Source organism: Variovorax sp. J22G73, from assembly GCF_030317035.1.
Classification (GTDB): domain Bacteria; phylum Pseudomonadota; class Gammaproteobacteria; order Burkholderiales; family Burkholderiaceae_C; genus Variovorax.
In genome coordinates this window covers 276,807-636,223 of record NZ_JASZYK010000004.1, presented here as the reverse complement: position 1 = coordinate 636,223, position 359,417 = coordinate 276,807, and the positions used below count along the sequence as shown (strand labels likewise).

Sequence of the window (359,417 nt, the reverse complement as noted above, 5' to 3'; positions counted from 1 at the left end):
TGATCAAAATACAGATCAAGGTGTTATGCCAAGTTGACGCATTCAAAATAATTCGCCAAAAGCTGATTCCAAACTCTATGAATTCGTCTGCCTGATCAATCGATCACGCAGACAACCCTTTATGCCTGATGACCATAGCGAGTTGGTACCACTCCTTCCCATCCCGAACAGGACAGTGAAACGACTCAGCGCCGATGATAGTGCGGGTTCCCGTGTGAAAGTAGGTCATCGTCAGGCTCTTACAGCCCAGAAAACCCCAGTCAGAATTGACTGGGGTTTTTTGCTTTGCGCGTCAGATAACTCAAGCGCAAGCGAGCAATTGGCTCGCCAAATTCAGACGTTGCGAATAAACGCGCGATCCATTGATGCGGCCCCAGACGCAATCAACTCGCTCAAGATATCGCCGGTCAATCGATCCAACTCGACATCCGCAAAGAAGCGCGAGCGGATGTTCGCCAAATAGGGCGTGCCCCTCAGCCAGCGCTCCCATTCGTCGACGCCGATCGCCTGCATCTCCAGCAGCTTGAACTTCATCAACACCTTGATGGCGTGACGCGCATGCTTCGCTGGATTGCGGCGCAGCCCATCGAGCCGGCGCCGCGCGATGGCCAGCGATTTATCGACGTCGCCAAAGACGGCCCCATGCCCGGGAACGATCTGCAGCGGTGCCAAGGTTTCGATCAAGTCCAGCGTCGCCGCCATGTCCGCAAAAGAAGGCTCACCTGCCAGCTCGGGAAACGCCACGCCGAATCCGTTTTCCCATAGCGCATCTGCTGAAATCAACGTACGCGAGGCGGGCTCGAAAAGAATCACAGAGTGAGTGTCGTGTCCTGGTGCCGCATGAACCTGCCATTGCCGATCTCCAAGCAGGCAATACGTCCCGGGTTTCAGCAAGCCGGTCAGCCCGAATCGCGGACACGTCTGCCCCGTCGCCACGAAACTCAGCGCTTCTTCATCCCAGCGTTCGACCAGCGCAGCTTCACCCGGTGGAATGTCGGTGCGAACACAGGGGTAGCGCGTCTGCAGCGCCGCATTCCCACCGCAGTGATCGCTGTGAAGGTGCGTATTCAGGATGCGATCCAGCGGTCGCTCCCCGAGCACCGACTCGATCAGCGCCACCGTCTGCTCCGCATGCGTCACATACCCGGTATCGACAACCGCCGTTTCTTCAGATCCCACAAACAAGACGTTGTTAGAAGAAAGCCACCCCCGCTCGAAAACGACAATGTTCGCCGGCAACCCGGCACTCGCACCAGAACGACCGCTCATTCAAGCGCCCGCGCTGACACGCAGTTCGCGCCGCAAGATTTTCCCGACATTGGTTTTCGGCAGCGAATCCCTGAACTCGATGTGCTTCGGCCGCTTGTAGCCGGTGAGTTGCGAGTGGCAATACTGCAGCACGGCATCTTCCGTCAGCGCGGGATCGCGCCGCACCACGAACACCTTGATCGCCTCGCCTTGCTTCTCGTCCGGCACGCCCACGGCCGCGCATTCGACGACACCTGGGCACAGCGAAATAACGTTTTCCAACTCATTCGGGAACACGTTGAACCCGCTCACCAGGATCATGTCCTTCTTGCGGTCGACGATGCGGCTGTAGCCATCGTCCTGCATCACGGCGATATCTCCTGTACGCATGAAGCCATCTGCCGTGAACGCCGCGGCGGTCTCGGCAGGCTGGTTGTAGTAGCCGGTCATTACGTTCGGCCCCTTGATGCAGAGTTCACCCGGCTGGCCGTTCGCCAGCGAGTGGCCGTCGTCGTCCTTGATGGCGATTTCGATGCTCGGCAGCGGGAGCCCGATGGTGCCGGTGAACGTCGTGTTCGACACCGGGTTGTTGGTGCCGATCGCGCAGGTCTCGCTCATGCCCCAGCCCTCGATCATCGGACAGCCGGTGGCCTCGAACCACTTGCGTGCCGTGCCTTCGGAGGCGGCCATGCCGCCTGCCTGAGAGACGAACAGCGTCGAGAAATCGATGGTCTTGAACTCCGGGTGCATCAGCAGCGCATTGAACAGCGTGTTCACCGCCGGCAGCATATGGAAGGGCCGCTTCTTCAGCACCGCGATGAACTTGTTGAAGTCGCGCGGGTTCGGAATCAGCGTCATGTGCGAGCCCTGGCGAATCACCAGCAGGCTGAGCGTCAACGCGAAGATGTGATACAGCGGCAGCGCCGCGATGCTGTTCACCTTGGCGAGATCCCCGGCGCGCGAGAGCGCCGGCGTGAACCAGGCCTCGGCCTGCAGCGTGGCCGCGACGATGTTGCGATGCGTCAGCACCGCGCCTTTCGACAAGCCTGTGGTGCCGCCCGTGTACTGCAGGAACGCGATCGAATCGAGCGTGCTCTGGTCCGGCCCGAGCGTGCGGCCGCGGCCCTCGGTGAGCGCCTGGTTGAACGGCGTGACCGTGCGGCCTTCGTCCAGCGGCAGCTTGTACGCTGGCACGATCTTCGCCAGGTGCCGCACCGCCGCGGTGATCCACGCGCCATACAGCCCGCCCAGCAGGTCGCCCATCGATGTCATGACCACGTGCTTGATCGGCGTGCGCTCGATGACCTTTTCCAGCGTCGACGCGAAGTTCTCCAGGATGACGATGGCCGTCGCGCCGGAGTCCTTCAGCTGGTGCTCCAGCTCGCGCGCCGTGTACAGCGGATTCACGTTCACGCAGGTGTAGCCCGCGCGCAGCACGCCGCACATGGTGACCGCGAACTGCGGAATGTTGGGCAGCATGATCGCCACGCGCGCGCCCGGCTCGAGGCCGCGCGACTGCAGCCAGGCGCCCAGTGCCTTCGACAGCGTGTCGAGCTCGCCGTAAGACATCCAGCGCTCCATGCACACCGAGAACGGCTTGTCGGCATGGCGCGCGAACGCCTCGTCGAACATGTGGGGCAAGGAACGGTATTGCTCGGGATGAATCTCGAGCGGTACGCCGGCCGGATAGTTGTGTTGCGTGGATGTCTGCATGCAAGCTCCTTTGGCGCGGATTGTGGGAGGCAGCATGCCTCCGCCGCCAGCGGGCTTGTCCTAGGAGGGGCGCAAAGGATGTCGCGCGCGCGATAGCCGCGCGGCGCGCATCTTTGCAAGCGCGATCAGGCCTTGCCTGATTCGCCCGGCAGCAGCACACCGGCCTCGATGTCGCTCTGGACCTCGAGCGCCGCGTACAGCGGCGCGAAGTCGGGCGCCGTCAGGTCGAACAGCTGCGCGAAGCTGTCGATCACGAAGTAGTTGGCCTGGTAGGTGTCGATCTTGTAGCGCGTGCGCATGGCGCGCAGCAGGTCCAGCGGCAGGCGGCGCGGCTCGTCGCTGAGCACCGCGTGCTTCAGCTCGCCCACCGAGCTCAGGATGCCCGCGCCGTAGGCGCGCAGGCCCTCGGGCTGGCGAATCAGGCCGAACTCCACCGTGTACCAGTACAGCCGCGACAGCTTCTCGCCGGCTCCCAGTTCATGCGCCTTGATGCCGCCCGCGCCGTAGCGCTGCACGTAGTCGGCGAAGGTCGGGTCGAACAGCATCGGCACATGGCCGAAGAGGTCGTGGAACACGTCGGGCTCGACGATGTAGTCGAACTCCTCGGGCTTGCGGATCCAGTCGGTCACCGGAAACTTGCGGTTCGCCAGCAGCGTGAAAAAGGGCAGCTCCGGAATCAGCCCCGGCACGGCGGCGATCTCCCAGCCCGTGGCGCGGTGCAGCCGGTCGTTGATTTCGTCGAAGCGCGGAATGCGGTCTTTCACGCCCAGCGACGGCAGCGCGTTGATGAAGGCGTCGCACGCCAGGCCGGGCAACTGCGCGGCCTGCCGCTCGTAGAGCCGCCGGTAGGTGTCATGGTCGGCTGGCGTGTAGCTGGCCCAGTCCTGCGGGCAGGTGTAGTCGGACAGCACGGTGCCGCCGCGCGAGTAGTCGCCGCGCGGCGGGCGATCCGAGGCGCCATACACGGCGGGCGTGACGGCGGAGGTGACAATGGCGGCGGCAGGGGAGTCCATGAGTGAAGCGATCGCTGGAAGAAGGGTTACTTGAGCCAGCGGTCCATGGTCCGCTGGAAGTCGCCGCCGGCTTGCTGCAGGTGCAGCCATTGGTCGACGTACGACTTGAAGGCCACGTCGTCGCGCGGCAGCATCCAGGCCATTTCGCCGTACTGCAGCGGCTTGTCGGGGTTGACTGCGCACAGGCCCGGCTTGAGCTTCTGCTGCGTGATTGCCTCGGCCGCCTCGGTGACGAACACGTCGGCGCGGTTGGCGAGGATCTCGTCGAAGATCGTCACGTTCTCGCCGTGCAGCGTCAGCCTGGCCTGCTTGAAATTGGCGCGGGCGAAGCGCTCGTTACTGCCGCCCGGGTTGAAGATGACGCGCACCGACGGCTGGTCGATGGCGGCCACGCTCTGGTACTTGGCCACGTCAGCGCAACGCGCGATGGGCGTCTTGCCGTTGACCATGTAGGGCGCGCTGAAAAAGGCGCGCTTCTGCCGGTCGGTGGTGACCGACACGCCACCCACGGCGATGTCGCACTTGCCCGCTGCCAAGTCGGGCAGCAGGTTGGCCCAGGTGGTCTTGATCCACTCGGGCTTGGCGCCCAGGCTCGTGCTGAAGCCGGTCATCAGGTCGACGTCGATGCCCTCGAAGGCGCCGTCCGTCTTCTGGAAGCTGAAGGGTTTGTAGTCGCCCGGGGTGCAGATGCGGAGCACGGCGGCTTTCTGCACCGCGTCGAGGTGGGAGCCCGCCACCAGCGGCACCGCCGACGGTGCCATGGGTGTCGCGGGCTGCATGGCGCAGCCCGAGAGAGCAGCGGCTGCAGCCGCGACGAGTGTCAGACCGATCGAAAACGTGCAGCTGCGCATGCCGGGCTCCTGGAGCAGTGGATAGGTGGGTTGCGAGCGCTTATTTTGCGGCGCTCAGCACGCCACGGCGCATCTGGTCGAGCTCGATGCTCTCGAACAGCGCCTTGAAGTTGCCGTTGCCGAAGCCGTCGTCGCCCTTGCGCTGGATGAACTCGAAGAAGATCGGGCCGAGCTGGTTCTCGCTGAAGATCTGCAGCAGCAGCGCGTCCTTCTTGCCATCGATCAGGATCTTGCGCTTCTGCAGTTCGGCCACGCTTTCGCCGTGCTCCGGAATGCGCTTGTCGACCAGTTCGTAGTACGTGTCGATGGTGTCCAGCAGCGTCACGCCCTTGGCGCGCAGTTCGTCGACGGTCGCGTACAGGTCGTCCGAGCCCATCGCGATGTGCTGGATGCCCTCGCCCTTGTACATGTCCAGGTACTCCTGGATCTGGCCGGCCTGCTCCTTGCCCTCTTCGTTGATCGGGATGCGGATCTTGCCGCAGGGGCTGGTCATGGCCTTGCTCTTCACGCCCGTGACCTGGCCTTCGATGTCGAAGTACTTGATCTCGCGGAAGTTGAAGAGCTTTTCGTAGAAGCCGGCCCAGACGTTCATGCGGCCGCGGTACACGTTGTGCGTCAGGTGGTCGATGTAGGTCAGGCCGTTGCCGAACGGCGAGAGCGCCTGTTCGGGCGCGACGCCGGGCAGCGCCTCGAAGTCGACGTCGTAGAAGCCGATGTTGCCGATGTCGCCAGGCTTGGCGCCGTTCTTGCCGGGCCAGCGGTCCACCAGGTAGATCAGGCTGTCGCCGATGCCCTTGATGGCGGGAATGTTCAGCTCGCCCGGGCCGGCCTTGTCGGCGAAGCCCCAGGCACCGAGCGAGGTGGCACGCTCGTAGGCCTGCTTGGCGTCCTGCACGCGGAAGGCGATGGCGCACACGCTCGGGCCGTGCTCGCGCGCGAATTTCTGCGCGAAGGAATCGGGCTCGGCGTTCAGGATGAAGTTGATCGTGCCCTGGCGGTACAGCAGCACGTTCTTGTGGCGGTGCTTGGCCACGGCGGTGAAGCCCATGCGCTCGAAGACCTTGCCCATGGCGACCGGATCGGGTGCCGCGTATTCGATGAATTCGAAGCCGTCGGTGCCCATGGGGTTGTCCCAGGGCGTGAAGGCGGGTGCGTCGGCTTGGCTCATGTGCGGTCTCCGAAAGAGTGGGGATTCGTTGAATGAATGGGGGCGCGATCTCGGGGCGAAACCGGCCGGTCATGCAATGTAGGGCGAACGGCTCTCAGGTTTTCTGCGTTTCCGGGCGCACATGCTGGCCTTGACGCAGTAAAACTGCAAAAATAGAAGAATGGAAGCACTGGACAAGATAGATCGGCTTATTTTGCGCACGCTGCAAGCAGACGGCCGCGCTACCTACGACCAGATCGCGGAGCAGGTGAGCCTGTCGCCCAGCGCGGTGCTGCGCCGGGTCAAGCGGCTCGAAGAGCACAAGGTCATCGACCGCTACGTGGCGCTGGTGCCGCCCGAGGCCGTGGGGCTGGGCCTGACCGCATACCTCAACGTGCGGCTCGAAAAGCACACCGAAAGCCACAAGCGCAACCCGATGGACCTCTTCCGCGCGAGCGTGCAGACCTGGCCCGAGGTGGTCGAGTGCGCGGCGTTGACCGGCGACATGGACTACCTGCTGCGCGTGGTGGTGGCCGACATGGCCCACTACAGCCGCTTCATCATGGACACCCTGCTCAAGCACCCCAGCGTGCAGGACTGCAAGACCAGCTTCGTGCTGGACCGTGTCAAGGCCACCACGGCTGTGCCGGTTTAGCCACACCCGGTTGCGCGAGCGCCACGCGATCCGGCATTGGGTCACGAATGCGTCTTGCAATTGACCCTGCATGCTTGTTGATTAAGGGAAAACCCTTACATTCGATGCATGCTCAACGCCAAGACCTTCCTCAAAGCGTCTCTAGGCCTCGGCTCTTTCCTCAAGGCGCCGATGGTTGAAACGCAACCGCGCGCCGCCAGCGCGCCTCAACCCGTGATGGTGCCGATCCGCTCGATCGGCCCGCGCGAGCGCGAGCGCATCGCCCGCCACCTGCTCGACCTGACCCCGCACGACCGCTACCTGCGCTTCGGCTACGCGGCGGCCGACGAACAGGTGCAGCGCTACGTCGACGGCCTCGACTTCGAGCGCGACGAGCTCTTCGGCATCTACAACCGACGCCTCGAACTGATCGCCATGTCGCACCTGGCCTTCGCGCCCGGCGACCAGCACAGCGACTGCGCCGAGTTCGGCGTCTCGGTGTCGGCGCACGCGCGTGGCCGCGGGTATGGCGCCCGCCTGTTCGAGCGCGCCGTGGTCGTGGCGCGCAACGAGGGCGTGGGCATGCTCTTCATTCATGCGCTGAGCGAGAACGCCGCCATGCTGAAGATCGCGCGCAACGCCGGCGCCACCGTGGTGCGCAGCGGCGCCGAGGCCGAGGCCCATCTGCAGCTGCCCAGCGCCACCTTCGACAGCCGCATGAGCGAGATCGCGTTGGAGCACTACGCCGCGGTTGACTTCGCGCTCAAGAGCCGCGCCAAGCAGTTCTGGTCGTTCCTGGCCAGCCTGCAGGAAGTGCGCAGCGGCATGCGCGCGGCACGGCGCAAATCGGGTTCCTGAGCCTCCGCGTTAGCGCGCCGCGTGGACTGGGCATGGCCCACGGGTGGCCCGCATGTGGCCTATAACGGCCGTGCGATAGAGGCTGTCATACGCAATCCGGTATCCTTGCGTCTCTTCAACTAAGCCCTCCCGCAGTGGCCGAACCTCACCCTGAACGCGCTCCCGTTGAACGGGAAGACAAGCGCGGCTTCCTCCAGAAGCTCGCCGAATTCATCCACCCCGGACCAGACTCGCGCGACGAGCTGATCGAAACCCTGGCGGACGCCGAGGACAACGAGGTGATCGGCGCCGAGTCGCGCGTGATGCTCGAAGGCGTGCTGCGCATGGCCGACATGACCGCCGGCGACGTCATGGTCGCCGCCCCGCGCATGGACACGGTGAACATCGACGCGCCCTACGACGCGTTGCTGCACCTGGTCATCGACACCGCTCACTCGCGCTTTCCGGTGTACGAGGGCGAAAAAGAAAACATCATCGGCATCCTGCTCGCGAAAGACCTGCTCAAGCTGCAGCGCGCGCCGGGCCTGAACATTCGCGCGTTGCTGCGCCCGGCCACCTTCGTGCCCGAGAGCAAGGGCCTGAACGACCTGCTGCGCGAGTTCCGCGGCAACCGCAACCACCTGGCCATCGTCATCGACGAGTTCGGCCGCGTGGCCGGCCTGATCACCATCGAGGACGTGCTCGAGCAGATCGTCGGCGAGATCGAGGACGAGTTCGACATCGCCGAGGACGAGGGCGACATCTTCGGCCTGGCCGACCACACCTACCGCGTCTCGGGCGACACGCCCATCGAGCGCGTGGCCGAGGCCTTCGGCATCGTGTTCGACGAAGAGCAGCTCAGCGAAGACTTCGACACCATCGGCGGGCTGATCGCGCACGAGATGGGCCACGTGCCCAAGCGCGGCGAGCACCACGCCATCGGCGGCTTCGACTTCGTGGTGCTGCACACCAAGGGCGGCGCGGTGCGCTGGTTCAAGGTGTCCCCGGCCCGCGGCGGCGACGCGGCCGACTGATGCGCGGCACGCCAGCCTCTTCTTCCGCCCACCTGTTCCGCCTGCTCGGCTTCGGCGCCGCAGGGCTCGCCCAGGCGCTGTCGATGGCGTCGCCCGTGGGCGGCAAGCCGCTGTGGTGGCTGCAACTGCTGTCGCTCGGCGCGCTGGTGTGGCTGCTCGACGGGTTGCGCGCGCAAGGTGCCGGCTGGCGCCGGGCCGGCCTGCATGGCTGGCTTTTTTCGACCGCCTGGCTCACCGGCAGCTTCTGGTGGCTCTTCATTTCCCTGCACACCTACGGCGGCTTGCCCGCGCCCTTGGCGGTCATCGCCGTGGTGGCGCTGGCCGCGGCGCTCGGGCTCTACTACGCGGCGGCTGCCGCCTGGTTCGTGGTGCGTGGACCGCAGGGCCGGGTAACGGGCGCGCTGGTGTTCGCTGCCTTGTGGACGCTCGCCGAACTCGTGCGCGGCAGCTGGTTCACGGGCTTCCCGTGGGGCGCGGGCGGCTACGCGCATGTCCAAGGGCCGCTGGCCGCGCTGGCCCCGTGGGTCGGCGTGTACGGCATCGGCGCGGCGGCGGCGCTGGTGGTGGCGCTGGTCGCGCTGCACCGGCCGGTTCGCGCCGTCGAGTGGGCGCAAGGCGTGGCGCTGATCGCGCTGGTGGTCGCCATGCCGCACCTCGTGCCTTCGCTGCGAAGCGATGTGCAAGGCGACAAGGGCGCCGCCGGCAAGCTCCAGGTCGCGCTGCTGCAGGGCAACATCCCGCAGGACGAGAAATTCATTCCGGGCGGCGGCATCGAGACTGCGCTGCGCTGGTACGGCGAACAGCTGCGCGACGCCAAGGCCTCGCTCGTGGTCACGCCCGAAACCGCCTTGCCGCTGCTTCCCCAGCAGCTTCCGCCCGGCTACCTCGAGGCCATCCAGGCGCGCTACAGCCAGGGCACGCAGGCGGCCATCGTCGGCCTGCCCATGACCGGCCTTGGCGGGCCGGGCACGTACAGCAACTCGGTGCTCGGCTTCCAGCCCGGCGCCGTGCAGGCCTACCGGTACAGCAAGCACCACCTCGTGCCCTTCGGCGAATTCATTCCCACGGGCTTTCGCTGGTTCATCCAGATGATGAACATCCCGTTGGGCGACTTCGAGCGCGGCGGCCTCGCGCAGGCGCCGTTCCTCTGGCAGGGCCAGCGCATCGCGCCCAACATCTGCTACGAAGACTTGTTCGGCGACGAGATCGGCGCCAACTTCAAGGACGAGGCCACGGCCCCCACCATCCTGCTGAACGTGAGCAACATCGCGTGGTTCGGCGACTCGGTGGCCATCGACGAGCACCTGTCCATCTCGCGCATGCGCGCGCTCGAGTTCGCACGGCCGATGGTGCGCGCCACCAACACCGGCGCCACCGTGGTCATCGACGCGCAAGGCCGCGTGACGCACGAGCTGCCGCGCCTCACGCGCGGCGTGCTGGAGGCCGACGTCGAAGGCCGCCGCGGCCTCACGCCCTATGCGCGCTGGGTGGCGCCCTTCGGGCTGTGGCCGCTGTGGATTCTGGCGATGGCCATCGTGGCCGCGGCCTTCGTGCTGGGCCGCCGCCGGCGCTGACGATCAGGCGTTCTCGGCGGTCTGCGCGGCCTTCACCGGCCAGTCGCGCAGCTTGCCCGGGTTCAGCAGCCCCAGCGGATCGAAGCGCTTCTTCACCTCGATGACCTCCGGCGGCAGCGGCCCGCCGGCCTTGCCGTCTTCCACGATGTTCACGTGCGGGTTGTTGATGTGCACGTTGTGCGCGCGGTGGATGTCGATGATCTCGTTCAGCCGCTCTTCCGTGCTGAAGCGCACCAGCTGCAGCCCGCTGCAGGTCAGCAGCCCCGCCACATTGCGCAGGAACTCGACGTGCATCATCACCTCGCCGCCCAGCAGCTTTTCCATCTCGATGATCTGCTCGACGTGCTTGCCCGGAATGAAGCCGCTCTGCAGGTAGGTGAGCGTGGGGTCGATCTTCAGCGCGTGCAGCGTCGTGTGGTTCCAGGTGAATTCCATCAGCGTGCGGTTGCTCTTCTGCACCTCGGCCGCCGTCTTGCGGTAGCCCACGGTGCCACCGTGCGCCTCCACCAGCAGCATCATGGCCGGCTCGTTCGACTCGGCCACCAGCGACAGCACCGTGTGGCAGCCCTTGGGCAAATGCGCCGCCAGCTGCGCCAGGTGCTCGCCGATGGGCGCCGCGAAGAAGGTAACGCCGCGCTTCACGATGCCCGGCGCGTTCGCGAGCTTGTCGGCGAAGTTCAGCGCGTTCTCGAAGCTGTCGAAAGTGACCAGCGTTTCCAGCCAGGGGTGCGCGGGCGCCAGCGCGATCTCCAGCTCCAGCACCAGCCCGTTGGTGCCCCACAGATGGTGCATGCGCATGGCGTCGGGGCCGCGCAGTTCCACCATCTGCGGCTCGGCCTCGATGGTCATCGCGCGAATGCCGATCACGTTGCCCGGCGCGCTCAGCGGCCCGTAGTTGAGGGAGCCCACGCCGCCGAAGCCGCCGCCGAAGAGCCCGCCCAGCGTCGCGCTGCGGTAGGTGGAAGGCACGCAGCGCATTTCCTGGCCCGTGGGCTTGGTCTGCTTCTCGAGCTCGCCCAGGCGGATGCCGGCCTGCGCGCGCGCCACGCCGGGCCGCACCCACAGGCAGGCGTTGTAGGCCGTCATGTCGAGCACCACGCCGCCGGCCAGCGGCGTGGTCTGGCCGTAGTTGCCGGTACCGCTGCCGCGGATGGTGATGGGCACGCCGCGGCGCGCGCAGGCACCGACCACCGAGCGGATTTCTTCTTCGGTGCGCGGGCGCACGACCACGTCGGCGCGCTTGTCCTTCAGCTGGCGCGTGAGCACCGGGCTGAACCAGGAGAAGTCTTGCGAAAGGCGCGTGACGCGGCCCTCGTCGGTGATCCAGTCGAGGTCGGGGAGTTCGAGCAGCAGCTGCTCGATGACGGAAGCGGGAGCGTTCATGGTTGGGTTCAATCCTGGGAAAGTTCGCTCGCATGCCACGAGCCCAGCGCCACCTTGGTGAGCCAGGCCATCAGCACGAAGAGCGCGACGCCGGTGAGGGAAATGAGCAGCAGGGCGGCGAACATGCGCGGAATGTTCAGCTGGAAGCCCGCCTGCAAAATTTGATACGCCAAGCCCGCGCCCGAGCCGCCTGTGCCGGCGACAAACTCCGCCACCACCGCACCGATGAGCGCCAGGCCGCTGGAAATGCGCAGCCCGCCGAAGAAGTACGGCAGCGCGCTCGGAATGCGCAGGCGCACCAGCTGTTGCCAGCGCGTGGCGCGGTTCAGCTTGAAGTAGCTCTGCAGGTCGGGGTCGATGCTGCGCAGCCCCAGCGTGGTGTTGCTGATGATGGGGAACAACGCCACCAGCGCCGCGCACACCGTCATGGCCGCCACCGGGTTCTTCACCCAGATGATGATCAGCGGCGCCACCGCCACGATGGGCGTCACCTGCAGCAGCACCGCGTACGGAAAGAGCGCGGTCTCGATGCGCTTGCTCTGCACGAACAAAAACGAGATCAGCACGCCCGCCACCGTGGCCAGCAGGAACGACAGCACGGTGATTTTCAGCGTGACCAGCAGCGCGTTGCCCAGCGGGCCCCAGTCGGTCACCAGCGTCTGCATCATCAGGTAGGGCGAGGGCACCAGGTAGGCGGGCAGCTCCATGGCGACCACCATCCATTGCCACAGCGCCACCAGCACCACGCCGATGAGCACCGGGTACAGCACGCGCTGCACGCGCGGCTGGGCCAGCAGCGGCGTGGGCGCCTTCTTCGTCGGCTTCTTCTGTTGCGTCGCGGTCATGGCGCAGCCTCCTCTTCGGTGGTGCTGGCGCGCAGCAGGCTGTCCTGCAGCTGCTTGGCGTAGCGCGCGAACTCGGGCGTGACCATGAAGTCGGCCTTGCGCGGATAGGGCTCGTCGATGCGGAACTGCTCCACCACGCGGCCCGGCCGCGCGGCCATCATCACCACGCGGCTCGACAGGAACACCGCCTCGTGGATGGAGTGCGTCACGAAGATCACCGTGAGCTTCTTCTTGCGCCACAGGTCGAGCAGGTCGGCGTCGAGCTTGTGGCGCGTGATTTCGTCGAGCGCGCCGAAGGGCTCGTCCATCAGCAGCAGGTCGGGCTGCGTGACCAGGCCACGCGCGATGGACACGCGCATCTGCATGCCGCCCGAGAGCGCGCGCGGCAGTGCGCTGGCAAACTTTTCGAGCCCTACCAGCGCGAGCGATTCGGTCACGCGCGCATCGGCCTCCTTGCGCGGCACGCCCGCCAGGTCCAGCGGCAGGCGCACGTTGGTCTGCACGCTGGCCCACGGCATCAGCGTGGCCGACTGGAACACGAAGGACATCTTTCGCGTGCTGTCCTGCAGCTGGCTCACGGGCTTGCGCCACACCAGCAGGCGGCCGTCGCTGGGTTCGAGCATGCCCGCCACCATCTTCAGCAGCGTGCTCTTGCCGCAACCCGAAGGGCCCAGCAGGGTGACGAATTCGCCCTCGGCGATGGACAGGTCCACCGGCAGCAGCGCCTGCGTGCCGTTGGGGTAGGTCTTTTCGGCCGAGAGTATTTCGACGGCGGGCACCGAGGGTGCGAGCTCCGGCGGTGGCGCCAGCGTGTGGGGTTCGATGCGATTCATGCTTGGGGCCTTTCGAGAACGGCCGCAACGCGCGGCCGCCTGGTTTCAGGGCTGAACAGGGTCCAGCGCGTCGAACGCGTCAGGGCAGGACCTTCGCGTCCTTCACGAACTCGGTCGTGTAGGTCTTGGCGAGTTCCACCTTGGCGGGGTCGAGCAGCTTCGCGCTCACCAGGAAGTCGTAGCTCGCCTTGGCGCGCGCATCGGTCATCACGCCGATGCCCAGCTTGGCGGCGTCGCCGCCGGTGATCATTCCCATCTCCTTCAGCTTGGCCACGCTGTAGGCGAGCTGGTCGTCGGTCATGTTGGGGTTGTCCTTCTTGATCAGCGCGTTGGCGGGCGCCGGGTCGGCCAGGTAGCTCTTCCAGCCTTCGGCCGAGGCCTTGACGAACGCGGCGACCTGCTTGTTGCGGTCCTTCAGCGTCTTTTCCATGCACGACACCGTGGTGGCGTAGGCCGGGAAGCCGTGGTCGCTGAACATCAGCACGGTGCTCTTCACGCCGGCCTTCTGGATGGCGTAGGGCTCGGAGGTGAGGTAGCCCTGCTGCGCGGTGTTCTTGTCGGCCACGAAGGGCTGGATGTTGAAGGTGTAGGGCCGCGTCTGTTCGTCGGTAAAGCCGAACTTGGTCTTCAGCCACGGCCAGTAGCCGCGTTGCGCCTGCGCGCCGATGAGCAGCGTCTTGCCCTTCAGGTCTTCGAACTTCTTCACGTCGTCGTGCGCGATGAGCACCTGCGGGTCCTTCTGGAAGAAGGCCGCCACGTTCACCACGGGCACGCCGCCTTCGCGCACCTGCATCATCTGGATGTCGCTCGAACCCATGATGCAGTCGGCCTGGCCGGCGGCCATCATCTGGGTGATGTTGACCTGCGGGCCGCCCATCTTGATGGTCACGTCCAGGCCGTACTTCTTGTAGATGCCCTGCGCCACGGCCTGGTAGAAGCCGCCGTGCTCGGCCTGCGCGTACCAGTTGGTCATGTAGGTGAACTTGTCCTCGGCCTGCGCGGGCGCGGCGGCGAGGAAGGCGATGGCGGCGGCGCCGGCCAGGGACAGAGCGAAGGAGCGCATGGAATGGACCTCTCGAGGGCTGGGTGAAGTGAAAAAAAGAAAACGGTGAAGGGGCCGATGCAAGAAGCAGGCGCGGCCGGTTCAGGTCAGGCCGGCGTGAAGCTCTGCTGGATGAAACCCTGCTGGTGGCCGCGCTCCCAGGTGGCTTCCTCGCGCACGACCCAGCGCAGCGCGTGGAGCTCGGTCAGCGCCTGCACCCAGCTGTCGGACAGCGTGTCCAGGATGGCCTCGCCCTGTTCGCGCGTGGCGGTGGTTGGGTCGCCGATGACGCCGCTGGGGCCGAAGTCGCGCGCCGTCCAGGCGCAGGCCGGGCGGCCGTCGGCCGACAGCAGCTTGATGGGGAAGGGCGGCGGAAAGTTGGCCACCGCGCGCTCCATGTGCACCGTCTCGGGCGCCAGCGCGAGCATCAGCGCGGTCTCGGAATGGCCGGCGTGCATCGCGAGCTTCTTTTCCTGCTCGCTCACCTGCTTGCTGGCCGCGCTCGGCAGGCGCGACACGCCGTGCGGCACGATCACGAAGTCGCCGTGGCGCAGGCGCAGCTCGCGCGCCGCCATTTCCAGCACCTGCGGCTGGCCGCCGTGGCCGTTGGCGAACAGCAGCTTGCGAAAGCCCGAGCGGTAGACCGACTCGCCGATCTCGATCACGGTCGACAGCAGCGTGGTGCCGGTGAGCGTCATGGTGCCCGGAAAGTGCAGGTGCTCTTCCGACTTGCCATAGGTGATGGTCGGCAGCGCGAAGGCGCGCACGTCGGCCGGCAGCTTTTCCAGCGCCTTGCCCATCACGCCCGAGCTGATCACGCTGTCGACCGAGCACGGCAGGTGCGGGCCGTGCTGCTCGATGGCGCCGCAGGGCAGCACGATGACGGTGTTCTCGCGGTCGGGCAGCGCGGCGATTTCGGTCCAGCTCAGGTAGGGCAGGAAGCGGTGGGGCGGGATGTAGCCGTGGAGCATGGGGTGTCCTTGGGGTTCGTTACCGGGGGAGGAAGGGCGTGGCGTCGCCGCGCGTCACGCGGCCGTCGCGCAGCACCACGCGGTTCGCGGTGCGCGAGGGCCAGCCGTGGCGGTCGGCGTCGGTGAAGAGCACCAGGTCGGCGGGGGCGCCGACCAGCGTGGGCTGTGCAGGAGCGCGCTCGCGCCGCAGCCAGTCGCCGCGGCACAGCGCCTGCGACCAGGTGTCGAAGGGCTCGTCGAGCTGCGCCACCAGCGCGGCCGTGCCCAGCGCCTCGACCGGGTCGAAGCTGCCGAGCCGGCAGAAGGGGTCTTGCACGTTGTCGCTCGCGAACAGCAGCGGAATGCCGCGCTCGCGCGCTTCCTTCACCAGCGTGATGCCGCGCTGGCGCGGCGTGCGGCCGGTGACGGCGTCCTGCAGCAGCAGGTTGGTGGCGGGCAGCGACACCACGGTGATGGGCGCGCGCGCCACCGCGTCGAGCGTGGCGAAGGCCTGCGCCTCGGGCTGGGCCGACAGCGCGCAGATGTGGCCGCAGACCACGCGGCCTTCGTAGCCGATCTCGCGCAGGATGCGCGCCGTGGCCTGCAGGCCGACCGCCGCGGCGTTGAGCTCTTCGTCCACATGCAGGTCGATGTCCAGGTCGCAGGCCTGCGCCGACACCAGCAGGTTGCGCAGCGCGTTCTCGCTCCAGTTGGTGGAGTGCACGAAGCCGCCCAGCAGCGCGTGCGGGCCGGTGGCCTTCACCTGCCGGGCCAGGCGCAGGGCCTGCGCCGCGTCTTCGAACAGCGGCAGCTTGATGAGGCTCACCTGCTCCAGGCGCACCTTGCCGGCCCACTCCTGCGCCAGCTCGGCCATCACGGGCCAGGCCATGGGCAGCGACTCGGGCTCCCACCAGTCGACGTGCGTGCGCACGTGGGTGGTGCCGCATTCCCAGGCCCACTGCAGGCCGCGCGCGGCACGCTCGCGCACGTCGGCGGACGTCCAGTGCACGCGGTCGGCCAGCATTGCGTCGATGGCGCCGAGCAGACCGGGCTGCACCTGTTTCATGCGCGGCAGCGTGAAGGCCTTGTCGAGGTGCGTGTGGGCATCGACGAAGCCGGGCAGGGCGAGCGTGCCGGCCAGGTTCCATGCGGTGGCGGCGCTGCCTTCGGTGGCGGGGTTGCCGTTGGCATCGGCCACGGGGCGCACCGCCTGCACACGGCCGGCTTCGATGGCGATGCGCGCCAGCACCGGCACGCCGTCGTGCTGCGGCCAGTCGGTCGGCAGCAGCCAGCGCGGCAGCCGCACGTTGTCGAGCAGGGTCGGCGCGGTGCTCATGCGAAGCGCGCCATCGCGTTGCCGACCTTCGCCTTGAAGCGCTTCAGCTGGGGCTCGGTCGCCACGTTCATGTGGTAGTGGGCGTGGTAGTCCACCTTGGCGCCCTGGCCGGTGAGCCGCTTCATGTAGCGCGTGACGATCTTGCGCGGCGGGTCGCCCATGTACATCGCCACCCAGCGCGGCCGGCCGTAGGTGACCACGGCGCTGATGCGCTTGATGTGCGTGAGCATCGGCTTCACGTTGGCCGGGTCGCTGATGTCGAAGGCCACGCCCGGCATGAAGATCCGGTCGAAGTAGCCCTTGAGCATGGCCGGCAGGCCGAAGCACCAGGTCGGAAAGCAGAACACGATGCCCTCGGCCCATTGCAGGCGGTCGATATAGGGCTTCAGCGGGATCTGGTTGGCCGGCACCTCGTGGTAGCCCAGGCGTTCCTCGCGCGAGAGCACCGGGTTGAAGCCTTCGGCGTACAGGTCGCAGTCGTCCACCTCGTGCCCGGCGGCGCGCAGGTTCGCCAGCACCTCCTGGTGCAGGGCGGCATGGAAGCTGGTTTCGACCGGATGGCAGTAAATGACGAGCACGCGCATGGTGTTTGACCGCTTAATCAGAGCAAGTGGTCAGGTTATGCAAGCGACGTGCCAGAACGAGTGCACCGGGTTGGGGCGGGAGTTCCGGTTCAAGCGCCCCTTCAGTTCCGCCGGGGCTTGCCGATATCCGAGGGGCGGGCGCGGAGGGCGCGCGCTTTTCCTGCTTTTCTGATCGGCGACATGACGGAACCTAGGCTTCGATGGGCGAGTGGCGCGCGGTGTGCGGCGGCGCCTGTTGCCGGCGCACTGGCGCTGGCACTCGCAGGCGTCGGCACGCTCGTGCCGCTGCCGTCCCGGGCGGAGTCAGGCTATGGCAGCGGCAGCGCCTCGGCGCGCGTGCACATCACCGTGGTCGTGCCGCCGGTGTTCCGCGTGCTGCAGGTCACGCCGGTGGCCGACGGCTACGAGTACCGGGTGTGGACCAACATGAGGCTGGTCGCCATCGGCGGGCGCGAGTACCGCTTCGACCACGTCGGCGAAAACACGGTGCGCGTGCCCACGGCGCCTGGAGACACCTGGATCGTGCACGGGCTCTAGGCCGCGTCAGCCCTGTCAGCCCTGTCAGCCCTGTCAGCCCTGTCGGCCCTGTCGGCCCTGTCGGCCCTGTCGGCCATGAGGGCCATGAGGGCCCTGCAGCCCCGCGGCTTCAGGTCTTGATGCCGCACCCGTTCAGTACGAAGGCGACCAGCTCGCGCGCGATCGGCTCGCGGTCGATGGGCGCGTCCGGCGGCAGGCCGAGCATCACGCGCGTCTGGATGGCGTAGTCGGCGTAGCTCTGGGTCATGGCCCACACATGCATCAGCAGGATGCGCGCGTCCAGCGGGCGCATCTGCCCGCGCGCGATCCAGCCGTTGATGATGTCGACCTTCTTCTGCGTCCAGGCCCGCGCGTTGGGCCAGTAGCGGTCCAGGTTGCGCCCGCCGTCGAGGATTTCGCGCGTGAAGATGCGCGACATCTCGGGGCTGTCGATGGCGTGGTCCAGCTTCTTGCGGATGTAGTCGCCCAGCACCGTGGCGGGGTCGCTCGCGTCCTCGAACGAGAACACCACCTTCCACGCGTGCAGCACCTGCATCAGCAGCTCTTCGTAGAGCTCTTCCTTGCCCACGATGTAGTAGTGCAGCTGGGGCTTGGTCAGGCCGGCGCGCGCGGCGATGGCCTGGGTGGAAGTGCCCTTCAGGCCGTGCAGGCTGAACTCCGCGACCGCCGCGGTGCGGATCGCCGCCATGATGCGTTCGCGCCCCGGCCGCGCGCGCGACAGCGGCCCCTCGGGGGCGGGCATTTCCTGGGCGGGAGAGGCGGCGAGGGCTGCGGAATCTGCGGAGGGATCTGCTGAGGAATCGGCGTTCATGGCAAGGCGGGCTGCAGAGGGGCGCGGTCGATGGTAATCCTTCGCGCATGGCTGCATGCGATGCCGGCATGGACGCGCGGTGCATGCGGGCATGGTTCATGTATCTTCCTCGCCGCCTCGAAAGATTCCACTTCAACACAGGAGCTCTCCATGTACCTTTCTCCCCGTTTCAGGGCCCTCGCGGCCGGTGCCGCCCTGCTGGCGGCCAGCGCGCTCGCGCAGGCGCAGCAGGCGCTGCCCAACGTGGTGATCCTTGCCACCGGCGGCACCATCGCGGGCGCAGGCGCCTCGGCCGTCAACAGCGCCACCTACGCGGCGGCGAAGGTGGGCGTGGAGAAGCTCATCGCCGGCCTGCCGGAGCTTTCCAAGGTGGCCAACGTGCGCGGCGAGCAGGTGTTCCAGGTCGCATCGGAAAGCCTCACCAACGACAACCTGCTGACGCTGGCCAAGCGCGTGTCGGCGCTGTCGAAGCAGCCCGACGTGGACGGCATCGTCATCACTCACGGCACCGACACGCTCGAGGAAACCGCCTACTTCCTGACCCTCACCGTGCACACCGCCAAGCCCATCGTGGTGGTCGGCTCGATGCGCCCGGGCACCGCGCTGTCGGCCGACGGTGCGCTCAACCTGTACGACGCCGTGAACGTGGCGGGCAGCAAGGACGCCATGGGCAAGGGTGTGCTGGTGACGATGAACGACAACATCGACAGCGGCCGCGACGTGAGCAAGAACGTCAACATCAAGACCAGCGCCTTCTCCAGCCAGTGGGGCCCGCTGGGCATGGTGGTGGAGGGCCGGAACTACTGGTTCCGCGCGCCGGTGAAGCGCCACACCATGAACTCGGAGTTCAACATCGACAGCATCAACGCGCTGCCGCCGGTGGAGATCGCCATGGGCTACGAAGGCGTGTCCTCGGTTGCCATCGACGCCATTGCCAAGAGCGGCGTGAAGGCGCTGATCCACGGCGGCACGGGCAACGGCTCGGTGGCCGACCGCATCGTGCCCAACCTGCAGAAGGCGCGCGCCGACGGCGTGATCGTCATTCGCAGCTCGCGCGTGCCCGACGGCTTCGTGATCCGCAACGCCGAGCAGCCCGACGACAAGTACGACTGGGTGGTGGCGCACGACCTGCGCCCGCAGAAGGCGCGCATCCTGGCGATGGTCGCGCTGACCAAGACCAGCGACACCAAAGAACTGCAACGCATCTTCTGGGAGTATTGATCTCCCGGGCCTGGCCTGGCCTGGCCCGGCTCAGGCCAGCGCGCGCCGCAGCTTGCGGTGCCGCGCGTATTCCAGGCTGCCCACGCACACCAGCAGCCAGGCCAGGCCGGTCAGCAGGCCGGCGGCCACATCGCTCGCGAAATGCACCTGCAGGAAGATGCGGCTGCAGGCGATGGTGACGATGGCCCCGGCGGCGGCCATCGCGCCCGGCACATGCCAGCGCGGCGGCATGGTGCGCAGCACCAGGTACAGCAGCATCCCGTAGCTCACGATCGCGCCCGCGCTGTGGCCGCTGGGAAAGCTGTAGCTGGTCTCCAGCGCCAGCCCGTGGTCGTGCAGCGGCCGGGCCCGCGCGAAGATGTGCTTCAGCGCCGGGTTCAGCACCACGATGCCGCCCAGCGCCATCACCCAGCCCAGCGCCAGCCCGCGGTGCCGGTGCCACCACAGCACGGCCGCCACCAGCACGCACACCGGCGCCAGGAAAGCCGCGTCGCCCAGGTGCGTGACCCAGCTGAACACCACCAGCGCAGCCCACGGCAGGTGCGCGGCGATGGCGTCGGTGAGCGCATGGTCGGCCTGGCCGACCACGCGGCCGTCGGAAATGTTCGACGCGATCCACGCGAACAGGCTGGCCGCCAGCAGGATCAGCACGAAGCCCGACGCCAGCCCGAGCGCGATGCGCGGCTCGCTGGGCTCGTCGGTGTCCAGCGTGTTGAAGTGGCGCTTCTGCAGCACATGGCAGACCGCGCCGGCTCCCAGCATCGCGACCGCGAGCAGCGAAACGAACCAGGGCAGCGCATGCGCGCCGAGCTGCTGCGCGGTGAGAACCAGGGAAGGGAGGGGCGAAAGAGCGGGGAGAGAGGAGAGGGGGGCTTCCGTCGACATAGCGGCGCACCCTAAGGCTGCGTCGCTTCGCTGGCAAGAGAAAGCCCGAATACTTCGGCGCAGCCGAAGGCCTTGTCGCGCGCCACGTAGTCCCAGCGTTCCACCCGGCACGCGCGACGGCCTTCGACCATGTCCGGGCGCACCACGTTCACCGAGTTGGGGTGCCCCGCGCGCACCCGCCACGACGTGGCCGTGCCCGCCTGCACCGCCCATGCCGTGCGCGCGCAGCCCGCGAAGGCGTCGTGCAGCGGCCGCACGAAGGGCAGGTGGATGTGGCCGCCCAGCACCAGGTCGGCGCCCGCCGCCGTCCAGCGCGCCACGGCCTTCTCGCGGCCGTGCAGGCGGTTGCCCAGGTCCTGCGTGCGCGTGACCATCACCGGCTGGTGCGTCACCACCACGCGCACCTGCGACGGCAGCGCGGAAGCGAGCCGCTGCGCCACCCGCTCCACCTGCGCCGCCGAGACCGCGCCGTCTTCATGGCGGTACCAGCGCGTGGTGTTGACCGTGACCACCAGCCACTCGGGCGACTCGAACACCGGCTCCAGGTCGTCGCCGAAGGCCTGGCGGTAGCGCGCATAGGGCGCGAACACGCGCGCGGCCAACTGGTACAGCGGAATGTCGTGGTTGCCCGGCACGGCCAGCACCGGCGCGCCCAGCCGGTCGGCGAAGGCGCGCGCCGCCGCGAACTGCGCCACGGTGGCGCGCTGGGTGATGTCGCCTGAAAACACGACCAGCCCCGGCGCCAGCGCGTGCGACAGCCGCTCGAGCGCCTGCAGCACCTCGGGCTGCTCGGTGCCGAAGTGCGGGTCGGAAATCTGCAGGAGGCAAGTCATCGGCAGCTCATTCGCGGGCGGCTTCCAGCTCGGGCGCGGTCTGCGCGGGCCGCACCAGCCACAGCGGCTCGGGCGACACGCGAAACAGCAGCGGCATGTCGACCCAGCCGATCTCGCCGTCGGTCGCCACCTTCACGCGGCGCGGGCCCCGCGGGCCCACCGGACCGAGCGCCCGGCTGCCCTTGACGGTGAGCGACTCGAACGGAAAGCTCAGCACCTCGTCGGCATCGCCCAGCCGCCCCAGCGCGCCACGCACCAGCAGCCCTGGCATCGACAACGGCCCCACCGGCTTCAGCGCGATGGCGGCGAGCTGCCCCTGCTCCGGCGCGTCGGCCTCGGCGATGCCGACCTGGTGCAGCTGCAACGGGTTGTTGCCGACGAACAGCGTGGGCGTGCGAATGTCGCGCTCCTTGCCGCGCCAGGCCATGCGCAGGTTCCAGTGCCGGTGGCCGCGCAGCACCGTGAGCAGCCCGGCGCCGAAAGCGATCCAGCGGCTGCGGCCGAAGCGCGACTTGTAGCTCTCACGCTCTTCCAGCAGCTCGGCGTACAGGCCCATGCTGGCGTTGACCAGGAACACGCGGTCGTTTACCAGCCCGACCTGCACCGCCCGGGGCTGCTCGGTCAGCAGGATGTGCAGCGCCTGCGCCGTGTCGCGCGGAATGCCGTGGGTGCGGCTGAAATAGTTGAAGGTGCCCTGCGGCAGCACGCCGAAGGCGCAGCCGCTGCCCAGCGTGGCCTGCGCCACCGCGTTGATGGTGCCGTCGCCGCCCGCCGCCACCACCACGCCGCCGGCCGCGCGCGCCCGCTCGACCGCTTCGCGCGCCAGCGCCTGCACCCGGCCGGGGCCGTCGACCACGAAGATGCGCAGGCGCCGGCCGGCCGCGGCGCAGCCTTCTTCGATGACCCGGCGCGCCTCGGCCGCGTCTTCGCTGCCGGAGCCGGCGTTGAGCACGATGAAAAGGGGAGCGTCGGGTGTGGGCTCGGGCACGGGCATGTCCAGGGGTCCAGGGAAAAACGGAGGAGGGCGGGTGGAAAGCGGCGGAAAAAAGAGAGGGATGGCGCTCGCCGCGGTCTGTCGCAAGCGACGGGTTGGCAGTTGTCGCACCCGCCGCGCGCCCTCGCCAGCAGGCGACTTCCCGCGCCGCTGTGGGAGAGTTGCCCTCCGAACGTAAAATCGCCCGCTTTCGCGGCGTGTCGCCGCGCTACCCGTCCACGCTACCGTCCAATGTCCGGCCCCTGCCGGCCAGCTTCATGTTGACCTTCCAGCAAATCATTCTCAAACTGCAGTCGTACTGGGCCGACAAGGGCTGCGCGCTGCTGCAACCGTACGACATGGAAGTGGGCGCGGGCACCTCGCACACCGCCACCTTCCTGCGCGCCCTCGGCCCCGAGCCCTGGAAGGCCGCCTACGTGCAGCCCAGCCGCCGCCCCAAGGACGGCCGCTACGGCGAGAACCCCAACCGCCTGCAGCACTACTACCAGTACCAGGTCGTGCTCAAGCCCGCGCCCAGCAACATCCTGGAGCTCTACCTCGGCAGCCTCGAGGCCCTGGGCTTCGACCTGAAGAAGAACGACATCCGCTTCGTGGAAGACGACTGGGAGAACCCCACGCTCGGCGCCTGGGGCCTGGGCTGGGAGGTGTGGCTCAACGGCATGGAAGTGACGCAGTTCACCTACTTCCAGCAGGTCGGCGGCATCGACTGCAAGCCCATCACCGGCGAGATCACCTACGGCCTGGAGCGCCTGGCCATGTACCTGCAGGGCGTGGACAACGTCTACAACCTGACCTGGACCGATGGCCTGAGCTACGGCGACGTCTACAAGCAGAACGAGGTCGAGCAGTCGACCTACAACTTCGAGCACAGCGACGCCGAGTTCCTGTTCACCGCCTTCAACGCGCACGAAAAGCAGGCCAAGCACCTCATGACCGAGCAGCTCGCGCTGCCGGCCTACGAACAGGTGCTGAAGGCCGCGCACAGCTTCAACCTGCTGGACGCGCGCGGCGCCATCAGCGTGACCGAACGCGCCGCCTACATCGGGCGCATCCGCAACCTCGCGCGCAGCGTGGCGCAGAGCTACTACGAAAGCCGCGAGCGGCTGGGCTTCCCGATGGCGCCGCGCGAATGGGTCGCGCAGATGCCGCCGAAGAAGGCCGCGTGATCCACACCGCACCCGCTACGCCATAACCGATGCCCACCGTCTTCACCCACGTCGCCGTTCCCGTCTGCGCAGCCCTTGCGCTGGGCACGCGGCGCGTGCCGGTGCCGGCGCTGCTGGCGGGCATGGTCGCGGCCATCGCGCCCGACTTCGACGGCCTGGCCTTCAAGCTCGGCATCGCCTACGGCGGCATGGCGGGGCACCGCGGCTTCACGCACACGCTGCTGTTCGCGCTGCTGCTGGGCCTGGTTGGCTGGTGGCTCGCGCCGCGCTGGGGCATGCGCCGCGCGGTGGGCTGGGCGTGGATTTCGCTGTGCACCGTGTCGCATCCGCTGCTGGACATGCTGACCAACGGCGGCATCGGCATCGCCTTCTTCTGGCCGTTCAGCGACGTGCGCTACTTCAGCCCGTGGCGCCCCATCGAGGTGTCGCCGATCGCGCTGAAGAAGTTCTTCTCGCCGCGCGGCGCGGCGGTGCTGTTCAACGAGATGGTCACCGTGTGGGCGCCCTTGCTGGCGGCCGCGGTGCTGGTGCTCGTCGCGCGCCGCAATGTGGAGCGGCGCCACGGCGCCGTCGCCTCATGAATTCGACTTTTTCTTCTTTCCCCTCCACGGCGCCGCTTCGCTGCGCGCCCGTGACCGGTGCCGCTCGCGGCCCATTTCCAACAACGCTCTGAGCCATGTCGTCTGCCAGCCTTCTTGTCGAACTGTTTGTCGAGGAATTGCCACCCAAGGCGCTGAAGAAGCTCGGTGACGCCTTTGCCGGCGTCCTGCGCGACCAGCTCGTGGCGCAGGGCCTGGCCGAGCCGGGCGCCGTGCTCACCGCCTACGCCTCGCCGCGCCGCCTGGCCGCGCACCTCACCCACGTGGCCGAGCGCGCCGCCGACAAGGCCGTGTCGCAAAAGCTCATGCCCGTGGCCGTCGGCCTCGACGCGTCCGGCCAGCCCACGCCCGCGCTGCTCAAGCGCCTGGGCGCGCTGGGCGCCGACGCCTCGGCCGTGCCCGGCCTGAAGCGCGCGATGGACGGCAAGGCCGAGGCCCTGTTCTACGAAAGCACCGCCAAGGGCGCCACGCTGGCCGAGGGCCTGCAGAAGGCGCTGGCCGAAGCCATCGCCAAGCTGCCGATTCCCAAGGTCATGACCTACCAGCTCGAGGAAGGCAGCGAGCTGCCCGGTTGGAGCAGCGTGAGCTTCGTGCGCCCCGCGCACGGCCTGGTGGCGCTGCATGGAAGCACCGTGGTGCCCATCGAGGCGCTGGGCCTGAAGGCCGGGCGCGACACGCACGGCCACCGCTTCGAGGCGGCCGTCGACCCCGTGGTGCTGCGCGACGCCAACAGCTACGCGCTGCAACTGCAGGAAGAGGGCGCCGTCATCGCCAGCTTCGAGTCCCGCCGCGCAGAAATCGCACGCCAGCTGGCCGCCGCGGCGGTGAAGGTCGGCGGCGGCTCGGTGCCCATCCACGACGACGCGCTGCTCGACGAAGTCACCGCGCTGGTCGAGCGCCCCAACGTGCTGGTCTGCAGCTTCGAGCGCGAGTTCCTCGAGGTGCCGCAGGAATGCCTGATCCTCACGATGAAGGCCAACCAGAAGTACTTCCCGCTGCTCGACGCGCAGGCCAAGCTCACCCACCAGTTCCTGGTGGTCAGCAACATCAGCCCCGACGACGCCAGCGCGGTCATCGGCGGCAACGAGCGCGTGGTGCGCCCGCGCCTGGCCGACGCCAAGTTCTTCTTCGACCAGGACCGCAAGAAGAGCCTGGCCTCGCGCGTGGAGTCGTTGGGCAAGGTGGTCTATCACAACAAGCTGGGCACCCAGGGCGAGCGCGTGCAGCGCGTGATGCACATCGCGCGCGGCGTCGCCGAAAAGCTCGGCGATGCGAAGGTCGCCGCCCAGGCCACGCAAGCCGCCCAGCTGGCCAAGGCCGACCTCGTGACCGACATGGTCGGCGAGTTCCCCGAGCTGCAGGGCACCATGGGCCGCTACTACGCGCTGCACGACGGGCTCGACGCCGCGGTGGCCGACGCCATCGAAGACCACTACAAGCCGCGCTTCGCCGGCGACGAACTGCCGCGCAACACCGTGGGTGTGGTGGTGGCGCTGGCCGACAAGCTGGAAACGCTGGTCGGCATGTTCGGCATCGGCAACCTGCCCACCGGCGACCGCGACCCCTTCGCGCTGCGCCGCCATGCGCTGGGCGTGCTGCGCATGCTCATCGAGAAAGACCTTCCGCTGGGGCTCGACGCCCTGCTGCAGGACGCCGCCGCGCAGTTCGGCGGCATCGCCGGCTTCGACAGCGGCAAGGCCACCGTCGAGCTGCAGGACTTCGTGCTCGACCGTCTCGCCGGCAGCCTGCGCGAGCAGGGCGCCAGCGCACAGGAAGTCGACGCCGTGCTGGCCCCGCGCCCGCAGCGCCTGGGCGAAGTGCCCAAGCTGCTGGCGGCCGTGCGCGCCTTCGCTGCCTTGCCTGCCGCCGCCGCGCTGGCCGCGGCCAACAAGCGCATCGGCAACATCCTGAAGAAGGCCCCCGAAGCCGACGCGCACGTGAGCGAGCTGCTGCTGCAGGAGCCGGCCGAGAAGGCGCTGCACGCCGCCATGGCGCAGGTGGTACCCGCCGCCAACGCGCAGTTCGATGCCGGCGACTACACCGCCTCGCTGCAGACGCTGGCCGCGCTGCGCGAGCCGGTCGACGCCTTCTTCGACGGCGTGATGGTCAACGCCGAGCAGGCCGATCTGCGGCTGAACCGGCTGGGCCTGCTGATGTCGCTGCACGCCGCGATGAACCGCGTGGCGCAGCTCGAGCGGCTGGCGGCCTGACCCCCTTCACGACGCCTCCTCCAGGAGTGTCCCCGCCATGAAACTCGTCATCCTCGACCGCAACGGCACGATCAACGTGCACCGCGAAGACTTCGTGAAGAGCGACATCGAGTGGACGCCGCTGCCCGGCGCGCTCGAGGCCGTGGCGCGGCTCAACCATGCGGGCTGGCACGTGGTGATCGCGTCGAACCAGTCGGGCCTGGGCCGCGGGCTGTTCGACATGGCCTCGCTCAACGCCATGCACGCCAAGATGCACAAGATGCTCGCGGCCGTGGGCGGCAAGGTCGATGCGGTGTTCTATTGCCCGCACAGCCCCGACGAGGGCTGCGATTGCCGCAAGCCCAAGCCGGGCCTGTTCCTGCAGATCGGCGACCGCTACGGCATCGACCTGAAGGGCACGCCCACCTGCGGCGACAGCCTGCGCGACCTGCAGGCCGGCGCGGCCGCCGGCTGCGAGCCGCACCTGCTGCTCACGGGCATGGGCGCAGCCTGCCGCGGGGTCGATCCGCTGCCTTCCGAATACCCGGCGAACACGATGGTCCATGACGACCTTCCCGCCTTTGTCGATTTCCTGCTTGCGCGCGAAGCGCAGGCTGCACTGCAGGTGTCTATTTGATGGCGTTTTTTCGTTCCGTTCTCCACGCGCTGTGGATGCTCGTCACCGTGGTGCCCTGGGGCATCATCATGTGCGTCAGCTCGATCTGGAAGCGCGGCATTCCGCTGTACTGGATGGCCGAGCGCTGGCTCGGCTGGGCCATCGGCGGCGCGCGCGTGCTGCTGGGCATCAAGACCCGCGTGAGCGGCATGGAGAACCTGCCGACCGACGCGCTCGCCGGCGCGGTGCTGCTGGTGAAGCACCAGTCCACGCTCGAGACCTTCCTGATGCCCACGCTCATGCCGCACCCGCTGGCCTACGTGTTCAAGAAGGAGCTGATCTACGTGCCCTTCTTCGGCTGGGCGATGGCGCGGCTGGACATGATCCACATCGACCGCAGCCAGCGCGCGCAGGCTTTCAACAAGGTGGTCAACCAGGGCCGCAAGCTGTTGGCGCAGGGCATCTGGATCATCATGTTCCCCGAAGGCACGCGCATTCCGCGCGGGCAGAAGGGCACCTACAAGAGCGGCGGCACGCGCCTGGCGTGCGAGACCGGCGTGCCGGTGATTCCCATCGCCGTCACCTCGGCCAAGGTGTGGCCGCGCAAGGCCTTCATCAAGCGCCCGGGGGTGGTGGACGTGTCCATCGGCCCGGCCATTTCCAGCGTGGGCCGCAAGCCCGACGAGCTGATGCGCGAGGTCGAGGCCTGGATCGAGGCCGAGATGCGCCGCCTCGACCCCGAGGCCTACGCCGACAGCCCGCAGCCCGTGCAGGAAGCGGTGCACTGAAGACGAAAGAGCCCGACATGGGGGGACTGCTCCAGTTCACGATGGACCTCTTCGAGGGGCTGGGCAGCGAGTTCGCGCCACCCGCGCCTGCGCCCGCACCGGTACCTGCGCGGCCGCCGCGGGTGAAGAAGCCCCGGGCGGCGACGCCGCCGGGCTTGCCCCTGGCGCCGCCCGCACCCGTCGATCTGCCTGACCTGCACGCGCCACCCGCGGTTCCACTGTCCGACACGCTCGCGTTGGCCAGCTTCGTGCACCCGCAGGCCTCGCGCGAAGTGGTGCTCGGCGCCGCGCGCGTGGCCTACGAGTTCAAGCGCGGCAAGCGCAAGACCATCGGCTTCCTGGTCGGCGCCGAAGGGCTGTCGGTGCGGGCGCCGCGCTGGGTGGCGCTGCGCGATGTCGATGCGGCCATCCGCGAGAAGTCCGACTGGATCCTGCGCAAGCTCACCGAAACGCAGCAGCGCCATGCGCGCGTGGAGGCCACGCGCATCGAGTGGCGCGACGGCGCGCTGTTTCCGTTCATGGGTGAGACGGTGGTGATCCGGCTCGACCCGAAGCACGGCTTTGCCAGCGTTGGCGGCACGCTGGACGCGGCGCTGGGCGACGAACCGCGCGTGCTGCGCCTGGCGGTGGCGCAGAACGCACAGCCCTCGCAGATTCGCGACGCGGCGCAGGCCTGGCTCATGCGGCAGGCGCGGCGCCTGTTCATCGAGCGGCTGGACCATTTCGCGCCCCTGCTGGGCGTGCGCTGGGCGAAGCTGTCGTTGTCCAACGCGGCCACGCGCTGGGGCAGCGCGAGCGCGGACGGCTCGATCCGGCTGAACTGGCGGCTCATTCATTTCCGCCTGCCGGTGATCGACTACGTGGTGGCGCACGAGCTGGCGCACCTGCGGGTCATGGACCACTCGCACCGGTTCTGGGAAACGGTGGAAAGCGTGGTGCCCGACTACGGCGTGCTGCGCCAGCAGCTGAAAGACGAAGCGGTGCCGCGCTGGGCCTGAGCCCTTCGGGGTTCGCACGTTGAACCGCCTTCCGGCGCCGCGCGACGGCACCGCCGGAAGGCTGGCTCAGGCGGTCAGGAAACGGCGCGAATGGGGATGTACATCTCCCCGCCGCCCGCCATGAACTCCTTCGACTTTTCCTGCATGCCCTCGGCCATGGCCGCGCTTTCGGCCACGCCCTTCTTCGCTGCGTACTCGCGCACTTCCTGCGTGATCTTCATCGAGCAGAACTTGGGCCCGCACATCGAGCAGAAGTGCGCGACCTTGCTGGAGTCCTTCGGCAGCGTCTCGTCGTGGAACTCGCGCGCGGTGTCGGGGTCGAGGCCCAGGTTGAACTGGTCCTGCCAGCGGAACTCGAAGCGCGCCTTGCTCAGCGCGTCGTCGCGCGAGCGCGCACCCGGGTGGCCCTTGGCCACGTCGGCCGCGTGCGCGGCGATCTTGTACGCAATGATTCCCTGCTTCACGTCGTCGCGGTCGGGCAGGCCCAGGTGTTCCTTGGGCGTCACGTAGCACAGCATCGCGGTGCCGGCCCAGCCGATCATGGCCGCGCCGATGGCGCTGGCGATGTGGTCGTAGCCCGGCGCGATGTCGATGGTCAGCGGCCCCAGCGTGTAGAACGGCGCCTCGTGGCAGTGCTTGATCTGCTCGTCCATGTTGGCCTGGATCATGTGCAGCGGCACGTGGCCGGGGCCTTCGATCATGGTCTGCACGTCGTGCTTCCACGCGACCTGCGTGAGTTCGCCCAGCGTGCGCAGCTCGGCGAACTGCGCCTCGTCGTTGGCGTCCGCGCCCGAGCCCGGGCGCAGGCCGTCGCCCAGCGAAAAGCTCACGTCGTACGCTTTCATGATGTCGCAGATGTCCTCGAAGTGCTCGTACAGAAAGCTCTCCTTGTGGTGCGCGATGCACCACTTGGCCATGATCGAGCCGCCGCGCGACACGATGCCCGTCATGCGGTCGGCCGTGAGGTGAATGAACGGCAGCCGCACGCCGGCGTGGATGGTGAAGTAGTCGATGCCCTGCTCGGCCTGCTCGATCAGCGTGTCGCGAAAGATCTCCCACGTCAGGTCTTCGGCCACGCCGCCCACCTTTTCCAGCGCCTGGTAGATGGGCACGGTGCCGATGGGCACGGGCGAGTTGCGCACGATCCAGTCGCGCGTGGTGTGGATGTTCTTGCCGGTCGACAGGTCCATCACGTTGTCGGCGCCCCAGCGAATGGCCCACACGAGTTTTTCGACCTCTTCCTCGATGCTCGAGGTGACGGCGGAGTTGCCGATGTTGGCGTTGATCTTCACCTTGAAGTTGCGCCCGATGGCCATCGGCTCCACTTCCGGGTGGTTGATGTTGGCGGGAATGATGGCGCGGCCGCGGGCCACTTCGTCGCGCACGAACTCGGGCGTGATGATGCGCGGAATGGTGGCGCCCATCGGGTTGCCCCGCACGCGCGTGGCGCGCTCCTCGTTGGCGAGGTATTCGGCCATCCACTCGCGCTTGCCGTTCTCGCGCAGGGCCACGTACTCCATCTCGGGCGTGACGATGCCGCGGCGCGCGTAGTGCATCTGCGTGACGTTCGCGCCCGACTTCGCGCGGCGCGGCGTGCGCTGCAGCGCCGCGGCACCGGCGCGCAGCTCGGCCAGGCGTTGCGCATCGCGGTCTTCGTTCTTCGCGCCGTCGTCCAGCGCGTGGTGCGTGCGGCCCTGGTAGCTTTCGGTGTCGTCGCGCTCGGCGATCCACGCGGCGCGCACGTCGGGCAGGCCGCGGCGCACGTCGATCTCGACCTTGGGGTCGGTGTAGGGGCCCGAGGTGTCGTACAGCGACACGGTCTCGCCGTTGGTCAGCTGCACGTCGCGCACGGGCACCAGCAGGTCGGGCCGGCTGCCCGGAATCACGCACTTGTGCGACGCCGGAAAGGGCTCGCGCGTGAGCGAAAGCAGCGTGGTGAACTTGTCGGGGGCATTCATCGGGAGGCACTCCTTGTGGGGGAAAGGGTGCTCCGCAATCGCTCGATGGACTTCGGCAAGGCCCGTCACTGAAGGGGGAGTGACGGACCGAAGTCAGGGAGTGCAGCTCTTCTTACGCCGGTATGACCCGGATCAAGTTCGCGGGTCGGCAGCTTTGCCATCTCAGCACGCCACATGCGTGCACCCCGGAGCGGGGCCGATTGTGCGAGCCTCGGCCCGGCGCGTCAAGCCAGGGGCAGTTGCAGGTCGCCGTCGAGGTAATACCAGCGCTCGCCCTCGCGCACGAAGCGGCTGCGCTCGTGCAGCCGGGTGGCGGCGCCGGTGGCCGCGCTGCGCTGGCGGGCGACGAACTCGACCTCGGCGTGCTCTGCGTCGAGCACCGAGCGCGAGCGGATGTCCAGCCCCAGCCACTTGACGCCCGGCTCGAACTCGATGGCCGCCGGTCGCCGGGCCGGGTCCCAGGTGGCGAGCAGGTAGGCCTCACGCTCCAGCACGAAGGCCGTGTAGCGCGAGCGCATCAGCGACTCGGCGTCGGGCGCGGGGGTGTTGTCGAAGTCGTCGAGGTAACGGCCGCAGCACATTGCGTAGGCAATGGGCTTGTCGCGGCGGTCGGTGCGCCCGCAGGGGCAAGGTCCGGTGGTGGGATCGTTGGCGCTCATGAAGACCGCTATTGGAACACCTTGCGCACGAAGCGCCGAGAGGGCAAGCCCGGAGGCCGCCCGCCCGGCTTGCCCTGGCTCAAGCTAGCGCGCGCTGGATCAGCAGCTTCTGGATGTCCGAGGTGCCTTCGTAGATCTGGCACACGCGCACGTCGCGGTAGATGCGCTCCAGCGGAAAGTCGTTCACGTAGCCATAGCCGCCCAGCGTCTGGATGGCGGCGCTGCACACGCGCTCGGCCATCTCGCTGGCGAAGAGCTTGGCCATGGCGGCCTCCTTCAGGCAGGGCCGGCCGGCGTCGCGCAGGCTCGCGGCGTGCCAGATGAGCTGGCGCGCGGCCTCGATCTGCGTCGCGCACTCGGCCAGGCGAAAGCCCACCGCCTGCTGGTCGAAGATCGAACCGCCGAAGGCCTGGCGCTCCTTGGCGTAGGCCAGCGCCACGTCGAAGGCGCTGCGCGCCATGCCCACGCTCTGCGCGGCGATGCCGATGCGCCCGCCCTCGAGCGCGCCGAGCGCGATCTTGTAGCCCTCGCCCTCCGCGCCGATGAGGTTCTCGCGCGGAATGCGGCAGCCGTCGAAGTTGATCTGCGCGGTGTCGCTGCTGTGCTGGCCCAGCTTGTCTTCCAGGCGGGCCACGTTGTAGCCGGGTGCGTTGGTGGGCACGATGAACGCGCTCATGCCGCGCTTGCCCGCGCCCTTGTCGGTCACCGCGATCACGATGGCCACGTGGCCGTTCTTGCCGCTGGTGATGAATTGCTTCACGCCGTCGATCACGTAGCCGTCGCCGTCCTTGCGCGCCGTGGTGCGCAGGCTCGACGCGTCGCTGCCGGCCTGCGGCTCGGTGAGGCAGAAGGCGCCGAGCATCTGCCCCTGCGCCAGCGGCTCCAGCCACTGCTTCTTCTGCTGCGCGTTGCCGTAGCGCATGAGGATGGCGTTGACCGGGCAGTTGGTCACGCTGATCGCGGTGCTGGTGCCGCCGTCGCCGGCCGCGATTTCTTCCAGCACCAGCGCCAGCGTGAGGTAGTCGAGGCCGGCGCCGCCGTGCTCCTCGGGCACGCAGATGCCGTAGGCGCCCAGCGCGGCGAGGCCCTGGTGGGCCTCCTTGGGAAAGCTGTGTTCGCGGTCCCACGCGGGGGCGTGGGGCCAGAGCTCGGCTTGCGAAAAATCGCGCACCGCGTCGCGAATGGCTTCCTGGTCTGCGCTGAGCAGCATGGCGTTGTCTCCTGTCTTTTTTCGATGCGGGGCTTGCGGGACTGCGCGGGCCTTACTTGCCGGCGCCCAGGTCCATGATCAGGCGCGCGGCCATGTACAGGCGGCGCGGAATGGCGCTGATGTCCACGTACTCGGCCTTGTCGCTGTGGTAGCCGAAGCCCGGCAGGCCCAGGCTCTCGATCACGGGCTTGCCCGAGAGCGCCGCGTAGGCCGCGTCGGTGCCACCGCCGGTGCGCTCTTCCACGCCCAGGTTGCCGCCGGCTTCCTTGTAGAAGGCCACGGCCTTGTCGACCAGCTTCTTGCCGCCTTCGCCGGCATTGAAGGCCGGGCGGCCGCGCGTGATGAGCACCTTGACGTCGGCGTCGGGCAGCTTCTTTTGCTGCGCGCGCTCTTCCAGCGTCTTCATGGCCGCGTCGAAGTCTTCGTTGCGCGCGTAGCGCACGTCGGCGTTCAGCGTGGCGCTGGCGGGAATGATGTTCGACACGTTGCCGGCCTTGGCAATGGTCCAGTTGAAGCGCAGGTTCTTCGACTTGTCGTCGATGTTCATGGTGCGCAGCACCAGGTCGGAGGCCTCGACCAGCGCGTTCACGCCCAGCTCGGGCGCGGCGCCCGCGTGCGAGGCCTTGCCCGTGATGTTGACCTGCACGTAGGCGATGCCCGAGGTGCCCAGCGAGAGCTTCTCGTCGCCGGCGCTGGTGGGCTCGAAGGAGAGCACGTAGTCGGCCAGCTTGGCTTCTTCCTGGATCAGGTCGCGCGAACCGAAGGAGCCTTTTTCCTCGTCGGTGTTGAACAGCACGGTGATGGTGCCGTAGTCGCGCACGCCGTAGTCCTTCAGCAGCTTGAGCGTGTGCAGGATGACGGCGTTGCCGCCCTTGTCGTCGGCGATGCCGGGGCCGTAGGCCTTGTCGCCCTCGACCTTGAACGGCGCCTTCGCGAGGATGCCCTTCAGGTACACGGTGTCCATGTGCGACAGCAGCAGCAGGTTCTTGCCGCCGCGGCCCTTGATCTTGCCCACGATGTTGTCGCCCACCACGATGCCGGCCGACTTGCTGCGCGTGACGGTGAAGCCCAGGTTCTTGAGCTCGCCCTCGAGGTAGCTGCCCGCGGCGGCAATGCCTTCGGCGTCGCCGGTGCCGGTCTCGATGTTGACGAGCTTTTCCAGCGTCTTGATCACCGCGGGCTGCTCGTCGGTGGCAGCCTGGAACAGCACGTTGTCGCGCTTCTGGGCCCAGGCGGCGTTCGCCATGAAGGCGGTGGCCAGCACGGCGCCAATGGCGGTCACGGCGGTACGGTGGATGGATGGGCGCATGAATTCTCCTGCTCTACGCATGTTTTGCATTGTTTGAAATAACCGAATGAAAAAGCCGGCAAGGCACCCGTCCCCCGGGCGCCGTGCCGACCATTGCTTTTATAGCAATTCGAGTGCCACCGCCGTGCCTTCGCCCCCGCCGATGCACAGCGTGGCCACGCCGCGCTTCTTGCCGCGCGCCTTCAGCGCGTGGATCAGCGTGACCATGATGCGCGCGCCGCTCGCGCCGATCGGGTGGCCCAGCGCGCAGGCGCCGCCGTGCACGTTCACGATCTCGTGCGACACGTCGAGCTCGTGCATCAGCGCCATCGGCACCACGGCGAAGGCTTCGTTCACTTCCCACAGGTCCACGTCCTTCACCGCCCAGCCGGTCTTCTTGAACAGCTTGGCGACGGCGCCCACCGGGGCGGTGGAGAACCACTCGGGCTGCTGCGCGTGCGTGGCGTGGCCGACGATGCGGGCGATGGGCCTGGCGCCGATCTTCTTCGCGTGCGACTCGGTCATCATCACCAGCGCGGCCGCGCCGTCGTTGATCGACGAGCTCGACGCGGCGGTGATGGTGCCGTTTTCCTTCTTGAACGCGGGCTTGAGCGTGGGGATCTTGTCGAGCTTGACCTTGCCCGGGCCCTCGTCGATGGACACCACCGTCTCGCCGCCGCGGCCCTTCACGGTGACGGGCACGATCTCGTCCTTGAACAGGCCGCTGTCGGTCGCCTTCTTGGCGCGCTCGACGCTGGCGATGGCGAAGGCGTCCTGCTGCTCGCGCGTGAACTTGTACTTGGCCGCGCAGTCTTCGCCGAAGGTGCCCATGGAGCGGCCCGGCTGGTAGGCGTCTTCCAGGCCGTCGAGCATCATGTGGTCGAAGATGCGGTCGTGGCCCATGCGGTAGCCGCCGCGGCCCTTGAGCATGAGGTAGGGCGCGTTGGTCATGCTTTCCATGCCGCCCGCCACGATCACGTCGTGCGTGCCGGCCAGCAGCAGGTCGTGCGACAGCATGGCGGCCTTCATGGCCGAGCCGCACATCTTGCTGAGCGTGACCGCGCCCGCGCTGTCGGGCAGGCCGCCCTTGTAGGCCGCCTGGCGCGCCGGCGCCTGGCCCTGGCCGGCCATCAGGCAGTTACCGAACAGCACCTCGCCCACGCTGTCGGGCGCGATGCCGGCGCGCTCGACGGCGGCCTTGATGGCGGCGCCGCCCAGGTCGTGCGCGGCAAGCGATGAAAAGTCGCCCTGGAAGCTGCCCATGGGGGTGCGGGCCAGGCCGACGATGACGATGGATTCGGACATGTGGAGGTCTCCTTCAGGAATGTGGAAGCGAAGCGAAAAACAAACAGAAACGGTCGGTCAGAAATGCGTCGCGTGGCCTTCGTGCTGGAAGCGCTGCGACTCTTCGTACGGGAACACATCGAGCATCTGGCCGGCCTGGATGCGTTCCTTGTGGTGCTGCCAGAAGGCGGCGTCGAGCAGGTCGGCGTGGTGCGCCATGAAGGCCGCGCGCACGTCGCTGTTGCCCAGCAGGAAGGGCTCGAAGGTCTCGGGGAACACGTCCTTCGGGCCCACCGAGTACCAGACCTCGCCGCTCATTTCTTCTTCCTCGTTGCGCGGCGCGGGCACCTTGCGAAACTTGCAGTCGGTGACGTATTCGATCTCGTCGTAGTCGTAGAACACCACCTTGCCGCCGCGCGTGACGCCAAAATTCTTCCACAGCATGTCGCCGGGAAAGATATTGGCCGCGACCATGTCCTTGATGGCGTTGCCGTACTCGACCACCGCATGCTCCAGCTGGTCTTTCGCGCGCCTGGCGTGCGCCGGGCTCTCGGGGTCGGCCAGCGTGTCGAAGGCTTCCTGCAGGTAGATGTTCAGCGGGATCATGCGGCGCTCGATGTAGACGTGCTTGAGCACGACCTCCATTTCGCCATTGCCGTCGCGGTCGCCGATCTCGAGCTGGCTGGGCGCGAACTTCTGGATTTCCTCGATCAATCCCGGCTCGAAGCGGTCGAGTGGAAAACCCACGTCGCTGTACTCCAGCGTGTCGGCCATGCGGCCCACGCGGTCGTGCTGCTTCACGAGCATGTACTTGCCCTTGATCTGCTCGCGCGTGGTGTCCTTCTGCGGCGGGTAGTAGTCCTTGATGAGCTTGAACACGAAGGGGAACGAGGGCAGGTCGAACACCAGCATGACCATGCCCTTGATGCCCGGCGCGATGCGGAAGCGGTCGCTGGAGTAGTTCAGGTGCGAGAGAAAGTCGCGGTAAAAAAGGGTCTTGCCCTGCTTGGCCAGGCCGAGCGCGTTGTAGATCTCGGCGCGGGGCTTGCGCGGCATGAGCGAGCGCAGGAACTGCACCCACGCCGAAGGCACTTCCATGTCGACCATGAAGTACGCGCGCGCAAAGCTGAAGAGCATCTGCAGGTCGTCTTCGCCGAACAGCGCCGCGTCGATGTAGAAGCGACCGCGGCTGTCGTGCAGGATGGGCAGCGAGAACGGAATCTCGACGAAGCCGTTCATGATCTTGCCTACCACGTACGCGCCCTTGTTGCGAAAGAACAGCCCCGAGAGCACCTGCAGCTGGAAGTTGGCGCGCAGCTTCACCTGGTGGAAGCGGTTCGATATGGCGTGCGCCACGCGCTCTGCATCGCGCCGCTTGTTGGCGAAGGTGCCCAGCAGCGCGAAGTCGTCGAGCATCTGCTCCACGGTGTCGGCCAGCGTCCGGGGCTCGGGGTAGTAGGGGCGGTAGGTGGGGGCGCCGCGCGGCTCGATGTACTCGGTGCTGATCGCCGGGCGCACGAAGATGAAGTCGTTCTGGAAGTACGCGCGGTGAAGGATCTTGGTGGTCACCGAGTTGAAGAAGCTCTCGGCCAGCTCGGGCTGGTGGTGGTCCACCAGCAGGCCGATGTAGTGCAGCTTGACCTGGTGCCACACGTCCATCGGCTGCTCGCCGGCCTTGAACTCCTTCTCGAGCCGGGCCACGGCCTCGCTCACGCGCAGGTCGTAGAACTCGATGCGCTCGCGCTGCGCGCGCTGCTGGCCGTGCCAGTCGGCGGTTTCGAAGCGGTGCTTGGCACGCGCCGACTCGGCGCGAAACAACCGGTAGTGTCGGTTGAAGCCGTCCATCATCGCCTTCGCGATGTCATAGGCCAGCGGCGAGTCGAGGCGTTGCGGGAACATGGACGGGGGACGGGGGCAAAGCGCCGCTGGATTGCCGTTCTATTACCGTTCTATTGCCGTTGCGTCGGTCTGCCGCGGCCCGCGTCAGGCCGCGGCGGGGCTTCCCGTGCCGCCGGCTTCGGGCTGCGGCGCGATGGCCTGCGCCTCCTGCACGGCTTGGTTCACCTGCACGCCTTGCGTGGTCAGTGCCTGGATCACTTCGCCGGGCTTGCTCCACTTGTAGCGAATGCGCTGCACCGCGGCCTTGTACACGCCGTCCAGCGGCTTGGCGCCGTCCACGCTCAGGCCCAGGTCCTGCAGCAGGCCGTCGTGCACGCCGAAGGTCCAGCCGTGGATCTTGACCTTCTGGCCGCGCGCCCAGGCGTCGACCATGACGGTGCTGACGGCCACGTTGACCACCTGCTCGGCCACGTTCAGCTCGCACAGCGCATCGACGCGGGCTTCTTCGTCGGGCAGGCTTTCGAGCATCACGTGGTGGCGGTCGCGCACGTCCTGGATGTGGCGGATCCAGTTGTCGGCCAGGCCGATGCGCTTGCCGCTGAGCGCGGCCTTCACGCCGGCGCAGCCGTAGTGGCCCACCACCATGATGTGCTCGACCTTCAGGTGCTCCACCGCGAACTGGATGGCCGAGAGCGCGTTGAGGTCGGAGTGCACCACGATGTTGGCGACGTTGCGGTGCACGAACACTTCGCCGGGCTCCAGCCCGGTGATCTGGTTGGCGGGGACGCGGCTGTCGGAGCAGCCGATCCACATGTAGCGCGGTGTCTGCTGCTTGACCAGGCTGGTGAAGAAACCGGGGCGGTCGCGCTCCATTTGCGCGGACCACGCACGGTTGTGGGCAAAGAGGTCGTCGAGGTTGTCGGTGATGTCGGACATAGTGGCTCTATTGTCGATGAGTCGCGTGGTTCAGGCGCTGGCTTCCGCCGCCTTGGGGGCCTTGGGGGCCTTGAGGGCCTTGGTGGGCCTGGCCGGCCTGACCTGCTTTGTTGTCTTGCTTCCCTTGATTGCCTTCTGGGCCTTGGCCAGCGTGGCCCGCCCTTTTTTCTCGTGTTCGCGCACTTCCGCCAGGTTGGCCTGCAGCTCGGTCAGCTGGGCTTCGAGCTGGGCCCGGTGGGCGCCCAGCACGCCGAGGAATTTTTCCAGTTGCGGCACCGTGTCGCGCGGGCTGTCGTACATGTCCAGGATGTCCTTGGCCTCCGTCAGGCTCAGGCCCAGGCGCTTGGCGCGCAGCGTGAGCGTGAGCCGGGCCCGGTCGCGCGCGCTGTACACGCGCTGCAGCCCGGCCCGCTCGGGGGTGAGCAGGCCCATGTCCTCGTAGAAGCGGATGGCCCGCGTCGTGAGGTCGAATTCCTTCGCGAGCTGGCTGATGGTGAAGGTGGACGCGGGCATGGCAGGGCGGGTGGTGACGACGAAGGAGCCGAACAGGGCAAAAAAGGGTCGTTGCACGGGCGACAGCAGATTCGCGCCGCGATCCCTACAATGGTGCCCTTGACTCATGACGTTTACGTAAACGTCAATCTTACATGAACCTCCTCGAACGCGAACTCCACTACCCCCTGGGCGACACGCTGCCCCAGCCCGGCGAAGCCATGGAGGTGGCGCCCGGCGTGCGCTGGATCCGCATGCGGCTGCCCTTTGCGCTCGACCACATCAACCTCTGGCTGCTGCGCGACACCCTGGACGGCGTGGCCGGCTGGACGGTGGTCGACTGCTGCATCGACCACGCCGAGTCGCGCGCCCAGTGGGAGCAGATCTTCGAGACGCAGCTGCAGGGGTTGCCGATTCTGCGCGTCATCGTCACCCACATGCACCCCGACCACATCGGCCTGGCGCACTGGCTGTGCGAGCGCTGGAAGGCGCCGATGTGGATCAGTTCCACCGACTACCACGTGGCCCGCGTGCTCAGCACCGCCGGCGACACGCTCGCGGGCGGCGAGCAGGCGGCGAGCTTCTTCGCCTCGCACGGCATGACCGACCCCGAGGCGCTGGACAAGATCCGCGGGCGCACCAACTACTACGCCGAGCTGGTGCCCGCGGTGCCCGACACCTTCGTGCGCATGCTCGACGGCGACACCGTCACCATCGACGGCCACGCCTGGCGCTGCATCGTCGGCTACGGCCACGCGCCCGAGCACATCGCGCTGTTCTGCGACGAGCAGAAGCTGCTGCTGGGCGGCGACATGATGCTGCCGCGCATTTCCACCAACGTGAGCGTGCACGCGGGCGAGCCCGAGGCGAACTCGCTGCGCCTGTTCCTGGACAGCATCGACAAGTTCAAGGCGCTGCCGGCCGACACGCTGGGCCTGCCGTCGCACGGCAAGCCCTTCACCGGCATCCACCGCCGCGTCGAACAGCTGCAGGAGCACCACCGCGACCGCCTGGCCGAGCTGCTCGAGGCCTGCCTCGCCAGCCCGCTGACCGGAGCGCAGGGCCTGCCCATCCTGTTCAAGCGCCAGCTCGACGTGCACCAGATGACCTTCGCCATGGGCGAGACCGTGGCCCACCTGCACCTGCTGTGGTTTTCGGGGCAGGTGAAGCGCGAGCTGGGCAAGGACGGCATCTACCGCTTCGGCGCCAAGGCGAGCACCGCCTGAGGGAAATGCCGGGCATTTAGACTCGCCCGCATGAACACGCTGGCTCAGCTCCGCGCGGGCCAGCTGGCAGGCGCACAACGACTCGATCTCTCTTGCGGGCTCACCGAGTTCCCGCGCGAGGTCTTCGACCTTGCCGACTCGCTCGAGGTGCTGAACCTGTCGGGCAACGCGCTCGACACACTGCCCGACGACCTGCACCGCCTGCACAGGCTGCGCGTGCTGTTCTGCTCCGACAACCGCTTCACCACGCTGCCCGAGGCCGTCGGGCGGTGCCAGGGGCTGGACATCGTCGGCTTCAAGGCCAACCAGATCCACACCGTGCCGGCCGCCTCGCTGCCGGCGTCGCTGCGCTGGCTGATCCTCACCGACAACCACATCGAAGAGCTGCCTGGTTCGCTGGGCGCCTGCACCCGCATGCAGAAGCTGATGCTCGCGGGCAACCGGCTGCGCAAGCTGCCGGCATCGATGGCGGGGCTGGAGCGGCTCGAGCTGCTGCGCATTTCGGCCAACCGCTTCGAGGCGCTGCCCGCCTGGCTGGCGTCGCTGCCGCGGCTCGCGTGGCTGGCCTGCGCTGGCAACCCGTTCGACACGCAGGCTGAAGACGCAGCCATCGCCGCGCAGTCGGTGCCGCACGTCGACTGGGCCGAGCTGTCGCTCGGCAAGAAGCTCGGCGAGGGCGCCTCGGGCGTGATCCACCAGGCCTCGCTCGGCAAGAAGGCGCAGCAAGTGGCCGTCAAGCTGTTCAAGGGCGCGGTCACCAGCGACGGCTGGCCGCACAGCGAAATGGCCGCGTGCATCGCCGCCGGCCCGCACCCCACGCTGATTGCCGCGCAGGGCCGCATCGACGGCCATCCCGAGCGCACCGAAGGCCTGGTGATGGGCCTGGTCGACCCCACCTTCGTCACGCTCGCCGGGCCGCCCAGCCTGGCGTCGTGCACGCGCGACGTGTATGCGGACGACGCGCGGTGGACCTGCGGCGTGGCCTTGCGCATTGCCCGCGACATCGCCTCGGCCGTGCAGCACCTGCACGCGCGCGGCATTGTTCATGGCGACCTGTATGCGCACAACATCCTGTGGCATGCGCAGCGCGGCGGCCGGCTCGGCGACTTCGGCGCGGGCTGGATGACGGCGTCGTTGGACGCCGCACAGGCACGCACGTTCCAGGCGCTAGAGATGCGCGCCTTCGGCTGCCTGCTCGAAGAGCTTTTCGAGCGCTGCACCGACGCCGTGCCCCCCCAGGTGGCCGCGCTGAAAGACCGCTGCCTGCAGCCCGATGCGCGGAAGCGGCCCTCGGCCGCCGAGGCGCTGTCGCTGCTGCAGCAGGCCTCCTCGTCGCCATGACCCGCCGCCGCCCGCCGCAGCTGCCGCTGCCCACGCGCGACGGCGTGGGCCCGAGCTGCGTCGGCCTGCCGTACGGGCCGTGGCCGACCATCGCCGAGTTCCTGATCGAGCGCTTTCCCGCCATCACGCGCGAGGCGTGGCTGGCGCGCATCGAGGCGAACGATGTCGTCGACGAGCACCACGTGCCGGTGACCGTGGCGCGCCGCTACCAGTCGCCGCTGCGCGTGTACTACTACCGCGCGCTCGACAACGAGGTGCGCATTCCGTTCGACGAGCAGATCGTTCACCAGGACGACGAGCTGCTGGTGGTCGACAAGCCGCCCTTCGTGCCCGTCACGCCCACCGGCAAGTACCTGCAGGAAAGCCTGCTGGTGCGGCTGAAACGCAAGCTGCAGCTCGACGACCTGGTGCCCATGCACCGCATCGACCGCAGCACCTCGGGGCTCGTGCTGTTCTCGGTGCGGCAAGCGACGCGCGGCGCCTACCAGGCCATGTTCCCGGAGCGCCGCATCGACAAGCACTACGAGGCGGTGGTGCCCTGGCAGGAGGGCGTGTCGTCGGTGCCCGAGGTGTACCGCAGCCGGCTGGTCGACGACGCGCATTTCATGCGCGTGCGCGAGGAGCCCGGCGAGCCCAATTCCGAGACCCGCATCGAGGTGCGGCAGGTGCGCGACGGCCACGCGCTGCTCAGGCTCTCGCCGGTCACGGGCCGCAAGCACCAGCTGCGCGTGCATTGCCAGGCGCTGGGCATGCCCATCGTGAACGACCCGATCTACCCGGTGCTATTGCCCGAGGGCGCGGACGATTTCACAAAGCCCTTGCAGCTGCTGGCCAGGTCGCTGTCGTTCGTCGATCCGCTCAGCGGCGAGCTGCGCAGCTTCACCAGCCCGCGAAGCCTGTCGCTGCCTTCGGCGCAGACGTCGGGGTAGACGTCAGGGCAGACCTCGGGGCTGACACCGAGGTGACGCGCGCGGCGCGCCGCGCGCACTAAGCTCGTTTCCTGAAAAATCTTTCATTCAGGAGACACCCGCACCATGGACACCACCCAACTCTTCTCGCTGAAGGGCCGCACCGCGCTCATCACCGGCGGCTCGCGCGGCATCGGCCGCATGATCGCCGAGGGCTACCTGGCCCAGGGCGCGCGCGTGTACATCTCGGCACGCAAGGCCGCGGCCTGCGACCAGACGGCGAAGGAGCTGTCGGCCTTCGGCCACTGCGTGTCGCTGCCGGCCGACGTGTCGACGGTGGAGGGCGCGCAGGCGCTGGTCGAGGCCTATGCCAAGCATGAAGGCTCGCTCGACATCCTGGTGAACAACGCCGGCGCCGCCTGGGGCGCGCCGTATGCGGAGTTTCCGGAAAGCGGCTGGGACAAGGTGGTCGACCTGAACCTGAAGACCCCGTTCTTCCTGACCCAGGCGCTCACGCCGATGCTGAAGAAGGCGGCCACCGACCACCTGTCGAAGGTGATCAACATCGCCTCGATCGACGGCATTTCGGTGAACCCGCAGGAAACGTATTCGTATGCCGCCAGCAAGGCCGGCCTGATCCAGCTTACGCGCCGCATGGCGCTGCGGCTCGCGCAGGACCGCATCGTGGTCAGCGCGATCGCCCCGGGCGCGTTCGCCTCCGACATGAACAAGGACGCCCGCGACCACGGCGACGTGGTGAAGGACCGCATTCCGGCCGGGCGCATCGGCGTGCCGGAGGACATGGCGGGCGCGGCCATCTACCTGGCCTCGCGTGCCGGCGACTACGTGATGGGCTCGACGCTGGTGGTGGACGGCGGCGTGACGCACGCGCGCTGAGCGGAACCGCGCGCTTTCGCGGGGCGCCTTGTCCCCTCGGGGGCGGCATTGCACAGGCGGTTGCTACCATCAAGGCAATCCCAGCAATGCCAACCCCCATGACTTCATTTCCCTTCTCCGCCGTGCTGTTCGACTGCGACGGCGTCCTCGTGGATTCGGAACCCATCACCAACCGCGTGCTCGCCGAAATGCTCGGCGAGCTCGGCTGGCACCTGAGCACCGAGGAGTCGATGAACACCTTCACCGGCAAGGCCGTGAAGGACGAGGCCGCCCTCATCGAAGCGAAGACCGGCTTCAAGATCACCGATGAATGGCTCAAGGCCTTTCGCGCGCGCCGCAACGAGGCGCTGGAGCGCGACCTGGTCGCCATCGCGCATGCGCCGGCCGCCATTCGAGAAATCCACGCGAAGCTCAAGGGCCGCATCGCCTGCGCCTCGGGCGCCGACCGCCACAAGGTCGAGCTGCAGCTGGCCAAGGTCGGCCTGCTCGACCTGTTCCAGGGCCGCATCTTCAGCGGCCACGAAATGCCGCGCTCCAAGCCGCACCCCGATGTGTACCTGGCCGCCGCCGAGGCGCTGGGCGTGGACCCGAAGCGTTGCGCCATCGTGGAGGACACCGTCACCGGCGCCATGGCCGGCGTGGCCGCGGGCGCCACGGTGTTCGGCTATAGCACCGGCGAATCGGGCCACAGCGGCCCCGGCCCGCTGCTGAGCGTGGGCGTGGCGCGCGTGTTCAGCGACATGGCCGAATTGCCCGCGCTGCTTTCGGGGTACGGCCTGCAGCCGGCCTGAGTTTCTGATGCAATGAGGGGCTCAACCGACGAGCCGCAAGGCCTGCAGAGGAACCACACCCCCATGACCTCCGAATACAAGACCGAGCAACCCGAACGCACTGACATCGACGCACTCACCGGCCCCGCCGTCGTCGAGTTCGGCACCAACTGGTGCGGCATCTGCAAGGCCGCGCAGCCGAACATCGAAGAGGCCTTCGCCAAGTACCCCAACGTGCGCCGCATCAAGGTGGAAGACGGCAGCGGCCGTCCGCTGGGCCGCTCGTTCAACGTGCGGCTGTGGCCCACGCTGGTGTTCATGCGCGACGGCCAGCAGCTTGCCAAGCTGGTGCGGCCGGAAGACAGCCAGTCGATCGCGGATGCGCTGGCGTTGATCGATCAGCCGGGCTGAGTCTCGGGGTTTCGTTGCTGGGCGCGATCAGGCCAACGGCCTGTTCATGCGCCCCGAACCTACAACCCCTGCTGCCGGAAGTCCCGGGGCGCATGCCCCGTCCACTGGAAAAAGGCGCGAGAAAAACTCTTCTCGTTGCGAAACCCGACCGCCAGCGCCACCTGCTTGATCGGCCGTGTGGTGCGGCGCAACTGGTCGACCGCCATCTCGTGGCGCACTTCGTTCTTCAGCACCTGCAGCGATGTGCCTTCCTCGTGCAACTGCCGATGCAGCGTGCGGCTCGACACATTGAGCAGCCCCGCCAGCGCCTCTGCCGTGGTCGCCTCGCTGGCGCGTGAGCGCAGCAGCTCGCGCACGCGCTGGCCCAGCAGCCGGTCGCGACGGTATTGCAGGATGGTCAGCGGCAGCGCCCGCTTGAGCATGGTGCGCAGCGCGCGCTCGTCGCGTTGCAATGGCAACGCCAGGTAGCGCTCGTCGAAGCTGATGCTCGCCTGCGGCGCGTCGAAGCTCACGTCGGGCGTGAACATCGGGGCGTAGGCGTCGCGGTGCGGCGGCGGCGCGAACGGAAAGCCCGCATGGCGCAGCGAAATGCGCGAGTCGATGGCCCAGCACATGTAGCCGTGCATGAAGCGCAGGCTGGTCACCAGGCAGAACTCGCGAAAGGCCGCGTCGAGCGGGCGGTTCTCGGTGATGCGCAAGGTGGCCATGCCGCCCGCCACCTCCAGCGCCAGCCCGATGTCTTCGGTCAACAGCCGGTGGTGGCGGCACCAGCGCTTGATGGCCACGCCCAGGTCGGGCGAGCTCAGCGAGGCGCGGCACAGCATGCCGTAGCTGCCCCAGGGCAGGCGCCGCGAGAACCAGCCGAGCGCCTCGTCGTCGAGCTCCTGCATGGCGTGCTCGGACAGCGCCTCGAACTGCGCGGCCGTCACCCGGGCGCCCGGCCGGGCCAGATCGCGCGGCGTGATCTGTGCCGACTTCAGGGCCTCGGCCGGGTCCTTGCCGTAGCGCTCATAGCCCTGCACGATGGCTCTCACGAAGGCCATGGGCGTGACGGCGCGGGCAGGCCTGAGGAACGATGGGGACGACATGGTTTCAGCGGATGGGCGTGGCGCAATTTGCAACCATTGTGGCGCCAATTGCGGCGCTGCCGGGCGTAAGCTGCGGTTCTTCCAAGCGCCATTTCGCGTGGGCAGCCCTGCGCGCCGACCCCTCAGAGGAGACAACACACATGCACGATCCCGGCCTGAACTTCGACTTGGGCGACACCATCGATTCGCTGCGCAGCGCCATCCAGGACTTTGCCGCGAACGAAATCGCGCCGCGCGCCGCCGACATCGACCGCGACAACCTGTTCCCGCACGACCTCTGGCAAAAGCTCGGCGAGCTCGGCCTGCACGGCATGACGGTGAAGGAAGAGTTCGGCGGCACCGAGCTGGGCTACCTGGCGCACATCGTGGCCATGGAAGAAGTCTCCCGCGCGTCGGCCTCGGTGGGGCTGTCGTACGGGGCGCACTCCAACCTGTGCGTGAACCAGATCCACCGCAACGGCAGCGACGCGCAGAAGAAAAAATACCTGCCCAAGCTGGTGAGCGGCGAGCATGTGGGCGCGCTGGCCATGAGTGAGCCGAACGCCGGCTCCGACGTGGTGAGCATGAAGCTCAAGGCCGAGAAGAAGAACGGCTACTACGTGCTCAACGGCGGCAAGATGTGGATCACCAACGGCGGCGACGCCGACACGCTGGTCATCTACGCCAAGACCGAGCCCGAGATGGGCGCGCGCGGCATGACGGCCTTCATCGTCGAGAAGAACTACAAGGGCTTCTCCGCCGGCAACAAGCTCGACAAGCTCGGCATGCGCGGCTCCAACACCTTCCCCCTGTTCTTCGACAACTGCGAAGTGCCCGAGGAAAACGTGCTGGGCGGCGAAGGCCTGGGCGCCAAGGTGCTCATGAGCGGGCTCGACTACGAGCGCGCCGTGCTCTCCGGCGGCCCGCTGGGCATCATGGCCGCGTGCATGGACGTGGTGCTGCCCTTCATCCACGACCGCAAGCAGTTCGGCCAGAGCATCGGCGAGTTCCAGCTCATGCAGGGCAAGCTGGCCGACATGTACTCGACCTGGCAGGCCACGCGCGCCTACGTGTACGCCGTGGGCAAGGCCTGCGACCGCAACGACCATGCGCGCACCTTCCGCAAGGACGCGGCCGGCGCGATTCTGTATTCGGCCGAGAAGGCGACGTGGATGGCCGGCGAGGCGATCCAGGCGCTGGGCGGCGTGGGGTACACGAAGGAGTTTCCGGTGGAGCGGCTGTGGCGCGACGCCAAGCTGTACGAGATCGGCGCGGGCACGAGCGAGATCCGTCGGATGCTGATCGGTCGCGAGCTTTTCGCGGAAACGGCGTAGGGTTCCAGGATGAAGCGCTGCCCCCTCTTGCTCCCTCTCCCCTCGGGGAGAGGGCTGGGGTGAGGGCAGCAGCGATCGAGTCGAGCGCCGCGCTTCATCAAGGGCCGGCACCCTCACCCCAACCCTCTCCCCAAGGGGAGAGGGGGCAAGACAAGGAGACAAGACGATGCCACTGACACAAAGCATGGCCCAGGGCGCCACAGACGTCCCCCTCATCGAACAACCCATCGGCGACTTCTTCGACGACATGGTCGAGAAGCAGCCCGAGCGCGAAGCGCTCATCAGCCGCCACGAAGGCCAGCGCTTCACCTACCGCGCGCTGCAGGCCCGGTCCAACCAGCTCGCCAGCGCCTTGCTGAAGCTCGGACTGCGGCCCGGCGACCGCGTGGGCATCTGGTCGCACAACAACGTGCCGTGGGTGCTGATGCAGATCGCCACCGCCAAGGTCGGGCTGATCCTCGTCAACATCAACCCGGCCTACCGCACCTCGGAGCTCGAGTACGCGCTCAACAAGGTCGGCTGCAAGGCGCTGGTGACGATGGCGCAGTTCAAGACCAGCGACTACCTCGGCATGCTGCGCGAGCTCGGCCCCGCGCGCCTGCCGCAGCTGCAGCACACCTTCTGGATCGACAAGCCCGGCCAGGGCGACGAACAGCCGGGCATGCAGCGCTTCAGCCAGCTGCTGGCCAGCGGCGACGCCGCCGACCCGCGCGTGGCCGCCACGCAGAAGACGCTGAAGGCCACCGACCCCATCAACATCCAGTTCACCAGCGGCACCACGGGTTTTCCGAAGGGCGCGACGCTCACGCACCGCAACATCCTGAACAACGGCTTCTTCATCGGCGAATGCATGAAGCTCTCGCCGGTCGACAAGCTGTGCATTCCCGTGCCGCTGTACCACTGCTTCGGCATGGTGCTGGGCAACCTGGCGTGTCTCACGCACGGCTCGGCCATCGTGTACCCGAACGACGGCTTCGACCCGCTCACCGTGCTGGAGACGGTGCAGGCCGAGAAGTGCACCGGCCTGCACGGCGTGCCCACCATGTTCATCGCCGAGCTCGACCATCCGCGCTTCAAGGAGTTCGACCTGTCCACGCTGCGCACCGGCATCATGGCCGGCTCGCCGTGCCCGACCGAGGTGATGAAGCGCGTGGTCGACCAGATGCACCTGGGCGAGATCACCATCGCCTACGGCATGACCGAGACCAGCCCCGTGAGCTGCCAGAGCAGCACCGACACGCCGCTGGACAAGCGCGTGTCCACCGTGGGCACGGTACAGCCGCACCTCGAGGTGAAGATCATCGACCCCGAGACCGGCGCCATCATGCCCACGGGCCAGTCGGGCGAGCTGTGCACGCGCGGCTACTCGGTGATGCACGGCTACTGGGACGACGAGCCGCGCACGCGCGAGGCCATCGACCCCGAGCACTGGATGCACACCGGCGACCTGGCCACCATGGACGCCGAGGGCTACGTCAACATCGTCGGGCGCATCAAGGACCTGGTGATCCGCGGCGGCGAGAACATCTACCCGCGCGAGATCGAGGAGTTCCTGTACCGCCACCCGAAGGTGCAGGACGTGCAGGTGGTGGGGCTGCCCGACCGGAAGTACGGCGAAGAGCTGTGCGCGTGGATCATCGTCAAGCCCGGCCAGAGCGCCACCGACGAGGACATCCGCAGCTTCTGCAAGGGCCAGATCGCGCACTACAAGGTGCCGAAGTACATCCAGTTCGTCACCGAGTTCCCGATGACGGTGACCGGCAAGATCCAGAAATTCAAGATCCGCGACGCCATGACCGAGCAGCTCGGCCTGACGAAAGAAAAGACAGCATGAGCCAACTAGAAACCAAACTCAACGCCCGCTCCGCAGACTTCCAGGCCAATGCCGCCGCCATGCGCGCGCTGGTCGACGACCTGCACGCGCAGTTCGCCAAGGTGGAGCAGGGCGGCGGCGAGGCCGCGCGCGCCAAGCACACGGCACGCGGCAAGCTGCTGCCGCGCGACCGCGTGGCCGAGCTGCTTGACCCGGGCACGCCCTTCCTGGAGATCGCGCCGCTGGCCGCGCATGCGATGTACCTCGACGCGAAGGGGGCCGAGTCGGCACCCGGCGCCGGCATCATCGCGGGCATCGGCCGCGTGAACGGCGTGGACTGCATGGTCGTGTGCAACGACGCCACCGTGAAGGGCGGCACCTACTACCCCATGACGGTGAAGAAGCACCTGCGCGCGCAGGAAATCGCCGAGCAGAACCGCCTGCCCTGCATCTACCTGGTCGACTCGGGCGGCGCCAACCTGCCGAACCAGGACGAGGTGTTTCCCGACCGCGACCACTTCGGCCGCATCTTCTACAACCAGGCCAACATGAGCGCCCAGGGCATCCCGCAGATCGCGGTGGTCATGGGCTCGTGCACGGCCGGCGGCGCCTACGTGCCGGCGATGAGCGACGAATCGATCATCGTGAAGAACCAGGGCACCATCTTCCTGGGCGGCCCGCCGCTGGTGAAGGCGGCCACCGGCGAGGTGGTGACGGCCGAGGACCTGGGTGGCGGCGACGTGCACACGCGCCTGTCGGGCGTGGTCGACCACCTGGCGCAGAACGACCTGCATGCGCTGGCGCTCGCGCGCTCGGCGGTGGCCAACCTCAACGCGAAGGCGGCCGATGCCCCGGTCAAGACCGGGGTGCGCGCGCCCGCGTTCCCGCGCGAAGAGCTCTACGGCGTGATTCCCACCGACACGCGCAAGCCCTTCGACGTGCGCGAGATCATTGCGCGCATCGTCGACGGCAGCGAGTTCCACGAGTTCAAGGCGCGCTTCGGCGCCACGCTGGTGTGCGGCTTCTCGGAGATCGAGGGCATGCCCGTGGGCATCGTGGCCAACAACGGCATCCTGTTCAGCGAGTCGGCGCAGAAGGGCGCGCACTTCATCGAGCTGTGCTGCCAGCGCAAGATCCCGCTGGTGTTCCTGCAGAACATCACCGGGTTCATGGTGGGCCGCAAGTACGAGAACGAAGGCATCGCGCGCCACGGCGCCAAGATGGTGACGGCGGTGGCCACGGCCAACGTGCCCAAGTTCACGATCATCATCGGCGGCAGCTTCGGCGCCGGCAACTACGGCATGTGCGGCCGCGCGTACAGCCCGCGCTTCCTGTGGATGTGGCCGAACGCGCGCATCAGCGTCATGGGCGGCGAGCAGGCCGCGAGCGTGCTGGCCACGGTGAAGCGCGACGGCATCGAGCTGAAGGGCGGCAGCTGGAGCAAGGAAGAAGAAGAGGCCTTCAAGGCCCCCATTCGCCAGCAGTACGAAGACCAGGGCCACCCCTACTACGCCACCGCGCGCATCTGGGACGACGGCATCATCGATCCGGCGGACACGCGCCGCGTGCTGGCGCTCGGTCTTGCCGCGGCGCGCAACGCGCCGATTCCCGAGCCGAAGTTCGGCATCTTCCGCATGTGAGGCGAGCGGCATGAGCGAATTCACCAAGCTGAAACTTTCCGTGGAAGGCGCCATCGCCCGCGTGTGGCTCGACCAGCCCGACGCGCGCAACGCCTTCGACGACGTCGTCATCGCCGAGCTCACGCAGGCCTTCACCGAAGCCGGCGCCGCCGCGCAGGTGAAGGCCATCGTGCTCGGCGCCAACGGGCCGGCCTTCTGCGCCGGCGCCAACCTCAACTGGATGCGCCGCATGGCCGACTACACGCGCGACGAGAACATCGCCGACGCGGGCAAGCTGGCCCACATGCTGCGCACCATCGCCGAGTGCCCCAAGCCGACCATCGCTCGCGTGCAGGGCGACGTGTACGCGGGCGGCATGGGGCTGGTGGCGGCCTGCGACATGGCCGTGAGCGTGGACACCGCCTGGTACTGCCTGAGCGAAGTGAAGATCGGCCTGGTGCCCGCCACCATCAGCCCCTACGTGCTGCGCGCCATGGGTACGCGCGCCTCGCAGCGCTACTTTCTCACGGCCGAGCGCTTCACCGCCGCCGAGGCGCACCGCATCGGCTTCGTGCACGAGGTGGTGGCGGCCGACGCGCTCGACGCCAAGGTCGACGAGCTGCTGAAGGCGCTCACCGGCGCCAGCCCGGCCGCCGTGCGCGCCTGCAAGCAGCTGATCGACGACGTGGCCGGCCGCGAGATCGACGACGCGCTGGTCGCGAAGACCGTCGAGGGCATTGCCGACATCCGCGCGAGCGACGAGGGCCGCGAGGGCGTGCAGGCCTTCCTGCAGAAGCGCAAGCCGTCGTGGCTCGACGCAGGCAAGGGCTGACGCACATGGCCACGCACGTGTCGCACGGCGCACTCATCGAACGCATGGACGCGTGGCTCGCCGCGCACCGCGCCGGCTACCACGCGTCGCTGCAGCCCGGCGTGACCGACGCCGAGCTCGACGCCTTCGAGGCCAGGTTCTCGCTGAAGCTGCCCGAGGCCTTTCGCGCGCTCTACCGCTGGCGCAATGGCCAGCCGAACAGCAACTTCGACAGCCTGCAGCACAACCGCATGTTCAGCGCGCTGGGCGATGTCGCCGACACCAAGGAGATGCTCGACGACATGATCGGCACCGACTTCGAAGACCCCGCCACCTGGCGGCGCGGCTGGGTGCCCTTCCTGTCGAACGGCGGCGGCAGCTACCTGTGCGTGGACATCGACGCCGAGGGCGGCGGCCGGCCCGGGCAGCTCGTCGCGTTCTGGAAGGCCGACGAAGACCGCCCCGTGGAGCATGCGTCCGTCGACGCATGGCTCGCCGACCTCGTGGCTTCCATGGAAGCCGGCACCATCGAATTCGACTGAAGGAGAGGCCGCCATGGACACCCCGCTCGACATGCCCCAGCTGCTCGCACTGGCCGCCGCCATCGGCTGGGCCAGCGGCGTGCGGCTGTACCTGGTGGTGCTGCTGACGGGCGTGGTGGGCTACTTCGGCTGGGTGCCCTTGCCCAGCGGGCTGCAGCTGCTGGCGCACCCGGTGGTCATCGCGGCCAGCGGCTTCATGGTGTTCATCGAGTTCTTCGCCGACAAGATTCCCGGCCTCGATTCGCTGTGGGACGTGGTGCACACCGCCATCCGCATCCCGGCCGGCGCGGCGCTCGCGGCCAGCGTGTTCGGCGCCGACCACGGCGTGATGGCCATCGTCGCGGCGCTGGTGGGCGGCGGCTTCGCGGCCACGGCGCACGCGGCCAAGGCCACCACGCGCGCGGCCATCAACACCTCGCCCGAGCCGTTTTCCAACGTGGGCGCGTCGCTGGTCGAAGACACGATGGTGCCCGCCGGGCTGTGGCTCGCGGTGGCGCACCCCTTCGTCTTTCTCGTGCTGTTCGTGCTGGTGCTTGTGCTGAGCGTGTGGCTCATTCGCAAGAGCTGGCGTTTCCTCAAGGCGCTGTTCGGTCGCGTGGCCCGCATTTTCAGCGGCCGACCCGATCCGGGCGTGGTGCCCGCGTTTCAACTGAAAAAGAATCCTCCGGGAGACATTCCTCATGTTTAAGAAGATCCTGATCGCCAACCGTGGCGAGATCGCCTGCCGAGTTGCGGCAACTGCCCGCCGCATGGCCATCCGCACCGTGGCCGTTTACTCCGATGCCGACGCGCACGCCAACCATGTGCGCGCCTGCGACGAGTCGGTCCACATCGGCGGCAGCGCCCCGAAGGACAGCTACCTGCGCTGGGAACGCATCCTCGAGGCCGCCAAGGCCACGGGCGCCGAAGCCGTGCACCCGGGCTACGGCTTCCTGAGCGAGAACGAGGAGTTCGCGCAGGCCTGCGCCAACGCGGGGCTGGTCTTCATCGGCCCGCCGCCCTCGGCCATCAAGGCGATGGGCCTGAAGGCCGAGTCGAAGCAGCTGATGGAAAAGGCCGGCGTGCCGCTGGTGCCCGGCTACCACGGCCACGACCAGGACCCGCAGCTGCTGCAGCGCGAGGCCGACCGCATCGGCTACCCGGTGCTCATCAAGGCCAGCGCCGGCGGCGGCGGCAAGGGCATGCGCGCGGTCAACAAGGCGGAAGACTTCGCCGCCGCGCTCGCCTCGTGCCAGCGCGAGGCCATCAACAGCTTCGGCGACGACGCGGTGCTGATCGAGAAGTACGTGCAGCGCCCGCGCCACATCGAGATCCAGGTGTTCGGCGACACGCAGGGCAACTGCGTGTACCTGTTCGAGCGCGACTGCTCGGTGCAGCGCCGCCACCAGAAGGTGCTGGAAGAAGCGCCCGCGCCGGGCATGACCGAAAGCATGCGCAAGCAGATGGGCGACGCCGCCGTGGCCGCGGCGCGCGCCGTGAACTACGTGGGCGCGGGCACGGTCGAGTTCATCGTCGAGCAGCGCGAAGGCGGCGAGATGAACTTCTTCTTCATGGAGATGAACACGCGGCTGCAGGTGGAGCACCCTGTGACCGAAGCCATCACCGGGCTTGACCTGGTCGAGTGGCAATTGCGCGTGGCCTCCGGCGAGCCGCTGCCCGCCAAGCAGGCGGACCTGAAGATCCACGGCCATGCCATCGAGGCGCGCATCTGCGCCGAGAACCCCGACAACAACTTCCTGCCCGCCACCGGCACCTTGCGCGTGTACCGCAAGCCGCAGGCCACGGCCTTCCAGCGCAGCCGGGTGCGCATCGACGACGGCGTGCGCGAGGGCGGCGAGATTTCGCCGTTCTACGACTCGATGATCGCCAAGCTCATCGTGCACGGCAGCACGCGCGAAGAGGCGCTGGCCCGGCTCGATGCCGCGCTGGCGCAGGTGCAGATCGTGGGCGTGCAGACCAACGTGCAGTTCCTGCGCGGCATCCTGGCGACCGAGTCGTTCGCCAAGGCCAACCTGGACACCGCGTTGATCGAGCGTGAACGCGCCGTGCTGTTCGACCGCGAGACGCTGGGCCTGCCGCTCGCGGCGGCCGCCGCCATCACGCGCACGCTGATCGGCGAGTGGCCCGGCAAGATGCCCGACCCCTTCGCGCGGCGCGACGGCTGGCGCTCGCACGGCGAGTACCTGCGCCGCTTCGACTTCGAATTCCGCGGCGCCGAGCAGATCGCCCTGCTGACCTACAAGCGCGACGGCAGCCTGTGGCTGGAGGCCGGCGGCGCCGAAGGCGCGCTGGTGATCGGCCAGTTCCCGAGCGGTGAGTTCGAGGTCGAGTTCGCGGGCGCCCGCCAGACGCTCGACGTGCGCCTCGACGGCGCCACGGCGCACATCTTCGCGTCGAAGGGCGCGACGAAGATCACCACCATCGACCGCCTCGCCCACGCCGGCGAAACGCAGGCCGAGGGCGGCCGGCTCACCGCGCCCATGCCGGGCAAGGTTGTGTCCTTCGCCGTGAAGGCGGGCGACAAGGTGGTGCGCGGCCAGCCGCTGGCGGTGATGGAGGCGATGAAGATGGAGCACACCATCGCCGCGCCGGCCGACGGCACGGTGGACGAGCTGATGTTCGCCCCGGGCGAGCAGGTGGCAGAGGGCGACGAGCTGCTGCGCATGAGCGCGGCCACTGCGGCGACTGCGGCGACCGGAACCGCGGCAACGGCGGCGACTGCGGCCTGAAAAAAAGTTAACCCCGTCGCGGGCGGCCGCCCGTATCAGCTGCGGTAGTCATCACTCAAGGGATCTCTCCATGACCAGCCGCACGCCTTCCCGCACGCCTTCCCGCACGCCTTCCGCTTCGCCGCGCCTTTCTTCTTCTTTTTCTTCTTCTTCTTCTTCTCTTTCTCGTTCTGCCCGCCACCGCTCGGGCATCGTCCTGCTCGCCCTGGCGGCCGCGCTGTCGCTGGGCGGCTGCGACCGCAAGAGCGACGAGGCCGCGGTGCTTTCCGAGCCGGCTCCCCCGCCCGCGCCGATGCAGGCCGCGCCGCGCCTTGCCGGCGGCATGGCCATGAAGGAGCAGCGCCGCGCGAAGTCGGTGGAGGCGGCGCTCGACGAATCGGCCTCGTCGCAAGACACGCCGCTGCAGCGCTTTCTCGCGGTGCGCCAGGAGCTGAACGTCGAGGTGCCGTCGGAGCAGCTCGCCGATGCCTGGGGCAAGGTGCGCGACCTGTGCGGCACGCTGAAGTGCGAGCTGCTGTCGTCCTCACTGCTGCGCGAGACGCCGCAGCAGCCCGGCAACGCCATGCTCGAAGTGCGCGTGGAACCGGCGGACGTCGACAAGCTGCTCGGCGGCCTGGCCGGCGTGGCCAACGTGGTCTCGCACACCACCACCAGCGAGGACAAGACCGCCGAGGTGATCGACGTCGAGGCCCGCATCCGCAACCGCACCGAGTTCCGCGACAGCCTGCGCGTCATGCTGCGCGACACCGTCACCAAGCGCACCATGGCCGACCTGCTGGCCATCCAGCGCACGCTGTCGGACACGCAGGCCGAGCTGGACGCCACCGCCACGCAGCGCAAGGTGCTGGCGCAGCAGACCAGCAAGCAGCACATCCAGATCCAGTTCACGCCCAGGCGCGCGCTGGTGGGCAGCGGCGACGGCTACAGCCCGATGGGGCAGGCGCTGCGCAACGCGGGCTCGGTGCTGGCGGAGAGCGTGGGCTCGCTCATCACCTTCGTGGCGGCGGTGCTGCCGTGGCTGGTGCTGGTGGTGCTGCCGCTGGGGTGGCTGGTGCGCGTGCTGTGGCGCCGCAAGGCCAAGGGCAAGGTCAGCGCCAAGTCCGCCTGAGTTCGCTGCAGGGGTGAGGCACGGCGCGGCAAGCTGCGCCGTGCGGCTCGGTCAGCCGACCACCACTTCGCTGATCTGCATCACGGGCGCGATGTCGGTGTAGTTCTTCACGTCGCCCATGATCTCCTTCATGTGCGGGCCGAACGCCTTCTGGAAGGCCTCGACCGATTCGCTGAACACGTGACACATGCCCACGTAGGTCGGCGGCGAGCCGGGGGCGCCGCCGGCCAGGCCCTTGTCGACGGTGTACGAGAGGCAGGCGTCGCCCATGCGGGCCTTGAGCATCGGCATGTGCTTGTCGCGGTAGTAGTCGTGGTCGAACCGGGCGCCGGGGGTGTGGGGGTACATCACGCTGACCTTGATCATGGCTTGTCTCCTGGAGAGGGTTGGGTTGTCGGGGGGCGTTCGAGCATAGCCATAAGATCCTTGCCCATGCGAATCACCGTCTACCTCACCGACAACCGCCCAGACTCCTGGATCCAAGGCCTGCAGGCCGAACTCCCCGACGCCGTCATCGAGGCCTGGAAGCCCGGCGCCCCGCAGGCCGACCATGCCGTGGTGTGGGCGCCGCCGCAGGAGTTTCTCGACGAGCAACCCGCGCTGCGCGGCATCTTCAACATCGGCGCGGGCGTGGACGCGCTGCTCAAGCTCAAAGTGCCGGCGCACACGCGCATCGTGCGGCTCGACGACGCGGGCATGTCGGTGCAGATGGCCGAGTACGTGTGCCACACGCTCATTCGCCACTTCCGCGAGTTCGATGCCTACGAGGCCGACGCCCGCGAAGGCAAGTGGAGCTACCGCAAGCCCCGGCTGCGCAGCGACTTTCCGGTCGGCATCATGGGCCTGGGCGTGCTCGGCGAGCGCGTGGCCAAGGCCGTGGCGCAGTTCGAGTTCCCGGTGCTGGGCTGGAGCCGCACGCCCAAGGCCATCGACGGCGTGCGGGTGTTCAGCGGCGAGGCGCAGTTCGACGAGTTCCTGTCGTCCACGCGCGTGCTGATCAACCTGCTGCCGCTGACCGAGGCCACGCGCGGCATCCTGAACCGCGACACGCTGGGCAAGCTGCGGCCCGAGGGCTACCTGATCAGCATCGCGCGCGGCGGTCACCTGGTGGAAGACGACCTGATCCCCCTGCTCGACGCCGGCCGGCTCGCGGGCGCGACGCTGGACGTGTTCCAGGTCGAGCCGTTGCCGGCCGACCACGCCTTCTGGCGCCACCCGAAGATCACCGTGACGCCGCACGGCTCGGCGCGCACGCTGCGCGAGGAGTCGATCGCGCAGATCGCCGGGAAGATCCGCGCGATGGAGCAGGGGCTGCCGGTGAACGGCATCGTGGACCCGGGGCGCGGGTACTAGGCCCCGCCGCGCGTCGCTGGCCGCGAGGCGCGCGCGGCACCAAGCTTCGGCCCGCGAGGCAGGGGAAACCCCGAGGCGCTTGTTTTTCACATCCATGAAAATCTTTTTATGACTGTGAAAACTGCGTTTCGCGTGATCGAGATCGTCGAGCTATTCGCTCGCGAGAAACAGCCGCTGGCGCTGTCCGAGATGGCGCGCCTGCTCGACATGCCCGTGTCGAGCTGCCTGGGCCTGATACGCACCCTGGAAGAGCAGGGCTACATGTACGAGACCGGCCGGCGCCAGGGCTATTACCCGACCGGCCGGCTGCTGGCGATGGCGCAGGTCATCGCCGCGCACGACCCGGTGCTCGACCGGGTGAAGGCCACGCTGGAAGAACTGCGCGACGCCGCGCGCGAGACCGTGGTGTTCGGCAAGTTCCGCGACGCGGGCCAGGTCGTGTACCTGGAGGTGCTGAGCGCGCCGCAGGCCATCCGCTATTCCGCCGAGTCGGGCGAAACGCGCCCGGCGTACGCCAACTCGCTGGGCCGCGCGCTGCTCTCCACGCTCGCGCCCGAGGCGCGGCGCGCGCTGCTCGCAGGCACGCCGCTGCTGCCGCTGACCGAGGCCACGCTCACCACCGCGGAGGCCATCGAGGCCGAGCTGCAGAGCGCCGCCGCGCGCGGCTGGTACGGCAACCTCGGCGAGAGCATTCCCGACCTGGTCGGCCTGGCCTGGCCGGTGCGCATCGGCGGCGAGGCCTATGCCATTTCCATCGCCGGCCCGCGCTACCGCGTGGAGCCGCGCATCGAGGAGATCGCCGCCATGCTGCGCTCGGCCTGCCTCGCCATCGAACCCAAGACAGAAAGCCCCCGATGACCACGTCCGCTGATGCCGCCGCTGCGGCCGCGCCGCGCTACTTCGTCCGCGAAGACGAGATCGCCGGCTACCACCCCGCCAACCACACCGGCACGCTCAACAAGCGGCTGATCGGCCCCGAGACGGTGGGCGCGAAGCAGCTCGAGGTGCTGGTCGGCCACATCCAGAAGGGCAAGGGCGCGCTGCCGCATGCGCACCCGGGCATCGAGCAGGTCTGCTACATGCTCGAAGGCCGGGCGGTGGCCGAAGTGGGTGGCCAGCGCCAGGAGCTGCACCCGGGCGACAGCTGCTTTTTTCCGGCCGACGCCATGCACACCTTCACGGTGGTGAGCGACGACCCGGTGCGGGTGCTGGTGATCTACAGCCCGCCGTACGAGGAACTGCCGGAGCGTGTGATCCGGCCCTGACCCGAAGCGCCAACCCCTGGCGCGGCTTTGCACCCGACAACAACCCCGGAGACAAGCAAGCATGAAGACGAACCAGAACGCGACCGAGAAATCGGTCGTGGTGGCGAACCGCCGCCGTTTCATTTCCATCGGCGCGGCCGCGGGCCTGGCCGGCGCCGCGCCCTGGGCCTTCGCGCAGGAGGGCTACCCGAAGCTGCCGATCAAGCTGGTCGTGCCTTTCGCGGCCGGCAGCGGCACCGACGCGGTGGCGCGCATCACCGGGCAGATGCTCGGCGAGGCGCTGAAGGGCTCGGTCATCGTGGACAACCGCGCCGGCGCCAACGGCGTGATCGCCGCCGAGCTGGTGGCCAAGGCCCCGCCCGACGGCTACACGCTGTTCATGACGACCAACACCACGCACTCGGCCAACCCGAGCCTGATGAAGTCGCTGCCCTACGACCCGGTGAAGGACTTCGCGCCCGTGAGCCGCATGGGCAACCTGCCGTTCATGCTGGTGGTGAACAACGAGCTGCCCGTGAAGAACGTGGCCGAGCTGCTGGCCTGGGGCCGCGCGAACCCGGGCAAGCTGACCTACGCGAGCGGCAACAGCACGGGCATCGTGTGCGGCGCCACGCTGTCGCGCATGAGCGGCGTGCCGATGCTGCACGTGCCGTACAAGAGCACGCCGCCGGCCATCGCCGACCTGATCGGTGGCCAGGTGTCGATGATGGTGGTCGACCTCGCGGCGGGCCTGGCCACGGTGAAGGCGGGCAAGATGCGCGCCATTGCCGTCACCACGCAGGAGCGCACCAAGCTCTTTCCCGAGCTGCCGCCACTGGCGGACACGCCGGAGCTGAAGGGCTTCGACATCACCTCGTGGAACGGCGTGTTCGCGCCCGCGGGCACGCCGAAGGACATCGTGCAGAAGCTCAACAAGGTGCTGTCGGAAATGGCGAACGGCACCGTGTTTCGCGAGCGCGTGGCCAAGCTGGGCTTCGATGCGTTCGGCAGCACGCCGCAGGAGCTGGGCGCGTTCACGGTGTCGGAGTTGGCGAAGTGGAAGAAGCTGATCCAGGCCGCGGGCATCCAACCCGAATGAGTGCGTTGCCGAATTTGAGTTTCTCCCTTCCTCTTTGGGGCAGGGCAGGGGTGGGGGCCAGCGGCGCATCCACCGGGCGCCCTGCCTGCCCCCATCCCGGCCTTCCCCCAGCGGAGGAAGGAGCGAAGGCTAAGACATGAACACATCCGGCCCCCTTCAAGGCATCCGCATCCTCGACCTCACGGCCGTGGTGATGGGCCCCTACGCCACGCAGACCCTCGGCGACCTGGGCGCCGACATCGTCAAGGTCGAGCCGCCCGCTGGCGACAACTTGCGCGCGGTCGGGCCGATGCGCCATGCCGGCATGGGCGCGATGGCGATGCACCTCAACCGCAACAAGCGCTCCATCGTGCTCGACCTGAAGCAGCCCGAGGGCCTCGAGGCCTGCCTGCGGCTGGCGGCAGGCTGCGACGCGCTCATCTACAACACGCGGCCGCAGGCGATGGCGCGGCTGGGCCTGGGCTACGAGGCCGTCGCCGCGGCCAACCCGAAGATCGTCTACCTCGGCGCCTTCGGCTACGGCGAGGAAGGCCCCTACGCCGGCAAGCCCGCGTACGACGACCTCATCCAGGGCGCGGCCGGCATTGCCTCGCTCTTCGCGCAGCAAAGCGGCGGCGACCCGCGCTATGCACCCGTCACGCTGGCCGACCGCGCCGTGGGCCTGCAGGCGGCCATCGCGCTGCTGGCCGCGGTGCTGCACGCGCAGCGCACCGGCCAGGGCCAGGCGGTGGAGGTGCCGATGTTCGAGGCGCTGTCGCAGTTCGTCATGGGCGACCACCTCGGCGGCCACAGCTTCGAGCCGCCGCTCGGCCCCACGGGCTATGCGCGCCTGCTCGCGCCGCACCGCAAGCCCTACGCCACGTCGGACGGCCACCTGAGCGTGCTCATCTACAACGACAAGCACTGGCAGGCCTTCTTCGACGTCATCGGCCGTCCCGAGCTGCGCAGCTCGCCGATGTTCGGCACGCACACCGCGCGCGCCGCGAACATCGGGGCGGTGTACGCCTTCGTCGCCGAGGTGATGGCCACGCGCAGCAGCGACGCATGGTTCGCGGCACTGGCCGCCGCCGACATTCCGGTCGCGCGCCTGCACAGCACCGACAGCCTGCTCGACGACCCGCACCTGCGCGCCGTCGGTTTCTATCCCGAGTTCGACCACCCGAGCGAAGGCCGCATCCGCACCCTGGCGCCGGTCGGCCGCTACAGCGCCACGCCCACCGCCATTCGCCGGCCCACGCCGCGCATCGGCGAGCAGAGCGTGGAACTGCTGCGCGAAGCCGGCTACGACGACGCGGCCATCGAACGCCTGCTCGCGCGCGGCGTGACGCTGCAACCCGAACCCCCGAGCGACATCCCCAAGGACAGCGAATGAATTTCTCCCTGAACGAAGACCAGCGCTCGCTGGTCGCGGCCATCGAACGGCTGTGCGAAGACTTTCCGGCGGACTACTGGCGCGACCATGACGACCGCGCCGTGTTCCCGCACGAGTTCCACCGCGCGGTGGCGCAAAGCGGCTGGCTCGGCATCGCCATGCCCGAGGCGCAGGGCGGCGCGGGGCTGGGCATTACCGAGGCGGCGCTGATGATGCGCGCCATCAGCGCCTCGGGCGCGGGCATGTCGGGCGCGTCGGCAGTGCACATGAACATCTTCGGACTCAACCCGGTGGTGGTGTTCGGCAGCGAGGCGCAGCGCCAGCGCTTCCTGCCCCCGCTGATCGCCGGCACCGAGAAGGCCTGCTTCGCCGTCACCGAGCCCGACGCGGGGCTGGACACCACGCGGCTGAAGACGCAGGCGGTGCGCCAGCCGAACGGCAGCTACCTGCTGCACGGCCGCAAGATCTGGATATCGACCGCGCAGGTGGCCGACCGCATGCTCATCCTCACGCGCACCACGCCGCTGGGGCAGGTGAACAAGCCCACGCAGGGCCTCACGCTGTTCTACACGCCGCTGGACCGCGCCAAGGTCGAGGTGCGCGAGATCCACAAGCTGGGCCGCGCGGCGGTCGACTCCAACATGCTGTTCATCGACGGGCTCGAGGTGCCGGAAGAAGACCGCATCGGCGAGGAGGGGCGCGGCTTCGAGTACATCCTGCACGGGCTGAACCCCGAACGCATCTTGATCGCGGCGGAGGCCATCGGCATCGGCCGCGCGGCGCTGCGCATCGCCTCGCAGTACGCACGGGAGCGCGTGGTGTTCGGCCGCCCCATCGGCCAGAACCAAGGCGTGGCGCATCCGCTGGCGCGGGCCTGGGCCAACCTGGAAGCGGCCGACCTGATGATGCTGAAGGCCGCCACGCTGTACGACGCGGGCGAGCCCTGCGGCACCGAGGCCAACGCCGCCAAGTACCTGGCCGCCGAGGCGGCGCACGACGCCTGCCAGAACGCCGTGCTCACGCTGGGCGGCATGGGCTACGCCAAGGAATACCACGTGGAGCGGCTGCTGCGCGAGAGCTACATCCCGCGCATCGCGCCGGTGAGCCCGCAGATGATCCTGAACTTCATCGCCGAGAAGGCGCTGGGGCTGCCGAAGTCGTACTGACCCGTCGCCGGCTTTCACGTGCCAGGCGCGGCTGGCGCCATTTGCAACCCCGCTGGCGCGCCTTGCTACCTTCCGGAACTTGTGTACCAGGCAGGGTGTTCCCAGGTGCTCGACAATCGAAGGCGGCTTTCCATCCTCCCGCGACACAAGAGACATTCCATGAAACTCCCCACCCGCGTCAAACTCATCGACGTCGGCCCGCGCGACGGCCTGCAGAACGAAAAGCAGCCCGTCGCCGCCGAAGTCAAGATCGGCCTCGTGCACCGCCTGCAGGACGCCGGGCTGAACGAGATCGAGGTCACCAGCTTCGTCTCGCCCAAGTGGGTGCCGCAGATGGCCGACAACGCCGAGGTGATGCACGGCATCCGGCGCAAAGCCGGCGTGCGCTACTCGGTGCTCACGCCCAACATGAAGGGCTTCGAGGCCGCCATCGCCGCGCCGCGCGAAGAGTGGCCCGACGAGATCGTGGTGTTCGGCGCCGCGAGCGAGGCCTTCAGCCAGAAGAACATCAACTGCTCCATCGCCGAGAGCATCGAGCGCTTCGCGCCCGTGGTGGCGGCGGCGCTCGAGAAGGGCATTGCCGTGCGCGGCGCCATGTCGTGCACGGTCGGCTGCCCTTATGAAGGCGAGATCGCGCCGGCCAAGGTCGGCTACCTCGCGCATCTGATGAAGGGCATCGGGGTGCAGCGCGTGGACGTGGCCGACACCATCGGGGTGGGCACGCCGCGCAAGGTGCAGGCGGCAATCGAGGCCACGCTGGCGCACTTCGATGTCGCCGCGGTTTCCGGCCACTTTCACGACACCTACGGGCAGGCGCTGGTCAACACGCTGGCGGCGCTCGAGCTGGGCGTGTGGAACTTCCAGTCGTCCTCGGCCGGCCTGGGCGGCTGCCCCTACGCCAAGGGCGCGACGGGCAACGTGGCCACCGAAGACGTGGTCTACATGCTGCACGGCATGGGCATCGAGACCGGCATCGACCTCGACAGGCTGATCGACGCGGGCGTGTACATCAGCCAGGCGCTGGGCCGCGAGCCGAACTCGCTGGCGTCGAAGGCCATCCGCACCAAGCGGGCCGGCTGAACGCGCCACCCACACAGCACAGCACACAGGAGTTTTCGTGGACCTTCAAGTCTGGCTCGCATTCGTGGTGGCGAGTTGCGTCATCGCGGTTTCGCCCGGTTCGGGCGCGGTGCTCAGCATGAGCCATGGGCTCAGCTACGGCGTGCGGCGCACCACGGCGACCATCGTCGGGCTGCAGCTGGGGCTCGCGGTGATCCTGCTGGTGGCGGGGCTCGGCGTGGGCGCGGTGCTCACGGCCTCGGCCACCGCGTTCACGGTGATCAAGGTGGTGGGCGCCTGCTACCTGCTGTGGCTGGGCTGGCGCCAGTGGCGCGCGCCGGTCGCGAAGATCGACGGCGACGCGCAGGCCGCGGCCAGCGAGCCCGACCTCACCGCGGGCCAGCGCGTGCTGCGCGGCTTTCTGACCAACGTGACCAATCCCAAGGGCATCGTCTTCATGGCGGCCGTGCTGCCGCAGTTCATCCAGCCGACGCGGCCGCTGTGGCTGCAGCTGCTGGTGCTGCTGGCCACCACGGTGACGGTCGACGTGACGGTGATGCACGGCTACGCCTGGCTGGCCGCGCGGCTGCAGGGCGTGCTGCGCAGCGTGCGCGCCCGGCGCGCGCAGAACCGCGTCTTCGGCGGGGTGCTGATGGCGATGGGCGCGTTCCTGTTCATGTTCAAGCGCAGTGCCTGACGGCGCGTGGCACCGGCAGCACATGCGGCACCGCCGGCACTGGTAGATTCGAACGCATGTGCGGCTCCGAACTCCATTCCCTCCCTGAAGGCGTCCAGCGCGTTGCCCGCGTGCTGCAGGATGCCGGCCATCCCCATTCCCCCCGCATGCTCGACGACGCCTGCCGCACCGCGCAGCAGGCGGCCGACGCGCTCGGCGTCGCCGTGGGGCAGATCGCCAAGAGCATCATCTTCCGGCGCAAGAGCGACGAGGCGGCGGTGCTGGTCATCACCTCGGGCGACAAGCGCGTGGACGAGAAAAAAGTCGATGCGCTGGTCGGCAAGACCGGCCGCGCCGACGCCGAGTTCGTGAAGGCGCGCACCGGCTTCACCATCGGCGGCGTGTCGCCCGTGGGGCATGTGACCAAGCCGGTGGTGCTGATCGACCGCGAGCTGTTCCGCTTCGAGGAGATCTGGGCCGCCGCGGGCCATCCGCACGCGGTGTTCCAGTTGCGCCCGCAAGACCTCGAGACGCTCACCGGCGCGCCGGTGGCGGACGTGGTGTGAACTTCAGCGACGCCGAAACGCTGGCCGAGCGCGCGGTGACCGTGCAGGCCGCAACGGACAACGCGCCGTCGCCCTGCACCTCGGTGTGCCGCATGGACCGGCTGAGCGGCTTCTGCGAAGGCTGCCTGCGCACCATTCCCGAGATCGCGGGCTGGAGCAAGATGGAAGACGACATGCGCCGCCACGTGTGGCGCGCGATCGAGCTGCGCGCAAGGGCGGGCATCTGGCGCGTGCCCGAAGCCGACAGCCACGCAGGCACAGGAGACAGCACCGCATGAAGCACATCGATTTCTATCTCGACTTCATCTCGCCCTACGCGCACCTCGCGTTCGAGCACCTGCCCGAGGCGCTCGAGGGGCTGAGCTACAGCGTGGCCTACAAGCCGGTGCTGCTGGGCGCGCTGCTCAAGCAGCACGGCCAGCTCGGCCCGGCGGAGATTCCGTCGAAGCGCAGCTGGACCTACCGCCACGTGCTGTGGCTGGGCCACACGCACGGCATCCAGGTCGAGATGCCGGCCTCGCACCCCTACAACCCGCTCGCGCACCTGCGGCTCGCGCTGTCGACCAGCGACGACGGCACGGTGAGCCGCCTGGTGGCCGAGACGGTGTTTCGCCATGTGTGGCGCGGCGGCGAAGAAGCGGGCGATGCCGCGCGGCTCGCCACCTTGACCGACCAGCTGAAGCCCAGGCGCGAGGCGGGCAGCGAGGAGAGCAAGGCCCTGCTCAAGCGCAACACCGACGAGGCACTGCAGCTCGGCGTGTTCGGCACGCCGGCGTACGTGGTGGACGGGCGCCTGTTCTGGGGCTTCGACGGCCTCGCGATGCTGCGCGCGTACCTGTCGGGCGACGCCTGGTTCGACGGCCCGCAATGGGCCACGGCCGACCAGCGCCCGTCTTTGCTGCGCAGCACAAAGAACTGAGGCCTTTGCTGCGCAGCAGCAGGAATTGAAGCCCTTTGCCGCTGCGCAGCAAGGCCTGAGGACAAACCCGAGCAGGGTCCGAATTTCTTACAGGCTGAAACGCGCCCCGCGGGTTTCACCTTAATTCGTAAGCGTCGGTTCAGTTTCGCGAAAGCCTCGGGTCAGTCGCGCCTCCAAGAATGCCTCACGGCCCCCGAAGCAACGGGCGCCGCATGAACGCAAACACACAGGAGACGACCCATGGCAGCCACACTAGATTCGCGGGGAGTGCCGCATCCGGCCCCCCGTCCCATGTCCGCGGAGGAGAAGAAGGTCATCTTCGCCTCCTCGCTCGGCACCGTGTTCGAGTGGTACGACTTCTACCTCTACGGCTCGCTCGCCGCGATCATCGCGAAGCAGTTCTTCAGCGGCCTGGATGCGGGCGCGGCCTTCATCTTCGCGCTGCTGGCGTTCGCCGCGGGCTTCCTGGTGCGTCCGTTCGGCGCCATCGTGTTCGGCCGCCTGGGCGACATGATCGGGCGCAAGTACACCTTCCTGGTGACGATCCTGATCATGGGCCTGTCGACCTTCATCGTCGGCCTGCTGCCCAGCTACGCGACCATCGGCGTCGCGGCGCCGGTCATCCTGATCGCGCTGCGCATGCTGCAGGGCCTGGCCCTCGGCGGCGAGTACGGCGGTGCCGCCACCTACGTGGCCGAGCACTCGCCGCACGGCAAGCGCGGCGCCTACACCTCGTGGATCCAGACCACCGCCACGCTCGGCCTGTTCCTGAGCCTGCTGGTGATCCTGGGCGTGCGCGAAGGCCTGGGCGAGGCGGTGTTCAACGACTGGGGCTGGCGCGTGCCGTTCCTGGTGTCGATCCTGCTGCTGGGCATCTCGGTGTGGATCCGCCTGACGCTGTCGGAGTCGCCCGCCTTCCAGAAGATGAAGGCCGAGGGCAAGACCTCGAAGGCCCCGCTGGCCGAGTCCTTCGGCGAGTGGAAGAACCTGAAGATCGTCATTCTTGCGCTGGTCGGCCTCACGGCGGGCCAGGCGGTGGTGTGGTACTCGGGCCAGTTCTACGCGCTGTTCTTCCTGACGGCGCAGCTGAAGGTCGATGCGACCACGGCCAACCTGATGATTGCCGCGGCGCTGCTGCTGGGCACGCCCTTCTTCGTGATCTTCGGCACGCTGTCGGACAAGATCGGCCGCAAGCCCATCATCATGGCCGGCTGCCTGCTGGCCGTGGTCACGTACTTTCCGGTCTTCAAGATGCTGACCGAAGCCGCCAACCCCGACCTGGCCCGCGCACAGGCCACGGCCGGCGTGACCGTCACCGCCGACCCCGCCACCTGCTCGTTCCAGGGCAACCCGGTGGCCCGCGAGATCGACTTCAAGAGCTCGTGCGACATCGCCAAGCGCTACCTCGTGCAGAACTCGGTGAGCTACGAGAACGTGGCCGGCGCGCCGGGCTCCAAGGCCGTGGTGAAGATCGGCGACAAGACGGTGGAAGCACCCATCGGCAATGTCGTGAACCTCAAGTTCGACGAAGGCTCCGCCAAGGAAATCGCCGCCTTCAAGAAGGGCGTGGCCGAAGACCTGAAGATCGCCGGCTACCCGAGCAAGGCCGACCCCGCCAAGATGAACAAGGTGATGACGGTGGTGCTGCTGTTCTGGCTGGTGCTGCTGGTGACCATGGTCTACGGCCCCATCGCGGCGATGCTGGTGGAAATGTTCCCCACGCGCATCCGATACACCTCCATGAGCCTGCCGTACCACATCGGCAATGGCTGGTTCGGCGGCCTGCTGCCGACCACGGCCTTCGCCATCGTGGCGTCGACCGGCAACATGTACAACGGCCTGTGGTACCCGATCATCATCGCGGGCATCACGCTGGTGATCGGCACGCTGTTCATCCGCGAGACCAAGGACGTGGACATCTACGCCAACGACTGAGCGCGCGTTGAAGAGGAGGGCCCGCGCCCTCCGCTCCACAAAGAGGCTTCATGCCAATCGCATGAGGCCTTTTTCTTGAGCCTTTCAAATCGTTCGTCCGCCCCCTTCATTCATCTGCTTCAGGAGACAGTACCCATGTGGAAAATCGTCGTCGGCTTCGTCATCTTCGCCGCCATCGCGCTGTATGTGATCTCCAAGGCCGGTGACAAGGTCGACATGTCGGGCGAGAAGCACGGGGGAGATTCGGCGACGCACGAGCCGGCGCCTGCGGCGGCGCCGAAGTAGGACCCGAGCCGTTCACATAGTGGCAACCTTCTATCGGTCGATGCCACGAAAAATGTCACGAAGGCAGCGGCTCGCCTCCAGGGCGAGCGGCGGATTTCAAAAGATCGGCGCCAATGATGCGGGCTCCCTGCCGCGCCACCTGGCTGCTCGACGGCAAGCGCGATTCAGCGCTTGCTGGTCGACACGCGTTGCGCGGGCCGTTCGACCTCGAAGCCGCACCTCATGCCCCATGCAACACCCCGCGATCCGCGTGCCCGGATCGCCATCTTCTCCACCGCGCCGCGCCACGCCGCCGGTTCCATCTCAGCGTGGTATTCGGCGCAGTGCCTAGCGCAGTGCTCAGCGCTTGAACCGCCCGTCGCTGATAATCGACAAGTCAGCGAAGTCGATGCCGCTGTGGTCCTGCGGCGAGTAGCTCACGTCGAGCCCGCCGCCCAGGTCGTAGCCCTTGATGCTTTCCAGCGCCGCGACCATCTTCGAGCGCGTGGGCTTGGGGCCGGCGCGGCGCAGCGCCTCGATCAGCACCTTGGCCGAGGCGAAGCCTTCCAGCGCGGCCGGCGACAGCTCCGCCTGCCCCTTGGCCTGCGCGAGCGCCAGGGCTTCCTTCACCATCGGCTGGCCGATGGCGCGCTCGCTGGGAAACACCTGCGTCACGATCACGCCCTTGCTCGCGTCGCCCAGCTGCTTGATGAAGCCCGACGAGGCGTTGTTCGACAGCGTGACCACCTGCGCCGCGGAACCCGCCGCGCGCAAGGCCTTGATGCCGTCGACCACCGCGACGCCAGAACCGATCCACACCACGGCCTGCGCGTTGGCGTCCTTGATGGCCGGCACGATGACCTTGTAGTCGGGCTTCTCGCGGTCGGCCGGAATGGCCACCGTCGGCTTGGCCTTGCCCTTGGTGAAGCCGGCCATGGCGCCTTCGAGCGCGTCGGCACCGAACGAATCGGTGACGTACACCACCGCGATGCGCGTGAGGCCGATGGTGAGCAGGTGCTGCACCGCCTTCTCGGCCTCGCGCTGGTAGGTGGCGCGCACGTTGAAGACCTGCTTCTGCAGCGGCTTGTGCAGCACCATGGCGCCGGTCGAGGGGCCGATGAGCGCCACGTCGTACTTCTCGAGCCACGGAATGATGGCCTGCGAATGCGGCGTGCCGCGGCTCATGAACAGCGCGAGCACCTTCTTGTCCTCGATGAGCGCGCGGGCGTTGTCGCCGGCGCGCTTCACGTCGAAGGCGTCGTCCATGCGCACCACCTCGATCTTCTCGCCGTGGATGCCGCCTTGCGCGTTGACCGCATCGATCACCAGCTGCGCGCCGCCGATGGTCTCGTTCACGCTCGCGGCCACCGAACCCGTCATGCCGGCGGTCTGGCCGATCAGGATCTGGGCCGAGGCGCCCCAGGCCGCCAGTGCCAGCAGGGCAGCGGCGCAAAGCGTGCGCGTCTTCATCATGGAAATCTTTCGAAGGAGTGGAAGGGCTTGAAAAACGTTCAGGAAACAGTTGCGAATTCGACGCAAACAAACGTCGCATTTGTTTCTGAAAGTGTCTTTGACGCCATTCGGAGAAACCCCTGCGAAGTGGCCTGCCTTGTGACGCAATGCACAAACCCTTCACGGTCCGCTCCCTAGAATGTTTGCCCCACCCCTCAAGGCATTCATGACACAGGGCTCCATCCGGATTCGCGGCGCACGCCAGCACAATCTCCAGAACCTCGACCTCGACATCCGCACCGGCGAGATGACCGTGGTGACCGGGCCCAGCGGCTCGGGCAAGTCGAGCCTGGTGTTCGACACCCTCTACGCCGAAGGCCAGCGGCGCTACGTGGAAACCTTCTCCGCCTATGCGCGCCAGTTCCTGGACCGCATGGACAAGCCGGCCGTCGACAAGGTGGAGGGCGTGCCGCCCGCCATCGCCATCGACCAGACCAACCCGGTGCGCTCCTCGCGCTCCACGGTCGGCACCATGACCGAGCTGAACGACCACCTGAAGCTGCTGTTCGCACGCGCGGCCAACCTGTTCGACCGCGAAACCGCACTGCCGGTGCGGCACGACTCGCCCGACAGCATCTACGCGCAGATCGTCGAGCGCGCGGCGGCGGCGGGCGATCCGCGGCTGGTGGTCACATTTCCGGTCGAGCTGCCCGCGACCACCACGGCCGACGAAGTGACGCAATGGCTGTCGGCCAGCGGCTTCACGCGCGTGCAGTCCGAGCGCGAGGTGGCCACGCCCACCGGTCCGCGCAAGGTGCTCGACGTGGTGGCCGACCGCTTTCGCGCATCCAGCGCCGAGCGCGCGCGCGTGGTCGAGGCCATCGAGGTGGCGCTCAAGCGCGGCAGCGGGCGCGTCACCGTGCACGCCACGGGCGCCGACGAAGGCGCGCCGACGGATGTGTGGAAGTTCTCCACCGGCCTGCACTGCCCCGAGAGCGACATCCGCTACCCGGACCCGATCCCGTCGATGTTCTCGTTCAACTCGGCGGTGGGTGCCTGCGACAGCTGCCGCGGTTTCGGCCGCGTCATCGGCGTCGACCTGGGCCTGGTGATTCCGAACGACAAGCTCACGCTGCGCGCGGGCGCGATCAAGACCATCCAGACACCGGCCTGGAAAGAGGCGCAGGACGACCTCATGCGCCACGCCGAGTCCGCGGGCATTCCGCGCGACACGCCCTGGAACAAGCTCACCGAGGAGCAGAAGCACTGGGTGATCGAGGGCACGCCCAACTACAAGGAAGGCAACTGGAACAAGCAGTGGTACGGCGTGCGGCGCTTCTTCGGCTACCTGGAGAGCAAGGCCTACAAGATGCACATCCGCGTGCTCTTGTCGAAGTACCGCAGCTACACGCCGTGCCCGACGTGCAGCGGCGCGCGCCTGAAGCTCGACAGCCTGATCTGGCGCATCGGCAGCAAGGAAGACGCGGACGCGGTGCTGCCGCCCGAAAAGCGCTTCATGCCGACCGGCGCGAAGTGGACGCGGGCGCAGCTGGAGGCGTTGCCGGGGCTGTGCCTGCATGACTTGATGCTGTTGCCTATCGAGCGGTTGAGGAAGTTCTTCGACCGGCAGCTGCCCTCACCCCAACCCTCTCCCGCAAGCGGGAGAGGGGGCAAGACAACGCAGTTGACCGAGGGCTCTGAATTGCTCCCTCTCCCGCTTGCGGGAGAGGGCAGGGGTGAGGGAGAAACCCAGGCCCTGAAGTTGCTCTTCGAAGAAATCACCACCCGCCTGCGCTACCTGCACGACGTCGGCATCGGCTACCTCACGCTCGACCGCCAGAGCCGCACGCTGAGCGGCGGCGAGGTGCAGCGCATCAACCTCACGACGGCGCTCGGCACTTCGCTGGTCAACACGCTGTTCGTGCTCGACGAGCCCAGCATCGGCCTGCACCCGCGCGACATGAACCGCATCACCGAGGCCATGCTGCGCCTGCGCGACGCGGGCAACACGCTGGTGGTGGTCGAGCACGACCCGGCCGTGATGCTCGCGGCCGACCGCGTGATCGACATGGGCCCCGGCCCCGGCATCCGCGGCGGGCAGATCGTGTTCGACGGCACCACCGACCAGCTGCGCGACGCCGACACGCTCACCGGCCAGTACCTGGGTGGGCGCAAGAAGATCGGCATGGGCTTCAAGCGGCTCGTGAGCGAGAACACGCACCGCCTCATCCTCGAAGGCGCGCGCGAGCACAACCTGAAGAACGTCACCGTCGAGTTCCCGCTGGCGCGGCTCGTGTGCGTGACCGGGGTCAGCGGCTCGGGCAAGTCCACGCTCATCCAGGACGTGCTGGCGCCCGCGCTCATGCGCCACTTCGGCAAGGCCACTGAAACCCCCGGCGCGCACGACCGCCTGCTGGGCGCCGACCACCTGGGCGACGTGGTGTTCGTCGACCAGTCGCCCATCGGCAAGACCGCGCGTTCCAACCCCGCAAGCTACGTGGGCGCGTGGGACGCGATTCGCGAGATCTTCGCCACCGCGGCGCTGTCGCGCCAGCGCGGCTACACCGCGAGCAAGTTCAGCTTCAACTCTGGCGACGGGCGCTGCCCGACCTGCGGCGGCTCGGGCTTCGAGCACGTGGAGATGCAGTTCCTGTCCGACGTGTACCTGCGCTGCCCCGACTGCGACGGCAAGCGCTACCGCCCCGAGATTCTCGAAGTGCGCGTGGAGCGCAAGGGCAAGACCTACAACGTGGCCGACGTGCTCGACCTGACGGTGGCCGAGGCCGCCACCGTGTTCGAAGGCGACCGCGACGTGCTGCGCGTGCTGCAGCCCATTTCCGACGTGGGCCTGGATTACGTGAAGCTGGGCCAGCCCGTGCCCACCCTCAGCGGCGGCGAGGCGCAGCGCCTGAAGCTCGCCGGCTTCCTGGCCGAGGCGGCGAAGAACGCCACGTCGAGCAAGCAGCTGCTGGCGCGCAAGGGCACGCTCTTCCTGTTCGACGAGCCGACCACCGGGCTGCACTTCGACGACATCGCGCGCCTCATGCGCGCGCTGCGCAAGCTGCTGGACGCGGGGCATTCGCTGATCGTCATCGAGCACAATCTCGACGTCATTCGCGCGAGCGACTGGCTGATCGACCTCGGCCCCGAAGGCGGCGAGGGCGGCGGGCAGGTGGTGGCCGAGGGCACGCCCGAGCAGATGCGCGAGAACCGCGCCTCGCTCACCGGCGCCGCGCTGGCCGACTACGAGCTGGCCATCGGCCCCGACGCCTACAAGGTGGCCGAGCGCGCCGCGCGCCGCTACATCGCCAACGCCAAGACGGCGCCGGGCGCCAACGCCATCGAGATCGTCAACGCGCGCGAGCACAACCTGAAGAACCTCAGCGTGGACATTCCGCGCGGCAAGTTCAGCGTGGTGACGGGCGTGAGCGGCTCGGGCAAGTCGACGCTGGCCTTCGACATCCTGTTCAACGAAGGGCAGCGGCGCTACCTCGAATCGCTCAACGCGTACGCGCGCAGCATCGTGCAGCCGGCGGGCCGGCCCGAGGTGGACGCGGTGTACGGCATTCCGCCGACCGTGGCCATCGAGCAGCGGCTGTCGCGCGGCGGACGCAAGAGCACCGTGGGCACCACCACCGAGGTGTGGCACTTCCTGCGGCTGCTGTACGTGAAGCTGGGCATCCAGCACTGCGTTCACGACGGCGCGGCCGTGCAGCCGCAGACGCCCGACAGCATCGCCGCGCAGCTGATGCGCAATTTCAAGGGCCAGCACATCGGCCTGCTCGCGCCGCTGGTCAGCAACCGCAAGGGCGTGTACACCGAGCTGGCCGACTGGGCGCGCCCGCGCGGCTTCACCCACCTGCGGGTGGACGGCGACTTCCTGCCGACCACCGGTTTTCCGCGCATCGACCGCTTCAAGGAGCACAGCATCGAGCTGCCCGTGGCCAGCCTCGACGTATTGCCCTCGAGGGAGACCGAGCTGCGCGCGGCGCTGACCAAGGCGCTGGAGCACGGCAAGGGCGTGGTGCATGTGCTGAGCGACCTCGACGGCCTGCGCGCGGCCATGATGGCCGGCGTGTCCGCCGTGGGCATCGGCCGCGTCAACGTGTTCTCCACGCTGCGCGCCTGCCCGGTGTGCAGCACCAGCTACGCCGAGCTCGATCCGCGCCTGTTCAGCTACAACAGCAAGCACGGCTGGTGCCCCGACTGCGTGGGCACGGGCGTGAAGCTCAGCAAGGACCAGCGCAAGGTGTTCGACGACTCCGTGCGCGACGACGACAACAAGGGCCGCGAACAGACCTTCGCCGAACCCGAGATCGAGGACCTGGCCGACACCGCCTGCCCGACCTGCCAGGGCACGCGCCTGAACGCCACGGCCCGCGCCGTGAGCTTCGGCGCGTCGCCGGCCGACGGGCTGAGCGGCATCGGCATCACCGAGCTCGCGCGCATGAGCGTGACCGAGGTGCGCCAGTGGTTCGAAGGGCTGTCGCTCTCGGGCCGCGAGGCAGAGATTGCGCGCGACCTGGTGCCGGAAATCAAGAGCCGGCTCGAGTTCCTCGAGGAAGTGGGCCTGGGCTACCTCACGCTCGACCGCGGCGCGCCCACGCTCAGCGGCGGCGAGGCGCAGCGCATTCGCCTGGCGGCACAGCTCGGCAGCAACCTGCAGGGCGTGTGCTACGTGCTCGACGAGCCGACCATCGGCCTGCATGCGCGCGACAACCAGATCCTGCTGAACGCGCTGCACAAGCTCGGTGAAAAGGGCAACACGCTGGTGGTGGTGGAGCATGACGAAGACACCATTCGCCGTGCCGACCACATCATCGACATCGGCCCGAGCGCGGGCAAGCGCGGCGGCCGGCTGGTGGCCGAGGGCTCGGTGGCCGACATCCAGAATGCCGGCGATTCGCAGACCGGGCGCTACCTGCGCGATGCCATCAGGCATCCGCTGCAGGCGCGCCGGCTGGTGCCCTCGCCCGACCCCAAGGCCGAGGACAACGGCGAATGGCTGACCGTGCACGGCGCCAACCTGCACAACCTGCAGGACGTGACCGCCACGCTGCCGCTGCACCGCCTAGTGGTGGTCACCGGCGTGAGCGGCTCGGGCAAGTCGACGCTCGCGCGCGACGTGCTGCTGGCCAACGTGCAGGCCGTCGTCATCCAGCGCATGACCAAGGCCGGCCGCGACGCCGATGCCGCCGGCAAGCGCCCGGCCTGGGCCGGCTGCAGCCGCGTCGACGGCTACGAGGTGATCGACCGCGTGCTCGAGGTCGACCAGACCCCGATCGGCAAGACGCCGCGCAGCTGCCCGGCCACCTACATCGGTTTCTGGGACACCATCCGCAAGCTGTTCGCCGACACGCTGGAGGCCAAGGCGCGCGGCTATGGCCCGGCGCGCTTCAGCTTCAACACCGGCGAAGGCCGCTGCCCGGGCTGTGAAGGCGCAGGCGTGCGCACCATCGAGATGAGCTTCCTGCCGGACGTGAAGGTTCCTTGCGAGGTGTGCCACGGCGCGCGCTTCAACCCCGAGACGCTGGCCGTGAGCTGGCGCGGCAAGAGCATCGGCGACGTGCTGAAGATGGAGGTCGACGAGGCCGTCGAGTTCTTCGCGAGCATGCCCAACATCGCGCACCCGCTGCAGCTGCTGAAGGACGTGGGGCTCGGCTACCTCACGCTGGGGCAGCCGTCGCCCACGCTGTCGGGCGGCGAGGCGCAGCGCATCAAGCTGGTGACCGAGCTCAGCAAGGTGCGCGACGGCATCACCCGCCGCGGCCAGAAGGCGCCGCACACGCTGTACGTGCTCGACGAGCCGACCGTGGGCCTGCACATGGCCGACGTCGAGAAGCTGATCCACGTGCTGCACCGGCTGGTGAACGGCGGCCACAGCGTGGTGGTGATCGAGCACGACCTCGACGTGATCGCCGAAGCCGACTGGGTGCTCGACCTCGGGCCCGAAGGCGGGAACGCCGGCGGGCGCATCGTGGCGGCGGCACCGCCGGAAGAGGTGGTGCGGCTGGGCACGCACACGGGCGTGGCGCTGGCGCCTGTGCTGGCGAGATAGAGCTCGCCCCCAGGCTTCGCGCACTGCGTGTCGCTTCGCCAACCCCCTGCCGGGGGGCGACACCAGCGGCCCGGCAAAGCCGGTTCCGCGGTGTTCTGCGGTGTTGTGCGAAGGGACTCGCCATGCGCTGCAAGCGGGCGCACAATGGCTCGAACCCTTGGCGCAGGCGCATCCTGAATCAGCCATGGTGGAGTGACATGTGAGGGGATGAAGCGCCGCGGCGGGGCTACGCAAGGAGCCATGTCATGACCCGCTTCATCGATGTCCACAGCCTGGTCCGCCTGGTCGACGAAACCGGCGTTCCCCAATTTCTCGAGGCACTGGCCGACGCGCTGCGCGACGACTTCCTGCGATGGCGCGAGTTCGACAAGAAGGCGCGCGTGGCCAGCCACTCGCACCTGGGCGTGATCGAGCTGATGCCCGTGGCCGACGACGGCGCCTATGCCTTCAAGTACGTCAACGGCCATCCGCACAACACGCAGGTGGGGCTCCCCACCGTGATGGCCTTCGGCGTGCTGGCCGAGGTGGACACGGGCTACCCCGTGCTGCTGTCGGAGCTCACGCTCACCACCGCCTTGCGCACCGCCGCCACCTCGGCCATGGCCGCCAAGGCATTGGCGCGGCCCGATTCGCGCAGCCTCGCGTTGATCGGCAACGGCTCGCAAAGCGAGTTCCAGGCGCTGGCCTTCCACGCGCTGCTGGGCATCGAGGAAGTGCGCGTGTTTGACACCGACCCGCACGCCACCGACAAGCTGGTGCGCCACCTGTCGGCCTGCACGCCGCTGGACATCGTGCGCGCGCGCTCCGTGGCCGAGGCCGTGCGCGGCGCGGACATCGTCACCACCATCACCGCCTACCAGGGCCACGCCGCCGTGCTCACGCCCGGGATGATCGAGCCCGGCATGCACATCAACGCCGTGGGCGGCGACTCCCCCGGCAAGACCGAGCTGCACCCCGGCGTGCTGCCGCTGGCGCGCGTGTTCGTCGAGTACGAGCCGCAGACCCGCGTGGAGGGCGAGATCCAGCAGGCGGCGGCCGACTTTCCGGTGCACGAGCTGTGGCGCGTGCTGCTCGGCGAAGTGCCGGGGCGCGAGAGCGCGCAGCAGGTCACGCTGTTCGATTCGGTCGGCTTCGCGCTGGAGGACTACACGGCGCTGCGCTACATCCAGCGCGTGGCGACCGAGCGCGGCATCGGCCAGCAGATTGCGCTGGTGCCGGAGCTCGACGACCCCAAGGACCTGTTCGGGCTCACGGCCTCCGGCAGGCGCCGGGCGGTGCTGCGGCGTGCGGCATGATCGGCGGCTTCATCACCGCCTGCCGCCGCCGCCGCGTTGCCTCATGCTCACCATCTACAACGACCAGCACGTTCTTCACCAGGGCAAAGTCGAGATGTTCCGTGGCGAACTCGTGCCGTGCTTCGAGGTGCCGGCGCGCGTCGACCACGTGAAGCACGAGCTGGAGCGCCGCGCGCTCGGCCCGCTGCAATTGCCCGATGCCTTCGACGAGGCGCTGCTGGCCAAAGTGCATGCGCCGCGCTACCTGGACTTCATCGCGCATGCCTGGGACGAGTGGGTGGCGCTGGACCCGGCCAACGCGACGCGCGACGCGCTGCCTTCGTACTGGCCCACGCGCGGCATGCGCACCGACGTGTTGCCGAAGAGTTTTCCGGCGCGCATGGGGTTGTTTTCTTTCGACGCCGGCACGCCGCTGATGGCCGGCAGCTGGGCGGCGGCGCGGCACGGCGCGGCCTGCGCATGGACCGCGGCGCAGCGCGTGGCCGGCGGCGAGCGCGCGGCCTTCGCGCTGACCCGCCCGCCGGGGCATCACGCCGGGGCCGACTTCTTCGGCGGCTACTGCTTCGTCAACAACGCGGCCGTCGCGGCCCAGGCGCTGCGCGACACCGGCGTGGAGCGCGTGGCCGTGCTCGATGTGGACTACCACCACGGCAACGGCACACAGGCCATCTTCTACGGGCGCGACGACGTGCACTTCGCCAGCCTGCACGGCGACCCGCTGACCGACTACCCGTACTACCTGGGCCACGCCGACGAGCGCGGCGAGGGCCGGGGCGAAGGCTTCAACCACAACCTGCCGCTGCCGCGCGGCACCGGCTTCGCCGCCTGGCGCGCGGCGCTGAAGACCGCGCTGGCGCGCATCGCCGAGGTGAAGGCCGGCGCGCTGGTGGTGTCGCTCGGTGTCGACACCTTCGAGGGCGACCCGATTTCCGGCTTCAAGTTGAAGAGCGACGACTACCTGCGCATGGGCGAAGACCTGGCGCGCGCCGGCTTGCCGACCGTGTTCGTGTTCGAGGGCGGCTATGCGGTGGCCGAGGTGGGGGTCAATGCGGTCAATGTGCTGGAAGGCTTTGCGCAGGCGTAGCTGGCTGGCTGTCGGCTGATGGCCGACAGGCAACAGACAAGCAGCCGTGTGACGCGCAGGCGACTCGGATCGCCGGAATGGCCTTGTTTCAGCCGGGCAATCAGGGCCGCCCCGATTGCCTTTGCCGACCCGGCAAGGCCCAATCAGCGCTTCTTTTAGTCAGGATCCAGTCAGCCATGCTGCGCCGCTCTTCTTTCCTCTGTGCCGCCACGCTTGCCGCGTGCGGTCTCGTTTCCCCGCTGGCGGCTTTCGCTCAAGCTTTTCCCGCCAAGCCCATCAAGCTGGTCATCGCCTTCCCGGCCGGCGGCCCGACCGACATCACCATGCGCCAGCTCGCGGACAACGCGAGCAAGATCCTCGGCCAGCCCGTGATCATCGACAACAAGCCCGGCGCCGGCGGCACGCTGCCCGCGCAGGCGCTGCAGACCTCGCAGCCCGACGGCTACACCGTCGCGCAGATCCCGCTGGGCGTGTTCCGCCTGGGCTACACCACCAAGATCAACTGGGACCCGCTGAAGGACATCACGTACGTGCTGAACGTCACCGGCTATGCCTTCGGCATCGTGGTGCCGGCCAACAGCCCCTTCAAGACCTGGGCCGACTTCGTCGCCTACGCCAAGGCCAACCCCGGCAAGCTGACCTACGGTTCCACCGGCAACCTCACCAGCCCGCACCTGACGACCGAGATCGTCGCGCAGAAGGCCGGCATCGAGCTGCAGCACGTGCCCTACAAGGGCAGCGCCGACCTGATGCTCGCGGTGGTCAGCGGCCAGCTGATGGCCGCCGCCGACAGCACCGGCTTCGCGCCGCAGGTCGAGGCCGGCAAGCTGCGCGTGCTGAACACCTGGGGCGAGAAGCGCCTGGCCAAGTTCCCCGATGCACCCACGCTGAAGGAGCTGGGTTACGACGTGGTGCAGAACTCGCCGTTCGGCATCGGCGCCCCCAAGGGCACGCCGCCCGAGGTGGTGAAGAAGCTGCACGACGCGTTCAAGCAGGCGATGGAAGAGCCGAGCTACGTGGCCTCGCTGGGTCGCTACGACATGCTGCCGAACTACATGAGCTCGGCGACGTACACCAAGTTCGCGCAGGACACGGTGGTGAAGGAGAAGGTGGTGATCGAGAAGCTGGGGTTGGCGAAAGAAAAGTGAGGCGCCGGCGGCCAGCCGATTTCTGCGCATTTGTGCGCGCGGTTCGGAATTCGCTGGCGTTTTCTTGATGGCGTCGGATATTAAAGAGAGCTTTAATATGCCGGTCGCCAATTCAAGAAGGCTTTCATTCAATGCGCAGCACCGGCACCTACGCCATTTCCACCACGCTGGGTGAGGCCGTCCAGGCGTTCGTGCCGCATGCGCTGCCCCCGCGCAAGCCTGCATTGGCCGGGGAATCCTTCATCGAGTTGAACCGTGCCGCAGAACTGGCGCTGGCCCGCTTGTCCGGCGTGTCGGGATTGGTTCCGTCGGTGGACTGGCTTCTCTACAGCGCCATCCGCAAGGAAGCGCTGCTCACCTCGCAGATCGAAGGCACCCAGGCCACGCTGGTCGACCTTTTCGACGAAGAGGCCGGCATTGCCGTTCGCAACACGGACGACGTGGAGGAAGTGACCAACTACCTGCGCGCCTTTCGTCTGGTGCAAGACAACCTGCGCGATCCCCAGGGCTTGCCTATCAGCGTGCGGCTGCTTTCCGACGCGCACAGCCTCCTGCTGGACGGCGTGCGCGGGGCAGGCAAGCAGCCCGGCGCGCTGCGCCGCTCGCAGAACTGGATCGGCGGTACGCGACCCGGCAACGCGGTGTTCGTGCCCCCGCCCGCGGAGCGCGTTGCCGCGCTGCTGGCCGACATGGAGCGCTTCATCCACGGAACACCTGCCTCGGAACTGCCACCGTTGGTCAAGATTGCCTTGGTGCATGCGCAGTTCGAGACCATCCATCCCTTTCTCGACGGCAATGGCCGCATCGGCAGGTTGCTGATCGCCGCGCTGCTGGAGCACTGGGCCTTGCTGCCCGAGCCCCTGATGTACCTCAGCGGGTATCTCAAGCAGCACCAGGCGGAGTACTACCGCCGTCTGTCGAACATACGGGCGGAGGGCGACTGGGAGGGGTGGGTCAGCTTCTTCCTCGAAGGCGTGGCCGTTGCCGCAAGCGATGCCGAACGCGGTGTCGTCGCCATTGCGAGCCTTGTGACGTCGGACCGCCGTCGCCTGCTGCAAGACCCCAAGGCCGGGCCGGCCAGCTACAAGCTCTTCGAGTTGTTGCCGTTGATGCCGCGCTTCACGGTGGAGCGGGCTCGGGAAAAGCTGGAAACCAGTTTTCCTACCGCCAACGCCGCGGTGAAGTTGCTTGAGAGCCTGGGCATCGTGGCGGAAGTGACCGGCCAGAAGAAGAACCGCAGCTTCAGCTACCAGTCGTACATCGCGCTGCTCTCGCGCTGATCTCGCTCAGCGCCTCAGCGGCCCGGTGCCGCGATCGCAAACAACTCCTCCACCAACCGCCCCGCCAACTCTCCCTTCACCGGCTCCCCCCCGAACACCAGCCGGAACACGATGGGCGCGATCAGGTGGTCGATCACCTGCTGCGCCTCCGGAGCCCGCTCCCCGCGGGCGCGCGCCTGTTCCACCATCGCTAATGCTTCCTTGCGGCGGTTGCGCAGGCAATCGGTGTCCGCATAGCCGGTGGCCAGCGCGGCCGCGGCCTTCAGCAGCGAGGTGTTGCATGGCTTGGCCAGGTGTTCGATGAGTTCGCGTGCCCAGGCTTCCAGGTCCACGCGGAGCGCGCCGGTGTTCGGCAGCGGCCGGTTCGGGTCGAGCCGGTGCGTGGCAGTTTCCGCCAGCAGGCCCTGCAGGTCGCCCCAGCGCCGGTAGATGCTGGAGGCGCTCACGCCCGCGCGCTCGGCCACGGCCGGCACGGTGACCCGCTCGCGCCCCTGCTCGGCCACGAGTTCTTCGAGCGCGGTGCGCACCAGCGCCTGCACCTGCGCGCTGCGCCCGCCGGGGCGCTTGCCCGGAGCGCTCGGAAGGGGGGCGTTGGAAGTGACAGTGGAACCCGGAGAAATGGCGACGTCGTTCATGTTTCGGACTTTAACGCAAAGATATTTGCTTTAGCTGCTTCTCAAGCCTAGAATCACAAAAGCAAAAAAAGTTGCATTAAGGATCCGACATGCCCTCCACCTGCCCCGACCTCGCCGCCAGCACCGCCGCCCTGGCTGCTCGCGCCAAGCCAAGGCGCGTGCCCGCGAACGTGGCCTTCGTGTTGCTCGCGACGGTGCTGTTCGCCTTTTTCTTTGCCGCCAGCGCGCCGTCGCCGCTGTTCGTGGTGTTCCAGCATGCCTGGCATTTCTCGTCGTCGATGCTGACGGTGGCCTTCGCGATCTACGCGATTGCGTTGCTGCTGTCGCTGCTGGTCGCCGGCTCGGTGTCGGACCACATCGGGCGCCGCCCGGTGGTGCTGGCGGCGCTGGTGCTGCAAGCGGTGGCGATGGGCCTTTTCCTCTTGGCGAACGACATCGGCGGGCTGATCGTCGCGCGGGTGGTGCAGGGCGTGGCCACGGGCATCGCGAGCGGGGCGCTGAGCGCGGCGGTGGTCGAGGCGGCGCCGGCCTCGCGCAAGCGGCTGGGCGCGCTCATCACCAGCGTGTCGCCGCTGGCCGGCCTGGCGGTGGGGGCGCTGCTGACGGGCATTGCCGTGAAGTTCTCCGTGCAGCCGGTGCTGTGGGTGTTCGGCGGCCTGGCCCTGGTGTTCGCGGCGGGTGCGGTGGTGGTGCTGTGGATGCCCGAAACGGTCACGCCGCGCGCCGGCGCGCTGGCCTCGCTGGTGCCGCGCGTGTCCATTCCCGTGAAGGCGCGGGCCGAGTTCGTGCGCGGCCTGCCGGTGTTCATCGCGGTGTGGGCGCTGGGCGGGCTGTTCCTGTCGCTGGCGCCCTCGCTGATGCTGCATGTGTTCGGCGTCGACAACGGCGTGGTCAACGGGTTGACGGTGGCGGTGCTCTCCGGCATGGGCGCCATCGCGCCGACGCTGCTCGGACGCTTCGCGGCGCCGCGGCCGGCCATGTTCGGCATGGCGAGCATGGTGATCGGGCTGGCGCTGCTGCTGGCGTCGCTGGCCACGCGCTCGCTGGCGCTGTTCTTCGTGGGCACGGCGGTGGCGGGCATCGGCTTCGGCGGCGCGTTCTCGGCGCTGGTGCAAACGCTGGCGCCGCTGGCGCAGTCGCACGAACGCGGCGAGCTGTTCGCGGCGATCTTCGTGGTGAGCTATCTGGCGTTCAGCCTGCCCGCGATGCTCGCGGGCTTCCTGGTCGCGCCGCTGGGCTTGCTGAACACCGCCCAAGGCTATGCCGCGGTGCTGTTGCTGATCGCGGCCTTCGGCACCTGGCGGCAGACCGCGGCGCTGGCCGGCAAAGGGCGCGCATTGCCGGTCAGCGAGTAGTCAGCCTTGTGTGGTCGAGCACCTGCCACAGAAATGCGGAGGCAGTCAAACCTAAGTCCCTTCGCGAAATTAAGTGTTAACCCTATGTAATTCGTACGTCTTCACTCGAAACAAGACTTGGGGCATCCCGAGGCAGCAAGGCCCGGGCTTTGACAGTCGCGCCGCAGGCCGGCGCGGCAATTCCCCTTTCTTGGAGTGACGAATGAAAAAATCCCTGCTTGTTCTGGCTGCCCTGGCGGCCTGCGGTGCCGCGTCGGCGCAATCGACCGTGACCCTGTTCGGCGTGGTTGATGCTGCCGTGCGCAACGTAGCGAACAAGAGCGTGTCGACGAATGTGTTCGGCCCCGGCTACAGCGTGAAAGCGAGCCGCACCGAACTGGCCAACTCGGGCCTGAGCTCCAGCCGCCTCGGCTTCCGCGGCGTGGAAGACCTGGGCGGCGGCCTGTCGGCCAGCTTCTGGCTCGAAGCCCCGATCACCAACGACGATGGCGCCACCGGCATCTCCAGCTTCAGCCGCCGCTCCACCGTGAGCCTGGCCGGCAGCTTCGGCGAGATTCGCCTGGGCCGCGACAAGACGACCACGGTGCTGAACGAAGAGCAGTTCGACCCCTTCGCCGACACCGGCATCGGCGGCTCGCTGATCATCGACGCCAACGAAACCAGCGTCTCGGGCACCGGCTACGGCAGCAACAGCACCTACAAGCGCGCCGGCAACATGGTGCAGTACTACCTGCCGCGCAACCTGGGCGGCTTCTACGGCAACGTGGGCTACGCGCTGCATGAGAACACCCGCACCTCGGCCAGCTTCGCCACTGCCGCCTCCACCGACACCGGCCGCCACATCGGCGGGCGCATCGGCTACGCGGCCGGCCCGCTCGACGTGGCCGCCAGCTACGCGCAGAACGACACCAGCTTCACGACCGGCACCGGTGCCGCCGCCGTGGCGCGTCCGGGCAAGGTCAAGACCTTCAACCTCGGCGCGACCTACGACTTCGGCGTGGCCAAGCTGTTCGGCGAGTACTCGCGTTCGAAGGACCAGCGCGACCCGCTCAACCCCTTCACCGTGGTGCCCGACGTGGACCTCACCGGCTACCTGATCGGCGTGATGGTGCCGATCGGCCCGGGCCAGATCCGCGCTTCGTACTCGCAGGTCAAGTACGACTTCAACCGCGTGCCGACGCTGTTCGGCGTCAACCCCGCCGACCCCAAGGCCAACAAGCTGGCGGTGGGCTACGTGCACAACCTGTCGAAGCGCACGGCGCTCTACGCCACGGTGGCGCGCGTGAGCAACAAGAACGGCGCGGGCCTCACGATCGGCGCCGGCCCGTCGTTCAGCACCACGTTCAACGGCACGGCGCTGCAGGCCAAGTCGTCGATGGGCTACGAGTTCGGCATTCGCCACGCCTTCTAAGGCGCGGCCCGGTCTTCACTGTTTCTCCAAGGTCCTTCATCGGTCCTTTTCAGCCCGCCTCGTGCGGGCTTTTTTTTCGCCTGCGTGTTGTTTCTTTGCCTCGGTGCATCACGCATTCAGCGGCAATTGAACGTCCGGTCGACGCCGGTTCAAGTCCGTTCGCGAACAGCCAGCACCGCGCGCGCCGCTTCTGCGAACCCGGCGCCGCGCTCGCCCTGCGTCACATAGCGCGGCAGGTGCTCCAGCTGCGGCACGAAGCGCGCCACGTTGGCCACGCCGATGCTGTGCGCGAAGCTGCGGAACATCAGCTGGTCGTTGGTGGAGTCGCCCACGTAGGCCCAGCGGTCCATCTCGTCGTCCAGCGCGCGGCCCCACAGCTCGCGCACGATCCAGCGCGCGCCCTCGAGCTTGTCGTTGTCGCCGTACCAGCCGTTGATGTGGATGCTGCTCACCGTGGCGTGCATGCCTTCGCCGCGCATCAGCGCGACCACCTGCGCGACGGTGGCGTCGCTCAGCTGCACGAACTCGCTGTGGTCGATGGCGATGTCGGTCTCGCGCCCCGGCGAGTCGGTGGCGCGCGCGGCGCCCGGAATCTCGCGCTCGATGCGCGCCAGCACGGCCTGCATGCGCGCGAAGTTGGCGGCGCGCGTGGCGGCGTCCTGCTGGTAGCGCTTCTCGACCTGGCCGTCGGCCGTGGGCAGCAGCGCCACCGCGCCGTTCTCCGCCACGATGGCATCGACCGGCCAGCTGTTGACGAAGGGCAGGCTCCAGCCCACCGGCCGTCCGGTGATCGCCACCACCGACAGCCCCGCGGCCTTGAGGTCGGCCAGCGCCTGCAATGCGTCGGGCGTGATCGCGCCTTCGTGCGTCAGCGTGTCGTCGATGTCGGTGAACACGCCGACGAGCGCGCCGCGCGCGGCGGCCTCCCATCGGGCCAGCGGCAGCAGGTGGTGGGGGGAGGAGGGCAGGGAAGAAGACAAGGACGAAGAAGACGAAGACAAGGGCGAAGCTGGCATGGAAAGGAATCCGTGGGGAGCCGCGAATCGTACCGGCGCATTCGTGTAGCATCCCGCCCCCCGTCACCCACCCTGCGCCACAGGGGCCGGTGCGGCGCCTGACTGATTCCATGCCACACATCCTCGTCGACCGACTCCTCAAGACCTACCGCATCTCCGAGCGCGACCCCGGCGTGATGGGCGCGCTGCGCGGGCTCGTGCAGCGCCGCCATCGCACGGTGGAGGCGCTGTCGGGCGTGTCGTTTTCGCTGGAGCGCGGCGAGCTGCTGGGCTTCATCGGGCCGAACGGCGCGGGCAAGTCGACCACCATCAAGATCCTCGCGGGCATCCTGCGGCCCGACGGCGGGCGCGTGGAAGTCGACGGGCGCGACCCCTTCGCCGACCGCGAGCGCCACGTGGCGCGCATCGGCGTGGTCTTCGGCCAGCGCACGCAGCTGTGGTGGGACCTGCCGGTGGGCGACGGCTTCGACCTGCTGCGCGACATCTACCGGGTGGACCCGGTGCGCTACCGCCGCACGCGCGACGAGCTGGTCGCGCTGCTGCACCTGGAGCGCGTGCTCGACCAGCCGGTGCGCCAGCTGTCGCTGGGCCAGCGCATGCGCGCGGAGATCGCGGCGGCGCTGCTGCACGAGCCCGACATCGTGTTCCTCGACGAGCCGACCATCGGCCTGGATGCGCCCTCGAAACTGGCCGTGCGCGACTTCGTGCGCCGCGCCAACCGCGAGCGCGGCACCACCGTGCTGCTGACCACGCACGACATGCACGACATCGAGGCGCTGGCGCGGCGCGTGATCATCATCGGCCACGGCCGCGTGCTGGCCGACAGCCCGGTCGAGGCGCTGCGCGCGCAGGTGATGGCCGAGCGCAGGCTGGTGGTCGACTTTGCACCGCACGCGCAACTGCCCCTGCAGGTGGACGGCGCCCGCGTGCACTCGCGCGACGGCCAGACGCTGGTGCTCGACTTCGACCCGGCCGTGACCGCCGCGCCCGCGCTCATCGCGCGCATCGCGGGCGCGCACGCGGTGGAAGACATTCGCCTGGAAGGCCTGGCGATCGAGGCCGTCATCGCGCGCTTCTATGCCATGCACGGAGCCGGCGAAGCGTGACGCCGCACGACCTCGCCCGCCCCTACGTCGCGGCCTTCGCGTCGCGCTTCCTGCAGATGCTGCAGTACCGCACCGCCGCGCTCGCGGGCTTTGCCACGCAGTGCTGGTGGGGCGGCATCAAGGTGATGGTGTTCGCGGCCTTCTACGGCGGCACGGCCATCGCGGGCGCGAGCGCGTCGATGTCGCTCCCGCAGGCCATCACCTACACCTGGCTGGCCCAGGGGCTGCTCGTGCTGCTGCCCTGGCTGGGCGACCCGGAAGTGGCGCAGGCCGTGCGCACCGGCTCCGTGGCGTACGACCGGCTGCGCCCGGTGGACGCCTACGCGCTGTGGTTCGCGCGCAGCGCCGGCTGGATCGCCGCGCGCGTGCTGCCCCGCGTGGCGCTGATGGCGGCTTTCGCCGCGGTCGCGTTGCCGCTGGCGGGCTTGAACGAATGGGCGTGGCAGCTTCCGGCGAATGCCGCCGCGGGGCTCGCCTTCGTGCTGTCGACGCTGCTCGCGCTGCTGTTGTCGGCCTCGATGGTGATGCTGCTCAACGTGGCGGCCACGGCGGCGCTGAACGAGCGCGGCATCAGCGCGGTGGCGACGCCGGTGGTCATCGTGTTCTCGGGCAACCTGCTGCCGCTCGCCCTGCTGCCGGACGGCTGGCAGACCGCGTTGCTGCTGCAGCCGCTGGCCGGGCTGATGGACATTCCGGCGCGGCTGTATTTCGGCCAGCTGAGCGGCTGGCACGCGGTGGGCGGGCTGGGCCTGCAGTGCTTCTGGACCGTGGTGCTGGTCGCGGCGGGGCGCTTCGCGATGGGGCGCACGATGCGCAGTCTTCAGATCCAGGGGGGCTGACATGGGCACCCTCCCTCTCTTCTTCCGGCTGGTCAGGGCCTCCCTTGGCGCCCAGGCCCGCTACCCCGCTTCGGCGCTGATGCTGACGGTCGGCCAGTTCCTGGGCACCGGCATCGAGGTGGTCGCCGTGTGGGCGCTGTTCCATCGCTTCGGCGAGGTGCAGGGCTGGCGCATCGGCGAGGTCGCGCTGTTCTATGGCCTGGTGAACTGCATGTTCGCGCTGGCCGACGCCATGGGCCGCGGCTTCGACGTGCTGGGCACCGAGTTTTTGCGCACCGGCGCCTTCGACCGCCTGCTGCTGCGCCCGCGCCCGCTCGCGCTGCAGTTGATGGGCAACGACTTCCGCATCAGCCGTGCGGGCCGGCTGCTGCAGGGCGTGGCGGTGATGGCGTTCGGCACGGTACAGGCGGGCGTGGCGTGGACGCCGGGCGCCGTGGCCGTCGCGCTGTTCGCGTTGGCCGGCGGCGTGGCGCTGTTCCTGGGCATTCTGGTGCTGCAGGGCACGCTGTCGTTCTGGACCGTCGAAAGCCTGGAGGTCGCGAACGTGCTGACCTACGGCGGCGTGCAGGCGGCGCAGTACCCGCTGGCGCTCTATGCGCGGTGGTTTCGCCGCGTGCTGACCTTCGTGGTGCCGCTGGCCTGCGTGGCCTATTACCCGGTGCTGGCGATCCTGGAAAAGGTCGATCCGCTGGGGGCGCCCGCATGGGTGGGCTGGGTGTCGCCGCTCGCGGGCTTCGTGTTTCTCGCGGCGGCGTTCGGGGCGTGGCGCTTCGGGCTGCGCCACTACGCGTCGACGGGGAGCTGAGCCCCGCCGGCCTGCGTCAGCCGGCGTTCTGCAGCGCCAGCCCCGCGTGCTCGCGCAGCGGGTGGAAGTGGATCTTCGGGAACCGCTCCTGCGCCAGCCGCACGTCGTACGGCGAGGTGCACAGGAAGGCCAGCGTGTCGGCCGCGTCCTTGGCCATGCGCACCGGGTAGGCATTGACGAACTCGCGCAGCTCGGCCGGGGTGTCGGCCGTGATCCAGCGCGCGCCGGTGTACTGGCAGCCTTCGAGCCGCACGTCGGCGTCGTACTCGGCCTTCAGGCGGTGCTGCACCACTTCAAACTGCAGCTGGCCGACCGCGCCCAGCAGCATCGGCCCGCCGACCTCGGGGCGGAACACCTGGATGGCGCCTTCCTCGCCGAGCTGGGCCAGGCCCTGCTGCAGCTGCTTGGTGCGCAGCGGATTCTTCAGGATCACCGTCATGAACAGCTCCGGCGCGAAGAAGGGCAGGCCGGTGAACTGCAGGCTCGCGCCGTCGGTGATGGTGTCGCCCAGCTGCACGCCGCCGTGCGTGGTGAAGCCCACGATGTCGCCCGCGTAGGCCTCTTCCACCGCCTCGCGGCGCTGGCTCATGAAGGTCACCACGCTGGTGGGGCGCAGCTCCTTCGAGGTGCGCTGCACCTTCAGCTTCATGCCCGGCGTGTACTTGCCCGAGGCCATGCGCACGAAGGCGATGCGGTCGCGGTGGTTGGCGTCCATGTTGGCCTGCACCTTGAAGACCACGCCCGCGAAGTCCTTGTCCTCGGGCTGGATCTCCTTCACCACCGGCTGGCGGTTGACCACCGTGGTGCTGGTGCGCGACTGCGGCGAGGGCGCCAGGTCGACCAGCGCATCGAGCACTTCCATCACGCCGAAGTTGTTCACGCCCGAGCCGAAGAACACCGGCGTCTGCTTGCCTGCCAAGAAGGCCTCGCGGTCCCAGGTGGGCGAGGCGCCGGTGACCAGCTCCATGCTGTCCATGGCGCTGTCGAAGTCGGCGCCGAAGCGCTTGGTGAGCGTTTCGCGCTCGCTCAGCGGAATGGTCTCGAAGTCGTGCGGCAGGCGCTCGCTGCCCGACTCGAACACCGTCATGGCCTGCGTGCGCAGGTTCATGATCCCGCGGAAGCTCTTGCCCTGGCCCACGGGCCAGGTCATGGGCACGCAGGGCATGCCGAGCTCGCGCTCCACTTCGTCCAGGATGTCCAGCGGCTCGCGCACTTCGCGGTCCATCTTGTTCACGAAGGTGATGATGGGCGTGTCGCGCTGGCGGCAGACCTCGATGAGCCGGCGCGTCTGCGCTTCCACGCCGTTGGCCGCATCGATCACCATCAGGGCCGAGTCGACGGCGGTGAGCACGCGGTAAGTGTCTTCGGAGAAGTCCTTGTGGCCGGGCGTGTCGAGCAGGTTGATGACGTGGTCGCGGTACAGCATCTGCATGACCGACGAGGCCACCGAGATGCCGCGCTGCTTTTCGATTTCCATCCAGTCGGAGGTGGCGTGGCGCGAGGCCTTGCGCGCCTTCACCGAGCCGGCGATCTGGATCGCGCCGGAGAAAAGCAGCAGCTTCTCGGTCAGCGTGGTCTTGCCGGCGTCAGGGTGGGAAATGATCGCGAAGGTGCGACGGCGGCGGGTTTCGGCGAGAAAAGACAAGGTGGGCAATCTGCGGGGGGAATGCCGCGATTTTAGGAGGGCGCGAATTTCCGCCTGCCGCGGCGAGGCAAAGCGGCCTGTTGATGGCCACCCCATGTCCGCCGCGGGTTCAGGCGGTTCCGGCGGCTCAGCTGTCCAGGTGAGGCGCGGTGTGCGCCGCGATGGCATCGACGATCTGCGGCCACATGGCCACCGGCAGCGCATGCCCCATGCGCGGAATGCGCAGCAGCTTCGCCCCCGCGATCGCGTCGGCCACGTCCACCCCGCAGGCCACCGGCACCAGCGGGTCGGCCTCGCCGTGGATCACCAGCGTGGGCACCTGCACGCCGCGCAGCGCGGGCTTGCGGTTGCCCGAGGCCAGGATGGCCGCGAGCTGGCGCGCCACGCCCGGCGGGTTGAGCCCGCGCAGGAACACGAGCTGCGCGCGCTCGGTGTCGCGCGCCTCGTCCAGCGGAAAGGCCGAAGGCCCGCGCAGCACGCGCCACACCTTGGCGTAGTGCGGCAGGTACGCCTCGAAGGTGGTCGGGGAGGGCGAGAACAGCACCGCCATCGCCTCGGGCGTGGGCGGCGGCAGGGTCGGGTCGCCGGTGGTCGACATGATGCTGGTGAACGACAGCATCCGGTGCGCATGGTGAATGCACATCTCCTGCCCGATGGCGCCGCCCATCGACGCACCCACGATGTGCGCGCGCGCAATGCCCAGCGCGTCGAGCAGGCCGACGCAGTCGCCGGCCATGTCGCGCAGGGTGTAGGGCGCGTGCAGCATGCGCCCCGCCATGGCCTGCTGCATCAGCAGCTGGATGTCGGGCACGCCGAGCTCGGTCAGGTAGCTCGAGTGGCCGATGTCGCGGTTGTCGAAGCGGATCACGCGGTGGCCGCCGGCTTCGGCGAGCAGGGCGCAGAAGTCGTCGTCCCACGCGACCATCTGCGCGCCCAGGCCCATCACCAGCAGCAGCGGCGACGCATCGGGGTCGCCGAAGCTGTCCCAGGCAAGCTCGATGCCGTGCACGCGCGTGCGCTGCTCGACGCGGGGCGGGGCTGCGGCCATGGCGTGTCCTCGGTGGGTGTCTGCGCTGCGCCTTACTTGCGCTGCAGCAGCTTGGTCACCTCGTCCACGTTCGACTGGATGCGCTGGCGCACCACGTCGAAGGCGTCGGCCTGCGACTTGGCCGCAAGGTTGGCCAGCTCCTTGATGTCGTCGATGGCGCGCTGGAACGACTGGCGGCCGAGCTCGTCGAGCTTGGCGAGGTTTTCCTTCGGGTCCTTGCCGGGCATGCCCTTGGCGGCGCTCTGCCATTCGGTGATGGCATGCTTGATCATCTCGGTCTGCCGCTGCACCACGGTCTGCAGGCCCTGGTAGGACTTTTCGTTGGCTTCCATCAGCGCCTGCAGGTCCTTGCGGCCGCTGTCCAGCAGCTTGCCGGCACCGCCCGTCAGGTTGAGGTTCTGCAGCCGGTCGGCCATGCCCTTCAGCGGATTGAGCATGTCCGCGGCGTTCGGCATCGCCTGCTTTGCACCGGCGGTGCTGTCGCTGCTGGAGGTGGTCTTCTTGGCGGCGGCTTTCTTGGCAGTGGCCATGGTGCGAAATCTCCTGTTTGGACGGATGAACGGACTGGACGGATAGGACGGATGGGATGGCGCGGGCCCGGCCCGCAGGCCGAAGTCCCTCGCCACAAGTCCCTCGCCACGATACGCCGCGCAGGCACGCCGCACGTTGCCGCCGCGGCAAAAATGCGTGCGGGATTTCCCTTGGGTGTCCAGGTCCTCGAGTGTTCGAGGCGTCGGTCGACGGGCCCTGCTTGCGGCCCGCCCGCCCGCTCACATCGGCGGTGCGAAGCCGTTGCGACCGGCCGTGACGCGCAGCGCCGTGGGCGTGCCGTTCTTTTCCTGCGCGTTGACCATGACCTTGGCGCCGGGCACCAGCAGGGCCTCGGTGCCGGGGCGGAAGGTGACCACCGGCGCGTCGGGCGGCACGATGACGGTCTTTTCGCCGCCCTTGTAGGTCAGGCGCAGCTGCTGGCCGCCATGCACGGACTTGGGGGCGGCCGCCAGGTCGGCGACGGTGGCGTTGGTCATGGTGCTGTCGGGCAGCAGGTCCCAGGGGCGGTGGCCTTCGCCGGTGCCGCGCGCGGCCTCGGGGAACACCACCACCTCGATGGCCTTCTGCGTGCCGTCGGCCTGCGGCATGGCGGCGGTGCCGATGAAGCTGCCGCGCTTGATGTCGGACAGCTTGATGCGATAGACCTCCGACACCGGCATGTCGGCCGGCCGCGCGAGGCTGACCACCTCGCCGCCGCGGTCCTGCACCACGAGCGTCTTGGCATCGACGCGCACGATGGTGCCGCGGATGCGGACCTGCTCGGCGTTCTGGGCCGAGGCGAGAACCGGCGCGCCGAGAGCGGCGACGAGCGCGGCGGAGGCCAGCAGGGCCGAGGGGAGTCTGGAGAGCGTGAGCGACATGGGGCGGGGCTTTCTTGGGGGTGGGTGCGAGGGGCGGGGAAGGTGGGGTGAGAAGGCGGGGTCGGGCCAATGTACGCCTGTGCGCGAGAACGCGCTTTCCGTGATGTGGGATACCCGAGCGATTGGCGCGCCCCGGCGCCGCGTCTACAATCCGCCGTTCCGAGGAGCGTTGCAGCGCCATCAGGCGTGAGGCTCGGACCACATCGCAACCACGCTCACCCGCTGTTCTCGCGGTGAGTCAATTTTCCGTAAGACCCCCGTACGCAGTGGCATCTTTCAAACCAGTTTTGGAGTTCTCATGAGCGCTGTTCTCAAGCCCCACCCCGTTTCGACCGCCGACCAGGCGATTGCCGACCTGTCCCTCGCTGCCTGGGGCCGCAAGGAAATCCGCATCGCGGAAACCGAAATGCCCGGCCTGATGGCCATCCGTGAAGAGTTCTCGAAGGGCCAGGCGCTCAAGGGCGCGCGCATCACGGGCTCGCTGCACATGACCATCCAGACGGCCGTGCTGATCGAGACGCTGCAAGCCCTGGGCGCCGAAGTGCGCTGGGCCTCCTGCAACATCTTCTCCACGCAGGACCACGCCGCCGCCGCCATCGCCGAAAAGGGCACGCCGGTGTTCGCCATCAAGGGCGAGTCGCTGAAAGACTACTGGGACTACACCCACGCCATCTTCGACTTCGGCCCCAAGGGTTCGAAGGGCGAAGGCCCGAACATGATCCTGGACGACGGCGGCGACGCCACGCTGCTGATGCACCTGGGCCAGCGCGCCGAGAAGGACCTGGGCGTGCTCGCCAACCCGACGAGCGAAGAAGAACGCATCCTGTACGCCGCCATCAAGGCCAAGCTGGCCGTGGACAGCACCTGGTACACCCGCAAGTCGGCCGAGATCATCGGCGTGACCGAGGAAACGACCACCGGCGTGCACCGCCTGAATGAAATGTCGGCCAAGGGCACGCTGCTGTTCCGCGCCATCAACGTGAACGACTCGGTCACCAAGAGCAAGTTCGACAACCTGTACGGCTGCCGCGAGTCGCTGGTGGACGGCATCAAGCGCGCGACCGACGTGATGATCGCCGGCAAGGTGGCCTGCGTGGCCGGCTACGGCGACGTGGGCAAGGGCTCGGCCCAGGCCCTGCGCGCGCTGTCGGCGCAGGTGTGGGTCACTGAAATCGACCCCATCAACGCCCTGCAGGCCGCCATGGAAGGCTACAAGGTCGTGACCATGGAGTACGCCGCCGACAAGGCCGACATCTTCGTGACCACCACCGGCAACAAGGACGTCATCACGCACGACACCATGGCCAAGATGAAGGACCAGGCCATCGTCTGCAACATCGGTCACTTCGACAACGAGATCGATGTCGCGTCGATCGAGAAGTACGAGTGGGAAGAAATCAAGCCGCAGGTCGACCACATCACCTTCCCGGACGGCAAGAAGATCATCCTGCTGGCCAAGGGCCGCCTGGTGAACCTGGGCTGCGGCACGGGCCACCCGAGCTTCGTGATGTCGTCGTCGTTCGCCAACCAGACCATCGCCCAGATCGAGCTGTTCACCAAGCCCGACGCCTACCAGGCCGGCAAGGTCTACGTGCTGCCCAAGCACCTGGACGAGAAGGTCGCGCGCCTGCACCTGAAGAAGGTCGGCGCCATGCTCACCGAGCTGACCGACACGCAGGCCGCCTACATCGGCGTGGACAAGAACGGCCCTTACAAGCCCGACTCGTACCGCTACTGATCAGCGCATGCGCGCCGATCAACTGTTGGTGGAGCGCGGCATGGCCGCCTCCCGTTCGCAAGCCGTGCGGCTCATTGCCGGCGGCTTGCGCTGGCGCGACGCGGGCACGAGCGACGCGTGGCGCTCGGTCGTGAAGAACAAGGACGACGTGCCCGAGTCGGCCGAGCTCGAGCTGGCCGACGCGGCCGAGGCCCGGTACGTGTCGCGCGGCGGGCTCAAGCTCGAGGGCGCGCTGGGCGTCACCGGGCTCGACGTCGCGGGCAAGCTGTGCCTCGACGTGGGCCAGTCCACCGGCGGCTTCACCGACTGCCTGCTGCAGCGCGGTGCCGCGAAGGTGGTGGGCGTGGACGTCGGCCACGGGCAGCTGCATGCGCGGCTGCGCGAGGACGAGCGCGTGGTGGCCATCGAAGGGGTCAATGCGCGCGCGCTGTCGGCTGATGATCTGCGGGAAGACGCAGCCGATGACGCCGAGCAGGAGGGCGAGGCGCCCGAAACAGCTGAAGCAGGCGAAGCACCTGAAGCAGCTGAAGATGGGGAACCTTCGGCCCCGCGCTTCGACCTCATCGTGGGCGACCTGTCGTTCATCTCGCTCACGCTGGTGCTGCCGGCGGTGGTCCAGTTCCTGGCCGACGACGGCCAGCTGCTGATGCTGGTCAAGCCGCAGTTCGAGCTGCAGCCCGGCCAGGTCGGCAAGGGCGGCATCGTGCGCGACGAGTCGATGTACGCCGTGGTCGAGAAGCGGCTGCACGACGCCTGCGCGGCGCTCGAGCTGCGCGTGCTGCGCTGGTTCGACAGCCCGATCGCCGGGGGCGACGGCAACCGCGAGTTTTTCATTCACGCCGTCCGTGCTGCCAAGGCCAGCGACGGTTCCTAAGGAGACGCAGGTGCGCCTTCCGCTGAGTTTCGAATTCTTCCCGACCAAGACGCCCGAAGGCGCGGTCAAGCTGCGCGCCGCGCGTCAGCAGTTGTATGTGCGCAAGCCGCAGTTCTGCTCGGTCACCTACGGCGCGGGCGGCTCCACGCACCAGGGCACCTTCGGTGCGGTGCAGGAGATATTGGCCGAGGGTGTCGACGCGGCAAGCCATTTTTCGTGCATCGGCGCCACCCGCGCCACGGTGCGCGAGCAGCTCGCCGAGCTCAAGGGCATGGGCGTGAAGCGCCTGGTGGCCCTGCGCGGCGACCTGCCGAGCGGCTACGGCATTGGCGGGGAGTTCCAGTACGCGAGCGATCTCGTGGCCTTCATCCGCGAGGAGACCGGCCGCGACTTCCACATCGAGGTGGCCTGCTACCCCGAGATCCATCCGCAGGCGCGTTCGCCCGAAGCCGACCTGCAGGCCTTTGCCGCCAAGGTGAAGGCCGGCGCCGATTCGGCGATCACGCAGTACTTCTTCACGCCCGAGGCCTACTTTCGCTTTGTCGACGAGGCGCGCAAGCTGGGCATCGACACCCCGATCGTGCCGGGCATCATGCCGATCACGAGTTCGACGCAGCTCATGCGCTTCTCCGACGCCTGCGGCGCGGAGATTCCGCGCTGGGTGCGCCTGCGGCTGCAGGCCTTCGGCGACGACATCGCGTCGATCAAGGCCTTCGGACTGGACGTGGTGACCGAGCTGTGCGCGCGGCTGCGCGACGGCGGTGCCCCGGCGCTGCACTTCTACACGATGAACCAGTCGGCGGCCACGCTGGCTGTGCTGGAGCGCCTGGATTGAGAGGGCGCGCGGCAGGCGCGACGTGGTCGCTGCGCGGGGCGCTGCATTTTGTCGCCGTCGCGGCGAGTTGCGCCCTGGTCGGCTGCGCCATGCCGCCGGCCACGGACGCCGAGGGCGGCAGCCTGCGGCCGCTGCCGCGGGCCATCGCGGTGCCGCCGGGCGCCGCGCCGCGCTCCAGCGTGCCGTCGGTGCGCTATGACCTCGCGGTGTCGGGTGCCGCCGAACTGACGCCGGACGACGGCGTGCCCGGCGACGACGGGCCGCGCGACATCTTCGAGCGCGGCGGGGCGTCGTGGTACGGCATCCAGTTTCACCAGCGCAAGACCGCCAGCGGCGAGCGCTTCGACATGACCGCCATGACGGCGGCCCACAAGACCCTGCCCTTCAACACGCGCGTGTGCGTGCGCAGCCTGGTCAACGGCAGCGAGGTGCTGGTGCGCATCAACGACCGCGGTCCCTACGCGCTGGGCCGCGTGATCGACCTGAGCCGCGCGGCGGCCGATCGCATCGGGCTGACCGGCCTGGGCATCAAGCAGGTGGCGCTGACCGTGGTGGACCACGACGGCATGCGCTGCGGCGGCTTGCCGGTGGAAGCGGGTGACGCTCAGGTGCCGGTGGCGGCCGCCGAGCCGCAGCAGCGCGCGCGGGTACAGGTTCCGGCGCGGCGCAAGGTGATCGTGCCGCCGCGCCGTCGCAAGTAAGGAAAAAGAGCTTCCGGCTCAGCCGCCCGATTCGAGCGAGAAGGCGGCGTTGCGGTCCTGCCCCAGGCGTTCCACCAGTTGCGGCAGTGCTTCGGCGAGCAGCGGCTTCAAGGTGTAGGGCGGGTTGATCAGGAACATGCCGCTGGCCGGCAGGCCCGGGCGTTGCGTTTCGCCCGAGGCGGCGTCCTTCGTGATCTTGCTCGACTTGACCGTCAGCGTGGCGTGCAGCCACGACTTGCCGGCCTTGGTCGCCATCGTCTTCAGGCGGCGCGGCAGGTCGTGCGCCTCGGGGCGCGGAATGATCGGATACCAAACCGCGTAGGTGCCCGTGGCGAAGCGCTTGAGCGCCTCGGCCGCGAAGTCGAGCACGCGGCCGTAGTCGGTCTTCATCTCGTAGCTCGGGTCCATCAGCACCAGCGCGCGGCGCGAAGGCGGCGGCAGGAACTTGGTGGCGCTGCCGAAACCGTCTTCGTTGAGCACGGCGATCTGCCGCCCAGCCTCGAGCTGGGCGATGTTGGCGCCGAGCGTGCGCGAATCGGTCGGGTGCAGCTCGAACAGCTTGAGCTTGTCGTGGTCGCGCAGCAGGTGCTGCACGATGAAGGGCGAGCCGGGGTAGACGCGGGCGCCGCCGTTGGGGTTGAAGTCCTTGATCACGCCCAGGTAGCGGGCGATGGCTTCGGCGACGGGTGCTTCTTCGGTGGGCGCTACCTTTTTGGCCGCGGACTTCGCGGCCGGGGCTGGCGTTGCGGGTTCTTTCTTGTTCGAAAGAAGGCGCAGGATGCCTTCGGCAGCCTCGCCGCTGGTGCCTGCGTAGTCGCCGTCCAGGCGGTACAGGCCGGCGCCGGCGTGGGTGTCGACGACCGTCAGGGCTGCCTCTTTTTCAAGCAGGTGATCGAGCGTGGCAATCAGCACCGTGTGCTTGAGCACGTCGGCGTGGTTGCCGGCATGGAAGGCGTGGCGGTAACTGAACATGAGGAATGGGCCTGAAGAAGGGGATGGACGGCGCTAGACTCTCGCGCCGAAACATCGATTTACAAAAAAAGAGGGCGCTGATGCGAGGAGCTGGATGGCGATTTTGGGGCCTGTGCATCGGCGCGGGTGTTCTGTCTATTTTGACCGGGTGCGCGTCGGTCACGCACGGCACCACGCAAAGCGTGAAGATCGAGACCCTCACGCCCGAAGGAAAGACGATCAACGGCGCCAAGTGCGCGGTGACCAACGACCGCAATGACGCGGCCGTGCGCTCGGGCGACAGTTTTCCTGTTCGCCGCTCGGGCGCCAACCTCATGATCGAGTGCACCCAGCCCGGCCAGCTGCCGGCCACCGGCCAGGCCTTTTCGCGCGTCAACGCGGGCATGGTCGGAAACATCATGATCGGCGGGGCGCTCGGCGCGGTGATCGATTCCAGCACCGGCGCAGGCTTCAACTACCCGAGCTGGATGCGGCTGGTTTTCGGCGAGGTGCGCAATTTCGACCGCAGCGCCCAGAACGGCGACGAGCCGACGGACGGCGTGCGGATCGGCAAGACGGAGGTCGCGACTGCGGCGCCTTCCGCGCCTTCGGTGCCGCCGGCGCCGCCGGCGCCGAAGGCCGTCGCGGCGAAGCGGGCCGAAGAGGCGCCGGCCCAGGCTCCTGTTCCCGCGCCCGTGGCCGCACCTGCCCTTGTGCCTTTGCCTGCCCCGGTTGCTGTCCCCGCGCCGTCGCCCGTCGCCAGGGCCGAGCCGCCGCAACCCCGGTCCGACGCGCGCGTGTCGATGGACGACCTGCGTGGCTTGCTGCCGGCCAAGCCGTGACGCGACTGATGAACGCGTCGTCGCTGCGCGCGGCCCTGGTGTTCCTGGCGGCGTCGGCCGCCGCAGGCGCAGCATCCGCGCTGGAGCCCGATGTGCTGTTTCGTAAAGTGGCGGGCAGCGTCTGGACCATTCGCACCTTCGACGCCCAGGAGCGCCCCTTGCGCGCGGGCAGCGCGGTGGTCATCGCGCCGGGCCGCCTGGTCACCAACTGCCATGTGCTGGCCAAGGCCAGTGGCTTCGTGGTCAGGCAGGACAACGTGACCTACGGCGCCACGCTCGAGTTTCCGGACCCTGCGCGCGACCTGTGCCAGATCAAGGTGGCCAACTTCAACGCCGCGCCGGTGGCGCTGGCGCCCGCTGGCAGCGCGCGCGTGGGGCAGCGGGTGTACGCCATCGGCAATCCGCGAGGGCTGGAGAACACCCTCAGCGAAGGCATCCTGTCGGGCCTTCGCGGCGGAGACGGGGAGGCCCGGCTTCTGCAGACCACGGCGGCCATCTCGGCCGGTTCCAGCGGTGGCGGCCTGTTCGACGACGAAGGACGCCTGCTCGGTATCACGAGTTTTGCCGCGCGCGATGGCGGCAACCTGAATTTTGCGGTGCCGGCCGAGTTCCTGTCCGAACTGCCGGCGCGGGCCCAGGCTGCGCTCGAAGCCCGCGCACGGGCGCCGGCAGGCAATGACCGCAGGGCCGCGAATGTGGGCAATGCCGACGGCGCCCTGACCGAGCCCTTGCGCGCCGGCGACACGCTCGAATACCTGCGCACCGACAAGCTCACGGGCGGCCGCTCGACGGTGATCTACCGCGTGGACCGCGTCGTGGGCGACGAGGTCACCTTCAACGGCGGCGGCAAGGTCGAGCGGCTCGATGGACAGGTGGTTTCCGTCACTGCGCCGGCCGGCGGCCTGTTCGACCTGGCCTCGCCGCCCGGCGGCTGGGCGCGTGCCAACCTGCTGCCCGGCATGCGCTGGCAGGCCGACTACACGCCGGCCTTCGGCGAACGGCAGCGGCACGAGCTGATCGCGACCGTGGGGCAGGAGCAGTCGATGCGGGTGGACGGCACCGAGCTTCAGGTGCTGCGCATCGGGTACGAGGGGTGGATCTACGCCTCCAGCGCGAGCGCGCCGCTGTTTGGCGCCACCTCGCGCTTCCAGGCGGCTGCCTGGTACAGCCCCGAACTGCACCGCGTGGTGCGCTTCGAGGGGGCGTACCAGCGGGGAATGTCCTCGACCAACGAGAGCCTCGAGCTGGTCCGCATCCTGCGTTGAAACGCGGGAAATTGGCCAATCGGCCGATTCTTCATATAATCGCGGGCTTCGCAGCGTTTTTGTAGCCCCGCGGCGAAGTCTCCCGATCCGTCCTGCGGCGCGGGGGTCACCCACCTAAGAGATTCCCACCAGAGGAACGCCGACCGTGGAAAAGGGCTCGCCAAACCCTCTTTTCAAGAGAAAAACTCATGACCAAAACGTTCAGCGCCAAGCCCGCTGACGTGACGCACGAGTGGTTTGTGATTGACGCGACCGACAAGGTCCTCGGACGAGTAGCCAGCGAAGTTGCTCTCCGTTTGCGCGGCAAACACAAGGCCATTTACACGCCTCACGTCGATACCGGTGACTTCATCGTCATCATCAACGCCGCGCAACTGCGCGTCACCGGCGCCAAGTCGATCGACAAGGTGTACTACCGTCACTCGGGCTACCCGGGCGGCATCAGTGCCACCAACTTCCGCGACATGCAATCCAAGTTCCCGGGCCGTGCCCTGGAAAAGGCCGTCAAGGGCATGCTGCCCAAGGGTCCGCTTGGCTACGCGATGATCAAGAAACTCAAGGTCTACGGTGGCGCAGAGCACCCGCATACCGCCCAACAGCCCAAAGTGCTGGAACTGTAAGGAGCCTTGAGAATGATTGGTGAATGGAACAATGGCACCGGCCGTCGCAAATCCAGCGTCGCCCGTGTGTTTCTGAAAAAAGGCACCGGCAAGATCACGGTCAACGGCAAGGACATCCAAGAGTTCTTCGGCCGTGAAACCTCGATCATGATCGCCAAGCAACCCCTCGCGCTGACCAACAACCTCGAAGCTTTCGACGTGATGGTCAACGTGAACGGCGGCGGCGAATCGGGTCAAGCCGGCGCCACGCGCCACGGCATCACCCGTGCGCTGATCGACTACGACGCCACGCTCAAGCCCGTGCTGAGCCAAGCCGGCTTCGTGACGCGCGATGCGCGTGAAGTCGAACGTAAGAAGGTCGGTCTGCACTCCGCCCGTCGCCGCAAGCAGTTCAGCAAGCGCTGATCTGTTCACTGCGAACAAGAAGCCGCCTTCGGGCGGCTTTTTCGTTGCAGAAGCATCGAAAACATCCCTCACGCCGGCTTTTTGCCGGCGGAGTCTTGGGTTCGGTGCATCCAACCCCACTTGCGTTGGGGTGCACGCCACACCCGACTGCCGAAATTGCGGCATTGCAGTAGCATTGGTTCCATTGGCCGCTTGTTCGGCCTCCAAGGAGTGATTCCCCCATGAGCGCCGTAGCCGAAAACATCCAGACCCAGATGCCAGAGCCCATTGTCTTCACCGACAGTGCGGCAGCCAAGGTGGCCGACCTGATCGCCGAAGAAGGCAACCCCGACCTCAAGCTGCGCGTGTTCGTGCAGGGTGGCGGCTGCTCCGGCTTCCAGTACGGCTTCACCTTCGACGAAATCACGAACGAAGACGACACCACCATGACCAAGAACGGTGTGTCGCTGTTGATCGATGCCATGAGCTACCAGTACCTGGTCGGCGCCGAGATCGACTACAAGGAAGACCTGCAAGGCGCCCAGTTCGTCATCAAGAACCCCAACGCCACCAGCACCTGCGGCTGCGGATCGAGCTTCTCGGCCTGATGCCCGGATGCTGCTGACCCAGCTTCCCCAGAAAGCCGCCTTCGGGCGGCTTTTTCGTTCCCGTTTCCGTTCTTGCTTCCGTCCCGCATGCCCATGACCCCCCAGGCCGACGACGCCAACCGTTCCGTTGCCCCCGTCCGCAAGAGCCTGCTGTGGCTCGTCGCCGTCGGCTTCTTCATGCAGACGCTGGACGCCACCATCATCAACACGGCGCTGCCGGCGATGGCCGCGAGCCTGGGCGAAAGCCCGCTGCGCATGCAATCGGTGGTGGTGGCCTACGCGCTCACCATGGCGATGCTGATCCCCGCCTCGGGCTGGATCGCCGACCGTTTCGGCACCCGGCGCATCTTCTTCTGCGCCATCGTGCTGTTCGCCGCCGGCTCGGTGCTGTGCGCGCTGTCGCACGGGCTGGGGCAACTGGTGGCCGCGCGGGTGGTGCAGGGACTGGGTGGCGCGCTGCTGCTGCCTGTAGGGCGGCTGGCGCTGCTGCGCACGGTGCCACGCGGGGAGTTCCTGCAGGCGATGAGCTTCGTGGCCATTCCCGGCCTCATCGGCCCCCTGCTGGGCCCTACGCTGGGCGGCTGGCTGGTGCAGTACGCCTCGTGGCACTGGATCTTCCTGATCAACGTGCCCGTCGGCCTGCTCGGCTGCCTGGCCACGCTCAAGTACATGCCCGACCTGCGCGGCGTGACGCAGAAGCGCTTCGACAGCGTCGGCTACGCCATGCTGGCCTTCGGCATGGTGGCGATCTCGCTGGCGCTGGACGGCGTCTCGGAACTGGGCCTGCGCCAGGGCGGCGTGATGGTCGTGCTGATCTTCGGTTTCGCGAGCATCGTCGCCTACTGGCTGCGCGCCTCGCGCACGCCCGAGCCGCTGTTCGCGCCTTCGCTCTTCCATGTGCAGACGCTCAGCATCGGGCTCATCGGCAACCTGTTCTCGCGGCTGGGCAGCAGCTGCATGCCGTTCCTGGTGCCGCTCCTGCTGCAGGTGTCGATGGGCTATTCGCCGGTGCGCGCCGGGCTGATGATGCTGCCCATCGCGCTGGCCGGCATGGCCATGAAGCGCTTCGCCACGCCGCTCATCACGCGCCACGGCTACCGCCGCGTGCTGGTGGTCAACACGATCCTCGTGGGCTGCACGATGGCCAGCTTCGGCCTCACGGCACCCGGCCAGCCGATGGCGCTGCACGTGCTGCAGCTGCTGGCCTTCGGCGCGGTGAATTCGCTGCAGTTCACCGCCATGAACACCATCACGCTGAAGGACCTGGACGGCAGCATGGCCAGCAGCGGCAACAGCCTGCTGTCGATGGTGCAGATGCTGGCCATGAGCCTGGGCGTGGCCGCAGCGGGCGCCGTGCTGGCGGGCTACAACGGCATCTTCGGCACCGACTCGCCGGCGCACACGCTGGACGCGTTCCAGGCGACCTTCGCCAGCATGGGGCTCATCACGGTGGCTTCGGCGCTGATCTTCTGGCACCTGCCGTCGCAGGCGCGGGCGGCGCACCCGGCGCAGCCGGAAGTCTCCGGCCAGGGCTGATCCAGCCGCCTTGCAGGCTCAGGCGGGGTAGATCGCGCCCAGCACCCGCGCGCCGCGTGCGCCGGTCACGCTGGCGAGGTTGCCCGCCTCGCGCCGCATCGTGGCGCGCGCCAGCCATGCAAAAGCAGCGGCTTCGACCTGCTGGGGCGGCAGGCCATGGTCGGTCGACGCCACCACCTCCACGCCCGGCAGCAGCGCGCGCAGGCGGCCAAGCAGGTGATCGTTCAGCGCGCCGCCGCCGCAGACGATCAGCAGCCTGCTGTCTTTTCCATGGCTGCGCACGTCGGCGGCGCAGGCGCGCGCGGTCAGCTCGGTCAGCGTTGCCTGCACGTCCGCGGGGTCCATCGCCGTGGTGCCGAGCTGCGCGGCGAGCCAGGTCGGGTTGAACAGGTCGCGCCCGGTGCTCTTGGGTGGCGCCTTGGCAAAGTAGGCGTCGGCCAGCAGCAGGTCGAGCAGTTCGGGCATCACGCGGCCGGTGGCGGCCCATTGGCCGCCGCGGTCGAAGGGCTGGCCCTGGTAGGTCTGGCACCAGTGGTCCATCAGCGCGTTGCCGGGGCCGCAGTCGAAGCCGAGCACCAGGGCGCCCTCGGGCGCGTTGGTGGGCGGCAGCAGGCTCAGGTTGGAAATGCCGCCGATGTTCAGCACCGCGACGGTTTCGTCCGCGCGGGCGAACAGCGCGCGGTGAAAGGCCGGCACCAGCGGCGCGCCCTGGCCGCCGGCGGCGAGGTCGCGGCTGCGAAAGTCGCCGACCACGTCGATGCCGGTCAGTTCCGCCAGAAGGGATGGGTTGTTGAGCTGCAGCGTGTAGCCGGCCTCGTCGAACTCCAGCGGCCGGTGGCGCACCGTCTGGCCGTGCGCGCCGATGGCGGCGATGGCCCCGGCGGCGATGCCGCTGTCCGCCAGCAGCTGGTGCACGACGCCGGCATAGGCCCGGGCCAGGCCGTTGCCAGCGAGGGCCGCGCGGTGCAATTCGTTGTCCCCGGGGGTGTTCAGCGCCATGAGTTCCGCGCGCAGTGCCACGGGAAACTCGGCCGTGGCGTAGGCCTGCACCGCGATGCGGCCGCCGGAGAAGTCGGCGAGCACGCCGTCCACGCCGTCGAGCGAGGTGCCCGACATCAGGCCGATGAAAAGGTCGGCGGCCATCCGTGGATCGGTGTCGAAAAAGCTCAGTCGGCGCTGGCCTGGACGACGGAGAAGGCCGCCGCCAGTTCGGTGCGCGCGCCCACGGCGATGCGCTCGAAGGCCGGGCGCAGGGCCGCGGTGATGGGGGCGCCGCCTTCTTGCGCGATGGACGCCGGGTCCTGGTAGACGCCGGCCACGCGGAATTCGAAGTGCAGGTGCGGGCCGGTGGCCCAGCCGGTCGAACCCACCGCGCCGATGGCCTGGCCCTGGCTGATGCTCTGGCCGGCCTTGACGTCGATGCGGCTCAAGTGCGCATACGCCGTCTGCTGGTTGTTGCGGTGGTTGATGATGACGATGTTGCCGTAGCCGTTCTGCGTGCCGGCGAAGTCGACCGTGCCGTCGCCCACCGAACGCACCGAGGTGCCCGTGGGCGCCGCGTAGTCGATGCCGTTGTGCTGGCGCCAGCTGTTCAGGATCGGGTGCATGCGCATCGCGAAGCCGCTGGACACGCGCGAGAACTCCACCGGCGTCGCCAGGTAGGCCTTGCGCAGGCTGTCGCCGTTCGGCCGGTAGTAGCTGCCCTTCTGGTTGGCGCCCGGGGGCTGGAACCAGACGGCCTGGTGCAGCTTGCCGTTGTTCTCGAACTCGGCCGACAGCACGCGGCCGCTGCGCAGCGACTGGCCGTCGGCTTCGAAGGTCTCGTACACCACGGCGAAGCGGTCGCCCTTGCGCAGGGCGCGCACGTCGACGTCGCCCGCGAAGATGTCGGCCAGCTGGCTTGCCACGGCATCGGGAATGCGCGAATCGTCGGTGGCCGCGAACAGCGAGGTGCGGATGGTGCCGCTCGCCAGGCGGGTGCCGGGGGTGAGGGCATCGCGCTCGGTCACGCCGGCGAAGCCGGTGGGCGTGCGCTCGATCACGAAGCGCTTGAAGTTGCCGTCGCCGTCGGGAATCCAGCGGGCGCTGAGCTTCTTGAGCTGGTTTTCCTGCGTGGCCTCGGCCGTCACGGTGCGACCGGCGCGCGAGAACAGGGCGTTGCGGGCTTCGGCGTTGCCGCGCACATAGGCGGTGGCGGCGGGGTCGGAAATGCCCAGGCGCTTCAGCAGGGCCTCGGCGGTGTCGCTGGAACGGGTGACGTCGGTGCGGAACAGCGTGAAGCTGAAATTCTCCAGGGACGCGCTCTGCTCGGCGAACGACACGGGTGCCGTGGCTTCGAGAATCTGCTTCACCGGGAGGTCGGACGCGTCCGGACCGAGCGAGGCCACCGCCAGGGTGCCGGCGCTCAGCAGGGCCGCCGCGATGATCGCGGTGATCTGCTTGGGGTACGTCCGGAATGTATAGGCCACGCGAGAAGCAAGAAGCTCCTCGGCGGCAAGAATACCGTTGATCAAACTTTGAATTCCAGCTCAGGTTCTGCAAATCCGTGCTGCAAGGCCCAGTACGTTCAGGGCGGCAGCAGACGGTGCGGAAGAAGCGCCGCTTAGAATTCGGCGCTTGAAAAGTCGGGCTGAGTATAGCTTCGGCACCCCCAAAGTCAGCTAAAAAAGCCCATGAACGCCGAATCTGTTACATCCAAGACCCTCTCAAATAGTGTAGGACGCGCGCTCGAAATATCCCTCCGGGGCGCTGACGAACTGCTCCCGCAGGACGAGTGGGTGCGCAAGCTGCAGCGCTCGGAAGCCACCGGCACGCCGCTGCGCATCAAGCTGGGCCTGGACCCGACGGCACCCGACATCCACATCGGTCACACGGTGGTGCTCAACAAGATGCGCCAGCTGCAAGACCTGGGCCACCGGGTGATATTCCTGATCGGCGACTTCACCACCACCATTGGCGACCCCTCCGGCCGCAACAGCACCCGCCCGCCGCTCACCCGCGAGCAGATCGAGGCCAATGCCCAGACTTACTACAAGCAGGCCAGCCTGGTGTTGGATCCCGAAAAGACCGAGATTCGCTACAACTCCGAATGGAGCGACCCGCTGGGCGCCCGCGGCATGATCCAGCTGGCCGCCAAGTACACGGTGGCCCGCATGATGGAGCGCGACGACTTCAACAAGCGCTTCAAGGCCGGCCAGTCGATCTCGGTGCACGAGTTCCTGTACCCGCTGATGCAGGGTTACGACTCGGTGGCGCTCAAGAGCGACCTGGAACTGGGTGGTACCGACCAGAAGTTCAACCTGCTGGTCGGTCGCCACCTCCAGCAGGAATACGGCCAGGAACCGCAGTGCATCCTCACCATGCCGCTGCTGGAAGGGCTCGACGGCGTCGAGAAGATGTCCAAGAGCAAGAACAACTACATCGGCATCAGCGAAGACGCCAACACCATGTTCGCCAAGGTGCTGTCGATTTCCGACGACCTGATGTGGCGCTGGTACACGCTGCTGAGCTTCCAGTCGCTGGAGCAGATCGCGGCGCTGAAGGCCGAGATCGAGGGCGGCCGCAACCCGAAGGACGCGAAGGTCGCGCTGGCCAAGGAAATCACCGCCCGATTCCACAGCGCGGCGGCCGCCGAAACGGCGGAGCAGGACTTCATCAACCGCAGCAAGGGCGGCGTGCCTGACGAGATTCCTGAGGTGTCGCTGTCGGGCGCGCCGCTGGGCATCGGCCAGCTGCTGAAGCAGGCCAACCTGGCGTCGTCGTCGGGCGAGGGCAACCGGCTGATCGACGGCGGCGGCGTGCGGGTCGACTCGGCGGTCGTCAGCGACAAAGGCCTGAAGTTGCCCGCCGGCACCTATGTCGTTCAGGTCGGCAAGCGCAAGTTCGCGCGCGTGACCCTTAGCTGAGCTGAGCTGGTCGGCCCGGTCGACCGGTCAGCGCACCTCGATGGTGACGCGCCGGTTGCGGGGCTCGTCCACCTCGTCGGCGGTCGGCACGGCGAGTTCGCGTTCGCCGCGGCCCACGGCCTCGATGCGCTTGGCCGGGAACTGCCGCTCGATGAAGAGTTGCGCCACTTCCTGGGCTCGCCGGCGCGACAGCACGTCGTTCTGCTCGCCGTTGCCCTTGGTGTCGGTGTGGCCCGTCACCACGATGTCGCTGCCGCTGCGCGCCAGCGCCGCGGCCATCGCCTCGCTCATGATCTGTTGCGAGGCCGCCGTCAGCGTGGTGCCGCCGAGCTCGAAATACACCGTGTAGCGCTGCGGCGGGGGCGGGCGCATGTCGAACAGCGCCTTGTTCTCGGCCTGCACCTTGGCCGCATCGGCCTGGTCGACCACCGGCGCGCCGCTGGCGCCGACCGCCGCCGTGGCGCGCTGGTAGGGCTTGGAAAGCAGCTCTTCGCCGTCCTTGGAGCGCACGACCACGGCGGAGGCCGTGCCGTCGGCCTGGGGCAGCAGCACCACCCGGGTGCCGGGCGTAGAGCAGGCCGCGAGCAGCGTGGCCACCAGGGCGGCTGTGAGCAGGGAGGCGTGGCGAGTCAGCGTCTTGTTGGTTGCCGTCTTCATGGCTGGGCGTCCGCCTGCACGATGAAGTCGGTGCCACGGATGCCGATGGTGGCTGTTTGCGTCTCGACCCGCACCGCGTCGGGGTTCGACTTGCCGATCAGGCCCGTGATCATGCGCATCGAGCCGCGCAGCAGCGACAGCAGCATGCCGCCTTCGTGCGTGGTGCCGTCGAAGTGGAATTCCTTCAGGTCCAGCCGCGACGAGGGGCCGACCACCAGCGTTGTGTCGTCGCGCAGCACCACGGAGGCGGAAGAGTCGGGGCCGGTCACGATGCGGTCGACCGCGCCGAGCGCGTCGCCCGGGCTGGCGGCGCGCGTGTCGCCGGAACCGCTGAGCAGTTGAACGCTGCCTCGCACGGACTTCACGAAGCCTGCCTGCAGGTCGGCCTTGGCGGCCGGCGGGGTGGGGGTGGCAGCGGCTGCGGACATGGGGGCGGCGGGTGTCGCCGGTGGCGTCTGGGCCTGGGCCAGGCCGGCCGCGCCCACAATGGCAAGGCCGCACAGGGCGCTCACGAGGTTTTTCATCATCTGGATCTGGTTCTCTGCGAAGAATGTTTCGCAATCGTCAGAAATATTAAGGCGAACGCGTTACATATGGTCACCGCGCCGATAATTCAGCGGGTTCTTGCGGCCTTTTACCGCTTTTGGCGTTGCCGTTTGCCCTATTTATCACGGAATTCGCATGACGTTTACCCCTAAGGCGCTGCTTCGTGTTTCGGTAGCGGTGGCGTTGCTAACAATTCTGCTCAAGGGCTACGCGGGCTACATCACCAACTCGATGGGCCTGATCTCGGACGCCATGGAGTCGTTCGTGAACCTGGCCAGCGCCATGTTCGCGCTCGCCATGGTGACCATTGCCGAGCGCCCCGCCGACGACGACCACCCCTACGGCCACCACAAGGCCGAGTATTTTTCCTCGGGCTTCGAAGGCATCCTGATCGTGGGCGCCGCCATCGCGATCCTGTGGGTGTCGGTGCAGCGCCTGCTGTCGCCGCAGCCGCTCGAGCAGGTGGGCTGGGGCCTGGCGCTGTCGGTGGTGAGCTCAGGCTTCAACGCCGCGCTGGCCGTCGTGCTGTTCCGCGCGGCCCGCGTGCACCGCTCGATCGCGCTGGAGGCCGACGGCCGCCACCTCATGACCGACGTCTGGACCTCCGCCGCGGTGGTCGTCGGCATCGTCGGCGTGCAGCTCAGCGGCTGGCTCTGGCTCGATCCGCTGCTGGCCATCGGCGTGGCGCTGAACATCGTGCGCGAGGGCGTGAAGCTGGTGTGGCGCTCGTCGCAGGGCCTGATGGACGAGGCCCTCGACCCCGAAACGCTCGCCACCGTGCGCGCCACCATCGACACCTTCGTCGCCCGCCGGCCCGACGTCGGTCCGCGGCTGCGTTTCGACGACATGGTGACCCGCAGCGCCGGCCAGCGCCGCTTCGCCGACCTGCACATGCACGTGCCCGGCGACTGGACCCTGCAGCGCGCCGCCGACCTGCGCGACCAGCTCGAGCTGGCTCTGATGGACGCCGTGCCCGGCCTGCGCGTCACCATCCAGCTGCTGCCCCTGACCATGGAAGCCCGCGCCACCCAGGCCGGCGAGCACAACCCTCTTTGAAGAATAAATTGAAGAACGAATGAAAGCCGTACTCCAACGCGTCGCCAACGCGCGCGTCGACATTGCCGGGCGCACCGTGGGCGCCATCGACGCCGGCCTGCTCGTGCTGCTATGCGCCGAGCGCGGCGACACCGATGCGCTGGCCGACCGCATGCTCGCCAAGCTGCTCAAGCTGCGCATCTTTTCCGACGAGGCCGGCAAGATGAACCGCAGCGTGCAGGACATTGGCGGCGGCCTGCTGGTGGTGAGCCAGTTCACATTGGCTGCCGACGTGAGCGGCGGCAACCGCCCCAGCTTCACCCAGGCCGCGCCGCCCGACGAGGGGCGCCGGCTCTACGACTACTTCGTGGCGCAGGCGCGCGCCGCGCACCCGGTGGTGGCCACGGGCGAGTTCGGTGCCGACATGCAGGTGCACCTGCTGAACGACGGGCCCGTCACCATTCCGCTGCAGATGACGGCGTAGCCGCCGGCGCGTGCGACCGCTCGTGCGCTATGCGCCGTACGGGCTGCGAATGCCCATCTCCGCGAGGATCTCGACCTCGTAGGCTTCCATCTCGTCGGCGTCGGCCTCGCTGGTCTCGTGGTCCCAGCCCTGCGCATGCAGCGTGCCGTGCACCAGCAGGTGCGCGTAGTGGTGGGCCAGGGTCTTGCGGTTTTCCTTCGCCTCGCGCGCCACCACGGGCGCGCACAGCACCAGGTCGGCCATCACCAGCGGGCTTTGCGCATAGTCGAAGGTGAGCACGTTGGTGGCGTAGTCCTTGCCGCGAAATTCGCGGTTCAGGCGCTGGCCTTCTTCGGCATCGACGATGCGCACGGTGATCTCGCCGTCGATGTCCAGCGCATGGCGAATCCAGCGCGTCACGCTGTGGCGCGGCAGCGCGATGCGGTGCCGCTCCACGCCCTTGAAACGGCCGAACTGCAGCGACAGCGACAGCGCCGGGAGCCTGGAGGCCGCCATCTCAGTGCCCTCCGGCCCGCTTGCGCTGCCCGTCGTAGGCATCGACGATCTTCGCGACCAGCGGGTGGCGCACCACGTCGGCGCTGGTGAAGTGCGTCATGGCAATGCCGGGCACGCGCTTGAGCACGCGCTCGGCGTCGATGAGGCCGCTCAACTGCTGCTTGGGCAGGTCGATCTGGCTCACGTCGCCCGTCACCACCGCGCGCGCGCCGAAGCCGATGCGCGTGAGGAACATCTTCATCTGCTCGGGCGTGGTGTTCTGCGCCTCGTCGAGGATCACGAAGGCGTTGTTCAGCGTGCGCCCGCGCATGAAGGCCAGCGGCGCGATTTCAAGCGCGTTGCGCTCGAAGGCTTTCTGCACCTTCTCGTAGCCCATCAGGTCGTACAGCGCGTCGTACAGGGGGCGCAGGTAGGGGTCGACCTTCTGCGTGAGGTCGCCGGGCAAGAAGCCCAGCCGCTCGCCCGCTTCCACCGCCGGGCGCGTCAGCACGATGCGCTGCACCGCCGCGCGCTCCAGCGCGTCGACCGCGCAGGCCACCGCGAGGTACGTCTTGCCGGTGCCGGCCGGGCCGATGCCGAAGGTGATGTCGTGCTTGGCGATGTTGTCCAGGTAGGTCGCCTGCGTGGGCGTGCGTGCGCGCAGGTCGGCGCGGCGCGTGACCAGCATGGCCGCGTCGTCGTCGCCCTCGACCATGGAGCCGTCGCCGGCCAGCGTGAGCTGCACCACGGCCGGGTCGATGGCGCGCTGGGCGATCTCGTAGAGCGCCTGCAGCACGTCCATGGCGCGCTGCGCCGTGGCCTTGGGGCCGTCGACCTTGAACTGTTCGTGGCGGTGGGCGATCTTCACGCCCAGGGCTTCCTCGATGCGGCGCAGGTGCGCGTCCAGCGGGCCGCACAGGTGGCCCAGGCGCGAGTTGTTCAGGGGGGTAAAGGTGTGTCGCAGAATCACGCCGGACATTTCAAGGAAAAAGGGCACCCATGATAGGCAAACTGACCGGCACCCTCGCCGAACGCAACCCACCGCAGGTGGTGGTCGACTGCAACGGGGTCGGCTACGAGGTCGACGTGCCCATGAGCACGTTCTACAACCTGCCCAACGTCGGCGCGAAGGTGTCGCTGCTCACGCACTTCGTCGTGCGCGAGGACGCGCAGATTCTTTACGGCTTCGGCAGCGCCGAGGAGCGCGCGGCCTTCCGCCAGCTCATCAAGATCACCGGCGTGGGCCCGCGCACCGCGCTGGGGCTGCTGTCGGGCATGAGCGTGGGCGAGCTGTCGCAGGCCATCACCACGCAGGAGCTGGGCCGGCTGGTGAAGATTCCCGGCATCGGCAAGAAGACCGCCGAGCGGCTGCTGCTGGAGCTCAAGGGCAAGCTGGGCGCCGACATCGGCCTGCCAACGCACGCCGCCTCCGACGCGCAGGCCGACATCCTGCAGGCGCTGATCGCGCTGGGCTACAGCGACAAGGAAGCCGCGCTCGCGCTGAAGGCGCTGCCGAAGGACGCCAGCGTGAGCGACGGCATCAAGATGGCGTTGAAGTCGCTGGCGAAGTGAGCCAGCGAGGCGGATCGAGGGTGCCACGGGTGTCACGGGTGCCGCGGGCATCTCGGGCGTGGTCGCGCGTGCAGGCGCTGCGCCACGAGTCGGTGCGCAGCGACGAGCTGCTGCTGGGCGCCGCCCTGGCCGGCTGCGTGCCGATCCTGCTGGTGTACGGCTGCGCCGGCCTCGTCTACGGCAACCTGCCGATGTTCACGCCCGTCGGACTCGTCGACATGCCCGGCGCCTGCGCATGGCTCACGTCGGCGATGGCCTTCGCGCTGGCGATCCTCGCCACCGACTGGCTGGTGCGCGGCGAGCTGTCCCTGGCACCGCCGAAGGTCGCGGTCACGGTGGTGAAGCAGGTGTGGCGACCGGGAACCTTTCCGTCGCCGTCGCTGCCACCGCCCGTCATCGCGCAACCCCGCTCGTCGGCGCTGCGCATCGGCTGCCTGCTGGTGGCGGCCGTGGCCTGTGCCTCCGCGCTGGTGGGCCGCGCCACGCTCGCGCTGGGCTGGCAGGCATTCGCGCGGCCCGGCGGCCTCGCGCCGCAGGCCGAGTGGCCGCTCTTTCCGCTGCAGTGGGCCTGGCCCTGGCTGCTGCCGCTGGCCCGCCGCCCGGTCGTGCTCGGGCTGCTCGGCGCGGGCGCGGTGCTGCTGGTGGCTGCCTACCTGATGAACTGGCGCAAGGTGCGCGGCGCGTGGTTTCCGTTCCTCACCGTGCTGCCGATGTTGATGGCGTTGAACTTCCTGGGCGACGCGGGCTTCGATTTCGCCGCGGCGCGGGGCCTGGGCGGACTGAACGAGCCCGAACTGGCCAGCGCGCTGGCGCAGCAGCCGGGCCGCTACAACGTCTTCAACTTTCTCAGCCTCTGGGGGGCCATCGGCTTCGGCACGGTCGGGCTGATCCTGGGCTTCTGGTTCGGTCGCTCGCGCGTCATGGACGAAGACTGAGGGCTTGTTCGGGCCTGACGTTCTGCCACCGCAGCGCGCCGACGCCTTGCCGGGGCAAGGCGCTCAGGGGTAGATCTTCTCGCCCCTGGCCAGCATCTCGACAAACTTCTCGATGCGCCGCGCGCGGGTCTCGGGCTTCTTCGCGCCCTGCGTGCGGAACAGCACCGCGTAGCGGTTCTGCGCGTTCAGCGTGGCGAAGAACTTCGCGGCCGGCGGGTTGGCGTCCAGCGCGGCCTGCAGGTCCGCCGGCACGGTGGCCACGCGGGCGCCTTCGTAGGCCGCGTCCCAGCGGCCGTCGGCCTTGGCGCGCTCCACCTCCGCCAGGCCGGCCGGCTGCATGCGGCCTTCGTCGATGAGCCGGAGCGCCTTGTCGCGGTTGATCTGCGACCAGGTGCTGCGCGCGGTGCGCGGTGTGAAGCGCTGCAGAAAGTAGGTGTCGTCGTCGCTCTTGCGCTGCCCGTCGATCCAGCCGTGGCACAGCGCCTCTTCCAGCGCCTGCGGATGGTCGATGGAAGCCACGCCGGAGCCCTTCTTCGCCATGCGCAGCCACACGCCGGCGGCGCTGGCGTGGTGCTTCTTCAGCCAGCGCTTCCACGCGGCGGCGTTGCCGCATTCGACGGGCTCGTCGTGCACCACGCGCGCCGCCTGGGTCACGGCACCCACCAGTAGCGCAGCGCGTGGAAGTAGATCGGTGCCGCGAAGATCACCGAGTCGAGCCGGTCGAGCATGCCGCCGTGGCCTTCGATCATCGAACCCCAGTCCTTCACGCCGCGGTCTCGCTTGATGGCCGACATCACCAGGCCACCGAAGAAGCCCATGAGGCAGATGGTGAGCGCCATCAGCGCGGCCTGCCACGGGTTGAAGGGCGTGGCCCAGTACAGCGCGGCGCCCAGCGCGGTGGCGCTCGCCACGCCGCCGACCAGGCCTTCCCAGGTCTTGGAAGGCGACAGCTCGGGCGCCACCTTGCGCTTGCCGAAGAGCTTGCCCCACACGTACTGCAGCACGTCGCTGCCCTGCACCACGATCACCAGGAACGCGATGAGCAGCAGGTTGCGGCCCTCGAAGCCCGGAATCTGCAGGGTGAGCAGCGCCGGCACGTGGCTGATGCAGAACACGCACACCATCAGCCCCCATTGGATCTTGGAGGTGCGCTCCAGAAAGCGCTGCGTGTCGCCGCCCACGGCCGCAAGAATGGGAAGGATGAGAAAGGCGTACACCGGGATGTAGATCGAATACAGCCCGTACCAGTCGATCCAGATCAGGAAGTACTGGCCCGGCAGCGCCACGAAGAACGCCAGCGCAATGGCCCCGTGGTCGCCGCGCCGCGTGTAGGCCAGGCTGATGAACTCGCGCAGCGCGTAGAACGAGATCAAATAGAACAGCACGATCACGCCGCCCTTGCCGAAGGCAAAGGCCAGCCCGATGACCGCCACCATCACCCACCACGCGTTCACGCGCGCGTTGAGGTTGTCGATGACCGAGTGCGGCTGGCCGTGCGCCACGCGCCACTTCAGCACCGCGCCGATGGCCGAGGCCAGCACCAGCACGCCGAAGACGCCGCCGAAGAGCTTGAAGGTGGTCCAGGCGAAGGGAGAGAGCTCGATCACGATGCCGCTCCCGGGTTGCTGCCGCCGGCGTGGTTGCCGTTTTGTTCGATGCGGTCGTACTCCGGCCGCAGGTCGAGCATGGCCTGGCGCGCGCGCGCCAGGAACGACACCTTGTCCTCGTCTGCCGCCAGCACGATCGGCGTGCCGAAGCGCACCGTGCAGGCCAGCGGAATCGGCACCAGCACGCCCTTGGGCAGCACGCGCTTCAGGTTCTCGATCCACACCGGCACCAGCCGCACGTGCGGGCAGGCGCGCGCCAGGTGGAACAGGCCGCTTTTCAGCGGCAGCAGGATGTCGTCGCCGGTGTTGCGCGTGCCCTCGGGGAACATGATGAGCGAGTCGCCGCCCTCCAGCGCCTCCTTCATCTGGTCGACCGGGTTGCCGCCCTGGCCGGAGCCGTCGCGGCGGATCATGAGCGCGTTGAACACGTCCTTGCCGATGAAGTTGCGCAGCTTGGAGGCCTCCCAGTAGTCCTGCCCCGCGACCGGCCGCGTGAGCGCGCGCAGGTCGGGCGGCAGCGTGGCCCACAGCAGCACGAAGTCGCCGTGGCTGGTGTGGTTGGCGAAATACAGCGTCTGCTCGGCCTTGGGGCTGGTGCCCGACCAGATGGCGCGCACGCCGGTCAGCAGCCCGGCCGCGCCGATGATGAGCTTGCCCGCCACGATGGCGAGGCCGCGCCGCAGCACGGTGCTGCCGGGTTGGCCGGTCGCGTCGCTGTTCGAGTGGCTGTTCGCGTGGCCGTTCTCGTTGCTGTTCTCGTCGTTGTTCTTGTTGTCGTTGGTCAAGAGAGGTCCTGTGTCATCAATGCGAGGAGAAACATGGCGCTCTGGCAGGCGACCACGATGGCGTGGCGCTGCAGCAGTTGGCGGGTGCCCTGCACGCGGTCGGCGAGCGGGCGGCTGGCAGGCTGCGCGTCGGCGGGGCGCAGCCCCAGGGCCGACAGCGCCTGGTCGAGCGCGCCCAGCGAGGTGACCGTGTTGCGCGCGAGGCCGTCGAACAGCGCCTCGTCGAAGCGCAGGCGAAACGCGAAGTAGCGCTCCAGCGCGCCGAGGATCACGACCGCGCCGAAGCCCATGGCCGCGGTGCTCGAGAGCGAGCGCAGCGTCAGCGCGAGCACCAGCGCGGCGATGCAGGTGAGCGCGAAGCCCCACAGGGCCAGCAGCGCGGCGGCGCGCAGCAGGCCGGCCAGCGCGGCGCAGATGGCGCGGTCGTTGTCAGTCATGGCGCGGGACCTCCGAAGCATGCGAAAGAGGCGAAAGAGGCTTTAGCGGTTCCAGCGACGCGCGCCATGCACCGCGCAGCACGATCTGCGGCCGCGCTTGCCGCACCGCTGCTTCGGCCTGCGCCACGCCGCCGGCCGTGCCGTAGCGGCCCAGCCAGGCGATGGTCGCCGCCGCGCTGCGCGAGAAGCCGAGCGCGCAGCAGACCCACACCGGCGCGCCTTGCGCACCGCGGCGCTGGCCTTCGATGACGGCCGCGGCGCGCTGCAGCCGCACGGTGGGCGGCACCGTCAGGTCGAGCAGCGGCACGCAGCGCGCATGCGGCACGCCGGGCAGTTGCAGTTCGGCGCACAGGCTGACGAGCCGGGGCTGGCCGGCGGCCAGCCATTCGGCGTGCGTCGGCCGCCGGCCCAGCCGCAGGCCGGGCACCACCTCGACCGAGGCCGGCAGCTTGCGCGTCCACAGCCAGGCGTTGACGGCCGCGCCGAGCCGGTAGGGCGCGAACAGCCAGCGCGCGGCCCAGCCCATGCGGCCGTGGCCGTTCATCTGGAAACCGCGCGCGCCGAAGCCCGCGTAGTTGAGCGCCACCAGCGCGAGCGAGGCCGCCGGCCAGCACAGCCACAGCGCGATGCCGCCGCCAAGCAGCGCGGCGGCAAGGAACAGCAGCGCACCGACCGCGTAGAACCCCGCCAGCTTCCAGCGTTGTGCGTCATGCGTGCGCTGCCATGCGCGCGGCATCGACACCACGCGCTCCAGCGGCCACAGCCACACGCAGAAGATGCCGAGCAGCGCGCCGGTCGGAATGTCGATGAAGTGGTGCTGCCACGTCGTCAGCACCGACGCGCAGATCGCGAAGGCCCACACATGCAGCACCAGCCGCGCCCAGAGCAGCTTCGGCCCCTGCAGGAACTGCCGGTACCAGTCCCACAGGATCACCGCCAGCGCGATGTGAAGCGATGGCGCCTGGTTGAAGGGCTGGTCGAAGCCGCGCAGCGCATTGAACAGGAAGGCCGGTGCGCCTTCGACAGGCGGCTGCCCGAAGCTGAAGTGCAGCGGCCACGCGATGAAGCAGCTGCACGCCACCAGGGTGGCCGTCACCAGCCGCAGCGCATGCCGGTCGAGCGTGTGCTTGCTGCGCGCCAGGAACAGCGAGAGCGCGTAGAAGACGTTGATGGTCCAGTACGGAAAGATGGTCCACGGCCAGAACGGCACGTGGCGCTCCCAGCCGAAGGCCATCGACGGCACGTTCGCGCGCGTGGTGGCCCACCAGTTGGCGAAGCCGTAGGTCGAATAGAACAGCGGCCCGAGCAGCACCAGCCACAGGGCGGCGCGCTTCCACGGCCGCCGTGCCAGCCACGCGGTCATTGCAAGGCCCCGGTGGTGGCCGCGGCGGCGCTCATTGCCCGGTGCGCACCGCCAGCGACACCGTGAAGATGCCCCACTCGTCGACCCGCTGGTCGATCTTGCGGAAGCCCGCTTCTTCCACCAGCTGGTCCATCTCGTACTGGGTGCGGCGGCGCATCACCCAGGCCTCGCCCTGGCGATGGCTGGTGAGGGCGCGCGCGATCATTTCCAGCTGCGGGTGCCACGGCTGCCCGGTGTACACGAGGTAGCCGCGGTCTTCCACCGCGTCGCCCACGCCCGCGAGCGAGCGGCGCACCATCTCGTTGTCGGGAAACAGCTCGTACAGGCCCGACACCACGGCCAGCGTGGGCCGCGGCGTGACGCTGGCCAGGCTGATGCGGTCGAAGGCGTCGGCCTGCACGAACTGCGCGACGTCTTCCAGGCCCTTCTCCGCGATGAGCGCGCGGCCGTCGCGCACGTTGATGTCGCTGTAGTCGCGCAGCAGGATGGAGCTGGCCTTCACCGGGCTGGCCTGCACCGCGTCGAGCACGTAGCGGCCGTGGCCGGCGGCGATGTCCATCACGCGCACCTCGCGATGCATTTCCGCGAGCCGCTCCATGGCGATGCGCAGAAGCTCTTCCACATGGATCTTGCGCTGCCGAATGCCGCGCCAGCCGATGGAGTTCAGGTAGGTGTTGTCGATGGAGCGGCCCAGCGCCGAGCTGCCCTTGGGCTGGTTGCGGTACACGTAGTCGAGCGTGCTGCCGGAGTCGAAGCCGGTGTCGTGGCCCAGCTTGATGCCTTCCGACATGGTGCCGCCCAGCTTCAGGCTGGCCCGGGTGACGGCCCAGTACGCGCCGCGCGGCGACAGGGGCGACAGCGGCTCGGCCAGCGCGCGCGACTCGTCGGCCGTGTCGCCGCTCAGGTGCGCCTCGCGGCGGTCGACCGGCACGGCCGGCTCGTCGAAGCGCTGCAGGATGAACTCGCGGATTTGCGCGACGGCGGGCGCGCGATCTTTCTCGCCGAGCGTGTCGTGGAAGAAGCCCGGCAGCTCGGTCTTGGTCTTCACCGCGCTGCCCAGGCGCTCGAAGAAGCGGTGCTGCGGCTTGTGGTGCACCACCCAGTCGGCGCCCGAGATGAGCAGCTGCACCGGCAGCGTGATCGCGTTGGCGTCGGCCACCACGCGGTCGGCGGCCTCGTACAGACCCAGCAGGATGTTCACCGCGATGGGCCGCGAGATGAGCGGATCGCTCTCGTAGCTGGCGATGCGCGCGGGGTCGTGCGTGAGGAACTTGGCCTTCACGTAGCTGTTGACGAAGAACAGGCCGCGCAGCTTGTGCATCAGGCCCAGCCCGGCGCGCGCGAACGGCACGTACAGCTTCACCTTGAAGGCCGGCGAGGCCAGCGTGAGGCCGCGCACCTTGGGTGCGTAGTCGTGCGCCCAGGTGGCGATCAGCACGGCGCCCACGCTCTGCGCGACCACGTGCATGTCCTGCTCGGGCACGCCGTGCGCGGCGGTGATGTGCTGCACGAAGGTCTGCACGTCGCGCACCGAGGTGCCGAAGCTCGGGCTGTAGCCGCGCTGGCCGGGCGAGCGGCCGTGGCCGCGGGCGTCCCAGGCGTAGAAGTCGAAGTCGGGCAGGTCCAGCTCGTCGACCAGGTGCGCCATGCGCGCACCGTGTTCGTGGCCGCGGTGGAACAGCAGGATGGCGCCGCGCCGTTGCGCACCCGTGGCCGGCCAGCGGCGGTAGAACAGCGATTCGCCGTCGTGCGTCTGGAACTGCAGTTCTTCGGGAACGCGTTGCGTGATGTCTGTCATTGAATCCCTGTGAGTCTTTTATTGGTGTGTTCGAAAGTCGTCGGCTCAGCGCGGCGGGGCGGACGCGAGGGGCGCGGCTTCGGTCTTTGCGTCAGCCTCCTCGAGCGCGCGGCGAATGCGGTTGGCCGTGGTCCAGGCCACCAGCACGGCCAGCAGCGGCATCAGCCAGGCCGTCCAGCCCGGCAGCGGCCAGCCCAGCGCCACGTACAGCCCGAGCGCGCCGAACACGAAGGCCCGGTCGCTCTTGCCCAGCGGGCCGTCGTACCGGCGCGAGGCGCCTACTGTCGGGCCCAGCGCGCCGGCGAACTCGCTCAGGCCCGCCAGCACGATCACCGTGCCGACCCAGAAGCCGCTGAACGGCGCCACCAGCGCAAAGGGCAGGTACAGCGCCGCGTCGGAGACCACGTCGGTCAGTTCGTTGAGGAAGGCGCCCAGCCTGCTCTGCTGGTGGTGCTCGCGCGCCAGCATGCCGTCGATGGCGTTGAAGGCCATGCGCAGGAACATCCACAGCGGGACCAGCGCGAAGGCCGCCAGCGAGGGGGCCGAGAAGAAAAGCCAGAGCCCGAGGGCGACCGAGACCACGCAGGCCGCCAGCGTCACCTGGTTGGCGGTGACGCCCATGCCATGCAGGCGGACCACCAGCGGGCGCAGCAGGCCCTGGAAACGCGGCTTCAGTTCGTAGATCGACACGTGCTGGCTTCCCCTCGTTTGTTATATGGCCACATGCATGGCCGAAGCATTCTGCCAGTGTGGCAGGCACTAAACTCGTAGTCGAAACACCCCTTCCATGACCATCCAGACCGACGATTTCGCGCCCGCCCCCCAACGCGTGGTGTCCGCCGCCCCCGCTTCGCCCAACGAAGAGGCGATCGAGCGGGCCCTTCGCCCCAAGCTGCTCGACGAGTACGTCGGCCAGGCCAAGGTGCGCGAACAGCTCGAGATCTTCATCGGCGCCGCGCGCAAGCGCAAGGAAGCCCTGGACCACGTGCTGCTTTTCGGGCCGCCCGGCCTGGGCAAGACCACCCTGTCGCACATCATCGCGGCCGAGCTGGGCGTCAACCTGCGCCAGACCTCGGGCCCGGTGCTCGAGAAGCCGAAGGACCTGGCGGCGCTGTTGACCAACCTGGAGCCCAACGACGTGCTCTTCATCGACGAGATCCACCGGCTGAGCCCGGTCGTCGAAGAAATCCTGTACCCCGCGCTGGAGGACTACCAGATCGACATCATGATCGGCGAGGGCCCCGCGGCGCGCAGCATCAAGCTCGACCTGCAGCCCTTCACGCTGGTGGGCGCCACCACCCGCGCCGGCATGCTGACCAACCCGCTGCGCGACCGCTTCGGCATCGTGGCGCGGCTGGAGTTCTACACGCCCGAAGAGCTGGCGCTCATCGTCACCCGCAGCGCGCGCCTGCTGAAGGTGGAAACCGACGAGACCGGCGGCTTCGAAATCGCCCGCCGCTCGCGCGGCACGCCCCGCATCGCCAACCGCCTGCTGCGCCGTGTGCGCGACTACGCCGAGGTGAAGGGCAACGGCCGCATCACCGAAGACATCGCGCACAAGGCGCTCGCCATGCTCGACGTCGACCCGCAGGGCTTCGACCTGATGGACCGCAAGCTGCTAGAGGCCGTCATCCACCGCTTCGACGGCGGCCCGGTGGGGCTGGACAACGTGGCCGCCAGCATCGGCGAAGAGCGCGACACCATCGAGGACGTGATCGAGCCCTATCTCATCCAGCAGGGCTACCTGCAGCGCACGCCGCGCGGGCGCATCGCCACGCTGGCGGCCTACCGCCACCTGGGCGTGGTGCCCCCTTCGGGCCGCGCCGAAGGGCCGGACCTTTTCGGCGCCTGAGCCCCGATGCACACCCATGACCCGAGTGCCTGGAAGCACGACCACCACTTCGGCGTGACAACGCTTCCGCCGAGCGCAGCACGCGCCTGTTGATGTGGATCACCGCTGCGATGAGGGTGGTGGAAACGCAGCGCTGCGTCGACTAGGGCATTGCTCCTTCCCCCTCTGGGGGAAGGTTGGGATGGGGGCAGGCAGAGCGCCCGATGGATACGCCGCTTGCCCCCACCCCGGCCCTCCCCCAGCGGGGGAGGGAGAAATCCGGACTCAACCCGTCTTGCGCGCGTGCCGCACGATCAATATCTGCGCCGCGTAGTACGTCCCCAGCACCCACAGCGACGCCAGCGGCAGCGGCGACACGAACCGGTTGGTCGCCAGCAGCGCGTCGCTCAGCATGAAGAAGCACGCGCCCACCGCCACCCACGGCGCCCCTGCGTCCCTGCCGCGCAGCACCGCGGCCCGCCCGATGGCCTGCGCCGCCATGCACGCGATCACGAGCACATACACCCCGACCGGAATCCGCAAGGCCACGGGCAACCCGCCTTGCCAGAGATACGCGTACATCCCCACGCCGATCAGCAGCGTCGCCGCCAGCGCCCCGCGCCGCGGAAACAGCCCCACGCCGATGCGGAACAGCGCGATGTACGCCAGGTGCGCCAGCAGAAAGCACACCAGCCCCGGCACGAACAGCTTCGCCGAACCCATCAGCAGCACGTCGCCGGCGAGCGAGGCCACCAGCCCGGTCAGCAGCAACCCGTCGAAGGCATGCACGCCGCCGTGCGCCACCGCGCGCCGCGCGGCGAAGAAGATGGCGATGAGCAACGCCAGCGGCTTGCACACGTGGTGCAGCTCCGCAAGGCCCAGCGCCGCGCTCGCCGTGGCCAGCGCCGCGGCCTCGACCAGCAGCACCTCGGTGACCGACAGCCGCCCCTGCAGCACGCCGCCGATGGCCCACAGCGACGCCGTCAGCGCGGCCAGCCACACGGCCGCCTGCGCAAGCGGCACCGCATCGGAGAACCACAGGAACACCGCCACGCCCGCAAGCAGCAGCACGAACTGCACGCCCGCGAACCACTGCACGCCGGCGGACACCGCGGGCTCGTAGCGCGTGACCTGTGCGATGTCGAAGGGCTGCTTCGGAAAGCGCGCCGCCACGTCCGCCGGCCGCCAGCCCGGCGGCTTGAACCACACGCGCAGCTTGTCGGCCCAGCTGCGCGCATGCCATGAATCTTTCGCCAGCGCCCAGTACACCTCGGCGTTGGCCCACAGCGGGTCCCAGCTGCGCAGCTCGCCGCGCGTGCCGTACACGCAGCGCTCGTCCTCTTCGCGGAAGGTGCCGAAGAGGCGGTCCCACACGATCAGCACGCCGCCGTAGTTGCGGTCCAGGTAACGGTCGTTCACCGCGTGGTGCACCCGGTGGTTCGACGGCGAGCAGAACCAGCGGTCGAACCAGCCCAGCTTGCCCACCTGCTCGGTGTGCACCCAGAACTGGTAGAGCAGGTCGATGAGCGCCACCACGCCGAACACCAGCGGCGGCACGCCCGCCACCGCCATCGGCAGGTAGAAGAGCCAGCCGAACAGCGCGCCGCTCGACGTTTGCCGCAGCGCCGTCGACAGGTTGTAGTGCTGGCTCTGGTGGTGCACCACGTGCGCCGCCCAGAGCACGGCCGACTCGTGCCCCATGCGGTGCAGCCAGTAGTAGCAGAAGTCGTAGAACACCAGCGCCAGCAGCCAGCCGTACCACGTCGTCCAGAACTCGCGCGCGGCCTCCTGCGGAAAGAGCGCCACCGCCGAATACACCGCCGTGTAGATGCCGATGCGCAGCAGCCCCGTGAGCACCGCGCTGATCTGGCTCAGCATGCCCAGGCCGATGCTGTTCACCGCGTCGGCCAGCCGGTAGGTGTCTTGCCCGGTGCCGCGGCGCGCCCGCACGCGGCCCACCGCGAACTCGATCGCTATCAGAAGAAAGAACACAGGGGTCGCAAGAACGATGATCTGGCCAGGGCGCATCGCGGGATTGTGGCGTTGCCCGCCGGCCACGCGTCACCGGGATGTCACGGGTATGCCATCGCGCGGTCATGCGGCAGTGGGAGCCTACCCGTCCATGCAACGCGACGACGCTTTCCTTCGCGCATGGCGCGACACCGCGACCCGGGCCCTGGAGCCGGACGACGAAGACCGCGTGCGCGAGCCGCTGCGCTTTCGCACCCTGTGGATCTCCGACCTGCACCTGGGCACGCCCGGCTGCCAGGCGCGGGCGCTGCTCGACTTCCTGAAGCACACCGAGTGCGAGACGCTGTTCCTGGTCGGCGACATCATCGACGGCTGGCAGCTCAAGCGGCACTGGTACTGGCCGCAGGCGCACAACGACGTGATCCAGAAGCTGCTGCGCAAGGCGCGCAAGGGCACGCGCGTGATCTTCATTCCGGGCAACCACGACGAGTTTGCGCGCAAGTACCTGCACCACAACTTCGGCGGCATCGACGTGGCCGAGGAATGGATCCACGAGACCGCCGACGGGCGCAAGCTGTGGATCATTCACGGCGACCTGTTCGATGGCGTGATCCAGTGCGCCAAGTGGCTGGCCTACGTGGGCGATTCGCTCTACGAATTCACGCTCAAGCTCAACCGCCATCTGAACTCGCTGCGCGCGCGCATGGGCTTGCCGTACTGGTCGCTGTCGAAGTACCTGAAGGGCAAGGTCAAGCGCGCGGTGAGCTACGTGGGCGACTTCGAGGCCGCCGTGGCCCGCGAGGCGCGCAACCGCGGCGCGCAGGGGGTGGTATGCGGGCACATCCACCACGCGGAGATGCGCGACATCGACGGCATCCTGTACTGCAACGACGGCGACTGGGTGGAAAGCCTGACGGCGCTGGCCGAGCATGCGGACGGCACGCTGGAGATCATCGACTGGGCGCAGCACATGCCGGTGCCGGCGAAGACGGTGGCGCAGCGCGAGGCTGTCGCGGCCTGAGGCAGCCGCAGCCCTGCGGACAAAGCGCGCCGCGAGCGCGCAAACCCTGTCGCACCCGCGACCCCATTCGTCCGATCCGACGATGCCGCCGCGCCCCGCCGGCATCACACTCGCCCGGTGTATTCCTCAGCGAGACAACACCATGGCCTGGGCACTCACGGCGGCGGAGACCGCATTCCGCGACGAGGTTCGCGACTTCCTGGCGCGTGAGCTGACGCCCGAGCTTCGCGCCGCGGGCCGGCGCTGCTCGGGCATCTTCAGCGACTACGAGCACGGCAACCGCTGGCACCGCATCCTCGCCGCGCGCGGCTGGAGCGTGCCCCAATGGCCGGCCGAGCACGGCGGCACCGGCTGGACGCCGATGCAGCACTACCTGTTCGCCAGCGAGCTCGCCGCCGCCGACGCACCCCCGCGCGCGCCCATGGGCCCGGGCATGGTCGCGCCGGTGATCATCGCCTTCGGCACCGAGGCGCAGAAGCGCGCCTGGCTGCCCGGCATCCGCTCGGGCGAGGACTACTGGTGCCAGGGCTACTCGGAGCCGCAGTCGGGCTCCGACCTGGCCTCGCTGCAATGCAAGGCGGTGCGCGACGGCGACAGCTACGTGCTCAACGGCACCAAGATCTGGACCACCCACGCGCAGTACGCCAACAAGATGTTCTGCCTGGTGCGCACCACGTCGGGCGGCAAGCCGCAGCAGGGCATCAGCTTCCTGTGCTTCGACCTGCCGGCGCCGGGCGTGACCATCCGCCCGATCGTCAGCATCTCGGGCGACCACGAGCTCAACCAGGTGTTCTTCGACGAGGTGCGCGTGCCCGCCGACGGGCTCATCGGCGAGGAGAACCAGGGCTGGACCATCGCCAAGTACCTGCTGCAGCACGAGCGCGGCGGCGCCTGGGCACCGATGCTGCGCGCGCGGCTGCGCCGCTTGCAGGCGGCCGCCGATGCCGCGTTCGCCGCGGCGGCGTCCGACGCGCACGACGCGCACGACGCTCACGAAGCCGGCGACATGGCGCTGCGCCTGGCCGATGCCGAATGCGCCATCGACGCCATCGAGGCGACCGAGCTGCAATCGCTGCGCGCCCAGGCCCGCGGCGAGCCGCCGGGCATGCGCCCCTCGATGGGCAAGGTGCTGGGCTCCGAGCTGCGCCAGCGGCTGACCGAACTGGGCGTGGAAATCGCCGCGCACTACGCCGCCGCCGACTTGCCGCTGGACGACGGGCTGCAGGGCGAGCTGGCGATTCCCGAAGAGGCCGTGTTCTCCATGTCGGCCTACCTGAACGACCGCGCCGCCTCCATCTACGCGGGCTCCAACGAAGTGCAGCGCAACATCATCGCCAGCAGCCTGCTGGCGAACTGAGGTCCCCGCCATGAGCCTCCTCACCGAACAAGACGACACCCTCGCGATGCTGCGCGACAGCCTGGCGCGCTACCTCGACGACCGCCACAGCTTCGAGCAGCGGCTGCATGCGCTGCGACATGCCGACGACGCACCGCCACCCTTCTGGCAAGGCCTGGCGAGCGAACTCGACCTGCTGGGCGCGGCCTTGCCCGAGGCGCAGGGCGGCCTCGGCGGCGGCATGCCGGCGCACCTGGCGCTGATGGAGACGCTGGGCGGCGCACTGGCGGCCGAGCCCTACCTGTCGACGCTGGTCATCGGCGCGGGCCTGCTGCAGCGCCACCCCGGCGCGCAGGCCGATGCGCTGCTCGCGCAAGTCGTCGCCGGCCGGGCCGTGCTGGCCTTCGCGCACACCGAGCCGCAGAGCCGGCACGACCGCGCCGACGTGCAGGCCGAACTCGTGCGTGAAAGCAAAGGCGAAGGCGAAGGCAAAGGCAAAGGGGACGGCTTCGTGCTGAGCGGCCGCAAATCGGTCGTGCACGCCGCACCGTGGGCCAGCCACCTGGTCGTGAGCGCGCGCAGCGCTGCCGGCCTGTCACTGCTCGTGGTGCCGAAGGACACGCCCGGCGTGCGGCTGCGCGCCTACCCCACGCGCGACGGCGGCCGCGCGGCCGACATCGCCTTCGACCGCGTGCGGCTGCCGGCGGAGGCCCTGCTGGGCGCGGAAGGCGGCGCGCTGCCGCAGATCGAGCAGGCGCACGACGAAGCCACGCTCGCCATTTGCGCCGAGGCCGTCGGCGTCATGCGCCGCCTGATGCGCGACACGCTGGACTACGTGCGCCAGCGCAAGCAGTTCGGCGTGCCGATCTCCAGCTTCCAGGTGCTGCAGCATCGCCTGGCCGACATGCACATGGCGCTGGAGCTGGCCGCCGCGCTCACCGCCAGCGTAGGCGAAGGCATCGATGCCGCGTCGCCCCGCGAGCGCGCACGCGCCGTGTCGTCGGCCAAGGTGGCGGTGGCCAAGGCCTGCCGGGCGGTGGGGCAGGGCGCGGTGCAGCTGCACGGCGGCATGGGCATGACCGAGGAGCTGGCGGTGGGCCACTACGTGCGCCGCGCCACGCTCATCGAGGGCCAGTTCGGCTCGGCGGCGTGGCACCTGCGGCGGGTGGCGCGGCTTCGAGCGGACTGACGAGCGAGCGCCTGGGTCACTGCACTCGTCGCATTCTTCGCATTCGTCGCTTCCGACGATGCACCCCCGGCGCCCCGGCGCCAAGATGCCTCCCCACGGTGGCCGCCCGTTGCGGCGCCCAAGGAGACACACATGCCAGGTCCGTTGCAGGGGTTGCGGGTGATCGAGATGGCGGGCATCGGCCCCGGGCCGTTCTGCGCGATGCTGTTCGCCGACATGGGCGCGGAGGTGGTCCGCATCGAGCGCCCCGGCACGCGCACCGCGCCGCACGACATCCTGGCCCGCGGGCGCAGCACGCTGCAGGTCGACCTGCGCGCCGCCGGCACCGCGCAGTCGGTGCTCGACGCCATCGCGCGCGCCGACGTGCTCATCGAAGGCTTCCGGCCCGGCGTCATGGAGCGCCTGGGCCTGGGCCCGGCCGAATGCCACGCGCGCAACCCGCGCCTGGTGTACGGCCGCATGACGGGCTGGGGCCAGCACGGCCCGCTCGCGCACGCCGCGGGCCACGACATCAACTACATCGCCATCAGCGGCGCGCTGCATGCCATCGGCCGCGCGGGCGAGCCGCCGGTGCCGCCGCTGAACTACGTGGGCGACTTCGGCGGCGGCGCCATGCTGCTGGCCTTCGGCATCCTCGCGGGGCTGCACGAGGCGAAGCAGTCGGGCCAGGGGCAGGTGGTCGACGCGGCCATGACCGACGGCGCGGCGTTGCTGTCTTCCATGATGTACGGCTTCAAGTCGGCGGGCCAGTGGAGCAACCAGCGCGGCGAGAACATGCTCGACGGCGGCGCGCACTTCTACGACACCTACGCCTGCGCCGACGGCAAGTACGTGGCCGTGGGCGCCATCGAGCCGCAGTTCTACGCGCTCATGCGCGAGCGCTGCGGCATTGCCGACGACACCGCCTTCGACGCGCAGATGGACGCCGACCGCTGGCCGCTGCTGAAGCTGCGCATGGCCGACGTGTTCCGCACCCGCACGCGCGACGAGTGGTGCGTGCTGCTCGAAGGCAGCGACGCCTGCTTCGCGCCCGTGCTCGACTGGGACGAGGCCCCCGAACACCCGCACAACGTGGCGCGCGGCACCTTCGCCACCGTGGGCGGCGTGGTGCAGCCCGCGCCCGCGCCGCGCTTCAGCCGCACCGCGCCCGTGGTGCCGCCGGCCACGGCGCGCGACGACGCGGCGACCGTGCTGCAGCGCTGGGGCGTGGCGGCGCCCGCCGTGGCGCCGCAGGGCGCAGCCTGAGCGCAAGACCTCGACAAAAAAAAGACGGTGACCCCACCCCATGTTCCTCACCCAAGCCCTGCACAAGGGCCGCCGCGAAAAGGCCCGCGCCACCGCCGTCGTCTGCGGCGACACGCGGCTCGACTACCGCGCCTTCACCGAGCGCGTGGCGCGCCTGGGCGCCGCGCTGAAGCAGCTCGGCATGGCGCGCGGAGACCGGGTCGGCATGCTCAGCCTCAACTCGCACCGCTTCGCCGAGTACTTCTTCGGCACCTGGTGGGGCGGCGGCGTCATCAACCCCGTGAACATCCGCTGGAACCCGAAGGAGGTCGCGTACTCGCTGGACGACTGCGACACCCGCATCCTGCTGGTGGACGACCTGTTCGCGCCCATGGTGCCGGCGCTGCGCGGGTTGTCGAAGTCGCTGCGCACGGTGGTGTATTGCGGCAACGGCCCGGTGCCCGAGGGCATGGCCGGCTACGAGGCCTTGCTGGCCGCCACCGACCCCATCGACGACGCAGAGCACAGTGGCGACGAGCTCGCCGCCATCATGTACACGGGTGGCACCACCGGCCAGCCCAAGGGGGTGATGCTCACGCACGGCAGCCTGTGCATCAACGCGCTGGGCACGGTGGCCGCGCTGCCGCGCGACACGCAGGACGCCGTGGCCATCGTCGCCGCACCCATGTTCCATGTGGCCGGCTGCGGCATCGCGCTGCAGAGCGTGCTGCGGCTGGTGCCCATGCACGTGCTTCCCGTGTTCGACGAGCTCGCCGTGCTGCAGACCCTGCAGTCGGCCCGCGTGACCGAGATGTTCCTGGTGCCCACCATGATCAAGCGCGTGGTCGAGCACCCGCGCTTTTCGGAGTTCGACCTGTCGGCGCTGCGCCTGCTGTCCTACGGCGCGGCGCCCATCGACGCGGCGCTGCTCGACCAGGCCATGCGTGCTTTTCCGGGCACCGCGTTCGCGCAGGTGTACGGCATGACGGAACTGTCGCCCGTGGTCACCGCGCTGCCGCCGCACTGCCATTTGCCCGGACCCGACCGCGAGCGCCTGCTGCGCTCGGCCGGCACGCCCATCGCCATTGCCGAGGTGCGCATCGTCGACGGCGAGGACAACGAGCTGCCCCCCGGCCAGGTCGGCGAGATCGTCGCGCGCGGCCCCATGGTCATGAAGGGCTACTGGAACAAGCCGCAGGAAACCGAGGCCGCGCTGCGCGGCGGCTGGATGCACACCGGCGACGGCGGCCGCATGGACGAGGACGGCTTCGTCTACGTGGTCGACCGCATGAAGGACATGATCGTCAGCGGCGGAGAGAACGTGTATTCGGCCGAGGTCGAGAACGCCATCGCGCAACTGCCGCAGGTGCTGATGTCCGCGGTGATCGGCGTGCCCGACGACACGTGGGGCGAGCGCGTGCACGCGGTGATCGTGCGGCGCGAGGGCATGGCACTGGAGGCGGAGCAGGTCATTGCGCACTGCCGCGACTTCATCGCCAGCTACAAGTGCCCGCGCAGCGTGGAGTTTCGCGATGCGCTGCCGCTGTCGGCCGCCGGCAAGCTGCAGAAGTTCCAGCTGCGCGAGCCCTTCTGGGCGGGCCGCGAGCGCCGCGTGGGCTGAGCCGCCTTCATCGAATTTTCTTTTCGCAAATACAAGCAAGGACGACAACATGGCCCTCGATTTCCGCCGCTCCTGGAGCGACGAAGACCTCGACCTGTACCGAGACAACGTGGTGCGCTTCATTGAGACCGAGATGGTTCCCACCGACGAGGCGGCACGCAAGCGCGGCCACGTGGGCCACGAGATCTGGCGCAAGGCCGGCTCGCTCGGCCTGCTGTGCGCCGACATTCCCGAAGAGTTCGGCGGCGGTGGCGGCGACTTTCGCCATGAGGCCGTGTTCTACGAAGAGGCCGCGCGCCGCGGGCTGAACGGCATGAGCACCTCAGTGCATTCCATCGTGGCGCACTACTTTCTCAACCACGGCACCGATGCGCAGAAGCGCCGCTACCTGCCGCTGCTGGCGCGCGGCGACATGGTCGGCGCCATTGCCATGACCGAGCCCGGCGCGGGCTCCGACCTGCAGGGCGTGCGCACCCGCGCTGAAAAGTCCGACGGGGGCTACCGCATCAACGGCTCCAAGACCTTCATCACCAACGGCTTCCTGGCCGGCGTGGTGCTGGTGGTGTGCAAGACCGACCCGGCGCAGGGCGCCAAAGGCACCTCCATCCTCATCGTGGAAACCGAGGGCTGCCAGGGCTTTCGGGTGGGACGCGTGCTCGACAAGATCGGCATGAAGGCGCAGGACACCTCCGAGCTGTTCTTCGACGACGTGCGCGTGGGCGAAGACGCGCTGCTCGGCGGCATCGAGGGCCAGGGCTTCTTCCAGCTCATGAGCGACCTGCCCTACGAGCGCACCATCATCGGCCTGAGCGCAGTGGCCACCATGGAAGGCGCCTACGCGGCCACGCTCGACTACGTGCGCGACCGCAAGGCCTTCGGCAAGCCGGTGGCCGACTTCCAGAACACCAAGTTCAAGCTGGCCGAGATCGCCACGCAGATCAAGGTGGGCCGCGCCTTCATCGACCGCTGCGTCGAAGACCTGGTGGCCGGCAAGCTCGACACCGCCACCGCGTCGATGGCCAAGCTGTGGGGCTCGGAAACGCAGGGCCGCGTGCTCGACGAGTGCCTGCAGCTGTTCGGCGGCTACGGCTTCATGAGCGAGTACATGGTGGCGCGCATGTACGCCGACGCGCGGGTGCAGCGCATCTACGGCGGCACCAACGAGATCATGAAAGAGGTGATTTCGCGGGCGCTGTGACCTTTTGGTGGGAGGCGCGTGTCAGGACAGCCGGCGGATCGCCGCGCGCGCGATCTCCCGGTGCGGGTACGAGGGCGAGAGGCCGATGAACTGGGTGTACTTCTCGCGCGCGGCCTCGGTGTGGCCTGCGTCTTCCAGCGCCAGCGCCTCGATGGTGAACTGCGTGAACAGCCGGTTGGCCTCGTTCTCGCGCGCCGAGCCGGCGAGCGACTTGGGCTGGAGCTCGGGCGCCTCGACAAAGATCTGGCGCTGCACCTCGATCACCTCGATCAGCGCGCGGCCGATGCGCTGGATGTTGTCGTCCACCGGGTCGAGGTCGACCGTGCGGACTTCCGTCGCGGCCTGGTCGAGCAGGTGGGAGGCCACGCGCAGCAATTGGTGAAGGGATTTGTAGGTCATGCAGAAGCTGTCGCCGTAGGGCGGGCGGAGAAATGAAATCTTGCGGACCATGGCGGCTGCCACCGGGCTTCGCTGTTTCGGCAAAGCCGGGGTGGGGGCATGGCCATGGTCAGTGGCCGCGCGAGGCGGTTCGGGGTTTGCGCGGGGTGCGCGGTTCGTGCGCTTCGTGGGAGTTGTGCGAGTTGTGCGATTCGGGTTGTTTGCGCGCCTTGCCCGGCTTGCCCGATCCTGAGGCAGCGGCCTCGTCGGCTTTGGCCTTCTCGGCCAGCTGCCGCTGCCGCTCGGCGATGGCCATGTCCTTGGCCAGGTCGTGGCCGTGGTCCTTCACCGAAAACGCCTTGCTCACGCTGCCCCGGGCCGTGCTGTACGTGATGGCCAGCCAGTAGCCCGGGTGTCGCGGGTTGGGCGCCTTGAAGTGCACGCCGCTCACGCCGCTGGTGTTGTTGCGCCGGGTGATCTCCGACTTCGATCGCTTGGCCTCGCGCTGGCCCGGCGCATGCGCCGACAGCCCCATGCGGATCGCCTCTTCGGCCGGGTGCGGCCGCGCCAGCCCTGTCATGCGCTCGAGCTGCTGCGCGCGCTCGCGCAGGGCCAGCGTTCGCGCGGCCTTGCCCAGCCCTTCGACCGGAAAGTCGGCGCGCAGGATCTCGTCCTTGCCGATGTAGGTCTTGGCCAGCCAGCCGCGCACCCGGCCGCCGGGCGCCAGGCGGTGGAACACCCCCGGCACGCCGGTGCTGTTGGTGCTGTTCGCGCGGGGCTTCTCGGCGCGCGCGCGCCGGCTGACCGGCGGCTTGCTGCGCACGATGTGGTCGCGCCAGTCTTGCGCCTGCAGCAGGGCTTGCTCTTCGCCGCCGTAGCTGGCCTTGCCGAATTGCTTGTAGTGGCGCTCGCCGTTGCGCACCAGGGACACCTCGAAGCCCCACGGCCTCGTGCAGATGCCATACATGGCTGCGGAATTTGGAACACCTTTGGGCATGTTCGACGTGCTGCGTTCGTGTCCGGCGGCGCTGCCGCCGGATGCAATGGGCTCCCCATTTCGCTCGAGGCTCATGGGCACCCGTTTCTCGCAGCCATTTTGGCCCAAGACGCGTGTCGTTCCTGCCGTTGCCACCGTCATTGCCACTGTCGTGCCGTGGCCTGCCCCCCTCACTGCGTCTGCCTTGCCCCGGTGGCGGCGGCCGCGCCGTGCAGGCGGTGTTCCTTGTCCTTGCGGAAGGGAATGGTCAGCGCGTCGCCCGTGGCGCGGGTGTACAGCAGCTTCTGCTCGAGCTGGCGCTCGCGCTCCTCGATGGCCAGCTGCTTGGCCTGCTCGGGGCCGTGGTCCTTGATGGAGAAGGCCTTGCTCACGCTGCCCTTGCCGGCCGTGTAGGTGATGGCCAGCCAGTAGCCCGGGTGCCCGACGTTGGGCGCCTTGAAGTGCACGCCGCTCACGCCGCTGGAGTTGGTGCTGCGCTTGATCTCCGACTTGGAGCGCTTGGGCGACAGCTCGGCGTCGTGCGACACCGCGGGCGCGGTGCGGATCATTTCTTCGGCCGGGTGCAGCTTGGCCAGCCCCGCCATGCGTTCGAGCTGGCGCTGGCGCTCCTCGATGGCCAGCGCCTGCGCGGCGTCGCCCACCGTGTTCACCGGAAAGTCGGTGCGCAGTATTTCTTCCTGCCCCAGGTAGGTCTTGGCGACCCAGGCGCGCACCTTGCCGCTGGACGCGACCTGCGCGAACACGCCCGACACGCCCGTGGTGTTGTTGACGCGAAGTTTCTCGGCCCGCGTGCGCCGCGGCACCGGAGGCACGCTGCGCACGACGCCGTCGCGCCAGTCCTGCGCCTGCAGCAGGGCCTGCTCCTCGCTGCCGTAGCTGGCACGGCCGAACTGCTTGAAGTAGCGGTTGCCGTTGCGCACGATGGACACCTCGAACCCCCACGAGCGGGGGTAGATGCCATACATCGCGGCCGGGTTGGGGATTCCTTTGGGCATGCTGGCTTCCGCTCGACGGCGCTCTCTGTTTTTCAGTTGGCTCCCTGCCCGGTTCGTCTGTGCTCGCACCGGGCGCATCGCTCTTCCGGCGCCGTGTGCCCGAGGGCTATCGCGGCTGTTGGAAGTCTCTGATCTCTTGGGGAGATGCTAGGGATTGCGGGGGGTGGGCGGTATCACTGATATCCGTAGTCTTTGGACAGGCCGCGATGCCGCACCGCAACAGCAGGATGACCCGGGTACACATCTGTTTACAGAATCCCTAGAATGCGCCGCGAACGACGAAAGCACTGCGACGTGCCGACGTTGGATAACAAAGGCGTCCAGTCAGTTGTCGGCCGGGCGTCAAAACCAAAGTGGAGGGTGCAGCGATGTTCATCGTCTGGGGCAAGAAGCTCGTCTATCGCAAGGTCGGTCATGTCGCCGACTTTTGCCCGATTTGCCGAAAGCCGAGCAGCTTCGAACTGCAACGCGTCGGCTCGGCCGGCCACATCTACTACATCAGTGCCGGCGAGGGAGAGCTCGTCGGCCACGAGCGGCGATGTTCTGTTTGCAGCACTACCTTTCACGCGCAGCCATCTGTCTATGCGTCGGTGTCCAAGACGACGGCACCGCTGCCCGACCTGATTGCCAAGACATTTCCCAACCTGCACGTGCTCCTGAAGGAACGACTGGCGCTCGAACAAAGAGTCCAGTCGCAGCCTGCGACGCTGTCGCGGGACGAAAGGCATGCGCTGATTCGCAACCCGTTCCTGCTGCTTTCGCCGAAGGTCGAGAAGCGCTATGCGGCGACTCACCTGGACCTGGAGATCGGACTCTCCTTTCTTGCGGCGGTGCTGCTGCTGATCTTTGGAGCCTCAGCCGTTCGCGTTGTTGCTCCCGACCATGCTGAGCAGTCTGCCTTGGTCTTTGCTGTCTTGGGCATCCTTCTCGTGGGATGGCAGTTCGTGCAGTCGGGCCGTCGCTTCATGCGGCGCGAAATCGTGCCCGTCCTCGCCAAATCACTGGCGCCCTTGAAGCCGACAAGGGCTGAACTGCAAACGGTGAGCAACGAGCTCAGGCAGTTGAGGCACAAGATCGGCAGCAAGTTGCGGCTGGCGGATCTTGAGGAGCGGCTGAGTATGAATATGTCGACGGCAAGGCGGGACCCTCAACTCTGAGCCTTCCATTGCTCGGTTCCTCGGTGGCCGAAGATTTCGGCACTTGGGTGACCTCGCCGGTGGCTGTCGGCTTAGAAGGCGCGAAGAAAGCGCTTGAAGAGGGCGCGCTTTTAGCGAATCACCCCGAGCTTGCGCGCGATGGCCACCGCCTGCGTCCTGCTCTTCGCATCCAGCTTCATGTTGATGTTGCGCAGGTGCGTGCGCACCGTGCTGTCCGACACGAACAGCTTCTCGGCCATCGCGCTGTTCGAGTAGCCCTCGGCCAGCAGCTGCAGCACGCGGATTTCCTTGCGCGTGAGCGGCTCCTGCATCGCGTCGCCCGCCGGTGCATCGACTTCGCCGGCCGACGCGGGCATCGGCCCCACGGCCTGCAGCAGGCGCTGCAGGTAGTCCGCCAGTATCGGGTCGCTGGTGCCACCTGTGGCGCCACGTGAACCATCGTGCTGCGCCGCCGCATACCGGTGCACCAGCGTGGCCACCGCGGCCCCCTCGTCCACGATCAGCCGCATGAACCCTTCCTGGCTCGCGGTCTGCAGCACCTCGCCGATCTCGTCGAGCGCCGCGGGCGCATCGCCTGTGCGTTGCAGCGCGAGCGCACGCAGCACCTTCAGCGACAGCGCGCGCCGGTTGCGCGCCGAGGCCAGGGCGGCGTGCAGCTCGGCGTCGACCGTGGCCAGCGCCGCGCGCGCGTCGCCGAAGGCGATGTCCCAGCGCGCCTTGGCCAGCGCGAGGTAGTCGAGGTCGTGCGCCGGCAGGCGCTGGCGCCGCTCGCGTTCCCACAGCGCGGGGTCTTCGGCGCGCAGCAGCTCGTCGTGCGACGCGGGGCCGTTGCCCTGCAGCAGCAGCATGCGCGAGCGCTCCAGCTTGGCGCTGGCCACCACGCGCGGCAGCTGGCGGTGGTGGCCCAGGTACTCGAGCTCGGTCAGGGCCTGGAAGGCGGCGTCGATGTCGCCCGCGTGGAAGGCCAGGCGCGAGCGCATCGCGTGGCTCAGGATCATGTGGTCGGGCAGCCCCACGTCGCGCGCCAGCGGCAGGTACACGTTGAGCAGGTGCTCGGCCTGCACGAGCTGGTTGGTCTCGTACACCGCGCCGGCGTACAGCACGCCGGCCCAGGCATTGCCGTGGCTGTGGTTGTACGACACGCCGTGCGTCGAATCGACCGCCATGCGCAGCCGCGCGGTGGCCTGCCGCAGCCGGCCCTCCTGCAGGTCGAACAGGCCCGCCAGCGACTCGGTGTACATGCGGTTGAAGGCGCTGTTGCCCTGCTCGCGCCGCGCCACCTCGAGCATGCGGCGCGCCTCGTGCGGGTCGCCGCGCACGGCCAGGATGTGGGCCATGGCGTTGAGCAGCACGCTGTCGGCAAAGGCCAGCCCGGTGGGCAGGCGCGCCAGGCTCAGGCGGCCGGCCTCGTAGGCCTCGTCGTGCCGGTCCTGCATGGCCAGCAGCAGCGGCACCAGCGTGTGGGCGCTCGCGCGCACCTCGGCGATGGGGCTGTCGAGGCAGCCCGACGCGTCGAGCTGGCGCATGGCGTCCCACGGCCCGTGCGTGAAGCAGGTGGCCCACAGCGCGATGGGCTGCAGGAACGGGTGCGCGCGCAGCTGGTGCTCCGGAATGGCCGAGAACCAGCGCGCCAGCATGCGCATGCGGCCCTGTTCGAGGAACTGCGCCGCGTAGCTGTCGAGCAGCGTCAGCGCATAGGGATGGTCGCCGCCTTCGATGGCATGGTCGATGGCGGGCACCGGCCGCCCGTGCGACTCGTACCAGCCCGAGGCCGCCAGGTGCAGCCGCTCGATTTCGCCGGGCTGCTCGCGCGCGAGCTGCGCGCGAAGGAAGTCGGCGAACAGGCTGTGGTAGCGCCAGGCATCGCTGTCGGCATTGCTGGCACTGCTGGCATTACCGGAACTGCTGGCGCTGTTGGCATCCGTGCCGCCCACGCGCGTGACGAACAGGTTCGACGCCGCCAGCTGCTCCAGGATGGCCGCGCAGTCCACGCGCGGGCACAGCGCCTGGCACACCGACGCATCGAGTTGGCGAAGGATGCTGGTGCGCAGCAGAAACTCGCGAATCTCCGGCGGCTGGTGCGCGAGCACGTCTTCGGCCAGGTAGTCGGCCACGGCGCGGTCGGAGCCCGAGAAGCGTTCGACAAAACCGGTCTCGGTGCCGTGGCGCTCCAGCGCCATCGACGCGAGCCAGATGGCCGCCACCCAGCCCTCGGTCTTGCGGTGCAGCTGCGCGAGCATGTCCAGCGACAACGCACCTTCGGCGTGGGGCCGGCGCAGGCTGAAGAAGGCGCTGGTTTCCTCCAGGCTGAAGCGCAGCCGGTCGGTGTCTATCTCCAGCAGCTGCCCGCGCGCGCGCAGGCGTCCCAGGCCCAGGTCGGGCAGGCTGCGCGAGCCGATCACGATCTGCCCGCCGCGAGGCAGGTGCTCGACCATCTCGCGCACCAGGCCCAGCACCGCCGGCTCCTGCACGCGCTCGAAGTCGTCGAGGAACAGCGTGAACGGCGAGTCGTGCGCGGCCAGTGCGGCCACCGCATCGAAAGGGCCGTGGGGACCGTGATGGCTGCGGTGGCCGTCATCACCCTCCACGCCCAGCCGCTGCACCGCCTCCGCCAGGCAGGCCAGGAAGCGCGACACGTCGTTGTCGGCCAGGTCGAGCGTGAGCCACGCGGTGGCAACGCCCTGCGCCTCCCTGCGCTCGCGCATCTGCGCCATCGCCGTGGTCTTGCCGAACCCGGCCGGCGCGCGCACCAGCACCAGCTTCACGGCCGCGGCGGCCATGCCGTCGCCGATGGCGGTGCGCGGCACCTGCGTGGCAACGAAAGCGGGCGGGTTGAGCTTGGTCTCGAGGATGCGGGGAACGGCGGGGGAGGGTGTGGGTTGCTGCATGCGGGGCGGCTGAAATCCCGTCGTTTCCGACGATGCGGGCGACCGATTCTGCTTCCTAAACTGGCCCCGGACAAACCCTCCCGGACGCCTCCAGGACAACTCAAGGACACCCTCCACATGCAACTCGATTCCAGCATTGCCGCCGTCGTCACCGGCGGTGCCTCGGGCCTCGGCGCCGCCACGGCGCGCCGGCTCGCCAGCCACGGCGTGAAGGTCGCGCTGTTCGACCTGAATTCGGAGCAGGGCGAGGCCCTGGCCAGGGAGCTGGGCGGCGTGTTCTGCAAGGTCGACGTCACGTCCGACGAGCAGGTGGATGCGGCTTTCGCCAAGGCGCGCGCCGCCCACGGGCAGGAGCGCGTGCTGGTCAACTGCGCGGGCACCGGCAACGCGGTGAAGACCGCGAGCCGCGACAAGGCCACGGGCGAGATCAAGCACTTTCCGCTCGCCAACTTCGACCGCATCATCCAGATCAACCTGGTGGGCACCTTTCGCTGCATCGCCAAGTCGGCCGCCGGCATGCTCACGCTCGACATGCTGCAGGACGGCGAGCGCGGCGCCATCGTCAACACCGCGTCCGTCGCCGCGCAGGACGGGCAGATGGGCCAGGCCGCCTACGCTGCGTCGAAGGCCGGCATCGTCGGCATGACGCTGCCCATTGCGCGCGACCTCATGGCCGAAGGCATTCGCGTGAACACCATCCTGCCGGGCATCTTCGACACGCCGCTGCTGCAGGGCGCGCCCGACAACGTGAAGGCCGCGCTGGCCGCGTCGGTGCCCTTTCCCAAGCGGCTGGGCAACCCGGCGGAGTACGCGACGCTGGCGGAGCTGATGATCACCAACGGCTACTTCAACGGCGAGAGCGTGCGGCTCGACGGGGCCATTCGCATGGCGCCGCGCTGAGCCGTTTCCTCGAATCCGCATACCAAGGAGAACCCATGCCCGAAGCATTCATCGTCGCCGCCGCGCGCACCGCCGGCGGCCGTCGCAACGGCCGCCTTGCCGGCTGGCACCCGGCCGACCTCGCCGCGCAGGTGCTCGACGCGCTGGTGCAGCGCGCCGACGCCGACCCCGCGCTCATCGAAGACGTGATCATGGGCTGCGTCGGCCAGGCCGGCGAGCAGGCGTCGAACATCGCGCGCAACGCAGTGCTGGCGTCGAAGCTGCCCGAGTCGGTGCCTGCCACCTCGGTCGACCGGCAGTGCGGCTCGTCGCAGCAAGCGCTGCACTTCGCGGCGCAGGCCGTGATGTCGGGCAGCATGGACATCGTGATTGCCGCCGGCGTGGAAAGCATGACGCGCGTGCCCATGGGCACGCCCACCACGCTGGCGCTGAAGAACGGCCTGGGCTTCTACGTGAGCCCGCAGATGGCGCGCCGCTACCCCGGCGTGCAGTTCAGCCAGTTCACCGGCGCGGAGATGATCGCGAAGAACTACGGCATCGAGAAAGAAGCCCTCGACCGCTACGCGCTCGAAAGCCACCGGCGCGCCATCGCCGCCACGCAGGCCGGCCTGTTCGAACGCGAGATCGTGCCGGTGCAGGTGCGCATGGCCGACGGCACCGAGCCCGGCGAGCTGCATACCGCCGACGAAGGCATCCGCTACGACGCCACGCTGGAGAGCATCGCCGCCGTGAAGCTCATCGCCGCAGGCGGTCGCTGCACCGCGGCCACGGCCAGCCAGATCTGCGACGGCGCCAGCGGCGTGCTGGTGGTGAACGAGCGCGGCCTGAAGGCGCTGGGCGTGAAGCCGCTCGCGCGCATCCACCACATGAGCGTGATGGGGCACGACCCGGTCATCATGCTGGAGGCACCGCTGCCCGCCACGCAACGCGCGCTGAAGAAGGCCGGCATGAACATCGCCGACATCGACCTGTACGAAGTGAACGAGGCCTTCGCGCCGGTGCCCATCGCGTGGCTGCAGGCGCTGGACGCCGACCCGGCGCGGCTCAACGTGAACGGCGGGGCCATCGCGCTGGGCCATCCGCTGGGCGCCTCGGGCACCAAGCTGATGACCACATTGATCCACGCGCTCGGCCAGCGCGGCAAGCGCTACGGCCTGCAGACCATGTGCGAAGGCGGCGGCATGGCCAACGTGACCATCGTCGAAAGGCTCTGAGGGCCAGCAGGCTCAGGGGCTAGGGGGCCGGTGCCGCGGCCGGCCACTGAAACCGGGGTTGCGCGATCCGGATTGGCAAAGCCAACATAATCAGCCCCCATGGGCGCCTTGCCATCCATTCTCGATCCCCGCTCCATCATCGTGCTGGCCGGCATCATGGGCCTGATGATGGCCCTCGTGGTGTTCTTCATGCGCCGCAGCTACCCGCCCAGCATCCGCGGGCTCGGCGAGTGGGCGCTGGCGCCGCTGGTGGCCTTCGTGAGCACCATGCTCTTCGCGGGGCGCGACTTCGCCCCCGATTTCATCACGATAGTTGTCGCCAACTTCGTGCTGTTCCAGGCCTGCATCCTCTACTACGCGGGCAGCCAGAAGTTCTTGCTCGGGCGCAGCGACACGCGCGGCTGGACGGTGCTCAACGGCTTCCTGGCGCTGGCCATGTTCTGGTTCAGCGCCATCAAGCCCGACTTCCAGGCGCGGCTGCTGCTGGTCACGCTGGCGGTGTCGGCGCTGTTCTTCTTTCATGCGCTGCTGTACATGCGCCACAAGGGGCTGGTGTTCGGCCAGCGGCTCATGACCGGCCTGCTGCTCGTGCAGTCGCTGGTCGCCGCGCTGCGCTTCGTGTCGGCGGTGGCGGGCATGGCCGGCAGCACGCTCATGGACGCCAGCTGGATCCAGTCGCTGTACATCAGCATGTACTCGTTCACCGTGCTGCTGCTGTCCATCTCCGTCATCCTGATGGCGACAGACCGCGTGCACACCGAGTTCGAGTACCTCGCCTCGCGCGACCCGCTCACCGGCGCGCTCAACCGCCGTGCGCTGCTCGACGCCTGCAGCGACGCCTTCGCCTCGGGCCGCCGGCGCGTGGCCTTGCTGATGCTCGACCTGGACCACTTCAAGCAGGTGAACGACCGCTTCGGCCACCTGATGGGCGACGCCGTGCTGCGCGAGGCCGTGGGCCGCATGCAGCGCGCGCTGGGCGATGCGGGCGTGCTCGGGCGCTACGGCGGCGAGGAGTTCGTGGTGCTGCTGCCCGACGCCAACAAGGCCGAGGCCATGGCGGTGGCGGCACGCATCAAGCAGGCCATCGACGAGCCCTTCGCGGCCGATTCGCCGATGGCCGTGGTCGGCTCCATGGCGGTGAGCATCGGCGTGGCCGCCAACGAGGACGGCAGGCGCGTGGACGACGTGCTGGCCCGCGCCGACGCCGCGCTGTACCGCGCGAAGGAGATGGGGCGCGACCGGGTGATGGCGGCGGCCTGAGCCGCGCAAGCGTGTGCTGCCGGCGCGGTGATCGCGGCCTCAGCCGAGGTCGGTCCAGTCGCAGCGCAGCCGGCGTTGCGCGCCGGCATGGGTCAGCGTGCCCCGCGTCTTCGACACGTTCAGCGTGAGCTTGCGCGCCGGGCTTTCCAGCGAGGTGGCCGTGATGCGCATGAGCTGGCGCCTGGGGTCGACGAAGCGGTGGCGCAACGCGAAGCGCTCGGACGCGGGTTGCGCGCCGTCGGTGCGCGCGATGACCAGCTCGGTCAGCTCGCCGGTGGACAGGCGAAACTGCACCTCGGCTGAATAAGGGCGGCCTTCGCATTGCATGCTGCCGTTGGCGAAGGCGGGCAAGGCGATGAGCGCGGCTGCGAATACAAACAGCTTCTTCATGGGCCTGTGTCTCCGTGGCGATGCGCCGCATTCTGCCCGCGCAATCTGAAGCGCAAGCCGATGCCGCAGTTGCCGCGCTGTTCAGCTCAGCTCGAACTCAACACCCGCCTGGCATTCAAGCGCACCACCCCGCTCGCCAGCACGATCCCCGGAACGACCAGCGCCAGCGCGAGCAGCACCGCGCCGGTGACCGGCTCGTTCATCCAGCAGGCCGCGCCCAGCGTGGTCAGCACGGGCACTGCCGCCGCCGACAGCGATGCGCGCGCCGCGCCCAGCCGCGCGACCGCGACCATGTAGACGACCAGCCCCAGCAGGCCCGCGACCACGCCTTGCGCCGTGGCCTGCAGCGCCACGTCGGCCCACGGCGCGGTGAGCAGGCGCGGCGCGCCGGTGAACGCGAGCACCGGCAACAGCAGCAGCGCCGACCATCCGTTCACGAAGGCCGCGCCCTGCCAAGGCGTGAGCGCGCAGTGCGCGAACGCGAGCGAGTGCACGGCCCACAGCATGGCCGCGGCCAGGAAGAGCAGGTCGCCGCGCCAGTCGAGCGAGCCGCCGCGAAAGCTGCTCGCCGCGAACAGCGCCATGCCGAGCGCGATGCAGCACAGGCCCGCCAGGCGCAGGCCGTTCACCTTCTGCCCCTTGTGGAGCCACGCGCCGACGGCCGTGAACAGTGGGAGGCTGCCGGCCATGAAGATGCCCATGTGGCTCGCGGGCGCCCATTGCGCGCCGGCCAGCACCAGCAGCCCGAAAGGCAGGCCGCCGCCGGCGACCAGCAGCATGCGCGCAAGTCGCGAGGCGCCCGGTGCGATGCGTCGCTTGCCGAACCACAGGGGCGCCAGCAGCAGCGCGGGGATGCCGTAGCGCATCAAGGCCAGCTCCATGGGCCCGAGCGTGGTGGTGACGCCGTGGCGGGAAACGAGTTGCCAGGCGCTGCCGACGAGCGCGGCGGCGGCCGCGGCGAGCAGGCCGGTGCTGAGGTTGCGGTGCATGGCGGCGAGTCTGGCGACCGCGCCGCGTGGCTGCTATCAAATTCGTGCGGCCGGCGTACCGAGTGCGTGGCGTGCCTCGCCCAGCGTGACGTCCGTTTCGCGCCGGAACACCGCGCCCAGGTGGCTCTGGCTGCAGTAGCCGAGGTCATGCGCGATGCCCGCGAGGTCGGCGTCACCCTCGGCCAGCCGTTCCATGGCCGCGGCGAGCCGCAGGTGCTGGCGGTACTGGTGCAGGCTGAGCCCGGTCTGCTCGCGGAAGCTGCGCGCCAGGTGGAAGGGCGAGCGCGAGACGGCGTCGGCCACTTCGTGCAACGACAGTCGCGCCTCGCGGTCGGCGGTCTCCGCGAGCAGCCGCTTCGCGCGCGCCACGGCGCCTTTCAGCGGTGCCTGCGGGCGCGACGTGCCGAGCTGCGCTACCAGCGAAGCGATGGTGGCTGCATCGCTCCCTTTGCTTTCTTCGCTCGCGTTGCCCGCGCGAAGCCGCCGCTGCGCCACGTGCACGCGGTACAGCGCGCGCGGCGACAGCAGGCAGAACAGGGGCGCCGCGTCCGCGCGCGGCACCGCGTGTCGGCTGACCACCATGCTGTGGCGCACGCCGCGCGCGGCCAGGCGCAGCTGGTAGACCATGGCCTCGCCGAAGTGCATGGCGGTGAGCCCGTCGACCAGCCAGGTGCTGTCGCCCGAACGCACGTCGAGCAGCGCACGCCCGGTCGGAAAGACGATGCGGCGCGTCGCCAGGGTGTAGGGCGCGCTCCAGTCGGGGCCCGTGTGCGCATGGGCGCGCACGTGCTCCACGGTGAACTCGTGGCCGGCGTAGAGGAGGGTGCGTTCCTGCGGCATGGGGGCATGTGGCGTGGAGGCCTTCGGCCGCATTCTGCGCGCGACGGCGCCGTCAGGCCAGCGTGCTTGTGCCCCGCTCAGGCAAACGGAAACGGCCCCTCCATCGCCCCGATGTGGCTCACATGGCTCACCATGCCCTGCGCCTCGCTCCACAGATGCAGCATGCACCCCGGCCGGCCCATGTACGACGCGGGTGCGGCATCGGCCGCCAGCCGCAGCGCGATCTCGGTCGTGCTGCTGGGGCAGGCGCACACCACCGTGCCCGCCCAGCGCCGCAGCATCGTGCGGTGCACGTGGCCGCACAGCACCAGCTCGATGTTGTCGAACGCGCCCAGCACGGCCGCGAGCGGTGCCGGGTCGAGGTAGCGGTACGCGTCCATGTACGGAATGCCGCTGGCAAAGGGCGGGTGGTGCAGCATCAGCAGCGTGGGCTTGGCGCGGTCGGCCTCCAGCGTGCGGCGCAGCCACGCGAGCCCGTGCGCGTCGACATCGCCGTGGTGGCGGCCCGGCACGCACGAGTCGAGCGCCACGATACGCACCGGGTGCGCGTTCACGCAGTAGTGCAGCGCGCCTTCGGCCGGCAGGTACGCGTGGTCCGCGAAGGCCGCGCGAAAGTTTTCGCGGTGGTCGTGGTTGCCCGGAATCACCAGGTACGGCATGCGCAGCTTTGAGAGCAGGCGCCGCGCCTGCGCGTATTCGTCGGGCCGGCCTTCGTCGACCAGGTCGCCGGTGAGCAGCAGCAGGTCGGGCCGGCGGTCGAGCGCGTGCAGGTGGTCGATGGCGTCTTCGAACATGCGGTTCGAGTCGGCCACGCCCTGGTAGAGCTGGCCGGCGGGGCGGATGTGCGGGTCGGAGATGTGGGCGATGAGCATGGCGGGCCTGGAGGTTGCGGTGCGGCAAGCAGGTTTCGTTCCCCGCGCGTTCCCCATGTGTTGGGAGCGCTCAACTCGTCCGTTCCGACGATGCGGCCTGCGGCGCACGCTGCCTACGATGCCAGCGCGTTTCGCCCCCCAGAAAACAGGAGACAGGCCATGTTCGGATTGATGCAAGACCGCCCGCTGCTGATCTCGTCGCTCATCGACCACGCGGCCACCTTTCATCCGCACGCGGAAATCGTCGGGCGCACGGTCGAAGGCCCGGTGCACCGCACCAACTACGCCGACATCCAGCGCCGCGCCAAGCAGGTGGCCAATGCGCTGGCGGCACTCGACATTGAGCCCGGCGACCGCGTGGGCACGCTGGCGTGGAACACATGGCGCCACCTGGCGCTGTACTTCGGCGTGTCCGGCGCCGGCGCGGTGCTGCACACGGTGAACCCGCGGCTCTTTCCGGAGCAGATCGACTACATCGTCAACCACGCCGAAGACAAGGTGCTCTTCTTCGACACCAACCTGGCGCCGCTGGTCGAAAAGCTGGCGCCGCAGCTGAAGACGGTGCGCGCCTTCATCGCCATGACCGACCGCGCACACATGCCCGCCATCGACGTGCCCAACCTGCTGTGCTACGACGAGTTGGTCGGCACGCAGAGCGATGTGTATGCGTGGCCCGAGTTCGACGAGCGCACGGCCTCCTCGCTTTGCTACACCTCGGGCACCACCGGCAACCCGAAGGGCGTGCTGTATTCGCACCGCTCCACCGTGCTGCACTCGCTGATGGAATGCGCGCCCGACACCTTCGGCGTCAACTCGCAGATGACGCTGCTGCTGGCCGTGCCCATGTTCCACGCCAACGCATGGGGCATGCCGTATGCGGCGGCCATGGCCGGCGCCAAGCTGGTCATGCCCGGCCCGCACATGGACGGCCAGAGCCTGTACGAGCTGATGCGCGACGAGAACGTCGGGTTCTCGCAGGCGGTGCCCACCATCTGGCTGATGTTGTTCCAGTACTTCGACGCGCACCCCGAGATCGACACGCGCGCCATCGGCCTGAAGCGCATCGGCGTGGGCGGCGCGGCCACGCCGCGCAGCATGATCGAGCGCTTCGAGCGCGACTTCGGTGCCGACTTCGTGCAGGGCTGGGGCATGACCGAGACCAGCCCCATCGGCGTGATCGGCAACCTGCTGCCCAAGCACCTCTCGATGCCCAAGGACGAGCAGCTGCGCGTGAAGATGCGCCAGGGCCGCGGCGTGTGGGGCGTGGAGCTGAAGATCGTCGGCGAAGACGGCCAGCGCCTGCCGCACGACGGCAAGGCCTTCGGCCACCTGCACGTGCGCGGGCCGTGGATTGCGAGCGGCTACTTCAAGAGCGAGGGCGGCCCGGTGCTCGACGCCGAAGGCTTCTTTCCGACAGGCGACGTCGCCAACATCGACGAAGACGGCTATGTGCAACTGGTCGACCGCGCGAAGGACGTGATCAAGTCGGGCGGCGAATGGATTTCTTCCATCGACCTGGAGAACGCCGCGAGCGCGCACCCTGCGGTGGCCGAGGCGGCGGTGATCGGCATTGCGCACCCCAAGTGGCAGGAGCGGCCCCTGCTCATCGTGGTGAAGCGCGCGGGCAGCGAAGTGACGCGCGAGGAACTGCTCACTTTTCTCGCGCAGCGCGTGGTCAAGTGGTGGCTGCCGGACGACGTAACCTTTGTCGAGAGCCTGCCGCACACGGCCACCGGAAAATTGTTGAAGACAAAGTTGCGCGAACAATTCAAGGGTTACGTGGCTGCGACGTCTGCATGACGGTTCAATGACTTGTTCGATTTTTCTGTGGACAACTCTGTGGGTTGTGCGGGGAGGCGACCCGGCGAAGCCACGGCTGGCGTGGCTTTCCACCACGTTGCCTGTTCAATAGGCAGTACCGCGGCAAGGGTTGAAAAGACGCTGATCGCGGGGTGAGGAATGCAAAAAAGCGTGGTAGTGCTCGGTGGCCTGTGCGATTGTTGGCACGCCATTTTTTTGCTCCCTGCGTCGGTTGACTGCGGCGATGCGCGCCGCTACATTCCAGTCCGCCTCGCGACGAGTGGGGCCGGGTTTGACAGCCTGAAAGAACCGCGGTGAAAGCCGCAGACCGCCATGGTGTTGCGGCTTTTCTGTTCCAGCTTCCTTTAGGCGGCTCGGATGGGAGGGCTCGCGCCCTGCCGGTTTCGCCTAGCGGTTCCCGGTCTGTCAACCTGTTCGAGCCGCCGCCTTCGTTTGACAGCGAGGGCGACGGTTGTAGCAAAGCCGAACCGACAGGGAGTGCCACACATGGCCGAATCAACCAACGCCGCTGCGCAAGCGCAAGCGCAAACACCGCCGCAAGCTCGCGCGCAATTCAAACCCTTTGCATGGAACCCGCTCGACGGCCTCGTCGGCGACGCGCTGCAACGCGCCTTGTTCCTCAACCACGCGCGCGATGTCGTCGATGGCGCGCACACGCTGCTGCAATTGCTGGTGTGGGACGACGACCTGCGCGAAGGTTGGACGCCCGGCTGCGACGACGGGCCGTTGCCGTTGTTCGATGGCGGGCACCGCGCGTCGCTGCAGCGCTTCGTGGTGGCGTCGCTCGGCAAGTTGCACGCGGACATCGAAGACCAATGCGAGGCAATGGGCGAGGCACTTGCTACGGCCGCTGGTGCGGCGAGCGCGTAGCCGCCGCTACTTCTTGCGCCCCAGCTGCGCGCGCCCCAACGGCGTGATGCGCCGCACCACCGCCAGCTCCTGCGGCGTGCCGCTGCCCTTCCAGATCAACGGCGCGCTGATCGACGCATCGACGTAGCCCGCCTGCTTGAGCGCCTCGACGCAGTTGATCTCCTCGTGGTCTTCCACGCGAAGCGGAAAGGTGGCGCCGCGAATGCTGCGCAGGTACGCGAGCGGGTCGGGGCCGCGCTCGCTCGCGGCCTGCTCCGGCGCCTGCGCGTCGGTGCCGCGCCCGCGGATGCGCTCGATTTCGCTGAGCCCCTCTTCGGTGATGCACACGATCATCGCGGCCTGCGCCAGGCGGTAGTTGCCGCCCGGATCGAACGCGGGATCGATGGCCGCTTCGATGAGGCCGGTGGCCTTGAGCACGGACACGCGCCGCACGTCCTGCGCGTCGGTCACGTGCAGCGGCAGGCGGACATGTTCCAAACGGAGAAGGTAAGTAAGCGGCACCCGAACACCCCTGTCTACGCCTCCACTCTTCCGTCGGTTCCGCTCTGCGTCGCCCAGCCGGAGCCAGGGCCGTCGAAGCCGCTCGCTCCCCTCACAGACAACCCATGCGCCCAGACCGAATGCCCTGACAGGGGCTGCGGCCGAGTAGGCTCAAATTGTTAGTACTTGTTATCTTTTGCGCATTTTGTAGGCAAATGGGGGGAGTGCTATCACCCGGATTGGGTATTTCGCGGGCTTTTTACACGGAACGATGTTTCAAGTGCGCAGGGGTGCCAGGGCGATGTTCGGGCGTTGTGCCAAGGCACCCCCACGCGCGCTCAATGCTTGTGCTCGCCGTGCGCGGTCGCCGGCTGCGCCGACGCATTCAGCGCACGCACCGGCGCCTTCACCTCGACGGTTTCACGCTTGCCGTCCTTGCCTTCGAACACCAGCGTGAGCGGCACGGTGTCGCCTTCCTTCACCTGCTGCTTCAGGTCGAGCAGCATCACGTGGTAGCCGCCGGGCTTGAGCTCGACCGACTTGCCCGCGGGCACGTCGAGCGAGGGAACCTGGCGCATGCGCATCACGTTGTCTTGCATGGCCATCTCGTGCACCTCGACCAGCGGCGTGACGCTGGAACTGGCCGACACCAGCCGGGTGTCCTTCGCGGCGCTGAGCTGCATGAAGGCGCCGGTGGCCTTCTGCTGCGGCACGGTGGCGCGCACCCATGCGTCCTTGACGGTGACCTGGGCGTGGGCGGTGGCGGCGAAGAGCGCGGCGGTAGCGATGGCGATGTGTGCGATGCGTGCGGTGTGCCTGTTGCGTTTCATGAGAAGAAGCTCCTTGGGTTTGAAAGTGAAGTTCATGCGGATTGCGTCATGCAGACGTGGTCTTGAGGATCTGCCGAAGGTCTTGCGCGCATTCGTCCGCGCTCTGTTCGTGGCGCAGCACGAGACGGATTTTTCCCTTCGGGTCGAACACGTAGCTGAAGGCCGAGTGGTCCATGGTGTACGACGAGCCGGTGGGCACCTTCTTGTAGAACACCTTGAAGGCCTTGGCGGTTTCGCTGGTGCGCTTCAGGTCGCCGTACAGGCCGATGAAGCTCGCGTCGAAGGCCTGCGTGTAGGCCTTGAGCACCACGGGCAGGTCGCGCTCGGGGTCGACGGTGACGAAGATCACCTGCAGCCTGTCGCCGTCGGCACCGAGCATGCGCTTGATTTCCGCGGCGCGAACGAGTGCGGTGGGGCACACGTCGGGGCACTGCGTGAAGCCGAAGAACATCATCACGGCCTTGCCCTTGAAGTCGGCCAGCGTGCGCTCGTGGCCGTCGGCGTCGGTGAGGCGAAAGTCCTGCGCGTAGTTGGCGCCGGTGATGTCGATGCCGTTGTAGCTGGCGGGCAAGACCTTGTCGCAGCCCGCGAGGGCCAGTGTTGCGACGCTTGCGATGGTGCTGCCGGTGGCCAGCAGCAGGCGGCGGCGGGAGAGCGTGGCGTGTCGTGTCATGTCGCTTGCTCCTTCAGGCGGTCCAGCGGTCGCGGGCTTTTTGCGCGGCCTGGCGCGCCGCCTCGATGGCGGGGCCGCGCCGCTCGCGCACCGTCGCCGTCAGCGCCTGTCCGGCCAGCTCGGGCGTGCCCGATGCGAAGGGCGGTTGCGGCGCGTACTCGAAGAGCAGCGTCTGCAGCCGCGCGTGCGCCTCGCCGCGCAGCAGCGCGGACAGCGTGAGCGCCATGTCGATGCCCGCGGTGACGCCGCCACCGGTCACGCGGTTGCGGTCGACGACCACGCGCTGCGCGACGGGCGCGGCATCGAAGATGGGCAGCAGCTCGCGCACGTACCAGTGCGCGGTGGCGCGGTGCCCGCGCAGCAGGCCGGCCGCGCCGAGCAGCAGCACGCCGGTGCACACGCCGGTCACCCAGCGCGCGGCGGCGCCCCGCTCGCGCAGGAAGCGCAGCGTGTCCTCGTCCTGCAGCAGCGCTGTCGTGCCCCTGAGGCCGCCGGGCACGAAGAGGATGTCGGGCGCCGCGGGCGCGTCGGCGAAGGTGGTGCTGGGCAGGATCTTCAGGCCGCTGTCGGTGGTGACGGGCGACAGGTCTTTCCAGACCAGGTGCGTGTCGGCGTCGCCCAGCGTGGCGAAGACGAGCTGGGGCGCGACCAGGTCGAGGGCGGTCATGTCGGGGTGCACGAGCATCGCGATCTGCAGCCGGGGGCGCGGGGTGGTGGGGAGCGGCGGGGTCTGGGCGTTGGCATCTGTCGTCGCGCTGGCGCCGAGCGCGGCGAGTGCGGAAAACGAAGAAAGTGCGGGAAGGGCACTGAGGGCGGACAAGGCCTGGCGTCGGTTGGTGTTCATGGATTGAAAGGGCTCTCTGGCGCCCGAAGGCGGGCGCCGACTCGTTGCAGAAACGCGCAACGCGAAGCGCGAAGCTCGCCTGGAGGCGGCATCACGCGCGGACGAACTGGAGAAGAAGCGTCAGGAGAGCGAAGGAGGCCCGCGCGCCGGCATGGGCGCCGCGGTGGCCGCGGCGATGTGCGCCGCGGCAATGGGCCGCACCGCATGCGCGAGCGGCATGAGCACGGGCAGCTCGAGGGTCGGCGTCGCTGGCGGGGCGCCGGCGAGCATGCACAGCGGGCAGTCCAGGTGGCCGGTGCCCAGCTCTTGCGCGCCGTCGTCGGTGTGCACGATGGCCTTGACCGAGCCGGAGGCCGAGCACACCAGCTCCATCGCCTGTGGATGCACCACCGGCGAGGCGATGGCCACGCCGAGGGACAAGGCGAACCACAGCAGCACCCAGCGGATCAGGCCGGTGGCCGGACGCCGCAGGCCAGCGCGTGGCGCTGGCGTGGGTCGGGCGGGGTGGCGGCTCATGGGCGCGGATTATCGGCCAGTGCCGTTCCGGCCAAGAAAAAAGCCTTGCAAGTCGTTGACTTGCAAGGCTTTTTCGTTTTGTTGGTGGCTCTTCACGGATTCGAACCGCGGACCTGTGGATTATGATTCCATCGCTCTAACCGACTGAGCTAAAGAGCCGTTCAGTGCTGTGCAGCACCAAGCCCAAAATTATAGCCCAGCATTCGGGCTGTTTTCAACCATCCCTGGGCAACTTCCCCAAATCTTCGAAAACCGCGCGCGCTACGGGCTTCGGCCATCGGCTGCACCGAGCGTTTACCGACGCAGATGCGGCCCGCTTGCCGGCGGCGTTCGACGGGTTCGTCGCAGCTTCTTTTTGCCCCACCGAACCCCGAAGCCCTTCGTCGCCCGTACAAGCTCGGGTGAGAATCCTTCGATGTCCGCGCTGCCCCGCGATCCTTCCGCACACGACGCCTCCGAGCGCCAGGCCATGGCCGACGACCAGTTGATGCTGGCCTACGCGCAAGGCGACACCGCCGCGTTCGACGTGCTCTACGCGCGCCACGAAGGCGGGCTGTTCCGTTTCGTGAAGCGAATGCTGGGGGCGCGGCTGGTGGCGCAGGCCGACGAAGTGTTCCAGGACACCTGGGTGCGCATCATCTCGGCGCGCGAGAGCTTCTCGCCGCAAGGCGCCACCTGGCGCACCTGGGCCTTCACCATCGCGCACAACCTGGCCATGGACCGCCTGCGCACGAGCGGGCGCGAAGTGACGCTCGACGCCCATGCCGACGACGACGCCGCCCCCGTGCCCACGCTGGAGCGCGGTGTGCGCGGCGCGCTCGACGCGGCCGCGCATCCGTCGGCGGAAGAGCTCGCGTTCTGGCGCGCCGCGGGCCGCCGCCTGCTGGCCTGCCTGGACGAGCTGCCGGCCGACCAGCGCGCGGCTTTCCTGCTGCACCACGAAGACGGGCTGACGGTCGAGGCACTCGCCGCGAGCCTGCAGATCGGCTTCGAGACCGTGCGCAGCCGGCTGCGCTATGGGCTGCAGAAACTGCGCGGCTGCATGGCGCGCTACCTGTCAGTGCTGGAGCAGCGGGCATGAGCGGAAACCGCACCGGCGTGGACGACTTCGACGGCGACGACCTGCGCGACCCGGCGTTGCGCCGCGCGCTCGACCACGCGCCCGACCGCGACGCATTGCCCGCGGCGCACACGCGAGACGCGATCCTGAAGATGGCGCACAACCTGGCCGCGCAGCCGGCAGTGGCATCGGCGTCGGCGGCGACTGCCGCCAACAACGCCGGCGCGCTGCCCTGGTGGCGTCGCCTGTTCGGCGGTGGTGGCGAGCCGCGTTCGCGCATGCCGTGGAACGCGGCTTTCGCCACGGTGCTCGTGGCGGCGTTCGTCACCGTGCTGTGGCGCAGCGAGCCCGTGCCCGAGGCGCGGCTCGACGGCGAAGCGCGTGTCGGTGGCGCCGCCGCGCCTGCGGCCGAAGCTCCGCCGGCACCGGCGACCGCAACTGCGCCCGAGGCGGCGCGCAATGCCACACCACCCCCGTCGGTCGCTGCGGAGCAAGCGCGCGCAGGGGCAGCGCCGCAGCCGGCTTCTCCCGCGCCGTCTGCTGCGCCGTCACCAGCACCAGCATCAACACCGGCACCACAGGCTGCAGCCCCCGCGGCCGACCAGCGCGCCAGGGTGCAGCGCGAGTCTTCGTCCGCCAAGGAAAGCGCTCGCGCCCAGGCGTTGCCGAAGCAGGCAGCACCAGCTCAAGCCGCACCCCCGCCACCAGCCGTGGCCGAGCAGTCAGAGCCCGCGCCCGCGCAGGACGAACGACGCGAAGAGCGCGCCGAAAGCGAACGCCGTCGCGCCTATGCGTCCGCGGCACCAGCGGCGCCAGCGGCCCCCGCCGCACCGGCCTTGCGATCCGCGCCGCTCGCCCGCCAGTCGCCGGACGCTGCCGCGCTCGCCAGCCGCGGTGACGCGCAGGCGGATGTCTCCGGCGCGTTGCGCGAAGCCTCGCCAAGCACGCGCGCCAAGGCGGCGCCGTCGAGAGAAACCGCGCCGTCCTTCAGCGCGCTGGAGCGTTGGACGTCGTTCAGCTCAGGTGCAGCCGATGCGCGGCGCGCGCGTAGCGATGTCGAAGGGCTCCCCGCGTTGCTGGGCGCCGTGGCGCGTTCAGCCACCGTCGCCGATGCCGCGCTGCATGCACCCGTCGAAGCACGCCTAGCGCTCTATCGAGGCAATGTGCTCATCGCGGTGCTGGAAATCGCTGGCGACCAAATTCGCTGGACGTCGCAGCCCGGCGGCACGGCGTGGGTCGGTACGCCGCCGGCGCAGGCGCTCGATGCGCTGCGCTCGGCACTGGCGCGTTGAACGCGTCGAATCCGTCGCGCTGAATCAGCCGCCCCGAACCGGGCGCCTGACCCGCACGCCACTCAGGCGTTCTTGAAATCCGGTGCGCGCTTGTTCAGGAACGCGTCCATGCCTTCCTTCTGGTCGACCGTGGCGAACAGCGCGTGGAACAGCCGGCGCTCGAACATCACACCGTCGCTCAGGCCGCTTTCGAAAGCGCGGTTGACCGATTCCTTGGCCGCCATCACCGAAATCTGCGAGAAGCCGCAGATGACCAGCGCCGCGCCCAGGGCCTCGTCGGCGAGTTTCTCGAAGGGCACCACGCGGCTCACGAGGCCGGCGCGCTCGGCTTCGGCGGCGTCCATCATGCGGGCGGTGAGCACCATGTCCATGGCCTTGCTCTTGCCCACCGCGCGCGGCAGGCGCTGCGTGCCGCCGGCGCCGGGGATCACGCCGATCTTGATCTCGGGCTGGCCGAACTTGGCGTTGTCGGCCGCGATGATGAAGTCGCACATCATCGCCAGCTCGCAGCCGCCGCCCAGCGCAAAGCCGGCCACCGCGCCGATCACGGGCTTGCGGATGGAGCGGATGCTTTCCCAGTTGCGCGTGATGTAGTCGCCCTTGTACGTGTCGATGAAGCTGTACTTGGCCATGGCGGCAATGTCGGCGCCCGCCGCGAAGGCGCGCTCGCTGCCCGTGAGGATGATGCAGCCGATGGCCTCGTCGGCATCGAAGGCCTTCAGCGCCTGGCCCAGCTCGGTCATGAGCGCATCGTTCAGCGCGTTCAGGGCCTTGGGGCGGTTGAGGGTGATGATGCCGACCTTGCCAGCTTCGGTGCGCACTTCGATGTTTTCGTAGCTCATGGTGTCTCCGGGAGAGGTGGTGAAAATTCGCTCGGGTCACTATACCGAGCAAGGCTTCTTGCCTGCTGACACCTCAAGGCTTTCAGTTGAGAATTGTTCTCATCTAGAATGCCCACCATGGAGTTGCCGATGCAAGAACATGCCGTGTTGCTGCGGGCCTATGCCCGCGTGCAGGAGCGTTGCTCGCGCCTGCTGTTGGAGCAGGCCGCGCGGGTCGAAAGGCTCGAGGCGCAGATCGTCCGGTTGCGTGGCGCGCTGGTGGCGCGCGACTCGGCCATTGCCATCGTGCGCGAGGAACTGGCCGCGCGCGCCGCCGTGGGCGGGGCGCTGCCCAAGCGGCTGAACACCTTGCTGTCGCCGGGCAGCCGTCGGCATCTGAAGGCGCCGCCGACCCCCGTGACGCAGGTGCCGGCCGACCTGCGTGAAAAGGCCGTGCTGTGCGTGGGCCAGGAAGACGAAGCCGAAGCGCCCTCGCTGGCCCGCCAACTGGTCGAGATTGCCGGCGGCCGCTACCTGCACCACGACGGCGGCGACCACGCGGACGACCCCGCGCTCGAGGCCAGCCTGCGCGCGGCCGACCTGGTGATCTGCCAGACCGGCTGCGTGAGCCACGGCGCCTACTGGCGCGTGCAGGACCACTGCCGTCGCACCGGCAAGCCCTGCGTGCTGGTCGGCGAGCCGCAGCCGATGCTGTTCGTGCGGCATCCCGCTGCGGCTGAAAGCGCCTGAAAGGCCTCTGGAGCGCCTAAAAGGCGCCTAGCGCGCCAGCCAGTTCGCGACCTTCGCGGCGTCGTGCGCGAACAGGCGCCACGTGGTCACCCCGGTCGGCAGCACCAGCGGCAGCTTGATGAGCTTGCGGTCGCGCGCCACGATGGCCGTGAACTTCGTGGCATCGCCCAGGTACAGCGCCAGGTCGTCGAGCTTGGCGATGCGCCAGGCCTGCGCCGGTCGCTGCTGGCCGCGTTTGGCGACGGCCGGCAGTTCGATGCCGATCCACTCGTCGTTCGCGCTGAAGCCGGCCTTCTCGGCCGCGCCGCCGCGCAGCACCACCTTCACCTGCACGCTGCCGTTGGCCTCGGCCACGCGCACGCCCAGCACCTGGGCCTGTTGCGACGGGTCTTCCAGCGTGGCCACGCCGTGCACGCGCAGCAGTTGCGCGAGCGGCAGCTCCTCGGTCGAATGCACCCAGCGCGCGAGTTCGGCCGCAAACGAGCGGCCGCTCACCGCTTCCAGCGCGGCGGCAATATCGGCCTCGCTGATCGGGCCGCCGTTGCCGCTGTGCGTCCACAGGTGGCGCATGACGTCGTCGAGCGTGCCCTTGCCCTCGTGGCGCAGTGTGAGGTCGAAGCACAGCGCCACCAGCGCGCCCTTGGTGTAGTAGCTCACCGTGCTGTTGGGCGTCTGCTCGTCCTGGCGGTAGTACTTGACCCAGGCGTCGAAGCTGGCGTCGGCCACCGGCTGCACCAGGCGGCCCGGCGTCTGCATGACCTGGTTGAGCGTCTTGTTCAGCAGGCGCAGGTAGGCACCGTCGTCGATGCGTCCGGCGCGGCGCAGCAGCAGGTCGTCGTAGTAGCTGGTGAAGCCCTCGAAGAACCACAGGAGCTGCGTGTAGTTCTCGCGGCTGTAGTCGTAGCGCGCGAACTCGGCGGGCCGCAGGCGCTTCACGTTCCAGGTGTGGAAGTACTCGTGGCTGATGAGGCCCATGAGCGTGGTGTAGCCCTCGGGCTGCTTCTTCTTCTCGCCACGCTGCGGCAGGTCGCGGCGGTTGCAGATGAGCGCGGTCGAATGCCGGTGCTCCAGCCCGCCGTAGCCGTCGTCCACCGCATTCAGCATGAACACGTAGCGGTCGATCGGCGGCTTCGGACCGCCGCGCTTGCCCACCTTGTCGCCGTGCCAGAAGCGCATTTCGGCTTCGCAGATGGCCTGGGTGTCGGCAATGAGCCGTTCGCCGTCGAACGAGGCCGCGGCGCCGGCGACCACGAAGCGGTGCGGCACGCCGCAGGCGTCGAACTCCGCGCTCCAGAAGGCGCCCAGCTCGACCGGGCTGTCGGCCAGCTCGTCGTAGCCCGAGGCCTGGTAGCTGCCGAAGCCGTGCTTGTCGGCCTTGGTCGGCACGAGGGCGGTGGCGCAAGACCAGGGGGCGGCGTCGGCGGCCAGCGCGGGCGCGACGATGTCGATGGCGTGCGGCGCGTCGGTCTGGCCTTCCACGCGCAGGCACACGCTGGTGCCGTTGAAGAAGCCGCGTTCGGCGTCCAGCCAGGCGGTGCGCACCGAGTTGTCGTAGGCGCAGACCTGGTAGTTCAGCACCAGCGGCTGGCCGGGCGTGCATTCGACCAGCCAGCTGCATTTGTCGAGCTGCGTGAGCGCCGGCTTGCGGCGGCCCTGGGTGGCGCGCAGGCCTTGCAGGTTCTTGGCGAACTCGCGCACCAGGTAGCTGCCCGGAATCCACACCGGCAGCGTCAGGCGCTGCTGGGCGGCGGGCGCGTCGACGGTGAGGGTCACGCTGAACAGGTGCGCATGCAGGTCGGCGCAAGCCACCCGGTAATGCACGCCGGCCGTGGGCGGCACGCCTGCCCCGCGCGCTGCAACGGCCGCGCGCCGCGATGCTGTCTTCGCCGCCATCAGCTGGACGACGCGGCGAGTTGCTTCTCGACCTGCTCCGCGGGAATGGCACCGGGGGTGCGGGTGCCGTCGCTGAAGATCAGCGTGGGCGTGCCGGTGATGTTGTACTTGCGGCCGAACTCGACGTTGCGCTGCAGCGCGGTCACGTCGCAGCTGCCCGGCGCGGTGACCGGCTTGGCGCTGGCTTCCATCCAGTCGCCCCAGGCCTTGCCCTTGTCCTTGCTGCACCAGATGTCACGCGACTTGACGGTCGAGTCCGGGCCCAGCACCGGGTACAGGAACAGGTACACGGTGACGTTGTCGACCGTCTTCATGTCCTTCTCGAAGCGCTTGCAGTAGCCGCAGTTCGGGTCTTCGAACACCGCCAGCTTGCGCTTGCCGTTGCCGCGCACGATCTTGATGGAGTCCTTCAGCGGGAGCTGGTCGAAGGCCACGGCGCTGAGCTTCTCGATGCGCTCCTCGGTCAGGTTCTTGCGCGACTTGACGTCGATCAGGTTGCCCTGGATGAGGAAGTTGCCCTGCTCGTCGGTGTAGAAAATTTGCGAGCCGTTCACGCGCACTTCGTACAGGCCCGGCACCGGCGACTTGCTCACCTCGTCGATGGCCGGAAACTGCGGAATGCGCGTGGGCAGGTTCTTGCGGATCTCGGCTTCGCCGGCGGTGGCGGCCACGACCGCACCCAGCGTGCAGGCGGCGAGAAGGAGGTTGCGTGCGAGTGTCATCGGGAGATCCGTTGGTTGGATTCGAAAAAGAAGAGGGTCTTCAGGCCTTCAGGCCCATGGCCTGCGCCGTGATCCAGTGCTTCACCAGGCGCGTGCGGTCGAAACCGCGCATGCCCCAGTTGCGCAATGCAGGGAGTGGACCCAGGTTGTGCGAGAAAAGTTGCTGCAACCCGTCGGTGGCCAGGCTCATCTGCAAGACGTCGGCGCGGCGCTCGCGCTCGTAGCGGCGCAGCAGGCGGGCGTCGCCCACGCTGCGCCAGTAGTCGCGGTTCCTGATCACCTCGGCCAGCGCGGCCGCATCGGCCAGGCCCAGGTTCAGGCCCTGGCCGGCCAGCGGGTGCACGGTGTGGGCAGCGTCGCCGGCCAGCGCCCAGGAGCGCGTCGGCTGGCCGGGCATGGCGCCGGTCCAGCGGTCGGCGATGGCGCGGGCCAGCGGCCAGGCGCCGCGCTCGCTTACCAGCTTCAGCGGGCCGAGCGCGTTGTGGCTGGCCTCCGTGACGGCGGCGTCGAATTCTTCGTCGCCCTGTGCCAGCAGGGCCGGCGCGCGCAGCTGGTCGACCGACCACACCAGCGCCACGGTCTTGCCGTGCGTGCCGCCCAGCGGCAGCAGCGCCAGCACCTCGCCCTTGTCGTTGAACCACTGGCGCGCGATGCCGTCGTGCGACTGTTCGGCCTCCATGCGCGCGGCGATGGCGTGCTGCGGGTAGCGCGTGACCTCGTAGCTCACGCCCAGCGCCTCGCGCGTGGCGCTGGCCTTGCCTTCGCACACCACGGTGAGCGGCGCGGCCACGGGCTCGCTCACCACCTCGATCTGGGGCTGGAAGCGCACGGCGTCGGCCAGCTGCTGCTCGAGCGCGGGCACGTCGACGATCCAGGCCAGCGCATCGACCTTCTGGCGCGCGGCGCTGAACTGCACCCGGCCGCCTTCGTCGCCATGCACGAGCATTTCGCGCACCGCGGTGGCGTGGGCCGCGTCGGGCCAGGCGCGCAGCGATTCGAGCAGGCTGCGCGAGGCGGTGTTGAGCGCGTAGGCGCGAATGTCGGGCCTGGCTTGCGGGTCTTGCGTGGCCGGGGGCACGACCAGCGCGACGCGCACGCGCTCGCGCGCAAGCAGCAGGGCCAGCGTGCGGCCGACGATGCCGGCGCCACGAATACAAACTTCTGGGGGGAGGGCCATCAAACAATTGTAAGAACATGGGCCGCCCCCAGGCTTCGCGCACTGCGTGTCGCTGCGCCAACCCCTCGCGGGGGCGATGCCTGCGGCCCGGCACAGCCGGTTCCGCAGCGGTTTTGCGGCTGCGGGACAATCGCGGCCGAATTTCAAGGAAACCCCACCGTGTCCCAGCCCGCTCTTCAGTCCGCTTTCGACCTCGAAGCCACCATCGCGCGCCTGTTCATCTACCCGGTCAAGTCGTGCGCGGGCGTCGAGCTGCCCGAAATGCTGCTGACCGAGACCGGCCTGGAGTTCGACCGGGCCTGGATGGTGGTCGACGCCCAGGGCGAATTCGTCACCCAGCGCCAGCTGCCACGCATGGCGCTGATTCGCCCGCAGATGAAGCACACGGAGGTGGTGCTGCGCGCCCCCGGCATGCTGGCGCTGCACCTGGCCTTCGACCGGGTCGAGAAGCCGGTGCGCGTGCGCGTGTGGAAGGACGAAGTGGCCGCCTACGACATGGGCGACATCGCCGCCCAGTGGTTCAGCGACTTTCTCTCCGAGCCCGGCAAGCCGCAGGTGCTGCGCCTGGTGCGCTTCGACCCCGAGCACAAGCGCCTGTCCAGCCTGAAGTGGACCGGCGGCGTCGAGGCGGAGAACCAGTTCGCCGACGGCTACCCGGTGCTGGTGGCCAGCGAAGGCTCGCTGGCCGACCTGAACGAGCGGCTCGCGGCCGCCGGGCACGACGCGGTGGGCATCGAGCGTTTTCGCCCGAACATCGTGCTGGCGGGCATGGAGTCGCACGACGAGGACCGGGTGGACGCGCTGCACATCGCCACCGGCGAAGGCGAGGCCGAGCTGCGCCCCGTCAAGCCCTGCACCCGCTGCCCGATTCCGGACATCGACCCCGCCACGGCACTGAGCAGCCCCGAGGTCGGCGACATGCTGCGTACCTACCGGAAAGACCCGCGCGTGGACGGCGGCATCACCTTCGGCATGAACTGCATCGTGATCCAGGGCGTGGAATACACGCTCAAGGTGGGCCAGCCGGTGGGCGCGAACTACAGGTTCGAATGACCCGGCCCGGCGGGCCGACACGAACGGTCTGGCGCGGCGGGCCGGCTTGAACGATCCGGCCCGGCCGGCCCTTCAGAAGCTCACGCCGGCAACGAGGATGATGTTCGCGTAAGGCGTGCATTCGCCCGTGCGCACCATGGCGCGGGCCGTGGCGGTGCGGCGCTTGAACTCCTCGTGCGACACGGTCTGCGGCGCGATGCCGAGCGACTGCGGATACCAGCCGGGCAACCCCTTGTCGTCGCCCAGCGCCTCGCCGGCGATCACGATGCCTTCCACCTGCATCTCCGACAGCACGGCCTCCAGCACGTCGGCCAGCCGCGGCACGCCGCGCGCCACGGCCAGGTCGATGCGGCGCGGGCCGTCGGCAATCGGCAGGCCGGCGTCGCCCAGCACGAGCATGTCGCCGTGCCCGAGCGAGGCGATCACCTGGGACAGTTCGGCGTGCAGCAGGGCGGTACGTTTCACAGCGCGGTCCAGTCGGGGGGCAGGGGGCTTTGCAGCACGGCGTCGCGCCGCGGAATCGAAGGCTGGGCGCCGGGCTGCTGGATGCACAGCGCCGCGGCGCGAATGCCCAGGCGCACGGCTTCGTCGAACGGCTGGCCCTCGCCCAGCGCGACGGCCAGCGCGCCCAGGAAGGTGTCGCCGGCGGCCGTGGTGTCCACCGCCTGCACCTTCGGCGCGGGATGGTGGCGCGCGCCATCGGCATCGACCGCCACCGCGCCGCGCGCGCCCAGCGTGACCACCACGCGCGCGATGCCCTTGGCACGCAGCGCCTGGCCGGCGCTGGCGGCTTCTTGCGGGCTGTCGGCGGGCTGGCCGCACAGCGTTCGCGCCTCGATCTCGTTGACCACCAGCGTGTCGATGCGCGGCCACAGGGCCTCGGCAATCGCCTGCACCGGCGACGGGTTCAGCAGCACCTTGCAGCCCGCGGCGTGCGCCACCTCGATGGCGCGCGCGACCTGCTGAAGCGGCGTCTCGAACTGCGTCACCAGGAAGGCGGCGCCCTGCAGCTGCCGCGACAGCGCGGCTTCGTCGAGCTCGACCCGGGCGTTGGCGCCGGGCACGATCACGATGCGGTTCTGGCCGCTGTCTTCCACCAGGATCAGCGCGGTGCCGGTCGGCTCGCCCTGCACGGTGCGCAGCGCGGCGGTGTCGATGCCGTCGGCCTGCAGCGCGTGGCGCAGCGCGCTGCCGTGCGCGTCGTCGCCCACGCAGCCGATCATCTGCACCTGCGCGCCTTCGCGCGCGCAGCTCACCGCCTGGTTGGCGCCCTTGCCGCCGGGAATGGTGTCGATCGAATGGCCCTGCAGGGTCTCGCCCGCGGCCGGCGCGTGCGGCACGCGCAGCACCAGGTCCATGTTGAGGCTGCCGAGCACCACGATGCGGGGGGCTTGCGGGGCGCCGTCAGGGCCGGAAGAAGAAGGCATCGGGCTCGGGCTCACGGGGTGCGGGACTTTCGGGTTGGCGTGGAAGCTGTGGACGTGCTGGTTGCGGCAGGCGTGGTGCCGGCCGCTGGCACGGTGGCCTCGCGAAAGCTCGCGTGCCGCGCCGTGGTGGCGCGCACGCGCAACTCGGGCTGCAGCACCACCTTGCGCGCGTCGCGGCGCTTGCCGCCCACGCGCTCGAGCAGCATGTCGACCGCCATGGCGCCGATGCGCTCCTTGGGCTGCGCCACGGTGGTCAGCGGCGGGCTCATGTACGCAGACAGCTCGATGTCGTCGAAGCCGACGATGGACAGCTCGTCGGGCACGCGCACGCCGCTTTCATGCGCCGCGCGCAGCGCGCCGATGGCCATCAGGTCGTTGCACACGAACACGGCCGAGGGCTTGTGCTCGGTGCGAAGAATGGCGTGCATGGCCTCGTAGCCGCCCTGGCTGGTGAAGCCGCCGCGCCACAGCAGGGCGTCGGCCTGGGCGATGTCGGGCGTGGCGCCGGCTTCGGCCAGCGCCATGCGCCAGCCCTCCACGCGCTGCTCGCTGGGCATCACGCCGGCCGGCCCGCCGATGCAGGCGATGCGCCTGTGGCCCAGCGACAGCAGGTGCCGCACCGCCAGCAGGCCGCCCTGCATGTGCGCGGTTTCCACCAGGTCGCAGCTCGGGTCGTCGATTTCCCGGTCGACCAGCACGGTCGGCACGCGCAGGCCGTGCAGTTGCTTGGCCAGCGAGTCGCCCTCGTCGGTGCCGCTGCCCGCGCCGGTGGACACCACGATCAGCCCGTCGATGCGGCGCTCGGCCAGCACCTGCAGGTACACGCTCTGGCGGTGGGGCTCGTCGTCGGTGTTGCACAGCACCAGCGTGTAGCCCGCGCCGAAGCAGCGGTCTTCCACGATGCGCACGATCTCGGCGAAGTAGGGGTTGGAGCTGTTCGGAATCAGCATGCCCAGCGTGGAGGTGGTGTTGCTCTTCAGGCTGCGCGCCATGGCGTTGGGCACGTAGCCCAGCTCGCGAATGGCCAGCTCCACGCGCTCGCGCACCTTGGGGCTCACGTGGCGGGTGTCGTTGACCACGTGCGACACGGTGGTGACGGAGACTTCCGCCTTCAGTGCGACGTCCTTGATGGTGGCCATGGCTGGTTTCCTGTTGCTCGGTGGGTGGGTGCGTGCTCAGGCCAGGCGGCGGTCGGCCCGGCGCTGGCGCAAGGTGTCGATGATGACCGCCACCACGATCACCGCGCCCGTGATGATGCGTTTGCTCGGCTCGCTCGCGCCCACCTGCGCCAGCCCGGCCTCCAGCACCGCGATGATCAGCACGCCGAAGAAGGTGTTCACCACCGAGCCGCGCCCGCCCATGAGGCTGGTGCCGCCGATGACCACGGCCGCGATCACCTGCAGCTCGATGCCCACGCCCGCATTCGGGTCGGCCGCCTCGAGCCGCGCCGACTGCATCAGGCCCGCGAGCCCGGCCAGCAGGCCGGTGGCGGCGAACACGATGATGCGGATGGGCCGCGGGTCGACGCCGGCCAGGCGCATGGCTTCCTCGTTGGTGCCGATGCCCACCACGTAGCGGCCGAACACCGTGCGCGTGAGCACCAGCTGCCCCACCGCCACCAGCACCACGGCCAGCACGAAGGCCGCCGAGATGCCGCCGATCCACGGCGCGGCCAGGCCCGAGATGGCGTCGCCCACGTACTGCGTGCGCGAGTCGGTCACCAGGTAGGCGCCGCCGCGCACGGCCTCGAGCATGCCCAGCGAAACGATGAAGCTCGGCAGCCGCCAGGCCACCGACACCGCGCCGGTGACCGTGCCGCACACCAGCCCGGTCGCCAGGCCGAGCACCGCGGCCACCGGCACCGAGAGCTTCCATTCGAGGATGGCGGCGGCTGTCACCGCGGCGCTCAGCGCCAGCACCGAGCCCACCGACAGGTCGATGCCCGCGATGATCAGCACGAAGGTCATGCCGACGGCCATCACGGCCAGCGCGGGAATCTCGTTGGCGATCGACACGAAGGTGTCGCGCGTGAGGAAGTACTCGCTCAGCGAGCCGAACAACGCGATCATGCCCACGAGCACGACGGTGAGGCCGAGGTAGGTGCCCAGCTGGCCCTTGAGGGCCGAGGAGCGTGCGGCGGAACCGGTGGAGGCCGGCGCGGCCTGCGTTTTGGACGTCGGGGTGGAAGGAGCGTTCATGGTGTGTGGGCGGTGACCGGTGTGGAGTCGGGCGCCGCAATGGCGCCGGGGGCCGCGGGAGCGACGGAGGGAGCGGTTCCAGGGTGTTCGGCGCGGCCCGCCGCGTCACTGAAGGCGGCGGCCAGCAGCGACTGCTCGCTCCACTCGCCGCGCTCGAAGACCGCGACCAGCCGCCCGGCGCTCATCACGCCGATGCGGTCGCACATGGCCATCAGTTCGCGCAGGTCGCTGGACACCATCAGCAGCGCGCGGCCGGCGTCGGTCATGCGGTCGAGTTCGGCGTAGAGGTCGGCGCGCGCGCCCACGTCCACGCCGCGCGTGGGCTCGTCCAGCAGCAGCACCTTGCATTCGCGGTGCAGCCAGCGCGCGAACACCACCTTCTGCTGGTTGCCGCCACTGAGCGTGGCCACCGGCTGCTCGGTGCTGCGCGAGCGGATGCGCAGCAGCTCGACCAGCCGCTGCGCGATGCCTCGCTCCTTGGAGCGCAGCAGCCAGCCGCCGCGCGAGACGGCGCCCAGGTCGCTCAGCGTGGCGTTCACGCGGATCGATTGCGTCAGCAGCAGGCCCTGCGACTTGCGGTCTTCGGTGACCAGGCCGATGCCGGCGCGGATGGCCTGCATCGGCGAGCGCCAGCCCTTGCGCGCATGCTGCGTGGGCCGGCCGTCTTCATGCATGGAGATGTCGCCGCGGTCGGCGCGGTCGGCGCCGAACAGCAGGCGCACCAGCTCGGTACGGCCCGAGCCGACCAGGCCGGCCAGGCCCATGACTTCGCCCGCGCGCAGGTCGATGTCGACGTCGCGCACCGCCTGCGCCCGGCCGATGCCGCGCGCGCTCAGCAGCACGGGGCCCGGCACGCGGCGCGGCCGGCCTTCGTGCTCGTGCACCGCGCGACCGACCATGCGCTGCACCAGCTCGGCCTCGCGCACGCCGGCCATGGCGCGCACATCGACCAGCCGGCCGTCGCGCAGCACCGCCACGCGGTCGGCAATGCGCTGCAGCTCCTCGAGCCGATGCGACACATACACGATGGCCACGCCGCGCGCCTTCAGCAGGTCGATCTGCTCGAACAGGTGCGCGGTTTCGCGCGGGGTGAGCATGGCGGTGGGCTCGTCGAGCACCAACACGCGCGTGTCGTCCTGCAGGTTGCGGGCAATTTCCACCATCTGCTGCTGGCCGATGCCCAGCCGCGCCACGGGCGTGGCCGGGTCGATGTTCTGCATGCCGATCTTCGCGAGCTGGCGCGCCGCGAGTTCGTGCAGCTCGGCGCGGCCGATCCAGCCGGCCTTGTTGGGCAGGCGGTCGAGCAGCAGGTTCTCGGCCACCGACAAGGTGGTGACCAGGCCCAGCTCCTGCATCACCATGCGCACGCCCAGGCGCTCGGCGTCGCGGCGCGATGCAGGCGCGAAGGCCTTGCCGCCGAGCAGCATGCGGCCGCGCGTGGGCTGCACCAGGCCGCACACCATTTTCGACAGCGTGCTCTTGCCCGCGCCGTTCTCGCCCGTGAGGGCCAGCACTTCGCCGGCGTTCAGCACGAGCGAAACGTCGTCCAGCACGGGCGCCGCGTAGTCCTTGCCCATGGCGTCCAGGGAGAGCACGGGCGCGCTGCGATCGTTATCAGCCATCGACGACAACCTCATTCCAGAAACACCACGGAACCGGCCGTGCCGCTCCGTGGGTGTCGCCCCCGGCGGGGGAAGGCGAGGCGACGCGACAGTTGGGGAGTGCGCGAAGCCGGGGGGCGAGCGACATTTACTTCGACGACTTGGTGACCAGCACCACGTCGGTCTTCACCTCGGCGGGCATTTCGGACTGCTTCTTCTTGTCGGCGATGGCCTTCAGCGCGGTCTCGATGCCGAACACGGCCTGCTTGGCGGCGAACTGGTCGGCCGTGGCGAGCACGCGGCCGTCGGCCAGCATGGGCTTGATGGCGCCGATGTTGTCGTAGCCCACCACCAGCACCTTGCCGGTCTTGCCCGCGGCCTTCACGGCGGCCACCGCGCCCAGCGCCATGCTGTCGTTGCCGGCCAGCAGGGCCTTCAGGTCGGGGTGCTCGCGCATCATGCCGGCGGCCACCGTGTTGCCCTTGTCGATTTCCCACTGGCCCGACTGCACTCCCACCACCGTGGCGCCGGCCGCCTTCATGGCGTCCTGGTAGCCGAGCGTGCGCTGCTGCGCATTGAAGGTGGTCGACACGCCTTCGATGATGCCGACCTTGTCGCCCGACTTGAGCTCCTTGGCGAGCGCGTCGCCCACCAGCTTGGCGCCGGCGCGGTTGTCGGGGCCCACGAAGGGCACCTGGATGCCCTTTTCCTTCAGCGCGGCGGCGTCGAGCTGGTTGTCGATGTTGACCACCAGGATGCCCTTGTCGATGGCCGCCTTGATGACGGGCACCAGCGCCTTCGAATCGGCCGGCGCAATGACCAGCGCGTTGATCTTCTGCGCCACCATCTGCTCGACCATCTTGATCTGCGCGGCGGTGTCGGTCTCGTCCTTGATGCCGTTGGCCACCAGCGTGTATTCGGAGGCGTGCGCCTTCTGGTGCGCCTTGGCGCCGTCTTCCATGGTGCGGAAGAACTCGTTGGCCAGCGACTTCATGACCAGCGCGACCTTGGGCTTGTCCTGCGCGAAGGAGGGCGTGGCGGCGAACGCGCCCAGGAGGGCCAGCGCGGCGGCGCTCTGCAGGGTACGGCGGGTGAACTTCATGGCGTGCTTCATGGTGTGTCTCCTTGGATGGATGGAAGGGCTGCGGTTGTCGTTTGCGAACGGGCTCTATTTGGACTGCTTGGTCACCAGCGCCACACTGGTAATTACCTGGGGCGGCATGGTGGCCTGCGTCTGCTTGTCGGCCAGCGCCTTCAGCGCGGTCTCGATGCCGGTGGTGACGATGCGCACCGCCGACTGGTCGGCCGTGGCCAGCAGGCGGCCGTCGGCGAGCATCGGCTTCACGGCGCTGATGTCGTCGTAGCCGACCACCAGCACCTTGCCGGTCTTGCCCGCCGCGCGCACCGCGGCCACGGCGCCCAGCGCCATGCTGTCGTTGCCGCAGAGCAGGGCCTTCAGGTCGGGGTGTTCGCGCATGAGGCTGGAGGCGACCGTGCTGGCCTTGTCGATTTCCCAGGCGCCGGACTGCACGCTGACCACGTCGATGCCCGCGGCCTTCATGGCGTCGCGGTGCCCCAGCGTGCGCTGCTGGGCGTTGAAGGTGGTGGGCACGCCTTCGATGATGGCGACCTTGTCGCCCGCCTTCAGGCTCTTGCCGAGGTAGTCGCCCACCTGCCTGGCGCCGCCGCGGTCGTCCGGGCCGACGAAGGGCACCTGGATGCCCTTGTCCTTGAGCGCGTCGGCGTCCAGCTTGTTGTCGATGTTGACCACCAGGATGCCCCTGTCGATGGCCGCCTTGACCACGGGCACCAGGGCCTTGGAGTCGGCCGGCGCGATCACCAGCGCATCGATCTTCTGCGAGAGCATCTGCTCGACCAGCTTGATCTGCGCGGAGGTGTCGGTCTCGTCCTTGATGCCGTTGGCCACCAGCGTGTACTGGGCGGCGTGCGCCTTCTGGTGGGCGCGCGCGCCGCTGTCCATGGTGCGGGCGAACTCGTTGGCCATCGACTTCATCACCAGCGCGATCTTCGGCGGGTTCTGGGCCCCTGCTTGGGCCTGGGCTTGCGCGAGGGCGGGGGTCGAGGCGAGGGCGCCCAGCAGGGCCAGGGCGGCGGTGCTTTGCAAGGTGCGGCGAGTGAACTTCATGTTGTGCGTGTCTCCGGATGTCTCTTGGTATGTGCGGGCGCCGGTCTTTGCCGGGGCTGCAATATTAGTAGAAGGAAACGTTTGCGCAAACGTTTGCGAGTCGGTGCTTACCCTGACGATCTGGAGCGAAAACAGGGCGGAAACGGGGTCGGAAGCTGTGCGGAAACGGGGCGTGAAAAGCGGGTGAGAACGGGGCGGAACGCGGTTCACGAAGGGATTCGATGCCCCGCCGCCCGGGCGCGCAGGCGTGCTCGCCTAAAATCGACGGTTACCCAAGAGGACCCCCCATGAGTTTGCAATGCGGCATCGTCGGCCTGCCCAACGTCGGTAAATCCACCCTTTTCAACGCGTTGACCAAGGCCGGCATCGCGGCGGAAAACTATCCGTTCTGCACCATCGAGCCCAATGTGGGCGTGGTGGAAGTGCCCGATCCGCGCCTTGCCCAGCTGAGCGAGATCGTCAAGCCCGAGCGCGTGGTGCCCGCCATCGTCGAGTTCGTCGACATCGCCGGCCTGGTGGCCGGTGCCAGCACGGGCGAAGGCCTGGGCAACAAGTTTCTCGCGCACATCCGCGAAACCGACGCCACCGTGAACGTGGTGCGCTGCTTCGACGACGAGAACGTGATCCACGTGGCCGGCAAGGTCGACCCGATCTCCGACATCGAGGTGATCCAGACCGAACTCTGCCTGGCCGACCTGGCCACGGTCGAGAAGGCGCTGCACCGCCACACCAAGGTGGCGCGCTCTGGCGACAAGGACGCGCAGAAGCTGGTCGGCCTGCTCGAGCGCTGCCAGGCCGCGCTGAACGAGAACACGCCGGTGCGCGCGCTCGAGTTCACCAAGGAAGAGCAGCCGCTGGTGAAGAGCTTCACGCTCATCACCGCCAAGCCCGCCATGTTCGTGGGCAACGTGGCCGAAGACGGCTTCGAGAACAACCCCTACCTCGACCGCCTGCGCGAATACGCCGCCAAGCAGGGCGCGCCCGTGGTCGCCATCTGCGCCAAGATCGAAGCCGACCTGGCCGAGATGGACGACGAAGACAAGAAGATGTTTCTCGCCGAGATCGGCCAGGAAGAGCCGGGCCTGAACCGCCTGATTCGCGCGGCCTTCAAGCTGCTGGGCCTGCAGACGTACTTCACCGCCGGCGTGAAGGAAGTGCGCGCCTGGACCATCCACATCGGCGACACCGGCCCGCAGGCGGCCGGCGTGATCCACGGCGACTTCGAGAAGGGCTACATCCGCGCCCAGACCATCGCGTTCGACGACTACATCGCCTTCAAGGGCGAGCAGGGCGCGAAGGACGCGGGCAAGATGCGTTCGGAAGGCAAGGAATACGTCGTGAAGGATGGGGACGTGATGAACTTCCTGTTCAGCTCCTGAGGGCCGGAGCACAGAGCCCCGTTGATGAGCCATCCGAAGATCGTCGTCATCGCGGGCCCCAATGGCGCGGGCAAAACCACTTTCGCCCGCGCTTTCCTGCCGCAGGAAGCGCAGACCCAGCGGTTCATCAATGCCGACCTCATTGCAGCGGGGTTGTCACCGTTTGCACCGGAGGCCGAAGCCATCAAGGCCGGCCGGCTGATGCTGGACGAGATTGCCGCCTGCGTCCGCCGCCGGGAGAGCTTTGCCTTCGAGACCACGCTGTCGGGGCTCGGCTACTTGCGACATATCGGCGAGTGGCGCAAGGCTGGCTATCACGTGAGCCTTTTCTTTCTGGCGCTGCCGACCGCGGAATTCGCTGTGGCGCGCGTGGCCGAACGTGTACGGCAGGGCGGTCATCACATTCCTGAGGACGTGATTCGCCGGCGCTTCGAAGCGGGACGTCGAAATTTCGACGAACGCTACCGCGGTGCCGTGAATGCCTGGGCGCTGTACGACAACGCCGGCGAAGAGCCGGCGCTCATTGAATGGGGGGAAGCACCATGACCCGCGACCAGCTCACTCAGGCCAAGGACAAGGACCTGGCGGCATCGCTGATTGCGATCCGGCGGGCCGCCAAGGCCGCGCGGGAAGCCGCCGTGCGCACCGACACCGCGATCGTCGTGCAGCGCGACCAGAAGCTCGTTCGCGTCACCGCAGAGGAATTGCGCAGGGCAGGCGTGAAATAAGGCGGTTGTGCCTTCGGTCGGCGGCGGGCGGTCTCGAGGCGATTGTTCGGTAGACTCCGCGCGCTCCGAATTCCTCCACAAGGCCCGCCCTCATGCTCACCGTCCACCACCTCAACAACTCGCGCTCGCAGCGCGTGCTCTGGCTGCTCGAAGAGCTGGGGCTGCCCTACGAGATCGTCCACTACCAGCGCGATCCGCAAACCATGTTGGCGCCCGCTTCGCTGCGGGCCGTTCATCCGCTGGGCAAGTCACCGGTTGTCACCACGGACGACGGACTCACGCTCGCGGAATCGGGCGCGATCATCGAGACCATCATCGAGCGCTACGGCCAGGGCCGCCTCGCGCCCGCGGCCGGCACGCCGGAGGCGCTGCGCTACCGCTACTGGCTGCACTTTGCCGAAGGCACGGCCATGTCGCCGCTGCTGCTGAAGCTGGTGTTCGACCGCATCGAGACCGCGAAGATGCCGTTCTTCGCGAAGCCCATCGCCAAGGCCATCGCGGCCAAGGCCAAGGGCGCGTTCATCAACCCGAACATCGCGGGCCACCTGAGCTTCATGGAAGCCGAGCTCGGCAAGAGCGAATGGTTTGCCGGCGACGAGTTCAGCGGCGCCGACATCCAGATGAGCTTTCCGGTCGAAGCCTCGCAGGCGCGCGGCGGGCTCGACGCGAAGCGGCCCAGGCTCATGGCGTACCTGGAGCGCATTCATGCGCGCCCCGCGTACAAGCGCGCGCTCGAGCGCGGCGGCCCGTACGGCCTGCTGAGCTGATCAGAAGATCTGCAGCAGCGCCACCGTCATGGTGATGTAGCGCAGGAACTTGCCGATGGCCATGTAGGCCACGCAGGGCCAGAACGGCAGCTTGAGCCAGCCGGCCACCGCGCACAGCGGGTCGCCCACCAGCGGCAGCCAGCTGAGCAGGCAGGCCTTCGGGCCGAGCCGCTCCAGCCAGCCCAGAACCCGCACATGGTGTTTCGAGTGCGAGTATTTGTCCGCCACCTTGTGCGCGCCGTAGCCCATCCACCAGTCGACCGCGCCGCCCAGCGTGTTGCCCACCGTCGCCACCGCGATGGCCGGCCAGAACATGTCGGGGTTGAGCTTGAGCAGCCCGAACAGAAAGGGCTCGGAGCCGACCGGCAGCAGCGTGGCGGAAATGAACGCGGCCACGAACAACGTCGAGAGGCCGTATTGCGGCAGCGCCAGCAGCGCCATGAGAGAGTCGAGCCAGGCTTGCATAAGGTGGGTGAAGTCCCCGTAGAGGCCGATAGGGCCCCGCGGAGGGCTCGCGCAGTATAGGCAGCGCTCACGTCGCATGCGCGTGGGAGAAAGCCCCGCGACGCGGCCGTATTTACACCGGTGCCGCACAGGTACCCCGCGGGTACCCAGGGCGCAAATCGTTTCAGTCGCTGAAACGCGGCATGGCTACAATCGTGCCTCATTTTTCAGCAGCCGAACGCGCCCGCTCCCCCCTTCCCATGACCTTGCAGATCGGCACCCACACGCTGGAAAACCGCCTGTTCGTCGCGCCCATGGCCGGCGTGACCGACCGGCCTTTTCGCATGCTGTGCCGCGAACTCGGCGCGGGCTATGCGGTCAGCGAGATGGTCACTTCGCGCAAGGAACTCTGGGGCACGCTGAAGACCTCGCGCCGCGCGAACCACGAGGGCGAGCCCGGCCCCATCGCCGTGCAGATCGCGGGCACCGACGCGGCCATGATGGCCGAGGCCACGGTCTACAACATCGAGCGCGGCGCGCAGATCATCGACATCAACATGGGTTGCCCGGCCAAGAAGGTGTGCAACAAGTGGGCGGGCTCGGCGCTGATGCGCGACGAGCCGCTGGCGCTGGAGATCGTGCAGGCCGTGGTCGACGCGGCGCAGCCGTACAACGTGCCGGTCACGCTGAAGATGCGCACCGGCTGGAGCCACGACCATCGCAACGCGGTGAAGCTGGCGCGCGATTTCGAATCGGCCGGCGTGCAGATGCTCACCGTGCACGGGCGCACGCGCGAGCAGGGCTACAAGGGCCATGCCGAGTACGACACCATCGCCGCCGTGAAGGCCGCGGTGCGCGTGCCGGTGGTGGCCAACGGCGATGTGCGTTCGCCCGAGAAGGCGCGCGACGTGCTCGCCGCCACGGGCGCCGACGCGGTGATGATCGGGCGCGCCGCGCAAGGCCGGCCGTGGATCTTTCGCGAGATCGCGCACTTTCTCGAAACGGGCACGCACCGCGCGCCGCCGCTGGTGGCCGAAGTGCGCCGCCTGCTGCTCGACCACCTCGTGGAGCACTACGCGCTCTACGGCGACTACAGCGGTGTGCGCACGGCGCGCAAGCACATCGGCTGGTACGTGCGCAGCCTGCCCGAGGGCGAGGCGTTTCGCGCGCGCATGAACACCATCGAGGACTGCGGCGAGCAGCTGCGCGCGGTCGGCGACTATTTCGACGGGCTCGCGGACCGCATGGAACGCATGCCCGTGCAGCAAGAGGCGGACGACGAACTGTCCGGCGAAGAGGAGGCGGCTTGCGCCGTCGATTGAGAAGAAGAGAAGAAGCAATGAGTAAGAAACACATCGAGGACTGCGTGCGCACCAGTCTGGACAGCTACTTTCGCGATCTGCGCGGCACCGAACCCGACGGCATGTACGAAATGCTCGTGCGCGTGGTCGAGAAGCCCCTGCTCGATGTCGTCATGACACGCGCCGAAGGCAACCAGTCGAAGGCCGCCCAATGGCTCGGCCTGAACCGAAACACGCTCCGCAAGAAATTGGTCGAGCACAAACTTTTGAAATAACTCCACGGCACATCCATGGCTCAGACTGCACTCATCTCCGTTTCCGACAAGACCGGCGTCCTCGAATTCGCCCAGGCGCTGCACGCGCTGGGCATCAAGCTGCTGTCCACCGGCGGCACCGCCAAGCTGCTGGCCGATGCCGGCCTGCCCGTGACCGAGGTGGCCGACCACACCGGCTTTCCTGAAATGCTCGACGGCCGCGTGAAGACGCTGCACCCGAAGATCCACGGCGGCCTGCTGGCGCGCCGCGACGTGCCCGCGCACGTGGCCGCCATCAAGGAACACGGCATCGACACCATCGACCTGCTGGTGGTCAACCTGTACCCGTTCGAAGCCACGGTGGCCAAGCCCGGCTGCACGCTGGAAGACGCCATCGAGAACATCGACATCGGCGGCCCGGCCATGGTGCGCAGCGCGGCCAAGAACTGGAAGGACGTGGGCGTGCTGACCGACGCCTCGCAGTACGCGGTGGCACTGGCCGAGCTGAAGGCGAGCGGCAAGCTCAGCGACAAGACCAAGTTCGCGTTCTCGGTGGCCGCGTTCAACCGCATTGCCGACTACGACGGCGCCATCAGCGACTACCTCTCGGCCATCGACTTCGACGCCAGCATCGGCCAGCCCGCGCCCACGCGCTCGCTGTTCCCCGCGCAGAGCAACGGCCGCTTCGTGAAGGTGCAGGACCTGCGCTACGGCGAGAACCCGCACCAGCAGGCCGCGTTCTACCGCGACCTGTACCCGGCGCCGGGCTCGCTCGTGTCCGCGAAGCAGCTGCAGGGCAAGGAGCTGAGCTACAACAACATCGCCGACGCCGATGCCGCATGGGAATGCGTGAAGAGCTTCGACGTGCCCGCCTGCGTGATCGTGAAGCACGCCAACCCCTGCGGCGTGGCCATCGGCAAGGACGCGGCCGAGGCCTACGGCAAGGCCTTCAAGACCGACCCGACCTCGGCCTTCGGCGGCATCATCGCCTTCAACCGCACGGTCGACGGCGCCACCGCGCAGGAGATCGCCAAGCAGTTCGTCGAAGTGCTGATGGCACCGGGCTACACGCCCGAGGCGCTGGAAGTGTTCCAGGCCACCAAGGCCAAGCTGAACGTGCGCGTGCTGGAAATCGCACTGCCCAAGGGTGGCAGCAGCGACTGGGACAACGGCCGCAACGCCATGGACGTGAAGCGCGTCGGCTCGGGCCTGCTGATCCAGACCGCCGACAACCACGAGCTCGCGGCCAGCGACCTGAAGGTGGTCAGCAAGAAGCAACCCACGCCGCAGCAGCTGCAAGACCTGCTGTTCGCATGGAAGGTCGCGAAGTACGTGAAGAGCAACGCGATCGTGTTCTGCGCGAACGGCATGACGATGGGCGTGGGCGCGGGCCAGATGAGCCGGCTCGATTCGGCGCGCATCGCCAGCATCAAGGCCGAGCATGCCGGCCTGTCGCTGAAGGACACGGCCGTGGCCAGCGACGCCTTCTTCCCGTTCCGCGACGGCCTCGACGTGGTGGTCGACGCGGGCGCGAGCTGCGTCATCCAGCCGGGTGGCTCGATGCGCGACCAGGAAGTGATCGACGCTGCCGACGAGCGCGGCGTGGTGATGGTGCTGTCGGGCGTGCGCCACTTCCGCCACTGAACGGCGGAACCCGGGTATCGGTGATCGGTGGCCGCGGGTCTTTACTCGTGGTTGCCGAACCGGTATTTCAGCTGGAAGGTGATGGCACCGTACAGCCGGTTCTTGATCGTCGGCACGTAGGCGATGTTCAGGCCCCAGTTCTTGCCTTCGATGGCCGCCGTCGGCAGGATGGCCGGGAACCAGTTGCCGTTGCGGTAGTTGGGGTAGCCGTCGAAGCCGCCCACCACAGCGCCGAACTTCACGCCGTAGAACTCGAAGGGCAGCACGTACAGCCCGACGTAGTTCGACTGCCGGCGGTCGCTGTTGCGGAAGGTGCCCGCGGTGATGCGGTAGGTGTCGCTCAGCGGGTACTCGAAACCCAACCCCTGGTTCACGTTCTCCAGCCCCTTGCCGCCGTCGAAGTGCGCCGAATAGAAGCCCGGGTTGATCCAGATGTTCTTCGGCTCGAAGGACGGGTCGGACGGGGAGGGCTGCGCAGACTGAGCGGATGCGAGCGCGGGAAGCACAAGGGCACCCAGCAGGGGCAGCAGGCGCAAGGGGTTCATGGGTCGGGGCGTCCTCGGTATCTGGTTGGCAGCTGCTGTGGCGGCCGTGTTTTTTGTTCCCTGGGGCATGCGCCCGCGGGACTCGCCTCGCGCTGCGCCGGGGCAATATACACGGCGTAACACCAGAATCCGTGACACCCGGCCGGCCTCGGCCGGCCGCCGCGCTCAGCGCTTCCTGAAGATTTCTCGCGCGGCCTCGACGGTGGCCGCGATGTCTTCGTCGGTGTGCGCGGCGCTGACGAAGCCGGCTTCGTAGAGCGCCGGCGCGATGTACACGCCGCGGTCCAGCAGGCCGTGGAACAGCGCGTTGAACTGCGCGTTGTCGGTGGTCATCACGGTGGCGTAGTTCTGCGGCAGGTCCTTCATCAGGAAGAAGCCGAACATGCCGCCTTCGCTGTCCGCGTTGAAGGGCTGGCCTTCGGCGGCGGCCGCGGCCTTCAGGCCGTCGACCAGCGAGCGCGTCTTGCGGCCCAACGCCTCGTAGAAGCCGGGCTTGGCAATTTCCTTCAGCGTGGCCAGGCCGCAGGCCGTGGCCACCGGGTTGCCCGACAGCGTACCGGCTTGGTAGACCGGGCCCAGCGGCGCGAGCTGTTCCATGATGGCGCGCGGGCCGCCGAAGGCCGCCAGCGGCATGCCGCCGCCGATGACCTTGCCCAGCACCGTCAGGTCGGGCTTGACGCCCAGCACGCCCTGCGCGCCGTGCAGGCCCACGCGAAAGCCGGTCATCACTTCGTCGAACACCAGCAGCGCGCCGTGCTGCGTGCACAGCTCGCGGCAACGCTTCGCGAACTCGGGCGTGGCGCGCACGAAGTTCATGTTGCCTGCAATGGCCTCGATCATCAGGCAGGCGATGTCGTTGCCGTGCAGCGCGAAGGCCTCTTCGAGCTGCTGCAGGTTGTTGTACTCGAGCACGATCGTGTGCTGCACCACCTCGGGCGGCACGCCGGCCGAGGTCGGGTTGCCGAAGGTGGCGAGGCCGGAGCCGGCCTTCACCAGCAGTGCGTCGGCATGGCCGTGGTAGCAGCCTTCGAACTTGACGATGCTCTTGCGACCGGTGGCGCCGCGCGCCAGGCGCAGCGCGCTCATGGCGGCCTCGGTGCCCGAGCTCACGAGGCGCACCATTTCCATCGACGGCACCAGCGCGAGGATGGCCTCGGCCAGCTCGATCTCGCGCTCGGTCGGCGCGCCGTAAGAGAAGCCCTCGAGCACGGCCTTCTGCACCGCCTCGACCACCGCGGGGTGGCCGTGGCCCAGGATCATCGGGCCCCAGGAGCCGATGTAGTCGATGTAGCGCTTGTCGTTGGCGTCCCAGAAGTAGGCGCCCTGCGCGCGCTGGATGAAGCGGGGCGTGCCGCCCACGGCCTTGAAGGCGCGCACGGGCGAGTTCACGCCCCCGGGGATCACGGCGCGGGCGCGCTCGAAAAGAATGTCGTTGCGGTCGGTCATCGGGATCAGTGTCGGGTGTCGTGGGGTGGGAGGGCGAAATCGGGTTCGGCGTCGGGCTCGTCGTCGTCTTCTTCGTCCTCGGGCTCGGCCCAGAACAGGCGGTCGGGCAGCACATGGCCCATGCCGGGACGGAAGCCCGCGTCGAGGCAGCGGTCCATGTAGGCCAGCGCTTCGGAGGTGGCGGCCACCAGGTCGGTGCCGCTGGCCAGCAGCGCGGCCAGCGCGGCCGACAGGGTGTCGCCGGCGCCGGCGAAGACGGCCTCGAGCCGCTCGTACTTCTCGTTGGCGAGCACCGACTGCGGCGACGCCAGCACGTTGTCGATGAACTGCTCGGGCAGCACCATGCCGGTCACCAGCGTGTAGGGCACGCCGAACTCGCCGGCGGCCTTGGCGATGTCGCGCGCACCGGGCGGGCGGTCGCCGCTCCAGTCGGGCAGCAGCCAGCGCCACAGGGTGCTGTGGTTTCCGACCAACACGGTCGTCTGGGGCAAAACCAGCTCCCGGAACGCGTCCAGGTAGGGCTCGATCAGGTTCTCGTCCCACCACGACAGGTTGGGCATGTAGGCCACCACGGGCACCTCGGGATAGTCGGCCGCGGTCTCGGCGATGGTGCTCAGCGCCTCGGGGGTGCCGGCGAAACCTACCTTGATGAGCTGCACTTCCACGTCCTCCAGGATGGCGCGCGCCTGCTCGGCGATGGCCTCCTCGTCGAAGGGGAAGTGGTCGAAAATCTCGGCCGTGTCCCGGGCGTAGGCACCCGTCACCACGGGCAGGATGTGTGCGCCCACCGACGCCATGGCCAGGGCGTCGGCGCCCAGCCCGCCCGCACCGCTCGGGTCGCTGGCGTTGAACACCAGCACGCAGGGGGGATTCAGGTCGCGCTCGGACACCTCGTCGTCGTCTTGCGAGGGGTCGTTAAGATCGCCCGGGTTGCGGGCGTTCTCTGCTGGAAGTAAGTAGATGGTCATACGCCGGGCTGAATCCCCTGGATGGTGGCATAGGCGCGACGTTTACGGTCGGCCAGTGAGATACGCATAGATACACTCGTTGCATTTAATGAACAAGGACTTTAAGCTCCGATGAACACGAAAACTTGGATGTGCCTGATTTGTGGGTGGATCTATGACGAAGCGGTTGGTGTACCGGAAGACGGTATCGCGGCAGGCACGGCCTGGGCGGATGTTCCGATGAACTGGACCTGTCCTGAGTGCGGTGCGCGCAAGGAAGACTTCGAAATGGTTGAAATCTGAAAGCATGGCATAGATAGAGCTACGCGGTCTGCGTCGGTGTTCGGCGCGGCGGGCTTCCAAGTCTCATGAGCAGGAGCGTTTGCTATGGGCCCGAATGGATCCGGTTACAAGGTGCTGGTCATCGATGACAGCAACACCATCCGGCGCAGTGCCGAGATTTTTCTGAAGCAGGGCGGTCACGAGGTTCTTCTTGCGGAAGACGGCTTCGACGCGCTCTCCAAGGTCAACGACCACAAGCCGCACCTGATTTTCTGCGACATCCTCATGCCGCGGCTCGACGGCTACCAGACCTGCGCCATCATCAAGCGCAACGCCCATTTCTCCAACGTGCCGGTCGTCATGCTGTCTTCGAAAGACGGTGTATTCGACAAGGCGCGCGGCCGCATGGTCGGCTCCCAGGACTACCTGACCAAGCCCTTCACCAAAGACCAGCTGCTGCAGGCCGTGCAGCAGTTTGGCATCGTTCAACAGGAAGCGCAGTGATGCCCATTCGAAAAATCCTCGTCGTCGACGACTCCAAGACGGAACTGATGTTCCTGTCCGACCTGCTCCAGAAGAACGGTTTTGCCGTCAAGACCGCCGAGAACGCGGACGACGCCATGCGCCGCCTCGAGGAAGAGCACCCCGACCTGATCCTCATGGACGTGGTCATGCCCGGCCAGAACGGCTTCCAGCTCACGCGCGCCATCGCCCGCGACCCGAAGTACGCGGCCATCCCGATCATCCTGTGCACCAGCAAGAACCAGGAAACCGACCGCGTCTGGGGCATGCGCCAGGGCGCACGCGACTACATCGTGAAGCCGGTCAACGCGGCCGACCTGATGTCCAAGATCACCGCGCTGAACTGAGCGAGAGCCCTCTTAGTCCATGGCGAATCGCGACGCTCTGAGAGCCTTCCAGTCCCGGCTGGCGAGTCGCCTGCAGGCTGCCCGCACCACGGGCGTGGCCGCCACGTGGCTGGCGGTCGAGGCGGGCGAGGGCAAGTACCTCTTCCCGCTGGGACATGCCGGCGAAATCTTTCCCTGGACGCCGCCCCAGCCCGTGCCCTACACGGAGCCCTGGTTCCTCGGCGTGGCCAACCTGCGCGGCGGCCTGTACGGCGTGGTGCAGCTGTCGGCCTTCGCCGCCGGCGGCGCGCCGGCCCAGGCCACCACCGAGGCCGCGCGCATCCAGTCGCGGCTCGTTGCCTTCAACGAGCTGCTCGAAGTCAACTGCGCACTGCTGGTCGACCGGCTGGCGGGGTTGCGGGGCGCGGAGGCCTTCACGGCGTCCGAGGCTCCGGACGCGGACGCGCCGGCCTGGCACGGCCATCTGTACACCGACGCGGCCGGGGAGCGCTGGCAGGAAATCAACCTGCAGGCACTTTCGCAGCAGCCCCAGTTTTTGAGTATTGGTGCGTAGTGCCCCGGCACGCAGCACCCGAAACCACCTGAAGGACCGACCGTGAGCTCGATCGCCGACAAGTTCAAGAAATTACTGCCCGCCAGCAACGACAAGGCCCGCGTCGACGGCTCCGGTTCCACGTTATCGATCGACAACGTCGATACGGTCCAGGTGCCGGACGAAAAGACCGTGCGCCTCGCCAGCAAGAGCGCCTCCGCGCCCACCGACACCAGCTTCGGCGACCTCGACCTGCCGGGCGGCGGCGACGCCGCCAACGAGCCGGCCGCCGCGGTGATCGACACCGCGCCCGACACCTCGGGTGGCAGCGCCGGCGTGGGGGCCAACCCCGCCAAGCAGCAGCGCATCCTGGCCATCATGCTGGCCGTGGTCGTGCTGCTGCTGCTGCTGGTCGCCGGCTCCGCCATTCTTCGCGCGGAACGCCTCGCGCAGCAGGTGGCGGCCACCGGCCAGTCGCTGATGCAGTCGCAGCGCCTCGCCAAGTCGATCTCGCAGGCCCTCGTGGGCAGCGCCTCGGCGTTCGTCGAAGTGAAGGACAGCGCCGACGACCTCTCGCGTCGCGTGGCCGGCCTGACCAACGGCGACGACTCGCTGCGCCTGGAGCGCGTGGGCAACCAGTACGACGAGGAGATGAACAAGATCAATCCCCTGGTCACCCGTGCCGACACCAGCGCCAAGGCCGTGCTGGCCCAGCGCCAGATCCTGACGCAGGTGGGTGCCGCCTTGCGCGACATCAACCAGCAGTCGTCCACGCTGCTCGAAATGACGGAAACCGTCGCGTCGCTGAAGATGCAGCAGAACGCCACGCTTCCCGAGATTTCGGCCGCCGGCCAGCTCGTGATGCTCACGCAGCGCATCGGCAAGTCGACCAACGAGTTCTTCACGGTCGAGGGCGTGAACCCCGACGCCGTGTTCCTGCTGGGCAAGGACCTGAACACCTTCCAGGAAACCACCCGCGGCCTGCTCGACGGCAATGCGCAGCAGCGCTTCCCCGGCTCGCGCGACCCGCAAACCCGCGAACAGCTCGAAGCCATCCTGAAGACCTACGAGCAGATGCGCACGCAGGCCTCCGCCATTCTGGGCAACCTGCAGGGCCTGGTGGCCGCGCGCGAAGCGCAGGCGTCCATCCTGACCGACAGCGAACCCCTGCGCAAGGCGCTGGGCGACCTGCAGGACAAGCTCTCGGCCCGCACCGGCCTGGGCGCCGGCACCATCGTGCTGCTGTTCGTGCTGTCGCTGGCTGCCCTGGCACTGGCCGGCGCCATCGGTTTCGTGCAGGTGCGCGAAGGCCGCGAACGTGCTGCCATCGCCGAACGCGAACGTCTGTCGGCCGAGCAGGCTTCCGACGAAGCCGGCCGCGTGAACAACGCCAACCAGGCCGCCATTCTTCGCCTGATGAACGAACTGCAGACCGTGGCCGAAGGCGACCTGACGCAGGAAGCCACCGTGACCGAGGACATCACCGGCGCCATTGCCGACTCGGTGAACTACACGGTGGAAGAACTGCGGCTGCTGGTGGGCAACGTGCAGAACACGGCAACCCGCGTGGCGCAGACGACTTCGCAGGTGGAAAGCACTTCGACCGAACTGCTGGCCGCCTCGACCGAACAGCTGCGCGAAATTCGTGAAACCGGCCAGTCGGTGCTGACCATGGCCGAGCGAATCAACGGCGTGTCCTCGCAAGCGCAAGAGTCGGCCACGGTGGCGCGCCAGTCGCTGCAGGCCGCATCGTCGGGCCTGCAGGCCGTGCAGAACGCCATCGGCGGCATGAACTCCATCCGCGACCAGATCCAGGAAACCTCCAAGCGCATCAAGCGCCTGGGCGAGTCGTCGCAGGAGATCGGTGAAATCACCGAGCTGATCTCGGACATTACCGAACAGACCAACGTGCTGGCCCTGAACGCCGCCATTCAAGCGGCATCCGCTGGTGAAGCCGGCCGCGGCTTCTCGGTGGTGGCGGAAGAAGTTCAGCGACTGGCCGAACGCTCCGCAGACGCCACGCGCCAGATTTCGGCGCTGGTGAAGGCGATTCAGACCGACACGCAGGATGCGGTGGGCGCCATGGAGCGCTCCACGCAGGGTGTGGTCGAAGGGGCCAAGCTGTCCGACAACGCGGGTACCGCGCTGACCGAGATCGACCGCGTGTCGCGCCGACTTGCCGACCTGATCGAGCAGATTTCGCAGTCCGCCTCCCGCGAAGCCGATTCGGCCAACGTGGTGGCCGCGAACATCCAGCACATCTTCGCCGTGACCGAACAGACCGGCGAAGGCACGCGGACCACCGCGCAGCAGGTGCGCGAGCTGTCGCAGATGGCCGAGGAACTGCGCCGCTCCGTCGCCCGTTTCAAGATTGCCTGACCCCAGATAGATAAGAACGGCGAGCACCCAACGTGTCGATCCAAACCCCTGCCACGGCCCCTCTTGCCGGCACCCTGCCGGCCACCGAAGACCTCGGGCCGCTGGCCTGGGTGCTGGGAGAAATCCAGAAATCCCTCGACGGTGTGGGCAAGTCGTTGCGGCGCTTCGTGCGCGACGTGGGCGCCGCCGCCGAGCCCGAGAGCGGCCCGCTGCAAATGGCCCGCCTGCAACTGCACCAGGCCGTCGGCGCGCTGCAGATGGTGGGGCACCCGTCGCCCGCGCTGGTGCTGGGCGCCATCGAGTTCGCGGTGCAGGGCTTCATCGCCGAGCCGCAGCGCTGCACCGACGCCGCCGTGCTCAAGATCGAGCGCGCCGGCTTCGCCGTGACCGACTTCCTCAACACGCTGCTGGCCGGCAAGGCCGTTTCGTCGGTGGCGCTGTTCCCGCAATACCGCTACGTGCTGGAGCTGGTGGGCAACGAACGCGTGCACCCCGCCGACCTGTGGAGCACCGCGTGGCGCTGGGTCGAGGTGAAGCCGCCGCTCACGCAGGCCGCCATTGCCTACGACCCGAGCGTGCGCTCGCGGCTCGACCGCGAGGTGCTGCAGGTGGTCAAGTCCGGCGACACGCAGGCCGCGCGCCGGCTGCAGGCACTGTGCCTGGGGCTCGGACGCGGTGCGCTGCTGCCCCGCGTGGCCAGCTTCTGGACCCTGGCCGCCGGCTTCTTCGAAGCCCTGGCCGCCGGCCTGGTGCTGCCCGATGCCTATGTGAAGCGCGCCGCTTCGCGCGTGCTGCTGCAGTACGCCACGCTCGCGCGCGGCGACAGCGTGGTGTCCGACCGCCTGGGCCAGGACCTGCTGTTCTTCTGCGCGCAGGCCGTGCCCACCGACGGCGACGACACCGCCACGCTGCGCACCGTGCGCAGCGCCTGGGGCATCGCCGGCGAACCGCACGTCGACTACAACGCGGAGCAGTTCGGCCGCTTCGATCCGCTGGTGCTGCAACAGGCCCGCAAGCGCATCGAGACCGCCAAGGAAATGTGGTCGGCGCTTTCGGGCGGCGACATCACCCGCACGCGCCAGGTGGCAGACACCTTCGCGCAGCTCGGCGAGTCGCTGCACAAGCTGCATCCGCCCAGCCTTCCCATGGTGCAGGCGCTGACCCATGCGGTCGAGGCGTCGCTGCGCTCGGGCCAGGCACCGGGCACCGAACTGGCGATGGAAGTTGCCACCTCGGTGCTGTATCTGGAAGCCGCGCTCGAAGACCTCGACCCGAGCGACCCGCAACTCACCTCGCGCACGCTGCAACTGGCCGGGCGCATCGAACGCGTGCGCGACGGTGGCCATTCGGAGCCGCTCGAGCCGTGGATGGAAGACCTCTACCGCCGCGTGAGCGACCGCCAGACCATGGGCACCGTGGTCGACGAGCTGCGCAGCCACCTGAGCGAGCTCGAGAAATCGCTCGACCAGTATTTCCGCCGGCCGGCCGAAAAGGGCCTGTTGCGCACCGTGCCCACGCAGCTCATGCAGATGCGCGGCGTGTTTTCCGTGCTCGGCCTGGAGCAGGCCGCGCACACCGTGCAGCGCATGCGCGACGACGTCGAGGCGATGCTCGTGAGCACCTCGCCGGCCGAGGAAATGGCCGGCTTCGACGCGCTGGGCAACAACCTGGGCGCGCTCGGCTTCCTGATCGACATGCTGGGCTACCAGCCCGCGCTGGCCAAGCGCCTGTTCGTGTTCGACGATGAAGCCGGGGAGCTCAAGCCGCTGATGGGCCGCCAGGCCACCGACAGCACGTCCGAAGACGCTGCCTCCAGCCAGCCGCCGGCGGTGCAATCGGTGCTCAGCATCGAGGAAGTCGACGCGCAGATCGCCTCCAAGCTCGCCGCCCTGGCCACGCCCAACCGCAAGGCCAAGGTGTCTCCCATCGAGGAGTTCAGCAACAAGGCCGACAGCTGGACGAACAAGATCTCCGGCCCCTCCGCACTGCCGGACACCGAGGTCACCGAGCTCGAAGAAGACGACCTGCAGAACATCTTCCTGGACGAGGCCCGCGAAGTGGTCGAGGCCGGCCTGGCCGCCATCGCCGAGCTGGCCAGCTACCCGGACGACACCGAAGAGCTCACCATCCTGCGCCGCGCGTTCCACACGCTCAAGGGCAGCTCGCGCATGGTCGGTCTCACCGACTTCGGCGATGCTGCCTGGTCGCTCGAGCAGGTGCTCAACACCTGGCTGGCCGACCAGCGCGCGGCCACGCCGGAGTTGCTGTCGGGCACCGAGAGAACGCTGAAGGACTTCAGCCAGTGGGTCGAAGCCATTGCCTCGGGCCAGGCCCACGGCTGGCAGGCCTCGCAGTTCAGCCGCGTGGCGAATGCGCTGCTGGCCGGCGAGCCCGTGCCCCCGCCGGTGTTCGTGGCCGACGCGGAGGCCCTGGCGGTCGCCGCGCGCCACATCGCCGCGGAAACGCCGGTGCCGGCACCTGCGCCGGTCGCATCTCCGGCGCCTGCCGCACCCGTGGCGTCGTTGCCGCCGCTGGCCTCCGTGCCCAACCTGCCGGAGCTGCCTGACCTGTCGCTCGCCGACGAAGCGCCCGCGCATGCGCCGGTCGCACCCGTTGCCACGGCAGCCCCCGAAGGCTTCGAGACCATTACCTGGGACGAGCCGCCGCGTGCCGCCACGCCCGCCGCCCTCGAGGCCGACGACGATTTCGCCTCGACCGACTTCCTGGACTTCGATGCGAAGCAGACCACCGAGCCCGCACCGCTGCTCAACCTGCCGAGCGGCGACGAGTTCGATTTCCTGGCGCCTTCCAGGAAACCTGCACAGGCTGAACCCCAGCCCGAACCTGTTGTCGTCGAGCATGCTGCCGCGCCGGAGCCCGAGCTTGTTCTCGAGCCTGAACCCGTTGCAGCGCCGGTCGAACCTGCGCCGGAAGTCATCGAAGCGACCACCCCGAGCGAGACGGCATTGCCCGACTTCGACTGGGAGCCCGAGCCGCTGAAGACTGCCGAGCCCGAAGCTGTTGAAGCCGTCGAGGCAGCGCAAGCGCCGGTCGAAGCGCCGGTAGCCGAATTCGAACCAGGGCAACAGCCTGAGCCGGTCGCGACGCCCGAGGAGCCTGCGCTCGCGCTGGCCTCCGAATCCGCACCCGAAGCCGCGCAAGAACCCGAGGCAGAGCCGGCGCCCGAGCCCGCGGCCGCCGAGGTGATCGCGCCCATCTTCGAAGCGCCGTCGCTGCCCGAAGAAGCGCCGATCCTCGTTGTCGAGGACGTGCCGGAAGCCGCTGAAGCAGTCGAAGCGCCCGAACCGGTGGCTGAGGCCGAGGTCGAACCCGCGCCTGCCCCAGAAGCCGAACCAGAACCCCAGCCCGAACCCGTCGCACAGGTCGAAGCTCCTCAGGCCATCGAAGAAATCGCCGCCAGCGCCGAAGACCAGGTCAAGGTCATCGGCCCGCTGCGCATCGGCATCGCGCTCTACAACGTCTACCTCAACGAGGCCGACGAGTGGTCGCGCCAGCTGGCCACCGATGTGGGCGAATGGTCGCTGGAGTCGCACGAGCGCCTGCCCGACTCGACCATCGCGCTGGCCCATTCGCTGGCCGGCAGTTCCGCCACCGTGGGCTTCCACAGCCTGTCGGGAATGGCCCGCCTGCTCGAAGCCGCGCTGCAGCATCTGCAGATGCAGGGCAGTGGCACGCGCGAGCAAGGCCTGGTGCTGGTTGCCGCGGCCGACGAGCTGCGCCGCCTGCTGCACCAGTTCGCGGTCGGCTTCCTGCGCGACCCGGCCGAAGGCACGCTGCAGGCGCTGCGCGACATCGCCGCCTCGCCGATGCCCACCGAGCTGGCCATGCGCGCCGAAGCCCGGGCGCTGCCGCAAGTGGTGGTGCACGAGAGCATCGCCGACGTGGCGCTGGACGATTCCGAGGACGCCATCGACCTGGCCGACGCGGTCGACGTCGACCTGTTCCCGATCTTCGAGGAAGAGGCCGCCGACCTGCTGCCGCAACTGGGCGAGGCGCTGCGGCAGTGGGCGCACCACCCCGACGACAGCGCGCCGCGCGCGTCGGTGCTGCGCACCCTGCACACGCTCAAGGGCAGTGCGCGCCTGGCCGGGGCCATGCGCCTGGGCGAACGCGCGCACCGCATGGAGTCCGAGATCGAGACCCTGGGGTCCCAGGGCGCGGAGCGGGCCGACATCGAGAAGCTGCTCGTGCGCCTCGACGCACTGCAAGCCACCTTCGACGCCCTGCGCGCGGCGGACGACGCCACGCAGGTCGAGCTGGCGCAGATCGTGGCCTCGGCCACGGCCTCCGCACCGGTGGCGCACTTGGTGCAGGTGGCGACCGACGCGCCTGCGAACGACGAGTCGGCCGCGCCGGCTTCCGGCGATGCCGAAGAAGCTGAGGCGACCGAACAGGCCGCTGGCCTCGATGTCTCGGGCGCCCCAGCACCCGCCAGGCTGCAGCCGCGCCCGGCACCCGCTCTGCTCACGCCGCTGCGCACCGCGACCGGCCAGGCCGTGCGCATCCGCACCCAGCTGCTCGACCGCCTGGTCGCGCAGACCGGCGAGGTCATCATCACGCGCTCGCGCCTGGAGGCCGAGCTGGGCCAGCTGCGTGGCTCGCTCGCCGACCTCACGGGCAACCTGGACCGCTTGCGCCAGCAGCTGCGCGACATCGAAGTGCAGGCCGAAAGCCAGATGCAGTCGCGCCTGGCGCAAGCCAAGGACTCGCAGCAGAGCTTCGACCCGCTGGAGTTCGACCGCTTCACCCGCGTGCAGGAACTCACCCGCATGATGGCCGAGTCGGTCAACGACGTGGCCACCGTGCAGCGCACCCTGCAGAAGACCGTGCAGGCCACGGAAGACGACCTGAGCGTGCAGGCACGCCAGACGCGTGAACTGCAGCGCGGCCTGCTGCGCACGCGCATGGTGGAGTTCGAAGGCATTTCCGACCGCCTGTACCGCGTGGTGCGCCAGGCCTCGAAGGACACCGGCAAGCAGGTGCGCCTGGACATCGTCGGCGGCTCCATCGAGATGGACCGCGGCGTGCTGGACCGCATGACGCCCGCCTTCGAGCACCTGCTGCGCAACTGCGTGGCCCACGGCATCGAGGACGCCGCGGCGCGCGAAAAGGTCGGCAAGGACGCCAGCGGCCTGATCGTCATCGACCTGCACCATGAAGGCAACGACGTGTCGGTGAGCTTCCGCGACGACGGCGCCGGGCTGGACCACAAGCGCATCGCCGAGCGTGCCCGCACGCTGGGCCTGCTGGGCCACGACGAACAACTGTCGCCCGAAGACGCCACCGAGCTGATCTTCAAGCCCGGGTTCTCGACCGCCGGCCAAGTGTCGGAACTGGCCGGTCGCGGCATCGGCATGGACGTGGTGCGCTCGCAGATCGCGGCCATCGGCGGACGCATCGAAACGCACAGCACGGCCGGGCAGGGCACCACCTTCAAGCTGGTGCTGCCGCTGACCACCGCCGTGACGCACGTGGTGATGCTGCGCGCCGGCGAGGTGTCGATCGGCGTGCCGTCCAACCTGGTGGAACTGGTGCAGCGCGTGAGCGCCGCCGACCTCGAGGCGGCGTACAGGAGCAACAGCCATCCCTTCGGCAGCGAGCAGGTGCCGTTCTACTGGGCCGGCGCGCTGCTGCAGCACTCCACGCGCAGCGAACAGGTGGCCAGCAGGACCAACACGCTGGTCGTCGTGCGAAGCGCCGCGCAGCGCGTGGCCCTGCACGTGGACGAAGTGCTGGGCAACCAGGAAGTCGTGGTGAAGAACCTCGGCCCGCAGCTCGCGCGGCTGCCCGGCCTGGCCGGCATCTCGGTGCTGGCCTCGGGCGCGGTGGCGCTGATCTACAACCCGGTGGCGCTGGCCGCGATCCATGGCGACCTGGCGCGCGAGCGCCAGGCCGCCGCGCTGGTCGCGCCGGCGCATGCCTCGGCCGACGGCGAGGCCGGCGCACCCCAGGCGCCGGTCACGCTGGCGCCCGTGGTGCCGCAGGTGCCGCTGGTGCTGGTGGTGGACGACTCCATCACCGTGCGCCGCGTCACGCAGCGCCTGCTGCAGCGTGAAGGCTATCGCGTGTCGCTCGCGGCCGACGGCCTGCAGGCGCTCGAGCGCCTGCAGCAGGAGCGCCCGGCGGTGGTGCTGTCGGACATCGAGATGCCGCGCATGGACGGCTTCGACCTGGCCCGCAACATCCGCGCCGATGCGGCCCTGGCCGAGCTGCCGATCATCATGATCACCTCGCGCATCGCCGAAAAGCACCGCGACTACGCGCGCACGCTGGGCGTGAACCACTACCTGGGCAAGCCGTATTCGGAAGAAGAGCTGCTGCGCCTGGTGCGGGCCTACACGAGCGAGCCGGCGCTGGCCGCCGCGGCCTGACGCACGTTCGCGTGTTCATCAAGCAAAAGGGGCCGCGAGGCCCCTTTTGCTTTTTGGCGGCGCCCGCCTTGTTCCCGCCTCGGTTCTCTTTATTTCTGCACGGCCTTCGCCCGCGCCACCCCATACCGCTGCAGCGTCTTCTCCCGCGCCTCCGCATGGTCCACCACCGGCTTCGGGTAGTTCTCGCCCAGCTTGATGCCCGCCGCTTCCAGTTCCACCGGCGAGGCCGTCCACGGCGCGTGGATGGCCGCGTTCGACAGCCCCGCCAGCTGCGGCAGGTAGCGGCGGATGAACTTGCCTTCGGGGTCGAAGCGCTCGCTCTGCGTCACCGGGTTGAAGATGCGGAAGTAGGGCTGAGCGTCGCAGCCGCTGGAGCTGGCCCACTGCCAGCCGCCGTTGTTGGAGGCCAGCTCGAAGTCGTTCAGGTGCGTGGCGAAGTAGGTTTCGCCGCGGCGCCAGTCCAGCCCCAGGTCCTTGCACAGGAAGCTGGCCACCACCATGCGCAGGCGGTTGTGCATGTAGCCGCTCTGGTTGATCTGCAGCATGGCCGCGTCCACCAGCGGGTAGCCCGTGCGGCCTTCGCACCAGGCCTCGAACAGCTGGTCGGCATGCTTGCCGTGGTGCCACTGGATCTTGTCGTAGTCGGGCCTGAAGCTCTTCGACTCGCCGCCCGTGTGCACATGCGGAAAGTGCGCCAGGATCTGGAAGTAGAAGTCGCGCCAGATCAGCTCGCTCAGCCACGTCGCCGCGCCCGCGTTGCCCTGCAGCGAAAGCTGGTGCGCCACGCTGGCCAGCTGCCGGATCGACACCGTGCCGAAGCGCAGGTGCACGCCCATGTAGCTGGGCCCGCGCACCGCCGGGAAGTTGCGCGCGTCGTCGTAGCGGTCGATGCGCTCGAAGAAATCCTCGAACAGCTCGCCCGCGCCCTGGGTGCCGGTGGGAATCTCCAGCGCCGAGAGGTTGGTCTTCTCGAAGCCGATCTCGCGCAGCGTGGGCACCGGCTCGCCGTAGGCCTGGGGCGAGGGCACCAGCGCGTCGGCGTGGCTGCGCACCGGGTACGACTTCAGAAAGAACGAGTCGACCTTCGCCAGCCAGGCCCGCTTGTAGGGCGTGAACACGGTGTAGGGCTGGCCGGTCTTGGTCATGACCTCGTCGCGGTCGAAGACGGTCGAGTCCTTGTAGGGGTGGAAGGTCACGCCGGCGTTGGCCAGCGCGCCGAACACCTTGGCGTCGCGTTCCAGCGCGTCGGGCTCGTCGTCGCGGTTGGCGAACACGGCCTGCACGTCGAGCTCGCGGGCCAGCGCCGGAATCTCGTGCACCGCCGCGGCATGCCGCACGATGAGCCCGCCGCCCAGCGCGCGCAGCTCGGTTTCGAGCGCCACCAGCGATTCGCGGATGAACTCCACGCGCCGGTCGGCGGTGGGCAGCAGGTCGAGGATCGCCTTGTCGAAGACAAAGACGCACACCACCTGGCGGCATGCGCGAAGCGCGCGGTAGAGGGCTGCGTTGTCGTCCACGCGCAGGTCGCGGCGGAACCACATGAGCCCTTTGGGATAGGTCTTGTCGACGGCCAGTAAAATCGGAGGCATATGGCTGCCGATTCTGCCCCGATGAACCTCACGCATCACTTTTTGATAGCGATGCCCGGGATGGAAGACAAAACTTTCAACCGCAGCGTCGTGTACCTCTGCGAACACAGCGAGCGCGGCGCGCTCGGGCTGGTGATCAACAAACCCAGCGACATCAACCTGAAGGTGCTGTTCGAGAAGATCGAGCTGCACCTGTCGCGCCCCGAGCTGGGCGAGGCCCCCGTTTTCCAGGGCGGCCCGGTGCAGACCGAGCGCGGCTTCGTGCTGCACGAGCCGGTCTTCACGCAGGCCGAGAAGCCCGAGGAATCGGTCTACGCCTCGACCATGACCATTCCCGGCGGGCTCGAGATGACCACCTCCAAGGACGTGCTGGAGGCCCTGGCCACCGGCGCGGGCCCGCGCAAGGTGCTGGTCTCGCTGGGCTATTCGGCCTGGGGCGAGGGCCAGCTCGAGTCCGAACTGGCCGAGAACAGCTGGCTCACCGTGGCCGCCGACTCGGCCGTGATCTTCGACACGCCCATCGAGCAGCGCTACGACAAGGCGCTGATGCTGCTGGGCCTGGAGGCGTGGAAACTGTCTCCCGACGCGGGCCACGCGTGAGCGACACCATGTCAGACGCGCCCGCGACCGGCCCCGCTTCCGTTCCTGTCCCCGCTCCTGTTCCGGTCCCCGCCACGGTCCCTGCCCACTTCCAGTCCTTCCTGGCCTTCGACTACGGCACCAAGCGCACCGGCGTGGCCAGCGGCAACCGGCTGTTGCAAAGCGCCACCCCGCAGGCGACCATCAAGGCCGAGGGCACCGATGCCCGCTTTGCCCTGGTCGAGGCGCGCATCAAGGAATGGCAGCCCGACGCGCTGGTCGTCGGCGTGCCCTACCACCCCGACGGCGCCCCGCACGAGAACACCCGCCGCGCCCAGAAGTTCGCGCGCCAGCTGCGCGGGCGTTTCAACCTCCAGGTGTTCGAGGTCGACGAGCGCTACAGCACCACCGAGGCCCTGTCCTCCGGCGCCCGCGATGCCGATGCCGCCTCCGCCTGCATCATCCTGGAGCAATTCTTGAGGAGTCTCCCGTGAGTTCCCTTTCCGCTATTCCCGCGACCACTGCGACCCCCGCGATCCCCGATGCCGAAGCCCTCTACAAGGAGCTGCTGAACGGCGTGAAGCCGCTGATGCGCCCCGCCACCAAGCTGGTCGGCATCACCTCCGGCGGCGCCTGGCTGGTCGAGCGGCTGCAGAAAGACCTGGGCCTGGCCGGCGCGCCCGGCGTCATTTCCTCGGCCATGCACCGCGACGACTTCGCGCGCCGCGGCCTCTCGGCCAGCGCGCAGACCGCATTGCCCTTCGACGTGAACGGCACCGACGTGCTGCTGCTCGACGACGTGCTCTACACCGGGCGCACCATTCGCGCGGTGCTCAACGAGCTGTTCGACTTCGGCCGCCCCGCCTGCGTGCGCCTGGCCGTGCTGGTCGACCGCGGCGGGCGCGAGCTGCCCGTGGCCGCCGACTTCGCCGCGACAACGCTCACGCTCCCCGACACCCAGTTGCTCGCCCTCGCACGCGCCGAGGACGGCGCCTTCAGCCTCAAGGTGGAGGAGAACAAGTAATGCTCTACAAGCGAAACCCGCAGCTCAACAAGAACGGCGAGCTGATCCACCTGCTGTCCATCGAGGGGCTGCCCAAGGACATCGTCACGCACATCCTCGACACGGCCGCCAACTTCACCAGCGTGAGCGACCGCGAGGTGAAGAAGGTGCCGCTGCTGCGCGGCAAGAGCGTGTTCAACCTGTTCTTCGAGAACAGCACGCGCACGCGCACCACCTTCGAGATCGCGGCCAAGCGCCTGTCGGCCGACGTCATCAACCTCGACATCGCGCGCTCCTCGGCCACCAAGGGCGAGTCGCTGCTGGACACCATCGCCAACCTGAGCGCCATGGCCGCCGACCTGTTCGTGGTGCGCCACAGCGAGTCGGGCGCGCCGTACCTGATCGCGCAGCACGTGGCACCCCACGTGCACGTGGTGAACGCCGGCGACGGCCGCCACGCGCACCCCACGCAGGGGCTGCTCGACATGTACACGATCCGCCACTACAAGAAAGACTTCTCGAACCTCACGGTCGCCATCGTGGGCGACGTGCTGCATTCGCGCGTGGCGCGCTCCGACATCCACGCGCTCACCACGCTGGGCTGCGCCGAGGTGCGCGTGGTCGGCCCCAAGACGCTGGTGCCCGCCGACATGGCCGGCATGGGCGTGCGCGTGTGCCACACGCTCGAGGAAGGCATCAAGGACTGCGACGTGGTCATCATGCTGCGTCTGCAGAACGAGCGCATGAGCGGCGCGCTGCTGCCGTCCTCGCAGGAATTCTTCAAGACCTTCGGCCTCACGCCGGAGAAGCTGCAACTGGCCAAGCCCGACGCCATCGTGATGCACCCGGGCCCCATCAACCGCGGCGTGGAGATCGACTCCGCCGTGGTCGACGGCAAGCAGAGCGTGATCCTTCCCCAGGTCACTTTCGGCATCGCGGTGCGCATGGCCGTGATGAGCATCGTGGCGGGTAACGAAGCATGAACACACTGATCACCAACGCCCGCGTGGTCGACCCCGCGTCGGGCACCGACAGGCAAGCCGACATCGCCATCGCCGACGGCAAGATTGCAGGCATCGGCAACAGCGTGCCCGCCGGGTTCAAGGCCGAGCGCACCATCGACGCCGCGGGCTGCATCGTCGCGCCCGGCCTGGTCGACCTGGCCGCGCGGCTGCGCGAACCGGGCTACGAGCACGAAGGCATGCTCGAAAGCGAAATGGCCGCGGCCATTGCCGGCGGCGTGACCAGCCTGGTGTGCCCGCCCGACACCGACCCCGTGCTCGACGAGCCCGGCCTGGTCGAGATGCTCAAGTTTCGCGCCGAGAAGCTGCAGGGCGCGCGCCTGTTCCCGCTGGGCGCGCTCACGCGCAACCTGGCCGGCGGCGTGCTCACCGAGATGGCCGAGCTCACCGAGGCCGGCTGCATCGGCTTCAGCCAGGCCGACGTGCCGCTGGCCGACACGCAGGTGCTGCAGCGCGCCCTGTCCTACGCCAGCACCTTCGGCTACACCGTGTGGCTGCGCCCGCAGGACCGCGACCTGGGCAAGGGCGTGGCCGCCAGCGGCCCGCTGGCCACGCGGCTGGGGCTCGGCGGCGTGCCGGTGTCGGCGGAAACCATTGCCATCTTCACCATCGTCGAGCTCATGAAGAGCACCGGCGCGCGCGTGCACCTGTGCCGCATTTCGAGTGCGCGCGGCGTGGCGCTGGTGCGCGAAGCCAAGGCGCAGGGGCTGCCGCTGACCTGCGACGTCAGCATCAACTCGCTGCACTTGGCCGACACCGACATCGGCTACTTCGACAGCCGTGCTCGCCTGAACCCGCCGCTGCGCCAGCAGGGCGACCGCGACGCGCTCTCCGCCGCGCTGGCCGACGGCACCATCGACGCGCTGGTGTCCGACCACACGCCCGTGGAAGCCGACGCCAAGACCCTGCCTTTCGCCGAAGCGGAGCCCGGCGCCACCGGCCTCGAACTGCTGCTGCCGCTCGCGCTGCAGTGGGGCGAGCGCAGCGGCGCGGGCGTGGCGCGCGCCATCGAGGTCATCACCTCGGCGCCCGCGCGCCTGCTGAGCGCCGCCGACGCGGGCACCGGCATCGGCCGCATCGCCGAAGGCGGCGTGGCCGACCTGTGCATCGTCGACCCCGCGCTCGAATGGCAGGTGCTGCCCGAGGCGCTCAAGAGCCAGGGCAAGCACACCCCCTTCGCCGGCTACCCGCTGCTGGGCCGCGCGCGCCACACGCTGGTGGCCGGGCGCGTGGTGCACGGCTAGAAGCAACGCCCCGATGGTCCATTCACTGAAGGCCTGCTGGCGCCTGCTGCATGCGGTGGGGCATGCGCTGGCCGGCTGGTGGACGATCCGCTTCACCTTTCCCGGCCTGTCGCAGGCCGAGCGCAACGCGCGCGTGCAGGCGTGGTCCCGGCGCATGCTCGAGATCATGGGCATCACCCTCAGGGTGCAGGGCACGCCGCCGCCCGAGGGGCCGGTGCTGCTCATCTGCAACCACCTGTCGTGGCTGGACATCACCTGCATCCACGCGGCGCGGCACGTGCGCTTCGTGTCCAAGTCGGACGTGAAGGGCTGGCCGCTGATCGGCACGCTCTCGACCGGCTCAGGCACGCTCTACATCGAGCGCGAACGCCGGCGCGATGCGCTGCGGGTCGTGCACCACATGACCGAGGCGCTGCGCAATGGCGACCTGATCGGCGTGTTTCCCGAGGGCACCACCAGCGACGGCCGGGGCCTGCTGCCGTTCCACGCCAACCTGCTGCAGGCGGCCATTTCCTCGGGCGCGCCCGTGTTGCCTGCCGCGTTGCGCTTCGCCGATGCCGCCACCGGCGAGACTAGCCAGGCCCCGCGCTACATCGACGACGACAGCCTGGCCACCTCGCTGTGGAACACCTTGCGCGCGCCGCCGTTGCTGGCCATCGTGCGCTTCGGCGAGCCGCAGGACTCGCACGGCCGCGACCGCCGCACGTGGGCGCAGTCGCTGCATGAAGACGTGCAGCAACTGCGCCGCGAAACGCTCTGACCGCTGTCTTTCCGGGGCGAGCCGCGCGGCATAAAAAAAGCGCCTCCGAGGAGGCGCTTAACGACGCCGAAGCGCCGTGAGGAGGAACCGCAATTGCAGTTCGAGCAAAAACCTCGCGGTGTTCTCAGGGTCAGAGAATGCCGAAGACCTTCAGGCCGATGATCACGATCAACGGTACGCCGCACAGCCAAAGAATGATGCTTTTCATGATCGAGGTCTCCTGAAGTAGTGAGCCTCCAGCGTGGCCGCGGTTCAGCGCGCCACGTGCGGGATAAAGCAATTCGCACGCGTGAGCGCGTGCCTACATGCCTGTGCGCTCAGGCCTGCTCGCCTGTCGGCACGAAGCCCAGGCGGCGCGAGATCTCCAGCGCGCAGGCTTTCAGCGGCACCGCCACGCGGCCTTCCCATTCGCGGTCGAAGGTGGCCTCGGGCCCCATGGCCGTGATGCCCAGCACCAGGTTGTTGGTCGAGTCGAACACCGGCGCGCAGAACGCGTCGATGCCCGGAATCGGCTGGCCCAGCGTGCGCGACATGCCGTGCAGCCGCGTCTCGACCAGCAACGCCTCTATCTCCGCGCGCGACAGCTCCGTGGTGGCGCCGCGGCCGTCCGCCGGGCGGGCGCGCGCCAGGTCGTCGAGCATCATTTTTTCCACCACCTTGGGCGGCAGGTAGGCGGCAAAGAGCCGGCCCGTGGCCGTGTAGGCCAGCGACATCACGGTGCCGGTGCGCAGGTTCACGTGCAGCGGATGAATGGGCTCTTCCAGCCGCACCACGGTCGGGCCGAAGTTGCCCCACACCGCCACCGCGATGCTCTGCTCGGTTTCCGAGGCCAGCGCCTCGATGAGCGGCGAGGCCTCCTTGATCGGGTCCAGCCGCTGCAGCTTGGCCAGGCCCAGCTGCAACGCCAGCGGCCCCAGTTCGTAGCGGCCGGCGCCGTCCTGCACGACGAAGCCGACCTTCAGGAAGCTGACGAGGTAGGGGTGCGCCTTGCCGACGGGAACACCCGCCGACTTCCCCAGGTCGCGCAGCGCCATGGGCGCCACATGGCGCCCGAGGGCCACCAGCAACTGGGTTCCGATTTCGATCGACTGAATGCCACGTCTTGGCTTTTCCATGGGGCGCCCAGCGTGGGGAATGAAAGTGGGGGCGAGTATAGCCATCAGGGTTTCTACTGATATTGTCATGATCAATCGACGATGACTGATAGTCTGATAGTAACTAAACGACTTGACCATATCAATGTCGCTGCCTAAACTCCGGCCCAACTTAAGTCGTACACAAACAGAGGCAAGACAAGCAGATGGAACAGACCAGTTTTGAATGCGATGTGCTCGTCGTCGGCAGCGGCGCATCGGGCATGTCCACCGCCATCACGGCGGCGTCGCAGGGGTTGAAGGTGCTGGTGGTCGACAAGGAGCCGCGCTTCGGCGGCACCACCGCGCGCTCGGGCGGCTGGCTGTGGATTCCGGGCACGCGCCTGGCCACGGAGCAGGGCATCCACGAACCCGAAGGCGCCGCGCTGGCCTACATGCAGCACGAGACCACCACGCATTTCGACGCGGCGCGCGTCGGCGCCTTCCTCGACATGGGCCCCAAGGCCATCGACTTCTTCACGCGCAACACCTGCGTGCAGTTCGACATGCCGCCCGTGTTCCCCGACTACCACGCCGAAGCGCCCGGCGGCCAGCAGGGCGGGCGCTCGATGGTCACGCGCCCGTTCGACGGCCGCGAGCTCGGCGCGCGCGTGAAGCAGCTGGCGCCGCCGCTGCCCGAGCTCACGGTGTTCGGAATGATGTTGGGCTCGGGCCCCGAGATCAAACACTTCATGCGGGCCTTCAAGTCGCCCACCTCGTTCTGGTACGTCACCAAGCGGCTCACCCGCCACTTCCTCGACGTGCTGGGCCATGGCCGCGGCATGACGCTGACCAACGGCAACGCGCTGGCCGGCCGCCTGGCCAAGGCCGCCATGGACCTGGACATTCCCGTGTGGCTCTCCTCGCCCGTGAAGAAGCTCGTGGTCGAGTACGACGGCGTCTCGGGCGCGGTGGTGCAGCACGAAGGCAAGACGATGCGCATCGTGGCGCGGCGCGGCGTGGTGCTGGCGTGCGGCGGCTTCCCCTACGACGTGGAACGCCGCAAGGAGCTGTTCCCGCACGCGCCCACCGGCAAGGAGCACTACTCGCCGTCGCCTTCCACCAACACCGGCGACGGCCTGCGCCTGGCCGAGGCGGTGGGCGGCCGGGTCGACGGCACCATTCCGCACGCCGCGGCATGGGTGCCGGCGTCGGTCACCACGCGCCCCGACGGCACCAAGGGCGTGATGCCGCACTTCATCGATCGCGCCAAGCCCGGCGTGATCGCGGTCACGCCCAAGGGCAAGCGCTTTGCCAACGAAGGCAACTCGTACCACGACTTCGTGCAGGCGATGGTCAAGGCCTGCGAGCGCGACGCCGAGCCCGAGGTCACGGCCTGGCTGCTGTGCGACCACAAGGCGCTGCGCGACTACGGGCTGGGCTGCGTCGCGCCCTCGCCGCTGCCCATCGGGCGCCACCTGAAGAGCGGCTACCTGAAGCGCGGCGCGAGCATCGGCGAGCTGGCCAAGGAAATCGGCATTGCGCCCGCCGTGCTCGAAGCCACGGTGAAGGAGTTCAACAACAGCGCGCGCACCGGCGAAGACCCGCTCTTCGGCAAGGGCAGCAAGGCCTACAACCGCTACCAGGGCGACGCCAACGTCACGCCCAACCCGTGCGTGGCGCCGCTGGAAAACGGCCCGTACTACGCCATCAGGCTGGTGGTGGGCGACATCGGCACCTTCGCCGGCCTCGTCACCGACGAGAAGACCCGCGTGCTCGACGCCGACCGCCAACCCATCAAGGGCCTGTACGCCGTGGGCAACGACGCGGCCAGCGTCATGGGCGGCAACTACCCCGGCGCGGGCATCACGCTGGGCCCGGCACTGACCTTCGGCTACGTGGCCGGCCTGCAGCTCGCGCAGGCCGAAGCGCTGTCCACGGTGCAGCTGCAGGTCGAACAGCGCGAAGCCGTGCCGCTCGCCCGCAAGGCCTGACGCCTTTTCGTTCACACCCTTCCACACAGGAGCCACCGATGGCCTTTCCCGCAAACGTCGCCCCCCGCCTGCTCGAAGGCCGGCTGGCCTTCATCACCGGCGCCGGCCAGGGCAACGGCCGCGCGCTCGCGCTCGGCCTGGCCCAGGCCGGTGCCCGCGTGGTCGTCACCGACATGAACGACGCCACCGTGCGCGAAACCGCGCAGCTGGTGCGCGACGAAGGCGGCGAGGCCTGGCCGTTCGCGCTCGACGTGACCGCGCCCGAGGCCTGCCACGCGCTCGCCGAGCGCGTGGGCAAGGAGATCGGCAACGTCGACCTGCTGGTGAACAACGCCGGCATCATCATTCGCGAGACCACCAGCAGCCCGAACGCCGCGGCCAACTGGAAGAAGACCATCGACGTGAACGTGCACGGCACCTTCAACACCACGCTGGCCTTCATTCCGGTGCTCAAGCAAACGCGAGGCTCCATCATCAACATCGCCTCCATCGCGGCCTACGCGGGGCAGGCCGCGAGCCTGGGCTACGCGCCGTCGAAGGGCGCCATCAAGCTGCTCACGCAGTCGCTCGCACAGGAGCTGGCACCGGCGGGCGTGCGGGTGAACGCGCTGGCGCCTGGCGTCATCGAGACGCCCATGACCGCCGCCACGCGCGAGAACCCGCAGCGCCTCGAGTCGTTCATGACGCGCATTCCCATGGGCCGCGTCGGCCAGACCGAAGACCTCGTGGGCCCGGTCATCTTCCTGGCCAGCGACATGTCGCGCTACGTCACCGGCATCGTGCTGCCGGTGGACGGCGGCTTCCTCGCGGTCTGAGCCACTGGCTGCGCCTTTCCGAACTTCCGCGCCTTCCCGAATTTCCGCTTCCTCGTTCGTCAACCTCAGGAGACAAAAAATGAAAACCGTCCGTCTGTACAAGACATTGCTCGCCACCGCCGCGTTCTCCACGTTCGCCGCGTTCGCCCCCGCGGCGTCCGCGCAGGACATCAAGCTCGGCTACAACGGCGACCTCTCCGCCTCGCCTTCCGCGCAGAGCGGCCAGGCCGCGGTGCTGGGCATGGAAGCGGCCATCGCCGACATCAACGCCGCTGGCGGCGTGCTCGGCAAGAAGCTGGCGCTGGTCACGCGCGACGACGTGTCGGCCCCGCCCAAGTCGATCCAGAACATGAGCGACCTGATCGACAACGAGAAGGTGGTGGCGGTGTTCGGCCCCACCAACTCGGGCAACGCCATGGCGTGGAAGCACATCGCCAACCAGAAGAAGATTCCCGTGCTGGGCAACGTGGGCTCGGGCACCGACATCACCAAGCCCATGAGCCCCGGCGCCGACAACTACATGTTCCGCGTGTCCATGGTCGACCGCGAGCAGGTGGCCGCGCTCATGGCCTACGTGAAGAAGAACACGGCCGCCTCCAAGGTGGTGGGCCTCATGGCCGAGACCACCGGCTACGGCCAGGGCGGCCTGAAGGACATGGAAGAGATCGCCAAGCTGCAGGACATCAAGGTCGCGGCCACCGAGCGCTTCGGCGTCGGCGACACCGACATGACCTCGCAGCTCAGCAAGATGAAGGCCGCCAACGTCGACACCGTGGTGGTGTGGGCGCAGGGCACGCCCATCGCGCAGCTGGTGCGCAGCATGGAGAAGATCAACTACTTCCCGCTCACGCTCACCTCCTGGGCGGCCGACAACATCACCTTCTACGACGCGGCCGGCAAGGCATTGGCCGAGAAGCCGATCTTCATGCGCACCGTGAGCGAAACCCGCACGCCCGCGCAGCAGAAGCTGTTCGACCGCATCGGCAGCAAGCTGAAGGCGCCGGGCTCGTTCTCGTTCGCGCTGCACGGCTACGACTCCATGCAGATCCTCGCGCAGGCCATGAAGCAGGCCAACACCACCGAGGGCTCGGCCGTGCGCGCCGCGCTCGAAGACCTGAAGACGCCGGTGCAGGGCGTGCTGAAGACCTACGACAAGCCCTTCAGCAAGACCAACCACGAAGCCCTGACCGCCAAGGACCTGGTGTGGATCCGCTGGAAGGACGGCAAGCTGCTGCCCTACGACGACGCGCTGATCGGCGGCCTGAAGCCCGCCGACTTCAAGCAGTAGGCCGCCCCGGCCAACTGAAGAAGATCCGAGAAAACCCAAAAGAACCCAAGAAGAGAGACACACCATGGTTGTAGCGCTCCTGCAGGCGCTCATCAGCGGGCTCGCCGTCGGCGGTGCCTATGCGCTGGTGGCGCTCGGTTTCAGCATCACGTTCACGACGACCAAGACGCTGAACTTCTCGCACGGCGAGTTCGTCTCGGCCGGCGCGTTCATCGGCATGAGCGCACTGTTCCTGGTGCTGGGCAAGCCCTTCGACTCCACCACCTTCGGCGACGCCGTTCCCGGCGCGGGCGCTCAGCTGTTCGCGCTGGTGGCCGCGCTGGGCGTGATGGGGCTGCTGGGCTGGCTGCTCTATGTGCTGGGCGTGCGGCCGTTCGCGGGCCGCCCCGGCATGGCCTGGGTCATGAGCACCCTGGGCTTCGGCGTGATCCTGCAGAGCGTGGGCCTGGCCATCTGGGGGCCCAAGCCCGTGGTGGTGCCCGCGCCGGTGGGCGACACCGTGATCCGCATGTTCGGCGTGGGCGTGCGCCCGCAGGAGCTGCTCACGCTGGGCGTGGCGGTGGTGGTGATGATCGGCTTCGACCGCGTCATGAACCGCACCATGGTCGGCAAGGCCATGCGCGCGGTGGCGCAGAACGGCAACGTCGCCAGCCTCATGGGCATCAACACCAACGCGATGATGATCGGCGCCTTCGTCGTCAGCTCCGCGCTGGCCGGGCTCTCGGGCTTCCTGCTGGCGCCCATCGCGCAGGCCTCGCTCTTCATGGGGCTCACCGTGGGGCTCAAGGGTTTCTCGGGCGCGATGATCGGCGGGCTGAGCAATCCGCGCGGCTGCGTCATCGGCGGCTTCCTGCTGGGGGTGCTCGAGTCGATGGTCAACCTGTGGCAGGCGCAGTGGCGCGAGGTGGCGGTGTTCGCGCTGGTCATCCTGGTGCTGGCCTTCCGCCCCACCGGCCTCTTCGGCCGCTCGACGGTGGAGAAGGTATGACGCTCGCGAAGCGCCTTGCCCACCCCGCCGGCGTGGTCGCGTTCGCGGCCGCGCTGATCGGCGTCGTGTCGATGTTCGGCAACGACTACTACCTGCGCATCGCCTTCATGATGTGCGTCTACTACCTGTGCGCCGCCGGCATGAACGTGCTGGTCGGCTACGCGGGGCAGAAATCGCTCGGCCAGGCGGGCCTGTTCGCGGCGGGCGCCTACGGCGTGGCGCTGCTCACCTCGCGCACCGACATGGACCCGTGGCTCGCGCTCGCGCTGGCCGCCGTCATCTCGGGCGTGTGCGGCGTGCTCATCGCGCTGCCTTCGCTGCGCGTGAAGGGGCCGTACCTGGCCATGGTCACGCTGGCCTTCGGCATCGTGGTGGAAAAGCTCGTGGGCGAATGGACCGACGTGTTCGGCGGCGCGCAGGGCATCTACGGCATCCGCCCGCTCACCTGGAAGGGCGCGCCGCTGGACACCACGCAGTGGGTCGTGCTGGGCATCGTGCTGTGCGCGGCCCTGCACCTGCTGCTGCGCAACCTGCTGGGCGGGCGCTTCGGTCGCGCGCTGCTGTCGCTGCAGGCGGACGAGATCGCGTCGTCGTCCGTGGGCGTGCGCGTGTACCGCGCCAAGGTCATGGCCTTCGTGGTCGCGGCCGTCACCTGCGGCATCGCGGGCGCGCTGGTGGCGCAGCAGAACCAGTACATCAACTCCGACTTCATCACCTTCCACCTGTCGATCTTCATCCTGCTGCTGGTGCTGTTCGGCGGCGCGGGCTCCATGTACGGGCCGCTGGTGGGCGCGGTGCTGCTCACGCTGACCGACGCGCTGCTGGCGCGCTGGCCTTCGGCGCAGCACTTTCTCTACGGCTTCCTGCTGCTGTTCGCGCTGTACGTCATGCCCGGCGGCGTGGTGGGCCTGTTCAACAAGTGGTTCATGAAGTCGCGCCACCGGGGCGAGGGCGCCGGCAACGGCGTGCCCGGCCAGATCGGCCCTGGCGGCGAAGGCGAGCTGCTGGTGGTGCAGGGCGTGAGCAAGTCGTACGGCGGGGTGAAGCCCGCGCAGGACGTGTCGTTCCGCCTGCAGCGCGGCCACATCCATGCGCTCATCGGGCCCAACGGCGCGGGCAAGAGCACCATGATCAACATGCTCACCGGCGTGATCGCGCCCGACGCGGGCTCCATCCGCTTCCTGGGCGAGAACATCGCCGGGCGGCCCGCGCACACCATCTGCTGCATGGGCATGGGCCGCACCTTCCAGAACCTGCGCCTGTTCGCGGAGCTCTCGGTGCTCGACAACGTGATGCTCGGGCGGCACAGCCGCATGAGCAACGGCTTCCTGTCGTCGCTGGTGGCATGGCCCACCGCCGGCAAGCAGGAGCGCGAGACGCGCGAGCGCGCGTTGCAGCTGCTCGACCTGGTCGGCCTCGGCCACCTCGCGCACTGGCCCGCGGGCAGCCTGCCCTACGGCCTGCAGCGCCGCGTGGAGCTGGCACGCGCGCTGGCCACCGAGCCGCAGCTGCTGCTGCTCGACGAACCCGCCGCCGGCCTCAACCCGCAGGAGACCGCCGAGCTCGGCGAGCTGCTGCTGCGCGTGGGCAAGTGCGGCGTGTCGATCCTGATGGTGGAGCACCACATGGACCTGGTCATGTCCATCTCCGACCACGTGATCGTGCTCGACTACGGCATCAAGATCGCCGAGGGCAAGCCCGCCGAGGTGCAGGCCAACCCGCGCGTGGTCGAGGCCTACCTCGGCGTGGACGACGAAGACGAAGCGCCGGCGCATTGCGCGAACGCACCGCACACCGTGCCCGCTTGAGCGAAAGACCGAAACCATCATGTTGAAAATCGAATCGGTGAAGGTCTCCTACGGCGCCATCGAGGCCGTGAAGGGCGTGAGCCTCGAGGTGCGCGCGGGCGAGGTCGTCACCATCATCGGCGCCAACGGCGCCGGCAAGAGCACGCTGCTGAAAAGCATCGTCGGCCTGGAGCCCGTGGCCGAAGGCCGCGTGCTCATCGACGGCAACGACTGCACCCACGTGCCCGCCCACCAGCGCGTGGGCCTGGGCGTGGCGCTGTCGCCCGAGGGCCGCGGCGTGTTCCCCGACCAGACGGTGCGCGAGAACCTCATGCTCGGCGCCTACTCGCGGCGCAACGACAAGGCCTTCGTGGAGCGAGCCATCGAGCGCGAGTTCGCGCGCTTTCCGCGCCTGAAAGAACGCCAGCACCAGCCCTCGGGCACGCTGTCGGGGGGCGAGCAGCAGATGCTGGCCATTGCCCGCGCGCTCATGAGCGAGCCGCGCCTGCTGCTGCTCGACGAGCCCTCGCTGGGCCTGGCGCCGCTCATCATCAAGGACATCTTCGACGCCATCCGCCAGCTGCGCAGCTCGGGCCTCACCATCCTGCTGGTGGAGCAGATGGCCAAGCAGGCGCTGGGCGTGGCCGACCGCGCCTACGTGCTCGAAACCGGCTGCATCACGCTCGAGGGCTCCGGCCGCGAGCTGCTCGACAACCCCAAGGTGAAGTCCGCGTACCTCGGCACGCACTGACCCATCGCCTCCCGCTCAACTTGCAAAGGACACACCCATGACCGCACCCACCACCAAGAAATTCGCCAGCCAGGCCGACCTGGAAGAAAAGAAGGTCTCCTTCACCCGCCTTTCCGAGAACGCCTACGCGTACACGGCCGAGGGCGACCCCAACACCGGCATCTTCATCGGCGACGAGGCCGTGATGGTGGTCGACACGCAGGCCACGCCCGCCATGGCGCAGGACGTGATCCGCCGCATCCGCGAAGTCACGCCGCTGCCCATCAAGTACGTGCTGCTGAGCCACTACCACGCGGTGCGCGTGCTGGGCGCGTCGGCGTACTTCAAGGAAGGCGCGGAACAGGTCATTGCCAGCCGCGACACCTACGACCTGATCGTGGAGCGCGGCGAGCAGGACAAGGCCAGCGAAATCGGCCGCTTTCCGCGGCTGTTCCGCAACGTGGAGTCGGTGCCCGCCGGCCTCACCTGGCCCACCATGACCTTCGACGGCACCATGAGCGTGTGGCTGGGCAAGAAGCTCGAAGTCAAGATCGCGCAGGTCGGCCGCGGCCATACCAAGGGCGACACCATCGCCTACCTGGAAGACCAGAAGATCTGCTTCGCGGGCGACCTCGTGGAGTACCAGAGCACCGCCTACGCGGGCGACTGCTACTTCCGCGACTGGCCCACCACGCTGGACCGCCTCGCGGGCTTCGGCTTCGAGAAGCTGGTGCCCGGCCGCGGCGCCGCGCTGGAGAACGCGAGCGACGTGCGCAAGGCCATCGCCTCCACGCGCGCCTTCATCTCCGACGTGTACACGCTGGTCAACAACGGCGTGGCCGCGGGCAAGACGCTGAACGTGATCTACAAGGAAACCGTGGCCGCGCTGCGCCCCACCTATGGTCACTGGGTCATCTTCGACCACTGCATGCCCTTCGACGTGACGCGCGCGTACGACGAGGCCACCGGCCATGTGGACCCGCGCATCTGGACGGCGGAGCGCGACATCGAGATGTGGAACGCCCTCGAAAGCTGAGGTGAACCCACGCGCGCCATCGCCGGGTGCACCGGCACCGGCGTCATCGGCTCTATCGGCGTCATCGGCGCCTTCGGCTTCACCGCCGGGTGCCACGCCCGCCGCCGTGCAAGGCTGGCTGCTGCTGGCCATGGTGCTGTGGGGCGTGAACGTGTCGGCCGTGAAGACGCTCACCGCCACCTTCGAGCCGCTGACGCTGGCGGCCGTGCGCATGGTGGTGGCGTGCTGCGCGCTCAGCGCCATCGTGCTGTGGCGGCGCACCGGCCTGCCGGCGCTGCATGCGCGGCAGCTCGCGGCGCTCGCGGGCTGCGCGTTTCTCATGGTGTACGCCAACCAGATCCTGTTCGCGCAGGGGCTGCAGCGTTCCACCGCCACCAACGGCGCGCTCATCATGGCGCTGAGCCCGCTGGTGTCGTCGCTGATGGCCGCGCTGGTGTTCGGCGAGCGCTTCACGCCGCGCCGCATGCTGGGCGTGGCGCTGGGCTTCGCCGGCGTGGCGGCGGTGGTGCTGAGCCACCCCGGCGCGGGGCTGTCGAGCGCCGGCATCGGCGACCTGATGCTCGCGCTGTCGGTCGTCAGCTTCGCGGTCGGCGGCGCCGGCGTGCAGCGGCTGGCGCGGCAGATCGATCCGCTGTCGATCAGCTGGGTCATCTACATCGTGGGCACGCTCATGCTGGTGGTGCACACCGTGCTCGGGCCTTCGCGGCTGGGCACTGCGCAGCTGTTTCCCGGCGCCTGGCCGTGGGTGCTGGTGCTGTTCTCGGGCATTGCCGCCACCGCGGCGGGCAACCTCATCTGGAACCGCGCCATCTCCGTCATCGGCATGGCGCGCACCGCCGTGTTTCTCTATTGGGTGCCGGTGTTCGGCGTGGGCTTCGCGGCGCTGCTGCTGGGCGAAACGCTGACCTGGTGGCACCTGGCCGGTTTTGCCGCGGTGATGACGGGCACCTGGCTCGGCACGCGGCCCGTTGCCGTGGCGGCGCCCGTGCCGGTGCGGCCCGCCTCCTGATTTCTTCTTGCCATGCCTGCTGCCATGCCCGATGCCATGCCCCTGCTGTTCCAGCCCCTGAAGCTGCGCGAGCTCACGCTCGCCAACCGCGTCGTCATCTCGCCGATGTGCCAGCACGCCGCCGAGCGCGGCCACGCCACGCCGTGGCACATGGTGCACCTGGGCAAGTTTGCGCTGGGGGGCGCCGGCCTCATCCTCACCGAGAGCACCGCGGTCGATCCGCGCGGGCGCATCGGCACGGCCGACCTCGGGCTGTGGAAAGACAGCCAGATCGCGCCGCTGAAGGCCGTGGTCGATTTCGTGCACGCGCAGGGCAGCGCCATTGGCGTGCAGCTGGCGCACGCGGGGCGCAAGGCAGGCAGCGAGCCGCTGTGGGAGGGCGGCGCCGCGTTGAGCGACGCGCGCATGGCCGCCGACGACGAGCCGTGGGAGCGCCTGGGCCCCAGCGCGCTGGCCGCCGGGCCCGGCTGGTCGGCGCCGCGCGCGCTCGATGCCGACGGCATCGCCTCGGTCGTGAGGCATTTCGTCGATGCCACGGTGCGCGCCGACAAGGCCGGCTTCGACGTGGTCGAGCTGCACTTCGGCCACGGCTACCTGGTCGCGAGCTTTCTCTCGCCCAACGCCAACCACCGCGGCGACGCGCTCGGGGGCAGCCGCGAGAACCGCATGTGGCTGGCGCTGGAAATCGCGACGCGCGTGCGTGCCGCCTGGCCCGCGGGCAAGCCGTTGTTCTGCCGGCTGTCGGCGGTCGACGGCACCCTGGACGGCTGGGGCCTCGACGATTCCGTGGTGCTCGCGCGCGAGCTCAAGCGCTGCGGCGTGGACGTCATCGACTGCTCGTCGGGCGGGCTCACCGAAGAGACGCGCGCGCTGCCCGTGCCGCGCGGCCTGGGCTTTCAGGTGCCGTTCTCGGAGCGCATACGGCGCGAGGCGCAGGTGCCCACGCAGGCGGTCGGAATGATCGTCGACGCGCAGCAGGCCGAGGCCGTGCTCGAGGCGGGGCAGGCCGACCTGATCGCGCTGGGCCGCGAGGCGCTGTTCGACCCCTACTGGCCGCACCACGCCGCCGCCGCGCTGGGCGCGGACCCGGGCTTCGAGCGCTGGCCCGTGCGCCACGGCGTGTGGCTCGCCAAGCGCGCGCCGGGCCTGGCGCGTGCCCGCGCGGAAGCCGAGATGGAAAGCAACAAGGAGACCGACCGATGACCGAACCGACGACCCTGCGCATGGGCCTGATCCGCAAGAAGCCCGAGTGGACCGACGCAGCCTTTCGCACCCACTGGCGCGACAGCCACGGCCCGCTGGTCGCGCAGCTGCCCACGCTGCGCGCCTACCGGCAGAACCTGGTGGTCGACCGGCTGCAGCGCGGCATCGACTTTGCGCGCGGCCCGTGGGACTTCGACGGCTTTTCGCAGCTGCGCTTCGACGAGGCCGCGCAGGCGAACGCGGCCTTCCACAGCGGCGAACTGGCCGCGGCCATTCGCGCCGACGAAGAACACTTTCTGGGCGGCCTGCACATCGTGAGCGTGGCGCAGAGCGAAGTCATCGCGCTGCCGCCCAGGCCCGAAGGGCTGCTCAAGCGCATCTCGCTGCTGCGCCGCCCGGTCGCGCAGACCGAGGAAGACTTTCGCCGCGAATGGAAGGTGCATGCCGACCACGTGCGCCGCATGCCCGGCGTGAGCGGCTACCGGCAGAACGTGGTGACCGCGCGCGAGTTCGTGAAGGGCACGCCGTGCGGCTACCCCGAGCTGCCCATCGACGGCATCGTGGAGCTGTGGTTCGAGAACACCGACACGCTGAACGCCGCCTTCGCCTCGCCGCAAGGGCAGGTGACGATGGCGCATGCGCTCACCTTCCTGGCGGAGATCACGGCCTTCGTGGTGGAAGAGCACCGGGTGGTGTAGCGGGGCGAATGCCGGGGCGTTCGCGGCTGCTTGCGGAGGCCCTCGTACCATCTGGCACCGTCTGGCACCGTCTGGCACCGTCTGGCACCATCGGGCCTCAGCATGGAGGCACGCATGGGTCGGATCTTTTTCGTGGCGCTGGTCATGGCCGTGGCCGCGTGTTCGGCATCGGCCCAGACGCGCAAGCCGTTCCCGCCCGGCGTGGTCGGCGCCATGCAGGTCGATGCGGGCACGGAGTACGTGTTTCTCGACCGGCCGAGCACCGTGGGCGGTGCCTGCAAGGGGTGGAAGGCCGTGTCGATCCAGCAGCCCGGCCGGCTGGGCTCGGGCACGCTGGGCGTGATGTGCTGGAAGGAATCGAATGGCCGGCTGCTGACCGCCACGGCCGCCAAGGTGTCGCCGCAGATCGCGTCGATGGACCTGATTCGCTGAAAAACGAATCTGGCGAATCCGCGAAGCTGCCGGGCTAGACCGGCAGCAGGCGCTTGCCCTGAACGCGCGCCGCGCGCGCCGGCACGTCCGGCCGAGCCGGCATCCATTCGACCTCGGCCTCGTTCCCTGCCACGGCACGCACCTCCGCATCGCCCGGCAGAACGAACTGGCTGATCAGCGCGTCCAGGTTGCGCGCCTGGTCGCGCAGCCCCTGCGAGGCCGCGGCCGAGGCCTCGACCATGGCCGAGTTCTGCTGCGTCATCTGGTCCAGCCGGGTGACGGCGGTGTTGATCTGCCCGATGTCCTGCATCTGCGACTGCGTGGACGCGGTGATGGCGCTCACCGTGCCCGCCACCTGGCCGATCGACGCCACGATGCGGCCCATGGTCTGGCCCGCGTTGTCGGCCAGCACCGTGCCCGCCTCGATGCGCTGCACCGAGTTGTCGATGAGCCCCTTGATCTCGCGCGCCGCCGCGGCCGAGCGCGTGGCCAGCTGCCGCACCTCCGACGCCACCACCGCAAAGCCGCGCCCCGCGTCGCCCGCGCGCGCGGCCTCCACCGCGGCATTGAGCGCGAGGATGTTGGTCTGGAACGCGATGCCGTCGATCACGCTGGTGATGTCGGCCACCTTGTGCGAGGCGCGGTGAATGTCCTGCATGGTGTGCACCACCTGCGAGACCACCTCGCCGCCCTGCGCCGCCACCGCGGCGGCGGCGCCGGCGAGCTGCTCGGCCTGGTGCGCGGCCTCGCTGGCGTGCTGCACGTTGCGCATCACCTGCTCCAGCGCCGCCGCGGTCTGCTGCAGGCTGGCCGCGGCGTCTTCGGTGCGTGCCGACAGGTCGGTGTTGCCCTGCGCCATGTCGCTGGCGGCGGTGCGCACGTTCTGCACCGACTCGCGCACTCGCAGCACCAGCTCGCGCAGCGCGCCCTGCATCGCGCCCAGCGCCAGCAGCATCTGGCCGGCCTCGTCGCGCGCGTGGCCTTCAATGTCTTGCCGCAGGTCGAGGCTGGCCACGCGCTCGGCGGTTTCGTTGGCCGCGCGAATCGGCCGGCCGATGCTGCGCACCAGCCACTGCGCCAGCACCGCGCCCAGCAGCAGGGCGGTGGCGCCGAAGAGCACCAGCGCCAGCCGCGCCGACGCGCTCAGCTCGGCGATGCGCACCCCGGCCGCGTCGATGGCCGCGCGCTGCGACTGGGCCAGCCTGGCTACCGCGGCCAGCAACGCGGCCGAGCTGGGCTGGAAGCGCTGCGCGTACACGTTGCGGATGCGCTCGGTCAGGCCCGAATCGCGGGCGGCCACCAGCTCTTTCACCGCGGCGGCGAAGTCCTTGGCGGCGGTGTCGGCCTGCGCGAGCAGGGCGCGGTCGGCGTCGTCCTGCAGGCGCTCGCCCACCTGCTTGAGCAGGTCGTTGTATTGCGTGGCGGTGGCCTGGATGTCGGCCGACAGGATCTCGCCCACCTCGGGCTCGGAGCTCAGCGCCATCGCCTTGTAGCGCTCGGCGTTGATGGCCTGCAGGCGGTAGGCGTCGACCACCAGCCGCTCGGACACGCCGTGCTCCTGGATGGCGTCGCGCGTGGCGTCGTCCACCTTGGCCAGCGACCAGATGCCGATGCCCGAGCCCGCCAGCGTGAGCAGCAGCACGACGCCGAAGGTGGCCAGCAGGCGGCGACCGAGGATGTTGCGGGGGCGCGCGGCGGGGGCGGAAGCTGTCCGGGAAGAGGATGTATGGAAAGAGCTTGTGCGGAAAGAGGACGTAGGCGCGGTGCCGGGGGTGCGAAGGTGTGGTGTCACGAAGGCGGTGCGCCCCGGCGGCTGCGGCCGGGAGCGGTCATGAGGGCAGGGGAGGGTTCCCGCCCCGCATTGGAGCGCCGCCCTGTGACCAGCCCTTGACGCCGCCGCTTACCGCCCGGGCGCGAAGGGGCGTTCAGCGTGCTGACACAAACACGTGGACACGAAAACGCGCGCCTCAGCGCCCCGCGCGGTGCGAGGCTTCCAGCGCGCGGGCGTTGTCCACCTCGCGCGGTTTCGCCAGCTTGAACTTGCCGCACTGCTGGCACTGGTAATGGCGAAGCCAGGGGAGCAAACGCATCCAGGTGCGCCGGGGAACGCGCGCCAGGTGAACGGGCTCGCACGGGCAGGCACTCAAGGCCTTCATCAGGAAACTCCAGGTGGGGTGTCTGCGTGCACCGTCCCCCGGCTACGTGAGCGCGAGGGTTGTCTCTGGTTGCCGCAGTGAAAGTGCGCGGATTCTGGGCGTTAACGAAAATTTCTACATCACGGGTTTCCGTAGAAATTTCACCTGGTTGGTGATTGCGAGTGAATCCATTTGGCTTCGTTGTGCGTAGTTCTGTCGGAGGAGGGTCCCGCGGGTCTCGCTGATCGCGCGCCGCGGACCCTCTCCCACCTTCGACACGCACCGCAGCCTCCGCGGCGCGCAGAACAAAAACCGCAATTTCCGCTATCCGAAATTCATGAGAACCGCGATCACGTCCTCGGGACGGATTTTTTTCGTCCAGATGGAGGGCGAGCCGGCCACCGTCCGGGACTACATGGTTGCAGCGCAGGTGTACCTGTCGCTGCTGGAAGAGCAGTTCGACAACGCGCTCGACCTGATCTCGTCGTTTCGCGCCGCCGCGGCCGAAGCCGGCACCGGCCTGCTCACCGACGAGGAGCTGGAATCGGCCAAGCGCTGGCACTACGCGCACGCGCATGCGGACCGCGTCGCCCGGCCGCTGCTGAGCAACCCGAAGGCGCAGCGCTTCGTGTTCCGGCTGGGCGCGCGCGAGGCTGCGGCGAGCATCGGGTAGGGCCCGCACTCCCCCGTTCATGGGATGGACGCCGGGGATGCGGCGGCGACACTGGGGCGCGAAAAAAACAATGCAAAAAGGCCCTCCCCGCGCATCGCGGCGAAGGGCTCCGAGGCACGCTCCACCCCTTGACCCCACCTCCCATTTCCGTCGACCTGCAAGGCGGCTGGTCTTGCTCGTTCCACTTCAAGCAGGGCGCCAGCGGCGGCTATGCGGGCGTGGCCGAGATCGCGCGGGACGGCTTGCGGCGCGGGGAGCTGGTGATCATGGCGCAGCCGTCGCTCGACGCCGCCGTGGCGCGCGTGAAGCTGCGGGCCAGCCAGTTCGTGAGCGTGCGCTCCGACAACGCGGCGCACCAGCCGTGGCGGCAGCGGCCCTGAATTCGGGGGGCGCGGGGGTGTGCGGGGTTGTGCGGGGTTGTGCGAGCTTTTGCAGCCTGTGAATCGCGTCTTTCGAACTCCCCGACCCACCGTTCTTGAGACGGGCCGGGGAGAGCCTTCAGGGCCACGGTGGTGGGCGATTGAAGGCTGCCGGGGTACCTTGCGCCGCTACTTGCCGCTCTGGTCGGCTTTGTCGGTCTGGTCGGCCTTGCCCCCGCGCGGCGCGCAGACCTGAATCAGGTCCATCACTTCCTTCGCGAGCTCGGAGGCCAGCCAGAACACGTTGTCGCGGTGCACGGGGCCCGCGTCTTCCTGGCCCGGCGGGCCGCCGTGGCAGTAGCACAGCAGCGAGTGAAGCTGGGTGCTCTTTTCCTCGAGCGTGCTCCAGGGGTCCGGGGGGTCTCCAGCGGCGGGTACGGGCGTGGAGGGGCGGGCTATATTTGGGGTAGCCATGGGGTGCTTCCTTTTGACGGTTGGGCACTTCGTTGGTTAGACGGCCGGGGTGTTGATTGCGCCCCGGCCGTCGCCTTTTGATACCTTGCATTCGCGCCTTTGCCAGTGGGCATCGGCGACCCGCTGCAAGGCAGGCGGTCTGTTCGTTCAAGTGCTCGAGGGTGATGCGCTCCTTGTCCCGCGGGGCGAGACTTTGGGTGGTGAGGGCACCCACTTTAGAGACGAACGGCGCGGCGCGGGAAACGCAAATGCCCAGTAGTTCTCGAAATGGCCGGGTAAGTGCTGCGCGCTGGCGCGGGGTCACAAAGGCTGACTTTTGTAGACGCTGCGGCGCTGGTTTTGACGCCGTTTCTAGCGCCGTTCTGACGCCGTTTTTGACGCCGTGAAAAAGGCTCCTGCGGGAGCCTTGGTGCGTCCAGAGGGAATCGAACCCCCATCTGGCCCTTAGGAGGGGCCCGTTCTATCCGTTGAACTATGGACGCTGTGTGGTGCCTGCCGTGGCAGGCGTGGCCCTCGTTGACGAAGAAGTTTGTCGGGGCCGGCAGCGGCCCGCACTTTACCAGCTTGAAGCGCCTCGCCCGCGACCTCAGTCGTACTTCACCGTATAGATCAGGTCCACCCCGCTCGTCTGCCCCGCCTGCCCGCGCAGCGTGAGCTTGGTCGTCAGGTCGTAGAAGATGAAGATGGTGCCGAAGGTGCCGCCCAGGCTGCGTTCGTAGGTCAGGTAGAAGTCCTTCGACAGCCGCTTGCCCAGCGTGACCGCCGATTCGCGCAGGTCGCCGCCGCTGCCCGGGCCCTTGAAGCCCAGCTCGTCCAGGCCGAAGCGGCTGGCCAGGCTGCCGCCGCTGCCACTGCCGCCGATCTTGCCGATGAGCGACAGCGCGGCCTGCTGCAGCAAGGCCGACTCGCCGCCGCTGGTGGCCGAGGCGCGGCCCAGGATGACCCACGACAGCGTTTCGGCATCGGACAGCGCGGGCTCCGAATACAGCTTCACGCGCGGCGACTGCGCGCTGCCCGTGATTTGCACGCCCGCGCGCTGCGACAGGTTCGGGCGAATCGCGAGGATGTCGAGCGCCGGGTTGTCGAACGGGCCGTTGAAGCGGGCCACGCCGGTTTCCACGTCGAGCTGCTGGCCGTAGGCGCGGTACTGGCCCTTCACGGTCTTCACCTCGCCGGTGATGCGCGGCGGGGCGTTGAGCCTGGTGCTGCGAATTTCGAGGTCGCCCTCCAGCCGGGTGGTGATGCCGCGGCCCTGCACGGCAAAGTCGTCGCCCAGGTCGAAGTTGACGACGATGTCCGGGGGCTTGGCGGTCTGCGCGGTGGGGGCCTTGGCGTCCTGCGCGGCTTGCGCCTGCGCACGGGCCGCGTCGCGCTGGGCGGCCTCGGCAGCCTCGCGGTCCTTGGCGGCGGAGCGCACGACCACGTCGCTGCCCAGGCTGGGCGCGGTCTCGTCGGGCAGGATGATGACGGCGCGGTCGGTGCGCAGCTTGCCGCGCACGCGGAACTGGCCGTTGTCCAGCCCCGCCTGCAGGTCGCCCGATAGCGTGACCTGCCGGTCGGTGCGCACCAGCACGCGCAGGCCGCGCAGCTGGCCCTGCAGCGCCATGCGAATGCCCGATGCGGCACCGCTGGCGGGCCCCCAGTTCATGCTGCCGCTGGCCGAGAGGGTGCCGCCGTCGGTGCGGGCCTCGCTGGCGGCGGTGCTGCGGTTGCCGCTCTGGCCGGCAATGCGCGCGGTGCTGCCGGCGCCGCCCTTCAGGGTGAATTCGGTGATCTGCACGCTGTCGCCGCTCAGCGTGGCGCGCAGGCGGCCGTCGCGCAGGTCCAGCCCTTCGACCGGGGCGCGCAGCGCGAGCTTGTCGGCGCCCAGGGTGCCGTTCCAGCGCGGCACGGCGCGGTTGCCCGACAGGGTGGCGCTGGCGTCCAGCGTGCCGGCGATGCGCCAGCCCGGCGGGGCCAGCATCGACCACACGCCCAGGTTGGGCAGCGCGGCCCTGATGGTGCCGCCCAGCGGCGCGTCGGGCGCCCACTGCCAGCCGCCGGCGCGCTGCTGCACGCGGGTGTTGATGTCGGCGTCGATCTTGCCGGCGCGCTCGCTGTCCCAGGCCAGGGTGGCGCGCACGGCTTCGCCTTCGGCGTCCAGCCGCAGCTCGGCCTGGCGCAGGCCGGCGGGGGTGCTGGGGGCGTCGCCGTTGGCGGTGGCTGCGTTCATGGTGCGTTCGCTGGCGGTGCCCGTGCCGGTGCTCACGATGCGCGTCACCAGCGCGGCCTCGCCGGCCTGCACGCGAATGTCGCCGCTCTGGCGCGCGATGCGCACCTTGGCGCGCAGGGTGTCGGCGGCGTCGATGTCCCAGTCGCCGTCGAACATCAGGTCGCCGCTGATGCCGTATTCGCCCAGCGTGGCGTTGGCGCCCAGCGCGCCGGCCCAGGCCATGGGCAGGCCCTTGAGCTCGCCCTTCGACTGCACGCGGAACACGCGGTTGGGCGCCGCGCCGCTCTGGCTGAAACGCAGCGGCTGCCACTCGATGCGCACGGTGCCGGGCACGGGGCCGCGCAGCGTGGCCGTGGCGGCGGAGGCTTCCACGTCGAGCCGCGGCGCATTCCCTGTGGTGCTGCGGATGGTGGCCGTCACCTCGCGGCCCAGCTCCACCACCCACGGGTCGCCGGGGCGGGCGCTGTCCGCCGCCTGCAGCTTCAGGCTGGCCAGCGCGGCGCGCCATTGGCCGGGGCCGGCAATGCCGCCGCTGGCGCGGGTGTCGATGTTGATCTTCTGCGTGCCGGTGGCGGCTTCGCCCTTGAGCGTGAGCGTGGCCTGCGCGAGGCTGCCGGCCAGGTCGGCGCGCAGGTCTTTCAGTTGCACGACAGTGGGCACGGCGGTGGCCGTTGCGTTGGCCGGGGCCGGGGTCGCGGGCAGCGTCAGGTCCAGCCGCGGCACGCCGAGCATCGCCTTCAGGCTGGGCTCGGTGATGCCGCGCTGCGCGGGCGCGTTGGCGTTCTCGAGCCGGCGCTGAATGGTCTGCCAGCCGCCCTGCCAGCTGGCGTCCAGCTTGGCCGAGCCCTTGGCGCTGGCGCCGGCGAACACGCCCGAGAGCCCGGGCAGGCCCTGCACCCAGCGCTGCAGGGTGTCGGCGTCGTCGATGCTGGCCTTGATGTCGCCGCCGCCCGATGTCTGGGCAATGCGGCCTTCCACTTGCGCGCTGCCGCCCGGCAGCACCAGCGCGAGCTTGCCGCTGGCGGCCTGCTCGGCCACGCGCACCTGCAGCTTGCCGTCGACGCTGGCGCGCTGGGCCTCGATGCGCAGCGTGCGCAGGTCGAGCACCTGGTCTTTCCACTGGCCCTGGGCCAGCGCGCGGTCGAGCGCGAAGCCGGGCAGCGCCTTGCTGCCCGCGCCCCCTTCGGCGCGCAGGGCGGCGTCGAAGGTGATGGTGCTGTCGACCTGCTCGGCCTTGAGCGTGCCGCTCACGGGCGCGCCCGACAGCTCGGTGTACAGCGCGCCGGGCCGCACGCCGCGCACGGTGGCCTGGGCCTGCCAGGGCGACGGCGCGGGGCTCCACTTGCCGGCCGCGTCGATGCGCCCGCCGCCCGCGCGCACGGTGGCTTCGGGAAAGGTCCAGTTCGTGCCGTCGAAGCCGACCTTGGCCTGCACCTGCTCCACGGGCAGCTTCTCCTGGTCCCACGGGCCGGGCAGGGCGTTGCGGATGTCGGCCGATGCCTTCCATGCGGCGGGGCCGGTGTCGGCGTCGGGTTGCAGCTCGACGGTGCCGGTCAGCTGCGTCTGCGGCGCGCCGGGCCACAGGCTCGACGCATCGACGTTGCGCAGGTCGGCCTTGGCGTCGATCACCGGCTGGGGCAGCCAGGGCGCGATCTGCGCCTGCAGCCTGGCTTCCATGGGGGCGTCGGCGTTTTCCTCGGCGGGCTTCAGCTCGGCGGCCACCTGCAGCCGCGCGTCGGCGGTGGCGAGCGTGCCCTTGACGGTGGCCGCGGCCAGCACGTCGATCTGGTGGTCCTCGGCCAGCGGCGCTTTCACGCGGCCGTCGAGCGCGGCGTCGATGGCCATGGGCGCGGGGCCCTGCAGCTTCACGCGGGCGCTGTAGTGGCCGTCGGCAATGTCCACGCCCTTGACCTCCAGCGCGTGCTCGGAGGCCTTGTTGAAGGTATAGGTGCCCGACAGGTTCAGCGCCTGCAGCACCGGCGGGCCGGCCCAGCGCACCTCGTCGATGCGGAACGGCAGCTCGACCTCCACCGGCAGCACGATCTGCTCCAGCGGCTTCGTGGGCTCGGTGCCGGGCGCGCCGCGCTTTTCAATGAGCACCTGCTTCGCATGCACTTCGCCGAGCTGCACCTTGCGCTGGAACAGCGGCGCCAGTTGCCAGCCAATGGTGGCGTCGTTCACCTCCACGGCAATGCTCTCGCTCTGGTACTTGAGCCAGCCGATGTGGCCGCCGGTGCGCAGCGAGCCGGTCACGTCGCGGCTTTCCAGCGTCTGGCCGGCGGGCAGCCGCTGCGCGGCCTGCGCGAGCGCGAAGGCCAGCGACTTGTTGGAGCCCAGGTACCACCACGCGCCCGCGGCCAGCAGGAGCACCACGAGCAGCAGGGCGGTCACGGTCCAGGCGAACGCGCGCGCGGCGCGGCGTGCGCGCGAGCGGCGCACGGCGGGGGGGACCGGTGTCGGTGTCTGCGACGGCGTGAGCTCAGGCGTCGGGTGGGTGTCGGCGTCGTTCTGCATCGAGGCCATCAGAAAGTGAAGCCGAGGCGAAAGTGCAGGCGGAACTTCTTCGTGTCCACGCCGTAGGCCAGGTCGGCCTGCACCGGGCCCACGGGGCTGCGCCAGCGCGCGCCCACGCCCACGCCGACCTTGGGCTTGAGCTCGCCGGGCTTGTCGGCCACGGCGCCGGCGTCGACGAACATCACGCTCTCCCAGGCGGTGAGCTTGTCCTTGTAGACGAAGGGGCGCTGCCACTCGGCGCTCATCACGCCCAGGTAGCGGCCGGCCACGATCTGCCCGTCGGGGCGCACGGTGCCGATCTGCTTGTAGCTGTAGCCGCGCACGGTGGTGTCGCCGCCGGTGAGGAACATGAGCGTGGAGGGAATCTGCGCGCTGTCTTTCGCGGCGACGGCGCCCGCTTCCACGCGCAGTTGCAGGCGGCTGCGGCGCGCGCGGCTTTCCTTGTCGTCGGCGGAGCCCAGCGGCACCACGCCGAGCCAGCGCGCGTAGGTGCGCGTGAAGGGCACCTGCTCGCCGGTCAGCGTGTAGCCCGCGGCCACTTCCAGCGCCAGGCCGTAGCCGCGCGTGGGGGCGGCGTTGTCGTCGAAGTAGCGGCCGGTCCAGCCCCAGTTGGCGGTCACGGCGGAGGCCGAGGGCGGCGCGTCGATGCCGCGGTTCTGCGCGTAGTCGTACTGCAGGAAGTAGCTGCGGTCGATGTGGTCGCTGGCCTTGCTGCGCCCGCCGCGCAGCCGGCCGCTGTCGACCACGTAGCTGCCCGACTGCTCGCTCTTGAGCTCGGCGCCGGTGAACCATTGCCAGCCGCGGTCGTCGGGAATGGCCTTGAGCTCGGTGCTCAGCGACTTGATGTCGCGGTCGAGCGAAAGCCGCGACACGGCGCGCCAGCCCAGCAGCGGCACCTGGTTATGAATATGGTCGAGCGACAGGCGCGGGCCGTTGTCGGTGGTGAAGCCCACGCCGGCCACCACCTTCTGCAGCGGCGCCTCGCGCAGCTGCGCGATGACGGGCGCGGCCAGCGGGTTGCCGCTTTCGGTGTCCAGCGTGAGGAACACGGAGTCGTAGTAGCCGCTGCTGGCCAGGCGCTGCTGCGCGTCGAGCAGCTTCTGCTGGTCGTAGTCCTGCCCGCTGGGCAGGCGCGCGATGCGGCGCGCGCCGTCGGGGTCGTAGCGCTGGATGCCGCGCAGCACCAGCGGGCCGAACTTGTATGCCGGGCCCGACTGGTAGGTCGCGTTCAGCCGCGCCTCGTGGCGGTCGGCATCGACCTCGGCGCGGCTCAGCTCGATGTTGCCGGTGGGAAAGCGCTTGGCCGTGAGGCTGCGCAGCGCGGTGGTCTTGGCCTCGTCCCAGGCCTGCTGGGTAAAGGGCTGGCCCGCGCGAAGGGCCCAGTTGGTGCGGATGCTGTCGCGCTGCGCCTCGGCGCTGGCGTCGTCGGCAATGGGGCCGGCGTAGCTGATCTGCACGTTGCTCACCTTGGTGATGTCGCCTGGCGACACGGTGATGACGATTTCTCTGGGGGCCTTGGTGCCCTGCGGCGTTTCGTTGAGCTCCAGCGTCAGCGTGGGCGTGAAGTAGCCCAGGGTGCCGAGCAGCTCGCGGGCGTTGGCCTCGGCGGCCACCATGAGGCGGGAGATTTCGGTGGCGCCCAGGTCGTCGAGTTCGCGGTAGCGCTGGATCTCGAGGTGCAGCTTGAGGTAGTCGCGCACGTCCTCGGGGCCGCGCACGTCGACGGTGAAGGCGTCGCGCTTGTCGGTCCTGGCCTTGTCGGCCTTGTCGTCGTCCTTGCCGCCATCTTTGCTTTCGGCCGTGTCGGCCGAACCGCCGCGAACCAGGCCCGCCACGGGCTGGCCTTCGGCCGGGTCCTTGCCTTTTCCCGGCAGCAGGCTGCAGCCTTGCAGAAGCAGGACGCCTGAAAAAAACAAAGCCGGCCACCACGCCGGCGAAGAAACGGATACCGCCCTGACCATGGGCGGATTCTGACAGCAAGCACCGGCGGTTCCTGAAGGCCCCGCGAGATCGCCGGCTTCGTCCTACTCGTCATGCTCGGCCATGCCTGGCCCTGCCGTGCCTCGAAAGCTACTTCGACAGCATCCGCATCGCCTCTTCGAGGCCGCGCAGGGTCAGCGGGTACATGCGGTTGGACATCAGCTGCTGCATCACGCCGATGCTCTGGCGGTACTGCCACACGCCCTGCGGCTCGGGGTTGATCCACGCGAACTTGGGAAAGGTGTGCGTGAGCCGCTGGATCCACTCGGCGCCGGCTTCTTCGTTGTTGTATTCAACGCTGCCGCCGGGTTGCAAGATTTCGTAAGGGCTCATCGTGGCATCGCCCACGAAGATCAGCTTGTAGTCCTTGTTGTACTTGCGCAGGATGTCCCAGGTGGCGAACTTCTCGGAGAAGCGGCGCTTGTTGTTCTTCCACATGAAGTCGTACACGCAGTTGTGGAAGTAGAAGAACTCCAGGTGCTTGAACTCGGTCTTCACGGCCGAGAAGAGTTCTTCCACCCGCGCGATGTGCTCGTCCATGGTGCCGCCCACGTCCATCAGCAGCAGCACCTTCACGTTGTTGTGGCGCTCGGGCCGCATCTTGATGTCGAGGTAGCCGGCGTTGGCCGCGGTCGAGTGGATGGTGTCGTCCAGGTCCAGCTCTTCCACGTTGCCTTCGCGCGCGAACTTGCGCAGCCGGCGCAGCGCCACCTTGATGTTGCGCGTGCCCAGCTCCTGCGTGTCGTCGTAGTCCTTGTAGGCGCGCTGGTCCCATACCTTCACCGCGCTCTTGTTCTTGCCGGCGCCGCCGATGCGGATGCCCTGCGGGTTGTAGCCGCCGTTGCCGAAGGGCGAGGTGCCGCCGGTGCCGATCCACTTGCTGCCGCCCTCGTGGCGTTCCTTCTGCTCCTCGAAGCGCTTCTTGAGCGTTTCCATGAGCTCGTCCCAGCCCATCTTCTCGATCTTGGCTTTTTCTTCGGCCGTGAACTCGCGCTCCAGCGTTTTCTTCAGCCAGTCGAGCGGCACTTCCTTGGTGAAGTCGGTGAGCATCTCCACGCCCTTGAAGTAGGCGGCGAAGGCGCGGTCGAACTTGTCGTAGTGCTTCTCGTCCTTCACGAGCGCGGTGCGCGAGAGGTAGTAGAAGTCGTCGATGCCGTAGGCGCCGTCGGAGTTGGGCCCCACCACGTCGGCCTGCAGGGCCTCGAGCAGCGTGAGGTATTCCTTGACCGACACCGGCAGCTTGGCCGAACGCAGGGTGTAGAAGAAGTCGATGAGCATGGGGCGCTCCTTTGGTTTCAGGCGCGGGGCTTGTCGAGCAGGTACAGCAGCTGCGCGCGCACCTCGGGCCACTCGCCCGCGCGCAGGCTGTACATGAAGGTGTCGCGGATGGTGCCGTCGCGGCGCATCGCGTTGCCGCGGATCACGCCGTCGCGCTTCGCGCCCAGCCGCTCGATGGCGCGCTGCGAGGCGAAGTTGAAGTTGTCGGTGCGCCAGCCCACCACGTGGCAGCCCAGCGCGTCGAAGGCGTGCGTGAGCATCAGCAGCTTGCAGGTGGTGTTGACGTGCGTGCGCTGGCAGCGCGCGGCGTACCACGTGTAGCCGATTTCCACGCGCTTCACCGCCGGCAGCATGTCGTGGAAGCTGGTGCTGCCGAGCACGGTGCCGGTGGCCTCGTCGGTCACGGCGAAGGCGAAGCGGTCGGTGGTGCCGAGCGCGGTCTCGATGTAGGCGCGCGTGTCTTGCGGCTCGGGCACGGAGGTGACGCGCAGCTTCCACAGCTCGCCGTCGGCGGCCGCGGCGCGCAGGCCTTCTTCATGGGCCAGCGCCAGCGGCACCAGCGCGATGCCGCGGGCCTTCAGCGTGACGGGTTCGACGAACGCCATTTCAAAACTCTCTCGGTTGCTCGGGGGACTGCTGTGGACTGCTGCGGGAACGCGGTCGGCTTCAGGCCCTGGGGTCGCCGTACTTGTGCACGTACCAGAGGCGTGCCGCCTGCGCCCCGGCGCCGCCGCCCAGGCCGACCAGCGCAATGCCGAAGATCTCGCGCTTGCCGTAGCCGCCGGCACCGAAGGCGTCGAGCCCGAGCAGCAGCCCGAGCCCGCGCCCGAGCAGCGCGCCCACCACGAAGAGCACCGCCTGGGCAATGCCCAGCTTCATCAGTTGCCTGGTGGAGTGGGGTTGTCGGCTCATGGGCCTAGCGGTTGTTGCGTTGCATGAAGACGAGCTTCTCGAAGAGCGTCACGTCCTGTTCGTTCTTCAGCAGCGCGCCCACCAGCGGCGGCACGGCGACCTTGTCGTCCTTGCTCTGCAGCGCTTCGAGCGGAATGTCTTCGGCCACCAGCAGCTTGAGCCAGTCGAGCAGCTCGGAGGTGGAGGGCTTCTTCTTCAGGCCGGGCAGGTTGCGCACGTCGTAGAAGGTCTTCATGGCCGCGGTGAGCAGCTCCTGCTTCAGGCCGGGGAAGTGCACGGCGACGATGTGCTTCATCGTCTCGGCATCGGGGAACTTGATGTAGTGGAAGAAGCAGCGGCGCAGGAAGGCGTCGGGCAGCTCCTTCTCGTTGTTGGAGGTGATGAACACCACCGGGCGGTGCTTGGCGCGAATGAGCTCGCGCGTTTCGTAGCAGTAGAACTCCATGCGGTCGATTTCGCGCAGCAGGTCGTTCGGGAATTCGATGTCGGCCTTGTCGATCTCGTCGATCAGCAACGCCACCGGCTCGTCGGCCGTGAAGGCCTGCCAGAGCACGCCCTTCACGATGTAGTTCTGGATGTCCTTCACGCGCTCGCCGCCGTCCACGTCCTTCAGTTGCGAGTCGCGCAGGCGGCTCACGGCGTCGTATTCGTACAGGCCCTGTTGCGCCTTGGTGGTCGACTTGATGTGCCACTGCAGCAGCGGCAGGCCGAGCGACTGGGCCACTTCCTCGGCCAGCATGGTCTTGCCGGTGCCGGGCTCGCCCTTGACGAGCAGCGGACGTTTGAGGGTGATGGCCGCGTTGACCGCGAGCATCAGGTCCTGCGTGGCGACGTAATTGTCTGAGCCCTGGAATTTCATGAGTGAGACGGAAGCTGGGGTGGAGAAAAGAACACACTCGACGCGCGTTGTGCAGCCTAGGGTTGGCCTGCACAGGGATCCGGAGGACCCCTGCCTATAATCGAATGTTGATTCGAAAAACTGTACTCTCCACGAGATTGTGCGCGCAAAATGAACAAGTTGTTGACCACGATGTTTGCCCTTGCTGTCGCTTGCGTGACGGTCTCGGCTGAAGCCCAACAAGTCACTGGCAAGGCCCAGGACGGGGCAAAGAAGGTACAGATGTGCGTGGGTTGCCACGGCATCATCGGCTACCAGGCCAGCTTCCCAGAGATCCACAAGGTGCCCATGATCGCGGGCCAGAGCGCCACCTACATCACGGCCGCGCTCACCGCGTACAAGGGCGGCGACCGCAAGCACCCCACTATGCGTGCCATTGCCGACACGCTCACCGAGCAAGACATCGCGGACCTCGCGGCCTACTACAGCCAGCTCGGCCTGAAGGACGGCAGCGCACCGCCGGCCACGCTGGCCAAGGCCACGCCGGCCAATGTCGAAGGGCTCATCACCCGCAACGCCGACAACAGCTGCACCAAGTGCCACGGCGCGAACTTCAACACCCCCAACGACGGCACCGTTCCCAAGCTGGCCGGCCAGCACGCCGACTACCTGTTCGTCGCGCTCAAGTCGTACCGCGTGAAGAACAACGCGCACCTGGGCCGCTCCAACGCAGTGATGGGCCAGCAGGTCGAAGAGAAGAAGTTCACCACCGCCGAGCTGAAGACGCTGGCCACCTACATCAGCTCGCTGCCCGGCGAACTGAAGACGGTGCCCGAGTCGCGCATTCACCACCGCGTGGACTGAGCACTGAGCACTGAGCGAAGGTTCAGTCTCATACAACAAAGCCCGTTTGCAGCGGGCTTTTTTCATGCCCGGGTTTTCCCCGAGCCGTGCGCAGCGTGTCGTGCGTCAGACGTCGAAGAACGCCGTCTCGTCCGTGCCCTGCATGCGAATGTCGAAGCGGTAGCTCACCGCGCCGCCCTGCACCACGCGCTCGGCGACCAGCGTGTGGCGGCGGTCGGCCGGCACGCTCTGCAGCACCTCGTCCTTCGCGTTGGCCGCGGCTTCGTCGCCGAAGTACACGCGCGTGAAGGCATGCAGCAGCAGGCCGCGCATGAGCACGATCACGTTGATGTGCGGTGCCTCGCCGGGGGCCTGCGCGCCGGGCTTGACGGTGTGGAACACGAAGCGGTTGCCTTCGGTGGTGCCGGTGCCGACGCGGCCGAACGCGCGAAAGCCCAGCGCGCGTGCCTCGTCGGGCGTCTGCGGGTAGCGGCCTTCGCCGTCGGGCTGGCTGATCTCGACCAGCGCGTCGTTGATCGGGTTGCCGTCGCCGTCGATCACGCGGCCTTCCAGGCGAATGCGCTCGCCGCTGGCGTTGTCCAACGCGAGCACGGCGTCGAAGGGCTGGTCGAAGTCGTAGCCGTACTGCGTGGCGGTGAGGCCGTACGCAAAGTAGGGGCCCACGGTCTGCGAGGGGGTCTGGCCGAAGTCGGCTTCCTGTGCGGTCATCAATGGCATGGTGTGTGTCTCCTGGCGGCTCAGCGGTTTTCGAAAGGCGTTTCGTCCGCGCCGCGCAGCACGATGTCGAACTGGTAGCCCAGCGCGTAGCCCTCTTCGGTGATGTCGAGGCTGAAGTCGGCAATCAGCCGGTTGCGATAGCGCTCGGGCGTGCCGGTGACCATCGGGTCGTACTGCAGCAGCGGGTCGCCGGGGAAGTACATCTGCGTGACCAGGCGGCTCGCAAAGCTCTGGCCGAACAGCGACATGTGGATGTGCTGCGGGCGCCATGCGTTCGGGTGGTTGCCCCAGGGGTAGGCGCCGGGCTTGATGGTGAGGAAGCGGTAGCGGCCTTCGCTGTCGGTCAGGCAACGGCCCGCGCCCAGGAAGTTGGGGTCCAGCGGTGCGTCGTGCTGGTCGACCTTGTGCACGTAGCGGCCCGAGGCGTTGGCCTGCCAGAGCTCGACCAGCGTGTTGGCCACCGGGCGGCGGTGCTCGTCGAGCACCTGGCCGGTGAGGATCATGCGTTCGCCCAGCGGCTCGCCGTTCTTGCGCGCGTTGCGCGTGAGGTCGTGGTCGAGCTCGCCGATGCTGTCGTGGCCGTACACCGGCTGCTGCAGCTCGCCGAGCGAGGCCTTCAGCGGAATCAGCGGCTTCTGCGGGCCGCGCTTCATGGTGGACTTGTAGCCCGGGTACACGTAGCTGGGGTGGGCTTGCCAGTCGCGCGGGGTGAGGACGGGCGATGCGCCGCCGTCGAGGTCTTTGGTCTTGGTCAACATGAACGTTGTCTCCTGTCGTGGGACGAATCCGGAAGCCGCCACTTTAGAAGCGCCGTTCAATGATGTAAATTGAAGATTGATACGTTCTCCATAACCAGCGGTTAAGCAACGCGCATTGAAAACCTCCGTCGACCTTCGCCAGGATTTCCTGCGCAACGTTCAGCTGCGCCACCTGCGCTCCTTCGTGGCCGTGGCGCAGGAGCGCCACCTCGCGCGCGCCGCCGAGCGGCTGGCGTTGAGCCAGCCGGCGGTGTCCAAGACGTTGTCGGAGCTGGAGGCCATCGTCGGCACGCGGCTGGTCGAGCGCAGCAACGCCGGGCGGCGCGGCGTGCAGGGGCTCACCGCCGCCGGCGAGCAACTGCTGGCGCACGCGCTGCGCGTGCTCGAGGCGCTGGACGCCAGCGCGCAGGCCGTGGCGCCGGCCGCGGGCGGGCGCATCGAGCGGCTGCGCATCGGCGCCTTGCCCAGCGTGGCGCCGGCCCTGTTGCCGGTGGCGCTGGCGCGCCTGCGCGAAGGCTGGCCGCAGGTGCAGATCGTGGTGAAGAGCGCCGCCAACGCCGCGCTGCTCGACGAGCTGCGCGCCGGCGAGCTCGACCTGGTGGTGGGCCGCATGAGCGACCCGCGCCTGATGGGCGGGCTGAGCTTCGAGCTGCTGCACACCGAGCCGCTGGTGTTCGCGGTGCGCGCGGGCCATCCGCTGGCCGCGCCTGCGCATGCGCGCCGGGCCTTGGCGGCGTCGGTGCAGGCGGTGATGGGCTTCCCGCTGGTGGTGTACGGCGAGGGCACCATCCCGCGCCACAACACCGAGAGCTTCTTGTCGGCGCGCGGCCTAGTGCTGCCGACCAACGCGCTGCAGACACTGGACGTGGCCGTGGCGAGCGCGCTGGTGGCGGTGTCCGATGCGGTGTGGATCACGCCGCTGGGCGCGGCGCGCGGGGAACTGGCGGCGGGGCGGCTGGTGCGCCTGCGCATCGAGACCGCGGGCACCGAGGAGCCGGTCGGCCTGCTGCAGCGCAGCGACGCTGAGCCATCGGCGCTGCGCCTGGCCATGGCCGCGCTGTTGCGCGAGGCGGCGAAACAGCAGGGCGCCGTGCCGTCGCCGGCGCGGAAGAAGCGGGCGGGCTAAGCCAGCCAGCCAGCCAGCCAGCCAGTCAGTCAGTCAGTCAGTCGCTGAGCTTTTCAGCCGCCCGGTGGCGTCGCCTTCGCCTAGTCTTTCGTCGCCCGGCGCTGCACGCAGGCCACGTAGCCTTCGCCGTCGGGCGGGCGCCCGGCGCGCTGGCTCTCCCACATCATCTGGCCCAGGCAGTCCATTGCCTCGTGGTGCGCGTGCAGCAGCGAGCCGCGGCGCGCGGCCAGCAGTTCCACCGCCTGGCGGATGCCGCGCGGCTGGTCGATGGAGCACTGCTCGCTGATCGACAGGTGCATCGACAGGTGAAGAAAGGGGTTCTCGCGCCCGTTCGAGCCGTCGTACACCCGCGCCACCGCCGCGTCGGCATCGGCCAGGTCCTCGTGGTACTCGGGGTGCTCGTCGATCCAGCCGGCGGCAATGGTTTCCAGCGCTTCCATGGGCTGGCCCTGGCGGTGCTTGGCGTACACGTCGCAGAAGAAGCGGCGCACGTCTTCCTGGGAGGGATTGAACATATATAGAAGAAGAAAGAAAAAGGGCTGTGGCTTGGCGCCGCCGCGGTGGCTTCGCGCGCCACCGAGAGCACCGCAAAAGCCACGCAAGTTGTGCCGGACGTTCCGGGTACACGGCGTTACATCGTTACGTAACGAATCGCTGATTGAGGTACTTACGACCTGTTTCCAGGCCTCCGTGAAAACCCGTGTTTTTGAAAAATACCTATAAAAATCAATAGCTTGCGAGGTGGGTAACGGGGGCCTTCAAGCACCTGCGAAAAGCGGCACGCATGTTGCCCCTGTAGAGACATCTTTTCTCACAGAGGCTGCCATGACCGCTCAACAAGCATCGACCAATTCGACCGAAGGACTTGCCGCCGCTGGCGCAGCTCCTGTGGTTCTCGCTCAAGCCACCGTCACTCCCCTGGGCGCCCCCGCCTCGGTGAGCTCGGCGGCACCCGCTGCCGCTGGCCCCGCCAGCGTCGGCACATTATCGAATGCCACGCCGGGCGTTGCAGTGATGCGCGACGGTGTCAGCATTCCCGTCGATGGCAATCAGACGCTGTTGCCCGGCGACCGCGTGATCGTGCCGCAAGACGGCCATGCCAACGTGCTGTTCCCCGGCTCGGCCACCAACAAGGCCCCGCTGGCCGGCGTGTTCACCGGCGGCACCGACGCCACCATCGGCTCGACCAAGCTGCCCGGCGGCCTCGAACAAGTGAACGTGGATGTCGCCTCGGGCGACCTGCAGGTGACCCCCCCGGACAGCGACGCCGACGCGGCTGCCCTGGCCGTTACCAAGAAGCTCGCGGCCGGCAGCGGCATCGGGCTGGGTGAATTCGCGCTCGGCGCGCTGGGTGCCGCGGCACTGGGCGCCGCGCTCAGCGGCGGTGGCGGCGGCAGCGACAGCGTGACCCCGTTCCTGGTGGGCACCGGCGGCCCGAACGACCCGACCACGCCGACGACCCCCACGACGCCCGGTGAGTCGGACGCGGATGCCGATTCGGACGCAGACGCCGATGCGGACGCGGATGCGGACGGTGATGCCGATGCGGATGCAGACGCCGATGCTGACGCTGACGCTGACGCGGATGCGGATGCGGATGCCGATGCCGATGCCGATGCCGATGCGGACGCTGACGCCGATGCGGACGCCGATGCTGATGCTGATGCCGATGCGGACGCCGATGCGGACGCCGATGCCGATGCCGATGCGGACGCCGATGCTGATGCTGATGCCGATGCCGATGCGGACGCCGACGCCGACGCTGACGCTGACGCTGACGCCGACGCCGACGCCGACGCCGACGCAGACGCAGACGCAGACGCAGACCACCTCCTCGATCCGGGCGACGGCCTCGTCCACCAGGTCATCGACACCGTCGGCGGCGCGCTCGGCCTGGGCGGTGCGCTCACGCCGGTCACCAACGTGGTCGACGGCCTGACCGACACGCTGGACGACGTGCTCGCCCCGCTGCTCGGCGACACCTTCACCGAGAACAACCCCAACCAGTTCGACCCGATCGACAACACCGTCGGCAGCGTCACCCACCTGCTGGGCGGCGCCCTGAGCCCCGCGCTGGACAACCTGCTGGGCGCCGGCGGCACCAACGCCGTCCTGGGCTCGGTGCTGCACCAGGTCGACTACCTGACCGACGCGCTGGACAACGGCCTGAACAACCTCATCGGTGACCACGGCATCATCAGCGGCCTGACCGACAGCCTCGGCCTGGGCGCGCTGACCGACCAGCTGACCGGCCCCAACGGCGCGCTGGGCGGCGTGCTGAACAACGTGCTGGGCGAAGGCAGCCTGGTGGCCGGCCTGCTGGCCGACAACGGCCTGGTCGGTGGCCTGCTGGGCGACGACGGCCTGGTCGGCGGCCTGCTCGGTGAAGACGGCGCCCTGGGCGGCCTGCTGGGCAACGTGCTCGGCGAAGACGGCCTCGTGGGCGGCCTGCTCGGCGACGACGGCGCCCTCGGCGGCCTGCTGGGTGGCGCACTCGGCGAAGGCGGCCTGCTGGGCGGCCTGCTCGGCGACGACAGCGCCCTGGGCGGCCTGCTGGGCGACGACGGCCTCGTGGGCGGCCTGCTCGGCGGCGACGGCGCCCTGGCCGGCCTGCTGGGCAGCAACGGCCTCACCGGCGAGCTGCTGGGCCATGGCGGCCTGGTCGACAACCTGCTCGGCCAGGACGGCGCGATTTCCGGCCTCATCACCAACAGCCCGCTGGGCGGCCTGCTCGGTGGCGACGACGGCCTGCTGGGCGGTGCCGTCGGCGGCCTGCTCGGCGAAGAAGGCCTGCTGGGTGGCCTGCTCGGCGACGACGGTCTCCTCGGCGGCCTGCTGAGCAACGACGGCTTGCTGGGTGGCCTGCTGGGCGACAACGGCCCGGTCGGCGGCCTGCTGGGTGGAGACGGCCTCGTGGGTGGCCTGCTCGGCAACGACGGCCTCCTGGGCGGCCTGCTGGGCAACGACGGCCTGCTGGGCGGCGTGCTCGGTGAAGACGGCCCGGTCGGCGGCCTGCTGGGCGGCGACGGCATCGTGGGTGGCCTGCTGGGCGACAACGGCCTGCTCGGCGGCCTGCTGGGTGGCGACGTACCGCTGGGCAGCGTCCTCGGCGGCGACGGCCTCGGCGGCGGCCTGCTCGGACCTGACGGCCTCGTGGGAGGCTTGCTGGGCAACGAAGGCCCGGTCGGCGGCCTGCTCGGCAGCGACGGGCTGCTGGGTGGCCTGCTCGGCGGCGTGCTGGGCGGCATCGGCGGTGGCGGCACCCCCGGCACCGGCGCGGCGCTGCTCGACCCGGTCGACAACGTGGTCGGCAACCTGGTCGACGGCCTGAACGACGGCGTGCTCGGCGGCCTGGGCCTGGGCAATGTGCTCGGACCGGTCGTCGGCCTCACCGACAGCCTGACCGACACGGTCGACGGCCTGCTGGGCCCGGTGCTGGGCACCAGCTTCACGGCGAACGACCCCAACGTGCTCGACCCGGTCGACGGCCTCGTGGGCCAGGTCACCAGCGGCGTGGGCGGCCTGGTGAGCCCGCTGACCGACCAGCTGCTCGGCACCGGCACGACGAGCGCGCTGCTCAACGGCGTGGCGACGCAGGTCGACTACCTGACAGACGGCGTGGCCAACCTCATCGGCGGCGATGGCCTGCTGGGTGGCGTGCTGGGTGACGACGGCCTGCTGGGAGGTGTGCTCGGCGGTGACGGCGGCCTGTTGGGCGGCGTCCTCGGCGGCGACGGTGGTCTGCTCGGCGGTGTGCTGGGTGACGACGGTCTGCTGGGTGGCGTGCTCGGCGGTGACGGCGGCCTTCTGGGCGGCGTCCTCGGCGGCGACGGTGGCCTGCTCGGCGGTGTGCTGGGTGACGACGGTCTCTTGGGTGGCGTGCTCGGCGGTGACGGCGGCTTGTTGGGCGGCGTCCTCGGTGGCGACGGTGGTCTGCTCGGCGGTGTGCTGGGTGACGACGGTCTGCTGGGTGGCGTGCTCGGCGGTGACGGCGGCCTGTTGGGCGGTGTCCTCGGTGGCGACGGTGGTCTGCTCGGCGGCGTGCTGGGTGGCGTGCTCGGCGGTGACGGCGGCCTGTTGGGCGGTGTCCTCGGTGGTGACGGTGGCCTGCTCGGCGGTGTGCTGGGCGACGACGGCCTGCTGGGTGGCGTGCTCGGCGGTGACGGCGGCCTGTTGGGCGGCGTCCTCGGCGGCGACGGTGGTCTGCTCGGCGGTGTGCTGGGTGACAACGGTCTCTTGGGTGGCGTGCTCGGCGGTGACGGCGGCCTGTTGGGCGGTGTCCTCGGTGGCGACGGTGGCTTGCTCGGCGGTGTGCTGGGCAGCGATGGTCTCCTGGGCGGCGTGCTCGGCGGTGACGGCGGTCTTCTGGGTGGCGTCCTCGGCGGCGACGGCGGTCTGCTCGGCGGTGTGCTGGGCAGCGATGGCCTCCTGGGCGGCGTCCTCGGCGGCGTGACCGGTGGCGACACCGGCGGCCTGCTCGACGGCGTGCTTGGCAGCGATGGCCTCCTGGGCGGCGTCCTCGGCGGCGTGACTGGTGGCGACACCGGTGGCCTGCTCGACGGCGTGCTCGGCAGCGATGGCCTCCTGGGTGGCGTCCTCGGCGGCGTCACCGGTGGCGACACCGGCGGCCTGCTCGATGGCGTGCTCGGCAGCGACGGCCTCCTGGGTGGCGTCCTCGGCGGCGTGACCGGTGGCGACACCGGTGGCCTGCTCGGCGGCGTGCTGGGCAGCGACGGCGTGGTCGGCGGCCTGCTCAACGGCGTGACCGGTGGCGGCACCGGCGGCGTGCTGGACGGCGTGCTCGGCAACGATGGCCTCGTCGGCAGCCTGCTGGGCCACGACGGCCTGGTGGGCAGCCTGCTCGGCGGCCTGACCGGTGGCAGCAGCCCGGTGGCCAACATCCTGGAGCCGGTCACCAGCCTGACCGATGCGCTGCCGGTGGTCTCCACCGCGACGCACGCGGTCTCCGAAGCGCTCTCGCCGGTGACCGACATCCTGGCCGGCTCGTCGGGCGCGGCGTCTCCGGTGGCCGACGTGGTGAGCAGCGTGCAGCACGCGGTCGCCCCGCTGGTGACCGACGTGGTGACCCCGATCACCAGCCTGGTCGAGCACAGCCCGGTCGGTACCGCCCTGTCTCCCGTGACGAACGTTCTGCACGGCCTGCTGGGCTGATCAGGAACATCGCAAGGAGGGGAGAGGGAGTCGCAGCACCAGGGACAGGCCACCACCGGCCTGTCCCTCGAAAGGATCGTCATGAAAAAGAATTTCCGGATACTCACCATCGTCGCGCTCGGCGCCGCCCTCGTGGGCTGCGCGGCCCCCAAGAGCGGCCGCGACGATGCGACCTACTACTACTCCAACAAGGCCAAGAGCGCGGTGGCGAAGGTGGAACCGCCGCTGCCGCCGCCGGTGCAGAACGGACCGGCCGGCGTCTCGAAGATCGTCTACTTCGATTTCGACAAATACAACATCCGCCCGCAGGACCGCGAGATCGTGGAGGCGCATGCCAGCTACATGCGCAACCGCACCTCCAGCCGCGTGGTGATCGAAGGCAACACCGACCAGCGCGGCGGGCGCGAATACAACCTGGCGCTCGGCCAGCGCCGTGCCGACTCGGTGCAGCGCGCGCTCACGCAGCTCGGCGTTCCCGCCGAGCGCATCGAGGCCATCAGCTGGGGCACCGAGAAGCCCGCGTCGACCGCAACCACCGAGGAGGGCTATCAGCTCAATCGCCGAGCCGAATTCAGCTACCGCTGAACCGGATCAACCGCGATGACTTCGACGGCAGTTTCCGCGCCGCGCCCACCTCATCGAAGCGAGAGCAGATGAGGGGCGCGGACGGTTTCCCGCACTCGATCGGGGCCGAATGATGTCCTTCACAGACCAGCTCCACGCCTGCCACGAACGCCTCGCGTCCGTGTGCGCGGCACTGCCGGCGCCGTACCCGGCGTTCACGCTGTTCTTCTCCGTCAGCGACGGCTCGCAGCGTGCCCACGTGGTGCACGCGCGCGCCGCCGACTTCGAGACCGCCTGGCGCGAAGGCGCCGAGCGTGTCGAGCAATGGGTGCGCGAGCGCGGCATCGTCTCGCCGTGGCTGCGCATCGACTGGGTCGAGGGCGCGAGCCCGATGGACTGGGCCCAGTTCAAGACCCAGCTCACCGCTGTCAAGCGCAACTACTTTCGCCTGGGCCTGGCCTTCGACAAGGACTTCGCGCTCGCCTTCACCGAGCAGGAGCTCAACGCCAACGCCATGCTGAGCGGCGACTCCACCATTCCGCATTCGGTGGTGAACCCGCGCAACTTCGAGGTGTACGGCCAGGCGCGCTTCGAGCGCACGCCGCCGCTGGAGATGGCCGCTGACCACCCGGTGTACCTGCTGGCCACCGTGGGCGTGTTCTGCCAGCCCGACGGCGTGGTGCACAAGCTGGTCGGCACGGGGCTCGACGCGGGGCGGCGCCAGCTGCCCGCGCTCAACCCGCAGTCGGTGCTCGACCTGGTGCGCAGCGGCGCCTCTTACCTGGCGCGCCAGGTGCAGAGCGACGGCCTGTTCGTGTACGGCTACTTTCCGTGCTTCGACCGCCGCATTCCGACCTACGACGCCATGCGCCACGCGAGCACGCTGCACGCCATGCTCGAGGCCTGGGAGCTCACGCGCGACGAGACCTTGCGCTTTGCCATCGAGCGCGCGCTCGACCACCTCACCACCGCGCTGATCCGCGACTACACGCTGTCCGACGGGCGCGTGGTGTCCTACCTGGTCGACACCGGCGGCGAAATCAAGCTGGGCGGCAACGCGGCCTGCGTGCTCGCGCTGGTGAAGTACTGCGAGCTGATGGAAACGCGCCACTGGCTGGCGCTGCTGGAAAAGCTCGCGCTGGGCATCGTCTCGTTGCAGGACCCGGCCACGGGCCGCTTCAACCACGTGCTGCATGCGAGCGACCTGGCGGTGAAGCAGGCCTCGCGCATCATCTACTACGACGGCGAGGCGGCCTTCGCGCTCATGCGGCTGTACGGCCTCACGCGCGATCCGCAATGGCTGGCCGTGGTGGAAAAGGCCTTCGACCACTTCATCGCCAGCCAGCACTGGCAGTCGCACGACCACTGGCTGAGCTGCTGCGTGAACGAGCTCACGCACTGGAGCCCGCAGGAGAAGTACTTTCGTTTCGGGCTGCAGAACGTGGCGGGCTACCTGGACTTCGTGCTCGACCGCAAGACCACGTTTCCGACGCTGCTGGAGCTCATGCTCGCCGCGCAGCAGATGCTGCAGCGCCTGGAAGGCATGCCCGCCATGCGGCACCTGCTCGACGAGCTGGACACCGAGAAGTTCTACCGCGCGCTGGACTACCGCGCGCACTACCTGCTCAACGGCTTCTTCTGGCCCGAGACGGCGATGTACTTCCGCCGGCCGTCGAGCGTGGTGGGTTCGTTCTTCATTCGCCACCATTCGTTCCGCGTGCGCATCGACGACGTGCAGCAGTACGTGTCGGGCTTCGCCGCGTACCACCGCTACCTGCTGGAGCGGCGCGCGCTGCCCGGCATGAACAGCGTCGGCGGCATCGCCACCGGCGCCGGCGCGGCCGCGCGCGACGACGGCGCCGCCTGGACCGCGAGCGAAATGGCGCGCGTCACCGGCGGCGATTGGGTGGTCAAGCCCGACGACGGCTGGCGCGCCACCGGCGTGGCGCAGCGCTCTTACATGCGCAAGGGCCGCGTGGTGTTCGACCACCAGGCGCGGCCGTCGAAGACGGCGCTGGCCGCCGTCACGCTCAAGGGCGTGCTGCAGCCGGCCGCGGCCGTGCTGTGCACGGACCCCAAGCCACACCTGGACAAGCGCGTGCCCGTGCTCAAGGTGGGCAACGTGCTGCAGGCGGTGCTGGAGCTGGGCGACCATGCGCGCGCCGAGTTCACGGGCCGCGTGTGCGCGGTGCTGGGCAGCGGTGCGGTGAACGGCGCGACGAATGGGAACAACAGCAGCAGCAGCGCCGGCGTGGGCCACGGCGCGGCAGGCGGGGCCGCCAGCGGCACCGTGGCCGCCATGCTCGCCAGCGCGCTCACCGTGTGGGGCGAGGTGGGCGTGCCCGAAGGCAGCGTCAGCATGCCCTCGGGCATTGCATGGAACATGACCTGCATGCCGCGCCATGCGGCCTATTGGGTGCTCGAGCTGGGCAGCTCGCAGATGCCGGTGTCGGCGCAGCTGGTGCGGCCTTCGCTGATGGTGGTGACGGGCCTGTCGTCCGCGTCGCAGAAACACCGTGGCCCTTCGGAAGCCGCCGCGCGGCTCGATGCCCGCTTCTTCCTGGCCATGTCGCCGGGCGACACCGTGGTGCTGAACCGCGACATGCCCGAGTTCGCGACCTTCGCCGAAGTGGCCGCGCAGCAGCAGCTGCAGACGCTCACCTACGGCGAGCACCCTGAGGCCGACGTGCGCCTGCTCGCCTTCGACCACGGCGAGGTGCAGGCGCTGGTGGCGGGCGAGCCCTTTCAGCTGCGGCTCAATGCACCGGGGCGCCACATGGGCGCCAGCGCCATCGCCGCGCTCGCCGCGCTGCAGGCCCTGCGCCTGCCGCTGGGCGCGGCGGTGGAACCCTTCGCGCACTTCGAACCGCCCGGCGGGCGCGGTGCGCTGCACACCATTCACATCGGCGGCGGCAGCTTCAAGCTGATCGACGAGACCTACGACGCCAACCCCAGCTCCATGCGCGCCGCGCTCGAGCTGCTGTCGCAGGCGCCCTGCGAGCCCGCGCGCCGCGTGGCCATCCTGGGCGACATGCAGGAGCTGGGCCCCGCCGCGCAGCGCCATCACCTCGACCTGGAGGCCGAGCTGCTGGCCTCGCAACCCGATCGCGTGCTGCTGTGCGGGCCGATGATGCGCGCGCTGCATGCGCGCATTCGCACCAAGGTGCGCTCGCACTGGTTCGTCGATGTGTCCGATTTGTCGACCGCGCTCGGCGGACTCCTGCAGCCAGGCGACTGGGTGCTCGCGAAGAGTTCCGCCGGCGTCGGCCTGTCCCGGCTCGCCCGGGTTTTGAAAGCATTGCCATGAGATGGAACGCGCTCCTGCAGCCGAACTTCGAGCATGAGGCCACGGCCTCGTTGCAGCCACTGCAACCCTTGCAACCCCTCCAGTCGCTGCAGCCGTCCGCGCGCCGATGGTGGCTCGGCTGGCTCCAGCTGCTGTTCGCATGGGTGGTGTGCATGCTGCTGTGCGCCAACATCGCGCTCGCGTTCGCCGAGGGTTTGCCCCAGGTCAAGCAGGCGTCCAGGTCAGGGAAGGCGGTCGGTTGCGCGGTCACGGGAAGCCCCGCGCCACACGGGCCGCAGCGAGCGGAACGGGCCGGTCCGGTGAAGGGGCAAACACCGGTGTGCTGATGTGCGCATCGGGTGAATTTTTGCCTTGTAACAATCGGGTAACAGTTGATAATGACGCAGGCGTCATTGCCCGACGGATCGGCCCTTTCCCATGATCAAGTTCCTCTTGCCCAGCCAGCTGGTCGCCGACACGCCCGAAGCGCCCGGTGCCAGCCCGTATGCGGGTGCATTGAACGCGGCCTTTCGCGACGCGTACCCGCTCGTGAAGAGCGCGGCCTGGCGTTCGCTGCCCATCAGCCTGTTCGGGCTGCTGCCTTCGATCTTCCTGCTGCAGGTGTATGACCGCGTGCTCTCGCGCAGCGGCTTCTCCACGCTCGCCGCGCTGGTGAGCGGCATCCTGTTCTTCCTGTGCATCGAGTTCTGGCTGCGCACGCGGCGCTCGCGCCTGCTGCGCAATGCCGGCGCCATCATCGACCACGGTGTGTCGGGCGCGCTGCTCAACTCGATGCTCTCGCGCCCGCTGCGCGCGCTCGAGGCGCGGCCCGCGTCGTCGTGGCAGCTGTACTTCCGCGACGTGGGTTCGGTGCGCGGCACCGTCACCGGCGGGCTGGCGCAGTCGATCTTCGACCTGCCCATGGCCGTCTTCGCGCTCATCGTCATCGGCATCGTCGCGCTGCCGGTGCTCCCGGTGGTGGCGCTGTTCCTGGCCATCATGTCGTTCCTGGCGTGGTGGTGGGCCGACGAGGTGCGCTCCGGCCGCGTGGAAGAAGTGCAGCGCGGGCGTGGCCTCGACCGCATGACGTCGGAGATTTGCAACGCGCGCGAGACGCTCAAGACGCAGTCCAACGACGGCCCCACCATCGAGATGTGGCGCCAGACGTACAACGCCTGGCTCACCGAGAGCTTCACCAAGAACGGCCAGATCGAGACCACGCGCGACGGCACCACCGTGCTGCTCACGGTGTTCTCGGTGGTGGTGGTGACGGTGGGCGCCATCTCGGTCATGGAGCAATGGATGACCGTGGGCGGCCTGGTCGCCTCCAACATGCTCGCGCTGAAGGCGCTGCAGCCGGTGGCCGGACTGGTGTCGAACTGGCGCTCGCTGGCCACCGCGAAGGAAGCCGCGCAGCGCCTGGAGACCGTGCTGGGCGAGCCGGTCGAGAAGCCGCCCACCGGCATGACGCTGCCGCAGCCGCTGGGCCGCATCACCTTCAAGGACGTGAGCTTCAGCTTCAGCGAGACCGCGCAGCAGCCGGTGCTGGAAAACGTCGACCTCGACATCGGCCCCGGTGGCCTGCACGTGATCGTCGGGCGCAACGGCGCGGGCAAGTCGACGCTGGTGAAGCTGCTGTCGGGCCTGTACGAGCCCACGCGCGGCACCATCAGCATCGGCGAGTACGACCTGTCGCAGTTCGGGCGCGAAGAACTCTCGCGCTGGATCAGCTACCTCTCGCAGGAGGTGTACTGGTTCGGCGGCCCGCTCATCGACGTGATGCGCCGCGGCGCGCCGGGCCAGAGCGACGAGCAGATCGTGGCGGCCTGCAAGCTCTCGGGCGCGCACGACTTCCTGTCGCGCCTGCCCGACGGCTACCGCACGCGCGTGGGCGAGGGCGGCACCGGCGTGTCGGTGGGCGAGCGGCGCAAGCTCGCGCTGGCCATGAGCTTCCTGCGCAAGCCCTCGGTGCTGGTGCTCGACGAGCCCAGCAACGACCTGGACTTTCAAAGCGAGCGCAACCTGCTGGCCACGCTGCTCGCGGTGGCCAAGGTGCGCACGGTGGTGGTGGTCACGCACTCGCTGCGCATCGTCTCGGCGGCCAGCGTGGTCTACCACGTCACCGGCCAGGGCAATGTAGAGCAGGGCTCCGCCGCGGAGATGGTGCCCAAGCTGTTCGGCGTGCGCAAGCCGCTGGTGGCCGTGGGCGATTCGGAAGACGGCGCGGGGGCCGCGGCCTCCCGTTCGATGGCCTGACGCCGGCCGTACATGACGCGTAGTGATCGGGGACCCGACTTGAAATCAGACCTGCCGCAGATTCTTCAGGACGAGAACGAAAGGCGCGCGGCCCGCAACTCGCCGCAAGGGCGGCGCCGCCAGTGGATCGTCAGCGGCCTCGTGGGCGTGCTGGCGCTCGTCGGCCTGGGCTTTCCCATGGAGACCGTGGTGGTCGCGCCCGGCCGCGTGATTCCGTCGGACCGGGTCAAGTCCATCCAGCATCTGGAGGGCGGCATCGTCAGCAACGTGCTCGTGAAAGAAGGCGAGAAGGTGAAGGCGGGGCAGTCGCTGGTGGAGATCGACCTGGGCGGCAGCGGCCTCAACCTCGAGGAGCTGACGGCCCGCTACTCGGCCACGCAGGCCACGCGCGTGCGCCTCATGGCCGAGAGCCGGGGCCAGCCGCTCAGCCGCGCCTCGTTTGCCACCGACATCGACAAGGACGTGTTCGAGGGCGAGAGCGGCGCCTACCAGGCGCGCGCGCTCGAGCAGCGCGGCGTGATGGCCGGTGCCGTGTCGGGCCTGGAGCAGGCGCGCAGCAAGAAGCTGGAGCAGGAGGCCAAGGTCAAGGGCCTGGGCGACCGGCTCGCGCTGATGCAGAAGGAGCTCGAAATTTCCGAGCAGCTGCTCAGCGAAAAGCTGGTCGGCCAGGTCGAGGTGCTCGAGAAGCGCCGCCAGGCCGAAGGCGTGCGCAGCGAGCTTGCCGTGGCGCGCCAGGGCGTCATCTCGGCCAACGCCGCCATCACCGAGTCGCAGGCCAAGATGGCCGAGGCCGAGGGCCGCTACCGCCGCCGCGCATCGGACGAACTGGCCACCGTGGAGCGCCAGTTCGCCAGCCTGAGCGAAGACCTGGCGCGCGCCCGCACCCAGCGTTCGCGCACCGTGGTGAAGGCGCCGTCGGACGGCATCGTCAAGGGCCTGCGCAACTCCAGCCCGGGCTGGGTCGTGAAGCCGGGCGAGGCCATTCTCGAAGTGGTGCCCGACGAGGACGAGATCATGGTCGAGGCGCGGCTCAACCCGAACGACCGCGGCTTCATCGAGGTGGGGCAGCAGGCGCGCGTGAAGATCACCGCGTACGACTACCTGCGCTACGGCGCGGTGGACGGCAAGGTGAAGCTGGTGGCCGCCGACGCCGACCGCGACCCCGCCATTTCGAGCGGCGCGCCGTACTACCGGCTGCTCATCAGCATGTCGCAGTCGCACGTGGGGCGCGACGAGAACCGCATCACCGCGGGCATGGAGTCGGAGGTGGACCTGCGCGTGGGCACCGATCCGTTCATCTGGTACATCCTGCGACCCGTGCTCAAGCTGCGGCGCGAAGCCTTCCGCGAACCATGAAGCCACGCATTCCGTTCGACCGGCGCCGCACGGGCTCCGGTGTTGTCTGCGCAGCGCTGTGCGTGAGCTTTGCGCTGCCGCCCTCGGCCTTCGCGCAGGAGGCGCGGCAGGTGTCGGAGGCGCGTGAAGAGGTCGCACTGCAAGACGGCGGCCCCCCGCTCGTGCTTGCGCCGGCGCGCCGCTTGAGCCCGCCGTCGCTCGGTGCCAGCACGTACACGCAGCAGGTGAAGCAGGCGCTGGTCGTGCTGTCGCAGGACTACCCCGAGGTGCTGACCGCGCAGGCCGCCGCCAACACCAGCAGCTACAGCGTGGACGCCGCCAAGCAGGCGCGCTACCCGCGCTTCAAGCTCGGCACTTCTTCGGGCAACTACAACAGCGGTGCCGAGAATGCCAAGACGCAGGGCTACACCGTGCTCACCGCCGAGGCCCGCGTGAGCCTGCTCGACGGCGGCGCCATGAACGCCGCGCAGCGCGCCGCCGAGGCCGGCAACCAGGCCGACGACGAAGCCGTCGTCACCACCTCGCAGAAGGTGGTGCTGGACGCGCTCACCGCCTACCTGCAGGTGCAGCGCTTCGACCTGAAGAAGCAGATCGCCGCGCGCGCCACCGAGGTGGTGGCCGAGCTGTCGAAGGCCGAGGCCCGCCGCGTGGCGCTGGGCGTGACCGGTGACAACGACCTGAACATGGCCGCCTCGCGGCGCGCCCTGGTGGCCGCGCGCGAGTCGGACTTTGCGGCGCAGCGCGACGAGGCCATCGCCAAGTTTCGCAACTACTTCAAGTTCACGCCCAACCCGGAGTCGCTGCCCGTGCTCGCCGCGCCGCAGCAGTGGCGCATCTCGTCGCAGGAAGAAGCGCTGCGCCGCGCCGAGGCGCGCAGCACCGAGATCGCCGAAGCGCAAGGCCGCATCGAACGCGCCAGGGCCTTGGCCGACCAGCAGGACGCCAGCCTCTACCCCACGCTGGACGCCGTGCTGGTGAAGAGCAAGGACCCGCGCGGCGTGTCCCCGCAGGACCCCACGCGCGCCGCCTTCGAGCTCAACTGGAACTTCGGCAACGGCTTCGACCGGCAGCTGCGCCTGAAGAGCGCGCTCACCGAAATCGCCAACCAGGAGGCCAAGCTCGAGGGCGTGAAGCTCAACCTGTTCGAGCTCACCTCCGCCTCGTGGGCGCGCACCGTGTCCGGCCGCGAGCGCGAGCGGCAGCTGATGGAGGCCGTCAGCACCTCGGGCCAGGCCTTTCGCGGCCGGCGCCGCCTCATGGAGTTCGGCCGCGAGACCCTGCCCAAGGTGCTCGACGCCCAGCTCGACTACTACACCCTGCTGTTCGACTACATCGACGGCGTGTTCGACCTGCGCATCTCCGAGCTGCGCCTGGCGCGCACCACCGGCGAACTGCGCGTGGACCCCGCCGGCCTCAACGGCTGGATCGACCGCCTCTTCGGCGCGCCACGACGCCAGGTGCTGACCGAAGACGGATTGCTGGGCACCCTGTGCATCTCGAGCAACACCACATGCGCGAGCGAGCCCGTGGCAGAACGCGCAATGGGCGTGGCCACCGCCAACCCGCCGCTGCGCAAGTCGCAACGCCTGTCGATCCCCTGACCACCACCCCCGCGACCGGCGGCAAGCGAAGCGAAGCCAATTCCAGAGACACCGAGGAACCGGCTTCGCCGGGCCTCAGGTGTCGCCCCGGTAGGAGGTTGGCGAAGCGACACGAAGTGCGCGCAGCCTGGGGGCGAGCCTAGCTAGCGTCTTCGGGGATACCGGGTTCGCCGTCGAGGATCTGGTACTTGCGCATCTTTTCCCACAGCACCTTGCGGCTGATGCCCAGGTGCTGCGCCGTGTCCTGGCGCTTCCAGTCGTTGATCTCCAGCGCCGCGATGATGCGGTTGCGCTCGCTGCTGTTCCAGCCCTTGCGCTCGCTGGAGCCGTCGAGCGAGACTCCGCCGCCGCCCGCGCCGTTGCGCTCCGCCGAAATGGAGGGTGCCGGCGTGCCGCGCGTGAGCGCGATCGCGCGCTGGATCAGGTTCTGGTCCCAGCTGTGCAGCTGCCGCGCGATCACGCCCACGCGCTCCGCGAGGTTGCGCAGCTGGCGCACGTTGCCCGGAAAGTAGGTCTCCGCCACCGCGTCGCTCAGCCAGTGCGGCGTTTCACCGAGCGCTTCCAGCGCGTCGCCGAGCACGTTGCTCAGCAGCGCCTTGAAGATCGCGATCTTGTCGACCTCGCCGCGCTCCTCGAGGCTGGGCACGTGCAGCTCGATCACCGCCAGCCGGTAGAACAGGTCGGCGCGGAACTCGCCGCTGGCCACCATCTCGCGCAGGTTGCGGTTTGTGGCGGCCACCAGCCGGAAGTCGACGCGCAGCGGCGCCGTCGCACCGAGCCGCGTCACCGCGTTGTCTTCCAGCACGCGCAGCAGCTTCACTTGCTGGTAGCGCGGCAGGTCGCCGATTTCGTCGAGAAACAGCGTGCCCCCCGTGGCCTGCTCGAAGTAGCCGCGGTGCGCGTGCACCGCGCCCGTGAACGAGCCCTTCGTGTGGCCAAAGAACAGCGATTCGAAAAGTCCGTCGGGGATCGCGCCGCAGTTCACCGCCACGAACGCCCCCTTGCTGTAGTGCTGGTGGCCCAGGTGCAGCTGCTGCGCGATGCGCTCCTTGCCCACCCCTGTTTCGCCGCGCACCAGCACGCTGTGGTTGCAGTCGGCGAAGGCGCCCACTTCGGCCAGCAGCGACTTCATCGCCTCGGAATGCGCGACCAGCACATCGGGCGCCTGCGGCGCCACGTCGCGCGCGCGCAGCTGGCGCACCAGCTTCGCGACCATCGTGCGCAGCTCGGCGCACGTGAAGTCGTAGGGCAGCACGTGCAGGTATTCGGGCGGATAGGTGCGCGAGTCGCGCTCGCGCGAGCCTGCTGCCACCCAGATCACCGGCATGCCCTGCAGCCGCTCGCTCGCCTGCGCGAGCCCGCCGCCGTCGATGACGGTGACGCTGATCACCGCGACGCAAGGCCGCAGCGCAACGCCGCGCTCAGGCTCGGGCGTCGCGAGCCCGTCGGCCCGGATCACCTCGACGTCGAAGCTCGCCATGCACCGCGCGATGCGGTCGAGGATGTCGGCTTTGCCTTCGTAGACAAAGAGGTCGAGTTCGTCGAAGTTGGGGGCGGGGGAATTCATGGGCGCTCGATGTATTCAACGCTTTGGCTTGCTCTTTGCGGCAGTTCAGTACACGAGGGATGGCGATGCATTGCAGTCCAGCGTTCGGAGATTGACGTCGATCTGGCCGAGATGCAGCCCGAGGACGTTCTGGAGCAACGGGGTGAGTATCTGAGAGCCCAGGGCATCGAGGATGGGTTGCAGCAACTGAAGCAGGAAGCCGACGAGCGCGATCACCGCGTTCGGGGCCGATGCACCGCCGCCGCTGGAGGAGTTCTGCATGCTGTCCGCAAGATTCTTGATGCAGGCGGAATCCTGGCCTGTGCCGTACGTCAGCCCGCCCGTGCATGCGTTGCCAAAAAGTCCGCCGATGATGCCGCCCAACAGGTCGCCGATGCCTCCGAGCAGCCCTGCCACAAGGGTTCCGATGCTCGTGAGCAGCCCGGCGATATTGAACGTCAGCAATTGGTTCAGGATGCTGACGGTGTCGGTTCCCAGGTTTCCGAGAAAGCCGCTTAGACCATTGGCTGACGTCGTGATCTTTTCTTTTGCACTGGCCAAGCGGGCCGACCGGCATGCGCTGGTTCCGCAAGCTGGGGTGCCCCACAGATCTGTTGCCATGGCCAGGCGCTGTGCGTCTGTCAACGTTGGCGTCTTGTTCAGCGAATTTGCGAGAAGAGAAGCCAGCAGCGCATTGGTGATGTTCTTGACCGTCGTGCCGATCAGCAGGTCGTTGCCGACCGTGGCAGTTTCCGATTGGGCAAGCGTCACGGACGCATTGACCGGCAACGCATCTATCTTGAGTTGGGTGTTGAGAGAAAGCAGATTCAAGCCTGCGAGACCGATGCTTAGCAGCTGCTCGTTCTGGAGGTTGGTTTCGCAACTGGCGCTCGTCGAGAAGATCTCGTCCTCCTTCGCCGGATCGGCGCCCGGCTTGCCGACACAGACCTTGAGGATCGATGCCTGCACATCGATGCGCGCGCGGTCCACGCCCGCGGCGGTCTTCAGTTCCGGCGTGCACATCTGAGCAAGCGTGCCCTTGCCGTTGACCGCGTCGATCATGATGGGCAGCTTCAGCCGCACCAGGCTGCCAACGATGGGAACGCTGCCCGTGTCGATCTGCACATAGGTGCGCAACTGCCCGGTGTACGCAACCGCTCCCACGCCGCCCACGCCAATGGACGGCGGCTCGATGAGCGCCACGCGCGCTTTCACCAGGTTCGTGACGCTCAGGCCGTTGACCGCAATGGCGTGTTTCTGCGTGGCGATGCCGATGCCGGTGGACAGGATGTCGAGCGCGTTGATGCCGACATTCAACGCGGCGCCTGCCGGACCATTGGGCGCGGTGATCTGCAGCAGCGACCCCAGGGGCACAGTGAGCCCCGTGATGCCGAGCTTGGCTTGGATGGCATTCAGCAACGTGATGTTGCTGGCCAGCAGATCGGTGCCCACGCCTGCCGCCTTGATGGTCGCGTCCAGCAGTTGCGCGAGCGTGATGGTCTTGGCATTGAGAAGCGCGTTCAGTTCGCCCACTCCGATGTCCGCGCTGACCGGTATTCCCAGTTGTGCGAGCAGACCGGCGGGCGTCACTTTCACCTGTGCCAGGCCGTCGTAGCCCACCAGCGAGCCGCCCAGATCGAGGCCGATGCCCTTGAGCGCGCGGCCCAGCAGCGAATCGCCGCTCACCGTCACCAGCTTGGTCCCGACCGAGAACTCGGCCAGCGGTGCGCTCAATGCCGCCACCGCACTGACGCTGATGGTGCGATTGCCGTCGAAGAACGGCAGCAGCTTCACGGTCTGTTTCTGGAAGCTCACACGCACCGCATTGGCCGCGCCGGTCACCGCCGGTGTCTGGAAGGTGGTCACCCGGTCCCAATAGCCGCATTGCACTTCACCCGCGGCCAGCGTGAAACCCAGGGGCATGTTGCGCGATGAGTCGCTCGCCGACGCGCCGTTCGCGTTGGCCTGCGCGGCGGCGCTCGCGGCCGTGCAGCCGTTGCGGATCTGTTGCGCGCCGGCCAGTGCCGCCAGGTCGGCGGTCTTCTGGAACTCGCGCTTCATGAAGTACATGTAGCCGATCTCGGTGCCGATCAGCGTGATGACGATCAGGCTGAGCGCGATGGCGGTGTTGACGATGATCGAGCCGCGCGAGCCTCGGCTTCGAGACGTGGGCGCCTCGGGCATGCGCTTTCGAGCTGTGCGGCGGGTCGTGTTCATGTCGGCGAGCGCTCCTCAGGATGACTTGAGCGCGGCGGTCGACCGGCTTTGCAATTGGTCGGGCATCCACTTGCTGGTGTCGAGCAATGGCAGGGAAGGGAGCAGGCGGTTCGCGCTGTAGGGATAGCTCACGTTCACCACATAGTTGACATACGCACCGGGGCTGCTCGGCGTGCCCCGGTCGACCGTGACGGCAACCTTCGAAACGATCCAGGTGCGCCGGCTGGCGACGTCCGTGTTCACCGACGAAGGCACGACCAGTGAACCGGCGAGCGCGTCATAGACCGCGTCTTTCACCCGAGCGTCCCCCGCCGTGGGCGCGGGCGTCAGAAGGCCGATGGCACGGGCGCCTTCGGCTGCGGCACGCGACACGCTCTGCTGTATGTAGAGCACCGACCCGAAGGTCGCCAGTGCGTACAGCATGCTGAACAGGAGCACGAACACCAGCGCGAACTCGACGGCCGCCACGCCGCCCTGGCGGTTGCGCTGTGCGGTGCGAAGCCTGTGGGGGCGCGGCGCGGTCATGGTGCGCGCCCATCGAGAAGCATGCTGGCCTGGCCGACGATCTGGTCGGGCAGGGCGAAGCTCGGCAGCGGGGGCAGCAGCTTGCGCATGTCGGTGGCAGTAACGGTCACCACCATCTGGCACCGTGCGGTCCATTCCGCACCGCAGACGGGCGCGGTGCAGTTGTTGCCGACCACGCCGCACACGGTGGCGTCAACGTTGCGGGTGACGACGCCGGGCAGCCAGCCGATGCCTTGCGTAGCGATGCTCTTCGCCTGCACTGCGCGAGCCGAATAGGTCGACTGGTAACGCAGCGCCGCACGTGCACCGTCTTCGGCCGCGTTCTGCAGGCCCAGGCGAAACGCGAACAGCATGCCGTAGCAGATGGCACCGTAGAGCAGCGCGAAGAAGATCAGGAACACCATCGCGAACTCGATCGCATACACGCCGCGTTGGCTGCGGGCGGATGGTCGAGCGCGTGGCGTTGTCATGGTGCGTGCGATGGCGATGGCGCGAAGAGCAGTCGACTGCGCCTACCGCGCCGAGCCGGTACCGGAGCCACCGCCGCCGCTGGTGGACGACTTCACGATCGAACTCATGCGCTCGGGAATCGGGAACTCGAAGCTCTTGAGGTAGCGCTCGTAGCTCCGGTTCGCGACGGCGCCGGCGATCGGACGCGGCGTTGCGGACGCGATCTCGCCGCTGCGCTGCCATGCCAGCAAGCCCTGCGTGGCATCGCCGACCTGCAGCGGTTCGTAGAAAACCTCTTCGGCCTCTGCCATTTCTTCTTCTCCCTGTGGCGGTACGCCCGCAGGTGCTTGTGCCGATGCGGGGGCATTGGGCGGGGTAGCTGCCGCCGTTGCCGACGCCGGCGCAGGTACGGGTGTTGCCGTAGCCACGGCAGGCGACTTCGTCTCCTGTGCCGATGCAAAGGGCGCCGCCGTCACCAGCGCAACGATCAAGCCCAGCGCAGGCAAACGCCAGGGCGCTGCAAAGCGGGGTGCATGTTCTTTTCTCATTGGGTACCTCGTGCGATCGAATTCGGTGACAGGGGCAACGCAGGGTCGGCGGCGGGAATCTGTTGGCTGGCCGTGCGCACGGCGCCGGTGGCGGACCAGCGCGAGGCCTTGAGCATCAGCGGGGGCGCCGCCGCGTCGTCGCGCACTGTCGCCGAGGGAACCGGCGGTGGGAGCGTCGCGACCACGGGCAAGGCCGGCGCGGCACCGACCGGACCACCCACCGTGCTGCTGACAGCGCCAAGTTGCTGCGCCGCATCGCGCACCGCCGCACGCGCGGTGGCCGGCATGTTGTTGGCGTCCATCAACCGTGCGGCTTGTTCGTTCTGGCGCGTGACGATGAAATACAGCGCCAGGTTGGCCTGGGCTTGCGTGCTGTCGGGGCGCAGTTGCAATGCCTGCATCAGAGGAAGGCGGGCTTCGTCGGCCATGCCGGCGCGCAGGCTGGCATAGCCCAGGTCGCTCAGCAACAAGGCGTCGGTCGGGTTCTGGCGCTGGGCCTGCTTCAGCAGCCGCACCGACTCCGCGAAGTTGCCGCGTGCCCCCGCCAGCAGGCCCAGGCCGCGGTAGCCGGCGCTTTCCAGCGGCGTGCCCATGAGGCGCTTGTACGCGTCCTCGCTCGATGCGGCCTGTCCGGTCTGGCGCAGTGCATCGGCGCGCAGCCGCGTCGATTCCGGCGAAACGCCCCAGCGCTGTTCCAGTGCATCGATGTGCGCCAGCGAGGCGAACCACAGGCTCTCCTTCTGCATCTGCTCGACGAGCCGCAGGTAGGTCGCCTTCGTGTCGACGGCGGCGCCGGCCTTCGTTTCCGCGGCGGCTTCCGCGGCCATGCGTTGCTGCGCATCGGCGGTGGCGCCGTACTGGTCCTTCATGCCGGCGCAGCCGGTGATGGCCAACGCGGCGGCAGCGGCGGCTGCGCAGGCCAACGAGCGCGAGGCGGTTCGCGCCTGCACGAGGGCGTTGAGCGTTTTCATTTGGTCATGGCTCCCAGTGAACGGAATACGGCGATAAAACCCGGCCCCGCGGTCACGATGACCAGCGCCGGAAGCAGCGTCGTCACCATGACAGCGGTCATCTTCACAGTGATTTTTCCGATGCGCTCCTTCATTTCCGAGCGCCGGCTTTCGCGCAGCCGGTCGCTGAAGACGCGCAGCGGTTCCTGCACGGCGCCGCCATGCTTGTCGACCTGCACCAGCAGCGACACCAGCCCGCGCAGGTTCTCGTTCTTGTGCAGCGTGGCAAGTCGGTGCAGCGAATGCTCGCGCGTGCGGCCGCGGCTGTATTGGTTGTTGGCAAGATTCAATTCATGGCCTAGCACGCGCAACACGTGCGAAAAGTCGGTGGCCATGATCTGCAGGCTCTGGTCCAGGCTCAAGCCCACGCCCTGCAATAAACGGAGCAGATCGATGAACAGCGGCAGTTCCTGGTTCGCGCGTTCGCGACGCCCCGCGGCAATCCGGCCGAGCACCCACTTGGGTGCCATGAAACCGATGAAGAACGCCGTGCCCAGCACCAGGATCACGGTGCGCTGCACGTGCCCTTCAGCCCATCCCACGTACGTAAGGAGAGGAAGCAGCACTGCAAGCATCACCCGCGTTACCAGGAACACGAGCTGCGTGCGTTTCGACGGAAGGCCGCACTGGTCGATGAGGTTGCGGTCTTCGTCGGCCACCAGCGCACGGCCGAAGCGGGAGTCGAGCCAATGGAACGGCAGTTCGATGTCGGCCTTCGCCGCGGCTTCTTCCGCCGTAGCGGGGTCGGCTGCATTGCCCGACTCGTCCGGTGCCGCCGCCACCTGTCGAATCGCGCGGCCAATGACTTTTCCGCTGCGCGCACGACGCAGCTCACCTGCCACCAACGCCCCAGCGCCGACCAGCAGGCCGAGTGCCAGCAACGACAAGCTGAGGATGGCCAGGAGATTGGGCGTGAGCGTCATGTCAGTTTTGCCAGCCTGTACAGCAGGGCCGCGCCGAACAGTTGAAGACCTGCCGCGGAGAAGATCAGGATGCGACCCGTGCCGTCATTCCACATGCTCATGAAGTAACCGGGGTTCGTCATGATGAGAAAAGCCCCGACGCCCAGCGGCAGCAGGCCCAGGATCCAGGCAGACAGTCGCGTTTCCGCCGACATGGCGACCAGCTCCTGGTCAGCTTGCTCGCGGTCGCGCATGAAGTTGCCCACGCGCTCCAGCAACAGGTCGGCGCGGCCGCCGTAGCGCACACCCAGCCCGAGGATGGACGCCAGGAGAAACATCTCCTCGACGCGCACGTTGGCGGCCGTCTGGTGCAGCGCGCGGTCCAGTTCAACGCCCACGCGCACCAGCGATGCCGCACGCTCCAACTGGCCGCGCAGAGGAGTTTCCGTGGTGGCTATGGCAAGCTGAAAAGCCGCCTGCGTGGAGTTTCCGATGGTGATCAGCCGCACCATCGCATCGATGAATCCGGGCAACTGGCTGATCAACTTGCGGCGGAACTTCTGCAGGCGCAGCCAGACCGCGAAGACCGCAAGCAGCCCCAGCAAAAGCAGCACGCCCAGCGCGCCGATCCAGCCCGCGAACAACCCGACCAGCGCAGCGACCACGACGATGGCGGCCAGCACGAGCACGGCCGTGCGTGGTTCGATCACGCCCACCAGCCAGTCGGGCATGGCCTTCTCGAGGATGCCTGTTGGCTTGGCTGCTGCCGCAGCGCTGGCTTCCGTCTCGAGCCACGGGTCTTTCAACACGCCCGCGACGAAGCCGTCGTTCGGCAAATCGCGCAGGGGCATGGGCACCGCCGCTGCGGCGGCCGCGCTGGCCAGGATCTGCTGGTTCAGGTGCCGCTCGGTCGCTTGCCGTGTCTGCCGGCGCTTGGCCCATTGCCACAGCAGCAGCCCACCCGCTGCGAACAGCAGCGCAATGCAAAAGACGAAGAGCAGCCCTTCACGCACGGCCGTCCCCCTGCTGCGCGCGCGCCAGCGACTGACGGAACCGCGTGATCTTCGGCGAGTGCGGCGCAATGCCCAGCGACACCCACCGGTCGCGCTCTTCACCGTCAGGCGATGCAACGGGTTCGTAGCGGTACAGCTCCTGCATCGCGACCACGTTGTCGTTCACGCCCGTCACTTCGCTCAGCGAAATGATGCGGCGCTGTCCGTTCGACAGCCGCCCGATCTGCACGATGAAGTCGATGGCATTGGCAATCTGCCGACGCAGGCTCACTTCACTGCCCTGGTAGCCCGCAAAGCCCGCGAGCATCTCCAGCCGATAGAGGCATTCGCGCGGCGAACTCGCGTGGATGGTGCCCATCGAACCTTCATGGCCCGTGTTCATGGCCTGCATCATCTCGATGACTTCGGCGCCGCGCACTTCGCCCACCACGATCCGGTCGGGCCGCATGCGCAGGCTGTTGCGCAGCAGGTCGCGGATCGACACCACGCCCGTGCCGTCGAAACCGCCGGGGCGGCTTTCCAGGCGCACGACGTGGCTGGTGCCCAGCGACAGCTCGGCTGTGTCCTCGATGGTGATGACGCGTTCGCGCGCCGGAATGAAACTCGCGAGCGCATTGAGCAGCGAGGTCTTGCCCGAGCTGGTGCCGCCGCTCACCAGGATGTTGCAGCGCGCACGCACCGCGATTTCAAGCAGCTGCGCCATGCTCGCATCGAATGTGCCGAGCTTCACCAGGTCGGCCGGCGTGAGCGGTTCCTTGCGGAACTTGCGGATCGACACCGACAGGCCGTCGATGGCCAGCGGCTCGATGATCACGTTGATGCGCCCGCCATCGGGCAGGCGCGCATCGACCATCGGGTTCGACTCGTCGAGCCGGCGGCCGAGCGGCGCAAGGATGCGGCGCACGATGCGCATCACATGCTCCGAATCGGCGAAGCGCACCGTCTCGCGCTCCAGCATGCCGTGGCGAGACACGTACACGTTCTGGTAGCCGTTGATCAGGATGTCTTCCACTGCCGGATCGTTCAGCAGGTCTTCCAGCGGTCCGAAGCCCGCGAGCTCCTTCGTCAGCGCATCGGAGATCAGCTGCATCTCGCGGTCGTTGATCGGCACGCGGCGCAGGCGCACGAAGCTGTCGACCTCGAGCTCGACGAACTGCTGGATGGACGCACGCGACCAGCGGCCGAACTCCGCGCCGAGTTCCTCGATGCGGCTCAGCAGATGGTCGTGCGTCCAGCTCTTGATGTCCTGGAACTGCTGGGAGTTGACGAACGCCTGGTCGTCGTCGGCAAATTCGATATCTGTGGACATGGGCCTCAACCTTCGTGTGAACTCTTCCACAGGCCGGTGACTTGCGACATGAGCGCAACCCAGCGTGGATCCTTGGCCGGTGGTTGGCCCGTGGCTGACATGTATTCCTGGCGCAGGCTGCGGGTGAGTCCGCCGACGGCTTGTGCATACGGGTCGCTGCGCGCGGTGCGCACGAGCATTTCGCCGCGGCTGGCAGCCGACAGCAGTTGCGCGCTGCGTGCGGGCAGCACGTGGCGCAACGGCAGCTCCAGTCGTTCGGCGATGTCCTTGGCGGACAGGCCGACGTGGCTGTCGAACTTGTTCACCACCAGCGAGAGGCGCTCGGTGTCGACGCTGCGCGCGCGCAGTTCCTTGAGCATGTTGGCCGTGGAGACGATGCCGCCGATGCTCTGGTCGCAGACCACCCAGCTCTGCCGTGCCTCGCGCACGGTCTGCGCGACGAAGTCCATGGTCGAGAAGCCGCCGAGGTCGGCGATCTGGAAGTCGAAGAAGTCGCCCAGCCGCTTGATGAGCGCGACCGAGTCGGCATGCGAAATCTCACGCACCTGCGCCAGGCTCGCGGGCAAGGGCAGCACCGCCACGCCGCTGGTGTGGTGCGCCAGCGCGGTGTGCAGCAGCGTCTGGTCGAGCCGACGCAGGTTGCGCACGCCGTCGACGAAGCTGAAGCCGCTTTGCGTATCGAGGTAAAGCAATCCGTCCCGCGCCGGCAGGCCCAGGTCGAGCAGCGCCACGCCGTGTCGCACCGGGCGACCCACGGGGCGCACGGGAGTCTGCGCGAGTTGGTCGTTCAGCGTCAGGGCGAGGCTGGTGGCCAGCGTCGTCACGCCGAGTCCGGCGCGCGCGCCGAGCAACGCCAGCGTGGTGCCGCGTGTGCCGCCTTGCAGGCTGTCGCGCCGCTCCAGCAGCGTGCGCAGCGTGGTCACGGCATCTGCCGACGGCGCAGCCATGTCGACGAAGTCGTCCACGCCCGCGCGCAGGGCGCAGAGCATGGCGGCGGGCTCGGCCGAAACGCCGGCGCCCAGTACAGGCAATGTGGGCCAGTCGCGCTTGAGGCGCTGATGAAGCTGGATGGCGGCGGTGCTCTGGTCTGCCGAGAAGTCGATGAACACCGCGACCGGTCCCAGCAGCGCGATGCGCTCGTCGATCGACTTTCCGTCCGGCGTCATGACAACCACCGAGCCCAGTGCGCCCAGCGCGTCGGTCAGCCAGGTGATGTGGCTGCCATTGCTCGACGCGAACAGGTAGGTTTCGCTGCCCGTGTCGGGGAGGCTGTCGCGTGGAGCGTTCATGGTGCCTGCCTGCGATGCAAGGTCCGGGTCATCGTCATCAACGGGAGAAGCCGGGCACCGCCGTGTCGGCCGCGGCGCCAAGGAAGTTCGAACGCCACACAGGGCCATCCCGCTGCTCGGCGCTGCCGGGCAGGTAAGGGGTGAGGTCGGTGCCGCGCGCGATCGGCTTGACCAGGTGGGGCGTGACCAAGATCACGAGTTCCTTCTCGTTCATCTGGTATTTGTTCTGGCGGAAGAAGGAGCCCAGGATCGGCAGGTCGCCGAGCAGCGGCACCTTGTCGACATTCGAGGTCGTGGTGCGGCTCACGAGCCCGCCGATGATGAAGCTCTCGCCATCGCCGAGCTCGACCGTCGTGTCCGCGCGGCGGGTGGTGATGGCGGGCACCGCGACGCCGCCGATGCTCAGCGAGTTGGTGTAGTCCAGGTCGCTGGCCTCGGGCGCGACCTTCAGCACGATGCGTTCGTTCGACAGCACGGTGGGCGTCAGGGTCAGGCCGATGCCGAAGGGCTTGTATTCGATGCTGGTGGTGCCCAGGCCTTGCGGTGCAGGTACCGGCAGCTCGCCGCCGGCCAGGAAGCTCGCGCTCTGGCCCGACATGGCGACCAGCGTGGGCTCCGCGAGCACGCGGGCCATGCCGTTGCCTTCGAGGAAGCCGACGTTCAGGCCGAGGCCCGCCTTGCTGAAGTTGAACAGCAGGCTGAAGGCCTGTGCGAGCGGGTTGTTGTACTGGGTGCTGATCGATCCGTCGGCGCTGAATGTGGCGCTGTTGAGCGAGGCCGGGCCGAACACGCCGAAGCTGAAGCCGTTGGAGTTGGCCCGCGTGCTGAAGATGTTCAGGCCGGCCTGCTTGAGCACGTTGCGGTTGAACTCCACCACCTTCACTTCCACCTGCACGGTGTTGCTGCGCACGTTGACGACGGAGCGGTCGATGAGCTCGGCCTTGTCGGCGGTGCTGGCCAGCGCGGTGTCGCGCGCCTGCTGGTGCGCGGTCATGCTGTCCATGGTGCCGGTGAGCGTGGTGGCGCGCCGACGTACTTCCACCGTGTAGGTGGTTGCTGCGGCATTGCCTTTTTCCCAGACCATGAGGGTGGTGCGGCCCGCTGCCTTGCCCGTGACGATCAGTCGTGCGGCCGGCGAATTCGGCGTCTTGCGCGTGATGGTGACGCCGGCCACGGCCTCGTCGCCGATCGCCATGCGGTCGATGCCCTTGTCGAGCAGCAGTTCTTGCTGCGTCCCGGCGGAAAGTATCAATGGGCGTTGTTGCTGAGGGCGCACGGCCTGCGCGTCTGCGGCCGTGGAAGCGACGGGCCAGATGACGGGGGCCATCGCGCTCAGGACGATCAGGGTCGAGCGCAGCAGTCGGGGCGAAGGAGTTCCGGCGTTGCGGGTGGCACGGGTCGACGGCGCACGAGGCGTGTGATGCATGTGGTTTTCCTGGATGACGGATGTCAGCGTGCGGCGCACTCAGTAATTCATGGTTTCGCTGCGTTCGCCGCGAATGACTTCGACCTGGAGTCCTCCGCGAGGCGAACCGGCGGCACGCGGCGTCGTCGCGACGGGGCGAACTTCTGCGACCTGGGCCCGACCGGTAGGGCCTTTGCCACCCGTGACGAGGTCCGCGGCGGTCAGGCCGGCTTGGGCGCGGTCGAGGCCTTCGAGCGGCGCGCGCTTGGGCTCGCCGGCCTTCGGCGCTGCGGGTTGCAGGGCGGTCGGCAGTTCGGCGAAGAGCTTCGGGTCCGGCTCGGACATGTCCTTCGGGTTGCGCAGCGCCAGCAGCAGCTTGCCGCTGTTGTCGGCGATGCTCAGGCGGTTGACGTCGTCGACCGTCACCGCCAGCACGGCGGTGCGGGCCGGCTCCACGCGCTGTGCCTGCTGCGCAGCGGCCTTGTCGCCGACCTTCGATTGCATGCTGTCCACGGAGACGGTCCCGAAAGCCAGCACCCGCTTGCGAGAGAGCAGCAGCCGCGCCTGGCTGCGGTCCACGTCCTTGCCGTCCGACTTGAGCGTGACGAAGACATCGACGAAATCGCCAGGCTGGATACGGTTGCCGACGCCCATGACTTCGTCGGCCTTGACCGCGACGGCGCGTTCGCCTTCGCCGATGCGAAGGGCAAGCCCCGACACCAGTTGGTTCTCCATCACCGGCGTGCCTTCGGCCAGGTCGAGCACCGGCACGCGGCCTGCCGCGACGTTGGCGTCCTGGAAGGCACCGACGGGGTTGATCGTCAGGCGTTCCACGCGCAGCGCGTCGGCGGGAATCGCCACGCCCGCGGGCAACGGCTTGGCTGCCACCACGACCGGATACACCGGCGCCTGCGACGCCTTGGCGGTCACCGGCGCGGTACTCGCTGCGACGGGCGCGGGCGCCTGGCGGCTCAGCATCCATGCATAGCCGCCCATGGCGATGGCCAGAAGCACCAGGATGGCTGCGAGGATTTTGGTGAGGTTGATCATGGGCGGCGGGCTGAGGGTTGAAGGCAAGCAATCATGGAAATGGAGGAATGAATGGCCTGCGGCGACAGAGGCAGCGGGCCGCTAGCTCTGTCGTCCCCAAGCCATCCAGACCACGGCAGCCAGGGAGAGGTAAGCCGCGTAGGGAATGAAGCGAGCCCGGGTCGGCGTGGTGCCGCCGCTGGCTGCGGATGCGGGGCCCGACAGGATGAGTGCGAGGCGGGGAGCAAGGGGCCAGCGCCGCAGGGCGAGCCAGAGCAGGCTGTGCGCGGCGGCCACGAGGCTGGCGACGATCCAGATCTGTGCCAGCGCGGAAAGGCCGACCCAAAGTCCGAGGACAGCTGCGAACTTCACGTCGCCTGCCCCCATGAGACGGATGACATAGAAAAACAGCAGGAAGGCGAAGCCGGCACCTGCGCCCCAGAGGGCAGAACTCCACGTGACACCGAACGGCTGGGCCCCGAAGGCGAGTGCTGCCAGGGCCACAGCGGCGCCGGCGAGCACAAGCCAGTTGGGGACACGGCGTTGTCGGAAGTCATAGACAGCGACCAGTAACAGCCAGAGAAAACACGTCGGTGTCAGCAGCATCGCGAGCAAAAGCGATGTTATTTAGCCTTGGCAACTTCAGTTGAAATGGTCGTGAAGATCGTATTGAGGTCGGTGCCGAGCGTGCTCAAAATAGTCACGATTGCGACCGAAACGAGCCCCGCAATAATTCCATATTCAATTGCAGTCGCACCTTCTTCATCGCGCAAAAAACGAGTAATAGAGCTGAGCATGATTTCCCCTTTAGGAAGTGTTAACAAAGGCTAGCGAGGTGAATGTTATCCCGAGTAACTCTGTGTATCAACAACAGTTACCCCTAAGTCGCCAGCACTCGTCGTGCTACGGGGAAGGAGAAGCAGGATGGCTGCCAGCCTCTCGCCAAGTGGTACCAGGCAATACCTGATCGGCTGGTCGTCGGCTCGGAAAGTCATTCTTCCCTCTGTAGGCAGCGTCCCACCTCCCATGAAGATGGGAGGGCGTGTTACGTCACACGGAACGTCCAAAAGGGGCGCGTTACGGGGACAAACGCGTTACGTGTTACGTAGCACGAGGCCACAAAGGGCCAGATGTAACAGCGCAGAAAGCCAAAAATCGTGAGCAAAAAGTCACGAATCAGAGGGGTGCCCCCGGTGGTCGCAGGGGTTCAGAAGGGGGGAATCAGCCGGGCGTCAGCCCAGGATCTCTTCGTGGAACAGTTTCCACTCGCTGCCTTGGCGCAGCCAATACTGGCGCCGTGAGCGCCCGCTGCGGTCGCCTTCGAATACCTCGCCGAAGGTAACCACCATGGTGTCGTCGCCGTCGCGCCAGTGCAGGTACGACAGGTCCTTGAGTTGCACGCGCTTGCCCTGCGCGTATTTCACTTCGTCGTCGACGGCCGCAATTCCCTCGGTCGCCTTCTTGCTGCTGCGCTGGAATTCGGGCAAATAGAATTTCTTCAATTGCGCTTCATTGCCGGCGGCACGGGCTTCTTTCCAGCCATTGATTGCGCTGGTAATTGACTGGCTTTCTTTTTCAGCCTGCGGCGGGGTGATCCATTGCAGGCTGCGCGCGGTCACCACCGGGGTTGCACCGATTTGCACCTTGCGCAAAAGCTGCTTGAGGTCGGGGTTGGCCATGACCACGCAACCGTCGCTGGCCAGCGGCGCGCGCGCGAACTGCTGGGGCGGGGTGCCGTGCAGCCAGATGCCGCCGCCGGTGCGCCCGCGCCGCACGTCGTATGGGTTGGGGTAGTTGATGGGCAGGGCGCCGGCGCCGTAGAAGTCCTTGAGCGACTTGGGGTCCAGGCTGCTGGTGATGTAGTACACGCCCAGCGGGGTGCGCGCGTCGCCCTCGGCGAGCTTGTCGGTGCCCGACTTGCCCACGGAAATGTAGTAGTCGGCCGTGAGCTTCAGGCCCTTGTCGGTGTTCTCGAACAGGTACAGCCGCGAGCGCGAGGCATCGACCGCGATGGCGTAGCGGCTGCGCGTGGACAGCGCCAAAAACTGCGAAGGCACGGTGTTCGGCGGCGGCCGGTCGCGCAGGGCCTGCAGGCGGCGCCTGGACTCTTCGTGCAGGTCGCTCATGGCGGGGTTGCCGCGCATTTTTGCGATGCTGGCGGTGTCCGGCAGGGCGTTGGTCGGCGGCACCTGGGCCGCGAGCAGGTCGCCGTAGACAAGCTGCGCAAGCTGGAAATTCGGGTAGTCGCGCACGAGGTCACGCGCCTTGGCCAGCGCGGGGCGGGCCTGGCCGCGGCCGAACATCTCGTACACGGCAATCAGCCGGGCCTCGGCGTTGCCGGCTTCCTGGATCGGGGCGGCGGCGGCGCGGCGCGTGGGCCTCGCAGATGCAGCGGCCGTGGCGGCCGTAGCTGCGACCGCGCGACTGTCGGCGGCCAGGGCGTTCTTCTTGCCACGGGCCGCTTGCTGGGACTGCGCCTGGGCCTGCTGGGCTTGCTGGGCCTTCGCGCCCCTGGCTTCCTTCGCGGAAGCCCGCGCGCCGGCAGCGGAGCGACCGGCGCCCGCGCCTGCGGACCTGGCCGCCTTGCCGCTGTTCTTTTCGGCGCCCTTGCCGCTGCCGCTCTTCGCGCTCGATGCCTTGCTGCCGGCCGCCTTGGCGCCGTTCGACGCCAGCGCCGCGCCGGGGGCCGCGAACATCAGCAGCGACGCTGTCACCAGCGCCGCAAGAAGGCGCCCGCTGCGCGGACGGAACGGGGGATTCTGAAGCCGGCCGCGCCGGACGATGTCTGTCACTAGCCGCCGACGCTTTCCTTGCGAATGTGCCAATGGTTGCCGGCGCGCTGCATCTCGAGCGTCTTGCGGCTCGACACGTTGAGGTTGTCGGCGCGGTAGATCTGCCTGAACTTGGCGGTGGCCGACTGTCCGTCGACCTTGATGACGAGGTTCTCGATGTTCACGCTGATGCTGGTCTTGCCGACGATGCGCGCGCGGCGGTCTTCTTCCCAGCCCTTGCGGCTCTGGCCACCGGCGGGGGCGAAGTCGGCGCCGTAGGCGGCCAGGTAGCGGTCCATGTCCTGGCCGGCCCAGGCCGCGGCCCAGGCGCGCACGGCCGATTCGACCTCGGCGTTCGACGCGGTGCTGGCGGCCGCTGCAGGAGCAGGAGCAGGTGCCGGCGCGGCTTCGGGTGCCTTGGGCGCGGCGGCGACCGGCGCGGGGGCGGCCGCGACCTTGGCCGGCGGCGGCGCGGCAGGTGCGGGTGCAGGGGCCGGGGTTGGGGCTGCGGCAGGCGCGGGCGCCGCCTTGGCCACCGGAGCCGGGGCAGGTGCGGGTGCAGGCGAAGGCGCGGCCGAGGCGACCAGCGCCGTCGGCTTGCCGCCCAGCGGCGTGGGCGTGAACAGCGTGCGGATCACGGCCAGCTTGGGCTGCACGGCGGTGTTGTTCTGGTCGAGTTGCAGCGCCTTGCTGTAGGCCTGGCTGGCCAGCCGTGCATACACGTCGCCGAGGTTTTCCTGGGCGGTGGCGTAGCTGGGGTTGGTGCGAATGGCGGCTTCGAGCGCGCCGCGCGCCTTGTCGAACTGGTTCTGGCTCGCGTAGATCACCGCGAGGTTGTTGTACGGCTCGGGCAGCTCGGGCGCGTCCTGCGTGAGCTGCGTGAAGGCGGCGATGGCCTCGGCGCGCTTGCCGGTGTCCAGCTGGATCACGGCCTTCAGGAAGCGCATCTGCGGGTCGCGCGGCTTGTCTTTCAGGAAGGCGTCGGCGCGGGTCATGGCCTCGTCGAGCTTGCCGGCCTGCATGAGCTTGTCGACGTCTTCATGCTCGACCGCCGCCAGGGCGGACGCCGACATGCCGCAGGCCGCAACGGCCAGCAGGAGGGCACGCACGGTGGGGGAGAAGCTGAAACGGGCGCGCGGCGTGTGGCTCTTGGGCATTGCGGACGAGACCTTGTGAGGGGTGGGAGATGCGGCAAGGATTGTAAGTGGGGCAGTTAACCTTCAGACACAGGGGATGACAGCACCTGCGGCGTGCCCGCAACGCGCGCCCCCGCAGTACAGTGCCGCCGTGGACCGCCTCCAAAGCATTGAAACTTTTGTTCGTGTCGCGCAGACCCAGAGCTTCGCGGAAGCGGCACGCCAGCTGCGCGTGGCCAACTCGGTGGTCACCACGCGGGTCAAGCAGCTCGAAGAGTTCCTGGGCGCCCCGCTGTTCCACCGCAGCACGCGCGTGGTCCGGCTCAGCGACATGGGCCAGGCCTTTCTGCGCGACTGCACCGAGCTCGTGGGCCGGGCCAACGACATCGTCGACCAGATGCGCGACGCCCGCGGCACGCCCTCGGGCACCCTGCGCGTGCACGCATTGACGGGCATGGTGCTGGGCCGCTTCGCGTCGCTGCTGCGCGAGTTCCAGACCACCTACCCCGACATCCACCTCGAGCTGATCGTGAGCGACGCGGTGGCCGACCCGGTGAAGGCCGGCGTCGACTGCGCGCTGCAGATTTTCCCGGCCGCCTCGCAGGAGCTGGTGGCGCGCCCGCTGTTTCCGGTGCGGCGCGTGCTGTGCGCCACGCCGGCCTACCTGGAAGCCCACGGCACGCCCGCCTCGCCGCGCGAGCTGCACCGCCACAAGCTGGGCCTGTACTCGGGCTATCCCACGCGCGACCGCTGGACCTTTCACCACCAGGGCGAGCAGACCACCATCTACCTGGCCGCCGCGCTGCTGACCAACAGCGTGCACCTGCTGCGCGAATACGCGCTGGAGCACGCGGGCATCGTGTGCCTGCCCACGCTGGTGGCGGGCGACGCCATTGCCCGCGGCGAGCTGCGCGTGGTGCTGCCGGAGCACCAGCTGTCGTCGTTCTCGCTGAGCGCGGTGTACGCGGGCACCTCGCGCAACGCGCTGAAGCTGCGGCTTTTCATCGAGCACATCGCCACGCGCTTCACGCGGGTGCCGCCATGGGACGCGACGCTGATCGAGCGCGGAATGATCCCGGCCGAGCTCATCGAGTTCAGCCGCTCCTCCGGCTAGGCGCTTACCGCCGAAACAGGGGTAAACCCGGCCGATTATTCGCATACGCCGAACAATCCTCTTCCAAACTGGTCCCTACCGGTCGTGCCGCATGGCTCCTAGAGTTCGCTCATTCGAGAACGCAAGGAGACAAAGCCCATGACAGCCGCCACCGCCAGCACCAGCGCCACCACCAACACCACCACCGCGTACAGCACCCGCTTCGGGTCGCTCAAGCACTTCGACAAAGGCCACGTCGAACCCATCGACGACGACGTGCGCCACTATGCGTTTTCGAACTGCTTCGAGATCGCCAGCCTCAGCAAGCCCTACGAGAAGGTCGTGTTCGGCCAGAACCAGATCTACGTGCTCGAAACGCTGCGCGCCGAAGGCACCTCCCCCTGGTACACCTGCGCGCACGACGAGTTCGCGCTGGTGATGGACGGCGACGTCGAGGTGCACCTGGTGCAGCTCGACGCCGCGCAGGCCGTGGCCGACAAGGAGAAGAACGGCGCCGTGCTCGTGCAGGGCGAGCCGCAGGGCAAGAAGATGGGCTGGATGAAGCTCTCGCGCGGCCACCAGGGCCTGCTGCCGAAGGGCACCGCCTACCAGTTTCGCAATGCCGGCGAGCCGGGCGTGATCGTGCTGCAGAGCTGCAAGGGCGATCTCTCGGTCGAGAAGTGGGCCGACATCTGCCAATCGCATTGAGAGGAACCGCACCATGAACGCACCCGCAGAACTCGCCCGCGTGACCGCGTCGCAGCCCGACGCCACCCTCGGCTACAAGGATTTTTCGCTCGGCAGCTTCAGCTTTCGCCGCGACGAATACTTCGTGCACATCGGCTGGAAGACCCGCGACGGCCGCCCCATGAGCCACACCATGGACGCCGGCAGCTACCTGCGCGCACTGATGCGCGACGTGGCCTGGGGCTTCTTCTACGGCTGGGTCAACTTCGACGACGTGTTCGGCACGGTCAACCACTACGAATCGGTCGACCTGTACGCCGGCAGCTTCAACGGCACCATGAAGGACGCGGGCATCGACCTGCTCGAGAACTTTCCGACCGCGCAGATCCGCGCCACCTTCGAGGCCATGCTCGACGACTGGACCAACGAGAGCTTCGACCCCTTCGCCGCGCCGCAGGAAACCGGCTCGCCCTACGGCCGCAAGAAGGGCAACAACACCGCCAAGATCACCCGGGCGCGCGAGCTGGCCAAGCGCTGCGTGGGCCTGAAGGGCGACCTCGACCTGCGCAGCGACGAGCGCGGCGCCCCGGTGAACCGCGCCTTCGCCGACGTGCCGCAGGGCCAGCCCGAGCTGCATCCCGAGCCCGGCTTCGAGAACGAGGTGCACGCCTTCAACCTCTTCGGCTTCCTGAGCCGTTCGCAGGTCACGTGGAACCCCAGCTTCACCTCGGTGGTGAAGCACAGCTACATGTGCCCGACGACCGAGGAGCACATCCTGCCGATCATCCACGGCAACGACCGCGTGGAATGGTTCTTCCAGATGACCGACGAGATCCACTGGGACTGCGGCGACAAGAACACCGGCCGGCCAATGGCGCGCGTGATCATGAAGGCGGGCGACATGGCCGCCATGCCCGCCTACTGCCGCCACCAGGGGTTCAGCCCGAAGCGCTCGATGCTGCTGGTGTGGGAGAACGGCTCGCCGAGCCTGGTGTACGAGATACAGAAGGGCGAGTCGCCCGAGATTCCGGTCGAGTTCTGAATGGCTCCCTCTCCCGCGCGCGGGAGAGGGCTGGGGTGAGGGTCGCCGCCGCGCCCTGAACGCCCCCTCACCCCAACCCTCTCCCCAAGGGGCGAGGGAGGAATGCAAAAAACATGACGCCCAATGACATTGCCGATGCGGCGGGCCTGCGCACGCCCATCCGCCACCAGCTCTTCATCGACGGCCGCTTCGTCGACGCCGAATCCGGCGAGACCCTGGCCACGCTGAACCCGCACGACAACACGCCCATCGCCCACGTCGCGCTGGCCGGCAAGGCCGACGTCGACAAGGCCGTGGCCGCCGCGAAGCGCGCATTCCCCGCCTGGCGCCGCATGGCGGCCGCCGACCGCGGCCGCATCCTGCTGAAGCTCGCCGACCTCATCGAGGCCAACGCCGAAGAGCTCGCCCGCCTCGAATCGCTGGACACCGGCCATCCCATCCGCGACTCGCGCCGGCTCGACGTGCCGCGCACCGCCGCGTGCTTTCGCTACTTCGGCGGCATGGCCGACAAGTTCCAGGGCGAGACCATTCCGGTGGAAGAGGGCTTCCTGAACTACACGCTGCGCGAGCCGGTGGGTATCGTCGGGCAGGTGGTGCCGTGGAACTTTCCGCTGATGTTCACCAGCTGGAAGATGGCGCCCGCGCTCGCGGCCGGCAACTGCATCGTGATGAAGCCGGCCGAGATCACGCCGCTCAGTTCGCTGCGCATCGCCGAGCTGATGGCCGAGGCGGGCCTGCCGCCCGGCGTGGTCAACATGCTGCCGGGCCTGGGCAGCGTGGCGGGGCAGTACATCGCCGAGCACCCGGAGATTTCGAAGATCGCCTTCACCGGCAGCACCGCCACCGGCCGGCGCATCGTGCAGGCCAGCGCGGGCAACCTGAAGAAGGTGCAGCTCGAGCTTGGCGGCAAGGGGCCCAACATCGTCTTCGAAGACGCCAACCTGCAGGCCGCCGTGAACGGCAGCGCGTGGGCCATCTTCCACAACCAGGGGCAGGCCTGCATCGCGGGCTCGCGGCTGATGCTGCACGAGAAGATCGCCGATGCGTTCCTCGACCAGTTCATTCCGCTCGCCAAGTCCATTCGCCTGGGCAACCCGCTCGACGACGCGACGGAGATGGGCCCGCTCACCAGCGCGCAGCACCGCGAGCGCGTGCTCGGCTACGTGGAGGTGGCGCAAGGCGAGGGCGGCGAACTGCTCGCCGGCGGCAAGTCGCCGGGCGGCAATCTTGCCGCCGGCTGCTACGTCGAGCCCACCGTGATGCGCGCCAGGTCGTACAAGGACCGCGTGGCGCAGGAAGAGGTGTTCGGCCCCTTCGTCACCGTGCTCACCTTCAAGAATGACGAAGAGGCGATGCAGATCGCCAACGGCACCGACTACGGCCTGGGCAGCGGCCTGTGGACCGGCAACCTGCAGCGCGCCCACAAGGTCGCGCGCGACCTGCACGCCGGCATGGTGTGGATCAACAGCTACAAGCGCGTGAACCCCGGCTCGCCCTTCGGCGGCGTCGGCCAGAGCGGCTACGGCCGCGAGATGGGGTTCGACGCGATGCGCGAGTACACGCAGGTGAAGAGCGTGTGGGTGAACGTCGACGCGCAGATACCGCCGCACTTCGCGCGCTGACCCCGGACCGGGCGGCTTCCAGAACACAAGAGACGGAGACAACCATGACATTCAATCGCAGGCAGTTCACGCAGGCCACCGCCGCGATCGTGGCCTCGGGCGCGGCACCCCTGGTGTTCGCGGCCGACACGCTGAAGATCGGCTACGTGTCGCCGCAGACCGGCCCGCTCGCGCCCTTCGGCGAGGCCGACAAATGGGTCATCGAGCAGATGAAGGCCGCCTTCAAGGACGGCATCGCCGTCGGTGGCAGGAAGTACGCGGTGCAGATCGTGCTGAAGGACAGCCAGTCGAACCCCAACCGCGCGGGCGAGGTGGCGAACGACCTCATCCTGAAGGAGAAGGTCGCGCTGGTGCTCACCGCCGGCACGCCCGAGACGGCCAACCCGGTGAGCGACGCGTGCGAGCTCAACGAGGTGCCCTGCGTGTCCAGCGTGGTGCCGTGGCAGCCGTGGTTCTTCGGGCGCAAGGGCGATCCGGCCAAGGGCTTCAACTGGACGTACCACATGTTCTGGGGGCTGGAAGACGTCATTGCCAGCTACACCAACGGCTGGAAGACGCTGGCCACCAACAAGAAGGTGGGCGGCCTGTTTCCGAACGACGGCGACGGCAACGCGTGGGGCGACAAGGAGCTGGGCTTTCCCAAGCCGCTCGCGGCCATGGGCTTCACGCTGACCGACCCGGGCCGCTTCCAGAACGGCACGCAGGACTTCAGCGCGCAGATCGCGGCGTTCAAGGGCGCGGGCGTGGAGATCGTCACCGGCGTGGTGATTCCGCCCGACGCCAAGACCTTCCTCACGCAGGCGCGGCAGCAGGGCTTCAAGCCCAAGGTCATCACGCTGGGCAAGGCGCTGCTGTTCCCCGGCGCGATCGAGGCGCTGGGCGACCTGGGCGACGGCCTGTCGACGGAGGTGTGGTGGAGCCCGTCGCACCCGTTCACCTCGAGCCTCACGCAGCAAAGCGCGAAGGCGCTGGCCGAGGCCTACGAGGCCGGCGCGAAGAAGCAGTGGACGCAGCCCATCGGCTTTGCGCATGCGCTGTTCGAGGTGGCGGCGAACGCGCTGGGGCGCGCGAAGTCGCTCAAGGCCGGCGACGTGCGCGACGCGGTGGCGTCGACGTCGATCAACTCCGTCGTCGGCCCGGTGAAGTGGGGCGGGCAGGGGCCGTTCAAGAACGTGAGCAAGACGCCGCTGGTGCTCGGGCAGTGGGGCAAGGGCAAGAAGTACAAGGTGGAGCTGACCATCGTCAACAACGAGTCGGCCACCAGCATTCCCACCGGCGGCACGCTGCGGCTGCTCTGACCGACATGGCGCTGCTGGCATTGCATGGCGTGAGCAAGTCGTACGGCGCGCTCAAGGTCACCGACGGCATCACGCTGTCGGTAAGCGAGGGCGAGACGCTGGGCATCCTCGGGCCGAACGGGGCGGGGAAGACGACGCTGTTCAACCTGATCTCGGGCGACGTGCGCGTGGATGCCGGGCGCGTCGAGTACGCGGGGCGCGACGTGACCCGGCTCAAGCCGCACCAGCGCTGCCATGCGGGCATCGGCCGCAGCTACCAGGTGCCGCAGCCCTTCGGCAACATGAGCGTGTTCGAGAACCTGGTGACCGCCGCGTGTTTCGGCGGGCAGCAGACCGAGCGCGAGGCCTGGCAGACGGCGCACGAGGTGCTGTCGCAGACGGGGCTGATGGCGCACGCGAACAAGCCGGCCGGCGGCCTCACGCTGCTGGACCGCAAGCGGCTGGAGCTGGCGCGCGCGCTGGCGACGCGGCCGCAGCTGCTGCTGCTCGACGAGATCGCGGGCGGGTTGACGGAGCCCGAAGCGGCTGTGCTGGTGGCGGAGCTGAAACGCATCAAGTCGCGCGGCGTGACCATGATCTGGATCGAGCATGTGGTGCATGCGCTGCTGTCGCTGGCGGACCGGTTGTTCGTCATCAACTTCGGGCAGAAGCTGGCGGAAGGGGAGCCGCGGGCGGTGATGAACGATGCGGAGGTGAGGCGGGTGTACATGGGGATGGAGGCATGAGCGCGGACCATCGGATTTGTCCCCTCTCCCGCTTGCGGGAGAGGGTCAGGGTGAGGGCTGCGGCGGTCGAGTCGTCGTGTGTCTCGCCATCGCCGTCGACCCTCACCCCAGCCCTCTCCCGCAAGCGGGAGAGGGGGCAAGGCCAGGGAGCGCAACAACCATGACCACCCTGCTCCAAACCCACGCCCTCCAGGCCTTCTACGGCGACGCCCAGGCCCTGTTCGGCATCGACTTCTCGCTCTCCTCCGGCGAGCTCGTCGCCATCATCGGCGCCAACGGCGCGGGCAAGTCCACTTTCCTCAAGAGCCTCACCGGCCTCGTGCGCGCCCCGCGCGAAGCGATCCGTTTCAAGGGCGAGCCCATCGGCGGCCTGCCGCCCGGCGACATCGTGCGCCGCGGCCTCGCCATGGTGCCCGAGGGCCGGCGCCTGTTCCCCAGCCTCAGCGTGGAAGAGAACCTGCGCATGGGCGCCACCGCGCAGCGCAAGGGCCCGTGGAACCTGCAGCGCCTGTACGCGCTGTTTCCCATCCTGGCCGAGAAGCGCCACCAGCCAGCCACCTCGCTGTCCGGCGGCCAGCAGCAGATGGTCGCGCTCGGCCGCGCGCTCATGAGCAACCCCGAGGTGCTGCTGTGCGACGAGCTCTCGCTCGGCCTCGCGCCCATCGTCATCCGCGAGATCTACGCGGCCATGCCCACCATCACCGGCGAGGGCATGACGGTGGTCATCGTCGAGCAGGACGTGACCATGGCGCGCCAGGTGTCGCAGCGCATCTACTGCCTGCAGGAAGGCCGCGTGTCGCTCGAAGGCCGGTCCGCCGACCTCACGCGCGAGCAGATCTCGCAGGCCTATTTCGGCATGGGCACCGGCATTGCCCCGCAGGAGCACGCCCATGCTTGAAACCCTCGTGCAAGGCGTGCTGCTCGGCGGCCTCTACACGCTGTTCGCGCTCGGCCAGTCGCTGATGTTCGGCGTCATGCGCCTGACCAACACGGCGCAGGGCGACTTCATCATCCTCGGCGCGTTCGCGGTCATCGCGGGGGTGTCGCTGGGGGGCGACGTGGCGCCCTGGCTGGTGGCGCTCGCGGTGCTGCCGGTGGCCTTCGGTTTCGGCTACGCGCTGCAGCGCTTCGTGCTCAACGGCACGCTGGGCAAAGACCCGCTGCCCTCGCTGGTGGTCACCTTCGGCCTGTCGATCGTCATCCAGAACCTGCTGCTGGAGCTGTTCTCGGCGGACCCGCGCGCCATCGAGACCGGCGGGCTCAGCACGCAGGGCGTGGCGCTGGGTGGTGCGATAGGTAGTGCGGTTGGTGGTGCGATGTCGGTCGGCGTGCTGCCGCTCATCGTGCTCGCCGTCGCGGTCGTGGCGACCGGCGCGCTGCAGTGGCTGTTCGCGCGCACGGCGCTGGGCCGGTCGTTTCGCGCGGTGTCCGACGACCGCGAAATCGCCGAGCTCATGGGGCTGAACGCGAAGAAGGTCTACGCCTTCGCGACGGCCATCGCCTTCGTGCTGATCGCCATCGCGGGCGCGCTGCAGGGCATGCGCACCACCGTGTCGCCGTCGGACGGCCCGCTGCTGCTGCTCTTCGCGTTCGAGGCCGTGATCATCGGCGGCATGGGCTCCTTCTGGGGCACGCTGGCCGGCGCGATGATCCTGGGTGTCACGCAGCAGGTGGGCTTCAGGCTGGACCCGGGCTGGGGCATCTGGGCCGGGCACATCGTGTTCCTGGTGGTGCTGGTGCTGCGCCCGCAAGGCCTCTTTCCCAAGACCCGCGGCTGACCGCGCGGATGAACGAGATGACGAACATGCCGCCTTCCCTCACCACCCTCATCGCGGTGCAGCGCGCCACCGCCGCGAGCCGCGCCGCGCTGTGCGTCGGCATCGCCCTCGTGCTCATCGCGGCCAGCCTGCCCTTCTGGGGCGAGTCGAGCTGGATGCGCGAGTTCGTCGAGATTGCCTGCTACTTCATCTTCGCGATGATGTGGAACCTGCTCGCCGGCTACGGCGGCATGGTCAGCATCGGGCAGCAGGCCTTCTTCGGCTTCGGCGGCTACGTGATGCTGATGCTGGGCAACTTCGCGGGCCTCAACCCCTTCGTGGCGATACCGCTGGGCGCGCTGGCCGCGGGGCTCGTGGCCATTCCGGTGTCGTTCGTGGCCTTTCGCCTGTCGGGCGGCTACTTCGCCATCGGCACCTGGGTGATCGCCGAGGTGTTCCGCCTGAGCTTCGCCAACGTGTCGGCGGTGGGCGGCGGCTCGGGCACCACGCTCACGGCGCTGCGCGGCATCGAGAAGGCCACGCGCGAAAACACCACCTACTGGATGGCGCTGGCCTGCGTGGTGGCGGCCATCGCGCTGGTGTACCTGTTCCTGCGCAGCAAGCGCGGGCTGGCGCTGCTGGCCATTCGCGACAACGAGGTGGCGGCCGAGTCGCAGGGCATTCCGGTGGCGCGCATGAAGCTCGCGGTGTACGTGGTCGCGGCCTTCGGCGCGGGGCTGGCGGGGGCGCTGTATTTCGTGGGCAACCTGCGCATCAGCCCCGACGCGGCCTTCAGCGTCAACTGGACGGCCTTCGCCATCTTCATGGTGGTCATCGGCGGCATCGGGCGCATCGAAGGGCCGCTGGTGGGCGCGCTCATCTTCTGGGCGCTCAACAAGTTCCTGAGCGACTACGGCACGTGGTACCTGCTCGGGCTGGGGCTGCTCGCCATCGTGGTGACGCTGTTCTTCAAGCAGGGCCTGTGGGGCTATGCGCAACAGCGCTGGGGCTGGTCGCTGTTTCCCACGCAGCGCAAGCTGTTGCGTGCGCCCCTCGGGCAGTGAATTCAAACGTATTCGTCAACGTGTAAAACCCCCGCGCGGCGCCCCGTCCGACTTGCGCAACACATGCTCCTCCTGTAACGTGTTGTAAGTTGCGGCGTCAGCCCGCGTTCAGCCGGCATGCCCCTTTCCTCGATGCGTTTCCCTGATTCGCTTCCTGGTCTGTTCCCCGGTTCTTCACTCTCTGGAGTCATCTTGACGATCACCAAACGCCGCTTGCTCGAAGGCGGCGCGGCAGCCGTTGCCGCCTCGCTGCTGTCGCAGGCTTCGTGGGCCCAGCGCGCCACCTCTTCTTCAGCCTCCGCCGCCGACATCGCCTGGCCAACCAAGCCGGTGCACATCCTCGTGGGCTTTCCCGCCGGCGCCTCGCCCGACCTCGCCACCCGCGCCATCGCCGAACCCCTGTCGAAGCTGCTGCGCCAGCCGGTGGTGGTCGAGAACAAGCCCGGCGCCAGCGGCAACACCGTGGCCGACCTGGTGGCCAAGTCGACGGACGAGCACACCATCGGCGCGCTCATCAACGGCAACCTCACCATTGCCAAGCTGCTGAACCCCAAGCTGCCCTTCGACCCCGAGAAAGACTTCGCGCCGGTCGGCCTCATCGGCACCGCGCCGCTGGTGCTGGCGGTGTCGGGCAACGCCGAAGGCAAGACCGCGGCCGAGCAACTGCTGTGGGTGCGCAACCTCGGCAGCGCCGGCAAGTACGGCACGCCGGGCGTGGGCACGGTGGGCCACCTGGGCATGGAGCTCATCAAGAGCCGCGCGGCCATCACCGCGCAGCACAAGCCCTACACGGGCAACCCGCAGGTCATCGCGGGCCTGCTGGCCAACGAGGTCCAGCTGGCGCTGCTGCCGCCGGGGCTGGCGCTGCCGCACATCAAGTCGGGCAAGCTCAAGGCCATCGGCGTCACTTCGCCCGAGCGCAGCGCGCTGGCGCAAGAGCTGCCCACCATCCGCGACGCCGACGTGCGCGGCGCCGACCTGGAGATCTGGACCGCGCTGGCCGCCCCCGCCAGCATGAAGCCCGCGGCCGTCGCCAAGCTCAACGCCGCGCTGGTCGAGGTGATCAGCTCGCCCGACGTAAGCCAGGCCCTGCTGAAGACCGGCTGGCAGGCGCAGCCCGGTTCGCCCGACACGCTGGCCAAGCGCATGCGCGCGGACACCACGCGCCTGGGCGGCGTGATCATCATGAAGGGCATCCACTCGGAGGCCTGACCCCACCGGCCGGCTTTCGCGCCCGGCTTTCGCGGCCGGTCGTCTCGCCAAGGCGTTGCCAAGCTGCTACGCCTTGAACCCCTTCGCCATGTCCACCACCGCCTGCTTGTCGAAGGCGTTGATCTCGTCGATCAGCTCGTTGGTGAACAGGCGGTTGGCGTCGCCCAGCTCCTCGGCCAGCTTGGGGTTCTTGCTGCTGTCGGCGGCCATGGCGATGTTGGCGGTCCATTCGGCGAGCGACGACGCGCCCATGCGCTGGTCCGGGTCTTCGGGGCGGCGCATCCAGCTGTTCTTGCGGTCTTTCATGATGAAGGCCAGCTCCTTGCGCGCCTCGTCGTCGCTGCGGCCCTTGGGCCGGCTCTCGGGGTACACCGCCCAGTGCAGGTCGATGCCCGCGTCGATGTTCGCGTTCGAGAAGATCGTCGACTTGGCGATGCCCCTGAACAACGCCACCAGCGCCGCGCGGTCCTTCTTGACCGACTCGCGCGGCACGCAGATCCAGCCCGAGCCCAGCTGCGCGAACTTCGGCGTGAGCGGCACGTAGCGCAGCCGGGTGCCCACCAGCTCGATGCGCGCGGCCGCGGTGTCGAAGGCCACCATGGCGTCGACCCGGTCGTTGTCGATGGCCGCGCCCGCCGGCGCGCCGTCGCCGATGGCGATGTACTCGCACCTGTCGTCCTTCAGGCCCAGTTCGGAGAGCATGGCGCGCGTCACCGAGATGCCCGTGTCGCCCAGGCTGCGCACGCCGATGCGCTTGCCCGCCAGGTCCGCCGCGGTGCGGATGCCGCTCGCGGGCTTCACCACGATCACGTTGGCATTGCGCGGCAGCCACTTGTAGACGCTCACCAGGTCCAGCGTCGGGTCCTTGGCCATGGCGGGCAGCAGGATGCCCGGCACGGCCGGCCCGAAGTCCACATGGCCCGCGCGCAGGCTCTGCATGGCCTGCGTCATGCTGGACATGTTCACGTACTCGATGTCCACCCCGCCGGGCTTGTAGAAGTTCAGCTTCGGGTGCTGGCCCGCGGTGGTGAAGCACTGCTGCGGGTCGTTCACCGCGGCAGTGTTGGCCACCTTCATCACGCGCAGCTGCTGCGCCAGCGCGGGCAGCGCGCCGGTCAGGCCCGCCAGGCCGAGGGCACCCACGCCCAGGCCGAAATCACGTCGTCTCCACATGGCTCACTCCTCAACAACAGGAACAGGAAGGAAAGGAACGCGCGGCTGCAACACCCGCCGCGCGAGGGCGAATCGAATGAAGGTCGGCTTGCCGCTTCGGCTCAGACGCTCACGGTGCGCTGCGAGCTGTCCGCCGGCATCCAGTGCAGCGCGCGCTGCTGCAGCTTGCGCAGCAGGGCCGACAGCGCAATGCCGATCACCGACAGCACGATGCACACCGCGAAGCTGCCGCCGCTGTCGGCCTGCGCCTCCATCTGCAGGATGAGCACGCCCAGCCCGGCCTGCGCGCCGACGAATTCGCCCACCACCGCGCCCACCACGCTGAAGGCCGCGGCCATGTTCAGCCCCGCGAAGATGAAGGGCAGGGCGCTCGGGAACTTCGCCTTGCGAAAGATCTGCCAGCGCGTGGCCGACAGCGAGCGCAGCAGGTCGATGCGGTCCGCGTCCACCGCCTTGAAGCCCGCGATGGCCGTGACCAGCACCGGAAAGAAGGTCAGCAGGCAGATGATCACCACCTTCGAGCCGATGCCGAAGCCCAGCCACACCACGATGATGGGCGCCACCGCCACCTTGGGCACGCTCTGCAGCGCGGACACGTAGGGCCCCAGCAGCGCCTCCAGCCGCGGCATCTGCGAGACCACGATGCCGATCGCCAGCCCGATGCCGCTGCCGATGCCGAAGCCCAGCAAGATCTCCGCGAGCGTCACGCCGCCGTGGTACCAGAAGCCGTCCTTCGCCATCGGCGAGGTGGCCAGGCCGCGCCACAGCGCCACCGCCACGTCGCTGAAGGGCGGCACCAGGTGCTTGGGCACGTTGAAGAAGCGCACCGCGCCTTCCCACGCGCCGAGCAGCGCGGCCAGCAGCAGCATCGACTGCACGCGCGTGGACTGCAGGGGGTTGGCGCGCCGCCGGCGCGGCGCGGTCGAGGCATCGGGCGGCAAGCCGGAATGTTCGGCAGGCGCGGGTAAAGAAGACAGGGGAGATCGGGCAGATCGGGAAGATCGGGCAGATCGGGCAGAGGCAAGCATCGCGGTCTTCATGGTCGGGCTCCTGTCAGTCGAACGAAGCGGCATGCGAGAAGCGCTCGCGAATGCTGGCGGTGGCCGAGGCGAACACCGGGTCGGACATCACCGCCATCGTGCGCGGCCGCGGCAGGTCGATGGGCAGCACCCGCTCCAGCGTGCCGGGGCGCGGCGACATCACGAACACCTGGTCGCCGAGGAACACGGCCTCGGGTATGGAGTGCGTGATGAGCACCACCGTCTTGCCGCTTTCCATCCAGATGCGCTGCAGCTCCAGGTTCATGCGCTCGCGCGTCATGGCGTCGAGCGCGCCGAAGGGCTCGTCCATCAGCAGGATCTTGGGGTCGTGCAGCAGCGCCCGCGCGATGGAGGCTCGCTGCTGCATGCCGCCGCTCAGCTGGCGCGGCAGCTTGTGCTCGAAGCCTTCGAGCCGCACCATGTGCAGCAGCTGCATGGCGCGCTCGCGGGCCTTCTTCATGTCCAGCCCCAGCACCTCGGCCGGCAGCATCACGTTCTCGAGAATGGTGCGCCACGGCAGCAGGATGGAGCTCTGGAACACCACGCCGACGTCGCGCCGCGTGCCGTGGATGGGCTGTCCGTCGAGCACCACCTGGCCCACGTCGTAGTCGAGCAGGCCGGCCAGGATGCGCAGCAGCGTGCTCTTGCCGCAGCCGCTGGGCCCGACGATGGTGACGAAGCTGCCCTGGCGGATGGTGCAGGCAATGTCCTTCAGCGCCAGCACGCCTTCGCGCCCCGCGCCGAAGTGCTTCGACAGGCCCTCGATGCGGATGTAGTCCGCGCTCGCGCCCACCGGCGGGGCCGCGCGCAACAGGGTGGTGGTGTTCATGCCTTGGCTCCTTCGCGGTTCGGCAGGCGCTCCAGCGAGCGATTCAGGAAACGGACCAGGTGGTGCGCCACGACCTCGGGCGCCTGCAGCGCCGCCACATGCCCGATGGCCGGCAGCAGCACGGCCTCCGCGCCGTGGATGCGCCCGGCCATGGCCAGCGTGACCGCCGGCGGCACCACGCGGTCGAGCTCGCCCGCCAGCACCAGCGTCGGCGCCACGATGTCGGCCACGCCGTTGTCCAGCGCGGTGGCCACGGTGGCCGCCCGCCGGCGGGAGCGCGCCGACGCGGGCCGCGCATTCGCGAACACGCCGCGCAACTCGGGCCGCTGCCGCAGGTAGGCCTCGGGAAAGAACCAGGTCGCCAGCTCTTCCGCCGTGCCCGGCAGCCCCTGGCGCAGCTCGGCCAGGCGCCCGGCCTCGGGGCACAGCTCTTCGTAGGGGCGCGGCAGCGGCCAGGTGCTGCCCAGCACCAGGTGGTCGACGGCGCGCGGGTGCAGCAGCGCCAGCGCCTGCGCCACCCTGCCGCCGAAAGACGAGCCGAACACATGCGCGCGCTTCAGCCCCAGCGCCTTGATGAACTGGTGCGCGTCGCCCGCCAGGTCCGCCAGCGTGGCCGCGCGCTCGGGCCCTTCGGTGTCGCCGCAATCGCGCTGGTCGTAGGAGATCACGGTGAAGTGCTTCGACAGGTGCGGCACCAGCGCGGCGAACATGCCGAGCGTGGCCTCCGCGCCATGCATCAGCACCAGCGCCGGGCCCTGGCCCTCGCGCTCGAAGGCGATGCGCACGTCGCCGGCCTGCACGAAGTCGGTCATGCCGCACCTCCGGCAGCGTGTTCGTGCTGGCCTTCTTCCGCTTCTTCCGCTTCTTCCGCTTCTTCCGCTTCTTCCGCGAGCCAGAAGGTCATTTCGACCTTCAGCCCGCGCGGGTCGTTCAGGAACAGCTGGTGAATGTCCCAGCCCGGAATCGGCGCCTCGGTGTACGGCACGCCCATGGCGGACAGGTGCGCGCGCATTTCCTCCAGCCCGCGCGAGCGGAACGAGATGTGGTCGATGTGCCCCGTCACCGGTTGCCCCGGCTGACCGGGCGCATCGGGCGTCGCCAGGTGCGCGAACAGGTGCACGATCGGCTGCCCGTTCGCATAGAGCCACGCGCCCGGCGCGGGAATGTCAGGCCGCGCGCCCACCTGCAGGCGCAGCACACGGGTGTAGAAGTCGACCAGCGGCGGCAGCTCCGACGGCGCGCAGCGGATCGTGAAGTGGTGCAGTGCGGTTACAGGCATGGCATCAGTCCAGCAGGCGGGCCAGCACGGCCGACAGTTCGGCGGCCGGGTCGCTCGGCGTCCACGGCATGCGAAAGGCCACGTGGCCGTCGGGCCGCACCAGCACCGCGCCGCGCAGGCCCAGCAGCAGCCCGTCTTTCTCGTGGCTGTCGTCGAGCTGGTGCGCCTGCACCGTGCGGCCGTTCTTTCCTGAGACGGCGCGCGCCGCCTCCATCCACCCGTCGGCCTTCGGCCCCGCCACCAGCACGAACTCGCGGTCGAACCAGTCGAGCGTGGTGTGGCGCCGCGCCAGGTCCAGCCACAGGTGCGGAAAGCGCGCGCCCGGCCGGTCGGTGGGCTCGTACCAGCGCGCGCGCAGCACGTGCCTGCCGGTGCCGTCGGGCACCACCGCGCCGTCTTCGTAGACGAAGCCCAGCGACTGGCCGATGCTGTGGATGTGGTTGTCGCTGTCGCGAATCCAGAAGGCGATGCGCTCCGGGTTGCCCGAGCGCAGCGCCTCGTCGCACTGCACGAAGCGCATCGCGTTGTGCAGGCTGAAGTCGGCGTTCGACTCGGCAATGGGCCGGCGCTCCTGCTCGTAGCTGTCGAGCAGGCGCGCGCCGGCGCGGCCGGTGAGCACGAAGGCCAGCTTCCAGGCGAGGTTGTGCGCGTCCTGGATGCCCGAGTTCATGCCGTAGCCGCCGTTGGGCGGAAAGCGGTGCGCCGAGTCGCCCACCAGCAGCACGCGGCCCTTGCGAAAGCGCGCGGCCACCTGGCGGCTCATGCGCCACACCGAGCGGTTGATGACCTTCACGTCGAGGTTGGGCACGCCCGAGACGGTGCGCGCGAGGTTCACCACCTCGGCGTCGTGGCGCGCGCCGGTGCGCTCGTCCACCTCGCGGCCCACCGGCAGCAGGTTGAGCCAGCGGTCCTTGCCGTTGGTGTTCAGCACGGTGGTGATGGGGTAGGGCGACTCCTTGGCGTACACGCGCCAGCCGGCGCAGGTCTTCACGTCGCGCACGTCGGACAGGTCGGCCTGCCAGAACTCGTTGGCCATCACCGCGATGGTGGCCGGCCCGCGCATCTCGATGTCGGCCTGCCGGCGCACCGCGCTGGTGGCGCCGTCGGCGGCAACCAGGTACTGCGCCTGCCAGGTGAGGGTTTCGCCCGTGTCCAGCTTGCGGGCCACCACCACGATGCCGTCGGCGCTTTCTTCGTACTGCATGAACTCGTGGCCGAACAGGAAGCGGCCTGTGTCGCTCTTGCGGGCGTGGGCCAGCAGCTCGACCTCCACCGTGTCCTGCGACTGGATGATCTTCCAGCACGGCGAGTGGCCCACGTTGGGCTCGGGCGTGGTGCGGCCCCATTCGTGGCCGGCCATCGATTCGCTGAACGCGAAGAAGTCGGAGCCGTCGGGGAGCGCGTGGCGCTTCATGAGTCCGTCGATGCCCCACTGCCTGAAGATTTCCATGGTGCGCGTGTAGGTGCCGCGCGCCTTGGGGTGGTCGGTGGTGGTCGGGCTGCGCTCCAGCAGCACGAAGTCGATGCCGAAGCGCTGCAGCAGGATGGCCATCGACAGCCCCACGGGGCCGCCTCCGACGATCACCACCGGCATGGTTCCGGGTTTTTGCACAGGCGTGGGCATGGTCAGCTCTCCATCGTTGCGTTGAAGTTCGTGTCTGCGAAGCGGTACGCCAGCCCCGGCGCGGCCGGCACCCAGCGCGCCGCGGCCAGCGCCAGCAGCCGGATGCCCAGCAGCTCGTGCGGCTCCCACCGCGGCCGCGTGCCGAACACGTTGAAGGTGGCGTAGCAGGTGTTGCCGTGCAGCAGCGGCACGTTGACGACGCTCTGCAGGCCGTAGGGGCGCATCTGCTCGAAGTCGTCGAAGTGCGGCGCCACCGCCTGCGCGCCTTCGGCCACGAACACGCGGCCCTGGCGAAAGAGGCAGTCGGTCCACGGCGTGAGCGTCTTGCGCTTCACGCCGCCCACCGGGTGGCGCTCGGCCTCCGACGAATAGAAGCGGCGCAGCCGGATCTCGTCGGCCGGGTCGTGCGCGGTCGTCACGTTGCGCTGGATGCTGAAGATGCTCTCGCCCGCCACCAGCCGGCGCATGCGGTCCACCTGGCGCATGGCCTCCTCGGTGCCGCGTGCCTCGGCGAGCGCGTCCAGCAGCGCGTTCGTGAGGTGGGTGGGGGCCATGGGCGGCGGTGCGGTGGCGATGGGCATGAACAAAGTCTAGGCACCGCCATTGCCTGAAGTGCATTAAATTCTGATGACCCGATAACCACGGAGTTATGAGCGTGCCCACCACCCGCGACCCCGCCGCCGACCTGCAGCACGCGCTGCTCTCGCGGCTGAAGCTGCGCCAGCTCTCGCTGCTGCAGGCCATCGACCGCCACCGCACGCTGGGCCGCGTGGCCGCCGAAATGCGCGTGAGCCAGCCGGCCATCACCAAGGCGCTGCGCGAGGCGGAAGACATCTTCGGCAGCCGCCTGTTCGAGCGCACCAGCCGCGGCCTGGTGCCCACGCCCGCCGGGGAGGCCGTGCTGCACTACGCGCAGCGCTGGCTCGCCGAGCTGGAGGCCACCTCGCGCGTGCTCACCTCGCTGGAGGCCGGGCGCAGCGGGCGCCTGCGGCTGGGCCTTACGCAGCAGGTGCCGCAGCAGCTGCTGTCGGCCGCGCTCACCCACCTGCTCGACCGCACGCCCCGCGTGGCCGTGATGACGCGCGAAGGCACCACCGACGAGCTGGTCGCCAGCCTGGTCGCGCGCGAGCTCGACTGCGCCATCGGCCGCTCGTACGACGGCGATGCCACCGGGCTGGTGCAGGAGGCCATCCACCAGCAGGAGCCCTGCCTGGTGGTGGCGGCCAAGAGCGTCAAGCGGCTGTCGCGCGGGCCGCTCGACTGGGCGCGCCTGGCGCAGCTCGACTGGATACTGCCGCCGCCCAACACGCCCATGCGCCGCACCTACAACGCCATCTTCGTGGGCGCGGGCGTGCAGCCGCCGGTGCCCATGCTGGAGAGCACGTCGATCCGCAGCATGGAGATGGTGCTGCGCACCGAGCCCAACGCCATCACCATCCTGGCGCGCGACGTGGTGGCCGACATGGAGCGCGCGGGTCATTGGGCCGCGCTGCCCTACCGGCTGAGCTGGAACCTGCCGCCGGTGAGCTTCTTCACGCTGAAGGAGCTCGAAGGGCACCCGATGGTGCAGTCGCTGCGCGATGCGGTGCGCACGGCCGCACGCGGCATGACGCGCGACGGGCCGCGCTGAACCGAAGCCGGGCGCCGGAGGCCCGGGCGCTCAGAGCAGCTGCGACACCCGCCGCGCCGCGTCCACCAGCGCCGGCAGCATCGTCTCCTGCATCACCTTGGCGCTCGTGCGGTTGGCCTGCCCGCTGATGTTCAGCGCCGCCACCATGCGGCCCCGCCTGTCGACGATGGGCGCGGCCACGGAGATGAGGCCTTCTTCCAGCTCCTGGTTCACCAGGCACCACTGCTGCTTGCGCGCCTGCGCCACCTTGGCCATGAGCGCGTCGATGTCGGTCACCGTGTGCTTGGTCATGGCCTCGACGTTCGATGCCTCCAGCCGCGCGCGCACCTCGTCGTCGTCCAGGTCGGCCAGCAGCAGCCGGCCCAGCGAGGTGCAGTAGGCCGGCAGCCGCGAGCCCACGCCCAGGCTCATGCGCATGATCTTCTGCGTGGGCACGCGCAGCACGTACACGATGTCGGTCGCGTCCAGCACCGCGGCCGAGCAAGACTCCTGCACCTGCTGCACCAGCGCCTCCATCACCGGCTCGGCGCGGTTCCAGATGGGCATGGACGACAGGTACGCGAAGCCCAGGTCGAGGATGCGCGGCGTGAGCGTGAAGAGCTTGCCGTCTGTCACCACGTAGCCCAGCGTCTGCAATGTCAGCAGGATGCGGCGCGCCCCCGCGCGCGTGAGCCCGCTGCCCGCGGCCACCTCGCTGAGCGTCTGGTGCGGCGCCGCGGCGCTGAACGAGCGAATGACCTGCAGGCCGCGCGCGAACGACTGCACGTAGCTGTCGCCGGGGGCGGGTGTGTCAGGTGTATGAGTTTGTGCGGGGCGGGTTGCCATGGTGAGCGTTCCTCTCTAGAATTCATTATACGAACAAATGTTCTTTAGACGAACAATTCGGCAGTTCGCAGAATCGAGCTGGATCGAACGGATTGCGGCACTGGTTGTTCTTCTTCAGCGGCTTCCTTTTCCTTCTTACCCGGAGACAAGCTTCATGATCAACAAGATCGCGCGCTCGGTCGCGGACGCCCTGGCGGGCATCCCCGACGGCGCCACGGTTCTCATCGGCGGCTTCGGCACCGCCGGCATTCCCAACGAGCTCATCGACGGCCTCGTCGAGCAGGGCGCCAAGGACCTCACCGTCGTCAACAACAACGCGGGCAACGGCGAGACCGGCCTGGCCGCGCTGCTGAAGGCCGGCCGCGTGCGCAAGATCATCTGCAGCTTTCCGCGCCAGGCCGACAGCCAGGTGTTCGACGGCCTGTACCGCAGCGGCAAGCTCGAGCTCGAACTCGTGCCCCAGGGCAACCTGGCCGAGCGCATTCGCGCCGCCGGTGCCGGCATTGGCGCCTTCTTCTGCCCCACCGGCTACGGCACGCAACTGGCCGGCAACCGCGAGACCCGCGAAATCGACGGCAAGCAGTACGTGCTGGAGTACCCCATCCACGGCGACGTGGCGCTCATCAAGGCCGAGCGCGGCGACCGTTGGGGCAACCTGGTGTACCGCAAGGCCGCGCGCAACTTCGGCCCCGTGATGGCCATGGCCGCGAAGAAAACCGTGGCCACCGTGCACGACATTGCCGAGCTCGGCACCCTCGACCCCGAGACCATCGTGACCCCGGGCATCTTCGTGCACCAGGTGGTGCGCATCGAACGCGTGGCGACCCAGGCCGGCGGTTTCAAGAAGGCAGCATGACCATGACTTACACCCGTCGCACCAAGGACCAGTTGGCCGCCCGCGTCGCGCAGGACATCTTCGACGGCGCCGTCGTCAACCTCGGCATCGGCCAGCCCACGCTGGTGGCCAACCACCTGCCCAAGGGCCGCGAAGTCATTTTGCAGAGCGAGAACGGCATCCTCGGCATGGGCCCCGCGCCCGAGGCCGGCGAAGAAGACTACGACCTCATCAACGCCGGCAAGCAGCCCGTCACGCTGCTGCCGGGCGGCTCGTTCTTCCACCACTCCGACAGCTTCGCCATGATGCGCGGCGGCCACCTCGACATCTGCGTGCTCGGCGCGTTCCAGGTGTCGGCCACCGGCGACCTCGCCAACTGGCACACCGGCGAGAAAGACGCCATTCCCGCCGTCGGCGGCGCCATGGACCTGGCCATCGGCGCCAAGCAGACCTGGGTCATGATGGACCTGCTGACCAAGCAGGGCGTGAGCAAGCTCGTCGCGCAATGCACCTATCCGCTGACCGGCATCGCCTGCGTGAAGCGCGTGTACTCCGACCTGGCCACCATCGAATGCACGCCGCAGGGCCTGAAGCTCGTCGACCTGGTCGACGGCCTGAGCCGCGAAGAACTCGAGAAGCTGGTCGGCCTGCCGATCGCGCCCGCGGCCGCCGCCGCCGCCTGATTTCGTTCAAGACTTTTCAAGAGACACACACCATGACCAACCAAGCCTTCATCTGCGACGCCGTTCGCACCCCCTTCGGCCGCTACGGTGGCTCGCTCAGCAGCGTGCGCACCGACGACCTGGGCGCCGTGCCCCTGCGCGCGCTGATGGAACGCAACAAGAACGTCGACTGGCAAGCCGTGGGCGACGTGCTGTACGGCTGCGCCAACCAGGCCGGCGAAGACAACCGCAACGTCGCGCGCATGTCCGCGCTGCTGGCCGGCCTGCCGCTGGAGCTGGGCGGCGCCACCATCAACCGCCTGTGCGGCTCGGGCCTTGACGCCGTGGGCACCGCCGCGCGCGCCATTCGCGCCGGTGAAGCCGGCCTCATGATCGCCGGCGGCGTGGAAAGCATGAGCCGCGCCCCCTTCGTCATGCCCAAGGCCGAGAGCGCCTTCAGCCGCAACAACGCCGTGTACGACACCACCATCGGCTGGCGCTTCGTCAACAAGCTCATGAAGGCGCAGTACGGCGTCGACTCCATGCCCGAGACGGCCGAGAACGTGGCCACCGACTACAAGATCGAGCGCGAGGCGCAAGACCTGATGGCGCTCAACTCGCAGCTGCGCGCCGTGGCCTCGCAGAAGTCGGGCTTCTTCGATGCTGAAATCGTCCCCGTCACCGTGCCCCAGAAAAAGGGCGACGCCCTCATCGTCGACAAGGACGAGCATCCTCGTGACACCACCCTGGAGGCGCTGGCCAAGCTCAAGCCCATCGTGCGCCCCGACGGCACCGTCACCGCCGGCAACGCCAGCGGCGTGAACGACGGCGCCTGCGCGCTGCTGCTGGCCGACGAAGCCAGTGCCGCCAAGCACGGCCTCACGCCGCGCGCCCGCGTCGTCGGCATGGCCACCGCCGGCGTCGCGCCGCGCGTGATGGGCATCGGCCCCGCGCCGGCCACGCAGAAGGTGCTGGCGCTCACCGGCCTCACCATCGACCAGATCGACGTCATCGAACTGAACGAAGCCTTCGCCGCCCAAGGCCTCGCCGTGCTGCGGCTGCTGGGCCTGAAGGACGACGACGCCCGCGTGAACATCAACGGCGGCGCCATCGCGCTGGGCCACCCGCTGGGCGCCAGCGGTGCGCGCCTGGCCACCACCGCCATCAACCAGCTGCACAAGGGCGGCGGGCGCTACGCGCTGTGCACCATGTGCATCGGCGTGGGGCAGGGCATTGCGCTGATTCTCGAACGCGTGTGACCCGCGCCTGACGCTCCCGTCATGACGCACCCCTCGCGCCGAGTCGTTGTTGCCGCTGCTTCTTCAACCACCCGGCGCGAGATGCTGCTGGGCCTGCTGTCCGCAGCGGCCCTGCCGGCTTTCGCGCAGGTGCCGCAAGGGGCCCAGGGCGACACCGCCAAACCCATTCGCATCGTCGTTCCCTTCGCCCCCGGCGGCGGCAACGACGTGTTCGCGCGCCAGATGGCCAAGGGCCTGGGCGAGCTGCGCAAGCAGGCCATCGTCGTCGACAACAAGCCCGGGGCGGGCGGCAACCTGGGCACCGGCGAAGTGGTGCGCAGCCCCGCCGACGGCAACACCTTGCTGCTGGGCCACACCGGCACCGTGTCGATCAACCCGGCGCTGTACAAGGGCCTGAAGTTCGACCCCCGCAAAGACCTGGCGCCGGTGGCCATGTTCGCGTCGTCGGCGCTGGTGCTGGTGGTGCCCGCCAGCTCGAAGATCCGCACCATCGCTGACCTGGTGGCCGAGGCGAAGACGAAGCCCGGCGCCATCGACTACGCATCGAGCGGAAGCGGCACCGGCGGCCACCTGAGCGGCGAGTTCTTCGCCGAACGCACCGGCACCAGGCTGACCCACATTCCCTACAAGGGCACCAACCCCGCGCTCACCGACCTCGCGGGCGGGCAGGTGCACATGATGTTCAGCGTGATTCCGCCCGCGCTCGCGCTGGTGAAGGGCGGGCGGCTGCGCGCCATCGCGGTCACCAGCGCCAGGCGCCTGCCGTCGTTGCCCGACGTGCCGACCGTGATGGAGTCGGGCGTACCCGCGCTTGCCGATTTCGAGAGCACGCTGACCTACGGGCTCCTCGCGCCGCGCGGCACGCCCGCCGCGTTCGTCAACGAGCTCGCGGCGCAGATGCTGAAGGTGGCGGGGGAGAAGGAGTTCCAGTCGCGGCTGGACGTGGAAGGGGCCGTGCCGCTGCTGGGCGGGCCGGCTGACTATGCTGCGCTGATTGCTCGGGAGAGTGCCAAGTGGGCGGGGATTGTGAAGAGTTCGGGCGCGGTGGTGGAGTGAGTCAGAACACCTTGTCCTGGCGCAAGCTCGTGTACGTGTCGTCGCCAATGATGATGAAGTCCTGAAGCTCCATGCCCAGCAGCTTGCCCACATCGAGCAGGCGCTTGGCCATGTCGAGATCGGCCGGCGAAGCCTTCGGGTTCCCCGACGGATGGTTGTGCACCACGATCAGCGAGTGCGCCCGCGCCAGCATCGCATTGCGGTACAGCTCCACCGGATCGATCAGGGCCTGCGTTCCGGTCCCGATGGCTGCAAGCTCATAGGAAAGCACTTCGAGCTGCGGGTTCAGGTGCAGCACCACGACCTTTTCCTTGGTCTCGTTTTGCATGTCCTTGAACAGCGCGTAGACCTGCTCCGGGCTGTCCACGGGTTTGTTCAGCAGGTCGTCGTCGACGCGCTTGCGCGTGAACGTGACCTTGAGTTCCTTCAAGTAAGCCATCTTCAGTTCCTCCGTCGGGCGGTGTCCGCGTATTGGGCAGTGCGCAAGATTGTCATCCACGCACCCTCGCGCGGCCACGGCCAAGGCGACCGAATTCACGCCATGGTCCTACTTATCTCTCGCCCCGCCTTCCTTTAAAGTCCGCCAGCCTGCACCCAGCAGGCGAGCGGCGCGCCGACGCTGCACGCAAGGGAGGACATCCGCTTGAACACGAACGCAGCCGCCGCCACAGCCGCCGCAACAGCCGCGCAAGACGCACAGGCCGCGCAGGCCACCATCGCAGAAGCCGACCAGGTCATCGACCGCCTGCACGCCGCCACTGACCCCTCGCTCGAAGAGCATCTGTACGAAGCCTGGCTGCGCAAGGGCGAGGCGCTGGCGCAGCTCGGGCGGCACAGCGAGCGCGTCGCGCTGTGCGACGCGCTGCTCGCCCATGCCGACGCCGCACCCGCCGGCCGCGCGCGTTGGATCGCGCAGGCGCTCAACTGCAAGGGCCTGGCCTGGCGCGCGCTGGGCAAGGCGCAGCCCGAAATCGAGGCCTACGAAGAAGTGCAGCGGCGCTTCGCCGACGCGGACACGCCCGCGCTGCGCAGCTGGGTCGCCAACGCCGCGTTGCAGCGCGCGCTGGTGGCCGGCACGCTGGGCGGCGCCTTCGCCAAGGTCGACATGGTGCGCAGCTGCGAAGACATCGCGCGCCGCTTTGCCGGCGACACGCCCGAGGCCACGCGCGAGACGGTGGCACGCGCCCGCATCTGGCGCGCCGACCTGCTCGCTGAACTCGACTACCCGAACGAATCGCGCGAGGCCTTCGACGCCGTGTGGCGCGATTCGGCCCACGCGCCCGAGGCGTCGGTGGCGGCCCGCGTCGGCCACGCCCGCATCGCGCAGGCGGCGCGCCTGGCCGAAGCCGGGCAGCGCGTGGAAGCGGCCATTCCCATGCTCGACGGCGTGCTCGCGGCCTACGCCGACGACCCACGCGAGGCGCTGCGCGAGGTGCACGCGCGTGCGGGCTTCCTGCGCGCCGACATGTTCGACGACGCGCGCGAGCCCGAACACGCGATCGCGGCCTGCGACGAGGTGCTGGCCGCGCATGGCGTCGATGAGTTTCCCGGCGTCGCGCGCCACGCCTGCCGCGTGATGGTGCTGAAGGCGCATGTGCTGCGCGGCCTCGACCAGTACGACGAGCTGGCCGACGCGCGCGCCGCGCTCGTGGCGCGCTACCGCGCGCACACCGACCCCGATATCGAGGCGGAGGTGGTGGCCGCGATGTGCAGGCTGGCACTGGACGCCGAGACGCCCGAAGAAGCGCTCGCGCTGTGCGACGCGCTGGACGCACGCTTCGGCGACGCGCCCGCGGCGCGCGTGCGCCTGTGGGTGGCGCGCGCGGGCATGGCGCGCGCGCACTCGCTGCGCAACCTGGGGCGTCCGGGCGACGCGCTCGCGGTCTACGCGGCGGTGCAGGAACGCTTCGGCGACGCCAGCGAGCCAGCCGACGGGGACTCCAACCTCAATTCCGACATCGCCCTGGTCGTGGCGCACGCCACGGCAGGCCGCGCCCGCACGCTGGCGCAACTGGATCGCCCGCAGGAGGCGCTGGCCCTGTACCAGGCGCTGGTGGCGGCCATCGCGCCCGACGCGAGCGCCGCGCTTCGCGAAGAAGCCATCAACGCGCAGCTCCAATGCCTTGAACTGCTGGACGAGACTTCTGCAACGCCCGAGGCCCACGCCGCCCTGCTCGACGACCTGGTCGCGCGCGTCGGCCCGCCTGCCGGGGCCGACGACCCGCAGGAGCTGCGCCTTCGCGTGGCCGACGCGCTGTACGCGCATGCCGTGGACCTGCGCGAAGCCGATGCCTTCGACGCCGCGCTGGCCGCCTACGACCGCCTGCTCGCGCTCACCGCCGGCGTGCAGGAGGGGGCGCTGGGCATGACGGTCGCCAGCGCGCTGCTCAACAAGGGCTACCTGCTGCTGATGCTGATGGAGCGCCCCGCCGACGCGCTGGTGGTGTACGACGAGATCCTCGCGCGCTTTCGCAACGTGACCTCGCAGCGCATGCGCGACGTGCTGGCCAAGGCGGGCGCCAGCCGCCTCACCTGCCTGAACACGTTGAAGACGCTGACCGGCGAGGAGCACGACCGCGACTTTGCCGACCTGCCCGTGGCGCAGCGCGACGCGGTGCGCGACACGATCACGCGCGGCTCGGAATGCGCCGAGGCCGGCCAGGTGCGCGAAGGCATCGCGCTGTTCGACGAGGTGCTGCACGCGCACGCCGAGGCCGCCCACCCCGAGCTGCGCTACCAGTGCGCGCGCGCACTGGCCAACAAGGTGTACTGGCTGCTGCAACTGGGCCAGCTGGAGTGCGTGATCGCCGCCGCCGACCTGATGGACGCGCGCTACGGCGAGGAGCTGTCGATGTCGGTGCAGGAGCACGTGGCGCGCTGCCTCGAACACAAGTGCACCGCGCTCGACAAGCTCGGCCGGCATGACGAAGAACTGCGGCTGTACGACGACATCTTCGCGCGCTGGGCCACTTCCGACGTGACCGACCTGCGCCTGTGCGTGGCCCGCGCGCTGTACTGCCGCGGCATCACCCAGCGCCAGGCCGGCGACGCGCCGGCCGCGCTGAACAGCTACGAGCTGGTCATCGGTCGCGACCTGCACGCCAGGGAGGTCGCGCTGCAGCTGTGGGTGGCCAAGGCCATGGTCAACAAGGCGAGCCTGCTGCGCGAGCGCGGCGACCAGGCGGGCCGTGCCGCGGTGCACCAGCAGCTGATTGCCAGCTTCGGCGACACCACCGATGCGCGGCTGCGCGAGCGCGTCATCAACGCCGGTGAATGGCTGGCCGACGCGCAAGCCGCCCTGGGCGATCACGCGGCCGAGTTCGCGACGCTGCGAGACACGCTGCGCCGCTTCGGCGACCAGATGCCGCCGGAGCAGAAGGCGCGGCTCAGCCACCGGCTCGGGCCGATGGCGATGGGCCGGTGGGCGCGGCAGCTCATCGACAAGGTGAAGGGCGCCAGGCGCTGAACGGACCGACAACAGACAACGGCAATGAAGAGATGAACCTGAATGCACTCGCCCGCAAGGCATCGAAGGGCCCGGCGCCCTCGGCCCACGGAGGATCGATGGATGTCGAGAACATGGTCCGTTTCGCGCGGGTCCACGGTGCCGAAGGCGCGGACGAAATCGAACGCCTCTGCGCGCAGCACGGCTGGCTGAGCGAGGGCTTGCGCGAAGACGGCACGCGCGTCGTGCCTTTCGCGCGATGGGCACGGGCTTGCGCGGCCTTCGGGCGTGGCGGCGTTCCCGCGCTGCAACCGTTGCTGGCGGACGCCGCGCTTGCCGGCTTTGCCGTGGGCGTTCTCGAAGAGGTGAAGACCGTCGAGAGCGTGCAGGCGCTGGTCGGCTTCTGCGCGTCGGCGCAGTGGCAGGCCACGGACGCCACGCATGCCGAATGGAAGGCGCTGGCGGCGCTGAACCTGCTGCTGAGCTTCGACGACGGCGTGAAGGTCGACGAGGCCGTCATGCGCGATGTGCTGCGGACCGTGACGCGGGCGTTCGACACGGCCGCCACGCCCTTGCTGCAAAGCATCTGCCTTTGGGCGGTTCGCGGCGCACTCGTTGCGGAGTCGCTCGCGTGGGTGCAGGCGATCGACACGGCGGATGCGGGCGTGCAGGCGGCGCGAGCGGCCGCAATCAAGTCCCTTCGGCGCCGGCTGTCGCCCACCTACAAGGGGCCGGACGGGCCGCAGAAGCGGCAGATTCAGCGGCAACGGGGGGCGAGCGTCTGACACAGGGCCGCTTGCCAAGCCCGTGCGCACAGGGCAAATTCGGTGTCAGGGAGGGTGCCCTTCATTCAGGCACAGCGCGCCATGTGGCCATTCGGCAAAAAGAAGAAGGAACCGTGGGAAGACAAGTTCGCCGCGCTCGCACCGCTGGTGCTTGCGTCCGACGGGGTCATGGGACCCCACCGGCTGCCGGTGGGTTTCGCCTACCGCGTGAAGCCCAACAACCCGTACGACTCCGGCTGGGTCTTTTCGAGCGGCAAGGAGACGCAGCAGGAGCTGGACGCGAACCCGCCCAAGATCTGCCCGCTGAACTCGTTCCTGAAGATGGACCCGACATTGAGCGAGATCACCGACTCGCCGGTCGGCGCGGCATGGGAGCGCAGCAGCGGCGATGCGCCCTGGCAAAAGGTGCCGGGTTTCAAGCCGCGGTAGCCGCGATAGCCGCTGTAGCCGCTGTAGCAACCGTCTGTCAGGCGTGCCGCCGCGCCGCGACATGCAGCGTGCGAACGCGGCTGTCGGCGGCTGTCAGTCGGGGTTGTGCATCGGGCTGTGGCCGGCCCCAGCCCTGCGGCAATGCATGCAGCACGGCCTTGGCGTCGAGCGAGCGAATCGCCACCGAGGTGTCCGCCGGAATGCGCCCCTGCGCCACCATCGCCTCGTAGCGCAGCGCGCTCACGCGCAGGAACGACGCGAAGTTGCCGACCTCGCCGCGCGCGGCCACCAGCTCGTCGTACAGCCGCTCGATGAGCTGCACCACGACCATGCCGTCGCGCTGCGCGATTTCCTCGAGCACCTGCCAGAACAGGTTCTCCAGCCGGATGCTGGTGACCACGCCGTGCAGCCGCACCGAGCGCGTGCGCGCGTCGTAGCTCTGCGGGTCGGCACTGATGAAGACTTCGCACATGCGGCCTCCTGGGTTCGGTGGTGGGCAAGGCAGGCACTGTAGCGCTGCCCGCGGCGTTCAGTGCGCGATGCGCGTGCCGAGCACCGCCAGGAACTGCGCGAGCCACGCCGGGTGCGCGGGCCACGCGGGCGCGGTGACCAGGTTGCGGTCGGTCAAGGCCTGGTCCACCGGAATGCCCATGTACTCCGCGCCGGCCAGCTCCACCTCGACCTGGCACGCCGGGTATGCCGACACCTTGCGGCCCTTGAGCAGGCCGGTGGCCGCGAGCAGCTGCGCGCCGTGGCACACGGAGGCCACGGGCTTGTCGGTCGCCAGGAAGTGCCTGGCAATCTCGACCACGCGGGTGTGTATGCGCAGATACTCGGGCGCGCGGCCGCCGGGAATGACCAGCGCGTCGTAGGCCTCGGGCTTCACGTCGGCGAAGTTGGCGTTCAGCGTGAAGCGGTGGCCCGGCTTCTCGCTGTAGGTCTGCGCGCCCTCGAAGTCGTGGATGGCGGTGTGCACCCAGTCGCCGGCCTTCTTGTCGGGCGCCACCGCGTGCACGGTGTGGCCGACGGCGAGCAGGGCCTGAAAGGGCACCATGGTTTCGTAGTCTTCGGCGTAGTCGCCGCAGAGCATGAGGATCTTGCGAGCCATTGGGGTTGTCTCCTTCGAACGAGGTTGAAATGCGGCGCCGCTGCCAGGGGCGCGCGGGCCGTCGCCGCATTATTCGAAGGAGGCGGGCGCAGCGGGTAGCAGCCGGCTGTGACCGCGCGGCGCGGCCTTCAGATCAGCGTGGCGCTCACCCCGCGCGCCACCACCGGCGCGATGCCGGCGTAGAAGAAGCCCAGGTCGTCCTCCGGCCCGTTCACGGCGCGCCCGCGCACCTTGCCCATCACGCACACGCCAACCTGCGCGTCGCCCTGGCCGATGACGAGCACGAAGGGGTTGTCTTCGTCGCCGCGCAGGTAGCGCCCGCCGAACTCGCGGCGCGCCACTTCGAACACATAGGCCGACGCCAGGAAGTGAAGGTCGTCGGGCAGCGGCGCCTGCTGCTTGAAGAAGTCGTCGAGCACGCGGTCGACCAAGGGGAGCGAGGCGGCGGTGTAGTCGAGCCGCGCGCCGTCGATGGGCGCGCCCGGCCGCGAGAACGCGCCGACGAAGTCGTCGGCCTGCGAGGCCATGCCGGCTTCGATGGTCTCCGGCATGGCGGGTTTCTTCTTCAGGAAATCGAACAGTCCCATGGTGATGGGTTCCTTTCGCTGGTGTTCAGTGAGGTTTGTCGAGCAGACGCGCGAAAGGCTAAACGCGCAGGACCACCGCAGCTATCAGAAATTCGCCCGTGCTGCAGTGCGCGCCGAAGAGCCCGGTCCGCGGCTCGGGGCCGTCACGGATCTGCCTTTTGCCTTGACTAGTCTTGCTCAGGGTTTTCCCGCATCGCCGGGCGGACTCCATCCAAACAGTCAGACAACTCACAGAAAAGACGAACCATGAAGACCACCCAACTCGCCCTCGCCGCCGCCGTCGCGCTGCTCGCCGTCACTTCCGTCACCTCGGTGAGCGCGCAGCAACGCACGCGCGAAGCCGTCGAAGCCGAAGCCGTCGCCGCCGCGCACGCCAAGGACCAGAACGTGACCCGCGGCTCGCGCGGTGCCGATCCGTTCAAGTCCACGGCCGATTCCGAAGCCATGTACAAGCAGGCCGTCGAAACGGCCCACGCGCCCAACCAGAACGTGACCCGCGGCTCGCGCGGCGCCGATCCGTTCACCTCGCAACGCGACCCGGCCCAGGTCTACCAGGAAGCCATGGCCACGGCCGCGGCACCCGACCAGAACGTGACCAGCGGCTCGCGCGTGAACAGCAAGGTCATCTCGACCATGCAGAACCCGGTGCTGCAGTCGGCACAGGGCAAGTAAGAGCAAGCGAAAGCAAACGAAGGCGGCGAGGGCGGTGAAGACCGCGGGTCATTGAAATAATGGAGCCAGGCTGACTGCCAAGGACTCCATCGATGGCCCAGAACATCTACGACACGCCCGCCTTCTTCGAGGGCTACCAGCAACTGCCGCGCTCGGTGCACGGGCTCGACGGCGCGCCCGAGTGGCCCGCGCTGCGCGCGCTGGTGCCGCCGTTGCAAGGCCTGCGCGTGGCGGACCTGGGCTGCGGCCTGGGCTGGTTTTGCCGCTGGGCGCGCACGCAGGGGGCGCAGTCGGTGCTGGGGCTCGACGTGTCGCAGTTGATGCTCGCCAAGGCGCAGGCCTTCGGCGCCGACGACGCCATCGCGTACGTGCGCGCCGACCTCGAGGCGCTCGCGCTGCCGTCGCAATCGATCGACTTCGCCTACAGCTCGCTCGCCTTCCACTACATCGAGGACATCGCGCGCCTGCTGGCCACGGTGCACCAGGCGCTGGTGCCCGGGGGCCGGCTGGTGTTTTCCATCGAGCATCCCGTCTTCATGGCGCCGCGCGCGCCGGGCTGGCACATCGACGCGCAAGGGCGCAAGTCGTGGCCGCTCGACAGCTACCAGGCGGAAGGCCCGCGCGTCACGAACTGGCTGGCCGAGGGCGTCGTCAAGCAGCACCGCACGCTGGGCACCTTGCTGAACACGCTGGTGAAGGCGGGTTTTCGCATCGAGCACGTGCAGGAGTGGGGACCGAGCGACGAGCAGGTGGCCGCGCTGCCCGCGCTGGCCGAGGAGCGGGAGCGGCCGATGATGCTGCTGGTCGCGGCCAGCCGGTAGCGTGAAGCCAGGCAGTACCTCCGCAGGGTGATGGACAGAAGGCCGGGGCCGTAGCCACAATGCCGCCGGCTCCTTGTTCTCCGTTTGCTTCCAGCTCGCTGGAACTCCCTGAAAGGTCGTCGCGATGAAAAAAATGCTCGTGCCCGCATGCCTGGCCCTGGCGCAGATGATGGTCGTGTCGCTGGCGTTCGCGCAGTCTTCCGGCGAAGCCGATCCCGCGCAGGGCAAGGCAACGGCCTCGGCGCCCACTACGCGCGCCGAACGCACCGAGGCGCGCAAGGAGCGCCGCATGGAGGGCGCCGCCGCGGCGCGCGGCCAGCAGATACAGGAAGGCGAGGTTCGCCCGACCACGGGGCCGAAGTTGACGCGGGATCAGCGGCGCGCCGCATCGGCCAAGCGCCGTGCCGCGAACCGCGATGCGATGAAGGCGGGCCAGATGTCGCGCGGCGGCAGCAACGACGCGCCGGAAAAGCAGAGAAAGCCCTGAACAAAGCCTTGATGGCTTGACCGCCTGCCGAGCCTCCGCTGCGAGCCAGTGAACGCGAGGCTCGCGTGCGGCGCAGCGGCTCAGCCGGTCAGCGGCTCAGGCGTAGGCCTTGGCCGAACGCAACTGCAGCATCGCCAGCATGCGGGCTTCTTCCGCATCGCGCAGGCTCTTCGCCGCGCGGCTGGCGGCGTAAGACACATACAGCGTCTCGATGGCCTTGCCCCAGCACTGGGGCGTCTGGTAGATGCTGTCCACGCTCCCGGGCACCGCAGGCACGGCGTACCCGGCCTTGCGCAGGATGTTGGCTTTGTGTTCGGTGCTGAGCATGCGGTGGGCCCCCTCTGTCGATAGTGCACAGAACAATAGCTGTGCCGCGAAACACACGCTATTGGCTACATGACGTATCCGGATGTAGGCAAAAGCCCATCCGCGGCCCCTTTGTAGTCCCGAACTAAGCCGTAAGGCTTAGGGGTTGTCCCTCGACTGCCACACGAGCGTCGCGGCGGTCAGGTCTTCGAGCGCGCTGCCCACGGCCTTGAACACGGTGCGCTCGCTGTCGTTGGCGCGGCCCGTGCCGTTCTCCGCGCGGCACAGGCTGGCGAGCGTGCCCTGGACGTCCTGCGCGCGCAGCGTGCCGGCGGCCATGGCGTCGAGCAGGTCGCCGGACTTCTGCAGCGCCTCGTCGGTGTCGACGAAGGTGCGCGCGCCCGCGAAGCAGTGCACGTCGGCCTCGCGCATGGCGGGCGTGAAGCTGCCGATCAGGTCCAGGTGCGAGCCCGGTGCCAGCCAGTCGCCGCGCACCAGCGGCGCGGTCGCCAGCGTGGCGCAGCTCACGATGTCGGCCTGGCGCACGGCGGCTTCCAGGTTCGTGGCCGCTTGCGCGTTCCAGCCTTCGGCGCGCCACTGCGCCGCCAGCGCCTCGGCGCCTGCGGGGCGGTGGTTCCACACCCGCACCTCGTCGATGGGCCGCACGCTCGCGTGCGCGGCCGGCAGCATGCGCGCGATGCGCCCGGTGCCCAGCACCAGCAGGCGGCGTGCACCGCGCCGCGCGAGAAACGACGCGCCCAGCGCCGACGCGGCGGCCGTGCGGCGCGCGGTGATCTCGTTGCCGTCCATCAGGGCCAGCGGCACGCCGGTGCGGGCGTCGTACAGCACATAGGTCGCATGCAGGCCGGGCAGGCCGCGCGCGCTGTTGCCGGGAAAGATGTTGATGGTCTTGATGCCCAGGAAGCCCGCGTCGCTCCACGCCGGCATGATGAGCACGGTGCCTTTAGTGACGTCGTTGACGTTGTCGCCACCCTGCGTGCCCGTCTCGATGCCGTGCACATGCCGCGGCGGCACCTGGGCCTGGCCCGCGAAGGCGGTGTGCAAGGCAGGCACCAGCCGCTCGAAGCCCAGCGGGGCGCGGGTGGCGGCTTCGTCGAAGTGTTTCATCGTCATTGCTGCAGGGGGTGCAGGGCCGCGTCGAAGAAGTCGGTCAGCGCCTTGCGGTAGGCATGGCCAAAGCGCTGCCCCGTCATCGGCTCCAGGTGGCCGGCGCCGGGCACCTCGATGAGCCGCTTGGGCTCGCGCGCCTCGGCGAACAGGCGCCTGGAATGCGCCAGCGGAATCACCTGGTCGGCCGTGCCGTGGATGAACAGCAGCGGAATGGGCGACACCGCCGCCACGTAGTTCGACGCCGCGTACGTGTCGCTTACCAGCAGCCCGGCGCCCTTGAACTTGTCGTTGGCAATCGACGAGTACGAGTAGAAGGTCGACTCGATGGCCGCCGCCTTCACCCCCGCGCGGTTGCCCGAGCCCACCACCGCGATGGCGTTGGTGCCGCCCAGGCTCTGGCCGAACACGAAGAGCCGCTCGGGGTCGATGTCTGCGCGCGTGCGCACGTAGTCCAGCGCGGCGTTGGCGTCTTCGAACACGCCCTTGGGCTCGGGCTTGCCTTCGGACTGGCCGTAGCCGCGGTAGTCGAACACGAGCACGTTGTAGCCCTGCTTGGGCAGCCATGCCACGAAGCGCCAGTGCGTGCTCATGTTCTGCGCGTTGCCGTGGAAGTGCACCACCGTGCCCTTGGCCTCCTTCGGATTCGCGCGGCCTTCGGCGGGCAGGAACCAGCCGCTCAGCCGCGTGCCGTCGGCGCTGGTGAACTGCACCGGCTCGTAGCGCACGCCCAGCGCGTCGGGCGTTTCATAGCGCACGTCGTCGGGGTAATAGAACATCGACTGCACGCAGCCCGCCAGCAGCAGCGGCAGCGTGCACAGCGCGAGCTTGCTGCACCAGCGGCGAATGCGCTGGCCCGTCATGGCTGGGTGCCCTGCACGTCCGGCCCCTCCTGCACGGCCGCGCGGCTCTCCGCCAGCATGTTGCAGAAGAGGGCGCCTTGCTCGATGGCGTCGTCCAGCGCCACGTGCGTGTGCGGCAGTTTGTCGAACCAGCGGCGCGGCATGGCGCGCTTGGTGCTGTCGCGGTAGCCGAGCTTCAGCATGGCCATGGCGAAGGTTTTCATGTCGAGCGCCGAATGGCTGAACGGACTCTCGCCGGCAAAGCGCATCAGGTACCAGTAGACGAACATGAAGTCGAAGCCCGCCGGGTACGCCACGAACACCGGCCGCGCCGGCAGGCCCTTGAGCCAGCCCACATAGTTCTTCATGGCGTGCGCCGGGTCTTGCAGGTCGGTGCGGCAGGCGGCCCAGGCCTCGGGCTGGGTCTGCCACCAGGCGGCGGTCTTGGGGTCGGGCTGGGCGCCGGGCAGGGTCTGCAGGTTGGCGCTGAACGTGGAGAGCAGTTGCTTGTCGGCCGTGTACGCCGCCGAGCCAAAGCTCAGCATCGAGTGCGGGCCTGGAATGGGGCCGTCGGACTCGACGTCGGTGCTGATGTAGATCTCTGGCATGGGCGTCAATCGATTCCAAGAATGGACGGCACCGAGCGCTGAAGCTCGTCGACCAGTTCCGGGTCCATGTATTTGTAGTCGTCCGGAATGTCGAGCACATGAACGGGCTTGTGCGCCAGCATGCGCGTGAACTCGGCCACCAGCCGCGACTTGTGCTTTTCTTCCATCACGAGGATCACGTCGGCCCATTCGATGTCGTCGACCGACACCCTGCGCCGCGCGTTCGGGCTGGTGCCGGCGGAGCGCGCCGACACCTGAGGATGGCGGCGCCAGAGCTGTTCGGCGGTGGGGCTGCGCCACTGGTTGCGGCTGCAGATGAAGAGAACGTTGGGCATGGGTCAGTCGCCGGCCTGGGGCAGCTTGAAGACATGCATGTCCTGCCAGCGGCCGCTCGTGTTTTCGATGAGCGTGACTTCGGTGCACACCGCGTGCACGGGGTCTGACGCATGCAGCCGCGCACGCAGTTCCGTGGCGGCTTCTTCCGCATGTCGCGCATCGCCATGGGCCACGGAAAGGTGCGGCACCACGCTTGCGTGCTCGCCGCCGTAGGGCGGAAAACCGGGAAAGGCCTGCACCAGCGCCAGCGTCATCGCGATGAAGGGCGCGGCCGGTTCGGGCGCGAGGTACGCGGTCTCCGGAAAACGCCCGACGCCGCCCAGCGCGAACGAAAAAGAAGGCGTGCGCCGCAGCACGCGCGCCGCGCGTTCGATCACGTCGGTGGTGACCAGCGCCGGGTCCATGAACGGCACCAGCACCGTGATGTGCGCCGGCACGCCCAGCGCCACGCTGGCGTCGTAGCGGCGGCGCAGGTCGCCGGCCAGCGGCTCGGCGGCGGGCACTTTCACGACGAATGCGGAGACGGCCATGGGGGCGGAGGATAGCGCGGGGTTGCAAGGAGCTACACGGAGCTGCACGGAGCTACCACGGCACTACGGCTTGATCGCCTTCGCGTCCTTCGCCGCGATCCAGCCGCGCACCACGCCGCCCCTCGCGCTCACGAAGTCGACCTCGAGCAGCTCCTCCTTTTCGGACACGACGCCCAGCACGTCGCCGCGCACGACATAGGCGCGCCCTGCGTCGGTGGGCGACTTGCGCAGCGCCGTCTTGTCGGCCGTCACGCCGATCAGGTGGCGCCATGCGGCCTTGTGCGTGAGGTCGAGCTCCAGGCCCTTGTCGATCAACGGCGGCAGCACGTTGCCGCAGCCCGGCAGCTGCTGCCCGCCCGGCAGGGCGAGGGTGACGCTGCCGGTGCCAGCGGTCACGCGCCCTTCGATGGCGGGCGCCGAGCCGTCGACGGTGCGAACCTCGGCCACCGTCTGCGAGCCGAGCCGGCCCGCGATGCGGAAGCTGCAACTGCCTTGCTGCGCGAAGGCGCCGCTCACGTTGCCGCCGCCATCGAGCGCCAGCATCAGGCCTTCGTACAGGCCCGGGCGCAGCACGCTGCCGGCCTGCGCGCCGGTGGCAACGCCTGCAGCCAGCGCCAGTACTGCGCCTGCGGATCTCAAGGCGCCTGTCATCGCATACAGCTTCTTTTTCATCGGTTCACCACCCTCCCAAGGATTTTTCGGTTCGCGAGCCGCCGAATCTATCAGCGGCCCAGCTGGCCCCAGTCCAGCCCGTGCTTCACGAGGTACTTGCGCAGCCGGTCCGCGTCGTTCACCACGCTGCGCTGCTCGCGCGAAGCCTGGAAGAGCTGGCGACCCGCGTCGCTCAGGCTGCGCGACTGCCGGCACACGCGCACCACGGCCTCGAGCTGCAGGCGGTCGAACAGGTCGAGCGCGGCGCTGCGCTCGTCGCCGAGCAACGCATCGAGATCGATGTCGCCGCTGCGCGCTGCCGCCGGCCCTTCGCGCTTCCACAGCCAGCGCAGCCGCGCGATCTCGGCCTCGACCAGCGCCACCGGAATGCGGCCGCCGTCGGCCAGCGTGGCCAGCCGCGTCACGCTGGCCGACAGGTCGCGAAAGTTGCCGCTCCACAGCGCCTCGCCGCTCTGCGCGAAGCGCAGGTAGGCCGCGCGCGCCTCGGCGTTGAAGCGCACCACGCGGTGGCTCTCGGTGGCGTGCAGGGCCAGCAGGTGGTCGATGCTGGGCTCGATGTCTTCAGGCCGCTGCGCGAGGCCGGGCAGGTCGTAGGTCCAGAGGTTGATGCGCGCGAACAGGTCCTCGCGAAAGCGCCCCTCGGCCACGTCCTTGCGCAGGTCGCGGTTGGTGCCGGCAATGAGCTGGAAGTCGCTCTCCACTTCCTTGTCGGCGCCCACGGGGAAGAAGCGCTTTTCTTCGATGGCCTTCAGCAGCATCGCCTGCTCGTCGGGCCCGAGCTCGCCGATCTCGTCCAGAAAAAGCGCGCCCTGGTTCGCGGTGCGCAACAGCCCCGGCCGGTCGCTGGCCGCGCCGGTGAACGAACCCTTCTTGTGGCCGAACAGGGTGGAGGCCGCGCCGTCGCCGCGCAGCGTGGCGCAGTTCACCTCCACGAAGGGCCCGCTTATCTGGTGGCGCGACTGCTTCAGCTCGAACATGCGCCGCGCCAGAAAGCTCTTGCCCGCGCCCGTCGGCCCGACCAGCAGGATGGGCGCGCGCGAGCGCACGGCCACGCGCTCGATCTCGTCGATGAGCGCGTTGAAGCGCGCGTTGCGCGTGGCGATGCCGCTCTTCAGGAAGGCGACCGCGTCGCGCTGCTCGGCGTCGAAGCGCCGGGCGATCACGTCGTAGCGTGACAGGTCGAGGTCGATCAGCGTGCACTTGCCGGCCTCGCCTTCGACCTGGCGGCGCGGCGGCGAGGTCTGCGCGAGCACGCCCGGCACCACGCGCGACTCCGACAGCAAAAACATGCAGATCTGCGCCACGTGCGTGCCGGTGGTGATGTGCGTCCAGTACTGCTCGCGCTCGGTGTCGAAGGGGTAGGCACGGGCCCAGTCGTACAGGCGCGTGTAGACCTCACCGAAGTCCCAGGGGTCGGCGAGGTCCATCGGCACGAGGTTGACGACGGTCTCGGGCGACAGCGAGACGATGTCGGCCTTGACCACCTCGGCCAGCGCCTTGTGGCGCAGCGTGTAGAGCAGCTCCATGCGCGAGACGACCATGTCTTCGTGCTGCGCGAGCGAGACCGTGGGACGCCACTTGTTCCAGCGGCCCGCGCCCTGGCCGGCATCGAGTTGGGTGCCGAGGAAGCCGACGACGACGATGGGTTTCTTCATTTTCTGGCTAGATTGCTAGCCAAAATTATAAGAATGAACAAAAAGTTTCTGAGGCGTTCGCACTAACTTCGGGCGAATCAAGGAAAAAGACCAATCAAATCAACGGCTTGGAAAATGTCGAAGGCCACGAGCCCACACTGGCACACCCGTTGCAATAAGGAATCGCAGCGCAAGAAGACAACCGAATAACAGGCGGAACTACAGACGCTTGATGTTGTGGCCCCGGCTTCGAATCCCGCCGCTCTGAAGCCCGCGGCTCAGTGGTCAGAGCACGACGTTTCGTCGATTCCTGTCGCTGCTTTTTTGTTTGGAGAGAGAGAAGAAAAATGGAACAGAACTACAAACTGCACGAGGTTTCCAACGGCGTCCCCGTGAAGATGTGGACGCACGGCGTGCCCGTGGAAGACGAGGCGCAGAAGCAGCTGGAGAACGCCGCGCGCCTGCCCATCGTGTTCAAGCACATCGCGGCCATGCCCGACGTGCACTACGGCATCGGCGCGACCGTGGGCTCGGTGATCCCGACCTTCAAGGCCATCATTCCCGCCGCGGTGGGCGTGGACATCGGCTGCGGAATGATGGCCTGCAAGACCACGCTGAACGCCCGCGACCTGCCCGACAACCTGGGCCCGCTGCGCGCGGCCATCGAGAAGGCCGTGCCGCACGGAAGCAACCCCAAGCGCATGGGCCGCGACAAGGGCTCGTGGGAAACGCCGCCCGACGAAACCGATGCGGCCTGGGCCCGCCTGGTGGACGAGTTCGACCTGATCTGCGAGGACTACCCGCGCATCAGGAACACCAACAACCACAAGCACCTGGGCACGCTGGGCACCGGCAACCACTTCATCGAGGTGTGCCTGGACGAAGCGGGCGCCGTGTGGTTCATGCTGCACTCGGGTTCGCGCGGCGTGGGAAATGCCATCGGCACCCACTTCATCGAGCTCGCGAAGAAAGACGCGGAACTGCACCAGCGCAACCTGCCCGACCAGGACCTGGCGTACTTCGAAGAGGGCGCCAAGTACTTCGGCGACTACGTGCGCGCGGTGGGCTGGGCCCAGAAGTTCGCGCTGGCGAACCGCGAGGTGATGATGCAGCGCGTAGTCGCGGCCGCGCGCAAGGTCATCGCGAAGCCCTTCGAGGCGCACGTGGAAGCGGTGAACTGCCACCACAACTACGTGAGCCGCGAGACGCACTTCGGTGAAGACGTGCTGGTGACCCGCAAGGGCGCGGTGAGCGCGAAGGCCGGCGAGCTGGGGATCATCCCCGGCAGCATGGGCGCGAAGAGCTACATCGTGCGCGGCAAGGGCAACCCCGAGAGCTTCATGAGCTGCAGCCACGGCGCCGGCCGCAAGATGAGCCGCACCAAGGCCAAGAAGCTCTTCACCATCGCCGACCAGATCGCCGCGACCGAGGGCGTGGAATGCCGCAAGGACGCCGACGTGATCGACGAGATTCCGATGGCCTACAAGGACATCGACGCGGTGATGGAGGCGCAGAAGGACCTGGTGGAGGTGGTGTACACGCTCAAGCAGGTCGTCTGCGTGAAGGGCTGACCATGGGCGTGGACTACCGCGTCAAGGTCGCGTTGCCGTCGCGCGATGTCGCGCACGGCATCTGTCGCAAGGCCGGCCTGGGCGGTTATCTGAAGGTCGAGGCCGGGAGATCCGGCCCGCCTTCGTAGCGACGCAATACGGAGGTTCGAAGAAAAATGAAAAGCAACAAGCAACGACGCGCCGAGATCAAGGCGCACCGACGGGCACGCGCCGCGCGCGCCGATGCACGGCTGCGGGCACCCGACAGGCAACGCCACGTGTGCCCGCACCTGCTCGGCACCGAGCCTGCCGACCTGGACGTGCTGGGCCGCTACAACAACACCTGGGGGCCGCTGCCCGGGTTCTACGTCGCTCGCCCGTTCACCTGCCGCGACTGCGGTTCTGAAGAAGTCTGGACCGCGAAGCAGCAGAAGTGGTGGTACGAAGTCGTGCACGGGAGCATCGAGAGCAACGCGGTGCGCTGCCTCGCGTGCCGTCGCGCGCACCGGGCATCGCACGCCGCTTCGCGCCAGGGTGAAGGCGCCAACCGGCTGGGCGATGCGTCGGCACGCCTGCGCGTGCTGGCCTGCGCGGCACCGACGGCGGATGCGCGCGCCGAGGTGGCCGCCGCGCTCGAGAGCAAGTGGTGGAGCCTGCGCACGCTCGCCATCGCGGCGCTCGGCCGCTGGGGTGCCGATGAAGACATCGCGCGGCTGCGTGCGCTTGCCGATGCGCGCTGTTCGTCGTGGCGAAGCTGGGAGCGCGTGGGCGCCCATGCTGCGGCAAGTGCGCCGGCCGGGCGCTTGCGGTCGGCCGCCGATGAGGGGGGTGCGAAATGAGCATGCCTGCGTCGGGACTCTTGCCACTGGCACCACTTGCACCGCTGGCACCGCTGGATGAGGCCGCGGAGGCCGAGGCGCAAGCGTTGCGCGACACGCTGCGGCGCGTCGGCTCCGCCTTCGAGTTCGTCGTCTGCCGCGTGCCGGAAGGCGTCGATGAAGCAGGCGAGGCGCACCATCGCGCGGTGCTTCGCTTGCTGTGCGACGACATCGTTGCGCAGGTGGAAGACTACCGCCGCAAGACCATCGCGCGCGACTCTTCGCTCGCGGACGCTTTCGGATCCCGTTTGTCCTTCGATGTCGACGCCGCGCGCGCCACGCCGTTCGATGCGTCCGCGGTCATCGCCGCCGAGCGCTTCGCGCCGCTGCATCGCGTGTCGTACCAGCGCGATCCGGCGCAGGTTTCGTGGTTCGAGTGGCTCTGCCAGGCCTTCGGCGACCCGCCCTACACGCTGGACGTGGCCGACGAAGCCGAGCGGGCCTCGCTGTTCCCGCGCTTCTGCGCATGCACGGGCATGCTGCCGGGCGAAGGCATCGCCGTGCACGACTGGGTCGGCGACCCGGAGCGGGAACCCGGGCGCAGTGCGTGGAGTCCGTACTTCGACGACGGCAAGGAGTGGTGGGGCATCTGGTGCCTCACGGTGTGGAACCCGCGTCGCCGAACGCTGGCCGCGATGATGGCGAGCCAGACTGACTGAAAGAAAAAGGGGAGCAAAGAAAAATCATGATGTTGAAGTTCACGTTCCTGGGAACGTCTTCCGGCACGCCCACGCGCCACCGCAACGTCTCCGGCCTCGCCGTGCAGACGGTGCTGAATGCCGACTGGTTCCTGGTCGACTGCGGCGAAGGCACGCAGCATCGCCTGCTGCAAACGCCGCTGTCGCTGCACGACCTGGCCGCCATCTTCATCACCCATGTGCACGGCGACCATTGCTACGGCTTGCCAGGCCTGCTTGCGAGCGCGGGCATGGGCAAGCGCACGAAACCGTTGAAGCTGGTCGCGCCGCTGCCGGTGTGGCAGTGGTTCGAGGCCACGCGCGCGCTGACCGACCTGCACCTGCCGTACGAGGTGGAGTATGTGGACGTCGAAGACCAGGCGCTGGTGTACGAGGTGCCCGGCGTGCGCGTCGAGCGGCATGTGCTGAGCCACCGCGTGCCCAGCCACGCCTACCGCGTGCAGGTCGAAACCCGCCGCAGGCGCCTGAAGACCGACGCGCTCAAGGCCACCGGCCTACCGCCCGGCCCCGCGTGGCGCGCGCTGCAGCAAGGCGAAGACGTGCGCTTCGAAGGCGCCTTGCTGCGCAGCGCCGACTTCGCCGACACGCAGCTCGACACCGCGGTCGCTGTGCTGGGCGGCGACAACGCCGCGCCCGCGTTGCTGCACGGCGCCTGCCAGGGCGCGCAGTTGCTGGTGCACGAGGCCACCTACACGCAAGAGGCGCTCGACAAGGTCGGCGCGGGCCCGATGCACAGCTCCGCGCGGCTGGTGGCCGAAGCCGCGCAGGCCGCCGCCGTGCCCAACCTGGTGCTCACGCATTTCAGCGCGCGCCATCAGAACGACGAGGGCATGGCGGCGCTGCTGGCCGAGACGCGGGCGCACTACAGCGGCCATGCGTTCCTGGCCAACGACCTGGACGTGTTCGCGCTCGACAGCGCCGGCACGCTGACCGCCGCGCTTGCGCCGGAAAGAATGAAGAAGGGAGAAGACCGATGAGCCACACCAAGACAGAGCTCGAGAAGGAACTTGGGAAGGAATTGCTGCGCTCCGCCCACCCGATCGCGCCCGACATGCGCGCGCAGATCATGCAGGCGCTGCGCGACATCGAAGCGACGCACGACGTCACCGTGCTCTTCGCCTGCGAGTCCGGCAGCCGCGGCTGGGGCTTTGCGTCGCCCGACAGCGACTACGACGTGCGCTTCATCTACGTGAACCGCCTGCCGTGGTACCTCACGGTGCAGCCGCGCCGCGACGTGATCGAGGTGCCGATCAGCGGCGACCTCGACATCAACGGCTGGGACCTGCGCAAGGCGCTGGGCCTGATGCGCGAGTCGAACCCGACGCTGCTCGAGTGGCTGCGCTCGCCCATCGTGTACCGCGACGACGCGGTGGCGATGCCGCGCTTTCGCGCGTTGTCGGAGGCGGTGTTCTCCAACGCGCGCGGCTGGCACCACTACACCTCGATGGCGAAGAAGAACTTTCGCGAGCACCTGCAGGCCGACGAGGTGCGCTACAAGAAATACCTGTACGTGCTGCGCCCGCTGCTGGCCGCGCGCTGGATCCGCGCGCAGCCCGGCGTGCCGCCGATGCGCTTCGCCGACCTGGCGCAGGGCACGCTGGACCCCGCGCGCGACGCCGCGCTGATCGACGAGATCAACGCGCTGCTCGAGGTGAAGATGCGCGCCGGCGAAGCCGCGACCAGCCCGCGCTGGCCCGGCATCCACGCGTTCATCGAGCGCGAGCTGGCGGCCAACGCGGCCGAGCCGGTGACGCCGCTGCCGTCGTCCGACGGAGCGGGGCTGGATGCGTTCCTGTGCGAGACGGTGTTGCGCTTCGATGAAGGCGCCGCGGGTGTTGCTCGCACCCGCACGGAGGTTTTATGATGTTCGCGAGCGGCTATGTGGGTCCTTCCTTCTCATACACCTGGAAACTAGGGTCTGCGCTTTCCGCTCCTTTTTTTGGGCGCGCACGATGAACGAATCGATTTATCTGCGTCGCCGCTGGCGCGTGCTGGCCGAACCCGGCCAGGCCACGCTGCCTCCCGCCTACCTCGCCACGCTGTACAAGGAACTCGAAGCCCTGGGCTGCACGCTGTCGCCCGCGCTCGATGCCTGCCTGTGCACGTGGGAGCCCGAGGCCTTCGTGGGCTTCTACCGAACGCTGTTGAAGAACGTGCGCGCGCTGAAGGGCGCGCACCGCGAGTGGAAGCCGCTGTACCCGAACTTTCCGGAGCAGGTGGCCAGCGCGAGCGCGACCACGCTGTTGCTGAACGCGGTGCGCCACTACGCCAGCTTCGGCCGGCTGCGGCCCGATGCGGCGGCAATGCCGCGCGACGCGCTGCCCGAGGAAGAGAAGCTCGCGGCCCTGCGCGTGATCGACCTCGGCACGACGGACGACTTCCACGCCGTGTTCACGCAGCTGGCCGGCGCACGCAGTTCGCTGTCGGTGCAGGACAAGGAAGACCTCGCATGGTTCGTGCGCTTCTACCGCGGCAAGGTGCACGCGTGGATGCCGGAGCACTTCGTGTCGAAGGAGAACCTGGCCGTGCTCGGCGCCGCGCTGCTGAAGGTGGACGACCCGCAGGCGCAGGCTTTCCTGGAAGCGCATCTGCAGACCGCCACCGACGTGCTTCGGCTGGCCGTGGCATGGAGCGACGGCGATGTGTCGCTGGCCGAGCCGGCGAAGTTTGCGCGCATGAAGCGCCCGCTGCGCCGCTGGCTGCTGGCGTTGATGGAGCGCAGCGCCAGCGTGGCCGAAGACGTGGCGCGCCGGCCCGAGGTGTTCAAGCGCCTGGGCGAGGTGCTGCATCCGGGTGAGCATGCAAAGCGCTTTCCGGCGGCAGCGGCCGCGTTCGAGAACGTGCGCAACGGCGTGCGGCCGCAAGGCTTCAACCACCATGTCGAGCGGCAGCTGGAAGCGCGCGCCATCGACGACCTGCTGTCGCTGCTGCCGACGCGGCCCGGCGACTTCGCGCGCCGGCTGGACCACGTGTTGCGCCTGGCGCCGCAGCCGCGCGACGTGCTGGCGCGCTTCGGCGACGTGGCGGACAAGGCATCGACCGCGGTGCTGCTGCAGGCGATGGTGCACTTTGGTCACCGTGACCGACCCGACGACCGACCCGACGACCGACTGAGCGACCGCCAGGGCGAGCCCGCGCTGCGCAGCTTCTTCCCGAAGGGCGACACGGCGAAGGTCTTCGCGGTGAAGGACACGCGCCTGCCGCTGCCGCCCGGCGTCGCGCAGGAAGCCGCGGCCCTGTGCGAAGCGGCGTTGCTTCGGCGCTTTGCGCAACTGCCGCCGCTCGGGCGTTGCCACGTCGAGCCGGCGCTGCGCAACCACCTGGTGCCGTTCTCGCAGCGCTCGGCCTCGAAGGCGCTGCGCACGCTGGTGCGCGGCAGCCGCCTGCCGATGCCAAACGCGAACATCGTGCGCCTCTTTCTCTGGTGGAAGAACGGCCGCAGCCGGACCGACATCGACCTGTCGGCCGCGCTGTTCACCGCGCAGTACAAGTACATCGACGTGCTGGCGTACTACAACCTGAAGAGCTACGGCGGCGTGCACAGCGGTGACATCGTCGACGCGCCGAAGGGCGCGGCGGAGTTCATCGACCTCGACGTGGCGCTGCTGCGCGAGAAGGGCGTGCGCTATGTGGTGGGCTCGATCAGCAGCTTCACCTCGCAGGCCTTCTGCGACCTGCCCGAATGCTTCGCGGGGTGGATGGCGCGCCAGGCCGCGGGCTCGGGCGAGATCTTCAAGCCGGCGACGGTGATCGACCGCGTCGACGTGGCGGCCGACACCACGATCTGCCTGCCGGCCATCTTCGACCTGGAGGCGCGCGAAGTGATCTGGGCGGACATCGCGCTGAAGCAGTCGCCGCTGTGGAACAACGTGCAGTGCAACCTGGCGGGCGTGTCGCTGATGCTGCGCTCGCTGGTGGAGCTGGCCAAGCCCGACCTACACACGCTGTTCATGCTGCATGCGCGCGCACGGGGTCAGCTGGTGGAAACGGCGGGGGAGGCCGACACGGTGTTCGGCGTGCACCAGGGAGTCACGCCTTTCGATACGGACCGGATACGCGCCGACTTCATGTAACCGGCGCATCGTCAAGAAGACGACAAAAAGACAGCAAGAAGAAAAAGATGATGAAGCCAGAACAAGAAACGATCGAACTCGACGGCTCGCAAGGCGAGGGCGGCGGCCAGATATTGCGCACCAGCCTCGCGCTGTCGGTGGCCACGGGCCAGCCGCTGGCCATCGAGAAAATTCGCGCCGGGCGCGCCAAGCCCGGCCTCATGCGACAGCACCTGGCCTGCGTGAAGGCCGCAGCGGAAGTCAGCGGTGCGCAGGTCGACGGCGCCGAGCTCGGCTCGCAGTCGCTGCGCTTCACGCCGGGCCCAGTGCGTGCGGGCGAGTACCGCTTTGCGATTGCCAGCGCGGGCAGCTGCATGCTGGTGCTGCAGACCGTGCTGCCGCCGCTGCTGCTGGCGGGCGCGCAGAGCCGCGTGCACCTGAGCGGCGGGACGCACAACCCGATGGCGCCGCCCTTCCACTTCCTGGAGCGCGCTTTCGCTCCGCTGGTGCGCCGCCTGGGTGCGGACCTGCAGCTCACGCTGCGCCGCTGCGGTTTCTACCCGGCGGGCGGCGGCGAGGTCGAGGCGGTGATCGTGCCCGCCGCCGGCGCGCTGCAGCCCTTCGACCTGATGGCGCGCGGCGCGCACCGGTCGGGCTACGCGGAGTGCCTGGCGCCCGGCCTGCCGCGCCACGTGTCGACGCGCGAGCTCGACACGCTCGGCAATGCGATGGCTTGGTCTGGCGAGCAATTGCGCGTGGCCGCGGCGCGCCAGAACGAAGGCCCGGGCAATGCGCTGCTGGCCACGCTGGCCTACGAACACGTGACCGAGGTGTTCACCGCCTTCGGCGAAAAGTCGCTGAGCGCCGAGCAGGTGGCGCATGGGCTGGTGAAGGAAGTGCGCGAGTTCCAGAAGAGCGAGGCGGCCGTGGGCCCGCACCTGGCCGACCAGCTCGCGCTGCTGCTGGCGCTCGCCACCTGGCAGGCGAAGAAGGCGTGCGTGTTCACCTGCAGCGAAGTGACGGAACACACGCGCACCAACTGCGCGGTGATCGAGCGCTTTCTGCCGGTGCGCTTCGAGATCACCGAGGGCCGCCACGCTTGCACGGTGCGGGTCTCGCCACGCTGAGGCCGAGCCGCCCGCTTCCTGCGGGTGGGGTCAGGCGAGCGGCGTCGCGTTCGCGTACAGCCGCAGCAGCATCGCGCGCAAGGTCTTCACCTCGGCCGCGCTGAAGTCGGAGGTCGCCACGGCCTCGTAGTGCTGCGCGAGCGGAATCAGCTCCAGCGTCAGCGCCAGCCCGCGCTCGGTGAGCGCGATGCGCACCGCGCGCTTGTCGGTGTCGCACTTCTCGCGCGCCACCAGTTCATGCATGGCCAGCCGGTCGACGATGCGCGACAGCGCCGACAGGTCGGTCGAGGCGTGCGTGGCCAGCTCCGACAGCGTCTGCTTCGGCGTGTGCTGCAGCGACGCGCACACGCGCCACTCGCTCAGGGCCAGCCCGTAGGGCTTCAGCGCCTTCGCAAAGGCGTTGCCCATGCGCGCGCCGGCGCGGGCCAGAAGGAAGGGAATCGCCTTCTCGAGGTCGTGATCTTGGGGCAGGGTTTTCATCTAGACATGCTTGAACAATCAAGTATATAGTCCGCCGCAATTACTTGAATAATCAAGCAAATACGGAGACGAACATGAGCCTGAAGCCTTCCCGAAGAGGTGCCGTTGCATGGGCCCTGGCGCTGCCTTTCATCGCCGCGGCGCCGCTGGTGCAAGCGCAAGCGCAAGCGCAGGGCGCCGCAGCCAGGTGGCCCCAGCAGGCCGTGCGCTTCGTGGTGCCGTTCCCCGCGGGCTCCGCGCCCGACGTGCTCATCCGCCACGTGGGCGCCAAGCTCGGCGAGAAGTGGGGCCAGGGCGTGATCGTCGACAACAAGCCCGGCGGCAGCGGCGTGATCGGCATGAACGCGATCCTTGCGGCACCCACCGACGGCTACACCTTCGGCTTCGTGCAGGGCTCGGCGATCTCGGTGGCGCCCAGCACCATCAAGGGCGTGAGCTACGACTTCAACCGCGACTTCGTGCCGGTCACGCTCGCGGCGGTGGCGCCCTTCATGCTCGCGGTGCCCGCCAGCTCGCCCTACAAGACGCTGGCCGACTTCATCGCCGCGGCGCGCGCCAGGCCGCAGGGCATCGAGGTGGCCGACAACGGTCGCGGCACCGCGCCGCACCTGGCCTCGGCGCTGCTGGGCCTGCAGTCGGGCGCGCAGTTTCTCGAGGTGCACTACCCCGGCGGCGCGCAGGCCATGCAGGCCACGCTGGGCGGGCAGACGCAGATGATGGTCGAGACCTACAACGTGGTCGCCGGCAACGTGCAGGGCGGGCGCATGCGCGTGCTGGCCAGCATGGGCGACCGCGTGGAGGCCGGGCTGGAGTCGTTCCCGCTCGCGAGCAAGACGGTGCCCGGCGCGGTGGCGCACGGCTGGTTCGCGGTCATCGCGAAGAAGGGCGTCGACCCGCTGGTGCTCGCCCGGCTCAACAAGGACATGAACGAGGCGCTGCTGCTGCCCGACGTGGTCGCCAAGTCGCGCGAGCTCGGCACCTACCCGCGCCCGGGCACCCCCGAACAGCTGGCGCGCTACATCGCCGAGGACCGCAAGACCTGGCAGGACGTGCTGGACAAACTCAACATCAAACCCGAATGACCCAACCATGAACTCACCCATGAAGAACAAGATCGCGCTCGAAGAGCACTTCGCCATCGACCTGACCATTGCCGACTCGCAGGTCTACGCCCGCCCCGAGGTGTGGGCGACGCTGAAGGGCAACCTGCTCGACTTCGAGCAGCAGCGCCTGGAGAAGATGGACGAGTGGGGCACCGAGCTGTCGATCCTCTCGCTCAACTCTCCGGCGGTGCAGGGCATTCCCGATGCGAAGCGGGCCATCGAGGTGGCGCGGCGCGCCAACGACGTGCTGGCCGAGCAAATCGGCCGCCACCCCACACGTTTCGGCGGTTTTGCCGCGCTGCCGCTGCAAGACCCCGAGGCCGCCGCGCGCGAGCTGGAGCGCTGCGTGACGCAGCTGGGCTTCCACGGCTTCCTGGTCAACGGCTTCTCGCAGGTGGGCGACGCGCACACGGTGGTCTATTACGACGACCCGCGCTTCAACGACTTCTGGAGCGCCGCCGCGGCGCTGGAGAAGCCCTTCTACATGCACCCGCGCGACCCGCTGGCCAGCCGCGAGCCGATCTACGACGGCGCGCACTGGCTCACGGGGCCAACCTGGGCCTTCGCGATGGAAACGGCCATTCACGCGCTGCGCCTGATGTCCAGCGGCATGTTCGACCGCCATCCCGCGCTGCAGATGATCCTGGGCCACTTCGGCGAGGGCATTCCGTTCAACATCTGGCGGGTGGACCACATCCTGCGCAAGGGCCGCCGCGGCATGCCCTGCGACAGGGAAATCGGCGACTACCTGCGCAGCAACGTGCACATCACCACCAGCGGCAACTTCCGCACGCCCACGCTGCTGTCGACCATGCTCGAGGTGGGCGCCGACCGCATCATGTATTCGGTGGACTACCCGTTCGAGAAGCACGAGGACGCGGCGCGCTGGTTCGACAACTGCGAAATCAGCGAGAACGACCGCCAGAAGATCGGCCGCGGCAACGCGGTGAAGCTCTTCGGGCTGAAGTGACATGAGCGCCGTGAAAGACACCCGCCCCGTGCTCGTGGCCGGCGGCGGCATCGGCGGGCTCGCCGCCGCGCTGGCGCTGGTGCGCGAGGGCTACCGCGTGAAGGTGATCGAGCAGGCCGGGCAGATCGGCGAGATCGGCGCGGGCATCCAGCTGAGCCCCAACGCCTTCGCCGCCTGCGACGCGCTGGGCGTGGGCGAGCACCTGCGCGCCAAGGCCGTCTACACCGAGGAGATGGTGATGTTCGACGCCATCGACGCGAAGCGCGTGGCGAGCATTTCGCTGTCGAACGACTTCCGCGAGCGCTTCGGCAACCCCTACGCGGTGATCCACCGCGCCGACATCCACGGCGCGCTGCTCGAAGGCGTGCAGGCGACCATGAAGGCGACCGTCGACGGCATCGAGTTCCTCACCTCCACCAAGGTCGTGCACATCGAGCAGGACGAGCGCGGCGTGACGCTCATCGACGCGCAGGGCGGCCGCCACGAAGGCCAGGCCGTGATCGGCTGCGACGGCGTGCGCTCGGCGGTGCGACAGCAGTACGTGGGCGACGGCATTCGCGTGTCGGGCCACGTGGTGTTCCGCGCGGTGGTCGATACGGCGGAGTTCCCCGAGGCGCTGCGCTTCACCGCGCCGTGCATCTGGGTCGGCCCCAACTGCCACCTGGTGCACTACCCGCTGAAGGGCGGCGACAAGTTCAACATCGCCGTCACCTTCCACAGCGACCAGCCGGAGGAATGGGGCTCGATGGACGGCGACCCGGCCGAGGTGCAGCGCTACTTCGGCGCCACTTGCGAGCAGGTGCGGCAGCTGCTGCGCATTCCGAAGGCGTGGAAGCGCTATTCCACGGCCGACCGCGACCCCATCGAGCAATGGACCTTCGGCCGCGCCACGCTGCTGGGCGACGCGGCGCACCCGATGGTGCAGTACCTGGCGCAGGGCGCGTGCACGGCCTGCGAAGACGCGGTGACGCTGGGCCTCGCGCTGCGCCGCGAGCAGGGCGACTGGCCGCGCGCGCTCGCGCTGTACGAGCGCTCCCGCGTGGCGCGCACCGCGCGCGTGGTGCTGTCGGCGCGCGAGATGGGGCGCATCTACCACGCCAAGGGCGTGGAGCGCCTGGTGCGCAACAGCATGTGGAAGGGCCGGCCGCAAGAACGTTTCTACGACGCGCTCGAATGGCTCTACGGCTGGACGGCCGCCACCTGCCTGGACGAGGCGGCGGCGTGAAGATGCTTGCGCAATCACTCGAAGCCGGCGGCGGTGCAGCCGCGGCCATCGACGCTCCTGCCGCCGACATTCAGGCCGTCGACATTCCGGCGCTCATCGACAGCCACCCGGTCAGCTCGTTCCAGAAATGGATCCTCGTGCTGGTCGGCTGCGCGGTCGTCATGGACGGCTTCGACGTGCAGGCCATGGGCTTCGTCGCACCGGCCATCGTGAAGGCCTGGGGCATCGACAAGGCGTCGCTGGGCCCCGTGTTTGGCGCGGGCCTGCTCGGCATGCTGGTCGGCTCGCTGGTGCTGAGCACCTGGGCCGACCGCATCGGCCGGCGGCCGGTGCTGCTGGGCGCCACGGTGTTCTTCGCGCTGTGCATGCTGGCCACCACCTTCGCGCACACGCTCAACCAGCTGCTGGCGATGCGCTTCGTCACCGGCATCGGGCTGGGCGGCATCATGGCCAACGCCAGCGCGCTGGCCAGCGAGTACAGCCCGCAGCGCCGCCGCGTCACGTTGATGATGTGGGTGTCCTGCGGCTTCACCGGCGGCGCCGTGCTGGGCGGGCTGGTGTCGGCGGTGCTCATTCCGTGGGGCGGCTGGCAGGCGGTGTTCGTCTTCGGCGGGGTGGTGCCGCTGGTGATCGCCGCGCTCATGTGGCGCTACATGCCCGAGTCGATGCAGTTCCTGGTGCTGCGCGGGCGCAAGCTCGACCGCGTGCACGGCTGGCTCGCGCGCATCGCGCCCGGGCAGCGCATCGGCCCCGACACGCGCTACGTGGTGCACGAGGCGAAGCAGGACGGTGCCCCGGTGGTCGAGCTGTTCCGCGCCGGGCGCGGGCCGGCCACGCTGCTGCTGTGGGGCATCAACTTCATGAACCTGCTGAACCTGTTCTTCCTGGCCAACTGGCTGCCCACCATCGCGACCGGCGCCGGCTACAGCGGCGGCACGGCGGTGCTGGTGGGCACGCTGCTGCAGGTGGGCGGCGTGGTGGGCACGGTGGCGATGGGGCCGCTGATCGACCGCATCGGCTTCTACCGCGTGCTGGTGCCGATCTTCGCGGTGGCGGTGCTGGCCATCGCGGTCATCGGCCAGCCGGCGTTGCCGCTGGCGCTGCTGCTCGCGGTGGTCACGGTGAGCGGCTTCTGCGTGGTGGGCGCGCAGCCCGCGCTCATTGCGCTGGCCTCCAGCGTGTACCCGACCACGGTGCGCGCCACCGGCATGGGCTGGAGCCTGGGCATCGGCCGCGCGGGCTCCATCGTGGGGCCGGTGCTGGCGGGCTGGCTCATCGGGCTGCACTGGACGAACAGCGCGCTCTTCATCGCGGCGGCGGTGCCGGCGCTGCTGTCGTGCGTGATGGTGCTCTGCATGGGGCGACTGAAATTCACGGGCGCCACCGCGCGCCCGGCCAACTCTGGAGAAATGCAATGACGACGAACGAACAGAACAGCCGCTGGGTGCTGGCCGCCCGCGTGCTGATGGCCGTGATCTTCCTGGTGGCGGGCGTGCGCAAGCTCATGACCTATGGCGCCACGCTCGGCTATTTCGCCAAGCTCGGCATCCCGATGGCCGAGGTGGTGCTGCCGCTGACCATCGCGCTGGAAGTGGGCGGCGGCCTGCTGCTGGTGGCCGGCTGGCGCGTGCAGTGGGTGGCGGGCGCGCTGGCCGTGTTCACGCTGGCCACGGCCTTCACCGCGCACGCCTTCTGGGCCGCCGACGCGGCGCAGTTCGCGGGGCAGCTCAACAACTTCCTGAAGAACGTGGCGATGGTCGGCGGCTTCGTGCTGCTCATCGCGCAGGCCGGCAGTGGCGGGCGCGAGAGCAGTCCGGCGGGCGTGACCGGCTGAGCGCCAACCCAGCCGCCGGGCGGAAAACTCCTTTCCGCCCGAGGGGTTGAACGGCGCCCGGGCCGGGTGAACACTCGCGTGACCGCAAGATCGCGTCCGAAGAAAGCCAGCAGCATGTCCCTACAGCCCTTCATCTACAACAGCGTTGCCCAGCGGGTGGTGTTCGGTGCCGGTGCGCTGCAGCACCTGGCCCGCGAGATCGACGCGCTGGGCGCCCGCCGGGCGCTGGTGCTGTCCACGCCCGAGCAGCGGCCGCAGGCCGAGCGCGTCGCCGACATGCTGGGCGCGCACGCGGCCGGCGTGTTCGACCGCGCCGTGATGCACGTGCCCATCGAGACGGCGCGCGAAGCCCGAGAGGTGGCGCAGCGCCTGGGCGCCGACTGCGCGGTGGCCATCGGCGGCGGCTCGACCACCGGGCTGGGCAAGGCCATCGCGCTGGATTCGGGCTTGCCGATCCTGGCCATTCCGACCACCTACGCGGGCTCCGAGATGACGCCGATCTACGGCATCACCGAGGCCGGCATGAAGAAGACGGGCAAGGACTTCAAGGTGCTGCCGCGCACCGTCATCTACGACCCCGAACTGTCGCTCACGCTGCCCGTGGGCCTGAGCGTGACCAGCGGCATCAACGCCATCGCGCACGCGGCCGAAGGGCTGTACGCGGTCGATTCGAACCCGATCATGGACCTGATGGCGCAGGAAGGCATCGCCGCGCTGGGCCGCGCGCTGCCCGCCATCCGCGCCACGCCCAAGGACCTGGGCGCGCGCAGCGACGCGCTCTACGGGGCCTGGCTGTGCGGCACCGTGCTGGGCAACGTCGGCATGGCGCTGCACCACAAGCTGTGCCACACGCTGGGCGGCAGCTTCAACCTGCCGCATGCCGAGACGCACACCATCGTGCTGCCGCATGCACTGGCCTACAACGCCGAGGCGGCGCCGGGTGCGACGGCCCGCATTACGAAGGCCTTGGGCGGCAGCAGCGCCGCGCAGGCGGTGTACGACCTGGCGCGCGACAACGGCGCGCCGGTCGCGCTGCGCGACATCGGCATGAAGGAGTCGGACCTCGACCTGGCCTGCGCGCACGCGCTCAAGAACCAGTACCCGAACCCGCGCCCGCTGGAGCGCGATGCGATCCGCGCCTTGCTGCAGAACGCCTGGGAAGGCGCGCGGCCCTGAGCCGGCGAGGCTGCGGCAGGGGCCGCGCCGTGGCTCAGCGGCCGGCCTGGCGGGTGAACGACACCGCGGGCTTCTTGTAGGCGGCAGGCACTTCGTCGCGGTAGAACGCGCGGCGGTCCAGGCTTTGCAGCGGGTTGCTGGCGGCGGCCACGGCCTGCGCATGCACGCTGGCGCGGTCCAGCGTCGAATTCACGGCCACGGTGCCTTCGGCGGCGGCGTCCGAATAGGCATTGCCTTCGCGCGTGGCGGCCACGGCTTCGGCGTTCACGGCGGCGCGGCTCGCGGCCGAGGTGATGGCATGCACGCCGTCATAGGCTTCCGCGTGCGCGCCGGCGGCGCCCAGGAGGGCGAAGGCGGTGGTGAAGACGGAAGCGGCGATGCGTTGCTTGGAGTTCATGGTGAGCGTCTTTTGGGTTTCACTGTGTGGGCGGCGGACATCCGTCGTTGCCACGCGATGAAGTGTGAAACCGCGGCGCGATGGGCGCTGTGCGTTTGCGCACCGCTTTTCGTGTGCCGTCCGCTCCACGATCGCGCCCTGCCCCATGAAAAAGGCCGGCCCCCGCTTTCGCAAGGGCCGGCCTCGAGGCGAATGCTCGCCGGAGCGAGCCGTGCGCGGCGCGTCGCTTACAGCGGCAGCGCGTCGCCACGTGCGGCGGCGCGGGCCGCGGCACGCACCGTCGCGCGGTCGATGGTGCTGGCCACCATCGGGGCCGTGCCCGACGAGGCGCCTTCGGCGTACGGGTTGTCGCCGTGCGCGGCGGCCACGGCTTCGGCGCGAACCTCGGCGCGGCTGGCGGACGAGGCAACCACCGGGGCGGGGCCGGCGCTGGCGCCGTCGGCATAGGGGTTGTCGTTGTGCGCGGCGGCCACGGCTTCGGCGCGCACATCGGTGCGGCTGGCGGACGAGGTGATCGGGTGCACCCCGTCGTAGGTTTCGGCATGTGCCGCGCCCACGGCGCCCAGCAGGGCGAACGTGACGGCGGACAGAGCGAGGCGTTGCTTGGTGTTCATGATGCGAGTCCCTTCGACTGACGGTGTGGACGGCGGACATTCGTCGTTGCCACGCAGCCAGTGTGAAACCGCGGCGCCTGGGGCGCTGTGCGTTTGCGCACCGCTTTCGTCAACTACGCAAGAGAGCGCGCAGCAGGGTTCGCAGGCTGCGGATACAGCACCTGCAGCGGTTCGGAGCGGCCCCGCACGGCGAGCGTTTGCGCGTCGCCCATCGTGTGCGCGATGCCCGCCTGCTGCGCCGCGAACAGCGACACGACCAGGCGCGACGCGGCCATCTTCGAGTGGTCCTGCAGCCGGCTCGCGGTGTTCACCACTTCGCCGATGGCGGTGAAGGTGGTGGTTTCGAGGTAGCCCACTTCGCCCACCGCCGCGCGGCCCGCATGCAGGCCCATGCCGAACTCCAGCCGCTGGCCGAACTGCGCCTCGAAGCCTTCGCTCCATGCGTCCATGCGCTCGGCGATGAGCGCGGTCGCTTGCAGTGCCTGCCTGCAGGCCGTGGGCAGGTCGCACTCCAGCCCGAAGATGGCCATCACGCTGTCGCCGATGAACTGGTTGGGCACGCCGCCGCTCTCGCGCACGGCTCCGCCCACGGTGGCGAAGTAGCGGTCGAGCACATAGGCCAGGTCGAAGGGCCACTGCCGCTCCGACAGGCCCGACCAGCGCCGCAGGTCGACGAACAGGATCGCCACGTCGTGCTCGCGCCCGAAGTGGCCGACCGGCGCGGGCCGGCCTTCGTTGGGCCGCGGCGCGAACAGCGGCGTGACCTCGATGTCGCCGCGCGGGCGCAGCTGGCAGGCCAGGCGCACGTCGCTCGGGGCGCGCACGCGCTCCAGCGTGCGCTGCTCGTCGCGGCCCGGCTGGCCGATGTGTTCGGCGGGCCCTGCCACGCGCACGCGGCAGGTCGAGCAGCGCGCGCGCCCGCCGCAGATCGACACATGGTCGATGCCGTGCGAGCGGCTGGCCTCCAGCACGCTCCAGCCGCGCGGCACCTGCACCGCGCGGCCGGGGTAGCGCAGCGTGACCGACGGCTGGCGCGACAGCCGGGCGAACCCGTTGCGCCCCCAGCGCGCGGCCAGCAGCGCCAGCAGCGCCAGGCCGTAGCCCCACTTGATGTAGTTTTCAGCCGCGGCCAGCGCCTGGCCCTGTTCGGCGCTCGGCAGCACCACGGGCGGCACGCCGGTCCACTGGAACTCGCGCCCCATTGACACGAAGCCCATCGCCGCCGCCAGCGGCAGCACCACCGCCACGGCCAGCAGCAGGTGCGAGAAGCGGCGGTAGGCCGGCTGCACCCGCAGCGCGAAGTGCAGGCCCAGGCAGCCGTGCGCCCAGGCCGCCAGCATCATGCCCAGCTGCGCGGCGGCGCCTTGCCAGTCCCACAGGCCCCAGACCACGCGCACGTAGGAGCCCTCGATGCCGTAGGCCAGGTAGGCGCCGCGCATCGCGGTGAGGTGGGTGGCCAGCAGCAGCGGCAGCGCGAAGCCCAACAGCACGCGCACACCTTCCAGCGGCGGCATGCGCAGGGTGCGGCGCTCCCACAGCGCCAGCACCGCCAGCGCCAGGTGCGTGGCTGCGGCGCCGTACAGCAGGGCGGTGCCGACCCCGCTGTGCCAGAACTTCTGCACGCCGCGCAGCACCGTTTCGGCCGCGGCGAACGAATAGATGCCCAGCGCGTGGTTCAGCAGGTGCGCCGTCACATAGGCCATCAGCACCAGCCCGCTCACCCAGCGGAGATTGCGCCGCGTGGGCGGTCTCAGCGAAAAAGGGGTGGGGGGGGAACGTCTGTCCATGAACGGGTTCGAAACGGCACCCGAGCATAATGCGCGCGCCCTTACCGACCCCTGGCATGGCCAAACCTGAAACCTCCCCCTCCACCTCCCCCGGCGTTGCCCCGCGGTCCAGCCTCGCGCTGCGCCACGTCGCGCTGCTCGAAGGTTTGTCGGACCAGCGCCTGGACCTGCTGGCCCAGCAGTGCCTGTGGCACAGCGTGGAGGCCGGCAAGCCGCTGTTGCTGCGCGCCGAGCAGCAGGGCGAGGTGTTCCTGCTGGTCTCGGGCCGGGTGCGGGTGACGACCTATTCGGCTAACGGCCGGCAGGTGACCTTCCGCGATTCGGAGGCGGGCGAGCACTTCGGTGACATTGCCGCCATCGACGGCGGCCCGCGCTCCGCCGACGTGGTCACGCTGGCGCCCAGCGTGGTCGCCAGCCTGGACCGCGCCGCCTTCATGGCCCTGCTGCGCGACGAGCCGCTGGTAGCCGAGCGGGTGATGCAGCGGCTGGCGTCGCTGGTGCGGCAGCTGTCAGAGCGCGTGATCGACTTGAGCACCCTGGGCGTGCAGAACCGGCTGCACGCCGAGCTGCTGCGCCTGGCGCGTGCGGCGGGCCCCCACGAGGGCGACGCCAACCAGGCCCGGCTCGACCCGGCGCCCAAGCACGCGGCGCTGGCCAGCCAGATCAGCACCAACCGCGAGCAGGTGACCCGCGAGCTCAACGTGCTGGTGCGCAGCGGGGTGCTGCGCAAGGACGACAAGGCGTTGCTGGTGGCCGATGTGGGGCGGTTGGAACTGATGGTGTCGCAGGTGCGGGGCGACGGCGGCTGAGTAGCTTCCTGGGGCTGCGCTCAGTCGGGCTTGATGTTCGAGCCTTCGAGCTTGACCTGTCCTTTGGCGAAGGGTTGCAGCTTGCTTTGCTCGACCTGTGTCCGGGTCAGGTCCACGGAACGGGCGATGCTGTTGCCGGTCAGTTCGAGCTTGGCGATGCGGCTGTGGGAGAGGTCGAGGCTGTCCATTTCGCATTCCTTCAACTGCAGGACCGTCGTGTTGACGTGATGCATGTTCAGCCGGGAATCTTGCTCCTGGCAACGAGGATGCTTTCGTTGACTCTGGCGCGTACGTTGTTCAAGTCGTCGCCCGTGCCTCCCGCAATCGTGACCGGCTCGGTCGAGAGGCCGCCACCGAAGACGACGTTGTCGATCTCGATGGTCCGGATGCCGCCCGCGTAGGCGTCGAAGACGTTGTTGCCGTTGCCGACGATCCGGCTGCTGCGCACGCTCAGGCTGTCGGCACTTGCCACGTAGGCGTTGATGTAGCCGGCCTTGACGCGCTCTATGAGTACACCGCCAGCGACGGCTGCGTTGGTCAAATCAAGGGTGTCCGCCACGGTGTCGCGGATCGTCAGGGATTGAAGGTCTGACGCCACCAGGTCGAACCTGCCGCGCAGCTTGCTCCCCGTGATGGTGACGACAGCTGGCGTGCCGGAGTTTCTCTTGTCGGTGGCGCAGTCGACATCTTCGAATTCGCATTTGTCGATGCTGAGCTTGGCGTGACCCCGCAGGTTGAACCACCTGGCCTTGCACCGGACAAATTCGCTTTCGCCGTAGCTGCCGACCGCACCCCAGCTGTTGGGAGCGCTGCCGGGGCCTTCGAACCGACAGTCTTCGAACACTGTGTTCCTGCTTCCTTTTTCGGCAAACATCACCGGCTTGCCATTCCAGCGGCAGCGCAGGAACCGGACCTTGTGGGTCACGCCGAAGCTCAATACACCTGAGAAGCTGCAGTCCTCGAACAGGACATCGTCCATCGTGCGGGGACCTATGTCGTAGCGGCCCACGAACTCGCAGTTCTTGAAGACGATGTTGCGCCACGCCATGCCGTCGAAACGCTCTGCGCTGAACTCGGCACCGTCGATCGTCAGAAGGGCTTCGCCCGTTTGCTGTATTCGAAACTCCGGGTCCTTCAGGTAGGTGAAAGATGGGCCGAAGTTGCGGATATGTGTTTTTTTCATCAGTGCGAATCCAGTGAGTGCGCCGACTGCCACGGCGCCTAGCGTCAACAAGCCCGAACGGCCCAGCAGTCGCCTGCTCAATCCCGCGGGCCTATTCATGAATCGCCATCTCTTTTGATTGCGTCTTCGGCCTCGATGTAGCCTTTGTCACGGTAGTGCTTCGCCAGGAACTTCCAATCGGGCACCTGGCCGTGCTCGCCGTCCCTGCGCTGCATGAAGTCATGGGTGTTGGCTCCGGCCTGCGAGGTGCCGATGTCCAGCGGGAAGATCCAAGGATCGTTCTTCCACTTCATGTCGGCGCTCCAGTCGGGAACGTTCTTTCCCTTCTCCGGTCCCTCGGCGTGCCTGCCCGTCGTAGGTTTCTTGAGGACGATTTCACAGAAGGCTTGTGCGACCCGCTGTGTCGTGACGGGCGCAATGCCCCGCGCGCCGACAGGCAGGCGCCCTGCAACCGTGACCATCGCACTTGCCAGTTTCTGGAGCTCGCCGCTTGAAAAAACCAGCGTGCCACCACCTGCTTCCACGGTGAATCGAGGCGTAAGGCAATGCCAGGTGCGTACAGGGTCTCCGACAGTGTTCTTACCCCCTTCGAATACCCAGATCTTCACCGCCCGGATGCAGTCCAGCTTCCTCACTTGCTCGCTCAGCCGCAGCGTCACCGCCGCAGGTCTCCCCTTGGCGCCGAAGCCCGCTCGAGGCTCCCATGCAAACCCCACGGGCATCTCGCCCGAGGAGAGGATGTACAGGTAGTCGAGCGCCACGCACAGCCGGGGCTTCTCGTTGTAAGGCGTGCCGCTGGCGCGTCCGGTGCGCAGCGTCTTGACCTGCTCGATGCTGCGGCCGGTGCAGTCGAGGCGGCTGCCCGCTGGCGGGCGCAGGGTGTGGCCGTTGAGCTCGCCCGCCAGGTTCTGTACGCCGATGGGGCCGCCGCAGGAACTCACGACGAACTGGGTGCCGCTGTCGGCGGCCGCAACGCTTTTTTCCTTGTACATGCCGGGGTCGCGGCGGCCTGTGACGGTGATGGTGGGCGCGCCGGCGCCGGTGCGTCCGTGCCTGACGGTGTAGAGGGCGCTGCGATGGCTGTGGCCGCTCAGGTGCCAATCCACGCGCGTCGGCTGGCCGGGGATGCTGGCGCAATGCTCGAAGTACCACCGCAGGTTGCGCTCGCAGGTGCCGAAGTTCGCGTCGTTGAAGCCGGCCGAAGTCAACGCACCGGCCGCGGAAAAGCCGTCCGCGGTGAAGATGCTGCGCGGGGCGTCGCTGGGCACGAAGCTCAACTCTTCCTGGAAGGCGGCCTTGCTGTAGTTGACCATGGTGAAGTGGCTTGCCACCACCAGCGGGCCGTTGCCTTTGCGCTTCAGCGCCAGGGCTTGCCGCAACACGGCTTGCTGTGCTTCGTCGATGCTCGCGCTGGCGCGGGGCAGGATCATGAAGCTGTGGCGGTCCGTGCCTGCGGCGACCGTGCCCTGGAGGTTCATGAAGTTTTCCGTTTCACCCCATGCCAGGCCGACCAGCACCTGCCGGGGCCGCTCGAGCGCCTGGCCCTGGCCGGGCAACGCGATGCAGAAGTCCGACAGGGGCGTGAAGAGCACGCCGAACCAGTCGAAGTTGGCGGTCGTGAAGTTCAGGCTGGTCCAGGTTTCTCCGTAGGTCGGTCCGTAGGCGAGCGTGGCTTCCAGCACGGTCATGTTGTGGTCGGCGGGAATGCCCGGGTTGGCCTGGGCGCCCAGGAACTTGCTGGCGCCGTTCACGTCCTGCCTGTGCGTGGCGAGCTGTTGCTCCAAGGCGTTCAGCAGGTCCTTGTTGGACCGCAGCGCGGCTTGTGCGTCGACGCGGTTTTTTCGTACGACCAGATGCGCCGACGCGGCCTGCCCCTTCACCGCGGCTTGCGCGCTGACCACGCCGGCGCGCACACCCAGGTCCATCGCAAGGATGCCGGCGTCGTCGGCCGTGCCCGCCAGCTTCAGGCCGAAGCTGGCAAGGGCATGTTCGAGGCCGATGGCACCGTGGCCCAGGGCGCCGACGACGTCCGTGTAGCTGCCCCAAAGTTCGCCGATGGCGGCGTTGGTGACTTGGGCGACCTTCTGCCTGGCGCTGTCGAGCGTGCGTTGGTAGAGCGGCCACGCGCGTGCGACAGGGGCCGGTCCAGAAGGAAGCGCCACCGCCTGCGCAACGGCCTTGGGTTGTGCCGCCTTGACCTGGCGCAAGTAGTCGTTGAGCGCTGCGTTGGCCCTGCCTGCCGTGGTATCGCTGTCGGCCTGCAGCCGGGTCAGCGCGGCCTGCGTCTGTTGGCGCGAAGCCGCCAGCGCCTGGGCGGCATCGGCCCCGGTGCTCTGGGCAGCTGCGATGGCGGCGTCTCCGATTTCGTCGATCCTGCGGTCCAGCGCGTCCATCGACTTGATGAAGTCGCTCAACACCTTTTCCGTCTGGCGCAGGGTGTTGCGCAGGATTTCCATCGCCCCGAGTGTTCCGCCCCAGGCGCCGACGCGCGGGTAGACGCCGTAGGCCACGTCGTAGGCCTCGTGGTTGCCGGTCGTCATGAAGACAGGCAGCTTGAGTTCGGTGTACGCGTAACGCACCAGGCTGAAGGCGAGCATGTCGTCCTGCCCGCGCGGATACAGGTCGGGATCCTTGGCGTTGTCGAGCTTGTTCAGCACGTTGAAGCGCTTCCATTGCTCGCCGATGTGAGCATCGGGCACTTGGCGCGGATCGACGTTGCGGTTGAAGTCGATCAGGTCTCCGGTCAGCAGCAAGGCGGTGTCGGGCTTTCGGCTGGCGCCTATCTTGTCGAACAGAGCCTTCAGCGCATTGAACGCGTCGCAGACCAGCCTGCCCACGGCGGGCCGGGCGTCTGCGATGAACTGCGGGTCTTCGATCAGATGAGCCGGCGACTTGGCCAGCGCCCTGTGGCGCACGTTGATGTGCACGTCGCTCAGGTGCCCGAGCTTCAACGGCGCGTGACCCGCCAGGCGGATCACAGGGTGCCATGCCGCAAGGCGCGCACCGGTCTCCACGTAGAGCGATTCCGCGGACCTGCCTGTCCTGGCCACGTCGTACTCGAGCAGCGCCGCTTCCTTGCCGCGACGTGCGACGCCGGGCGCGTTGCTCGCCTGGTGGCGGCCCGCGCCTTGCCGGACCTGCTGCGACAGGAAGGCTTCGACCAGCAGGTCCTGCGCGTGGACCGTTTCAGCCTGGCACAGCGAAGGAAAGTCCTGCTTCTGCGCCTTGGTGGGCCTCACCATCCAGGCAAAGCTCTTGAAAGTGTTCGCGTCGGGCGCGGTCGCCAGCTTCGCGATGTCGAGCTCGACCTCGTAGACATTGCCGCCGGTGAAGCCCGCGGCGGCGTAAGCCCTGACGGCCTGCGGACTCAGGGTGGCGAACACCTCGCCTTGGTGGTTGTGGAGGAGGGCGCCTGCCTCGAACCTGGCGACTTGCCAGACCTGGATGGCGGTCCTGGCGATGGTGCAGTCCTTGCCGTCTCCGGTGAGCTCCCCCACGTCGATGTGGGCGCCGGGCTTGGGACCTTTCATGCCGACAAGGCGAAGGTGGCGCGCCACGATGGCCGACGCCTCCTTGTCCATCGGCACGGCGCGCGAACGTTTGTCCGGCGCCTTCCTGGCCGCCTGGGTGTCGACGGACCCAAGCGAAGCGGCAGCGATGAAGAGGCTGCATTTCATTTGCTCCGGCCCGAGCAACAGGGGCGTGCCCAGGCTGGGATAGAGGATCAGCGCCAGCCGTGGCGCCGGCTCGCTGCAGTCGCAGACGCTGGCCGTGGGACCGTCAGCCATGGCCCACCTCCCACGCAGCCGTTGGCGCCTCGCTGGATTTCAGGCCTGAAGCAGATCCTGCCGGGCGCGACCCATGCTTGTTCATTGTGTTTTCCTCCCCGTCGATCGAGTGCTGCCACCTCTTCGGGTTCGCAGCGGCCGTCGCCCCAAGTCAGTGAAGACTTGCACCTGTGACAAGGCCCAGGCGACGAAGGATTGTGAGGGGACCTGCGCGCATCGGTGCAGGCAGTTCTTCACGGAGGTTCGAGGATTCGAAGGCGTGAAGAACAAAAAAACGAAAAGACGAAAACAAGAATGCCCGCTCGGTGGCGGGCATTCAGCGCAGAGGCGAAAGGTCCGGGCGGGTCGGCCGCCCGGAGAGCCGCGCGTTCAGGTCAGTTGAATTTGCCTCGCGCGCCACCCACGCTGAAGCGCCCCGCCCCCAGCAGCACCACCGCCAGCGCGCCGAACAGGTACAGGCCCTGCAGCTCCAGCGCCCAGCCGCCTTGCTTGCCCAGGGCGAACAGGTCGGCCATGTGCACCAGGCCGAAGGCCACCAGCATGTTGATGACCACCACCGCGGCGGCGCCGCGCGTGAACACGCCGGCAATCATCAGCAGCGGCGCCACGATCTCGCCCACGTACACCAGGTAGGCCAGCCCGCCCGGCAGCCCGGCCTTGGCCAGCATGCCGCCGATGAAGCCGACGCCGGCCGACAGCTTGAAGATGCCGTGCAGCAGCACCAGCAGGCCGACCGCCACGCGCAGCACGAGCTTGCCGGCGTCGTCGCCGTTCGCGATGGCGGCGGGGGAAAGGGAAGCCAGCGACGGCGCGATCGGCGCACGCTGGGTGTTGGCGTTGGCGGCAGCAGCCTGGGTGTTCATGGCAGATCCTTGGAGGAAAACATGGGAGGGTCCGCCACGGGATGCGGCGGTTGCGCCTCCAGTGTGCGCAGCCGCCGGAATGCAGGATGTGCGTTTACGCACATCTTTGGCCGCAAAGCCCGCCCGGAGCCGCCCCTAGCCGGCTCCATCGCTCAATGCGCGCCGAAATGCCCCGTCCACTTGCGTTCGTAGTCCATCTTCTGGAAATGCGCGGCCATGAAGTCGATGAAGCTGCGCACCTTGGCCGACAGGTGCTTGCGGCTCGGGTAGGCCAGGTTGATGGCCAGGTGGGGCAGGTCCCAGTCGTCCAGCGTGGGCACCAGCCGCCCAGCCACGATGTCCTCATAAACGATGTAGGTCGGCTGCACCAGGATGCCCATGCCGTCGAGCGCCGCGGCGCGCAGCACCTGGCCGTCGTTCGACTCCAGCAGCCCCGTGACCGACACCGTGCGGGTCTCGCCGCCGCGGCTGAAGCGCAGCTCGTTCGGGTTGTTGGCGTGGGTGTAGATCAGCAGCTTGTGCCGTGCGAGCTCGTCCAGCGTCTTCGGAAAGCCGTGCTGCGCGAAGTAGCGCGGCGAGGCCGCCAGGATGCGCCGCGTCTCGCCCAGCCGGCGAATGGTCACGTTGGAGTCGGGCTCGTACTCGCGCGTGCGGATCGCCACGTCGATGTTGTTGTCGATCAGGTCGAAGTAGCGGTTGGCCGCCTCCACGTGCACCGTCACGCCCGGGTAGCGCTGGGTGTACTCGCGCAGCAGCGGCGCGATGTGGTGGATCGAGAAAGACAGCGAGGCCGTCACGCGCAGCACGCCGGTGGGGTTCAGCGCGGTGGCGTTCACGGTCGATTCCGCGTCCGACAGGTCGGCCAGGATGGTGCGGGCGCGGCCGCAGAACTCGCGCCCGGTGTCGGTCAGGTACAGCCGCCGGGTGTTGCGCTCGACCAGCCGCGCGCCCAGCCGGGCCTCGAGCGCGCTCAGGTGGCGGCTGGCCGCGGCGTTCGACAGGCCCAGCGCCTCGGCCGCGCGGCTCAGGCTGCCGGCGTCGGCGATCTGCACGAGCAGGGCGATCTCGGTCCAGCGGTCCATGGGAAATGTCTCCGGGTGCTTGTAGGGCTTGGCGCCTCGGCTTCTTCGCCTGGTGGCCTTGGCTTTTGTGGCGCCGGGGGATTTTGGCGCAGCGGCGGGGTCGACCGTTCCGCTGGGCGGAAAAATCATTTGCGCCCCCGGTGCTTTCAGGGGAACGGGCCGCGACCTACAGTGCGCGCTACCCACCGAGATTCCATTGGAGACACCACGATGCGCAACCTGAATCAGGACAACATCACGCAGGCCGTGCTCGCGCGCTTCGCCGACACGCCCGACCCGCGCCTGCACGAGATCATGACCAGCCTGGTGCAGCACCTGCACGCGTTCGCGCGCGAGGTGAAGCTCACCGAGGCCGAGTGGTTCCAGGGCATCCAGTACCTCACGGCCACGGGCCAGAAGTGCGACGACAAGCGCCAGGAGTTCATCCTGCTGTCGGACGTGCTGGGCCTGTCGATGCTGACCATTGCCATGAACAACGACAAGCCTGCCGGCTGCACCGAGGCCACGGTGTTCGGCCCCTTCTATTTCGAGGGCGCCCCCGAGTACGAGCAGGGCGCCGACGTGGCCAACGGCGCCGCGGGCGCCCCCTGCGACGTGCGCGCCACGGTGCGCGGCCTGGGCGGCGAGCCGGTGCCCGGCGCGGTGGTCGACGTGTGGCAGGCCGACGAGGGCGGCCACTACGACGTGCAGCACGAAGGGCTGGACCACTCCGAGAACCGCGGCCGCCTGCGCACCGCGCCCGACGGCTCGCTGCACTTTCGCAGCGTGCTGGCCGAGGCGTACCCCATTCCGGTCGACGGCCCCGTGGGCGACCTGCTGCGCGCGACCAGGCGCCACCCGTGGCGGCCCGCGCACCTGCATTTCAAGATCGAGGCGCCGGGCTACGAGCCGCTCATCACGCACGTGTTCCGCGAGGGCGACCAGTGGCTGGACTCCGACGCGGTGTTCGCGGTGCGCCAGTCGCTGGTGGCGCCGTGGACGCAGCAGGCCAATGGGCGCTGGCTGCTCGACTTCGACTTCGTGCTGAACCCCCTGAGCCCGCTTGACCCGCTGAAGCAGCCGGCAGCGCAACCCGCCTGACCCGAAGAGAACAGCAAGGAGACCACGCCCATGACCGACACCCTGCAGCAGGAGCTGCTGATCCGCCAGATGATCGAGCGCTGGGCCGTGTGGCGCGACGCCGGCGACTGGGAGCGCTTCGCCACCGTGTGGCACCCCGATGGCGTGATGATGGCCACCTGGTTCCAGGGCCCGTACACCGAGTTCATCCGCGTCACGCAAGAGGGCTGGGCCAAGGGCGTGAGCATCCTGCACTTCCTGGGCGGCTCGGCCATCGAGGTGGCGGGCGAGCGCGCCATCGCGCAGACCAAGATGACCATTTCGCAGCGCGGCATGGTCGAGGGCGTGCTGTGCGACGTGGTGTGCACCGGCCGCTTCTACGACTTCGTTGAAAAGCACGGCGGCGAGTGGAAGCTGCTGCACCGCCAGCCGATCTACGAGAAGGACCGCATCGACCCGGTGGACCCGGCCGCCACCGTGCGGCTCGACGCCGACGTGCTGGCCGGCCTGCCCGAGGGCTACCGCCACCTCACCTACATCCAGCAGCGCATCGGCTACACGGTGAAGCTCGACATGCCGATGCTCAAGGGCCCGGCGGTGGAGGCTCTGTACCGGCGCGGCGCGAGCTGGCTGGCCGGCGGCGCGCTTGAGCGCTGACGCATATCAAGCGCAACACACACGCCACGTCTTGTGTCCGATGGGCTCCAGCAGGGCCCGCCCCATCCTGCTACGCTCGCCAAGCCCGCCGCCCCGGTGGGCTTTTTTTTGCGTTGCGTTCCCCAGTTTCCAGCTTCTCCATGGCCTTTCCACTCATCACCGACCCGTACTTCTACGCGGTCGCCATTCCCGCCGTGCTGCTGCTCGGCATCAGCAAGAGCGGCTTCGGCGCGGGCTTCGGTTCGCTCGCGGTGCCGATGATGGCGCTGGCCGTGACGGTGCCGCAGGCGGCCGCCATCCTCATGCCGCTGTTGCTGCTGATGGACGTGCTGGGCCTGGCGGCGTTCCGGCGCGACTTCGACCGCTCGCTGCTCAAGTTCCTGGTTCCCTTCGGCCTGCTGGGCACGGTGATCGGCACGCTGCTGTTTCGCATGCTGTCGGCGCACACGGTGGCGGGCATCGTGGGCGTGTTCACGCTGGTGTTCCTGGCGCAGCGCCTGCTGTTCCCGCCGAAGCCGAACGATCCGCTGCCCTCGCGCGGCGTGGGCGCGTTGCTGACCACGGTGTCTGGCTTCACCAGCTTCATCGCGCACGCGGGCGGCCCGCCGATCAACGCCTACGTGATTCCGCTGCGGCTCTCGCCGGTGGTGTTCACGGCCACCATGGCGTACTTCTTCTTCGTGGTGAACCTGAGCAAGTGGATTCCCTACGCATGGCTGGGGCTCATCGACCTGCGCACGCTGGCCACCTCGCTGGTGCTGATGCCGATCGCGCCCTTCGGCGTGTGGGTCGGCATTCGCATCGCGCGGCGCATCGACGCGACGTGGTTCTACCGCTTCGTGTATTTCGGGATGCTGCTCACCGGCCTGAAGCTTGTCTACGACGGCTTCCTGGCCTGAACAGCTGCTCGCGCGGGCTCAGAACTCGACGATGCTCTTGAAGCCGCCGAAGATCATCCGCTTCGCATCGAAGGGCATGGTCTTCGGGTCCATCGACGCGATGCGCGGGTCGGCCATGACCTTGGCGTTCACCGTGTCGCGGTGCTTGCGCGACTTGTAGGTGATCCACGAGAAGGCCACCGTCTCGTCGGCCTTCTGCTTCACGCTCTGCGGAAACGAGGTGAGCTTGCCGGGCTTCACGTCGTCGGCGATGCACTCCACGTACTCAAGCGCGCCGTACTCCATCCACACCTTGCCGGCCTTGCGCGCCAGCTTGCGGTAGGCCTCGACGTTGGCGGTGGGAACGGCGACGATGAATCCGTCTACATAGCGGGCCATGGTGTTTCTCCTGAACAAAGAGTGGAAACGTTGGAGGAAGAAAAGCGGCATCTGCATGGCTTGCATGGCTTGCATGGCTTGCACGGCTTGCGTGGTTCGCATGGCGCGGTGCTCATGACGCCGCCGTTTCGCGGGACGTGGCCGCGTCGCCGCCGTGCTGCATCTGGCCCGGCATGGCCGAGCGAAGCAGCAAGGCCCCGATCAACCCCGCCGCCGCCGCGAACACGGCACCCACGAGAAACGCCAGGTTGTAGCCCCCGGTGAGCGCCAGCGGCAGCTGCGCGCCGGCGGCGTCCATCGACTCGGTGCGCGCCGCCGCGGCGCTGGCCAGCACGGCCAGGCCCAGCGCGCCGCCCAGCATGAAGGCGGTGTTGACCACGCCCGAGGCCAGCCCCGAGTCGCTCGGGCTCACCTCGCTCATGGCCGCCAGCAGCACCGGGTTGAAGGCCATGCCCGCGCCCAGGCCGAGCAGCATCATGCCGGGCAGCACGTCGACCACGAAGCTGCCGTTGACCGGCGCGCGCGCGAACAGCGCCAGCCCGATGGCCGCCAGCCACAACCCCGCGGCCAGCGGCTTGCGGATGCCGAAGCGCATCACGATCCTGGCGGACAGGCCCAGCGAGAACACCGCCATGATGATGTTCGCCGGCAGGAAGGCCAGGCCGATCTGCATGGGCGTGTAATTGAGCACCAGCTGCATGTACAGCGCCGAGATGAAGAACCACGCGAACATGGCCGCGGCCCACAGCACGCCCACCACGTTGGCCACCGACACGCTGCGCAGCCTGAACAGGCCCAGCGGCATCAGCGGATGGCGCACCCGCGACTCGATGGCGATGAACGCCGCCAGCAGCACCACCGCCGCGCCGAGCAGCCCGAGCGTCTGCGTGGAAGCCCAGCCGGCCTCGTTGCCGTTGACCACGCCGTACACCGCGAGCATGAGCGACAGCGTGACCGTGACGGCGCCGGCCACGTCCAGCTTCTCGCCGTGCGCATGGCCACGCGCGCCGGGCAGCAGCGCCACGCACAGCGCGTACACCGCCACGCCGATGGGCAGGTTCACCAGGAAGATCCAGTGCCAGCTCAGCGTGCTCGTCAGCAGCCCGCCCAGCAGCACGCCGATGCTGCCGCCGCCCGCGCACACGAAGCCGTACACGCCCATGGCCTTGGCGCGGTCGGCCGGCTCGGTGAACAGGTTCATGATGAGCGAGAGCGACACGGCCGACACCACCGCGCCGCCCAGGCCCTGCACCGCGCGCGCGGCCACCAGCAGGCCCTGCGAGGTCGACACGCCGCACGCCAGCGACGCCAGCGTGAACAGCACCAGCCCCGCGAGGAACACGCGGCGGTGGCCGTACAGGTCGCCCAGCCGCCCGCCCAGCAGCAGGAAGCCGCCGAAGGTGAGCATGTAGGCGTTCACCACCCACACCAGCGAGGTTTCGCTGAAGCCCAGGTCGGTGCGGATGGAGGGCAGCGCCACGTTCACGATCGTGGTGTCGAGCACGATCATCAGCACGCCCAGGCACAGCACCATCAGCGCGAGCCAGCGCTTGCGGTTGTCGAGCGGGACGGCCGTCGCTGTCATCGCCGTCACAGCAGGGGCTTGCCGCCGTTGACGAGCCACGGCGTGCCGAAGCGGTCGGTGACCATGCCGAAGGCCTCGACCCAGAAGGTCTTGTCGTACGGCATGCCGACCTTGCCGCCTCCGGCGAGGGCGTCGAACACGCGCCGGCCCTCGGCCACGGTGTCCAGCGTGAGCGCCACGCCGAAGCCCTTCATGCCCTCGTAGGGCTGGCCGGGCATGCTGTCGGAGGCCATGAGCAGGCCGCCGCCGTAGGCCAGCGCGGCATGCATGATGCGGTTGGCCGCGCCGGGCGGAAACTGCTCCGCGCCGGGCGCCTCGCCCATGGTCATCATCATCTGCAGGGTGCCGCCGAGCGTCTTCTCGTAGAAGCGCATGGCCTCGGCGGCGTTGCCGTCGAACGTGAGGTAGGCGTTGATGGGGGACATGGGTTTTTCCTTGCTTACTTTTCGGTGGCGGTCTTCAGATTGGCGAGGCCTGCTTCGAAGTCCTTGCCGATCATCTGGTCCATGTTGAAGAAGATGCCCATGAGCTTGGCGATGTACGGGCTCTCGCCCTGCATCGACCAGGTCACCTGGGTGGAATTGCCTTGCGGCTGCAGCGTGAACTCCGCGAGGTTGTGGCCTTCGATGGGCTTGGTGAAGTCGAGGTTGATGCCCACCTTCGACGCGGGCACAGACTCGATGATTTCCATGCGCCCCGCGCCCGCCTTGCCGTCGCTCTCCCAGGCATAGGTGGCGCCCTTGCCGCTGGCGGCGCCACCGAAGCTGCGCTTCATGGCGGGGTCCAGCTTTTCGTAGGGCGACCACGTGCCCCAGCGGTGGAAGTCGTCGATCAGCGCAAAGATCTTCTCGGCCGGCGCGTCGATGCGCGCGGTGCGCTCCACGCGAAAGGTGCCGGGCCGGGTGGCCGCGAAGATCAGCAGCGCGGCGATGGCGGCGACGATGACGAGGGCGATGGTCTTGAGCATGGAAGGCGTCTCTGGCGAAGGGTGTGGATGACGTGCAGGTGATGGGTCGACCGGGTCAGCTCGCTTGATGCACCACCAGCAGCCAGCTCACGCCGAAGCGGTCGTTCAGCATGCCGAAGCTGGAGGTGAAGAAGGTGGGCATCAGCGGCTGCATCACCTGGCCGCCGTCGGCCAGCGCGTCGAACCACTGGCGGGCCTCGGCGTCGGTGCTGGCGGTCAGGGCGAGCATCACGCCCTTGAACTCGGGCTGGCCGGAGCAGCGGCCGTCGGAGGCCATGAGCTCGGTTTCGCCGATGCGCACCACGGCGTGCATCACCTTGTCGCCGCTGGGGGTGGCGCCGCCGCAGCTGGCGTCGGCGCTGTCCGAGGGGGCACTCGAGGTGGCGTCCGTTGGGGCCTCGCTGTAGCGCATCAGCTGCACGACCTCGGCGCCTAGCGCCTTCTTGTAGAAGCCGAGCGCTTCGTCGCAGCGGCCTTCGAACGAGAGATACGACTGGACTTTCATGGCAACTCCTTGGGTTTCGAGGATGGGTGTGTTGCAGGCCCCGGTGTCTGGTTCCGCAAACGATCTGATTAAGTTGTGTACACCGTCCACAAAGAATAGCAGGGATAATGGACAGTGTCCACATGGAAATCAGATGAAGCTCAACAACGTCCCAGAAAGCCTGCCGCCCGCCCGCAGCACCTACCGCCACGGTGACCTGCGCAGGGCCTTGCTGGACGCGGGCATCGAGCTGGCGCGCGACGGCGGCCCCGACGCCGTGGTGCTGCGCGAAGCCACGCGGCGCGTGGGCGTGGTGCCTAACGCGGCGTACCGCCACTTCGGCAGCCGGCAGGAACTGCTGCTGGCCGTGCGCGCGGAGGCGCTGGCCGCCGCGGCGGGCGCCATGGAAAAGGAACTGGCCGTGCTCCCCTGTGACCAGCCGCCCGCCGACTTCGCGCGCGCGCAGGTGCGCGCCATCGGCACCGCCTACCTGGGCTTCGCGCAGGCCGAGCCCGGCCTGTTCCGCACGGCGTTCGTGATCTCCGACGAGGGCCGCGGCGAGCTGGGCCCGGCCAAGGCCGGCGCGAGCGGGCTCGACCCCTTCGAGCTGCTGGGCAAGGCCATCGACCGCCTGGTGGACGCCGGCGTGCTCGACCCGGCGCGGCGGCCCAATGCCGAATACCTCGCGTGGTCGGCGGTGCACGGGCTGGCGCTGCTCATCATCGACGGGCCGTTGCGCGGCACCGATGCGCGGGCGATCCACGCGCTGGGCCAGCAGCTGATCGACATGGTCGAGCGCGGGCTGTAAGGCTGTAGGGCGGCTGGGCAGAAAGGGCTCCAGCCGCCGCGCCAGCAGCTAGAGATAGATCTTCTGCAGCAGCTTGATCAGCGTCTCGCGCTCGCGGGCGCTGAGCTTGGCGCTGGCGTCGGCCTCGAGCTGCACCACGGCCTGCTCGGCCTCGCGGATCAGCGCTTCGCCGTCCGGCGTCAGGTGCAGGCCCACCGCGCGGCCGTCGTGCGGATGCGGCCGGCGCTCGATGAGGCCGCGGCTGTCCAGCGTGGCCACCAGGCTCACCAGGTTCGGCGGCAATATGTCCAGCGCATTGCACAGCTGGCGCGAGGTGGCGCCGGGGTTGTGCGCGAGCAGGGAGAGCACCGAGAAGTCGATCTGCTTCAGGCCGTAGGGCGCCATGCGCTCGGCGAAGAAGGCACTCACGATGAGCCATGCGCGGCGCGCGTTGTAGCCGACCAGCGCTTCGAGCATGCGTGCGTCGAGCCGGTCGGGCTTGCCTTGCGAGGCCATGTTCAGCTCGCTTTTCGCGGCCACGGATTTCGGGGAAGACGCCATGGCACGAGCGTAACCGCCCGGCCGGGCCGCGACGGTGCCTGTTGGTTACCGCGCGACACCGGCGCGCTCCCCGCCCTGCGCCGAGTGCGTGAGCGCCACGGTCTCGCAGGCCTTCTTGACGATGCCCAGCCGCATCTCGAACTCGGGCAGCACCCAGCGCCGGAAGGCGGCGGCCGCGCGGGCCTTGCCCGCATCCTGCGGCGCGGCCACTTCGATGCGCGCCCAGGCCCAGGCCATCATCGTGAGCATCGTCACGCGCAGGTAGTCGTCGGCCACCTCGTGCGGCAGCACCGGGTTGGCATGCGCGGCCATTGCCACGGTGGTGCCCAGGTAGCGCAACTGCGCGAGCCGGCGCTGCACGTCGGCGTCGGCCTCGCGCGAGGCGTCGAGCGTGTCGCGCAGCTCCAGCAGCACGGCCGACATGCCGGCGCCGCCGTCGGGCAGCACCTTGCGCACCAGCAGGTCGATGGCCTGGATCTCGTTGGTGCCCTCGTAGATCATGGTCACGCGTGCGTCGCGCACGATCTGCTCGATGCCCCATTCGCGCACGTAGCCGTGGCCGCCGAACACCTGCAGGCATTCGCTCGCACCCTGGAAGGCCTGCTGCGTGCACGCCGCCTTCAGCACCGGCGTGACGAACGAGCACCAGCGCTGCGCGCGTTCGCGCGCCTTGGGATCGGCGTCGTGCGCGGCCACGTCGAGCATCAGCGCGCTGCGGTAGGCCAGCGTGCGCGCGCCGTCGATCCAGGCGCGCTGCGTGTCGAGAATGCGGCGCACCGCCGGGTGCTCGGCGATCAGGTCCGCGCTTTCACTGCCGCGGCTCGCGGGCACCGGGCCGGGCGCGCGCATCTGGCGGCGCTCGGCCGCATAAGCGTCGGCCTTCTGCCAGGCCGCGTCGAGCAGGCCGATGCCCTGCAGCGCCACGTGCAGGCGGGCTGAATTCATCATCACGAACATCGCGGCCAGCCCGCGGCCGGGCTCGCCGACCAGCCAGCCGGTGGCGTCGTCGAAGCGCATCGTGCAGGTGGGGCTGCCGTGCAGGCCCATCTTTTCCTCGATGCGCTCGCAGTGCACCGCGTTGCGCATGCCGTCGGGCAGCAGCTTGGGCACCAGCACCAGCGACAGGCCCTTGGGGCCCGCCGGTGCATCGGGCAACCGGCACAGCACCAGGTGCACGATGTTCGGCGTCAGGTCGTGTTCGCCGCCGGAGATGAAGATCTTGCCGCCGGTCACGCGCAGGCTGCCGTCCGCCTTCTCTTCATGGGGCACAGCGCGCGTGCGCACCTGGCCCAGGTCGCTGCCCGCATGCGCTTCCGTCAGGCACATGGTCGCGAGCCATTCGCCGGTCGCGATCTTCGACAGGTAGCGCTGCTTCAGCGCATCGCTGCCGTGGTGCTTCAGGCAGGCATAGGCGCCGTGCAGCAGGCCGGGCGCCATCGTGAGGCCGTGGTTGGCGGCTGCCAGCCATTCGTACAGCACGGCCTCGAGCACCGCGGGCAGGCCCTGGCCGCCGTCTTCGGTGGCGGCGGACAGCGCGGGCCAGCCACCGTCGACAAAGGCCTGGTAGGCCTCGCGAAAGCCCGGCGGCGACACCACCTCGCCGGCGGCGAAGCGGCAGCCGGTTTCATCGCCGCCGCGGTGGAGCGGCGCCACCACCTCGCCGACGAAGCGGCCGGCCTCGTCGAGCACCTGCGACTGCAGCGCCTCGTCGACCTCGGCGAACGGCGCAAGCGCGCGCAGGCGGGCCGGTGCGTCGAGCACGGCGTTCAGCAGGAAGCGGATGTCGTCGGGGCGGGGCTGGTAGTCCATCGGGGGCTCGGGTTCGGAATTCAGGGGGCCTTGCACGCGAAGCTGCTCGCGCGCTCGGTGTCGCCGCCGGTGTAGGTGGCAACTTGCGGGTAGGGGCACAGCGGCCGCGTGCGCTGGGCGGACCAGTTCGAAGGCACCTCGGCGTTCGGCACCGGCGTGCCCGCGCCGCGCGCGGCGGCAACGACCGATGCGGGTGCCTTGCCCTGTTCGACCCAGTCGACCAGCGCGCCCAGCATGTCGAACTGGTCGGTGGCCGGGCCGCCCGCGCAGTGGTTCATGCCGGGCACGGGAAAGTAGCGTGCGAATGAAGAGGCATCGCCGCCGTTGGCCGCCTGCACGCGCTCGTACCAGGCGGCCGTGTCGTCCGACGAGAACACCGGGTCGCTGGTGCCGTGGTAGACGATCATGCGGCCGCCCCGGTCGCGCAGCGCGCCGAGCTGGGCTGCGTCCGGCGGCGTCATGAACGACAGCGCCGATTCGCGGAACACGCCGTCGGTGGCCGCGATGCGCGGCGCGTCGCGGTCCATGTCGAAGCCCAGCGCAAAGGGCAGGCCCTGCGGCCGGTCGGCCAGCGGCGGCGTGCTGAAGATGAAGGCCACGGCGCCCGCGTCGCGCGTGGGCGGGCTCGCGAACTTCCACTCGCGCCAGTTGGCGCCGCTCACGCCCGCGTCGAACGGAAAGCTGCTGTACAGCGGCTGGCCCGCGCTGTTGCGCGCGCCCTTGAACACGTCGGAGAGCGCCTGCTTCTGTGGCGCGCTCAGGCACTGGCCGTCGCGCGCATTCGTCGCGCCGGCGGCGCAGGTGGGCACGGCGGTCTGGATGTCGAAGCGCGTCCTGCAGGCCTGCAGGTTCGACACGATGCCATCGGCCAGGCCGTCGAGCGCATCGCAGCGCTGCAGCACCTTGTCGGCCACCAGCTTCATCTCGGCCGGGGTGAAGGCGCTCTGCAGGTCGGGCTGGCCCTGCGGCGTTCTCGCGCTGGCGACGGCCGCGTACCGCTGCGCGCCATACAGCTGCGCCACCGCCGCCTTCGGCAGGTTGAAGCCCGGGTCGCCCGCGAGGATGCCGTCGTACTGGCCGGCCGAGCGCACCGCGGCCACCATCGCATGCCGCCCGCCGTTGGAGCAGCCGCCGAAGTAGGAGCGGTCGGGCTCGCGCCCGTAGGCCTTGGCGATGAGGTTCTTCGCCATCGGCGTGAGCTGCGCGACGGCGTTGTAGCCGTAGTCGAGCCGCGCCTGCGGGTCCAGCCCGAAGCGCGGGCCCATCGCGCCGGCGTGGCCCGCGTCGGAACTGATGACGGCGAAGCCCATCTGCAGCGCGCTGCTGCGCGGGCCCCCACCGCCGATGCCGCCGAGCGCGGGCAGCACCACGCCGTCGAGCCCGCCGTTGGCCTGGTAGAAGAAGCGCCCGTTCCATGCGGCGGGCAGCCGCATCTCGAAGCCGATGGCGTAGCGCTGGCCGTCGACGGGGCTCGTGCGTTCGTTCATGCGGCCCTGCACCAGGCAGTGCGCGGGCGTGGCCATGGCCACGCCGCCGACCGTGACGCTGCCCGCCGGCACGTCGGTGACCGACGTGTAGACCGTGCCCGGCAACGCGGCGCGCGCGGCCAGGTCGGTGCAAGCCTGCAGCGCGCCGGGGCGCGCGGCGGCCAGCGGTGCATGCGTTGCCGGCGGTCGGCCCGCACACGCCGCGAGCAACGCGGCAACGCCGAGCGCGCTCGCGCACAGGCCGATGTGAAGATGGCGCGGTCGTGTCATGTCGTCTCCTTGCCGCGGCGGGCGCGGCGTGCTTGTCGGTTCGCCGCTCGTGCAGGTTCAGGCGGCCTTGCGCGCCGCACCCAGGTAGGTGTCGATCACGCGCGAATCCACCGCCAGCTTCCTGGCCTCGCCCTCGAGGCTCACGCTGCCCATCTCGAGCACGTAGCCGTGGTCGGCCACCTCGAGCGCGGCGCGCGCGTTCTGTTCCACCAGCAAGATCGTCACGCCCGTGGCGCGCAGCGCATCGACCGTGCGAAAAATCTCCTGCACCACCAGCGGCGCCAGGCCCAGGCTGGGCTCGTCGAGCATCAGCAGCGTGGGGCGCGACATCAGCGCGCGGCCCACCGCCAGCATCTGCCGCTCCCCGCCCGAGAGCGTGCCGGCCAGCTGCGCGCGGCGCTCCTTCAGGCGCGGGAACAGCGTGTAGACCTCGTCGATGCGGTCTCGCCACTGCTTGTTGCGCAGGCGCACCTGGCGGAAGGCGCCGAGCACCAGGTTGTCTTCCACCGGCATCGTGCCGAACAGCTCGCGCTTCTCGGGCACCAGCGCAATGCCGAGCATCACGCGCTCTTCCAGCGACAGCGCCGAGATGGGCTGGCCCTTGAACTCGATGACGCCCCTGGAAGGCAGCACGCCCATCAGCGCGTTCAGCAGGGTCGACTTGCCGGCCCCGTTCGGCCCGATCACCGTCACCACGCTGCCCTGGCCGGCCTGCAGGTCGATGCCGTGCAGCACTTCGGCGCGGCCGTAGCCGGCGTGCAGGTCGCGAATGCGGAGCAAGGGGGTGTTGCTGCTCGTCATGTCAATGCTCCGTGCCGAGGTACGCGGCGCGCACCTTGTCGCTGCCCTGCACTTCGGAGGGCGTGCCCTCCATCAGGTGCGTGCCGAATTCCATCACCACGATGTGGTCGCAGATGTCCATCACCAGGCCCATGTCGTGTTCCACCAGCAGGATGCTCATGCCCTCGCCGCGCAGCTGCCGCAGCACCTTGCCCAGCGCTTCCTTTTCCTTGTGGCGCAGGCCGGCCGCGGGCTCGTCGAGCAGCAGCAGGGCCGGGTCGGCGCACAGGGCGCGCGCAATCTCCAGCAGGCGCTGCTGGCCCATGGCCAGGTTGCCCGCGAGCTCGTGCAGGTGCTCGCCCATGCCCACGCGCTGCAGCTGGCGCTCGGCCTCGCGGAACAGCGCGCGCTCTTCGGCGCGGTCGATGCGCAGCATGGCCGCGATGGCGCCCTTGCGCCCGCGCAGGTGCGCGCCCAGCGCCACGTTTTCCAGCACCGTCATGTCGGCCACCATCTTCACGTGCTGGAAGGTGCGCGACACGCCGCGCTGCGCGATCTGCCGCGCGCCCAGCCCGCCGATGGCCTCGCCCCGGAAGCGAACCGCGCCGCTCGTGAGACCGAGCACGCCGGTCACCAGGTTGAAGGTGGTCGACTTGCCCGCGCCGTTCGGCCCGATGAGGCCGACGATCTGCCCGGCGCGGGTTTGAAAGCTGATGTCGTTCACCGCCACCAGCCCGCCGAAGGTCTTGCGGATGGCCTGCACGTCGAGCACCACCTCGCCGGCCGCCGGCCGGGCGCGCGCGGGCAGGTCCCTGGCGCCTTGCCAGTCGACGCTGCGGCGCGGGCGCGGCAGGCGCCGGTCGACAAAGGCCCAGAGCCCGTCGGGCAGGTACTTGAGCACCAGCACGATCATGATGCCGAACACGATCAGCTCGTAGCTGCCGGCCGTGCCGATGAGCTTGGGCAGCAGCACCTGCAGCTGGTCTTCCAGCAGCTTGACGATGCCCGCGCCCGCAATGGCGCCCCACACGTGGGCCGCGCCGCCGAGCACCACCATGAAGAGGTACTCGATGCCCATCTTCAGCCCGAAGGGCGAGGGGTTCACCGTGCGCTGGAAGTGCGCGAACAGCCATCCCGAGATGGAGGCCAGCATGGCCGCGAGCACGAAGATGCCGATCTTGAAGCGCAGCGTGTTCACGCCCATGGCCTCGGCCATCTGCGAGCCGCCGGCCAGCGAGCGGATGGCGCGGCCGCTGCGCGAGTCGAGCAGGCGAATCACCGCGAAGGCCGCAAGAATCGCGAACAGCCAGACCACGCCGTAGAACAGACGCTGTTGTCCGAACTCGAAGCCGAACAGCGACAGCCCCTTCACGCCCAGGATGCCGTCGTACTTGCCGAGCGCGTCGAGGTTGCCCATGAGGTAGTACAGCGACAGCGCCCATGCAATGGTCGCCAGCGGCAGGTAGTGGCCCGACATGCGTAGCGTGATCGCGCCGATGATCGCGGCGCTCAGGCCGGTCAACGCCAGCCCGATGAACAGCGTGACCCACGGCGACAGCCCGGTGTTCACCGTGAGGTAGGCGGTGGTGTATGCCCCGATGCCCACGAACGCGGCCTGCCCGAAGGAGGTGAGCCCGCCCACGCCGGTGAGCAGCACCAGGCCGAGCACGGGCAGCGTGTAGATGCCGATGTAGTTGAGCTGGATGATCCAGAAGTCGGGCAGCGGCAGGAAGGGCAGGGCTGCCAGCACCAGGATCAGCGCGAGCGGGCCCCAGGTGCGCAGCGCGCTCTTGTCGGGCGCCTGTGTCTGGGTCGGGTCGAGTAGCGCTTCCATGTCAATGCTCCTCGTCCGAATGCCCGCTGGTCAGCGAACGCCACAGCAGCACGGGCAGGATGATGGTGAACACGATCACTTCCTTGAACGAGCTCGCCCAGAAAGAGCCGAAGGCCTCGATGACGCCCACGGCCAACGCGCCCAGCAACGCGCCGGGGTAGCTGGCCAGGCCGCCGATGACTCCGGCCACGAAACCTTTCAGCCCGATGAGAAAGCCCGAGTCGTAGAAGATCGTGGTCGTCGGCCCGATCAGCAGGCCCGACAACGCACCGATGAGCGCTGCCATGGCGAAGGTGAGCTGGCCCGCGGCCTGCGTGGAAATGCCCATGAGCCGCGCGCCCAGCCGGTTCACCGCCGTCGCGCGCAACGCCTTGCCGTACAGGCTGCGCTCGAAGAAAAGGTACAGCAGCACGATCAGCGCCGCCGACATCGCGAAGATGATCAGCGCCTGCCCGCTCACGTTCAGCGGCCCCAGCGCCATGCGCTCGTCCCAGAACGGCGGGTTGCGAAAACCCTCCGCGCCGAAGAACAGCAGGCCCAGCCCCGTCATCGCGAAGTGCACGCCCACCGAGACGATCAACAGCACCAGCGAGCTCGCGCCCGCCAGCGACTGGTAGGCCACGCGGTACACCAGCGGCCCGAAGGCCGTGACGATGAACACCGTGAGCAGCGCCTGCACGCCGATGGGCAGGTTGCGCGGGCCGGCCCAGGCCGACACCGCGCAGATGACGGCCGGCAGCGCAAAGGTGCGCAGCGCCGCCTTCAGCCCGCTGGCCGCGCTGCCGCTGTGGCGCCAGGTGGTCGCCAGGTCCATCAGCGCGGCGACGCCGGCGAGTATCAGCAGCAGCCACACCGTGCCCGGCGTCTTGCCGGTCTGGAAGATCGCCAGCGTCAGCGCGCCGTACGCCACGAATTCGCCCTGCGGAATGAAGATGACGCGGGTCACCGTGAAGACCAGCACGATGCCCATGCCCAGCAGGGCATAGATCGCGCCGTTGGTGAGTCCGTCCAGCGTCAGGATGCTGGCGATCGACAAGTCCATGGCGTGGGGTGCAGGCTGTGCGAGATGGTCTGGAAAGGAATTACTGCTCGACCTTGAACGCGCCGTTCACCACCTTGAGCATCACGCCGGTCTCGGTCGTGTAGCCCCAGTGGTCCTGCGCCGTCCAGTTGAGCACGCCGTGCGCGAGCACCGTGCGGCCCATGCCTTCGAGCGCGTCGCGCAGCGCGGCGCGGAACTCCGGCGTGCCGGGCTTGGCCTTCTTCAGCGCGACCGGCACGGCCTTCTCGAGCACCGTGAGCGCGTCGGCCGCATGGCCCGCGAACTGGTTGCGCGAGCCGGGGCCGTAGGCCTTCTCGTAGCCCTGCACGAAGGCCACGGCCGCGGCCTTCGAGGGGTGGCTGTCGGGCAGCTGCTCGGCCACCGTGGCGGGGCCCGACACCACGAAGGTGCCTTCGGCGTCCTTGCCGGCGGTGCGCATCAGGTCTTGCGTGGCGGCGGCGTGCGTCTGGTAGACCTTGCCCTTGAAGCCGCGCTCCATCACCGCTTTCTGCGGCATGCCGGCACCGCTGCCCGAGGCCACGATCAGGATGGCATCGGGGTTGGCGGACGTGAGCTTCAGCACCTGGCCGGTCACGCTGGTGTCGGCGCGCGCGAAGCGCTCGGTGGCGACGATCTTGATGCCGTTCTTGGCGGCCTCGGCCGTCAGCGCCTTCAGCCACAGCTCGCCGTAGGCGTCGGTGTAGCCGAGGAAGCCGACCGTCTTCACGTTCTGCTTCTTCATGTGCGCGACCACGGCGTAGGCCATGACGTCGTTCGACTGCGGCAGGCGGAAGAACCACTTGTCCTTGCCCGGCGGCAGGCCGGCCGGGGCGGTCGACAGCTGCGGCGTGCCGGCTTCTGCTGTCACGTCGGCCATGGGAATGGCGACCGGCGTGGCGCTGGAGCCGACGATGACGTCGGCCTTGTCCTCGGTGACCAGGCGCTGCGCGTCCTTCACGCCCGTGGTCGGGTCGGTGGCGTCGTCGAGCACCACCACCTTGAGCGTTTCGCCGGCGATGGTCTTGGGCCAGATGGCGATGCCGTTCTTCACCGGAATGCCCAGTCCCGAGGCGGGGCCGGTGAGCGGCTGCACCACGCCGATGGTGATGTCGGCGTGGGCCAAGCCGATGCTCATGCCCATGCTCATGAGCGCCAGCACGGCGGCGAGGGTGGTCTTCTTGAAGGTCATCGATGTCTCCTGGTATGTCTTTGCAAAACTGGAACGCGGAACGAAAAAAGACGGGGGCTCAGCGCGGCGCCATGCGCAGCGCGCCGTCGAGCCGGATCACCTCGCCGTTGAGGTGGCCGTTGGTGACCACGTGGCAGGCCAGCTCGGCGAACTCCGACGGCTTGCCCAGGCGCGGCGGAAACGGAATGGACGCGGCCAGCGAGTGCTGCACCGGCTCGGGCAGCTCCAGCAGCAGCGGCGTGGCGAACAGGCCCGGCGCCACCGTGCACACGCGGATGGCGTGCTGCGCCAGGTCGCGCGCCATCGGCAGCGTCATGCCCACCAGCCCGCCCTTGGAGGCGCTGTAGGCCTGCTGGCCCACCTGGCCGTCGAAGGCGGCGACCGAGGCGGTGAAGAGCATCACGCCCCTTTCACCTTTTTCATCGCCGTTGTCGAGCGTCGCGAGCTTCGCGCAGCGCGCGGCGAACAGGCGCGCCATGTTGTAGCCGCCGACCAGGTTGATGTTGACCACGCGCACGAAGTCTTCCAGCGGCGCGGGGTTGCCGTCCTTGCCGACGATGCGCTTGGCGCTGCCGATGCCGGCCACGTTCATCAGGATGCGCGCGGGGCCGTGCGCGGCCTCGGCCTTGTCGAGCGCGGCGTTCACGCTGTCGGTGTCGGTGATGTCGCAGACGCAGGCCACGGCGCGGCCCTTGCCGAATTCTTCGCCGATTTCCGCGGCAACTTTCTCGGCGAGCGCGGCGTTGCGGTCGAGCACGGCCACCTTGGCGCCCAGCCGCGCGAGTTCGCGCGCGGTGGCTTCGCCCAGGCCCGATGCGCCGCCGGTGACGAGGGCGGTTTGTCCTTCGATCTTCATGTGTGTGGTCTCCTGGAAGCGTGAGCGTGGATCAGCGGGGTACGAGGGTGAAAGGCAGCGTGCCGGCATGCATCGCATCGGCCAGCGCGGCGCGGTGCTTGAGCACGGCGCGCTGGTTGATGGAGCCCTTGTCGGTCACCTCGCCCTTGTCGATGGAAGGCGGCTCGGCCATCAGGTGCAGCCGCGCGACGCGGTTGGCGCTGCCGGTGCCGCTGGCCGACAGCTCTTCGGCCACCTGCTGGAAGTGCGCCTGCACGGGCGCGCTCTCGAGCACCTGCTGCATCGTGGCGTCGGCGCCGAGGCCCGCGAGCTGGCGCACCTTCTGCGTGGGGAAGACCAGCGCGCCGACTTCCTTCAGGTTGATGCCGGTGAGCACCGCGTCCTGCACATAGGGCGAGCCGGCCGCGATGATCTTCGCGCGCAGCGGGCCCACGCTCACGAAGGTGCCGGTGGCGAGCTTGAAGTCTTCGGCGATGCGGCCGTCGAAGCGCAGGCCGCGGTGGATGTTGGCGTCGTCGATCCACTTCACGGCGTCGCCGGTGGAGAAGAAGCCCTCTTCGTCGAAGGCCTCGGCCGTGGCCTCGGGCGCGCGCCAGTAGCCGGGCGTGATGTTGGGGCCGCGGTAGCGCACCTCGGTCTTGCCGTCGACGTCGATCAGCTTCAGCTCGATGCCCGGCGCGGGCAGGCCCACGTCGCCGGACTTCACGTCGGGGCCCGTCACGTACAGCGCGAAGGGGCCCGACTCGGTCATGCCCAGGCCGGTGCCCATGACGATGCGCTCGCCCACCTCCGACTCCTGCGTCTTGTGCAGGCTGTCCCACACGGGCTGCGACAGCGCCGCGCCCGAGTAGAAGAACATCTTCACGCGCGACAGCAGGTTGCGCCGCAGCACGGCGTCGGTTTCCATGGCCTGCGCGATGGCCTCGAAGCCGGTGGGCACGTTGAAGTAGATGGTGGGCGCAATTTCGCGCAGGTTGCGCAGCGTCTCGGCCATGCCGGCGGGCGTGGGCTTGCCGTCGTCCACGTAGAGCGTGCCGCCGTTGTCCAGCACGATGCCCACGTTGTGGTTGCCGCCGAAGGTGTGGTTCCAGGGCAGCCAGTCGACCAGCACCGGCGGCTCGTCGCCCAGCGCGGGAATCGACTGGCGCAGCTGCTGCTGGTTGGCGCACCACATGCGGTGCGTGTTGACCACGGCCTTGGGCATCTTGGTGGAGCCCGAGGTGAAGAGAAACTTGGTGATGGTGTCGGGGCCGGTGGCGCGCATGGCCTCGTCGATGGCGGGCGTGGCGGGCGTCGAGGCCAGCGCATCGAACGCGGTGACGGCGCGGCCTTCGAGCGTGCCTTCTGCAAGCACCACTTCGGTGTCGGCGGGAACGACGGCGGCGATGGCGCGGGCGTAGCGCGCGGCGTCGCTCGCGAACACCAGGCCGGGCGTGAGCGTGTCCAGCACGTGGCGCAGCTTTTCGAAGTCCTGGCTCACGAGCGAGTAGGGCGGCGACACGGGGCAGTAGGGCACGCCTGCATACAGGCAGCCGAGCGCGAGCAGCGCGTGCTCGATGCCGTTCTCGCTGAGGATGGCCACGGGGCGCTCGGCGTCCAGGCCGCGCGCCAGCAGGGCCTGGCCGATGCCGCGCGCCTTGTGCAGCGCCTCGGCGTAGCTCACGCGGATCCATTCGCCGGTGCTGCCGTCGGCCAGCCGCTCGCGCCGGGCGATGAAGGTGCGCCCGGGGTCGATGTCGGCCCAGTGCTGCAGCCGGTCGGTCATGCGGTCGCGGTAGGGCGCCAGCGGGGTCTCGGCCTTCAGGTAGCGCGTGCCCGGCGCGCCTTCGCGCAGGGTGGCGCGCGTCACGCCGAAGGCCAGCGGGCGGTAGCGAATGGAGGCGTGAGCGGTTGTCATCCCTTGCTCACCTTGGCGCCGCGGCCTTCGAGAAAGTCGCGCACGCGCGCCTTGGCTTCGGGCGCGGCCTGCACGATGCCCGAGATGAGCGCCTCGGTGAAGAAGCCGTGGTCGGCCGACTGCTCGGCGATGCGCGGCAGCGCATGCATGAGGGCGTAGTTGGTCAGCGGCGCGTTGGTGGCGATGCGCTTGGCGAGTTCGAATGCCTTGTCGAAGGCGGTGCCCTCGTCGACCAGGTACTGCGCGAAGTTGGCGCGCTCGCCGTCCTCGGCGTTGTAGACGCGCCCGGTCATCATCATGTCGGTCATGCGCGCCACGCCGATGAGCTTGGGAATGCGCACCGAGCCGCCGCCGCCCACGAAGATGCCGCGCGAGCCTTCGGGCAGCGCGTAGAAGGTGCTCTTGTCGGCGACGCGGATGTGGCAGGCGCTGGCCAGCTCCAGCCCGCCGCCGACCACCGCGCCGTGCAGCGCCGCCACCACCGGCACCGGGCCGTGCTGGACCAGGTCGAGCGCGGCGTGCCACATGCGCGAATGCTGCAGGCCCTGGCCGGCGTCGCGCTCCTTCAGCTCGCTCAGGTCGAGGCCGGCGCAGAAGTGCGGGCCTTCGCCGTCGAGCACCGCGGCGCGCACGGTGGAGGGCAGCGTCTCGAAGGTGTTGCGCAGCGCGAGGATCAGGCCGTCGGACAGCGCGTTGCGCTTGGCGCCGCGCGTCAGGCGAACGATGGCGACTTCGTCGCGGATGTCGATGTGAAGGTCTGGATTGGTCATGATGGTGCTTGGGGTTGCGTTGGATTATGGTTATGAGAAATAATCAATTCAAGGCACTTGAGGCCTGCATTCCCTAGGGACTTACCCGTACCGGAGACAACGACATGGACCACCAGAACCTGATCGCGATCGACATCCACACGCACGCCGAAGTGAGCTGCTGGAACCCGTTCGACAACTACGGCGAGGAGTACGACCGCGCCGCCGACAAGTACTTCGGCTCCAGCGGCCGGCCCACCATCGCGGAGAGCGTGGCGTACTACCGTGAACGCAAGATCGGGCTGGTGATGTTCATGGTCGACGCGGAGTCGAACATGGGCCGGCGCCGCATTCCCAACGAGGAGATCGCAGAGCACGCGCAGAAAAACGCCGACATGATGATCGCCTTTGCCAGCATCGATCCGCACAAGGGAAAGATGGGCGCGCGCGAGGCGCGCCGGCTCATCGAGCAGCACGGCGTGAAGGGCTTCAAGTTTCACCCCACGGTGCAGGGCTACCACCCGTACGACAGGATGGCCTGGCCCATCTACGAGGTGATTGCCGAGTACGGGCTGCCGGCCATCTTCCACACCGGCCACAGCGGCATCGGCTCGGGTATGCGCTGCGGCGGCGGCCTGCGGCTGGAGTACAGCAACCCGATGCACCTGGACGACGTGGCCATCGACTTTCCGGACATGCAGATCGTCATGGCCCACCCCAGCTTTCCCTGGCAGGACGAGGCGCTGAGCGTGGCCACGCACAAGCCCAACGTGTGGATCGACCTGTCGGGCTGGAGCCCGAAGTACTTTCCGAAGCAGCTGGTGCAGTACGCCAACACGCTGCTGAAGGACCGCATCCTGTTCGGCAGCGACTACCCGCTGATCACGCCCGACCGCTGGATGCGCGACTTCGAGGTGGCGGGCTTCAAGCCCGAGGTGATGCCGGGCATCCTGAAGGGCAACGCGGTGCGGCTGCTGGGGCTGGACAAGGCGGCTGTTCCTGCAGCACCGGCCGCTCCGGCTGCACCGGCAGCTTGACCGGCCTCGGCTGCTTCAGCGGACCGAACCTGCGCGGCGCGCTGGGTCGGCCGCGTCGTTCCAGTGCTGCTCCCACAGGGCGTCGCCGCGTTCCAGCGCGGCGCCCAGTTCCTTCTTGCGGCGCTGCGCCACCGCGGTGATCAGCGCGTTGCACACCGACAGCGCCGCCGTGTAGGAGTCGAACGGCGAGGCGCTCGAGGTGCGCACCAGCAGCAGGTGGTCGGCCGATGCGGCCGCGGGCGCGGTGGGCCCGTCGGTCATCACGATGACCTTCGCACCCTTCTCGCGAAAGTACTTCGCCGCGCGCACGATGGCCAGCGAATGGCGCCTGAAGGTGGGCGTGAGCAGCACGTCGTGCTCGTCGATCCACAGCAGCTGGTCTTCCAGCAGCAGCGGGCTGGCCGAGGTCATGGAGCGCACGTCGGGCAGGCACATGTTCAGGTGCAGCGCCAGGTGGTTGGCCAGCTGCGCGCCGTGGCGCTGGCCCAGCACGTGCACGCGCGCCTTGCGCTGCGTGAGCAGGCGCACCGCGCCCTCGAACGCGGCCACGTCGAGCGAGGCGAAGGTGGCGGCCAGGTTGTGCTGGTCGTGCAGCAGCGCGTTGTCCAGGCAGGTGCGAATGGAGGCGTCGTCGCCGATGACGGCGTCCGCGCGCGTGGCGGGCGAGGCCAGCATCGCGGTCACTTCCTGGCGGGCTTCCATCTGCGCCTGCGCGAAGCTCTCGTAGCCCAGCTTGGCCAGCAGCCGCACCACGGTGGAGGCGCTGGTGCCCACGCTCCTTGCAAGGCTGGTGGCGGATTCGAGCAGCCCCTGCGGATGCTGCGCCTGCAGTTGCGCGATGAGGCGCTGCTCGCTCTTGGTGAGCTTCTTGCCGTAACCCGAGATGCGTTGGTTCAGATTCATGGTCGCGGGCATTCTGCATGCGAAGTCGTGTCGCAGCCGATTTTGCAATGACCATTGCAAAATTGAAATGATATTGCAACAATGCGTGCACTTTCAACTGCCCTCCCGGGACCAGGACCGCCATGAACCCCACCTTCACCGCTCCCGACCTGCGCCGACGCACGATGCTCGGCGCCGGCCTTGCCGCCCTGCTGCCGCTGGCCGCGCGCGCCGAGGCCTGGCCCGCGCGCCCGGTCACGCTGGTGGTGCCGTTCCCGGCCGGCGGCTCGGTGGACCTGATCGCGCGGCTGTACGCCGACCCGCTGTCGAAGGCGCTGGGCACGCCGGTGGTCATCGACAACCGCGCCGGCGCGGGCGGCTCCATTGCCAGCGCGCAGGTCTCGCGCGCCAAGCCCGACGGCTACACGCTGGTGGTGTCCTCGCAAAGCTCGCACCTGGCCAACCCGCTCACGCAGACCAACCCGGGCTACGACCCGATCAAGGACTTTGCGTCCATCAGCCAGCTGGCGCGCTCCATCAACGTGCTGCTGGTGAACCCGGCGGTGCCCGCGAAGACCTTCAAGGAGTTCGTGGCGCTGGTGAAGTCGCGCCCCGGCGAGCTCAACTTCTGCAGCGCCGGGCCGGGCAGCATGGGCCAGCTCAACGTGGAGCTGATGAAGTCGCAGCTGCAGCTCAACGCCACGCACGTGCCCTACCGCGGCGGCGGCCCGCTGGTGACGGCGCTGATCTCGAACGAAGTGCAGTTCGGCCTGGACAACCTCGCGCCCTTCCTGCCGCACATCCAGGCCGGCAAGCTGCGCGCGCTGGCGGTGGCGTCGCCCACGCGCGTGGCGGCGCTGCCCGACGTGCCCACCTTCGCCGAGCTGGGCTACCCGGTGCTGAACACCACCTCGTGGATCGGCCTGGCCGCGCCCGCGAAGACGCCGCCCGAGGTCATCGCGGCGCTGCACAAGGCGGTGCGCGCGGTGGCCGACCAGCCGGCCATGGCCGAGGCGCTGCTGTCGCGCGGCTCGCTGCCGCCCGAGGTGCAGTCGCCCGCGCAGTTCACGGCCATGATGTCGGAGCGACTGGTGGTGTACGGCGAGATGGTCAAGCGCGCGGGCATCCGTGGCGAATGAATCGAATGAAGCGAGCATGGCCATGACCGAATCGTCCTTCGCGCCCGACACCGCGCCGCTGGAGGTGCTGCCGCGCGACATCTCCGCCTACCGGCAAGGCAACACCGGCATCGACTACGTGCACCGCTTCGAGTCCGGCCGGCCCGGCCCGCACGTGCTGGTGAACGCGCTGACGCACGGCAACGAAATCTGCGGCATGGTCGCCGCCACGCACCTGCTGGACACCGGCGTGCGCCCGAAGGTGGGCACGCTCACGGTGAGCTTCGCGAACGTCGAGGCCTACGAGGCCTTCGACATCGAGCGGCCCTACGAGAACCGCCAGCTGGTGCACAACCTCAACCGCATCTGGTCGCCCGCCATGCTCGACGGCACCGCGCAAAGCCCCGAGCTGCGCCGCGCGCGTGCGCTGCGGCCGGTGCTGGACGCGGCCGACTACGTGCTGGACATCCACTCGACGCGCGCGCCGGTGCAGCCCTTCTGGGTGTACCCGGAGTTCGAGCGCAACGCGGGGCTGGCGCTGGCCATCGGCAACCCGCTGGTGCACCTGGTGATGCCCGTGGGCGGCGCGCCCGGCACGGGGGTGACGGCGTACGGCCGCCACGGCCAGGCGGGCGTGGACGGCGGCGCGGTGGTGGTGGAGTGCGGCCAGCATTTCAGCCAGTCGGCGGCCGACCTGGCCACCGACGTGACGCTGCGCTTCCTGGCGCACCTGGGGCTGGTCGATGCGGCGCCGGGCGCCGCGGCGAAGGTGTCGGCGCGCCGCTTCCGGCTGCTGGAGGTGCACATGGTCAAGACCGAGGGCTTTGCCTTCGCGCGGCCGGTGCTCGGCTTCGAGACCTTTCAGAAGGGCGAGCTGATCGCCGTCGACGCGGGCGAGGAAATTCGCTCGCCCTGCGACGACTGCACCATCTTCATGCCCACGCGCGCGCCGCTGGTCGGGCGCGAGGGCGTGTACCTGACGGTGGCCGTTTAAGCACGCGGGTGCCTCAGGGCACCTGCTGGGGCTGCTTCGGCTGCTTTGGTGGTTGCGATGGCTGCGATGGCTGTGGCTGTCCGGCCTGCGACGGCTGTTCGCCGTTCTCCCCTTCCGCCAGCTGGTCCCAGTCGAGCCCCGAGCGGCGCTGGCGCTCCTCGCGCTCGCGCGCCATCTGCTCCTCGAACTGCTGGCGGCCTTCCTTGTTGGCAGCGATGAGCTTGGCGCGGTCCTTGTAGTGCGGGTAGATCTCGTCGGCGAGCTTCAGGTTGCGCTGGCGAAACCGCATGGCCGATTCGCGCGCCTCGTGCGCCGGCCAGTTCAGCGCCTCGAGCACCGAGCGCGCGCTGCGCAACGACGACTCGAACACCTCGCGCTCCACCTCCGTCACGCCGCGGTCGCGCAGCTGGAACAGGTGCGTCACGTTGCGTGCCCGCGCGATGATGCGGGCCTGCGGAAAGTTCTCCTTCACCAGGTCGACGATTTCCAGCGACTGCTCGATGTCGTCCACCGCCACCACGATGGCCTTGGCCGTGCCGGCGCCCGCGGTGCGCAGCAGGTCGAGCCGGGTGGCGTCGCCGTAGAACACCCGAAAGCCGAACTGGCGCAGGCCTTCGACGGTGTCGGCGTCGTGGTCGAGCACGGTCACGCGCAGGCCCTGCGACATCAGCACGCGCCCGACGATCTGGCCGTAGCGCCCGAAGCCGCAGATGAGCACCTTGGCGTCCTGCTGCTCCGAGATTTCTTCCAGCTGCGGGCCGTTGTTGCGGCTGTAGCGCGGCAGCACGAACTTGTCGAGCAGCACCAGCAGCAGCGGCGACAGCAGCATCGACAGCGCCACGCCGCCGATCAGCAGCGAGGTGATCTCGGGCGGCAGCACGTCGGGGCCGGCGGCCTGGAACACCACGAAGGCGAACTCGCCGCCCTGCGCCAGCAGCAGCGTGAACACCGGCCGCTCCTGGTAGGCGATGCCCATGGCCTTGGCCAGCGTGTAGATCACCACCAGCTTGATGGCCATGAAGCCGACCACCAGCGCGGCCATGACCCAGGGGCTGGCAATGAGCACGCCGAAGTTGATCGACATGCCCACCGCGATGAAGAACAGCCCCAGCAGCAGGCCCTTGAAGGGCTCGATGTCGGTCTCCAGCTCGCGCCGGTATTCGCTTTCCGCCAGCAGCACGCCGGCCAGGAAGGCGCCCAGCGCCATCGACAGGCCCACCAGCTGCATCAGCGCGGCGATGGCCACCACCAGCAGCAGCGCGGCGGCGGTGAAGATCTCGGGCGTGTTGCTGCGCGCGATCCAGCGCAGCACGGGCCGCAGCAGCAGCCGGCCGCCGAGGATGATGCCGCCGATCACGCCGATGATCTTGGCCGCCTCCAGCGCGCGGTCCAGCCCGCTGATGGCCTGTTCGGCCGCGGTGGCGCCCGCCAGCAGCGGCAGCAGCGCCAGGATGGGAATGGCGGCCACGTCCTGGAACAGCAGGATCGAGAAGCCGGCCTGGCCGCTGGGCGTCTTCAGCAGGTTGCGTTCGCCGAACACCTGCAGCGCGATGGCCGTGGACGACAGCGCCAGGCCCAGCGCCGCCACCAGCGCCACGCGCCATTCGGCGCCCACCGCGCAGCCGGCGGCGAACAGCACCGCGGCGCAGCTCAGCACCTGCGCCGCGCCCCAGCCGAAGATGGGCCGGCGCAGGTTCCACAGGCGCTTGGGTTCCAGCTCCAGGCCCACCAGGAACAGCATGAGCACCACGCCGAACTCGGCGAAGTGCAGCACGTCTTCCACGCTGGACACCAGCCCCAGCCCCCAGGGGCCGATGGCGATGCCGGCCACGAGGTAGCCGATGATGGAGCCGAGCCCCAGGAACTTCGACAGCGGCACCACCAGCACGGCGGCGCCCAGGTAGATCAGGCTGCTGGTCAGCCAGGCGGGTGCGTGTTCCATGCTCAGGCCGCCTTGTTCTCGGCGGCTGCTGCTGCCGATGCTGCCGATACGGCCGCCAGGCCGCGCGTCATGGCGGCGTGGAAGGCGGTGCCGGCCATCTTGCCGATGTCGTCGTCCACCGGTCGGTCGCTCTCGGGCACGGGGCAGGCCACGCAGGCGTCGATCTCCTCGATCTCGGGCCAGTCGGGGTAGCTGCCCAGGCGCTGCGCGAAGGTTTCCACGTGGGCAGCAACCTCGGCCTCGGCGGCGCTGCGCGCGCCGTGGAACAGCAGCGGCGGCAGGAAGCGCATGCCGCACAGCGCGGCGGTCTGCTCGTAGGGCGGCAGGAAGGCGTCGAAGAAGTAGCGGTGGTAGTTCTGCGGATGGTAGCTGGCCTCGGGGCTGCCGGTGGTGGCGACCAGCCACAGGTCCTTGCCCTGCAGCGCGTTGCCGCCCGGGCCGTAGGCCCAGCCGTAGGCGAGCACGTCGTCGACCCAGAGCTTCTGCAGCGCGGGCATCGAGTACCACTGGATCGGGTGCATCAGCACCACCAGGCTGGCGCGGGCGAGGCGGGCCTGCTCGGCCTCGACGTCGATGGCGAAGTCGGGGTAGCTGCCGTAGAGGTCGTTCACGTCGACGCCCGGCACCGAGCGCGCGGCGGCGAGCATGCGGCGGTTGACGCGGGAGTCGCGCCAGTGCGGGTGCGCGGCGAGCACGTAGACGCCGCGGCTTTCAGCGGCGGGGTTTCCCATGGATGTTGTTGTAGGCATCCCGCGAACATAGCGCAGACGCGGGGGCTCTGCCCGGCGAAAGCGATGTCATGGGCGTGTCAAAAGGATGCCGGAAGGTTGCCCGCAGGGGCCAGCCACTACCATGGAGCCCGTTCCCAGTTCTGGAGGAGAGCGCTATGCCGGTGGTTCTGGTCGCCAACCCCAAGGGTGGCGTAGGCAAGTCGACGATCGCGACGAACGTTGCGGGCTACTTCGCAAGCCGCGGCCACGCCGTGATGCTCGGCGACGTGGACCGCCAGCAGTCGTCGCGGCTCTGGCTGGGGCTGCGCCCGGCGCAGGCCCGGCCCATCGCCACCTGGGAAGCCTCGGGCGACAGCACCGTGGTGCGCCCGCCGCGCGGCACCACGCACGCCGTGCTCGACACGCCGGCCGGCCTGCACGGCTGGCGCTTCAAGGAGGTGCTGGCGCTGGCCGACCGGGTGATCGTGCCGCTGCAACCCAGCATTTTCGACATCTACGCCACGCGCGACTTCCTCGACCGGCTGCTGGAAAGCCGCCGCGCCGAGAAGACGCGCATCGGCCTGGTCGGCATGCGCGTGAACGCGCGCACGCTGGCGGCCGACCGGCTGCACGAGTTCATCGCGGGGCTGGGCGTGCCGGTGATCGGCGAGCTGCGCGACACGCAGAACTACGTGCAGCTCGCGGCGCGCGGGCTCACCATGTTCGACATCGCGCCCGGCCGCGTGCAGCGCGACCTCGACCAGTGGCAGCCGATTTGCGAGTGGCTGGACGCCTGAGGGCGTCGGCTTTGTCGCGGTAGCCGCCCCGGCGTCTTCCCTGATTTCCCCCGGTTTTCCCTGAGGCCCGTTGTCGCGATGCCGACAGCCGGGCGAATGCGCCAGACGCCAGAATGCGCCGCATGACCAAAAAGACATTCCAGACCCTTCAGGACCTGTCCGCGTGCGTCGGCCAGGAAGTCGCCGTGAGCGACTGGATCACCATCACGCAGGAACAGGTGAACCAGTTCGCCGAGGCCACGGGCGACCACCAGTGGATCCATGTGGATGTGGAGCGGGCCAAGGCCGGCCCGTTCGGCGCGCCGATTGCGCACGGCTTTCTCACGCTGTCGCTGCTGCCGAAGTTCTTCGAGGTGGCGATCGAGGTGGTCGAGTCGCGCATGGGCGTGAACTACGGCTTGAACCGGGTTCGCTTCATGTCGCCGGTGCCCGTGGGCCAGCGACTGCGCGCGCGCATGAAGCTGCTGGCCTCGGAGGCGATTGCCGACGACGGCTTCCAGATGATCTGGGAGACCACCATCGAGCTCGAAGGCGCCGCCAAGCCGGCGTGCGTGGCCGAGTCGGTGTCGCGCCGCTACCGCTGAGGCAGCGGCTTTGTTCGGCCACGCGGTTTACATGCGGCGGTCGGTCACTTCGCCGTAGGTGGCGGCGCCCTGGCGCGTGATGCTCAGCGCGCTCTGGCGCACCGCGTTGCGGTCGGTGCTGCCGTTGCGCGGCTGCAGCGCGCCGGTGCCGCCGTTGGTGATCTTGAACGGCTGGCGCGCGTCGGCCTGCACCTGGCCGCGCGACAGCGTCGACTGGAAGGGTTGGGGCGGCAGCGGGTTTTCTTCACCCTGGAAGGCCTGGGCGCCGCTGGCGAAGGCGAGCGTGGCGAAGGCAGCGAAGGCAATCGACTTGGCGTTCATGGTGAAACTCCTGGTGGCGGTGATGGAAGGAACCTGATGCCGATGCGCTTTGCAACCGGCATGTCTTTCCATACGGCCCGCCGGGCCGATCGGATGCGCCCGCGCTGCTCGGGCGGGCACGAGCTTGTTTCCAGTTGTCAGCCAAAGCCGTTCTGCCGCCAGGCCTCGAACACGGTGACGGCCACCGCGTTCGACAGGTTCAGGCTGCGCTGGCCCTCGCGCATCGGCAGGCGCAGCTTCTGCGGCTCGGCGAAACCGTCGCGCACCGCGGGCGGCAGGCCGCTGGTCTCGGAGCCGAACACCAGCCAGTCGCCGGGCTGGAAGCGCACGTCGTGCACGGCGCGCGTGCCGCGCGTGGTCAGCGCGAACATGCGCTCGGGTGCGGGCTGCTCGGTGGCGAGCAGGGCTTGCCAGTCGGCGTGACGCCTGACTTCGGCGTACTCGTGGTAATCGAGGCCGGCGCGGCGCAGCAGCCGGTCGTCCATCGAAAAGCCCAGCGGCTCGACCAGGTGCAGCGTGCAGCCGGTGTTGGCCGCCAGGCGGATCACGTTGCCGGTGTTCGGCGGAATCTCGGGGTGGACCAGGACGATATGGAACATGCGGCGATTGTCGACGGCGCGGCGTGGTCCGGTCAGCGCGGCGGATCGGTGCGGGCCAGCACCACGGCCGTGATGTGCGACGCGCCCGCCAGCCGCAGCGCCTGCGCCGCCGCGAAGAGCGAGGCGCCGCTGGTCATCACGTCGTCGACCAGCACGATGCGGCTGCCGCGCAGCTTGTCCGCGCGCAGGGGCTCGACGGCGAAGGCGCCGCTCAGGTTGCGCAGCCGGTCGGCGCGTGCCAGGCCGCTCTGGGCAGGCGTGTCGCGGGTGCGCAGCAGCAGGGTGGCATCGGTCTTGGCCGGCGACAGCCGCCGCGCGAGCTCCAGTGCCTGGTTGAAGCCGCGCTCGCGCAGCCGGGCGGGCGCGAGCGGCATGGGCAGCACGATGTCGCACTGCTCCAGTGCCGGCTCGACCCAGGGCGCGCTGCGCAACAGCGTGGCGAAGGGCCCGGCCCAGCCGGCGTCGCCGCGGAACTTGAAGGCGGCGATGGCATCGGGCCACGGCCAGGCGTAGGTGCAGGCGGCGAGGCACGTGTCCAGCGGCGGCGGGTGCTTCACGCAGTCGCCGCAACGGGTCACCCCAACGGGCACCGGCAGGGCGCAGCCGCCGCAGCGCGCCGCCGGTGGTGCGAAGCGGGCCACGCAGGCATCGCACACGGGCAGCGAGGGCCAGGCGCGGCAGACCGCGCACCGGCTGGGCAGGCGCGAGAGCAGGGCGGTGAAGGGCCGCGAGAGCGATGGCGGGGGGAGGAACGGCAAAGGCGACGAGGACGACGAGGACGAGGAGAGCGACAAAAAGCGATAAAGGCCACAGGGCCCGGTGGCCGGGCATGTCTCAATATACTCACGGCCCCATGGCCACCGACCCCACAAGAAGACCGCCGACCATCGATGCCACGGCGGCCGCCCGCTGGCGTCGCCTGCCTCCCACCGACGGCTCCCCCTGGCTGCACGAGGAAATCGGCCGCCGCATGGAAGACCGCCTGCAATGGATCAAGGCCCAGCCCCGCACCTGGGCCGACTGGGCGCCGCTGCGCGGTGGCCTCGAGGCCCACGAGCTGGTCGCCAGGCGCTACAAGGACGCCGCGGCGTTCGTCATCGAGCCGGAGGCTGCGCTGGCGGCCCCCACCGGCCAGGCGCTGAGCGCGCCGTGGTGGAGCGCACGCCGCTGGCAAGGCGGCAAGGCGCGCTTCGACGCCACGCCGGAAGAGGGCGTCGACCTGCTCTGGGCCAACATGTCGCTGCACATGGCGGCCGACCCCGAAGCGCTCATCTCGCACTGGCACAAGCTGGTGGCGACCGACGGCTTCCTCATGTTCTCCTGCCTGGGCCCCGACACCGTGCGCGAGCTGCGCGCGCTGCATGCCCGCCTGGGCTGGCCCGCGGCGGGCCACGAGTTCACCGACATGCACGACTGGGGCGACATGCTGGTGCATGCCGGCTTCGCCGAGCCGGTGATGGACATGGAGCGCATCGTGCTGACCTGGGCCACGCCCGAGGCCGCGCTGGCCGAGCTGCGCGGGCTGGGCCGCAACCTGCACCCGCAGCGCTTCGCGGCGCTGCGCGGCAAGGCCTGGCACCAGGCGCTGAAGAAGGCGCTGCCCGAGCTCGCCCCGGCCGAAGACGACGGGGGGGGTGAGGATGGGGCTGGCGGGCGCATCGCGCTGACCTTCGAGGTCATCTACGGCCATGCCTTCAAGCCGGCGCCGCGCGTGTCGCTGGCGGCGGAAAGCGCGGTGTCGCTGCGCGAGATGCGCTCGATGCTGCAACGGGGTCGTCCGGGCGCCTGACAGCGGCTGCAAAAGAGAGCGGTAAATGCCTGTCGCACAAGCCGTTTTTTGCCTACTAGTAGTGACCCGTAGGCGTCCCACAGGGCACTCGGACGCCGGTATCTACCCGCTACAATCCGCCGTTGCGTGGAACTCGCGGGTACTGTCCCGTGAACGAGGGGTGTCGAATCCTGTTTGTACGAGGGGTTTGGCAACCGTCGACGCACCGATTTGCTGAACTCGCCCGTGTCGAATTCCGTGTTTCGATTTGCCACCGTCTCAGGCCAGAACATCCACTGGTTCCTGAAGCGGAACTGCTCGGTGACGCCGAGCCAGCTGGGCTGGCTCTACGCCTCGCTGTGCGTGGTATCGCTCGGCATCGGCACCCTGTTCTGGCTGCACGGTGCGCCGCTGGTCTTGCCCTTCGCCTGGCTCGAACTGACTGCGGTAGGGGTGGCGTTCATGGTCTACGCCCGGCACGCGACCGACGGCGAAAGGATCGCGCTGCAGGAAGGACGCCTCGTCGTGGAGCTAGAAAACGGCGGCCACTACGAACGCACTGAATTTCTTCCGCACCAGGTGCGGATCGAACCGCAGACCGGCGATCGCTCGCTGATCGAGGTCTCGGGGCAGGGTCGATCGGTCAGGGTGGGGCGCTATGTACGCCCGGAGTTGCGTGCCGCGTTGGCCCGCGAGATTCGCATGGCGTTGCGCGGCGCCTGAGGGGGCTCGCGCAGTGCCGCACGGTTGGGTTTGTCGAAAAAATTGAAGAAACGTGAACACGATGAAGAGCATTTGGCGCAACAAGTACAGGCCGGCGAATCTGTTGCTGGCGGCCGGCGCGGCTTTCAGCAGCGCGGCGCACGCAGTCAACGACCTGCCCGGTGGACCTTCGGTGCGCCAGCTCAATCTTCCGGTCGGCGTGACCAAGATCGCGCAGGAGCAGCATCTGCTCCACACGATCATGATGATCCTGTGCACGGTCATCTTCGTCGCCGTGTTCGCGGTCATGTTCTATTCCATCTGGAAGCACCGCAAGTCGGTCGGCCACAAGGCGGCCAACTTCCATGAGTCGGTGGTGGTCGAGGTCATCTGGACCATCGTGCCCTTCCTCATCGTTATCGTGATGGCGCTGCCCGCCACCAAGGTGCTGGTGGCCCAGAAGGACACCACCAACGCCGACCTCACGATCAAGACCACCGGCTACCAGTGGAAGTGGGGCTACGACTACCTGAACGGCGAAGGCGAGGGCCTGGCCTTCATCTCCACGCTGGACAGCTCGCAGCGCGCCATGTCCGACGCCGGCGCCAAGGGCGCGATGCCCGACGACTACCTGCTGAAGGTCGACAACCCGCTGGTGGTGCCGGTCAACAAGAAGGTGCGCATCATCACCACCGCGAACGACGTGATCCACGCCTTCGCCGTGCCGCAGCTGGGCCTGAAGCAGGACGCCATTCCCGGCTTCGTGCGCGACACCTGGTTCCGCGCCGAGACCGTGGGCGACTACTACGGCCAGTGCCAGGAACTGTGCGGCAAGGAACACGCCTACATGCCCATCCACGTGAAGGTGGTCTCCGCCGCCGACTACACGACCTGGGTGGACGCCAAGCGCAAGGAAGCCGCCGCCAAGCTCGACGACCCGACCAAGGTCTGGACGCTGCCCGACATGCTGGTGCGCGGCGAGAAGGTCTACGCCGCCAACTGCGCGGCCTGCCACCAGGCCAACGGCAAGGGCGCGGGCCCGATCAAGGCGCTCGACGGCGACCCGAAGGTGCTGGACGCCGACCACTCGGTGCAGCTGCACGTGCTGCTCAACGGCCAGAACAACGGCGCGATGCCGTCCTGGAAGCAGCTGAGCGACACCGACCTCGCGGCCGTGGCCACGTACACCAAGAACAGCTGGTCGAACAAGACGGGCCAGCTGGTGCAGCCGGCCGAAGTGCTCGCCCTGCGCGGCAAGTGATACGGCAGCGCCCCGCGAAGAAGAAATTGCAAGGAACAACGACATGAGCGCAGTCCTCGACCCCCACGGTCACGCAGCCCCAGGCGATCACGCACACGACGACCATCACGACCACCATGCGCCCACCGGCTGGCGCCGCTGGGTGTTCGCGACCAACCACAAGGACATCGGCACGCTCTACCTGCTGTTCAGCTTCACGATGCTGATGGTGGGCGGCGTGCTCGCGCTGCTGATTCGCGCCGAGCTGTTCCAGCCCGGCCTGCAGCTGGTGAACCCGGAGCTGTTCAACCAGTTCACCACCATGCACGGCCTGATCATGGTGTTCGGCGCCATCATGCCGGCCTTCGTGGGCTTCGCGAACTGGATGATCCCGCTGCAGGTGGGCGCCTCCGACATGGCGTTCGCGCGCATGAACAACTTCAGCTTCTGGCTGCTGATTCCGGCCGCGCTGATGCTGGTCGGTTCGTTCTTCATGCCCGGCGGCGCACCGGCCGCGGGCTGGACGCTGTACGCGCCGCTCACGCTGCAGATGGGCCCCTCGATGGACGCCGGCATCTTCGCGATGCACATCATGGGCGCCTCGTCGATCATGGGCTCGATCAACATCATCGTCACCATCCTGAACATGCGCGCTCCCGGCATGACGCTGATGAAGATGCCGATGTTCTGCTGGACCTGGCTCATCACCGCGTACCTGCTGATCGCCGTGATGCCCGTGCTCGCAGGCGCCATCACCATGACGCTGACCGACCGCCACTTCGGCACCAGCTTCTTCAACCCCGCCGGCGGCGGCGACCCGGTGATGTACCAGCACATCTTCTGGTTCTTCGGCCACCCCGAGGTCTACATCATGATCTTGCCGGCCTTCGGCATCATCAGCCAGGTGGTGCCGGCCTTTGCCCGCAAGCGCCTGTTCGGCTATGCCTCGATGGTGTACGCCACCTCGTCGATCGCCATCCTGTCGTTCATCGTGTGGGCGCACCACATGTTCACGACCGGCATGCCGCTCACCGGCCAGCTGTTCTTCATGTACGCGACCATGCTGATCGCGGTGCCCACGGCCGTGAAGATCTTCAACTGGATCGCCACCATGTGGCAGGGCTCGATGACCTTCGAGACGCCCATGCTGTTCGCGGTGGGCTTCATCTTCGTGTTCACCATGGGCGGCTTCACCGGCCTGATCCTGGCGGTGGCGCCCATCGACACGCAGCTGCAGGACACGTACTACGTGGTGGCCCACTTCCACTACGTGCTGGTGGCCGGCTCGCTGTTCGCGATGTTCTCGGGCTTCTATTACTGGGTGCCCAAGTGGACCGGCGTGATGTACAACGAAACGCGCGGCAAGGTGCACTTCTGGTGGTCGCTGATCTCGTTCAACGTCACCTTCTTCCCGATGCACTTCCTGGGCTTGGCGGGCATGCCGCGCCGCTACGCCGACTACCCGATGCAGTTCGCCGACTTCAACGCGGTGGCGTCGGTCGGTGCGTTCTTCTTCGGTTTCGCGCAGGTGTACTTCTTCCTGTTCGTCGTGCTGCCCACCATGCGCGGCAAGGGCGAGAAGGCCACGCAGAAGCCGTGGGAAGGCGCAGAGGGCCTCGAGTGGGAAGTGCCGTCGCCGGCACCGTTCCATACCTTCGAGACCCCGCCCAAGCTCGACGCGACCGCCTCCAAGGTGATCGGCTGATCGAACAAGCCTTCGCACGATGACACCCGAGCAGAAACGCAACAACCGCCGCATGGGCCTCACGCTGGCTTCCATCGCCGTGGTGTTCTTCGTCGGCTTCATCGTGCGCATGGTCTGGTTCAGCGGTCGCTGAGCCGGCATTCACGCACGCAACGAACGGGAGCACACGCATGAGCCTCGGTCAACGCATCCGGCGCGCCAACGTCCGCATGGTCGGCAAGCTGGCCGTGGTGGCCTGCGGCATGTTCGCCTTCGGCTACGCGCTGGTCCCGATGTACCGCGCCATCTGCGAGATGACCGGCATCAACATCCTCGCGCTCTCCGAGCTCGAGGTGCCCGGCGGCGCCAGCGGCGGCAAGAACGTGCGCGTGCCCGACAACACGCAGGTCGACATGACCCGCACCATCACCGTGGAGTTCGACTCCAACGTGCGCGGCGGCCTGTGGGACTTCAAGCCCGCGGAGCGGACCATCCAGGTGCACCCGGGCCAGCTCAACACGGTGATGTACGAGTTCCAGAACGTGCAGAACCGCCGCATGGCCGCGCAGGCCATTCCGAGCTACGCGCCGCAGCAGGCCGCGCCGTACTTCAACAAGCTCGAGTGCTTCTGCTTCAACCAGTACACGCTCGACCCGGGCGAGAAGAAGCAGTGGCCGGTCGCGTTCGTGATCGACCCCAAGATCTCGAAGGACGTGAAGACCATCACGCTGTCGTACACCTTCTTCGAGGTGGGCGGCAAGACGCCCGCGGCGCCGGTGGCGGCCGTGTCGGGCGCGGCGACCGAGCCGCGCTCGTAGCCGGCGGCCGGCAGCCAGCGAAGCAGCAACCCACGACAAGCAGAATTTTCCGAATCGAGAGAAGAAAGAAAGCCAGGAGCTGATATGAGTTCAACCACCCACGGCACCACGCCCTACTACTTCGTGCCCGGACCGTCGGCCTATCCGGTCTCGGCCGCGATCGGCCTTTTCTTCGTGATCCTGGGCGCCGCGCAATGGATCAACGGGCACGCCTGGGGCGCCTGGTCGCTGCTGGTGGGCATGGTGGTCTGGCTCGGCACGCTGTTCGTGTGGTTCCGCACCGCCATCGGCGAGAGCGAGAGCGGCCAGTACGGCCACAAGATCGACCTCTCGTTCCGCTGGAGCATGAGCTGGTTCATCTTCTCGGAAGTGATGTTCTTCGGCGCCTTCTTCACCGCGCTGTGGTGGGCCCGCACCCACGCGCTGCCCACGCTCGGTAGCCTGGACAACGCGATCCTCTGGCCCGACTTCAAGGCCGTGTGGCCCAGCGTGGCCGCCGGCGTGACGGGTTCGCCGGCCGGCATCGTCGAGCCCTTCCAGACGGTGGGTCCGTTCTGGCTGCCCACGATCAACACCGCGCTGCTGCTGAGCTCGGGCGTGACGCTCACCATTGCCCACCACGCGCTGCGTGCAGGCCACCGCGCACAGACCATCCGCTTCATGTGGCTCACCGTGCTGCTGGGCATCGTCTTCCTGGGTGTGCAGGGCTACGAGTACCACCACCTGTACACCGAGCTGAACCTGAAGCTCAGCTCGGGCACCTACGGTTCGACCTTCTTCATGCTGACCGGCTTCCACGGCCTGCACGTGTTCATCGGCATGCTGATGCTGCTGTTCATCACGCTGCGGCTGCAAAAGGGCCACTTCACGCCGGAGCGCCACTTCGGCTTCGAGGGCGCCGCCTGGTACTGGCACTTCGTGGACGTGGTCTGGCTCGGCCTCTACATGCTGGTTTACTGGCTTTGAGCGAACCCCGCGGCATTCCACAAAAAAGGCGCCGGAAGGCGCCTTTTTCATGGTTCTCGTGGAACGAGCACCATCTACTTGCCGAGCGGGAGTCCGGTGGGCTGGATGTAGCCGAGTTTCCAGGCGAGCAGCATGCAGAGGAACAAAAACACCGACAGGCCGATCCGAAAGGTGAGGGCGCGCGCCATGCCGCCGCTCTTGGCGCGCCCGTTGCGCCCGTCCTTCAGCATGAAGTACAGGGCAAACGCGAGGCTCGCGAAGATGCCCAGGAACACCAGGGCGACGAAATATTTCATGACCCGCATTATCGGCCGCAGGCCTCGCCCCATCCAGTGACTCCCGAACCCCTGTACCCCGAAGAACGGCGCCGCCCGGGCCGCTTCTGGGTGATCACCCTTGCCGCCGTGCTGACGGTGGCCGCCACCGTGTCGCTCGGCCGCTGGCAACTTTCGCGCGCAGCCCAGAAGGAAGCGCTGCAGGCCAGCATCGACGCCCAGAAGCTCAAGCCGCCGCTCACGCAGGCCGAGTTCCTGGCCATGGACAAGGCCACCGACGCGCTGCACCGGCCGGTGCGCCTGCGCGGCCTGTGGCTCACGCCGCAGACCGTGTACCTGGACAACCGCCAGATGCACGGCACGCCCGGCTTCTATGTGCTGACACCCTTCGCGCTGGAGGGCACCGAGCAGACGGTGATGGTCCAGCGCGGCTGGGTCCAGCGCAACTTCGTCGACCGCACGCAGCTGGGCGCCGTCGAAACGCCGGCAGGCATCGTGGAGGTCACGGGGCTGATCGAGGCACCGCCCAGCCACCTGCTGGAGCTGGGCACGTCCACGCCCTCACCGGCCGCCGCGGCATCGGCACCCACCGCCGCAGCTTCCGCGCCTGCCACCGCGCCGGCCTCCCCGCCTGCCAGTGCAACAGCGGCCGTCGAAGGGTATTCGCCCATCCGGCAAAATCTCGACCTGGAGGCCTTCCGCGCCGAGACCAAGCAGCCGCTGCGCACCGACGTGTCGCTGCAGCAGACCGGTGCGGCCTCCGAGGGCCTGCAGCGCGACTGGCCGGCCCCGGCGCTGGGCCTGGAGAGGCACTACGGTTACGCATTCCAGTGGTTCGGCCTGTCGGCCCTCGTCGTCATCCTCTATGTCTGGTTCCAATTCATCACACCCTTCTTCCGCTCAAGGCGCCGCGCACGCGATGGCCGCTTCTGACGAGCCGCTGGGCCTGACGGTGCATTCGATGCCGTCGCCCAACCAGGCGCTCGACGGGGCCGAGGGCCGGCGCACGGTCACCGGGCGCTGGAAGATGGTCGCGGTGATGCTGATGTGCGCGGCGCCGGTCATTGCCTCGTACTTCACGTACTACGTGATCCGGCCCGAAGGCCGCAGCGTGTACGGCGAGCTGATCGACCCGCAGCACGAGCTTCCCAAGCTGGTTGCCACCGACCGCAGCGGCGCACCCGTGGACTTCGCCACGCTCAAGGGCCAGTGGCTGCTGGTGGCCGTGGCCGATGCGGCCTGCGATGCGCTGTGCGAGCAGCAGCTGTACCTGCAGCGCCAGCTGCGCGAGAGCCTGGGCCGCGAAAAAGACCGCATGGACCGCGTCTGGCTCGTGAGCGACGCCGCTCCCGTGCCCGAGCGGCTGGACAACGGGCTGCGCGGCGCCACCGTGCTGCGCGTGCCGGCCGAGCAGATCGCCAGGTGGCTGGCGCCCGTGTCGGGCCACAGCCTGGCCGAGCACCTCTACGTGGTCGATCCCATGGGCAACTGGATGATGCGTTTCCCCGCCCGCATGGACGCCGCCGGCGCCAGCCGCGCCAAGCGCGACCTCGACCGCCTGCTGCGCGCCTCCGCGTCGTGGGACGAACCGGGCCGCTGAGAGACGCCGCATGGACACGAGCTCGCTCTACGATCTGACGCCCATCGCCTGGCTCATGGCCGCGGGCGTGCTGATTGCGCTCGGCCCGCTGGTGTGGGTGTGGCGCCGCAACGCGGGCGCCGGGCCGGCGCGCCGGCTGCACGCGCTCACCGTGCTCACGCTGTTCCTCACCTTCGACCTGACGCTGTTCGGCGCCTTCACGCGGCTCACCGATTCGGGCCTGGGCTGCCCCGACTGGCCCGGCTGCTACGGCAACGCCAGCCCGGCCGGTGCGCGCCATGAAATCGCCATGGCGCAGGCCGCCCAGCCGACCGGGCCGGTCACGCACGGCAAGGCCTGGGTCGAGATGGTTCACCGCTACCTGGCGACCGGCGTGGGCGTGCTGATCCTCACGCTCGCGGGCGCGACCTGGATCGTGCGCCGCCGGCAGCGCCGCGCGCCGCCGCCCTCGAGCGACGGTGGGCATCCTTCACATCATGCGACGCTGAGCGCCTGGTGGCCCGCGTTCACGCTGGCGTGGGTCTGCCTGCAGGGCGCCTTCGGCGCGCTCACCGTCACCTGGAAGCTGTTTCCCGCGATCGTCACGCTGCACCTGCTGGGCGCCGTGGTGCTGCTCGCGCTGCTCTGCATCCAGGCCGTGCACTACCGCCAGGCCGCCGCGCAACGGCTGCCGACGCCCGTGTCGCCCGCGCTGCGCAACGGCCTTGTCGTGACCACCGTGCTCCTGGTGTTGCAGATTGCGCTCGGCGGCTGGGTCAGCACCAACTACGCGGTGCTGGCGTGCACGCAGTTCCCGACCTGCCAGGACAGCTGGTGGCCGGCGATGAATTTCGCGCAGGGCTTTGAAATATGGCGTCACCTGGGCGTGACCGGCGAAGGCCAACCGCTCGATTTTTCCGCGCTCACCGCCATCCATTACGCGCACCGGCTGATGGCCTATGCCGTGTTCGTCGCGCTCGGCGTGCTGGCGTGGCGACTGCGGCGCATCGGCACGCTGCGCCCGCAGGCGCACTGGCTCGCCGGCCTGGCGCTGCTGCAGCTGGCCACCGGCCTGGGCAACGTGCTGCTCGGCTGGCCGCTGGCAGCGGCCGTGCTGCACACCGGCGGTGCCGCGGCGCTGGCCGTGGTGTTGACCTGGGCGCTGTGCGAGAGCCGCCGCGATGCGTCGCTGCGGACCGCGCATGCCAGTGACAATGCAGGCGGTCGCAACAACAACCCAAGAAAGGCCACTGCGTGAGCTGCATGGCCGTTCCCAAGGCGAACGCCGCAGCGCGCAGCGCGAAGTTTTTCAAATGAGTACCCCGATTCCCGTTCAGCAAACCAGCACCGCGAACGTGCTGCGCCAGTTCTACGCGCTGACCAAGCCGCGCGTGGTGCAGCTGATCGTGTTCTGCGCGCTCATCGGCATGGTGCTGGCCGTGCCCGGCCTGCCGAGCTGGGCCGACGTGCAGCGCGGCGTGCTGGCCTGCATCGGCATCTGGCTGGTGGCGGGCGCGGCGGCAGCGTTCAATTGCCTGGTCGAGAAGGGCATCGACGCGAAGATGAAGCGCACCGCCTGGCGTCCCACCGCGCGCGGCCAGCTCAGCGACATGCAGGCGCTGGTGTTCTCGGCGCTGCTGTGCGCGGCGGGCTCGGTGCTGCTGTGGTTCACGGTCAACCCGCTGACCATGTGGCTGACCTTTGCCACCTTCGTGGGCTACGCGGTGATCTACACCGTCATCCTGAAGCCGCTGACGCCGCAGAACATCGTGATCGGCGGCGCCTCGGGCGCGATGCCGCCGGTGCTGGGCTGGGCCGCGATGACGGGCGACGTGGGCCCCGAGGCGCTCATTCTTTTCCTCATCATCTTCCTGTGGACGCCGCCGCACTTCTGGGCGCTGGCGCTCTACCGTGTCGAGGACTACCGCAAGGCCGGCCTGCCGATGCTGCCGGTCACGCACGGCAACGAGTTCACGCGGCTGCAGGTGCTGCTGTACACCTTCATTCTTTTCGCGGCCTGCCTGATGCCCTTCATCTACGGCATGAGCGGCTGGCTGTACCTCGCGGTCGCGGTGGTGGTGAGCATCGGCTTCACCGGCTACGCGTTCGCGCTGTGGCGCAACTACTCGGACACGCTGGCGCGCAAGACCTTCAGGTTTTCGCTGATCCACCTGAGCGTGCTGTTCCTGGCGCTGCTCGTCGACCACTACCTTCGTTGAACATCTTTTCCATGAACAAGCGCCACGCCCTCAAGTTGATTGCCACCGGTGCCGCCTGGGTGGGCGCGGGCGCAGGCCTGGGGCTGGGCCTGTCGGCGTGCAGCGGCGAGGCGAAGCAGAACTTCAATGCCGTCGACATCACCGGCGCTGACTACGCGAAAGATTTTTCGCTGAAGGACGCCGACGGCAAGGTCCGCACCATGGCCGACTTCAAGGGCAAGGTGGTGGTGCTGTTCTTCGGCTACGCGCAGTGCCCCGACGTCTGCCCGACCACCATGACCGAGATGGCGCAGGTCAAGCAGCAGCTCGGCAAGGACGGCGACAAGCTGCAGGTGCTGTTCCTCACGGTCGACCCGGCGCGCGACACGCCCGAGGTGCTGAAGGCCTACATGGGCGCGTTCGACCCCAGCTTCGTCGCGCTGATTCCCACGGCCGACGAGCTCGCCGCCGTGGCCAAGGACTACAAGGTCTATTACAAGAAAGTCGACGGCAAGACGCCGACCAGCTACTCGATGGACCACTCGGCCGCCAGCTACGTCTACGACACGCAAGGCCGCCTGCGGCTCTATGCGCGCTACGGCGCGGGCGTGGCGCCGATGGTGTCCGACCTGAAGACGCTGCTGGCTTCCTGAGTCGGGCCTGCGGATGAACGCGGTGGTGGTTCCCAGCGACGCGGTCGCGCACCTGAAAGGGCGCAAGGGCGCCTTTCGCATCGCGCTGATTCCGCCCGAGGTGCTCGGCGCGCTGAACGACGGGCTGCTCGAAACCGTCAACCTCAACGAATTCATGGCGCTCGAGCTGCCACGGCTGGCGCGCAGCGTGGCCGGGCACATCGGGCTCGATGCGCAAAGCGAACGGCTGGTGGACACGCTGGCCATGCTGGCCGCGTTCAAGCCGATGCAGCGCCACGGGCACATCGCACGCGCGCTCTACGACCTGGCGGCGCTCCATGGCGAGCGCGACGCGGTCGCCCACAGGCTCGCCACGCATGCCAGCGACGTGGCGCGCTGCTGGGCCGCGCAGTGGGTCACGCTGTCGGGCCTGCCGCTGCCGGCGCAGCTCGAGGCCGTGCGCCGCTTTGCCGCCGACCCTCACTTCGGCGTGCGCGAGATTGCATGGATGGCGGTGCGCGACGCGGTCATCGCATCGCTCGACGAAGCGCTGGCGCTGCTGCAGCCCTGGGTGTTCGACGCCGACCCCAACATCCGCCGCTTCGCGAGCGAACTCACGCGCCCGCGCGGCGTGTGGTGCGCGCAGATCGAGGCGCTGAAGGCCGAGCCGTGGCGCGCGCTGCCGTTGCTGGAGCCGCTGCGCGCCGACCCGAGCCGCTACGTGCAGAACTCGGTGGCCAATTGGCTGAACGACGCGAGCAAGGGCCAGGCCGGCCAGGGCGAATGGGTCGACAGTCTGTGCGCGCGCTGGGTGGCGGAGTCGGACTGCGACCAGACCCGCTACATCGCCAAGCGGGCGATGCGAACGCTCTCCAAATGAAAAAGCCCGGCATTGCCGGGCTTCGTTCATTGAAGTGAAGAGGCTTACGCGTAGTCCGCGAGCGCCTTCTTCATCTTCTTCATGGCGGCGACTTCGATCTGGCGAATGCGCTCGGCGCTCACGCCGTACACATCGGCCAGGTCGTGCAGCGTCATGCCGCCCGAGCCATCGTCATTCACCTTGAGCCAGCGCTCTTCGACGATGCGGCGGCTGCGGTCGTCCAGCGCCTCGAGCGCGGTGGCGATGCCGTCGCTCGACAGGCGGTCACGTTGCTGCGACTCGAGTAGCGCGGTCGGTTCCTGCGTGGCGTCGGCCAGGTAGGCGATGGGGCCGAAGGCCTCGTCGCCGTCGTCCGTCGGGCCCGGATCGAGCATGACGTCGCCGCCCGACAGGCGGGTTTCCATCTCGAGCACTTCCTCGGGCTTGACGTTGAGCCGGGTCGCCATTTGCGACACCTCGTCGGGGCTCAACGTTTCGCGGTGCGTGCCGTTGTCGGCCGCGGCCGAGTCGGCCTTGAAGCCCTGCTTCATCGAGCGCAGGTTGAAGAACAGCTTGCGCTGGGCCTTGGTCGTCGCGACCTTGACCATGCGCCAGTTCTTCAGGATGTACTCGTGGATCTCGGCCTTGATCCAGTGCATGGCGTAGCTCACGAGCCGCACGCCCTGGTCGGGGTCGAAGCGCTTCACGGCCTTCATCAGGCCGACGTTGCCTTCCTGGATCAGGTCGCCGTGCGGCAGACCGTAGCCCAGGTACTGGCGGGAAATGGACACCACGAGCCGCAGGTGCGACAGCACGAGCGCGCCGGCGGATTCGAGGTCGTTCTGGTCGCGCAACTTGCGAGCGAAGCCCTGCTCTTCTTCGAGCGTGAGCATCGGCAGGCGGTTGGCGGCCGAAATGTAGGCATCCAGGTTGCCCAGCGGGGGAACCATCGACCATGGGTTGGCGACGGCCAGCTGGTTGGCAGAGACTCCAGACAGCGTTGTCATCAGGGAAAACTCCTTAGTGTTGGCCATATTAGCACTCGGTTAGAGGGAGTGCTAAGCCAAGGGTTCCCTTGAATTCCTATCGGCAAGATAGTCAGGGGCTACCAACGGATGCCCAGCTTTAGAAAAAGCCTGGACAGTACGAACAACGGTCCGACCCACAGATATTGGATGTCTTCGAAGAACGAAGGTTTCTTGCCTTCGATCTTGTGGCCCACGAACTGGAACACCCAGGCCACTACAAAGATAGCGGCTGAAACCGGCAATACAAGCCCGCCCATCGCGTGCACCAGCGCCAGCGCCAGCGCGGTCAGCAGCACCATCGTCAGCAGGAAGACGGGCGCCCGCAGCAGCGCGTAATAGACGAGGCTGGCGCCCACGAAGCCATACGCCGCCCAGGGGTGGATCGCGAACAGCAGCCCGACGATGCTCAGCATGATGGCCGGGATGGCCACGAAGTGAATCAGCTCGTTGGTCGGGTTGCGGTGGCTCTCTTCATAGTGGGCGAGCAGCCGGTCGACCTTGCGGTCGCTCGAGGCCAGCGGGGCGGCGGCGGTGTGGGTCATGCGATGTCTCCAGGACCGCCTTGCGATGCGGCCGAGCGACCATGGTGCCGACAGAAAAGCCCGATGGCAAGCGAGCAAGCCATGAGAAATTGCTATCAAAAAAGTAGCATTAAGCACTACGGCCGTGGGCTGTCCCATGACTTTCTACACTGTCACCAAAAGGTTACGCCGCTAAGATCGACGCGTGTCCTCCATCGACTCCGCCCCCGCACCCCTGTCCCCCTCTTCGCAGCCCGGCAAGCCCGGCACGCCCGGCACGCCCAGCACGCCCAGCACGTCAATTCGCGCGCCCACGGCCATCCTCGTGGTCGACGACCACGACCTGCTGCGCCTGGGTGTCTGCGCGCTGGTGCAGGCGCAGGCCGCCTCGTCCGGCGCGACCATCGAGGTGTTCGAGGCCGGCAACGCCGCCGACGCGCTCGCGCTGTATGAAACCCACCAGGCCCGCATCGGCCTCGTTCTGCTCGACCTGGCGCTGCCCGATACGCACGGGCTGAGCGGGCTGGCCGAATTCAGGCTGCGCTTTCCGTCGGCGCGCATCGTGGTGCTCTCGGGCACAGGCAACAGCACGCTGGCGCAAGGCGTGCTCGCGCTGGGCGCGGCCGCCTTCCTGCCGAAATCGGCCGACCTGAAGGAGGTGGTGAGCTTCATTCGCGCCTGCGGCCTGCTCGACCCGGCCACCGGCGCGGCCGAGCTGCCGGCGGTCTCGAAGCCGCTTGCGGGCTACGCGGAATTCGCCCATGCCAGCGCCTGGCAGGAGCTCACGCCGCGCCAGATGCAGGTGCTGCAGTGGGTGCTCGAAGGCAAGGCCAACAAGGAAATCGCGCAGCTCGCCAACCTGAGCGAAGGCACCGTGAAGAACCACGTCTCGACCATCCTGCTGCTGTTCGGGATGCGTTCGCGCGCCCAGTTGATCAGCACCCTGCACTGAGCCCGGGCGTGCCGACCGTGGCGCCGAGCGATCCGTTGGCCGACCACACGCTCGCCCAGCGCGTGCTGCGCGAGAACATCGCGTCGGTCTACAGCACCTACATCGCCTCCACGCTCACGCACATGGCGTTCGTGCTGGTGTTCGGCGCCATCATCTATTCGCAGCTGAAAGACCCGAGCCTGCTGTTCTGGGCCGGCACGCTGCTGGCGGCCGACCTCTACGTGCTGTTCACGCCGCGCTGGACGCCCGAGCGCCCGGCGCGCGAAAGCGCCTACTGGGCGCGCAAGATCTCGCGCATGGTCACGCTGGTGAGCATGGTCACGGCGGTGGTGCCCTGGCTCATCGTGCCGCACGACAACCTGCCCATGACCTCGCTGCTGATGGCCGTCATCGTGGGCAGCTGCGCGCGCGCGGCGCAGTCGCTCTGGCCGCTGAAGCCGGCGCTTTTCGGCTACACGATGCCGATGTCGATGGGCATGATCACCGCGCTGGCCTGGCAGGGCGACGGGCTGCACCTGTTCCTGGCCGCCGCCGGCGCGGCCTACCTGCTGCTGACCCTGCACGCGGGCGTGGGCCAGCACAAGCTGCTGACCGAATCGCTGATGCTGCGCTTCGAGAACGAGGCGCTCGCCGCGCGGCTGGGCGAGCAGATTGCCGCCACCGAGCGCGCCAGCGAAGAGAAAACCCGCTTTCTCGGCACCGCCAGCCACGACCTGCGCCAGCCGCTGCACGCCATTGCGCTGTTCGGCGCCGCGCTGGAAAACGAACTGCGCGACCGCCCCGAGCGCCGCAACGCCGAGCGGCTGATGCGCGCGGTGAACGCGCTGGGCGCCTCGCTGGACACCATGCTCGACGTGTCGCGGCTCGACGCGGGGGTGATCACGCCCGCGCTGCAGCCCGTGCAGCTCGACGCGCTGTTCCTGCCGCTGAACCACACCTTCGCCGCGCGCGCCGAGCACAAGAAGCTGCAACTGCGCGTGCGCGCCAGCGGCCTGTGGGTGCACAGCGACCCGCAGCTGCTGCACCGCATGCTGTCCAACCTGATGGACAACGCGCTGAAGTACACCGCGCGCGGCGGCGTCACCGTGACGGCGCGCGACCGCGGCGACGCGGTGTGGATCGAGGTGCGCGACAGCGGCATCGGCATCGCGCCCGAGCAGTCGAGCCGGATCTTCGAGGAGTTCTACCAGGTCAACAACCCGGGGCGCGACCGCTCGCGGGGCCTGGGCATCGGGCTGTCGATCGTGCAGCGGCTGTCTCGGCTGCTCGGCCATCCGGTGCAGATGCATTCGCGGCCGGGGCGGGGCACCTTTTTTCGGGTGGTGCTGCCCGCAGTGGGTGCGCCGGTGGGCGCGCTCAGCCCGTCGGCGGAAGCGCCCTCGGCGTTGCGCCGCGGCCCCGCGCCCGTGCTGCCGGCCCGCGTGCTGCTGCTGGACGACGAACTGGAAATTCGCGAGGCCATGACCGGCTTGCTGCGCTCCCATGCGGTCGACGCGCACGCCGTTGCCAGCGAGGAGGCCGCGGCCGAGGCGCTGCGGCGCGCCGACGCCGAGGGCCGCCCGTTCGAGCTGCTGTTGTGCGACTACCGGCTGGCCGACGGCGCGGATGGGCTCGACGCCGGCCTGCGGCTGAGCCAGGGCGGGGGAGCACGCGCGGCGACGCCGCTGCTGCTCATTACCGGCGAGACCTCGCCGGACCGGCTGCTGCGCGTGCGCGAGTCGCGGGTGCCGGTGCTCTTCAAGCCGGTGGCGGCCGAGTCGTTGCTGCGTGCCATGGCGGAGGCCGCGCCTTCCGCCTGATTTCGACCATCACAGGTCGATTTTTGTGATTTGAAGCCATTGGTATTCGTTTGAATGCCGATGGCATCTGTAGCCGACCGATGTCGTGACTTTCGGCACTGGCCGGTTGAGGCCCCTCCCTTTACCTTCGAGTTTGCTCCCGGTTCGCCCGGGGTGCCACGCAACCGGGCTCGTTCCCGCGTTGCCTCAAAACAATCGGAATGGAGGTTTCTTTCAATGAATTTCAAGCTCGCGGCGGTGGCCGCTGCAGTGGCCGCCACCCTTGCGCTCGCGGCGTGCGGCGGCGGTGGTGGCGACAACGGCGCCTCGTTCGCGCCCATCGGCAACATCGTGCCGCCTGCGCCGCCAGCCCCACCGGCTCCGCCCCCGCCACCTGCGCCCGCGCCTGCACCGGCCACGAACACCTTCCTGTACGAGCAACTGCCGTATCCCGCTGACAACGCCGGCCTGCTGAGCAACCTCAACAGCGAGGGCGCGAAGGGCTTCATGTTCCTCAGCGCGCTGGGTTCGGGTGGCAGCGCGGCCCATGTCTATGTGAAGACAGGCGACGCGACCTATGTCTATGAACTGAAGTCCCCTCCTGCGGACGCTGGTGCTTTCCTGTCGCAGGCCAACGAAGCCGGCAGCCGTGGCTTCCGCTGGGTCGGTGCGCTGGCTGCCGGCGGCACCAGCACGGTGGTGATGCTGTACCGCAAGGACAGCGACGCCGACGCCACCTACACCTACCGCACCGAAGCTCCCGCGACCGACAAGGACGGCTTCCTCGCACAGGTCAACGCGCAGGGCGCGGCGGGCTACTTCAACACCGCGCCGGGCTACGGCTTCGGCGGTGTCATCTCTGCGGTGTTCGAGAAGAGTTCGGCCGGCAGCGCCACCTACGCCTACGAACTGGGCGACGCCACGTCGGACACCAACGGGGCCTTGGCGCAGTTCGACGAGAAGGGCGCGCGCGGCTTTCGCTACCGCTTCCCGTACATGTTCGGCAGCTTCAAGGGCAGCGTCTTCGTGAAGGACCTGTCGCAGTCCAGCACCTTCAGCTACCAGGCGCTGACCGAGGGGGCCACGCTGGAGGCCGACATCGTCCAGTCCAACACCTTGGGCGCGACCGGCTACGGCTTTGTCGGCCCATTGATCGTGGGCACCGAGCAGCGCAACTACTACTACAAGCCCACCAACTGCGCGGGCGTCGTCATCTGCAAGCCGACGAGCCCGTTCGGGCTCTGACGGCAGGCATGCGAGGAGCGGACGGCTCGCCGTCCGCGAGGAAGAAGGTCCGGTAGACGGGGAAGACCTCGCACACCGGGCCGGAGGTCAGGGAGACAGGGAGAGAAGAAGAAAAAGAAAAAACGGCCCCAGCGCGAGCGGGGGCCGTTTTTTTATGGGGTGCTGCCCGCGTCAGTGCGGGCGCCGTGTCAGCCCAGCAGGGCCTGCGCGAACTCGCGCGCGCTGAAGGTCTCGAGGTCTTCCAGCTTCTCGCC

The 359,417-nt window shown here is 68.7% G+C and carries 343 protein-coding genes, 2 tRNA genes, 1 rRNA gene, 1 pseudogene and 2 riboswitches (1 of these 349 only partly in view); of the genes and pseudogenes, 184 read left to right on the top strand and 163 right to left on the bottom strand.

What is annotated here, in order from left to right:
- Positions 1–124: 124 nt before the first annotated feature.
- Positions 125–237 (top strand): 5S ribosomal RNA (gene rrf / locus QTI51_RS19495).
- A gap of 96 nt (positions 238–333) precedes the next feature.
- Here rrf and QTI51_RS19490 read toward each other — a convergent pair.
- From QTI51_RS19490 to hppD, 5 genes are all read right to left on the bottom strand, one after another.
- The gene (locus QTI51_RS19490) at positions 334–1,269 is read right to left on the bottom strand and encodes an MBL fold metallo-hydrolase (RefSeq protein WP_116909617.1); all 936 of its coding nucleotides are present in this window, start codon (positions 1,267–1,269) and stop codon (positions 334–336) included.
- Positions 1,270–2,961, bottom strand: a complete 1,692-nt coding sequence (locus tag QTI51_RS19485) for an AMP-binding protein (RefSeq protein ID WP_116909616.1) — start codon at positions 2,959–2,961, stop codon at positions 1,270–1,272.
- Between the two features lie 125 nt (positions 2,962–3,086).
- Positions 3,087–3,974 (bottom strand): phenylalanine 4-monooxygenase, encoded by an 888-nt coding sequence (phhA, locus tag QTI51_RS19480; protein ID WP_286515993.1) that lies wholly within the window; start codon positions 3,972–3,974, stop codon positions 3,087–3,089.
- A gap of 26 nt (positions 3,975–4,000) precedes the next feature.
- Positions 4,001–4,825 carry a transporter substrate-binding domain-containing protein gene (locus QTI51_RS19475; RefSeq protein ID WP_116909614.1) on the bottom strand — a complete coding sequence of 275 codons (825 nt, stop codon included), beginning with the start codon at positions 4,823–4,825 and terminating at the stop codon, positions 4,001–4,003.
- A 40-nt stretch (positions 4,826–4,865) separates the two neighbouring features.
- Positions 4,866–5,993, bottom strand: coding sequence for a 4-hydroxyphenylpyruvate dioxygenase (gene hppD / locus QTI51_RS19470; RefSeq protein WP_116909613.1), 1,128 nt, complete (start codon positions 5,991–5,993; stop codon positions 4,866–4,868).
- Positions 5,994–6,153: 160 nt separating this feature from the next.
- Between hppD and QTI51_RS19465 the strand changes: the two genes are divergently transcribed.
- The 4 genes from QTI51_RS19465 to lnt all read left to right on the top strand — a co-directional run bounded on the left by QTI51_RS19465 (position 6,154) and on the right by lnt (position 10,051).
- Positions 6,154–6,627, top strand: coding sequence for an Lrp/AsnC family transcriptional regulator (locus tag QTI51_RS19465; RefSeq protein WP_116909612.1), 474 nt, complete (start codon positions 6,154–6,156; stop codon positions 6,625–6,627).
- A gap of 108 nt (positions 6,628–6,735) precedes the next feature.
- Entirely contained in the window at positions 6,736–7,464 is a 729-nt protein-coding gene (locus QTI51_RS19460; RefSeq protein ID WP_116909611.1) for a GNAT family N-acetyltransferase, read from the top strand.
- A 134-nt stretch (positions 7,465–7,598) separates the two neighbouring features.
- Positions 7,599–8,477 carry a CorC family transporter gene (locus tag QTI51_RS19455; protein WP_116909610.1) on the top strand — a complete coding sequence of 293 codons (879 nt, stop codon included), beginning with the start codon at positions 7,599–7,601 and terminating at the stop codon, positions 8,475–8,477.
- On the top strand, positions 8,477–10,051 hold the full coding sequence (gene lnt / locus QTI51_RS19450; protein WP_116909609.1) for an apolipoprotein N-acyltransferase: 1,575 nt from the start codon (positions 8,477–8,479) through the stop codon (positions 10,049–10,051). Before QTI51_RS19455 ends, lnt begins: the two co-directional genes overlap by 1 nt.
- A 3-nt stretch (positions 10,052–10,054) precedes the next feature.
- Here lnt and QTI51_RS19445 read toward each other — a convergent pair whose 3' ends face one another.
- From QTI51_RS19445 to QTI51_RS19415, 7 genes are all read right to left on the bottom strand, one after another.
- Entirely contained in the window at positions 10,055–11,434 is a 1,380-nt protein-coding gene (locus QTI51_RS19445) for an FAD-binding oxidoreductase (RefSeq protein ID WP_116909608.1), read from the bottom strand.
- An 8-nt stretch (positions 11,435–11,442) separates the two neighbouring features.
- Entirely contained in the window at positions 11,443–12,279 is an 837-nt protein-coding gene (locus QTI51_RS19440) for an ABC transporter permease (RefSeq protein ID WP_116909607.1), read from the bottom strand.
- Complete coding sequence (locus QTI51_RS19435; protein ID WP_116909606.1) at positions 12,276–13,112, bottom strand: ABC transporter ATP-binding protein; 837 nt, start codon at positions 13,110–13,112, stop codon at positions 12,276–12,278. Before QTI51_RS19435 ends, QTI51_RS19440 begins: the two co-directional genes overlap by 4 nt.
- A 79-nt stretch (positions 13,113–13,191) precedes the next feature.
- Complete coding sequence (locus tag QTI51_RS19430; RefSeq protein WP_116909605.1) at positions 13,192–14,175, bottom strand: ABC transporter substrate-binding protein; 984 nt, start codon at positions 14,173–14,175, stop codon at positions 13,192–13,194.
- Positions 14,176–14,261: 86 nt separating this feature from the next.
- A complete protein-coding gene (locus tag QTI51_RS19425) occupies positions 14,262–15,125 on the bottom strand; it encodes a creatininase family protein (RefSeq protein WP_116909604.1) in 864 nt (287 codons plus the stop codon).
- Positions 15,126–15,144: 19 nt separating this feature from the next.
- Positions 15,145–16,440 carry an amidohydrolase family protein gene (locus tag QTI51_RS19420; protein WP_286515994.1) on the bottom strand — a complete coding sequence of 432 codons (1,296 nt, stop codon included), beginning with the start codon at positions 16,438–16,440 and terminating at the stop codon, positions 15,145–15,147.
- Positions 16,437–17,024: an NAD(P)H-dependent oxidoreductase gene (locus tag QTI51_RS19415; protein ID WP_116909602.1), complete on the bottom strand. Its 588-nt coding sequence runs from the start codon at positions 17,022–17,024 to the stop codon at positions 16,437–16,439. Before QTI51_RS19415 ends, QTI51_RS19420 begins: the two co-directional genes overlap by 4 nt.
- Before the next feature lie 279 nt (positions 17,025–17,303).
- On the opposite strand from QTI51_RS19415, the gene QTI51_RS19410 reads away from it, so the two are divergent.
- On the top strand, positions 17,304–17,561 hold the full coding sequence (locus QTI51_RS19410) for a hypothetical protein (RefSeq protein ID WP_116909600.1): 258 nt from the start codon (positions 17,304–17,306) through the stop codon (positions 17,559–17,561).
- Between the two features lie 109 nt (positions 17,562–17,670).
- Here the strand turns inward: QTI51_RS19410 and QTI51_RS19405 are convergent, their stop codons facing one another.
- Entirely contained in the window at positions 17,671–18,303 is a 633-nt protein-coding gene (locus tag QTI51_RS19405; protein ID WP_116909599.1) for a TetR family transcriptional regulator C-terminal domain-containing protein, read from the bottom strand.
- Positions 18,304–18,522: 219 nt separating this feature from the next.
- Here QTI51_RS19405 and QTI51_RS19400 point away from each other — a divergent pair, with 219 nt between their 5' ends.
- Positions 18,523–19,593, top strand: a complete 1,071-nt coding sequence (locus QTI51_RS19400; RefSeq protein ID WP_116909598.1) for an asparaginase — start codon at positions 18,523–18,525, stop codon at positions 19,591–19,593.
- Positions 19,594–19,623: 30 nt separating this feature from the next.
- Here the strand turns inward: QTI51_RS19400 and QTI51_RS19395 are convergent, their stop codons facing one another.
- From QTI51_RS19395 to QTI51_RS19385, 3 genes are read right to left on the bottom strand one after another with little or no spacing between them, the layout of a single operon-like run.
- Positions 19,624–20,478, bottom strand: coding sequence for a phosphatase PAP2 family protein (locus QTI51_RS19395; protein WP_116909597.1), 855 nt, complete (start codon positions 20,476–20,478; stop codon positions 19,624–19,626).
- Positions 20,479–20,489: 11 nt separating this feature from the next.
- Positions 20,490–21,311 (bottom strand): metallophosphoesterase family protein, encoded by an 822-nt coding sequence (locus tag QTI51_RS19390; RefSeq protein ID WP_116909596.1) that lies wholly within the window; start codon positions 21,309–21,311, stop codon positions 20,490–20,492.
- 7 nt (positions 21,312–21,318) lie between these two features.
- A complete protein-coding gene (locus QTI51_RS19385; RefSeq protein WP_116909595.1) occupies positions 21,319–22,305 on the bottom strand; it encodes a diacylglycerol/lipid kinase family protein in 987 nt (328 codons plus the stop codon).
- A 257-nt stretch (positions 22,306–22,562) separates the two neighbouring features.
- On the opposite strand from QTI51_RS19385, the gene glyQ reads away from it, so the two are divergent.
- The 6 genes from glyQ (at position 22,563) to QTI51_RS19355 (ending at position 28,661) form a co-directional block, all read left to right on the top strand.
- Entirely contained in the window at positions 22,563–23,471 is a 909-nt protein-coding gene (gene glyQ / locus QTI51_RS19380) for a glycine--tRNA ligase subunit alpha (RefSeq protein ID WP_093130572.1), read from the top strand.
- Between the two features lie 29 nt (positions 23,472–23,500).
- Positions 23,501–24,052, top strand: coding sequence for a metal-dependent hydrolase (locus QTI51_RS19375; RefSeq protein ID WP_116909594.1), 552 nt, complete (start codon positions 23,501–23,503; stop codon positions 24,050–24,052).
- Positions 24,053–24,147: 95 nt separating this feature from the next.
- Positions 24,148–26,280, top strand: coding sequence for a glycine--tRNA ligase subunit beta (glyS, locus tag QTI51_RS19370; RefSeq protein WP_116909593.1), 2,133 nt, complete (start codon positions 24,148–24,150; stop codon positions 26,278–26,280).
- A gap of 37 nt (positions 26,281–26,317) precedes the next feature.
- Positions 26,318–26,896 carry a D-glycero-beta-D-manno-heptose 1,7-bisphosphate 7-phosphatase gene (gmhB, locus tag QTI51_RS19365; protein WP_116909592.1) on the top strand — a complete coding sequence of 193 codons (579 nt, stop codon included), beginning with the start codon at positions 26,318–26,320 and terminating at the stop codon, positions 26,894–26,896.
- Complete coding sequence (locus QTI51_RS19360) at positions 26,896–27,663, top strand: lysophospholipid acyltransferase family protein (RefSeq protein WP_116909591.1); 768 nt, start codon at positions 26,896–26,898, stop codon at positions 27,661–27,663. Before gmhB ends, QTI51_RS19360 begins: the two co-directional genes overlap by 1 nt.
- A 17-nt stretch (positions 27,664–27,680) precedes the next feature.
- A complete protein-coding gene (locus QTI51_RS19355; protein WP_503011524.1) occupies positions 27,681–28,661 on the top strand; it encodes a M48 family metallopeptidase in 981 nt (326 codons plus the stop codon).
- A gap of 74 nt (positions 28,662–28,735) precedes the next feature.
- On the opposite strand, the gene thiC is transcribed toward QTI51_RS19355, so the two are convergent.
- The 8 genes and pseudogenes from thiC to QTI51_RS19315 form a co-directional block, all read right to left on the bottom strand.
- Positions 28,736–30,619, bottom strand: a complete 1,884-nt coding sequence (gene thiC / locus QTI51_RS19350) for a phosphomethylpyrimidine synthase ThiC (protein WP_116909589.1) — start codon at positions 30,617–30,619, stop codon at positions 28,736–28,738.
- Between the two features lie 92 nt (positions 30,620–30,711).
- Positions 30,712–30,817, bottom strand: a riboswitch (TPP riboswitch).
- Positions 30,818–30,843: 26 nt separating this feature from the next.
- Positions 30,844–31,278 (bottom strand): YchJ family protein, encoded by a 435-nt coding sequence (locus tag QTI51_RS19345; protein ID WP_116909588.1) that lies wholly within the window; start codon positions 31,276–31,278, stop codon positions 30,844–30,846.
- Between the two features lie 79 nt (positions 31,279–31,357).
- Positions 31,358–32,488 carry an acyl-CoA dehydrogenase family protein gene (locus QTI51_RS19340; RefSeq protein WP_116909587.1) on the bottom strand — a complete coding sequence of 377 codons (1,131 nt, stop codon included), beginning with the start codon at positions 32,486–32,488 and terminating at the stop codon, positions 31,358–31,360.
- Between the two features lie 52 nt (positions 32,489–32,540).
- Positions 32,541–33,797, bottom strand: a complete 1,257-nt coding sequence (locus QTI51_RS19335; protein WP_116909586.1) for a glutamate carboxypeptidase — start codon at positions 33,795–33,797, stop codon at positions 32,541–32,543.
- 99 nt (positions 33,798–33,896) lie between these two features.
- Positions 33,897–35,081: an acetyl-CoA C-acyltransferase gene (locus tag QTI51_RS19330; protein ID WP_116909585.1), complete on the bottom strand. Its 1,185-nt coding sequence runs from the start codon at positions 35,079–35,081 to the stop codon at positions 33,897–33,899.
- Positions 35,082–35,138: 57 nt separating this feature from the next.
- Positions 35,139–36,959: a bifunctional isocitrate dehydrogenase kinase/phosphatase gene (gene aceK / locus QTI51_RS19325; protein WP_116909584.1), complete on the bottom strand. Its 1,821-nt coding sequence runs from the start codon at positions 36,957–36,959 to the stop codon at positions 35,139–35,141.
- A gap of 84 nt (positions 36,960–37,043) precedes the next feature.
- Positions 37,044–37,835: a carbonate dehydratase gene (can, locus tag QTI51_RS19320; protein ID WP_207786687.1), complete on the bottom strand. Its 792-nt coding sequence runs from the start codon at positions 37,833–37,835 to the stop codon at positions 37,044–37,046.
- A gap of 117 nt (positions 37,836–37,952) precedes the next feature.
- Positions 37,953–38,348 (bottom strand): annotated as a pseudogene (locus QTI51_RS19315) (MerR family transcriptional regulator); the annotation flags it as partial.
- 134 nt (positions 38,349–38,482) lie between these two features.
- Here QTI51_RS19315 and QTI51_RS19310 point away from each other — a divergent pair.
- The 6 genes from QTI51_RS19310 (at position 38,483) to QTI51_RS19285 (ending at position 43,880) form a co-directional block, all read left to right on the top strand.
- Entirely contained in the window at positions 38,483–39,553 is a 1,071-nt protein-coding gene (locus tag QTI51_RS19310) for an MBL fold metallo-hydrolase (RefSeq protein WP_286515995.1), read from the top strand.
- A 30-nt stretch (positions 39,554–39,583) separates the two neighbouring features.
- Positions 39,584–40,894, top strand: coding sequence for a leucine-rich repeat-containing protein kinase family protein (locus QTI51_RS19305; protein ID WP_116909581.1), 1,311 nt, complete (start codon positions 39,584–39,586; stop codon positions 40,892–40,894).
- Positions 40,891–41,823: a pseudouridine synthase gene (locus QTI51_RS19300; protein WP_116909580.1), complete on the top strand. Its 933-nt coding sequence runs from the start codon at positions 40,891–40,893 to the stop codon at positions 41,821–41,823. The genes QTI51_RS19305 and QTI51_RS19300 overlap by 4 nt, the downstream gene beginning before the upstream one ends.
- Positions 41,824–41,928: 105 nt before the next feature.
- Positions 41,929–42,699 carry an SDR family oxidoreductase gene (locus QTI51_RS19295; protein WP_116909579.1) on the top strand — a complete coding sequence of 257 codons (771 nt, stop codon included), beginning with the start codon at positions 41,929–41,931 and terminating at the stop codon, positions 42,697–42,699.
- Positions 42,700–42,797: 98 nt separating this feature from the next.
- Complete coding sequence (locus QTI51_RS19290) at positions 42,798–43,490, top strand: HAD family hydrolase (RefSeq protein ID WP_116909578.1); 693 nt, start codon at positions 42,798–42,800, stop codon at positions 43,488–43,490.
- 63 nt (positions 43,491–43,553) lie between these two features.
- Complete coding sequence (locus QTI51_RS19285; protein WP_116909577.1) at positions 43,554–43,880, top strand: thioredoxin family protein; 327 nt, start codon at positions 43,554–43,556, stop codon at positions 43,878–43,880.
- Positions 43,881–43,939: 59 nt separating this feature from the next.
- Here QTI51_RS19285 and QTI51_RS19280 read toward each other — a convergent pair whose 3' ends face one another.
- Positions 43,940–44,968: an AraC family transcriptional regulator gene (locus QTI51_RS19280; protein WP_116909576.1), complete on the bottom strand. Its 1,029-nt coding sequence runs from the start codon at positions 44,966–44,968 to the stop codon at positions 43,940–43,942.
- A gap of 140 nt (positions 44,969–45,108) precedes the next feature.
- Between QTI51_RS19280 and QTI51_RS19275 the strand changes: the two genes are divergently transcribed.
- The 8 genes from QTI51_RS19275 to QTI51_RS19240 all read left to right on the top strand — a co-directional run bounded on the left by QTI51_RS19275 (position 45,109) and on the right by QTI51_RS19240 (position 54,903).
- Positions 45,109–46,281, top strand: coding sequence for an isovaleryl-CoA dehydrogenase (locus QTI51_RS19275; protein WP_116909575.1), 1,173 nt, complete (start codon positions 45,109–45,111; stop codon positions 46,279–46,281).
- Between the two features lie 166 nt (positions 46,282–46,447).
- Positions 46,448–48,115: an AMP-binding protein gene (locus QTI51_RS19270; RefSeq protein ID WP_116909574.1), complete on the top strand. Its 1,668-nt coding sequence runs from the start codon at positions 46,448–46,450 to the stop codon at positions 48,113–48,115.
- A complete protein-coding gene (locus tag QTI51_RS19265; protein WP_116909573.1) occupies positions 48,112–49,734 on the top strand; it encodes a carboxyl transferase domain-containing protein in 1,623 nt (540 codons plus the stop codon). The genes QTI51_RS19270 and QTI51_RS19265 overlap by 4 nt, the downstream gene beginning before the upstream one ends.
- Positions 49,735–49,744: 10 nt before the next feature.
- Positions 49,745–50,545: an enoyl-CoA hydratase/isomerase family protein gene (locus QTI51_RS19260; RefSeq protein WP_116909572.1), complete on the top strand. Its 801-nt coding sequence runs from the start codon at positions 49,745–49,747 to the stop codon at positions 50,543–50,545.
- 5 nt (positions 50,546–50,550) lie between these two features.
- Positions 50,551–51,066: an SMI1/KNR4 family protein gene (locus QTI51_RS19255; RefSeq protein WP_116909571.1), complete on the top strand. Its 516-nt coding sequence runs from the start codon at positions 50,551–50,553 to the stop codon at positions 51,064–51,066.
- A gap of 13 nt (positions 51,067–51,079) precedes the next feature.
- Entirely contained in the window at positions 51,080–51,754 is a 675-nt protein-coding gene (locus QTI51_RS19250; RefSeq protein ID WP_116909570.1) for a DUF4126 domain-containing protein, read from the top strand.
- Entirely contained in the window at positions 51,747–53,795 is a 2,049-nt protein-coding gene (locus QTI51_RS19245; protein WP_116909569.1) for an acetyl-CoA carboxylase biotin carboxylase subunit, read from the top strand. The genes QTI51_RS19250 and QTI51_RS19245 overlap by 8 nt, the downstream gene beginning before the upstream one ends.
- Positions 53,796–53,865: 70 nt before the next feature.
- Complete coding sequence (locus tag QTI51_RS19240; protein WP_116909568.1) at positions 53,866–54,903, top strand: DUF4349 domain-containing protein; 1,038 nt, start codon at positions 53,866–53,868, stop codon at positions 54,901–54,903.
- 51 nt (positions 54,904–54,954) lie between these two features.
- Here QTI51_RS19240 and QTI51_RS19235 read toward each other — a convergent pair whose 3' ends face one another.
- Complete coding sequence (locus QTI51_RS19235) at positions 54,955–55,269, bottom strand: EthD family reductase (protein ID WP_116909567.1); 315 nt, start codon at positions 55,267–55,269, stop codon at positions 54,955–54,957.
- A gap of 66 nt (positions 55,270–55,335) precedes the next feature.
- Between QTI51_RS19235 and QTI51_RS19230 the strand changes: the two genes are divergently transcribed.
- The 13 genes from QTI51_RS19230 (at position 55,336) to QTI51_RS19170 (ending at position 66,577) form a co-directional block, all read left to right on the top strand.
- Positions 55,336–56,256, top strand: coding sequence for a 2-hydroxyacid dehydrogenase (locus QTI51_RS19230; RefSeq protein ID WP_116909566.1), 921 nt, complete (start codon positions 55,336–55,338; stop codon positions 56,254–56,256).
- Between the two features lie 108 nt (positions 56,257–56,364).
- Entirely contained in the window at positions 56,365–57,114 is a 750-nt protein-coding gene (locus QTI51_RS19225) for an IclR family transcriptional regulator (RefSeq protein ID WP_116909565.1), read from the top strand.
- Positions 57,111–57,521 carry a cupin domain-containing protein gene (locus tag QTI51_RS19220; protein WP_116909564.1) on the top strand — a complete coding sequence of 137 codons (411 nt, stop codon included), beginning with the start codon at positions 57,111–57,113 and terminating at the stop codon, positions 57,519–57,521. The genes QTI51_RS19225 and QTI51_RS19220 overlap by 4 nt, the downstream gene beginning before the upstream one ends.
- A 61-nt stretch (positions 57,522–57,582) precedes the next feature.
- On the top strand, positions 57,583–58,599 hold the full coding sequence (locus QTI51_RS19215) for a Bug family tripartite tricarboxylate transporter substrate binding protein (protein ID WP_116909563.1): 1,017 nt from the start codon (positions 57,583–57,585) through the stop codon (positions 58,597–58,599).
- Between the two features lie 136 nt (positions 58,600–58,735).
- Positions 58,736–59,971, top strand: coding sequence for a CaiB/BaiF CoA transferase family protein (locus QTI51_RS19210; protein WP_116909562.1), 1,236 nt, complete (start codon positions 58,736–58,738; stop codon positions 59,969–59,971).
- Complete coding sequence (locus QTI51_RS19205) at positions 59,968–61,137, top strand: acyl-CoA dehydrogenase family protein (RefSeq protein WP_116909561.1); 1,170 nt, start codon at positions 59,968–59,970, stop codon at positions 61,135–61,137. Before QTI51_RS19210 ends, QTI51_RS19205 begins: the two co-directional genes overlap by 4 nt.
- Before the next feature lie 159 nt (positions 61,138–61,296).
- A complete protein-coding gene (locus QTI51_RS19200; RefSeq protein ID WP_116909560.1) occupies positions 61,297–62,217 on the top strand; it encodes a hydroxymethylglutaryl-CoA lyase in 921 nt (306 codons plus the stop codon).
- Between the two features lie 37 nt (positions 62,218–62,254).
- Positions 62,255–62,893 (top strand): homoserine/homoserine lactone efflux protein, encoded by a 639-nt coding sequence (gene rhtB, locus QTI51_RS19195; protein WP_116909559.1) that lies wholly within the window; start codon positions 62,255–62,257, stop codon positions 62,891–62,893.
- A 56-nt stretch (positions 62,894–62,949) separates the two neighbouring features.
- Entirely contained in the window at positions 62,950–63,438 is a 489-nt protein-coding gene (locus tag QTI51_RS19190; RefSeq protein WP_116909558.1) for a YbaK/EbsC family protein, read from the top strand.
- Positions 63,435–63,716: a DUF1289 domain-containing protein gene (locus QTI51_RS19185; RefSeq protein WP_116909557.1), complete on the top strand. Its 282-nt coding sequence runs from the start codon at positions 63,435–63,437 to the stop codon at positions 63,714–63,716. Before QTI51_RS19190 ends, QTI51_RS19185 begins: the two co-directional genes overlap by 4 nt.
- The gene (locus QTI51_RS19180) at positions 63,713–64,357 is read left to right on the top strand and encodes a 2-hydroxychromene-2-carboxylate isomerase (protein WP_116909556.1); all 645 of its coding nucleotides are present in this window, start codon (positions 63,713–63,715) and stop codon (positions 64,355–64,357) included. Before QTI51_RS19185 ends, QTI51_RS19180 begins: the two co-directional genes overlap by 4 nt.
- A gap of 240 nt (positions 64,358–64,597) precedes the next feature.
- Positions 64,598–66,292, top strand: coding sequence for an MFS transporter (locus tag QTI51_RS19175; protein WP_116909555.1), 1,695 nt, complete (start codon positions 64,598–64,600; stop codon positions 66,290–66,292).
- 135 nt (positions 66,293–66,427) lie between these two features.
- Positions 66,428–66,577, top strand: a complete 150-nt coding sequence (locus QTI51_RS19170) for a hypothetical protein (protein WP_165840324.1) — start codon at positions 66,428–66,430, stop codon at positions 66,575–66,577.
- A 339-nt stretch (positions 66,578–66,916) separates the two neighbouring features.
- On the opposite strand, the gene QTI51_RS19165 is transcribed toward QTI51_RS19170, so the two are convergent.
- Positions 66,917–68,029, bottom strand: coding sequence for an ABC transporter substrate-binding protein (locus QTI51_RS19165; RefSeq protein ID WP_116909554.1), 1,113 nt, complete (start codon positions 68,027–68,029; stop codon positions 66,917–66,919).
- Positions 68,030–68,234: 205 nt separating this feature from the next.
- Between QTI51_RS19165 and uvrA the strand changes: the two genes are divergently transcribed.
- From uvrA to QTI51_RS19140, 5 genes are all read left to right on the top strand, one after another.
- Positions 68,235–74,066 (top strand): excinuclease ABC subunit UvrA, encoded by a 5,832-nt coding sequence (gene uvrA, locus QTI51_RS19160; RefSeq protein WP_286515996.1) that lies wholly within the window; start codon positions 68,235–68,237, stop codon positions 74,064–74,066.
- 245 nt (positions 74,067–74,311) lie between these two features.
- The gene (ocd, locus tag QTI51_RS19155) at positions 74,312–75,361 is read left to right on the top strand and encodes an ornithine cyclodeaminase (protein WP_116909553.1); all 1,050 of its coding nucleotides are present in this window, start codon (positions 74,312–74,314) and stop codon (positions 75,359–75,361) included.
- Positions 75,362–75,404: 43 nt separating this feature from the next.
- Entirely contained in the window at positions 75,405–76,445 is a 1,041-nt protein-coding gene (locus QTI51_RS19150; protein WP_116909552.1) for a histone deacetylase family protein, read from the top strand.
- 176 nt (positions 76,446–76,621) lie between these two features.
- On the top strand, positions 76,622–77,593 hold the full coding sequence (locus QTI51_RS19145) for a Bug family tripartite tricarboxylate transporter substrate binding protein (protein WP_116909551.1): 972 nt from the start codon (positions 76,622–76,624) through the stop codon (positions 77,591–77,593).
- 131 nt (positions 77,594–77,724) lie between these two features.
- On the top strand, positions 77,725–78,873 hold the full coding sequence (locus QTI51_RS19140; RefSeq protein ID WP_116909550.1) for a Fic family protein: 1,149 nt from the start codon (positions 77,725–77,727) through the stop codon (positions 78,871–78,873).
- A 14-nt stretch (positions 78,874–78,887) separates the two neighbouring features.
- Here QTI51_RS19140 and QTI51_RS19135 read toward each other — a convergent pair whose 3' ends face one another.
- A complete protein-coding gene (locus QTI51_RS19135) occupies positions 78,888–79,508 on the bottom strand; it encodes a TetR/AcrR family transcriptional regulator (RefSeq protein WP_116909549.1) in 621 nt (206 codons plus the stop codon).
- A gap of 89 nt (positions 79,509–79,597) precedes the next feature.
- On the opposite strand from QTI51_RS19135, the gene QTI51_RS19130 reads away from it, so the two are divergent.
- Both QTI51_RS19130 and QTI51_RS19125 read left to right on the top strand, forming a co-directional pair.
- Complete coding sequence (locus QTI51_RS19130) at positions 79,598–80,863, top strand: MFS transporter (RefSeq protein ID WP_116909548.1); 1,266 nt, start codon at positions 79,598–79,600, stop codon at positions 80,861–80,863.
- Between the two features lie 202 nt (positions 80,864–81,065).
- The gene (locus tag QTI51_RS19125) at positions 81,066–82,274 is read left to right on the top strand and encodes a porin (RefSeq protein WP_116909547.1); all 1,209 of its coding nucleotides are present in this window, start codon (positions 81,066–81,068) and stop codon (positions 82,272–82,274) included.
- 149 nt (positions 82,275–82,423) lie between these two features.
- On the opposite strand, the gene QTI51_RS19120 is transcribed toward QTI51_RS19125, so the two are convergent.
- Positions 82,424–83,290, bottom strand: coding sequence for an HAD-IIB family hydrolase (locus QTI51_RS19120; RefSeq protein WP_116909546.1), 867 nt, complete (start codon positions 83,288–83,290; stop codon positions 82,424–82,426).
- A gap of 110 nt (positions 83,291–83,400) precedes the next feature.
- Between QTI51_RS19120 and QTI51_RS19115 the strand changes: the two genes are divergently transcribed.
- Genes QTI51_RS19115 through QTI51_RS19105 form a run of 3 tightly spaced genes read left to right on the top strand, consistent with a single transcriptional unit; the run spans position 83,401 to position 86,040 of the window.
- Positions 83,401–84,396: an ABC transporter ATP-binding protein gene (locus QTI51_RS19115; protein WP_116909545.1), complete on the top strand. Its 996-nt coding sequence runs from the start codon at positions 83,401–83,403 to the stop codon at positions 84,394–84,396.
- Between the two features lie 56 nt (positions 84,397–84,452).
- Complete coding sequence (locus tag QTI51_RS19110; protein ID WP_371087867.1) at positions 84,453–85,235, top strand: ABC transporter permease; 783 nt, start codon at positions 84,453–84,455, stop codon at positions 85,233–85,235.
- Between the two features lies 1 nt (position 85,236).
- Complete coding sequence (locus QTI51_RS19105; RefSeq protein WP_116909543.1) at positions 85,237–86,040, top strand: ABC transporter permease; 804 nt, start codon at positions 85,237–85,239, stop codon at positions 86,038–86,040.
- A gap of 16 nt (positions 86,041–86,056) precedes the next feature.
- Here QTI51_RS19105 and QTI51_RS19100 read toward each other — a convergent pair whose 3' ends face one another.
- The 4 genes from QTI51_RS19100 to QTI51_RS19085 all read right to left on the bottom strand — a co-directional run bounded on the left by QTI51_RS19100 (position 86,057) and on the right by QTI51_RS19085 (position 90,145).
- Positions 86,057–87,685, bottom strand: a complete 1,629-nt coding sequence (locus QTI51_RS19100) for a peptide chain release factor 3 (RefSeq protein WP_286515997.1) — start codon at positions 87,683–87,685, stop codon at positions 86,057–86,059.
- A 127-nt stretch (positions 87,686–87,812) separates the two neighbouring features.
- Positions 87,813–88,733 carry an alpha/beta fold hydrolase gene (locus QTI51_RS19095; protein ID WP_116909542.1) on the bottom strand — a complete coding sequence of 307 codons (921 nt, stop codon included), beginning with the start codon at positions 88,731–88,733 and terminating at the stop codon, positions 87,813–87,815.
- 32 nt (positions 88,734–88,765) lie between these two features.
- The gene (gene phaP, locus QTI51_RS19090; RefSeq protein WP_116909541.1) at positions 88,766–89,263 is read right to left on the bottom strand and encodes a TIGR01841 family phasin; all 498 of its coding nucleotides are present in this window, start codon (positions 89,261–89,263) and stop codon (positions 88,766–88,768) included.
- 240 nt (positions 89,264–89,503) lie between these two features.
- Positions 89,504–90,145, bottom strand: coding sequence for a hypothetical protein (locus tag QTI51_RS19085; RefSeq protein WP_116909540.1), 642 nt, complete (start codon positions 90,143–90,145; stop codon positions 89,504–89,506).
- A 155-nt stretch (positions 90,146–90,300) separates the two neighbouring features.
- Positions 90,301–90,369: riboswitch (S-adenosyl-L-homocysteine riboswitch) on the top strand.
- A 74-nt stretch (positions 90,370–90,443) separates the two neighbouring features.
- On the opposite strand from QTI51_RS19085, the gene ahcY reads away from it, so the two are divergent.
- From ahcY to QTI51_RS19065, 4 genes are all read left to right on the top strand, one after another.
- On the top strand, positions 90,444–91,883 hold the full coding sequence (gene ahcY / locus QTI51_RS19080; protein ID WP_116909539.1) for an adenosylhomocysteinase: 1,440 nt from the start codon (positions 90,444–90,446) through the stop codon (positions 91,881–91,883).
- 7 nt (positions 91,884–91,890) lie between these two features.
- The gene (locus QTI51_RS19075; protein WP_116909538.1) at positions 91,891–92,757 is read left to right on the top strand and encodes a TlyA family RNA methyltransferase; all 867 of its coding nucleotides are present in this window, start codon (positions 91,891–91,893) and stop codon (positions 92,755–92,757) included.
- Positions 92,758–92,767: 10 nt separating this feature from the next.
- The gene (gene metF, locus QTI51_RS19070; RefSeq protein WP_116909537.1) at positions 92,768–93,592 is read left to right on the top strand and encodes a methylenetetrahydrofolate reductase [NAD(P)H]; all 825 of its coding nucleotides are present in this window, start codon (positions 92,768–92,770) and stop codon (positions 93,590–93,592) included.
- Positions 93,593–93,681: 89 nt separating this feature from the next.
- On the top strand, positions 93,682–94,293 hold the full coding sequence (locus tag QTI51_RS19065) for a septal ring lytic transglycosylase RlpA family protein (protein WP_116909536.1): 612 nt from the start codon (positions 93,682–93,684) through the stop codon (positions 94,291–94,293).
- Positions 94,294–94,311: 18 nt separating this feature from the next.
- Here the strand turns inward: QTI51_RS19065 and QTI51_RS19060 are convergent, their stop codons facing one another.
- Positions 94,312–95,265: a 23S rRNA (adenine(2030)-N(6))-methyltransferase RlmJ gene (locus tag QTI51_RS19060; RefSeq protein WP_116909535.1), complete on the bottom strand. Its 954-nt coding sequence runs from the start codon at positions 95,263–95,265 to the stop codon at positions 94,312–94,314.
- A gap of 5 nt (positions 95,266–95,270) precedes the next feature.
- On the opposite strand from QTI51_RS19060, the gene QTI51_RS19055 reads away from it, so the two are divergent.
- From QTI51_RS19055 to mdtD, 6 genes are all read left to right on the top strand, one after another.
- Positions 95,271–96,086 carry a hypothetical protein gene (locus QTI51_RS19055; RefSeq protein WP_207786686.1) on the top strand — a complete coding sequence of 272 codons (816 nt, stop codon included), beginning with the start codon at positions 95,271–95,273 and terminating at the stop codon, positions 96,084–96,086.
- Positions 96,083–97,351 (top strand): S1C family serine protease, encoded by a 1,269-nt coding sequence (locus QTI51_RS19050; protein ID WP_132748794.1) that lies wholly within the window; start codon positions 96,083–96,085, stop codon positions 97,349–97,351. The genes QTI51_RS19055 and QTI51_RS19050 overlap by 4 nt, the downstream gene beginning before the upstream one ends.
- 188 nt (positions 97,352–97,539) lie before the next feature.
- Positions 97,540–97,971: a 50S ribosomal protein L13 gene (rplM, locus tag QTI51_RS19045; RefSeq protein WP_013543664.1), complete on the top strand. Its 432-nt coding sequence runs from the start codon at positions 97,540–97,542 to the stop codon at positions 97,969–97,971.
- A 12-nt stretch (positions 97,972–97,983) separates the two neighbouring features.
- Positions 97,984–98,376: a 30S ribosomal protein S9 gene (gene rpsI, locus QTI51_RS19040; protein WP_007827948.1), complete on the top strand. Its 393-nt coding sequence runs from the start codon at positions 97,984–97,986 to the stop codon at positions 98,374–98,376.
- 221 nt (positions 98,377–98,597) lie between these two features.
- Positions 98,598–98,963, top strand: a complete 366-nt coding sequence (erpA, locus tag QTI51_RS19035) for an iron-sulfur cluster insertion protein ErpA (RefSeq protein ID WP_007827949.1) — start codon at positions 98,598–98,600, stop codon at positions 98,961–98,963.
- 93 nt (positions 98,964–99,056) lie between these two features.
- Positions 99,057–100,499, top strand: coding sequence for a multidrug transporter subunit MdtD (gene mdtD / locus QTI51_RS19030; RefSeq protein ID WP_116909666.1), 1,443 nt, complete (start codon positions 99,057–99,059; stop codon positions 100,497–100,499).
- Between the two features lie 18 nt (positions 100,500–100,517).
- Here the strand turns inward: mdtD and QTI51_RS19025 are convergent, their stop codons facing one another.
- Positions 100,518–101,642, bottom strand: coding sequence for an anhydro-N-acetylmuramic acid kinase (locus tag QTI51_RS19025; RefSeq protein ID WP_116909533.1), 1,125 nt, complete (start codon positions 101,640–101,642; stop codon positions 100,518–100,520).
- A gap of 23 nt (positions 101,643–101,665) precedes the next feature.
- A complete protein-coding gene (locus tag QTI51_RS19020; RefSeq protein ID WP_116909532.1) occupies positions 101,666–103,012 on the bottom strand; it encodes a M23 family metallopeptidase in 1,347 nt (448 codons plus the stop codon).
- Positions 103,013–103,171: 159 nt separating this feature from the next.
- Here QTI51_RS19020 and tyrS point away from each other — a divergent pair, with 159 nt between their 5' ends.
- Complete coding sequence (gene tyrS, locus QTI51_RS19015; RefSeq protein WP_116909531.1) at positions 103,172–104,404, top strand: tyrosine--tRNA ligase; 1,233 nt, start codon at positions 103,172–103,174, stop codon at positions 104,402–104,404.
- A gap of 27 nt (positions 104,405–104,431) precedes the next feature.
- On the opposite strand, the gene QTI51_RS19010 is transcribed toward tyrS, so the two are convergent.
- Positions 104,432–105,061 carry an OmpA family protein gene (locus QTI51_RS19010; RefSeq protein WP_116909530.1) on the bottom strand — a complete coding sequence of 210 codons (630 nt, stop codon included), beginning with the start codon at positions 105,059–105,061 and terminating at the stop codon, positions 104,432–104,434.
- On the bottom strand, positions 105,058–105,585 hold the full coding sequence (locus QTI51_RS19005; protein ID WP_286515998.1) for a FecR family protein: 528 nt from the start codon (positions 105,583–105,585) through the stop codon (positions 105,058–105,060). The genes QTI51_RS19010 and QTI51_RS19005 overlap by 4 nt, the downstream gene beginning before the upstream one ends.
- Positions 105,586–105,742: 157 nt before the next feature.
- On the opposite strand from QTI51_RS19005, the gene QTI51_RS19000 reads away from it, so the two are divergent.
- A complete protein-coding gene (locus QTI51_RS19000; RefSeq protein ID WP_116909528.1) occupies positions 105,743–106,663 on the top strand; it encodes a cation diffusion facilitator family transporter in 921 nt (306 codons plus the stop codon).
- 19 nt (positions 106,664–106,682) lie between these two features.
- Complete coding sequence (dtd, locus tag QTI51_RS18995) at positions 106,683–107,126, top strand: D-aminoacyl-tRNA deacylase (protein WP_116909527.1); 444 nt, start codon at positions 106,683–106,685, stop codon at positions 107,124–107,126.
- A gap of 27 nt (positions 107,127–107,153) precedes the next feature.
- Here dtd and ybeY read toward each other — a convergent pair whose 3' ends face one another.
- Both ybeY and QTI51_RS18985 read right to left on the bottom strand, forming a co-directional pair.
- Complete coding sequence (ybeY, locus tag QTI51_RS18990) at positions 107,154–107,621, bottom strand: rRNA maturation RNase YbeY (protein WP_116909526.1); 468 nt, start codon at positions 107,619–107,621, stop codon at positions 107,154–107,156.
- A gap of 1 nt (position 107,622) precedes the next feature.
- Positions 107,623–108,579, bottom strand: a complete 957-nt coding sequence (locus tag QTI51_RS18985; RefSeq protein WP_207786684.1) for a PhoH family protein — start codon at positions 108,577–108,579, stop codon at positions 107,623–107,625.
- A gap of 20 nt (positions 108,580–108,599) precedes the next feature.
- Here QTI51_RS18985 and ruvA point away from each other — a divergent pair, with 20 nt between their 5' ends.
- Together ruvA and QTI51_RS18975 are read left to right on the top strand one after the other, a co-directional pair.
- Complete coding sequence (ruvA, locus tag QTI51_RS18980) at positions 108,600–109,172, top strand: Holliday junction branch migration protein RuvA (RefSeq protein WP_116909525.1); 573 nt, start codon at positions 108,600–108,602, stop codon at positions 109,170–109,172.
- A 38-nt stretch (positions 109,173–109,210) separates the two neighbouring features.
- Positions 109,211–110,107, top strand: coding sequence for a hypothetical protein (locus QTI51_RS18975; protein ID WP_132748792.1), 897 nt, complete (start codon positions 109,211–109,213; stop codon positions 110,105–110,107).
- Positions 110,108–110,170: 63 nt separating this feature from the next.
- Here QTI51_RS18975 and QTI51_RS18970 read toward each other — a convergent pair whose 3' ends face one another.
- From QTI51_RS18970 to QTI51_RS18940, 7 genes are all read right to left on the bottom strand, one after another.
- Positions 110,171–110,761 carry a YdeI/OmpD-associated family protein gene (locus QTI51_RS18970; protein ID WP_116909664.1) on the bottom strand — a complete coding sequence of 197 codons (591 nt, stop codon included), beginning with the start codon at positions 110,759–110,761 and terminating at the stop codon, positions 110,171–110,173.
- The gene (locus tag QTI51_RS18965; RefSeq protein ID WP_116909523.1) at positions 110,758–111,714 is read right to left on the bottom strand and encodes a phosphatidate cytidylyltransferase; all 957 of its coding nucleotides are present in this window, start codon (positions 111,712–111,714) and stop codon (positions 110,758–110,760) included. Before QTI51_RS18965 ends, QTI51_RS18970 begins: the two co-directional genes overlap by 4 nt.
- Positions 111,711–112,400 (bottom strand): lysophospholipid acyltransferase family protein, encoded by a 690-nt coding sequence (locus QTI51_RS18960; RefSeq protein ID WP_116909663.1) that lies wholly within the window; start codon positions 112,398–112,400, stop codon positions 111,711–111,713. Before QTI51_RS18960 ends, QTI51_RS18965 begins: the two co-directional genes overlap by 4 nt.
- Positions 112,401–112,495: 95 nt before the next feature.
- Positions 112,496–112,936, bottom strand: coding sequence for a hypothetical protein (locus tag QTI51_RS18955; protein ID WP_116909522.1), 441 nt, complete (start codon positions 112,934–112,936; stop codon positions 112,496–112,498).
- On the bottom strand, positions 112,929–114,299 hold the full coding sequence (locus QTI51_RS18950) for a phosphatase PAP2/dual specificity phosphatase family protein (RefSeq protein WP_116909521.1): 1,371 nt from the start codon (positions 114,297–114,299) through the stop codon (positions 112,929–112,931). The genes QTI51_RS18955 and QTI51_RS18950 overlap by 8 nt, the downstream gene beginning before the upstream one ends.
- A gap of 31 nt (positions 114,300–114,330) precedes the next feature.
- The gene (locus QTI51_RS18945) at positions 114,331–116,097 is read right to left on the bottom strand and encodes a bifunctional alpha/beta hydrolase/class I SAM-dependent methyltransferase (protein ID WP_116909520.1); all 1,767 of its coding nucleotides are present in this window, start codon (positions 116,095–116,097) and stop codon (positions 114,331–114,333) included.
- A gap of 45 nt (positions 116,098–116,142) precedes the next feature.
- Positions 116,143–116,787 (bottom strand): CDP-alcohol phosphatidyltransferase family protein, encoded by a 645-nt coding sequence (locus tag QTI51_RS18940; protein ID WP_116909519.1) that lies wholly within the window; start codon positions 116,785–116,787, stop codon positions 116,143–116,145.
- A 97-nt stretch (positions 116,788–116,884) separates the two neighbouring features.
- On the opposite strand from QTI51_RS18940, the gene ruvB reads away from it, so the two are divergent.
- On the top strand, positions 116,885–117,949 hold the full coding sequence (ruvB, locus tag QTI51_RS18935; protein ID WP_116909518.1) for a Holliday junction branch migration DNA helicase RuvB: 1,065 nt from the start codon (positions 116,885–116,887) through the stop codon (positions 117,947–117,949).
- Positions 117,950–118,213: 264 nt separating this feature from the next.
- Here the strand turns inward: ruvB and QTI51_RS18930 are convergent, their stop codons facing one another.
- Complete coding sequence (locus tag QTI51_RS18930; protein WP_116909517.1) at positions 118,214–119,956, bottom strand: lysoplasmalogenase family protein; 1,743 nt, start codon at positions 119,954–119,956, stop codon at positions 118,214–118,216.
- Positions 119,957–120,050: 94 nt separating this feature from the next.
- On the opposite strand from QTI51_RS18930, the gene QTI51_RS18925 reads away from it, so the two are divergent.
- The 6 genes from QTI51_RS18925 to QTI51_RS18900 all read left to right on the top strand — a co-directional run bounded on the left by QTI51_RS18925 (position 120,051) and on the right by QTI51_RS18900 (position 127,488).
- A complete protein-coding gene (locus tag QTI51_RS18925) occupies positions 120,051–120,920 on the top strand; it encodes a UDP-2,3-diacylglucosamine diphosphatase (RefSeq protein ID WP_286515999.1) in 870 nt (289 codons plus the stop codon).
- Positions 120,921–121,062: 142 nt separating this feature from the next.
- The gene (locus tag QTI51_RS18920; protein WP_116909515.1) at positions 121,063–122,277 is read left to right on the top strand and encodes an acyl-CoA dehydrogenase family protein; all 1,215 of its coding nucleotides are present in this window, start codon (positions 121,063–121,065) and stop codon (positions 122,275–122,277) included.
- A 10-nt stretch (positions 122,278–122,287) separates the two neighbouring features.
- A complete protein-coding gene (locus QTI51_RS18915) occupies positions 122,288–123,445 on the top strand; it encodes an acyl-CoA dehydrogenase family protein (RefSeq protein WP_116909514.1) in 1,158 nt (385 codons plus the stop codon).
- Positions 123,446–123,577: 132 nt separating this feature from the next.
- On the top strand, positions 123,578–124,690 hold the full coding sequence (locus tag QTI51_RS18910; RefSeq protein ID WP_116909513.1) for a CaiB/BaiF CoA transferase family protein: 1,113 nt from the start codon (positions 123,578–123,580) through the stop codon (positions 124,688–124,690).
- 40 nt (positions 124,691–124,730) lie between these two features.
- Positions 124,731–126,290: a long-chain-fatty-acid--CoA ligase gene (locus tag QTI51_RS18905; RefSeq protein WP_116909512.1), complete on the top strand. Its 1,560-nt coding sequence runs from the start codon at positions 124,731–124,733 to the stop codon at positions 126,288–126,290.
- Positions 126,291–126,339: 49 nt separating this feature from the next.
- On the top strand, positions 126,340–127,488 hold the full coding sequence (locus QTI51_RS18900) for an acyl-CoA dehydrogenase family protein (RefSeq protein ID WP_116909511.1): 1,149 nt from the start codon (positions 126,340–126,342) through the stop codon (positions 127,486–127,488).
- Between the two features lie 21 nt (positions 127,489–127,509).
- Here QTI51_RS18900 and QTI51_RS18895 read toward each other — a convergent pair whose 3' ends face one another.
- The 3 genes from QTI51_RS18895 to QTI51_RS18885 all read right to left on the bottom strand — a co-directional run bounded on the left by QTI51_RS18895 (position 127,510) and on the right by QTI51_RS18885 (position 129,858).
- The gene (locus QTI51_RS18895; protein WP_116909662.1) at positions 127,510–127,887 is read right to left on the bottom strand and encodes a hypothetical protein; all 378 of its coding nucleotides are present in this window, start codon (positions 127,885–127,887) and stop codon (positions 127,510–127,512) included.
- Positions 127,888–127,996: 109 nt separating this feature from the next.
- Positions 127,997–128,833 (bottom strand): AP2 domain-containing protein, encoded by an 837-nt coding sequence (locus QTI51_RS18890; protein WP_286516000.1) that lies wholly within the window; start codon positions 128,831–128,833, stop codon positions 127,997–127,999.
- 200 nt (positions 128,834–129,033) lie between these two features.
- The gene (locus QTI51_RS18885; protein ID WP_116909510.1) at positions 129,034–129,858 is read right to left on the bottom strand and encodes an AP2 domain-containing protein; all 825 of its coding nucleotides are present in this window, start codon (positions 129,856–129,858) and stop codon (positions 129,034–129,036) included.
- Between the two features lie 368 nt (positions 129,859–130,226).
- Between QTI51_RS18885 and QTI51_RS18880 the strand changes: the two genes are divergently transcribed.
- Positions 130,227–131,015 (top strand): hypothetical protein, encoded by a 789-nt coding sequence (locus tag QTI51_RS18880; protein WP_116909509.1) that lies wholly within the window; start codon positions 130,227–130,229, stop codon positions 131,013–131,015.
- 110 nt (positions 131,016–131,125) lie between these two features.
- Here the strand turns inward: QTI51_RS18880 and QTI51_RS18875 are convergent, their stop codons facing one another.
- On the bottom strand, positions 131,126–133,903 hold the full coding sequence (locus QTI51_RS18875) for a winged helix-turn-helix domain-containing protein (RefSeq protein WP_286516001.1): 2,778 nt from the start codon (positions 133,901–133,903) through the stop codon (positions 131,126–131,128).
- Positions 133,904–134,020: 117 nt separating this feature from the next.
- On the opposite strand from QTI51_RS18875, the gene QTI51_RS18870 reads away from it, so the two are divergent.
- The 3 genes from QTI51_RS18870 (at position 134,021) to QTI51_RS18860 (ending at position 137,277) form a co-directional block, all read left to right on the top strand.
- Complete coding sequence (locus QTI51_RS18870; RefSeq protein WP_116909507.1) at positions 134,021–134,803, top strand: SDR family NAD(P)-dependent oxidoreductase; 783 nt, start codon at positions 134,021–134,023, stop codon at positions 134,801–134,803.
- 35 nt (positions 134,804–134,838) lie between these two features.
- The gene (locus tag QTI51_RS18865; protein ID WP_116909506.1) at positions 134,839–136,017 is read left to right on the top strand and encodes an acetyl-CoA C-acetyltransferase; all 1,179 of its coding nucleotides are present in this window, start codon (positions 134,839–134,841) and stop codon (positions 136,015–136,017) included.
- A gap of 99 nt (positions 136,018–136,116) precedes the next feature.
- Complete coding sequence (locus QTI51_RS18860) at positions 136,117–137,277, top strand: GGDEF domain-containing protein (RefSeq protein ID WP_116909505.1); 1,161 nt, start codon at positions 136,117–136,119, stop codon at positions 137,275–137,277.
- Between the two features lie 39 nt (positions 137,278–137,316).
- Here QTI51_RS18860 and QTI51_RS18855 read toward each other — a convergent pair whose 3' ends face one another.
- The 4 genes from QTI51_RS18855 to QTI51_RS18840 form a co-directional block, all read right to left on the bottom strand.
- Positions 137,317–137,667: a hypothetical protein gene (locus QTI51_RS18855; protein ID WP_286516002.1), complete on the bottom strand. Its 351-nt coding sequence runs from the start codon at positions 137,665–137,667 to the stop codon at positions 137,317–137,319.
- Between the two features lie 86 nt (positions 137,668–137,753).
- Positions 137,754–138,656, bottom strand: a complete 903-nt coding sequence (locus QTI51_RS18850) for a DMT family transporter (RefSeq protein ID WP_116909503.1) — start codon at positions 138,654–138,656, stop codon at positions 137,754–137,756.
- Between the two features lie 36 nt (positions 138,657–138,692).
- Positions 138,693–139,496, bottom strand: coding sequence for a helix-turn-helix domain-containing protein (locus QTI51_RS18845; RefSeq protein ID WP_116909502.1), 804 nt, complete (start codon positions 139,494–139,496; stop codon positions 138,693–138,695).
- A gap of 77 nt (positions 139,497–139,573) precedes the next feature.
- On the bottom strand, positions 139,574–140,368 hold the full coding sequence (locus QTI51_RS18840; RefSeq protein WP_116909501.1) for a phosphodiesterase: 795 nt from the start codon (positions 140,366–140,368) through the stop codon (positions 139,574–139,576).
- 159 nt (positions 140,369–140,527) lie between these two features.
- Between QTI51_RS18840 and QTI51_RS18835 the strand changes: the two genes are divergently transcribed.
- Both QTI51_RS18835 and QTI51_RS18830 read left to right on the top strand, forming a co-directional pair.
- A complete protein-coding gene (locus QTI51_RS18835) occupies positions 140,528–142,168 on the top strand; it encodes a 3-(methylthio)propionyl-CoA ligase (RefSeq protein ID WP_116909500.1) in 1,641 nt (546 codons plus the stop codon).
- Positions 142,169–142,675: 507 nt separating this feature from the next.
- Entirely contained in the window at positions 142,676–143,059 is a 384-nt protein-coding gene (locus QTI51_RS18830; RefSeq protein WP_116909499.1) for a hypothetical protein, read from the top strand.
- A 6-nt stretch (positions 143,060–143,065) separates the two neighbouring features.
- Here the strand turns inward: QTI51_RS18830 and QTI51_RS18825 are convergent, their stop codons facing one another.
- From QTI51_RS18825 to QTI51_RS18800, 6 genes are all read right to left on the bottom strand, one after another.
- Complete coding sequence (locus tag QTI51_RS18825) at positions 143,066–143,536, bottom strand: hypothetical protein (RefSeq protein ID WP_286516003.1); 471 nt, start codon at positions 143,534–143,536, stop codon at positions 143,066–143,068.
- Positions 143,537–143,877: 341 nt separating this feature from the next.
- On the bottom strand, positions 143,878–144,369 hold the full coding sequence (locus QTI51_RS18820) for a copper chaperone PCu(A)C (protein ID WP_116909497.1): 492 nt from the start codon (positions 144,367–144,369) through the stop codon (positions 143,878–143,880).
- A gap of 46 nt (positions 144,370–144,415) precedes the next feature.
- Positions 144,416–145,042: an SCO family protein gene (locus QTI51_RS18815; protein WP_286516004.1), complete on the bottom strand. Its 627-nt coding sequence runs from the start codon at positions 145,040–145,042 to the stop codon at positions 144,416–144,418.
- A 13-nt stretch (positions 145,043–145,055) separates the two neighbouring features.
- The gene (locus tag QTI51_RS18810; protein ID WP_116909661.1) at positions 145,056–145,727 is read right to left on the bottom strand and encodes a DJ-1/PfpI family protein; all 672 of its coding nucleotides are present in this window, start codon (positions 145,725–145,727) and stop codon (positions 145,056–145,058) included.
- A 279-nt stretch (positions 145,728–146,006) separates the two neighbouring features.
- Entirely contained in the window at positions 146,007–146,402 is a 396-nt protein-coding gene (locus QTI51_RS18805; protein ID WP_286516006.1) for a DUF2946 family protein, read from the bottom strand.
- An 82-nt stretch (positions 146,403–146,484) separates the two neighbouring features.
- Positions 146,485–146,561 (bottom strand) — tRNA-Met (locus tag QTI51_RS18800).
- 256 nt (positions 146,562–146,817) lie between these two features.
- Between QTI51_RS18800 and QTI51_RS18795 the strand changes: the two genes are divergently transcribed.
- Together QTI51_RS18795 and QTI51_RS18790 are read left to right on the top strand one after the other, a co-directional pair.
- Entirely contained in the window at positions 146,818–147,483 is a 666-nt protein-coding gene (locus QTI51_RS18795) for a sigma-70 family RNA polymerase sigma factor (RefSeq protein WP_116909495.1), read from the top strand.
- Positions 147,480–148,754, top strand: a complete 1,275-nt coding sequence (locus QTI51_RS18790) for a hypothetical protein (protein ID WP_116909494.1) — start codon at positions 147,480–147,482, stop codon at positions 148,752–148,754. The genes QTI51_RS18795 and QTI51_RS18790 overlap by 4 nt, the downstream gene beginning before the upstream one ends.
- 62 nt (positions 148,755–148,816) lie before the next feature.
- On the opposite strand, the gene QTI51_RS18785 is transcribed toward QTI51_RS18790, so the two are convergent.
- Positions 148,817–149,596, bottom strand: coding sequence for an enoyl-CoA hydratase (locus QTI51_RS18785; RefSeq protein ID WP_116909493.1), 780 nt, complete (start codon positions 149,594–149,596; stop codon positions 148,817–148,819).
- A 129-nt stretch (positions 149,597–149,725) separates the two neighbouring features.
- Here QTI51_RS18785 and QTI51_RS18780 point away from each other — a divergent pair, with 129 nt between their 5' ends.
- Entirely contained in the window at positions 149,726–150,325 is a 600-nt protein-coding gene (locus QTI51_RS18780; protein WP_116909659.1) for a DUF2325 domain-containing protein, read from the top strand.
- A gap of 27 nt (positions 150,326–150,352) precedes the next feature.
- Here QTI51_RS18780 and QTI51_RS18775 read toward each other — a convergent pair whose 3' ends face one another.
- From QTI51_RS18775 to QTI51_RS18765, 3 genes are read right to left on the bottom strand one after another with little or no spacing between them, the layout of a single operon-like run.
- The gene (locus QTI51_RS18775) at positions 150,353–152,218 is read right to left on the bottom strand and encodes a M61 family metallopeptidase (protein WP_286516007.1); all 1,866 of its coding nucleotides are present in this window, start codon (positions 152,216–152,218) and stop codon (positions 150,353–150,355) included.
- Entirely contained in the window at positions 152,218–152,940 is a 723-nt protein-coding gene (locus QTI51_RS18770; protein ID WP_116909491.1) for a DsbC family protein, read from the bottom strand. Before QTI51_RS18770 ends, QTI51_RS18775 begins: the two co-directional genes overlap by 1 nt.
- Positions 152,941–152,980: 40 nt before the next feature.
- A complete protein-coding gene (locus tag QTI51_RS18765; protein WP_116909490.1) occupies positions 152,981–154,117 on the bottom strand; it encodes an FAD-dependent monooxygenase in 1,137 nt (378 codons plus the stop codon).
- A gap of 159 nt (positions 154,118–154,276) precedes the next feature.
- Between QTI51_RS18765 and QTI51_RS18760 the strand changes: the two genes are divergently transcribed.
- Positions 154,277–155,170: an MOSC domain-containing protein gene (locus QTI51_RS18760; protein ID WP_116909489.1), complete on the top strand. Its 894-nt coding sequence runs from the start codon at positions 154,277–154,279 to the stop codon at positions 155,168–155,170.
- Between the two features lie 72 nt (positions 155,171–155,242).
- Here the strand turns inward: QTI51_RS18760 and rbsD are convergent, their stop codons facing one another.
- The 7 genes from rbsD to QTI51_RS18725 form a co-directional block, all read right to left on the bottom strand.
- Positions 155,243–155,635, bottom strand: coding sequence for a D-ribose pyranase (gene rbsD / locus QTI51_RS18755; RefSeq protein WP_116909488.1), 393 nt, complete (start codon positions 155,633–155,635; stop codon positions 155,243–155,245).
- The gene (gene rbsK, locus QTI51_RS18750; RefSeq protein WP_116909658.1) at positions 155,632–156,597 is read right to left on the bottom strand and encodes a ribokinase; all 966 of its coding nucleotides are present in this window, start codon (positions 156,595–156,597) and stop codon (positions 155,632–155,634) included. The genes rbsD and rbsK overlap by 4 nt, the downstream gene beginning before the upstream one ends.
- Before the next feature lie 11 nt (positions 156,598–156,608).
- The gene (locus QTI51_RS18745; protein WP_286516008.1) at positions 156,609–157,736 is read right to left on the bottom strand and encodes a LacI family DNA-binding transcriptional regulator; all 1,128 of its coding nucleotides are present in this window, start codon (positions 157,734–157,736) and stop codon (positions 156,609–156,611) included.
- A 36-nt stretch (positions 157,737–157,772) separates the two neighbouring features.
- Complete coding sequence (locus QTI51_RS18740; protein WP_165840322.1) at positions 157,773–158,795, bottom strand: ABC transporter permease; 1,023 nt, start codon at positions 158,793–158,795, stop codon at positions 157,773–157,775.
- Entirely contained in the window at positions 158,792–160,417 is a 1,626-nt protein-coding gene (locus tag QTI51_RS18735; protein WP_116909486.1) for a sugar ABC transporter ATP-binding protein, read from the bottom strand. The genes QTI51_RS18740 and QTI51_RS18735 overlap by 4 nt, the downstream gene beginning before the upstream one ends.
- Before the next feature lie 127 nt (positions 160,418–160,544).
- Positions 160,545–161,498, bottom strand: a complete 954-nt coding sequence (locus QTI51_RS18730) for a sugar ABC transporter substrate-binding protein (protein ID WP_116909656.1) — start codon at positions 161,496–161,498, stop codon at positions 160,545–160,547.
- A 66-nt stretch (positions 161,499–161,564) separates the two neighbouring features.
- Complete coding sequence (locus QTI51_RS18725) at positions 161,565–162,542, bottom strand: substrate-binding domain-containing protein (RefSeq protein ID WP_116909485.1); 978 nt, start codon at positions 162,540–162,542, stop codon at positions 161,565–161,567.
- Positions 162,543–162,829: 287 nt separating this feature from the next.
- Between QTI51_RS18725 and ychF the strand changes: the two genes are divergently transcribed.
- The 4 genes from ychF to QTI51_RS18705 all read left to right on the top strand — a co-directional run bounded on the left by ychF (position 162,830) and on the right by QTI51_RS18705 (position 165,416).
- Complete coding sequence (gene ychF, locus QTI51_RS18720) at positions 162,830–163,921, top strand: redox-regulated ATPase YchF (RefSeq protein WP_116909484.1); 1,092 nt, start codon at positions 162,830–162,832, stop codon at positions 163,919–163,921.
- Positions 163,922–163,945: 24 nt separating this feature from the next.
- A complete protein-coding gene (locus QTI51_RS18715; protein WP_116909655.1) occupies positions 163,946–164,467 on the top strand; it encodes an ATPase in 522 nt (173 codons plus the stop codon).
- Positions 164,464–164,649, top strand: a complete 186-nt coding sequence (locus QTI51_RS18710) for a hypothetical protein (RefSeq protein WP_116909483.1) — start codon at positions 164,464–164,466, stop codon at positions 164,647–164,649. The genes QTI51_RS18715 and QTI51_RS18710 overlap by 4 nt, the downstream gene beginning before the upstream one ends.
- 92 nt (positions 164,650–164,741) lie before the next feature.
- On the top strand, positions 164,742–165,416 hold the full coding sequence (locus QTI51_RS18705; protein ID WP_116909482.1) for a glutathione S-transferase family protein: 675 nt from the start codon (positions 164,742–164,744) through the stop codon (positions 165,414–165,416).
- On the opposite strand, the gene QTI51_RS18700 is transcribed toward QTI51_RS18705, so the two are convergent.
- Positions 165,417–165,881, bottom strand: coding sequence for a YqaA family protein (locus QTI51_RS18700; RefSeq protein WP_116909481.1), 465 nt, complete (start codon positions 165,879–165,881; stop codon positions 165,417–165,419).
- Between the two features lie 239 nt (positions 165,882–166,120).
- On the opposite strand from QTI51_RS18700, the gene dusB reads away from it, so the two are divergent.
- Genes dusB through purH form a run of 3 tightly spaced genes read left to right on the top strand, consistent with a single transcriptional unit; the run spans position 166,121 to position 169,059 of the window.
- Positions 166,121–167,182 (top strand): tRNA dihydrouridine synthase DusB, encoded by a 1,062-nt coding sequence (gene dusB, locus QTI51_RS18695; protein WP_116909480.1) that lies wholly within the window; start codon positions 166,121–166,123, stop codon positions 167,180–167,182.
- 17 nt (positions 167,183–167,199) lie between these two features.
- Positions 167,200–167,436 (top strand): Fis family transcriptional regulator, encoded by a 237-nt coding sequence (locus QTI51_RS18690; RefSeq protein ID WP_007838304.1) that lies wholly within the window; start codon positions 167,200–167,202, stop codon positions 167,434–167,436.
- A gap of 15 nt (positions 167,437–167,451) precedes the next feature.
- Positions 167,452–169,059 (top strand): bifunctional phosphoribosylaminoimidazolecarboxamide formyltransferase/IMP cyclohydrolase, encoded by a 1,608-nt coding sequence (gene purH, locus QTI51_RS18685; RefSeq protein ID WP_116909479.1) that lies wholly within the window; start codon positions 167,452–167,454, stop codon positions 169,057–169,059.
- Between the two features lie 41 nt (positions 169,060–169,100).
- On the opposite strand, the gene QTI51_RS18680 is transcribed toward purH, so the two are convergent.
- The 3 genes from QTI51_RS18680 to thiD form a co-directional block, all read right to left on the bottom strand.
- Complete coding sequence (locus QTI51_RS18680; protein ID WP_116909478.1) at positions 169,101–169,604, bottom strand: hypothetical protein; 504 nt, start codon at positions 169,602–169,604, stop codon at positions 169,101–169,103.
- A gap of 165 nt (positions 169,605–169,769) precedes the next feature.
- Entirely contained in the window at positions 169,770–171,050 is a 1,281-nt protein-coding gene (gene hemL / locus QTI51_RS18675) for a glutamate-1-semialdehyde 2,1-aminomutase (RefSeq protein WP_286516009.1), read from the bottom strand.
- Positions 171,051–171,055: 5 nt separating this feature from the next.
- On the bottom strand, positions 171,056–172,018 hold the full coding sequence (thiD, locus tag QTI51_RS18670; protein ID WP_116909477.1) for a bifunctional hydroxymethylpyrimidine kinase/phosphomethylpyrimidine kinase: 963 nt from the start codon (positions 172,016–172,018) through the stop codon (positions 171,056–171,058).
- Between the two features lie 111 nt (positions 172,019–172,129).
- Here thiD and QTI51_RS18665 point away from each other — a divergent pair, with 111 nt between their 5' ends.
- The 6 genes from QTI51_RS18665 to QTI51_RS18640 all read left to right on the top strand — a co-directional run bounded on the left by QTI51_RS18665 (position 172,130) and on the right by QTI51_RS18640 (position 182,451).
- Positions 172,130–172,300, top strand: coding sequence for a rubredoxin (locus QTI51_RS18665; RefSeq protein ID WP_007838397.1), 171 nt, complete (start codon positions 172,130–172,132; stop codon positions 172,298–172,300).
- Between the two features lie 84 nt (positions 172,301–172,384).
- On the top strand, positions 172,385–172,783 hold the full coding sequence (locus QTI51_RS18660) for a response regulator (RefSeq protein ID WP_081271091.1): 399 nt from the start codon (positions 172,385–172,387) through the stop codon (positions 172,781–172,783).
- Entirely contained in the window at positions 172,783–173,148 is a 366-nt protein-coding gene (locus QTI51_RS18655; RefSeq protein ID WP_116909476.1) for a response regulator, read from the top strand. Before QTI51_RS18660 ends, QTI51_RS18655 begins: the two co-directional genes overlap by 1 nt.
- A gap of 19 nt (positions 173,149–173,167) precedes the next feature.
- Positions 173,168–173,701 carry a chemotaxis protein CheW gene (locus QTI51_RS18650; protein WP_116909475.1) on the top strand — a complete coding sequence of 178 codons (534 nt, stop codon included), beginning with the start codon at positions 173,168–173,170 and terminating at the stop codon, positions 173,699–173,701.
- Positions 173,702–173,743: 42 nt separating this feature from the next.
- Complete coding sequence (locus QTI51_RS18645) at positions 173,744–176,059, top strand: methyl-accepting chemotaxis protein (protein ID WP_286516012.1); 2,316 nt, start codon at positions 173,744–173,746, stop codon at positions 176,057–176,059.
- 32 nt (positions 176,060–176,091) lie between these two features.
- On the top strand, positions 176,092–182,451 hold the full coding sequence (locus QTI51_RS18640; RefSeq protein WP_116909473.1) for a hybrid sensor histidine kinase/response regulator: 6,360 nt from the start codon (positions 176,092–176,094) through the stop codon (positions 182,449–182,451).
- An 89-nt stretch (positions 182,452–182,540) separates the two neighbouring features.
- Here the strand turns inward: QTI51_RS18640 and QTI51_RS18635 are convergent, their stop codons facing one another.
- Complete coding sequence (locus tag QTI51_RS18635; protein ID WP_116909472.1) at positions 182,541–184,040, bottom strand: cryptochrome/photolyase family protein; 1,500 nt, start codon at positions 184,038–184,040, stop codon at positions 182,541–182,543.
- On the opposite strand from QTI51_RS18635, the gene QTI51_RS18630 reads away from it, so the two are divergent.
- The 6 genes from QTI51_RS18630 to QTI51_RS18605 are packed head-to-tail and all read left to right on the top strand — an operon-like array spanning position 184,041 to position 188,648.
- A complete protein-coding gene (locus QTI51_RS18630) occupies positions 184,041–184,640 on the top strand; it encodes a YqgE/AlgH family protein (RefSeq protein ID WP_116909471.1) in 600 nt (199 codons plus the stop codon). It begins immediately after the preceding gene.
- An 8-nt stretch (positions 184,641–184,648) separates the two neighbouring features.
- Positions 184,649–185,113, top strand: coding sequence for a Holliday junction resolvase RuvX (ruvX, locus tag QTI51_RS18625; RefSeq protein ID WP_116909653.1), 465 nt, complete (start codon positions 184,649–184,651; stop codon positions 185,111–185,113).
- On the top strand, positions 185,110–185,643 hold the full coding sequence (gene pyrR / locus QTI51_RS18620; RefSeq protein ID WP_286516017.1) for a bifunctional pyr operon transcriptional regulator/uracil phosphoribosyltransferase PyrR: 534 nt from the start codon (positions 185,110–185,112) through the stop codon (positions 185,641–185,643). Before ruvX ends, pyrR begins: the two co-directional genes overlap by 4 nt.
- Entirely contained in the window at positions 185,643–186,605 is a 963-nt protein-coding gene (locus QTI51_RS18615; protein WP_093130404.1) for an aspartate carbamoyltransferase catalytic subunit, read from the top strand. The genes pyrR and QTI51_RS18615 overlap by 1 nt, the downstream gene beginning before the upstream one ends.
- Positions 186,602–187,888 carry a dihydroorotase gene (locus tag QTI51_RS18610; protein WP_116909470.1) on the top strand — a complete coding sequence of 429 codons (1,287 nt, stop codon included), beginning with the start codon at positions 186,602–186,604 and terminating at the stop codon, positions 187,886–187,888. The genes QTI51_RS18615 and QTI51_RS18610 overlap by 4 nt, the downstream gene beginning before the upstream one ends.
- Positions 187,889–187,901: 13 nt before the next feature.
- Positions 187,902–188,648, top strand: a complete 747-nt coding sequence (locus QTI51_RS18605) for a lysophospholipid acyltransferase family protein (RefSeq protein WP_116909469.1) — start codon at positions 187,902–187,904, stop codon at positions 188,646–188,648.
- Between the two features lie 130 nt (positions 188,649–188,778).
- Here QTI51_RS18605 and QTI51_RS18600 read toward each other — a convergent pair whose 3' ends face one another.
- Positions 188,779–188,928, bottom strand: a complete 150-nt coding sequence (locus tag QTI51_RS18600) for a hypothetical protein (protein WP_165840310.1) — start codon at positions 188,926–188,928, stop codon at positions 188,779–188,781.
- 37 nt (positions 188,929–188,965) lie between these two features.
- Positions 188,966–189,763: an IclR family transcriptional regulator gene (locus QTI51_RS18595; RefSeq protein ID WP_116909468.1), complete on the bottom strand. Its 798-nt coding sequence runs from the start codon at positions 189,761–189,763 to the stop codon at positions 188,966–188,968.
- Between the two features lie 185 nt (positions 189,764–189,948).
- Between QTI51_RS18595 and QTI51_RS18590 the strand changes: the two genes are divergently transcribed.
- The 11 genes from QTI51_RS18590 to QTI51_RS18540 all read left to right on the top strand — a co-directional run bounded on the left by QTI51_RS18590 (position 189,949) and on the right by QTI51_RS18540 (position 201,701).
- A complete protein-coding gene (locus tag QTI51_RS18590; protein WP_116909467.1) occupies positions 189,949–191,715 on the top strand; it encodes an FAD-dependent oxidoreductase in 1,767 nt (588 codons plus the stop codon).
- 38 nt (positions 191,716–191,753) lie between these two features.
- Positions 191,754–192,530 carry an SDR family NAD(P)-dependent oxidoreductase gene (locus tag QTI51_RS18585; protein WP_116909466.1) on the top strand — a complete coding sequence of 259 codons (777 nt, stop codon included), beginning with the start codon at positions 191,754–191,756 and terminating at the stop codon, positions 192,528–192,530.
- A gap of 79 nt (positions 192,531–192,609) precedes the next feature.
- A complete protein-coding gene (locus QTI51_RS18580; protein ID WP_116909465.1) occupies positions 192,610–193,818 on the top strand; it encodes an ABC transporter substrate-binding protein in 1,209 nt (402 codons plus the stop codon).
- Positions 193,819–193,882: 64 nt separating this feature from the next.
- Complete coding sequence (locus tag QTI51_RS18575; RefSeq protein ID WP_116909464.1) at positions 193,883–194,806, top strand: branched-chain amino acid ABC transporter permease; 924 nt, start codon at positions 193,883–193,885, stop codon at positions 194,804–194,806.
- On the top strand, positions 194,803–196,614 hold the full coding sequence (locus QTI51_RS18570) for a branched-chain amino acid ABC transporter ATP-binding protein/permease (protein WP_116909463.1): 1,812 nt from the start codon (positions 194,803–194,805) through the stop codon (positions 196,612–196,614). The genes QTI51_RS18575 and QTI51_RS18570 overlap by 4 nt, the downstream gene beginning before the upstream one ends.
- Before the next feature lie 19 nt (positions 196,615–196,633).
- Entirely contained in the window at positions 196,634–197,344 is a 711-nt protein-coding gene (locus tag QTI51_RS18565; RefSeq protein ID WP_116909462.1) for an ABC transporter ATP-binding protein, read from the top strand.
- Positions 197,345–197,381: 37 nt separating this feature from the next.
- Positions 197,382–198,359, top strand: a complete 978-nt coding sequence (locus QTI51_RS18560; RefSeq protein WP_116909461.1) for an MBL fold metallo-hydrolase — start codon at positions 197,382–197,384, stop codon at positions 198,357–198,359.
- A gap of 106 nt (positions 198,360–198,465) precedes the next feature.
- Positions 198,466–199,368: a DMT family transporter gene (locus QTI51_RS18555; protein WP_116909460.1), complete on the top strand. Its 903-nt coding sequence runs from the start codon at positions 198,466–198,468 to the stop codon at positions 199,366–199,368.
- Between the two features lie 12 nt (positions 199,369–199,380).
- On the top strand, positions 199,381–200,571 hold the full coding sequence (locus QTI51_RS18550; protein WP_286516025.1) for an NADH:flavin oxidoreductase/NADH oxidase: 1,191 nt from the start codon (positions 199,381–199,383) through the stop codon (positions 200,569–200,571).
- A complete protein-coding gene (locus QTI51_RS18545; protein WP_116909458.1) occupies positions 200,568–201,269 on the top strand; it encodes an EthD domain-containing protein in 702 nt (233 codons plus the stop codon). The genes QTI51_RS18550 and QTI51_RS18545 overlap by 4 nt, the downstream gene beginning before the upstream one ends.
- A gap of 114 nt (positions 201,270–201,383) precedes the next feature.
- On the top strand, positions 201,384–201,701 hold the full coding sequence (locus QTI51_RS18540) for a hypothetical protein (RefSeq protein WP_132748790.1): 318 nt from the start codon (positions 201,384–201,386) through the stop codon (positions 201,699–201,701).
- A gap of 34 nt (positions 201,702–201,735) precedes the next feature.
- Here the strand turns inward: QTI51_RS18540 and QTI51_RS18535 are convergent, their stop codons facing one another.
- Entirely contained in the window at positions 201,736–203,493 is a 1,758-nt protein-coding gene (locus QTI51_RS18535; RefSeq protein WP_503011523.1) for a methyl-accepting chemotaxis protein, read from the bottom strand.
- A 175-nt stretch (positions 203,494–203,668) separates the two neighbouring features.
- Complete coding sequence (locus QTI51_RS18530; protein WP_116909456.1) at positions 203,669–203,857, bottom strand: hypothetical protein; 189 nt, start codon at positions 203,855–203,857, stop codon at positions 203,669–203,671.
- A gap of 316 nt (positions 203,858–204,173) precedes the next feature.
- Here QTI51_RS18530 and QTI51_RS18525 point away from each other — a divergent pair, with 316 nt between their 5' ends.
- Together QTI51_RS18525 and QTI51_RS18520 are read left to right on the top strand one after the other, a co-directional pair.
- Positions 204,174–204,509 (top strand): hypothetical protein, encoded by a 336-nt coding sequence (locus QTI51_RS18525; RefSeq protein WP_132748788.1) that lies wholly within the window; start codon positions 204,174–204,176, stop codon positions 204,507–204,509.
- A gap of 128 nt (positions 204,510–204,637) precedes the next feature.
- Positions 204,638–204,889, top strand: a complete 252-nt coding sequence (locus QTI51_RS18520) for a hypothetical protein (RefSeq protein ID WP_116909454.1) — start codon at positions 204,638–204,640, stop codon at positions 204,887–204,889.
- A 168-nt stretch (positions 204,890–205,057) separates the two neighbouring features.
- Here the strand turns inward: QTI51_RS18520 and QTI51_RS18515 are convergent, their stop codons facing one another.
- The 8 genes from QTI51_RS18515 to QTI51_RS18480 form a co-directional block, all read right to left on the bottom strand.
- On the bottom strand, positions 205,058–205,342 hold the full coding sequence (locus tag QTI51_RS18515; protein WP_132748787.1) for a hypothetical protein: 285 nt from the start codon (positions 205,340–205,342) through the stop codon (positions 205,058–205,060).
- Positions 205,343–205,749: 407 nt separating this feature from the next.
- Positions 205,750–205,824: transfer RNA gene (locus QTI51_RS18510), tRNA-Arg, on the bottom strand.
- Between the two features lie 104 nt (positions 205,825–205,928).
- Positions 205,929–210,068 carry a translocation/assembly module TamB domain-containing protein gene (locus tag QTI51_RS18505; RefSeq protein WP_116909650.1) on the bottom strand — a complete coding sequence of 1,380 codons (4,140 nt, stop codon included), beginning with the start codon at positions 210,066–210,068 and terminating at the stop codon, positions 205,929–205,931.
- 8 nt (positions 210,069–210,076) lie between these two features.
- Positions 210,077–212,029, bottom strand: a complete 1,953-nt coding sequence (locus QTI51_RS18500; protein ID WP_116909453.1) for an autotransporter assembly complex protein TamA — start codon at positions 212,027–212,029, stop codon at positions 210,077–210,079.
- A gap of 109 nt (positions 212,030–212,138) precedes the next feature.
- The gene (locus QTI51_RS18495) at positions 212,139–213,326 is read right to left on the bottom strand and encodes a vWA domain-containing protein (RefSeq protein WP_116909452.1); all 1,188 of its coding nucleotides are present in this window, start codon (positions 213,324–213,326) and stop codon (positions 212,139–212,141) included.
- 17 nt (positions 213,327–213,343) lie between these two features.
- Entirely contained in the window at positions 213,344–213,931 is a 588-nt protein-coding gene (locus QTI51_RS18490; RefSeq protein WP_116909451.1) for a GNAT family N-acetyltransferase, read from the bottom strand.
- Positions 213,932–213,992: 61 nt separating this feature from the next.
- Positions 213,993–214,238: a hypothetical protein gene (locus QTI51_RS18485; protein ID WP_116909450.1), complete on the bottom strand. Its 246-nt coding sequence runs from the start codon at positions 214,236–214,238 to the stop codon at positions 213,993–213,995.
- Between the two features lie 4 nt (positions 214,239–214,242).
- Positions 214,243–215,097, bottom strand: a complete 855-nt coding sequence (locus tag QTI51_RS18480; protein ID WP_093130390.1) for an AAA family ATPase — start codon at positions 215,095–215,097, stop codon at positions 214,243–214,245.
- A 150-nt stretch (positions 215,098–215,247) separates the two neighbouring features.
- On the opposite strand from QTI51_RS18480, the gene QTI51_RS18475 reads away from it, so the two are divergent.
- Complete coding sequence (locus QTI51_RS18475) at positions 215,248–215,940, top strand: c-type cytochrome (RefSeq protein WP_116909449.1); 693 nt, start codon at positions 215,248–215,250, stop codon at positions 215,938–215,940.
- Between the two features lie 105 nt (positions 215,941–216,045).
- Here the strand turns inward: QTI51_RS18475 and pcaG are convergent, their stop codons facing one another.
- Positions 216,046–216,657: a protocatechuate 3,4-dioxygenase subunit alpha gene (gene pcaG / locus QTI51_RS18470; protein ID WP_116909448.1), complete on the bottom strand. Its 612-nt coding sequence runs from the start codon at positions 216,655–216,657 to the stop codon at positions 216,046–216,048.
- Between the two features lie 20 nt (positions 216,658–216,677).
- The gene (pcaH, locus tag QTI51_RS18465) at positions 216,678–217,415 is read right to left on the bottom strand and encodes a protocatechuate 3,4-dioxygenase subunit beta (RefSeq protein WP_116909447.1); all 738 of its coding nucleotides are present in this window, start codon (positions 217,413–217,415) and stop codon (positions 216,678–216,680) included.
- Positions 217,416–217,530: 115 nt separating this feature from the next.
- On the opposite strand from pcaH, the gene QTI51_RS18460 reads away from it, so the two are divergent.
- Positions 217,531–218,541, top strand: a complete 1,011-nt coding sequence (locus tag QTI51_RS18460) for a LysR substrate-binding domain-containing protein (RefSeq protein ID WP_116909446.1) — start codon at positions 217,531–217,533, stop codon at positions 218,539–218,541.
- Between the two features lie 80 nt (positions 218,542–218,621).
- Here the strand turns inward: QTI51_RS18460 and QTI51_RS18455 are convergent, their stop codons facing one another.
- Positions 218,622–219,056, bottom strand: a complete 435-nt coding sequence (locus QTI51_RS18455) for a DUF1841 family protein (protein WP_116909445.1) — start codon at positions 219,054–219,056, stop codon at positions 218,622–218,624.
- Positions 219,057–219,366: 310 nt separating this feature from the next.
- On the opposite strand from QTI51_RS18455, the gene QTI51_RS18450 reads away from it, so the two are divergent.
- From QTI51_RS18450 to QTI51_RS18420, 7 genes are all read left to right on the top strand, one after another.
- The gene (locus tag QTI51_RS18450) at positions 219,367–223,713 is read left to right on the top strand and encodes a hypothetical protein (RefSeq protein WP_286516029.1); all 4,347 of its coding nucleotides are present in this window, start codon (positions 219,367–219,369) and stop codon (positions 223,711–223,713) included.
- A gap of 81 nt (positions 223,714–223,794) precedes the next feature.
- The gene (pal, locus tag QTI51_RS18445; RefSeq protein WP_116909443.1) at positions 223,795–224,298 is read left to right on the top strand and encodes a peptidoglycan-associated lipoprotein Pal; all 504 of its coding nucleotides are present in this window, start codon (positions 223,795–223,797) and stop codon (positions 224,296–224,298) included.
- Positions 224,299–224,407: 109 nt separating this feature from the next.
- Positions 224,408–227,584 (top strand): glutamate ligase domain-containing protein, encoded by a 3,177-nt coding sequence (locus QTI51_RS18440; protein WP_116909442.1) that lies wholly within the window; start codon positions 224,408–224,410, stop codon positions 227,582–227,584.
- Positions 227,581–227,910, top strand: a complete 330-nt coding sequence (locus QTI51_RS18435; RefSeq protein ID WP_116909441.1) for a hypothetical protein — start codon at positions 227,581–227,583, stop codon at positions 227,908–227,910. The genes QTI51_RS18440 and QTI51_RS18435 overlap by 4 nt, the downstream gene beginning before the upstream one ends.
- A gap of 91 nt (positions 227,911–228,001) precedes the next feature.
- Positions 228,002–229,819, top strand: coding sequence for a peptidase domain-containing ABC transporter (locus tag QTI51_RS18430; protein ID WP_116909440.1), 1,818 nt, complete (start codon positions 228,002–228,004; stop codon positions 229,817–229,819).
- 39 nt (positions 229,820–229,858) lie between these two features.
- Positions 229,859–231,175, top strand: coding sequence for an HlyD family type I secretion periplasmic adaptor subunit (locus tag QTI51_RS18425; protein WP_116909439.1), 1,317 nt, complete (start codon positions 229,859–229,861; stop codon positions 231,173–231,175).
- Entirely contained in the window at positions 231,172–232,776 is a 1,605-nt protein-coding gene (locus QTI51_RS18420; RefSeq protein WP_116909438.1) for a TolC family protein, read from the top strand. The genes QTI51_RS18425 and QTI51_RS18420 overlap by 4 nt, the downstream gene beginning before the upstream one ends.
- A gap of 139 nt (positions 232,777–232,915) precedes the next feature.
- Here QTI51_RS18420 and QTI51_RS18415 read toward each other — a convergent pair whose 3' ends face one another.
- The 16 genes from QTI51_RS18415 to QTI51_RS18340 all read right to left on the bottom strand — a co-directional run bounded on the left by QTI51_RS18415 (position 232,916) and on the right by QTI51_RS18340 (position 249,947).
- On the bottom strand, positions 232,916–234,343 hold the full coding sequence (locus tag QTI51_RS18415) for a sigma 54-interacting transcriptional regulator (RefSeq protein WP_116909437.1): 1,428 nt from the start codon (positions 234,341–234,343) through the stop codon (positions 232,916–232,918).
- A 45-nt stretch (positions 234,344–234,388) separates the two neighbouring features.
- Positions 234,389–236,539: a TadG family pilus assembly protein gene (locus tag QTI51_RS18410; protein ID WP_116909436.1), complete on the bottom strand. Its 2,151-nt coding sequence runs from the start codon at positions 236,537–236,539 to the stop codon at positions 234,389–234,391.
- Positions 236,540–236,554: 15 nt separating this feature from the next.
- Positions 236,555–237,064, bottom strand: a complete 510-nt coding sequence (locus QTI51_RS18405) for a TadE/TadG family type IV pilus assembly protein (protein ID WP_286516030.1) — start codon at positions 237,062–237,064, stop codon at positions 236,555–236,557.
- Positions 237,061–237,534: a TadE/TadG family type IV pilus assembly protein gene (locus QTI51_RS18400; RefSeq protein ID WP_116909435.1), complete on the bottom strand. Its 474-nt coding sequence runs from the start codon at positions 237,532–237,534 to the stop codon at positions 237,061–237,063. Before QTI51_RS18400 ends, QTI51_RS18405 begins: the two co-directional genes overlap by 4 nt.
- A gap of 42 nt (positions 237,535–237,576) precedes the next feature.
- Entirely contained in the window at positions 237,577–237,825 is a 249-nt protein-coding gene (locus QTI51_RS18395; RefSeq protein WP_286516031.1) for a DUF3613 domain-containing protein, read from the bottom strand.
- Positions 237,826–238,058: 233 nt separating this feature from the next.
- Positions 238,059–239,033 (bottom strand): tetratricopeptide repeat protein, encoded by a 975-nt coding sequence (locus QTI51_RS18390; RefSeq protein ID WP_286516032.1) that lies wholly within the window; start codon positions 239,031–239,033, stop codon positions 238,059–238,061.
- A complete protein-coding gene (locus QTI51_RS18385) occupies positions 239,030–239,995 on the bottom strand; it encodes a type II secretion system F family protein (protein WP_116909432.1) in 966 nt (321 codons plus the stop codon). Before QTI51_RS18385 ends, QTI51_RS18390 begins: the two co-directional genes overlap by 4 nt.
- Positions 239,992–240,987 carry a type II secretion system F family protein gene (locus QTI51_RS18380; protein ID WP_116909431.1) on the bottom strand — a complete coding sequence of 332 codons (996 nt, stop codon included), beginning with the start codon at positions 240,985–240,987 and terminating at the stop codon, positions 239,992–239,994. Before QTI51_RS18380 ends, QTI51_RS18385 begins: the two co-directional genes overlap by 4 nt.
- The gene (locus QTI51_RS18375) at positions 240,980–242,296 is read right to left on the bottom strand and encodes a TadA family conjugal transfer-associated ATPase (RefSeq protein WP_116909430.1); all 1,317 of its coding nucleotides are present in this window, start codon (positions 242,294–242,296) and stop codon (positions 240,980–240,982) included. Before QTI51_RS18375 ends, QTI51_RS18380 begins: the two co-directional genes overlap by 8 nt.
- A gap of 5 nt (positions 242,297–242,301) precedes the next feature.
- Positions 242,302–243,585 (bottom strand): CpaE/TadZ family protein, encoded by a 1,284-nt coding sequence (locus QTI51_RS18370; RefSeq protein ID WP_116909429.1) that lies wholly within the window; start codon positions 243,583–243,585, stop codon positions 242,302–242,304.
- A 37-nt stretch (positions 243,586–243,622) separates the two neighbouring features.
- Positions 243,623–245,011, bottom strand: coding sequence for a type II and III secretion system protein family protein (locus QTI51_RS18365; protein WP_116909648.1), 1,389 nt, complete (start codon positions 245,009–245,011; stop codon positions 243,623–243,625).
- A 39-nt stretch (positions 245,012–245,050) separates the two neighbouring features.
- On the bottom strand, positions 245,051–246,040 hold the full coding sequence (cpaB, locus tag QTI51_RS18360) for a Flp pilus assembly protein CpaB (protein ID WP_116909428.1): 990 nt from the start codon (positions 246,038–246,040) through the stop codon (positions 245,051–245,053).
- Positions 246,041–246,121: 81 nt separating this feature from the next.
- The gene (locus tag QTI51_RS18355; protein WP_116909647.1) at positions 246,122–246,625 is read right to left on the bottom strand and encodes an A24 family peptidase; all 504 of its coding nucleotides are present in this window, start codon (positions 246,623–246,625) and stop codon (positions 246,122–246,124) included.
- 17 nt (positions 246,626–246,642) lie between these two features.
- On the bottom strand, positions 246,643–246,816 hold the full coding sequence (locus tag QTI51_RS18350; protein WP_116909427.1) for a Flp family type IVb pilin: 174 nt from the start codon (positions 246,814–246,816) through the stop codon (positions 246,643–246,645).
- 435 nt (positions 246,817–247,251) lie between these two features.
- On the bottom strand, positions 247,252–248,811 hold the full coding sequence (locus tag QTI51_RS18345; protein WP_116909426.1) for a L,D-transpeptidase family protein: 1,560 nt from the start codon (positions 248,809–248,811) through the stop codon (positions 247,252–247,254).
- A complete protein-coding gene (locus QTI51_RS18340; protein ID WP_116909425.1) occupies positions 248,811–249,947 on the bottom strand; it encodes a tetratricopeptide repeat protein in 1,137 nt (378 codons plus the stop codon). Before QTI51_RS18340 ends, QTI51_RS18345 begins: the two co-directional genes overlap by 1 nt.
- A gap of 130 nt (positions 249,948–250,077) precedes the next feature.
- On the opposite strand from QTI51_RS18340, the gene QTI51_RS18335 reads away from it, so the two are divergent.
- The 10 genes from QTI51_RS18335 (at position 250,078) to QTI51_RS18290 (ending at position 260,426) form a co-directional block, all read left to right on the top strand.
- A complete protein-coding gene (locus tag QTI51_RS18335; protein WP_116909646.1) occupies positions 250,078–251,040 on the top strand; it encodes a LysR family transcriptional regulator in 963 nt (320 codons plus the stop codon).
- Between the two features lie 138 nt (positions 251,041–251,178).
- Positions 251,179–251,727, top strand: a complete 549-nt coding sequence (locus tag QTI51_RS18330) for a cupin domain-containing protein (RefSeq protein WP_116909424.1) — start codon at positions 251,179–251,181, stop codon at positions 251,725–251,727.
- A 13-nt stretch (positions 251,728–251,740) separates the two neighbouring features.
- The gene (locus QTI51_RS18325; RefSeq protein ID WP_286516034.1) at positions 251,741–252,748 is read left to right on the top strand and encodes a hydroxyquinol 1,2-dioxygenase; all 1,008 of its coding nucleotides are present in this window, start codon (positions 251,741–251,743) and stop codon (positions 252,746–252,748) included.
- A gap of 158 nt (positions 252,749–252,906) precedes the next feature.
- Positions 252,907–254,370 carry an aldehyde dehydrogenase family protein gene (locus QTI51_RS18320; RefSeq protein WP_116909645.1) on the top strand — a complete coding sequence of 488 codons (1,464 nt, stop codon included), beginning with the start codon at positions 252,907–252,909 and terminating at the stop codon, positions 254,368–254,370.
- 44 nt (positions 254,371–254,414) lie between these two features.
- Positions 254,415–255,668, top strand: coding sequence for an ABC transporter substrate-binding protein (locus tag QTI51_RS18315; protein ID WP_116909422.1), 1,254 nt, complete (start codon positions 254,415–254,417; stop codon positions 255,666–255,668).
- A 5-nt stretch (positions 255,669–255,673) separates the two neighbouring features.
- Complete coding sequence (locus tag QTI51_RS18310; protein ID WP_116909421.1) at positions 255,674–256,393, top strand: ABC transporter ATP-binding protein; 720 nt, start codon at positions 255,674–255,676, stop codon at positions 256,391–256,393.
- A 160-nt stretch (positions 256,394–256,553) separates the two neighbouring features.
- A complete protein-coding gene (locus QTI51_RS18305) occupies positions 256,554–257,291 on the top strand; it encodes an ABC transporter ATP-binding protein (RefSeq protein WP_286516035.1) in 738 nt (245 codons plus the stop codon).
- On the top strand, positions 257,284–258,171 hold the full coding sequence (locus tag QTI51_RS18300; protein WP_116909419.1) for a branched-chain amino acid ABC transporter permease: 888 nt from the start codon (positions 257,284–257,286) through the stop codon (positions 258,169–258,171). The genes QTI51_RS18305 and QTI51_RS18300 overlap by 8 nt, the downstream gene beginning before the upstream one ends.
- Positions 258,172–258,197: 26 nt before the next feature.
- The gene (locus QTI51_RS18295; protein WP_286516036.1) at positions 258,198–259,214 is read left to right on the top strand and encodes a branched-chain amino acid ABC transporter permease; all 1,017 of its coding nucleotides are present in this window, start codon (positions 258,198–258,200) and stop codon (positions 259,212–259,214) included.
- A gap of 192 nt (positions 259,215–259,406) precedes the next feature.
- Entirely contained in the window at positions 259,407–260,426 is a 1,020-nt protein-coding gene (locus QTI51_RS18290) for a Bug family tripartite tricarboxylate transporter substrate binding protein (protein ID WP_116909418.1), read from the top strand.
- A gap of 66 nt (positions 260,427–260,492) precedes the next feature.
- Here the strand turns inward: QTI51_RS18290 and QTI51_RS18285 are convergent, their stop codons facing one another.
- From QTI51_RS18285 to QTI51_RS18255, 7 genes are all read right to left on the bottom strand, one after another.
- Positions 260,493–261,599 carry an ABC transporter substrate-binding protein gene (locus QTI51_RS18285; RefSeq protein ID WP_116909417.1) on the bottom strand — a complete coding sequence of 369 codons (1,107 nt, stop codon included), beginning with the start codon at positions 261,597–261,599 and terminating at the stop codon, positions 260,493–260,495.
- 101 nt (positions 261,600–261,700) lie between these two features.
- The gene (locus tag QTI51_RS18280) at positions 261,701–262,540 is read right to left on the bottom strand and encodes an ABC transporter permease (RefSeq protein ID WP_165840320.1); all 840 of its coding nucleotides are present in this window, start codon (positions 262,538–262,540) and stop codon (positions 261,701–261,703) included.
- A 112-nt stretch (positions 262,541–262,652) separates the two neighbouring features.
- The gene (locus QTI51_RS18275; RefSeq protein ID WP_116909415.1) at positions 262,653–263,468 is read right to left on the bottom strand and encodes an ABC transporter ATP-binding protein; all 816 of its coding nucleotides are present in this window, start codon (positions 263,466–263,468) and stop codon (positions 262,653–262,655) included.
- A complete protein-coding gene (locus QTI51_RS18270; RefSeq protein WP_286516037.1) occupies positions 263,465–264,280 on the bottom strand; it encodes an alpha/beta fold hydrolase in 816 nt (271 codons plus the stop codon). The genes QTI51_RS18275 and QTI51_RS18270 overlap by 4 nt, the downstream gene beginning before the upstream one ends.
- Positions 264,277–264,747: a VOC family protein gene (locus QTI51_RS18265; protein ID WP_286516038.1), complete on the bottom strand. Its 471-nt coding sequence runs from the start codon at positions 264,745–264,747 to the stop codon at positions 264,277–264,279. The genes QTI51_RS18270 and QTI51_RS18265 overlap by 4 nt, the downstream gene beginning before the upstream one ends.
- Before the next feature lie 4 nt (positions 264,748–264,751).
- Positions 264,752–266,371: an FAD-dependent monooxygenase gene (locus QTI51_RS18260; RefSeq protein ID WP_116909412.1), complete on the bottom strand. Its 1,620-nt coding sequence runs from the start codon at positions 266,369–266,371 to the stop codon at positions 264,752–264,754.
- 2 nt (positions 266,372–266,373) lie between these two features.
- The gene (locus QTI51_RS18255) at positions 266,374–266,952 is read right to left on the bottom strand and encodes a GAF domain-containing protein (RefSeq protein ID WP_132748784.1); all 579 of its coding nucleotides are present in this window, start codon (positions 266,950–266,952) and stop codon (positions 266,374–266,376) included.
- Positions 266,953–267,026: 74 nt separating this feature from the next.
- Between QTI51_RS18255 and QTI51_RS18250 the strand changes: the two genes are divergently transcribed.
- A complete protein-coding gene (locus QTI51_RS18250) occupies positions 267,027–268,001 on the top strand; it encodes a LysR family transcriptional regulator (protein WP_165840319.1) in 975 nt (324 codons plus the stop codon).
- A gap of 30 nt (positions 268,002–268,031) precedes the next feature.
- Here the strand turns inward: QTI51_RS18250 and QTI51_RS18245 are convergent, their stop codons facing one another.
- Positions 268,032–268,826 (bottom strand): IclR family transcriptional regulator domain-containing protein, encoded by a 795-nt coding sequence (locus QTI51_RS18245; RefSeq protein ID WP_116909409.1) that lies wholly within the window; start codon positions 268,824–268,826, stop codon positions 268,032–268,034.
- A gap of 154 nt (positions 268,827–268,980) precedes the next feature.
- Here QTI51_RS18245 and QTI51_RS18240 point away from each other — a divergent pair, with 154 nt between their 5' ends.
- From QTI51_RS18240 to QTI51_RS18225, 4 genes are read left to right on the top strand one after another with little or no spacing between them, the layout of a single operon-like run.
- Positions 268,981–269,682, top strand: a complete 702-nt coding sequence (locus tag QTI51_RS18240; protein ID WP_108136890.1) for a 3-oxoacid CoA-transferase subunit A — start codon at positions 268,981–268,983, stop codon at positions 269,680–269,682.
- Positions 269,679–270,344 (top strand): 3-oxoacid CoA-transferase subunit B, encoded by a 666-nt coding sequence (locus tag QTI51_RS18235; RefSeq protein WP_116909408.1) that lies wholly within the window; start codon positions 269,679–269,681, stop codon positions 270,342–270,344. Before QTI51_RS18240 ends, QTI51_RS18235 begins: the two co-directional genes overlap by 4 nt.
- 32 nt (positions 270,345–270,376) lie before the next feature.
- Positions 270,377–271,582 (top strand): 3-oxoadipyl-CoA thiolase, encoded by a 1,206-nt coding sequence (gene pcaF, locus QTI51_RS18230; RefSeq protein WP_116909407.1) that lies wholly within the window; start codon positions 270,377–270,379, stop codon positions 271,580–271,582.
- Between the two features lie 21 nt (positions 271,583–271,603).
- A complete protein-coding gene (locus QTI51_RS18225; RefSeq protein ID WP_116909406.1) occupies positions 271,604–272,638 on the top strand; it encodes a Bug family tripartite tricarboxylate transporter substrate binding protein in 1,035 nt (344 codons plus the stop codon).
- A gap of 1 nt (position 272,639) precedes the next feature.
- On the opposite strand, the gene QTI51_RS18220 is transcribed toward QTI51_RS18225, so the two are convergent.
- Entirely contained in the window at positions 272,640–273,176 is a 537-nt protein-coding gene (locus tag QTI51_RS18220; protein WP_132748782.1) for a JAB domain-containing protein, read from the bottom strand.
- A gap of 105 nt (positions 273,177–273,281) precedes the next feature.
- On the opposite strand from QTI51_RS18220, the gene QTI51_RS18215 reads away from it, so the two are divergent.
- From QTI51_RS18215 to QTI51_RS18205, 3 genes are all read left to right on the top strand, one after another.
- A complete protein-coding gene (locus QTI51_RS18215) occupies positions 273,282–276,104 on the top strand; it encodes an ATP-binding protein (RefSeq protein ID WP_286516039.1) in 2,823 nt (940 codons plus the stop codon).
- A 32-nt stretch (positions 276,105–276,136) separates the two neighbouring features.
- Positions 276,137–276,868, top strand: a complete 732-nt coding sequence (locus QTI51_RS18210) for a hypothetical protein (RefSeq protein WP_286516040.1) — start codon at positions 276,137–276,139, stop codon at positions 276,866–276,868.
- 81 nt (positions 276,869–276,949) lie between these two features.
- Positions 276,950–277,297, top strand: a complete 348-nt coding sequence (locus QTI51_RS18205; protein WP_132748780.1) for an immunity protein Imm33 domain-containing protein — start codon at positions 276,950–276,952, stop codon at positions 277,295–277,297.
- 37 nt (positions 277,298–277,334) lie between these two features.
- On the opposite strand, the gene QTI51_RS18200 is transcribed toward QTI51_RS18205, so the two are convergent.
- The 3 genes from QTI51_RS18200 to QTI51_RS18190 form a co-directional block, all read right to left on the bottom strand.
- Positions 277,335–277,769 carry a ribbon-helix-helix domain-containing protein gene (locus tag QTI51_RS18200; protein WP_286516041.1) on the bottom strand — a complete coding sequence of 145 codons (435 nt, stop codon included), beginning with the start codon at positions 277,767–277,769 and terminating at the stop codon, positions 277,335–277,337.
- A gap of 57 nt (positions 277,770–277,826) precedes the next feature.
- Positions 277,827–278,405, bottom strand: coding sequence for a DJ-1/PfpI family protein (locus QTI51_RS18195; protein ID WP_116909401.1), 579 nt, complete (start codon positions 278,403–278,405; stop codon positions 277,827–277,829).
- A 128-nt stretch (positions 278,406–278,533) separates the two neighbouring features.
- The gene (locus QTI51_RS18190) at positions 278,534–278,992 is read right to left on the bottom strand and encodes a hypothetical protein (RefSeq protein ID WP_116909400.1); all 459 of its coding nucleotides are present in this window, start codon (positions 278,990–278,992) and stop codon (positions 278,534–278,536) included.
- 246 nt (positions 278,993–279,238) lie between these two features.
- On the opposite strand from QTI51_RS18190, the gene QTI51_RS18185 reads away from it, so the two are divergent.
- The 3 genes from QTI51_RS18185 to QTI51_RS18175 all read left to right on the top strand — a co-directional run bounded on the left by QTI51_RS18185 (position 279,239) and on the right by QTI51_RS18175 (position 280,972).
- Positions 279,239–279,664, top strand: coding sequence for a hypothetical protein (locus QTI51_RS18185; protein ID WP_116909399.1), 426 nt, complete (start codon positions 279,239–279,241; stop codon positions 279,662–279,664).
- A 92-nt stretch (positions 279,665–279,756) separates the two neighbouring features.
- Positions 279,757–280,485, top strand: a complete 729-nt coding sequence (locus tag QTI51_RS18180; protein WP_116909398.1) for a class I SAM-dependent methyltransferase — start codon at positions 279,757–279,759, stop codon at positions 280,483–280,485.
- A 133-nt stretch (positions 280,486–280,618) separates the two neighbouring features.
- On the top strand, positions 280,619–280,972 hold the full coding sequence (locus tag QTI51_RS18175; protein ID WP_116909643.1) for a hypothetical protein: 354 nt from the start codon (positions 280,619–280,621) through the stop codon (positions 280,970–280,972).
- A gap of 96 nt (positions 280,973–281,068) precedes the next feature.
- On the opposite strand, the gene QTI51_RS18170 is transcribed toward QTI51_RS18175, so the two are convergent.
- The 8 genes from QTI51_RS18170 to rtcR all read right to left on the bottom strand — a co-directional run bounded on the left by QTI51_RS18170 (position 281,069) and on the right by rtcR (position 287,049).
- Positions 281,069–281,299, bottom strand: coding sequence for a hypothetical protein (locus tag QTI51_RS18170; RefSeq protein ID WP_116909397.1), 231 nt, complete (start codon positions 281,297–281,299; stop codon positions 281,069–281,071).
- Positions 281,300–281,437: 138 nt separating this feature from the next.
- Complete coding sequence (lhpI, locus tag QTI51_RS18165) at positions 281,438–282,406, bottom strand: bifunctional Delta(1)-pyrroline-2-carboxylate/Delta(1)-piperideine-2-carboxylate reductase (protein ID WP_116909396.1); 969 nt, start codon at positions 282,404–282,406, stop codon at positions 281,438–281,440.
- Positions 282,407–282,408: 2 nt separating this feature from the next.
- A complete protein-coding gene (locus tag QTI51_RS18160; protein ID WP_286516042.1) occupies positions 282,409–283,269 on the bottom strand; it encodes an alpha/beta hydrolase in 861 nt (286 codons plus the stop codon).
- Complete coding sequence (locus QTI51_RS18155; protein ID WP_116909394.1) at positions 283,266–283,856, bottom strand: 3'-5' exonuclease family protein; 591 nt, start codon at positions 283,854–283,856, stop codon at positions 283,266–283,268. The genes QTI51_RS18160 and QTI51_RS18155 overlap by 4 nt, the downstream gene beginning before the upstream one ends.
- Before the next feature lie 5 nt (positions 283,857–283,861).
- Complete coding sequence (locus tag QTI51_RS18150; RefSeq protein ID WP_116909393.1) at positions 283,862–284,191, bottom strand: low molecular weight protein tyrosine phosphatase family protein; 330 nt, start codon at positions 284,189–284,191, stop codon at positions 283,862–283,864.
- Positions 284,192–284,194: 3 nt separating this feature from the next.
- Complete coding sequence (locus QTI51_RS18145) at positions 284,195–284,722, bottom strand: 2'-5' RNA ligase family protein (RefSeq protein ID WP_116909392.1); 528 nt, start codon at positions 284,720–284,722, stop codon at positions 284,195–284,197.
- A gap of 63 nt (positions 284,723–284,785) precedes the next feature.
- Positions 284,786–285,394, bottom strand: a complete 609-nt coding sequence (locus QTI51_RS18140) for a hypothetical protein (RefSeq protein ID WP_116909391.1) — start codon at positions 285,392–285,394, stop codon at positions 284,786–284,788.
- A gap of 50 nt (positions 285,395–285,444) precedes the next feature.
- Entirely contained in the window at positions 285,445–287,049 is a 1,605-nt protein-coding gene (rtcR, locus tag QTI51_RS18135) for an RNA repair transcriptional activator RtcR (protein ID WP_116909390.1), read from the bottom strand.
- Positions 287,050–287,375: 326 nt separating this feature from the next.
- On the opposite strand from rtcR, the gene QTI51_RS18130 reads away from it, so the two are divergent.
- The 8 genes from QTI51_RS18130 to rtcA all read left to right on the top strand — a co-directional run bounded on the left by QTI51_RS18130 (position 287,376) and on the right by rtcA (position 295,333).
- Positions 287,376–288,599: an RtcB family protein gene (locus tag QTI51_RS18130; RefSeq protein WP_116909389.1), complete on the top strand. Its 1,224-nt coding sequence runs from the start codon at positions 287,376–287,378 to the stop codon at positions 288,597–288,599.
- A 2-nt stretch (positions 288,600–288,601) separates the two neighbouring features.
- Positions 288,602–288,727, top strand: a complete 126-nt coding sequence (locus QTI51_RS18125; protein WP_286516044.1) for a hypothetical protein — start codon at positions 288,602–288,604, stop codon at positions 288,725–288,727.
- A 27-nt stretch (positions 288,728–288,754) separates the two neighbouring features.
- Entirely contained in the window at positions 288,755–289,417 is a 663-nt protein-coding gene (locus QTI51_RS18120) for a zinc-ribbon domain-containing protein (protein WP_286516046.1), read from the top strand.
- Between the two features lie 86 nt (positions 289,418–289,503).
- Positions 289,504–290,115, top strand: a complete 612-nt coding sequence (locus QTI51_RS18115) for a hypothetical protein (RefSeq protein ID WP_286516049.1) — start codon at positions 289,504–289,506, stop codon at positions 290,113–290,115.
- Between the two features lie 29 nt (positions 290,116–290,144).
- Complete coding sequence (locus tag QTI51_RS18110) at positions 290,145–291,131, top strand: ribonuclease Z (protein WP_165840317.1); 987 nt, start codon at positions 290,145–290,147, stop codon at positions 291,129–291,131.
- A complete protein-coding gene (locus tag QTI51_RS18105; RefSeq protein WP_116909385.1) occupies positions 291,128–292,018 on the top strand; it encodes a nucleotidyltransferase domain-containing protein in 891 nt (296 codons plus the stop codon). The genes QTI51_RS18110 and QTI51_RS18105 overlap by 4 nt, the downstream gene beginning before the upstream one ends.
- Positions 292,019–292,106: 88 nt before the next feature.
- Entirely contained in the window at positions 292,107–294,227 is a 2,121-nt protein-coding gene (locus QTI51_RS18100; RefSeq protein WP_116909384.1) for a TerD family protein, read from the top strand.
- Between the two features lie 50 nt (positions 294,228–294,277).
- On the top strand, positions 294,278–295,333 hold the full coding sequence (gene rtcA, locus QTI51_RS18095) for an RNA 3'-terminal phosphate cyclase (RefSeq protein ID WP_116909642.1): 1,056 nt from the start codon (positions 294,278–294,280) through the stop codon (positions 295,331–295,333).
- A gap of 30 nt (positions 295,334–295,363) precedes the next feature.
- Here the strand turns inward: rtcA and QTI51_RS18090 are convergent, their stop codons facing one another.
- Positions 295,364–295,813, bottom strand: a complete 450-nt coding sequence (locus tag QTI51_RS18090) for a MarR family winged helix-turn-helix transcriptional regulator (RefSeq protein WP_116909383.1) — start codon at positions 295,811–295,813, stop codon at positions 295,364–295,366.
- A gap of 74 nt (positions 295,814–295,887) precedes the next feature.
- Here QTI51_RS18090 and QTI51_RS18085 point away from each other — a divergent pair, with 74 nt between their 5' ends.
- The 6 genes from QTI51_RS18085 to QTI51_RS18060 all read left to right on the top strand — a co-directional run bounded on the left by QTI51_RS18085 (position 295,888) and on the right by QTI51_RS18060 (position 302,121).
- A complete protein-coding gene (locus QTI51_RS18085; protein WP_116909382.1) occupies positions 295,888–296,895 on the top strand; it encodes a Bug family tripartite tricarboxylate transporter substrate binding protein in 1,008 nt (335 codons plus the stop codon).
- 19 nt (positions 296,896–296,914) lie between these two features.
- A complete protein-coding gene (locus QTI51_RS18080; protein WP_116909381.1) occupies positions 296,915–297,886 on the top strand; it encodes an amidohydrolase family protein in 972 nt (323 codons plus the stop codon).
- A gap of 1 nt (position 297,887) precedes the next feature.
- Complete coding sequence (locus QTI51_RS18075) at positions 297,888–299,111, top strand: 3-hydroxybenzoate 6-monooxygenase (RefSeq protein WP_116909380.1); 1,224 nt, start codon at positions 297,888–297,890, stop codon at positions 299,109–299,111.
- A complete protein-coding gene (locus QTI51_RS18070) occupies positions 299,060–300,529 on the top strand; it encodes an MFS transporter (RefSeq protein ID WP_286516051.1) in 1,470 nt (489 codons plus the stop codon). Before QTI51_RS18075 ends, QTI51_RS18070 begins: the two co-directional genes overlap by 52 nt.
- On the top strand, positions 300,526–300,945 hold the full coding sequence (locus QTI51_RS18065) for a DoxX family protein (protein ID WP_116909378.1): 420 nt from the start codon (positions 300,526–300,528) through the stop codon (positions 300,943–300,945). Before QTI51_RS18070 ends, QTI51_RS18065 begins: the two co-directional genes overlap by 4 nt.
- Before the next feature lie 114 nt (positions 300,946–301,059).
- Positions 301,060–302,121 carry a maleylacetate reductase gene (locus tag QTI51_RS18060; protein ID WP_116909377.1) on the top strand — a complete coding sequence of 354 codons (1,062 nt, stop codon included), beginning with the start codon at positions 301,060–301,062 and terminating at the stop codon, positions 302,119–302,121.
- Positions 302,122–302,155: 34 nt separating this feature from the next.
- On the opposite strand, the gene QTI51_RS18055 is transcribed toward QTI51_RS18060, so the two are convergent.
- The 3 genes from QTI51_RS18055 to QTI51_RS18045 all read right to left on the bottom strand — a co-directional run bounded on the left by QTI51_RS18055 (position 302,156) and on the right by QTI51_RS18045 (position 304,919).
- The gene (locus QTI51_RS18055; RefSeq protein WP_116909376.1) at positions 302,156–302,518 is read right to left on the bottom strand and encodes an alpha/beta hydrolase; all 363 of its coding nucleotides are present in this window, start codon (positions 302,516–302,518) and stop codon (positions 302,156–302,158) included.
- Between the two features lie 227 nt (positions 302,519–302,745).
- The gene (locus tag QTI51_RS18050; RefSeq protein ID WP_116909375.1) at positions 302,746–303,132 is read right to left on the bottom strand and encodes a helicase SNF2; all 387 of its coding nucleotides are present in this window, start codon (positions 303,130–303,132) and stop codon (positions 302,746–302,748) included.
- Positions 303,133–303,245: 113 nt separating this feature from the next.
- The gene (locus QTI51_RS18045; RefSeq protein ID WP_116909374.1) at positions 303,246–304,919 is read right to left on the bottom strand and encodes an adenylate/guanylate cyclase domain-containing protein; all 1,674 of its coding nucleotides are present in this window, start codon (positions 304,917–304,919) and stop codon (positions 303,246–303,248) included.
- Between the two features lie 29 nt (positions 304,920–304,948).
- Here QTI51_RS18045 and QTI51_RS18040 point away from each other — a divergent pair, with 29 nt between their 5' ends.
- Entirely contained in the window at positions 304,949–305,728 is a 780-nt protein-coding gene (locus QTI51_RS18040) for a Crp/Fnr family transcriptional regulator (protein ID WP_207786682.1), read from the top strand.
- 20 nt (positions 305,729–305,748) lie between these two features.
- Here QTI51_RS18040 and QTI51_RS18035 read toward each other — a convergent pair whose 3' ends face one another.
- The 5 genes from QTI51_RS18035 to QTI51_RS18015 form a co-directional block, all read right to left on the bottom strand.
- Positions 305,749–305,916: a hypothetical protein gene (locus tag QTI51_RS18035; protein ID WP_286516052.1), complete on the bottom strand. Its 168-nt coding sequence runs from the start codon at positions 305,914–305,916 to the stop codon at positions 305,749–305,751.
- A 47-nt stretch (positions 305,917–305,963) separates the two neighbouring features.
- On the bottom strand, positions 305,964–306,911 hold the full coding sequence (locus tag QTI51_RS18030; RefSeq protein WP_286516053.1) for a hypothetical protein: 948 nt from the start codon (positions 306,909–306,911) through the stop codon (positions 305,964–305,966).
- A 95-nt stretch (positions 306,912–307,006) separates the two neighbouring features.
- Positions 307,007–310,699: a metallophosphoesterase gene (locus tag QTI51_RS18025; protein ID WP_116909371.1), complete on the bottom strand. Its 3,693-nt coding sequence runs from the start codon at positions 310,697–310,699 to the stop codon at positions 307,007–307,009.
- A 374-nt stretch (positions 310,700–311,073) separates the two neighbouring features.
- Positions 311,074–311,478 carry a DoxX family protein gene (locus QTI51_RS18020; protein ID WP_286516138.1) on the bottom strand — a complete coding sequence of 135 codons (405 nt, stop codon included), beginning with the start codon at positions 311,476–311,478 and terminating at the stop codon, positions 311,074–311,076.
- A 236-nt stretch (positions 311,479–311,714) separates the two neighbouring features.
- Positions 311,715–312,644, bottom strand: a complete 930-nt coding sequence (locus QTI51_RS18015) for a LysR family transcriptional regulator (protein ID WP_116909369.1) — start codon at positions 312,642–312,644, stop codon at positions 311,715–311,717.
- A gap of 210 nt (positions 312,645–312,854) precedes the next feature.
- Between QTI51_RS18015 and QTI51_RS18010 the strand changes: the two genes are divergently transcribed.
- From QTI51_RS18010 to QTI51_RS18000, 3 genes are all read left to right on the top strand, one after another.
- Positions 312,855–313,724: an intradiol ring-cleavage dioxygenase gene (locus tag QTI51_RS18010; RefSeq protein ID WP_116909368.1), complete on the top strand. Its 870-nt coding sequence runs from the start codon at positions 312,855–312,857 to the stop codon at positions 313,722–313,724.
- A 30-nt stretch (positions 313,725–313,754) separates the two neighbouring features.
- Positions 313,755–314,360 carry a nuclear transport factor 2 family protein gene (locus QTI51_RS18005; protein ID WP_116909367.1) on the top strand — a complete coding sequence of 202 codons (606 nt, stop codon included), beginning with the start codon at positions 313,755–313,757 and terminating at the stop codon, positions 314,358–314,360.
- A gap of 140 nt (positions 314,361–314,500) precedes the next feature.
- Positions 314,501–315,259, top strand: a complete 759-nt coding sequence (locus QTI51_RS18000) for a sulfite exporter TauE/SafE family protein (protein ID WP_116909366.1) — start codon at positions 314,501–314,503, stop codon at positions 315,257–315,259.
- 18 nt (positions 315,260–315,277) lie between these two features.
- On the opposite strand, the gene QTI51_RS17995 is transcribed toward QTI51_RS18000, so the two are convergent.
- The 5 genes from QTI51_RS17995 to QTI51_RS17975 all read right to left on the bottom strand — a co-directional run bounded on the left by QTI51_RS17995 (position 315,278) and on the right by QTI51_RS17975 (position 318,694).
- Positions 315,278–315,637, bottom strand: coding sequence for a DUF1428 domain-containing protein (locus tag QTI51_RS17995; protein ID WP_116909365.1), 360 nt, complete (start codon positions 315,635–315,637; stop codon positions 315,278–315,280).
- 112 nt (positions 315,638–315,749) lie between these two features.
- Entirely contained in the window at positions 315,750–317,222 is a 1,473-nt protein-coding gene (locus QTI51_RS17990) for a DHA2 family efflux MFS transporter permease subunit (protein WP_116909364.1), read from the bottom strand.
- Between the two features lie 5 nt (positions 317,223–317,227).
- Entirely contained in the window at positions 317,228–317,647 is a 420-nt protein-coding gene (locus tag QTI51_RS17985) for a VOC family protein (protein WP_116909363.1), read from the bottom strand.
- A 14-nt stretch (positions 317,648–317,661) separates the two neighbouring features.
- On the bottom strand, positions 317,662–318,189 hold the full coding sequence (locus QTI51_RS17980; RefSeq protein WP_116909362.1) for an SRPBCC family protein: 528 nt from the start codon (positions 318,187–318,189) through the stop codon (positions 317,662–317,664).
- 55 nt (positions 318,190–318,244) lie between these two features.
- A complete protein-coding gene (locus QTI51_RS17975) occupies positions 318,245–318,694 on the bottom strand; it encodes a VOC family protein (protein WP_116909361.1) in 450 nt (149 codons plus the stop codon).
- A gap of 133 nt (positions 318,695–318,827) precedes the next feature.
- On the opposite strand from QTI51_RS17975, the gene QTI51_RS17970 reads away from it, so the two are divergent.
- Positions 318,828–319,481 carry a TetR/AcrR family transcriptional regulator gene (locus QTI51_RS17970; protein WP_116909360.1) on the top strand — a complete coding sequence of 218 codons (654 nt, stop codon included), beginning with the start codon at positions 318,828–318,830 and terminating at the stop codon, positions 319,479–319,481.
- Between the two features lie 48 nt (positions 319,482–319,529).
- Here the strand turns inward: QTI51_RS17970 and QTI51_RS17965 are convergent, their stop codons facing one another.
- From QTI51_RS17965 to QTI51_RS17920, 10 genes are read right to left on the bottom strand one after another with little or no spacing between them, the layout of a single operon-like run.
- Entirely contained in the window at positions 319,530–320,021 is a 492-nt protein-coding gene (locus QTI51_RS17965) for a MarR family winged helix-turn-helix transcriptional regulator (RefSeq protein ID WP_116909359.1), read from the bottom strand.
- A gap of 45 nt (positions 320,022–320,066) precedes the next feature.
- Positions 320,067–321,830 carry an acyl-CoA dehydrogenase family protein gene (locus QTI51_RS17960; protein WP_116909358.1) on the bottom strand — a complete coding sequence of 588 codons (1,764 nt, stop codon included), beginning with the start codon at positions 321,828–321,830 and terminating at the stop codon, positions 320,067–320,069.
- Positions 321,831–321,850: 20 nt separating this feature from the next.
- Positions 321,851–323,587, bottom strand: coding sequence for a tannase/feruloyl esterase family alpha/beta hydrolase (locus QTI51_RS17955; RefSeq protein ID WP_116909357.1), 1,737 nt, complete (start codon positions 323,585–323,587; stop codon positions 321,851–321,853).
- 57 nt (positions 323,588–323,644) lie between these two features.
- The gene (locus QTI51_RS17950; protein ID WP_116909356.1) at positions 323,645–324,388 is read right to left on the bottom strand and encodes an ABC transporter ATP-binding protein; all 744 of its coding nucleotides are present in this window, start codon (positions 324,386–324,388) and stop codon (positions 323,645–323,647) included.
- Between the two features lies 1 nt (position 324,389).
- Positions 324,390–326,201 (bottom strand): branched-chain amino acid ABC transporter ATP-binding protein/permease, encoded by a 1,812-nt coding sequence (locus tag QTI51_RS17945; protein WP_116909355.1) that lies wholly within the window; start codon positions 326,199–326,201, stop codon positions 324,390–324,392.
- Position 326,202: 1 nt separating this feature from the next.
- The gene (locus QTI51_RS17940) at positions 326,203–327,243 is read right to left on the bottom strand and encodes a branched-chain amino acid ABC transporter permease (protein ID WP_286516054.1); all 1,041 of its coding nucleotides are present in this window, start codon (positions 327,241–327,243) and stop codon (positions 326,203–326,205) included.
- 40 nt (positions 327,244–327,283) lie between these two features.
- Complete coding sequence (locus tag QTI51_RS17935; protein ID WP_116909353.1) at positions 327,284–328,432, bottom strand: ABC transporter substrate-binding protein; 1,149 nt, start codon at positions 328,430–328,432, stop codon at positions 327,284–327,286.
- 58 nt (positions 328,433–328,490) lie between these two features.
- A complete protein-coding gene (locus QTI51_RS17930) occupies positions 328,491–329,288 on the bottom strand; it encodes an SDR family NAD(P)-dependent oxidoreductase (protein WP_116909352.1) in 798 nt (265 codons plus the stop codon).
- A gap of 31 nt (positions 329,289–329,319) precedes the next feature.
- The gene (locus QTI51_RS17925) at positions 329,320–331,185 is read right to left on the bottom strand and encodes a feruloyl-CoA synthase (protein WP_116909351.1); all 1,866 of its coding nucleotides are present in this window, start codon (positions 331,183–331,185) and stop codon (positions 329,320–329,322) included.
- Entirely contained in the window at positions 331,182–331,955 is a 774-nt protein-coding gene (locus QTI51_RS17920; protein WP_116909350.1) for a crotonase/enoyl-CoA hydratase family protein, read from the bottom strand. The genes QTI51_RS17925 and QTI51_RS17920 overlap by 4 nt, the downstream gene beginning before the upstream one ends.
- Before the next feature lie 104 nt (positions 331,956–332,059).
- Between QTI51_RS17920 and QTI51_RS17915 the strand changes: the two genes are divergently transcribed.
- Positions 332,060–332,971 carry an amidohydrolase family protein gene (locus tag QTI51_RS17915; protein WP_286516055.1) on the top strand — a complete coding sequence of 304 codons (912 nt, stop codon included), beginning with the start codon at positions 332,060–332,062 and terminating at the stop codon, positions 332,969–332,971.
- Positions 332,972–332,986: 15 nt separating this feature from the next.
- Here the strand turns inward: QTI51_RS17915 and QTI51_RS17910 are convergent, their stop codons facing one another.
- On the bottom strand, positions 332,987–333,874 hold the full coding sequence (locus QTI51_RS17910; RefSeq protein WP_116909641.1) for a MurR/RpiR family transcriptional regulator: 888 nt from the start codon (positions 333,872–333,874) through the stop codon (positions 332,987–332,989).
- 122 nt (positions 333,875–333,996) lie between these two features.
- Between QTI51_RS17910 and QTI51_RS17905 the strand changes: the two genes are divergently transcribed.
- Positions 333,997–334,992, top strand: coding sequence for a Bug family tripartite tricarboxylate transporter substrate binding protein (locus QTI51_RS17905; RefSeq protein ID WP_116909348.1), 996 nt, complete (start codon positions 333,997–333,999; stop codon positions 334,990–334,992).
- 22 nt (positions 334,993–335,014) lie between these two features.
- Positions 335,015–335,965, top strand: a complete 951-nt coding sequence (locus QTI51_RS17900; RefSeq protein WP_116909640.1) for a M14 family metallopeptidase — start codon at positions 335,015–335,017, stop codon at positions 335,963–335,965.
- A gap of 13 nt (positions 335,966–335,978) precedes the next feature.
- Here the strand turns inward: QTI51_RS17900 and kefC are convergent, their stop codons facing one another.
- Both kefC and kefF read right to left on the bottom strand, forming a co-directional pair.
- A complete protein-coding gene (gene kefC / locus QTI51_RS17895) occupies positions 335,979–337,907 on the bottom strand; it encodes a glutathione-regulated potassium-efflux system protein KefC (RefSeq protein ID WP_286516056.1) in 1,929 nt (642 codons plus the stop codon).
- A gap of 2 nt (positions 337,908–337,909) precedes the next feature.
- Positions 337,910–338,656, bottom strand: a complete 747-nt coding sequence (gene kefF, locus QTI51_RS17890; protein WP_116909347.1) for a glutathione-regulated potassium-efflux system oxidoreductase KefF — start codon at positions 338,654–338,656, stop codon at positions 337,910–337,912.
- A gap of 137 nt (positions 338,657–338,793) precedes the next feature.
- On the opposite strand from kefF, the gene QTI51_RS17885 reads away from it, so the two are divergent.
- Together QTI51_RS17885 and QTI51_RS17880 are read left to right on the top strand one after the other, a co-directional pair.
- On the top strand, positions 338,794–339,414 hold the full coding sequence (locus QTI51_RS17885) for a nucleotide-binding protein (RefSeq protein ID WP_116909346.1): 621 nt from the start codon (positions 338,794–338,796) through the stop codon (positions 339,412–339,414).
- Between the two features lie 113 nt (positions 339,415–339,527).
- Positions 339,528–339,998, top strand: a complete 471-nt coding sequence (locus QTI51_RS17880) for a MaoC family dehydratase (RefSeq protein WP_116909345.1) — start codon at positions 339,528–339,530, stop codon at positions 339,996–339,998.
- 27 nt (positions 339,999–340,025) lie between these two features.
- Here QTI51_RS17880 and QTI51_RS17875 read toward each other — a convergent pair whose 3' ends face one another.
- From QTI51_RS17875 to QTI51_RS17865, 3 genes are all read right to left on the bottom strand, one after another.
- Positions 340,026–340,319, bottom strand: a complete 294-nt coding sequence (locus QTI51_RS17875; protein WP_116909344.1) for a DUF4148 domain-containing protein — start codon at positions 340,317–340,319, stop codon at positions 340,026–340,028.
- Between the two features lie 137 nt (positions 340,320–340,456).
- Positions 340,457–340,918 carry a tRNA (uridine(34)/cytosine(34)/5-carboxymethylaminomethyluridine(34)-2'-O)-methyltransferase TrmL gene (trmL, locus tag QTI51_RS17870; protein WP_116909343.1) on the bottom strand — a complete coding sequence of 154 codons (462 nt, stop codon included), beginning with the start codon at positions 340,916–340,918 and terminating at the stop codon, positions 340,457–340,459.
- A gap of 32 nt (positions 340,919–340,950) precedes the next feature.
- Positions 340,951–341,676 (bottom strand): ComF family protein, encoded by a 726-nt coding sequence (locus QTI51_RS17865; protein ID WP_116909342.1) that lies wholly within the window; start codon positions 341,674–341,676, stop codon positions 340,951–340,953.
- Between the two features lie 95 nt (positions 341,677–341,771).
- Between QTI51_RS17865 and QTI51_RS17860 the strand changes: the two genes are divergently transcribed.
- The 7 genes from QTI51_RS17860 (at position 341,772) to QTI51_RS17830 (ending at position 348,096) form a co-directional block, all read left to right on the top strand.
- Positions 341,772–342,707, top strand: a complete 936-nt coding sequence (locus QTI51_RS17860; protein WP_116909341.1) for a class I SAM-dependent methyltransferase — start codon at positions 341,772–341,774, stop codon at positions 342,705–342,707.
- A 225-nt stretch (positions 342,708–342,932) separates the two neighbouring features.
- Positions 342,933–343,409 carry a DUF2244 domain-containing protein gene (locus QTI51_RS17855; protein ID WP_116909639.1) on the top strand — a complete coding sequence of 159 codons (477 nt, stop codon included), beginning with the start codon at positions 342,933–342,935 and terminating at the stop codon, positions 343,407–343,409.
- 61 nt (positions 343,410–343,470) lie between these two features.
- Complete coding sequence (gene coxB / locus QTI51_RS17850; RefSeq protein WP_116909340.1) at positions 343,471–344,649, top strand: cytochrome c oxidase subunit II; 1,179 nt, start codon at positions 343,471–343,473, stop codon at positions 344,647–344,649.
- A gap of 43 nt (positions 344,650–344,692) precedes the next feature.
- Complete coding sequence (gene ctaD / locus QTI51_RS17845) at positions 344,693–346,333, top strand: cytochrome c oxidase subunit I (protein WP_116909339.1); 1,641 nt, start codon at positions 344,693–344,695, stop codon at positions 346,331–346,333.
- Positions 346,334–346,352: 19 nt separating this feature from the next.
- A complete protein-coding gene (locus QTI51_RS17840; protein ID WP_286516058.1) occupies positions 346,353–346,466 on the top strand; it encodes a cytochrome oxidase small assembly protein in 114 nt (37 codons plus the stop codon).
- 37 nt (positions 346,467–346,503) lie between these two features.
- The gene (locus QTI51_RS17835) at positions 346,504–347,130 is read left to right on the top strand and encodes a cytochrome c oxidase assembly protein (RefSeq protein ID WP_116909338.1); all 627 of its coding nucleotides are present in this window, start codon (positions 346,504–346,506) and stop codon (positions 347,128–347,130) included.
- An 84-nt stretch (positions 347,131–347,214) separates the two neighbouring features.
- Positions 347,215–348,096 carry a cytochrome c oxidase subunit 3 gene (locus QTI51_RS17830; protein ID WP_116909337.1) on the top strand — a complete coding sequence of 294 codons (882 nt, stop codon included), beginning with the start codon at positions 347,215–347,217 and terminating at the stop codon, positions 348,094–348,096.
- A 74-nt stretch (positions 348,097–348,170) separates the two neighbouring features.
- Here QTI51_RS17830 and QTI51_RS17825 read toward each other — a convergent pair whose 3' ends face one another.
- The gene (locus QTI51_RS17825; RefSeq protein WP_093057631.1) at positions 348,171–348,401 is read right to left on the bottom strand and encodes a twin transmembrane helix small protein; all 231 of its coding nucleotides are present in this window, start codon (positions 348,399–348,401) and stop codon (positions 348,171–348,173) included.
- A gap of 27 nt (positions 348,402–348,428) precedes the next feature.
- Here QTI51_RS17825 and QTI51_RS17820 point away from each other — a divergent pair, with 27 nt between their 5' ends.
- The 6 genes from QTI51_RS17820 to QTI51_RS17795 are packed head-to-tail and all read left to right on the top strand — an operon-like array spanning position 348,429 to position 353,660.
- Positions 348,429–349,304, top strand: coding sequence for an SURF1 family protein (locus QTI51_RS17820; RefSeq protein ID WP_116909336.1), 876 nt, complete (start codon positions 348,429–348,431; stop codon positions 349,302–349,304).
- The gene (locus tag QTI51_RS17815) at positions 349,291–349,971 is read left to right on the top strand and encodes a redox-active disulfide-containing membrane protein (RefSeq protein ID WP_116909335.1); all 681 of its coding nucleotides are present in this window, start codon (positions 349,291–349,293) and stop codon (positions 349,969–349,971) included. Before QTI51_RS17820 ends, QTI51_RS17815 begins: the two co-directional genes overlap by 14 nt.
- A gap of 10 nt (positions 349,972–349,981) precedes the next feature.
- On the top strand, positions 349,982–351,208 hold the full coding sequence (locus QTI51_RS17810) for a COX15/CtaA family protein (protein WP_286516059.1): 1,227 nt from the start codon (positions 349,982–349,984) through the stop codon (positions 351,206–351,208).
- 55 nt (positions 351,209–351,263) lie between these two features.
- Positions 351,264–352,169 carry a heme o synthase gene (gene cyoE / locus QTI51_RS17805; RefSeq protein WP_116909334.1) on the top strand — a complete coding sequence of 302 codons (906 nt, stop codon included), beginning with the start codon at positions 351,264–351,266 and terminating at the stop codon, positions 352,167–352,169.
- A gap of 11 nt (positions 352,170–352,180) precedes the next feature.
- Complete coding sequence (locus tag QTI51_RS17800) at positions 352,181–352,801, top strand: SCO family protein (protein ID WP_116909637.1); 621 nt, start codon at positions 352,181–352,183, stop codon at positions 352,799–352,801.
- Between the two features lie 22 nt (positions 352,802–352,823).
- Positions 352,824–353,660: a DNA alkylation repair protein gene (locus QTI51_RS17795; protein ID WP_503011522.1), complete on the top strand. Its 837-nt coding sequence runs from the start codon at positions 352,824–352,826 to the stop codon at positions 353,658–353,660.
- 44 nt (positions 353,661–353,704) lie between these two features.
- On the opposite strand, the gene rpoH is transcribed toward QTI51_RS17795, so the two are convergent.
- Together rpoH and QTI51_RS17785 are read right to left on the bottom strand one after the other, a co-directional pair.
- Positions 353,705–354,646 (bottom strand): RNA polymerase sigma factor RpoH, encoded by a 942-nt coding sequence (gene rpoH / locus QTI51_RS17790; RefSeq protein ID WP_116909332.1) that lies wholly within the window; start codon positions 354,644–354,646, stop codon positions 353,705–353,707.
- Positions 354,647–354,744: 98 nt separating this feature from the next.
- Positions 354,745–355,209: an Mpo1 family 2-hydroxy fatty acid dioxygenase gene (locus QTI51_RS17785; RefSeq protein ID WP_116909331.1), complete on the bottom strand. Its 465-nt coding sequence runs from the start codon at positions 355,207–355,209 to the stop codon at positions 354,745–354,747.
- A 184-nt stretch (positions 355,210–355,393) separates the two neighbouring features.
- Here QTI51_RS17785 and QTI51_RS17780 point away from each other — a divergent pair, with 184 nt between their 5' ends.
- From QTI51_RS17780 to QTI51_RS17770, 3 genes are all read left to right on the top strand, one after another.
- Positions 355,394–356,140 (top strand): response regulator transcription factor, encoded by a 747-nt coding sequence (locus QTI51_RS17780; RefSeq protein WP_116909330.1) that lies wholly within the window; start codon positions 355,394–355,396, stop codon positions 356,138–356,140.
- Between the two features lie 8 nt (positions 356,141–356,148).
- Complete coding sequence (locus tag QTI51_RS17775) at positions 356,149–357,939, top strand: ATP-binding response regulator (protein WP_116909329.1); 1,791 nt, start codon at positions 356,149–356,151, stop codon at positions 357,937–357,939.
- 216 nt (positions 357,940–358,155) lie between these two features.
- On the top strand, positions 358,156–359,163 hold the full coding sequence (locus tag QTI51_RS17770; RefSeq protein WP_116909328.1) for a hypothetical protein: 1,008 nt from the start codon (positions 358,156–358,158) through the stop codon (positions 359,161–359,163).
- A gap of 188 nt (positions 359,164–359,351) precedes the next feature.
- Here QTI51_RS17770 and ftsY read toward each other — a convergent pair whose 3' ends face one another.
- Positions 359,352–359,417 carry the 3' end of a signal recognition particle-docking protein FtsY gene (gene ftsY / locus QTI51_RS17765; RefSeq protein WP_207786681.1) on the bottom strand. The gene runs 1,347 nt beyond the window's last position, so the window shows 66 of its 1,413 coding nt (coding positions 1,348–1,413); its start codon lies beyond the right edge, outside the window; its stop codon occupies positions 359,352–359,354.

Excerpts from the sequence above, each read along its gene's own strand:
- QTI51_RS19490 (WP_116909617.1), bottom strand. The coding sequence starts at position 1,269 with ATGAGCGGTCGTTCTGGTGCGAGTGCCGGGTTGCCGGCGAACATTGTC.
- QTI51_RS19485 (WP_116909616.1), bottom strand. The coding sequence starts at position 2,961 with ATGCAGACATCCACGCAACACAACTATCCGGCCGGCGTACCGCTCGAG.
- phhA (WP_286515993.1), bottom strand. The coding sequence starts at position 3,974 with ATGGACTCCCCTGCCGCCGCCATTGTCACCTCCGCCGTCACGCCCGCC.
- QTI51_RS19475 (WP_116909614.1), bottom strand. The coding sequence starts at position 4,825 with ATGCGCAGCTGCACGTTTTCGATCGGTCTGACACTCGTCGCGGCTGCA.
- hppD (WP_116909613.1), bottom strand. The coding sequence starts at position 5,993 with ATGAGCCAAGCCGACGCACCCGCCTTCACGCCCTGGGACAACCCCATG.
- QTI51_RS19465 (WP_116909612.1), top strand. The coding sequence starts at position 6,154 with ATGGAAGCACTGGACAAGATAGATCGGCTTATTTTGCGCACGCTGCAA.
- QTI51_RS19460 (WP_116909611.1), top strand. The coding sequence starts at position 6,736 with ATGCTCAACGCCAAGACCTTCCTCAAAGCGTCTCTAGGCCTCGGCTCT.
- lnt (WP_116909609.1), top strand. The coding sequence starts at position 8,477 with ATGCGCGGCACGCCAGCCTCTTCTTCCGCCCACCTGTTCCGCCTGCTC.
- QTI51_RS19445 (WP_116909608.1), bottom strand. The coding sequence starts at position 11,434 with ATGAACGCTCCCGCTTCCGTCATCGAGCAGCTGCTGCTCGAACTCCCC.
- QTI51_RS19440 (WP_116909607.1), bottom strand. The coding sequence starts at position 12,279 with ATGACCGCGACGCAACAGAAGAAGCCGACGAAGAAGGCGCCCACGCCG.
- QTI51_RS19435 (WP_116909606.1), bottom strand. The coding sequence starts at position 13,112 with ATGAATCGCATCGAACCCCACACGCTGGCGCCACCGCCGGAGCTCGCA.
- QTI51_RS19430 (WP_116909605.1), bottom strand. The coding sequence starts at position 14,175 with ATGCGCTCCTTCGCTCTGTCCCTGGCCGGCGCCGCCGCCATCGCCTTC.
- QTI51_RS19425 (WP_116909604.1), bottom strand. The coding sequence starts at position 15,125 with ATGCTCCACGGCTACATCCCGCCCCACCGCTTCCTGCCCTACCTGAGC.
- QTI51_RS19420 (WP_286515994.1), bottom strand. The coding sequence starts at position 16,440 with ATGAGCACCGCGCCGACCCTGCTCGACAACGTGCGGCTGCCGCGCTGG.
- QTI51_RS19415 (WP_116909602.1), bottom strand. The coding sequence starts at position 17,024 with ATGCGCGTGCTCGTCATTTACTGCCATCCGGTCGAAACCAGCTTCCAT.
- QTI51_RS19405 (WP_116909599.1), bottom strand. The coding sequence starts at position 18,303 with ATGCCCGCCCCCGAGGGGCCGCTGTCGCGCGCGCGGCCGGGGCGCGAA.
- QTI51_RS19400 (WP_116909598.1), top strand. The coding sequence starts at position 18,523 with ATGTACCTTTCTCCCCGTTTCAGGGCCCTCGCGGCCGGTGCCGCCCTG.
- QTI51_RS19395 (WP_116909597.1), bottom strand. The coding sequence starts at position 20,478 with ATGTCGACGGAAGCCCCCCTCTCCTCTCTCCCCGCTCTTTCGCCCCTC.
- QTI51_RS19390 (WP_116909596.1), bottom strand. The coding sequence starts at position 21,311 with ATGACTTGCCTCCTGCAGATTTCCGACCCGCACTTCGGCACCGAGCAG.
- QTI51_RS19385 (WP_116909595.1), bottom strand. The coding sequence starts at position 22,305 with ATGCCCGTGCCCGAGCCCACACCCGACGCTCCCCTTTTCATCGTGCTC.
- glyQ (WP_093130572.1), top strand. The coding sequence starts at position 22,563 with ATGTTGACCTTCCAGCAAATCATTCTCAAACTGCAGTCGTACTGGGCC.
- QTI51_RS19375 (WP_116909594.1), top strand. The coding sequence starts at position 23,501 with ATGCCCACCGTCTTCACCCACGTCGCCGTTCCCGTCTGCGCAGCCCTT.
- glyS (WP_116909593.1), top strand. The coding sequence starts at position 24,148 with ATGTCGTCTGCCAGCCTTCTTGTCGAACTGTTTGTCGAGGAATTGCCA.
- gmhB (WP_116909592.1), top strand. The coding sequence starts at position 26,318 with ATGAAACTCGTCATCCTCGACCGCAACGGCACGATCAACGTGCACCGC.
- QTI51_RS19360 (WP_116909591.1), top strand. The coding sequence starts at position 26,896 with ATGGCGTTTTTTCGTTCCGTTCTCCACGCGCTGTGGATGCTCGTCACC.
- QTI51_RS19355 (WP_503011524.1), top strand. The coding sequence starts at position 27,681 with ATGGGGGGACTGCTCCAGTTCACGATGGACCTCTTCGAGGGGCTGGGC.
- thiC (WP_116909589.1), bottom strand. The coding sequence starts at position 30,619 with ATGAATGCCCCCGACAAGTTCACCACGCTGCTTTCGCTCACGCGCGAG.
- QTI51_RS19345 (WP_116909588.1), bottom strand. The coding sequence starts at position 31,278 with ATGAGCGCCAACGATCCCACCACCGGACCTTGCCCCTGCGGGCGCACC.
- QTI51_RS19340 (WP_116909587.1), bottom strand. The coding sequence starts at position 32,488 with ATGCTGCTCAGCGCAGACCAGGAAGCCATTCGCGACGCGGTGCGCGAT.
- QTI51_RS19335 (WP_116909586.1), bottom strand. The coding sequence starts at position 33,797 with ATGCGCCCATCCATCCACCGTACCGCCGTGACCGCCATTGGCGCCGTG.
- QTI51_RS19330 (WP_116909585.1), bottom strand. The coding sequence starts at position 35,081 with ATGTCCGAATCCATCGTCATCGTCGGCCTGGCCCGCACCCCCATGGGC.
- aceK (WP_116909584.1), bottom strand. The coding sequence starts at position 36,959 with ATGTTCCCGCAACGCCTCGACTCGCCGCTGGCCTATGACATCGCGAAG.
- can (WP_207786687.1), bottom strand. The coding sequence starts at position 37,835 with ATGTCCGACATCACCGACAACCTCGACGACCTCTTTGCCCACAACCGT.
- QTI51_RS19310 (WP_286515995.1), top strand. The coding sequence starts at position 38,483 with ATGAACCTCCTCGAACGCGAACTCCACTACCCCCTGGGCGACACGCTG.
- QTI51_RS19305 (WP_116909581.1), top strand. The coding sequence starts at position 39,584 with ATGAACACGCTGGCTCAGCTCCGCGCGGGCCAGCTGGCAGGCGCACAA.
- QTI51_RS19300 (WP_116909580.1), top strand. The coding sequence starts at position 40,891 with ATGACCCGCCGCCGCCCGCCGCAGCTGCCGCTGCCCACGCGCGACGGC.
- QTI51_RS19295 (WP_116909579.1), top strand. The coding sequence starts at position 41,929 with ATGGACACCACCCAACTCTTCTCGCTGAAGGGCCGCACCGCGCTCATC.
- QTI51_RS19290 (WP_116909578.1), top strand. The coding sequence starts at position 42,798 with ATGACTTCATTTCCCTTCTCCGCCGTGCTGTTCGACTGCGACGGCGTC.
- QTI51_RS19285 (WP_116909577.1), top strand. The coding sequence starts at position 43,554 with ATGACCTCCGAATACAAGACCGAGCAACCCGAACGCACTGACATCGAC.
- QTI51_RS19280 (WP_116909576.1), bottom strand. The coding sequence starts at position 44,968 with ATGTCGTCCCCATCGTTCCTCAGGCCTGCCCGCGCCGTCACGCCCATG.
- QTI51_RS19275 (WP_116909575.1), top strand. The coding sequence starts at position 45,109 with ATGCACGATCCCGGCCTGAACTTCGACTTGGGCGACACCATCGATTCG.
- QTI51_RS19270 (WP_116909574.1), top strand. The coding sequence starts at position 46,448 with ATGCCACTGACACAAAGCATGGCCCAGGGCGCCACAGACGTCCCCCTC.
- QTI51_RS19265 (WP_116909573.1), top strand. The coding sequence starts at position 48,112 with ATGAGCCAACTAGAAACCAAACTCAACGCCCGCTCCGCAGACTTCCAG.
- QTI51_RS19260 (WP_116909572.1), top strand. The coding sequence starts at position 49,745 with ATGAGCGAATTCACCAAGCTGAAACTTTCCGTGGAAGGCGCCATCGCC.
- QTI51_RS19255 (WP_116909571.1), top strand. The coding sequence starts at position 50,551 with ATGGCCACGCACGTGTCGCACGGCGCACTCATCGAACGCATGGACGCG.
- QTI51_RS19250 (WP_116909570.1), top strand. The coding sequence starts at position 51,080 with ATGGACACCCCGCTCGACATGCCCCAGCTGCTCGCACTGGCCGCCGCC.
- QTI51_RS19245 (WP_116909569.1), top strand. The coding sequence starts at position 51,747 with ATGTTTAAGAAGATCCTGATCGCCAACCGTGGCGAGATCGCCTGCCGA.
- QTI51_RS19240 (WP_116909568.1), top strand. The coding sequence starts at position 53,866 with ATGACCAGCCGCACGCCTTCCCGCACGCCTTCCCGCACGCCTTCCGCT.
- QTI51_RS19235 (WP_116909567.1), bottom strand. The coding sequence starts at position 55,269 with ATGATCAAGGTCAGCGTGATGTACCCCCACACCCCCGGCGCCCGGTTC.
- QTI51_RS19230 (WP_116909566.1), top strand. The coding sequence starts at position 55,336 with ATGCGAATCACCGTCTACCTCACCGACAACCGCCCAGACTCCTGGATC.
- QTI51_RS19225 (WP_116909565.1), top strand. The coding sequence starts at position 56,365 with ATGACTGTGAAAACTGCGTTTCGCGTGATCGAGATCGTCGAGCTATTC.
- QTI51_RS19220 (WP_116909564.1), top strand. The coding sequence starts at position 57,111 with ATGACCACGTCCGCTGATGCCGCCGCTGCGGCCGCGCCGCGCTACTTC.
- QTI51_RS19215 (WP_116909563.1), top strand. The coding sequence starts at position 57,583 with ATGAAGACGAACCAGAACGCGACCGAGAAATCGGTCGTGGTGGCGAAC.
- QTI51_RS19210 (WP_116909562.1), top strand. The coding sequence starts at position 58,736 with ATGAACACATCCGGCCCCCTTCAAGGCATCCGCATCCTCGACCTCACG.
- QTI51_RS19205 (WP_116909561.1), top strand. The coding sequence starts at position 59,968 with ATGAATTTCTCCCTGAACGAAGACCAGCGCTCGCTGGTCGCGGCCATC.
- QTI51_RS19200 (WP_116909560.1), top strand. The coding sequence starts at position 61,297 with ATGAAACTCCCCACCCGCGTCAAACTCATCGACGTCGGCCCGCGCGAC.
- QTI51_RS19190 (WP_116909558.1), top strand. The coding sequence starts at position 62,950 with ATGTGCGGCTCCGAACTCCATTCCCTCCCTGAAGGCGTCCAGCGCGTT.
- QTI51_RS19180 (WP_116909556.1), top strand. The coding sequence starts at position 63,713 with ATGAAGCACATCGATTTCTATCTCGACTTCATCTCGCCCTACGCGCAC.
- QTI51_RS19175 (WP_116909555.1), top strand. The coding sequence starts at position 64,598 with ATGGCAGCCACACTAGATTCGCGGGGAGTGCCGCATCCGGCCCCCCGT.
- QTI51_RS19170 (WP_165840324.1), top strand. The coding sequence starts at position 66,428 with ATGTGGAAAATCGTCGTCGGCTTCGTCATCTTCGCCGCCATCGCGCTG.
- QTI51_RS19165 (WP_116909554.1), bottom strand. The coding sequence starts at position 68,029 with ATGATGAAGACGCGCACGCTTTGCGCCGCTGCCCTGCTGGCACTGGCG.
- uvrA (WP_286515996.1), top strand. The coding sequence starts at position 68,235 with ATGACACAGGGCTCCATCCGGATTCGCGGCGCACGCCAGCACAATCTC.
- ocd (WP_116909553.1), top strand. The coding sequence starts at position 74,312 with ATGACCCGCTTCATCGATGTCCACAGCCTGGTCCGCCTGGTCGACGAA.
- QTI51_RS19150 (WP_116909552.1), top strand. The coding sequence starts at position 75,405 with ATGCTCACCATCTACAACGACCAGCACGTTCTTCACCAGGGCAAAGTC.
- QTI51_RS19145 (WP_116909551.1), top strand. The coding sequence starts at position 76,622 with ATGCTGCGCCGCTCTTCTTTCCTCTGTGCCGCCACGCTTGCCGCGTGC.
- QTI51_RS19140 (WP_116909550.1), top strand. The coding sequence starts at position 77,725 with ATGCGCAGCACCGGCACCTACGCCATTTCCACCACGCTGGGTGAGGCC.
- QTI51_RS19135 (WP_116909549.1), bottom strand. The coding sequence starts at position 79,508 with ATGAACGACGTCGCCATTTCTCCGGGTTCCACTGTCACTTCCAACGCC.
- QTI51_RS19130 (WP_116909548.1), top strand. The coding sequence starts at position 79,598 with ATGCCCTCCACCTGCCCCGACCTCGCCGCCAGCACCGCCGCCCTGGCT.
- QTI51_RS19125 (WP_116909547.1), top strand. The coding sequence starts at position 81,066 with ATGAAAAAATCCCTGCTTGTTCTGGCTGCCCTGGCGGCCTGCGGTGCC.
- QTI51_RS19120 (WP_116909546.1), bottom strand. The coding sequence starts at position 83,290 with ATGCCAGCTTCGCCCTTGTCTTCGTCTTCTTCGTCCTTGTCTTCTTCC.
- QTI51_RS19115 (WP_116909545.1), top strand. The coding sequence starts at position 83,401 with ATGCCACACATCCTCGTCGACCGACTCCTCAAGACCTACCGCATCTCC.
- QTI51_RS19110 (WP_371087867.1), top strand. The coding sequence starts at position 84,453 with ATGCTGCAGTACCGCACCGCCGCGCTCGCGGGCTTTGCCACGCAGTGC.
- QTI51_RS19105 (WP_116909543.1), top strand. The coding sequence starts at position 85,237 with ATGGGCACCCTCCCTCTCTTCTTCCGGCTGGTCAGGGCCTCCCTTGGC.
- QTI51_RS19095 (WP_116909542.1), bottom strand. The coding sequence starts at position 88,733 with ATGGCCGCAGCCCCGCCCCGCGTCGAGCAGCGCACGCGCGTGCACGGC.
- phaP (WP_116909541.1), bottom strand. The coding sequence starts at position 89,263 with ATGGCCACTGCCAAGAAAGCCGCCGCCAAGAAGACCACCTCCAGCAGC.
- QTI51_RS19085 (WP_116909540.1), bottom strand. The coding sequence starts at position 90,145 with ATGTCGCTCACGCTCTCCAGACTCCCCTCGGCCCTGCTGGCCTCCGCC.
- ahcY (WP_116909539.1), top strand. The coding sequence starts at position 90,444 with ATGAGCGCTGTTCTCAAGCCCCACCCCGTTTCGACCGCCGACCAGGCG.
- QTI51_RS19075 (WP_116909538.1), top strand. The coding sequence starts at position 91,891 with ATGCGCGCCGATCAACTGTTGGTGGAGCGCGGCATGGCCGCCTCCCGT.
- QTI51_RS19065 (WP_116909536.1), top strand. The coding sequence starts at position 93,682 with ATGCCGCCGGCCACGGACGCCGAGGGCGGCAGCCTGCGGCCGCTGCCG.
- QTI51_RS19060 (WP_116909535.1), bottom strand. The coding sequence starts at position 95,265 with ATGTTCAGTTACCGCCACGCCTTCCATGCCGGCAACCACGCCGACGTG.
- QTI51_RS19055 (WP_207786686.1), top strand. The coding sequence starts at position 95,271 with ATGGGCCTGAAGAAGGGGATGGACGGCGCTAGACTCTCGCGCCGAAAC.
- rplM (WP_013543664.1), top strand. The coding sequence starts at position 97,540 with ATGACCAAAACGTTCAGCGCCAAGCCCGCTGACGTGACGCACGAGTGG.
- rpsI (WP_007827948.1), top strand. The coding sequence starts at position 97,984 with ATGATTGGTGAATGGAACAATGGCACCGGCCGTCGCAAATCCAGCGTC.
- erpA (WP_007827949.1), top strand. The coding sequence starts at position 98,598 with ATGAGCGCCGTAGCCGAAAACATCCAGACCCAGATGCCAGAGCCCATT.
- mdtD (WP_116909666.1), top strand. The coding sequence starts at position 99,057 with ATGACCCCCCAGGCCGACGACGCCAACCGTTCCGTTGCCCCCGTCCGC.
- QTI51_RS19025 (WP_116909533.1), bottom strand. The coding sequence starts at position 101,642 with ATGGCCGCCGACCTTTTCATCGGCCTGATGTCGGGCACCTCGCTCGAC.
- tyrS (WP_116909531.1), top strand. The coding sequence starts at position 103,172 with ATGAACGCCGAATCTGTTACATCCAAGACCCTCTCAAATAGTGTAGGA.
- QTI51_RS19010 (WP_116909530.1), bottom strand. The coding sequence starts at position 105,061 with ATGAAGACGGCAACCAACAAGACGCTGACTCGCCACGCCTCCCTGCTC.
- QTI51_RS19005 (WP_286515998.1), bottom strand. The coding sequence starts at position 105,585 with ATGAAAAACCTCGTGAGCGCCCTGTGCGGCCTTGCCATTGTGGGCGCG.
- QTI51_RS19000 (WP_116909528.1), top strand. The coding sequence starts at position 105,743 with ATGACGTTTACCCCTAAGGCGCTGCTTCGTGTTTCGGTAGCGGTGGCG.
- dtd (WP_116909527.1), top strand. The coding sequence starts at position 106,683 with ATGAAAGCCGTACTCCAACGCGTCGCCAACGCGCGCGTCGACATTGCC.
- ybeY (WP_116909526.1), bottom strand. The coding sequence starts at position 107,621 with ATGGCGGCCTCCAGGCTCCCGGCGCTGTCGCTGTCGCTGCAGTTCGGC.
- QTI51_RS18985 (WP_207786684.1), bottom strand. The coding sequence starts at position 108,579 with ATGTCCGGCGTGATTCTGCGACACACCTTTACCCCCCTGAACAACTCG.
- ruvA (WP_116909525.1), top strand. The coding sequence starts at position 108,600 with ATGATAGGCAAACTGACCGGCACCCTCGCCGAACGCAACCCACCGCAG.
- QTI51_RS18955 (WP_116909522.1), bottom strand. The coding sequence starts at position 112,936 with ATGACTGACAACGACCGCGCCATCTGCGCCGCGCTGGCCGGCCTGCTG.
- QTI51_RS18950 (WP_116909521.1), bottom strand. The coding sequence starts at position 114,299 with ATGACCGCGTGGCTGGCACGGCGGCCGTGGAAGCGCGCCGCCCTGTGG.
- QTI51_RS18945 (WP_116909520.1), bottom strand. The coding sequence starts at position 116,097 with ATGACAGACATCACGCAACGCGTTCCCGAAGAACTGCAGTTCCAGACG.
- ruvB (WP_116909518.1), top strand. The coding sequence starts at position 116,885 with ATGACCATCCAGACCGACGATTTCGCGCCCGCCCCCCAACGCGTGGTG.
- QTI51_RS18930 (WP_116909517.1), bottom strand. The coding sequence starts at position 119,956 with ATGCGCCCTGGCCAGATCATCGTTCTTGCGACCCCTGTGTTCTTTCTT.
- QTI51_RS18925 (WP_286515999.1), top strand. The coding sequence starts at position 120,051 with ATGCAACGCGACGACGCTTTCCTTCGCGCATGGCGCGACACCGCGACC.
- QTI51_RS18920 (WP_116909515.1), top strand. The coding sequence starts at position 121,063 with ATGGCCTGGGCACTCACGGCGGCGGAGACCGCATTCCGCGACGAGGTT.
- QTI51_RS18915 (WP_116909514.1), top strand. The coding sequence starts at position 122,288 with ATGAGCCTCCTCACCGAACAAGACGACACCCTCGCGATGCTGCGCGAC.
- QTI51_RS18910 (WP_116909513.1), top strand. The coding sequence starts at position 123,578 with ATGCCAGGTCCGTTGCAGGGGTTGCGGGTGATCGAGATGGCGGGCATC.
- QTI51_RS18905 (WP_116909512.1), top strand. The coding sequence starts at position 124,731 with ATGTTCCTCACCCAAGCCCTGCACAAGGGCCGCCGCGAAAAGGCCCGC.
- QTI51_RS18900 (WP_116909511.1), top strand. The coding sequence starts at position 126,340 with ATGGCCCTCGATTTCCGCCGCTCCTGGAGCGACGAAGACCTCGACCTG.
- QTI51_RS18895 (WP_116909662.1), bottom strand. The coding sequence starts at position 127,887 with ATGACCTACAAATCCCTTCACCAATTGCTGCGCGTGGCCTCCCACCTG.
- QTI51_RS18890 (WP_286516000.1), bottom strand. The coding sequence starts at position 128,833 with ATGTATGGCATCTGCACGAGGCCGTGGGGCTTCGAGGTGTCCCTGGTG.
- QTI51_RS18885 (WP_116909510.1), bottom strand. The coding sequence starts at position 129,858 with ATGCCCAAAGGAATCCCCAACCCGGCCGCGATGTATGGCATCTACCCC.
- QTI51_RS18880 (WP_116909509.1), top strand. The coding sequence starts at position 130,227 with ATGTTCATCGTCTGGGGCAAGAAGCTCGTCTATCGCAAGGTCGGTCAT.
- QTI51_RS18875 (WP_286516001.1), bottom strand. The coding sequence starts at position 133,903 with ATGCAGCAACCCACACCCTCCCCCGCCGTTCCCCGCATCCTCGAGACC.
- QTI51_RS18870 (WP_116909507.1), top strand. The coding sequence starts at position 134,021 with ATGCAACTCGATTCCAGCATTGCCGCCGTCGTCACCGGCGGTGCCTCG.
- QTI51_RS18865 (WP_116909506.1), top strand. The coding sequence starts at position 134,839 with ATGCCCGAAGCATTCATCGTCGCCGCCGCGCGCACCGCCGGCGGCCGT.
- QTI51_RS18860 (WP_116909505.1), top strand. The coding sequence starts at position 136,117 with ATGGGCGCCTTGCCATCCATTCTCGATCCCCGCTCCATCATCGTGCTG.
- QTI51_RS18855 (WP_286516002.1), bottom strand. The coding sequence starts at position 137,667 with ATGAAGAAGCTGTTTGTATTCGCAGCCGCGCTCATCGCCTTGCCCGCC.
- QTI51_RS18850 (WP_116909503.1), bottom strand. The coding sequence starts at position 138,656 with ATGCACCGCAACCTCAGCACCGGCCTGCTCGCCGCGGCCGCCGCCGCG.
- QTI51_RS18845 (WP_116909502.1), bottom strand. The coding sequence starts at position 139,496 with ATGCCGCAGGAACGCACCCTCCTCTACGCCGGCCACGAGTTCACCGTG.
- QTI51_RS18840 (WP_116909501.1), bottom strand. The coding sequence starts at position 140,368 with ATGCTCATCGCCCACATCTCCGACCCGCACATCCGCCCCGCCGGCCAG.
- QTI51_RS18835 (WP_116909500.1), top strand. The coding sequence starts at position 140,528 with ATGTTCGGATTGATGCAAGACCGCCCGCTGCTGATCTCGTCGCTCATC.
- QTI51_RS18830 (WP_116909499.1), top strand. The coding sequence starts at position 142,676 with ATGGCCGAATCAACCAACGCCGCTGCGCAAGCGCAAGCGCAAACACCG.
- QTI51_RS18820 (WP_116909497.1), bottom strand. The coding sequence starts at position 144,369 with ATGAAACGCAACAGGCACACCGCACGCATCGCACACATCGCCATCGCT.
- QTI51_RS18815 (WP_286516004.1), bottom strand. The coding sequence starts at position 145,042 with ATGACACGACACGCCACGCTCTCCCGCCGCCGCCTGCTGCTGGCCACC.
- QTI51_RS18810 (WP_116909661.1), bottom strand. The coding sequence starts at position 145,727 with ATGCTCGTGCACCCCGACATGACCGCCCTCGACCTGGTCGCGCCCCAG.
- QTI51_RS18805 (WP_286516006.1), bottom strand. The coding sequence starts at position 146,402 with ATGAGCCGCCACCCCGCCCGACCCACGCCAGCGCCACGCGCTGGCCTG.
- QTI51_RS18795 (WP_116909495.1), top strand. The coding sequence starts at position 146,818 with ATGTCCGCGCTGCCCCGCGATCCTTCCGCACACGACGCCTCCGAGCGC.
- QTI51_RS18790 (WP_116909494.1), top strand. The coding sequence starts at position 147,480 with ATGAGCGGAAACCGCACCGGCGTGGACGACTTCGACGGCGACGACCTG.
- QTI51_RS18785 (WP_116909493.1), bottom strand. The coding sequence starts at position 149,596 with ATGAGCTACGAAAACATCGAAGTGCGCACCGAAGCTGGCAAGGTCGGC.
- QTI51_RS18780 (WP_116909659.1), top strand. The coding sequence starts at position 149,726 with ATGCAAGAACATGCCGTGTTGCTGCGGGCCTATGCCCGCGTGCAGGAG.
- QTI51_RS18775 (WP_286516007.1), bottom strand. The coding sequence starts at position 152,218 with ATGGCGGCGAAGACAGCATCGCGGCGCGCGGCCGTTGCAGCGCGCGGG.
- QTI51_RS18770 (WP_116909491.1), bottom strand. The coding sequence starts at position 152,940 with ATGACACTCGCACGCAACCTCCTTCTCGCCGCCTGCACGCTGGGTGCG.
- QTI51_RS18765 (WP_116909490.1), bottom strand. The coding sequence starts at position 154,117 with ATGGCCCTCCCCCCAGAAGTTTGTATTCGTGGCGCCGGCATCGTCGGC.
- rbsK (WP_116909658.1), bottom strand. The coding sequence starts at position 156,597 with ATGCCTTCTTCTTCCGGCCCTGACGGCGCCCCGCAAGCCCCCCGCATC.
- QTI51_RS18745 (WP_286516008.1), bottom strand. The coding sequence starts at position 157,736 with ATGGCCACCATCAAGGACGTCGCACTGAAGGCGGAAGTCTCCGTCACC.
- QTI51_RS18740 (WP_165840322.1), bottom strand. The coding sequence starts at position 158,795 with ATGAACGCTCCTTCCACCCCGACGTCCAAAACGCAGGCCGCGCCGGCC.
- QTI51_RS18735 (WP_116909486.1), bottom strand. The coding sequence starts at position 160,417 with ATGGCTGATAACGATCGCAGCGCGCCCGTGCTCTCCCTGGACGCCATG.
- QTI51_RS18730 (WP_116909656.1), bottom strand. The coding sequence starts at position 161,498 with ATGAAGTTCACCCGCCGTACCCTGCAGAGCGCCGCCGCGCTGGCCCTC.
- QTI51_RS18725 (WP_116909485.1), bottom strand. The coding sequence starts at position 162,542 with ATGAAGTTCACTCGCCGCACCTTGCAAAGCACCGCCGCCCTGGCCCTG.
- ychF (WP_116909484.1), top strand. The coding sequence starts at position 162,830 with ATGAGTTTGCAATGCGGCATCGTCGGCCTGCCCAACGTCGGTAAATCC.
- QTI51_RS18715 (WP_116909655.1), top strand. The coding sequence starts at position 163,946 with ATGAGCCATCCGAAGATCGTCGTCATCGCGGGCCCCAATGGCGCGGGC.
- QTI51_RS18710 (WP_116909483.1), top strand. The coding sequence starts at position 164,464 with ATGACCCGCGACCAGCTCACTCAGGCCAAGGACAAGGACCTGGCGGCA.
- QTI51_RS18705 (WP_116909482.1), top strand. The coding sequence starts at position 164,742 with ATGCTCACCGTCCACCACCTCAACAACTCGCGCTCGCAGCGCGTGCTC.
- QTI51_RS18700 (WP_116909481.1), bottom strand. The coding sequence starts at position 165,881 with ATGCAAGCCTGGCTCGACTCTCTCATGGCGCTGCTGGCGCTGCCGCAA.
- dusB (WP_116909480.1), top strand. The coding sequence starts at position 166,121 with ATGACCTTGCAGATCGGCACCCACACGCTGGAAAACCGCCTGTTCGTC.
- QTI51_RS18690 (WP_007838304.1), top strand. The coding sequence starts at position 167,200 with ATGAGTAAGAAACACATCGAGGACTGCGTGCGCACCAGTCTGGACAGC.
- purH (WP_116909479.1), top strand. The coding sequence starts at position 167,452 with ATGGCTCAGACTGCACTCATCTCCGTTTCCGACAAGACCGGCGTCCTC.
- QTI51_RS18680 (WP_116909478.1), bottom strand. The coding sequence starts at position 169,604 with ATGAACCCCTTGCGCCTGCTGCCCCTGCTGGGTGCCCTTGTGCTTCCC.
- hemL (WP_286516009.1), bottom strand. The coding sequence starts at position 171,050 with ATGACCGACCGCAACGACATTCTTTTCGAGCGCGCCCGCGCCGTGATC.
- thiD (WP_116909477.1), bottom strand. The coding sequence starts at position 172,018 with ATGACCATCTACTTACTTCCAGCAGAGAACGCCCGCAACCCGGGCGAT.
- QTI51_RS18665 (WP_007838397.1), top strand. The coding sequence starts at position 172,130 with ATGAACACGAAAACTTGGATGTGCCTGATTTGTGGGTGGATCTATGAC.
- QTI51_RS18660 (WP_081271091.1), top strand. The coding sequence starts at position 172,385 with ATGGGCCCGAATGGATCCGGTTACAAGGTGCTGGTCATCGATGACAGC.
- QTI51_RS18655 (WP_116909476.1), top strand. The coding sequence starts at position 172,783 with ATGCCCATTCGAAAAATCCTCGTCGTCGACGACTCCAAGACGGAACTG.
- QTI51_RS18650 (WP_116909475.1), top strand. The coding sequence starts at position 173,168 with ATGGCGAATCGCGACGCTCTGAGAGCCTTCCAGTCCCGGCTGGCGAGT.
- QTI51_RS18635 (WP_116909472.1), bottom strand. The coding sequence starts at position 184,040 with ATGCCTCCGATTTTACTGGCCGTCGACAAGACCTATCCCAAAGGGCTC.
- QTI51_RS18630 (WP_116909471.1), top strand. The coding sequence starts at position 184,041 with ATGGCTGCCGATTCTGCCCCGATGAACCTCACGCATCACTTTTTGATA.
- ruvX (WP_116909653.1), top strand. The coding sequence starts at position 184,649 with ATGTCAGACGCGCCCGCGACCGGCCCCGCTTCCGTTCCTGTCCCCGCT.
- QTI51_RS18615 (WP_093130404.1), top strand. The coding sequence starts at position 185,643 with ATGCTCTACAAGCGAAACCCGCAGCTCAACAAGAACGGCGAGCTGATC.
- QTI51_RS18610 (WP_116909470.1), top strand. The coding sequence starts at position 186,602 with ATGAACACACTGATCACCAACGCCCGCGTGGTCGACCCCGCGTCGGGC.
- QTI51_RS18605 (WP_116909469.1), top strand. The coding sequence starts at position 187,902 with ATGGTCCATTCACTGAAGGCCTGCTGGCGCCTGCTGCATGCGGTGGGG.
- QTI51_RS18595 (WP_116909468.1), bottom strand. The coding sequence starts at position 189,763 with ATGGAAAAGCCAAGACGTGGCATTCAGTCGATCGAAATCGGAACCCAG.
- QTI51_RS18590 (WP_116909467.1), top strand. The coding sequence starts at position 189,949 with ATGGAACAGACCAGTTTTGAATGCGATGTGCTCGTCGTCGGCAGCGGC.
- QTI51_RS18585 (WP_116909466.1), top strand. The coding sequence starts at position 191,754 with ATGGCCTTTCCCGCAAACGTCGCCCCCCGCCTGCTCGAAGGCCGGCTG.
- QTI51_RS18580 (WP_116909465.1), top strand. The coding sequence starts at position 192,610 with ATGAAAACCGTCCGTCTGTACAAGACATTGCTCGCCACCGCCGCGTTC.
- QTI51_RS18575 (WP_116909464.1), top strand. The coding sequence starts at position 193,883 with ATGGTTGTAGCGCTCCTGCAGGCGCTCATCAGCGGGCTCGCCGTCGGC.
- QTI51_RS18570 (WP_116909463.1), top strand. The coding sequence starts at position 194,803 with ATGACGCTCGCGAAGCGCCTTGCCCACCCCGCCGGCGTGGTCGCGTTC.
- QTI51_RS18565 (WP_116909462.1), top strand. The coding sequence starts at position 196,634 with ATGTTGAAAATCGAATCGGTGAAGGTCTCCTACGGCGCCATCGAGGCC.
- QTI51_RS18560 (WP_116909461.1), top strand. The coding sequence starts at position 197,382 with ATGACCGCACCCACCACCAAGAAATTCGCCAGCCAGGCCGACCTGGAA.
- QTI51_RS18550 (WP_286516025.1), top strand. The coding sequence starts at position 199,381 with ATGCCTGCTGCCATGCCCGATGCCATGCCCCTGCTGTTCCAGCCCCTG.
- QTI51_RS18545 (WP_116909458.1), top strand. The coding sequence starts at position 200,568 with ATGACCGAACCGACGACCCTGCGCATGGGCCTGATCCGCAAGAAGCCC.
- QTI51_RS18540 (WP_132748790.1), top strand. The coding sequence starts at position 201,384 with ATGGGTCGGATCTTTTTCGTGGCGCTGGTCATGGCCGTGGCCGCGTGT.
- QTI51_RS18530 (WP_116909456.1), bottom strand. The coding sequence starts at position 203,857 with ATGAAGGCCTTGAGTGCCTGCCCGTGCGAGCCCGTTCACCTGGCGCGC.
- QTI51_RS18525 (WP_132748788.1), top strand. The coding sequence starts at position 204,174 with ATGAGAACCGCGATCACGTCCTCGGGACGGATTTTTTTCGTCCAGATG.
- QTI51_RS18515 (WP_132748787.1), bottom strand. The coding sequence starts at position 205,342 with ATGGCTACCCCAAATATAGCCCGCCCCTCCACGCCCGTACCCGCCGCT.
- QTI51_RS18505 (WP_116909650.1), bottom strand. The coding sequence starts at position 210,068 with ATGCAGAACGACGCCGACACCCACCCGACGCCTGAGCTCACGCCGTCG.
- QTI51_RS18500 (WP_116909453.1), bottom strand. The coding sequence starts at position 212,029 with ATGGTCAGGGCGGTATCCGTTTCTTCGCCGGCGTGGTGGCCGGCTTTG.
- QTI51_RS18495 (WP_116909452.1), bottom strand. The coding sequence starts at position 213,326 with ATGCTCATCGACTTCTTCTACACCCTGCGTTCGGCCAAGCTGCCGGTG.
- QTI51_RS18490 (WP_116909451.1), bottom strand. The coding sequence starts at position 213,931 with ATGGCGTTCGTCGAACCCGTCACGCTGAAGGCCCGCGGCATCGCGCTG.
- QTI51_RS18485 (WP_116909450.1), bottom strand. The coding sequence starts at position 214,238 with ATGAGCCGACAACCCCACTCCACCAGGCAACTGATGAAGCTGGGCATT.
- QTI51_RS18480 (WP_093130390.1), bottom strand. The coding sequence starts at position 215,097 with ATGAAATTCCAGGGCTCAGACAATTACGTCGCCACGCAGGACCTGATG.
- QTI51_RS18475 (WP_116909449.1), top strand. The coding sequence starts at position 215,248 with ATGAACAAGTTGTTGACCACGATGTTTGCCCTTGCTGTCGCTTGCGTG.
- pcaG (WP_116909448.1), bottom strand. The coding sequence starts at position 216,657 with ATGCCATTGATGACCGCACAGGAAGCCGACTTCGGCCAGACCCCCTCG.
- pcaH (WP_116909447.1), bottom strand. The coding sequence starts at position 217,415 with ATGTTGACCAAGACCAAAGACCTCGACGGCGGCGCATCGCCCGTCCTC.
- QTI51_RS18455 (WP_116909445.1), bottom strand. The coding sequence starts at position 219,056 with ATGTTCAATCCCTCCCAGGAAGACGTGCGCCGCTTCTTCTGCGACGTG.
- QTI51_RS18450 (WP_286516029.1), top strand. The coding sequence starts at position 219,367 with ATGACCGCTCAACAAGCATCGACCAATTCGACCGAAGGACTTGCCGCC.
- pal (WP_116909443.1), top strand. The coding sequence starts at position 223,795 with ATGAAAAAGAATTTCCGGATACTCACCATCGTCGCGCTCGGCGCCGCC.
- QTI51_RS18440 (WP_116909442.1), top strand. The coding sequence starts at position 224,408 with ATGATGTCCTTCACAGACCAGCTCCACGCCTGCCACGAACGCCTCGCG.
- QTI51_RS18435 (WP_116909441.1), top strand. The coding sequence starts at position 227,581 with ATGAGATGGAACGCGCTCCTGCAGCCGAACTTCGAGCATGAGGCCACG.
- QTI51_RS18430 (WP_116909440.1), top strand. The coding sequence starts at position 228,002 with ATGATCAAGTTCCTCTTGCCCAGCCAGCTGGTCGCCGACACGCCCGAA.
- QTI51_RS18420 (WP_116909438.1), top strand. The coding sequence starts at position 231,172 with ATGAAGCCACGCATTCCGTTCGACCGGCGCCGCACGGGCTCCGGTGTT.
- QTI51_RS18415 (WP_116909437.1), bottom strand. The coding sequence starts at position 234,343 with ATGAATTCCCCCGCCCCCAACTTCGACGAACTCGACCTCTTTGTCTAC.
- QTI51_RS18410 (WP_116909436.1), bottom strand. The coding sequence starts at position 236,539 with ATGAACACGACCCGCCGCACAGCTCGAAAGCGCATGCCCGAGGCGCCC.
- QTI51_RS18405 (WP_286516030.1), bottom strand. The coding sequence starts at position 237,064 with ATGACCGCGCCGCGCCCCCACAGGCTTCGCACCGCACAGCGCAACCGC.
- QTI51_RS18400 (WP_116909435.1), bottom strand. The coding sequence starts at position 237,534 with ATGACAACGCCACGCGCTCGACCATCCGCCCGCAGCCAACGCGGCGTG.
- QTI51_RS18395 (WP_286516031.1), bottom strand. The coding sequence starts at position 237,825 with ATGGCAGAGGCCGAAGAGGTTTTCTACGAACCGCTGCAGGTCGGCGAT.
- QTI51_RS18390 (WP_286516032.1), bottom strand. The coding sequence starts at position 239,033 with ATGAAAACGCTCAACGCCCTCGTGCAGGCGCGAACCGCCTCGCGCTCG.
- QTI51_RS18385 (WP_116909432.1), bottom strand. The coding sequence starts at position 239,995 with ATGACGCTCACGCCCAATCTCCTGGCCATCCTCAGCTTGTCGTTGCTG.
- QTI51_RS18375 (WP_116909430.1), bottom strand. The coding sequence starts at position 242,296 with ATGTCCACAGATATCGAATTTGCCGACGACGACCAGGCGTTCGTCAAC.
- QTI51_RS18370 (WP_116909429.1), bottom strand. The coding sequence starts at position 243,585 with ATGAACGCTCCACGCGACAGCCTCCCCGACACGGGCAGCGAAACCTAC.
- QTI51_RS18365 (WP_116909648.1), bottom strand. The coding sequence starts at position 245,011 with ATGCATCACACGCCTCGTGCGCCGTCGACCCGTGCCACCCGCAACGCC.
- cpaB (WP_116909428.1), bottom strand. The coding sequence starts at position 246,040 with ATGATCAACCTCACCAAAATCCTCGCAGCCATCCTGGTGCTTCTGGCC.
- QTI51_RS18355 (WP_116909647.1), bottom strand. The coding sequence starts at position 246,625 with ATGCTGCTGACACCGACGTGTTTTCTCTGGCTGTTACTGGTCGCTGTC.
- QTI51_RS18350 (WP_116909427.1), bottom strand. The coding sequence starts at position 246,816 with ATGCTCAGCTCTATTACTCGTTTTTTGCGCGATGAAGAAGGTGCGACT.
- QTI51_RS18340 (WP_116909425.1), bottom strand. The coding sequence starts at position 249,947 with ATGCCCAAGAGCCACACGCCGCGCGCCCGTTTCAGCTTCTCCCCCACC.
- QTI51_RS18330 (WP_116909424.1), top strand. The coding sequence starts at position 251,179 with ATGACAGCCGCCACCGCCAGCACCAGCGCCACCACCAACACCACCACC.
- QTI51_RS18325 (WP_286516034.1), top strand. The coding sequence starts at position 251,741 with ATGAACGCACCCGCAGAACTCGCCCGCGTGACCGCGTCGCAGCCCGAC.
- QTI51_RS18315 (WP_116909422.1), top strand. The coding sequence starts at position 254,415 with ATGACATTCAATCGCAGGCAGTTCACGCAGGCCACCGCCGCGATCGTG.
- QTI51_RS18310 (WP_116909421.1), top strand. The coding sequence starts at position 255,674 with ATGGCGCTGCTGGCATTGCATGGCGTGAGCAAGTCGTACGGCGCGCTC.
- QTI51_RS18305 (WP_286516035.1), top strand. The coding sequence starts at position 256,554 with ATGACCACCCTGCTCCAAACCCACGCCCTCCAGGCCTTCTACGGCGAC.
- QTI51_RS18300 (WP_116909419.1), top strand. The coding sequence starts at position 257,284 with ATGCTTGAAACCCTCGTGCAAGGCGTGCTGCTCGGCGGCCTCTACACG.
- QTI51_RS18295 (WP_286516036.1), top strand. The coding sequence starts at position 258,198 with ATGCCGCCTTCCCTCACCACCCTCATCGCGGTGCAGCGCGCCACCGCC.
- QTI51_RS18285 (WP_116909417.1), bottom strand. The coding sequence starts at position 261,599 with ATGTGGAGACGACGTGATTTCGGCCTGGGCGTGGGTGCCCTCGGCCTG.
- QTI51_RS18275 (WP_116909415.1), bottom strand. The coding sequence starts at position 263,468 with ATGAACACCACCACCCTGTTGCGCGCGGCCCCGCCGGTGGGCGCGAGC.
- QTI51_RS18270 (WP_286516037.1), bottom strand. The coding sequence starts at position 264,280 with ATGACCGACTTCGTGCAGGCCGGCGACGTGCGCATCGCCTTCGAGCGC.
- QTI51_RS18265 (WP_286516038.1), bottom strand. The coding sequence starts at position 264,747 with ATGCCTGTAACCGCACTGCACCACTTCACGATCCGCTGCGCGCCGTCG.
- QTI51_RS18260 (WP_116909412.1), bottom strand. The coding sequence starts at position 266,371 with ATGCCCACGCCTGTGCAAAAACCCGGAACCATGCCGGTGGTGATCGTC.
- QTI51_RS18255 (WP_132748784.1), bottom strand. The coding sequence starts at position 266,952 with ATGCCCATCGCCACCGCACCGCCGCCCATGGCCCCCACCCACCTCACG.
- QTI51_RS18245 (WP_116909409.1), bottom strand. The coding sequence starts at position 268,826 with ATGGCAACCCGCCCCGCACAAACTCATACACCTGACACACCCGCCCCC.
- QTI51_RS18240 (WP_108136890.1), top strand. The coding sequence starts at position 268,981 with ATGATCAACAAGATCGCGCGCTCGGTCGCGGACGCCCTGGCGGGCATC.
- QTI51_RS18235 (WP_116909408.1), top strand. The coding sequence starts at position 269,679 with ATGACCATGACTTACACCCGTCGCACCAAGGACCAGTTGGCCGCCCGC.
- pcaF (WP_116909407.1), top strand. The coding sequence starts at position 270,377 with ATGACCAACCAAGCCTTCATCTGCGACGCCGTTCGCACCCCCTTCGGC.
- QTI51_RS18225 (WP_116909406.1), top strand. The coding sequence starts at position 271,604 with ATGACGCACCCCTCGCGCCGAGTCGTTGTTGCCGCTGCTTCTTCAACC.
- QTI51_RS18210 (WP_286516040.1), top strand. The coding sequence starts at position 276,137 with ATGAACCTGAATGCACTCGCCCGCAAGGCATCGAAGGGCCCGGCGCCC.
- QTI51_RS18205 (WP_132748780.1), top strand. The coding sequence starts at position 276,950 with ATGTGGCCATTCGGCAAAAAGAAGAAGGAACCGTGGGAAGACAAGTTC.
- QTI51_RS18200 (WP_286516041.1), bottom strand. The coding sequence starts at position 277,769 with ATGTGCGAAGTCTTCATCAGTGCCGACCCGCAGAGCTACGACGCGCGC.
- QTI51_RS18195 (WP_116909401.1), bottom strand. The coding sequence starts at position 278,405 with ATGGCTCGCAAGATCCTCATGCTCTGCGGCGACTACGCCGAAGACTAC.
- QTI51_RS18190 (WP_116909400.1), bottom strand. The coding sequence starts at position 278,992 with ATGGGACTGTTCGATTTCCTGAAGAAGAAACCCGCCATGCCGGAGACC.
- QTI51_RS18185 (WP_116909399.1), top strand. The coding sequence starts at position 279,239 with ATGAAGACCACCCAACTCGCCCTCGCCGCCGCCGTCGCGCTGCTCGCC.
- QTI51_RS18180 (WP_116909398.1), top strand. The coding sequence starts at position 279,757 with ATGGCCCAGAACATCTACGACACGCCCGCCTTCTTCGAGGGCTACCAG.
- QTI51_RS18175 (WP_116909643.1), top strand. The coding sequence starts at position 280,619 with ATGCTCGTGCCCGCATGCCTGGCCCTGGCGCAGATGATGGTCGTGTCG.
- QTI51_RS18170 (WP_116909397.1), bottom strand. The coding sequence starts at position 281,299 with ATGCTCAGCACCGAACACAAAGCCAACATCCTGCGCAAGGCCGGGTAC.
- lhpI (WP_116909396.1), bottom strand. The coding sequence starts at position 282,406 with ATGAAACACTTCGACGAAGCCGCCACCCGCGCCCCGCTGGGCTTCGAG.
- QTI51_RS18160 (WP_286516042.1), bottom strand. The coding sequence starts at position 283,269 with ATGACGGGCCAGCGCATTCGCCGCTGGTGCAGCAAGCTCGCGCTGTGC.
- QTI51_RS18155 (WP_116909394.1), bottom strand. The coding sequence starts at position 283,856 with ATGCCAGAGATCTACATCAGCACCGACGTCGAGTCCGACGGCCCCATT.
- QTI51_RS18150 (WP_116909393.1), bottom strand. The coding sequence starts at position 284,191 with ATGCCCAACGTTCTCTTCATCTGCAGCCGCAACCAGTGGCGCAGCCCC.
- QTI51_RS18145 (WP_116909392.1), bottom strand. The coding sequence starts at position 284,722 with ATGGCCGTCTCCGCATTCGTCGTGAAAGTGCCCGCCGCCGAGCCGCTG.
- QTI51_RS18140 (WP_116909391.1), bottom strand. The coding sequence starts at position 285,394 with ATGAAAAAGAAGCTGTATGCGATGACAGGCGCCTTGAGATCCGCAGGC.
- rtcR (WP_116909390.1), bottom strand. The coding sequence starts at position 287,049 with ATGAAGAAACCCATCGTCGTCGTCGGCTTCCTCGGCACCCAACTCGAT.
- QTI51_RS18130 (WP_116909389.1), top strand. The coding sequence starts at position 287,376 with ATGGAACAGAACTACAAACTGCACGAGGTTTCCAACGGCGTCCCCGTG.
- QTI51_RS18125 (WP_286516044.1), top strand. The coding sequence starts at position 288,602 with ATGGGCGTGGACTACCGCGTCAAGGTCGCGTTGCCGTCGCGCGATGTC.
- QTI51_RS18120 (WP_286516046.1), top strand. The coding sequence starts at position 288,755 with ATGAAAAGCAACAAGCAACGACGCGCCGAGATCAAGGCGCACCGACGG.
- QTI51_RS18110 (WP_165840317.1), top strand. The coding sequence starts at position 290,145 with ATGTTGAAGTTCACGTTCCTGGGAACGTCTTCCGGCACGCCCACGCGC.
- QTI51_RS18105 (WP_116909385.1), top strand. The coding sequence starts at position 291,128 with ATGAGCCACACCAAGACAGAGCTCGAGAAGGAACTTGGGAAGGAATTG.
- QTI51_RS18100 (WP_116909384.1), top strand. The coding sequence starts at position 292,107 with ATGAACGAATCGATTTATCTGCGTCGCCGCTGGCGCGTGCTGGCCGAA.
- rtcA (WP_116909642.1), top strand. The coding sequence starts at position 294,278 with ATGAAGCCAGAACAAGAAACGATCGAACTCGACGGCTCGCAAGGCGAG.
- QTI51_RS18090 (WP_116909383.1), bottom strand. The coding sequence starts at position 295,813 with ATGAAAACCCTGCCCCAAGATCACGACCTCGAGAAGGCGATTCCCTTC.
- QTI51_RS18085 (WP_116909382.1), top strand. The coding sequence starts at position 295,888 with ATGAGCCTGAAGCCTTCCCGAAGAGGTGCCGTTGCATGGGCCCTGGCG.
- QTI51_RS18080 (WP_116909381.1), top strand. The coding sequence starts at position 296,915 with ATGAAGAACAAGATCGCGCTCGAAGAGCACTTCGCCATCGACCTGACC.
- QTI51_RS18075 (WP_116909380.1), top strand. The coding sequence starts at position 297,888 with ATGAGCGCCGTGAAAGACACCCGCCCCGTGCTCGTGGCCGGCGGCGGC.
- QTI51_RS18070 (WP_286516051.1), top strand. The coding sequence starts at position 299,060 with ATGGCTCTACGGCTGGACGGCCGCCACCTGCCTGGACGAGGCGGCGGC.
- QTI51_RS18065 (WP_116909378.1), top strand. The coding sequence starts at position 300,526 with ATGACGACGAACGAACAGAACAGCCGCTGGGTGCTGGCCGCCCGCGTG.
- QTI51_RS18060 (WP_116909377.1), top strand. The coding sequence starts at position 301,060 with ATGTCCCTACAGCCCTTCATCTACAACAGCGTTGCCCAGCGGGTGGTG.
- QTI51_RS18055 (WP_116909376.1), bottom strand. The coding sequence starts at position 302,518 with ATGAACTCCAAGCAACGCATCGCCGCTTCCGTCTTCACCACCGCCTTC.
- QTI51_RS18050 (WP_116909375.1), bottom strand. The coding sequence starts at position 303,132 with ATGAACACCAAGCAACGCCTCGCTCTGTCCGCCGTCACGTTCGCCCTG.
- QTI51_RS18045 (WP_116909374.1), bottom strand. The coding sequence starts at position 304,919 with ATGGACAGACGTTCCCCCCCCACCCCTTTTTCGCTGAGACCGCCCACG.
- QTI51_RS18040 (WP_207786682.1), top strand. The coding sequence starts at position 304,949 with ATGCGCGCGCCCTTACCGACCCCTGGCATGGCCAAACCTGAAACCTCC.
- QTI51_RS18035 (WP_286516052.1), bottom strand. The coding sequence starts at position 305,916 with ATGGACAGCCTCGACCTCTCCCACAGCCGCATCGCCAAGCTCGAACTG.
- QTI51_RS18030 (WP_286516053.1), bottom strand. The coding sequence starts at position 306,911 with ATGAAAAAAACACATATCCGCAACTTCGGCCCATCTTTCACCTACCTG.
- QTI51_RS18025 (WP_116909371.1), bottom strand. The coding sequence starts at position 310,699 with ATGGCTGACGGTCCCACGGCCAGCGTCTGCGACTGCAGCGAGCCGGCG.
- QTI51_RS18015 (WP_116909369.1), bottom strand. The coding sequence starts at position 312,644 with ATGGACCGCTGGACCGAGATCGCCCTGCTCGTGCAGATCGCCGACGCC.
- QTI51_RS18010 (WP_116909368.1), top strand. The coding sequence starts at position 312,855 with ATGCGCAACCTGAATCAGGACAACATCACGCAGGCCGTGCTCGCGCGC.
- QTI51_RS18005 (WP_116909367.1), top strand. The coding sequence starts at position 313,755 with ATGACCGACACCCTGCAGCAGGAGCTGCTGATCCGCCAGATGATCGAG.
- QTI51_RS18000 (WP_116909366.1), top strand. The coding sequence starts at position 314,501 with ATGGCCTTTCCACTCATCACCGACCCGTACTTCTACGCGGTCGCCATT.
- QTI51_RS17995 (WP_116909365.1), bottom strand. The coding sequence starts at position 315,637 with ATGGCCCGCTATGTAGACGGATTCATCGTCGCCGTTCCCACCGCCAAC.
- QTI51_RS17990 (WP_116909364.1), bottom strand. The coding sequence starts at position 317,222 with ATGACAGCGACGGCCGTCCCGCTCGACAACCGCAAGCGCTGGCTCGCG.
- QTI51_RS17985 (WP_116909363.1), bottom strand. The coding sequence starts at position 317,647 with ATGTCCCCCATCAACGCCTACCTCACGTTCGACGGCAACGCCGCCGAG.
- QTI51_RS17980 (WP_116909362.1), bottom strand. The coding sequence starts at position 318,189 with ATGCTCAAGACCATCGCCCTCGTCATCGTCGCCGCCATCGCCGCGCTG.
- QTI51_RS17975 (WP_116909361.1), bottom strand. The coding sequence starts at position 318,694 with ATGAAAGTCCAGTCGTATCTCTCGTTCGAAGGCCGCTGCGACGAAGCG.
- QTI51_RS17970 (WP_116909360.1), top strand. The coding sequence starts at position 318,828 with ATGAAGCTCAACAACGTCCCAGAAAGCCTGCCGCCCGCCCGCAGCACC.
- QTI51_RS17965 (WP_116909359.1), bottom strand. The coding sequence starts at position 320,021 with ATGGCGTCTTCCCCGAAATCCGTGGCCGCGAAAAGCGAGCTGAACATG.
- QTI51_RS17960 (WP_116909358.1), bottom strand. The coding sequence starts at position 321,830 with ATGGACTACCAGCCCCGCCCCGACGACATCCGCTTCCTGCTGAACGCC.
- QTI51_RS17955 (WP_116909357.1), bottom strand. The coding sequence starts at position 323,587 with ATGACACGACCGCGCCATCTTCACATCGGCCTGTGCGCGAGCGCGCTC.
- QTI51_RS17950 (WP_116909356.1), bottom strand. The coding sequence starts at position 324,388 with ATGACGAGCAGCAACACCCCCTTGCTCCGCATTCGCGACCTGCACGCC.
- QTI51_RS17945 (WP_116909355.1), bottom strand. The coding sequence starts at position 326,201 with ATGGAAGCGCTACTCGACCCGACCCAGACACAGGCGCCCGACAAGAGC.
- QTI51_RS17940 (WP_286516054.1), bottom strand. The coding sequence starts at position 327,243 with ATGGACTTGTCGATCGCCAGCATCCTGACGCTGGACGGACTCACCAAC.
- QTI51_RS17935 (WP_116909353.1), bottom strand. The coding sequence starts at position 328,432 with ATGACCTTCAAGAAGACCACCCTCGCCGCCGTGCTGGCGCTCATGAGC.
- QTI51_RS17930 (WP_116909352.1), bottom strand. The coding sequence starts at position 329,288 with ATGAAGATCGAAGGACAAACCGCCCTCGTCACCGGCGGCGCATCGGGC.
- QTI51_RS17925 (WP_116909351.1), bottom strand. The coding sequence starts at position 331,185 with ATGACAACCGCTCACGCCTCCATTCGCTACCGCCCGCTGGCCTTCGGC.
- QTI51_RS17920 (WP_116909350.1), bottom strand. The coding sequence starts at position 331,955 with ATGACCAATCCAGACCTTCACATCGACATCCGCGACGAAGTCGCCATC.
- QTI51_RS17915 (WP_286516055.1), top strand. The coding sequence starts at position 332,060 with ATGGACCACCAGAACCTGATCGCGATCGACATCCACACGCACGCCGAA.
- QTI51_RS17910 (WP_116909641.1), bottom strand. The coding sequence starts at position 333,874 with ATGAATCTGAACCAACGCATCTCGGGTTACGGCAAGAAGCTCACCAAG.
- QTI51_RS17905 (WP_116909348.1), top strand. The coding sequence starts at position 333,997 with ATGAACCCCACCTTCACCGCTCCCGACCTGCGCCGACGCACGATGCTC.
- QTI51_RS17900 (WP_116909640.1), top strand. The coding sequence starts at position 335,015 with ATGACCGAATCGTCCTTCGCGCCCGACACCGCGCCGCTGGAGGTGCTG.
- kefC (WP_286516056.1), bottom strand. The coding sequence starts at position 337,907 with ATGGAACACGCACCCGCCTGGCTGACCAGCAGCCTGATCTACCTGGGC.
- kefF (WP_116909347.1), bottom strand. The coding sequence starts at position 338,656 with ATGCCTACAACAACATCCATGGGAAACCCCGCCGCTGAAAGCCGCGGC.
- QTI51_RS17885 (WP_116909346.1), top strand. The coding sequence starts at position 338,794 with ATGCCGGTGGTTCTGGTCGCCAACCCCAAGGGTGGCGTAGGCAAGTCG.
- QTI51_RS17880 (WP_116909345.1), top strand. The coding sequence starts at position 339,528 with ATGCGCCGCATGACCAAAAAGACATTCCAGACCCTTCAGGACCTGTCC.
- QTI51_RS17875 (WP_116909344.1), bottom strand. The coding sequence starts at position 340,319 with ATGAACGCCAAGTCGATTGCCTTCGCTGCCTTCGCCACGCTCGCCTTC.
- trmL (WP_116909343.1), bottom strand. The coding sequence starts at position 340,918 with ATGTTCCATATCGTCCTGGTCCACCCCGAGATTCCGCCGAACACCGGC.
- QTI51_RS17860 (WP_116909341.1), top strand. The coding sequence starts at position 341,772 with ATGGCCACCGACCCCACAAGAAGACCGCCGACCATCGATGCCACGGCG.
- coxB (WP_116909340.1), top strand. The coding sequence starts at position 343,471 with ATGAAGAGCATTTGGCGCAACAAGTACAGGCCGGCGAATCTGTTGCTG.
- ctaD (WP_116909339.1), top strand. The coding sequence starts at position 344,693 with ATGAGCGCAGTCCTCGACCCCCACGGTCACGCAGCCCCAGGCGATCAC.
- QTI51_RS17840 (WP_286516058.1), top strand. The coding sequence starts at position 346,353 with ATGACACCCGAGCAGAAACGCAACAACCGCCGCATGGGCCTCACGCTG.
- QTI51_RS17835 (WP_116909338.1), top strand. The coding sequence starts at position 346,504 with ATGAGCCTCGGTCAACGCATCCGGCGCGCCAACGTCCGCATGGTCGGC.
- QTI51_RS17830 (WP_116909337.1), top strand. The coding sequence starts at position 347,215 with ATGAGTTCAACCACCCACGGCACCACGCCCTACTACTTCGTGCCCGGA.
- QTI51_RS17825 (WP_093057631.1), bottom strand. The coding sequence starts at position 348,401 with ATGCGGGTCATGAAATATTTCGTCGCCCTGGTGTTCCTGGGCATCTTC.
- QTI51_RS17815 (WP_116909335.1), top strand. The coding sequence starts at position 349,291 with ATGGCCGCTTCTGACGAGCCGCTGGGCCTGACGGTGCATTCGATGCCG.
- QTI51_RS17810 (WP_286516059.1), top strand. The coding sequence starts at position 349,982 with ATGGACACGAGCTCGCTCTACGATCTGACGCCCATCGCCTGGCTCATG.
- cyoE (WP_116909334.1), top strand. The coding sequence starts at position 351,264 with ATGAGTACCCCGATTCCCGTTCAGCAAACCAGCACCGCGAACGTGCTG.
- QTI51_RS17800 (WP_116909637.1), top strand. The coding sequence starts at position 352,181 with ATGAACAAGCGCCACGCCCTCAAGTTGATTGCCACCGGTGCCGCCTGG.
- rpoH (WP_116909332.1), bottom strand. The coding sequence starts at position 354,646 with ATGACAACGCTGTCTGGAGTCTCTGCCAACCAGCTGGCCGTCGCCAAC.
- QTI51_RS17785 (WP_116909331.1), bottom strand. The coding sequence starts at position 355,209 with ATGACCCACACCGCCGCCGCCCCGCTGGCCTCGAGCGACCGCAAGGTC.
- QTI51_RS17770 (WP_116909328.1), top strand. The coding sequence starts at position 358,156 with ATGAATTTCAAGCTCGCGGCGGTGGCCGCTGCAGTGGCCGCCACCCTT.